The organism is Bergeyella cardium (genome assembly GCF_003614945.1).
Lineage (GTDB): Bacteria > Bacteroidota > Bacteroidia > Flavobacteriales > Weeksellaceae > Bergeyella_A > Bergeyella_A cardium.
The window spans coordinates 252758-714130 of sequence record NZ_QYCZ01000001.1 but is presented as its reverse complement, the minus strand read 5'-3'; the positions used below and the strand labels follow the sequence as shown (position 1 = coordinate 714130).

General features: G+C 39.9%; 393 protein-coding genes, 5 tRNA genes and 2 pseudogenes (2 of these 400 only partly in view). 175 read left to right on the top strand and 225 right to left on the bottom strand.

The window, feature by feature from the left end; genetic code table 11:
- The 5 genes and pseudogenes from D8991_RS03220 to D8991_RS03200 all read left to right on the top strand — a co-directional run.
- Positions 1-527 carry the 3' portion of a glycosyltransferase family A protein gene (locus D8991_RS03220; protein ID WP_120488749.1) on the top strand. 400 nt of this gene lie to the left of the window's left edge, so only the last 527 of its 927 coding nucleotides appear in the window; its start codon lies beyond the left edge, outside the window; its stop codon occupies positions 525-527.
- A gap of 6 nt (positions 528-533) precedes the next feature.
- Positions 534-1999, top strand: a pseudogene (locus D8991_RS03215) (MBOAT family O-acyltransferase).
- A 3-nt stretch (positions 2000-2002) separates the two neighbouring features.
- Positions 2003-2926 (top strand): hypothetical protein, encoded by a 924-nt coding sequence (locus D8991_RS03210; protein ID WP_120488747.1) that lies wholly within the window; start codon positions 2003-2005, stop codon positions 2924-2926.
- Positions 2927-4081 (top strand): glycosyltransferase, encoded by a 1155-nt coding sequence (locus D8991_RS03205; protein WP_120488746.1) that lies wholly within the window; start codon positions 2927-2929, stop codon positions 4079-4081.
- 27 nt (positions 4082-4108) lie between these two features.
- The gene (locus D8991_RS03200; protein ID WP_120488745.1) at positions 4109-5416 is read left to right on the top strand and encodes a Na+/H+ antiporter NhaC family protein; all 1308 of its coding nucleotides are present in this window, start codon (positions 4109-4111) and stop codon (positions 5414-5416) included.
- A 231-nt stretch (positions 5417-5647) separates the two neighbouring features.
- Here D8991_RS03200 and D8991_RS03195 read toward each other — a convergent pair whose 3' ends face one another.
- The 8 genes from D8991_RS03195 to D8991_RS03160 all read right to left on the bottom strand — a co-directional run bounded on the left by D8991_RS03195 (position 5648) and on the right by D8991_RS03160 (position 10932).
- Positions 5648-6121 (bottom strand): hypothetical protein, encoded by a 474-nt coding sequence (locus D8991_RS03195; RefSeq protein WP_120488744.1) that lies wholly within the window; start codon positions 6119-6121, stop codon positions 5648-5650.
- Between the two features lie 22 nt (positions 6122-6143).
- Positions 6144-6638 carry a phosphoribosyl-ATP pyrophosphatase gene (locus tag D8991_RS03190; protein ID WP_120488743.1) on the bottom strand — a complete coding sequence of 165 codons (495 nt, stop codon included), beginning with the start codon at positions 6636-6638 and terminating at the stop codon, positions 6144-6146.
- Between the two features lie 2 nt (positions 6639-6640).
- Positions 6641-6949, bottom strand: a complete 309-nt coding sequence (locus D8991_RS03185) for a phage holin family protein (RefSeq protein WP_120488742.1) — start codon at positions 6947-6949, stop codon at positions 6641-6643.
- Between the two features lie 97 nt (positions 6950-7046).
- Entirely contained in the window at positions 7047-7361 is a 315-nt protein-coding gene (locus D8991_RS03180; RefSeq protein WP_120488741.1) for a YtxH domain-containing protein, read from the bottom strand.
- Positions 7362-7433: 72 nt separating this feature from the next.
- Entirely contained in the window at positions 7434-8426 is a 993-nt protein-coding gene (gene dusB / locus D8991_RS03175) for a tRNA dihydrouridine synthase DusB (RefSeq protein WP_120488740.1), read from the bottom strand.
- A 74-nt stretch (positions 8427-8500) separates the two neighbouring features.
- Positions 8501-9172, bottom strand: coding sequence for a (d)CMP kinase (gene cmk / locus D8991_RS03170; protein ID WP_120488739.1), 672 nt, complete (start codon positions 9170-9172; stop codon positions 8501-8503).
- A gap of 24 nt (positions 9173-9196) precedes the next feature.
- Positions 9197-10234, bottom strand: a complete 1038-nt coding sequence (gene porQ, locus D8991_RS03165; RefSeq protein ID WP_245957170.1) for a type IX secretion system protein PorQ — start codon at positions 10232-10234, stop codon at positions 9197-9199.
- Positions 10235-10290: 56 nt separating this feature from the next.
- On the bottom strand, positions 10291-10932 hold the full coding sequence (locus D8991_RS03160; protein WP_120488737.1) for a uracil-DNA glycosylase: 642 nt from the start codon (positions 10930-10932) through the stop codon (positions 10291-10293).
- A gap of 190 nt (positions 10933-11122) precedes the next feature.
- On the opposite strand from D8991_RS03160, the gene D8991_RS03155 reads away from it, so the two are divergent.
- Both D8991_RS03155 and D8991_RS03150 read left to right on the top strand, forming a co-directional pair.
- On the top strand, positions 11123-12010 hold the full coding sequence (locus tag D8991_RS03155; protein WP_120488736.1) for a hypothetical protein: 888 nt from the start codon (positions 11123-11125) through the stop codon (positions 12008-12010).
- Between the two features lie 230 nt (positions 12011-12240).
- A complete protein-coding gene (locus D8991_RS03150) occupies positions 12241-14250 on the top strand; it encodes a hypothetical protein (RefSeq protein WP_120488735.1) in 2010 nt (669 codons plus the stop codon).
- Positions 14251-14329: 79 nt separating this feature from the next.
- Here the strand turns inward: D8991_RS03150 and porN are convergent, their stop codons facing one another.
- The 7 genes from porN to D8991_RS03115 form a co-directional block, all read right to left on the bottom strand.
- A complete protein-coding gene (gene porN, locus D8991_RS03145; protein ID WP_120489678.1) occupies positions 14330-15265 on the bottom strand; it encodes a type IX secretion system ring subunit PorN/GldN in 936 nt (311 codons plus the stop codon).
- 25 nt (positions 15266-15290) lie between these two features.
- Positions 15291-16865, bottom strand: coding sequence for a type IX secretion system motor protein PorM/GldM (gene porM / locus D8991_RS03140; protein WP_120488734.1), 1575 nt, complete (start codon positions 16863-16865; stop codon positions 15291-15293).
- A 35-nt stretch (positions 16866-16900) separates the two neighbouring features.
- Positions 16901-17437: a type IX secretion system motor protein PorL/GldL gene (gene porL, locus D8991_RS03135; protein WP_120488733.1), complete on the bottom strand. Its 537-nt coding sequence runs from the start codon at positions 17435-17437 to the stop codon at positions 16901-16903.
- 25 nt (positions 17438-17462) lie between these two features.
- Positions 17463-18854 carry a T9SS ring complex lipoprotein PorK/GldK gene (gene porK, locus D8991_RS03130; protein ID WP_120488732.1) on the bottom strand — a complete coding sequence of 464 codons (1392 nt, stop codon included), beginning with the start codon at positions 18852-18854 and terminating at the stop codon, positions 17463-17465.
- A gap of 98 nt (positions 18855-18952) precedes the next feature.
- The gene (glmS, locus tag D8991_RS03125; protein ID WP_120488731.1) at positions 18953-20806 is read right to left on the bottom strand and encodes a glutamine--fructose-6-phosphate transaminase (isomerizing); all 1854 of its coding nucleotides are present in this window, start codon (positions 20804-20806) and stop codon (positions 18953-18955) included.
- 16 nt (positions 20807-20822) lie between these two features.
- Positions 20823-22352 (bottom strand): DUF4270 family protein, encoded by a 1530-nt coding sequence (locus D8991_RS03120; RefSeq protein WP_160223693.1) that lies wholly within the window; start codon positions 22350-22352, stop codon positions 20823-20825.
- A gap of 53 nt (positions 22353-22405) precedes the next feature.
- Complete coding sequence (locus tag D8991_RS03115) at positions 22406-23182, bottom strand: glycogen/starch synthase (RefSeq protein WP_120488729.1); 777 nt, start codon at positions 23180-23182, stop codon at positions 22406-22408.
- Between the two features lie 131 nt (positions 23183-23313).
- On the opposite strand from D8991_RS03115, the gene panC reads away from it, so the two are divergent.
- Together panC and D8991_RS03105 are read left to right on the top strand one after the other, a co-directional pair.
- Entirely contained in the window at positions 23314-24165 is an 852-nt protein-coding gene (panC, locus tag D8991_RS03110) for a pantoate--beta-alanine ligase (protein ID WP_120488728.1), read from the top strand.
- 9 nt (positions 24166-24174) lie between these two features.
- Positions 24175-25071: a glycosyltransferase family 2 protein gene (locus D8991_RS03105; protein ID WP_120488727.1), complete on the top strand. Its 897-nt coding sequence runs from the start codon at positions 24175-24177 to the stop codon at positions 25069-25071.
- A 3-nt stretch (positions 25072-25074) separates the two neighbouring features.
- Here D8991_RS03105 and D8991_RS03100 read toward each other — a convergent pair whose 3' ends face one another.
- The 4 genes from D8991_RS03100 to D8991_RS03085 form a co-directional block, all read right to left on the bottom strand.
- Entirely contained in the window at positions 25075-25692 is a 618-nt protein-coding gene (locus tag D8991_RS03100) for a 4'-phosphopantetheinyl transferase family protein (protein ID WP_120488726.1), read from the bottom strand.
- A 578-nt stretch (positions 25693-26270) separates the two neighbouring features.
- Positions 26271-27458, bottom strand: coding sequence for an ABC transporter permease (locus tag D8991_RS03095; protein ID WP_120488725.1), 1188 nt, complete (start codon positions 27456-27458; stop codon positions 26271-26273).
- A 40-nt stretch (positions 27459-27498) separates the two neighbouring features.
- Positions 27499-27861: a 30S ribosome-binding factor RbfA gene (gene rbfA / locus D8991_RS03090; RefSeq protein ID WP_120488724.1), complete on the bottom strand. Its 363-nt coding sequence runs from the start codon at positions 27859-27861 to the stop codon at positions 27499-27501.
- Between the two features lie 17 nt (positions 27862-27878).
- Positions 27879-28922, bottom strand: a complete 1044-nt coding sequence (locus D8991_RS03085; protein ID WP_120488723.1) for a hypothetical protein — start codon at positions 28920-28922, stop codon at positions 27879-27881.
- 144 nt (positions 28923-29066) lie between these two features.
- On the opposite strand from D8991_RS03085, the gene D8991_RS03080 reads away from it, so the two are divergent.
- The 9 genes from D8991_RS03080 to frr all read left to right on the top strand — a co-directional run bounded on the left by D8991_RS03080 (position 29067) and on the right by frr (position 35279).
- Positions 29067-29549, top strand: a complete 483-nt coding sequence (locus D8991_RS03080; protein ID WP_120488722.1) for a DUF302 domain-containing protein — start codon at positions 29067-29069, stop codon at positions 29547-29549.
- Between the two features lie 160 nt (positions 29550-29709).
- Entirely contained in the window at positions 29710-30567 is an 858-nt protein-coding gene (locus tag D8991_RS03075; RefSeq protein ID WP_120488721.1) for a YicC/YloC family endoribonuclease, read from the top strand.
- Between the two features lie 11 nt (positions 30568-30578).
- Positions 30579-31133 (top strand): guanylate kinase, encoded by a 555-nt coding sequence (gene gmk / locus D8991_RS03070; protein ID WP_120488720.1) that lies wholly within the window; start codon positions 30579-30581, stop codon positions 31131-31133.
- 12 nt (positions 31134-31145) lie between these two features.
- Positions 31146-31568 carry a quinolinate synthase NadA gene (gene nadA, locus D8991_RS03065; RefSeq protein WP_120488719.1) on the top strand — a complete coding sequence of 141 codons (423 nt, stop codon included), beginning with the start codon at positions 31146-31148 and terminating at the stop codon, positions 31566-31568.
- 12 nt (positions 31569-31580) lie between these two features.
- Positions 31581-32096 (top strand): RDD family protein, encoded by a 516-nt coding sequence (locus tag D8991_RS03060; RefSeq protein WP_120488718.1) that lies wholly within the window; start codon positions 31581-31583, stop codon positions 32094-32096.
- A 38-nt stretch (positions 32097-32134) separates the two neighbouring features.
- On the top strand, positions 32135-33160 hold the full coding sequence (locus D8991_RS03055; protein ID WP_120488717.1) for an NAD(P)H-dependent glycerol-3-phosphate dehydrogenase: 1026 nt from the start codon (positions 32135-32137) through the stop codon (positions 33158-33160).
- A 43-nt stretch (positions 33161-33203) separates the two neighbouring features.
- Positions 33204-33689: a hypothetical protein gene (locus D8991_RS03050; RefSeq protein ID WP_120488716.1), complete on the top strand. Its 486-nt coding sequence runs from the start codon at positions 33204-33206 to the stop codon at positions 33687-33689.
- A 291-nt stretch (positions 33690-33980) separates the two neighbouring features.
- A complete protein-coding gene (gene pyrH / locus D8991_RS03045) occupies positions 33981-34688 on the top strand; it encodes a UMP kinase (protein WP_120488715.1) in 708 nt (235 codons plus the stop codon).
- A 36-nt stretch (positions 34689-34724) separates the two neighbouring features.
- Positions 34725-35279 carry a ribosome recycling factor gene (gene frr, locus D8991_RS03040; protein WP_120488714.1) on the top strand — a complete coding sequence of 185 codons (555 nt, stop codon included), beginning with the start codon at positions 34725-34727 and terminating at the stop codon, positions 35277-35279.
- A 151-nt stretch (positions 35280-35430) separates the two neighbouring features.
- On the opposite strand, the gene D8991_RS03035 is transcribed toward frr, so the two are convergent.
- The 4 genes from D8991_RS03035 to D8991_RS03020 all read right to left on the bottom strand — a co-directional run bounded on the left by D8991_RS03035 (position 35431) and on the right by D8991_RS03020 (position 39209).
- A complete protein-coding gene (locus tag D8991_RS03035) occupies positions 35431-36675 on the bottom strand; it encodes a DUF1015 domain-containing protein (RefSeq protein ID WP_120488713.1) in 1245 nt (414 codons plus the stop codon).
- A gap of 6 nt (positions 36676-36681) precedes the next feature.
- Positions 36682-37638 carry a D-2-hydroxyacid dehydrogenase gene (locus D8991_RS03030; RefSeq protein WP_120488712.1) on the bottom strand — a complete coding sequence of 319 codons (957 nt, stop codon included), beginning with the start codon at positions 37636-37638 and terminating at the stop codon, positions 36682-36684.
- A 58-nt stretch (positions 37639-37696) separates the two neighbouring features.
- Entirely contained in the window at positions 37697-38755 is a 1059-nt protein-coding gene (serC, locus tag D8991_RS03025) for a 3-phosphoserine/phosphohydroxythreonine transaminase (protein ID WP_120488711.1), read from the bottom strand.
- Between the two features lie 100 nt (positions 38756-38855).
- Positions 38856-39209 carry a 4Fe-4S binding protein gene (locus D8991_RS03020; protein WP_120488710.1) on the bottom strand — a complete coding sequence of 118 codons (354 nt, stop codon included), beginning with the start codon at positions 39207-39209 and terminating at the stop codon, positions 38856-38858.
- Positions 39210-39277: 68 nt separating this feature from the next.
- Here D8991_RS03020 and D8991_RS03015 point away from each other — a divergent pair, with 68 nt between their 5' ends.
- Together D8991_RS03015 and pyrF are read left to right on the top strand one after the other, a co-directional pair.
- Positions 39278-40318 carry an acyl-CoA reductase gene (locus tag D8991_RS03015; protein WP_120488709.1) on the top strand — a complete coding sequence of 347 codons (1041 nt, stop codon included), beginning with the start codon at positions 39278-39280 and terminating at the stop codon, positions 40316-40318.
- Between the two features lie 38 nt (positions 40319-40356).
- On the top strand, positions 40357-41715 hold the full coding sequence (gene pyrF, locus D8991_RS03010) for an orotidine-5'-phosphate decarboxylase (protein WP_120488708.1): 1359 nt from the start codon (positions 40357-40359) through the stop codon (positions 41713-41715).
- A 193-nt stretch (positions 41716-41908) separates the two neighbouring features.
- Here the strand turns inward: pyrF and D8991_RS03005 are convergent.
- Positions 41909-41993: transfer RNA gene (locus D8991_RS03005), tRNA-Ser, on the bottom strand.
- Positions 41994-42304: 311 nt separating this feature from the next.
- Here D8991_RS03005 and D8991_RS03000 point away from each other — a divergent pair.
- Both D8991_RS03000 and D8991_RS02995 read left to right on the top strand, forming a co-directional pair.
- Entirely contained in the window at positions 42305-42961 is a 657-nt protein-coding gene (locus tag D8991_RS03000; protein WP_120488707.1) for a carbonic anhydrase, read from the top strand.
- Positions 42962-43088: 127 nt separating this feature from the next.
- Positions 43089-44165 (top strand): 3-oxoacyl-ACP synthase III family protein, encoded by a 1077-nt coding sequence (locus D8991_RS02995; protein ID WP_120488706.1) that lies wholly within the window; start codon positions 43089-43091, stop codon positions 44163-44165.
- Positions 44166-44249: 84 nt separating this feature from the next.
- On the opposite strand, the gene D8991_RS02990 is transcribed toward D8991_RS02995, so the two are convergent.
- The 3 genes from D8991_RS02990 to D8991_RS02980 all read right to left on the bottom strand — a co-directional run bounded on the left by D8991_RS02990 (position 44250) and on the right by D8991_RS02980 (position 47348).
- Positions 44250-44915, bottom strand: a complete 666-nt coding sequence (locus tag D8991_RS02990) for a head GIN domain-containing protein (protein WP_120488705.1) — start codon at positions 44913-44915, stop codon at positions 44250-44252.
- Between the two features lie 111 nt (positions 44916-45026).
- The gene (locus D8991_RS02985; RefSeq protein ID WP_120488704.1) at positions 45027-45959 is read right to left on the bottom strand and encodes a pseudouridine synthase; all 933 of its coding nucleotides are present in this window, start codon (positions 45957-45959) and stop codon (positions 45027-45029) included.
- Between the two features lie 441 nt (positions 45960-46400).
- Complete coding sequence (locus D8991_RS02980) at positions 46401-47348, bottom strand: YihY/virulence factor BrkB family protein (RefSeq protein ID WP_245957169.1); 948 nt, start codon at positions 47346-47348, stop codon at positions 46401-46403.
- A 32-nt stretch (positions 47349-47380) separates the two neighbouring features.
- Here D8991_RS02980 and D8991_RS02975 point away from each other — a divergent pair, with 32 nt between their 5' ends.
- Positions 47381-47854, top strand: coding sequence for a 23S rRNA (pseudouridine(1915)-N(3))-methyltransferase RlmH (locus tag D8991_RS02975; protein ID WP_120488703.1), 474 nt, complete (start codon positions 47381-47383; stop codon positions 47852-47854).
- A gap of 54 nt (positions 47855-47908) precedes the next feature.
- Here the strand turns inward: D8991_RS02975 and D8991_RS02970 are convergent, their stop codons facing one another.
- Both D8991_RS02970 and atpD read right to left on the bottom strand, forming a co-directional pair.
- Complete coding sequence (locus D8991_RS02970) at positions 47909-48190, bottom strand: FoF1 ATP synthase subunit delta/epsilon (RefSeq protein ID WP_120488702.1); 282 nt, start codon at positions 48188-48190, stop codon at positions 47909-47911.
- Between the two features lie 17 nt (positions 48191-48207).
- The gene (atpD, locus tag D8991_RS02965; protein WP_120488701.1) at positions 48208-49716 is read right to left on the bottom strand and encodes a F0F1 ATP synthase subunit beta; all 1509 of its coding nucleotides are present in this window, start codon (positions 49714-49716) and stop codon (positions 48208-48210) included.
- A gap of 101 nt (positions 49717-49817) precedes the next feature.
- Between atpD and D8991_RS02960 the strand changes: the two genes are divergently transcribed.
- On the top strand, positions 49818-50744 hold the full coding sequence (locus D8991_RS02960) for a bifunctional riboflavin kinase/FAD synthetase (protein ID WP_120488700.1): 927 nt from the start codon (positions 49818-49820) through the stop codon (positions 50742-50744).
- Between the two features lie 89 nt (positions 50745-50833).
- Here the strand turns inward: D8991_RS02960 and D8991_RS02955 are convergent, their stop codons facing one another.
- From D8991_RS02955 to ahcY, 3 genes are all read right to left on the bottom strand, one after another.
- Positions 50834-51457: a thiamine diphosphokinase gene (locus D8991_RS02955; protein ID WP_120488699.1), complete on the bottom strand. Its 624-nt coding sequence runs from the start codon at positions 51455-51457 to the stop codon at positions 50834-50836.
- A gap of 12 nt (positions 51458-51469) precedes the next feature.
- Complete coding sequence (locus D8991_RS02950) at positions 51470-52174, bottom strand: ABC transporter ATP-binding protein (protein WP_120488698.1); 705 nt, start codon at positions 52172-52174, stop codon at positions 51470-51472.
- Between the two features lie 136 nt (positions 52175-52310).
- Positions 52311-53621, bottom strand: a complete 1311-nt coding sequence (gene ahcY / locus D8991_RS02945) for an adenosylhomocysteinase (RefSeq protein ID WP_120488697.1) — start codon at positions 53619-53621, stop codon at positions 52311-52313.
- Between the two features lie 174 nt (positions 53622-53795).
- Here ahcY and D8991_RS02940 point away from each other — a divergent pair.
- The 3 genes from D8991_RS02940 to D8991_RS02930 all read left to right on the top strand — a co-directional run bounded on the left by D8991_RS02940 (position 53796) and on the right by D8991_RS02930 (position 56522).
- Positions 53796-53882 (top strand) — tRNA-Ser (locus D8991_RS02940).
- Between the two features lie 57 nt (positions 53883-53939).
- Positions 53940-54668 (top strand): shikimate dehydrogenase family protein, encoded by a 729-nt coding sequence (locus D8991_RS02935; RefSeq protein ID WP_120488696.1) that lies wholly within the window; start codon positions 53940-53942, stop codon positions 54666-54668.
- A 75-nt stretch (positions 54669-54743) separates the two neighbouring features.
- Positions 54744-56522, top strand: coding sequence for a DUF349 domain-containing protein (locus D8991_RS02930; RefSeq protein ID WP_120488695.1), 1779 nt, complete (start codon positions 54744-54746; stop codon positions 56520-56522).
- Between the two features lie 309 nt (positions 56523-56831).
- On the opposite strand, the gene purD is transcribed toward D8991_RS02930, so the two are convergent.
- A complete protein-coding gene (gene purD, locus D8991_RS02925; RefSeq protein WP_120488694.1) occupies positions 56832-58070 on the bottom strand; it encodes a phosphoribosylamine--glycine ligase in 1239 nt (412 codons plus the stop codon).
- A gap of 229 nt (positions 58071-58299) precedes the next feature.
- Here purD and D8991_RS02920 point away from each other — a divergent pair, with 229 nt between their 5' ends.
- Genes D8991_RS02920 through D8991_RS02910 form a run of 3 tightly spaced genes read left to right on the top strand, consistent with a single transcriptional unit; the run spans position 58300 to position 61856 of the window.
- Positions 58300-58983 (top strand): hypothetical protein, encoded by a 684-nt coding sequence (locus tag D8991_RS02920; protein WP_120488693.1) that lies wholly within the window; start codon positions 58300-58302, stop codon positions 58981-58983.
- Between the two features lie 55 nt (positions 58984-59038).
- Positions 59039-59809, top strand: coding sequence for a hypothetical protein (locus D8991_RS02915; protein WP_120488692.1), 771 nt, complete (start codon positions 59039-59041; stop codon positions 59807-59809).
- A 4-nt stretch (positions 59810-59813) separates the two neighbouring features.
- The gene (locus D8991_RS02910; protein WP_120488691.1) at positions 59814-61856 is read left to right on the top strand and encodes a M3 family metallopeptidase; all 2043 of its coding nucleotides are present in this window, start codon (positions 59814-59816) and stop codon (positions 61854-61856) included.
- Between the two features lie 67 nt (positions 61857-61923).
- Here the strand turns inward: D8991_RS02910 and D8991_RS02905 are convergent, their stop codons facing one another.
- Complete coding sequence (locus D8991_RS02905; RefSeq protein WP_120488690.1) at positions 61924-64050, bottom strand: S9 family peptidase; 2127 nt, start codon at positions 64048-64050, stop codon at positions 61924-61926.
- A 71-nt stretch (positions 64051-64121) separates the two neighbouring features.
- On the opposite strand from D8991_RS02905, the gene D8991_RS02900 reads away from it, so the two are divergent.
- Together D8991_RS02900 and D8991_RS02895 are read left to right on the top strand one after the other, a co-directional pair.
- Positions 64122-65321 (top strand): pyridoxal phosphate-dependent aminotransferase, encoded by a 1200-nt coding sequence (locus D8991_RS02900; protein WP_120488689.1) that lies wholly within the window; start codon positions 64122-64124, stop codon positions 65319-65321.
- A 380-nt stretch (positions 65322-65701) separates the two neighbouring features.
- The gene (locus D8991_RS02895) at positions 65702-66460 is read left to right on the top strand and encodes a type III pantothenate kinase (protein ID WP_120488688.1); all 759 of its coding nucleotides are present in this window, start codon (positions 65702-65704) and stop codon (positions 66458-66460) included.
- Positions 66461-66598: 138 nt separating this feature from the next.
- Here the strand turns inward: D8991_RS02895 and D8991_RS02890 are convergent, their stop codons facing one another.
- Together D8991_RS02890 and D8991_RS02885 are read right to left on the bottom strand one after the other, a co-directional pair.
- Positions 66599-66940, bottom strand: a complete 342-nt coding sequence (locus tag D8991_RS02890; protein WP_120488687.1) for a DUF2149 domain-containing protein — start codon at positions 66938-66940, stop codon at positions 66599-66601.
- Entirely contained in the window at positions 66940-67536 is a 597-nt protein-coding gene (locus D8991_RS02885) for a MotA/TolQ/ExbB proton channel family protein (RefSeq protein ID WP_120488686.1), read from the bottom strand. The genes D8991_RS02890 and D8991_RS02885 overlap by 1 nt, the downstream gene beginning before the upstream one ends.
- A 150-nt stretch (positions 67537-67686) precedes the next feature.
- On the opposite strand from D8991_RS02885, the gene kbl reads away from it, so the two are divergent.
- From kbl to uvrA, 4 genes are all read left to right on the top strand, one after another.
- Positions 67687-68880: a glycine C-acetyltransferase gene (kbl, locus tag D8991_RS02880; RefSeq protein WP_120488685.1), complete on the top strand. Its 1194-nt coding sequence runs from the start codon at positions 67687-67689 to the stop codon at positions 68878-68880.
- 179 nt (positions 68881-69059) lie between these two features.
- A complete protein-coding gene (locus D8991_RS02875; protein ID WP_120488684.1) occupies positions 69060-70688 on the top strand; it encodes an acyl-CoA carboxylase subunit beta in 1629 nt (542 codons plus the stop codon).
- Positions 70689-70706: 18 nt separating this feature from the next.
- Positions 70707-71588: a hypothetical protein gene (locus D8991_RS02870; protein WP_160223758.1), complete on the top strand. Its 882-nt coding sequence runs from the start codon at positions 70707-70709 to the stop codon at positions 71586-71588.
- Positions 71589-71654: 66 nt separating this feature from the next.
- On the top strand, positions 71655-74492 hold the full coding sequence (uvrA, locus tag D8991_RS02865; RefSeq protein WP_120488682.1) for an excinuclease ABC subunit UvrA: 2838 nt from the start codon (positions 71655-71657) through the stop codon (positions 74490-74492).
- A gap of 690 nt (positions 74493-75182) precedes the next feature.
- Here uvrA and D8991_RS02855 read toward each other — a convergent pair.
- The 7 genes from D8991_RS02855 to D8991_RS02825 all read right to left on the bottom strand — a co-directional run bounded on the left by D8991_RS02855 (position 75183) and on the right by D8991_RS02825 (position 82758).
- The gene (locus tag D8991_RS02855; protein WP_120488680.1) at positions 75183-76172 is read right to left on the bottom strand and encodes a CgeB family protein; all 990 of its coding nucleotides are present in this window, start codon (positions 76170-76172) and stop codon (positions 75183-75185) included.
- A 6-nt stretch (positions 76173-76178) separates the two neighbouring features.
- A complete protein-coding gene (locus tag D8991_RS02850; RefSeq protein ID WP_120488679.1) occupies positions 76179-77315 on the bottom strand; it encodes an NAD-dependent epimerase/dehydratase family protein in 1137 nt (378 codons plus the stop codon).
- An 11-nt stretch (positions 77316-77326) separates the two neighbouring features.
- Positions 77327-78124 (bottom strand): glycosyltransferase family 2 protein, encoded by a 798-nt coding sequence (locus D8991_RS02845; protein ID WP_120488678.1) that lies wholly within the window; start codon positions 78122-78124, stop codon positions 77327-77329.
- Between the two features lie 12 nt (positions 78125-78136).
- A complete protein-coding gene (gene recR, locus D8991_RS02840) occupies positions 78137-78748 on the bottom strand; it encodes a recombination mediator RecR (protein ID WP_120488677.1) in 612 nt (203 codons plus the stop codon).
- Positions 78749-78875: 127 nt separating this feature from the next.
- On the bottom strand, positions 78876-79889 hold the full coding sequence (locus D8991_RS02835; RefSeq protein WP_120488676.1) for a diphosphomevalonate/mevalonate 3,5-bisphosphate decarboxylase family protein: 1014 nt from the start codon (positions 79887-79889) through the stop codon (positions 78876-78878).
- A 12-nt stretch (positions 79890-79901) separates the two neighbouring features.
- Positions 79902-81662, bottom strand: coding sequence for an AMP-dependent synthetase/ligase (locus D8991_RS02830; RefSeq protein WP_120488675.1), 1761 nt, complete (start codon positions 81660-81662; stop codon positions 79902-79904).
- An 88-nt stretch (positions 81663-81750) separates the two neighbouring features.
- A complete protein-coding gene (locus tag D8991_RS02825; RefSeq protein ID WP_120488674.1) occupies positions 81751-82758 on the bottom strand; it encodes an NAD-dependent epimerase/dehydratase family protein in 1008 nt (335 codons plus the stop codon).
- Positions 82759-83112: 354 nt separating this feature from the next.
- Between D8991_RS02825 and D8991_RS02820 the strand changes: the two genes are divergently transcribed.
- From D8991_RS02820 to yidC, 3 genes are all read left to right on the top strand, one after another.
- Positions 83113-83691 carry a hypothetical protein gene (locus D8991_RS02820; protein WP_120488673.1) on the top strand — a complete coding sequence of 193 codons (579 nt, stop codon included), beginning with the start codon at positions 83113-83115 and terminating at the stop codon, positions 83689-83691.
- Between the two features lie 11 nt (positions 83692-83702).
- The gene (locus D8991_RS02815; protein ID WP_120488672.1) at positions 83703-84557 is read left to right on the top strand and encodes a nucleoside phosphorylase; all 855 of its coding nucleotides are present in this window, start codon (positions 83703-83705) and stop codon (positions 84555-84557) included.
- A 217-nt stretch (positions 84558-84774) separates the two neighbouring features.
- Positions 84775-86565, top strand: coding sequence for a membrane protein insertase YidC (gene yidC / locus D8991_RS02810; RefSeq protein WP_120488671.1), 1791 nt, complete (start codon positions 84775-84777; stop codon positions 86563-86565).
- Positions 86566-86734: 169 nt separating this feature from the next.
- Here yidC and D8991_RS02805 read toward each other — a convergent pair whose 3' ends face one another.
- On the bottom strand, positions 86735-87436 hold the full coding sequence (locus D8991_RS02805) for a hypothetical protein (protein ID WP_120488670.1): 702 nt from the start codon (positions 87434-87436) through the stop codon (positions 86735-86737).
- A 17-nt stretch (positions 87437-87453) separates the two neighbouring features.
- Positions 87454-88053 carry an HmuY family protein gene (locus D8991_RS02800; RefSeq protein ID WP_120488669.1) on the bottom strand — a complete coding sequence of 200 codons (600 nt, stop codon included), beginning with the start codon at positions 88051-88053 and terminating at the stop codon, positions 87454-87456.
- A gap of 184 nt (positions 88054-88237) precedes the next feature.
- On the opposite strand from D8991_RS02800, the gene D8991_RS02795 reads away from it, so the two are divergent.
- Together D8991_RS02795 and D8991_RS02790 are read left to right on the top strand one after the other, a co-directional pair.
- Positions 88238-91165 carry a reprolysin-like metallopeptidase gene (locus D8991_RS02795; RefSeq protein WP_120488668.1) on the top strand — a complete coding sequence of 976 codons (2928 nt, stop codon included), beginning with the start codon at positions 88238-88240 and terminating at the stop codon, positions 91163-91165.
- A 464-nt stretch (positions 91166-91629) separates the two neighbouring features.
- The gene (locus tag D8991_RS02790) at positions 91630-93294 is read left to right on the top strand and encodes a S8 family serine peptidase (RefSeq protein ID WP_120488667.1); all 1665 of its coding nucleotides are present in this window, start codon (positions 91630-91632) and stop codon (positions 93292-93294) included.
- A gap of 72 nt (positions 93295-93366) precedes the next feature.
- On the opposite strand, the gene sucC is transcribed toward D8991_RS02790, so the two are convergent.
- Complete coding sequence (sucC, locus tag D8991_RS02785) at positions 93367-94557, bottom strand: ADP-forming succinate--CoA ligase subunit beta (protein ID WP_120488666.1); 1191 nt, start codon at positions 94555-94557, stop codon at positions 93367-93369.
- Between the two features lie 349 nt (positions 94558-94906).
- Between sucC and D8991_RS02780 the strand changes: the two genes are divergently transcribed.
- The 5 genes from D8991_RS02780 to D8991_RS02760 all read left to right on the top strand — a co-directional run bounded on the left by D8991_RS02780 (position 94907) and on the right by D8991_RS02760 (position 103937).
- On the top strand, positions 94907-95545 hold the full coding sequence (locus D8991_RS02780) for an HmuY family protein (RefSeq protein ID WP_120488665.1): 639 nt from the start codon (positions 94907-94909) through the stop codon (positions 95543-95545).
- 112 nt (positions 95546-95657) lie between these two features.
- On the top strand, positions 95658-97634 hold the full coding sequence (locus tag D8991_RS02775; protein WP_120488664.1) for a TonB-dependent receptor plug domain-containing protein: 1977 nt from the start codon (positions 95658-95660) through the stop codon (positions 97632-97634).
- A gap of 161 nt (positions 97635-97795) precedes the next feature.
- A complete protein-coding gene (locus tag D8991_RS02770) occupies positions 97796-102076 on the top strand; it encodes a cobaltochelatase subunit CobN (protein WP_120488663.1) in 4281 nt (1426 codons plus the stop codon).
- An 80-nt stretch (positions 102077-102156) separates the two neighbouring features.
- Positions 102157-103248 carry a WG repeat-containing protein gene (locus tag D8991_RS02765; protein ID WP_120488662.1) on the top strand — a complete coding sequence of 364 codons (1092 nt, stop codon included), beginning with the start codon at positions 102157-102159 and terminating at the stop codon, positions 103246-103248.
- Between the two features lie 5 nt (positions 103249-103253).
- Entirely contained in the window at positions 103254-103937 is a 684-nt protein-coding gene (locus D8991_RS02760; RefSeq protein WP_245957168.1) for a hypothetical protein, read from the top strand.
- A 114-nt stretch (positions 103938-104051) separates the two neighbouring features.
- Here D8991_RS02760 and D8991_RS02755 read toward each other — a convergent pair whose 3' ends face one another.
- The 14 genes and pseudogenes from D8991_RS02755 to mnmE form a co-directional block, all read right to left on the bottom strand.
- Positions 104052-104744 (bottom strand): RsmE family RNA methyltransferase, encoded by a 693-nt coding sequence (locus tag D8991_RS02755; protein ID WP_120488661.1) that lies wholly within the window; start codon positions 104742-104744, stop codon positions 104052-104054.
- 18 nt (positions 104745-104762) lie between these two features.
- Positions 104763-106169 (bottom strand): alkaline phosphatase, encoded by a 1407-nt coding sequence (locus tag D8991_RS02750; RefSeq protein ID WP_120488660.1) that lies wholly within the window; start codon positions 106167-106169, stop codon positions 104763-104765.
- Between the two features lie 456 nt (positions 106170-106625).
- Entirely contained in the window at positions 106626-107939 is a 1314-nt protein-coding gene (locus tag D8991_RS02745; protein ID WP_120488659.1) for an ABC transporter permease, read from the bottom strand.
- A 15-nt stretch (positions 107940-107954) separates the two neighbouring features.
- On the bottom strand, positions 107955-108878 hold the full coding sequence (locus tag D8991_RS02740; protein WP_120488658.1) for an ABC transporter ATP-binding protein: 924 nt from the start codon (positions 108876-108878) through the stop codon (positions 107955-107957).
- Positions 108879-108943: 65 nt separating this feature from the next.
- Positions 108944-110107, bottom strand: a complete 1164-nt coding sequence (gene nhaA, locus D8991_RS02735) for a Na+/H+ antiporter NhaA (protein WP_120488657.1) — start codon at positions 110105-110107, stop codon at positions 108944-108946.
- Between the two features lie 28 nt (positions 110108-110135).
- On the bottom strand, positions 110136-112340 hold the full coding sequence (locus D8991_RS02730; RefSeq protein ID WP_120488656.1) for a RelA/SpoT family protein: 2205 nt from the start codon (positions 112338-112340) through the stop codon (positions 110136-110138).
- A 305-nt stretch (positions 112341-112645) separates the two neighbouring features.
- Positions 112646-112903, bottom strand: a complete 258-nt coding sequence (locus D8991_RS08960; RefSeq protein ID WP_185123855.1) for a hypothetical protein — start codon at positions 112901-112903, stop codon at positions 112646-112648.
- The gene (locus D8991_RS08955) at positions 112904-113323 is read right to left on the bottom strand and encodes a hypothetical protein (protein ID WP_185123854.1); all 420 of its coding nucleotides are present in this window, start codon (positions 113321-113323) and stop codon (positions 112904-112906) included. It lies immediately after the preceding gene.
- Between the two features lie 204 nt (positions 113324-113527).
- Entirely contained in the window at positions 113528-113773 is a 246-nt protein-coding gene (locus D8991_RS08985) for an Eco57I restriction-modification methylase domain-containing protein (protein ID WP_394364124.1), read from the bottom strand.
- Between the two features lie 147 nt (positions 113774-113920).
- Positions 113921-114370, bottom strand: coding sequence for an Eco57I restriction-modification methylase domain-containing protein (locus tag D8991_RS02715; RefSeq protein WP_120488655.1), 450 nt, complete (start codon positions 114368-114370; stop codon positions 113921-113923).
- Positions 114371-114411: 41 nt separating this feature from the next.
- Positions 114412-115365 carry a type IIG restriction enzyme/methyltransferase gene (locus tag D8991_RS08950; RefSeq protein ID WP_455550135.1) on the bottom strand — a complete coding sequence of 318 codons (954 nt, stop codon included), beginning with the start codon at positions 115363-115365 and terminating at the stop codon, positions 114412-114414.
- A gap of 105 nt (positions 115366-115470) precedes the next feature.
- A pseudogene (locus D8991_RS09170) lies at positions 115471-115811 on the bottom strand (DUF7149 domain-containing protein); the annotation flags it as partial.
- A 7-nt stretch (positions 115812-115818) separates the two neighbouring features.
- Positions 115819-116118, bottom strand: coding sequence for a DUF7149 domain-containing protein (locus D8991_RS08945; protein WP_185123852.1), 300 nt, complete (start codon positions 116116-116118; stop codon positions 115819-115821).
- 135 nt (positions 116119-116253) lie between these two features.
- Positions 116254-117654, bottom strand: a complete 1401-nt coding sequence (gene mnmE, locus D8991_RS02705) for a tRNA uridine-5-carboxymethylaminomethyl(34) synthesis GTPase MnmE (RefSeq protein ID WP_120488654.1) — start codon at positions 117652-117654, stop codon at positions 116254-116256.
- Positions 117655-117796: 142 nt separating this feature from the next.
- Between mnmE and dacB the strand changes: the two genes are divergently transcribed.
- On the top strand, positions 117797-119158 hold the full coding sequence (gene dacB, locus D8991_RS02700; protein ID WP_120488653.1) for a D-alanyl-D-alanine carboxypeptidase/D-alanyl-D-alanine endopeptidase: 1362 nt from the start codon (positions 117797-117799) through the stop codon (positions 119156-119158).
- Positions 119159-119180: 22 nt separating this feature from the next.
- A complete protein-coding gene (locus D8991_RS02695) occupies positions 119181-120344 on the top strand; it encodes a sensor histidine kinase (protein WP_120488652.1) in 1164 nt (387 codons plus the stop codon).
- A gap of 69 nt (positions 120345-120413) precedes the next feature.
- On the opposite strand, the gene D8991_RS02690 is transcribed toward D8991_RS02695, so the two are convergent.
- From D8991_RS02690 to D8991_RS02655, 8 genes are all read right to left on the bottom strand, one after another.
- Positions 120414-121754 (bottom strand): hemolysin family protein, encoded by a 1341-nt coding sequence (locus tag D8991_RS02690; protein ID WP_120488651.1) that lies wholly within the window; start codon positions 121752-121754, stop codon positions 120414-120416.
- Positions 121755-121924: 170 nt separating this feature from the next.
- Positions 121925-122788: an ATP synthase F1 subunit gamma gene (gene atpG, locus D8991_RS02685; RefSeq protein WP_120488650.1), complete on the bottom strand. Its 864-nt coding sequence runs from the start codon at positions 122786-122788 to the stop codon at positions 121925-121927.
- 54 nt (positions 122789-122842) lie between these two features.
- Complete coding sequence (atpA, locus tag D8991_RS02680) at positions 122843-124420, bottom strand: F0F1 ATP synthase subunit alpha (RefSeq protein ID WP_120488649.1); 1578 nt, start codon at positions 124418-124420, stop codon at positions 122843-122845.
- A gap of 19 nt (positions 124421-124439) precedes the next feature.
- Positions 124440-124976 (bottom strand): ATP synthase F1 subunit delta, encoded by a 537-nt coding sequence (atpH, locus tag D8991_RS02675; RefSeq protein ID WP_120488648.1) that lies wholly within the window; start codon positions 124974-124976, stop codon positions 124440-124442.
- Between the two features lies 1 nt (position 124977).
- Positions 124978-125472: a F0F1 ATP synthase subunit B gene (locus tag D8991_RS02670; protein ID WP_120488647.1), complete on the bottom strand. Its 495-nt coding sequence runs from the start codon at positions 125470-125472 to the stop codon at positions 124978-124980.
- A gap of 90 nt (positions 125473-125562) precedes the next feature.
- The gene (gene atpE / locus D8991_RS02665; RefSeq protein WP_120488646.1) at positions 125563-125772 is read right to left on the bottom strand and encodes an ATP synthase F0 subunit C; all 210 of its coding nucleotides are present in this window, start codon (positions 125770-125772) and stop codon (positions 125563-125565) included.
- A 44-nt stretch (positions 125773-125816) separates the two neighbouring features.
- Complete coding sequence (gene atpB, locus D8991_RS02660) at positions 125817-126911, bottom strand: F0F1 ATP synthase subunit A (RefSeq protein WP_120488645.1); 1095 nt, start codon at positions 126909-126911, stop codon at positions 125817-125819.
- Positions 126912-127000: 89 nt separating this feature from the next.
- Positions 127001-127363 carry a hypothetical protein gene (locus tag D8991_RS02655; protein ID WP_120488644.1) on the bottom strand — a complete coding sequence of 121 codons (363 nt, stop codon included), beginning with the start codon at positions 127361-127363 and terminating at the stop codon, positions 127001-127003.
- 160 nt (positions 127364-127523) lie between these two features.
- Here D8991_RS02655 and clpP point away from each other — a divergent pair, with 160 nt between their 5' ends.
- On the top strand, positions 127524-128213 hold the full coding sequence (clpP, locus tag D8991_RS02650) for an ATP-dependent Clp endopeptidase proteolytic subunit ClpP (protein WP_120489675.1): 690 nt from the start codon (positions 127524-127526) through the stop codon (positions 128211-128213).
- Positions 128214-128414: 201 nt separating this feature from the next.
- On the opposite strand, the gene mfd is transcribed toward clpP, so the two are convergent.
- The gene (gene mfd, locus D8991_RS02645; RefSeq protein ID WP_120488643.1) at positions 128415-131834 is read right to left on the bottom strand and encodes a transcription-repair coupling factor; all 3420 of its coding nucleotides are present in this window, start codon (positions 131832-131834) and stop codon (positions 128415-128417) included.
- A gap of 222 nt (positions 131835-132056) precedes the next feature.
- Here mfd and recJ point away from each other — a divergent pair, with 222 nt between their 5' ends.
- The 10 genes from recJ to D8991_RS02595 all read left to right on the top strand — a co-directional run bounded on the left by recJ (position 132057) and on the right by D8991_RS02595 (position 141045).
- Positions 132057-133766 carry a single-stranded-DNA-specific exonuclease RecJ gene (gene recJ / locus D8991_RS02640; RefSeq protein ID WP_120488642.1) on the top strand — a complete coding sequence of 570 codons (1710 nt, stop codon included), beginning with the start codon at positions 132057-132059 and terminating at the stop codon, positions 133764-133766.
- Positions 133767-133788: 22 nt separating this feature from the next.
- Positions 133789-134373: a nicotinate (nicotinamide) nucleotide adenylyltransferase gene (nadD, locus tag D8991_RS02635; RefSeq protein WP_120488641.1), complete on the top strand. Its 585-nt coding sequence runs from the start codon at positions 133789-133791 to the stop codon at positions 134371-134373.
- 8 nt (positions 134374-134381) lie between these two features.
- Positions 134382-134723 (top strand): DUF3817 domain-containing protein, encoded by a 342-nt coding sequence (locus D8991_RS02630; RefSeq protein ID WP_120488640.1) that lies wholly within the window; start codon positions 134382-134384, stop codon positions 134721-134723.
- A gap of 91 nt (positions 134724-134814) precedes the next feature.
- A complete protein-coding gene (gene guaB, locus D8991_RS02625; RefSeq protein ID WP_120488639.1) occupies positions 134815-136275 on the top strand; it encodes an IMP dehydrogenase in 1461 nt (486 codons plus the stop codon).
- Between the two features lie 198 nt (positions 136276-136473).
- Positions 136474-137028 (top strand): crossover junction endodeoxyribonuclease RuvC, encoded by a 555-nt coding sequence (gene ruvC / locus D8991_RS02620; RefSeq protein ID WP_120488638.1) that lies wholly within the window; start codon positions 136474-136476, stop codon positions 137026-137028.
- A 162-nt stretch (positions 137029-137190) separates the two neighbouring features.
- Positions 137191-138735, top strand: coding sequence for a sensor histidine kinase (locus tag D8991_RS02615; protein WP_120488637.1), 1545 nt, complete (start codon positions 137191-137193; stop codon positions 138733-138735).
- A gap of 39 nt (positions 138736-138774) precedes the next feature.
- Positions 138775-139461 carry a response regulator transcription factor gene (locus tag D8991_RS02610; RefSeq protein WP_120488636.1) on the top strand — a complete coding sequence of 229 codons (687 nt, stop codon included), beginning with the start codon at positions 138775-138777 and terminating at the stop codon, positions 139459-139461.
- 13 nt (positions 139462-139474) lie between these two features.
- The gene (trmB, locus tag D8991_RS02605; RefSeq protein ID WP_120488635.1) at positions 139475-140149 is read left to right on the top strand and encodes a tRNA (guanosine(46)-N7)-methyltransferase TrmB; all 675 of its coding nucleotides are present in this window, start codon (positions 139475-139477) and stop codon (positions 140147-140149) included.
- A 76-nt stretch (positions 140150-140225) separates the two neighbouring features.
- Entirely contained in the window at positions 140226-140519 is a 294-nt protein-coding gene (locus D8991_RS02600) for a hypothetical protein (protein ID WP_120488634.1), read from the top strand.
- 454 nt (positions 140520-140973) lie between these two features.
- A tRNA-Arg gene (locus tag D8991_RS02595) sits at positions 140974-141045 on the top strand.
- Positions 141046-141176: 131 nt separating this feature from the next.
- Here the strand turns inward: D8991_RS02595 and D8991_RS02590 are convergent.
- From D8991_RS02590 to hemB, 5 genes are all read right to left on the bottom strand, one after another.
- Entirely contained in the window at positions 141177-142871 is a 1695-nt protein-coding gene (locus tag D8991_RS02590; RefSeq protein WP_120488633.1) for a PspC domain-containing protein, read from the bottom strand.
- Between the two features lie 12 nt (positions 142872-142883).
- The gene (locus D8991_RS02585; RefSeq protein WP_120488632.1) at positions 142884-143219 is read right to left on the bottom strand and encodes a PadR family transcriptional regulator; all 336 of its coding nucleotides are present in this window, start codon (positions 143217-143219) and stop codon (positions 142884-142886) included.
- Between the two features lie 248 nt (positions 143220-143467).
- The gene (odhB, locus tag D8991_RS02580) at positions 143468-144706 is read right to left on the bottom strand and encodes a 2-oxoglutarate dehydrogenase complex dihydrolipoyllysine-residue succinyltransferase (RefSeq protein WP_120488631.1); all 1239 of its coding nucleotides are present in this window, start codon (positions 144704-144706) and stop codon (positions 143468-143470) included.
- 20 nt (positions 144707-144726) lie between these two features.
- A complete protein-coding gene (locus D8991_RS02575) occupies positions 144727-147498 on the bottom strand; it encodes a 2-oxoglutarate dehydrogenase E1 component (protein WP_120488630.1) in 2772 nt (923 codons plus the stop codon).
- 209 nt (positions 147499-147707) lie between these two features.
- The gene (hemB, locus tag D8991_RS02570; RefSeq protein WP_120488629.1) at positions 147708-148700 is read right to left on the bottom strand and encodes a porphobilinogen synthase; all 993 of its coding nucleotides are present in this window, start codon (positions 148698-148700) and stop codon (positions 147708-147710) included.
- A 118-nt stretch (positions 148701-148818) separates the two neighbouring features.
- Here hemB and D8991_RS02565 point away from each other — a divergent pair, with 118 nt between their 5' ends.
- Positions 148819-149145 carry a T9SS type A sorting domain-containing protein gene (locus tag D8991_RS02565; RefSeq protein WP_120488628.1) on the top strand — a complete coding sequence of 109 codons (327 nt, stop codon included), beginning with the start codon at positions 148819-148821 and terminating at the stop codon, positions 149143-149145.
- 328 nt (positions 149146-149473) lie between these two features.
- The gene (locus tag D8991_RS02560) at positions 149474-149824 is read left to right on the top strand and encodes a hypothetical protein (protein WP_160223788.1); all 351 of its coding nucleotides are present in this window, start codon (positions 149474-149476) and stop codon (positions 149822-149824) included.
- A 167-nt stretch (positions 149825-149991) separates the two neighbouring features.
- On the opposite strand, the gene D8991_RS02555 is transcribed toward D8991_RS02560, so the two are convergent.
- The gene (locus D8991_RS02555) at positions 149992-150315 is read right to left on the bottom strand and encodes a hypothetical protein (protein WP_160223789.1); all 324 of its coding nucleotides are present in this window, start codon (positions 150313-150315) and stop codon (positions 149992-149994) included.
- A 277-nt stretch (positions 150316-150592) separates the two neighbouring features.
- Between D8991_RS02555 and D8991_RS02550 the strand changes: the two genes are divergently transcribed.
- The 6 genes from D8991_RS02550 (at position 150593) to D8991_RS02525 (ending at position 155118) form a co-directional block, all read left to right on the top strand.
- On the top strand, positions 150593-151132 hold the full coding sequence (locus D8991_RS02550; protein ID WP_120488625.1) for a hypothetical protein: 540 nt from the start codon (positions 150593-150595) through the stop codon (positions 151130-151132).
- Entirely contained in the window at positions 151113-151670 is a 558-nt protein-coding gene (locus tag D8991_RS02545; RefSeq protein WP_120488624.1) for a glycosyltransferase, read from the top strand. The genes D8991_RS02550 and D8991_RS02545 overlap by 20 nt, the downstream gene beginning before the upstream one ends.
- Positions 151667-152749, top strand: coding sequence for a DegT/DnrJ/EryC1/StrS family aminotransferase (locus tag D8991_RS02540; RefSeq protein ID WP_120488623.1), 1083 nt, complete (start codon positions 151667-151669; stop codon positions 152747-152749). Before D8991_RS02545 ends, D8991_RS02540 begins: the two co-directional genes overlap by 4 nt.
- A gap of 5 nt (positions 152750-152754) precedes the next feature.
- Positions 152755-153459, top strand: a complete 705-nt coding sequence (locus tag D8991_RS02535) for a WbqC family protein (protein ID WP_120488622.1) — start codon at positions 152755-152757, stop codon at positions 153457-153459.
- A 6-nt stretch (positions 153460-153465) separates the two neighbouring features.
- The gene (locus D8991_RS02530; protein ID WP_120488621.1) at positions 153466-154107 is read left to right on the top strand and encodes a formyltransferase family protein; all 642 of its coding nucleotides are present in this window, start codon (positions 153466-153468) and stop codon (positions 154105-154107) included.
- Between the two features lie 84 nt (positions 154108-154191).
- Entirely contained in the window at positions 154192-155118 is a 927-nt protein-coding gene (locus D8991_RS02525) for a malate dehydrogenase (protein ID WP_120488620.1), read from the top strand.
- A 330-nt stretch (positions 155119-155448) separates the two neighbouring features.
- On the opposite strand, the gene D8991_RS02520 is transcribed toward D8991_RS02525, so the two are convergent.
- Together D8991_RS02520 and D8991_RS02515 are read right to left on the bottom strand one after the other, a co-directional pair.
- Positions 155449-157692, bottom strand: coding sequence for a nitric-oxide reductase large subunit (locus D8991_RS02520; RefSeq protein ID WP_120488619.1), 2244 nt, complete (start codon positions 157690-157692; stop codon positions 155449-155451).
- Between the two features lie 263 nt (positions 157693-157955).
- Complete coding sequence (locus tag D8991_RS02515) at positions 157956-159365, bottom strand: oligosaccharide flippase family protein (RefSeq protein ID WP_120488618.1); 1410 nt, start codon at positions 159363-159365, stop codon at positions 157956-157958.
- Positions 159366-159457: 92 nt separating this feature from the next.
- Here D8991_RS02515 and D8991_RS02510 point away from each other — a divergent pair, with 92 nt between their 5' ends.
- Positions 159458-161977, top strand: a complete 2520-nt coding sequence (locus D8991_RS02510; RefSeq protein WP_120489674.1) for a TonB-dependent receptor domain-containing protein — start codon at positions 159458-159460, stop codon at positions 161975-161977.
- Between the two features lie 405 nt (positions 161978-162382).
- Here the strand turns inward: D8991_RS02510 and D8991_RS02505 are convergent, their stop codons facing one another.
- Together D8991_RS02505 and D8991_RS02500 are read right to left on the bottom strand one after the other, a co-directional pair.
- Positions 162383-163099, bottom strand: coding sequence for a DUF3822 family protein (locus D8991_RS02505; protein ID WP_120488617.1), 717 nt, complete (start codon positions 163097-163099; stop codon positions 162383-162385).
- A gap of 120 nt (positions 163100-163219) precedes the next feature.
- On the bottom strand, positions 163220-167860 hold the full coding sequence (locus tag D8991_RS02500) for a translocation/assembly module TamB domain-containing protein (protein ID WP_120488616.1): 4641 nt from the start codon (positions 167858-167860) through the stop codon (positions 163220-163222).
- Between the two features lie 42 nt (positions 167861-167902).
- Here D8991_RS02500 and tsaD point away from each other — a divergent pair, with 42 nt between their 5' ends.
- Both tsaD and D8991_RS02490 read left to right on the top strand, forming a co-directional pair.
- Positions 167903-168931, top strand: coding sequence for a tRNA (adenosine(37)-N6)-threonylcarbamoyltransferase complex transferase subunit TsaD (gene tsaD / locus D8991_RS02495; RefSeq protein WP_120488615.1), 1029 nt, complete (start codon positions 167903-167905; stop codon positions 168929-168931).
- 526 nt (positions 168932-169457) lie between these two features.
- Positions 169458-169928 (top strand): Lrp/AsnC family transcriptional regulator, encoded by a 471-nt coding sequence (locus tag D8991_RS02490; RefSeq protein ID WP_120488614.1) that lies wholly within the window; start codon positions 169458-169460, stop codon positions 169926-169928.
- 56 nt (positions 169929-169984) lie between these two features.
- On the opposite strand, the gene D8991_RS02485 is transcribed toward D8991_RS02490, so the two are convergent.
- From D8991_RS02485 to pdxH, 10 genes are all read right to left on the bottom strand, one after another.
- Complete coding sequence (locus D8991_RS02485) at positions 169985-170572, bottom strand: HAD family hydrolase (protein WP_120488613.1); 588 nt, start codon at positions 170570-170572, stop codon at positions 169985-169987.
- Position 170573: 1 nt separating this feature from the next.
- Positions 170574-171299 carry an SDR family NAD(P)-dependent oxidoreductase gene (locus tag D8991_RS02480; protein WP_120488612.1) on the bottom strand — a complete coding sequence of 242 codons (726 nt, stop codon included), beginning with the start codon at positions 171297-171299 and terminating at the stop codon, positions 170574-170576.
- Positions 171300-171311: 12 nt separating this feature from the next.
- On the bottom strand, positions 171312-172622 hold the full coding sequence (locus D8991_RS02475) for an FAD-binding oxidoreductase (RefSeq protein ID WP_120488611.1): 1311 nt from the start codon (positions 172620-172622) through the stop codon (positions 171312-171314).
- A 48-nt stretch (positions 172623-172670) separates the two neighbouring features.
- Positions 172671-173558: a decaprenyl-phosphate phosphoribosyltransferase gene (locus D8991_RS02470; RefSeq protein WP_120488610.1), complete on the bottom strand. Its 888-nt coding sequence runs from the start codon at positions 173556-173558 to the stop codon at positions 172671-172673.
- Positions 173559-173642: 84 nt separating this feature from the next.
- Positions 173643-175061 (bottom strand): L-serine ammonia-lyase, encoded by a 1419-nt coding sequence (locus D8991_RS02465; protein ID WP_120488609.1) that lies wholly within the window; start codon positions 175059-175061, stop codon positions 173643-173645.
- A gap of 289 nt (positions 175062-175350) precedes the next feature.
- Complete coding sequence (locus tag D8991_RS08940; protein WP_160223797.1) at positions 175351-177270, bottom strand: DUF2207 domain-containing protein; 1920 nt, start codon at positions 177268-177270, stop codon at positions 175351-175353.
- Positions 177271-177288: 18 nt separating this feature from the next.
- Positions 177289-177843 (bottom strand): LemA family protein, encoded by a 555-nt coding sequence (locus D8991_RS02455; protein ID WP_120488608.1) that lies wholly within the window; start codon positions 177841-177843, stop codon positions 177289-177291.
- 284 nt (positions 177844-178127) lie between these two features.
- Positions 178128-179198 carry a putative type IX sorting system protein PorV2 gene (locus D8991_RS02450; RefSeq protein ID WP_120488607.1) on the bottom strand — a complete coding sequence of 357 codons (1071 nt, stop codon included), beginning with the start codon at positions 179196-179198 and terminating at the stop codon, positions 178128-178130.
- 35 nt (positions 179199-179233) lie between these two features.
- Positions 179234-180118, bottom strand: coding sequence for a DMT family transporter (locus D8991_RS02445; RefSeq protein WP_120488606.1), 885 nt, complete (start codon positions 180116-180118; stop codon positions 179234-179236).
- Between the two features lie 25 nt (positions 180119-180143).
- The gene (pdxH, locus tag D8991_RS02440; protein WP_120488605.1) at positions 180144-180788 is read right to left on the bottom strand and encodes a pyridoxamine 5'-phosphate oxidase; all 645 of its coding nucleotides are present in this window, start codon (positions 180786-180788) and stop codon (positions 180144-180146) included.
- Positions 180789-180811: 23 nt separating this feature from the next.
- Here pdxH and D8991_RS02435 point away from each other — a divergent pair, with 23 nt between their 5' ends.
- Positions 180812-181357, top strand: a complete 546-nt coding sequence (locus D8991_RS02435) for a YqgE/AlgH family protein (RefSeq protein WP_120488604.1) — start codon at positions 180812-180814, stop codon at positions 181355-181357.
- Between the two features lie 66 nt (positions 181358-181423).
- On the opposite strand, the gene D8991_RS08910 is transcribed toward D8991_RS02435, so the two are convergent.
- From D8991_RS08910 to D8991_RS02415, 5 genes are all read right to left on the bottom strand, one after another.
- A complete protein-coding gene (locus D8991_RS08910) occupies positions 181424-181597 on the bottom strand; it encodes a hypothetical protein (RefSeq protein ID WP_162926730.1) in 174 nt (57 codons plus the stop codon).
- A 57-nt stretch (positions 181598-181654) separates the two neighbouring features.
- Complete coding sequence (locus D8991_RS02430) at positions 181655-183229, bottom strand: DUF6850 family outer membrane beta-barrel protein (protein ID WP_221407565.1); 1575 nt, start codon at positions 183227-183229, stop codon at positions 181655-181657.
- Between the two features lie 13 nt (positions 183230-183242).
- Complete coding sequence (locus D8991_RS02425) at positions 183243-184565, bottom strand: DUF4876 domain-containing protein (RefSeq protein WP_120488602.1); 1323 nt, start codon at positions 184563-184565, stop codon at positions 183243-183245.
- Positions 184566-184924: 359 nt separating this feature from the next.
- On the bottom strand, positions 184925-185878 hold the full coding sequence (locus tag D8991_RS02420) for a glycosyltransferase family 2 protein (RefSeq protein WP_120488601.1): 954 nt from the start codon (positions 185876-185878) through the stop codon (positions 184925-184927).
- A gap of 18 nt (positions 185879-185896) precedes the next feature.
- Positions 185897-186676: a DUF3108 domain-containing protein gene (locus D8991_RS02415; RefSeq protein WP_120488600.1), complete on the bottom strand. Its 780-nt coding sequence runs from the start codon at positions 186674-186676 to the stop codon at positions 185897-185899.
- A 101-nt stretch (positions 186677-186777) separates the two neighbouring features.
- On the opposite strand from D8991_RS02415, the gene D8991_RS02410 reads away from it, so the two are divergent.
- Complete coding sequence (locus D8991_RS02410) at positions 186778-187833, top strand: NAD(P)/FAD-dependent oxidoreductase (protein WP_120488599.1); 1056 nt, start codon at positions 186778-186780, stop codon at positions 187831-187833.
- 9 nt (positions 187834-187842) lie between these two features.
- Positions 187843-188175: a 2Fe-2S iron-sulfur cluster-binding protein gene (locus tag D8991_RS02405; RefSeq protein ID WP_120488598.1), complete on the top strand. Its 333-nt coding sequence runs from the start codon at positions 187843-187845 to the stop codon at positions 188173-188175.
- Between the two features lie 223 nt (positions 188176-188398).
- Here D8991_RS02405 and D8991_RS02400 read toward each other — a convergent pair.
- From D8991_RS02400 to D8991_RS02385, 4 genes are all read right to left on the bottom strand, one after another.
- Positions 188399-188469: transfer RNA gene (locus tag D8991_RS02400), tRNA-Cys, on the bottom strand.
- A gap of 115 nt (positions 188470-188584) precedes the next feature.
- Positions 188585-189652, bottom strand: coding sequence for a mannose-1-phosphate guanylyltransferase (locus D8991_RS02395; RefSeq protein WP_120488597.1), 1068 nt, complete (start codon positions 189650-189652; stop codon positions 188585-188587).
- Positions 189642-190244 (bottom strand): SprT-like domain-containing protein, encoded by a 603-nt coding sequence (locus D8991_RS02390; protein WP_120488596.1) that lies wholly within the window; start codon positions 190242-190244, stop codon positions 189642-189644. Before D8991_RS02390 ends, D8991_RS02395 begins: the two co-directional genes overlap by 11 nt.
- A 33-nt stretch (positions 190245-190277) precedes the next feature.
- Entirely contained in the window at positions 190278-191594 is a 1317-nt protein-coding gene (locus D8991_RS02385; RefSeq protein ID WP_120488595.1) for a TolC family protein, read from the bottom strand.
- Between the two features lie 168 nt (positions 191595-191762).
- On the opposite strand from D8991_RS02385, the gene D8991_RS02380 reads away from it, so the two are divergent.
- The 4 genes from D8991_RS02380 to D8991_RS02365 all read left to right on the top strand — a co-directional run bounded on the left by D8991_RS02380 (position 191763) and on the right by D8991_RS02365 (position 194790).
- Positions 191763-192614 (top strand): transketolase, encoded by an 852-nt coding sequence (locus D8991_RS02380; RefSeq protein WP_120488594.1) that lies wholly within the window; start codon positions 191763-191765, stop codon positions 192612-192614.
- Between the two features lie 29 nt (positions 192615-192643).
- Positions 192644-193591 (top strand): transketolase family protein, encoded by a 948-nt coding sequence (locus D8991_RS02375; protein WP_120488593.1) that lies wholly within the window; start codon positions 192644-192646, stop codon positions 193589-193591.
- Positions 193592-193686: 95 nt separating this feature from the next.
- The gene (locus D8991_RS02370) at positions 193687-194142 is read left to right on the top strand and encodes a copper resistance protein CopD (RefSeq protein WP_120488592.1); all 456 of its coding nucleotides are present in this window, start codon (positions 193687-193689) and stop codon (positions 194140-194142) included.
- 6 nt (positions 194143-194148) lie between these two features.
- The gene (locus D8991_RS02365; protein ID WP_120488591.1) at positions 194149-194790 is read left to right on the top strand and encodes a J domain-containing protein; all 642 of its coding nucleotides are present in this window, start codon (positions 194149-194151) and stop codon (positions 194788-194790) included.
- On the opposite strand, the gene D8991_RS02360 is transcribed toward D8991_RS02365, so the two are convergent.
- On the bottom strand, positions 194787-195023 hold the full coding sequence (locus D8991_RS02360; RefSeq protein ID WP_221407564.1) for a hypothetical protein: 237 nt from the start codon (positions 195021-195023) through the stop codon (positions 194787-194789). The genes D8991_RS02365 and D8991_RS02360 overlap by 4 nt on opposite strands.
- A gap of 149 nt (positions 195024-195172) precedes the next feature.
- Here D8991_RS02360 and D8991_RS02355 point away from each other — a divergent pair, with 149 nt between their 5' ends.
- Complete coding sequence (locus D8991_RS02355; RefSeq protein WP_120488589.1) at positions 195173-195724, top strand: 30S ribosomal protein S16; 552 nt, start codon at positions 195173-195175, stop codon at positions 195722-195724.
- Between the two features lie 16 nt (positions 195725-195740).
- Positions 195741-196286: a ribosome maturation factor RimM gene (gene rimM / locus D8991_RS02350; protein WP_120488588.1), complete on the top strand. Its 546-nt coding sequence runs from the start codon at positions 195741-195743 to the stop codon at positions 196284-196286.
- A gap of 28 nt (positions 196287-196314) precedes the next feature.
- On the opposite strand, the gene D8991_RS02345 is transcribed toward rimM, so the two are convergent.
- Complete coding sequence (locus D8991_RS02345) at positions 196315-197532, bottom strand: HD domain-containing protein (RefSeq protein WP_120488587.1); 1218 nt, start codon at positions 197530-197532, stop codon at positions 196315-196317.
- Positions 197533-197928: 396 nt separating this feature from the next.
- Between D8991_RS02345 and prfB the strand changes: the two genes are divergently transcribed.
- Positions 197929-199041, top strand: coding sequence for a peptide chain release factor 2 (gene prfB / locus D8991_RS02340; protein WP_120488586.1), 1113 nt, complete (start codon positions 197929-197931; stop codon positions 199039-199041).
- 199 nt (positions 199042-199240) lie between these two features.
- Here prfB and D8991_RS02335 read toward each other — a convergent pair whose 3' ends face one another.
- Entirely contained in the window at positions 199241-199678 is a 438-nt protein-coding gene (locus D8991_RS02335; protein WP_120488585.1) for a hypothetical protein, read from the bottom strand.
- A gap of 320 nt (positions 199679-199998) precedes the next feature.
- Here D8991_RS02335 and D8991_RS02330 point away from each other — a divergent pair, with 320 nt between their 5' ends.
- Together D8991_RS02330 and D8991_RS02325 are read left to right on the top strand one after the other, a co-directional pair.
- Positions 199999-200502 (top strand): hypothetical protein, encoded by a 504-nt coding sequence (locus D8991_RS02330; protein ID WP_120488584.1) that lies wholly within the window; start codon positions 199999-200001, stop codon positions 200500-200502.
- A gap of 39 nt (positions 200503-200541) precedes the next feature.
- Positions 200542-201246, top strand: a complete 705-nt coding sequence (locus D8991_RS02325; RefSeq protein WP_120488583.1) for a hypothetical protein — start codon at positions 200542-200544, stop codon at positions 201244-201246.
- A gap of 97 nt (positions 201247-201343) precedes the next feature.
- Here D8991_RS02325 and D8991_RS02320 read toward each other — a convergent pair whose 3' ends face one another.
- Entirely contained in the window at positions 201344-202678 is a 1335-nt protein-coding gene (locus D8991_RS02320; protein WP_120488582.1) for a dihydroorotase, read from the bottom strand.
- A 202-nt stretch (positions 202679-202880) separates the two neighbouring features.
- Between D8991_RS02320 and folP the strand changes: the two genes are divergently transcribed.
- From folP to D8991_RS02295, 5 genes are all read left to right on the top strand, one after another.
- Positions 202881-203669, top strand: coding sequence for a dihydropteroate synthase (gene folP, locus D8991_RS02315; RefSeq protein WP_245957166.1), 789 nt, complete (start codon positions 202881-202883; stop codon positions 203667-203669).
- A 207-nt stretch (positions 203670-203876) separates the two neighbouring features.
- Positions 203877-204473 (top strand): superoxide dismutase, encoded by a 597-nt coding sequence (locus D8991_RS02310; RefSeq protein WP_120488581.1) that lies wholly within the window; start codon positions 203877-203879, stop codon positions 204471-204473.
- Between the two features lie 118 nt (positions 204474-204591).
- The gene (locus D8991_RS02305) at positions 204592-205950 is read left to right on the top strand and encodes a DUF4403 family protein (RefSeq protein WP_120488580.1); all 1359 of its coding nucleotides are present in this window, start codon (positions 204592-204594) and stop codon (positions 205948-205950) included.
- Between the two features lie 521 nt (positions 205951-206471).
- On the top strand, positions 206472-207032 hold the full coding sequence (locus D8991_RS02300) for a helix-turn-helix domain-containing protein (RefSeq protein ID WP_120488579.1): 561 nt from the start codon (positions 206472-206474) through the stop codon (positions 207030-207032).
- Positions 207033-207348: 316 nt separating this feature from the next.
- Positions 207349-207681, top strand: a complete 333-nt coding sequence (locus tag D8991_RS02295; RefSeq protein ID WP_120488578.1) for a hypothetical protein — start codon at positions 207349-207351, stop codon at positions 207679-207681.
- A gap of 84 nt (positions 207682-207765) precedes the next feature.
- Here D8991_RS02295 and gcvT read toward each other — a convergent pair whose 3' ends face one another.
- The 8 genes from gcvT to folK form a co-directional block, all read right to left on the bottom strand.
- Entirely contained in the window at positions 207766-208848 is a 1083-nt protein-coding gene (gene gcvT / locus D8991_RS02290; RefSeq protein WP_120488577.1) for a glycine cleavage system aminomethyltransferase GcvT, read from the bottom strand.
- A gap of 20 nt (positions 208849-208868) precedes the next feature.
- Entirely contained in the window at positions 208869-209396 is a 528-nt protein-coding gene (gene idi / locus D8991_RS02285; protein WP_120488576.1) for an isopentenyl-diphosphate Delta-isomerase, read from the bottom strand.
- Between the two features lie 10 nt (positions 209397-209406).
- The gene (locus D8991_RS02280; RefSeq protein ID WP_120488575.1) at positions 209407-210099 is read right to left on the bottom strand and encodes a DedA family protein; all 693 of its coding nucleotides are present in this window, start codon (positions 210097-210099) and stop codon (positions 209407-209409) included.
- A gap of 40 nt (positions 210100-210139) precedes the next feature.
- The gene (locus D8991_RS02275) at positions 210140-211291 is read right to left on the bottom strand and encodes a porin (RefSeq protein ID WP_120488574.1); all 1152 of its coding nucleotides are present in this window, start codon (positions 211289-211291) and stop codon (positions 210140-210142) included.
- A gap of 221 nt (positions 211292-211512) precedes the next feature.
- Entirely contained in the window at positions 211513-213414 is a 1902-nt protein-coding gene (locus D8991_RS02270; protein WP_120488573.1) for a RecQ family ATP-dependent DNA helicase, read from the bottom strand.
- 92 nt (positions 213415-213506) lie between these two features.
- Positions 213507-214979 (bottom strand): OmpA family protein, encoded by a 1473-nt coding sequence (locus D8991_RS02265; RefSeq protein WP_120488572.1) that lies wholly within the window; start codon positions 214977-214979, stop codon positions 213507-213509.
- 32 nt (positions 214980-215011) lie between these two features.
- Positions 215012-216118 carry an OmpA family protein gene (locus tag D8991_RS02260; RefSeq protein ID WP_120488571.1) on the bottom strand — a complete coding sequence of 369 codons (1107 nt, stop codon included), beginning with the start codon at positions 216116-216118 and terminating at the stop codon, positions 215012-215014.
- 3 nt (positions 216119-216121) lie between these two features.
- Positions 216122-216556: a 2-amino-4-hydroxy-6-hydroxymethyldihydropteridine diphosphokinase gene (folK, locus tag D8991_RS02255; protein ID WP_120488570.1), complete on the bottom strand. Its 435-nt coding sequence runs from the start codon at positions 216554-216556 to the stop codon at positions 216122-216124.
- Positions 216557-216588: 32 nt separating this feature from the next.
- Here folK and sppA point away from each other — a divergent pair, with 32 nt between their 5' ends.
- Entirely contained in the window at positions 216589-218340 is a 1752-nt protein-coding gene (gene sppA / locus D8991_RS02250) for a signal peptide peptidase SppA (protein WP_120488569.1), read from the top strand.
- Between the two features lie 187 nt (positions 218341-218527).
- Here the strand turns inward: sppA and D8991_RS02245 are convergent, their stop codons facing one another.
- Both D8991_RS02245 and D8991_RS02240 read right to left on the bottom strand, forming a co-directional pair.
- Entirely contained in the window at positions 218528-219730 is a 1203-nt protein-coding gene (locus tag D8991_RS02245) for a pyridoxal phosphate-dependent aminotransferase (RefSeq protein WP_120488568.1), read from the bottom strand.
- 56 nt (positions 219731-219786) lie between these two features.
- Positions 219787-221874 carry an LTA synthase family protein gene (locus tag D8991_RS02240; RefSeq protein ID WP_120488567.1) on the bottom strand — a complete coding sequence of 696 codons (2088 nt, stop codon included), beginning with the start codon at positions 221872-221874 and terminating at the stop codon, positions 219787-219789.
- Positions 221875-221973: 99 nt separating this feature from the next.
- Here D8991_RS02240 and lpdA point away from each other — a divergent pair, with 99 nt between their 5' ends.
- On the top strand, positions 221974-223365 hold the full coding sequence (gene lpdA, locus D8991_RS02235; protein WP_120488566.1) for a dihydrolipoyl dehydrogenase: 1392 nt from the start codon (positions 221974-221976) through the stop codon (positions 223363-223365).
- A gap of 226 nt (positions 223366-223591) precedes the next feature.
- Here lpdA and D8991_RS02230 read toward each other — a convergent pair whose 3' ends face one another.
- On the bottom strand, positions 223592-224914 hold the full coding sequence (locus D8991_RS02230) for a PHB depolymerase family esterase (RefSeq protein WP_120488565.1): 1323 nt from the start codon (positions 224912-224914) through the stop codon (positions 223592-223594).
- A 76-nt stretch (positions 224915-224990) separates the two neighbouring features.
- On the opposite strand from D8991_RS02230, the gene D8991_RS02225 reads away from it, so the two are divergent.
- Together D8991_RS02225 and D8991_RS02220 are read left to right on the top strand one after the other, a co-directional pair.
- On the top strand, positions 224991-225473 hold the full coding sequence (locus tag D8991_RS02225) for a YkgJ family cysteine cluster protein (RefSeq protein WP_120488564.1): 483 nt from the start codon (positions 224991-224993) through the stop codon (positions 225471-225473).
- Positions 225474-225486: 13 nt separating this feature from the next.
- On the top strand, positions 225487-227109 hold the full coding sequence (locus tag D8991_RS02220) for an LIC_10190 family membrane protein (protein WP_120488563.1): 1623 nt from the start codon (positions 225487-225489) through the stop codon (positions 227107-227109).
- Positions 227110-227585: 476 nt separating this feature from the next.
- Here D8991_RS02220 and D8991_RS02215 read toward each other — a convergent pair whose 3' ends face one another.
- The 5 genes from D8991_RS02215 to rpoB form a co-directional block, all read right to left on the bottom strand.
- A complete protein-coding gene (locus D8991_RS02215) occupies positions 227586-228302 on the bottom strand; it encodes a DNA-binding domain-containing protein (RefSeq protein ID WP_120488562.1) in 717 nt (238 codons plus the stop codon).
- A gap of 85 nt (positions 228303-228387) precedes the next feature.
- The gene (locus D8991_RS02210; protein WP_162926728.1) at positions 228388-230424 is read right to left on the bottom strand and encodes a fibrobacter succinogenes major paralogous domain-containing protein; all 2037 of its coding nucleotides are present in this window, start codon (positions 230422-230424) and stop codon (positions 228388-228390) included.
- Positions 230425-230955: 531 nt separating this feature from the next.
- On the bottom strand, positions 230956-231258 hold the full coding sequence (locus D8991_RS02205; RefSeq protein WP_120489672.1) for a DUF3467 domain-containing protein: 303 nt from the start codon (positions 231256-231258) through the stop codon (positions 230956-230958).
- A gap of 90 nt (positions 231259-231348) precedes the next feature.
- Positions 231349-235617, bottom strand: coding sequence for a DNA-directed RNA polymerase subunit beta' (rpoC, locus tag D8991_RS02200; RefSeq protein WP_120488560.1), 4269 nt, complete (start codon positions 235615-235617; stop codon positions 231349-231351).
- A 102-nt stretch (positions 235618-235719) separates the two neighbouring features.
- Positions 235720-239541: a DNA-directed RNA polymerase subunit beta gene (rpoB, locus tag D8991_RS02195; RefSeq protein WP_120488559.1), complete on the bottom strand. Its 3822-nt coding sequence runs from the start codon at positions 239539-239541 to the stop codon at positions 235720-235722.
- 495 nt (positions 239542-240036) lie between these two features.
- Between rpoB and D8991_RS02190 the strand changes: the two genes are divergently transcribed.
- From D8991_RS02190 to D8991_RS02155, 7 genes are all read left to right on the top strand, one after another.
- Positions 240037-242823, top strand: a complete 2787-nt coding sequence (locus D8991_RS02190; RefSeq protein ID WP_245957165.1) for a TonB-dependent receptor — start codon at positions 240037-240039, stop codon at positions 242821-242823.
- Positions 242824-242847: 24 nt separating this feature from the next.
- The gene (locus D8991_RS02185; RefSeq protein ID WP_120488558.1) at positions 242848-244164 is read left to right on the top strand and encodes a T9SS type A sorting domain-containing protein; all 1317 of its coding nucleotides are present in this window, start codon (positions 242848-242850) and stop codon (positions 244162-244164) included.
- 231 nt (positions 244165-244395) lie between these two features.
- Positions 244396-244596 carry a hypothetical protein gene (locus D8991_RS08905; protein WP_162926727.1) on the top strand — a complete coding sequence of 67 codons (201 nt, stop codon included), beginning with the start codon at positions 244396-244398 and terminating at the stop codon, positions 244594-244596.
- Between the two features lie 29 nt (positions 244597-244625).
- Entirely contained in the window at positions 244626-245831 is a 1206-nt protein-coding gene (locus D8991_RS02175) for a DUF4876 domain-containing protein (protein WP_120488556.1), read from the top strand.
- Between the two features lie 152 nt (positions 245832-245983).
- Entirely contained in the window at positions 245984-247336 is a 1353-nt protein-coding gene (locus tag D8991_RS09150) for a DUF6850 family outer membrane beta-barrel protein (protein WP_394364123.1), read from the top strand.
- Positions 247337-247345: 9 nt separating this feature from the next.
- Entirely contained in the window at positions 247346-248500 is a 1155-nt protein-coding gene (locus D8991_RS02160; RefSeq protein WP_120488553.1) for a cytochrome-c peroxidase, read from the top strand.
- A 146-nt stretch (positions 248501-248646) separates the two neighbouring features.
- Positions 248647-250932 carry a DUF5686 family protein gene (locus tag D8991_RS02155; RefSeq protein WP_245957164.1) on the top strand — a complete coding sequence of 762 codons (2286 nt, stop codon included), beginning with the start codon at positions 248647-248649 and terminating at the stop codon, positions 250930-250932.
- A 7-nt stretch (positions 250933-250939) separates the two neighbouring features.
- Here D8991_RS02155 and mnmA read toward each other — a convergent pair whose 3' ends face one another.
- The 6 genes from mnmA to D8991_RS02125 form a co-directional block, all read right to left on the bottom strand.
- Entirely contained in the window at positions 250940-252133 is a 1194-nt protein-coding gene (mnmA, locus tag D8991_RS02150; protein WP_120488551.1) for a tRNA 2-thiouridine(34) synthase MnmA, read from the bottom strand.
- Between the two features lie 49 nt (positions 252134-252182).
- Positions 252183-253604, bottom strand: coding sequence for a CCA tRNA nucleotidyltransferase (locus tag D8991_RS02145; RefSeq protein ID WP_120489670.1), 1422 nt, complete (start codon positions 253602-253604; stop codon positions 252183-252185).
- A 224-nt stretch (positions 253605-253828) separates the two neighbouring features.
- Positions 253829-254410: a GTP cyclohydrolase II gene (ribA, locus tag D8991_RS02140; RefSeq protein ID WP_120488550.1), complete on the bottom strand. Its 582-nt coding sequence runs from the start codon at positions 254408-254410 to the stop codon at positions 253829-253831.
- Positions 254411-254418: 8 nt separating this feature from the next.
- Positions 254419-254892, bottom strand: coding sequence for a hypothetical protein (locus D8991_RS02135; RefSeq protein WP_160223840.1), 474 nt, complete (start codon positions 254890-254892; stop codon positions 254419-254421).
- Complete coding sequence (locus D8991_RS02130) at positions 254889-255497, bottom strand: DUF4254 domain-containing protein (protein ID WP_120488548.1); 609 nt, start codon at positions 255495-255497, stop codon at positions 254889-254891. The genes D8991_RS02135 and D8991_RS02130 overlap by 4 nt, the downstream gene beginning before the upstream one ends.
- Complete coding sequence (locus D8991_RS02125) at positions 255497-255709, bottom strand: twin-arginine translocase TatA/TatE family subunit (protein WP_120488547.1); 213 nt, start codon at positions 255707-255709, stop codon at positions 255497-255499. Before D8991_RS02125 ends, D8991_RS02130 begins: the two co-directional genes overlap by 1 nt.
- 134 nt (positions 255710-255843) lie before the next feature.
- Between D8991_RS02125 and D8991_RS02120 the strand changes: the two genes are divergently transcribed.
- The 13 genes from D8991_RS02120 to D8991_RS02065 all read left to right on the top strand — a co-directional run bounded on the left by D8991_RS02120 (position 255844) and on the right by D8991_RS02065 (position 268285).
- Positions 255844-256434, top strand: coding sequence for a 50S ribosomal protein L25/general stress protein Ctc (locus D8991_RS02120; RefSeq protein WP_120488546.1), 591 nt, complete (start codon positions 255844-255846; stop codon positions 256432-256434).
- Positions 256435-256619: 185 nt separating this feature from the next.
- A complete protein-coding gene (locus D8991_RS02115; protein ID WP_120488545.1) occupies positions 256620-256949 on the top strand; it encodes a HesB/IscA family protein in 330 nt (109 codons plus the stop codon).
- A gap of 53 nt (positions 256950-257002) precedes the next feature.
- Entirely contained in the window at positions 257003-258451 is a 1449-nt protein-coding gene (gene sufB / locus D8991_RS02110) for a Fe-S cluster assembly protein SufB (protein ID WP_120488544.1), read from the top strand.
- Positions 258452-258471: 20 nt separating this feature from the next.
- Positions 258472-258888 carry a hydroxyisourate hydrolase gene (gene uraH / locus D8991_RS02105; protein ID WP_120488543.1) on the top strand — a complete coding sequence of 139 codons (417 nt, stop codon included), beginning with the start codon at positions 258472-258474 and terminating at the stop codon, positions 258886-258888.
- 79 nt (positions 258889-258967) lie between these two features.
- Positions 258968-259711: a Fe-S cluster assembly ATPase SufC gene (sufC, locus tag D8991_RS02100; protein WP_120488542.1), complete on the top strand. Its 744-nt coding sequence runs from the start codon at positions 258968-258970 to the stop codon at positions 259709-259711.
- Between the two features lie 12 nt (positions 259712-259723).
- Positions 259724-261004, top strand: a complete 1281-nt coding sequence (sufD, locus tag D8991_RS02095) for a Fe-S cluster assembly protein SufD (protein ID WP_120488541.1) — start codon at positions 259724-259726, stop codon at positions 261002-261004.
- A gap of 86 nt (positions 261005-261090) precedes the next feature.
- Complete coding sequence (locus D8991_RS02090; protein WP_120488540.1) at positions 261091-261516, top strand: OsmC family protein; 426 nt, start codon at positions 261091-261093, stop codon at positions 261514-261516.
- A 12-nt stretch (positions 261517-261528) separates the two neighbouring features.
- Positions 261529-263163, top strand: a complete 1635-nt coding sequence (locus tag D8991_RS02085) for an Ig-like domain-containing domain (protein WP_245957163.1) — start codon at positions 261529-261531, stop codon at positions 263161-263163.
- 9 nt (positions 263164-263172) lie between these two features.
- Positions 263173-263631: a heme-binding domain-containing protein gene (locus D8991_RS08900; protein WP_160223845.1), complete on the top strand. Its 459-nt coding sequence runs from the start codon at positions 263173-263175 to the stop codon at positions 263629-263631.
- A gap of 94 nt (positions 263632-263725) precedes the next feature.
- Entirely contained in the window at positions 263726-265027 is a 1302-nt protein-coding gene (locus D8991_RS02080) for a PSP1 domain-containing protein (RefSeq protein ID WP_120488539.1), read from the top strand.
- Positions 264993-265472 carry a gliding motility lipoprotein GldH gene (locus D8991_RS02075; RefSeq protein WP_120488538.1) on the top strand — a complete coding sequence of 160 codons (480 nt, stop codon included), beginning with the start codon at positions 264993-264995 and terminating at the stop codon, positions 265470-265472. Before D8991_RS02080 ends, D8991_RS02075 begins: the two co-directional genes overlap by 35 nt.
- A 28-nt stretch (positions 265473-265500) precedes the next feature.
- Positions 265501-267864 (top strand): transglycosylase domain-containing protein, encoded by a 2364-nt coding sequence (locus D8991_RS02070; protein WP_120488537.1) that lies wholly within the window; start codon positions 265501-265503, stop codon positions 267862-267864.
- 181 nt (positions 267865-268045) lie between these two features.
- A complete protein-coding gene (locus D8991_RS02065; RefSeq protein ID WP_120488536.1) occupies positions 268046-268285 on the top strand; it encodes a hypothetical protein in 240 nt (79 codons plus the stop codon).
- A gap of 49 nt (positions 268286-268334) precedes the next feature.
- On the opposite strand, the gene D8991_RS02060 is transcribed toward D8991_RS02065, so the two are convergent.
- The 12 genes from D8991_RS02060 to D8991_RS02005 form a co-directional block, all read right to left on the bottom strand.
- A complete protein-coding gene (locus D8991_RS02060; RefSeq protein ID WP_120488535.1) occupies positions 268335-268739 on the bottom strand; it encodes an META domain-containing protein in 405 nt (134 codons plus the stop codon).
- A gap of 21 nt (positions 268740-268760) precedes the next feature.
- Complete coding sequence (gene pheT, locus D8991_RS02055; RefSeq protein WP_120488534.1) at positions 268761-271163, bottom strand: phenylalanine--tRNA ligase subunit beta; 2403 nt, start codon at positions 271161-271163, stop codon at positions 268761-268763.
- Positions 271164-271357: 194 nt separating this feature from the next.
- Complete coding sequence (gene dnaN, locus D8991_RS02050) at positions 271358-272488, bottom strand: DNA polymerase III subunit beta (RefSeq protein ID WP_120488533.1); 1131 nt, start codon at positions 272486-272488, stop codon at positions 271358-271360.
- A gap of 168 nt (positions 272489-272656) precedes the next feature.
- Positions 272657-273862 carry a type IX secretion system plug protein gene (locus D8991_RS02045; protein ID WP_120488532.1) on the bottom strand — a complete coding sequence of 402 codons (1206 nt, stop codon included), beginning with the start codon at positions 273860-273862 and terminating at the stop codon, positions 272657-272659.
- Positions 273863-273919: 57 nt separating this feature from the next.
- Entirely contained in the window at positions 273920-274477 is a 558-nt protein-coding gene (locus D8991_RS02040) for a thioredoxin family protein (protein ID WP_120488531.1), read from the bottom strand.
- 14 nt (positions 274478-274491) lie between these two features.
- Positions 274492-275382, bottom strand: coding sequence for a tRNA (adenosine(37)-N6)-dimethylallyltransferase MiaA (gene miaA / locus D8991_RS02035; protein ID WP_120488530.1), 891 nt, complete (start codon positions 275380-275382; stop codon positions 274492-274494).
- A 367-nt stretch (positions 275383-275749) separates the two neighbouring features.
- A complete protein-coding gene (locus D8991_RS02030) occupies positions 275750-276061 on the bottom strand; it encodes a YkvA family protein (protein WP_120488529.1) in 312 nt (103 codons plus the stop codon).
- A gap of 48 nt (positions 276062-276109) precedes the next feature.
- Entirely contained in the window at positions 276110-276649 is a 540-nt protein-coding gene (locus tag D8991_RS02025; RefSeq protein WP_120488528.1) for a TlpA family protein disulfide reductase, read from the bottom strand.
- Positions 276650-276727: 78 nt separating this feature from the next.
- The gene (locus D8991_RS02020) at positions 276728-277291 is read right to left on the bottom strand and encodes a thioredoxin family protein (protein ID WP_120489669.1); all 564 of its coding nucleotides are present in this window, start codon (positions 277289-277291) and stop codon (positions 276728-276730) included.
- Between the two features lie 39 nt (positions 277292-277330).
- Positions 277331-277867 carry a thioredoxin family protein gene (locus D8991_RS02015; protein WP_120488527.1) on the bottom strand — a complete coding sequence of 179 codons (537 nt, stop codon included), beginning with the start codon at positions 277865-277867 and terminating at the stop codon, positions 277331-277333.
- A gap of 36 nt (positions 277868-277903) precedes the next feature.
- The gene (locus tag D8991_RS02010; protein WP_120488526.1) at positions 277904-279415 is read right to left on the bottom strand and encodes a peptide MFS transporter; all 1512 of its coding nucleotides are present in this window, start codon (positions 279413-279415) and stop codon (positions 277904-277906) included.
- Between the two features lie 75 nt (positions 279416-279490).
- Positions 279491-280897 (bottom strand): peptide MFS transporter, encoded by a 1407-nt coding sequence (locus tag D8991_RS02005; protein ID WP_120488525.1) that lies wholly within the window; start codon positions 280895-280897, stop codon positions 279491-279493.
- Positions 280898-281237: 340 nt separating this feature from the next.
- Here D8991_RS02005 and D8991_RS02000 point away from each other — a divergent pair, with 340 nt between their 5' ends.
- Positions 281238-282005 carry a leucine-rich repeat domain-containing protein gene (locus D8991_RS02000; RefSeq protein ID WP_120488524.1) on the top strand — a complete coding sequence of 256 codons (768 nt, stop codon included), beginning with the start codon at positions 281238-281240 and terminating at the stop codon, positions 282003-282005.
- 89 nt (positions 282006-282094) lie between these two features.
- Here the strand turns inward: D8991_RS02000 and D8991_RS01995 are convergent, their stop codons facing one another.
- Positions 282095-283069 carry a deoxyhypusine synthase family protein gene (locus D8991_RS01995; protein WP_120488523.1) on the bottom strand — a complete coding sequence of 325 codons (975 nt, stop codon included), beginning with the start codon at positions 283067-283069 and terminating at the stop codon, positions 282095-282097.
- Positions 283070-283194: 125 nt separating this feature from the next.
- Between D8991_RS01995 and D8991_RS01990 the strand changes: the two genes are divergently transcribed.
- The 3 genes from D8991_RS01990 (at position 283195) to D8991_RS01980 (ending at position 285413) form a co-directional block, all read left to right on the top strand.
- On the top strand, positions 283195-283743 hold the full coding sequence (locus D8991_RS01990) for an L-threonylcarbamoyladenylate synthase (RefSeq protein ID WP_120489668.1): 549 nt from the start codon (positions 283195-283197) through the stop codon (positions 283741-283743).
- Between the two features lie 29 nt (positions 283744-283772).
- The gene (locus D8991_RS01985) at positions 283773-284894 is read left to right on the top strand and encodes a DUF3078 domain-containing protein (RefSeq protein WP_120488522.1); all 1122 of its coding nucleotides are present in this window, start codon (positions 283773-283775) and stop codon (positions 284892-284894) included.
- 213 nt (positions 284895-285107) lie between these two features.
- Complete coding sequence (locus tag D8991_RS01980) at positions 285108-285413, top strand: DUF493 domain-containing protein (protein WP_120488521.1); 306 nt, start codon at positions 285108-285110, stop codon at positions 285411-285413.
- Here D8991_RS01980 and D8991_RS01975 read toward each other — a convergent pair.
- Together D8991_RS01975 and D8991_RS01970 are read right to left on the bottom strand one after the other, a co-directional pair.
- Positions 285408-285743, bottom strand: a complete 336-nt coding sequence (locus D8991_RS01975) for an ArsC/Spx/MgsR family protein (RefSeq protein WP_120489667.1) — start codon at positions 285741-285743, stop codon at positions 285408-285410. The genes D8991_RS01980 and D8991_RS01975 overlap by 6 nt on opposite strands.
- Positions 285744-285765: 22 nt before the next feature.
- Positions 285766-286380: a deoxynucleoside kinase gene (locus D8991_RS01970; protein ID WP_120488520.1), complete on the bottom strand. Its 615-nt coding sequence runs from the start codon at positions 286378-286380 to the stop codon at positions 285766-285768.
- Between the two features lie 292 nt (positions 286381-286672).
- Between D8991_RS01970 and D8991_RS01965 the strand changes: the two genes are divergently transcribed.
- From D8991_RS01965 to D8991_RS01915, 11 genes are all read left to right on the top strand, one after another.
- Entirely contained in the window at positions 286673-288646 is a 1974-nt protein-coding gene (locus D8991_RS01965; protein WP_120488519.1) for a T9SS type A sorting domain-containing protein, read from the top strand.
- Between the two features lie 12 nt (positions 288647-288658).
- The gene (locus D8991_RS01960) at positions 288659-288937 is read left to right on the top strand and encodes a hypothetical protein (protein ID WP_160223860.1); all 279 of its coding nucleotides are present in this window, start codon (positions 288659-288661) and stop codon (positions 288935-288937) included.
- Between the two features lie 93 nt (positions 288938-289030).
- Entirely contained in the window at positions 289031-290320 is a 1290-nt protein-coding gene (locus D8991_RS01955) for a peroxiredoxin family protein (protein WP_120488517.1), read from the top strand.
- Positions 290321-290374: 54 nt separating this feature from the next.
- Positions 290375-290448: transfer RNA gene (locus D8991_RS01950), tRNA-Met, on the top strand.
- A 46-nt stretch (positions 290449-290494) separates the two neighbouring features.
- Complete coding sequence (locus D8991_RS01945) at positions 290495-291781, top strand: tyrosine-type recombinase/integrase (RefSeq protein WP_120488516.1); 1287 nt, start codon at positions 290495-290497, stop codon at positions 291779-291781.
- Between the two features lie 693 nt (positions 291782-292474).
- A complete protein-coding gene (locus D8991_RS01935; RefSeq protein ID WP_120488514.1) occupies positions 292475-294022 on the top strand; it encodes a type I restriction-modification system subunit M in 1548 nt (515 codons plus the stop codon).
- Between the two features lie 3 nt (positions 294023-294025).
- Positions 294026-295009: a virulence RhuM family protein gene (locus D8991_RS01930; protein WP_120488513.1), complete on the top strand. Its 984-nt coding sequence runs from the start codon at positions 294026-294028 to the stop codon at positions 295007-295009.
- Complete coding sequence (locus tag D8991_RS08895; RefSeq protein ID WP_162926725.1) at positions 295006-295659, top strand: restriction endonuclease subunit S; 654 nt, start codon at positions 295006-295008, stop codon at positions 295657-295659. The genes D8991_RS01930 and D8991_RS08895 overlap by 4 nt, the downstream gene beginning before the upstream one ends.
- A 1-nt stretch (position 295660) precedes the next feature.
- Positions 295661-296230 (top strand): restriction endonuclease subunit S, encoded by a 570-nt coding sequence (locus D8991_RS08890; protein ID WP_162926761.1) that lies wholly within the window; start codon positions 295661-295663, stop codon positions 296228-296230.
- Positions 296231-296235: 5 nt separating this feature from the next.
- On the top strand, positions 296236-297336 hold the full coding sequence (locus D8991_RS01920; RefSeq protein WP_120488512.1) for an AAA family ATPase: 1101 nt from the start codon (positions 296236-296238) through the stop codon (positions 297334-297336).
- A 90-nt stretch (positions 297337-297426) separates the two neighbouring features.
- Positions 297427-300531, top strand: a complete 3105-nt coding sequence (locus D8991_RS01915; protein ID WP_120488511.1) for an HsdR family type I site-specific deoxyribonuclease — start codon at positions 297427-297429, stop codon at positions 300529-300531.
- 348 nt (positions 300532-300879) lie between these two features.
- Here D8991_RS01915 and D8991_RS09090 read toward each other — a convergent pair whose 3' ends face one another.
- From D8991_RS09090 to D8991_RS01880, 5 genes are all read right to left on the bottom strand, one after another.
- A complete protein-coding gene (locus tag D8991_RS09090) occupies positions 300880-301017 on the bottom strand; it encodes an antA/AntB antirepressor family protein (protein WP_260392829.1) in 138 nt (45 codons plus the stop codon).
- A gap of 696 nt (positions 301018-301713) precedes the next feature.
- Positions 301714-303252: a YifB family Mg chelatase-like AAA ATPase gene (locus D8991_RS01900; protein WP_120488509.1), complete on the bottom strand. Its 1539-nt coding sequence runs from the start codon at positions 303250-303252 to the stop codon at positions 301714-301716.
- Positions 303253-303305: 53 nt separating this feature from the next.
- Positions 303306-304307, bottom strand: coding sequence for a homocysteine S-methyltransferase family protein (locus D8991_RS01895; protein WP_120488508.1), 1002 nt, complete (start codon positions 304305-304307; stop codon positions 303306-303308).
- Between the two features lie 24 nt (positions 304308-304331).
- The gene (locus D8991_RS01890; protein WP_120488507.1) at positions 304332-305201 is read right to left on the bottom strand and encodes an SIMPL domain-containing protein; all 870 of its coding nucleotides are present in this window, start codon (positions 305199-305201) and stop codon (positions 304332-304334) included.
- A 441-nt stretch (positions 305202-305642) separates the two neighbouring features.
- Positions 305643-310046, bottom strand: coding sequence for a S8 family serine peptidase (locus D8991_RS01880; protein WP_120488505.1), 4404 nt, complete (start codon positions 310044-310046; stop codon positions 305643-305645).
- 455 nt (positions 310047-310501) lie between these two features.
- Between D8991_RS01880 and D8991_RS01875 the strand changes: the two genes are divergently transcribed.
- Positions 310502-310882, top strand: a complete 381-nt coding sequence (locus D8991_RS01875; RefSeq protein ID WP_120488504.1) for a TraR/DksA family transcriptional regulator — start codon at positions 310502-310504, stop codon at positions 310880-310882.
- 79 nt (positions 310883-310961) lie between these two features.
- Positions 310962-311606, top strand: coding sequence for a lipoprotein signal peptidase (locus D8991_RS01870; protein WP_120488503.1), 645 nt, complete (start codon positions 310962-310964; stop codon positions 311604-311606).
- A 21-nt stretch (positions 311607-311627) separates the two neighbouring features.
- Here the strand turns inward: D8991_RS01870 and D8991_RS01865 are convergent, their stop codons facing one another.
- From D8991_RS01865 to D8991_RS01845, 5 genes are all read right to left on the bottom strand, one after another.
- Positions 311628-312620, bottom strand: a complete 993-nt coding sequence (locus D8991_RS01865; RefSeq protein ID WP_120488502.1) for a LuxE/PaaK family acyltransferase — start codon at positions 312618-312620, stop codon at positions 311628-311630.
- Positions 312621-313385: a UDP-2,3-diacylglucosamine diphosphatase gene (locus tag D8991_RS01860; protein ID WP_120488501.1), complete on the bottom strand. Its 765-nt coding sequence runs from the start codon at positions 313383-313385 to the stop codon at positions 312621-312623.
- 11 nt (positions 313386-313396) lie between these two features.
- The gene (locus tag D8991_RS01855) at positions 313397-313840 is read right to left on the bottom strand and encodes a 6-pyruvoyl trahydropterin synthase family protein (RefSeq protein ID WP_120488500.1); all 444 of its coding nucleotides are present in this window, start codon (positions 313838-313840) and stop codon (positions 313397-313399) included.
- 514 nt (positions 313841-314354) lie between these two features.
- Entirely contained in the window at positions 314355-315071 is a 717-nt protein-coding gene (locus tag D8991_RS01850) for a DNA-binding domain-containing protein (protein ID WP_120488499.1), read from the bottom strand.
- A gap of 82 nt (positions 315072-315153) precedes the next feature.
- Positions 315154-317301: a fibrobacter succinogenes major paralogous domain-containing protein gene (locus D8991_RS01845; protein WP_162926724.1), complete on the bottom strand. Its 2148-nt coding sequence runs from the start codon at positions 317299-317301 to the stop codon at positions 315154-315156.
- A 338-nt stretch (positions 317302-317639) separates the two neighbouring features.
- Between D8991_RS01845 and D8991_RS01840 the strand changes: the two genes are divergently transcribed.
- Entirely contained in the window at positions 317640-318293 is a 654-nt protein-coding gene (locus D8991_RS01840; protein WP_120488497.1) for a ComF family protein, read from the top strand.
- A 50-nt stretch (positions 318294-318343) separates the two neighbouring features.
- On the opposite strand, the gene infB is transcribed toward D8991_RS01840, so the two are convergent.
- The 3 genes from infB to rimP form a co-directional block, all read right to left on the bottom strand.
- Positions 318344-321127: a translation initiation factor IF-2 gene (gene infB / locus D8991_RS01835; protein ID WP_120488496.1), complete on the bottom strand. Its 2784-nt coding sequence runs from the start codon at positions 321125-321127 to the stop codon at positions 318344-318346.
- An 88-nt stretch (positions 321128-321215) separates the two neighbouring features.
- Positions 321216-322451, bottom strand: coding sequence for a transcription termination factor NusA (gene nusA / locus D8991_RS01830; protein WP_120488495.1), 1236 nt, complete (start codon positions 322449-322451; stop codon positions 321216-321218).
- An 11-nt stretch (positions 322452-322462) separates the two neighbouring features.
- Positions 322463-322930, bottom strand: coding sequence for a ribosome assembly cofactor RimP (rimP, locus tag D8991_RS01825; protein WP_120488494.1), 468 nt, complete (start codon positions 322928-322930; stop codon positions 322463-322465).
- A gap of 216 nt (positions 322931-323146) precedes the next feature.
- On the opposite strand from rimP, the gene D8991_RS01820 reads away from it, so the two are divergent.
- Positions 323147-323887, top strand: a complete 741-nt coding sequence (locus D8991_RS01820; protein ID WP_120488493.1) for a DUF4625 domain-containing protein — start codon at positions 323147-323149, stop codon at positions 323885-323887.
- A gap of 70 nt (positions 323888-323957) precedes the next feature.
- Here the strand turns inward: D8991_RS01820 and D8991_RS01815 are convergent, their stop codons facing one another.
- From D8991_RS01815 to D8991_RS01800, 4 genes are all read right to left on the bottom strand, one after another.
- A complete protein-coding gene (locus tag D8991_RS01815; RefSeq protein WP_120488492.1) occupies positions 323958-325052 on the bottom strand; it encodes an LptF/LptG family permease in 1095 nt (364 codons plus the stop codon).
- Between the two features lie 3 nt (positions 325053-325055).
- A complete protein-coding gene (gene tgt, locus D8991_RS01810) occupies positions 325056-326186 on the bottom strand; it encodes a tRNA guanosine(34) transglycosylase Tgt (RefSeq protein WP_120488491.1) in 1131 nt (376 codons plus the stop codon).
- A gap of 81 nt (positions 326187-326267) precedes the next feature.
- Positions 326268-328001 carry an OstA-like protein gene (locus tag D8991_RS01805; protein WP_120488490.1) on the bottom strand — a complete coding sequence of 578 codons (1734 nt, stop codon included), beginning with the start codon at positions 327999-328001 and terminating at the stop codon, positions 326268-326270.
- Positions 328002-328066: 65 nt separating this feature from the next.
- Complete coding sequence (locus D8991_RS01800) at positions 328067-328543, bottom strand: Fur family transcriptional regulator (protein WP_120488489.1); 477 nt, start codon at positions 328541-328543, stop codon at positions 328067-328069.
- Positions 328544-328694: 151 nt separating this feature from the next.
- On the opposite strand from D8991_RS01800, the gene D8991_RS01795 reads away from it, so the two are divergent.
- On the top strand, positions 328695-329459 hold the full coding sequence (locus D8991_RS01795; RefSeq protein ID WP_120489666.1) for a 3'-5' exonuclease: 765 nt from the start codon (positions 328695-328697) through the stop codon (positions 329457-329459).
- 698 nt (positions 329460-330157) lie between these two features.
- On the opposite strand, the gene D8991_RS01790 is transcribed toward D8991_RS01795, so the two are convergent.
- From D8991_RS01790 to tilS, 3 genes are read right to left on the bottom strand one after another with little or no spacing between them, the layout of a single operon-like run.
- On the bottom strand, positions 330158-332230 hold the full coding sequence (locus tag D8991_RS01790) for a protein-disulfide reductase DsbD family protein (RefSeq protein WP_120488488.1): 2073 nt from the start codon (positions 332228-332230) through the stop codon (positions 330158-330160).
- 48 nt (positions 332231-332278) lie between these two features.
- Positions 332279-333217 carry a mechanosensitive ion channel family protein gene (locus D8991_RS01785; RefSeq protein WP_120488487.1) on the bottom strand — a complete coding sequence of 313 codons (939 nt, stop codon included), beginning with the start codon at positions 333215-333217 and terminating at the stop codon, positions 332279-332281.
- A gap of 39 nt (positions 333218-333256) precedes the next feature.
- Complete coding sequence (tilS, locus tag D8991_RS01780; RefSeq protein ID WP_120488486.1) at positions 333257-334561, bottom strand: tRNA lysidine(34) synthetase TilS; 1305 nt, start codon at positions 334559-334561, stop codon at positions 333257-333259.
- 132 nt (positions 334562-334693) lie between these two features.
- On the opposite strand from tilS, the gene D8991_RS01775 reads away from it, so the two are divergent.
- From D8991_RS01775 to D8991_RS01745, 7 genes are all read left to right on the top strand, one after another.
- Positions 334694-335530, top strand: coding sequence for an OmpA family protein (locus tag D8991_RS01775; RefSeq protein ID WP_120488485.1), 837 nt, complete (start codon positions 334694-334696; stop codon positions 335528-335530).
- 348 nt (positions 335531-335878) lie between these two features.
- A complete protein-coding gene (locus D8991_RS01770; RefSeq protein WP_245957162.1) occupies positions 335879-336724 on the top strand; it encodes a hypothetical protein in 846 nt (281 codons plus the stop codon).
- Positions 336724-337239, top strand: coding sequence for a DUF6973 domain-containing protein (locus D8991_RS01765; RefSeq protein ID WP_120488484.1), 516 nt, complete (start codon positions 336724-336726; stop codon positions 337237-337239). The genes D8991_RS01770 and D8991_RS01765 overlap by 1 nt, the downstream gene beginning before the upstream one ends.
- A gap of 58 nt (positions 337240-337297) precedes the next feature.
- Positions 337298-339064, top strand: coding sequence for a ComEC/Rec2 family competence protein (locus tag D8991_RS01760; protein ID WP_120488483.1), 1767 nt, complete (start codon positions 337298-337300; stop codon positions 339062-339064).
- Positions 339065-339223: 159 nt separating this feature from the next.
- Positions 339224-339886, top strand: coding sequence for a succinate dehydrogenase cytochrome b subunit (locus tag D8991_RS01755; protein ID WP_120488482.1), 663 nt, complete (start codon positions 339224-339226; stop codon positions 339884-339886).
- Positions 339887-339928: 42 nt separating this feature from the next.
- On the top strand, positions 339929-341941 hold the full coding sequence (locus D8991_RS01750) for a fumarate reductase/succinate dehydrogenase flavoprotein subunit (protein ID WP_120488481.1): 2013 nt from the start codon (positions 339929-339931) through the stop codon (positions 341939-341941).
- 26 nt (positions 341942-341967) lie between these two features.
- Complete coding sequence (locus D8991_RS01745; protein WP_120488480.1) at positions 341968-342729, top strand: succinate dehydrogenase/fumarate reductase iron-sulfur subunit; 762 nt, start codon at positions 341968-341970, stop codon at positions 342727-342729.
- Positions 342730-343101: 372 nt separating this feature from the next.
- Here the strand turns inward: D8991_RS01745 and ribH are convergent, their stop codons facing one another.
- The 5 genes from ribH to porW all read right to left on the bottom strand — a co-directional run bounded on the left by ribH (position 343102) and on the right by porW (position 348873).
- A complete protein-coding gene (gene ribH, locus D8991_RS01740) occupies positions 343102-343584 on the bottom strand; it encodes a 6,7-dimethyl-8-ribityllumazine synthase (RefSeq protein ID WP_120488479.1) in 483 nt (160 codons plus the stop codon).
- Between the two features lies 1 nt (position 343585).
- The gene (locus tag D8991_RS01735; RefSeq protein ID WP_120488478.1) at positions 343586-344281 is read right to left on the bottom strand and encodes a tetratricopeptide repeat protein; all 696 of its coding nucleotides are present in this window, start codon (positions 344279-344281) and stop codon (positions 343586-343588) included.
- Between the two features lie 86 nt (positions 344282-344367).
- The gene (locus tag D8991_RS01730) at positions 344368-344895 is read right to left on the bottom strand and encodes an adenine phosphoribosyltransferase (RefSeq protein WP_120488477.1); all 528 of its coding nucleotides are present in this window, start codon (positions 344893-344895) and stop codon (positions 344368-344370) included.
- 59 nt (positions 344896-344954) lie between these two features.
- Positions 344955-346082, bottom strand: coding sequence for a hypothetical protein (locus tag D8991_RS01725; RefSeq protein ID WP_120488476.1), 1128 nt, complete (start codon positions 346080-346082; stop codon positions 344955-344957).
- Between the two features lie 427 nt (positions 346083-346509).
- Positions 346510-348873, bottom strand: coding sequence for a type IX secretion system periplasmic lipoprotein PorW/SprE (gene porW / locus D8991_RS01720; protein ID WP_120488475.1), 2364 nt, complete (start codon positions 348871-348873; stop codon positions 346510-346512).
- Between the two features lie 147 nt (positions 348874-349020).
- Here porW and D8991_RS01715 point away from each other — a divergent pair, with 147 nt between their 5' ends.
- The 3 genes from D8991_RS01715 (at position 349021) to D8991_RS01705 (ending at position 353352) form a co-directional block, all read left to right on the top strand.
- On the top strand, positions 349021-349959 hold the full coding sequence (locus tag D8991_RS01715) for a ribose-phosphate pyrophosphokinase (RefSeq protein ID WP_120488474.1): 939 nt from the start codon (positions 349021-349023) through the stop codon (positions 349957-349959).
- Between the two features lie 486 nt (positions 349960-350445).
- Positions 350446-351297, top strand: coding sequence for a tail fiber domain-containing protein (locus tag D8991_RS01710; protein ID WP_120488473.1), 852 nt, complete (start codon positions 350446-350448; stop codon positions 351295-351297).
- 6 nt (positions 351298-351303) lie between these two features.
- A complete protein-coding gene (locus D8991_RS01705) occupies positions 351304-353352 on the top strand; it encodes a BACON domain-containing protein (protein ID WP_162926723.1) in 2049 nt (682 codons plus the stop codon).
- 350 nt (positions 353353-353702) lie between these two features.
- Here the strand turns inward: D8991_RS01705 and D8991_RS01700 are convergent, their stop codons facing one another.
- The 8 genes from D8991_RS01700 to D8991_RS01665 all read right to left on the bottom strand — a co-directional run bounded on the left by D8991_RS01700 (position 353703) and on the right by D8991_RS01665 (position 364038).
- The gene (locus D8991_RS01700; RefSeq protein WP_221407563.1) at positions 353703-355259 is read right to left on the bottom strand and encodes a BspA family leucine-rich repeat surface protein; all 1557 of its coding nucleotides are present in this window, start codon (positions 355257-355259) and stop codon (positions 353703-353705) included.
- Complete coding sequence (locus D8991_RS01695) at positions 355259-356146, bottom strand: tail fiber domain-containing protein (protein WP_120488471.1); 888 nt, start codon at positions 356144-356146, stop codon at positions 355259-355261. Before D8991_RS01695 ends, D8991_RS01700 begins: the two co-directional genes overlap by 1 nt.
- A gap of 113 nt (positions 356147-356259) precedes the next feature.
- Entirely contained in the window at positions 356260-357021 is a 762-nt protein-coding gene (locus tag D8991_RS01690) for a hypothetical protein (RefSeq protein WP_221407562.1), read from the bottom strand.
- Between the two features lie 59 nt (positions 357022-357080).
- Entirely contained in the window at positions 357081-358004 is a 924-nt protein-coding gene (locus D8991_RS01685) for a hypothetical protein (RefSeq protein WP_162926721.1), read from the bottom strand.
- Positions 358005-358321: 317 nt separating this feature from the next.
- Entirely contained in the window at positions 358322-359824 is a 1503-nt protein-coding gene (gene gltX / locus D8991_RS01680; RefSeq protein WP_120488468.1) for a glutamate--tRNA ligase, read from the bottom strand.
- A 120-nt stretch (positions 359825-359944) separates the two neighbouring features.
- On the bottom strand, positions 359945-362215 hold the full coding sequence (locus D8991_RS01675) for an aconitate hydratase (RefSeq protein ID WP_120488467.1): 2271 nt from the start codon (positions 362213-362215) through the stop codon (positions 359945-359947).
- Positions 362216-362499: 284 nt separating this feature from the next.
- Positions 362500-363621, bottom strand: coding sequence for a 3,4-dihydroxy-2-butanone-4-phosphate synthase (gene ribB / locus D8991_RS01670; RefSeq protein ID WP_120488466.1), 1122 nt, complete (start codon positions 363619-363621; stop codon positions 362500-362502).
- Between the two features lie 141 nt (positions 363622-363762).
- Entirely contained in the window at positions 363763-364038 is a 276-nt protein-coding gene (locus tag D8991_RS01665) for a hypothetical protein (protein WP_120488465.1), read from the bottom strand.
- 228 nt (positions 364039-364266) lie between these two features.
- Between D8991_RS01665 and fumC the strand changes: the two genes are divergently transcribed.
- The gene (gene fumC / locus D8991_RS01660; protein ID WP_120488464.1) at positions 364267-365661 is read left to right on the top strand and encodes a class II fumarate hydratase; all 1395 of its coding nucleotides are present in this window, start codon (positions 364267-364269) and stop codon (positions 365659-365661) included.
- Positions 365662-365812: 151 nt separating this feature from the next.
- Here fumC and D8991_RS01655 read toward each other — a convergent pair whose 3' ends face one another.
- Both D8991_RS01655 and D8991_RS01650 read right to left on the bottom strand, forming a co-directional pair.
- On the bottom strand, positions 365813-368581 hold the full coding sequence (locus tag D8991_RS01655; RefSeq protein ID WP_120488463.1) for a reprolysin-like metallopeptidase: 2769 nt from the start codon (positions 368579-368581) through the stop codon (positions 365813-365815).
- Between the two features lie 4 nt (positions 368582-368585).
- On the bottom strand, positions 368586-369431 hold the full coding sequence (locus D8991_RS01650) for a T9SS-dependent choice-of-anchor J family protein (protein WP_120488462.1): 846 nt from the start codon (positions 369429-369431) through the stop codon (positions 368586-368588).
- Positions 369432-369635: 204 nt separating this feature from the next.
- On the opposite strand from D8991_RS01650, the gene D8991_RS01645 reads away from it, so the two are divergent.
- Positions 369636-370592 carry an acetyl-CoA carboxylase carboxyltransferase subunit alpha gene (locus tag D8991_RS01645; protein WP_120488461.1) on the top strand — a complete coding sequence of 319 codons (957 nt, stop codon included), beginning with the start codon at positions 369636-369638 and terminating at the stop codon, positions 370590-370592.
- A gap of 81 nt (positions 370593-370673) precedes the next feature.
- On the opposite strand, the gene D8991_RS01640 is transcribed toward D8991_RS01645, so the two are convergent.
- Positions 370674-371468, bottom strand: a complete 795-nt coding sequence (locus tag D8991_RS01640) for a hypothetical protein (protein ID WP_120488460.1) — start codon at positions 371466-371468, stop codon at positions 370674-370676.
- Positions 371469-371549: 81 nt separating this feature from the next.
- Between D8991_RS01640 and D8991_RS08885 the strand changes: the two genes are divergently transcribed.
- Both D8991_RS08885 and D8991_RS01635 read left to right on the top strand, forming a co-directional pair.
- Positions 371550-371711, top strand: a complete 162-nt coding sequence (locus D8991_RS08885; protein ID WP_162926720.1) for a hypothetical protein — start codon at positions 371550-371552, stop codon at positions 371709-371711.
- Between the two features lie 8 nt (positions 371712-371719).
- Complete coding sequence (locus tag D8991_RS01635) at positions 371720-373834, top strand: hypothetical protein (RefSeq protein ID WP_120488459.1); 2115 nt, start codon at positions 371720-371722, stop codon at positions 373832-373834.
- A 123-nt stretch (positions 373835-373957) separates the two neighbouring features.
- On the opposite strand, the gene recN is transcribed toward D8991_RS01635, so the two are convergent.
- The 4 genes from recN to D8991_RS01615 form a co-directional block, all read right to left on the bottom strand.
- The gene (gene recN / locus D8991_RS01630) at positions 373958-375613 is read right to left on the bottom strand and encodes a DNA repair protein RecN (protein WP_120488458.1); all 1656 of its coding nucleotides are present in this window, start codon (positions 375611-375613) and stop codon (positions 373958-373960) included.
- Positions 375614-375696: 83 nt separating this feature from the next.
- Positions 375697-376596 carry a type IX secretion system protein PorD gene (porD, locus tag D8991_RS01625; protein ID WP_120488457.1) on the bottom strand — a complete coding sequence of 300 codons (900 nt, stop codon included), beginning with the start codon at positions 376594-376596 and terminating at the stop codon, positions 375697-375699.
- A gap of 52 nt (positions 376597-376648) precedes the next feature.
- A complete protein-coding gene (coaBC, locus tag D8991_RS01620) occupies positions 376649-377848 on the bottom strand; it encodes a bifunctional phosphopantothenoylcysteine decarboxylase/phosphopantothenate--cysteine ligase CoaBC (protein ID WP_120488456.1) in 1200 nt (399 codons plus the stop codon).
- Between the two features lie 166 nt (positions 377849-378014).
- Positions 378015-379682 carry a DUF6909 family protein gene (locus tag D8991_RS01615; protein WP_120488455.1) on the bottom strand — a complete coding sequence of 556 codons (1668 nt, stop codon included), beginning with the start codon at positions 379680-379682 and terminating at the stop codon, positions 378015-378017.
- Positions 379683-380103: 421 nt separating this feature from the next.
- Here D8991_RS01615 and D8991_RS01610 point away from each other — a divergent pair, with 421 nt between their 5' ends.
- The 4 genes from D8991_RS01610 (at position 380104) to D8991_RS01595 (ending at position 386649) form a co-directional block, all read left to right on the top strand.
- On the top strand, positions 380104-382950 hold the full coding sequence (locus tag D8991_RS01610; RefSeq protein ID WP_120488454.1) for a SusC/RagA family TonB-linked outer membrane protein: 2847 nt from the start codon (positions 380104-380106) through the stop codon (positions 382948-382950).
- An 18-nt stretch (positions 382951-382968) separates the two neighbouring features.
- Entirely contained in the window at positions 382969-384396 is a 1428-nt protein-coding gene (locus tag D8991_RS01605) for a RagB/SusD family nutrient uptake outer membrane protein (protein ID WP_120488453.1), read from the top strand.
- 102 nt (positions 384397-384498) lie between these two features.
- Positions 384499-385428, top strand: coding sequence for a 2-hydroxyacid dehydrogenase (locus D8991_RS01600; RefSeq protein ID WP_120488452.1), 930 nt, complete (start codon positions 384499-384501; stop codon positions 385426-385428).
- A gap of 3 nt (positions 385429-385431) precedes the next feature.
- The gene (locus D8991_RS01595) at positions 385432-386649 is read left to right on the top strand and encodes a serine hydrolase domain-containing protein (protein WP_120488451.1); all 1218 of its coding nucleotides are present in this window, start codon (positions 385432-385434) and stop codon (positions 386647-386649) included.
- 57 nt (positions 386650-386706) lie between these two features.
- On the opposite strand, the gene D8991_RS01590 is transcribed toward D8991_RS01595, so the two are convergent.
- From D8991_RS01590 to D8991_RS01555, 8 genes are all read right to left on the bottom strand, one after another.
- Positions 386707-387099, bottom strand: coding sequence for a hypothetical protein (locus D8991_RS01590; protein ID WP_120488450.1), 393 nt, complete (start codon positions 387097-387099; stop codon positions 386707-386709).
- Positions 387100-387325: 226 nt separating this feature from the next.
- Positions 387326-388201 carry a hypothetical protein gene (locus D8991_RS01585; protein WP_160223949.1) on the bottom strand — a complete coding sequence of 292 codons (876 nt, stop codon included), beginning with the start codon at positions 388199-388201 and terminating at the stop codon, positions 387326-387328.
- Between the two features lie 286 nt (positions 388202-388487).
- On the bottom strand, positions 388488-389444 hold the full coding sequence (gene ftsY, locus D8991_RS01580; protein ID WP_120488448.1) for a signal recognition particle-docking protein FtsY: 957 nt from the start codon (positions 389442-389444) through the stop codon (positions 388488-388490).
- A 144-nt stretch (positions 389445-389588) separates the two neighbouring features.
- On the bottom strand, positions 389589-389741 hold the full coding sequence (locus D8991_RS01575; protein ID WP_120488447.1) for a DUF4295 domain-containing protein: 153 nt from the start codon (positions 389739-389741) through the stop codon (positions 389589-389591).
- A gap of 22 nt (positions 389742-389763) precedes the next feature.
- Entirely contained in the window at positions 389764-389946 is a 183-nt protein-coding gene (gene rpmG, locus D8991_RS01570) for a 50S ribosomal protein L33 (RefSeq protein ID WP_120488446.1), read from the bottom strand.
- A gap of 12 nt (positions 389947-389958) precedes the next feature.
- Positions 389959-390195 carry a 50S ribosomal protein L28 gene (gene rpmB / locus D8991_RS01565; protein ID WP_120488445.1) on the bottom strand — a complete coding sequence of 79 codons (237 nt, stop codon included), beginning with the start codon at positions 390193-390195 and terminating at the stop codon, positions 389959-389961.
- Positions 390196-390401: 206 nt separating this feature from the next.
- The gene (locus D8991_RS01560; protein ID WP_120488444.1) at positions 390402-390995 is read right to left on the bottom strand and encodes a DUF3109 family protein; all 594 of its coding nucleotides are present in this window, start codon (positions 390993-390995) and stop codon (positions 390402-390404) included.
- A gap of 3 nt (positions 390996-390998) precedes the next feature.
- On the bottom strand, positions 390999-391898 hold the full coding sequence (locus D8991_RS01555) for a DUF6427 family protein (protein ID WP_120488443.1): 900 nt from the start codon (positions 391896-391898) through the stop codon (positions 390999-391001).
- 42 nt (positions 391899-391940) lie between these two features.
- Between D8991_RS01555 and D8991_RS01550 the strand changes: the two genes are divergently transcribed.
- Both D8991_RS01550 and D8991_RS01545 read left to right on the top strand, forming a co-directional pair.
- Complete coding sequence (locus D8991_RS01550; protein WP_120488442.1) at positions 391941-392177, top strand: hypothetical protein; 237 nt, start codon at positions 391941-391943, stop codon at positions 392175-392177.
- 78 nt (positions 392178-392255) lie between these two features.
- Positions 392256-393014 carry a glycosyltransferase family 2 protein gene (locus D8991_RS01545; RefSeq protein ID WP_120488441.1) on the top strand — a complete coding sequence of 253 codons (759 nt, stop codon included), beginning with the start codon at positions 392256-392258 and terminating at the stop codon, positions 393012-393014.
- Positions 393015-393405: 391 nt separating this feature from the next.
- Here D8991_RS01545 and D8991_RS01540 read toward each other — a convergent pair whose 3' ends face one another.
- From D8991_RS01540 to D8991_RS01520, 5 genes are all read right to left on the bottom strand, one after another.
- Positions 393406-394653 (bottom strand): 3-deoxy-D-manno-octulosonic acid transferase, encoded by a 1248-nt coding sequence (locus D8991_RS01540; RefSeq protein ID WP_120488440.1) that lies wholly within the window; start codon positions 394651-394653, stop codon positions 393406-393408.
- A 4-nt stretch (positions 394654-394657) separates the two neighbouring features.
- Complete coding sequence (locus D8991_RS01535) at positions 394658-395380, bottom strand: HU domain-containing protein (protein WP_120488439.1); 723 nt, start codon at positions 395378-395380, stop codon at positions 394658-394660.
- A gap of 6 nt (positions 395381-395386) precedes the next feature.
- Positions 395387-397027, bottom strand: coding sequence for a glucose-6-phosphate isomerase (pgi, locus tag D8991_RS01530; protein ID WP_120488438.1), 1641 nt, complete (start codon positions 397025-397027; stop codon positions 395387-395389).
- A gap of 180 nt (positions 397028-397207) precedes the next feature.
- Entirely contained in the window at positions 397208-397402 is a 195-nt protein-coding gene (locus tag D8991_RS01525; RefSeq protein WP_120488437.1) for a hypothetical protein, read from the bottom strand.
- A 159-nt stretch (positions 397403-397561) separates the two neighbouring features.
- Positions 397562-398686, bottom strand: a complete 1125-nt coding sequence (locus tag D8991_RS01520; protein ID WP_120488436.1) for an acyltransferase family protein — start codon at positions 398684-398686, stop codon at positions 397562-397564.
- A 108-nt stretch (positions 398687-398794) separates the two neighbouring features.
- Between D8991_RS01520 and D8991_RS01515 the strand changes: the two genes are divergently transcribed.
- Positions 398795-400891, top strand: coding sequence for a prolyl oligopeptidase family serine peptidase (locus D8991_RS01515; RefSeq protein ID WP_120488435.1), 2097 nt, complete (start codon positions 398795-398797; stop codon positions 400889-400891).
- 416 nt (positions 400892-401307) lie between these two features.
- Here D8991_RS01515 and rpmF read toward each other — a convergent pair whose 3' ends face one another.
- The 4 genes from rpmF to folE all read right to left on the bottom strand — a co-directional run bounded on the left by rpmF (position 401308) and on the right by folE (position 404387).
- Positions 401308-401511: a 50S ribosomal protein L32 gene (gene rpmF / locus D8991_RS01510; RefSeq protein WP_120488434.1), complete on the bottom strand. Its 204-nt coding sequence runs from the start codon at positions 401509-401511 to the stop codon at positions 401308-401310.
- A gap of 56 nt (positions 401512-401567) precedes the next feature.
- A complete protein-coding gene (locus D8991_RS01505; RefSeq protein ID WP_120488433.1) occupies positions 401568-402092 on the bottom strand; it encodes a YceD family protein in 525 nt (174 codons plus the stop codon).
- Positions 402093-402231: 139 nt separating this feature from the next.
- Positions 402232-403701 (bottom strand): cysteine--tRNA ligase, encoded by a 1470-nt coding sequence (cysS, locus tag D8991_RS01500; RefSeq protein WP_120488432.1) that lies wholly within the window; start codon positions 403699-403701, stop codon positions 402232-402234.
- A gap of 23 nt (positions 403702-403724) precedes the next feature.
- Positions 403725-404387 (bottom strand): GTP cyclohydrolase I FolE, encoded by a 663-nt coding sequence (gene folE / locus D8991_RS01495; RefSeq protein ID WP_120488431.1) that lies wholly within the window; start codon positions 404385-404387, stop codon positions 403725-403727.
- 211 nt (positions 404388-404598) lie between these two features.
- On the opposite strand from folE, the gene D8991_RS01490 reads away from it, so the two are divergent.
- The 7 genes from D8991_RS01490 to D8991_RS01460 all read left to right on the top strand — a co-directional run bounded on the left by D8991_RS01490 (position 404599) and on the right by D8991_RS01460 (position 411806).
- Positions 404599-406386, top strand: coding sequence for a leucine-rich repeat domain-containing protein (locus D8991_RS01490; protein WP_120488430.1), 1788 nt, complete (start codon positions 404599-404601; stop codon positions 406384-406386).
- A 266-nt stretch (positions 406387-406652) separates the two neighbouring features.
- Positions 406653-406892 (top strand): acyl carrier protein, encoded by a 240-nt coding sequence (locus tag D8991_RS01485; protein WP_120488429.1) that lies wholly within the window; start codon positions 406653-406655, stop codon positions 406890-406892.
- A gap of 23 nt (positions 406893-406915) precedes the next feature.
- A complete protein-coding gene (gene fabF / locus D8991_RS01480) occupies positions 406916-408163 on the top strand; it encodes a beta-ketoacyl-ACP synthase II (RefSeq protein WP_120488428.1) in 1248 nt (415 codons plus the stop codon).
- A 12-nt stretch (positions 408164-408175) separates the two neighbouring features.
- Complete coding sequence (gene rnc, locus D8991_RS01475) at positions 408176-408940, top strand: ribonuclease III (RefSeq protein ID WP_120489663.1); 765 nt, start codon at positions 408176-408178, stop codon at positions 408938-408940.
- Between the two features lie 184 nt (positions 408941-409124).
- Entirely contained in the window at positions 409125-409625 is a 501-nt protein-coding gene (locus D8991_RS01470) for an IPExxxVDY family protein (protein WP_120488427.1), read from the top strand.
- Positions 409600-411045: a pyruvate kinase gene (pyk, locus tag D8991_RS01465; protein WP_120488426.1), complete on the top strand. Its 1446-nt coding sequence runs from the start codon at positions 409600-409602 to the stop codon at positions 411043-411045. Before D8991_RS01470 ends, pyk begins: the two co-directional genes overlap by 26 nt.
- 242 nt (positions 411046-411287) lie before the next feature.
- Positions 411288-411806 carry an NUDIX hydrolase gene (locus D8991_RS01460; protein ID WP_120488425.1) on the top strand — a complete coding sequence of 173 codons (519 nt, stop codon included), beginning with the start codon at positions 411288-411290 and terminating at the stop codon, positions 411804-411806.
- Between the two features lie 53 nt (positions 411807-411859).
- On the opposite strand, the gene trpS is transcribed toward D8991_RS01460, so the two are convergent.
- The 6 genes from trpS to D8991_RS01430 form a co-directional block, all read right to left on the bottom strand.
- Entirely contained in the window at positions 411860-412828 is a 969-nt protein-coding gene (trpS, locus tag D8991_RS01455) for a tryptophan--tRNA ligase (RefSeq protein ID WP_120488424.1), read from the bottom strand.
- 75 nt (positions 412829-412903) lie between these two features.
- The gene (locus tag D8991_RS01450; RefSeq protein ID WP_120488423.1) at positions 412904-413392 is read right to left on the bottom strand and encodes a hypothetical protein; all 489 of its coding nucleotides are present in this window, start codon (positions 413390-413392) and stop codon (positions 412904-412906) included.
- A 92-nt stretch (positions 413393-413484) separates the two neighbouring features.
- Positions 413485-414264, bottom strand: coding sequence for a (Fe-S)-binding protein (locus D8991_RS01445; RefSeq protein ID WP_120488422.1), 780 nt, complete (start codon positions 414262-414264; stop codon positions 413485-413487).
- Between the two features lie 75 nt (positions 414265-414339).
- The gene (locus D8991_RS01440) at positions 414340-415683 is read right to left on the bottom strand and encodes a (Fe-S)-binding protein (protein WP_120488421.1); all 1344 of its coding nucleotides are present in this window, start codon (positions 415681-415683) and stop codon (positions 414340-414342) included.
- Positions 415684-415914: 231 nt separating this feature from the next.
- On the bottom strand, positions 415915-416856 hold the full coding sequence (locus D8991_RS01435) for an MlaD family protein (protein WP_120488420.1): 942 nt from the start codon (positions 416854-416856) through the stop codon (positions 415915-415917).
- Between the two features lie 143 nt (positions 416857-416999).
- Positions 417000-419159, bottom strand: a complete 2160-nt coding sequence (locus D8991_RS01430; RefSeq protein WP_120488419.1) for a peptidylprolyl isomerase — start codon at positions 419157-419159, stop codon at positions 417000-417002.
- A gap of 247 nt (positions 419160-419406) precedes the next feature.
- Here D8991_RS01430 and lon point away from each other — a divergent pair, with 247 nt between their 5' ends.
- From lon to serS, 3 genes are all read left to right on the top strand, one after another.
- Positions 419407-421827, top strand: a complete 2421-nt coding sequence (lon, locus tag D8991_RS01425) for an endopeptidase La (protein WP_162926760.1) — start codon at positions 419407-419409, stop codon at positions 421825-421827.
- Positions 421820-422254 carry a nucleoside deaminase gene (locus D8991_RS01420; protein WP_120489662.1) on the top strand — a complete coding sequence of 145 codons (435 nt, stop codon included), beginning with the start codon at positions 421820-421822 and terminating at the stop codon, positions 422252-422254. The genes lon and D8991_RS01420 overlap by 8 nt, the downstream gene beginning before the upstream one ends.
- A 256-nt stretch (positions 422255-422510) precedes the next feature.
- On the top strand, positions 422511-423779 hold the full coding sequence (serS, locus tag D8991_RS01415) for a serine--tRNA ligase (RefSeq protein WP_120488417.1): 1269 nt from the start codon (positions 422511-422513) through the stop codon (positions 423777-423779).
- A gap of 240 nt (positions 423780-424019) precedes the next feature.
- Here serS and D8991_RS01410 read toward each other — a convergent pair whose 3' ends face one another.
- Positions 424020-424532, bottom strand: coding sequence for a ferritin (locus D8991_RS01410; RefSeq protein WP_120488416.1), 513 nt, complete (start codon positions 424530-424532; stop codon positions 424020-424022).
- 83 nt (positions 424533-424615) lie between these two features.
- Here D8991_RS01410 and D8991_RS01405 point away from each other — a divergent pair, with 83 nt between their 5' ends.
- A complete protein-coding gene (locus D8991_RS01405; RefSeq protein ID WP_120488415.1) occupies positions 424616-425434 on the top strand; it encodes a hypothetical protein in 819 nt (272 codons plus the stop codon).
- Positions 425435-425515: 81 nt separating this feature from the next.
- Here the strand turns inward: D8991_RS01405 and D8991_RS01400 are convergent, their stop codons facing one another.
- The 15 genes from D8991_RS01400 to rsmH form a co-directional block, all read right to left on the bottom strand.
- Positions 425516-425926 (bottom strand): BrxA/BrxB family bacilliredoxin, encoded by a 411-nt coding sequence (locus D8991_RS01400; RefSeq protein ID WP_120488414.1) that lies wholly within the window; start codon positions 425924-425926, stop codon positions 425516-425518.
- Between the two features lie 183 nt (positions 425927-426109).
- On the bottom strand, positions 426110-427924 hold the full coding sequence (gene ftsZ / locus D8991_RS01395) for a cell division protein FtsZ (RefSeq protein WP_120488413.1): 1815 nt from the start codon (positions 427922-427924) through the stop codon (positions 426110-426112).
- Between the two features lie 3 nt (positions 427925-427927).
- Positions 427928-429310 carry a cell division protein FtsA gene (gene ftsA, locus D8991_RS01390; RefSeq protein ID WP_120488412.1) on the bottom strand — a complete coding sequence of 461 codons (1383 nt, stop codon included), beginning with the start codon at positions 429308-429310 and terminating at the stop codon, positions 427928-427930.
- Between the two features lie 21 nt (positions 429311-429331).
- Positions 429332-430228, bottom strand: coding sequence for a cell division protein FtsQ/DivIB (locus D8991_RS01385; RefSeq protein WP_185123849.1), 897 nt, complete (start codon positions 430226-430228; stop codon positions 429332-429334).
- Between the two features lie 24 nt (positions 430229-430252).
- Entirely contained in the window at positions 430253-431611 is a 1359-nt protein-coding gene (murC, locus tag D8991_RS01380; protein WP_120488411.1) for a UDP-N-acetylmuramate--L-alanine ligase, read from the bottom strand.
- 167 nt (positions 431612-431778) lie between these two features.
- The gene (gene murG / locus D8991_RS01375) at positions 431779-432873 is read right to left on the bottom strand and encodes an undecaprenyldiphospho-muramoylpentapeptide beta-N-acetylglucosaminyltransferase (RefSeq protein WP_120488410.1); all 1095 of its coding nucleotides are present in this window, start codon (positions 432871-432873) and stop codon (positions 431779-431781) included.
- Positions 432874-432900: 27 nt separating this feature from the next.
- Positions 432901-434142, bottom strand: coding sequence for an FtsW/RodA/SpoVE family cell cycle protein (locus D8991_RS01370; RefSeq protein ID WP_120488409.1), 1242 nt, complete (start codon positions 434140-434142; stop codon positions 432901-432903).
- Positions 434143-434154: 12 nt separating this feature from the next.
- Positions 434155-435486, bottom strand: coding sequence for a UDP-N-acetylmuramoyl-L-alanine--D-glutamate ligase (murD, locus tag D8991_RS01365; protein ID WP_120488408.1), 1332 nt, complete (start codon positions 435484-435486; stop codon positions 434155-434157).
- 26 nt (positions 435487-435512) lie between these two features.
- Positions 435513-436754, bottom strand: a complete 1242-nt coding sequence (gene mraY / locus D8991_RS01360) for a phospho-N-acetylmuramoyl-pentapeptide-transferase (protein ID WP_120488407.1) — start codon at positions 436752-436754, stop codon at positions 435513-435515.
- A gap of 346 nt (positions 436755-437100) precedes the next feature.
- On the bottom strand, positions 437101-437691 hold the full coding sequence (locus tag D8991_RS01355) for a hypothetical protein (RefSeq protein ID WP_120488406.1): 591 nt from the start codon (positions 437689-437691) through the stop codon (positions 437101-437103).
- A 13-nt stretch (positions 437692-437704) separates the two neighbouring features.
- Complete coding sequence (locus tag D8991_RS08880; RefSeq protein WP_162926719.1) at positions 437705-437869, bottom strand: hypothetical protein; 165 nt, start codon at positions 437867-437869, stop codon at positions 437705-437707.
- Positions 437870-439330 carry a UDP-N-acetylmuramoyl-L-alanyl-D-glutamate--2,6-diaminopimelate ligase gene (locus tag D8991_RS01350; RefSeq protein ID WP_120488405.1) on the bottom strand — a complete coding sequence of 487 codons (1461 nt, stop codon included), beginning with the start codon at positions 439328-439330 and terminating at the stop codon, positions 437870-437872.
- A 123-nt stretch (positions 439331-439453) separates the two neighbouring features.
- Complete coding sequence (locus D8991_RS01345) at positions 439454-441448, bottom strand: penicillin-binding protein (RefSeq protein ID WP_120488404.1); 1995 nt, start codon at positions 441446-441448, stop codon at positions 439454-439456.
- On the bottom strand, positions 441435-441797 hold the full coding sequence (locus tag D8991_RS01340; RefSeq protein ID WP_120488403.1) for an FtsL-like putative cell division protein: 363 nt from the start codon (positions 441795-441797) through the stop codon (positions 441435-441437). Before D8991_RS01340 ends, D8991_RS01345 begins: the two co-directional genes overlap by 14 nt.
- 22 nt (positions 441798-441819) lie before the next feature.
- Positions 441820-442722 carry a 16S rRNA (cytosine(1402)-N(4))-methyltransferase RsmH gene (gene rsmH, locus D8991_RS01335; protein WP_120488402.1) on the bottom strand — a complete coding sequence of 301 codons (903 nt, stop codon included), beginning with the start codon at positions 442720-442722 and terminating at the stop codon, positions 441820-441822.
- Positions 442723-443116: 394 nt separating this feature from the next.
- Here rsmH and D8991_RS01330 point away from each other — a divergent pair, with 394 nt between their 5' ends.
- From D8991_RS01330 to D8991_RS01290, 9 genes are all read left to right on the top strand, one after another.
- The gene (locus tag D8991_RS01330; RefSeq protein ID WP_120488401.1) at positions 443117-443881 is read left to right on the top strand and encodes an alpha/beta fold hydrolase; all 765 of its coding nucleotides are present in this window, start codon (positions 443117-443119) and stop codon (positions 443879-443881) included.
- 38 nt (positions 443882-443919) lie between these two features.
- Complete coding sequence (yihA, locus tag D8991_RS01325; RefSeq protein ID WP_120488400.1) at positions 443920-444546, top strand: ribosome biogenesis GTP-binding protein YihA/YsxC; 627 nt, start codon at positions 443920-443922, stop codon at positions 444544-444546.
- Between the two features lie 32 nt (positions 444547-444578).
- The gene (locus D8991_RS01320; RefSeq protein ID WP_120488399.1) at positions 444579-445565 is read left to right on the top strand and encodes a GNAT family N-acetyltransferase; all 987 of its coding nucleotides are present in this window, start codon (positions 444579-444581) and stop codon (positions 445563-445565) included.
- On the top strand, positions 445562-446662 hold the full coding sequence (locus tag D8991_RS01315; protein ID WP_120488398.1) for a DegT/DnrJ/EryC1/StrS family aminotransferase: 1101 nt from the start codon (positions 445562-445564) through the stop codon (positions 446660-446662). Before D8991_RS01320 ends, D8991_RS01315 begins: the two co-directional genes overlap by 4 nt.
- On the top strand, positions 446659-448101 hold the full coding sequence (locus tag D8991_RS01310) for an oligosaccharide flippase family protein (RefSeq protein ID WP_120488397.1): 1443 nt from the start codon (positions 446659-446661) through the stop codon (positions 448099-448101). Before D8991_RS01315 ends, D8991_RS01310 begins: the two co-directional genes overlap by 4 nt.
- Positions 448102-448232: 131 nt before the next feature.
- Positions 448233-448937, top strand: coding sequence for an acyltransferase (locus D8991_RS01305; RefSeq protein WP_160223979.1), 705 nt, complete (start codon positions 448233-448235; stop codon positions 448935-448937).
- A gap of 77 nt (positions 448938-449014) precedes the next feature.
- Positions 449015-449605, top strand: a complete 591-nt coding sequence (locus D8991_RS01300) for a ribonuclease HII (RefSeq protein WP_120488395.1) — start codon at positions 449015-449017, stop codon at positions 449603-449605.
- Positions 449606-450376, top strand: a complete 771-nt coding sequence (locus D8991_RS01295) for a TrmH family RNA methyltransferase (RefSeq protein ID WP_120488394.1) — start codon at positions 449606-449608, stop codon at positions 450374-450376.
- A gap of 135 nt (positions 450377-450511) precedes the next feature.
- Entirely contained in the window at positions 450512-451276 is a 765-nt protein-coding gene (locus D8991_RS01290; RefSeq protein ID WP_120488393.1) for a rhomboid family intramembrane serine protease, read from the top strand.
- A gap of 60 nt (positions 451277-451336) precedes the next feature.
- Here D8991_RS01290 and D8991_RS01285 read toward each other — a convergent pair whose 3' ends face one another.
- From D8991_RS01285 to mutL, 4 genes are all read right to left on the bottom strand, one after another.
- On the bottom strand, positions 451337-452629 hold the full coding sequence (locus D8991_RS01285) for an aldehyde dehydrogenase family protein (protein WP_162926718.1): 1293 nt from the start codon (positions 452627-452629) through the stop codon (positions 451337-451339).
- A gap of 165 nt (positions 452630-452794) precedes the next feature.
- On the bottom strand, positions 452795-453760 hold the full coding sequence (locus D8991_RS01280; RefSeq protein ID WP_120488392.1) for an endonuclease/exonuclease/phosphatase family protein: 966 nt from the start codon (positions 453758-453760) through the stop codon (positions 452795-452797).
- 14 nt (positions 453761-453774) lie between these two features.
- Entirely contained in the window at positions 453775-454497 is a 723-nt protein-coding gene (locus D8991_RS01275; protein WP_120488391.1) for a rhomboid family intramembrane serine protease, read from the bottom strand.
- Between the two features lie 25 nt (positions 454498-454522).
- A complete protein-coding gene (mutL, locus tag D8991_RS01270; protein WP_120488390.1) occupies positions 454523-456328 on the bottom strand; it encodes a DNA mismatch repair endonuclease MutL in 1806 nt (601 codons plus the stop codon).
- Between the two features lie 154 nt (positions 456329-456482).
- On the opposite strand from mutL, the gene D8991_RS01265 reads away from it, so the two are divergent.
- The 3 genes from D8991_RS01265 to D8991_RS01255 are packed head-to-tail and all read left to right on the top strand — an operon-like array spanning position 456483 to position 458530.
- Positions 456483-456965: an acyl-CoA thioesterase gene (locus D8991_RS01265; RefSeq protein ID WP_120488389.1), complete on the top strand. Its 483-nt coding sequence runs from the start codon at positions 456483-456485 to the stop codon at positions 456963-456965.
- A gap of 1 nt (position 456966) precedes the next feature.
- Positions 456967-457845, top strand: coding sequence for a dTDP-4-dehydrorhamnose reductase (gene rfbD, locus D8991_RS01260; protein ID WP_120488388.1), 879 nt, complete (start codon positions 456967-456969; stop codon positions 457843-457845).
- Positions 457846-457855: 10 nt separating this feature from the next.
- Positions 457856-458530: a hypothetical protein gene (locus D8991_RS01255; protein WP_120488387.1), complete on the top strand. Its 675-nt coding sequence runs from the start codon at positions 457856-457858 to the stop codon at positions 458528-458530.
- Here D8991_RS01255 and D8991_RS01250 read toward each other — a convergent pair.
- From D8991_RS01250 to D8991_RS01240, 3 genes are all read right to left on the bottom strand, one after another.
- Complete coding sequence (locus D8991_RS01250) at positions 458527-459108, bottom strand: BspA family leucine-rich repeat surface protein (RefSeq protein ID WP_120488386.1); 582 nt, start codon at positions 459106-459108, stop codon at positions 458527-458529. The two genes, D8991_RS01255 and D8991_RS01250, sit on opposite strands and share 4 nt — an antisense overlap.
- A 518-nt stretch (positions 459109-459626) precedes the next feature.
- Positions 459627-460385, bottom strand: coding sequence for a class I SAM-dependent methyltransferase (locus tag D8991_RS01245; RefSeq protein WP_120488385.1), 759 nt, complete (start codon positions 460383-460385; stop codon positions 459627-459629).
- A gap of 53 nt (positions 460386-460438) precedes the next feature.
- On the bottom strand, positions 460439-461373 hold the 3' portion of the coding sequence (locus tag D8991_RS01240) for an RES domain-containing protein (RefSeq protein WP_120488384.1). The gene runs 136 nt beyond the window's last position; 935 of the gene's 1071 nt are visible here — the last part of the coding sequence; its start codon lies off the right edge, out of view — the gene reads right to left on this strand; it ends in the stop codon at positions 460439-460441.

The window sequence follows — 461373 nt, the reverse complement described above, 5'->3', positions numbered from 1 at the left end:
ATGTATTTCCTGAAAATCCTTTTATAGAGTATGTATTTATTATGAAATACAAATACAAAATAAGAGGTGTCCACATGGGAATGTTTAAAACAAAAATGATAAAAACCTCATCTTTTAGAGAAGAAGAATATATAGGAAAAGGGTATCTCCCTGATTTTTGGAATATAGAGATAGATTCTAAATATAAAACAATGTTTATCAATGACATTGTCTACATTTATGATTTGAATGATACTGACCAAAACTCTATTAGCAATACAAAATTTAATCCTAAATATGCTTTTGGATTAAGTGAGCAATATAGAATATTTATAAAATATTATCTTCCTAAATATCTTTTAAGCTATCCTATACCTATATTTAAAAACATGTTTAAATACATCTATTATTCAAGTTATATTGAAAATAATACAATAAAAAAAAGTCTATCACAATTAGAAAATGGAGTATCTAAGCTACTTTATTTACTAATTCTTCCATTTGTGATTCTATTTAAATTAAAAAATAAAGATTTGACAAAAATATAGTCCAATATGCTCTTTAACTCTATAGAATTTGCGGTATTTTTACCCATTGTTTTTATACTTTATTGGTTTGTTTTCCAGAAGAGTTTAAAATGGCAAAATCTCTTCATTGTTATTACAAGTTATATTTTTTATGGCTGGTGGGATTGGAGATTTTTGTTTTTAATACTTTTCAGTACTGTACAAGATTATTGTATCGCTTATTGGATTGAGAAAGAAAATAGCCAGAAAAAAAGAAAACTACTACTATCTATTAGTATCATTACGAATTTAGGATTTCTTGGATTCTTCAAATATTATAATTTCTTCATAGATAACTTTATTACAGCATTTAGCTTTTTCGGAACGAAACCCTCTATTCATACACTGAACATTCTTCTTCCCGTTGGCATTAGCTTTTATACATTCCAAACACTAAGTTATACAATAGATGTATATCGAAGAAATCTTACAGCTACCAAAGATTTTATAGCTTTTTCAGTATTTGTAAGTTTTTTTCCTCAGTTGGTTGCTGGTCCTATCGAGAGGGCAACTCATCTACTTCCTCAGTTTTATAAGAAACGAAATTTCAATTATAATCTTGCAGTAGATGGTATGCGCCAAATCCTTTGGGGGCTATTCAAAAAAATGGTTATTGCGGATAATTGTGCTATTTATGCTAATCAAATTTTTGCTAACTATGAAACCTCCTCAGGAAGCGAACTTGTCTTAGGAGCAGTATTTTTTGCCTTTCAGATTTATGGGGACTTTTCTGGATATTCAGATATTGCTATCGGAACCTCTCGTCTTTTTGGTTTTGATTTAATGAAAAACTTTAATTTCCCATACTTTTCAAGAGATGTTGCTGAGTTTTGGAGAAGGTGGCATATTTCACTCAATACATGGTTTCGAGATTATCTCTATATCCCATTAGGTGGTAGCCGAGGAGGAAATCTAATGCGCATACGAAATACTTTTATCATCTTTTTAGTAAGTGGTTTCTGGCACGGAGCAAATTGGACTTTCATCATCTGGGGAGCTTTAAACGCTTTATTTATAATGCCTTCTATTATCTTCAAAACCAACAGAGCAAACTTAGACATCGTTGCAAGTGGAAGGAAACTCCCCTCATTTAAAGATATAATGAATATCAGTATTACCTTTGGGCTCATTACTTTTGCTTGGATTTTCTTTAGAGCTGAAAATGTAGAACAAGCATTTTCTTATATTTCAAGGATGCTTAACCCAACGATTATGAGCATTCCAAATCTTAATAAAGCAGCATTAGCGACTATTATTCTTATTGGCTTTTTACTCATTATAGAATGGATTGGTAGAGAAGATAATTTCGCTTTAGAAAAATTATTTGTGAATTCTAATATTGCAGGGGGGGTAATTATCAATTAGTTAGATGGTCTTTTTACGCTTTTATTATTCTACTTATAGGACTATTTATGCAAACCAATGAAACTCCATTTATTTATTTTCAATTCTAATCAATGAAAAAATTCTTAACAAAAATAATTCAGTTTTCAGTCTTTGCTTCTGTTTTTTATATCATTATACTTCCATTATGGAGCTATATTATGCCTCCTTTTATGGCTAAAAATGTAAGAAGCTGTGTGGGTTGCTATGGGCATTTATTTTCCAGAGTAAAAGAAATACCACAAGTTAAGAACCCAGACATACTTTTCATAGGTTCCTCACATGCATACAGAGGTTTCGACCCTCGTGTTTTTTCCAAATATGGATTGAATACTTTTAATTTAGGCTCAAGTTCTCAAACACCTATCAATATGCAAGTTCTTCTAAAGCAATATTTGGATGACATTCAGCCTAAAATGGTCATTATGGAAACTTATGCTGGTACTTTAGAGACTGATGGTGTGGAATCCTCCTTGGATTTACTTAGTAATAATAAAATTGATAAAAACGCTCTTCAAATGGCAGTAAAAATCAATCAACTTCCTACTTATAATACACTTTTATATGGATATTTCCGTCAAGTATTTGGGCTTAATAAATCATTTACCGAGCCTGCAATTCAAGATGGAAACACCTATATAAAAGGAGGCTTTGTAGAGAGTAAATTTTCTAAAAATCAACTAAAAGAAGAGCAAATCAAAGACTGGGATATCAATCCTGAGCAACTTAATGCCCTAAAAGAAAATATAGCTCTATTAAAACAAAGAAATATTCCATATATATTGGTTCAGGCTCCTATTACTAAAAAACTTTATGATGCACGTACTAACAACAAGGAAGTAGATAGCTTACTCTCAACTTTAGGAACTTATAAAAATTTTTATGGTACGATTAAGCTAAATGATACTCTTGATTTTTATGATAGTAACCATTTAAATCAAAATGCAGTAGTTAAATTCAACGAAAAAGTTATTGAATACCTAAAAACAACAAAATAAATGACTCCCCCCAAAAAAATCCTTATAAGAATAGGCTCTTTACGGCACGGAGGTGCAGAGAAAGTACTGGCAACTTTCCTAAAAAACCTCCCCGAAGGCAAGTATGATATAGACCTGCTCCTGAATCTTTATTCTGGTAAGTACCTGGCAGAAATTCCCTCTTGGGTTAATATTTTATACCTCAACAAAGGGGAAATGATTACTACAAATCGCCTACAAGACCTCCCATTAAAGGCATTCAGAGTAATGTATCAATGGATATTGAGAAAATTCCCCAAGCTGCTGTATAAGTTTATACTAAAGGACAAGCCGTATGATATAGAATTTGCTGCCATACACGGTTTCAGAGATGAAATCCTCAATTCGCCACTAAAATCTTCAAAAAAAATAGTCTGGATTCACAACGATTTAAGAAAAACCGAATTCCATAATTATACAGATGATGAAATAAGAAAATTCTTTGGCTTTGACAAGATTATGCTAATCTCAGAACACATACAGCAGGACTTCGAGAGCCTTGCAAAAACGCCAAACGAAAGAAACAAAATCGTGAGGATTTATAACCCCCTCGATACTGAAGAAATCATCTCCAAAGCCAGCCTCCCTCCCCACCAAGAGATAGAAAAGACCGCTCCTCTATTCCTCTCCGTGGGTACAGTTTTCCCTCAAAAAGGGTTCGACAGGCTCCTGCGTGCCCATAAAAAACTCTTAGACGAGGGGTTTAAACATCAGATTCTTATCTTGGGAGATGGCTATGACTTCGAGAATATAAAAAACCTGAAAAACGAACTGGGTGTTGCACATTCGGTAACGATGCTGGGCTTTACAGATAACCCTTATCCTTACTTTAATATCGCTGACTACTACATTCTAAGCTCCAGATATGAAGGCTATCCTACCGTACTTTTCGAGGCGATTACCTTAAAGAAAAACATCATTGCGACCGATGTTTCTGGCGTAAGCGAAATGCTCCTCAATGGCAAGCTCGGGCTCATTACAGAAAACTCCGAAGAGGGCATCTATCTCGGGATGAAAAAAGCCCTTACCGAGTCTCAATCTTTCACTACTTATCAGCAGGAGCTCAAAGCCTACCAGATGCCTTTCAGCCTTAGAAATTCAGTGGACAAGATAATGGATATTTTAGACCAACTCTAACCTAAAACAAATAGATTTCAACCCTTTATGAACTTTAAATCTCTCCTCCCGCTCATCGTTTTTATTGCCGTATTTCTCGGCAGTGGTATTATCTCTGGCGATTTCTATGCTCTCCCTGCCCCTATTGCAGTTTTTGCAGGGATTATCACCGCTTTTATCCTCTTTTTCAGGAATGGAATCCATCAGAATATAGAAAATTTCATCCGCGGTTGTGGCAATGAGAATATTGTGATGATGTGCCTCATCGTGCTTCTCTGCGGAGCCTTTTCCAAGGTTACAACTGCCATCGGTGCTACAGAAACGGTGGTTCATCTCGCACAATCTTACCTCTCACCGAGATTCCTATACGCAGGGGTTTTCATCCTCGCCTCTTTCCTTTCATTCTCGTCGGGCACCTCAGTTGGAGCCATCTCCACCCTCACTCCTATCGTTGCAGGTTTTGTACAATTAGAGGGTATAGACACTGCGCTCATCGCTGCCTCACTGCTTTCTGGGGCTATGTTTGGCGACAATCTCTCGATTATTTCAGATACCACCATCGTGGCTACTCAATCTCAGGGCTGCAGTATGAAAGATAAGTTTAGAACCAACTCCCGAATGGCATTCCCAGCCTCCATCCTTACCGTGATTATCCTAATGCTACTCGGTTTCTACCTTCATCCGAACCAAAGCGGCGTTTTGGTAGATAATATCACGATCCAATGGCTCAAAATCCTGCCTTATCTCTTCGTTATCACAATGGCTTTGGCGGGTGTTAATGTCTTTATCACCCTCTTCCTTGGGGTTGTCTTTGCTGGGGCTATCGGAGGGTACGAAGGGCTTACGCTGATGGAATTTCTCAATATTTCCTACGATGGTTTCAATGCTATGACGGATGTATTCCTCGTCTTTTTCCTCACGGGTGGGCTCGCCTATATGGTTGAGAAGCAAGGGGGCATAGAGTTTATCATACAGAAAATGTCTCGCTTTATGACGAGCAAGCTGAGGGCTAAAATCGGCATTGCAAGCCTTGTAGCGCTGGTTGATGCCGCCGTTGCCAACAATACGGTTGCCATTATGGTCTCAGGGTCTGTTGCGAAGCGCATCAGTGAGCGGTTTAAAATCCCTGCTCCTCACACAGCATCCATCTTAGATATTATTTCCTGCATCGTTCAGGGGCTTATCCCCTACGGGGCGCAAGTTCTCATCCTCTTTAAGCTAATGCAAACCGATATCAACTACTCTGAAATGGTTTCAAAAGCCTATTACCTCTGGCTGCTGCTCCTCATTTCTATCATTTATTTTATAAAACAGGGTCAGAGAGGGGTCAGAGAGGGTCAGAGACCCATTCTTTAGGTTAAAGACCGGAACAATTAGGTTAAAAAGCCCGTCGACCCGGTTAAAAACCCCGCCGACTCGGTCAAAAAGCCCGCTGACCCGGTCAAAAAGCCCGTCGACCTGGTTCCTAACCAGGTCGACGGGCTTTTTGACCTAAAAGTTGACAAAAAATAGAGGGATTTTTTATTAAAATGACAATTGGCGGTTAGCAGTTAGCTAATTAACCAGAAGCCAAAAGCTAATTGCCTTTTATTTAGCTGGAGCTACGTCTATTTTGTAGGTTGCGTGGCAGGCTACGCAGTTATTGAGGAGCTTATCGAGCTGCTGTTGGGTAGTTTTAGGGTTGAAATCGGTTTTTGCCGCCTCAGAAATCTCTTCAAAAAGCCCGTGGGTACCAAAGCCCAACTTCTTGAAACCTACGGGAAGGGATTTTATCAGTCCATCAGGAGCGTGCTCTCCTACCCCTCTTCCCGAGCGCTTCCCAGCTTCTATCACGGGTTTAGGGTCATTGGTCATTATCCCTTTATTGATTTGCTGCACGCTTTCTACAAACTGCCTCATCTCCGCCATTACAAACTCGCGGTGGTCTTTACTCATTCGGATGCTCTGCCGGCTGTCTCCTTCGTACCTGTAAGTATCCCCTTTTATAAGAAATTTGTAGATGAGAACTAGATTGACAATGAACGAGATAAGGAGAAGAATGTATACGATTTTCTTTTTCATAATGGGGTCGTATTTTGGTGGCTTAAATGAGTTTTTCTAAACTCTTAGTAGTCTTGTGGCGCTGGTATTCATCGAGCTTCTGACCGATGTATTTTATAGCCAAAGGAGCTACATAGATTAATGCAAAACCGACTGCCTTCTTCTTCCAGCCATCGGATTTCATTTTCTTTTGCACATAGTCTGTTACAAGATTTACCGCTCCTAATTTCATTGTATCCTGAATAATCTCAGTACTTGTTTCATTGTTTAGGACCTGCATCATCGTATTTCTATTCAATACCGATTTTATCTTATGAGAAATCATTTTCAAAACAGAAGAGGAATCAAAAGTGGTCTTAATATTCCCTTCATCGTCTGTAGTTTCCTTTAAAAACGCATCTGTATAGCCTTGGGTAATAACACTTAGCGACTCTTTTGGGCGAGTAAAAGCCATTAAATCTTCCAGTTTTTTTATTTCGGATTTAAGGTTTTCCTTCTTGGCTCTTAATTCATTAAGAGCATTGTATTCCTTTGCCATAATTAACGATTTAAAAGTTTAATGAGCGTATTTGCCGCATACCTCTGGATACCTTTTCTCATCAGAACAACGATGATAAATATCAGTAGACAAACGGCTGACATCAGCAGGAGGCCGTAGGCATAATTTCCCAATAAATACCCAAGCCAAAGCCCTACACCCAAGATTAAAAAGACAATGAAAAAGGTGAGAAACACAAGCGCAATCACCAAAAAATAAACAAGCCCCGAGATAAAAGCTGCCTTTTCGGTAACTTCTAATTTCACGAGATTTATTCTCTTTTCTATATATTCTTTCAGTAGGTTTATCATAATTCTAATGCTATGCTATCAGTTAAAAAAAGGAAACTTAGAAAGTTCCCTTTTATTGTTCCTAATTTTAAAATCTGGGATAAATGATTGAAATAGATTATTTCAAGCCATCTAATTCCGTTTGAGCATCATCTTCCGCATCAGCAATGGAGTGAGAAGCCTGCTCCTTGTACTTGTGGTACTGCTCTTTTACTTTATCAGCAGTTTTATGATATTGGTCTTTAAGCATCTCGGCTGTTTTACCATATTGTTCTCTTGCCTGCTCAGACCAGTCTTCTGCTACTTTTCTGAGCTTCTTGCGGGTCTTCTTGCCCTCCTCTGGAGCAAAAATAAGACCTAAAACTACACCTACAGCAGCACCTGCTAATAGACTGGCTAATACACTTCCTGAATTATTTCCTCTGTTTGACATTTTAATTGTTTTTTAAGGTTAATATTTACTATAATCACTGCGTAAAAGTACAATAAAATTATAATATGGGCACTATGAGTGCTCAAAATTTAGGTAAAAGTCTTTTGCTTCGGAAATGACTGCATCCATTTCTTCCAATGTAAAAACTTGGAGGAATTTTTTCCTGAAATCCTTAAAGTGTGGCACCCCTCGGAAGTAGTTTGAATAATGTTGGCGCATTTCTATAAGCCCAAGACGCTCACCTTTCCATTCGGTACTCCACTCGGCGTGCTGCCTTACGACGATAAGACGGTCTTCTATAGTAGGCTCTGGAAGAAGCTCCCCCGTTTGGAAGTAATGTTTTATCTCTTTGAATATCCAAGGGTAGCCAATTGCCCCACGACCGATCATTATACCATCGCAATCGTATTTTGAGCGATATTCAAGTGCTTTTTCCGGGGAATCAATGTCTCCATTTCCAAAGATTGGGATTTCTATATTGGGATTGTTTTTTATCCTGCTGATATGCTCCCAGTCCGCCTCGCCTTTGTACATCTGAGAACGGGTTCTGGCGTGTATGGTCAGTGCCTTGATACCTGCTTCCTGCAACCTTTCAGCAACTTCATCTATATTGATAGAGCTGGAATCCCAACCAAGGCGGGTTTTTACAGTTACAGGCAAGTGGGTAGAAGATACAACGGCTTTGGTAAGCCTCACCATCAGGTCTATATCTTTCAAGACGCCTGCACCTGCACCTTTGGCTACGACTTTCTTTACAGGGCAACCGAAATTGATATCCACAAGATCGGGTTCTACGGTTTCAACGATTTTAGCGGAGAGAGACATCGCCTCTTCATCTCCACCGAAGATTTGGATTCCTACGGGGCGCTCGTAATCAAAAATATCAAGTTTCTTTCTGGATTTAATAGCATCTCTGATGAGCCCTTCGGAGGAGATAAATTCGGAGTACATAAGATCAGCACCGTGAAGTTTGCAAAGGCGCCTAAAGGGTGGATCGCTCACATCCTCCATCGGAGCGAGGAGCAAAGGAAAGTCCGGTAGTTGTATATTACCTATTTTAATCATAGGCGCAAAGATAGATATTTGGAGCCACTTGTGAGCACGCTGTAGCTCATTGAATATCCCACTAACTACGGTAACTACGGCTTAATATAAGAAAGGATAAGGTTAAGGGTTTCTTCCTTACTAATATCCGAATTATCAATAAGTATAGCATCTTCAGCTTGGATGAGAGGGGCAATTTCTCGAGTGCTGTCGATTTTATCCCGGGTGATGAGGTTCTCCCTAACGAGCTCAAAATCCATAGGTATGCCGAGCTCTTGAAGTTCTTTAAAACGCCTCTCGGTACGCTTCTCTATACTGGCAGTGAGGAAAAATTTATAATCTGCATCGGGAAGAACCACCGTACCAATATCCCTACCATCGAGGATAACACCACCATTCTGAGCGATTTGCCTCTGAGTATGGAGGAGGAAGTTACGAACCTCTGGCTGCTTGGCAATAAGGCTCACATTGTCCGAAACCTGCTGAGTACGGATTTCTTTTGAGATGTCTTTCCCATTGAGAAAAAGGATGAGGGTATTATTCACCTCCTTAAATTCAAGATTGATATCATCAAAATGAGAAAAGAGAGCAGGGAGATCTATTTCATCGTTTTTCTGGCAGTTTTGAAGGGCAAAAAAAGTTACTCCTCTATATAAAGCACCTGTATCAAGGTGAATGAGCCCTAATTTTTTAGCAATTTCTTTGGAGATGGAACTTTTTCCTGTAGAGGAAAAGCCATCTATGGCAATTACGGGTTTTTTATTCATTGAAATATTAAAATATTGAGAAAACTACCTTTTATTACCGCTAATTTCCGCGATATCTAAGGAAATACCAAACATATTCATATTAGAGGCATTGTGATAGCGTGTGTGGGCATAGTCAAACCTGAAATAGGAAATCTTGATACCAAAACCAGCAGAAAGCCCAGAGAAATTTCTTTGGTCAAGGACTGCAAGTTCATTCCCCCTCTTGATATTATAGCCAAGCCTGATATTAAAAGACTTCTCTGGGAAGAGCTCTGCACCGAAAGAAAAGTGATCTGCAATCTTCCTGAAGGTACCTACCTCTCGCCCATTGTTATCTAAATCCTGAGAGATATTAAACTGCTGTAAATCGTGTGCTGTAATAGTAAATGCAAGAGGGAAAGACTCCAAAATCTTGGTATAACCCAAATCTACCCTAAATGGAAGCCTCTCGTGAGTACCGTTATAGGTCTTAATCTGCGAACCAAAATTACGAGCAACCAAAGAAAGGCTTTCTTTTTTCTCCTCATTATGGTAAGTAATGGCAGCAGTAGCAGAGAGCGCCATAGAATTATAGGTATCTATCTTGGAAGTAATAAGCCCAAGGCTCCCCCCTACCGTCCAATCCTCTTCAAACTGGTAAGCATAATTCGCACCAATAAAAACATCGGAAGCGGAGAAAGTACCATTGATATTCCCAGCTTCATCGGTTCTGTCCATACTTCCATAGTCCATATAGCGAACATTCATTCCCACCAAATGACCGCTCCCAAAATCCTTTGCATAAGCGATGCTCCCTATTTTAGAATCGGCAAGGTATGAGGCATAATGAATAGAGATTCGGTTATCCATTTCCAAGTTCATCAGAGATGGATTTACAGCCGCAATACTCACATCATAGTCTCTGATAGATACGGCATCTCCCCCCAAAGCCGCTTGGCGGGCAGAAACAGGTAAATTGAGGAAGGTATAAACGCTCTGCCCTGTCTGAGCATTAGAATACAGCGCCGCACCAATAAATAACAATGAAAGTAATCTTCTTTTTTCCATACTAAACTTCGCAAAAGTAGTGTATTTACTCATTTTCTCACAAATGAAATGCGTATATACAACGCTTTTAGCCTTGCCTTATTATATTCTTACCAGCTGATTTCCTTCTTATTTTTAGATTTCAAATATTCATTAATCTTTGAGAATGGTCGGCTACCGAAAAAACCTCTATGTACCGAAAATGGCGATGGATGAGTAGATTTTATCACAAAATGTTTAGCAGTATCGATATAGGCTTCTTTCTTCTGAGCAAAAGCCCCCCAAAGCACAAAGACTACACCTTCCTTTTGAGCTGAAATTTGTTGAATGATGAAGTCCGTAAATCTCTCCCAACCCAAAGCCTGATGAGAATTGGGAGAATGCGCCCTCACGGTAAGTATAGCATTAAGGAGGAGCACCCCCTGCCTTGCCCAGCTGTCTAATTCATTTGAAGTTTTCTTAATCCCTAAATCATCTTCTAATTCTTTAAAAATATTCTTCAAAGATGGAGGTGCAGGAACCTTATCCGAAACCGAAAAGCAGAGCCCGTTTGCCTGAAAGTCGTTATGATAAGGGTCTTGACCAATAATCACCACTTGAATATCCTCAAAGGGCGTTAGCTCTATTGCTCTAAATATTTGCTCCTTTGGTGGGAAGCATTTCCCGCTGGCATATTCCTGTTTTACGCTCTTCCAGAGGTTTGAAAAATAGTCTGTTGTTTTTATTGGAGCAAGGATTTCTTTCCAAGTCATCAGATTTTATTTTAAAAGCAACCAAAAGTATTATTTTTTATGATGATAGGCAAAAGAGAGATTGGAAAATTTATTTAAAACCCTATCTCAGCAATACTCAATAAGCAATAAAAACACCTGTACTTGTCCATCAATATTAAAAAGTATACCTTGCAGAGGTAATTTTATAGTAAATCTTAATCAATAAACTATGGAGAAAGTGTTTTTTATATTGATGTTATTCATCGCTTCATCTATCGGCTATGCCCAAGAGAACGATATTCTCGAGCGACTTTTTGCATTAAAGAATAATGGTAAAATATGGCTGAATGTAGATAATTATACCATCACTTCTGAGGATTTTGACTATCCTTTTAATGAAAAAGGACTGAAAAAAGCATTCAAAAAAAATAAAATAAAGGAGAGCAGTACCAAAACTAAAAATGCAACCCTCCTCACCGATAATTTCTGTATCTCTGAGACTAAAAAAATAGCCGATGAACTCTACCAAAGCAACCATTATTATTTTATAAAGAACAGAGAGGGAAAAATAAAATTAGTATGGTTTGCAAAAGCGGGCAGTACAGATCAAAATATGGAAGAGACCCTTGTAAATATGCTCTTTGAAGATAAAATACCACAGGAAAAATTCCTCCCCATAAATCCTACTCGGCTCAATATCTTAGACAAGGAAATTATGCTGGGGACCAAGTGCTATTGGACGATGATAAACACCATACAATGCCCCTATAATGGAGAGATGAACTGGGCACTGCACAAGACACTGCAAGGGGCAAAGGAATCCGTGGAAAATCAATTAAAACTCTCCAAGAGCAGAAGTGAAGGCAAAATACAATCTGAAGAGACGGTCATGATTACCTTTCTCGGTGTGCCTGTACAAGCTAAAAAAGTCATCTTCTCCCTAAAAGGTATAAATGCTCTGCTTGTAGGAAATAAGGCACAGCTAATCGTTTATTATGTAGCTGAAAATATCAATGGGAAGAATATAAGCTGTGTAATGAGTTTCTGGAATGACGATGTGCTCAATCCAAAAACCAAACTCCCTGCCCTTATCGAGCAGCTCATAGAAATACAATAGTCTCTACTGCTCTCCCCCCCCCTATTATTGTAGTGAGATATACAGACGAAAGCCTTAGAAATCTAAGGCTTTTATTATTTCTGGTCAAAGGGCTTATTATTGAGATAAATCTCATTGAAATCTTAATTTTAATAATAATTTTAACATTTAGAAAGGGAAGTATTAACACTAAAAAGGGATATTAAACCAGAAAAATAATTCCTACATTTGGGCTCGAAAAAAAAACGCATATGAACAGACAGGAATATGAATTCTGTGAGCCGAAACACTGGGCTAAGAAAATAAGTGATGAACAGCTGATAAGCTATCTGCACGAGACCGAGTTCTCCAAAGAGCAAACCGATGAAGGAAGAGATTATTGCTTTGTATTGGATAAGGTAATCTATACCTCCGATGAGGAAAATGCTGAGTACAAACTAATGGCATACTCACTCAACCAGCCCGATAACCTAAAAGCAGCCTCTGTGTATGAACACATACTTGAAGAGGGCGGGCAGTACCTCATCCACAGGATTTCTATCCTTAGAGACGGAGTACTTATTGATAAAACCCCAGATGTAAGCATAAAAGTCCTCGATGAGGAGAATGAGAGTAACGGCGGCGTACTCCAAAGCCTCAAAAAGGTAAATATTACTATTAAAGATCTCAGGCTTTATGATATACTCATCCTTGAGGATACCCTTACAAAACATTTTACTGAGAAAGACTTCCTACGAAAGGCTTTCTACCGCTCCATTGTAGTAAGCCCCGATATCTACTGGGCATACGGGCTGTATAGCTTTGAACTAATTAACGACAGGACACAACCTCTCACCTACAAAAAGCACTTCTACCGAGATGAAAATGGCAATCTCCTACCTGATGAAACAGGTGAGATACCACAAGGTGAACGCTTCAAATTCTCTCATAACGATTATATTAATGATCTGGATGTGCAACGGGAAGTATACCCATTCATAGACTTTGTAACCAAAGCGAGCTGGGAAGAACTCTCCAACTTCATTACACCATACTACGAGCAGGTAGTAACAGAACATCCACTATCCTCCTATGCACCAGAATTTGCTAAGCAATTGGATGAGATAGAGGATAAAGACCAGCAAATCGCCTTTGCAATAGAGTATGTACAAAACCATATACGCTACATCTACAATGAAATGGAGATGCATGGGCACATTCCCCAATCGCCAGATATTACTTTTACCAACAAGCAGGGCGACTGTAAAGCAAAGTGCGTACTCCTGAAAACCTTCTTTGATTACTTGAACATTAGCTCTGAGATTATCCTCGTGAATTTCCAGGCAGACCATTACCTTAGGGTATATCAGCCGTCTCTCCTCGCCTTTAATCATGTAATTCTAAAAGTTCATTACAACGATAAGGAGTATTTCGTAGACCCTACTCTGCTTGATGAGTATGGTGGACTGGAAAATGGAAGCATCGTCTCCTTCTGCTATTATCTCCCGATAAGACAAGGGGCAAGCCTGCAACAAAGACCTGCTGTAAGCCGTACGAACTACGGTATAGAGGAGGAAATCAACATCAATGTGGTGAACAACAAAGGGAAAATCAGTATTAAGTCCAAGTACCGAAACAACCGTGCCAATGCGATGAGAAGGTACTTCCGAAATGCTAATAAACGAGAAATTATCGATAGCTGGAATAACTTCATTTTCTATTCTATGAACTTCCATAATGATAGAAAAGAGGAGGATATACGCAATGTATTCATCAATCCTAAAATTGAAATCATTTCCGATGATAAACTCAATAATGAATTCATTACTGAATACACCGCAGAGGTAGATAATGCTTACTTTACCGATAAAAACAATGGCAGAAGGTTCCTAATGTTCTTTGACCATAATATCAATAAGAATGTGGGCGACTTTAATCATAAGGATATCCTCTACTGGCATAATTTCGACAGGGAGAAGTATGCCATCCACCTCAATACTGATGAAAGTATTGATACTAAGGAAAAATATACTGTACAAGAGCTGAGTATCAATCACAAATATCTCTCCCACACGATAAAAAAAGATATCAGGAAAAATGGTGGTAGTGCCTATATAGACTATAACCCAATATCTAATGTGGAAATACCTCACGATGAAATCGAGGAACTGAAAAAGCAGTACAGGGAAATCTCTGACAGCAATTTTGGGCTGGGAATAGACATTATTGAGAAAGGATTCTTTAACAAGCTGAAATTCGCTATCAACAAAATACTGAAATAAGCAGGATTAACGGACTTCATTTTATGAACTAAAAAAGCCTTAGAAATATCTAAGGCTTTTGGTTTTATTTAGTGTTTGTTTAGTAGTTCCACATATCATTTTCCATCTGTAGAATCTGGTCTTTTATACGCTCACTTTCCTCGAGCTGTTCATCGGCATCATTAGGGATATAATCGGAGATTACACCACTGCCCTGCCCCGAACCAGACTTGTAGATGACAGATGAGAACCTCCTTGCATTAAGGATATCATCAAATGAAATATTGGAAGAGAGGTTTCTATTATTAAAGACGATAGAATTCGCCAATACTTCCCTTGCATTTGGATAGAAAATCCAAAAGAGGTCTATATAGGTATCATCTTGTGCTATCGGCATACCATCGGGACCTACTTGCCCCATTGCAGAAGGGTCTTGCCCCATTGCTGCTATACCGAGAAGGCGGTACTTCATCTGAGAATCTCTCTTGTCTATATACCACATCCCTTTAATCTTAATGAGCTTCACATTGTCGGACTTTACCTCGTAGATATCGGTATATTCCCTCTTTTGCTCATCAGATAGAGGCGCTCCCTGTTCATTGATTTTCTCAACCCCCGCATCGGAGAGCGATTCAAACCTTACACGGTTCTTTATAGCCTCTGGCTCAAGTTTGGTCTGGAACATCTCATCATCATAAACCTCCGTAATTTTTCCTTCAATAATTGCATCATAAAGGATTTGGAATAATGATTTATTCTGGCTCACAAGCCCATCACTATTCTGATAAAACGGTTGATTTATCCTGTCGTTCAGATCTATGATTTCCCATACGACCATACTTTTAAGGATATCTTTCTCGTCTATATATCCATATTTAAGAGGTTCTATCTTGGTGGAAACCACTGAATCTCCCACCATCTGTTTGTTTTCTTCTCTTAGTTTTCTGAATTCCTCTGGAGAAGTAGCATTTAATATGGTCTGAGAAAATGCTAACCCAGAAACTAAAATCATAAAACTGCAAATTATCTTTTTCATTTGATGATGATTTTTGAAATCAATATTATTGAACATTAATTACAATCGCAGGGATTTTTTTCAATCCTTGATTACCAATCCCAGAAGCAGAGGCATTGATATTATAGACATAACAAATATCTCCTGGTCTGAGGTTTTTGGCTAATCCTGCCACTGATGCCATAGAACTTCCGCTAACGGTCATCGCTGCCTTACCAGGCACTTTAAACATAAAGCTATTTACCTGGAAGGATACTGGCCAATCAAAATCTGGCATTGCAACAGATACCGTCTGGTTCGGGATAGATGAAGCAGGCATACTTACTACATTTTCACCTCGGATCTGACCTACTGGTGTAGGAAGACCTTTAATTCTGAAAGTAAATGACTGCGAAATCACTTGTCCTTTTGGTCCTCTACCAGAAATGGTAAGCGTAGTAGAGTTGCCCGCACCAGGGGTTACATTCCACTTACCTCCCCCCACTTTAGTAACCGAAGCACCAGAAGCGGTAAGGGTAGTCTGGCTATTATCCGCACCTAAAATAGAGCCCGAAATAGGATTTGCAAGACCTCTGTAAAGCACTTGCATTTTCTCTGCAGCAAGCAAAGCCCCACTTTCAAATGCTACTTCCTTAGCTCCTGCAATCACTCGATAAGTGTGATTATATGGAAGAGATACTTCTTTGCCATTAGCATCTGTAAAGGATACATTACCACTAAATGAGAAATTATCCCCAACGGTACCCGTAGGTAAAGCCTTTATACCTTGTCCATTCTCCTCTCTATCAACATTTGAAAACTTCAAATTAGGTAGAGAGCTTGAGTAGTTCCCAATCACAACCTTAGCAACAGCTGGCTCTCCCTGTAAAACTACCGTAGGGGCAGATACAATCGCCTCAAAAGCATTGAATTTAATATCGGCATCTACTTTCTCTTGAAGGAGGTTTGCCAAGACATCGGATTCAATATTTCTTGCTTCTGTCTGGATAACTTCTACATTTGAAAGAGCAGCGATTAGGGGCTGATTATAAAATTTCCTTACCAGCCAATTCTTTTTATTTCCTTTTTTATTCTCTGTAATCAAGGACTTTTGCGCCCTCTCTACCACCTGCTTCATCGTATTATCTTTCGCAAAAGAAGCTACGATAAACTCTCTTAAATCATTAATTTTTTTAACGACTGCCTGAGCTTCCTTAGTAGGTTTGTTTTCATTGGCATCTACAAAATAATAATGGGTAGAAGCATCTGTATTATTCAGTGCATTGAAGTTAAAATCATCTTCATCACTACTTTGCTTTAAGTCTAAATCTGCAAATTTAGACATTGCGAGTTTTGATTTTTCTAACTCTTCTACCAAGTCATTTACCTGCTTTTTTAAATCTTTATACTTCTGATATGGAGCTTCAAAAGTATCTGGTGAGTTTTTTGCCTTCTGTTGTAAAGTTTGCTCAAAGATTTCATTTTTAGTCTGAGTAAGCAATCTTGTTTCTTCAAGAGAGCTTTTTGTATCATTATAGGATCTAATGATTTCCTGGTCTATTTGCATTGCAAGCATCGCAATAAAAACCAAGTACATCAGATTGATCATCTTCTGACGCGGAGTTTCTTTTCCGTGTGCCATCTAAGTACTTTTATAAGGTTAAAAATTAGTTCAAATTACGACTTCATTGCGCTAAGCATACCTGCATAGACTTTATTCAAGTTATTAAGGTTAGCTGTAAGCTGTTGTAATTCCTGATTAAACTTATCTGAATACTCAGCGGACTTTTGTAATTCATCTATGGAAGAAGAGAATTTCTCAATTCCTGTTTTAAAGCTCTCAAGCAGAGTATTATCTACCTTAGCATCTGCAAGCATTTTATCTAATTTAGTAGAAAGAGAGGTTTCTAATTCTCTTAATTCTGTCGTTTGCTGAACTAAAGATGTGGTCTGTCTCGGCGTTGGCTGTGCATTTTTATCCAAAAGCTCTGGATATACATTTTCCCAAGCGTAAGTTTCTTCTGTCTTTGGAGGGTTAAAAGCATATACCATAAAGATAATAGCCTCAGTGATAAGTGCACCACCTAAAACCCAGTTTGGATTGATAAGACCACCAAAAGTAGTGTGTGTCATCTTAAAAAATGCTCCTAATATAACAATTGCAGCACCGAATGAATACGCGAAATTTAATATTCCGTCCTTAGTTTTAAACATAATATTCTAATTATTTTTTAATTTTTTATTTCGTTTTCTTTTTATATCTACCTGTTCCCTCTGGAATATCCTGTACCGTACGGAAACCTATATAGCTTCTTGCAGAATCTTTTCTTTCCCAGTCTCTATACCCTGTCATAAGTACATAACCAACATCTTTCCAAGAACCTCCTCGAACCACTTTTTTCACTTCCTTATATGCCTGGTTAGATAGATAAGGATTTAAAGTAGAAGAAAACTGATAAGTTGAGTTGTTGTACGGAGATTCCGTCCATTCAGCTACATTCCCAGCCATATCATAGAGCCCAAAACCATTTTTATGGAATTTCTTTACAGGAGCTGTATAGGTATAAGTTCCTTTTTTCTCATCTTCAATATAGCTACCTCTTTTAGGTTTAAAGTTAGCAAGGTAGCAGCCTCTATCATCTATCAGGTAAGGACCTCCCCAAGGATAGGTTGCATTTTCCAGACCGCCTCTTGCAGCATATTCCCATTCTGCTTCTGTTGGAAGTCTGAATGCCATAGCTCTTTGTTTCTTTTTCTTTTGACTCTTATTATAGTCGCTTTTAAACTTAGTTCTGAAATTACAATATGCTCTCGCCTGCTCCCAAGTAACCCCCACTACTGGATAGTTCTTGTATGCAGAATGCCAGAAATAGCCATCATAAAGAGGCTCGTTATAAGCATAATTAAAGTCTTTTACCCATACCGTAGTATCTGGATAGACAGCAATGCTCTGCTTTTTAAGATAATCTGCCCCTCTTGATTTATCTTTAATTGCAGATTCTCTATCCTCCCACTGATAACTATATTTAATTTTAGACCAATCAATAACCCTTTCATCATTGATTCTCTGGTCCTGTGGCAAGTACATTGATTCTAAAATCTCTGCATATTCTACATCTGGGTAATCATTAGGATCCCAATACAAACGAGCCGAATAATCCAGTCTCTTGGATTCATCATATCCATCTCTTCCGCCTTGTGATTCCAGATACTCCTGATATGGAGTTTGGTTTTCTGTTTTTTTAGCCAGATAAGCATAAGGGCTGTCATCCCCCACTGCTTCTGCTAAAAGAGTTCTTGCAATAGAATCTCTTACATAATTAACGAAGAAACGATATTCCGCATTTGTAGTTTCGGTTTCATCCATAAAGAAAGACGAAACAGTAACTGTTTTCAGAGGTGCTTTTTCGGGAGTACTTACCATATCTTGATCTGCAAGCCCCATTACAAAAGAGCCACCAGGGATAGCAACCATACCATAAGGTCTTTCTGCTACAAAAGCTTTTGCTTTCTCCCTTGGAATAATTTCCCCTTTTGTTCTTGGCTTACCAGAAGTACCTCCACCTCCTGAACCTGAACACGATACAGCAACTACAGATGCTGCAAATAGTATTGGCAATAAATTTTTCATTCTAAAATTATAATTCCTAATAACCTAACTTCTAACGAAGAAAATTTTATATTATTTTACTTGATAAAAAAATCTATAAATTATTTCTATGAACCTAATTATTCTACTGTTACAGATTTAGCTAAGTTCCTCGGTTGGTCTACATTAGCTCCTCTATAAACCGCGATATAATATGCTAACAACTGCAGTGGAACAGATACTACTATCGGAGAGAAACACTCGGAAGTCTCTGGAATTTCAATAATATAATCCGCCATTGATGCTACTTGCTCATCCCCTTTATTTACAACGGCTATTACTTTTCCTTTTCTCGCCTTGATTTCCTGAACATTACTTACAATTTTATCATAATGACCTTTTTTAGGAGCGATAATAACAATAGGCATATTTTCATCAATCAAAGCAATAGGTCCGTGCTTCATCTCAGCAGCTGGATAGCCTTCTGCGTGAATATAGGAGATTTCTTTAAGTTTCAATGCACCTTCCAAAGCAGCTGGATAATTATATCCTCTACCCAAGTATAAGAAGTTAGCCGCATCTACAAATTCTCTCGCTATATCCTGTGTAATTTGATGTGTATTTGCTAAAACATCTTCAATTTTTTTAGGAAGGGTATCTAATTCTGTGATAAGCCTCATAAATTCTGCATTGCTTAAATTACCATTGTGCTTACCGAGTTTTAAAGCGATTAATGATAATATCGTAAGCTGTGCAGTAAATGCTTTAGTAGAAGCTACACCAATCTCCGGCCCCGCATGGGTATATGAGCCTGCATCTGTAATCCTTGCAATGGAAGAATCTACCACATTACAAATACCATAGACAAAAGCTCCTCTTTCCTTAGCTAATTTAATCGCCTCCATAGTATCTGCCGTTTCTCCCGATTGAGAAATAGCGATAACCACATCTTTATTGGTAATAATCGGATTTCTGTATCTAAATTCAGAAGCATATTCTACCTCTACTGGAACTCTTGCAAACTCTTCGATAAGGTATTCACCGATTAGCCCTGCATGCCAAGAAGTACCACAAGCAATAATGATGATACGCTCTGCTTTATTAATTCGCTCCAAATGATCCCAGATACCCGCCATTTTTATGATACCTTCATCTACTAAAAGACGCCCTCTCATTGTATCGTGAATAGACTTTGGCTGTTCAAAAATCTCCTTCAACATAAAATGCTCATAGCCTCCTTTCTCTATCTGCTCCAAACTTATTTTAAGTTCCTGTATAGCGGGTGTTATTTTTTCATTATTCTTAATAGAACGGATTTCTACGCCATTTTCAAGGCTTACGGTAGCCATATGCCCTTCTTCAAGGTAAATAGCCTCCTTAGTAAATTCTACAAATGGAGAGGCATCGGAAGCGATGAAATACTCTTTATCACCAAGACCGATGGCAAGCGGAGAACCTAACCTCGCACAAACCAAAAGACCTGGGAAATCATCGTGCATTACTGTAATTGCATAAGCACCATAGACTTCATTCAAAGCAGAACGAACCGCTTCCGGAAAAGAAAGCGTAGTATCTATATCCATAAAATACTGGATAAGATTCACTAAAACCTCAGTATCTGTATCTGACTGAAAAGTAAAGCCCTTTCCGAGAAGCATTGTTTTAATTGTATCATAATTCTCTATAATACCATTATGAATCAATGCAATTTTTTTATTATTAGAAAGGTGTGGGTGGGAGTTTTTATCACTTGGTGCACCGTGAGTAGCCCATCGGGTATGCCCCATCCCCACTTTTGATTTTCCTTTTAAATTTTCAGAAATCCTTACCAGGTCTTCTACTTTACCTTTGGTTTTTGCTAATTTAAATGCTGAGTTATCATCATCTAAAACAATACCTGCACTATCATAACCTCTGTATTCCAATCTTCTAAGTCCATTGATTACAATATCATAAGCATCTTGAAAACCTGTATATCCTACAATTCCACACATAGTTATTTTATTTTTTTTATTTCTTGATATAAGTTATAAGCAACTGAGCTCTCTTGTCATTTCCCGCATCGGTACCTACTAAAATCACCCTTTCTGGGGAATAGATTCTACTATCTACATTTTGTCCATAAAGACCTTTCTTACCTGAAGAAGTATTCACAAGATACTGCCCAAGTTTAATAATAAAATCCTGATTGGTCTGCCCTTCCTTCTCTACTAAATCTTTTAGCGTTTGTGTAATATTAATTTCATAATAAGAAGGATGAGAAGCTAAATCATAGCCTTGAGTCAATCTGTAATTTGCCTGATATTCAAAAGCTGATAAGTCTTTTAAAAACTCATAAAGCGTCTTTCCATTTGCATCCTGTTTATTTTGCATTACCGTAAATGCTTGTGGCTTTGCAAAACTATTGTTCCAAAGGTTTGCATCGGTATAGAATCTAAATTTAGCTGATAAAATCCCTACTTTATCGGTTGTGAATTTATTTTTAAGAGCATTTATCGTAGCATCTGGAATCTTCACACCAAAATTTGGACCTCCCATACCTTGTACATACAGCTTTGCATCTCCCGATGTAGAATTAGCACTCGCTAATGCCGTAGCTGCTGCTGAACCTGTTCTATCGTATTCAATTTTACTAAAGCTCGCATTGGAAGAGCCCAAATTCAAGGTAAAAGTAGCGTTTTCAGTTTTAGTAGTACCGTTAGCCGTTACCTCTTTCTTATAATAGATAGTAATATCTCCATCTTTTGGTATTTGGAGTTTCATAAGATATCCATCGGTTTCTGCAATGGAGATTTTAAGCCCTTTAAAGTATCGAATAAAGTTTGAAAGATTGCTAAGCTCTGCACTCCCTTTCTTATCAAATATTTTAGTTTTAAAGAAATTAGCATCTAAATTCATCCTGATGGTTGCTGGGCGACTCAAAAGAGATGAATTATCACTTTTCTTGGTTACTTCTACGGAACTGATTTTACCATTAAACGATTTACTTCCTAAAAGCGCTCCTTCTGTTACGGATTTATCGGAATAATAAATATCATTTACAGAACCGAGGAAGTCATTAATTTCATTTACATTAATGGTAATCGTATTGCTCGCATTTCCGTACTTATAGACAGGATAGGTCTTTACTACCTTTTTTGCTGGGGTATTATCTGCTCCCCAGACAATGTTTTCATCTGTGGTAGTTGTCTCATTAGCTGTTCCTGTAAGGTATTTAGGCCTTAGAGAGAGCACTACGGAGTCAATTCTCGGGTTTGTACCAAAATCTGGATTAAAAGATGCCAGTCTCACCTGCGAAACAAAAGAAGCCTTTTGCCCTCCAAACTGGTTTTCCTTAAAAGCACCTAATACAACTGTATCTTTCCTTACCGTACCCGTAATCCTGCCGTCGGCTCTTAGGGTATCAGAATTGGAGATATTATAAGCGACGAGGTCATAAGACTCATCTACTCCCTGTGCTAAATTATTTTCAAAAAACTGAGAGCCAAGATTATCTGGGTCAGACTCGCAGCTCCATAAAACCAAACTACCCGTTATCATTAAGAATAACTTAATAGCTTTACTTGTATTCTTTATCATTGAAATAGTAGAAACTAACTTAAATATACATTTTCCATAGATTCTGCCTCCACAAAATCCGCTTTTTCAGAGGTAGCCTCTTTATACATCTGCTCATAATCTCCTTCGAGGAATTCATCTCCTTTTACAACTACATCTACGAGGTTCATCGCTTCGGCAATGAAATCCTGAGATCTCAACCCTTCTAAAGCTTTAAGGTTTTTAATTTTATCAAAAGCCAAAACTTTTTTTATTTTCTCATTTAGCTCGACTTCTGGTTCATTATAAACGGACATTACGAGCTTTGTATTATTAAAGAAAAAATCTTTTTTATAATAATTTTTAAGATAGATTGGAATAAACGATGCCATCCAACCATTAAAATGAATCACATCTGGAACCCAATTGAGTTTTTTTATAGTCTCTATCACTCCTCTTGCGAAGAAAACTGCTCTTTCACCATTATCCTCAAAAGGATTTCCTTCTTCGTTTTTATAATAGAATTTTCTTTTGAAGTACTCTTCGTTATCTATAAAATACACTTGAAGCCTCTCTCCTGGTAGGGAAGCAACTTTTATAATAAGAGGTTGGTCTAAGTCATTAATAATTATATTCATCCCCGAGAGTCTAATCACCTCGTGGAGTTGAAATTTCCGCTCGCTGATAAGACCGAATTTAGGCATAAAAACCCGTACATCATTCCCTTCTCTGTGCATTTTCAGAGCAGTTTTATTGACGGTTTCTGCCATATTGCTGTCTTCCTGGTAAGGAAACATCTCGGTGGTTACATATAAAATCTTTTGATTGAGCATAACTATTTTTGCTTATTCCTGTTCTGATAATATAATTAGGCGCAAAATTACAAAAAATTAATCTAATAATTTTATACCTATATTTTTTATGCTGTAAATCATTTTTTAATTTACTTTTGCCAAAAATTTTTATGGAAATTTTAAATAATAGAGAATCGCTCAAAAGCTATATAAACGCTCAAAAAGAGCAAGGTAAAAGCATCGGTTTTGCTCCAACTATGGGTGCTTTGCATAGCGGGCACCTGTCTTTATACGAGCACGCAAGGAAGGATAATGACATCGTCATCTCTTCCATATTCGTAAATCCTACCCAGTTTAATAATCCTGAAGATTTAGAAAAATATCCCAGAACGATAGATAAAGACATCGACTTATTAAAGGAACACGGATTCGTAGATGCGGTTTATATCCCAACGATAAATGATATTTACCCTAATGGGGCCCAGAGCAAGCAGTATGATTTCGGTGGTTTGGAGAGCGAAATGGAAGGCAAGTTCCGACCCGGTCATTTTGATGGCGTGGGTACAGTTGTAGAGGAACTGCTAAGGCAAGTTCAGCCCAATAGAGCCTATTTCGGTGAGAAGGACTTCCAGCAGCTCGCGATTATAAAAAAACTCATTGAAATTACAGGACTTCCTGTGGAGATTTATGGAATCCCGATTGTAAGGGAAGAAAATGGTCTCGCCCTAAGCTCGCGCAACCAGCGGCTAAGCCTAGAGCGAAGAGAAGAAGCAAAACTCATCTACGAAACCCTAACCAAGGCAAATGAAGATTTCAAAGCGGGGAAAAATCCCTCCGAAATTCGTAGAGCGGTAGCCCAAACCTTTGATAATATAAAGGACTACACCCTCGAATACATCTCCATAGCCGATGAGGAAACCCTGAGAGAAGCCCACGAATTCCTCCCTAGCAAGAGCTACCGCGCATTTATCGTTGTGGTGGTAGATGGCGTTCGTTTAATCGACAATCTCCACTTAAAATAGCCTACCCTCGTGAGGTTTCTCATCATCATTCCCGCGCATAATGAAGCAGAGCACATTTCCCTCTGCCTTTATTCGTTGGAGTATCAAACGCATCAAGATTTTAAAATCGTAGTGGTGAATGATGGCTCTACCGACAGCACAGCAGATGGTATTGAGAACTTCCTCGCCACCTCCCCCATTAAACCAAAAGTTGAAATTTTAAATCTATCCCCTTCGGAGCATCAGCCAGGTGCAAAGGTAGTGAGGGCGTTCTACTCAGGGCTAAAAGCCTCCTCCCTTCAAGATATCGATATCATTTGCAAGTTTGATGCAGACATCATCTTCCCTGCGAATTACCTCGAAGCGCTCAACCTCATCTACCAGAAAAATCCAAAATTAGGAATGGCGTCTGGGCTTGTAAGGATAAAAAAGGGGGAAGAAGCCAGCACAGACCGCTATAATTTTAGCAATAAGGCTCAAGTTTGGGCATTTGAAGACCTCTCGTCTCCCGAGCATATACGGGGGCCTATTAAATCCTACCGAAAGCGGTGTTTTAATGATATGGGCGGGCTCCGAGACTGCTTGGGGTGGGATAATATTGATGTCCTCCTCGCAAAAAAATCAGGCTGGCAATGCCTCACCATAAAAAACCTCTGGGTAAAGCACCTGCGCCCCACCGCCTACCAATACAGGCATCAGAAAGTGGAAAAGATGGGCGAGTATTTCTACAACCTCGGGCTCAGCCTGCCCCTCGCTGCGGTATCGGCATTAAAATCGGTACTCAAGAGCCGCACTCCGATGGATTTTTTTCGTATTCTCCGCTCTTTTTGCAAGCAAAAACACCCACTTCTTCTCAGCCGAGAGGAGGTTGATTTCATCCGAAAAGAGCGATGGAGAACCGCACTCAGCAAGCTCAAATTTCGGTAAAAATCATTCGCCCAAAACAATAGTAAGCACATAATCATCAAAGAAAATAACCCTCGCAAGATAGTTATCCTCCCCATTTTCATCATAAACTCGGCAGCGAACCGCCCCTAAATCTGCCTCCGAAAACGGAAAGACCTCATAATGTTTTTTGAGCGACCAATGCTTCGTATGGTGCATTTTGTAGAGGCTTTCCTTGACCGACCAGACCGCTGCCAAATACTCCAGCTCGTTTCCTCGAGGCACAAAAGCCTTTTCATTTGGATTGAGAAATTTGTCCTTCAGCCTTAAAAGTTTTGGATTGAGGCGCTCCACATCCACCCCGATTTTCCTCTGCGAATAGCCCAAAACAGCGTAAGGATACGAGTGTGAAATCGAGATTTCATAGCTTTTCGGCTGGAGGTAAGGCGCGCCCTCGCGATACAAAATCCTATGCGCTGGGAGCGACTGGCGAAGCAGCTGGCGAATCATCAGCACCTCCTGAACCTTCCTCTGCGGGTAGCCCTTTATCTTCGCCTCATCCTCTGGCAATAGAAGCACCTGCGCGGGAAATGCCTCTCCCTCGCTACACCTCCAAACGAGGAGCTGTGCATCGGCATCCGAAAAATCTCTAAAAAAAGGCATCTCTTCTTTTTTGTTTTATAATGAAGCGCAAAAATATCCAAAATTAATTTCTCACCGCCCGCTTTTCTTCACTCCATACTCCCCTCTCTCTCCTCTCAAAACCCTCTATTTTTAAGGATTTCCCCTTTCTTAATTACAGAATTAATAACAAAATCATCGATTTTTCACTAATTTCAATCTAATTCCGCACTAAAACCCTTCAAGTTTCCAAGGATTTAATTTCCCCCATATTGCGCGTACCCCCCCCACGGGGATTTATTACAAACAAGGTTGTTTCTCCTTAACCCCCCGAAGGGTTTTATTACAAACAGGGTTGTTTGTCTTTAACCCCAACGGGATTTTATTCCAAACGGAATGCGCGGAATAAAATGTTAATAATAATATGGGGTCTCTGACCCCTTTATATTGAAATTGATAATGATTATAATTGTTTTTTATTAATTCATTAAAAAATACTTATAATATTTTTTAAATCGTGAAAATATCTTAGGAGAAGGGATGATTGCCTACGAATAATCTCCCTTATAGCGATGCGCTACCTACTGCTGATTTGCCTACTGCTGATTTCTTATTATTACCTACCGCCGAGATTTCGAGAAAAACCAAGAGACGAGGAGACCCATTGCGAGGGCTATGGAGGTTACGAGGATGTAATTGTTCAGTGTAATTTTTATAGGGAAAGGGAGGTATTCGCTGGCTTTTACGAGCCCTGTATTGAGCTGGAAGAGGCAGATAAGCGTACCGATAATAAGCCCTAAAACAATCCCAAAAAGCACGATGAGCAAACCTGTGTAGAAGTATATTTTTCTGAGATTTCTTTGTGAAAATCCGAGTGAGATAAGGGCTTTTGCCTGCTCTTTTTTATCGAGCTGTAAAATGATGATTGCCCCTGCCAGATTAAATGTTGTGATGAAGATTACGAGCGTAAAGATGAGATAAATCATCAGTTTTTCGGTATTGATCATTTTCCAGAAGGCAGCGTTTTCTTCTTCTTTTGTTTTTAAGGTATAGTCGCTCCCGAGTTGGCTTTCTAATTGGGATTTTATGGTATTGGCTTGGCTTTCGTCTTTTAGTTTTATCACTATGCTATAGGCGGCAGATTTTGGTAAATCCAAGAGCTGCTGTGCGAGTTCCAATGGTGCAATGATATGGTTATTCAGCTCATCATTATCGGAAAAAAACACCCCTGTAGTATAGATTTCTTTCTTATTAAATATATCTTCTTCTTTGCTGATGATTCCTGTACCAGCTTTGGGCATAAAGAGCGTTGCATAGTCATTTTCAGTATCTATGGGAATGGAAAGCCGGCTATTAAGACCGTTTTCTATAAATACTTCATTGGAATAATCAAAGGATGGATAGTGCCCCAAAAGCAGCTTTTTATCTATGGGATTTACCGAAGTATAAGCAGAATCTACTCCTCTCAGATAGGCGATTTCTCCCACATTATTATAGCTGATATAGACCTTTTCTTGTATTACCTTGGAGAAGTGTTTTACTTCATCGGTTTTGGAGAGAACGGACTTTAGTTTCCCAATGTTTTTAAGCGTTTTTCCCTCTTTTGGATAGATGCTAAGGTCAGCGTGTAGGTTTGCGATGATGTCCTTATTCAAATCTTCCAAACCTGAAAATACGGATACGATGATAAACATTGCTGCTACGGCAGTCATCATCGCAAAGGCAGCAAGCCAAGTGATAAAGGTTACGGCAGTATTGCCTTTCTTGGCGATAAGGTATCTTCTGGCGATATAAAAAGGGGTATTCATACGCAGAGAAATGCTGAGCGTTTGCTTTTAGTTTTTAGGATTAAAGCACTGGGTTATCGCCCTCGCCTCTCAGTTCGCGCTCTAATCTTTCCACATCATCCAGTGAGGTATCGAGATAGAATTGAAGGTCTGGGATGATTCTCACTTGCTTTGCCATTTTCTGCCCGATGAAGTTTCGGTATTGGGATTTATTGGCTTCCACTTCCTTCATAATTGGCGCTCTAAATTCTTGAGGGAAAATACTGAGGTAAATCTTCGCAATGCTGAGATCAGCGGTTACTTTTACATCAGAGACGGTAATGATGAAATTCTTATTGCTTTCTGCCGATTGTTTTCTAAAAAGTTCGGCAAAATCTTCTTGTATAATTTGTGCGACTTTACGCTGTCTATTGCTCTCATTCATACTGCAAATGTAGGATATTAAAATGAATTCTTCAACAAGGCAGCCAATGCAGAGGCGACTTTCTCTTGCGAATAATCATTAAAATCGAGGGGAGTATTAATGATTTCTAAAATTTGAGTTTCAATATCCTCTTTTTCCTCAAAAATAAATGGAAGCGGAGATTCGTATCCTTTTGGGAATATTGCGGGCTTCTGATATCTGATGGCATCGCCTGTGTTTCCACTGATTTTGGTTTTGCCGTAAGTCTCTTCAACGCTCATAAAGGTGGTTTTTTCTTGTATCGGGCACCAGAGAACATCAGCAGAGGCCATTATTTGGTCAAAGGTTTCTCGGCTAAGTTTTGTACTGAAAAATTTTATTTTGAGATTGGCAGGCAAGTGTTTTTGAGCTTCTTTTAGCCAAGAGTGCTCGGCGCTGCTGGCTTTTCCACAGAAAATAATTTCAGCATTGAGTTTAAAAGTTTTTATCCTCTTCAAAATATGCAGATAATCTCTCCGCTTTTGGGAGACAGCACCTGGAATTACAATTCTTATTTTTCCAGTGGTTTTTGGTTTTCCGCTTAATTTTTCCGAGTAGAAAACAGGGAGAAATATCCGCCCTTCAGTTGCCAGAGATTTGCCTAAAACAAAGGTTTTGCTCACATTTTTATAAAGATTGGGAGCAGAAAGCAATCCCTCTTTTAGTAGGAGTTTAAGTCTGAAAACCACCTCTTCTTTAAAGATATTTTTAAAGAGACTGAGCTTTGAAGATTTTGAAAAGTTGATATTATGAACTATAATGGTTGCACTCTGTTTTTTTATAATTTTTTTAAAGATATGAAAGTATCTGTGCGCTGTCCCTATAATTATAAGGTTATAATTTTGCTTTTCGAGCTCTGATAATAGATTTTCTGGGGAGACTACAAAAATATTCTGTTGAATGGGATTAATCTGCTTCAAAATCTTTTCAGATAGGTAGAAATCGATTTCAAAATCTCGAGAGAGCAGGGTAAGCTCCATAAAATTCTGTACGATTTCAGGGTGAGTATCTATTTCTATATAAGCGATTTTAGGCTTTTTCATACCTGATTCTTTTTTACAAATGAAGCGATTGCAAATTTCATTAAAAAAAGGGAATAGGCAATTGTATAAAGCTATTGTATTTGGCTTATCAAAGGATTGTTGAAGTTTTTATATTTTTGACAGTAAAAATAAACGAATAATAAAATGAAAAATATTTTTATGATAATGGGAATCATCCTCTTTCAGATGCTTTTTTCTCAATCGAAGACAGGTACAGACCTTGTTTTTAGAAGTCAGTCAAATTTCAGTGAAACCCTAAACCAATTAAGGCAAATTCTGAAAGAAAAAGAGATAAAGATTTTTGCAGAGATAGACCACTCCCAAGCAGCAAAAGAAGTGGGTATGGAGCTAAAACCTGCTACAGTTTTTATTGTGGGTAATCCCAAAGCAGGTACTCCAATAATGCAGGAAGATATTTATGCTGCGATAGAGCTCCCTCTCAGGATTTTAGTAGCAGAAAGCAGCGGTGAGGTAAGGCTCATTTATCAGCGGGTTTCCCCTCTGGCAGAAGCATATTACCTACACAATTCAAAGGTGAGGTTAAAAACCATAGACACAAATATTGAGAAACTTTTAAGTGCTTATTTTTCCAAAATAGAACCGAATTTACAGGGTAGAATTAAATAAATAGTATTACTTGTCAATTTAATAGTAAAATAAAGAGCATAACCTTAATATTAAATAAGCATCCTACACTATGGCTAAACATCTACTTGCAAAGGTGCGCCTCTCATACCGTAAATAGAAATAATTATTTTATATTTTTGCCCCAATTTTTTTAGACAATATGATTTTATCTATGACAGGCTTCGGAAGAAGCGAAGGTGTTTTTGAAGGGAAGAAAATCAGCGTAGAGGTGAAATCGCTCAACTCTAAGTCCTTTGACCTGAATATAAGAGTACCCGTGAGGTATAAGGAAAAGGAATTTGACCTGAGAAAAATCCTTAATGATGGAATTATCCGAGGCAAGGTAGATTGCTTTATCAACTGTGATACGCTGGATGCATGCAATGATGTAAAGATAAATAAAGAGCTCATCGCTTCCTATATGGAGGAGTTGAAAGACTGTGCAAGCGACGGACCCGAGTTTGAATACCTTAAAATGGCCGTACGAATGCCTGAAGCCATCTCTTCTAAACCCGATGAACTAAGAGAAGAGGAATGGAACTTCCTCACAGGGCTTTTCCGCGAAGCACTGGAAAAATTCACAGACTTCAGAAAGACCGAAGGAAAAGTACTGGAAGAAGACCTCTCCAAATGCCTTGAGAACATAGGTGAAAATCTAAAAAAGGTCCAGCCTTTCGAGGAGCAAAGAATCATTAACATTCGTGAAAGATACCAGCGAACCCTCTCTGAATTTGAAAATATAGATGAGACGAGGTTCTACCAAGAGCTGGCATATTATACCGAAAAACTGGACATCTCGGAGGAGAAAGTGCGACTTGCCCAGCACTTAAGCTACTTCCGCGAAGTGATGAAAGGAGAAGATTTATCAGGGAAAAAGCTCGGGTTTATCTCTCAGGAAATCGGCAGGGAAATCAATACTCTCGGCTCAAAAGCAAACCAAGCAGATATACAAAAGCTCGTTGTCGCAATGAAAGACGACCTTGAAAAAATCAAAGAGCAAACGCTCAACATACTTTAAAAAGTGTAAGAATGAAAGTCATTATATTTTCGGCACCCTCAGGAAGTGGTAAAACTACACTCGTAAAGCACGCCCTCGAAGTTTTCCCTCGCCTCGCTTTTTCCATCTCCTGCACTACGAGAAGCCCACGAGGAGAGGAAACTCACGGGAAGGATTATTATTTTTTAAGCCCTGAAGAATTTAAATCAAAAATTGCCGAAGGGGCTTTCGTGGAATATGAAGAAGTATATACCGATAAATTCTACGGCACTTTGAAGGATGAAGTACAGAGAATTTGGGATGAAAACAAAGTCGTCATCTTCGATGTAGATGTAAAAGGAGGCATAGCACTCAAAAAGTATTTCGGGGCACAGGCGCTTTCTATTTTCATCAAGCCACCGTCTGTTGAGGAGCTCGAGCGCAGACTTATCTCTCGCGGTACCGATGACGAAACGACCATCAGAACCCGAATTTCCAAAGCCGAAGAGGAACTTTCTTATCAGCATCTGTTTGATAAAATCGTAACCAATGACAACCTCTCCGATGCTAAAAAAGAAGTAGAAAGTTTAATACAATCATTCATCTAAAACCTAAAAACAATGGGTATTCAAACTCAAAAAAAAGAAAAAGAAAACCTGCCTGTGTTTGACTTTATGCGCTTCGGAGATTTACAAATCCCCTCAGGAGAGCATCTGTTGCAGTCCATTCAAAAACTAAAAGAAGAAAAAGGGATTTTAGTCTTTGCCCATCAAAATATGAGTACTGAAATCAAATCAGTGGCTGATGCTATGGGGAGCTCCATTCGCCTCCTCCAAAAAGCCAATGAAAATAAACTCCACACAATAGCTTTCTGCACGAGTAAAACCACTGCTGAGCTGGCAAAAGCCCTCTCCCCAGAGCGGAAAATCATCTTCTTCGAACCCGATTTAGAAAAGCTGTATTTATCCTTAAAATATGAACTTCCAGAAGTAATCGCAGACGATGCACTTCTAACCCGAATAGAAAAAGTACTCAATGATTAAAAAAATATAGATATGTCTAAAAAATACTTACGCGTAGTTGATATCAACAGGGCAAGCAGAGGAATCCGCTTTCTGAATTATATAATAGATTATCTTGTAATCATCTTAGGATTCATTATTATCGGACTCATCTTAGGATTCCTTGCTGATATAGGAATAACCAAACCATTAGATGTCCTTGAAAGGTTAGGAGAAAACACATTCTTGGACAGAATTATTACAACGATTGCCTATGTAATCTACCTGTTCGCCATAGAATACTTTACCAAAGGGAGAAGTATAGGTAAGTTTATTACAGGTACTAAGGCAATTTCTATTGATGGTACTACTCCTACAATGAGGGATTTTTTAATCCGAAATTTCATACGCCTAATTCCTTTTGATGGTATTTCCTTTTTTACTGAAAATGGATGGCACGACTCGTGGTCTGAAACCAGAGTAGTAAATCTAAAAAAATATAATGAAGATTTTAGAATGGAATCAGAGATGATGAGTGTAGGAAATAGAGCGGAAGAATTAGATTCTTAATTTTTAGTAATTATTTTATAATTAAAAACTTTTGCCTTATGGCTAATGAAAATATAAATTACGGTACTCAGGAAGCGCTCCCCTCGGTGGGTGTGGTGGGGAGTGGTAGCTTCGCTACGGCTATTGTGAAGATGCTGGTGCAGAATTCCAAACTCGTGCACTGGTGTGTGAGAAATGAATATGTAAAAGGTGCTATCGAGCGCAGAGGGCATAACCCAAGCTACCTCACGGCGGTTAATTTCAACTTGGAGAACCTTCAGCTCACAACCGATATTAATGAAGTGGTTTCGGCTTGTGATATCATCGTTCTCGCTACGCCGTCTATCTATCTTTCAGACGCTATGGACGGACTTTCCTGCGATTATAAAGGAAAGGTTTTCGTCTCTGCCATCAAGGGTATCGTACCGAAAGTAAATGATGTAGTGGCACACTACCTTAGAAATGAATTCAGCATTGGGTTTAAGTGCCAAGGCGTCATTGCTGGACCTTGCCACGCCGAAGAGGTAGCGATGGAGCGCCTCTCCTATCTTACCATTGCCGCTGCCGATGAAGAGGTAAAAGCGAAGCTCATCCGATTATTCTCATCTAATTTCATCAATGTGCATAGCAGTAGCGATATTCTCGGGAATGAATACAGCGCCATCCTCAAGAATATCTATGCTATCGGGGCGGGGATTGCGAGTGGATTGGGCTATGGTGACAACTTCACGGCAGTCTTCGTGAGCAATGCCATTCGAGAGATGGAAACCTTCCTTGAAGGGATATACGAAGCGCCGAGAGATGTAAATGAAAGTGCATATTTAGGAGACTTGCTCGTAACGGCATATTCCCTCTTTTCGAGGAACCGCAGCTTGGGGAATCTCATCGGGAAGGGCTATACGGTGAAGTCCGCCATACAGTCTATGAATATGATTGCCGAAGGCTACTACGCCGCACAATCTATCTATAACACCGCCCGCGAGAAGAATCTCCACACTCCGATGATTGATACGATTTATAAAATCCTCTACGAAAACAAAAACCCCGAAAAAGAATTTGAAAAGCTAACCTTAGTTCTGAATTAAAAAAAACTAAATTTGAAGCTCATAACATTAAAATTATATCGTAATGAACAGATTTATTTTTTCCTCAGTCCTCGTGTTTTCAGTATTAAGCAGCTCAATTTCTGCTCGCCCTCTACCCGTTTCTGAAAGGGTAGATGTCTCTTTAATGAGCCCCGAACAGCAAGATACCGCCTCTTCGGTAGCGCTGAAGTTTATCAACTCCTACATCAAAGCATTGAACTCTACAACTAATGTAGGTGCGTGGGTTAATAAAAATAAGTTGGTAACTAAGGAGTTTAAAGTGGCGTATAAGAAGCTCACCGCGCGTGACCTTGATGCTGACCCCATTCTCGATGCCCAAGACTGTCCAGACGGGGGTTACAAGCTGGTTTCGTATGATAAAAAAACGAATTATGTTGCCGTAAACCCCAAAGGTGAAGACTGGGGCGATTACAAAGTCCTCATCAAAATGAAGAATATTCAAGGGAAATGGTTCGTAGATGGCTGTGGTATAGTAAACATCCCTGCCTCTAAGCAAGGCAGAAGATAGAAAAAATTGCTTCTCTGTTTTATAAAAAGGAAGTAAAGGTTGTTAAGTTGTCATTAAGCTCAGCAAAATTGCTGGGCTTAATATTTAAAGAATATTTCCCTTTTTTATACTAAAAGTAGAAAAAGTATCACTATATATCTTATTAATTTATCAAAAAGAGAGAGATAGAAAAAGAGATTTTGGCTCAAAAAACAAAAAGAAAACAAAGGACTTTCTAAGGTTTTTAAAGAAAGAACAACAGGTAGTTTTCTATATTTCATTATATTTGCAAGCAAATAAATCATTCCAAAAATGAAATACAGCAGAATCCTCCTCAAACTAAGTGGCGAAGCCCTAATGGGCAACAGACAATACGGAATAGACAACGACAGGCTGAAAGAATACGCCGAAGAGATAAAAAAAGTAACCGATTTGGGCTGTGAAGTAGCCATTGTGATTGGCGGAGGAAACATCTTCCGAGGGCTGGCAGGAGCAGCAAAAGGAATGGATAGAGTGCAGGGCGATTATATGGGGATGCTGGCAACGGTGATTAATGGTATGGCGCTACAAGGAGCATTAGAAGATGCAGGGATAAAGACCCGACTGCAATCTGCCATAGAAATGGATAAAGTAGCTGAACCTTTTATCAAGAGAAGAGCGGTGAGACATTTGGAGAAAGGAAGAGTAGTGATTTTCGGGGCAGGCACAGGCAATCCATACTTCACGACCGATACGGCAGCGACCCTCCGCGCAATAGAAATCGGCGCCGATGTCATCCTCAAAGGAACAAGAGTAGATGGTATCTACGACAGCGACCCAGAGAAAAACTCAAATGCAGTGAAATTTAATGCGCTGACCTTTGAGGAAGTTTTTGAAAAAGACCTAAAAGTGATGGATATGACGGCATTCACCCTGAGCCACGAGAATAAACTCCCCATCATCGTCTTTGATATGAACAAAGAAAATAACCTCCTAAAACTCGTGCAAGGCGAAAATATAGGGACATTAGTGAATTCGTAATAAAAAAAATATATCAACTTTATTATTTCATAAAGAATGGAAGAATTAAATTTAATAGTAGAGACTGTAAAACAAGAAATGCAAGCCGCAATGAAGCACCTGGACCACGCATTCCAGAAAATACGCGCAGGGAGAGCTTCCACAGCTATGGTACAAGATGTAATGGTAGAATACTACGGTGCCCCTACCCCTCTGAACCAAGTAGCTAATGTATCCATACCCGATGCAATGACTATCTCCATACAACCTTGGGATAAAACAGCCATCGGAGCTATTGAGAAAGCAATCATTGTGTCCAACTTAGGCTTTGCACCTTCAAACAACGGAGAGAACATCATCCTGAATGTACCCCCACTTACAGAGGAAAGAAGAAAAGAACTCGCAAAACAAGCAAAAGCCGAAACCGAACAAACCAAAGTAACCATACGAAACGCCAGACAGGACGGAATGAAAGAACTGAAAAAGCTCGACGGCGTATCCGAAGACATCATAAAAGATACCGAAAGTAGTATACAAGAACTTACCGACAGCTTCGTGAAAAAAGCAGATGAAGTCCTCAAAACTAAAGAGGCAGAAATAATGAAAATCTAAAGCTCCTTAAAGCTAATAGGTTTCATTAAGAAAGTATAAGAATGATAAAATGGTTTCGGGCGCCCCTGCGGGGCGCCCGAAACCATTTTTGGAAAAAGGACAAAAAATCTACTTTATTCTCATAACTCTCCCCACAAGATCTTATGCCTGCTTATGCCTTCATATCATACATTACGAGGGCTGTCATTAGTTTAGGCTCTATGAGGGTACATTTGGGAGGCATTTTAATATCCTTATCGGAAATCTTTACAAGGTCATTAAAACTGATAGGATAGACTCCGAATGCCGCTACATAATCTCCTGAATCTACTTTTTCTTTGAGTGAGATAATGCCCTCTATAGTAGAATTCCCTTTTAGGTAGTCTATATTATCGCTTTCGGATTCTATTTCAATTCCTAAAATATCATTAAAAATATACTTCTCGAGGAAGAAATGGTCTAAGTCATTCGCGTCTTTATGGGCTTTTCTTAAATCGTGCTTTACATGGAGGCTGTAAAACTTACCGTCTAAATAAAGGCTCAAATGAAACTTTTGAGACGGGAAGTAAGGTGTATCTCCTTTCTCGTGGATGGAGAATGAAGTCTCTAACTTTTTTAGGAAATCTTCTGGTGAAAGTCCATTTAATGATTTGAGGAGACGATTGTAATCGTGAATTCTTATGGACTCTTTTGAAACGATATAGCTGTATACGAAGTTATGAGGCTCTGTTCCGAGAGGTCTTTTGCATTTTGCATTGAGCTTGTCAGCATTCATTGCTGCGGAGCCTATTCTATGGTGCCCATCACCTATATAAAAGGAATCAATCTGCTCGAGGACTTCTTTAATCTGCTGCATTTTGAGGCGATTGTCTATCTTCCAGATTTTATGCCTCGTTCCCTGTTCGGAAACAAAGTTGATAATCGGAATGGTCTTCTCCTCCTTATCCATAAAGAGCTCCACTTTGGTATTGGTTTTATAGGTGAGGAGTACAGGCTCTGCCTGCATACAGACTTTTTCAAGGTAGTGGGTGAGCCTCTCCTTTCGTGCTTTTATGGTCGCTTCGTGCTTTTTAATTTTTCCATTTTTGAAATCCTCTACACTCACTAAGCCGAGCAAACCTCTATACACGGTTTTATCTGGCATTGTTTGTTGGTAAAGATAGTAGCAAGCATCGTCTTGTACTAATTTTTTCTCGGCAACAAGCTCTTCAAATGAGTTTCTAATCTTCCTAAGATTACGATCTACATCTTTGGATTTACTCGCAATAAATGGCTTTACCATCTGCACATAAGTGTCCTGCTCTTGAATTTTTCTATTAATCTCATCCGGCGTAAAGCTGTCTAACGGTCTCGTAGGAAACTTCTCTACATAGTCTGCATCCGGTCTAATCCCGCGAAAAGGTTTAAATGTAGGCATCTCTTATTATTTCTGCTTTAATTTTACAATCTGCTCTGCTAATTCTATCCCTATTTTCTTTTGTGCATCTATGGTGCTTCCGCCCAAATGTGGAGAGAGTGAAAGCGCTGGGTTCATCAATAGATTAAGCTCTGGTGAAGGCTCATTTTCATAAACATCTAATGCCGCTCCTGCAACTTTACCTTCATCTATAAAATCTAATAACAGGGCTTCATTAATTACCCCTCCTCTCGCTGTATTTACAATGAATACACCGTCTTTCATCTTCTCAAGCTCTGGCTCATCTATAATATAGCCCTCTGTTTTCGGAGTATTAATCGTGATGAAATCTGCCTCTGGAAGGAGGTCATCAAGGTTATCGGTTGGATGAATAGTAAAATCTACTTTCTGACCATCAAAAAAGTTAAGGCTAATGACCTCAGGAGTGGGTTTAGAAGTTACGGCTTTTATCTTCATACCAAGAGCTATGGCTATCTTTGCTACCTCTTTACCGATATTTCCAAAACCGATAATACCTAATGTTTTACCTTGTAATTCTACAGCTCCTGCATAGGATTTTTTGAGGATATTAAACTGTGTATCTCCCTCAAGAGGCATAATCCTGTTAGACTCGTGCAAAAAACGAGCGAGGGAAAAGAAGTGCGCAAAAACCAGCTCTGCAACAGAACGAGAAGACGCCTTCGGGGTATTGATTACTGTTATGCCTTTTGCTCTGGCATAATCTACATCTATATTGTCCATACCTACGCCGCCTCTACCTATTATTTTTAACTGTGGGCAAGCATCTATAAGCTCTTTTCTCACTTTGGTAGCGCTTCTTACCAGTAAGACATCTATCTTATTTTCATTTATAAAATGGGCTAAATGCTCTTGGGAAACTCTTGTTTCTACCAGCTCTATCCCTGCATTTTGCAAAATATTTTTACCTTCTTCCGAAATACCGTCGTTTGCTAAAACTTTCATTATCTTAAAAAAATTTAATCTTTAGATTTCAGATTTTGAATTTAATTAAATCTATTATCTAAAAAGACTTCATTACATCAACCAACACCTGTACGCTTTCTATTGGCAGGGCATTGTAGAGGCTTGCTCTGTACCCACCAACACTTCTGTGCCCATTGAGACCATTTATTCCTGCTTCTTTCCAAGCATTATCAAATGCTTCTTTCTTAGTTTCATCTGTAATGGTAAAGGAAACATTCATCAGTGAGCGGTCTTCCTTTTCGCACAAGCCTTCAAATAGTGGATTTCTATCAATTTCCTCATAAAGGAGATAAGCTTTTGCTCTATTTCTTTGCTCAGCCGCTTCTATTCCACCATTTCTCACCAACCATTGAAGATTCAAAAGCGAGGTATAGATAGAAAATACAGGCGGTGTATTCAGCATAGATTCTTTACTGATATGTGCTTGGTAGTCAAAATAAGTTGGAATATTTCCTCTTCCTGTTTTCCCTAAAAGTTCTTTTTTTAGTACAACCATTGTAGCACCTGCTGGACCAATATTTTTCTGCATACCCGCATAGATAAGTCCAAATTTTGAGAAATCTACTTTACGAGAAAAAATATCCGAGCTCATATCGCATACTATCGGTACGGAGGTCTCTGGAAAGTCTTTCATCTGAGTTCCATAAATTGTATTATTAGAAGTACAGTGAAAATAGTCAGATGAAGAATCTATCGTATAATTTTTAGGGATATAAGTATAATTTTTATCCTTAGAAGAGGCTATTACCTCTACATTCCCTACTTTTTTAGCTTCTTTTATCGCTCCTGATGCCCAAGTTCCTGTATCAAGATAGCTAGCTTTCCCGTTTATGCTGAGCAAATTATATGGGAGCATTGCAAATTGAAGGCTTGCCCCGCCTTGTAGGAAGAGTACTTCATAATCATCGCCTATATTCATCAGCTGTTTTACCAATGCTCTTGCTTCCTCTATTACGGCTACAAAATCTTTACTTCTGTGAGAGATTTCAAGAATGGAAAGCCCCGAACCATTAAAATCAATCACCGCTTCGGAAGCCTTTTGGAAAACTTCCTGTGGCAAAATACTGGGACCCGCACTGAAATTATGTTTTTTCATTATTTATATTATTATTTAAAACACAAAAAGCAATAAACCTAATTGAGATTTATGCTTTTCAGATATTTTCTTATTATTTCCTTTGAGCATTCATAAATATTTATTCTTCCCCGTGTAGGAATGCTTTTTTAGCTAAGAGCTGCTCTTCTGTTTCTACATTATCCTCATCGGGTACGCAACAATCTACTGGGCATACCGCAGCACATTGAGGCTCTTCGTGGAAGCCGATACACTCGGTACATTTATCGGTTACTATAAAGTAAAAATCATCACTTATGGGAGGTTGTGGTTCATCTGCATCTATAGATAAACCTGAGGGCATTACGATTGCGCCTTTTAATGATGTTCCATCAGATGCCTTCCAGTCCACTGCTCCTTCATATATTGCATTATTGGGGCATTCTGGCTCGCAGGCACCACAGTTTATGCAATCATCTGTTATCTTAATAGCCATAATGCTAATATTTTTATTTTATTATTTTTGTGCAAAATTAGTAAAATTCAGATAATCTAAATCCAGCGATGAAGCGACAATTATATATTTCGGGACTTTCTAAATTAGGCGATTATATAAAAGATTTTTTAGCTAATGACCCTCTTCAACAAAATGAAAAATTCTCTGATTTCAACAGTATTATTAGAAAATCTGAAATAGACAATCCTTGGTTTACAGAAGAAAATCAAAAATATGCGCTCAATGAGTGGGCAACGCTTTTAAATGAGGAAAACCTCAGCGAGTGGCTACAAGATTATCGCTTTTCTGAAACGCCTAAAAAAATAGGTCTTGTACTGGCTGGGAATATCCCTTTGGTAGGTTTTCACGATGTTATTTGTACTGTTCTTAGTGGGAATATTGCTGTTATTAAACCCTCATCTAAGGATAAAATAATGATTCCTTTCCTGCTGAAAAAGTGGAATGAATTTTCTAAACCGCTCCCCATTCCTTTTGAAATCGTAGAAAAGCTAACGGATTACGATGCCGTTATCGCTACTGGGAGCAATAATACCGCAAGATATTTGGAATATTACTTCAAAAACAGCCTGAGCCTTATCCGAAAAAATCGAACCTCAGTAGCTGTACTCTCTGGTGAGGAGACCGATGAAGAAATCAGAGCCCTTGCCAATGATATTTTTAGATATTTCGGTTTAGGATGCAGAAATGTAACCCGACTTTTCATTCCAAAAAACTTCGGTTTAGAGAGGCTGTTTGAGAATTTTATGGATTTCCAAGAGGTGATTCATCATCATAAGTATGCGAATAATTACGACTATAACCGAGCGATATATTTGCTCAACCAAGAGAAGTTCTGGGATAATAATTTCGTTCTTCTAAAAGAGGACGAAAAGCTCTTCTCCCCTCTTGCAGTGCTTCATTTCAGCAGATATGAGCAGATTGGCGAAGTCCATCAATTCATCAAAGAAAACGAAGAAAATATCCAATGTATAGTGGCTCAGCCTCAGCTCGGGATTTCCAATAGCATAAATATGGGCAATGCACAAAAGCCGAGCCTTAGCACTTATGCCGATAATGTAGATACGATGAGGTTTCTGGAAGCCATCTAACCGATAAAAAAATTTAATACAATAAATCTAAAAAAGTAATGGAAACAAAACGCGAATTCTTCCTTGAATGCTACAAACTCGGCATTATCAAGTTTGGCAGGTTTACGCTAAAAAGCGGTATAGAAAGCCCCTTTTATGTAGATTTAAGACCTTTGGCATCAGACCCAAAAATCCTAAAACACTTGGCTGATTATCTCTTGGAAATGCTCCCTTTGGATAATTTTGACCTCATCTGTGGCGTACCCTATGCGGCTCTTCCAATGGCTACAGCAATGTCTTTGGAAAGCTACATCCCGCTCATCATAAAAAGGAAAGAAGCAAAAACCTACGGCACGAAAAAACTCATCGAGGGGATATTCAAAAAGGGGCAAAACTGCCTGTTAGTAGAAGATGTCATCACCTCTGGGAAATCCCTCATAGAAACCATAGCCGAAGTAGAGCAGGAGGACTTAAAAGTATCCGACATCGTTGTCGTGCTCGATAGACAGCAGGGCGGTAAAGAGCTCCTCGAAAGCAAAGGCTTCCGCGTACATACCTTATTTAATATAATGGAAGTTTGCGAAATCCTTCGAACCGAAAATATGCTCGATACTGAAGAAATCAAAAGAATTACCGACTTCCTTGCGGGCAATAAAATCCATTTCGAGAAAGAGAGAAAACTCCCCTACGAAGAAAAATTAAAGCTCACAAGCCACCCAAGCGCAAGGAAAATCTTAGAAATAGCCCTTAAAAAGAAAACCAACCTCATCGCTTCGGCAGATGTAACCACCACTGCAGAGCTATTAAACCTTGCCGAAAAAGTAGGCCCGCATATCGCAGCCCTAAAGACGCATATAGACATCATTACCGATTTTGATTTTGATAAAACCATCCTCCCCCTCCGCGACCTTGCCGAGAAACACAATTTCTTACTAATGGAGGACAGGAAATTTGCCGATATCGGGAGTACGCAAGAGATGCAGTATTCGTACGGACTATATAAAATCTCCTCGTGGGCAGACCTCATTACTTCTCAGGTTATCGGTGGGTATCGGTCGCTGGATTACTTCCTTAATTCTGGCGTGGTCGCCATCCTCAGTATGTCTTCCGAAGGCTGTTTGACCGACTCCAACTACTTCCAAGAGGCGCTAAAAGTAGCGGAAACGCATCCCAATGTAATCGGTGGCGTCTCTCAGAAATCGATCGGGAAATCCCTCCTCCTCTTCACGCCTGGCGTCAATCTCTCTGCAAAAGGCGATGGTAAAGGTCAGCAATACAACACCCCCGATTATGTTTTTAATTCCCTACACACCGATTTCATCATCGTGGGGCGAGGCATTTATAAAGCCCCTGATACAGAAAAAGCCGCATTAGAATACAAAATCGCAGGCTGGGAAGCCTATCTTAAAAGTATTTAAAGCTTACTGAAATTTTATATTCTAATAAAAAACACTCAAAATGAGTGTTTTTATTTTTTTAAGCGGGAACATTCTTTTTTACTCTCTCAAGGGCGAGGGGGACTGTTGAAAAATATTTGTTAACTTTTGTTAATCTTACTACTTTTCTTAAAAAAGAAACCTCTTGAAATTCAAGAGGTACTATACTATTTAGCGGAGAGAGAGGGATTCGAACCCCCGGAGGTGTTACCCTCAACGGTTTTCAAGACCGCCGCAATCGACCACTCTGCCATCTCTCCAGAAACGCTTAGTTTTCCGTTTTTCGTGGTGCAAATGTAATCGGTTTTAGTATATCTGGCAAGTTTATTTTTTCAATTTGTTCAGTATTTTTATAAACACGCATATAATCATAAACTTAAATTTCACAAGAGAAGTTTATTTTAATTAAATCAACAGAAAGAAAGATACTTTTAATTGATAATTATACTCTATTATCAGAAAAAAGAAAATCATATTCATTGTACAACTTCATTTATCCGACGAACAATACTATTATAAATTTAATATTAATTTTATTTTTTCTCATATTTGTCCCAACTAAAATAGAGGTATGGATAGCTACGCAACAATATTTGAGAACAATAAAAAGTGGGTAGAAAAAAAGCTCAGTGAGGATAAAGATTTTTTCAAAAAACTCAATAAAAATCAACAACCGGATTTCCTGTACATCGGTTGCTCAGATAGTAGAGTTACAGCCGAAGAATTGATGGGCTTAGGACCTGGAGAAGTATTTGTACACAGGAATATCGGGAATGTAATAAATACTCTCGATATGAGCTCTACCGCTGTAATTCAATATGCCGTAGAACACCTTCAAGTAAAACATATTATTGTCTGTGGGCATTATAACTGCGGTGGAGTAAAGTCTGCTATGACAGCAAAAGATTACGGGCTACTCAACCCCTGGCTCAGAACCATACGAGATGTATATAGACTGCATCAGGAGGAGCTCGATGCCATCACAACTGAAAAGCAAAAATACAGACGACTTGTAGAGCTTAATGTACAGGAACAATGCATCAATGTCATTAAAATGGCTTGCGTACAGGAAAGTTACCTCGAACATAAATATCCTATAGTGCACGGCTGGGTCTTTGATTTAAAATCTGGAAAACTCATAGATTTGGATATCAACTTTGAAAAAATCTTAAAAGACATTCAAAAAATTTACAACCTCACAGGCACAGATTGGTTCAAATATCATTAAATCTCCATATCTGAAAATAATTTCATCACCTTATCCATCCACCTGATGATATTTAAAATATAGCCCATCTATACTCTAATCATTAGATTTTATTCTTACATTTGTGGTCTTAAAATTTTTAAACTCTATGCCAAGTACGGTTATTATAGGTTCTGGAAGATATATTCCCCAAAACATTATTAGCGGAAAAGATTTCTATTCATCTGAATTCTATGATGAGAATGGACAGAAAATCGAGAAAACTAATGAAGAAATTGTAAGCAAATTCATTGAGATTACAGAAATTGCCAACAGGCGCTATGTAGATTCTGACCAGCTCAATTCAGATATCGCAGCAAAGGCATCGGAGCTGGCAATACAAGATGCAGGTATAGACAAGGAATCTTTGGATTACATCATCAGTGCGACCAATTTTGGAGATATAGACGAGAATCATCAGCAGAGTTTTATGCCTTCGCTTTCGGCATTGGTAAAGCATAAGCTGGGCATTAGAAATCCAAAATGTGTAAATTACGATATGATTTTCGGATGCCCAGGCTGGGTAGAAGGGATGATATTAGCCAATGTTTTAATAAAAAGCGGAAGAGCAAAGAATATACTGGTCGTAGGTTCGGAGACTTTAAGCCGTGCAACAGACCCTTACGATAGAGATAAAATGATTTTTGCCGATGGAGCAGGCGCCGTAGTGGTAAGTGCTTCCGATGAGGAGGGCGTAGGGATTATTGCCGATAATACCCAATGCTTCAATGAAGAGGAAATAGACTACCTGAAAAATGGCTGCTCACTGAACCCTAATACCGACCAGAATCAACGATTCGTACGAATGAAAGGCAGGAAAATCTATGAATTTGCCCTTAAAAATGTTCCAGTAGCAATTAAAGATACGATTGATAAAGCGGGTCTAAGCCTTACCGATATTGATAAAATCCTCATCCACCAAGCGAATGCTAAAATGGATCACGCGATTATTTCAAGGCTTCATAAGCTCTATAATATAAAGGAGTATTCTGATGATTTAACCCCGATGACCGTTCACGAATACGGAAATACATCCGTTGCGTGTATCCCTACGATGTATGACCTTATTATAAAAGGTGAATTCAGTGGGCATAGTTTTAAAGACGGCTCAAATATCGTCCTTACTTCTGTGGGAGCGGGTATGAATATCAATGCCATCGTGTATAGATTCCCCACAAAAAAATAAACAAAGGAAATTTAAATTTTTTCATATATATTAAAAAGGGCTACCGAAGTATTTCGGTAGCTCTTTTGGTTTTTTATTTAATGCTTATTTAAAGCTAATGCTCCCGCCTACAAATTTCTTTGTATCTCGGTTCTTCGGGTTACCATAAACTTCTATTGTGCCACCAGCCCTCGTCGTTGCTTTCACCGATTTTTCGGCATATACATAGGCTTCTCCACCTGCATTTGCCGTTACAGAGACATTATCCCCGTCGATATTTTTGCCATTAAACACCGCACCAGAATTTACCACAATGCTCTGGGTATTTGCTTTTCCTTGTAGGCTTAATGTTCCTCCCGAATTGCCTTTTACATCAAGTACACTGGAATTAATTTTCAACTCAATCTTTGAGCCTTCATTTGCGGTAAGTTTTAGCATTTCGGACTTCAAGGTATCATCTGACAAGATAATTGCCCCTTGGCTCGCTTGAATAGCATTCAAATCATCGTAGAAGACCTTTACTCTCACTTTGCTTCCTTGCAGGAGTTTTAGGGTTTTCATTCGGATTTTCAGTTCGCCGTTTTTATTAACCACTTCCACATCTCCGTTATCATCTCCATAGATTTCTACTTTCCCTTGTCTGGATTTCACCAAATCTACCTTTATCCCGTCATACGCCTTTAATGATGAAAACTCTCCTACCATACGGGTGTCCTGAGCAAAGCTCCAAAGGCTCACAAGCCCTAATAATACTGCAAATAATTTTTTCATTGTCATTCTATTTTCAAATGCTATGGTGCGTATCAATAAATATTCCGAGCAGAGGGTTTTAAGGATTTTTTAACTTAGAAAAAGAAAAAAACTGCCTCTCGGCAGCTCGTTTTATAACATTTTAAGGTTATTTACTTCTAATTCGGTGAGGATTCTCCAATGCCCTCGCTTGATGTTTTTCTTGGTAAGCCCGGCAAACATTACCCTGTCGAGCGACTCTACCTCATAGCCCATCTTCTGGAAAATTCGCCTCACTACGCGGTTCCAACCGATATGGATTTCTATCCCCACCTCGTTTCTCGGCTTACCCTCTATGAAGGATATATGATCCACCTCTGCAACGCCTTCTTCCAATCGTACGCCCTTAGCGATGGTCTGCAAATCCTCGCTCGAGAGCTTCCTGTCTAAAACGATATGATAAATCTTCTTAATATTAAAGGACGGATGCGTCAGTTTCTTGGTCATATGCCCATCATTGGTGAGGAGGATAACGCCCGTTGTGCTTCGGTCCAGCCGCCCAACGGGGAAGAGGCGATAAGGCGAGGCGTTTGCCACCAAATCCATCACCGTTTTCCTTGCTTTCTCATCTTTCGTGGTTGATATATAGCCTCTTGGCTTGTTGAGCAATACATATACGCTCTTCTCTGGCGTTATCGGTTGCCCATCAAAATACACTCTATCGCTCTTCTGCACTTGGTATCCCATCTCGGTTACTACCGCTCCATTTACCTCTACCAAGCCTTGCTCTATCAGTTTATCTGCCTCTCTCCTACTGCATATTCCAGAGTTTGCGATGTATTTATTCAGCCTGATGGTATCCTTATGCAGGTCTTTATCAATCTTTGCGAGCTTTCTTTTTTGTACAAAAGATTTTACCTTCTCTGGGTCATCACTAAATCTACTGAAAGGTTTTTTCTTAAATTTTAAGTCTCCTTTTTCGTATTTTTTTCGGGTATCAAAGGAGTTAGGCTTCCTTCCGCCCCTTGTATCTCCGTCTTTGTTTAATCTCGGTCTCCCTGATTTTCCAGAACCTCGTCCATTCATAATTTGAAAATTTCCTGCAAAAATACAATTAAGTTTCCACACCTTAGCAGATGAGGCATTTTATTTCTAATTGACTGCCATGCTGCAGATGAATCTCTCAACTGAGAACTATAGATTTTTTAGCAAAAAATAAAAATGTTGCACAAATATTTCCTATGATAATTCAAATATATACCCATAAAAAATATAGTATAAGAATAGATACAAAAAAAATTAATAGCAATACAAAGGTTTTTGACCCATTTTTTAATACTATTAGTAGATATTAAAATGATTAAAAACTGAACAAGCATTAGAAAAATATAAATGACAGTACAAACATATGCTGCTAAAAAATTTCCACGAGGAATTACATTTATAAGAACAAGAGCAAGAATTTCAAGAATGATTATAATAATTCAAGCTATAGTTTATATTTTGCCTTGTCATTTTCTCACTAAATTAATCATTAAAATGTTTCTCTTTCTCACTGGAAGCTGTTTGTGCGAGTTCCTTCTCTAAACGAATATTTCTAATAGCAATATTGAGCTCATTGCCAAGAAGGAGGAGAATAATATTGATATTGACCCAAATCATTACAACGATGATGCTCCCGATGGAGCCGTAGAGGAGGTTATATCGGGCAAAGTTTTTCAGGTAAATCGCAAAGAAATAAGTAACCAAAACGAAGAGTATGGTAGTAAAAACCGCCCCTGGAAGCGCCTGCACCCATCGGCTGATGCTGAGGCAACCGACCCAGTAGAACAGGCTGAGGAGCATTAAATAGAAAATAGGAAAAGAGATGAAACCGATAATCCTCGAGAGGTTTTGCACGAACCAAGAGATATCGTAGCTCGGAGTAAATAATTTTAGGACGATTTCGCTGTAATAAATCCCCAAAAAAGTAAGGATAATAAGTGCAATAAATGCAATAGTAACGCCCAGAGAGATGAAATATTCCTTAATAAAGCCCCTCCTGAGTGTGGTATTTTCATTAAACCCACGAATGAGGGAATAGGTGCCATTGGTACCAAAAATAAGGGCGAGGATTATCGTCATTGCGTTTAGCCCCTTCCGATGAGGCAGGAGAATGTCCTTTATATAATAGGTTACATCTGGCAGAATGTTTTCTGGCATTATGCGAGGGAGGAGGATTTCAAAGATGTAAAACATCAGCCGCTCATAGTGCGGGAGGTGCGGGAGCAGCGAAATGAGAAAGAGAATGAAAGGGAACAAACTCAAAAAAAATGACCACGAAATGGCAGCAGCCAACTTGCCGAGCTTGTTTTGGAAAATCCCTTTGATATAGATTTCAAACATTTTATAGAGCGAAATACCTAAAAACGGGATGTGTATAGCCTCTAAAAATGCCTTTATTTTTGTAAAAAAACCAATAAATCTTGCTCTCATTCAAGTATATTTGCAAAACAAAGATAGGGAAAATGAAAATTAATTTAATCTGCATAGGCAAAACCGATGCTAAGGAAATACAATCACTAATCAGCTATTACCTCCCACGCTTGCCAAAGCATTGGAATTTTGAAATGATGGAAATCCCCGATCTAAAAAATGCGGGGAAACTTACGCCAGAGCTCATCAAAAAGGAAGAAGGGAAGCTCTTCCTCTCGCATATAGATTCATCGGATTACAACATCCTCCTCGATGAAAAAGGGAAGCTCTACACCAGCAGAGAATTTTCTGCCAAGCTTGATAATTATATGAACAGCTCTGTAAAGAAAATCAACCTGCTCATCGGTGGAGCGTATGGTTTTTCAGAGGAAATTTACCAGAAAGCACACGAGAAAATCTCAGTTTCGAAGATGACTTTCACCCATCAGATGATTCGTCTGTTTATCATTGAGCAAATCTACCGCGCGAGCCAAATCCTCGCTGGAAAGCCTTATCATAACGATTAAAATAAAAAGCAACCCAATTAAAAAACTGGGCTGCTTCTAACCAAAACCTTGAATTTATTCGCAGAGAATAATTCCTTTATTGTTACTAAACTCCACTACACCACTCACAAGTGGGAAGGTATATAAAGCGTCTTTTTCTTTTTCCTTTGTGAAGTACTTTTGATACTCCTCTCCCACCGATTTTGTAAAGAGCTTTATCTTGCCTCCTTCCAGAGATGAAACCACTGCTGCGTGGTTTTTCATTATATGAAACTCTCCATTTTTACCTGGAAGAAGTACGGAATCTACTTCGCCTTCGAAGATTACAGACTCGGGAGTTAAAATTTTTATGTTCATAAAAATGAATTTAAATTTTATTTACTTTCAGCAAGCATTTTCTCACCTGCTTCTATTGCTTCTTCTATGGTACCTTTCAGGTTAAAGCACGCCTCTGGAAGGTGGTCGAGCTCTCCATCGAGAATCATATTAAAGCCTTTAATCGTATCCTTAATATCTACTAAAGCCCCTGGGATACCTGTAAACTGCTCTGCCACATGGAACGGCTGAGAAAGGAATCTCTGAACTTTTCTCGCTCTGTATACTACCAATTTGTCTTCCTCTGAAAGCTCTTCCATACCAAGAATCGCGATAATATCTTGGAGGGCTTTATACCTTTGGAGGATTTCTTTCACCCTTTGAGCACATTCATAATGCTCATTTCCTAAAATTTCAGGGGTAAGAATCCTTGATGTAGAAGCCAGAGGATCTACCGCAGGGTAAATACCTAATGAAGCGATTTTCCTGTCTAATACGGTAGTAGCATCCAAGTGTGCAAATGTAGTAGCAGGTGCAGGGTCGGTCAAGTCATCCGCAGGTACATAAATCGCTTGTACGGAAGTAATGGAACCGTTCTTTGTAGAGGTAATTCTCTCCTGCATCGCACCCATCTCAGATGCCAGCGTAGGCTGATAACCTACTGCTGATGGCATACGTCCTAAAAGTGCAGACACCTCAGAACCTGCCTGTGTAAATCTAAATATATTATCTACGAAGAAGAGTACATCTCTACCTTGCCCAGATTCTCCACCATCACGATAGTATTCCGCAAGGGTAAGACCAGACAATGCTACTCTTGCTCTTGCTCCTGGTGGCTCGTTCATCTGCCCGAAAACAAAAGCAGCTTTGGAATCTTTCATCTCCTCGAGATTTACTTTGGAAAGATCCCAGCCTCCTTCTTCCATAGAGCGCATAAAGTCTTCACCGTATTTAATAATACCAGACTCAAGCATCTCTCTTAAAAGGTCATTTCCTTCTCTGGTTCTCTCTCCTACTCCTGCGAATACGGATAGACCTCCGTGACCTTTTGCAATATTGTTAATCAACTCCTGGATAAGTACGGTTTTACCTACACCAGCACCACCGAATAGACCAATCTTACCTCCTTTTGCATAAGGTTCGATAAGGTCGATTACTTTAATACCTGTAAATAAAACTTCCGCAGAAGTAGATAATTGATCAAATTTTGGAGCTTCTCTGTGAATTGGCAAACCTCCTTCTTGGGAAAGAGCCGGAAGCCCATCAATAGCATCTCCTACTACATTAAATAAACGACCATTTACCCCTTCACCGATAGGCATTGTTATCTGGCGACCTTGCCCTACAACTTCGTGCCCTCTCTGTAAACCATCGGTAGCATCCATCGCAATACATCTTACGGAATCTTCACCGATATGCTGTTCTACTTCAAGGACTAATTTTTCACCATTATCCTTTGTAACAGTGAGTGCATCATAAATTTTTGGAAGTTCTTCTACTTCAGAGAAAACAACATCGATTACTGGACCGATGATTTGTGAGATTTTTCCTTTTATTTGGTTTGCCATTGCTGTTTTTTTTATTGCGTGCAAATATAATCAAACTTATTAAATTGGCAATTGCTTAAAAAAAAGATTTTTATCATATTTGCCAGCAAAATTATCCCATCTTGAAAATATTTAATGCTCTTAAGCAGTATTCGGAAAATAAACCTATAGCTTTATCTTTAGGAATGTTTGATGGAGTACATCTCGGTCATCAGACGATTATAAAAGAAATCAACGAATTAGCAAAGGAGAGAAACTTAGAATCTGCCATCCTTACCTTTACACCCCACCCAAGGATAGCATTCAACCCAAATGATGATTTAAAATACCTCAATACTTTTGAAGAAAAAAAAATGCTCCTGAGCAAGTTTGGAATCCAAAATCTATTTATCCAGAACTTTGATGGAGAATTTAGAAACTTAACAGGAGAAGAATTTATTCGCAAAGTACTCATTAACACACTTCATACAAAACTGCTGATTATAGGCTATGACCACAGTTTTGGAAAGAACCGAAGTGGAAATTTTGAACTCTTGAAACAGCTTGCTCCCGAGCTTGGCTATGATGTTCTACAAATGGAAGCTGTGAATTTGTATAATCATAATGTCTCATCTACTAAAATTCGCAAAGCATTGGAGGAGGGGAAAATCAATGAAGCAAATGCTATGCTTGGGTATCACTATCCGATTTCTGGGAAAGTGGTAGATGGCAAAAAATTAGGACGAAGCATAGGCTATCCCACAGCAAACATAGCCGTAAGCAAAGAGAAGCTCCTTCCTAAAAAAGGAGCATATATTGTAGATGTTTTTGTGCAGAATAAAAAATATATGGGAATGCTCAGCATTGGGACAAACCCAACGGTAAACGGGGAGCACCTTACAGTGGAAGTCCATATCCTGAATTTCGATAAAGACATCTATGGTGAAGATATTCAAATCCATTTTCGGGAATTCCTGCACGAAGAAATCAAGTTTGAAAGCCTGCCTCTACTCATAGAAAAGCTAGACGAAGACAAAGAAAAAACTTTAGGGTATTTTAATACCTTATAATAAAATCTGATTTCAAGCTATTGACTCACACTAATTAAGAGTAATCACCCACCTTCATTGCTATAATTAGAGAGGCTTTTTATTGTACTTTAAAGATATTTATCACCAATGAAGAGGAGAATATTGCCAGAGAGGTATTGTATGCGAACGCTATCCTTAACTGCAAAATTTCTTGTGGAAAGGCTATTAGTCATACTGAGGCTTTCGGATGAGAGCTCCCAATTAAGCCCATCAGTAGTTACTTTTTCAGCAGAGGGAAATGGATAGATGGATATCATTCTACCCTTTACACCACTGAGAAGAGTATCATTCTCTATAAAAAAATATTCAGAATGGTTATCAAAAAATCGGATGTTAAGGTGATTTTTATGCCTAAAAGCTACCGTAAGATTCCCGAGGAAGTGATCCATCTCCCCACCACTCGCACCAAATACAGCTACAGAAGTAACTCCTCTATTACAAAGGATTTCTAATGCTTTATCAAAATCGGTTTTATTTTGGTCAGGTGTATGAATAAACTTTTCGTGATAAATCGGCTCATCTGCCCCCGAATGAGAATCAAAATCCCCAGAAACAAAGTCCAATTTAGAGAGTGGAAACCCCATTTCTTTCAAGTAATGAAAAGCACCATCAGTACAGGCGATGATTCCATAGTCTCGGTAATCAGGCAAGGCTTTAGGCGGTTCACCATTGATGAAAAGTAGTGCTTTCATTAGATAGAAAAATTAATTCGTAGCAGAAGTATATTTTTGAAAGGCTTCTTCAAGGCTGCTGAACTCGTTTTTAAACTCGTGAACGGGTAGATCTTTTATAATTTCACCACGATTGATAAGAATAATCCTGTTGCAAAGGGCTTCTACCTCCTGCATAATATGAGTGGAAATAATAACCGTTTTCTCCCTACCAATCTCCTTGATAACATTACGAATTTCTATAATTTGATTCGGGTCAAGACCATTCGTAGGCTCATCCAATATCAAGAGATCAGGCTGATGAAGAATGGACTGCGCAAGACCTACTCTCTGCTTATAACCTTTTGAAAGCTGGCTGATTTTCTTCCTCTGCTCTGGAGCTAAGCCCACAAGATTGATAATTTCATCTATTTTTAAGGAAGGAACTTTATGCAAATTTGCTACGAAATGGAGATACTCCCGTACATACATATCCATATAAAGTGGGTTATTCTCTGGCAAAAAGCCGATAAGTTTCCTAGATTCAACAGGCTCTTCAGTGATGTCTCTGCCATTAAACACTACCTGCCCTTCATCTATTTTAAGCGCTCCAACAATGGATTTCATCAGTGTGGATTTCCCTGCTCCATTTGCACCCAAAAGCCCAACGATTTCATTCTTCTCTATACGAATATTGATGTTATTCAGTGCTGTTTGCTCCCCAAATTTCTTGGTAAGCCCTCTGACCTCTAATGACATTTTGAAAATTTATTTGCCAGCAAAGATAAATAAAATTGAAAAAGACCACCCCGAAAGGCGGTCTAAAAATAAATTGTTTAACTTTTAAAATTACCCAATGCAAATGTATAAAAAACTTTTTATTAATCTCATTTGCTTAGTAGCGGTAATAATCAGGTTTGAAAGGACCTTCTACCTCCACACCGATGTATTTTGCCTGTACAGGAGTAAGGGTTTCCAGCTCCACACCTATTTTTTTCAGATGGAGGGCAGCAACTTTCTCATCCAACTTCTTAGGAAGAGTATAAACCTCGTTTTTGTATGCTTCAGAATTTGTCCAAAGCTCAATCTGCGCCAGCGTTTGGTTGGAGAATGAATTAGACATTACAAAAGAAGGATGCCCAGTAGCACAGCCGAGATTCACAAGACGCCCCTCTGCGAGGATGATAATCTCATTTCCATTGATATTATAAATATCCACCTGAGGTTTTACCTCATATTTGGTATTCCCATAGGCTTTGTTAAGCCATGCCATATCGATTTCATTATCAAAATGACCGATATTACAAACGATGGTCTTGTCTTTCATCTTCATAAAATGCTTCTCCTGCACTATATCCCTGTTCCCCGTAGTGGTAATAATGATATCCGCAGTCTCTACAAGTGTATCTAATGTTTTCACCTCATAACCCTCCATCGCTGCCTGCAAAGCACAAATAGGGTCTATCTCCGTAACCGAAACTATAGCTCCTGCACCTCGGAAAGAGGCTGCTGTACCTTTGCCCACATCTCCATAGCCACACACCACTACCCTCTTGCCTGCGAGCATTACATCAGTAGCTCTCCTTACGGCATCTACAGCGGATTCGCGACAGCCGTATTTATTATCAAATTTAGATTTGGTTACGGAATCATTCACATTAATGGCAGGGACGAGGAGAGTACCGTTTTTCATCCTTTCATAAAGCCTGTGAACCCCCGTAGTAGTCTCCTCAGAGAGCCCTTTAATCTCTTTTGCAAGCTCTGGATATCGATCAAAAACCATATTTGTAAGGTCTCCTCCATCATCTAAAATCATATTAAGTGGCTTTCTCTCCTCTCCGAAAAAGAGGGTCTGCTCTATACACCAGTCAAATTCTTTTTCATTCATTCCCTTCCATGCATAAACAGGGATACCTGCCGAAGCTATTGCTGCTGCCGCGTGATCCTGAGTAGAAAATATATTGCAAGACGACCACGAAACCTCTGCCCCGAGAGCTACAAGCGTCTCGATAAGCACCGCCGTCTGTATCGTCATATGGAGGCAACCTGCTATTCTGGCTCCTTTTAGTGGTTGCAAATGCCCGTACTCTTGGCGTATAGCCATAAGACCTGGCATCTCTGCCTCTGCAAGTTTTATCTCCTTTCTCCCCCAATCTGCAAGACCAATGTCTTTTACCTTATAAGGTACATAATGTTTATTGTTCATAGTTTAATGATTTTAATTATTGATTGAATGCCGACAAAGATAAGGATTAATAAAACGATATAAATATTTTTAATAAAAATAATCGCACCGCCAGTACAGAATAACTGATATATAATTCTACAGAATAATAATTTTGCAAATAATAAAAAAAAGTATATTTTTGCAGGCGTATTTAGAAAGGTGCTCGAGTGGTTGAAGAGGCTACCCTGGAAAGGTAGTATACGGGTAACCGTATCGAGGGTTCGAATCCCTTCCTTTCTGCTAAGGTAAGATGCAAAAGAAATGTATCTTACCTTTTTTGTATATATTAATTAAAGTATGGAAACTAAGAAATTCGGGTTAGTCGGAAGGAATATCTCCTACTCCTTCTCCAAACAATATTTTACAGAAAAGTTTCAGCAGTTACTTCTCAAAAATCATTCTTATGAGATTTTTGACCTCCAAAATATTGAGGAAGTAAGAGAAATTATGAAAATCACTAATCTCAAAGGATTTAATGTAACAATACCTTATAAGGAACTGATTATTCCCTATCTTGATGAGCTAAGCGAGGGAGCAAAAGAAATCGGAGCAGTGAATACCGTCCTTATAAAAAATGGAAAGACCAAAGGTTTTAATACAGATGCTTACGGTTTTGAGAGAACCTTAGACCTGCACAGAAAACCTCATCACTGCTCAGCGATAATTTTAGGAGATGGTGGAGCTGCAAAAGCAATAAAGTTTGTACTAAAAAAAGAAAACATCCCATTTATCACCGTTAGTCGAAAGTCTGAAATCAATTTCAGTACACTTAATCAGGAAATGCTAAAATCTCATCACATTATTATACAATGTACGCCTGTTGGTACTTTTCCGAATGTAACCGACTGCTTGGAATTTCCTTTTGAAGGACTTACAGAGCAGCATCTCGTGATTGACTTAATCTACAACCCTGAATATACGCAATTCATTAAAAATGCTTATAAATATGGAGCGAAATGTGTAAATGGATACTTTATGCTTGAACAACAAGCAGAAAAAGCGTGGAAAATTTGGAATTGTGAATAAAATTCTTTTAAATTGGTCGCAAAATTTGAATAAGAACTTACTATTACCACAAGATGTGGAAAAAATTATTTCAGTATGACACTAGAAAATCATTCATCAGCACAAGAAGGACACAAACCTATTCAAGAAGGAGCTAACGACAATAAAAAAAGCCTTTCTCACAAGGTCGATCAGCATTTTAGCACTAAAAACTCAGGTTTATCCCTTGAAGAAATCCTCATTAGATTAGAAAAAATCATCAATACTGAGGAGGTAAAAGGCTTTGCAAAAGAATTTAGTGCACTGAGGAATGAGGCTCTACAATTTATCAATCAAGAAACTGAAAAAATGAAAGCCACTCATATAGAAGCGGGGAATCCTGAGGAAGATTTTTCTTGGGAACACCCTCAGCTTGCAAAGCTCTCTGGTCTCAATAATATCTTTAAAAAGAAATATAATGAATTCCGAAAGGAGCTGGAAGAAGAGCTAGAAAAGAACAAGCAAACACGTCTTGAAATTATAGAGAAACTCAAAAATCTCTATCTCAATTCTGACTTAGAAACCAACCTTTTTAAAGAAATCCGAAAAATAAAAGAGGAATGGGCAAATGCTGGTCAAGTAGCAAAAAATGAATTTAAGCTGATAAACAATAATTACTTCTACCATCTCAATCAGTTCTATGAGCTTTTGAACCTAAATAAAGAATATCTGGAACAGGAATATGCTCATAATTTAGAGAAGAGACGGCAAATCATCTCCCGTGCAAAAGAGCTACTCGAAGAGCCTGTGATTCAAAAAGCATTGAATGAACTGCAATATCTTCATAAACTCTGGAAAGAAGAAGCAGAGCCCGTTGCAGAAGAGCTAAGAGAAAGCACTTGGGAGGAGTTCAAAGCCATTTCTAATGAAGTTCATAACCGAAAAGCACAGCTTACTGAGCAAATAGAAAAAGAGCAAGCAGAGAATCTGATAAGAAAAAACCAGATTATTGAGGAAATCAAAAGGCTTATAGAAGAAAGCAAGGATAAAGGACACGATTTTTGGCAAAAAGCCATTAGCAAAGTAGATAAATTACGACAGGAATTTCTCAATACAGGCAGTGTTTCAAAGGCGTTTTCAAATAAAAACTGGTCAGAATTTAATTCTGTATTAAAGGAATTTAACACTATTAAAAATAATTTCTATAAGGACTTAAAAGCATTACAGTCGGCTAACCTAAAAGCGAAGAAAGCACTGATAAAAATAGCCAAAGACAATGTTAATTCCGAAGATTGGGAAGCGGGCCTTACTCTTTTCAAAAAATTACAGGAAGATTGGAAAAAAATTGGACATGTGCCAAGGAGTGCATCCAATAAAATATGGGAAGAATTTCATAATGCCTGCAATACTTTCTTTGCTAATTTCAGGGAAAAGACCAATGCAGAGTCTGAAAACTGGAAGATGAACTTCAAAGCAAAATCAGCTCTATTGGAAGAACTAAAAATCCTAACCGATGAAGAAGGAAGCATTGCCAAAATAGAGAGAATAAAAAACGAATGGAATGCTATCGGCAAGGTCCCAAAAGAGAAAATAGCGATAAACAGAGAATTTAACAAAGTCTTAAAAGAGAAATTAAAACTCAATAATATAAGCGTGTTTGATATTAATGAAACTTCTCTGCCTGAAGACAAACTCACCGAAAAAGCAAGGAAAATCAAGAAGCAAATCGCAGATTTGGAGGCTGAAGTAGTAAAAATGGAGAATAATATCAACTTCTTTAATAATGCTACGAGGGAAAATCCTCTACTTCAAGAGAGCTTTACAAAAATTGATGAAAAGAAAGCACAGATTGAAGCATTAAAGAAAAGCCTTCATAACATCATCTCAGGAGATTAATCCTATTTTCTATAAACATACACAGCTAATAAATAAAGCTCTACAACATAGGGCTTTTTTTATTTAGTAATACTTTTTATTATTAAATAAATTAGAGAAATATTATATCCTTTTAAAAGTAATAAAACGGGAAGATTTTATTCTGATATAAGAGGAAAATGTTTTTAGATTAGCTTTTGGTTACTGTTAGTGCTAAGGATTATCACTTTACACTTCATTATTAAAGAAAAGATTAAAAGAAGAAAATATCACAGGGGATTGCGATGCAATCCCCTGGGGTGAAGTATTTAAATGTTTGAAAATAATTGTTTAGAACTGAGCGATGTCTTCGCGGTAAAAGGCATAATCAAAATTAAGGGGGATGGCGTCTTTATAGACCTTTTCGCGGGCTTCTTCGTAGGTATTGCCTGTAGCGACGAGGTTAACGACCCTTCCACCAGAGGTGAGGAGCCTATCGCCAGAGTATTGGGCACCTGCGAAGAGGATTTTGGAATGTTTTACCTTTTCAATGCCTGTAATTTCAATGCCTGTTTGTATTGTACCAGGGTAACCGCCAGAGCACATCACGAGACAAACGGCTTTTTCATCTTTAAAGCTAAGTTTGATGTCTTTACCTTCGAGGCAATCCTCGATAACATCTAAAAGTTCGTTGTTAAGAAGAGGAAGAAGGGATTGAGTTTCAGGGTCGCCGAGCCTCATATTGTATTCGAGGAGGTAAGTGCCGTCTTTGGTAACCATAAGCCCGAAGAAAATGAAGCCAGTAAAGCCGAGATGCTCTTGATTAAGCCCATTAAGGGTTGGAGTGAGGATATTTTTCTCGAAATCTTGGAAATGTTCGGGTGTAAATTCAGGGCTTGGGGCTACGCTGCCCATTCCGCCAGTGTTAAGACCTTTATCTCCATTGCCTACCTTTTTATAATCTTTGACAGCGATGCAAGGAAAGAGTTTTTTGCCGTTTGAAAAAGCGATAATGGAGGCTTCAAAGCCGATGAGATAGTCTTCTATAACTACTTGAATGCCAGAATCGCCGTAAATTCTATCGATCATAAAGGAGTGGAGGGTGGCTTGTGCGGTTTCTTTGCTATCGCAGATGACAACGCCCTTGCCACCAGCAAGACCGCTGGCTTTTATGACGAGGGGAAAGTTCTTACCATTGAGATAGTCAAGCGCTTCATTATAAGAGTCAAAGACTTTTGCAGTGGCGGTTTTCACACCGTGGGTTTGCATAAATTTTTTAGCAAAAGACTTACTTCCTTCGAGTTTAGCGGCTCTGGATTTAGCTCCGAAAATCTTTAAACCTGCTTCTTGAAAGCTTTCTACGATGCCTTCAACGAGAGGAGCTTCGGGACCGATGATGGTGAGCTCGATTTCTTCTTTAAGAGCAAATTCTTTTATCTCTTTAATCCCTGAAAGGTTGAGATTTTTGCCCAATTTCTCAGTTGTAGCATTACCATTTGCGAAATAAAGTTCTACAGGACGGCTATCTGCCATCAATTTATCAGCGATAGCGGATTCACGGCCGCCATTTCCTACGATTAGTACTCTCATTTTTACAAAAATAAACTTATGAGACAAAAATACATCTTTAAATAAGAAGTGCAAAAAGAAATTTTGATTGATTTTAGATTTATTTAGTCTTTGAGTGGGATTGATTACTTTTGTGGGCTTTAAAAAATAAAAAAAAAGATATTCTTATTTCTTTTTATCTTATCTTTTTTTAGTAATACATTTACAAAACCCTTATTTTTGCGATTATTATAATTTACAATTGAATATTATGAAAAAAACATTAACAATTATTTTAGCTATATTTTGTTTAGCCTCCTGTAAAAACAAAAAAAATGATTTAACCGAAATGAACCTAAAAGGAAAGGTAAAATCAATTAGAGAAACTCCATATAAAGCCGTAGAAAAATTTGGGGAAGTAGTAAAAGGTGATATTTATTCTAATGAAGAATTATTATTCGATGAGAAAGGGAATATAACAGAAAAAAATATCTTTAATATTGAAAGTTTAGAGTTTAAATGGATCTATAAATACGATGAAAACGAAAAAAAAATAGAGGATAAATTATTTAGTAGCAATGGAAATTTAATTAGCAGACAGACTTATAAATATGATGAAAAAGGAAATCTAATAGAGACAAACTCGCTTAATGACGATGGAAGTTTATTTGGCAAGCTGACTTACAAATATGATAAAAAAGGAAATCGAATAGAGAGTAGCTGGTTTAATAACGACGGAAATTTAGACTCTAAACATACTTTGAAATACGATGAAAAAGGAAACAAAATAGAGAAAAGCAGGTTTAATAAAGATGGAATTTTAATTGGTCAATGGACTTACAGATATACCTATTATGACCAAAAAGACAACTGGACACAAAGAATAGAATACGAAATAGAAAACGATATAGAAAAGGCAAGTGTAATCACAGAAAGAACCATAGAATATTATTAATAAACCATTAATTAAGACCTTATTTTTGTGATTATTATAATTTAAATTGAATATTATGAAAAAAATATTAACAATTATTTTAGCTATGTTTTGTTTAGCTTCCTGTAAAAACAAAAAGAATGATTTAACCGAAATGAACCTAAAAGGAAAGGTAAAATCAATTAGAGAGACTCGATATAAAGCCGTAGAAAAATTTGGAGAAGCGGTGAAGGTGAAAGGAGATATATCTGATAGTGATATTGAAGAATTATTATTTAATGAAAAAGGAAATATAATAGAGAAAAACAGGTTTTTTTATGGTTTATATTGGAAATACACTTACAAATACGATGAAAAAGGAAACAAAATAGAGGGAAACTATTTTAATAAAGATGGAAGTTTATGTTGGAAATACACTTACAAATACGATGAAAAAGGAAATCAAATTGAGGAAAACTGGTTTAATCCTGATGGAAGTCTAGACAAAAAATACACTTACAAATACGATGAAAAAGGAAATCAAGTTGAGGAAAACAATTTTAATAAAGATGGAAGTTTAGAAGACAAATTCACTTACAAATACGATGAAAAAGGAAATCAAATAGAGACAAACTGGTTTAATGAAGATGGAAGTTTAGAACGCAAATTCACTTACAAATACGATGAAAAAGGAAATCTAATAGAGACAAACTGGTTTAATGAAGATGGAAGTTTAGAACGCAAATTCACTTACAGATACACCTATTATGACCAAAAAGACAACTGGACACAAAGAATAGAATACGAAATAGAAAACGATATAGAAAAGGCAAGTACAATCACAGAAAGAATCATAGAATATTATTAATTATATGAATCCACTATTAGAAACATTTAGAACGAAATATGAAACGGCTCCCTTTGATGAGATAAGGGAGGAGGATTTTTTGCCAGCTTTTAAGGAATTAATTGAGCGAGCGGAGGCTGAAATAACGGGAATAGCGGAGAATAATGAGGAGGCTAGCTTTGAAAACACGGTGGAGGCGCTTGCATACGCGGGGAGGCAGCTTGAGAGGGTAACGAGTATCTTTTTTAATCTGAATTCTGCGGAGACAAACGAGAAATTGCAGGAGATTGCACAGGAAGTCTCCCCTATTTTGACGGAATTTTCATCTAAAATCCATCAAAATCAGAGGCTTTTTGAGAGGATTAAAAAAGTTTATAACGAAAGTGAGGGCTTAAACTTGAACACCGAAGAAAAAATGCTGCTGAGGGAGACTTATAGAGGCTTCGTGAGGAATGGTGCGCTGCTGAGCGAGGAGGAAAAGAAGCGATTGGAGGAGATTAATATCCAATTGTCTGTGAAACAATTGCAGTTTGGTCAAAATGTATTGGGAGCGACGAATGATTATTACAAACATATTATTAATAATGATGAATTGAGGGGTATTCCTGAGGTAATTAAGGCTCAATATGAGGAAGATGCGAAGGAAAAAGGCTTGAGTGGATATGTGATTACACTGCAGTACCCGAGTTTTATACCCGCGATGACTTATGCTGATAGCAGGGAGCTGAGAAAAGAGCTGTTTTTGGCTAATGGGAGCAAGTGTTTTGATGGTGGAGCGTTTGATAACCAGGATTTAATACGGGAATTGGTGAGACTGAGGCAAGAGAAAGCCGAAATCTTGGGCTATCGGAGCTTTGCGGACTATGTTTTGGAGGAAAGGATGGCGGAGACGCCTGAAAAAGTCTTTGAGTTTCTTAATCAGCTCCTTGTGGCGGCAACTCCTTATGCTGAGGCAGAGATTTCTGAGCTAAAAGAGCTTGCAAAAGCAGATGGAATAGATGATTTACAGGCGTATGACCACGCTTATTATACTGAAAAGCTGAGAAAAGCGAAGTATGACCTGAATGATGAGGAGCTGAAGCCTTATTTCCCTCTTGAGGAGGTTGAAAAAGCGGTATTTAGCCTTGCTCAGCGGCTGTTTGGGCTGAATTTTAGGGAAGTGGAGGGCATTCAGAAGTATCACCAAGAGGTAAAGACCTATTTAGTAGAGGAAAATGGGAAGGAGAAGGCGATTTTATATGTTGATTATCATCCTCGTAAAGGGAAGAGAGCCGGTGCTTGGATGACGAGCTTCAAAAACCAGTGGAAGGAGGGCGATAAGAACTCACGGCCGCATATTTCTGTGGTTTGTAACTTCTCTAAACCGACGAATGAGGTGCCTTCGCTGCTGAGTTTTCAGGAAGTAACGACGCTTTTCCACGAATTTGGGCATGCATTGCACGGAATATTGGCGGATACGCGCTATCCTAACCTGTCGGGGACTTCTGTGAAGTGGGATTTTGTGGAACTTCCGTCGCAGTTTCTCGAAAACTACTGCTATGAGCCAGATTTTTTGAGAAGTTTTGCTAAACACTATAAAACCCAAGAGATTCTGAGCAATGAGAAGATAAAAAAGCTGAATGAATCAAAGAATTTTATGGAAGGATACCAGACACTGAGGCAATTGGGCTTTGGATTGCTGGATATGGCATATCATACGAAAGCAGGAGAAGTGAAAGACATTAAAACCTTTGAAAAAGAGCATACTGCAAGAACAAATTTGTATCCATCAGAGCCATTAACGGCAATTTCTACGAGTTTTTCACATATATTTCAGGGAGGATACTCGGCGGGGTATTATTCGTATAAATGGGCTGAGGTTTTGGATGCAGATGCATTCCAATACTTTAAGGAAAAGGGGATTTTTGACCCAGAAACCGCAGAAAAATATAAAAAACTGCTCTCATCAGGAGGAACAGTGCCGCCGATGGAGCTCTATAAAGCCTTTAGAGGGAGCGAACCGAAGGTAGAAAGCCTGCTAATGAGGGCTTTTGGAAGTGGTGGAGGTTCTACTTCGGATTTGTTATAGACATATAAGCGAAAAAATCTCCTCTCAAAAAGAGAAGATTCAGCTGATTTTATATGAGATAAGGGGATTAGAGGTTGTTGAGAACAAAATCGGTCATTAATTGGTAGAGATGTTGGCGGGTATTGCCTCCATAGATGCCGTGATTTTTGTCTGGATATGCCATAAACTCAAATTTTTTGTTGTGTTGAATAAGAGCTTCGGAGAATTCCATTGCATTTTGGAAGTGAACATTGTCATCCGCAGTGCCGTGAATCATTAAAAACTTGCCTTTGAGGAGATGAGCGTAGTGAGTGGGGGAATTATCATCGTAGCCGTGTGGATTTTCTTGTGGAGTAAGCATAAAACGCTCAGTATAAACGGTGTCATAGTACCGCCAATTGGTTACTGGGGCTACAGCGATGCCCATTTTGAAGGTATCGGCGCCTTTGGTCATCGCAAGAGAAGCCATATAGCCTCCAAAGCTCCATCCGAAGATGCCAATGCGGGTTTTATCGACGAAAGGGAGGTTAGAAAGCCATTGAGCAGCAGTGATTTGGTCTTCGATTTCGTATTTACCGAGATTTTTATAAGTTGCTTTTTTGTAAGCGGCGCCTTTGTAGCCCGTACCACGACCATCTACACAGACGATGAGATATCCTTTTTGTGCAAGGTGATTGAACCAGAGAGTATTGCCATTATCCCAAGCGTTAGCAACGGATTGAGAGCCTGGACCTGAGTACTGGTACATAAACACGGGGTATTTTTTGGTATTATCGAAGTCTTTTGGCTTGATAATGTAGGCGTTCATCTGGTCGCCCACCTTATTTGGAATGGTGAAGAATGATTTTGGGGAGAAGTTGTCCTCTTTAAGCCTGTGGAGCTGTTCATTATTGTTTTGAAGCTCTTTTAGGAGGGTGCCATCGCTATTTTTAAGGGTATAGGCGTGAGGATAGAGGGCGGTGGAATGAGTTTCTATGAAATAGCGGTAGTTTTTGCTAAAATTGGCGGAATTATTGCCTTCTTTATTGGAAATTACGGTTGTTTTTCCACTGATTATATTAGTTTTAGCAATAACTTTATTGATACTTCCGTTTTGAGTGGTTTGAATATAAACCTCTTTGGTGGAAGGGTTATAACCGTAGTAGTCAGTAACTTCCCATTTGCCTTTGGTGATTTGTTTTTTGAGCTTACCATTGGGATGATACCAGTAAAGATGCCTGAAACCACTGCGTTCGGAAGCCCATATAAAGGAATTATCCTCTAAAAAATCGAGAGTAACATTATCTGTATCAATCCATTGAGAATCCACCTCTGTAAAGAGCTTATCTACCTTTGCTGTTTGGGTATTTACCTTAAGAATATCGGAGGCATTCTGTGTTCTGTGGGAAGTTATAAGGATAATTTCATTGGGTTTGGCAGTTTGTAAGACATTGGGAATGTAATAGTTCTTAAACTGAGAGAGATTGAGGGGAATTGTAGTATTTTCATCTAATTTATAGAGATGAGCGGAGACTTTTGAGTTTTCTTCGCCTGCTTTTGGATATTTAAACCTCATCTCTTGGGGGTAAAGATTCTTGTTATAGATAGGGATGAGGACTTCTTTTACCTGAGATTCATCGGATTTGATGAAAACGATGGCGTTTGAGTTTTGAGTCCATTCGTATTGCCTTGAATGCCCAAATTCTTCTTCATAAACCCAGTCCGCCAAACCATTAATGATTTCATTTTTCTTTCCATCAGAGGTAATTTTGATGATTTTATTTGTATTTAAGTCTTGGTAAAACAGATTGTTATCTGCTACAAAGGCTATTTTAGTAGCATCTGGGGAAAATTTGGGCTCTTGGATGGGTTTTCCGTTATTAATATCTATCACTTGCCCTGTTTTAAGGTCTTTTACCCTGAAAACACCGAGGAAAGAGTGCCGATAGACAGGAAAAGACTCGGTAAGAAGGAGGATTTTGGATTCATCATTAGAAAATTCATAGCTTTGATAGCTTCCACTAACGATATAGCCGCTTTTTTCGGTGGTTTTATAAGCGTATTTGGCAATACCATTGCTCTCTATTACAGCATAATGCTCGCCATCGTTTAGAGAAGAAATTCCTGCAATGCCTTTGCCTCTGTAATAGCCAGAGTAGATTTTATCTAATGAGATTTCCTGAGCATAAATAGCAGAAAATGAGAAAATAGCAACCGATAAGAGTATTTTTTTCATAGGATTAAAATTAAAAAGCGACCAAAGATAATAAAATATCAAGGATTTATTACATTTGTAAAAAAAAGACTATGCCTCAGCTATCTATTAGGGCACAAAAAATGCCCGCATCTCCCGTTCGCAAACTGGTTCCTTATGCTTTACAAGCGAAACAAAAGGGAATTAAGGTTTATCATCTCAATATCGGACAGCCCGATATAAAAACCCCAGAGACAGCACTCGCTGCAGTACGAAATAATCATCTTGAAATAATGGATTATGCTCTTTCCGAAGGGAATATAGAGTATAGAACCGCACTTAGAGATTATTATCATTCGTTAGGATTTGAAGATTTGAGTACGGATAACTTTATTGTAACCAATGGAGGCTCAGAAGCACTGAGCTTTGCCATTTCTACCCTTTGTGATGACGGTGATGAGGTGATTATCCCCGAACCTTACTACGCTAATTATAATGGATTTACACAGGCGTTTAATGTAAATGTAATTGCTGTGCCTTCTCGTATTGAGCAAGGCTTTTGCCTCCCTCCTATTGAGGAATTTGAGAAGAAAATTACCAATAAAACAAAGGCAATTCTCATTTGTAACCCTGGTAATCCCACGGGGTATCTCTATACGCGTGAAGAACTTCAAAAGCTCGCCGATATAGCTGTGAAACACGATATTTGCATTATTTCTGATGAAGTTTATAGAGAGTATGTTTATGATGGAGAGAAGCAAGTCTCTATGCTTGAATTTAAAGAGGCTTCTGAGAATGTGATTATTGTAGATTCTGAATCTAAACGCTATTCTATGTGTGGTGCTCGGATCGGTTTCTTCATCACTCGCTCTCAAAAGATATACAATGCGGCTATGCTTTTTGCTCAGGCGAGACTTAGCCCTGTGCTTTTCGGTCAAATTGCTGCTACAGCGGCTCATTACAATGATACGGAGTACATTAACAGCGTGAGAGAGGAATATCAAAAGCGAAGAGACCTGTTGGTCGGTTTATTGAATGATATTCCAGGGGTATTTTGCCCAAAACCTAAGGGAGCATTTTATTGTGCAGTAGAACTCCCCGTAGATGATACCGAGACATTTGCTCAATGGCTATTGGAAAACTATTCTCTCAACAATGAGACCCTGATGCTCGCACCAATGGGCGGTTTTTATAGCAATCCAGAGCTCGGTAAAAAGCAAGTGCGAATAGCTTATGTGCTGAAAGAAGAAGACCTGAAACGAAGTGCTGAAATACTGAAAGATGCACTTGAAAAATATAAAGAGAGGGGGTAAAACTGATTGTTTATACCGCATTATACTTTATTTATTCTTTAAAAATTTTATTTATATTCTGCGATCGAGAAGACTAATTAAAGATTCTGTATTGGATTACTTATCCTTCAACGAGGGCTTTTATTAGTCTTCTTTTTTGAAAGCCTTAAGTATAAATTGAAAGACCATTTCATAATTATAAATAATTGAATTCAAATATATTCCCTAATATCTATATTTTGTAACAATCCTTTTTAGGATATTTTTGATATTCTATCTATATTTGCAAGCGAAAAGAGTAATTAATGTGCTGTGTGTTGGATTGCTAATCTACCCACCTTTAATTACTCTCTTTTTGTTTTAAAGATTTTGCTTGATTTCAATAAGTAAAAGAAATAAATATGCAGTCGATTATTATTAATATTGGAAATACGAATATTAGATTTGGGTTGTTTAACGATGAAAAGTGTGAAATTTCGTGGGTTTTGAATACAAAACCGTATAAAACAACCGATGAACTCTATATGAGCATACTAATGCTCTACCAAACCTATGCAATTGAGGTGAAAAATATAGAGCGGATTATTATTGGTTCGGTAGTGCCGCAACTTACTAAAGTTGTAGAAGTTGCAATACAGAAAATCCACCAAAAATCACCGACAATTGTGGATAGAAATACAAAATCTGAGGTAATTCCTAAGTCTAAACAGATGGGAACGGATATTTATGCCAATCTTGTTGCAGCCCATTGCCTTTACCCTGATAGAAAGAAGATTATTCTTGACTTTGGTACAGCACTTACTGCCAGCTGTATAGATGAAAATGGGGAAACGCTTGGAGTAATTATAGCACCTGGGATTATTACAGCGCTCAATAGCCTGATTAGGCAGACAGCACAGCTCCCTGAAATAGAATTGGTGCAACCTCAGTCGGTTTTAGGACTTGATACGGTAACTTGTATGCAAAGTGGGATGATATATGGCTATCTTGGTATGGTTGAAGGCTTTATTTCACGAATCAATAGCGAAGTAAATGACCGATGTTTTGTGATTGCAACAGGTGGTGTAGCTCATATTTATACACCTCTTACCGACAGGATTAATATTAGTGATAGACTGCACACACTAAAAGGACTTTACTACTTGGGGAGAGGAAAATAATGAAGAAGGAGAAGGGTTATAAGTATTTAGAGTTCTATTTTGTATAGGAAAAATGGCGTTCAGCACCCTTTGGGTGCTGAACGCCTATATAACCCCTAAATCACAAATATGAAAATCTATTTTTTCTTTGCTTGTTGATTATTCAGGAACATAAATAATCTCCCCGTTTTCAAGTTCATAGGCTACACCCACCTTTTTACCTCTGTTATTAGATTTATTGGTCTTATCCTCACTTGGAGTATATTTATTAATCTTCTTACCTTCTTTACTGATAATCTCCATATTGTCTTTTCCTGGGTTCTTTACAACAGTAAAATCTTCACCAGAGAAAAACTCCTGCATATTCATATTCATTACCATTGCGACCATCAGCGCTACGGCAAAGACCATTGCTACATCAAATAAATTGACCACCACACTTAGTGGGTCAGTATCTTCTTCCTGCCTGAAAGCAGGTACTCTGCGCTTTTTTCTACTCATTACTTTGTTTTTTGGTTTAAAATCTGAGCGATATAGTCTAAATTGCTGGTCTCTTTGGCATACCATCTTTGTTTAAACTGTAAAGTAACGATACCAACCAAACTAACAACCAGACCTACAACAGTAGTTGCAAAAACAACCTGCATATTATACGCCATACCCGAAATATCTCCTGAGGAAAGCCCTGTAAGCGCTGGACTCATCGCAATGAGCGTACCGATAAGTCCTAAAACAGGTCCCACCTTTGCCAATAGCTTGGAAGTGGAGATATCTTTGTCGGCTTCATTTTCAAAATTGGAAATCATAAAGTCTGAATAAGCCTCACTTGGTGAGTGAGTAAGCAAATCCCTAAGATACTTTATATATAAGGAATTATCTTTCTTTGGAAGGAAGGTTTTAAGCTCTGAAATATTGTCAGAATTAAGTGCTCTAATAGCAACTTCAAGCTGTTTATCATTCTTATACTTTGTAATAAAACGATTGTAAAAGCTACCGATGAGAAGAAGAGATCTACCAAAGAGAATGAGCAAGATAATAACATCGGGAATGAGCAAACTGTTTGCTACCCAGAAAAGTACTTTAGAAATTGTATCCACTTATTATAGTTTTTTATTTAATGATTGGCAAAAATAATTATTTGTATTTACTTTTAATAGATTTTATTCAAAAAAATGAATATTAAGTGCATTATTTTGCCATAAATCACTTTTTTTTTACCTTAGCACGCATCTAAAAATGTACAAAAAATGATTTCAGAGAAATTTATTAATCATTTAAAATCAGAACTTCAGAATATAAAAGATGAAGGTTTGTATAAAAATGAAAGGATAATCACTTCTTCACAGTCTGCAGAGATTGTTGCCAATGGAAAAAGACTTCTAAACTTCTGTGCAAATAATTACCTTGGGCTTGCCAACCATCCAGAGGTAGTAAAAGCCTCTCAGGAAATGATGAATACTCACGGCTATGGGATGTCTTCGGTGAGATTTATCTGCGGTACTCAAGATATTCATAAACAGTTGGAAGAAAAGATATCAAACTTTCTGGGAACAGAGGACACCATACTCTATGCGGCTTGTTTTGATGCTAATGGAGGAGTTTTTGAGCCTCTTTTCACCGATGAAGATGCGATTATTTCCGATGAGCTGAACCACGCATCTATTATTGATGGAGTTAGGCTGTGCAAAGCAGCAAGATACCGATACAAAAACAATAATATGGAGGATTTGGAAGCTCAATTAAAGCTCGCTTCCGAGAAAAATCACAGGTTTAAAATTATTGTTACAGATGGGGTATTTTCAATGGATGGTATCGTAGCAAATTTAAAAGGAGTTTGTGACCTTGCAGAGAAATATAATGCTCTTGTAATGGTGGATGACTCTCACGCAACGGGATTTATAGGAAAAACTGGGCGTGGCACTCACGAAGCAAATGAGGTTATGGGGCGTGTAGATATCATTACCTCTACTCTTGGCAAAGCACTTGGTGGTGCATTAGGTGGTTTCACCTCTGGCAAGAAGGAAATTATAGATATGCTAAGACAGCGCTCAAGACCGTACTTGTTTTCCAACTCTTTAGCTCCAGGTATTGTAGGTGCAACGATTAAGGTCCTTGATATTATCTCTAAAAATACTTCTCTAAGGGATAAAGTAATGGAAAATGCAGCATACTTCCGTACAAAAATGAAGGAGAAAGGTTTTGATATCCCTGATGGAGATGCAGCAATAGTCCCAGTGATGCTTTATGATGCACAACTCTCCCAGAAAATGGCGGAAAAACTTATGGATGAAGGGATTTATGTTATTGGCTTCTTCTACCCTGTAGTTCCAAAAGGTAAAGCGAGGATAAGAGTTCAGCTTTCTGCTGCACATACCAGAGAACATTTGGATAAAGCGATTAATGCCTTTGAAAAAGTAGGTAAAGAGCTTAATATCATTTAAAATCATCAATGAAAAGATAATGCTCAGTGAGTTTTTCTATGAGACTTGCTGAGTTTTTATTTATAATTCAACAAAAAGTACTGTATATTATGAGTGTTTCAGGGTAAGGAACCTTAATTAAGATATTATAATTATATTTGTTGGGTCAAAAATACTAATTCAATAAGAAACTCCTTACTATGAGTTTGGAATTTAATAAAAGAGAAGACATTAATCGTTTAAAACTATCGGAAGTCGGTACAATTCTCTCACAGGTAAAGCTGGGAGGTGGAGAAAAACGCCTTGAAAAGCTCCGCCAACAAGGAAAAATGACCGCAAGAGAGCGTATAGACTATCTTCTGGATAAAAATTCGCAGTCTATAGAGATTGGAGCATTGGCTGGCTATGAAATGTATGCTGAGGATGGCGGCTGCCCCTCAGGAGGCGTAGTAGTAGTGATTGGTTGTGTCTCTGGGAGGCAATGTGTCATCGTTGCCAATGATGCTTCAGTGAAAGCTGGTGCTTGGTTTCCTATTACAGGGAAAAAGAATCTTAGAGCACAAGAGATTGCGATGGAAAACCGATTACCTATCATCTATCTTGTGGATTCTGCAGGGGTTTATCTCCCTATGCAGGATGAGATATTCCCTGATAAGGAGCATTTTGGGAGGATTTTCAGGAATAATGCCAAAATGAGTGCTATGGGAATTGTTCAGATTTCTGCGATTATGGGGAGTTGCGTAGCGGGAGGAGCTTACCTCCCTATTATGAGCGATGAAGCTATAATTGTAGATAAAACCGCATCTATTTTTCTTGCAGGAAGCTACTTAGTAAAAGCTGCTATCGGGGAGAATGTAGATAATGAAACCCTTGGAGGAGCAACTATGCACTGCTCTATATCTGGCGTTACCGACTACAAAGCAAAAGATGATAAAGATGCATTAGACAGGATTAAGAAACTGATGAAATCGATTGGTGAGCAAGAAAATGCAGGATTTAACCGCATTAGCTCAGCAGAGCCAAAACGCAGTCCTGATGATATTTTAGGTATTATGCCCACAAGTAGAGCAGAGCAGTATGATACTTATGAAATCATTAAATGCCTTGTAGATAATTCTGAATTTGAAGAATATAAACCCGATTATGGAAAGACGATTATCTGTGCTTATGCACGAATTGATGGCTGGAGCGTAGGGATTGTGGCCAACCAGAGGATGATTGTAAAGAATGGGAAGGGAGAAATGCAGTTTGGTGGAGTGATCTACTCAGATTCTGCAGATAAAGCCGCTCGTTTTATTGCGAACTGTAACCAGAGAAAGATTCCATTGGTCTTTTTACAGGATGTAACGGGCTTTATGGTTGGTTCTAAGTCTGAACAAGGAGGGATTATAAAAGATGGAGCAAAGATGGTGAGTGCCGTTGCCAATTCGGTGGTTCCTAAGTTTACCATTATTACAGGAAACTCGTACGGTGCAGGGAATTATGCAATGTGTGGAAAGGCATACGACCCAAGGCTTATTGTTTCTTGGCCGTGGGCAGAATTAGCGGTGATGGGAGGAACTCAGGCAGCAAAAGTTTTAGCTCAGATACAGGAATCAGCATTAAAATCAAAAGGAAAAGAGATTTCTGAGAAGGAGCATAATCAAATACTTAAAAATATTTCAGTAAAATATCAGAAACAAACAGAAGCTGTATATTCAGCAGCGAGACTTTGGACGGATGCTATCATAAATCCTTCGGAAACGAGGAAATGGATCTCTATTGGTATAGAAATGGCTAATAACGCACCGATACAGGAAAAATTTAATTTAGGAATTATTCAAGTTTAACTAAAAAATAGATTAAAGATGAAAAAGAAATTATTATTTTTATCATTGTTTGTAGTGAATACCTTAGCATTTGCACAGTGTAAAATTATTGGTAAACCGAATATCACTATTAATGAAGTAGCACAATACACAGTAGATGTAGATTCCAGATGCTCGAACTGCTATGAGTGGAGAAATTTGGACAACAACCTCGTTATAATGAACAACGAGAACCAAAAGACTGTTACCGTAAAAGGAACTGGGGTTGGCTCCGGCGTTTTGAGTGTAGATGTGCCTACAATAGAAGGAAGTGTGAGATGTACTTTCCCTGTTAATATCTCTTATTCTGGAGGTTCAGCTCCAGTTATGAGTAATTCTTCGGATTGTGATATCAACATAAGAGAAGTGAGAGATGTAATAATGTCTGATGATGCAATAGCATTTTTTCCAGATTTAAATGATGATAATTACAGATATTATTGGACGATAGAGTACTTATCGGGAGAGACAATGACTTCAGTAGAAAAGGTACCACAGTTTCCATTTAACAAAACCTCTATGAGGCTGAAAACAGTGAAGCTAAGAGTAACCTCCAGAACCTGTTTAAAGGAATATACAAAGACTTACACAGCATCTAATATAAATCAGGAGGAAATAGACTGTGATATTAGTATAAAAGACTTTAAAGAAGTAAGAGTTTCTGATGATATTCTTGCATTCTTCCCAAGTTCAACGATGAATAATTATGCTTATACCTGGGAAGTGAGCTATTATAACGGAGAAACAAGAACTTCAAAAGAGAAAGTACCGCAGTTCCCAGCAAATAAAACCACAATGAGGGTAAAAACAGTGAAACTGAAAGTACAATCTAAGAAATGTTTGAAAGAATATACAAAAGAATATACTAAGGAAGCGATTTAAGACTTAAACCAACAGGATATAATAAAACTCCAGCATAAAGCTGGAGTTTTTGTCTATTTTTGCAAGATGAAAAAGCAGGAAGAAGCTAAAGAATATATAGAAATATACGGTGCGAGGGAGCATAACCTGAAAAATATAGATGTAAAAATCCCGAGAAATCAGCTGGTGGTGATTACAGGCCTCTCAGGAAGTGGGAAATCCTCGCTGGCATTTGATACAATCTTCGCAGAGGGGCAAAGGAGGTATATAGAGACTTTCTCGGCATATGCACGGCAGTTTTTGGGGGGCTTGGAGCGCCCTGATGTGGATAAAATAGAAGGTCTATCGCCTGTAATTGCCATAGAACAGAAGACAACGAACAAAAACCCTCGCTCAACGGTGGGAACGGTAACCGAACTGTACGACTTTTTACGACTGCTCTTCGCTAGAGTATCCGATGCATATTCTCTCACCACTGGTAAAAAGCTAATAAGCTATACTAAGGAGCAAATTCTCACTACTATTAAAAATAATTATCAAGACCAAAAGGTATACCTGATGGCTCCAGTCATAAGGTCAAGAAAAGGGCATTATCATGAACTTTTTGTACAAATGGCAAAAAAAGGCTACTCTCAAGCCCGAGTAGATGGAGAAATTATAGATATAGAATATGACCTAAAACTTGATAGATACAAGACCCACGATATAGACATCATTATTGATAAATGGATGATAGGCGAGACAAGCACCGAGGGTCGAATGGAAAAGTCATTAGAAACAGCCTTGGAACTTGGGGATGGCATTATCGGAATACAGAAAATGGGAAAAGAGAATATTGAATACTTTTCTAAAAACCTGATGGATGATGATACAGGACAGTCCGTAGCACTGCCAGAGCCGAATACTTTTTCTTTTAACTCACCAAAGGGAAGTTGCCCACACTGCAAGGGTTTAGGAACGATAAAGAGGGTAAACCCTGCATTTTTTGTTGAAAACCCCAAAATTTCTATTAATGCGGGAGCATTGCTACCACTTGAAGACATTAAATCTAATAAATGGATAGTTTCTCAGATTAAAAATATATTGGAGCTTTTTGGTCAGGAGCTTTCTACGCCATTTGAAGAGATAGTTCCTGAGGCTTTGGATGCGATTTATAACGGGATACACAAAGAGGAAATCCGAGAGCTGAAGCATGCTGGGATTTCAAAGAAGATTCGGATTAATTTTGAGGGGCTTATCGCCATTATTGAGGAGATGATAGGGCAAAAAGAATCGTATGATGCTACACTTTTGGAGAGGCATTATACGACGGAGGAGATTTGCCCAGAGTGTAAGGGGGCGAGGCTAAAACCTGAAAGCCTGAGCTTTAAAATTGATGAGAAGAATATAGCAGAAGTGGCCTCGCTAAGCCTTTCTGAGCTGATGGAATGGCTAAATGAAGTGGAGGACACCTTTTCTGAGAAGAATAAAGTAATTGCTCACGAGATATTGAAGGAGATACGAGGGCGATTGCAGTTTTTATTGGATGTAGGGCTTGATTATCTGAGCCTGAACCGAAGCTCTCGCACGCTTTCGGGGGGAGAATCTCAGCGAATTCGTCTTGCTACGCAGATAGGTTCTCAGCTTGTGAATGTACTTTATATTTTGGATGAGCCATCTATTGGTCTTCACCAGCGGGACAATGAAAGATTGATTAAATCGCTTAAAAATCTAAGGGATATAGGCAATTCTGTACTCGTAGTGGAGCATGATAAGGAGATGATTATGGAAGCTGATGAGGTATTAGACATCGGTCCGAGGGCTGGGAAGCTTGGTGGAGAGGTACTTTGGCAAGGTTCGCCAAAAGATTTGGTGAATGCAGAGACGATTACGGCTGATTACATCAATGGGAAGAGGAAAATTGAGATTCCTAAGGAGAGAAGGCTGGGGAATGGAAAATCCTTGATACTGAAAGGGGCAAGTGGGCACAATTTGAAAGATATAGATGTGGAAATACCCCTTGGAAAGCTGGTGGTAGTGAGTGGTATATCGGGAAGTGGGAAGTCTTCGCTGATTAATGGGACGCTCTACCCTATTCTGAACAAGCATTTTTATCGTGCGATACAAGAACCGCTGCCCTATAAGTCTATTGAGGGCTTGGAGAATATTGATAAGATAGTGGATGTGGATCAAACGCCGATTGGTAGGACTCCTCGCTCGAATCCTGCGACTTATACGGGGGTATTTTCGGATATTCGGACGCTATTTGCGGCACTTCCAGAGAGTAAAATCCGTGGTTACAAGCCTGGGAGGTTCTCTTTTAATATAAAAGGAGGAAGATGCGAGACCTGCCAAGGTGGTGGGCTGAAAGTTATTGAAATGAACTTCCTTCCTGATGTTTTTGTGCATTGCGAGACCTGCCACGGGAAGCGATTTAACAGAGAAACACTGGAAGTGAGGTATAAAGGGAAGTCTATTTCGGATGTTCTTGAGATGACGATAGATGAAGCAGTGGAATTCTTCCAGCCTATACCGAAGATTTATAATAAAGTGAAGACATTGCAGGAGGTTGGGCTCGGCTATATCAGTCTTGGGCAGCAATCTACGACGCTTTCTGGGGGTGAGGCACAAAGAATAAAGCTCGCTACCGAACTTTCTAAAAAACAAACAGGTAATACCCTCTATATCTTGGATGAACCTACGACAGGTTTGCATTTTGAAGATGTAAAAATCCTGATGGAATCGATTAATAAGCTTGTGGATTTAGGGAATAGCTTTATTATTATAGAGCATAACCTTGATGTGATAAAACTTGCAGACTATCTCATTGATATTGGCCCAGAAGGTGGGAAGAATGGCGGGATAATCGTAGCAAAAGGGACTCCCGAAGAAGTAAGCGAAAATAAAAACTCGGTTACAGGGAGCTTTTTGAAAAGGGAATTGTAATCAAAGGGAGGCATTGCCTCCTTTTTCTATTTAACTTTAGGGGTGTAGAGGGATCAGAGACCCCTTTTTTATTTGATTTTAGGGGGAGAAATAGGGAAATACTGTTTTCTGCTCCCCTACCCTAGCGTATTTTAATGAAAATGGAGGGAATAGTGGTGTAAATAGTACTTAATTTTATGAAATTTTTAATGTTTTAGGTAGGAGTATTGAAATTTCATAGTTGAGTAAATCTTTTTACTGGTTGAGTATTCAATTCTCCAAGTTGAGTATTGAATTTTTGCTCGTTTTGAGGCATTTTTTATAGTGAAAAATGCCTTTTTTTATGCAAATATTCAGTTTTTTGATTGGAGTATTGATTTTTTTGCAAGGAGTAAGTTTTTTTTGTAGTTGAGTAATGCTTTTTACCTATTGAGTATTGAATTTTTGATAATGAGTAAGGTTTTTTACTGATTGAGTGTGCATTTTTTCGTGTTGAGTATTGGTTTTTTGATAAAAAGTGAAGGAATTTAGGTGGGGAGAGAGGAAGTTTTGAGATTGAATATTGAATTTTTGATAAAAAAGAAGAGATTTTAGAGAAAGATGGAGAGGGTTTTGGGTACAAGGAGAGGAAATTTTAAGGAAAATGGTCTTATTTATGAGGAGTATTTTCTCTATTTAAGGAGGAGAGGAAAGAATTTTGAGGGAGGGGAGCTATGCAGAGAAGAGAGTTTTGAGCCAATGGTCAAGGGAGAGGGTATTGAGGAGCTTGGGAGGGAGAGGAACGAAGGGAGTTTGGAAAAATGAGAGTGGAATCTCGGGGTTTTCTCTATCAATAATGAGGATGTTCTGTGGAGTGTAGAAATTATACTGCTGAATATCAGGATTTGTAGTGATGAGTTTATTTCCAGAGGCGAGAGCTTCGAAGGTACGCATTGTAAGCCCTTTTTGGAAGGGTTTATTGATGTCTAAAACGGCGATAGAACGGCGATAATAGCTGTAAATCTGCTGATGAGAGAGTTTATGAAAGCTGATTTTTGAGGAATCAAAGTATTTGAGATGAGGATCGAAGAGTTTTTTGAGCTTGAAGACCCATTTATTCATTGCATAGTAATAGAAAAAGGTGTTGAGGTGGATTTTTTCGGTGACTTTTCTGACTTTTTCGCCTACGATATAGCGATCGGTGTGTGCGGAGCCGATGAAAACGAGGTCAAACTCCTTTTTTTGACTGGTTTCTTGCGCATTATAATCAGGAATAAAGAAGAGAGGGAGGAAATGGAGGTGTAGTTCTTTAGCATCGTGAGGGTCAAAGCTGAAGGCTTCATCAAAATAGGGAAGATGGGCTTTGAGGTGAGGATATTCGCTGAAAGAATCGAAGGAATAGTAGATTTTTTTAGTATGAGGATGGCTATTAATCAGTTCTTTAAGAAAAAAATCGGGAACAGCTTCGCCTTTTATTAGGAGGAAATAATCAAAATGTTGATTGGTGATATTTTTTAGTATGGAATGATAGTATTTATTGATTTTGTGCTGGATAAAAGACTTGTTGAGCCTAATAATTCCCTTCTCAATGAGGGTATTTGAGGGTCGCTCATCGAAGAAAATTACCTCAGCACCGAAATCTGTGAGGCGCTGGGCGATTTTCTTTTCATATTGAAAGAAACTGACTGAGAGAAAGAGGATTTTTTTACCTTTTAGATTCATATTCTTTTATTTAAGGAGACCTTTTTTCTTCATTTCTTCAATTGATTCTTTGAATTTCACATCTTTTATGCTTTGATTGAGAACCCATTGGGTGAATTTTTGTATTCCTTCTTTGAAATTGACCTTAGGCTGGAAGGAAAGGAGGTTTTTTATTTTGGTAATATCGGCGAAATTATGGCGAATATCGCCTATTCGGAAGAGACCAGAGATTTTGGCATTGGTAGTTCTATTATAATTGCGTATCAATTCATTAGCAACAGTGATAATATTTGTATTAATGCCTGTACCGACATTAAAAATATGGTTATTGGCTTCAGTTTTCTCAATGGCTTTGATGGTGGCATCGACGACATCGCTGATATGGATGAAATCGCGGGATTCTTTGCCGTCTTCAAAGATATTTATGTCGTTTCCATTGAGAATCTGTGCAGAGAAGATGGATAATATGCCTGTGTAGGGGTTTAAGAGAGACTGTCCTTCGCCATATACATTTTGGTACCTTAATGATACGGCGGGGATGCCGATTGCGGCACAGAGTGTCATAATCATCTGCTCTTGTGTGTGTTTTGTGATGCCGTAGAGGGAAATCGGGTGCGTTTTGGAGCTCTCATCGGTGGGAAGAGGAGTGAGCAGTTGATCATCATTGTATTTCACCTCAAAATCACCTTTTTTCATATCTTCAACTCGTCTTTGAGTAGGATAAACGATGTCGATTTCGGGGTGAAGGTACTTGCCTTCGCCGTAGAGGGCTCGAGAAGAGGCGAGAATGACCTTCTTAATGCTATGAGAAGAGTTATTTATCAGTACATCAAGCATTTTAGAGGTGCCAAGGACATTGACTTCGGTGTATTTATTCACTTGATACATTGATTGACCAGTGCCTGTTTCAGCAGCGAGGTGAACAATGACTTCTTGGTCTTTAATTGCTCGTTCCCAATCGGATATATTGGTTACATCGCCGTGAATAAAATGGACTTTATTGTGAATACTCCTGTAAAGAGGCGAATTTTCTAAGGGATGAGTGCTGTGAATTTGTGGGGAAAGGTTGTCTAACACCGTAACTTTGTGCCCTTTATCTATAAGCTCGAGCGAAAGGTTGCTACCGATAAAACCTGCACCTCCTGTAATGAGAATTTTTAGCATTTTGAGAAAAATTACCTGCCAAATTTATGATAAAAAGTGCGGAAGCGAAGAAAAATGTATTTTAACCTGTAAAAAATGCGGTAAATAATGAGTTCTATGAAGGATATTCGCTTCATTAGGTACATTTCTTTGAGGTTTTTTCTGTATCCTTTTGCCATTTCGGGGAGGTTGGCAGATAAACCTGATACACCGAATGTTCTTTTGCCTTGACCTGCGATAACCAAGCTCTGATTGAAGATAAATAAGTGATGTTTTTCAGAGATTTTTAGCCAATAATTGACATCTTCAGCGTAGTTTTGATTTTCACAGAAGTAACCAATGCTATTGAGAATCTCTCTCTTGAAAATAACGGTAGAAGGCTGGATTTCATTACGAAAAAGGAGCTTTCTAAATGTGACTTTGCAGAGATTTTTACGAGTAGCGTAGGGGAAAAGGAGTTTTTTATCATTAAAACGGGTAGCTAGGAAATCAATTTCCTGATGATGAAGTAAATAATTGAGCTGGGTTTCTGTTTTGTGGGGGAGCCACTCATCGTCTGCATCAAGGAGGGCGATATAGCTGCCTTTGGAGTGCTTTAAGCCTGCATTTCTGGCGGAAGAAACCCCTTTATTCTCCTGATTAATAAGATGGATATCAAGCTCTGGATGGGAGTGGATAAAATGTTCTACCAACAACTGACTATTATCGGTAGAGCCGTCATTAATGATGATGATTTCTAAGCTATTATCAAAATTTTGAGCTTTAATTGAGTTTAAAGCACGAATAATACTGCTTTGAGCGTTGTATAAAGGGATGATAACGGAAAGCATAGGGGTAGGATTTTAGCTTTTTTCGTTGTAAGGAGAGCGGTTGATAATCGAGCGGCCGAGAGAAGCTTCATCGGCGTACTCTAACTCGTCCCCTACGGAAATTCCCCGTGCAATACTGGAAAAAATCACAGGGAAATGCTTCATTTTTTTGTAGATATAATAGGCTGTAGTGTCTCCTTCCATCGTTGCACTAAGGGCAAAAATAACTTCTTTTACCGTGCCTTCTTCTAATTTGTTTTTAAGAGCAGAAATATGGAGCTGATTAGGACCGATACCCTCTATGGGAGAGATTTTACCACCCAAAACGAGATATTTGCCTGTGTATTTGCCTGTATTTTCTATTGCCATTACATCCCTTACATCTTCTACAACGCAGATAAGTTCGGGATTGCGACTATTACTCGCACAAATGCTGCATTTTTCATCGTCTGAGAAGTTGTAACAGTCGGTACAATAGTTAATTTCCTGAACAAGTTTTTTTAATGAATCAGCGAGAGCTAAAGCCTGGGTTTCATTTTGTCTCAAAAGGTATAGAGCAAGCCTTAGAGCGGATTTTTTTCCTATTCCTGGTAGCCCAGAAATCTCTTCAACGGCTTTAGAAAGGACTTTACTTGGGTATTCCATTCGGCAAAGATAGGGATTTACTCAAAAGAGCATTCTATTAAAAAGATTGATAAAAAAAATCTTTGCTTCCCAACAAAGATTTAAGGTATAGATTTAGTGAAATATGCTATTGTATAAGAGAAATCTTTTAGAATTTCATAAAATCTTTTACTACTCCACCATTCTGAGTGTGAGGCATTAGCTCTTTTTCTATAAAACTTATGATGGCTTGCTCTCCTACCCCTCCAGAAGGGAAAAGGAGATGGACATTGGCGCCTGCATCAAGGGTAAAGAACAGAGATAAGGAGGTTTCTTTACGAAAAGCCCAGATTTTATTGATGACTTCCAAAGTAGAGGTTTTCATCAGGATGAAAGCAGGCTCACTCATCATCATCATTGCGTGTAGCGTAAGAGCTTCGTGCTCTACTAACTTGATAAAACCTTCTAAATCTCCTGTTTTCAGGATATTTTTTAGAGTAAAAAAGTTATCCCTCGCCTCTTGGAATCGCCTTTCTGCATAAGGATTGGTATTCATAAGGCTATGACCGAGTGTGGAAGAAACGGACTTCTGCCCTTCGTGGATGAGGAGTACCCAATCATTAAAATCCTTAAAAACAGGGTGAATATCTTCATTAGGATAGGGAATAGCATACTCGTCTGAGCTGTTTTCTACGGCTTCGGTCTGCCCCCAAACCACTAAACCATTATAAAGGCTTCGGCAAGCACTTCCACTGCCCAAGCGAGCCAATAAAGAGGCTTTTTGAAGGGTGTTTTCTTGATTAGGCTGAAGCTGAGTATCTATATCTACCAAGCATTTAGCGATGGCTCCAAAACCAGATGCCGAACTTGCAATTCCAGAGCTGTGTGGAAAAGTGTTTTCTGTGTTAATAACAAACTTGCCACTTAAAACCCAAGGCAAATAAACCTCAATTTTCTTAAAATATTTCTCAATTTTATCGGCAAAAAGCGGTTCTTCCTTTCCAGAAAGAAAAGTTTGAACGGAGAACACCTCCCCCTGTATAAATTGCATCTCTGTAATGGTCTTACAATGATTGAGGGTATAGCTAATACTGGGATTTGCTGGGATTTGGTTATCATATTTCCCCCAATACTTGATGAGAGCGATATTTGAAGGGCAAGTCTGAACACTGGTATAAGTCATATCCAATAAATATTAATGCTGGTACATCTGATCAATAAGTTCAGCATATTTATGAGTAACAATATTTCGCTTGATTTTAAGAGTAGGAGTAATTTCTCCCGATTCTATATCAAATTCATAAGGCATTAGGGTAAATTTCTTCACCTTTTCATAGCCATTGAGGTCTTTTTGTAAATCGGTAATAATCTGAGTATACAGATTTCTGATTTTCTCATTCTCTACAAGCTCTTTATGGTTTTTATAAGTGATATTTTGCTTCTGAGCGTATTGCTCTAATGCCTCAAAATTAGGGCTAATAATCGCAGTAACGAATGGTTTACCCTCCGCTATCAGCATCACTTGAGCGATAAGATTATTCTTGCAAAGGAGATTCTCAATAGGCTGTGGAGCAATATATTTACCGTTGGAAGTTTTCATTAAATCCTTAATTCTATCGGTGATATAAAGGTTTCCTGTCTCGGAAATATAACCAGCATCCCCCGTACGGAGCCATCCATCTTCAGTAAATACTTTGGCTGTTTCCTCTGGCTGTTTGTAATAGCCTTTCATTACGCCTGTACCTTTTACAAGGATTTCATTATTCTCTCCTATCTTTACTTGGCATTCCATAGGCTCGCCAGCACTGCCGTGCTCGTATTGAGTAAAAGGGAAGCAGGTTACTGTTGCCGTAGTTTCAGTCATACCATAGCCCACGGTAATATGCAAGCCCATAGCATCAAAGAATTTGGAGATTTCCGCATCAAGAGAGGCTCCACCACAAGGGGAAAACCATAGTTTGCCACCGAGTTTGTTTTTAATCTTGCCGAAAACCAGCGTATTTGCCAAAACATTCTTTAACTTTAAGCTGAAAGGAACGGACTTTTGCAATCTTTTAAGCTCAGCTACACGGCTACCGACAGACATAGACCAAAAAAATATCTTTTTCTTCAACGGAGAACCAGAAACGACCAGCTCATTAATTCCGTTATAAATTTTTTGATAGAATCTTGGGACTACGCACATCATTGTAGGCTTCACCTCTGGAAGTGTATGAGCAATGAGCTTTGGGTTTTCTAAAAAGCTAACTTTTGCACCAAACGAGAGAACGAGAAGCGTCCAACTTCTCTCGAAGACATGGCTTAAGGGCAAGAATGCCAGCGAATGCTCTCTTTCAAAGTTTTTAAACTTGAAATACTTCATATGGGCATCAAAGGCTTTGGTCAAATTGCCGTGAGTAAGCATTACGCCTTTGGGAGTACCTGTAGTTCCAGAAGTATAAATAATCGTAGCTAAGTCATCATCAGTTCTCGGGATGATATCAAGGGTTTCATCTGCATCTAAGATAAAATCTTCGAGGTATTGGCTGTATTCTTTCTTAATCCAAACCAATTTTTTAGCAACGATAATCTGACGAAGCGTAGGGCAGTTCGGAAGTAAATTATAACAGACATCATAATGCTCTTGCGCTCCTGCAAGGATGATTTTTACCTCTGCATCATTAATGATATACTGAGTTTGCTCGGTATTATTGGTTGCATAGATGGGAATGGTAACCGCTCCGAGAGCCATTACAGCAAGGTCAAAGGTAATCCACTCCGCAGAGTTATCGGAATAAATCGCAACTTTGTCACCAGGGGAAATACCTGCGTTTTTTAAAGCGTTTGCCGTTTTAAAAACCAGTGTACGGAACTGCTTCCAATTGATGGACTTCCATTCATCTTTCTTTTTAAATCCAATGGCAGGATTTAGTGGAAATTTTTGAACATTAGCGTTCAAGAATTCAGTAAGATTCATTTATTTTCGGTAAATGATTAAATTAAAATTCTGTTTTTGCGCATTCTAATTTATGTATTGCATAATTTAGACTTGCAACAATACGGATTTATTTTGAAGTTTTAAAACTTTGATCTGCTAAATAGTTTTCTAAGTGGAAGTCTATACTCTCTTTTACAGGGATAAAATCAAAATTTAATCTTCTTCTTATCTTTTGATTGGTGATGTTAATATTTGAGGTAACGGCATTGATATTTGCCTTATTCATCAGCTTTAATCTTGGGAAAATAAAGCCAAAAACATTTAAAAATCTCGCTGCATTAAGGAGTTTATCGGAAAGGATTTTCGTTTTCCCCAGTCCTAATCTCTGCCGTATTTGGTTTCCTACTTCCTCATAGGATTTATTCTCTGAAACGATGACAAAGCGCTCTCCAAAGGCATTTTCATCCATTAATTGAACGGCAATTTGGGCTACATCTCTCACATCTACGAAGGCTGTGCCGCCAGAGAATGTATATTTAGAAGTTTTGAAAAGCAAAGCACTACTTCGTCCCCAGTTCCCACTGCCAATTATCACACCTGGGTTTAGAATAATGGTATTCAGTCCCTCTGCACTTGCGCGCCATACTTCCATTTCTGCGAAGTGCTTGGATTTTGCATAGGCAGAATGCGCTATTTTAGGATTAAAATCAGATTCTTCATCCAAGTAGCCCTGCTCATTAAGCCCATCTAATACCGCAATAGAACTGATGAAAAGAAACTTTTTAATCTGAAAATCCTCACAGGCGTAGAGCAGGTTTTTAGTCCCCGAAATATTGGTATGATAGATTCCCTTCTTTTCAGAGGGGTTAAAACTTACCTTTCCAGCACAGTGGTAGACCTCTTCTACTCCGTGTAGTGCGGTAGAAATTGAGTCTATATCATCAAAATCGATATCTACCCAGTCTATTGTATTAAAATATTCTTCGGGGGTGTCTGTATAGAAGCGGAAGGAGTGTTTCACCTCATCTAGATTACTTTCAGGGCGTTTTGTAGCCCTTACTTTTCTCCCTTTTTTAAGGAGTTGAAGTACAATTACCCTACCTAAAATGCCCGTAGCGCCTGTTACTAAAATCATAAGGCAAAAGTACGAAAAGACTCTCTAACATCTAAACCAGAAAATACTAGGATAATTGTTTTTTTCTACAAAAAAATCAGCCTTTTTTACAAATAAAAACTTATATTTGCCTGTAATTACAACAAAAAGTAAATACTATGGTACAGCTAATTTTTGAAATAACCATTTATATACTAAACTTTATTAAGGATTCTTTAGCTTAGAGTTTTAGTTTTATTAATGAAAAGATACTTCTCTCTAAAAGAAAGGAGTTTTTTGTGATTATAACAAGATTATTCTTTACGGAATACATACCATAGCAGTAGCATTATCCCAAAAATATTTATTAAATTTGCTTTCCTATTTGCAGGATTTATGTTGTATATACTTATTGTAATATTATCTTTTTCATTATTTCTTAATCTCATCCGCTCTGGAATATTAAAAAAATGGACTACGGTCTTTCGTATTTTCAGTATTGCCTTAGGAGTGAGTTTATTCACTTACTGGTTTATAGAAAAAAGTATCGACAGGCTTTTGCAAAATTCTTTATCCCTGCAAATTATCAATGAGCTCCCTCAGCCATTGGATTTTTATATTATCACGCCTGATAAGAAGGAAGGAGATTCGCTCTATACTACCGAGCATTTTGGAAATATCCGTACAGACCATTACAGACTGGACAACCTTATGATGAAAAATTCCAGCGAATACTGGATCGTAGGCTATATAGGGAAAAATATTGCCTATTTCTCAAAGCAATCGGTGCCGAATATCAATATTGACCAAGTCATCAGCATTAATAATTACACTATTGAGGACGATAGCCTTGCCGAGACCGCTAAAGAATATATAGAGTCCTACAAAGCTGAGAATATGAATAATGCCTTCTGGGTTACAATGGGGCTCCTCTTGCTGTTCCTCAATATAGGTACATTCATTAAAATAAAGTAAAACTAAATATTATGTTAAAAAAACTTGCTGCTTCCGAGTTAGTTCTAAATGAAGACGGAAGCGTTTACCATCTCAATTTGCATCCAGAAGAAATTGCCGAAAAAATCATTTTAGTAGGCGACCCAGACCGAGTAGCCAGAGTATCCAAGTACTTTGACAAAATTGAGGTCAAGAAAAACAAGCGAGAATTCTACACCCATACGGGCGTACTCCGAGGAGAGAGAATCACCGTAATGTCCACAGGTATCGGTACTGAGAATATCGATATTGTGATGAATGAGCTCGATGCATTAGTGAATATAGACCTTAAGAATAAGGAGTTTAAGGATACACATAAAGCACTTCAGCTGTTCAGACTGGGGACTTGCGGAAGTGTAAACCCAGACATACAGGTAGACAATATGCTCGTTACCCAAAATGTAGTGGGGCTCGATGGTCTCCTTCATTTCTACTCAGACTATCAGTTTGAGAATGAATTTTCCAAAAATTTCCTCGAAAAATTCCCTTACGAGCGAATAAAACCTATGCTCTACTTCTCAGATTGGGCAGAAGACATCTCCTCTTACTATGCCGATGCTAAGTATCACGGGAATACGGCAACTTTCCCTGGTTTCTACGCTCCACAAGGCAGGCAACTAAGGCTGAAAGCCGTAGATGATAAATTCCTCGAAACCCTGAATGACCTCGGCGTAAGCAACTTTGAAATGGAAACTTCCGCAATATATGGGCTTTCAAAACTCTTGGGGCATAAAGCGCTTACCGTAAATTGTGTGATAGCCAACAGACGACGAGGAGAGTTCTCCCCAGACCACCACAATTCCGAAAGAATGACCATAGAATGGGTTCTCGAGCGCTTAATTCCATAAATACAAAAACCCTTTCATTATAATAATTTAAAGATGAGGCAGCAGTCTCATCTTTTTTTCTTTATAAAAATAGTCCATTAATACCCGCTCACTTGATACCATAACCTATAAAGTAGTGATGTCAGCAGGTTTGGTAAAAAAACTGTATTTTTGTCCGCCTGATTTTACAGAGGGAAGACTTTCGTAGGGTCAGAAGGATATTTTAATATTAATTACGATGCAACAAAACAAAGGATTTGACAAAAACCAGCTCATCAACTTTATCATTTTCTCTGTCATCTTGATTGGAGGGATGTTTTACTTCCAAAACAGACAAATAAATGCAGAAAATGAAGCAAAAAACAAAACTATTACTCAAACTCAGCAGCAAGAATCTGCTCATCTGAACCTCCCAACCGATAGCACAGCAAAGGTAGAGCGCATTAATCTTAGCAATAAGGAGCTCAACCTTGAATTTTCTACTCAAGGCGGACTTCTAACCAAAGTAGAGCTGCCAGAATACAAGGCTTACAATACAAAAACCGATAATACCGACCTCCCGCTCAACCTTATTGCAGAGCATTCGGCATCTTATGGCTTTGAGTTTAAGGACGGCAACGGGAAAATCATCAGCACAAAAGATTTAATTTTTAGCCCACAGGTTAAAGGCAACGAGCTCATCCTTACGGCAAATACTGGTGGTGCAGCGATACAGTTTATCTATACCCTACTCCCGAAATATAAAGTAGATTTCAGGGTAAAGACGCAGGGACTTTCCAATATTATAAAGGCTGACAATGCAGCTTTTGTATGGGATTATAAGGTAAGAAAACAGGAAAAAGGGCGCTCACAGGAGCAGTCTCACTCCGAGTTTTCGTACGCATTTAATAATTATAAGGACTATGACTACGACGGTAGAACCGAGCTCTCTGAGGAGGATGAAACCCTGAACTGGATTGGAGTAAAACAGCAGTTCTTTGCTTCGGTTATTGAGGCGAAAAATGGTTTCACGAAATCTCAGGGGCATCAGGACATTATAGAAAAAGGGGATATCCTCAAAAAATTCCAGTATTCTGGGCAGGTACAGCTTTCTGGCGGTGAGCTCAATCAGGATTTTAGCTGGTACTTCCTCCCACTGGATTTGGATTTACTGAAATCCTACGACAAAAACTTCGATGAAATCCTCCCTCTCGGCTGGGCATTCATCGGAGGAGTCAATAGGCTGTTCTTTATCCCAGTATACAATTTTATCTCCAATTGGGGTGTCTCCGCTGGCTGGGTTATTTTCATCATTACCATCGTTGTAAAGCTCATCCTCTCCCCCATCACCTTCAAACAGCACAAACTCTCAGCGATGATGCGCGTCATCCGCCCAGAAATAGACGAGGTAAATGCCAAGTATAAGGATGCCGACCCAATGAAAAAGCAGCAGGAAATAATGAATGTCTACCGAAGAGCAGGGGTTAATCAGCTCGCAGGCTGTATCCCTGGCTTGCTTCAAATCCCGATTTTCTATGCGCTTTTCAGGTTCTTCCCCAACTTCATCGAGCTAAGGGGTAAGAGTTTCTGGTTTGCAAAAGACCTCACTGCCTACGATGATGTGCTGAAACTCCCATTTACGATTCCGTTTCTCGGCTGGGACCACATCAGCATCTTCGCCATTGCCTGTACAGCGGTTATCCTCATCTATACGACGATGACAGCAGGGCAAATGCAGCAACCAACACAAGAAGGTATGCCAAATATGAAAGTGATGATGTACATCTTCCCCGTAACCTTCTTTTTCTTCCTCAACTCCGCAGCATCAGGGCTTTCGTGGTACTATTTCGTATCTAATGCCATCAACATCATCATTATTCTCGTTATCAAATACTGGATTCTCGATGAGAAAAAAATACACACACAAATTCAAGAAAACAAAGCCAAGCCTAAAAAAGAAGGTAAATTCCAAAAGAAAATGCGCGAAATGATGGAAAAAGCTCAGGAACAACAAAGATTACAAGAACAAAAACGAAACAATAAGCGCTAAGTAGCAAGCAAATATAAGAAGCACGGAAGATTTAATTCTCCGTGCTTTTTTAGTAATTGTACTCCATTTTGATGGAGCTGTAACAAGTAAAAATATGATATATGGTTATTAATTCTAAGGTATAAAGTAAGTATGGACTATTAAATAAAATCCATTAGCTAATAGCCAACTACTGCCCACAATAATAAGTAAGCCATTCGTAGTCCCATAGGTGTTTTGTGCCGTGGTGCTTCCCTTTGTTATCGGTTTTTCTTGCGAGATTTACGATATACTTTTTAGGTGAGTTTGGAGTAATGGTTACCTCTCCTTTGGCATTGGTTTCAAGGGTCATTGTATTATCTACACTGAAATCAAAGGCGATTTTCTCATTCTTAAAAGGTTTCTTTTTGAAGAAGGCTTTGTAAGTCTGAGTACCCACTTGCGAAGCGGTATTAATCCCTATCTGGAAGTACTTTTTATCACCGATAACGATGTCTTTACCTTCATCTAAGGTACTTACGAAGGCTACGGTCTGGTAGCGGATTCTCATTCGCTTATACACCTTTTTTACCAAATGATTTACGCTAAGGGTATAGATGCCGTTTTCCTCTATTTTAAACTCGGTGGAGTAGTAGAACTCAGCTTGTTTTTTGGTTAAGACTTGCTTCTTACCCGAAGGAGAAGTCAGCACGATTTGAGCTTCATTCAAGTCCGAATACCAGTTTGCTGTAGCCACAGGTTTTTCGGTTTCATTGGGCTCTGCAAAGAATAATCTCACTTCGTGAGTACTTCCTAAACTGCCTTTGGGGCTTGTCTCTAACCAGATTGCGTGGGCACTTACCACACCAATAGCGAATACGGACAGGATAAAAGTAAAAATTGCTTTTTTCATTTTATAATTATTTGAATTTAAAACTTACCATCGGTACTCAGCTTGTACCTGAAACTTGGGTAACCCCCTTTTAATTTCTCATTAGTATAGTCGTAGAACTGAATTTTAGCATATCCTCCATTTGCTGTTTTGAGTACATATACCTCATTTCTCACTTTATACTTGCCCCCGCTTATATAGTCTACATAGAGAGAGGCTTCTTGAGAGAATGAACCTTCTTTTTCGGTTTCTACATTATTTATAACATCCCAGCCTTTTAAAGTACCTATCTGATCTACTTTATAATTTCCAATTGGAGCGGTAGAAACCAGATTCCAATTGGTAGCTTTGGTATTAATAGCTCCGCCTTTACCTTTCTTACCGGAAGTTCCGCTATTGGTTTTTATATACCACCTTTGGAGGGCTATATCCCAGCTGAGGTCATTTTCAGGATCGGCTACCTCTACGATTTCTCCTTTACCAAACGAAAAATATACCCATTTATCATATGAAGTGGCATTAAGTTTCTGAATATCCTTAGTTACGGACAATTCTTGGGGTTCATCTCTGTCATCTTGCTTGCAAGAACCTAAAAACAGTGCTCCCAGCACCATCGGAATAAAAACTTTCTTTAACATAATGATTATTTTTCTGCGAAAGTATAAAAAATTATTAGACTAATCTAACTTTTAAAATATAGAGTATATTTTTAACACTTAATAACAGGAGCTTCTATATTTTCATCTCCTAATATTTATCATAAAAAGAGGATTATATCAAGATAATTATTTACTTTCGCGACTAAATTTAAATAACGCTTTTATGAAAAAAGTAATAACATCCTTATTCATTATTGCTGCTTGGGTAGGTGCAAATGCACAGTGGACGCCTACTACAGCCTCAGAAAAAACAAAAAAAAGCTCCACTGATGATGTAAAATATTACAAACTGGACATTAACCAGATAAGAAAGGAACTCAATAATGCGCAACAGGCAGGGAAATCTTCCACACCTACGATTATTAATGTCCCAACGATAGATGGTAAGATTGAAAGGTTTGCTGTATACAGCCTCCCAGTGGTTGAAGAATCTTTTGCTAAGAGATATCAGCTTGGGTCCTATACAGGAGTGGGCATTGATGACCCTTCAGCGTATATTCGTTTCAGTGTAGCGCCTAATGACTTCCAATCTATGCTTTATAGAAATGGGAAGTATCAGTTCATCGAGCCTACGGATAGAGCCCAGTCCATATACAGAGTATTCTATAAAACCAAGAAAACAGCTGATGGGAAAGCATTTGAATGCCTTACACACGACCATTACGATATTGACAAGCTAGAATCCAACCGCGATTTCTCTAAATCGGTAACCGATTTTAGCAGAACCTCTGACCGAAAATTCAGAAACTACAGACTTGCCGTTTCCGTAACAGGTGAATATACCCAGTACTTCGGAGGGGTGCCACAGGCAGCTGCTGCGATTAATGCAACAATAACCCGTGTAAATGGAGTATTTGAAAAGGATTTTGCGGTACACCTTACCGTACAGGATCTCCCTCAGATTATCTTTACTGACCCTAAAACCGACCCTTATGATGATGCAAGTATAGGAGCAAAAGGTACTTGGAATCTACAGCTCCAGCGAACCCTTACCAAAGAAGTAGGCAATGATAATTATGATGTAGGTCACCTCTTTGGACGAAGCGGTGGTGGCGGTAATGCAGGTGATATAGGTAATGCCTGCCGAAACCCAAAAGATAATAATGATAAATCATCCAAAGGCTCTGGCTATACATCTCCAAATGTAGGAGGTCCAGAGGGAGATGCTTTTGATATTGACTTCGTAGCACACGAACTGGGGCACCAGCTTGGGGCAAACCATACTTTTGCTATCCGCTATGAAGGTACCCCTGTACAGGTAGAGCCTGGCTCTGGCTCTACGATTATGGGATATGCTGGTATTACTTCTGCGGATGTTCAAGATCATTCAGATGCTTATTTCAATGGGGCGAGTATTCAGCAGGTTCAGAATTATATTACCTCTCAAACCTGTGGTACTATTACCAATATTACCAATACCCCACCGGTAATAGATCCTCTCACGAATTATTCCATCCCGAAAGGGACTCCTTTTGTCCTAACAGCAAAGGCAACCGACGCAGAGGATAACGATAGACTTACCTACACTTGGGAGCAAGCAGATACGATGTCTCAAACAGTAACGACCGTAGTCGGAGATTATAAATACGGTCCTAAGTTCCGCTCGCTTTCCCCTACTACCAATCCTACAAGGTATTTCCCTAAACTTTCAAGCGTATTGGAAGGCAAGCTCGTTAATGAACAAGAATGGGAGGCAGTATCCAACATTGCAAGAGAGCTTAATTTCAATGTAACGGTAAGGGATAATAGCCCAAATGTACAAGAGCAACAGACGGCTACTGCTAAAATGAAAGTTACCGTAACCAATGACGGACCTTTCAGCATTATCAATAAAAAGGTATTTAATAATACGATTACAGACATTACTTGGGATACCGCTAAAACAGAAGCCGCTCCCTATAATGTAGCCAATGTAAAAGTAGATTATTCCATAGATGGAGGAAATACTTGGACGGTTCTCTCTGAATCTACTCCAAACGATGGTGGAGAAAAATATGATTTCAAAACCTTAGCAGATGATGCTGTGCTTTATGTAAGAATCTCTGCTATTGATAATATCTTCTATACCGTTAAAAAATTCAGCATTAGCAAAGCGGTAGAATGTGATGGCTCCCCAGTATTAGACCTCAATACTTCAAATATTACAATAAATGAAGCTACTGTAAGCTGGGAAGGTGTAGTAAATGCAGATAAATACAGCCTCAGATACAAGAAAACTTCTGATACGGATTGGACTACAGTAGAGGTGAATAGCACAAGCCACCATCTTACCAACCTTGAAGAAAATGTAGAGTATGAATTAGGCGTAGCATCCGTGTGCTCTGGTACAGTGGGCACTTATGCAGAAACTACATTCCAGACGAAAAAACTGGAATACTGCCCAAGCGAATCTAAAAACGCTGCCGATGGACATATCATTAATGTAACCGTAACCAACCACCAAGGCACTAAGGTATCAAACGATTCTCAAGGTAAGCCTTACTCTGACTTTACCGAAGAGCCAGAAGCCTACATTACATTAGAAAAAGGTAGCGAAAACAACAGAATAGATGTTACCAAAGGCTGGAGAGCTACCAAATACAATGAAGGGGTAAGCGCTTGGATAGACTTCAACAGAGACGGTATATTTGATGACAGCGAGAAGATTCTCTCCTCAGCGCCAAGCAAAACTAACCCTGCATACAGAACCTTCGATGTGCCTAATAACGCCTATACTGGTGATAAGCCTGTAAGGCTCCGCGTAATCTTGAAATATGGCGAAACACCTAAGAGTGGTTGCGAGACAGGGTTCAACTATGGTGAAGTGGAAGATTATTCCGTATTCATTAAAGAGAATCTTGCAGTAAATGATGTACAGGCTAAGGCTCATCAGATCGTACTGTATCCTAACCCTGCTACCGATGTCCTCAACCTCTCTAAGGCATCAGCAAATGCTACCTACGAGATTTATAGCACTGCTGGTAATCTCGTGCAAAAAGGTAAAGTAGTAGATGCGAAAATCTCTATCACAAGCCTTCCTCAGGGAGTTTATATCATCAGTGTTAATGACAACGGTAGTTCCCAAAAACTTAAGTTTATTAAGAAGCCGTAGCACCGCAGCCGGTGAGGCTCTTATTTTATAATTATAAACAAAAAGCACGGAGATTCAGTCTCCGTGCTTTTTGCTTAGCAACTAGCTTCTGGCTATTAGCTAATAGCTATTAGCCAAAAGCTAGCATATTACATTATTGTTAATAAAACCCTATTAAAATTATCAAGTTTGCACTATTTTTGAGGTTTCACCTGGTTCGGAAGTGGGTGTTGGGTGGTCCCGAAGTGCCTGCAACCACCTCAGAACGGGGTAAAGGGTGGTCCCGAAGTGGCTGCAACTGGCTTTTGGCTTATAAGTAATTGCCTCCCGTGCTAACGGGTGCTCCCCACTCCCACTGAGTGGGGTGCTCTTAGTAAGAATCGTATCACCTGCAAGGTGTAAAGGGTTAAATTTACTATAATTTTTTGTGGAGAATGGGGTATTCAGCTACATTTGTAGCCTATTTAATTTAAAATATTTTCAAAATGAAAAGAATTTTTATAGCATCTGCATTATTGGCAGGCTTAAACTTGGCTTTTGCACAGCAAAGTGCAGATAAAAATCAGGGTAATGACCTGATGACTTGGTATCATAAAGACATTAAAACCGCGAATGTCTATGGTGTGAATACACAAGGGGCGTACAGCTTCTTAGAGTCCAAAGGGCTGAAGCCTACGCCTATTGTCGTGGGTGTGCTAGACAGCGGTGTGGAGGTAGACCACCCAGGGCTCATCAAAAATATGTGGATAAACACAAAGGAAATCCCTAATAATGGAATTGATGACGATAAAAACGGCTATGTAGATGATATACACGGCTGGAACTTTATGGGAAGTAGCAAAGGAGATGTAGATGTGGATAATATGGAGGTAACCCGAGTGGTAAGGCAGTATAAACCTCTATTTGAAAGCGAAAACTCAGCAAAAAACAAGGCGAACCAAGCCAAAATGCCCGAAGAGTTTGAAATGTATATGAAATCCAAAAAAATCTACGACGAAAAAAGCGTAGAAAGCAGGAGATATACCGCATTCTTCACCAAGCTGAAAGAGACCATCCCTACGATGATTAAGCTATTAAAAGGTAAAAACCTCTCTCAGGAAGTGCTTTCAAAAATTACTCCTACTCAGCCAGACGAAGCCATTGCATTGGATTTTCTTTCAAGGCTGGGACAAGACCCAGAGCTGAAGGGCGCTACTCCAGATAAGGTAAAAGACTATATGGATAATATGGTGAAAGAAGCGCTTGACCACTATGAGCCTTCCTCAAAACAGTATGACCTTGACTTTGATACCAGAGCAGAGCTCGTAGGCGATGATTATAACAACTACAACCAAAAACACTACGGAAATAACCACTACGAAGGTCCAGATGCCTTACACGGAACCCATGTGGCGGGGATTATTGCAGGCTACCCTCAGGGAGGCGAAGTGCAGTACGGAGTTGCTTCCAAAGTAGCGAAGATTATGACCGTAAGAGCCGTTCCAGACGGAGACGAGAGAGATAAAGATGTAGCTAATGCCATTAGATATGCCGTAGATAACGGAGCGAAAATCCTCAATATGTCTTTCGGAAAGCCCGTTTCCCCTGGTAAAAAACAAGTATGGGAAGCCCTTAAATATGCCGAAAGCAAAGGCGTACTCCTCGTAAAAGCCGCAGGAAACGAAAACGAAGACATAGAAGTATATGAATACTTCCCTACGAACTTCAAGAAAACATCTGATACCAAACCTTTCGTATCTAATATGATTGTAGTGGGAGCGAGCACCAATAGAAATGATGACTTAAAAGCGAGCTTCTCTAACTATAACAAGAAAATGGTGAATGTATTCGCACCAGGTGAGCAGATTTATTCTACCGTACCCGACGGCAAATACCAATACCTGCAAGGGACTTCTATGGCATCACCTGTAGTGGCAGGAGCAGCGGCATTGCTTTGGTCTTATATGCCAAGCCTCAGCCCACAGCAGATTATAGAATCTCTGGTGAAGACGAGTAATAAATCCAAGTCCGAAACAGGGCTTGCTGCACCCAACAATACTTTTGAAAACATCTCCGAAGCAGGAGGCGTAATAGATGTAGCAAAAGCGGCTGAATATGCCTACACCCATTTCTATAAAGACAGCAAAAAGGGAAGGTCTAAAAGAAAATAAAAATCTAAACCCTCCCAATAAACAAGAAAGCGACTGATATATCAGTCGCTTTCTTCATTTTAAAATTTCAAGTTATGATAAAACTTCTTTTACTTTATTTGCTGCTTCTTCAAGTGTAATAGCAGAGTGTACATTTAATCCAGATTCATCAATAATCTTCTTCGCTTCTTCTGCATTTGTACCTTGAAGTCTTACGATAATCGGCACAGGGATATTTCCCATTGCTTTATAAGCATCTACCACCCCTTGTGCTACTCTATCGCATCTCACAATACCTCCAAAGATATTGATTAAAATCGCTTTTACATTAGGGTCTCTAAGGATAATTCCAAAAGCGGTCTGTACCCTTTGAGCATCGGCGGTACCACCTACATCAAGGAAGTTTGCAGGGTTACCTCCTGAGAGCTTAATAATATCCATAGTTGCCATTGCAAGACCGGCACCATTTACCATACAAGCTACATTACCATCGAGCTTCACAAAGTTAAGCCCTGCCTCGCCAGCTTCTACATCCATTGGGTCTTCTTCTCTCTTGTCTCTAAGCTCTGCAAGGTCTTTATGACGGTAAAGGGAGTTATCATCTAATGTAACTTTTGCATCTACTGCAATAATTCTATCGTCTGATGTTTTTAAAACAGGGTTAATCTCAAATAGAGAAGCATCAATACCGATATACGCATTGTAAAGAGCAGAGATAAATTTCACGAACTCTTTGAAAGCATTGCCAGAAAGCCCAAGGTTAAAAGCGATTTTTCTCGCTTGGAAGCCTTGCAAACCAAGCTGAGGGTCTACTACCTCCTTATGAATAAGGTGAGGGGTAACCTCTGCTACATGCTCAATATCCATACCTCCTTCTGTGGAATATACAATGGTATTTTTACCTAATGCTCTATCTAAAAGTACGGAAACATAGAATTCTTTTGGTTCAGAATCACCTGGATAATACACATCTTCTGCGACCAAAACAGCGTTAACTAATTTACCTTCTGCGGAAGTTTGAGGGGTAACCAAACGCATACCTATAATATTCTGTGCGTTTTCTTTTAGTTTATCCATATTAGGTGAGAATTTTACTCCCCCTCCTTTTCCTCTACCTCCAGCGTGAACCTGTGCTTTTACAACCCAGCCTTGAGTTCCTGTTTCTGCGGTTAATTTTTCAGCGGCAGATACTGCTTCATCTACATTATTTGCCAAAATGCCTCGTTGCACTGCAACGCCATACTTTGATAAAATCTCTTTAGATTGATACTCGTGAAGATTCATAATATACTATATTTATTTTCTTTTTGAAAGTGCTCACAAATTTAAAAAAAAGTGATAAATGGGCAACAATAGATTTAAAATAAATTTTCTTTTTACAGAAAGCTGCTCTACAAGCCATCTTTTATAAACATTAATGAAAAAAGTTAAATCAAACGAATTACTGTTTAAATATCTAAACACACAGATAAAATATTATTAATATCAATAGAAATACTCTATCAGGCGTTATAATTCTATAAATAAATCTTACCTTTGCCTGCGCTTTAAAATTAAAAAATATGATTTTTATCATATAAATAAATATTTATTCATTACAAATAAAGCATATTTTTGCCTCAAAATTTTTACAATGAAAAAGATATTTTTTAGTTTAGTATTAGGAGTTTTAACACTAACTTCTTGCAGTAGAGATGAAGATTTACCACTTCCAACCCCTGTCCCTACAGGTGCAAAAGAAGCAACATTAGATGCTAGTAAAAAAAATGTTTGGAAATATTTCTCTTTCAGTAAAGGAACTGAGGTTACAGTAACAGATCCGGATAATGACCTTAATTGGGATATAGCTTTTCAAAGACTTTATGTTAAAACAAATAGTGGCTTTTCAGGAAAAGGGAAAGGAGGTGTTGTTAAAACCGATGGAAAAGATTTCAGTGCATTGAAACAAGCACCTACTTCAGGTTTCTTAGCAGATGATAAAAAAGAGACTGTAGAAATAGGCTACCCTCCACAAACTGTGGAACTTTCTTATAATAGTGCAATCTCTGGCGGAAATGGTGATCAAGGTCAAGTAAATGGCTTTGCATCTTTTTACCCTTCATTAGCACAACAAGGTAAAACACCTTATATTACACATAAGTGGGTTTATGTAGTAAAAACTGCTGATGGTAAAAAATTTGTAAAACTTCAAGTTACAGATTATGTTAATGAGAAAAACCAGGGTGGTTATCCTAAGTTTACATACCAAGTTTCTAACGATGGTAAGTTCTAATAGAATGGAATGTTAATCTCATCATTTAATAACTTTTAATCTAAAATAGAGTTACTGTAGTATTATGGTAATTCTATTTTGGTTTTTAACACTAATTACCATAGAAATAGTAATGTTAAAATTAAAAATTTCAACAGCCTTAGTTATTGTACTCATCAGTGTTCCTCTCTTTGGGCAAAGGAAAACCGAGAAAAAAAAAGATAGTATAAAAGATATACAGGAAGTAGTGGTAACCGCTACTCGCTCTCTAAAAAAGCTAAAAGATGTACCTATACCCGTACAAGTCATTACCTCTGATGAAATAAAAAAGTCTCAATCCAAAGACTTTCAGTCTTTCTTAGAGAATGAGTTTTCTGGAATCAATTTTACTTATGACGGAGGTATGCCCAATATCAATATGATGGGCTTCGGAGGAAAATACATCCTATTCCTTGTGGATGGGCAAAGGCTTGCTGGTGAAACCTTTGATAACATAGACTACGACAGAATAGACCTTGATAACATCGAGCGGATAGAAATCATAAAAGGGGCATCTTCCTCTCTTTACGGCTCTAATGCTATTGGTGGGGTTATTAATATCATTACCAAAAATTCTCAAAGCCCATTAGACATCACCGCTGGGTATTTATATGATACCAGTATTAACCATAAAATCAACTTCTCCGCAGGTACAAAACAAAAGTGGGGAAGTTTCAGCGTTTCCTCTTTCTACAAAATGAGAGAGCCCTATATCATAAGAGGGACAGAACCAGTAATAGATAACAGCGGCGTAGCCAAATACCCTGAGATAAATGTAGCAGGTTTTACCAATTATGCCATCAATCCCAAGCTACAGTTTAATATCAGTCCGAAAATAGACCTCACCCTTACCCCTGGCTACTATTATAGCGAGAGAAATAGAGGAGATAACGACAGTAAAAAAATAAGAGATAAGTACTATAACTATACAGGAGGTCTCAAAGCCAATTTTAAACTCACAGAAGATAAAAACCTTAGCATCAGCGGAGCTTTTGACAGGTATGATAAATTCAAATACTACAGACTCCTCAAACAAAAAGAGAAAGATTACGAAAACCAGATTGTTCGCAGCACAGCAGAATACAACCAAACTCTCTTTGGTAAGCATACCTTAGTAGCAGGTGGTGAAGTCTTGGCTGACAGGCTTCTCAGTTTTAGATTTAATGACTCGGGAAGTGCCGAGAAAAAACAAGCCGAGACCTACACTCTCTTTACTCAGCAAGATTGGGTGCTTAGCCCTTCATTTACTCTTGTAACGGGTGCCAGACTCGACCATCATTCCCTTTTCAAAAACTTTTTCACTTTCCGACTCTCAGGAATGTATAAGCTCGATAATCTGATGACCCTGCGAGGAGGATATTCGGGTGGCTTCCGCTCCCCTACTCTGAAAGAGCTTTACACCAACTGGTTCCACCCTTGGGGCGGAGGCTTCCAAATAATGGGCAATAAAAACCTCAAACCCGAAACCAGCGATAACTACACCGTATCTGTAGATTTTAACCTCAACAAGAAGCTGAATCTTACTTTTATGACTCAGTACTCGAGCATCAAGAATAAAATTTCCAATAAATGGACAGCGAATAACGACACAATACGATATGTAAATTTCAGTGGGCGCTCAGACATCATCGGCTCAGAGGTCTCTGCCACCTACAGACCCAACAAACACTTTAAGTTTGGAACTTCCTACTCCTATTACAGCATAGGACAGAGGAGAATCACAGAAATTCGCCCGCATACCCTTACCTTTAAGGCAGAATACAGCGCTCACAAGCTCTATATTCCTGATGTACTCATCAGCGGGAAGTACATCTCTGGCAGTACCTTTGCCGAGAAAGATAGTGCTGGGAATATCACAACCTACTGGTACAGCCCCTACTCCCTCTGGTGGCTGAAGCTCTCCTCCCAGCTACCGCTCAACTTCTCGGTAGTAGCAGGCGTTAGCAATTTGTTTAATTATAAAACACCTACTGCTGATTTCTACTCACCCATTAGCCCGGGAAGGACCTATTATTTAGGGGTAAGATGGAACTTCAATATGAAGAAAAAAGAGAATGATGATACCTTGTAGGCAAGGCGTAGGAAACAGTCCTACAGGTGGAGGAAACAGTCCTACAAGTGGAGGAAACAGTCCTACAAGTGGAGGAGATTTGCAAGATGGATATTAAGAAAAAATAGAGAGAGATAGCCTTAGATGCTACAGTATTTATTAAAATAAAAAACTTATATATAATGAAAAACAAGAAGAAAATTCTGTTAGCGGTCTTTGTTGCCGTTTTACTCAGTGCCTGCTGGTTCGTTTGGAGCAAATGGGCTTCGCCTACGCGTATTGCTCTTGTAAATTTCCCGAACTATCAGGTATCAAACATTGCCCTTTCCAATTCGGACAGCTTCATCAAGTTTGTAGATGTTCCTCTTGAGGAAATTGATAAACTCGATGGTTATGACTTTGTCCTCACTTGGGGAATGGGTTTGAGAATTAATGATGAGCAGAGAGAAACTTTCCTCAAAATTGCAGAGAAAGTCCCTACACACTTTATCTCCGTAACCTCACCAGAGAATGATATTACGAGCCTCTCGGAAACTCAGCTGGAGGAAGTAGATGCATACTTAAACTCTGCCAATAAAAAGAACTATCAGAACTTTGCAAGATATGTCCGCACTAAAATCAATGGTAAAAAGCTCTTTGCTACCGCTCCAGAAAAGCCCGCTAAGAGTATAGGCGATGCCTTTTTCTATCTGGGAGAAGACAACCACTTCCCTACATTAAAAGACTTTGAAGCATTTCTTAAAAAAGAGAAAATCTATAAGGAAGGCAAGCCAAAAGTGGCGTTCATTACGGGAATCCACGACCCATTTTCTGGGAATCGGCAGCATATAGACAGTATTATCGTATCCTTAGAAAAATCAGGTCTTAATGTTTATCCTTTCGCATCTTTTGGAAAGAGGATAGATTTTCTAAAAGAGATAAACCCAGATGCCGTTATCTATATGCCACACGGAAGGGTGCAGATGATGGATCCAGAGGTTACCGTAGAATATCTAAAAGAGAAAAATATCCCACTCTTTACACCGATATCCATCATTCAATTAGAAGAAGAATGGAAGAAAAACCCAATGGGAATGTTCGGTGGCTTTATGGGGCAAACCATTGTAATGCCCGAGCTGGACGGTGCCCTTTACCCTTATGCGCTCATAGCTCAAGAGAAAAGCAAAGACGGTTTCTATATGTTTAAGGCAATGCCCGAAAGGCTTAAAACCTTTACACAAGTAGTGAATAACTATCTCCGCTTGAAAGAAAAACAAAACGCTGAGAAGAAGGTAGCCATCTACTACTTCAAAGGTTATGGAGAAAATCCTCTTGTAGCACAGGGACTTGAGACCAATGCCTCACTCTACAACTTCCTGAAAAGGCTAAAAGCTGAAGGCTATACCGTAGATGACCTCCCAGCTACAGAAGAGGAGTTTGAGAAAGTCCTCAACCTGAAAGGGAATATCTTCCTCTCTAGTGCGCAAGGAGCATTTGACGAATATGTGAAAAACGGAGACCCAGAGCTGATAGAAACTACTCAGTACGAAAAATGGCTAAAAGGAGCTCTCTCCAAAGACCTCTACAAAAAAGTAATGGAGAAAAATGGTGCTGCTCCTTACTCCTATATGGGCGTAACAAAAGATGGGAAGAACTATCTCGCAGTATCAAGGGTGAAGTTTGGAAATGTAGTGATCCTCCCTCAACCTCCTGCGGGTATTAGCTCGGATGACCAGTTCAAAGTAGCTCACGGTGCTAAAGAAATCCCTCCTCACGCTTATATCGGAACTTATCTTTGGACTCAGCACGGTTTCAAAGCAGATGCTATGATACACTTTGGAACCCACGGTTCATTGGAATTTACTCCACATAAACAGGTGGCTCTCGACGGAGATGATTGGGGAGATATCTGCATAGGTGCCGTACCTCACTTCTACTACTATACCATTGCCAATGTAGGAGAGAGTATTATGGCTAAACGCCGTACTTATGCGAGTTTAGTGTCTTACCTCAACCCTGCATTTACCGAGAGTGATACCCGAACCGCTTTCAATAGCTTGATGGATAAAATCAACTACTATTACAAAGCAAAAGAAGAAGACCACAAGAGAGACCTCTCACTTAAAATAAAAGCCGATGCTGTAAAAATGGGCTTCCACAGAAGTTTGAGATTAGACTCCGTACTCACAAAACCTTATACAGAAGAGGAAATCGATAAATTGGAAAACTTCGCAGAGGAAATCGCGACAGAGAAAATCAACGGGCAGTTCTACACAATGGGAGAGCCTTATTCTTCAGACAAGATACAGTCCACCGTACTGGCGATGAGCACAGACCCTCTGGCATATTCCGTGGCGGCATTAGACAAACTAAGAGGAAAAGTAACCGACCAACAGCTGAAAAGGAAAGTATTCTTCACAGAAAACTACCTGAACCCAGCGAAAAATTTAGTTAACCAAATCTTAGCAGGCAAGGCTGTTACCCCAGAATTAGTAGCACAAGTAGCGGGAGTTCCCGTTTCTGAAATAGAAAAATCAAGAGAAATCCTCACCCCAAAAAGGGAAATGCCTTTCTTCCTCAAAAAATCTATGGAGAAAAAAGGCAAAGGCTCTGCAGAACTCTCCGATATAGAGAAACAACTGAAAGCAGGAAAAATCCCAGAAGGAATGCCTGAATTTGTTGCTAAAAAACTAATGGAAAAGGTAAAACGAGGAGAAAGACTCGAGCCTTACAACCCAGGAGGTAAAAGAACGGTAAAAAAAGGCGAAGCAAAAACCGAAACCAAAAAGCCTGAAATACCAAAAGAAGTAAAAGAAAAAGCAATAGCTGTACTCGACATAGAAAGAACCCTGAAAGCTGTTGTAGATAATAAAAAAGCGCTTCTCGAAAGCCCTGAAATCGAATTCAAATCTTTTATCAATGCACTTAATGGTGGCTATACACCGCCTTCTTCAGGTGGAGATTTAGTAGCCAACCCAAGAGCCGTACCTACGGGGAGAAATATGTATTCCGTAAATGCGGAAATGACTCCGAGTGAGCTCTCTTGGGATAGAGGAGTGACCCTGGCAAAAGCAACCATAGAAGAATATAAAAAGAAACACAAAGGAGCTTATCCTAAAAAAGTGGCTTATACTTTCTGGAGCTCAGAATTTATAGAAACCGAAGGGGTATCTATCGCTCAAGCATTGTATATGCTCGGTGTAGAGCCTGTAAGAGATTCCTTTGGTAGAGTAGTAGATGTACGCCTCATTCCTTCCAAAGAATTGGGAAGACCAAGGATAGATGTGGTAATTCAAACCTCTGGTCAGTTCAGGGATTTAGCAGCTTCGCGCCTCTTCCTGCTTACCAAAGCGGTAGAAATGGCTGCTAATGCCAAAGACGATGAATTTGATAACCAAGTAAGTGCAGGTACAATAGAAATAGAAAAACAACTGGTAAAAGCAGGAGTACCACCTAAGCGCGCAAGAGAAATGTCTAACTACAGAATCTTTGGTGGGCAGCAAGGCAGATACGATACAGGTACAAAAGAGATGATGCTTTCTGGTGATAAATGGGAATCTACACAAGATATTGCCAAAACTTACATCCACAATATGGGAGCACTCTACGGCTCAGAAAAAGAATGGAGCCAGCACGAAGAAGGTATGTTCCGTGCTGCACTGAGCAATACCGATGTACTCATCCAGCCAAGACAGAATAACACTTGGGGAGCGCTAAGCCTTGACCATGTATTTGAATTTATGGGAGGGATGAATGCTGCTATTAAAGATGTAACAGGCAAAGACCCCGATGCCTACCTTGCAGACTACCGAAACCATAAGAATATGAGAATGCAGGAGCTGAAAGAGGCCGTAGGTGTAGAAGCACAGGCAACCATCTTCAATCCGAAATACATCAAAGAAATGATGAAAGGAAAAAGCTCCAGCGCTGGACAAATTGCAGAAATTGCAACCAATATGTTCGGCTGGGAAGCTACACGACCAGAGGTAGTAGATGATGCAATGTGGGAAGAGCTCTACCAAACCTATGTAGAAGATAAGCATAACCTCGGTATAAAGGATTTCATCCATCAGAAGAACAGTGCTTCACTGCAAACCGTAACTGCCGTAATGCTCGAAGCTACACGAAAAGGTATGTGGAAAGCCGATGCAGGAAAAATTGCTAAACTGGCAATGATGCATAACGACCTTGTGAAAGAAAATGGAGCCGAGTCTTCTGACTTCTCTGCAAAAAATGTAAAACTTCAGAACTATATCGCTAAAAAGCTCCCAGAAGCACAGGCAACCGAATACAAAGGATCTCTTGAAAAGATGAAGTCCGGTACTACACAGGTGAAAGACGGAAAAGTCCTGAAAAAAGAAGAGAACAATACAGAACAATTAAAAGAAAAAGTCTCTCTCAATGGGCTCTTCATCGGTGGAGGTATCTTAATTGTCTTTATCGCTCTGCTCATCTACTTCAAGAAAAAAAGAAAATCCGACTAATCTTTAATTCGCAGTTTAGGGTATCTCAATATCCTAAACTGCTTTTATATTATTAAGAATATCAAAGTAAAAGCAGCCGTATGAAAATAAGATTATTAAGCATTCTCTCCTTTATCTCTGTCTGTACATTTGCACAGAACAATGATATTTGGACGGCTTTCTATAATCCAGATACTGATGATATCGGCTTTAAAAATTCCAAAGGTGAGGTAATGATTAAACCAAGATTCAGAGGTCTTATTTCAGCTCGTAAGTTTGATAAAATAATAGCCTTAATGGATGATGAAAATTTCTCAAGAGTATATTATATGCTGAAAAATGGGAAGACATTTGGAAAGGACAGCACTTATATCTTTGATATGACTTTTGATTGTGAAAGTGAGGGATTCATTAGATTTCACGATTCCAAAACGGATAAAGTCGGAATGTTTAATCACGAAGGCAAAATTGTAATTCCAGCCAAATACAGCGACTTATTCCCTGTAAAAAATGGAATGACCATCGCGCTACAAGGGGCATACAAAGAATATTGGGAAAAACATAATGAGCACTCCGGGTGCAACCATTGGAGCTGGGTAGGTGGCAAGAATGTTTTAATCAATTCAAAAAATGAAATTCTCGTTGAGGATTTTCCAGAGCCGAAAAGTTTAGATATCTATTCCTTAAAAGTAATTGAAAAACCAATTAAGGACGAAAACCGAATCAATGTTTTAGGAAAAAATGGAAAATATTATTCTTTCGTGGACAATGAAAAACTTTTTAAAAACTTCATCGAAAAATTGATTAAAAATCTAAACAAAGAATATCTTCTAAAAAATTCCTATAAAGAAATCGTTTATTGGGATGAAGAAAAAGGCTGGATTTCTGCTCCTGCAAAAGATTTTATAGAAAAAAACTATACTATACTTTCAGAGAAATTGAAGGCTTATTTTTCTAAAAAAGACTATCAACTTTCGGATTATACCCCTCTTACCGAAAAAATAGAAAAAGAATTTGAACATCATTACAACAATTGCGGCGAAAGAGATATTAACAGATTTCCTATTTTTAACCTGATAATATCCTATTATGAAAAAGGGAAATTCAGCCATCAAGACCATTTTAATTTCATTAAAACCGAAGAAGGGATACAGTTCATCAGCTGTACTATTAGAAACCACACTTTAAAGTAAATCTTATGCAACTGATTTTAAACATACTTATCGTTTTTATCATCATTAATACACTGATAAAACTCAGTTTCTGGAAGCTCTGGCAAGTTGCCATAATGGGAGTATTATCCGCTGGCTTCCTGCTCTTTGCCTATACCTATGCCATAGAGCAGTCTCAGGTTACGATACAGCAGGCATTAGAAAACACAAAAGTCCTCAGCAATATGGCAGTACTCGTGAGTATAGAAGCAGGGTTCTGCATTGGCTTTTGCTTCTTAGCCCTCCGCACCCTCTTCTTGGGCAAGGAAAGCCGAGGCTATAAAATCCTGAAATGGTACCCAAGCCTACTGATATTTCCAGTGCTGTTTTACCTGCTTACACAGTCTATTTTTTATTTCTCTGGGGCAGATTTCTTTACCACCACTACGGTGCTGGCAATAGGTGTACTCCTGCTGATTATCGGTGGAGCATATGGCATTAAGGAACTCCTGCCAGAGGAAGATTTTAGATTAGAGGTACATTTCCTCACTAGCCTGTTTATCACTATTCTAGGGCTGATTTCCACAACCAATGGCAATACTATCTATGTCCCTAAAAGTGAGCCGATGAACTTCACTGCCTTAGGGCTTACCTTCCTGCTCTTTATAGGGATGTTTATCTTAGGTTTCTTCATTAATAAAATCTGGTGGAGGATAAGGAAGACTAAATAAGCTACAAACACAGATAAAAAAAGTAAAGCACGGATAATTTCACCCGTGCTTTTTGCTTGTGTATAAGCTGAAAAGTTTAAATTTTCAACTTTAAAAACAAACTGACCTCCTCCCCTACTTCATCTTTGAATAGATAAAAGCAGCAGCATATACCCCTGCGGTTTCGGTGCGAAGGCGCTGGCTTCCGAGCGTTACTGCCCTTATCCCAAGAGTAGAGAGCTGCTCAATCTCGGCAGTGGAGAAATCCCCCTCAGGACCGATGAGTATCGTAAGTCTGTTCTCTACTTTAAGCTCCTGTATGGGAATGCGTACCAAGCTTCTATCACAATGGGCTACGAAAGTCTTTTCTGGATCTATGGTTTTCAGAAAATCGCGCAACTTCACCAAATCATTCACAATTGGGAAATGCACCCTCAGACTTTGCTTAGAGGCAGCTATCGCCTGTTTTCGGATTTTTTCTATGTTGATATTCTTTCGCTCGCTGTTATCTGTTTGGAGAAATGTAATCTCGGAAATGCCCATTTCTGTAGCTTTTTCTACGAAGAACTCTGTACGGTCTATATTTTTTGTAGGAGCTATCGCGATGTGCAAACTCGGAGTAAAGGCGGGCAAGTCAGCCTGTATGTCCTCTACTCCGAGCAGAGCTTTCTTCCCTTCTATGATAAGTTTCCCGTGAGCGAGATTCCCCTTCCCATCAGTAATGGAGAGGCTTTGCCCATCTTTCATTCGGAGAACTTTCAAGATGTGCTGCTGCTCATCTTCATTGATTTCTACCTGAGGAAATACTTTACCATAAAAGATTTTCATTTCTCGGCTTCAGTTTCGTTAAAACTTATTTTCTACTCCTGCAGCATTGAGCATTAAATAGTGCAGATCGGTGTTTTTCACGAATGGTTTCAAGAGCTCCATACCAGGACCATACACAGCAAGCTCCACATAATCACCAGAATGGTCCATACTAATCCAGCCTACGGAATCGTACTTTTTCTGTATATCGGCAAAGAATTTAAACGGAAGTTTCTTATAATTATAGAGCCCGTCTTCTTTCTCCAAGCCGTTGTAGAAGCCTATAATATGCTTAGCTTCATCATCAGTAAGAGCGAAGCCATTAACTTCTCTTACCCATTCTTTCACTTGGTTGGGCGTATAGTCTGGCTTTATCTCGTTGAGGAGAAACTCATTGGTATATTTAAAGTCGGCAATACTGTCAAATCCCTTATTCGCACCAGAGCCATAGATAGTTCCAGGGTTTGCATTTCCGTGGTCTGTAGTGATGATTACGAGGGTCTCTCCGTCCTTTTCTGCAAAATCCATTACAACCTTAATAGCCTCATCAAATGCGAGTTGGTCGTGTATCAATGCAGCGACATCATTTCCGTGTGCTGCCCAGTCTACCTTCCCTGCCTCTACTTGGAGTACAAAACCTTGCTTGTGGTCTTTCATCTGGTCTATGGCTACTTTTGCCATTTCTGCCAGTGTAGGTACAGATTGTAGCTCTTTATTCGAACTTCTGTCTATGGAGTAAGGCAATGCTCCGTGGTTAAAAACCCCCAATATCGGCTTATTTTTATCTACTTTTTTAAAGTCATTTCTATCTTTAAAAATCTGATAACCTTTCTGTTTATAGAGGGCATATACATCTTTTTTATCCGCTCTTTTTTCAGGGTTAAAGTTTTCATCTCCACCACCCATCATTACATCAAAGCCTATATTTGCGTACATTTCTGCAATTTCTGGCTCTGCTTTTCTCTTTTGGGAATTTATACAAAATCCTGCTGGTGTAGCGTGGGTTATAGTTACCGTTGTTACACACCCCGCTTTTTTACCTTTCATTTTAAATTTTTGCCATATCGGGAGGTGTTTCTCTCCATTCGCTCCGATATTGAGCACTCCGTTTTTCACTCGGATTCCTCCACCGAATGCTGAGCTCGCCGCTGCAGAATCGGTTACAATAGAGCTTGCGGAAGCGGTGTCCATCAATGCTCGGGAGACCTTATTTTCAAGGTAAAGGTTCATCCAGTTTCCATTTCTACCGAGAATTCTATTGGAGTACAGGTTTGCCATTGCCAGCGTTCCAGAGCTCATCCCATCACTTACCATAAAGATAATGTTCTTTGCTTTTTTGCCTTTTTGAGGGAGGTCTAAACTTTTTGCAGAGAGTAAGTCAAGTGGATTTACAGCGAGCAACCCAGAAAAAAGGGCTGTTCCTTTTATAAATTTCCTTCTATCCATCGGTACTATATTTTAATTATTTTTTAGTGCCCAAAGCTACGAAATAATGAGCATACAAACAAAGAGGAGGTATTCACTCTTTTATTAAAGCCTCTCTTTCTACAATAATAGAAAGACAATATCTTCCTTTTCTTTATTTAATTAATAACCATACAAATAAATTCTCCTACAGTAGAAATCCTAATTTCATCACTATGGATTTTCTATTTTATCACTATACAATCCTATTTTCATCACTACGAACTTTTCTTTCATCACTATGAAATTTCAATTTTACACTTTCATAGTATTATCAACACATTATAAACCTATAAAATTTAAGTAATAGGCAAATGGTTTTAGCTAATAAATAGGTAGCTCATTTGCTGTAAGTATCTACCATACTACGGCTAAGTGCCTCACTGGCTACGGTATTTGATATATGAAAAAAAAAGTGCCTGCCACGCCGTGGCTGCCTCACCGGCTACGGTACCATTTATAGAGGTTTTTCAGGCTAAGTTTGTTGCCATACATTAGGATTCCTGTTCGGTAAATCTTCCCTGCGGCATACACCATCAGAAGAGCGGCGCCCAAAAGCAGAAAAAGGGAAATAGCAATCTGCCAAGCAGGCACACCGTAAGGGATTCTCGCAACCATTGCAATAGGCGATGTAAATGGAATGATAGAAAGCCAAAACGCCATCGGTCCATCGGGATTATTAATGATAGAGAAGCTACCATAGACCCCAATCATCATCGGTAGCACGGCAATAAGGGTAAACTGCTGGGTTTCGGTCTCATTATCTACCGCAGAACCGATAGCAGCGTATATAGAACTGTAAAAAACATAGCCTAAAAGGAAAAACAGAATAAAAACAAGGATAATCAGCGGAAAATTCATCTCCAATAGCGTATGAGACACTTCACTAATGATAATATTAGGGTCGGTATTCCCTGTTTGCACCTCCCCACTCGGCAGATTCATCGGCAATCTATAAAAACTCGCATTAAAAAACACCGCACCTGCCACACTCATCATTATCCAAATGCTAAATTGGGTAAGAGCCACAAAAGTAACCCCAATAATCTTCCCCATCATCAGCTCAAATGGCTTTACAGACGAGATGATGATTTCCACCACTCTATTATTCTTCTCCTCTAATACACTGCGCATTACACGCACGCCATACATTAGGATAAACATAAAGGTTACATACATCAGCAGCATCCCAAGACCTGTTTTCACCCCAAAAGCAAGGTCAGTATCCGCCTTATTATCTTCATTAATGCTCTCCACATTCAGGTTAAAGGTCTTTTTAGTAATACTCTCCATCTCATTGGCTTTCAATCCCAATGCTTTTATTTTCTGCTTTTGGAGAATGGATTTTAAATCCCAAACAATGCTCTTCTTCGCCTCAAAACCAATATTATCATTCACCCAAAGCGTCGTATTCTCCTCCAATCGGTCAAAATTCTGCGCTTCTAGCTTCGGAATCACCAAGATTCCACTGAGCTTCTCTCGAGTTTCTAGGTTAGTCTTTATACTTTTCTCCGTCGGCGCTGAGATAAACCTATAAACCACATCATCAGTAGATTTCAGCTCATCTTTGAACAGCCCACTCTGGTCAGATACCTCTATAATAGCCGTAGATTTATTAATGCTAAACATAAAACCAATAAGCCCTCCAAAGGCAATAATCAGCAACGGCGTTAGAACCGTAAGGATAATGAATGATTTTTTCTTCACCTGCGTCAGGTATTCTCTTTTCGTGATTAAAATAATATTTCTCATCGTTTTTTATTTGGTTTATAATGGATTTTTTCTCTCTACAGCAGAGATAAATACTTCATTCATACTTGGGATTTTCTCATCAAACCTGCGGATATCTCCCACCGTCATCAAGTCAGAGAGAATCGCACTTTGCTCGTACTCACCAGAGACCTCAAAGCTCAAAGGCAAGCTCATATCCACAGTCTCAGAGATATTTAGGCTGTATTTTTCCTTAAATTTCGCCAGCATCTCTCGGTTGATATTGAAAATCTCCACACTAAATCTATTCTCCTTAAACCTTTCCTTCACATCGAAGAGCTTGCCGTCCAATACCTTTTGAGAATTATTGATAAGTGCTACAAAATCACACATCTCCTCCACGCTTTCCATTCTGTGTGTAGAGAGAATAATCGTCGTTCCCTCAGTTTTAAGCCTGATGATTTGCTCTTTAATTAAATTAGCATTTACAGGGTCAAAACCCGAGAAAGGTTCATCAAGAATTAAGAGCTTAGGCCTGTGAATCACCGTTACCACAAACTGAATCTTCTGCGCCATCCCTTTGGAGAGCTCGGTAATCTTCTTCTTCCACCACTGGTCTATATTCAAGCGCTCAAACCATTTCTTAGCCTCATCAAGGGCAGCCTTCCTGCTCATTCCTTTCAGCTCCCCAAAATAAATAAGCTGATCACCCACACTCATATTCTTATACAAACCCCGCTCTTCGGGCATATAGCCTATTTCCCTAATGTGCTTCAGGCAGAGAGCCTCCCCATTAATGCTTATAGAGCCCGCATCTGGCTTTATAATCTGGTTAAGCATCCTGATAAATGTCGTCTTCCCAGCACCATTAGGCCCCAGCAAACCATAAATACAGCCCTCAGGAACTTCTATACTGAAATCTTTGAGGGCTATTTTCTGACCACCGTTATAAGTCTTCGTAAGATTCTTCGCTACAAGCATATTCATTCTGTTTTAATCGTAAATTGTTCGGAGTTAATAATAAATAATTCTGAGTTAATGATATTTTAATACTCCTTACCATCACCTGCCCTTTTCAATATAAGAAAACCCGCTATCGCCGATATAATCGATGCTAAAAGTATGGCAAACTTCGCCTCCGACTGATGAAAAGCATCTTTAAACGACAGCATCGCAATGAAAATAGACATCGTAAAACCTATCCCCGCAAGGAAACCTACCCCAAGCATCTGCCCCCAACTGCTGTTCTGTGGCAATGCACTGATTTTTGTTTTAATCGCAATAAAACAAAAGCTACACACCCCCACTACCTTCCCAAGAAACAACCCGACAATAATCCCCAGCCCCATAGAAGTAAAAAGCCCATCTACCATACCTTCTTTAAACATTATATTGGTATTGGCGAGGGCAAACACAGGCATTATCATATAATTTACAGGGAAATGCAGCTTCTGCTCGAGTTTTTCAAGAGGTGAAATCTTCACCCGAGACACATTCGTAGGGATAGTAAAGGCTAAAAGTACCCCTGCAATCGTAGCGTGTATCCCAGAATGGTGCATAAAGTACCAAAGAAACACCCCAGGTACGAGATAATAGATATGTTTCGTTACCTTAAAATAATTGAGAAGCACAAGAAGGACTACAATTCCCAAAGAAAGCAAAAGATAAAGCCAATGCAGGCTCTCCGTATAAAAAACAGCAATAACAACGATTGCTCCCAAATCATCTACTATCGCCAATGCCGCAAGAAATATCTTAATCGACGGTGGCACCCTATTCCCGAGCATAGAAACAATCGCCAGCGAGAATGCAATATCCGTAGCCATCGGAATACCCCAGCCCCCAGCGTAGGGCGTGCCATAATTAAAGAAACTATAGATGATAGCGGGAATCATCATCCCGCCCAATGCAGCAAATATAGGCAGCGAGGCATTCTTAAAATTAGAAAGCTCGCCTTCTATAATCTCCCGCTTGATTTCTAAACCTACAAGAAGGAAAAATACGGCCATCAAGCCGTCATTTACCCAAGTGGCAACCGAATATTTCAAGTGGAAGACTTCCGTGCCTACTTCCGTATCTAATAATGCTTGGAATTGCTCTCCAAAAGAGGAATTCGCCGTAAGAAGTGAGGCAATTACACATAAAATTAATATAATGCCAGAGGACTGGCTACTGTTGAAAAAGTTTTTAAAATATCTTGTTAGTTTCATTCTAATCTTTAGCCTTGTTTTTCTTTATTTACGCTCTCTTCACTTTGGAAAGCCCCTCGATTTTCTTCAATTTTTTTAAGGTTTCTTCCAGCTGAGACTTGTTTTTTACTTCCAGATGAATAACACCCGAGAACACCCCATTATTAGAATCTATACTCATCCCTTTCATATCAAGGTGCATTGCATTGGTAATCACCTGAGTGATATCATTAATCATTCCCATTCTGTCTAAGCCTTCCAGCTCTATTTTTACTCTATTTTTAAAGTTCTCTTCATTTACCCACTTCGCTCTGATGACGCGATAATCATACTGTGCTCTTAGATTTACCGCATTTGGGCAGTTTTCATTATGCACTTTTACCCCTTCGGAGATAGTTACAAAGCCAAATATCTTATCACCTGGGAGCACCGTACAGCATTTCGCAAATGAGTAGTCGAGCTTCTCCTCATCTTTCCCGAAAACGATAAGATTAAGGTTTTTATCAGGCTGTTCCTCCACTGCCGTCTGTTTGGAGGGTGATTTCCTAAACCGCGAGAAGATATTACTCAGCACATTCTTGCTTTCAATATACTTTCTGATGCTGGCAGCATCTAAACTCCCATCTTGAAAGCCAAGGAAGAGCTCTTGGGAAGTTTTAAGCCCAAAGAACTTCTGCATTTTGTTTATCTCATTATCATTAAAGTTGAGCTTTGCGTGTCTCAGTTTTCTTTGGAGGATTTCCTTGCCCTCATCTACAAGGGCAGTCTTCTCTGCATTGAGGAAGGCTTTTATTTTAGATTTAGCTTTGGAGGTGATTACAAAATCTAACCAATCGGTTTTCGGTTTCTGATTCTGAGAAGAAAGTATCTCGATCTGATCTCCATTTTGAAGAATGTATGATATCGGCACTAATTTACCGTGTATCTTCGCACCGATACACTTCATCCCCAATCCCGAGTGTACAGAGAAAGCAAAATCCAATGCCGATGCCCCTCTCGGCAGTGTTTTCACATCGCCTTTTGGGGTAAATACAAACACATCTTTTGAGTAGAGGTTGAGCTTAATATTGTCTATAAAATCTGTGGTGGAGAGCGACTGCTGGTGCTCCAGAATATATCGGATTTCCTTTATCCAGCCCTCCAAATTTCGGTCTTCAGACGAGGCTTTAAAGCCCTCTTTGTATTTATAATGTGCCGCAACGCCCTTTTCAGCAATATCGTCCATCCTCTCGGAGCGAATCTGCACTTCTATCCACTTTTTATCAGGTCCCAGAACCGTCAAATGCAAGCTCTCGTAACCTGTGGAGCGCGGCTGAGTAATCCAATCCCTCATCCTTGATGGATTACTGTGGTAGAGGTCGGTTACAATAGAATAAATCTTCCAAGCGATGAATTTTTCATTCTTTATATCCGACTTATAAATAATCCGAATCGCATAATTATCATACACCTCCTCAAAGGACACACCCTGCTTCAGCATTTTTCTATAAATCGAAGAAATCGCCTTCGCTCTACCTTTTATCGAGAAGTTTAGCCCCTCTTTTGCCAATTGCTCAGAAACCTCCGTCTTAAACTCCTCTATATACTTCTCACGATGCTCTCTGGCGAGCTCCAGCTTGTCGGCAATCTCGTAATACACCTCTGAGTTGTTGTATTTTAGTGAAAGATCCTCAAGCTCGGATTTAATATTATACAGCCCCAGCCTGTGGGCAAGCGGAGCGTAGATATACGCCGTCTCGGAAGCTATTTTCTTCTGCTTGTCTGGCGCCATACTGTCCAGCGTACGCATATTATGCAACCTGTCGGCAATTTTAATGAGGATTACCCTAAAATCTTCTGATAGGGTGAGCAGGAGTTTTCTGTAATTTTCTGACTGTATAGAGAGGTTCTGGTTTGCCATTCCCGAGATTTTCGTAAGCCCACGAACGATATCAGCAATCTTCTCATTGAAAAGCCTTTTTAAGTCCTCATAAGTATATTCCGAGTCCTCAATCACATCGTGGAGCAGTGCACAAGCGATGGAAGTAGCCCCCAATCCAATCTCTTCGGCTACGATTTTCGCTACGGCAATTGGGTGGTAGATGTACGGCTCACCCGTCTTCCGCCTTTGGTCTTTGTGTGCATCGAGTGCTATGTCAAACGCCTTTCTTATCAGCCTGTTTTTATCCTCATCCAGCGCTCTGTAAGTATTTGAAATCAGGTCTTTGTACCTTGCAAGTATCTCCTTGCTCTCTTTCTCTAAGTCGTAAGCCATCTCTATTTTGCAGATTTTAGTTTGAAGTAAATAACTTTTTTCCAGAATTGTTAATAAATTCTTAATTTTTTCATTCTAATTTGCTAAAATAAGGCTTTTGTACGGAATAACCAATACTATTTCCAATGAAAGTAGGCATATAGCCTGTTCCCCTCCTTACTATAGCTCTAATTTTTAATTGGATTTTATATAGCCTAAGCTCAAACTCCTTACCTCTAAGCAGATTTTAATATAAAAAGGGCTTATCTATGAAGATCGGCTTATTGGGACATTTTCTTTAGTCCAAGCAATAGCATATGGCGTTTCTAAATATCACCGGTTGCCGTCCTTATCTCCTTTATCGTAAGGCACATAAAATTTTTATTGCTATCAATTCCATTATCTTTTTCTTCTTGTGTAAGACCATCTATATCTGCAATTTCACTATCTTCTACTAATTTATAGATGTAGCCTTGTCCAAAAATATCTCTACCGTATTTTTCTTTTAAATCATCAAATAATTCTGCTATTTTATTTTCTAAGAGTCCATCTAAAAACGACTTATAATCTTCATTTTGTGGCAATCACTCATCTACTATTTTTTTAGACTCTATAGCTTTTGCCAATTTCTCAGGTCGAGATTCCATAATCTTTTTTGCCCATTTAGTAGATTTTCTTACAGCAATATATTTACCATTATTAGCAGTTGCCAAGCCTTGTCCTCCCTCAGTAAGACAACCCAATAAAGCTATATCACCTGGTTTTAGGCTTTGTCTATATGCTTCTAATTCTTTAGCGTTTTTAGTAATGTTTTTACTTATCGAGATTTTATCCCACCACTGGTCATAGAGTTCTTTTACTTTTTTGCCGTATTTGGCTTGTATTTTTAGATTATACTCCGTAGGCTTGAATATCACACTGTTTTGTGTGTCAATATAACTTCTTTGTGTAATGACATATTTTTCAGGTTTTAACAAGTCTGTACTGCCATCTAAAAATAACAACTGATGTCATTCTTTGTGGTCTGCTTTTCTAAATGATGTAATAGAAGTATCTACCATAGTAGCCTCAAAAGGGTCGGCAGTGTCAAAAATATAAAGCAATTATTTATTTAACAGCAAGTTGCGTAGGTTGCTTTTGGTCTGAGTTGTCCAAAAGGTTTTAGGGGTGATATAGCTAAGAATACCTTTTTCTTTTAGAAGTTGTGTTCATAGAAAGAGAAAATGGTTATAAGTATCATCAGCAAAACCAAAATTCTTTTTTAATTCCTCTTTATATTCTTCTGAAATTTCTTTAGTAGAAATATACGATGGGTTACCGATAATCACATCAAAACCAATAAATCTACCACTTTCATCCTCTAATATTTCAGGGAACTCTATACGCCATTCCAAAGAATTTTGATAGATTTTATTTTCTTTTAGTTCTTTAAAATAAGCTTCTAACTTAGCTATATTGGTCTCAATATCTTTTTTATGTTTCTTTTGTTCCTTAGTAAGAGCTTCATCAAAAAGTTGCTCTGCTTCATACTTTAAATAATATTCTTGTTTTAACTTATCTAACTTTCTTTTTTCTTCACTATATTTTTCCCTATTTCTGTTTTAAAATTTTCTTTTATATCCTTTTATAAAATCTCGTAACTCCTTTTTTTGTTCCTTAGACGAAGCATTTCGATAGTTTGCTACAGCATCTCTATATGCATTAATGGATATTTTAGATTTTTCAAGTATTTCTTTTATATCAACATCCAATGAATAACGGCTAATGAGAGAATTTCCTACTTTAATATTGATATCAATATTCGGAAGGGTTTCTAATTCTTTACAATTTTCATCTTTATAGTAAGCGTGTTTTAGCAATTCTATCCAAAGTCTTAGTTGGCAAATTTTGACAGAGTTAGGATTTATATCTACACCAAAAAGACAATTTTCTATGATGGTTTGTTTTTCATAAAAAAGAGTTTCTTGCACTCTTTGGCTTTCTTTATTCTTAGGTTTATATCTAAACAATTCTCCATCTTCATCCACTATATTTAGCTCATCATTTTGCACTTCTATATTATATTCTTTTAAGCGTCTGCCATCCTTATCTACTAGTATCCCAAGGTTGTGTGCTTTATAGCAATAATCTCATTAAGTACAGATACAAGAAAGTGTCCAGAGCCCACAGATGGATCACAAATTTTTAAGCTATTAACAATTTTATTAGCTTCTTCTTTATCATTAATTTTATTATATAATTCTTCATACTTTACATCCCAACCTTTTACTTCATTGAATTTTTGTACAACAGCTTTTCGAAGTGCTTCTTTACACATATACATTGTAATCATACCGGGTGTAAAGAAACTACCATCTTGATAGCCATTAATCTTTTCAAAAATAAGCCCTAATACAGAAGCATTTATCAGTGTTTTGCTCTCCTCTTGTATTTCACCTGTACCATCACTACTGAAATTATAAGAATCTAAAAACTCAAATAAGTATTGCAAGGAGTTTTTATCTCCTGTTACTCTCTTTCCATTCCTGTCTTTCAAAACAGATAAAGCGAAAATAGGAATAGCCTTATCATTAGACAAATTACTTATGAATAATGTGATGTATTCAAGCTCAGTAGGCTCAAAAAGAGAACTGTTAAGATATGGAATTTTACTATAAAATTCTTTTATCTCATCTGTTCTATCTTCATAATTTTTAGCTAAAACCTGAAAGAATAATTTATTCAGATTATCATAATCTGGAAGCCTTTCTGAATTTAAAAAGGAATAAGCTCTATCACCACTATGATAGGAAATAAGCTGAGATTCCAATAATTTCAGAAATAAAACTCTATTAATCCAAGTAATATTAAGTTCTAAAGCAATATTAAAGAGTCGCTCTTCTTTACTTACTCCATATCGAGATGGATTGTTCACACGATCAACTTTATCTAATGCTTCCAGTTGCTGAATAGTATCTTCCAATAATGTTCCAGAATGTCTATATCCTTCTCTTTTTCGTTGAATAAGATTTTTTCCTCCATCTGTTGTAACCTCTTCTAATCCCATAATATGTAATAGCTCTCTATAAAATCCCCTATCAAGAGTATTACTATCATTCAAAAAAGGCAACTTTAACAAGTGAATTGGCGACAAGATTTTATATAGCTCAACAAGGCTATTATCCCCCTCTTTCTCTACTCTATTTTTATAATCATTAAGATTAAAATAGGTAAATTCTATTTCACTTTTTACTTCTTCTATATAGTTTTTAGCTATCTCAGAATAAAATTTATCTGTAGTATTAAAAGACAATTGACCTCCCTTAAAGTCTTCAAATTCCTTTCGAAGTTTTTTATTATTATAAAACTTCTCAAAAACTATTGCATCAAAAATAAACCACTCATAGACATTTGAAATAATAAGATGTTTAATTTCTTTATTATTCTTTCATTCAAGAAATACCAGAGTAGTTCCTGCATAGCCTTAGTATTAAGATTATCACAAAATACCATCTCTGCTTTATTGGTAATTTTTTTTCGTCTCAATAATTACTCCTACTGGAGTATTTGCATTATCTCCATTATGAATAACTAAATCTTGCCTTCCTGTCGTATTAATATAAAAATCATTCTTATAGTAAGAATCATTCATAAATTCCCTAATCAAGTTCTTATTATACTCTTCTGATTCATTATCATTAGTATTATTTAATAATTTATCGAAATTCTCTTTAAAGTTTTCAATAGTTTTTCTATCTATTCCTTGCTTTAGAAAAGCCTTATTTAATGATTTCTTTGGAGTTAATTTATTTTGATTCATACTTTATTTTAAATTATTCACAAACAAAAGTATAAACCAATTTCATTTCATACAATCCGCACTATTGATTTTAATAAAAAAATGGAGAGCGATAGCTTCACTCTCCAAATTTGATAATCCATTAAACCCGAAATCCTACTTCCCAATACAAAACTTAGAAAATATATTCCCTAAGACCTCATCATTGGTAAATTCCCCCGAGATTTCGCCGAGATGCTCCAAAGCAGTGCGAAGTTCGTATGCCAAAAGCTCCGTCTGTATGCCCATTGACACCGCTTCCTCCACTTTCTGAACAGAATTAAAGGATTTCTGCAACGCCTCGTAATGCCTTTGATTGGTGATGACTACGGCATTCTCCTCGGTTTTCAGCTCCTCAACATAGTTGGCGAGTTCAGCTTTCAAAAGTTCAATATTGATATTATCACGAGCGGATATTCCCATTATCGTATCGGTATAATAAGGGACAAGCTCGGCTTTCAGCTGTGCATCAAAAGAGTTAAGAGTAGGCTCTTCCCTATCCACGAGCTTATCAATCTTATTGTGCAGCAAGATTACCTTTAAATCCTCTCGATAAATCTCTTTTATAAAGCTAATGACCTCCTCTGCGGTGGAATCAAACTCATCATAAAGATAAAGGAGAATTTTCGCGGTGGAAATCTTTTCTTTGGCTTTCTTTACGCCTATTTCTTCGATTTTGTCCACCGTTTCGCGGATACCCGCCGTGTCTATAAACCTAAATGCCGTCCCCTTAATGTGCAGCACCTCCTCAATCGTGTCTCTGGTTGTACCCGCAATATCACTGACAATGGCTCTTTCCTCTTTCAAAAGGGCATTGAGAAGGGTAGATTTCCCAGCGTTGGGCTTGCCGATGATGGCTACATCTATTCCGTTTTTCATCGCGTTGCCGTATTGGAAGCTGTCGATAAGGCTTTGAAGTTTTGTTTTAAGATTTTGAAGCAATTGATTAAGGGCGGAGCGGTCGGCAAACTCTACATCTTCCTCCGAGAAGTCAAGCTCCAGCTCTATCAGCGAAGTGAAGTTCAGTAAGTCATTCCTTAGAATAGAAATCTCCTGCGAAATTCCACCTTTCAGTTGATTGAGCGCCATTTTTCTCGCTGCCTCGTTCTCCGAAGCAATAAGGTCGGCAATGGACTCCGCCTGCGAAAGGTCTATCCGCCCATTCATAAAGGCACGCATTGTAAATTCGCCCGCCTTAGCCATCCTCGCACCGTTATTGATGAGCGCTTCAAGGATTCTTTTTGCGATATGCGGAGAGCCGTGGAAAGATATTTCCACAGAATTTTCAGCGGTAAAGGTTCTCGGAGCATAAAACACAGAGACCATCACCTCATCGATCACCTCATCATTATCTTTTATAAAACCATAATGAACGGTATGCGTCTTCACCGCCTCTAAATCTTTCCCCTCAAAAATTTTATTGGTAATGCTCACAGCATCCTCACCCGAAACACGGATAATGCCGATCGCCCCCACTCCATTAGCCGTAGCCAATGCACAAATAGTATCTTGATTCATAAGTGCAAAAATAAGAAAATCCGCCCTTTGGAGCAGAGGGCTTTGCTACTCGATATAATCTATAAAAAGACCTGTTTCAAGAAAGAGCAAAACACTGCAATCTGGAGAGAATTATTATATTTGATGACCAATTTTATAGCGAATGAACAGATTTTCTCTCTGGGCAGTATGTATTTCTGCTTTCAGCTTTGCCCAGAATATCAGCCAGAAATTAGATAAATCCATCAGCAATTTACTCAATACAAATGAAGCATACTCTGCTAATATCTCCTTTTTCGTAAGCGATAGCAAGGGAAACCTCATTTACGAATATCAAGGGAATAAAGGGCTCTCAACGGCTTCTACACAAAAAATCTTCTCAGCAGGTGCAGCGCTGGAGACTCTGGGGAGCAGCTACCGATACACCACCACTGTATCCTATTCAGGAAAGGTAGAAAGCGGGAATGTCTCGGGGGATATTATCATCACCTCAAACGGAGACCCTACGCTCGGAAGCTGGCGATACGAAGGCTACAAACCCGAAGACTTTAAACAAAAATTGCTCTCTTCACTCACCCAAAACAATATCTCCAAAATCTCTGGGAACATCATAATTGATGATTCTTGGTTTGATTTGCAGACTATCCCTGGCGGATGGGCTTGGGACGACTTGGGGAACTACTACGGAGCAGGTGTGTGGGGAGTCAATTGGAGGGAAAATCAGTTTGACCTGAACATAAAAGGCAGCGAAATACAGTCCGCCAACATCCCCTTGCCCAATCTCCACTGGGCTTCTGAACTAAAGGCAAAGGGCAGTACAGACCAAAGCCTCATCTTCACTGCACCGCACTCGGAGGTAGCGCTTATCAATGGCAACCTGCCCTCTGGGAAGCTAATGACCGTATCTGGCGCTACCCCAAACCCACCGCTAAGCCTCGGCTATGAGGTGAAAAGCTGGCTCAAAGAAGCGCAAATCTCCTTCTCGGGAGAAATCCTCACTTCCTCTGGCGAAAAGTTCAAAGGCAATGCCTCTCCCCTACCTTCCTCAAGCACTAAGATTTTGGAGTACTACTCGCCCACGCTAGACAAGATCGTCTTCTGGTTTCTCAGAAAGAGCGTAAATCTCTACGGGGAAACCTTCATAAAGACCATTGCAAAAGAGAAAACAGGCGAGAGCAACTACAAAACAGGCATAGCATTGCTCAAAAACTTCTGGGCAAGCAAAGCGGGGATACACAAAGCAATGATTAATTTTGCAGACGGCAGTGGGCTCTCCCCACAAAATTATGTCTCCGCAAAAGCAGAAGTACAAGCACTCCTCTGGGCAAAAAAGCAAAACTGGTTTAATGCCTTCTATGACGCCCTACCCACCCTAAACGGTATGAAGATGAAGAGCGGCACCATAAGAAATACCAAGTCTTTCGCGGGCTATCACAACGGCTACACCTTCTCCATCATCATCAATAATTACCAAGGGAATAATGCCACAGAAGCGCTCTACAAAGTATTAAACCACCTGAAATAAAACCCTCAACCAACAAAGAAAAATGAAAAGACGGCTCTATCTATCAAAGTTTAATGTTTGGCTCACTTATATCTTTTTTACGGGTATCGTTAGCGCCATCGTGGTCTATTCCATCTTTCTCGTAAAAGAATTAAGGGCAAGGGAGACCAACCGAATGGGCATCTTCGTAAAGGCAATGCAACTCCTGCAAGAGAACCCCACAAGCATCTCTCCCGATACTCAGGATTTGATTTTATCCATCCTCGAGGAGAATAACCAGCTGCCCGTTATCGTAACCGATAGTAGAAAACACCCCATCATCAGCGAAGGCACTTTTAGAAACATCCCCGAAGACATCATTAAGGATAAAAACCACCTGAAAACCTACATCCAGCAGATGGAGAGCAACTATCCTCCCTTTGAAATAAAGCTGGCAAACAACGAGACCCAACTGGTATTCTACGATAATTCAGCATTGCTCAACAATCTCCAATATTACCCTTACTTCCTCGGGGTCTTCATCCTCTCCTACCTCATCGTCTCCATCTGGTTTATGCAAACAATGAAACGCCGAGACGAGGGCTTCCTCTGGGCTGGGCTCGCCAAAGAAACCGCGCACCAGATTGGCACTCCGCTATCGTCTATGATTGGCTGGACGGAGATTCTAAAACTCGAAAAACCCAACAGTACGGGCATAGCCGAGATGGAAAAAGACATCCTAAGGCTGAAAACCATCTCCGAGAGGTTCTCAAAAATAGGCTCCATACCCGAGCTGAAAGACTACAACCTCTCCGAAACCCTACGCCTCAATTTTGATTACTTAAAGAGCCGAATCTCCGCCAAAATTAATTTTACTCTAAGCCTCCCCGAGCAGGAAATCCTCATTCCTCACAACAGAATCCTCTTCAGCTGGGTGATAGAAAACCTTGTAAAAAACGCCGTAGATGCAATGAAAGGTATCGGCAGCCTGCACATCTCCCTCTACCAGAAAAACCACTCGATTTTTATGGATTTCAAAGACTCTGGCTGTGGTATGACGAGCAAACAAGCCCAGCGAATCTTTCTCCCAGGCTACTCCACCAAAAAACGAGGCTGGGGCTTGGGGCTAAGCCTCGCCCAAAGGGTAATAAAAACCTATCACAAAGGCAAAATCTCCATCGCCGAAACCGAAATAAACAAAGGCACTACCTTCCGAATAAAGCTGTAAGTTGTAGGCAGTAAGCAACAGGCGTTGCACGGTTAGTTTGTGATAAGTGGCTCCCCACGCTAGTGGGTGCTATTGGTTATTGGTGCTGTCATCGGATGGGGGTTGGTAGATGAGCTCGACCAATTCTACCCCCTTGTTTTGCATCTTGTGGATTTTAAAATGGTAATTCAGCAGGTTAAACTCTTGGTTCTCCTCTGGAATATCTTCGAGCTCGTGGAGAATAAAGCCCGCAAGGGTATTATAATCACCTTCATCGGAGAGCGGGAGCGCCTCTGGGAGGTGCTCGTTAATCTCTTCCAACGGTTGTGCTGCCTGCACCCAGTAGGTGTTTTCATCTACTTTTTCTACGATTTTCTCCTCGTCATCTTCCTCATCTTGGATTTCGCCCACGAGCTCCTCGAGGATATCTTCGAGGGTGATGATGCCCTCCGTACCGCCAAACTCATCAATGACGATAGCGAGGTGCATTTTCTTTGATTGGAAGACTTTCAGCAGGTCAGAAATCTTCTTACTCCCGACAACAAAGAATGCCTCGCGCATCAGTTCTCTAAGGTCAGAATGGCTGATATTCCCCGAGCGCTTTACATACTCGCGGATGATTTCCTTCGTATAGAGCACCCCGATGATGTTGTCTATGGAGTCTTCATAGACGGGGATTCGGGAGTAGCCACTTTCCATAATGGTATTGAGGATATCGTCTATGGGGTCTTCTATGTCTATGGAATGGATGTTCTGCCTCGGTACCATTATCTGCTTGGCAGAATGATCGGTGAAGTCAAAAGCATTTTTAATGATTTCGTAATTCTCTTCTTCTATCTCGCCAGAATCTGCGCTCTGCTTTACCAAAAGCTGAAGTTCTTCGGTGGAATGAATATCGGAGTCGGAGGCTGGCGGTATGTTGATGAGCCTTAAAAACCCATTGGAAGTGGAGTTCATCAGCCAGATAAAAGGCTGAAAAAGGGTGGTAAATATCCTTAGCGGATAGGCAATAAACATTGCTGTGGGTTCTGACTTTCTTATCGCGATAGACTTAGGAACCAGCTCGCCAAACACAATATGGAGGATGGTAATAATAAGAAAACTGAGCACCAAAGAGAGGGTGGTGAGGAGGGTTTCATCTAAACCGATATTGAATGACAAGAAAAGTCGCTCGATAACGCTATGCACGGCAGCCTCTCCTACCCAACCGAGCGCCAGAGAAGCAAGGGTAATCCCCAATTGAGTAGCGGAGAGATAGGCATCGAGCTTTTTAATGATATGCTCTGCCTGCTTTGCGAGAGGATTGCCCTCTGCTGCTTTTATTTGAATTTGAGAGTAGCGTACTTTTACGATTGAAAATTCGGCTGCCACGAAAAAGCCATTGAGAATAACAAGAAATAAAGCCAATAGTATCCTGACCGAGTCGTCCATTTTTATACGAAATATTAATCAGGACAAAGATATATATTTTTTTATAACTAAAATGCCCCAGGAAATTGGGATTCTAAACCTGCGATGAGATACGGCGGATAAAAAAACATCGGCTCTACAAGTAGAGCCGATGCGGTAATGATAATGTTCAATAAATTTAAAAATAAAAATTATGAATTTTTTAATGCTTCTGCGCCAGATACAATCTCGAGGATTTCGTTTGTAATCGCTGCCTGACGAGCTTTGTTGTAATAAATTACCAATTCGCTCTTCAGTGCCTGTGCATTATCGGTTGCTTTGTGCATTGCCGTCATCCTCGCACCGTGTTCAGACGCTACGGAATCGAGCACTGCCTTGAAAAGTTGAGTTTTTATAGACTTAGGGATAAGGTTATCCAAAATCTCTGCACGGCTTGGCTCAAAGATATAATCTTTTTCTACTCCTACATCTTCGGTCTCTGGCATTGATATAGGGAGGAGCTTCTCTGCCTGAACCTCCTGTGTAGCTGCATTGATAAACTTATTGTAGATAAGATAAACTTCATCAAAATTGCCTTCTACGAAGTCCTTCATCACAGAATAAGCTACGCTGGATACTGCATCGAAGGTGAGGTTATCGTATATCGCACTATGGTTTGCATATACTTCCTTCAATTTCTTTACAGCATCAAAAGCCTTTTTACCAATTGTAAGAACTTCTACTTCTACGCCTTCTTTAAGAGCTATCTGATGGTTGAGCTCTTTTATAACGGAGGAGTTGAAAGCCCCTGCAAGCCCTCTGTTGGAAGTAATCGCGATAAAGAGAACGCGCTTTACCTCTCTTGCCTGTGCATATACGGAGATATTATCAGGGTTTGAGCTTGAATTTACATTTTGGATAAGCTCTTGTAACTTTTCAGAATAAGGTCTGAGCATTACAATCGCATCTTGAGCTTTTTTGAGCTTAGCAGCAGATACCATTTTCATAGCGCTGGTGATCTGCATCGTAGATGAGATTGATGTAATTCTTCCTCTAATTTCTTTTAAGTTCGCCATTGTTTTATTGTATTAGTTGAAGGCTTAATCTCTTAAACCTTCAACAGTGAACCATTAATTATACTTCGCAGCGATGTCGTTTGCAGCTGCTTTCAATACACTTGTAATGTCTCCATCTATCTTACCTGCTTTGATGGCAGCCATAGTATCCGGATGCTTAGCTCTAAGGAATTCTACATATTCCTTCATAAACTCTTTTACCTTTCTTACAGGTACATTCCTAAGCAAGTTTTCTGTACCCGCATATACCATCGCTACCTGGTCTTCTACACGAAGCGGAGAGTTTACAGGCTGTTTAAGGATTTCCACATTCTTCTCACCTTTTGTAATAACGGAAAGTGTAGCGGCATCAAGGTCTGAACCGAATTTAGCGAAGGCTTCAAGCTCCTTATACTGTGCTTGGTCAAGTTTTAATGTACCCGATACTTTTTTCATCGACTTAATCTGAGCATTACCCCCTACTCTGGATACGGAGATACCCACATTAATCGCTGGTCTTACCCCAGAGTTAAACAAATCAGACTCCAAGAAAATCTGCCCATCTGTAATGGAGATAACATTGGTTGGGATATACGCGGAGACATCCCCTGCTTGGGTTTCAATAATCGGAAGAGCGGTAAGCGAACCACCACCTTTTACAACAGGTTTTAATGATTCTGGGAGGTCATTCATTTGCTTAGCAATTTCATCGTCTGCAATTACTTTTGCTGCTCTTTCCAATAGACGAGAGTGTAAGTAGAATACATCCCCAGGATATGCCTCACGACCTGGTGGTCTTCTCAATAACAAGGAAAGCTCACGATAAGCCACCGCTTGTTTAGATAAATCATCATAGACGATAAGTGCTGGGCGACCTGTATCACGGAAGAACTCTCCGATAGCCGCACCTGCCATTGGTGCATATACCTGCATTGGTGCAGGGTCAGAAGCATTTGCTGCTACTACTACAGTATAAGCGAGTGCTCCTTTATCTGCCAAAGTCTGAACAATCTGAGCTACAGTAGAGCCTTTTTGCCCAACAGCAACATATATACAGAATACAGGCTCGCCTGCATCATAAAATTCTTTTTGATTAAGGATAGTATCGATAGCTACAGTAGTTTTCCCTGTCTGTCTATCTCCAATGATAAGCTCTCTCTGCCCTCTTCCGATAGGAATCATTGAGTCTACCGCTACGATACCTGTTTGTAATGGCTCATTTACTGGCTGACGATAAATAACCCCTGGAGCTTTTCTTTCCAATGGCATTTCATATAAATCACCAGTGATTGGTCCTTTACCATCAATAGGGTTACCAAGAGTATCTACCACCCTTCCGAGAAGCCCCTCTCCTACTTTAATAGAAGAGATTCTATTGGTTCTCTTTACAGTATCTCCTTCTTTTACGAGTTTAGATTCACCTAAAAGAGCGATACCTACATTATCTTCTTCAAGGTTTAATACAATACCTTCTACATCTGAAGAGAATTTTACCAACTCTCCGTATTGTACATTCTCAAGCCCATAAACACGAGCGATACCATCACCAATCGTTAGTACAGTACCAACTTCTTCAATATTAGACTGAGTATCAAAATTCGCTAATTGCTGTTTTAAAATAGCTGAAACTTCAGCTGGATTTATTTCTGCCATTGTGTGGTTGTTTTATCTTTTAATTTAACTGAAAGTTTTTCTTAATTTGATTTAACTTGGATTTTACGGAAGCATCAATCTGCTGATCTCCTACTCTTAGGATATACCCTCCGAGTATCTCTGGCTTGATGATAAGCTCAAGCTCATACTGAGAACCCTGAACCAAAGTTGTTGATTTTAAAATATGATCTACCGACTGAGAAGAGAGCTGTGCAGCAGTGGTAAGTGTAACCTTTTGCACATTATTTTCAGCATTAATTTTATTAATGTATTCCTGTGCTATCTCTTCCAAGTGAGATTCTCTACCTCTTGAAATCACCAGCTTTACAAAGTTCTGAGAAACGGGTGAGAAACCTTTGAAAATCTCTTGAACTACGGATAATTTCTTTTTATAGTCAATGAACGGAGTCTCTAAAAATCTCACCAAATCCTTAGATTCGGATAAGACTTTTATAATATCCTTCATTTCGGTGTAGATAGTCTGAGTCTGGTTTGATTCCTTTGCAAAATCAAGCAGTCCCTGAGCATATCTTCTTGCAACTTTACTCGTAAGCATATTAGTTATGGTTAGAGTTATTCAAATAGTTTTCTACCAAAGCATTTTGAGCATCAGAATTATCTAATTTCTGCTTTAATATTTGCTCAGCTATGCCTACAGAGAGAGCTCCAATCTGGTTTTTAATATCTGCCATAGCTGCTGATTTCTCTGCTTGAATGGTTTGCTTAGCCTGCTCGATAAGCTTCTCGCCTTCTGCTTTTGCTACATCTTGAGCTTCGCTTACAATTTTATCTTTTAATTCTCTTGCTTCTTTCAGGATAGCATCTCTTTCTATTTTCGCTTCACGGACGATTCTCTCGTTATCAGCTTTCAAGGACTCCATTTCTTTTCTTGCGAGTTTAGCTTGGTTAAGCGCATCTGTAATGGATACTTCTCTTTCATTTACAGCAGAGAGGATAGGCTTCCAAGCATATTTTGCTAAAAGAGCTACCAAGATGAGGAAGACAACAGCCGTCCAAAATATATTACCAATTGATGGGGTTAATAATTCCATTATATATATAAGTTTTTATGATTTACTTTTCTAACTTTTTATAAAGACCTCTGCAAACCAACCGTCTGCAGAGGTTCTTTAAATTGTCTATTATCCGTTACCAAGCATTGCTACTACGATACCGAATAGACCAGCACCTTCAATAAGAGCTGCTGCGATAATCATTGCAGTTTGGATTTTACCTGATTGCTCTGGTTGTCTTGCAATACCATCCATTGCAGAAGAACCAATTTTACCAATTCCAAATCCTACACCAAGAACAGCTAAACCTGCTCCAATTGCTGCGATACTACCTGTCATAATATTATAATTTAAAAAAGTTATTTAATTATTTATTTCTCTGATTAATGATCGTGATGAGGTTCCTCTACTGCTGAGCCTATAAAGAGGGCTGTAAGCATTGTAAAGATATACGCCTGTAGTGCTGCTACCAATACTTCAAGGGTATAGATAAAGAGAGACATACCTAATGCCACAGGAGCTATTGCATAAGTTTTCATAATAAAGATAAGTGCAAGTAAGCTCATAATAATGATATGCCCAGCCGTCATATTAGCAAAGAGACGAATCATCAATGCAAAAGGTTTTGTGATAATACCCAATAGCTCTACTGGAACGAGGATAAGATAGATCAAAATCTTTCCTCCGAAAGGCATTCCCTTACCGAGTGGATCAAACATATGCATCCAATAGGTTTTTCTACCGCTGAGATTTACAATTAATAAAGTGAGTACAGAAAGCGTAAAGGTAAAAGCGATATTCCCCGTAGTATTGGCTGCGCCTGGGAAAAGCCCGAGAATATTAAGCACCCAAATAAAGAGGAACAGAGTAGTTAAATAAGGCACATACTTTCTATACCTAAGCGCTCCTATATTTTGCAATGCGATATCATCTCTCACAAAGAGTACAAGAGGCTCTATAAATTTGGCTATTCCAGAAGGAACTTGTGATTTTTTATAAGAAGATGCAGTAGCAAATCCTATTATTAATAAGATAAGGGCTGCTAAAAGCATTTGTGCTACATTCTTAGTAATAGATAAGTCAAGAGGTTTTAGATTTTCATCTGTCGGGTGATGGTGTTCATCTAATTTTAAATCTCCTGATGCATTGGTTTCGTATATTTTTTCGTGAAAAAGCACATAGTATTTACCGTCTTTCTCTACCACTTCACTCTTCCCTGCTTCATTAGAATGCCCAAATTCTGCTGAGCTGAATACCTTTAAACCATTATCCCAAAGAATAACTGGCAAGTTAAGCGTTACAGAGTTTTCTCCTTCTCCCCAAAAGTGCCAAGAATGCCCATCTTGAATATGGTGCATAATAAATGGTACAGGATTATACTTCTCCTCTTTCCCTGCTTCTGAATGCCCATTCTCACTGGAAAAACCAAGTGTAAATGTCAATAGCGAAAAGGCAATCAAGAGTCTTTTAAAATTCATAACTAAATGCTATTTCAAAATTTTCGCAAAAATAGAAAATAATAATTGAATCCTACAATTGTTTAGATAGATTTTATATGATTTTTATCCTATTTTTTCAAGAGCTTTATCAGCAGGAGAACCTCCGCCGCCAAATAAGCCCAATAAAGCATAAAATAAGAAAGCACCTCCTCCTTAAAATCCTTTTGAAAAACGGCAATATACCCCATTGCAAAGAGCTTAAAGACCACAAAGCCCAAGAACGCAAATCCTATGATAGCCGACTTATCCAATATATAAAGCGTAAGAAAAGTCATCACCCCTATAAATGCGGTAAAGAATATCAAAAAGTGTATTCTGTAGTTGAGAGAAATAATGCCCTGCACCTGCAAGAAATACTGAGCGAGGAATAAAAGCACAGCAAAGAGGATAAATACCAGAAAGGAATAGAGGGCAAATCTAGTTTTCTTCATACCTCGCAAAACTAAATATTTTTTCAGAATTAATACTTCTCAGCGGTTTTAAATAAAGATTAACCGCCTTGATAATAGATTTTATGCCAAATTGTCTACTTTTGCAATTGGGTATGTTTTTTGCCAAAACCGCCCTGCTATTCTTAAAAGAACAAAAACTATGGATATTAAAAAGGATTTTAGAGATTTCTCTGTAAAGCATCTGGGCAATAATGGCCTCGCTACCGACCAATATATGAATGCGTTTAACCCCACAAACCTCACGCCTTATATTATGGAGGAAAGGCGACTAAATGTAGCGCAAATGGATGTCTTCTCCCGACTGATGATGGACAGAATCATCTTCCTCGGGACGGGGATTGATGACCAAGTGGCAAACATCGTAACCGCACAGCTCCTCTTCTTAGAGAGTGCAGACCCAAGTAAAGACATTCAGATTTACATCAATTCACCAGGGGGCAGTGTATATGCAGGACTCGGAATTTATGACACAATGCAAATCATCAAGCCAGATGTAGCAACCATCTGCACGGGTATGGCAGCATCTATGGGGGCAGTTCTCCTCGTAGCAGGTGAAAAAGGCAAGCGCTCAGCACTAAAACACTCACGAGTGATGATTCATCAGCCGAGTGGTGGTGCTCAGGGAGTAGCTTCCGATATGGAAATCAACCTCAGAGAAATGCTAAAACTCAAAAAAGAACTCTACGAAATCATCTCCTCCCACTCTGGGCAGAGCTTCGATTGGGTAGAAAAGGCGTCCGACAGAGACTATTGGATGACCTCCGAAGAAGCAAAAGGCTTCGGAATGATAGACGAAGTACTACAAAAAGCAGCAAGTAATAAGCAGTAGGCTTAAAGCTCTCTGCAGCAGTTACAGGCGCCCCAAAGGGGCGCCTGTAACTGCTTATTGGCTACTGGCTTTTAGCTAATAGCTGTGGACGGTTATAGGCAGTAAGCTTAATTAGTGGCTGGCTATTGGCGGTGTATGATTAGTTTGTAGATAAGTGCATCACCTGCAAGGTGCCACGCGAGTGGATAATCGCCTCACTGGCTACAGTGTGCCTGCTGTGCTACGGCTAAGTTCGTCGGCTGGTAGCCGTGCTCCACTGGCTACGGTATGAAGGAGGTCATTGAGTTCTTCTATGCTTTTTACTTTCTCTTTTCTTATTATTAGCTGGGTACCTTCAGGAGTATCTTTTTGTTTTAGAACGGCTGAGGTAGGGTTTTGGCTAAGGTAGTTGAGGATATGGGCAAACTTCTCGCTGCGGTAGAATTTGTCCTGCGGATTTTGGGGTAGATATCCAAGGAATACCCCTTTCTTTACAATAAGCCGCTCTAAGCCAATATCAGCCGAAAGCCACTTAAGCTCTACCGATTTCAGGAGGTTGATGGCCTCTTGTGGCAGGTCTCCAAAGCGGTCAATCAGCTGAGCTTGGAAGCTATGAAGCTCCTCTATAGTCTCTATCTCTGCCAGTCTTTGGTAGAGCAGGAGCCGCTCTTCAGTACTTTGTACATAATCATCAGGGAGCATCAGCTCGAGGTCGGTATCTATATTGACCTCTTTTTTAGAGTTGAAGAGCTTCTTTCGGTCTTCTTCATTCTCAAAATACTGCTCAAACTGCTCATCATTCTGAAGCTCTTCCAATGCCTCCTGCATAATCTTCTGATAAGTATCAAAGCCCATCTCGTTGATAAAACCACTCTGCTCGGCACCGAGCAGGTCCCCTGCTCCGCGGATTTCAAGGTCTTTCATTGCGATTTGGAAACCACTCCCAAGGTCGGAGAACTGTTCTACGGCCTCAAGTCTTTTGCGGGCATCGGGAGTCATCATATCCATCGGTGGAGTGATGAGGTAGCAGAAAGCCTTTCGGTTACCCCTACCCACACGGCCTCGCATCTGGTGGAGGTCTGCCATACCGAAGCGCTGAGCATCATTAATGAAAATGGTATTTGCATTCGGTACATCTACCCCACTTTCTACGATGGTGGTAGAGACGAGTACATCGTACTTACCCTCCATAAAATCGAGGATACGGCTTTCGAGCTCCTTTCCATCGAGCTGTCCGTGCCCTGTAATCACCCTTGCATCAGGGACAAGCCTTTGGATAAGCCCTGCGATTTCCTGCAAGTTTTCTATTCTATTATTAATGAAATACACCTGCCCATCTCTCTGTATTTCGTAGGATATGGCATCTCTCAGCATCTCTTCATCAAAGCCTATGAGCTGCGTATCTACTGGCTGCCGATTAGGTGGCGGAGTCTTAATGACAGAGAGGTCTCTGGCTGCCATCAGGGAGAATTGTAGCGTGCGAGGGATAGGAGTGGCGGTAAGGGTGAGCGTATCTATATTGGTACGGAGGGTTTTTAGTTTGTCCTTTACGGATACACCAAACTTATGTTCCTCATCTATGATGAGAAGCCCTAAGTCTTTAAACTTCACTTTATCTGAGACCAACTGATGCGTACCGATAACGATATCAATCTTTCCCTCTTCCAAGCCTTTCAGAGTTTCATTTTTCTGCTTCGTCGTCCGAAAACGGTTGAGGTAAGAGATATTCACCGGGAAGTCTTTCAGCCTTTCTTTAAAGCTCCTGTAATGCTGAAATGCGAGTACAGTTGTAGGCACAAGTATTGCCACTTGCTTGCCATCGGTCGCAGCTTTAAATGCCGCACGGATTGCTACTTCGGTTTTACCGAACCCCACATCTCCGCAGATGAGCCTGTCCATCACGGTTTCGGCTTCCATATCTTTTTTCACTTCTATGGTAGCTTTCTCCTGGTCGGGCGTATCTTCGTAGATAAAGCTGGCTTCAAGCTCGTTTTGAAGATAGGTATCGGGGGTAAAAGCAAAGCCCTTGGCTGCCTTTCGCTTTGCGTAGAGTTTTATCAGGTCAAAGGCAATCTGCTTTACCTTTGCTTTGGTCTTCTGTTTTAATGACTTCCAAGCGGTAGAACCGAGCTTTGAGAGCACGATTTCCTTTCCTTCGGCGCCATTATATTTAGAAATCTTGTGCAAAGAGTGTATGCTTACATAGAGCAAATCTCCATTCTTATACGAGAGCTTAAAACATTCCTGTATGTTGCCGTCATTATTCACCTTTACAAGACCCATAAACTTCCCAATGCCGTGGTCTATGTGGGTAATATAATCGCCTATTTTAAGAGACATCAAATCTTTCAGGGTAAGCTGTTCTGATTTAGCAAAGGTATTCTTTGGCTTAAAGCGTTGGTACCTATCAAAAATCTGATGGTCGGTATACACAGAAATGCGAGAGCTGGTATCGATAAAGCCCTCGTGGAGCTCGGAGGTAAAGCTCTGGAAAGGGATATTCTTCTCCTTCTCTTCAAAGATGTTTTGAAGCCTTTCCCTTTGCTTTTCGTTGGAGAAAGATATCCAGACGGAATACTGATGATGCAGCTTGTCTTCCAAATCCTGAATAAGCATCTCAAAGTTTTTATTAAAACTCGGCTGAGGCGTCTGGCTAAGCTGTAATTCCATACGATTAGCATCACCCAAATGCTTTTCTGAAAGAGGCTGAGCAGAGAAATCTACCACCTTAAACCTCTGGAAGTGCTGGGTAAATTCTTCTTCGGAGACGAACAGCTCCTCTGGATGGCTATGATTTATAGCCTCACTTAGCGCGCCGAATTTTTCAAGGGATTGATGATAGAAGCTCTTGATTTTATTAAAAGTTGCATAAGCCTGCTGGGTGATGATAAGGGTATCTGGCGGGAGTATATCAAGGAAAGGCACTCGCTTTCCTACTACTGCAAAGTTCATATTAGAAACCAGCTCAAACTCCTCTACCTTGCCTACGGAAAGCTGAGTTTCTATATCAAACTCTCTGATGCTCTCCACTTCATTTCCAAAGAAAGAGATGCGGTAGGGTTTTTCATTGGAATAAGAAAATACATCTACAATCCCTCCTCGTACGGAGAACTCACCAGGCTCGGAAACAAAGTCGGTCGGGTTAAAATTAAACTGATGCAGAAGTTCTTCTGTAAAGTTAAAATCCAACTGCTCGCCTACCTTTATCTTATGTGAGATTGCTTTAAAGTCTTCTTTTTTGATTACTTTCTCACAGAGCGCTCCTGAATGTGCTACAATGACTTTTGGCTCGCTACTTAAGAGTATTTTATTGAGTACTTCCGTTCGCAATACGATGTTTGCATTCTGTGTTTTCTCAATCTGATAAGGCTCAAGGTGAGTCTCTGGGAAATAGAGTACTCGCTCCTCTCCCACCAGATTCTCCATTTCAGAAGTGATGTAAAATGCCGCTTCCTTATCATCAGTAATGAAGAGCAAAGTTTTATTCTGAACCGTAAAAAGCTCTGCAGCAATAAGCGAAGGCACAGAACCCGCACTCCCCTTTACATTAATATAATGATGAGTAGATAATCCTTCAAAAATATCCTTTCCAAAGTCTCTTCTTAAAAGCTCTGGCAGAAGAGATTCATTTATTTTCTTCATATCTTTCTTTAAATGCTCAAAAGCTGAAAGCAGAATGCCAACAGCTGAAACAGGCAGGCAAAGATAGTAAAACCCAATGTAAATAATCCTCTCAAATCTACCCTCTATACTGCTCTAAGCAGGTTTGGGCTGTCTCCCTCCATAGCTCATTACAATTATTAAACTCTGAGAGATAAACGAGTGTTCTACCTCATCAAAAATATTTCTTTACTTTTGCTCATTATGAATCAAAAATGGATTTACCTTCCAGAACCCAATGAAGAGGTGGTAGATGGGCTGAGCGCCTCTATCGGATTTGGGACATTGGAATCTAAAATACTTGTGCTAAGAGAGATTGATGACTATCAAAAAGCACGCGAATTCTTCAAACCTAAACTCGAAGATATACACAACCCCTTCCTGATGGCAGATATGCAGAAAGCCGTAGAGCGAATCGCTACCGCCATAGAGAATGGTGAGAAAATCCTCATCTATGGAGATTATGATGTGGATGGAACCACTGCCGTATCCTTGATGTACCTCTACCTAAGCAAAATCGTAGACAAGAAATACCTCGACTTCTATATACCCGACAGGAATTTGGAGGGCTATGGAGTCTCTACGGAGGGAATTGACTTTGCGAAGAAGAATGATTTCTCGCTCATCATCGCATTAGATTGTGGGATAAAAGCAGGAGATAAAATAGACTATGCCAATAGCTTGGGAATAGACTTCATCATTTGCGACCACCACCTGCCCAGTGATAAAATCCCCAATGCCTTTGCAGTGCTCGACCCCAAGAGAGCCGACTGCCGGTACCCCTACAAAGAACTCTCGGGATGTGGCGTAGGTTTCAAACTCTGCCAAGGACTAAACGCCATCTATAAAATCCCAGAAAATGAACTCTTCGAGCTTACCGACTTGCTTGCCATATCCATAGCAGCGGATATCGTAGCGATTACGGGAGAGAACAGGCATTTAGCAAAACTCGGGCTCAAAACCCTAAGAAAAACAAGAAAACTCGGGCTCCGCCAGCTCATCCCCAAAGAGCGGCTCTCCACCTTTGATATATCCAACATCGTTTTTGAAATCGCCCCGAAAATCAATGCCGCAGGGAGAATCTCCCACGCTAAAGCAGCCGTAGAACTGATGATTTCTGACAACCTGAAAAGTGCAAAGCACATCGTACAGGAGATTATGAATCTAAATGATGAAAGACGAGAGCTGGACATCAACTCTACATTAGAAGCGCTCCAACAGATTGAAGATACTCACCAGCAGAACAACTACTCCACCATAGTCTATAACCCCAAGTGGAACAAAGGCGTTATCGGGATTGTAGCCTCTCGGCTGATAGAGACTTACTACAAGCCTACGCTCGTCTTTACCGAAGGGAATAATGAAGAGCTGGTCGCTTCTGCCCGCTCAATATCAGATTTTGATGTGTATGAAGCATTGGATTTATGCTCCGACCTCTTCCTGAAATTCGGAGGGCATCAGGCTGCGGCAGGCCTTGTAATGGAGAAAGAAAAATTCGAGGAGTTTAAAGAGCGCTTCGAGAAAATCGTCTCCGAAAGAATAAAAGAACACCAGCGAACGCCAAGCATACAGATAGATACCATCATCCATATAGATGACCTCAACCGAGAGTTTTATAACTTCCACAGAAAACTGGCTCCTTTCGGTCCAAAGAATATGAAACCCATACTCGTTCTGAAAGACCAGAGAGTAACGGGCTTGGTAAAGACAATGGGCAAGGAAGACTACCACTTAAAATTCTACATCCGCCAAGAATCTACGGGTAAGAATATAGAATGCGTGGGCTTTAAGCTCGGGGAGTATGTAGAGAGGTTCCGCACCGAGAGTTTTGATATCGCCTTTACGGTAGAGGAAAACCACTGGAAAGGAAATGTAACCTATTACCTCAACCTTAGGGCTGTAAAATTCCACTAATCCAATATCTTTTATTTAAGCTATGAAAATAGGGCTTTTCTTCGGGTCGTTTAATCCCATACACATCGGGCATTTGATTTTAGCCAACTATATTCTGGAACATTCGGATATGGATGAGCTGTGGTTTATCATCAGTCCGCAGAATCCGTTTAAAGACAAGAAATCTCTGCTCAACGACCACTATCGCCTCGATATGGTAGAGCTCGCGATAAAGAATTATCCCAAGATGAGGGCTTCCAATATAGAATTTTCCTTACCCAAACCAAGCTATACGATAGATACGCTGGCATACCTAAAAGAGAAATACCCTACGCATTCTTTTGCTTTGATAATGGGTGAGGATAATCTCAAACACCTCCACAAGTGGAAAAACGCCAATGTATTAGTAGATAATCATCAGATTATCGTCTATCCGAGAATTTCAAATGATGAGATGGAGAGTGCTCAATTTGCCCATCACCCGAATATCCACAGGATAAAAGCACCCATAATAGAGCTTTCTGCTACCGAAATCAGAAAAATGATTAAAGAAAAAAAGAGCGTACGCCCTATGCTCCCACCAGAGGTTTTTGACTATCTTGATAAAACAGGCTTCTACGAAAATTAAACATCCCAATGAACTTTATCTATACATTCTTTTCTAAGTATCCAGACGAGCGAATCATCAAGTGGTTTAAAAAGGTCTGCACCGCCGAAGCAATCTCCTGCTTCTTGCTCTACTGCATTGCAATGGTCTGGAAACGGTACGACAGCGAAGGACTCCTCCCCACCATCTTTATCATTATTGTAGGGAATATTCACGGGCTCTTCTTCACGCTATATCTACTGCTTTGCCTCCCTGTAAGGAAAATCTTTAAATGGGATGATGAGGACTTCGTTTTTGCACTGCTCTCGGCATTCTTCCCCTTTGCTACGATATGGGTAGAAAAAAAACTCACGAGATTCAACCGTGATTAAAAAAGCGAGCTATCGGTCCTTTAACAAATATTTAATTCAAATTTATTTTTCAGTTTTATCCTAAACCTTTAATTTTGCCAAGAAAGTAAAGATGTCTATACACAACAAAATCGTAGAGGAAGCCATTACTTTTGATGATGTACTCCTCATCCCTTCGTACTCCGAAGTACTTCCGAACCAAGTTTCTCTTCAATCAAGACTTACCGACAAGATTACCCTGAACACGCCCATCGTCTCTGCAGCTATGGACACCGTAACCGAGGCAGAACTTGCCATTGCCCTTGCACGCGTAGGCGGGCTCGGTTTCATTCATAAGAATATGCCGATAGATGAGCAAGCCGCTCAGGTAAATAAGGTAAAACGCTCAGAAAACGGAATGATTTCTGACCCCGTAACCCTTACCAAAGACCATACTTTGGGCGAAGCAAAAGAACTGATGCTTCGATATAAGATTTCAGGGCTTCCTGTGGTAGATTTTAATAACAGACTGATAGGAATCATTACCAACAGAGATGTAAAATACCAAGAAGATGAATCTATAAAGGTAGAAGAACTGATGACGAAGGACAACCTCATTACCTCCGATAAGAATGCTACACTGGAAACAGCAAAGGAAATCCTCCTGAGCAACCGAGTAGAGAAGCTCCCTATCGTAGATGATGAATATCGCCTCGTAGGGCTCATCACCATAAAGGATATAGACAACCAGATGGAATACCCCAATGCCAATAAAGACAAAAACGGCAGGCTCATCGTAGGGGCTGGCGTAGGGGTAGGCGTAGATACTATGGAGCGCGTAAAAGCCCTTGTAGATGCAGGTGTAGATATCATCACCATAGACTCCGCACACGGGCATTCCAAAGGAGTGGTTGAAAAAATCCGAGAGATTCGTTCCGCGTATCCAGATTTGGATATCGTGGGCGGGAATATCGTAACCGCAGAAGCAGCAAAAGACCTCATCGATGCCGGCGCCAATGTCCTGAAAGTAGGCATTGGTCCAGGCTCCATCTGCACTACTCGAGTAGTGGCGGGTGTGGGCGTACCTCAGCTCTCCGCAATCTACAATGTCTACGAATACGCCAAAACCAGACGCGTAAGCGTTATCGCCGATGGGGGTATTAAGCTCTCTGGCGACATTGTAAAAGCCCTTGCATCGGGTGCAAATGCCGTAATGCTCGGTTCCCTCTTTGCTGGAACGGAAGAAGCTCCAGGCGAGGAAATCATCTTCCAGGGTAGAAAGTTTAAATCCTACCAAGGTATGGGGAGCCTCGCAGCGATGAGAAGAGGAGGCAAGGAAAGATACTTCCAAGCAGAAGCAAAGAAATTCGTACCCGAAGGCATAGAAGGCAGAGTGCCATACAAAGGGAAGATAGAAGATGTAGTCTTCCAGCTCGTAGGGGGCATCCGCGCGGGTATGGGCTACTGCGGCACGAAGGACATCCCTACCCTACAAACCGATAGCAAAATGGTGAAGATTACAGGCAGCGGCCTCAAAGAATCCCACCCCCACGATGTTATCATTACCCAAGAAGCACCGAACTATTCGCTATAAGCCTTAGGCGACAGGCAGTAAGCAGTAGGCTTTGCTAACAGGTATTGGCAATTAAGTTTATAATAAAAATCTACGGGCGTCCTTTCAGGACGCCCGTAGATTTTAAAGAAGATATATCTCACATTTAGTTTAAGTAATCACTTTCCACGCTCTGGGCTTACTGTCTATAGCCTACTGCAAAATCCTTACTTTTGCAAAATGAAAACTGAGAAAATCATTTTGGGGATAGACCCTGGCACTACGGTGATGGGCTTTGGTATTATTGCCATTCGAGGAGGGAGAATGTCGCTGGTCTCTATACACGAGCTTATCCTCAAAAAGTATCCTAACCACGCTACTAAACTCAAACATATCTTCGAGAAAACCCTTGCTCTTATAAATGAATATCACCCCGATGAAGTGGCTTTGGAAGCTCCTTTTTATGGTAAGAATGTACAGTCTATGCTCAAATTAGGGAGGGCACAGGGGGTGGCTATGGCAGCAAGCCTTTACCGAGATATACCGATTACAGAATACTCTCCCAAGAAGGTAAAAATGGCAATTACGGGTAATGGTAATGCCAGTAAAGAGCAGGTTGCCGCAATGCTAAAAAACCTCTTAGAGCTAAAAGAATTCCCCACCAAATACCTCGATGCTTCAGACGGACTGGCTGTGGCGGTCTGCCATTATTTCAACTCTGGAAATGCAGAAAAGGAGAAATCATACTCAGGTTGGGAAAGCTTTATCAAGCAAAATCCCGAAAGATTGAAGTAAGCAAAGAGCGTTAATTTTATATTAAAAAAGCCTATTTTAACAGAAAAGGCATAATTTTTTATACTTTTGTTTGTTGTATAAGTGTTAAATCTCTCTATTTTTATACGAAAACGAGAGTTTAAGCACAGAAGAATAGCTATTAGTCACAGTAGATGACCTGTTATGAATAAAAGATTTATACCCATTATATCGTTTCTGATGTCTGTATCGCTCATTATCTTCGTTACTTTACAAATAAAGTGGCTCAAGGAGTATTATGATGCATTAGACCAAGATTTCAGTAATAAAGTACACCTCGCACTGGAAGGCTCAGTAAAGAAAATAGAAGAAGCAGAGGTCCAGAAGTACCTCAATGAAGATTATAAAGACTTTGGAAATACGGTAATTGCCAGCAGCAAGCAGCCTTCGCTCACCACCATACAGCAAACCGAAGATTCGGCAACGAAGAAGACGATCATCTACTCCAAAAATATTATTCAAACAGAGGATATCCCGATTTCTAATAAAGGGGACAGCCTGATGCGTACCAAGCTCTTTACCGATGAGGGGATTATTGGCATTAAAACCGATAAACTCACACCTCAAATCCTTACCTCCGAGCTGAGCAATGCCCTCGGAACTGGTGAGTATGCAATGAAGGAATTCGTAAGGCTAAACGCAACCAACCTCCCCATCAGCAAGAGGGTAAATAAAGAACAGGTGCAGAAAATCATCGCTCAGGAGCTTAAACAAAATAAAGTAGATACCAGCTTTGGGTTTAGCATCTTTGATAAAAACCATAAGATGACCGATATCTTTACCAAATCCTACAAAGCAAATGAGTCTAATACCAACTACTCCCACATCCTCTTTACCGATAATCAAGGCAAGTCTATCTATACGCTATCGGTAGTCTTCCCAAGGAAAAACTTCTCTCTGTTTAAGGACAATCTGCCAATGCTTTTGGGAACCTTCCTCTCGCTTCTCACCATACTGGGGATATACATTGTATCCATTAATTATATGATGAGACAAAAGAAAATAGCGGATATTAAGACGGATTTTATCAATAATATGTCTCACGAGTTTAAGACTCCATTAGCAACCATATCCGTAGCGACCGATTCACTGGCAAATGACAGAATTGCTACCAATCCAGACAAGGTAAAATATTACTCACAACTTATAAAACAGGAGAATCTCCGAATGAAAAAGCAGGTGGAGAATGTCCTCAATATGTCTAAGCTCGAAAGAAATGAAGTAAAACTCTTCCTGAAAGAAACCAATGTACGAGAGCTTATCCTCAAAATCTCCGAATCTTTCAGGCTTATAGTTGATGAGCGCGGAGGCTCCCTCATAGAAGATTTTAATACCACAAAGTATCACTTCAAGATAGATGAATTTCACTTCTCCAATATGCTTATTAACCTCCTCGATAATGCCAATAAATACTCCCCCGAGAAGCCAGAGATAAAAATCTCTACCCGAAACGAGGGCAGCTGGTATGTCATTCAAATCTCCGATAAAGGCATCGGTATGGAAACTGAGAACAGAGGTAAGATATTTGAGAAATTCTTCCGCGAGGAAACAGGCAATATCCACAATGTAAAAGGACAAGGACTCGGACTATCTTATGTAAAAAAAATTATAGAACTGCACAAAGGGCAAATTAGTGTAGAATCCCAAAAAGGGAAAGGCTCTACCTTTACGGTAAAACTCCCAATGTAACCCAAAATAGAAATAAGTATAAAACAAAAAAGAATAGATATGAACAACAGGATTTTATTAGTAGAAGACGACCAAAGCTTCGGGGTAGTGCTAAGAGACTACCTTATGATGAACGATTTTGATGTAAACCTCGCTACCGATGGCGAGCAAGGACTAAAAGAATTTACCGAAAAGGACTATGACCTCTGCCTCTTCGATGTAATGATGCCTAAAAAAGATGGCTTCTCCCTAGCCGAAGACATCAAGAAAATGGATAAAACCACTCCCATCATCTTCCTTACGGCAAAAAATATGAGAGAAGATATCCTCAAAGGCTATCAAATAGGAGCCGATGACTACATTACAAAACCATTTGACACCGAGCTCCTCCTCTACAAGATTAAGGCAATGCTCCAGCGCAGTGCAGCAGTAGAAACAGAAGAGCAGGAACAGTTTAAGTTTAGCAACATCTACTTCGATTCTATGATGAGGCACCTCAGAGTGCACGACGAAGAGCACAAACTCTCCCCAAAAGAAAACGAACTCCTCAAGCTCCTCTGCATCCATAGAAATGATTTTATGCCAAGAGAACTCGCCCTTAGGAAAATCTGGAAGAAAGAGAACTACTTCACCGCAAGGAGTATGGATGTCTACATCGCTAAGCTAAGGAAGTACCTCCGGCCAGACGAAGGGTTAGAAATCATCAATGTACACGGCGAAGGTTTTAGGCTTTTAGTAAAGAATTAATACAGCAAGCAGTATGGGGAAAAATAAATTAGCCAGATTTGCGGAAAACAAAACCCTTCCCAATGTAATACAACCCACAAGAGACGAAGCACTCAGCGGCTTCCACCTCAAAGGAAAATGGAGAGCAGAGCATTTCAAAAACGCTAATCCTATCGTATTAGAGCTCGGTTGCGGGAAGGGCGAGTACTCCGTAGGGCTTGCAAAAGCATTTCCAGAGAAGAACTTTATCGGCTTAGATATAAAAGGAGCGAGATTCTGGTTCGGAGCAAAAGAAGCAATACAGGAAAACATAAACAATGTGGCCTTCCTGAGAACTCAAATAGAGCTTATCGACTGCTTCTTCGAGGAAAATGAAGTAGATGAAATCTGGATCACCTTTCCAGACCCGCAAATAAAATACAGGCGTACGAAGCACAGGCTTACCCACCCCGACTTCCTCTCTCGATACAAGAAAATCCTGAAACCAGATGGGATAATCCACCTCAAAACCGACTCCGAATTCCTGCACGGATATACTTTGGGGCTTCTCCAAGGGCTCGGCTGCGAAATCCTCACCGCCCATCACGACATCTATGGAGCGATAGAATACGAGCCCGATACCCCTCTCCTTCGGGGTATTCAAACCCACTACGAGGAGCTCTTCTCCGCAAAAGGGAAACTCATCACCTACATAAAATTCCGATTGTAATATAAAATAAGCCTCTCTAAAATAGAGCAAGTAGCCTTGATATCTTGCTTTTGGGTCTGTCTTAAGAAACTCGAGGGTGAAAATCATCAATCAGCAAGGCATTATAGAGTTTGATAATTTTAATACCCCTGATGAAAAGGCTAGCTGGGGATATGGGCTACAAAAAAATCTAAAAGCCTATATGGTGTATTTCTTTGGAGGTAAATTAAACTGTATAGACTACGGGCTTATCTACTTATTTATAAAACCCAAGACACCCCATCAGATGAAAATACTTTTCCTCCCAAGCTATGATATCACAACCCAAGATTGCAGGGATTTCAAAACAACCCTACCTTCTGGAAAAGGATTTACCCTAACCAAACAATAGAGCCTCTATTCTAAATCCATAATATTTCGCAAGAAAATTATAAGTTTATCTATTAAAAAAGGGGGTCTTAGACCACTTTTTTTAATATTTAATTCCGCGCATTGTGTTTGAAATAAAATTCTTGTGTATTTGATTATAAACAACCCTGTTTGTAATCAAATACTCTTGTAGGTAAAGGCAAACAACCCTGTTTGTGATTAAATACTCGTGTAGGTAAGGACAAACAACCCTGTTTGTAATAAAATACACGAGTATTTTTGCACGCGCAATATGGGGGAAATCAAATACTTGAAAAGTTGATGGATTTTAGTAAGAAATCTGATATTATTCGTAAAGAAAATAGAATTTTACAAGAAGAAACATGATTTCGCGAGAGAAAAGGGAGCAGAAAGCCACAAAAAACGGCACTCATTTTTGGAGATGAGTACCAAAATTATTGTATATTTGCACCGCTGGCTCCATAGTTCAACGGATAGAATAGAAGTTTCCTAAACTTTAGATCCAAGTTCGATTCTTGGTGGAGCTACTGAGATTTAACTAAATAAGGATAAAAAGTCGGCTAAAAATTTTATCATTATTTCAAAAATTATCTGTACCATAGCGTGCGGATTTTTTTTGTTTTAGGAGGGAGGTGGTTTGCCTCCCTGCGTGTTTAAATCATTCATTTCGTTTGTTTTCATCAGCTTTTCTACTGATAATATCATCAATATCAATGTTGAGAGAATCGAGGATTTTCTCTGCCTGCTCTATGCTGTGGGCTTTGTGATTGATGCGGATTTCATTCGGTCGGTCGCTGTTGTATTCCACTTTTGTCCCATTAATATTAAAGCTGGAAACTTCCTTGTATTCCGAATTATTTTCAATATTTCCCTCCGTATTGTTGAAATAATCATCAAAATCTTTATCAATTATTATATTCTTTGTATTAGACGGCGGCAGTATGGTCATTGATTTAGGGACTACGAGCTCATACCTCACACTATACCTTCGGAAACGGTCTTCGTAGGAGTATTTCAGGTAGTTAGGCAAAGAAATCCTATTATCCAAAATCTCGATAGGCACCGAAATTTTTATCGGTTGGTTGTAACCATAGGCTTTCTTTTTGATGATTAAGTAAGGCAGGGTGGCATCTTCCTTCCTGCTAATGGATACATAAGGGCGGTCGCTGTCATAAATCATTTTCTTATCAGAAAATATTCTCCCGCCGTTATACCCCTTGAAATTCTGGGGGATTTCTATCTTCTTCTCCTCTATATAAAGGGTATCTGAGGGGGTATTAATCATCACTTCTTCGGTTTCGATCTTATCACCACTGAAGGAAAAGCCCTGCGTAGTCTTATAAATAGAGAAGCCCGTAAATACCGATATCGCACAAAGAGAGAGGAATAGCACGAGGATAACCCCACCGATATTTTTGTACTGAATATGCGGAGCAAAGAGTTTTGACGCCACATAGCCGAACATAATAGCAGGAATAAGGGCGGATAAAACAATGATAGAGCCGATGAGATAGAGATTGGTATCGCTCCCAAAATAAAATTCAAAATCTTCAATAGGCGCTGTATTGAGGCTAAAAATCACCGAAAAACCAACAACTACCCCAACGATGCAAGTCACAGAAATCGCTGCAAATACAAAGCCTATGAGGTAACTGAGCACCTTGAGCATACTGGTAGCAATGGTATTGATTGTACTCTTATTCTGATTGTAGAAATCACCCGCTTTCCGAGAAGAATCATTCACAAACTGAAAGATTTTAGTGGATTCTTCCTTTATATTATCAAAATTGAGGGGCTTTCCGTGCATTTTCAAAAAATCCGAAGCGGTCTTTGCCTCTGGGAGTACAATCCACAAAATAATGTATATCAACACTACAAACGAAGTGGAAATATAGACTGTGAAGATTCCCATTACGGCAAAAAACAGCCAAATTGCCCTCATAATGCTCACATCCATCCCCATATAATGCGCCAAACCTGCGCATACCCCTGCAATCTTTGCTTTTTCAGGGTCTCGGAAGAGTTGTCTCTTGTATCCAGAGTAATTTTCTGATGATTTGCCCTTGGCTGTGCTTTCGGAGTAATACATTTCTTCCTGCTCACCAATGGTTTCAGGACTCCCGAGCTGGTCTATAACCTTTTCTACATCTGCGGTACTCACCACCTCTCTTTTTCCTAAAGTTTCCCTAAAAATCTCTACAATTCGGATTTCTATATCGTTCATTACCTCTTCTACTTCCTCTTTTTCCATAGAATTTCTAAGGGCGGAGAGGTAGTCGCTAAGTTTTATATACGCGTGCTCTTCTATTACGAAAGAATAGCCTGCCAGTGCTATTGATAAAGTCTTGTTCATTTTTGAATGGATTTATAGATTATTATTGTTTGTGATTTTATTTACCGAGCGAGTGAGCTCATTCCAAGTGTTTTGTAATTCTAAGAGGAAAGCCTTCCCCTTTTCCGTAATCTGATAATATTTTCTTGGGGGACCGCTTGTGGATTCTTCCCATCGATAGGAGAGAAATTCTCCATTTTTCAATCTCGTCAGTAAGGGATAAAGTGTGCCTTCTACGACATCTAACTGTCCATTCCTTAATTCCTCCATCAAGTCTGATACATACATTTCCTTCTGATTAATCAAACTCAAAATGCAGAACTCCAGAATACCCTTACGCATTTGTGCTTTAGTATTTTCTGTATTCATTTTTCATTCAGTTTTATTATTTTCAAATCTTAACAAAGCAAAGATATAAATAAAATATGGTATTATGTATTACAAAGTAATGAAAAAGTTTAGTATTTATTTATAAATTACTGTTTTTCAAATGAATTATTTTTTAGTTTTATTTATCCCACACTTGATTGGAAATAAATTTTCTCAATATTTGAGCAAAATAAAAAGGCTATTCAAATATTGAATAGCCTTCTAAAGATATAAATTCAATGATTAATTTAAAGCTCTAAGCCTCTTCTTTCATCGCCACCGAGGAGGAGCTCTACTGGGTTATCAATAGCTTCTTTTACCGCTACCAAGAAACCTACGGACTCCCTACCGTCGATAATTCTGTGGTCATAAGATAATGCCAAGTACATCATTGGGCGGATTTCTACTTTACCATCTACCGCTACAGGTCTTTGGATAATATTGTGCATACCTAAAATAGCAGACTGAGGAGGATTGATAATCGGAGTGGAAAGCATAGAACCGAAAGTACCTCCATTGGTAATAGTGAATGTACCTCCCGTCATTTCATCAACGGTGATTTTACCGTCTCTTACTTTGGTAGCAAGGTCTTTAATCCCTGCTTCTACACCTCGGAAAGACATATTCTCTGCATTTCTAAGTACAGGAACCATTAATCCCTTAGGCCCAGAAACCGCAATAGAGATATCGCAGAAGTCATAATTTACTTTGAAATCTCCATCAATGGAAGCATTTACATCTGGGTAAAGCTGTAAAGCTCTGGTAACCGCCTTGGTGAAGAAAGACATAAAGCCAAGACCTACGCCATGCTTAGCAGCAAATTCTTCCTTATAGAGTTTTCTTAGCCTAAAGATTTCGGACATATCTACCTCATTGAAAGTAGTAAGCATAGCGGTTTCATTTTTAACGGAAACCAATCTTGCTGCTAATTTTCTTCTCAGTACGGAGAGTTTAGTCGTCGTTACATTTCTTGAGCCATTTGTAGCAGGGGTACCCATAGCAGGAACGGCAGCGGTTTCTGCATCATACTTGGTGATTCTGCCGTCTTTACCTGTTCCTTTTACGGAAGCAGGGTCTATACCTCTTTCGTCTAATACTTTTTTAGCTGCTGGCGAAGGCGTACCTGTAGCATAAGTAGTAGCTGCTGCTGGTTTTTCTTCTACTTTTGGAGTTTCTGGTTTTGGAGCTTCTGCAGCTGGTTTTTCTTCAGTTTTAGGAGCTTCGGAAGAACCACCAGCAGGTTTTGCAGCACTCATATCTATTAAGCAAACAATCTGACCTACTTGTACTGTATCTCCTTCTTCTGCTTTTAGAGTAATGATACCACTCTCCTCGGCAGGTAATTCCAAAGTAGCTTTATCAGAATCTACTTCTGCGATAGGCTGATCTTTTTCTACATAATCACCATCTTTTACTAACCAAGTTGCAATTTCTACTTCTGTAATAGATTCCCCTGGTGATGGAACCTTCATTTCTAATACTGACATTATTATTCTTTTTTTTATTACTAATTAATTCCAAATACGCTATTGATTACTCCTTGTTGATTTTTCTCAAACATTTTATGGCTACCTGGAGCAGGCGAACCACTTGGTGCAGGTGCTATGACCTGAATACCTGTATCTCTGAGGTGACGGAGGATATAAGCCCACGCACCCATATTCTCTGGCTCTTCCTGTGCCCAGATGAGGTCCTTTCTCTTTGAATATTTATTAAGAATTTCTTCCAACTGATTATTTTGAAGAGGATAAAGCTGCTCCAATCTTACCAATGCTACACTTTCTGCTTTTAATTCTTCTTTTTTTGCTAATAGCTCATAGTATAGCTTACCAGAGCAGAGGACGAGCCTTTTCACTTTTGAAGGATTTGCTGTAGCATCATCTATAATCGGTTGGAACTGTCCGTTTGCCAACTCAGTTAATGAAGAAACCGCTTTCGGATGTCTGAGCAATGATTTCGGAGACATTACGACCAATGGTTTTCTAAAATTCCACTTGAGCTGTCTTCTCAGGATATGGAAGAAATTGGCAGGTGTAGTACAATTGGCCACAACGATGTTCTCATTTGCAGTAAGCCCGAGGAATCGTTCTAACCTTGCGGAAGAGTGCTCGGCGCCCTGACCTTCGTAGCCGTGAGGGAGGAGCATTACCAAGCCGTTCTGCATTTTCCATTTTTCTTCTGCAGCTACTAAATACTGGTCTATCACGATTTGAGCTCCATTGACGAAATCCCCGAACTGTGCCTCCCAGATGGTAAGCCTATTGGGACTTGCCATAGCATAACCGTAATCAAAACCGAGTACGCCGTACTCAGAGAGGAGGGAATTATAGGCTTCAAACCTCGCATCAGAGATGTGATTGAGTGGAGAATACTCTTCTTCTGTATCTTCGGTTTTAAGAACAGCGTGTCTGTGGGAGAAAGTACCTCGCTCGACATCTTCGCCAGAGATTCTAACGCTATGCCCTTCGGAAAGTAAGGTAGCGTAAGCCAGCCACTCCCCTATTGCCCAATCAATGGCATCATTATCTATCATTTTAAGGCGAGCCTCAAAGAGACGGGTAATTTTGCTGAGGAATTTTTTATCAGCAGGGAGGGTAGACATTTTCACTGCCAAGTCTTTTAGCTTAGCTAAGTCGTACTGAGTATTTACGGGCTTTTGAATTTCTCCTTTGGTGTATGAATAAGATTTCCAGGTCTCATTCATAAAGATGTCCATTTTATTTTTTTCTATTTCTTTTGAAGCATCAAAGTCTTTATCGAGGAGTTCTTTAAACTCTGCTTCCATTTGCTTGAGAACTTCATCTGAAAGGACGCCTTCGGATTTAAGAACTGCTTTATAAATCTCTCTTGGGTTTGGATGTTTAGAGATAATTTTATAGAGCTGAGGCTGAGTAAATCTCGGCTCGTCTCCCTCATTGTGCCCATACTTTCTGTATCCTAAAAGATCAATATAAACATCTTTGCCAAACTTTGCACGGAATTCTGCAGCGAAATGGAGAGCGTGTACTACTGCTTCTACATCATCCGCATTAATATGGAGGACAGGCGATGAAGTTACTTTCGCGATATCTGTACTATATATGGAAGAACGAGAGTCGAGATAGTTTGTAGTAAATGCCACCTGGTTATTCACTACGATATGTACAGTACCCCCTGTTTTATAACCATCGAGCGTCATCATTTGGGCAACTTCATATACGATGCCCTGACCTGCGATAGCGCCATCTCCGTGGATAACGATAGGGAGAACTTTATGGTAATCGTGATAAGTATTATCAATTTTCGAACGGCTGATGCCCTCTACGAGCGAAGCAACGGTCTCCAAGTGGGAAGGATTCGGCACGAGATTAATGACAACCTCTTTACCCTCTGGAGTCTTCGTCGTATGAGTAGCGCCCAAGTGATATTTAACATCGCCGGAGAAAACATCTTCAAACTCCTTACCTTCGAACTCGGAGAAAATCTGTTTGTAGGACTTCCCGAAGATATTGGAGAGCACGCTGAGACGACCACGGTGTGCCATACCTAAAACGACCTCTTCTACGCCTAAATGTGCGGATTTAGAAATCAGCTGGTCGAGGGCAGGGATGAGAGATTCATTACCCTCTAATGAAAATCTTTTCTGACCGACGAATTTTGTATTCAGATAGTTCTCAAAAGCTACAGCCTGGTTGAGTTTTCTAAGGATATTGACCTTTTCATCTGCGGATAGGCTTGGGTGGTTATTATTCACTTGAAGAAAAGCCTTGACGAAGTTTCTTTCTTCTATGCTATGAATGTGCATATACTCTACACCGATAGAATCGCAGTAGATGGTCTGTAATCTATCAATAATTTGCTGGAGTGTGGCAGCACCCGGAAGTCCTATTTCAATAGCGCAGTCAAATTTTCGGTTTAAATCTGCATTTGATAAGCCAAAATTCTCAATAGCGAGTGTAGGGGCGTATTTTCTTCTTTCTCTTACGGGATTGGTTTTTGTGAAGAGGTGGCCTCTGGTTCTGTATGCTTCGATAAGGTCTATGACTTTAAACTCTCTGCGGATATCTTCTGGGATTTCTCCATTGGCGGAAGCGTTTGAAACCTGCTGTACGATGGTAGTGGTACTTACGGGAGCTTGGGAGTAGCTTTCTTCGTCTCCATAGTTTTCTAAAGCAAAATCAAAGCCTTGAAAAAAGGCTTTCCACGAAGGCTCTAATGAGTCTGGATACTTTCTGTACTGCTGATATAAATCCTCAATAAACTGCGAATGTGCAGCGTTCAAAAATGAAAATCTGTCCATTATTTCTGGTCTATATTAATCTTAATTTAGATGTTGCACAAAGTTAGAAAAATTTAGGTATTCTGCTCCAAATAATTAAAATATTTTTCTTCTAAGGCTTAACCTATTGAAGAATTGCAAATTATACTTATTTCTTTCCTTAGCTTTAATAAAAAACTCTGGCTTTTGGAGATGCCAGAGCTTACGATATAGATAACCAAAACTCGAAATTAGGAGTTGAGGAGGATTGCGGCTTCTTTTGCGGCGTAAGTAAAAATGATATCGGCGCCCGCTCGTTTGATGGAGGTAAGACTTTCTATGATGGCTTTATCATTATCGAGCCAGCCGTTTTGCGCAGCGGCTTTTATCATTGCATATTCGCCGCTTACATTATAGACGGCGATGGGGAGGTCTATCGCATCTCGTACTTTGGAGACGATGTCTAAGTAGGGCAGCCCCGGTTTAATCATAATGATGTCTGCGCCTTCGTCTATGTCTTTAAAGACTTCGTTGAGTGCTTCGCGGGAGTTGTGGAAATCCATTTGATAAGTTTTTTTATCCTTTGGAATCTCAGTATGTGCCTTAGGGGCGGAGTCTAATGCCGATCTGAAAGGTCCGTAGAAGGAACTTGCGTATTTTGCGGCATAACTGAGGATGCCGACATTGGGAAAGCCATTCTCCTCAAGGGCTTGGCGGATGACGGCGACTCTGCCATCCATCATATCGCTGGGAGCGACGATATCGGCGCCAGATTGGGCGAGGGAAACGGACATTTTTGCGAGGGCTTCATTGGTAGCATCGTTATCTACTTGTCCATTAGTAATAATACCATCGTGCCCATAGATGGAGTATGGGTCTAGCGCGACATCTGGCATTAGAATCATCTGAGGGATGGCATTTTTTATGGCTTTAATGGTGTTTTGCATTAGTCCATCGGGGTTATAGGCCTCTTTGCCTGTATTATCTTTTAGATTTTCTGGGACTTTCATATAGAGATTGACGGCTTTTATGCCTAAGGAGTAGAGCTCTTGGCATTCTTTTACGGTGAGGTCTATGCTTCGCCTGAAAATACCGGGCATAGAGGGGATGGGCTCTTGTTTATTCTGCCCCTCCATAACGAAGAGGGGCATAACAAAGTCATTGGTAGTGAGGGTGGTCTCTTGCACGAGGCTTCTGAGGCTCTGGTGCATTCTGAGGCGGCGGTTTCTAGAGTGTATAATCATTTTTTGGAATAGTATTTGTAAAAGTGTGGCAAAGTTAATCATAGATTTTCAGTTAAGATCTATTGCAGATTAATTTGATTTTAAATACTTTTGTCCAAATTAAATACAAAACCACAATATGCTGAAACATTTATCTTATATTATACTTTTCACTTTTTCAGTGTCTGCTTCTGCACAGCAAGGACTTGGTGTAAAGGGAGATGATGGTCTCTTGATAGCTTACCCCAACCCTACGAAAGACTATATAATGCTAAAAACTAAAAATCCAAATCAGAAAATAAAATCGGTAACTTTCTACTCAATACTCGGCATGCAGGTAGCTGAATACAGCATAAATTCCCCATACACTGAGCTACAACTCGATAAAATGAAATCCGGCAAATACCTGCTGAGATACACTCTGAGCGATAACACACAGAAAGTAATGCAGATTATAAAACAGTAAAATATTATTGATTAAAAAAATTTCCTTGGAACTTTTTCTAAGGAAGTTTTTTTACTTAGGAGTTCTAGCTAAATTACTAAAAATTTGTATAAGCTAAGACCATTCTGTTCTGTCATATTTTGTGTATTTGTACATTGTGTATGTCCATTTGCAAATGGTCTTGTTTTTAATCTTTTATAGCTCTTGTGCTTTATAATAATATATAGTATTGTTATACATATACATTATACGAATTTTACATTTTTTATCATTGTGTGATTTATAATAAATTATAAATTTTAACATTTCTAATAGATATACTAAATAAACAATACCGAATTTTGATTTTATGAAAAAAACAGACATCTATAGACTATTACCAATGATAATAGGAATCTTTGGTTTTGGATACTACTATTATCACTCTGTTTATTGTAATAGTAAATACTTCGTAGACAATGCTGTAAATACAAAAATTATTAGAGTATATAACTATGCTAATAAATCTTTACAATTTTATTATACAGACAGGTATTGTATCACTACATCCTCAACAAGTGGAGACACATTAATCATTGGAGATTCTATATCTAAAAAAGCAAATTCCCCAATATTTAATATTTATAGAAAAAATAAAGACAATGGTAAATATAAATTTCATAAACATTATGAATGGAAGAATATTGATCTCTATTTTTAAATCTCATCATCTATCAATATCCATAAATAGAAACCTTTACAGTAGGAATATAATATTAGGATAAGGCAGTATTTGAAATGAAACAGTTCGATCACTTGTTATCCATTGAAGATGTTGATATTTAACTAAATAGGATCTAAATTCAAGTAGATGATTTAGTAAGCTCCCTATATAGTATATAAAGCATTTACCATTTTATCCAAAGCTTTTTGTATTTCAGAAAGTTGAATCTCTAATTCCCTTTCTGAAATCAAGTTATTAAATTGTTGTTTCTTCGTACTTAAAGCATTATTGAACAATTCTTTAAATGATTTTAATTGGTCATCAGTTGGTATGATAATAGGTAATTGTCTAGCATTATTTATTTGAAAAGTTTGTGTATTGTTAATAAAATCGTTAACATAAAAACTTGTAAAACAAGAATTTATTAAATAAACTATAAAGAATGTGAGGATATTATCCATTAAAGAATATAAACTCATACTTTTCACATCATTTATTGTTTTTAACTTTAAACGGTATTTTAGAAAAGTTGTATTTATATCAGTCCAGCAAAATCCCTCATTTAAATGAGGCTTTTATAATGGGAATAATTATAATCTGTACCACAAAAGAGTATTACTTCTAAGTAGTTGAATTATATTCTCTATATGAAATTAAGACTATCTTATGATTTTTTTATTAAGTTATTAAATAAGAAGAGTATGAGACTTCCTTTTGGTCTTAGCCATAATTTATCCTTAGTTTTGCTAATATTTATTTACATTAATGAAAAAGTCTATCTTATTTATAGCAGATAAACCTGATTGGGCTTATCACAACATCATAAAAGTTTGGACAGAATTATTATCAGAATACAATTGTTACATAGCTTTTACAAAAGATTACTCTATTAGAGCTAAAAAATTTAGTCTTATAGATATACTCAAAAATAAATTTAGCCAATTAAAATCTTCTCCGGTAAAGTATAAGATTCATTCATCAAGAAAGTATTCTTATCCTGTATATAAGGAAGTTCCAGTATATGAAGTATTCTCTGGAAAGAAAGTGAGTCTTACACATTTTGACATTACTATTGAATTAGCTTATTATTTCCAATATACAGCAGAATTCCCCTTTACAGCAGATAAGAAGTATGTAGGCTTATTTACAGATTGCTACCCTCACGAAGGACCATCTTACGACTTCAAAAATAATGTAGACCTTAAAACTCTAAATAGAGAGGATTTTTTTAAAAGATATATCAGTCACTATAATGGACTAATTGCAGGGAGTTATAATCTATACAATGACTATAAAAAAATTTAATTTTCCTATTGCTCTATCAAATGCCATATACAAAGCCGATAAATTTGTAGAGAATAATAATATAGGAGATAATGAATATCTCACTATTGGCTGGACAGGTACTCCTGACAGAGAAATGAAAGGCTTCCGAAGTATAATAGAACCCGCTATAAAAGAACTCCAAGATGATGGCTTTAATATAAAACTTAAAACAAAATTCTCTGGTAGCTATGATGATTTATTAACCTTCTACACCGATGTAGATTTAGTAGTAATCGCTTCCTCAGCAGATACTGGTCCCTCTCTATTTGCCGAAGCCTCCTTATGTAAAGTCCCAAGTATATCAACTAAAATAGGCTTTCCTAATTCCGTTATCAATGATGGTAAAAACGGATTGTTTATCAATAGAGATAAAGGAGAACTAAAACAAGCTATCATCAAACTCTATAATGATAGAGCTTTATTAAAGAAATTCTCCAGCAATATAAAGCAAGATTTCCTTCGTTTATTTAGTAATGAAATTTTAATACATAACCTAAAAGATTTTTTAAACCAATGATACCCGTTACAAAACCTTTTTTACCTCCGAAAGAAGAATATACAAAATACCTTGATGGCATCTGGATGCGCCAATGGCTCACCAATATGGGGCCGCTCGCCAGCCAACTGGAAATGGAACTGAAAGATTACCTCAACCTAAGCCATCTGCTATTTGTAACCAATGGTACGGTAGCCATCCAAATGGCAATAAAGGCACTCAACATTACAGGTGAGGTCATCACTACGCCTTTCTCTTTCGTAGCAACGACAAGCAGCATCGTTTGGGAAGGATGTACGCCCGTTTTTGTGGATATCTGCCCACAATCCCTCTGCATAGATGCCGATAAAATAGAAGCTGCCATCACAGAAAATACAGAGGCCATCCTCGCTACCCATGTCTATGGAAACCCTTGCGATGTAGTGAAGATAGAAGCTATTGCTAAAAAGCACCATCTGAAAGTTATCTACGATGCGGCTCACGCTTTCGGAGTAAAGGTAAATGGAAAATCTATTTTTGAATATGGAGATATCTCTACCTGCTCACTCCATTCTACTAAACTTTATCATTCGGTAGAGGGTGGTTTAGTCGTTACAAAAGACTCAGAACTCTTAAAGAAACTGGCATATATCCGTAATTTTGGGATTTCAGGCTTTGATTCTTTCTCAGAATTGGGGCTAAATGGTAAGAACTCCGAGTTCCACGCAGCTATGGGACTTGCCAATTTAAAATATACAGAAGCTATCCATAACAAACGAAAAGCCCTCTCCCAATGCTATGATGACAAGCTAAAAAACCTTAAAGCAACCAAAATCAAATGGCATAAGGAGGCAACTGAAAACTACGCCTACTACCCCATCCTATTAGAATCGGAAGAGCTTCTACTCAAAATAAAAAAGGAACTTGATACCTGCGAAATCTTCACCCGTAGATATTTCTACCCGAGCTTGGCATCTTCCCTGCCCTATCTCCCAAAACTCGAGCTACCCATCACCGAAGACATCTCCCGAAGAGTCCTCTGCCTACCTCTCTACTTTGATTTAACAGAGGAAGAAATAGACTATATCTCAAGACTAATGCTTAGAATTCAAAACAATTAATAATTATGAAAGTCGCTATTATGCAACCCTATATATTCCCATATATAGGATATTTCCAACTCATTAATTCTACTGATATTTTTATTTTTTATGACGATGTCAACTTTATAAAAAGTGGGTGGATTAATAGAAATAAAATTCTAATAAACGGTAAAGAAAATTATTTTACAATTCCTCTGGAAAATATCAGCTCTTATACACTTATTAACGAAACTAAAATTTTGAATACCCCCAAAACAATAAATAAACTATTAAAAAGCATTGAGCAAAACTATAAGAAAGCTCCTTACTTTGATAAAGTATATCCACTAATAACTCATGTACTTACAGAGAATCGATACACCTTTATATCTGAATTAGCTGCGCAGAGTATAATAGAAGTTTGCAAGTATTTAGGAATAGATAAAAAGTTTCTATTCTCCTCCAAGGACTTCCCAGAAACAAAATCTCTGGAAAGAGCAGACAGGCTTATAGAAATCACTCAGCGGTTAAATTCAAACAATTATATCAATCCAATAGGAGGTACCGAGCTCTACAATAAAGATTACTTCAAAGAAAAGGGCATTAACCTACAATTTATAAAACCCATCTCCACACCATACAAACAATTTAATGAAGAATTTACACCTTGGCTATCTATTATAGATGTTTTGATGTTTAATAACCCAAGCGATATAAAGAAAATGCTGGATAAATACGAATTAATATAAAAGACTATGAATATTTCATTTTATGTATCTGGAAGAGCAGGTAGATTAAGAAAGATATTAGAAGAAGCCTCCCCATCTACCCTTAAACTCATTAAAATTGTTGTTTGTGATAATCTCAAAAATGAAGACTTACATCAGCTATTATCCAAACACGATATAAAAATGGTCAGTTTTGACTACAAAACCCTATCCCCAGAAAGAAAACAGAGAAATAAAGTGTTATCAGACAAACTCAATTCTCTCTTCAAAGAAAACAATATTGACTACTGCTTCTGCTTTGGAGACCATATTTTAGAGGGACAATTGCTAAAAGACTACGAGAATAGAATTATCAACTTCCACCCTTCTATACTCCCTATGTTCCCTGGGCTTATGGCAATAGACCAAGCCATCAATGCAGGTGCAAAAGTTCTTGGAAATACCGCCCACTTTATAGATGAGGGAGTAGATACAGGAAGTATCATTATGCAAAATATAGTTTCCTATCAGTTTTTTGAAAAATATGGCTATGATGGACTTCTAAACCTGCAAGTCCCTATGTTTAATAAAATCCTAGATAGCCTGATAAATAACACCCTCATAATAAATAACGGGAAAGTCACTCTAAAAAACTATAATTACGATAGCGTTGTTTTCTTTCCAGAGTAAATAACCTTAGTTTTTATTGTCTCACCCGCTATTTATTCTTAACTTTGGGGATATAATTATTAACCACTTAAAACAGTAAATCCAATGAAAGTAACAGTAGTAGGTGCAGGTGCCGTAGGAGCAAGCTGCGCAGAGTACATCGCAATGAAAAACTTCGCCTCCGAAGTTGTATTAGTAGACATCAAAGAAGGCTTTGCCGAAGGTAAAGCTATGGACTTAATGCAAACCGCTTCACTCAATGGTTTTGATACCAAAATTACAGGTACTACGGGAGATTATTCCAAAACAGCAGGCTCCAAAGTAGCCGTTATTACCTCTGGTATCCCAAGAAAACCAGGTATGACGAGGGAAGAGCTCATCGGTATCAATGCAGGTATCGTAAAAGAAGTAGCAGCTAACCTCATCAAGCACTCACCTGAGGTCATCATCATCGTTGTTTCTAACCCTATGGATACAATGACCTACCTCGTACACAAAACTTCGGGGCTCCCTAAAAATAGAATCATCGGTATGGGTGGGGCATTAGATTCCGCTCGCTTTAAATACAGACTTGCCGAAGCATTAGACGCTCCGATTTCGGATATAGACGGTATGGTCATCGCTGCGCATTCCGATACAGGGATGCTTCCGCTCATCAGCAAGGCAACAAGATGCGGTGTTCCCGTAACCGAATTCCTAAACGAGGAAAAACAGAATTATGTAATAGAAGAAACAAAAGTAGGTGGAGCTACCCTTACCAAATTGCTCGGTACCTCCGCGTGGTATGCACCAGGAGCAGCAGTATCCGTATTGGTACAATCCATCCTCTGTGATCAGAAGAAAATGATTCCTTGCTCCCTCCTCCTCGATGGTGAGTATGGTCAAAAAGATATCTGCCTCGGTGTACCAGCCATTATCGGAGCCAATGGTGCTGAAAAAATAGTTGAAATCCCTCTTACCGATGCCGAGAAAGCTAAATTTGCAACCTCTGCAGACGCCGTAAGAACCGTAAATGGAGACTTAAAACTTTAAAATATTTTTTCATATTATATTTTTTAGGATTAGATTCTGACGGTAGAGAAGCTTTTCGCTTTCTCTACCGTTTTTTTCATCTTAATACCCACTCGCGTGAAATACCTACTGCTTCGCAAAGTAGCTTTTTATCCCATCCCCCTACGGGAAGCCCTTAGCAGAGGGGGAGGTAGGTAATCATTATTTAAACTAAAAGCCCTATCAGCTGGGGTGCAAGCACCCGCTACGAGAGTAGATAACTACCTAAACTCACCTGCTACATAAAAAAGCAGAGGTAGTAAATACCTCTGCTTCCTTTTGTAAGTAAATTAAAAAAAGGTGAAAAACCTATTATCGTTCATCTTTTAGTGACCAACCCGTTTTAAGCCCTATGATGAAATACACGAGGAGAAGCTCGCCCACCGCAAGAAGAACATCACCCGGTATACGAAGCCATCTGAGGAACTGCATTTGCTCGGTTTGCATAAATTCTACCGAACGAGCCGACCAATAGGCATTCGTAATGGACTCTACAGCTTGCATTATCCCTATCGGAAGGATACTCACGGTTACCATTACCAAAAGCCCGATATTAATAAGCCAGAATGCCCAAGAGATAAGTTTATTATTCCAATGCCTGTCAGGATAAAGCCCCCTGAGGACAAACATTATGAGCCCTATCCCGAGAATACCATACACCCCAAATAGCGCGGTATGCCCGTGCACAGCTGTTGTATTAAGCCCTTGTATATAATAGAGCGCAATTGGCGGGTTTATCGCAAAGCCAAAAATACCTGCACCTAAAAAGTTCCAGAAGCACATTGCAATGAAACAGTAAATCGGCCATTTATAAGCGATAATCCATTTGGTAGATTTTGAGAGTTTATAGTTATGATACGCCTCTATACCGATAAGAACCAGCGGAACGATTTCCAAAGCACTGAAAGTAGCCCCCAAAGCAAGGACTGCTGTAGGCGTAGCACTAAAATACAAGTGGTGGAAAGTTCCTAATATACCCCCAGCAAGGAAAACAATAGTAGAGAACAGTACGGATAGGCTCGCCGTCTTGATACGCAATAGCCCCAGACGAGAGAAAAGAAATGCTGCAACAACGGTAGCAAATACCTCGAAGAAGCCTTCTACCCAAAGGTGAACCACCCACCATCTCCAATATTCAGCAATTGCCATATGGGTCTGCCTGCCATACATAAGCCCTGCACCATAGAATGCTGCAATAGCTACTGATGCTATAACGAAAAGAATGAGCATATGCCTGTTCTCATCCTTTCTTCGGAGGGCTGGCAATAGCGCACGCACCATAAGAAACAGCCAGAGGAATAGACCAACTAAGAGTAATATCTGCCAAAGACGCCCGAGCTCTATATATTCATACCCTTGATGCCCGAAATAGAAGTTTTCTACCAGCCCGAGCTTTTGCATTACTCCCAACCACTGCCCTGCAAGGGAACCAAATACTACGATAAGCAATGCTCCAAAGAGTACATTCACACCAAGAGTTTGATACTTCGGCTCTACTCCTGATACCGCAGGAGCAATATATAAGCCCGTAGCAAGCCAGGAAGTAGCAATCCAGAATATTGCCAGCTGTACATGCCAGCTTCGGGAGACTGCCTGAGGGAGTACATCATCCAGCGGAATACCAAAAAAGCCTTCGCCTTCTACCCCATAATGCGCTGTAATAACCCCTACAAGCATCTGAACGAGGATGAGAAGAGAAACTACCCATATATATTTAAGTGTAGCCTTCATAGAGGAGGTAGGTTTCATATTACGCATTGGGTCTTCCAATGGTAAATTTTCATTTTCATCGTCTTCATTAGAGCGTGCGTGGTGGAAAACCAGTATCCCCACGAAGGTAAGAAGCATCAGCACACTGAAACCAGACCACATATGCAGCGATGTAGGTGGAGTATTGCCAACGAGAGGGTCGTGAGGCCAGTTATTCGTATAGGTAACATCATCATTAGGTCTATTGGTAATGCACACCCAGGTACTCCACGCAAAAAAAGCATTCATTTGCTCCATACGCTGAGGGTCTTTTATCGCTTTATCCTGAATAGCATAGCTCAGTCTTGTACTCTTCAGAGAAGGGTCTCCCATAAAGAGTTTCGTGTAGTATTCTCCTACTTCTTTTGCTACTTTTGCCCTTTCAGGAGAGTAAGTAATGATGCCTGTTTCTTCATCAAAAGTATTCGTACGAAGTTCCTTTTGTAGCAGGGTACGATATTTTGCCTGCTCTTCTTCTGGTAAGTCTTTGTAGGTCTTACCGTCTTTTTTTGTTAATTCTTCAAGGAGGAGGAGTGATTCACGGTGTAAGTAATCTGCCGTCCAATCCGGGGCTATATAAGCACCGTGTCCCCATATACTTCCTACGGTTTGCCCCCCTATAGATTGCCAGACATTCTGCCCATCTTTAATGTCTTGCCCTTCATAGAGAACTTCGCCATCAGTAGTTACAATTTTTGAGGGAAAAGGAGGAGCGGTTCGGTAAATTTCTACTCCATAAAAAATCAAAACCATAAAGGACGCGAGTACCGTAATGGCTAACCACATCCATAATTTCTTTGCTGTCATAAAAAATTAGATTTATTTATTAATATTTGAAAAAAGACACCCATCTAAATAATATAATGCACCATAATTGGTATAGCATTATCGTATTTAGATTTGCTAGCAAAATTAAAAGAGGTCAATATCCCTTATTATGATTAAAGTCAGTTTTAATATTATTACAGTAAAATATAAAGCATCCAAATAAAAATAACGCAAAAAATCCCCTTGCAGATTATGAATACAGCAATTTACAAGATGAGAACTAAGACTTGTACCCGTGGGAGCTATCTATTTACTGCATAAAGTCTATTGCTCACAACAATATAAACTATAAGAATAAGGAAGAAAGCATTGCCCACCCAGACATTATAATCAAATACGGAAACGCTGAGGTAAGTAAAGAGCCCCAAAAGAGCAAATACAATCATTATCTTCCCTATTCGGTAAGGGATGGGATAGTATTTCTGACCGAGGAAATAGGAAATAACCATCATTACGAAATAAGCGATAAGGGTAACCCAAGCGGAAACCATAAAACCGTATTCTTTTAAGAAGATAAGGTTTAAAACAATGGTGAGAAATGCGCCCATCCAAGAGATTAGAGTCCCAATCCCCGTGCGGTCGGTTACTTTATACCAAGTAGAGAAGTTATAATAAACCCCAAAACAGAGGTTCGCAATTGTAATGACAGGTACGATGTCTATCGCCGTCCAATAATCTTTATCGGTAATGAAGAGGCGCTTCAGCCAGCTGATATTCGCAATAATCCCCATAGCCGAAATCGCAGCAAAAAAGGTGAAGAATTCTGTAACCTTAGCATAGGTTTGCGGTGCATTTTTATCACCCATCTGCTTAAAGAAGAAAGGTTCTACTCCCATTCGGTAGGCAGTTACGAAGAGGGTCATCAGCACAGCGAGTTTATAGCAACCTCCGTAGGCACCCGCATCTCCTTCGGGGATGATGTAGTATTGAATCGTCTTATCAAAATTCTCATTTACCATAAACGCCAGTCCTGCAAACATTACGGGATAGGAATAGGCAAACATTTTTCGGAAGAGCAATAGGGAGAATTCTGCTCTTACCTTTATCAGAACGGGAGTAAGAAGCAGTACAGAAGCAAAACTCCCAATAACATTGGCAAAGAAAGGAAAGGAGACCTGCTTGGTAAGCCCAAAACTCTGAGAAACCTCTTTGGGGATAAAGACAAAAAGCGCAATAACACTCAATGTCTGCACTAATATAGAAAGCACCCGCACAGCAGAATACTTCACGGGCATACCCTTAAATCTGAGGTAAGCAAAGGGGATTACGCATATCGTATCAAAGAAAGCAATCCACGCAAACCATTTTATATATTCTGGAGTGGCGGAGTATTGGAGTACATCGGCAAGAGGCTGATTAAAGAGCAGCACAAGGAAAAGAAACAAACCCGAACTCGCAAACAGAAACCAAAAAGAGGTATTAAATACTCGGGTTTCATTGCCCTTTTCGGCAGAATATCTGAAAAAAGAAGTCTCAAAACCAAAGGTAAGAAGGATATTCACAAAGGAAATCCACGCATAAAGGTTGGTAAATTGTGCAAATTCTTCCTTATTAATAAAATGAATATAGAAAGGATTTAGAGCAAAGGTGATAATCCTCGGGAGAATAGCCCCTATACCATAAATAATGGTCTCGCTAAGCAGTTTTTTCATTGAGCAAAGATAAAAAAAACTGCATTCCGAAAGGTCAATGCTTTAACTTTGGTAGCAAACCCAAGTCTAATGCTACGAAAACGATTTCATCTATGATAAAGAATATAGAAATATCCACCATTATCAGGAAAAGAGCCCTGCCAATAGCCGTAGCGATGAGTGCTGCGAGCTTTTCTTTTGCACAGGAAAAGCTCAATATTAGTGGGCAAGTAACCAATCAGAACAATCAAGGAGTGGCTTACGCATCGGTGAGCTTTCATCATAAGACCGACAGCAGTGTGAGAGATGCCATCCTCACCGATGAAAACGGTAAATACAGCATTAGCCTACCTTCTGGTGAATATTCTATCAGCATAGAAGCCATAGATTATAAGAAATATATAACCCAAAGAGCTTTCTCCCTGCAAAGCACCAATGGAAATTTCAAGATTCAGAAAGAGGAAAGCGCTACTCTATCTTCCACAAAGAATATTGAGGGGGTTACCATCGTAGCTTCTTCTAATAAAGCCTATAAAGTAGAGCTCGATAAAAAAGTATACGACCCCTCCACCGATGTACTCAGTAAAGGAGGGAACCTCCAAGATGTGCTTTCTAATGTACCTTCAGTAGATGTAGATATAGACGGCACCGTATCTATGAGGGGCAACTCCAATGTAACCTTCCTCATCAATGGAAAACCCTCTGCTCTACTCGGGATAGACAGTGGCTCTAATGCCTTGCAAGCAATTCCCGCAGACCAGATTGAGCGAATTGAAGTCATCACCAATCCTTCTTCCAAGTTTGAAGCAAGTGGTACGGCAGGTATCTTGAACATTATCCTTAAAAAATCAAAATCTAAGGGCTTCAATGGAAGTGTAGAAGGCGCTTTGGGCTACCTGCCGATGAGTAGGCTCAATACCAACCTGAGCTGGAAACAAGGCAACTTTATATGGTACCTGAACGGTGGCGGTGGGCAAAGCCGTAGAGAGCATACCCGAGAGAACAATACCCGCTACTTTGATGCTCATAACATCACCACTTCTACCCTCAACCAGACCACTGATAACAGAAATGATGGGAAGAACTATAACCTCAATACAGGCTTTACCCTTGATATTACCGATAAAACCTCCATCAACCTTAGTGGGCTCCTCCGCCATATGAACAACGAGGGAAGAGACTCGGTAGATTATGAAAAACTCACCAGCCTTTCCTCCTCATACAGCAATAGATTAAGCCTTTCCAATGGTAAGGGAACTTCTATGCAAGGAGATTTCGGCATAGACCATAAGTTTAATACCAAAGGGCACAACCTCTCGGCATCTTTCAGCATTCAAAAAAATGAGAATGAGGATAAGAATAACATCAAGGAAACGGTAAATTCTGCATTCGTATCCCGCAATTTGGTAGATCAGAACACGACCAATAGGACACTCTTGGGCAAGATAGATTATGAACTCCCCATCGGTGAGGTGTCTCGATTAGAAGCAGGCTATCGTTTTGATAGAAATTCGAATGACTACGACTACAAGGTGCTCAAATCTACCGATGATATCAATTTCAGCATAGTGGATAATTTCACTAGCCAGACGAATTATACGGAGATGTTTAACTCCTTCTACACTCAGTTTAAGTCTAAATTTAACCGATTCGGCTATCAGCTTGGGCTACGGGTAGAGAACACGAGTATAGACATCTCATTTAGCAACCCTACGCTGGGCAATACCGCTATGAGCAAGAGCTACACAGACCTATTCCCAAGCGCTTTCCTGAGCTATGATATCGGCGGAAGCAATAAAAATCAGCTCCTGCTCAACTATTCCCGAAGGATAAAACGGCCGCGCTCCTTCTTCCTCGTTCCATTCAATTCATTCAACCTGAATGACGACAGGAATATTTTTGAAGGAAACCTTGACCTCAACCCTGAATTCTCTCATCAGCTCGAGCTCGGGTATGCCATCCAAAAAGGGAAGCTCACCATAAACCCTACCCTCTACTACAAAAAAGACGAGGGAGAAACCCAAATGGTTACCCTCCGCGAAAGCCCTACCTCAGATGTACTCCGCTCCAAGCCTTATAATATTGGGACGAAGGAAAAACTCGGGATAGATATCAATGCCACTGCCGATATATTCTCTTGGTGGAGGATAATGGGGAATATGGACCTCTACCTCTACAAAACCACAGGGAGCTTCTACGATGCCAGCCTTATGGACAAGCCCCTCTCCTTTGAGGGAAATGGCTTTTCGGGTAAGGGGAGGCTCACGAGTACTTTCAAGATTGATAAAACCCTAAGCATACAAGTGCAAGGGATGTTCAAGGGTGGGAAGAAAACCGAATCCAGCAGAAATAAAGATGAATACTCCATCAATTTCGGAGCGAATAAAACCCTCTGGAAAGGCAATGGTACGCTATCATTTAATATACAAGACATCTTCAATACGCGTGCGATGAGGAAGTACAGCTATGGCGACAGCTTCGAGCGCTACGGATATATGCAGTTCCAGCCTCGCACCTTTACTCTCTCTCTTTCCTATCGCTTTAAGCAAGGAGAGAAAATCGACCAACCGAAGAGAAGACAATCCCACCCTCACGAAAACAATAACGAAGACGAACAACGAGAGACAATGTAGCAGGTAGCTGATGGCTTTTGGCTAATAGCTATTAGCCAGCAGCTATCAGCTAAAAGCTGATTGGTACCCCGACAGGACAGTTTGGCAGAAAACTGTGCCGTCGTCATATGACGACAGGACAAAATAGTAGTAAATGTTAAAATTCCGATATCGGGACAGGGCAGTTTAGTACCAAATGTTAAAATCCCCATAGGGGAATAGGATAATTGCCTGCCACACTGTGGCTAAGTCCGTCAGCTGGCAGCTGTGCTAAGGGTAGGCTATGGTATTATTACACTAAAAAACTCCTCCTTTTCAGAAGAAGGAGTTTGTTTTGTTAATGGAGTAATATTATTGAAGCCTGCTGCCTTTTGCTTAAAGCCTGCTGCTAATAAATGCCTCACCGGCTACGGTGTATGCGGGAAATTAGTAGTTTAGGATAAAATTTCGTTTGGGGATATTATCTACTATAATTTTTATCCTCTTCACAAACTTTTGAAGCTCGGAGATAAAGGTTTCATTCTCTATAGTCTCTCCATAGATAAAAAAATGAGTATCTCTGATACCAAAACCTATTTTGCTAAGGGTAAACATAATGAAGTAAAGGAAATCTACCTCAGAATTAATGTCCAGATTATTATATAGGATGAGCTTTTTCTTGTCAAGAGCGATAAATTCACACTGATGATGATAAAGATTGATATGAATCTCCTTTTTATTCTTTGGACTGATACTACTCAAAAACTTCTCACCAGAGAAATTAAAGTAGGATGGCACACCCACTCCCTTTATTTTATGATAAAACTCCTTCGGGAAAGTGTAGTAGAACTGCACACCAAACGGTTTATTGATTGAGAGCATAAGTTCATCGGTTTGCTCATCGGTAGGAGCATTGTAATTAATCAACTGATGCCCCATCTGATGCTCTTTAAAGCCAATAGGCAATAAGCTAAACCTGTTGAGAGCGGAGATAACCCTCACTTCATCGTAATTCTTTTGCAGGATTTCCTCCAGTTTTGAGGAGAGGAAATTCTCAGGTGCTTCTTCATCTAAGAAATAGGGCTGCTCTTCCAATACATTTCTGCTTTTGGATAGCTGGTACTGTAACCCTCCCTGAGTAAAAAGTAATAATAGCTTGTTCATAAACAAGGCAAATGTAAAGAATTTTCCTAAAATACTTTTATTCGGTAATGAGTGGAGAGCGTTCGAGGCAATTATCCTCACAAACTCACTGCACATCGCTAAAAGCCAAGTGTGCGAAGCTTACTTCTTATCGCTTATACTGTCTTTCTTTTGTTCGTTTTGTTTTTGTTTATCGGTTTTTTTAGGGAAGAAGCGGTTAAAGCTTTTGGTATAAACTACACCGATGCCATAGGCTTGGTTGGCAGAGGTCTCGGAGCCGGCAATCAGCCCAATGTTTGAGGGCTTAGAATATACGCGGAAGAGGCGCGAGCCATCATTATTCTTGCTCCAATCGTATTCTATTGTGCCTTCACCAGAGAGGTAGTTATTGGTTGTAGTTTGGGTTTTGGCAATAGGCACTCCGAGGGCTGTTTTTATGCTCACCCTTGGCGATACGGTGATATGAGCGCTGGCATTTGCCCTATCGGCAGTATTGGCAGCTTGGTCGCCTTTGAGGTAGTCGATATCCAATTTCACATCATCGCTAATGGTATTCAGAGCAGAGGTGAGCTGCTTAAATGCGAGATTGTAACCAATGGATTGAGAAGCATTATTGGTATTAATGTCAAGGCTCCCCGAGTTGGAGATATTAAAACTGCTGAGCGCGAGTACAGAGCCGAATTGGAGGATTTTCTCATCCTCATTGGTCATCTTAGAGGCGAGGGTTTCTTTGATTTGAGATGAAACTTCAGGAGCAGCTACATCAAAACTAATATCCGGTGCATTGAGTGTCCCCGAGATATTCACTGTGAGCTGTATATTCACAGGAGGCAAGGTACTGGTGCCGAGATATTGCCCGAGGTTGGTTACGGTACGGTTATAATTTGCCTTGATGCCGAGCTGAGGGGTCATTGCATTGCCGTCCCACTTCAGGTTACTGCCCTTTGCAATCTGGAAGGTTCGCTCCAGAATGGCTTTGGAAACGAACGAGCCATTATCCACATAATAATCTCCACTGAGGTTGATTACGCCCGTCCTTGAAAGCTGGAATCTCAGCCTTTCGGATTCTCCTTTTACATTGATATTGCCCACACTTTCGCCGAGCAAAACGCTTACATTCGTGCCTTTATCTACGCTGAGGGTGAAATCTACATTTACATTAGCTCCTGTAGCTTTCTTTTTTGCTAAGACGATAGCACCACTGGCTTCCCTTTGGAGGAATCTGAGCATTTTAAACTCCTCTACACTGGATGCAGAGCTGGAATTAAAGGCGAAGGCAGAGCCGTTGAGCGCTTTCATATTTGGGGTAGAAATATCCAAGCCCGTTACCGGCCCTGAGATGTAGAGGTCGCCATTAGCATAGACCCTGCCCCAGAAAAGGTCATTGGTATTCTGATTAGAGTCTAAGACCAAGAGATTCTCCGCTCTTACCAAGAGATTGACGCCCATAGAAGCGAGGGTATCAAACCTGATAAACCCAGAGATAGAACCATCGGAATTAGCTCTGTTGTCTTTTATTCTAATATCGTTGAGGACTACGAAGCCTTTGGAAAGAGGGATTACGGTATCGTCAAAGGTGTAATCTACCCCCGTAAAGTCGAGCCTGAAGCCGAATTTAGAGAGGTTGATATCTCCACTGTAATCAATATCATCCAACGGACCGGAAATCCTTACGGTACCGTTTGCCTTGCCTCGCATATTGCTGAAAATCCCCGTAACGAACTGCTGGCTGAAAGCGAGGTCAAAGTCATTCATATTGGCGCTAATATCCAAGGTTGGGGTCTCTTGGTTGTTATCCACCGTACCTACGATATCGAGCTTATTCCCTCCGAATAATCCAGAGGATTTAAGCCTCATACCGATGTCGTAAATATTCGGTATATCGGTTTTATTTGCGTCTATACTGAGGCTTCCCATATCTCTACCGCCCATTTTCATCCCTTCTATATTGATATTGATGAGAGGTTCGAGTGCCGTTTCATTCTTCACGATGTGGAAATTACCATTGGCTACACCCTGGAAGTCCATACTGTTGCCTCCGGACTGCATTTCAAAGAGTTTGGAGACTTGTAGATTACTCACTTCGCCTTCCGCTTCAAAGTTGGATGCAGATTTATAATGCGCATTTTTAATGTACAGCGAGCTGTCATCCGAATAAATTCTGATGTTTTCTACCAATACCTCACCCGTCTTCTTCTTGTAGGTGATGGACTGCTCCAAGTCTTCGGAGGTGTCTATGCTCCAAGTGATGTTATTAAACTTCAAATGCGTAGGGGCAAACTTGAAGATATAATTGCCCTCCTTATCCAAAGTCTGGTTTAAGGTAATGTAGTAGCTCTTTAAGCTATTGTTCTTCTCATCGGTTTTGCTTCCAAACTTAAAGCTGGTAGAGAGGTGGAGCTTTTCTCCGTATTCGTTCTCGCCATAGAGGGAGAAATCATTGAAAACATTGTCGCCATATTGCAGTCTTTTAGCTCTGGCGAAGATTTGGTCTTCGGGGTTTTCGGTGTCTATATTCAGGGTAATTTGCTCAGCTACTATGCTATCGTTTTTCACAGGTGCTTGTGTAGAAATCTTGAGCTGTTCCAAGGCTTTTTTAGCGATTTCTGTGCTCTGCTTTTTCTTCATTGTATAGACTATTTTGTCCATACTTGCAGAGAGTTTCAGGTTGTTGGTATTCCCATCATAAGAGAGGGTAATAGGGCTGGTTGGGGTGAGCTTAAGCTCGGGCATAAAGTAGTCGGTAAGCTGCTGCCCAATGGTAAATTCTGCATTGAAGAACTGACCTTTATAGACTTTCTTAGGCTCGTTGCTCACAAGGATTCTCTCGGCTCCGTTTTGCACCATTCCTGCAAGGTCAGCAAGGTTAAACTGCCCTTCTATCTTTCCATTGATGGCGTTTGGGGCATTGATGCTGATAACCCTGTTGCCTTGGTTAATGTAGGTATTTACCTCTACGCTTGGCACACTCATCTTCTGCCCTTCGGAGAAATAATGAATATTATGAAGAGAAGCATCTAAGGTAAGGTCATTAATATCCGTCATTGCTACCTTGCCTTTAAAATCTCCACTTACAATCTGCCTGCCCTTTTGTCCACTAAAGAAATGAACATCCAGGTGCTTGATATGGGCTTCTACATTGGCAAACAAACGGCTGGTACTGAAATCTATCAAACCCTTGATATGGGCTTGGGCATTAGGGTCATTAATGCTGATTTCCCCATTATACTGCTTACGGTTAAGCGTACCATTTAGAGATAAATTCTTGATATTTTTACCCATTAGCTCTATGCTGGCAATATGGGAAGTGGTTTCCAGTACCATTGTATTCACATCAAAGCTCCTGCCTCTGAGGTGGAAAGTTCCAGAGAGATTCCCCACCTGCTTAGATTTTGTAATCGCAGAAGTATTGAGGTTTTGGATATTAAAATCTCCGCTGTACCTCGGTATATCTGTACTGAAATCATTGAGGTAAAAGTTTCTTATCTCAGCATTGCCTATCCCAGTGATGAGGTTTCCTTTATTTATATAGACCTGCTTAGGATTTACCTCTACATTTCCATTGAATTTCAAGCGCCCGAAATCATCCGCAAAGTTCTTCATCTTTTGTGCAATAAAGGATGGGAACATTGCTTTAAGGTCTTTATAAGTGAAATCGGTAGACAAGCCACTCGCTTTGATTTGAAAATCTCCATCAAGAAGATTTGCAAGATGAGTTTGTACCGCTCGTATATTCACCTTATCATTGCTCAGCATAAAGTTTTGGAGCTTAAAATCATTGAGCACACCATACATTTTCCCTTGCAGGCTTAGAGGGGTATAATTGTCCCAATTCGTAACGAAGTAGCTGATGTCGTAACCGCTTAATTTAGTCTCATTGTCAAACTTTAAATCCCAGATTACTCTATTATTAAAGTCCTGCCACTTGGTTTCCTTATCGAGATTGAACGAAATATCACCTTTTAAGAGTGAGTGATCGGTATCAAAGACTAATTCTTTAAAGGAAAGCGCTGTATTAGTTAGTGAAAACAGCCCTGCGAACCGCTCTACCTTATGAGTTTTTCCCCATCGTTCTGTGGTGAATGAGAGGTTTTGAAGGTCTGCATTAATATCTGGCCCTGCAATTTTAAGGGAAGGGATACTCATATTCACCGATGTGCCAACTAACCACTTGCCCGCATCTCCCTCAGAGTTTTGGTTGATGATAGAGAGCTTGGAATTATGAATCTCTATACTCGCTGCCATCTTAAAGAGAGGTTTCTTCGGGTCTCGCGGTTTGCCATCATCAAAGAGTTCTATAAACTTAATGAAATTAGCCGTGCTATCCCCTTTATAGGTAATGACCTGTACATCGGCATTATTCAGGGCAATCTTTTTAAAGTTAAAGGAATTGGTTCCGTTAATGGCATCTTTTACTAAGGAAATCCAATCAGATTCGGCAACTACAGATTCCGCTTTTAGGAAGTCCAGTCCTCTATCATCTTTTACCTTTAATCCGTGGATAACTACATCTCCAAAGTAGTTTATCTCTACGCTGCTCGCAGAGATATTTGTCTTAAAATCTTTATTGAGAAAGTCTAAACCTTTCTGAGCAATCCAGTTTTTAGTTACACTGAGGTTTAATGCGATAAATAAAGTGAGAATGAGGATAAAAATCCCAATAAATAAAGAGATAAAGAGCTTAAAAAACCAATGCATTTTCCTCTTTTGTTTAGGATTTCTCTCGGCTCTATCGGCTGTTTGCTCTTTCTCTATCTCGTTTATATTCTCTAAATTTGCCATTCTTTTTAATGAATTTTTGCAGACATTAATCCTGAAAACATAATGAATACACCTATTATCCTCGCCATTGAATCCTCTTGTGATGATACCTCTGCAGCTGTTCTTAGGGGGAATATTGTGCTCTCCAATATCGCTGCCAGCCAGAAGGTACACGCAGAATATGGAGGGGTGGTTCCAGAGCTGGCTTCAAGAGCGCATCAGCAGAATATAGTCCCCGTTATTCATCAGGCTATCAAGGAAGCAAAGATACAACAAAAAGATATTTCCGCAGTGGGCTTTACAAGAGGACCTGGACTGCTCGGCTCGCTCTTGGTGGGTACTTCTTTCGCAAAATCGCTCTCCATGAGCTTGGGCGTTCCATTAATTGAGGTCAATCACCTGCAAGCGCACATCCTCGCACATTTTATAGATGATGCCAACCCTACACCTCCTCAGTTTCCCTTTCTTTGCCTTACCGTAAGCGGTGGGCATACCCTCATTGTACTCGTAAAAGACTATTTTGATATGCAGATTGTCGGGCGAACAATAGATGATGCCGCAGGTGAAGCATTTGATAAAATAGGAAAAATAATGGGGCTGGAGTATCCCGCAGGAGCAGTTATAGACAGGCTCTCGGCAGAAGGAGACAGCAAGGCTTTTTCCTTCAGCAAGCCCAAAGTTGCGGGTTATGATTATTCATTCAGTGGGCTGAAAACCTCCTTCCTCTATGCTATTCAAAAGGCTGAAAAAGAAAATCCCAACTTTATTAAAGAGAACTTAAATGACCTCTGCGCATCCATACAGAGAACGATTATTGAAATCTTAATAGATAAATTAGAACAGGCAGCCTCTGACTTAAATATAAAAGAAATAGCCATAGCAGGAGGTGTCTCTGCAAACTCAGAGCTCAGAAAATCCATAACACACAAAGCCCAAAAACTCGGCTGGAAGACCTATATTCCCAAATTTGAATACACTACCGACAATGCCGCTATGATTGCAATGGTAGCAAAACTCAAATACGACAGACAAGAATTTGCCGACCTTAGTATTACCGCCAGTCCTCGCCCTGCTACCAGCCAAGAGATTTAGCTATAATCGTACAGTTTGTAAACAGGTAATACAATTACTCATAATACTTTTATCAGACTGGGTAATGTATTTTTCGTAATCAATTCTTGATTTATATAGAAAAACATATATTTTCTATCGCAATAAATCAATTTTCTAAGCTTTAACAGACAAAAAAAGAAATGAAAAATCGATATTTTTTATTCTTTTTTTTAATGAGAGAAGGCAAATACTTTGGTAGTATCCCCCATAATGCTGACTAAAAAATTAAAGCAAGACAGTCTATTGGTAAAACAAGATGATAAAAATAACTATTAAAGACAAAAAATAATGAATTAAATTATTTAAAATATAATATAAAAGAAATATTATTTCTTCTACTCTACATCATTTTCATTATTTCTCATTAGAATGAAACTTTTAAAGAAAATAAGCGTTTAAATAGCGTTAAATACCGTTAATTTTTAAAATAAATTTTCACTAATAGTTTTTTTTCTTAAATTTGCCGAAAGATGATCTATTATTAATAATTTAACGAGTCAACATTATGAACTATTTATTAGATGAAATCGACAAAAAAATCCTGGATTTTTTAGTTGAAAATACAAGAACTCCTTTCACGGAGATTGCGAAACAAATGAATGTATCCGCGGGTACCATTCATGTGAGAGTAAAGAAAATGGAAGATGCAGGAATCATCCAAGGCTCTTCCTTAGTTATTGATTACTCTAAGTTGGAATTTAACTTTACTGCATATATCGGTATCTTGCTTTCTGCATCTAACAAAACTCAAAATGTATTGAAAGAATTGGCAACTATCCCAAATGTGGTAGAGATAAGCGTAACTTCTGGTAAATACAATATCTTCTGTAAGATAATCGCTAAAAATACCGAAGATGCCAAGAGAATCATTTATCAGATTGATGATATTAATGATGTAATGCGTACAGAAAGTATGATTTCTATGGAAGAGCACCTGAGCGATACTAATAGATTAATTAAAGCAGTTTCTGTTTAATTAGAATAGTCTTGAAAATCTAAAAAAATCCTTAGTGAGAGTTCACTAAGGATTTTTTAATGGAAAAACCTGAAATAGCTTTCATTTGCCCATTGGAGCATTGGCTTATCTCCGCTGGTATCGCCAAAGGCGATGGTCTTATCGTATTTCTTACCTTGTATTTGGGCTTTTATTCGGGTTACCTTTTCCCTGCCATTGCAATTGGGTGTTTTAAATTCACCTGTAAATACTCCATCCTTAAAATATGCCTCCGTAGAGATGAGATTCATCTTAAACTCCTCCGCAAAAGGCTTTACCCAAATATCCAAAGATGCGGTTACCAAATAAGAGTCAGTCTTCTCTCTGTCTATTTTCTGAATAAAATCTAACGCCCGTTCTCTAATTAAACTTGGATAATACTCCGCAAAAAATGCTTGGGACTTCCTTTCTATAAACTCCTGAGTTTTGCCTTTTAGCAAAGAACTGATAAAACTTTTCTTTACCTGAGCGGCATCTATCAGTTTTAGCTTCACGAGAATAAACAGAGGAATGTGCTTCAAGTACTGAAATCTGTACTTAGAAGGGCTGGCAAACCTGAGGAAGAGGAACATTGTGTCTTTATGGGTAAGCGTTCCATCAAAATCAAAGAAATAGAACTTTTTCATTTTACAGCTTCAATCTTTTGAAGATAAATTCTGGAATATTCCTGATAATAGCCATTATAAACCACCAAACAGGGAGTACATAAGCCGTATCCCTCTTCTTTTTATAGGACTTGTAGATACATTCAGCAGCTTGTTTAGGACTTGCTGTGAGCTTAGGATTGAGGGGCAAACCTTCCGTCATCTTAGTTGCCATAAAGCCTGGCTTCACTGTAATCACATTGATTTTTTTGCTGTACATATAGTTCCTAAGCCCACTGAGGTAGGCCGTAAAACCTGCCTTTGCAGAACCATAAATAAAATTACTCTGCCTGCCCCTATCACCCGCTACCGAAGAGAGCGCGATGATAGTCCCTCTTCTCTTCGATTCAAACTTCTGAGCGAAATAATTTATAAGCGGAACGAGCTTAGCATAATTAATATCTATAATCTTTTGGGTGTTTTTATTATCATAAAGCCCCTCTGCTGTGCCTTTGCCCAAATATCCAGAAGCACAGAAGAGCAAATCCGAATCTATATAATCCAGTTTATAATACTGGTCATCATTCATTAAATCAAAATCTACAACTTCGGAATATTGCAAATATTTCACCTCTATATGCCGAGCAAAGCGCTCTGCGGAATCTCTATTAGAGGTAAGAAGATATATTTTTTCAAATCTTCTGCCTTCGGATAAAACCTTCTCTACAAATGCCTGTGCTACTTCCGAATTACTACCTAAAACAATCATAAAACTAAATAATTAGGGATTTAATATTCTTTTTCTCTGCAAAGAAATAAACTTGGGACTATCTACATTTTTAAGATAATTGGTAAGGCTTGGCTTGCTCATACTGTCTTTGGTAAGGTATATTCTGCCTCCAAAATCCTCTACAATTTTATCTAAACTCTCCACTAATTTTTTGAGTTTAGAATTTACTTTGAAGTCTAACGCAAGGGTATAGCCCTCCATAGGAAAGGAATTATACGCCTGTGGATTATTCTTACCGAAGAGTTTTAGTACTGCGAGGAAAGAACCGTTGCCCGACTTAGCAATCGTTTCAAGGATTTTTCTCATCCCCTCCTTGCCCTTATCTTTTGGGATTACCATCTGATACTGTATAAAGCCTTTCTTACCATAGATTTTGTTCCATTCATTAACTGCATCAAGGGGGTAAAAGAAAGGTTCATAATGCACAAAATTATTTACTTGCTTCTTCGCTTGCTTATAAAAATACAGCCAGTTGAATATTTTTATGGTCAAAGAATTCAGTACAAAACTCGGAAAGTAAAACGGCACAGTAGGCATAAATGATTTCTTGAGTTTCAGTGCATTTTTTTGTAATGATGCCGGTAGCTCTGCTTTCAGAGCGTGTTCTCCTCTCATCAGAATAGAGCGCCCGATATTCTTCCCCTTCTGCAAACAATCGATCCAGGCTACGGTATAAGTCCAAGACTCACTTTCTTCAAAGAGTTTAAAAATCTCATCTAAATTCTCCGCTTTAATGCTTTCCTGCCGAATATAAACGGATTCAATATTCTTCAACTTTATTTTTGCGGAGAGAATAATCCCCGTAAGCCCCATTCCACCGACAGTTGCCCAAAAGGTTTCCGCATTCTGCTCTCGGGAGCAGAGAATAATCTCCCCATTCTCTTTCATCAGTCTAAATTCTATTACATACTCGGAAAAGCAGCCTTCTGCGTGATGATTCTTACCGTGTACATCAGAGGCTATTGCCCCTCCTACACTCACAAATTTGGTACCTGGCGTTACATTCAGAAAATATCCCTGAGGCACAACGACCTCTAATATATCGGATAAAAGCACTCCAGCCTCACATTCTATAATGCCTTCTATCCTATCAAAACTGATGAATTTATTAAGCCTTTTGGTAGAAAAAATATTCTCTGCCAATGAAGCATCTCCATAGCATCTTCCATTTCCTCTTGCAATGATTTCCCTATTTCTAAGCACAAAATCCTTTATTTTACTTAGAGTGTCCTCAGACTTCATTACTTTTTCTACTACTGGGAAGTTGCCCCAATTGGTTACTTTCTGTTTATATTCTGGCATAGTCTAATGATGAATAGTCAATTAAAATAAATCTCAACCGCTCTAAAATTAATTATGATAATAAATCAAGAGCAGGAAGCAGAGAATCCAAAGCAAAAGGGTAAGCTGTATATATCGGTCTCTGTAAATAATCTTGGTGGGAGATTCCGTTCGGTTATACACCAATGTCTGCTGCAAATACCGAAGAAAAGCAAAAACCACGAAGATAAAAGTATAAAATACCTTCTGCCCAAACCTCTCCTGAACCTCTGGCGTAATGGTAAACATTAAATAGGAAATAATCCCCAGCGTAACCGATACCGAAAGTGCAATATCCGCAAACTGCACATTATAGCCGTCTAATGCCCTACGAGTTTTACCTGTAAGCTGTGCATTAATCAGCTCTCCCCTTCTCTTTCCAATGGCGAGAACCAATGCTAAAACAAAAGTCAAAAGTATCGCCCACTGAGAGATAATAATCCCCGTACCATAGCCCCCTGCCAATACCCGAAGTACAAAGCCCAAAGCAATAATACTGATATCTATAATCGCTATATGCTTCAGCTTAAAAGTATAGGCGAGGTTCATTATAAAATAGGAAACGATGATAGCCACAAACCGCCAGTCTGTATGCTCCAAACAGCAGAAACCTATGCACACAAGCCCAGCAATAAGGCATAGCAATCCTACAAAAACAAGCCGTGCAACGGATTTTGAAATAGCCCCGCTTGCTAACGGTCGTCGTCTTTTTATCGGGTGTTTTCTATCGGCTTCTATATCTATGTAGTCATTAATTATATAAATAGAACTTGCTGTAAGCGAGAATACAGCAAAAGCAAAAAGGCTTTCAATAAAAAGTGAAAACTCAAAAATTTTCCCAGAAAAAAAGAGCGGAACAAAAACAAAGATATTCTTGACCCACTGCTCTATTCTCAAAAGTTTTAAGTATTTAATCATCCATCCTGTTTAGAGTTGCAAAAGTAGCCATTTAATCGGATTTTCTATGTGCTCAAAACGATTTTTTAAACCTAATGATGAAGCTTAGCATTCCGCTACATTTACAGCAATGGCAAGCCCACCCTCAGAGGTTTCTTTAAATCTTTCATTCATACTTTGGGCGGTATCCCACATAGATTGTATCACCTCATCAAGGGAGACGATGGCTTTCTTAGGGTCGCTCTCCATTGCGATATTCGCAGCGGTTATTGCCTTTATTGCTCCCATAGAATTTCGCTCTATGCACGGAATCTGAACCAGCCCACCAATCGGGTCACAGGTAAGGCCGAGATGATGCTCCATCGCGATTTCTGCTGCCATTAGAACTTGTTCAGGACTGCCCCCCATTATCTCGGTAAGCCCCGCCGCTGCCATAGCAGAAGAAACACCGATCTCCGCCTGGCAACCTCCCATAGCGGCAGAGATGGTTGCATTTTTCTTAAAGAGCGTACCGATCTCCCCAGCCACGAGTATAAAACGGATAATATCCTCATCCGAAGTATGAGGGGTAAAGGCCTGAGAGTACATCAGTACGGCGGGGATTACTCCGCTCGCTCCATTAGTCGGTGCCGTAATAATGCGCCCAAAGCTGGCATTCTCCTCATTTACGGAAAGAGCAAAGCAGGAAATCCACTTATTCACAGCGGTGAAATCCTTCGGAGCAGAAATTACAGCATCAAACCACTCATTCATATTCTTATACACTTTATCTCCGAGGAGTTTTTGGTTTAAATCGTGAGCACGGCGGGTTACTTTCAGCCCACCAGGCAGTATGCCCTGCTTATTCACCCCTTTGTAGATACACTCCTTAATGTGTTTCCAGATGCTCAGGGCTTCTTTCTCTGTTTCTTCTCGGCTGCGCCAGCTCTCTTCATTCAAATAGATAAGGTCAGACAGCTTGCTAAGCCCTAATTTATTCAGATATTTGATGATATCCTTACCGTTGTGGCAAGGGTAAAGCGTTCTTATGCAATGCTCCTCGATAGAATTATTCTCCTGAGTCGCTACAAACCCACCGCCTACGGAATAGTAATCCTGCTCGAGCACCTCTCCATCATTAAACACCGCTCGGAAAATCATTCCATTGGGGTGGAAGTCCAGCGACTTCTGTTTATTCAGGACTAAATGATGACCATAAACAAACGGGAGCCTCACCTCACCAGCGAGGAGAATCTGATTTTCGGTTTTAATCCTCTCTATCTTTTCGTCTATGGTATTGGTATCGATGGTTCGGAAGTTCTCGCCAGAGAGCCCAAGCATCCCTGCGATATCGGTACCGTGACCGACGCCTGTCTTCGCCAGAGAACCGAAGAACTCCACGAAGACCTCCTTTACTTCGCTTAGCGGTCTGTGCCTTTTTATCTGGTCTATAAACATTTCAGCAGCGTTCCAAGGGCCCATCGTATGGGAGCTGGAAGGGCCTATGCCTACTTTAATAATCTCAAAAACGGATATGGACTGCATAATCGCAAAGGGTTTTAAAATATGATAAGGCAAAAATATTTAATTCAAAGAACAGATACAAAAAATACCAAAACAAGGAAGATTTTCAACCCCTGAAAAAGCGCCCCTACAGGCTCATCTGAGAAGGGTAAGAAATTCTTCCCAGTGTTTTTAGTAAAACATCCGCATGTTTTAGACAATTCTTCCCAGTGTTTTAATCAATTCGTCCGTATCTTTTTTTAAGGCTAATGAATCATCAGAGAAAAAGATGCTCATCGATTCAAAATTTAATACCGAAAAGCGGGGCAGATTACCAGCCGCCGCCACCACCTCCTCCTCCTCCGCCGCCAGAGAAGCCCCCACCAGAGGAACCACTCGACCAAGAGGAGGACGAGCCCACATTAGAGCTGGAGGTCGGAGCAATGCTCGATACACTGATGGAGCTCGCCAAGCTGCTGTACAGCGCTGCACTTACATAAGGAGCACTCGCCTCGTATGCCTCTCGCTCTTCTTCGGACATTGTATTGAGGACATTGCTAAACTTCTTGCCCCAGATGTTCTGCACACCCAGAACCATCGCATACGGAAGGTACTTTTGGAAGACTTCTGGCGTCATCTTCGGTGGGTTGTGGAACTGCATCAGCTTGGTCTCAGCAGCGCCCAAATACATTTTAAAGCCCTCAATCTCCGATTGTATCTTCAGCTTCTCTGCGTCTGGCTGCGTCATCAGATAAGCATAATAGAACATCACCTGAGCACCGATACAGCCGAAAACCATAAGGGAGGAAAAGGAAATATCATCTGGGTCATAGAGCGAACCGAGAAAGAAAACCGATCCTACCACTTCCAACCCGATAACAACGAGCAAGAAAATCCTGAAAGCGAGATAGCGCATCGGCCAGAAGCAAACGATTAATACCCCAAAAAAGACAATCCCTATAGTCATTGCCAAAGTGAGAAGACCGCCCCAATCCGAATTAAAGTAGAAAGTATGCAGAACTCCGAGCGACATCAAGGAGAGAAGAAAAACTCCTATCGCCCTTAGCGAAGCCTTGAGATTGAGCTTTGTTTCTAAGAGTTTAGTGTATTTAAAGGTTACGGATACTCGGAATTTCTCTACCATACGCTCCATCTCCTCATCATAGCTCGACTCTATGGTGAAGCTCTTTCTTCCGTTTTTAAAGAGGCGTCTCAAGAGTATTTGCTCCTCTTCTGGCAGGTCTTCGCTGGCATCTTTCAGTTTGATGATTTTAAAAACGCGCTTACCCTCCTCCTCGATTTTAATGTACTTCTTCACTGCCAGATGGGTGAGCGATGCGGAGACCAGCTTTTTATCAAAGTCCTCTTTAAGGATATAGCCCAAATCTGCCACCGATAATTTCCTCGGCACTGAGTATTGAGGGATAACTAAAGGCTTTTCTGGGTCTTTGCCCTCTGCCTGCCACCTCCTGTAAAGGAAAAAGCTCCCCACAAGGCTTATAAGAAGGATGAGGAATAGCATAAAGTACTGCTCTCCAAAAGTGGGCGGTTCTGGCTCTTGGATAATGCCTTTCTTTATTCCCGCCGCTACGGTAAGCCCTTCGTGTGGCGCGAGATGATACGCCTGAAAGTGGATTACATTTTTAGAGAGGAGCTTGCTGGAGCAGTCGTGATCGGTAGAACCTGCTGCACCCGTATAGCAGGCTTGTTGCAGGATTTCCGCACCCTTAGGGAAGGTAATGGTCGCTTCGCATAAGCCGATATCAAAGCTCCATCCGTTGCCGCTCACATTCCAATAGAGCTCATCAAAGTCATTATAAAAGCCAATCTGGTTGGTCGCTGTATATTCTATCTCGTATTCATAATCGCCCTCACTCAGGTAGGTGTCTTCGCTCCCGATATAGATTTTGAGTTCGTCTTCTGTTTTGGTCTTGTAAGGTACGGCTTCTCCGTCCTTTTTCACGGAGAGGATTTCGGTTTTCACCTTTAGTCTTCTCCCCTTCAGCTCACGGCTAAGAGGGAGGCTCCTTACAATACCACGCTTGATTTCTTCACCCTTTGAGCGCACTTTAATCTGCTCCTTTACCTTGATGGTCTTCGGGTCTTTATCTACATTGATAAAGGATTTAAAGCTAAGAATACCCTCAACATCATTTTCATAATATTTAGGATAGCCCAAAGAATCGCCACTCGCCTGCTGGGCAAAAGACTGAGCGAAGAGAAATATCAACAGGAAAGAAAATATTCTCATCGTTTTGTGATTAATGGATTAGAATTTCACTTGTGGAACGGCTCTCTCGGCAGGGTTTTCCAACTCGAAGAACGGTGAAGTACGGAAGCCAAACATCCCCGCAACGATATTTTTCGGGAAGGTCTGTATTGCGGTATTCTGCTCCCTCACGGTGCCATTATAGTACCTGCGGGCGGACTCTATACTGTCCTCTATCTCCGTCAGCTGGCTCTGGAGCTGTAGGAAGTTGGTATTCGCTTTAAGGTCTGGGTAGCTCTCTACCACTGCATTCAGGTGGAGCATTGCGTGGCTCAATGCTTTCTCCGCCTCTGCCTTGCCCTCTGTGGTGCTTGCAGATATTGCTTTGCTTCTCGCCTCGGTAACTTCCTTAAATACTGATTTCTCGTGCTCTGCATAGCCTTTTACAATTTCCACGAGGTTCGGGATAAGGTCGTGCCTCTTTTTGAGGAAAACCTCTATGCCACTCCACGCCTCCTGTACCAGCATTCTCAGCTTTACAAGGCTATTATACATCAAGATAAAAAGAAGTGCAACCACTCCAATGACAATAAGAACGATAACTTGTGTGCTCATAAGTATTTAATTTAAAACCTTGCATAGTTACGAAAAATATTGGAGCTATACACCATAGCTGGTGGAGGTTATCTATCTAAATCTACCATTATTTATGAGTGATACTCAGAAAAATAATTTCCAAAAATCAAAGCATTCACCAAGTACAAGGAATTACATTAATATCTCGAGTACTAACAGCTAATAACCTAAAGACTATTGCTTATGGCTCACTGTCCATTATACGATTTTTCTTATGCAATAAAAAAAATCTCCTTTATAGCGGGAAATTTTTCTTTGGTTTCTTAGAATTTATTGATTTCAAACTTTAGAGAAAAGAAATTCGAGTAGAAATTAGACCCACTAATGCCCGAGTTGGTTATTGCATAGTCCAGACTGAGCCCTTTATACTTAATTCCCACGCCAGCACTTGGTTGGAAAGATACTTTTCGCTTCAGATCTTCAATATCGGTTATGGTTTGGAACCTATTCACCCCAAGACGAACGAAAATCATATCCTGATATTTCAGTTCCGCTCCTGCAAAAGGCGTAATACTCGCAAAATCTGTCGATACAAGCGCTGAAGTCTTTGCAAAATCTACATTAACGCCCACTTCTGGTAGCAAATCAAGCTCTCTACTCAGCTCAAATTTCTTACTCGCTGCCAAATTGAGCTTCGGTGTGGTGATTTCCAACTTTTGCTTTGGCACAGGGTTAAACTCCTGCCCATTAACAATTGTGGAGAGCTCCTTTCTATTAATATCCCAGAAGTTTGTCGTCGTCGTCGCATCACGAAGCATCGCACCAAAAGCCCAATCACTCTCAGTACGATACATCGCACCCACATCAAAGCCAAAACCAAAGGAGTTGGCAAACTTACCCACATTCCTATGGACGATTTTCGCATTCACCCCCACACTTAGTCGGCTATTCGCCCGAAAAGCATACGAAATAATTCCCGCATAATCCGCCTGAGAGAACTTTCGTATCTTATCATAATCAATATTCCCCTCAGTATCGATGAGTTTCGTCGTATCCAATATATTATCAACCCCCAATCGAACCAATGACACCCCAAACACCCCCGAATTACCCTCCAGCGGCTTTGCAAAGGCAAGATAATCGTATTTTGCTATCGATTCAAAGTACTCTGCGTGCATCCCCGCCGCTTGCCAGCCGTCATCCACGCCCATAAGCCCCGCTGGGTTCCACATTGGCGAATAAACATCCTCTTGATGAGATACTACCGCCCCTCCAAGCGCCAATCCCCGCGCACCAGCGCCAATATTCAAAAATTCATTAGAATACTTCCTCACAACCTGCGCACCAAGCCCAGAAAAGCCCATCGCAAGGATAAAAAATATCGTCTTTTTCATAGTTTTAATTGTATTTAATGCTATTTTAATAGTATTTAATGCCGTTTCAGCTTCCGTTTCGCTTTCAAATATCCATTTGCAAAAATAGAAAATATCATCACTCCCGCCGAGAGGTAGAATACAGGCGTCATATGCTCTGTTTCCCCAAAAATCAAGTACGCCAGCACAATTCCATACACAGGTTCTAAGTTCACCGTCAGTATTATCGTAAATGGCGAGATGTACTTCATCAGATTTACAGACTCCAGCATCGGATATGCCGTAAATACCCCTGATAACAAGACTATCAACGATAAATTTTGCCAACTTATTTCACTCATATCCAATATTTCCCCCTGTCCCGTTAATAAAAAATAGAAAAAAAGCACCACCGTACCCCCAAATATCTCGTAAAAAATAATATTTCCAGACGCCGTACGCCCATACATCTTCCCATTCAGCACCGAAAAGAGCGTCCCCAGCAATGCACAGATAATCCCATACATAATCCCCATTTCATACTCCATTTCTGCATTAAAAATCAAAAGAATACACCCAACAATGATAATTCCGATGATGATTTCCCTCAAATCCACCCTCCTCCCGAAGATAAGTGGCTCAATAAGCGCCGCAAATAGCGTCGAGAGAGACATACAAGACAGCGCAATCGCCACATTCGCCACCTTTATCGAAAGAAAAAACAATATCCAATGCCCAGCCATCAAGCTCCCAACCCCAAAAAGCTGAAGCAACAGCCTCAGCGAGATATTCATTCGGTTTCGTAAAATAAATCGATTAGAAATAAAGAGAAATAACGCAGCAAAACCCATCCTAAAAAAGGTAAGCCGATAAGCATCTACACTAATCAGCTTCCCCAATACCGCAGTAAAGCCCCACAAGAATACAATAAAGTGCAACCTCAATAAAACAGATTTCTGCATAGATATAAAAACGATAATTCGCAGATTAAGGAGCTAATCGCACCCGTTGCCAGTCATAATCCTCACCTAAAGTATAAAGAATACGGTCGTGTAATCGGTTCGGCCGCCCTTGCCAGAACTCAATCTCATAAGGTCGCGCAAGATACCCTCCCCAATGCTCCGGTCTCGGCACTTCCTTCCCCGCATACGCCTTTTCAGCCTCCCTCAGCTTGTTTTCAAGGTAGTTTTTGTCTGGAATAATGCTACTCTGTGGCGAAATTACCGCACCCAATTGGCTTCCTCTCGGCCGCTCAGCAAAATAGCCATCACTCAGGTTCTCAGCCAGCTTCTCCACCACAGATTTTATAATCACCTGCCGCTCTAAGCCCGGCCAAAAGAAGTGTAAGCACGCCTTCGGATTACGAGCCAGTGCCTCCCCCTTTCTACTCCTATAATTCGTATAAAATATAAAGCCTTCATAGGTATATGCCTTCAGTAGCACCATTCTCGTCCTCGCACACCCATCAGATTCCACCGTTGATACCGCCATTGCATTCGCTTCCGAGATTAATCCGCTTCCTTCTGCATCAAAGAGCCAATCCCTGAACTGTTCCATCGGATTTCCCTTCATCTCAGCCTCTCTCAGCTCATATTTATCATAAATTTTTCTTCTGTCGTGTAGATTTTCCATTAGAAATTATTATTTTTGAAATTATGAATTTGTCTTGCAAAGGTAAAGTATTAATCTCCACTCCCGATGCCTCTCGGGACTTATTTTATCGTTCCGTTGTCTTAATCGTTGAACACGACCAGAACGGAGCACTCGGTTATATCCTTAACAAGAAGTTTAGCAAGCAGATAAGACCCATAAAAATCAGTAATTTCTTTCAGTTTGAGCTCCAATGTGGCGGTCCTGTAGATGTAACCAAGTTTTCTATCATCGGAAAGAATCCGCCCGTAACTAATGACTTTATCCCGATAAATAACACCCATTACCTCACTGCAGATTGGGATACCGTTATACAATCCATATCAGATGGCGATACTATGCTCTTCGATTATAAGATTTTTTATGGCCATTCCAGTTGGGCACCTATGCAGCTCGATTACGAAATTCAAAACAAACTTTGGATTGTTATTGATACTAATTTTGACTTTACCCTACAGGCTGACGAGCATCTTTGGAAAGAAATGATGGCGGGCCTCGGTGGTGAGTACCTTATCTGGGCAAATGCCCCCGATGAAATCTCTCATAACTAATAATATTCTCCCTCCTTTTAGATAAAATAAAAGTAAAAGCTATCCCGATTGGACGATCTCTATTCTCTACTTTGAAAAATATGCTGATATTATTTCCCAAAATCCTTTGCCTGCAAAATAAATAAGAGCAGTAGATATAATGCCCTTTACTGTAAAAAATATAAGCCCTGCTATGCCTAATTTCTTAAACCTGTTTCTCCATTTCCCTGCACCGTTGTTGTTAATCTTTTCTTGCTTCATCAGCTGATAATTTTGGGTAAAAGTAGAGATTTTCTACATATGGCTAATAGCCCCATTTTAGTTATAAATTTTTAGCCCTATATTCCAAGTGAGGGATTGTTGTTTATTGAATGGATGTGGAACTTTAAAATTTTGATTTGAAATAAAGAAAGTCGTACTGGTATTCACAAAAAGTCTCCACATATAGGATTTTCTGGTGGTATCAAGACCGAGTTCTAAAAACGGCTGGCAGCGTGTGGAGGTATCATAGAGGTGGTCTGGCGAGGCTACGCTATCTACAAACTGATTATTCCGTACATTTTGGTAGGGCTTATAATCAAATTTATGCTTGAGAGGCAGGTAGAGATTGCCTTCTATATTATAGTAGAATTTATTCTTTGGAGAGAGCTTAAAATCCTGTCCATAAGCGAGGCTAAATGCTGCATAATAAATATTTTTATCTAAAAACACGGAAAGATCTTTGGTAGAGAATTTCCCTGTCTTTGCACCAAACCCCAGCCGAGTAGTTTCGCCGTTGTTTTTAAGGAAGGAGAGATGAGTTTTAATGCTCACTTCTTCGTTAATTTGGCGATTGGATGATGCCTGCTTTGTATAATTAAAGTTGATACTGGATGACGAAGATGCCATAAGCAAAGTCTCCCAGATTTTAGACTGACCAGCATGTCTGAAAAAAACTGAAAATTTATCGGTTTCTGTTCTGAGAGCGAGTTCTTTTTTATTAGAATTGAGAATAAAATCATCATAGGTCTTCAACAAGCTATACTTATTCTGATAGCTCAGTTTCAGCAGAGATGATTTGCCATAGAAAATATAATCTGCTCCTAAATAATTCCCCTGCTGTTTATAAACATTTCTGATGATTCCAGAAGTAGAGTTTGAGACATAATTATTACCATACCCTTGATTCCAAGTGAGGAAAGTATCTGGATAGGTAATGATATTATTGAGCTCTGGGTTCTCGTAAAAGATATGATAATCCTTATGAAAATCCTGATAACCAACAAAAGCCAACAGCTGATGCTTTCGGAAGGTATAACCTGCTTTAAAAGCAAATTCATAATTAACATTCTGCACTTTCGGTCGGGCATCTATATTTCTGTAATTCTCATCATAATACCCATCTGCCATTGCCTGAAAAACGATATTACTAAACGGCTGATACGCAATAGTCCCTCTCAGATGATATTGCTGCTTATCCCAATCGCCCTTTCTACTAACATAATAATAAGGTTTATTGACAGCAAACTGGTTATCCGTACGCTCTTCCAGTAGAATATTACCTACTTGCTTTTCCTTTATCTTATGAAAATCTATATTCCCACTGATGAACAGCTTAGGATTAATCTTGAATAATCCCTTAGAACTAAAATAAAAATCATAGGTACTCTCGGCGGTTTGCACTCTATTAAACCGAGAATTCTTTGTATTGAGCTGAACCGCAGTTTCGGTATAATTAGGAAACGACCTTTGGAAAGCGATATGTGGATTGGAGATAACCTCATCTTTATACACCACCTCTTGCCCAATGATTAAACTGTCCTGCGCAGAAAGATAGGTAGAGAAAAAAGCCATACCCCACAAGAGTATTTTTCTTGTGGAGTACAAGCTTGATTGATTTACAGATTGTATCATATACCTATTGATTTTAGAAACCTCTTGGGTTTGCTCTTACCGTTGTAAAATCTTGCTGAGAGTTATTGGTATCCTGTAATATCTTTCTACCATTAACGGTAGTTTTCACTTTTCTCATAACACAAGATGAAGAATAAGCCCCTAAAGCGGTAAAGGTATATTGAGAATCTACATTATCTGCCAGCTGTTTTGGTCTGCCCTGGTCTTTAAGGTTGAGATCTACGCCATCTATAATAGCTTTGTTCGGAAGTCTGAGGTACTGATATTTTTTATCTCCATTAGGCAAATAAACCTTAGGATAAGCTGCTACTTCTACCTCCGTAGCGCGGAAAATAACCATAGACTCTCTCCCTTGTGGGTTTAGTAAGAAGTCCTTAGCTCCTTCTCCCATATGAATAACTTCCAAATCTGGAACACTTGGGTTGTCTATATCTGTGAAATAAACAGGCTGACCTATAGACTGTCTATAATTTCCTAAATACCCCTCAAAGTCTGCATTTTTTAAATCTACTGTAAGTTCTGGATCTTCTATTTTAATAGGGTTTCCTGAGTTGTCCAAAATAGGTTCTTTATGATTAATCGCAGTAGCTGCTATTACAATACTCTCCCCTGGGTTTATAGGATATTGCTTGCCTGTACCTGGGATTTTATATACATAAATAGCATATACATAGTCTGTATTCGCAGCAGAGCCAATGCTATTCCCTGGAGATTTGCTCCAATCATACTGACCGTTTGCCAATGTATATCCATCTACTTTCTTACTGCCATTACCTTTTAGTTGTGCAAAATAAAGCCCATCAGCATACTGTACCTCATTAGAATTATTAAATATCTCTACAAACTGATCTCTAAATACGGCTCCTTTCTTTACATCAGAACCCGCATAGTAGATTTGTTTCAGCACCAAGCTACCGATTGTACCCGCAGTTAATGAAATACTAACCGAAGAGGTATTGGAATTAACGACCACTTTCTCCTGGCTTCCATTAAATGTAATCTCGTCCTGCCCCGTGAGGTTGTAGCCAAATATCTCCAAAAATTTCTCTGCTGATAGCTTCTGAGTAATACTTACATTATACTCCCCTGGCAGTAATTCTGAAAGGCTTACCTCTCCATTCGCATCGGTTTGCTTTTCAATTTTCTCCTGAGTTTCAAGATTTGTAATGGTTACAGAGGCAGCATTGGGTTTCTGGTCTCCATAACTCCTGTCATAATGCGTAATAACCTTAAAAGGTACTGGCTTTATCTGCTGGGTGCTATTGAAATCATCATTTCTACACCCTACTATTGTTAGCAAGAGCATTGCTATTGCTCCAAATAAAAACTTTTTCATGTTATTGAAATATTAAAATTAAAGTTATTGTTAAATTATCATACTCAATTCGTTATTTAGCTTTAAAAACAAAAGTTTCAAAGAACTTTCTACTATCATTTTTGACTTTGAGGAGATTTTTCCTTTTCACTTAATTCTTGCCAAATAATACCTTATTCTACTATTATATATCTCTATTGTATTTTGATTCTATAGGTTTTTCACTGCAAATTACCTCTGACATTTCCAATAATCACTGCAAAAAATATTTATCTCTCCACCGCTCTCCCCCAAAACTCGGTTTAATCTTGATGATTAACATTTAGTACAGTTCATCCCGCTAAATTATAAAAATGTATGTAGCTAACAATACCTAAAAATTAAATCTCTTCTTCTATGTGGTAGTTCTTGTGCTCCCTGTTGGTTCGGATAATAAGCTCACCGAGAAATCCAGAAACGAAAAGTAGCGTCCCCAAAATCATCATTGTAAGAGCAATGAAAAACCAAGGGTTGTTGGCGATTAAGTTTCCGTATATTTTGTGGATATAAACATCGATTAGTTTGGAGGCTCCGAGCCAAAGAGCAGAGAGAAATCCTATAATAAACATAAGGGTACCTACTGCCCCAAAGAAATGCATTGGTCGCCTGCCAAAGCGGCTCACAAACCATAGGGTGATCAAATCTAAAAAGCCCCTGATAAACCGCTCTGTTCCAAATTTTGAAACTCCATAAGGGCGAGCCTGATGCTGTACTGCTTTTTCGGTAATCTTTCGGAAGCCTGCATTGGCGGCAAGTACGGGTATGTATCTGTGCATATCTCCATATACATCTATGGATTTTATCACTTGCTTTTTGTAGGCTTTTAGTCCGCAATTGAAGTCGTGCAGATAAACCCCAGAGACTCTCCTTGCAGCAGCATTGAAGAGCTTGGAGGGCAGGTTTTTTGTCATTACATTATCGTAGCGTTTTTTTTTCCATCCAGAGACGATATCGTAATTGTCTTTTACCACCATATTATAAAGCTCAGGGATTTCTTCTGGGAAGTCTTGCAAATCGGCATCCATAGTGATGACAACTTCTCCTTTTGCTTTGGCAAATGCGGCATTTAGTGCTTGAGATTTACCATAATTCTGAGAGAATTTTATACCGTGTATCTGTGGGTTTTGTATTTTGAGATTTTCAATGATAGACCAGGAGTGGTCGGTACTGCCATCGTCTATAAACCAAACTTCATAGGTGTATTGATGCTCCTTGCAGACTTTATCTATACGATAAAAAAGCTCTTCTAATGATTCTTCTTCGTTAAATAGCGGGATTAATATTGAGATATTCATCGTTTTGGAGTGGCGTTTTTATTTTTTAGTTTTGAAATCAATAGGATGTATTATATTTTTATAATCCACCAAATCAGCCTTTATAGAGCCTACAACCAATTGAGCCTGTATTGCGATAGGGATGTGGTTGCTATCATTCGTTACCCATAATGAAACCCCTTCTTTATCTTTAAAGACTCTTCCACTCATCACCGAAGGTATTATTTTAAGGCAATTTACCCTTCCAAATTTGGTTTTAATGTTTTCCACACCTACTACTTTTAGCCTGAAAGGGAAAGACTCATCATCTATCCAGACATTAAGGTTAATAACATCTCCTACTTTTAACTGCTCTGGACTGAGACTCCTCAGATGATAAAAGGCAGAGAGCATATCCTGTATTCCTGCAGTTGTCTTTATGGTGCGGGGAGGGTTATCCGTATTTATTTTATCGGTGAGGACTAATGTATTATTCGCGTGGTTAAAACTTGCCTGCAAATGCTGCTTATAGCTCCCTTCGCTTACATTTCGTACATAGAAACTCGGCAATCCTGTGGAGGTACTTACATAGCTTTCATAGAGGTCATCTACTTTAAAGAAAGCGCGCACTGCTCCCGAACTTCTGCCTACACCTTTTACATAGAGATGAGGTTTATTATTATAGGTTTTAATATTTGCAGAGAGGGTAGCTGTACCCGCAGTGAATATACCGTAATGAATTCTGTAAGACAGGACTTCTCCAGATTGGATATTGTCAAATTTCTGAGCTATTGAAAGACTTGAAATACTTAGAAGTATGAGTAATATGATTTTTTTCATTCGCCAGTTTTTACAAAAATACTGCCATTTTATTTGCAAGCGAAATTACAATATATTTTATAAATTTGCATTCAATTTTTTAATCTCTAAAAGATTTTTCTATGATTACAACAGATTTACTTATAATTGGAGCAGGTCCTACGGGACTTTTTACTGTTTTTGAAGCAGGCTTACTCAAAATAAAATGCCATATAATAGATGCTCTTCCTCAGCCAGGTGGTCAGCTTGCAGAGTTATATCCTAAGAAGCCTATTTTTGATATTCCAGGCTATCCATCAGTGGGTGCAGGTGAGCTTATCGATAATCTAATGGAGCAAATTAAGCAGTTTGAGCCAGGTTTCACCCTTTCTGAGACTGCCGTTTCTCTTACAAAGGTAGATGAAGAGTGGTTTGAGGTAGTTACAAATAAAGGGACTGTTCACCGCGCAAAAGCAGTGGCTATTGCGGGCGGACTTGGAACTTTTGAACCGAGAAAACCCGAGTTTGATAATGTAGCAGATTACGAAGAAAAAGGCATAGAATATTTCGTAAAAGATCCGGAGCTTTTCAGAGATAAAAAAATCGTTATTGCGGGTGGTGGAGACTCTGCTTTGGACTGGAGCATCTTCCTTTCAAATGTAGCGAAAGAAGTAACCCTTATCCACAGGAGAAATGAATTTCGCGGAGCATTAGACTCTGTTGAAAAAGTTCAGGAGCTTAAAAATCAAGGTAAGATTAATCTGATTACCCCTGCTGAAGTTACTGCCGTAAAGGGTGAGGGGCGCGTACAGGCAATCACCGTACAGAAAGAAGGCGAGGAGGCTTTCGACTTGGAGACCGATTATTTCATCCCGCTCTTTGGGCTTACTCCTAAGCTCGGCGAATTGGCCAACTGGGGCTTAGAAATAGAGAAAAATGCCATTAAAGTAGATAATTCACTCGACTATCAAACCAATATAGACGGAGTCTATGCCATAGGTGATATCAATACCTACCCAGGCAAGCTCAAGCTCATTCTCTGTGGTTTCCACGAAGCTACACTGATGTGCCAGTCCGTATATAACAGGCTAAACCCAGGTAAGAAATATGTCCTTAAATACACTACCGTAAGTGGGGTAGATGGCTTTGATGGCAGCCGTAAGGAAGCCGAAAAAGCAGTGGTAAAAAAGATAGATTAATACAGCAAAATGAGTGATGTAAATATTAAAATAAAAGATAGGGACGGTGTAGTGCACGAGATTGCTGCACCTACGGATATGTCTATGAGCCTTATGGAGGTTATGCGTGCCTATGCCATTGCTGAAGACGGTACTATTGGTAACTGTGGAGGTATGGCGATGTGTGCTTCCTGCCAGGTTTATGTAGAGAAAGGAGAGGAACTCCTCGCCCCAATGGAAGCAGAGGAAGATGCAATGCTTGCTGAGGCGTATCATACCCAGTCAAATTCCCGATTGGGGTGCCAGATTCCAATCACTGAAAACCTCGAAGGCTTAGAGGTAACCCTTGCTCCTTATCCATAGATGGCTTATAGCAATTGGCTGTTAGCTATCTTATGGAGCAGTTTTTATATTTCAAATTGGCTACTGATTAATTCTGTTCAGTAGTCTTTTTATGGAGATGATTATTTTAAACCTCAAAACTTAAATCCTTTTTGCAAGCCCTGAGAATAGAGATGAATATTCTACAAATTATATGAAGCACTAAAACAAAAAGAGACTTAAAATATTTTAAGTCTCTTTTTTGAGGTACCTAGCGGATTCGAACCGCTGTAGATGGTGTTGCAGACCACTGCCTAGCCACTCGGCCAAAGTACCTTGTTTAGTGGTTGCAAATGTATATATTTTTTCTGATAAACGAAAAATTTTATACGAAATTTTAAAGGTTTTTACCTTCCCTCTTTGCACAGGCAAAGCCCAAACTCTAAACTTCCTACTGTTTATTGGTAGAGTATAAATCGTTTACATAATTCTTTATCAGTTGGTCATTCTTACGGGGGCAGATAAGGAGGGCTTCTTCTGTATCTATTACAATATAGTCCTTTAGACCATCTATAATCGCCTTTTTATTTTTACTGCCAAGCCTTACAATATTCCCAGAAGCATTATAGACTTTAGTATTATGATTTACCGAATTATTTTCTCCATCTTTCTCTGTGTGTTCGTATACGGAAGTCCAAGTTCCTAAGTCACTCCAGCCTAAATCTGCTGGGATTACATAAACATTATCTGCTTTTTCAAGGATGGCATTGTCTATTGATATTTTTGTAACCTTCGGATAAATAATATCAATGCAAGAATTCTCTTCAGAGCTATTGTACTCACAGGAATTAAACTGATGAAGCATTTCTGGCAGATATTTACTGAATGATTTCAGAATAACCTTAGCATTCCAGATAAAAATCCCTGCATTCCAAAGGAAATCTCCACTTTCAAGGAAAGATTTTGCTATTTCCAAATCGGGTTTTTCTGTAAAGGTCTTTACTTTATAATAGTCTGCCTTCTCGGTAGGCAGATACTGAATATATCCATAGCCTGTGTCGGGGCGTGTAGGGGTAATCCCCAATGTAATGAGGTATTCGTTTTCCGATGCCAGCTGAAGTGCCATATTAATCTTCTGCTGAAAACGGTTTTCGTTTAATATTAAGTGATCAGCGGGGAGAACTACAATATTTGCATCGGGGTTTTTATGGCTTATTTTATTCACCATATAGAGATTGCAGGCTGCGGTATTCTTCATCATCGGCTCGCCTACGATATTTTCTGGTAGCACCTCTGGCAGCTGCTCTTTACACACTTCTATATAGTCTCTATTGGTTATTACGAAGATATTTTCGGCAGGGATTATTTTAGAAATCCTTTGATAAGTCTGCTGAATCATCGTATTTCCTGTGCCTAATATATCCAAAAACTGCTTTGGAAACTCTTGGGTACTCAGCGGCCAGAAACGGCTACCTATACCTCCTGCCATTATAATACAATACTTATTATTATTCTCCATTTTGTTTTTTTCTTTGTACAAGAGTAACGGATTTAAATATATACTTCTTATCCGTACTTAAATTCTGGCAAAGATAATTTTTTTTCCGCTTTTCTATGAGCTTATACACCTGCTTTCGGTAGATAAACTCCTCTCCCATCGCGAGATTTTCTATATAGACGCCATCTGTAGTCTCGGGTTCTGGGCGGAAGTACCTCACCAAATCTTCACTTGCCATAAAATTCGCTTTCGGAGATTTGGAAAACTTTATCAGCAGAGGTCTTGCTTCCTCTTTGTATACGGGCAGGCTTTCCAATATCATATTTCCAAAGGTGAGCTTCCACTCTTTACCGTGTGGGGGTATCCTCCTTCCGAATTTTTCAAAGGCGAGGAGATGTGCCAGCTCGTGAGTAAGCACAAAGAAGAACAACTCAGGCTTGAGGGTAGAATTAAGCGTAATCTTATGGCTATCATTGGGGAGTTTTATATAATCTCCCAGCTTAGAATGCCTGTCTCGGGTAATGTGTATATGAATACGATAGCTCCCAAACCACTTTTTAAGGTAAGGGAGCGTGTGTTCTGGTAAAAATTTCGGCAATAGGTTTATAGACACTCTTTTTTTCGGCAAAGATAATACTAAGCCCCATTAAAGGCTAAACGGTAAGCCAGCATAGAAGTCCAAAAGCTTGAGCTGGAAGATATAATTAAACTTCGCTTGTGCCACCGAGCCTTGTGCATTCGCATAATTATTCCTCGCGATATTCACATCATAGATGGTGGTGCGCCCTGCCTCATAGCTCTTCTCGGCAAAATCAAGTGCCAGCTCTGCCGACTTCTCCGCTTCTACGGCAGAGATGTAGATTTCATAATTGCTCTGTGCGGTATATTCTGCTCGCTGTACATTTTGCAGCACCTCCTGTTTCTGCTGTTGGAGGTTGGTTTTTGCGAGCTCTTCGCTGAGCTTCGCTTGCTCTACTTGTAGCTTGGTAATCCCTTTGTTGAAAATCGGAATCGTGGCAGAAACACCGAGCTGCTGACCGAAATTATCCTTATACTGCTGGGAGAATGATTTATTCTCATCGCTGTTCAATGCTCGGAAGTAGAAAGTTCCCACCCCTGCGCTTGCGCTTATACTCGGATAAAAAGCCGTTTTGGCAATCTCGGTTTGCTTCTCAGAAGCCCTAATTTTTGCCTCTGCACTCTTGATTTCTGGTCGGCTATTATAGATTTCCATTAGTTTTTCTTCGGAGATAGGGGCATTCCGCTCTGGGATATCCAATACGGGGTTTTCCGCCACATCAAAGCTCTTATAATCCTCTATTTGGAGGAGCATCGCCAGGTCAAAAAGCGCATTATGGGTATTGATTTCCGCTGTTTTCAGGTTCTGAAACTCCCTTGCCACCGCTGCTTTTGCTTCCGCCAAAACGGTGTATGCCGTAGTCCCCGCCGCAGTGGTTTTCTCGGCTCTTTCCAAGAGTTTCGCTGCATTTTCATACGAACTCTTATTGATGAGCTCCACCTCCCTGTTCAGCAATACGGTGAGGTACTGCTTAGCGATTCTCACATAGATATCGTTCTTGGTTTTTTCAAGGTCATACCTGCTGGCTTCCACCTCGTAGCCCGATTTCTGTATCTGCTTGTTCAGCCTGCTGTGGTTATACACGCTGATGCTCGCCCTGAGATTGGCGCTGTTATTAAAACTATTATTCGAATGATTATTTCCGAAGACATCTTGGCTCTGCCCAAAGTTGAAGTCATTCCCCACCGAGCCTGCTACACTTGGCAAGCCTTCTCTCCTTGCCATATCAAAATTCTTCTGCTGTATATCACTATTCTTCTGGGCATATCTAATCTCCAAATTATGCTCCTCCGCATATCGTATGCAGTCCTCTAACGACCACCTCTTCTGAGCCACCAATACCCCAGACGCTAACCCTAATACCAAAGCAATGTATCTTTTCATTTTAAAATTTTAATGCTATTAGACGCCCAACACCCTCATTTCGTTACATAGTGTGGGATAATGAGTCCATAGCCAGGGAGACAATTATTGCTAAATGACTTCGTACTAACAAGTATCTCAAAAAGGAAATAAAATCGTACCTTCGCAGGCGTATAAATCTAATGGATAATGAACACATCTATTCAAGAGCTTAAAACGCTCGCAACACAAACAAGAAGGGACATTTTGAGAATGGTACACGCCGTAAGTTCTGGCCACCCTGGTGGTAGTCTCGGCTGTGTAGAGTTTTTCCTTGCCCTCTATCATCAGGTGATGGATTACAAACTGCCTTTCTCTATGGAGGGGAGAAATGAAGACCTGTTCTTCCTCTCAAATGGGCATATCTCTCCTGTGCTCTACTCCACTTTAGCGAGGAGGGGCTTCTTCCCAGTAGAAGAGCTCGCGACATTTAGAAAGCTAAACACCCGCCTGCAAGGGCACCCTACGACTCACGACCACTTGCCTGGCGTAAGGGTAGCATCTGGTTCGCTCGGTCAGGGGCTTTCGGTAGCCATAGGTGCTGCACTCGGAAAAAAGCTGAATAATGACCAACACCTTGTATATACGCTGCACGGCGATGGCGAGCTACAGGAAGGACAAATCTGGGAGGCATTGATGTTTGCCGCTCATAACAGGGTGGATAACCTCATCGCTACGATAGACTACAACAACCGACAAATCGACGGAGATGTGGATAAAGTACTCTCTCTTGGCAACCTTCCAGAGAAGTTGAAAGCTTTCGGCTGGGAAGTTTTGGAGGAGAAAAGCGGTAATGATATAGAAGCTGTAATCTCAATTCTGGAAAAAGCAAAACAGCTCACAGGAAAAGGAAAGCCTATCGCCATCGTACTACATACAGAGATGGGCGCTGGGGTAGATTTTATGATGGGAACCAACGCTTGGCACGGAAAAACTCCGAACGATGAACAGCTTGCAAAAGCTCTTGAGCAGCTTTCATTAGACAATCCACAGGATTATTAAACATCAGTCTCATATTTAATAGAATTAAAATGAAATATACTTATACAGAAAAAAAAGATACACGAAGTGGCTTCGGAGCAGGGCTGGCAGAGCTCGCAGATACGAATCCTAATGTAGTAGCCCTCTGTGCTGACCTTATCGGCTCACTGAAAATGGAGAAATTTATAGAAAAAGCACCCGAGAGGTTCTATCAGGTAGGTATTGCAGAGGCGAATATGATTGGCATTGCTGCAGGGCTTGCCATCAGTGGGAAAATACCTTTCACGGGCACCTTTGCCAACTTCTCCACTGCCAGAGTCTATGACCAGATACGCCAGTCGGTAGCCTATTCTGACAAAAATGTAAAGATATGTGCCTCCCACGCTGGGCTCACCCTCGGTGAAGACGGAGCTACACACCAGACATTGGAAGACATCGGGATGATGAAGATGTTGCCGAATATGGTCGTTATCAACCCTTGTGATTATAACCAGACAAAAGCTGCAACCATCGCTATTGCTGACTACGAAGGACCTGTATACCTCCGATTCGGAAGACCAGCGGTTCCTGTTTTCATCCCAGAAGATATGCCTTTTGAAATCGGAAAAGGGATAATGCTCCAAGAAGGAAAAGATGTAACCATAGTAGCGACAGGGCACTTGGTTTGGGAATCTCTCGTAGCAGCCGATGAGTTAGAAAAAGAAGGAATCTCCTGTGAGGTTATCAATATCCACACAATTAAACCTCTTGATGAGGAAATCATCCTGAAATCGGTTGAGAAAACAGGGAGAATCGTTACCGCTGAAGAGCACAACTACCTCGGAGGGCTTGGGGAGTCGGTTGCAGGATTATTAGCACGGAAAAGACCTACACCACAAGAGTTTGTAGCAGTAAATGATACTTTCGGGGAATCTGGAACACCTGCGCAGCTGATGAAAAAGTATAAAATAGATGCAGAAGCTGTAAAAGAAGCCATAAAGAAAGTATTAGCGAGATAAGATTAATAGCTTTCCATTTTATTTAAAATCTTCGGTATTGTAAAAAGCATTTAAACAACAATACCGATGATGTTTTACCCTTAAAAAACCAAACTATGCATCATCTTCTCTTAATCATTCACCTTATTGCTGCCACCATCTGGGTAGGCGGGCACTTAGTTTTAGCTATCGGCTATATGCCTCGCGCATTGAAGTACAAAGATTTTAGCTACATCGGGAATTTTGAGAAAAAATATGAGCCTATAGGTATGCCTTCACTGCTTCTGTTAGTTATCACAGGTATCAGTATGGCTTATGATTATGATGCGGGGCTTAAATCTTGGTTTAGCTTCTCCAATTCTATCGAAACAGTGGTATCCTTAAAACTCTCCTGCCTGCTTCTCAGCGTTTGCTTTGCCATAAGTGCTCAGACGAGGGTGCTCCCCAAACTGAGAAAAGGGAACCTTAGCAAGCTCCCAGAAATGGCAGTACATATCACAAGCGTAACTCTTTTAGGCGTTACAATGGTTATCTTGGGGAGCTTCGTAAGGTATGGAGGGATTAGCTTTTAATCTAAAATGAAGAATTATTACTACTTCTTAGGTGTAGAGCCCGATGCTTCTGCGGACGATATAAGGCGAGCCTACCGAAAACTCTCACTGAAATATCACCCCGATAAGAATGACAACGACCCTTTCTTTGAAAAACGATTCAGGGAAATACAGGAAGCCTACGAAATCTTAACAGATGAAGAAAAACGGCTGCATTTTGACAGGGCTATTTCCGAGCAGACGAGAACTACGACCTATACTCTACCTCCTTCTATAAAAAATTTCAGTATTAATAAAGTAAGAGTTTCAAAAGGTGAGGAAATCATCATCTCGTGGCAAACCAACAATGCCGATACGGTGAAAATTCTACCTTTCGGGCTGGTAGCTCCCTACGGTGAGAAGAAAATAAAAATAACGGAGTTTAAAAATGGGAATTTTCATATCGTACTCCAAGCGATGAATACTGTTATCAGCAAATCAGCTGTGAAAGGGATTACCATTACCGAAGTCTCCGAATATAGCAGAGAAACGCAGCACTCCCCTATCAACCCAGCTTCACTTCCGAGCAGAAATACATCAAAAAAAATAAGGGCTCAACATCAATTCCTAAGAATATTCATTGCTCTTATCTTTATTTTAATCGCCTTATTCTTTATACTTCGAGGCTAAAAGGATTGATGCTCATCCTTCCTCATTTCTCTCTGCTCCTTACGAACCTTTAAATACTCCAAAAGCATAGCAGTGGATGTCAGCAAGAGGGAAAGACTCACCAAGACAGAGCCTATTATTGCCTTTACTTCCTGCTCGCCAGAACTCAATAAATAGCCTGTATTGAAAAGAGAAAGAATAAAGACAACCGCAGTCACAATTCCTATTCCTTTTATAAAATTCATTCTGCTCATAACTTTTTCTTTAATGCTCACAAATGTAATGATTTTGACTGAAGAGGGAAATATTACTTTCGGTTGTTTGCTCATTCAAAAAAATGTTTATCTTTGCGCGTCAAAAATTATTTAACAAGGGACGAGTTCCCACTTAAAACAATTATCATATGTCAGTAAAAATTAGATTACAAAGACACGGTAAAAAAGGAAAACCTTTTTATCACATCGTAGTTGCAGATTCAAGAGCGAAAAGAGATGGTAGATTCATCGAGAAGTTGGGTACTTACAACCCAATTACCAATCCTGCTACTATTGAACTGAATGTAGACTCAGCTGTAAAGTGGCTAAACCACGGTGCTCAGCCTACCGACACTGCGAGAGCTATCCTTTCTTACAAAGGAGTATTGTACAAGAAACACCTTCAAGGAGGTGTAGCAAAAGGTGCTTTTGATGAAGCTGAAGCTGAAAAGAGATTCAATGCTTGGTTAGAAGCAAAAGAAGCTAAAATCCAAGAAAAAGCAAACGGTTTAGTAAAAGCTAAACAAGATGCTAAGAAAGCTGCTTTGGAAGCTGAACAAAAAGTAAATGAAGCAAGACTTGCTGCAAAAGCTCAGGCAGAGGCTGCGGCTACTGAAAGTGCAGAAGAGGCAGTGGAAGAAGCTAATGAAGAAGTTTCTAACGAAGAATCTGCACCAGCAGAAGAAAACACAGAGGCTTAAAAAGTCTACCGTTTTTATGCGTAAAGAAGATTGCTATTTTTTAGGAAAAATCACGCGTAAGCACGGGCTACAGGGGAATGTAATCCTTAAACTGGATACTGACCAACCTGAGATTTACAATAAACTGGAATCAATATTCATTGAAATCAATGGACTATTGGTTCCATTTTTTATACAAAAAATTTCTTGGAGCAAGCAGGATTCTCTCAACATCCTCTTTAAAAATGCTACCGATCAGCTCGCAGAGCAGGTTATAGGGAAAGAGGTATATCTCCCCCTCTCCACACTGCCTAAATTAGAAGGCAAGAAGTTCTACTACCACGAAATTATCCACTTTAAGATATGGGATAATAAAGGTAATCTCTATGGGGAAATCCAATCTGTAAATGACCAAACAGCACAGCATTATTTCATCCTCAACCTTGATGGCAAGGAAGTCATCATCCCTATTATTAAAGACTGGATTCTGGAAGTAAACAGAGAAGAGAAATTCATCAAAATGGAGCTCCCAGAAGGTCTCTTGGAAGTCTTCTTAGCAGAATCTAAAAACGATGAGGCTTAATCCTCACCGCTGTTTTATCCCCCTCACATTAGCGGATATCACTTGGGAAAATCAGATAATGTTTCTCGGTTTTCTGAGTAATGGCAGAAAGTAATATTGGGTTTTCTGAATTTTGTAAATGAATTTTAGAGCCGTCCTTCTCCAAGAGATAAATCGGCTGTTTTTCCACATTGTACGGCAGTAGGGTTCTGCTGATATCATCTACCAAAAGCTCTCCATTTTCTATATTGAAGCATTGATTTGCCGCTGATATTTTCTCATCAATACAATCTTTACTAAAAGGTTTTAATGAGAGGACGACCTTCGGAAGTCGCCTTTGCATAATGGCCTTGCAGAGAAAGGAAAGCACAAAATCATCTGTATGCTGCCAAGACTTTATCGCCTGATATACATCTGTATCATCCAACTGTGTAAATCGGGAAATATCCTCAGTAGAAGGCTCCTGAAACTCCTCCTTTCGGTAGAGGAAGTACCTGAGATTTTCTGATACCTCCAGCTCGTGCCCTGTAGCAGCAAGAGCCTTTGCTCGGGAAAGGATTTTGGTGAGCATCACCTCACATAGAACCGCCGTTTTATGGTAGTACACCTGCCAATACATAAACATCCGTGCCGTAAGGAAATTCTCGATAGACTGCACACCTTTGGCATCAATGACCAACTCATCTTCGGCTACATTCATCATAGAAATAATGCGCTGAGTATTGATATTCCCTTCGGAAACCCCAGTATAGAAGCTGTCTCTGCGGAGATAATCCAACCTGTCTACATCCAGCTGAGAAGAGATAAGCTGATTAAAAAACTTCCGCTTATACCTCCCTTGGAACATCTCTATCGCCACCGATAGCTCACCACCAAACTCCTCATTAAGCCTTTCCATCAGAAGCAGTGAGATTTTCTCGTGATGAAGCCCATTCATCACCTTGCTTTCCAAAGCGTGAGAGAAAGGTCCGTGCCCAATATCGTGAAGTAAAATAGCGAGCATTACCGATTTTTCCTCTTCCTTAGAGACCTCTACCCCTTTCAGTCTAAGGGTTTCCAAAGCAGTAAACATTAGGTGCATAGCCCCTAGAGCGTGATGAAACCGCGTATGTACCGCCCCTGGAAAGGTAAGGCTGAGAAGCCCGGTCTGCGAAATGCGCCTCAGCCGCTGGAAATACGGATGCTCTATAATATCAAAAATAATTTCGTGGGGGATTTTTACCGCTCCATACACAGGGTCGTTGATGAATTTAAGGTTATGATACATCGGCTTGAAAAAAAAATAATGACAAATATAGGGCTTATGGCTTTAAGCAATAAGCAGCAGGCAGTAAGCTTTTGGCAAATAGCAATTAGCTAATAGCCAGCAGCCAACTGCTAATTATCATTTTAATAAAAAAACACACTGTTTTTTATCAATTTCCAGGTTATTAACCGCGTTTTCCTGGTTCCTAACCAGGTCGACGGGCTTTTTAACCGGGTCAGCGGGGTTTTTGACCGGGTCGGCGGGCTTTTTAACCTAAAAAATAGGGTCTCTGACCTAAACGACGGGCTTTTTTTCAATAATTGCCTGCCACGCTATGGCTAAGTGCCCGACCGGCTACGGTCTAAGTGTGCCCCACACAGTGGGCGGTTACGGTGGGGAAAACCTTATCTTTGCAAAATGATAACAGCAGAACAGTTAAAACTCGCGCAGTCCCGAATAGAGGATTTATATAAATATCTTCAAATAGATAAAAAGAAGATTGAAATTGCTAATGATGATGAAAAAACCGCTGCACCAGAGTTTTGGGACAACCCAAAAGAGGCAGAATCTTTCCTAAAGCAGCTCCGCTCCAAAAAGAAATGGGTAGATGATTATGAGGAAATCTTCCACTCGTTTGAGGATATACAGGTGCTTGCTGACTTCGCTAAGGAAGACCCAGACTCCGAGCGGGAACTCGATGAGAGCTTCCCCCTGCTCATTGAAAAAATAGAAAACCTTGAGTTTAAGAATATGCTTTCCAATGAAGGCGATGAGCTTTCTGCCGTACTTCAGATTACGGCGGGTGCTGGCGGTACGGAATCTTGCGACTGGGCATCTATGCTGATGAGAATGTACACAATGTGGGCAGAAAAGCAAGGCTACAAAATACGAGAGCTCAACTATCAGGAGGGAGATGTGGCGGGCATCAAGACCGTTACCCTCGAGATTGATGGCGAGTATGCCTTCGGATACTTAAAAGGCGAAAACGGCGTGCACAGGCTGGTGAGAATCTCCCCATTTGACAGCAATGCCAAGCGGCATACGAGCTTCGTTTCGGTCTATGTATACCCTCTTGTAGATGATACGATTGAAATTAACATTAACCCTGCGGACATCAGTTTCGAGACGATGAGAGCCTCAGGTGCCGGCGGGCAGAATGTAAATAAAGTAGAGACTGCCGTAAGGCTTAGGCACTCACCTACGGGCATTATTATTGAAAACTCCGAGAGCCGTTCTCAGCTTCAAAACAAGGAAAAGGCGCTTCAGCTCCTCAAATCTCGTCTCTATGAAATAGAGCTTGAAGAAAGGATGAAAGCCCGAAACGAAATCGAAGCCAATAAAATGAAAATTGAATGGGGCAGCCAGATACGAAACTATGTAATGCACCCTTACAAACTCGTAAAAGATGTTCGTTCTGCCTACGAAACCTCCGATGTAGATTCGGTGATGAATGGAAACATTACCCCCTTTCTGAAAGCCTTTCTAATGGCAGACGGCACTGCGGTGTCTAATGATGATTTTGACTTGTAAAACCTTAAAACAATATAAGGCATTACTAACTTCATCTATTTTTGTGGTTTAGCTAAATAAACTGCACCAAATGTCAAGTATCAAATAAGATTAAAGCTGTTAGGGATATAAAGTAAGAAAAGTTCTTTGGCAAGATTCAAGAGAAAAAGAAAAAAGCTACTCAAAGTCAAAAACGATAGTAGAATTTTTTTAAAAACTTTTAGTTATAATCTCTACAGTCTTTTACTTTTATATTTTCAAGGAGACTTAGTTTGCCTTCAAATTCAATATATACACACTTAAAAATCCCCTCATTACAATTATTTTCAGATTCTTTGAAATCTCCATCCTCTGCAGTTATTTTAATATTTTGTCCACTGATTTCATAATTATTTTCTGTAAATACTAACTCATCCAGTAGAATTTTTTTACCATTAATATTTATTATTCCTGTATTTGCTTTTGTATCAAAAACTATAATTGTTTTTCCGCCTTGGCTGAAGATTGTTTTTCCTTCACTTCCATTTAGTTCTATGCTATCCAATTGTATTGTATCATTCATTTCCAATGAATCTATCAATGGAGAACTTTCGGTTCTAATTTCTTTTTTACATCCTATGCTTACCAATAATACAAGTCCTAATACCAGCTTTTTCATAATTTTAAATTTCGGTAAAAATAACCAAAACTTCAATATTATGGAAATTCTTTTAACCATTATAATAGACCTTTAGTTTATCAAAAAATCATATTTATGATAAAAATCATAATTCCTAATCTGTTAATACTTTATAATTATTTTTTTCCTATTTAAAATCTTGATATTTTTAAATATATGTATTAAAATATTATTTTGGCATTATTATTGTTTAATTTGTTTTATTATTTATTACATATGTAGAAAAAAAATCTTTTAGTAATATATAAAAAAAGTTTATATTTGCTCTACTTTTAATAAGAAAATTAAAATTCTAAACAATGAAAAAATTATTTTTAACAGGTGCTTTGGCACTTTTCGGAATGATGAGCGTAAATGCTCAAAAAGCATTATCAGAAGGTAGCTGGGTTGTAGAAGCTAATACTGGTTTCGGTCAGTTTAGTCCAGCACAAACAGGAGTTGCATTAAAAAGTTCAAATGGCAATACAGCATTTAGGATTGGTGCAGAAGCTGGTTATTTTGTAATCGAAAACTTAGCGATTAAAGCTGGCTTAGGGTATACTTCTGAGGGAAACTCTCAAAATACCTTCAATTACAAACTTGGTCTTAAGTATTATGTTATCGGGCAAATCCCATTACAAGTAGACTTTAATGGAGCTTCTTCAGATGGTAATAGTGCTAATGCAGTAGGCTTACAAGGAGGTTATGCTTGGTTTGTAGCACCAAATGTATCTTTAGAACCAGGTATCAGATATGATATCGGTTTCAAAGAAGGCCAAAAAGGAGTATTTAGTGGAAACCTTGGTTTTGCTATCCATTTTTAATAAAGTAAAATTTAACAGTAAATAAAATTTTTTAAAACAATGAAAAAGTTATTTTTAACGGGTGCGTTAGCACTTTTCGCAGCAGTAAATGCTCAGGAGTACAAAGCTGGTGCAGGTGATGTAACTGTAGATTTCGGTCTTTCTGGTGGTTTGGGTAATACAGCAGTATCCCTTCCAGCAGCAGGTTTAGATGCAGGTGCAGTATTTAAAGCAAGATACTTTAACTCAGAACAATGGGCTTACAGAGGAATCTTGAATGTAAATAGCACAAGCACTACTGATAAATCTGCAAGTGTACCTAATGTTTCTGATAACAAGCAAACAAAATCTAATTTAGGTTTAGAATTAGGTCTTGGTGTTGAAAGACACTTTACAGGTACTGATAGATTAGATACCTATGTAGGTGGTGATATCTTGGTAGGTTTTAATAGCCAAAAAGTTACTACTGAAGTTAACTCCCTTACTAATACTGATAAAAGTAAAAACGAAGTTAAAGGTCCTAATGCTTTCAACTTTGGTGTAAGAGGTGTATTTGGTGCAGATTACTATTTTGCTAAGAGAGTTTACCTTGGTGTAGAAGGAGGTCTTGCTGTGAAGTTTGGATCTAGAGGAGAGACTAAAACTTCATCTTCTGCAACTGTAGGTGGTGTTACTACTAATACAGAATCTTCTACTAAAGGTGGTAGCTCTTTCGGAATTACTCCTTCTGTAGTTGCAGGTATTAGATTAGGTTATGCTTTCTAATTAAATTAGGAAAAGAGTTAATAAATAATTTTAATACAAGAAACCCTCTCTTAAAATTAAGAGAGGGTTTTGTTTTATTTAGTTATTATGTATAGGGCTAATTCTCAAATAAAAGCCTTTCGCCTTTTTTCTCTTGAGAGATAAGTCCATTTTCATAAGCAAGATGTCCATTTACAAAAGTATGAGTTACTTTGGAACTTAGTTCCATACCTTCTAATGGAGACCAGCCACATTTATACAAGAGATTTTCTTTGCTCACTACCCATTTTTCATTAAAATCCACAAGCACTAAATCAGCCTTATACCCTTCCCTGATAAAGCCTCTTTTTTCAATTTTAAAAATTATAGCGGGGTTATGTGCCATTTTTTCTACAATTTTCTCTAAGGAGATTTTTCCTGTATGATAATTTTCCAGCATTACTAAAAGAGAATGACCCACCAATGGTGCCCCTGATGGACATTGAGTGTAGGGTTTTTGCTTCTCTTCCCAGGTATGTGGAGCATGGTCGGTAGCGATTACATCTATTCTATCATCCAATAAGGCTTTCCAGAGCCCGTCTTTATCTTTTTGAGTTTTTACTGCAGGGTTCCATTTGATAAGGCTACCCTTAGTCTCATAATCCTCATTAGTAAAGGTAAGATGGTGCACACAAACCTCTGCGGTAATCTTTTTATCTTTTAGGGGAATATCATTTCTGAAAAGAGAGGTTTCTCTCGCTGTGGAAAGGTGAAATATATGAAGTCTTGCTCCTGTTTTCTTTGCGAGTTCTACTGCTTTTGATGAGGAAATCCAGCAGGCTTCCTCACTGCGGATAAGGTGATGAAACTTTACAGGAATATCATCTCCGTACTGTTCTTTATAGGTATGAGTATTATTTCGTATAGTAGCTTCGTCCTCACAATGAACCGCAATGAGCATCTTTGTCTTGCGAAATATATTTTCCAGCGTCTCTGGATTATCTACTAACATATTTCCTGTGGAAGAGCCGAGAAATAGCTTTATTCCAGGCACATTCCTCGGATTGGTTTTGAGGACTTCATCCAGATTGTCATTTGTACCACCCATCATAAAACCATAGTTGGCAAAGGATTTTTCAGCAGCGATATCGTATTTCAGTTGTAAAAGCTCCTGAGTTACGGCATTGGGCACTGTATTGGGCTGGTCTATGAAAGTGGTTACTCCTCCTGCTATGGCAGCACGGCTCTCGCTCTCTATATCGCCTTTGTAGGTAAGCCCAGGCTCTCGGAAATGCACCTGATCATCAATTATCCCAGGCAGAAGGTATTTCCCTTCTGCATTGATGATCTTATCCACTCCTTTTTCGGAGATATGTTCAGAAATTTTAGCGATGAAATCATTTTCAATAAGTACATCTGACTGAAAAATTTGATTCTCATTAACGATTTTAGCATTCTTTATCAGTGTTTTCATTTTATACTTTTTAGCCTTGTAAAAGTAGGAATTTTATTCTAATCTCTCATACCAACCCGCTAAGGACAGTCCAATATAATCGGAGTGTTCGTTGGACAATAATTATCTATCATAAAAAAACAAACACCTTACTGGCTATAGTGTAGGGAAGTCCATCAGCTGGAAGCCGTATATTTGTGTTCTGAAAAAAAGTAAGACATATATGAACCAGTGTTTAATCAATTGCAGGGGTAGGCTTATTGATTTATCTCATCCTAAGATGATGGGGATTCTCAATATCACCCCAGATTCCTTTTCAGATGGTGGATTGTTTAATAATGAATACGCCGCGATAAAGCAGGTAGAGAAAATGCTTTCTAAGGGAGCCGAAATCATAGACATAGGCGCACAATCTACCCGCCCCAATGCACAAAAGCTCTCTGCGAAGCAGGAAATAGACCGGCTGGGGAGCATTATCTCAAAGCTGAAAAAGGAATTCCCACAAATCCTAATTTCACTCGACACTTTTTATGGCAAAGTAGTCAAGTTTGGATATGATGAGGGGATAGATATCATCAACGACATCTCTGCGGGTCAGTTTGATGAAGAGATGCTCCCCGCAGTGGCACAAACGGGGCTTCCTTACATCTTAATGCACATTAATCCAAGCTATGAAACAATGCACGAAAAGCTCATCACAGGGGATATCATCCTCGAGATTAATCGATTTTTCTCAGAGAAGGTTGGCGAACTAAGACAAAAGTTTGGGATTAAAGACATCATCCTCGATCCAGGTTTTGGTTTCGGTAAAACCATAGAGCAGCAGCATCAAATGCTCGATGAGCTCAGCTATATCGGCTTCGGGGGCTTACCAATGCTCATCGGTATTTCGAGAAAATCATTTATTTATAAGCCACTGGGCAAATCTCCTTTGGAAATAGAACAAGAGGTAGAAGCTTTACACCAAAAAGCATTGCAAAAGGGGGCTAAAATCATCAGAAAACACTATTAAAAACCTAAAAACAGCCTCTACTAAAATAATATATTATCCTTGTACAATAATATTATTTTATTATTTTTAGAATATTCAAGTCTCTTATTATCAATAAAAAGACAATAGTTTTCATTTTTATCTATCACAGCAATAAATAATAACAATTGTAATAAGTGTGATTTATAGAAACTGATGATTTACATTTGCAACATCAAAAATAGAGTTATGCCATTTGAGTTACCAAATTTGAGCTATAATTATGATGCTTTGGAACCAGCAATTGATGCTAAGACAATGGAAATACACCATACAAAACATCATAAGGCCTATGTAGATAATTTAAATGCAGCTATTAAAGATACCGAACTGGAAGGGATTACATTAGAGGAAATATGCAGAGAAGGTTCTCATATTCCAGCGGTAAGAAATAATGGTGGTGGGCATTTTAACCACTCTCTGTTTTGGGAAATATTAACCCCTGGTGGGAGTAAAGAGCCTGTTGGAAAAGTAAAAGAAGCTATTGAGGCTTACGGAGGCTTTGAGAAGTTTAAAACTGACTTTGAGAATGCCGCAAAAACCAGATTCGGCTCAGGATGGGCTTGGTTGTGTAAGCAAAATGACAGCTCTCTGATAGTTTGCTCCACGGCGAATCAAGACAATACCTTGATGCCAGAGGTAGGATGCAGCGGAACCCCTATTTTAGGGCTTGATGTATGGGAACACGCCTATTATCTGAATTATCAGAACAGAAGACCAGATTATATTGAGGCATTTTTTAGTGTCATCAATTGGGATAAAGTAGAGAATCTTTATAATAAATAGTAATTTTTCATTTAAATTGAGTGGAATCCATAGCCGAATTTTTTGGCTGTGGATTTTTTATTTCACTTTTACAACATTTCCCTTAGCTTTGCCCTCAATATCATAAAATCTAAGAAAGATGAACCATAAATTAATCCTAATCCTATGGATAATGAGCTTCGGGAAGCTATTTTCTCAAGAAATCAACTACAATTTCCCAAAATTAAAGTCATCGATAAATATGCCCGTGCGTGTTCCGCTCTCCGAACTTATGAACATTGCAAACAGCTCAGTAACAGGGCTCATATTCTCAGATGATTCAAGGGTGGATAATAATAATGACCAGCTGAGAATCAAAGTATGGAAAACCAACCCCATAAAAATAACCTCCGGCGCAAAGCAAAACTTCCTGATAGAAGTCCCGATAAAGATCTGGATAGAAAAAGGCATCGGTACACTCGGCGTTTATACCTATCAAGAGACCACTTTTGAGACCGTAATGCACTTTAATACCAGCATCAACTTTAATCCCAACTGGACCATCTCTACCCAAACCACAAGCAAGGGCTTTAAGTGGGTGAGCAAACCCGTCCTCGATTACGGGCAGGTGAAAATCCCCATCACCCCTCTTGTGGAAAGCAAATTACGCACAGAACAGCAGAAATTCTGTGCTACAATGGACAAGGAACTCTCCTCAAAACTCAATTTCCAAGAGATGGTAGTCTCCGCGTGGAACCTATTCTCCGAGCCCTTCCTCATTTCAGAAGACTTCCATACTTGGCTGAAGATCAGTCCAACAAAAATCAGCGTAACGCCTCTTGTTTTCTACAAAGACGCCCTTGATTTCAGTATAGGAGTAGAGATTTTCTCCGAAACCCTCACAGGGGCAAAGCCCAAAGCCTCCGCACTAAGAACCGCAGCTCCCGCTTTTAGTAAGGCAGAGGTGCTCCCGACCAACTTCCTCCTGCAAACCACTGCCAGCATCCCCTATTCGGAAGCAACGAGAATGGCAATGGAGATGTTTGATGAGAAGGAGTTCGATTTCCGAGATTCGAAGCATAAAGTACAGATAAAAGACATCAAAGTATATGGGAAGGACGGTCAGGTAGTCCTTGAAGCTACTACCGAAGGCGCTGTAAATGGCGTCAGCATCATCACGGGAACGCCCGTATATGATGCTCAGAAGAGAAAAATTGTGCTGAGAGAGACCCACTTCAAGCTGAGAACCCAAAACATCCTCCACAAAGCAGCATCGCTCTTGTTCAAAAACAAAATCACACGAATGATAGAAGAAGACTACGGAATCCCTACTGCCGAGCTCGAAAACTACTCCCGAAAAAGTACCGAACAAGCCTTTAATAAAGACTATTACAAAGGGGTAAAGCTCTCGGGAAGAGTTACTTCTCTCGCGCCGCAGAAGATACTTGTAGGAGTGCACGGGCTCACTGCCATTATAGATATGCAAGCCTCCGTGCGGCTTATGCTGGCAGGAAATTAATCCCAACCCTCCCCCTTTCTCTTTCAGGATGGGGATTTTTCTTGCCCTTATCCCGATATTTAATCTTCAAATCTGATACTTTAAGCCCCAAAAAATAGTAATATATATAAAAATAGAACTAAATTAACCAAAAATATAAGTTGGCAACAAACGAGTATAACTATTTTGACCAAAAATATAAGTTGGCAACAAACGAGTATAACTATTTTGACCAAAAATATAAGTTAGCAACAAACGAGTATAACTATTTTGACCAAAAATATAAGTTAGCAACAAACGAGTATAACTATTTTGACTAAAAATATAAGTTATCAACAAACGAGTATAACTATTTTGACTAAAAATATAAGTTGGCAACAAACAAGTATAACTATTTTGACCACGGATATAAGTTTATAATAAATTTTCATACATTTGTATCATAAAATTGAGGAGAGGGGCTTAGAATTTTTCCAAAATGTGGGGGAAAGGCATTATCTCTCCTAAAATATCAAGCTGAATAACACTAAATACATATAAATATGGTAGTTTATATTAAGAATATGGTCTGCGAGAGGTGCATTAGAGCCGTGAAGCGGATTTTTGAGGAGAAAAACATCTCCGTAGGGAGGGTTTCTTTGGGGGAAGTCTATGTTCTAAGCTCCGTATCTAAAGAGATGATAAAAGAATTAGACCTTGAGCTGAGAAAAGAGGGTTTTCAGATACTTATACGGGAAAAAGACAGGCTACTAGAAGCGATAAAGACTGCGATACGGGAGAAAATAGCCTCGCTCGATGTAGAGGAGGGGATTATTATCTCGGATTTCGTGCGAGAGGTTACGAATAAGAAATATAGAGATATGGCGCGGCTCTTTTTGGAGAACGAAAAGATAAGCATACGGTATTATTTTATTCGCCACAGGCTAGAAAAAGCAAAGGAGCTCCTCACCTACGAGGAATACAGCAATACACAGATAGCTGCGATGCTCGGGTACAAATCTGTGCAGCACCTTTCTAAACAAATGAAGGATTATACAGGGCTCTCGCCGAGAGAATTTAGAAAGAGGAGGGAGAAGGAAATAACCCTACTGGATAGGATTTAGTAAAGTTGATAGGGAGTAATATTGTGGCTTAACTCTTGGGACATCCTTCTCCTCCCCGATAATACCTAAAAACAATATATTGAAGAGAGTGTTGTTTTACTTTTCTAATGCAACATTTTTTATTTAGAATTTTTTAATACATATATTTTGGTAATTGAAATAATTTATTTAGATTTGGAACGATTTATTAAAAATAAAAAAAATGGACAAAAAAATCATTTCAATTTTAGCTATTTTATTAGCTTTAGTTTCTCAGGAATGTACAGGATATGTAGGATTTTAATAATATTATTTATTAATTATATTATATTTTTATATGAAAAACAGAATCTTTAAAGTAAGTATTATACCAATATTTTATATAATCACAGGGATTATATTTTTTGGTAACCAAGACTCAATGCTCATTGTATTTTCGTCTTTTATAGCTTTAGCCTATCATTATCTTATTGATAATAACAAAAGTTTGAAAGAAAATTTGATTGAAACCAGTGGAGGAATTATAACTCTTTTTATTATTGGAGCTTTTTTTAAGGAAACAGATAGAATGTTAGTTGTAAAATATATTTCAATAGTTTTAGTCTTATTTTTTACAGTCTTTTTTCTAAAAAAGAAATACTACACAACAAATAAAGGTATAACCCCATAAAGAAAGTCTTTATTTTGGGACAAACTCATAAAATAAACCTCTGCCCAGGGCAGAGGTTTATTTGTATTGTAAGGTGTTTCTCTCTTATACGAAAGGCAATTTTACCACCGTAGCCTTTAAATGTTTGTTGCGCACCTGTATAAAGATTTCCGAGCTGGGCTTTGAGAACTCGGTAGGCACATAGGCGAGCCCAATTCCTATTTTTTTCATCGGCGAGGAGGTTCCAGAGGTTACCGTACCGATGACTTTTCCTTCGGAATCTACTACTTCGTAGCCGTGGCGGGGCACTCCTTTTTCCAGCAGCTCAAACCCAACCAATTTCCTTGTAACGCCTTCTTCCTTCTGCTTTGCAAAGACTTCCCTATTGATGAAATCTCCTTTCTGCAGCTTGGTTATCCAGCCCAGTCCAGCTTCCATCGGCGAGGTAGAGTCGTCTATATCATTCCCATAGAGGCAGAAGCCTTTTTCTAACCTGAGGGTATCTCTCGCCCCGAGCCCGCAAGGGATAAGCCCCTCTTCTTTTCCCGCAAGGGAGATGGCATCCCAGAGTTTTTCGGCATATTGATTTTCAAAATAGATTTCAAAGCCTCCGCTCCCTGTGTATCCTGTGTTGGATATGATGACATTAGGGATTTCATTCACCACTCCCACCGAGAAATGGTAGTAGGGGATTTCGGAGAGGTTTACTGGCGTCAGTTTTTGGAGGACTTGGAGGGCAAGCGGCCCTTGAATAGCGATGAGGGAGGTCTCATCGGAGAGGTTGGTCATCTTTGCTCCAAATTTCTCATTGTATTTAGAGATATGCGCCCAGTCTTTCTCGATATTCGAGGCGTTTACGACCACGAAATACTTCTCGTCATTCATTTTATAGATGATGAGGTCATCTACGATGCCTCCGCTTCCGTTGGGCAGGCAGGAGTACTGTGCCTTACCGTCGGTGAGGAGGGCGATATCGTTTGTGGTTACATATTGCAGGAGGTTTTTTGCCTCTGCACCTTCGATGAGGAACTGCCCCATATGAGAGACATCGAACATCCCTGCTCTTTCTCTTACGGCGAAGTGCTCGTCGGTTACGCTTGTGTATTGCACGGGCATTTCAAAGCCCGCGAAAGGCACCATCTTGGCTCCGAGGGAGCAGTGCTTGTCAAAAAGTGCTGTTTTCTTCATTGCTTACTTTTATGTATTGATTATTTAATTTTATTCTTTAACAAAAACTGTTGGAACTCGTTTAAAATGATTTTAAACCATTCGGTAAATTGTTCTGGCGACTGGGAGATTTCCTCGCTCAGCCTGTCAAGGGAAACAAACCTAAGCTCGGAGACTTCGGCAGGGTTTGGGGAAAAGGGGCCATTGTACTCACCCACGAAAACTGTGTCTAATTCGTGCTCCCACAAGCCTCCTCCTACTTCGGCTTTGTAGATAAAGTGGAATTTCTTCTCTACTTCTGTGCTGATGCCTAGCTCTTCCTTCATTCGGCGGATTGCGGCGTCTTTGTAGGTTTCGCCTTCTCTCGGGTGCGAGCATACGGCATTCGTCCAGAGGTTGGGCGAGTGGTATTTGGTGCTCGCTCGCCTTTGGAGGAGCATTTCTCCATCGGAATTAAAAATGAAGACAGAGAAGGCACGGTGCAAAAGTCCTTTGCGATGGGCTTCTTGCTTCTCCATCAGCCCTTGAACTTCGTCCTGAGGATTTACTAAGATTACAAACTCTGTCATTGGATAAGATTTAGGGTTGGGGATGAGTATCGCTGCCTCTGTCGCTTGCTTTTCCAAAGACTAATTTGATGATTACAGGCAGTGTGGTAACCAATACAAGACCGATGACGATAATTTCCAAGTGTTTTTTCAAGTCGAGCCCGAACTGGTCTTCCAAAAGGCGCTGTAAATAATGCCCAGCATAGACGAGAAGGAATGCCCAGAGGACTCCCCCGATGATATTATCGCGGAAGAACTTCTTTTTATCCATCTTGACAATCCCCGCAACGATGGGCGTAAAAGTACGGACAATCGGGAGGAAGCGGGCGAGGATAATTGCCATAGAACCGTGCTTCTCGAAGAAGTCGTGCGCTTGGTACAGATATTTTTTCTTGAAAAGCAAGGAATCTTCTCTCTTGTAGAGAGCAGGTCCTGTTTTATAACCGAAATAGTAACCTACCTCATTGCCAATGATAGCCGCCAGTGCGATAAAAAAAGCTAAAATAGAAGTGTCTAAAAAATCATTCCCGAAAGAGCCAAATGTCTCTTCAATAATAGTCTTTGCATATATACCAGAGATGAATAGCAGACTGTCGCCAGGAAGGAAAAACCCTACAAATAAACCCGTTTCTGCAAAAATGATAAATAACACTAACCAAAAACCACCGAGTTTTATGTAAAATTCTGGGTTTAACAAGTCTTTCCAACTCTCAAAATGTTCCATTCAATAAAGTCTTTGAGCAAAAGTAAGGATAATTTTAATATTAGAGGATATTGAGAAGGTAGAGCAAGCCTACGCTCAGCATATTCTTGCTTGTATTGGGCGTCTGCTCCCTGTAGGTAGAGTGGAATTTGTATGAATTATTACTGAAATGGGTAAATATCTTGAAGTTCTGGCTCTCAAAAGGTTTAAACTCCAAACCGATAAGGTTAATATAATGATGAGAGAGGTGGCGCTCCATAGATTCAGATCTGCTGTTGATACGCTCTGCAATGGTTTTCCCTGTTATAAAGATTTTAGGCGTGAGGGCATAATCCACACGAAGTACCGCCGCCTGATGCTGGATGTTCCGAGCATAAACAGGCTGATAATTGATATCCTGAGCGAGGTTGTAGGCATTTAATACAGGAGAGATAAGGTTGGAGTAATCTACCGCTGCATTGGTTTGATGGAGGTCTAAGTACATATCAAAATTTCCAAAGGTAAAACGGTTCCCGAGAGAGAGGCTTACATTAGTTTTGCCTTCCGCTACCTGAGAAACGCCCGCAGAATAATAAGTTCTGAATCTATTATCCCAGAAATCTCCTTTCCAGATGATGTTGGCACCAAGGGGAAGCTTAGCGGCTTTTAAAGCATTAACACTATAACCTGTGGTTTTGTGGAGCTTGCTAAAAGTATTGTTACTGGTATTATAAACCTCCAATTGAAGCTGATGGTTTGCATTGAAGGCATACGAAAGCCTCGTACCGAAAGCAAAGAGATTGAGTTGCTGATTAAGATAATCCGAGTATTGGTATTCAAATACAGGGTTGATATCCGCCTCCCACGAGCCTGTGGATACGAAATGCTTCCCTGCCATAATTGACCACTGTTTTTCCTTCCCGAAGAGGTATTCTACATAAGCAAAATCCAATGAGGCGGGGGCATTATCGAGTGTATTGGGCTCTTGCGCTCTGTTGAGCCTAAACCTTAGGTTGTATTTTATGTCAGGATTCACTTTCCCGATGAATTGCAGTCGGCTTTCGTTTAATTTAAAGCCCGCCTGATTGTTTTCTCCCTCTGGGACTTCCAAAGAGGAACGAAATACGAGGTTAATATCAAGGTTATTGAGCAGATAATCTGCTTTTGTTTCCTCTGTCTGCGCACTTATAGCATTTGCCAGAGCTATTCCTATAATTAAAATATATTTTCTCATTGTTTTTAACTATCTATATATTATACTCTATTCGTTATTTAGCTTTAAAAACAAAAGTTTCAAAGAATTTTCTACTATCATTTTTTACTTTGAGTAACTTTTCCTTTTCTCTTAAATCTTACCAAATGATGCCTTATCCTACTATTAAGTCTCTCTACTGTAAAGGTTTCTGCTTTTGATTTTATGTGTCTTTCACTGCAAATTAACCCTGAATAAAGAACTTATACCAGCATATAAGTCTTATAATCCTGCATTTTTATTTTGCCAGAATCTCTCAGTAGGATGAGATGCTCGAGGACCTCCTCTCGATTACCGTTACTGATGGCAATACATAGCTCATCTAAGGTAAGAGGCCTGCTCGCTAAGGCATTGAGAATATCTTTTTGGGGGCTACCCTTGATATTATTCTGAAATCGGTTGCTACAATAGGAGCAGTTGCCACAATCCTGAGCATTTCTCTCACCGAAGTACTGTAAAATCAGCCTCATTTTGCAGAAGGAGATATCGGTAATGAAGAATTTCATCTCTTCCCACTTTCGGACTTTATTCTTTTGGATTGTAGAGAAGGTTTTATAGTATTTCCCAAACAAAAGCCTCTCATCTCTTGGGGTGAGGAATTTAATGCTCGCCTGCCCGCCATCTATATATTCCATATAGCCTTTGTTTTTCATCTTGCTGAGGCGCTTTTTTATCAGATGAAGTGGAGATTCTAGCTTTTCGGAGAGGATTTCCTCATCAAAATGTACTTTCTGAGCCGTAAAACCTATAATATTCCGTAGCAGAAGCTCAATGAAATAGGCATCTTCCTCTGGCAAGAGCTCTATCTGGTCGTAAGGAATAAGCAGCTCGATGGATGAGCGATTCTTTTGCTCCCTGAGGTAAATCACTTCTTGAATATGAAGAAAATTGAGGACAGATTTTAGTTTTGTTTTCCCAATTGCCGTCAGTTTAAGCAATTTTTCAAGGCTAAACTGAAATTCTTTCTCCACCTTTTGCTGCTCAGCAATACCAAACATTGAGTAGAGGTAAGAAATAATCTTCTGGTACTCTTCCTTAGAGGTGTATTGGCTCCTCAGTATCTTATCTACCTTCAGCAAGTCCTGCTTGTCCCAAAGCAAGTGGGCAAAGCTCTCGGCTCCGTCTCTCCCCGCCCTTCCGATTTCTTGGTAATAATTCTCGATGGACTGAGATGGCGAAAGATGAATGATGAAATAGACATTCTCCTTATCTATCCCCATCCCAAAAGCATTGGTAGAGATCAGGACATTCAGGCTGCTTCTCTGCCACCAGTTTTGCTTCTTTATTCGCTCATCTTTGGGCAGCCCTGCGTGGTAATAATCTACATTTGTCAATCCTCTTGATTGGAGATATTGGGATAATTCCTCTGCCTCTCTCCTCGTTCGGGTATAGATAAGCCCTGAGGTGCGGTTCATATTCAAATAATGATAGATATGAGGATATTTATCCGAGATTTCTAATACATTAATATGAATATTCTCCCTTCTAAAGCCTTTTTTAAAGATTTGAGGAGCTTTTAGTGCTAATTTATCTACAATCTCGGTGAGAACTCTCGGGGTGGCTGTTGCCGTAAGTGCGATACAAGGCAAATGATAATACTGCTCCCTGAACATTTTAATGTTTCTATAGCTCGGGCGGAAGTCCTGCCCCCATTCGGAGACGCAATGTGCCTCATCTACCGCAATAAAAGAGAGCTGGATATCTTGAGTTTCCATTAAAAACCTTTGATTGCTCAATCTTTCAGGGGAGATGTAGAGCAATTTTGTAACGCCCTCCTTCGCTCTGGAATACACGAGGTCTTCCTCTACCGTATCCAAATCAGATGAGAGGTAATCTGCCTCTATACCTATGGAATTGAGCTGCTCAACCTGGTCCTTCATCAATGCTAAAAGCGGAGAAACCACAAGGCATACGCCCTCGCTGAGCAATGCAGGAAGCTGATAGCAGAGCGACTTACCCCCTCCTGTAGGGAGAAGTGCTACGGTATCCTTGCCTGATAAGATGCTATCAATAATCCCCTCCTGAGGCGCTCTAAATTCGGTATAGCCCCAAAACTCCTTAAGCGTTTGGTATTTCAGATCCCTCAAATTCTCTGCTGATATCATACAGGCGTAAAGATAGAACAAAATAATTAAAACAAATCGGAAGTAGAATATTCTACTTCCGATTCAGTATTTTCAAAGTTTAATTTTAAAAACTATTTAGCCTCAAAGTAAACTCTTCTATTTGCTTCATTTTTCCATTCAGGGCACTTAGTAGCTGGGTCGCACTCAGGATATTTAAGGTCATTTTTACCTCTACCCTCTGCTATTAGCATTGAAGTACTCACCCCTCTATCTACTAAATATTTTACTACTGCTTTTGCTCTTCTTTGAGAAAGTGCCAAGTTATATTTAGCAGAGCCTCTAGTATCTGTAGCACCGATAACTAAGAACCTATCATTAGAATTTAAAGTCTTGATGATATCCGCTGCTTTATTCAGTCTATCAAATGAAACAGGTCTAATTTTATCACTGTTAAGCTCAAACTCTATACCTTCAAAGTGCTTATTAACTTCGCTTACTACTGCCTTGGTGTTTATTTTAACTTCTGGCTTAGGCTCTAGTGGACAACCTTGATTTTCTACAGGTCCTGGAACAGTCACACACTTATCATAAAGGTCAATTACACCATCCAAGTCAGCATCTAAAGCTACACCAGCACCATCAACTCTTGCACCTGCAGGTGTATCAAGTTGTCTATCCCAGTCATCACATACTCCATCATTATCCTGATCTCCTTTTTTACAAACTTCAATATCTTGATTTTTATTTGCCAAGTTATCAAGTTTGGAATAAACCTCTTGGAAAGGATCATGCCAGAATAAATGAGATTGGTGTTTTCCAATTTTATAAGTTACACCTGCTGTAATATTAAAGAAATTATCTGAAATTTGCTCTTCAGTCATATTAATATTACTGTATGGCTGACCTCCACCATCAAATTCATCTGTACCTGTAACTACATACATCACTCTACCTTCTACATCAAATCTTCTTGAGATTTTATATTTAACTCCGGTACCAGCCTGTATAAATAATGAACTCAAATTAAAAGGTTTAACCTCAGAGGTTAAATCTGTTCCGTTCATATCTTCCAAATAAGCTCTATAGGCTAATGTACCAAAGCCAAAGTAACCGTGAATAGCCCACTTATATGTAGAGTGATTATCTACCCTTCTAAGTAAATTTGAAAAATTTAAATCTCCAATAAGTGAGATCGCATCATACTGAGTTAAAGCTCCAACCTCCTTAGCACTGCTTGGGTTATGTTTTTTAGTGTGGAACCAACCTTGTCTTGTTTCTCCTCTGTCATACTGAAGTTTAAGGCCAAAGGAATGAGTGATTGCTTTATCTACACTTAAATAAAAGGAGTATCCAAAAACATTTTTACCATTTCCATTTTTAATTGATGTTAAGTCTGCAGACTGAACAAGTGGAACTCCCACCCCTGCAGAAACAGACCAATCATTAAATCTTTTTGATTCTTGAGTAAACTTGGAAACATTAGAAGAGCCTGATGTAAAAGTATTAGGAAAAACTCCATTAGCTTCTGTTGCTACTGTACTTTGAGCTAATATAACAGTTGGTAAAGCTAATGCCAATGCAACACTTGTACAATTTAGTTTCATTATATTTGATTTTTTATGTTAAACTAATTAAATTATTTTTTTTGAGGAATTTCAGTACCTAGGGGACAGCCTTTATTTTCTGGAACACCTGGAACTGTTACACATTTATCATAGAGATCGATTACACCATCCAAGTCAATATCTAATGCTACACCTGCACCATCAACTCTTGCCCAAAAAGGAGTATCAAGCTGTCTATCCCAATCATCACATACCCCATCTCTGTCTTTATCTCCTTTTTCACATACATATACCTCACCGATCTTATTTTCTAAAAGAGCTGTTCTATAATACACATCCTGCAAAGGATCAAACCAAGCCAAATGAGTATTATGTTTACCCAATTTAGCAGATACCCCTATATTTACAGTAAAATAATTATCGGATGTATTTTTCTTGATATAGTTATATGGATTATCTGCCTGTCTAGGTGTACCTAGTACCAAACCTGATTGCTCACCTCCCCCATCAAACTCATCATCACCCGTAATAACATATATTGCTCTTGCTTCTAAATCTAATCTTCTTGAAAGATTATATTTTACACCTACCCCTGTTTGAAAGAAGAAAGATGCAAAATCAAAATCCTGCTCTAATGAAAATGGGTTATTCCACCTTTTAGAGCTATCTTCCAAATAGGTTTTATAACTCATTAATCCTATACCTGCATAACCGTGCAAAGCCCATTTATAAGCAGAATTATTATCTACCCTTCTTAAAAGGTTTGTTAAGTTAATATCTCCAAGCAAACTGATTTGGTTATATTTTGACCAAGCCTTAGCTACTCCATATTCTTCTTTTAAAAGAGCTTTTTGATTAGTTTTACCTGTCTGATATTGCAAACTCAAACCAAAAGTATGAGTAATTTGCTTATCTACACTTAAATAAGCATTCCAACCAAAATCTATTTTACCATCATAAAAAGAGGTAAGGTCACCATAAGACATTAATGCCGTACCTCCACCAGCAGAGATAGCCCAATCATTAAATGATCGGGATTGATTGGTAAATTTACTCACATTTGCTGAACCTGAAGAAAATGTATTAGGATACTCTTCTTTTTTTACTTGATCAGCAGTCTTTTCCTGTGCATAAAATGCTATTGGTAAAGATATAGCCAATAATAAACTTAGTTTCATAATCTATGTTTTACAAAAATTTATAAGATTATTTAATATTTCTTTTGAAAACTGTCTTTCTTCTAAATGTTTTTTATGTGGTATTGAGAGTTTATTACACTCAAAATGCAAACCCTCGATTTTCACAATATCAATATCAATAACTCTATCTCTGTATTCTCCTTCATAAAAGGATGAGTCAAACTCCCTTCCCATCTTCTGCTCTACCTTTTTAATCACTCTTAATAGTTCAATAGGAGATAAAATTGTATTTACTGAGGCTGCAATATTACAAAAAATATTAGAACTCACAAACTCTACGGGTTCCGAGTACAAAAAATTAGAAATCTGTAATACCTTACCAATCTGTAATTTAATCTCAGATAAGGCTTCTTCTAGATTTTTTTTTTGATCTCCAAGGTTACTTCCCAGTAACAAAATAACAGTTCTGTGCAACATATTGGCAAAATTAAGATTAATATACCTATTTTATGAAAAGTTTTTTTAAAAGTGTGCTGGCGAATATCGTAGCAATATTGGTTATTTGTGTGGTAGGATTTATATTTTTAATCGCCTTTATTGGGATAAGTATGGCGAGTAAAGACGCAGGAATCTCTGTGAAAGACAATTCTATACTGGCATTAAATCTAAAAACCCATATTATCGACAGCCCCAATGAAGAAGTAGATTCTTTCTTAGGCTTTAATGATGATAAGGAAACCCTCCTCCTCTTTGATGTTCTTCAAGCAATTGAAAAAGCCAAAACCGATGAACAGATTAAGGGAATATCCATTGAAACTGATGAAATCTCTGCTGGAATTACTCAGCTTGATGATATACGAGCGGCATTAGAGGACTTTAAAAAATCTGGAAAATTCGTGCTCACCTATGCCAATACAGCAAGCCAAGCTACCTATTATCTTGGCTCTGTTGCCAATGAATATTACCTCCACCCAGCAGGAGGGATAGATTTAAAAGGTCTATCTACCGAGATTGCTTTCTTTAAAGATTTTGCAGAGAAGTACGGGATAGGCTTGGATATCATCCGCCACGGTAAGTACAAATCCGCAGTAGAACCTTACCTGAGAAATGATTTATCACCAGAAAATAAAGAGCAGCTCTCGGCTATGCTTAACGATATATGGGGGCAAATGGCACCAAAGATGAGTGCTTCCCGAAAGATAGCCCTGGCAGATTTCCAAACGATAACCGATAGCCTCTACAGCTACATACCCGATAATAATATAAAGTATAGACTGGCAGATAAACTCATACAAAGAGCGGAGTACGATGATATCCTCCGCGCTAAACTCAAGATAGGAGAGAAAGATAAAATCAATAAAGTCCCTTTTTCAGGCTATATTAATTCTTTAAAGAAAACAAAAGATGATAACAGAATAGGCATCCTTTACGCTTCGGGAGCTATCTACAACGGCGAGGGCTATGATGGTATCTACTCCACCACTTTCATCAAAGACATCAAGAAACTTGCAGATGATAAAAAGATAAAAGCCGTAGTACTCCGCATCAATTCTCCCGGGGGAAGTGCCAATGCCTCGGATGAAATCCTCTTTGAACTCAGCGAGCTCAAAAAGAAAAAGCCACTTATTGTTTCTTTTGGCGACTATGCAGCTTCGGGAGGGTACTACATCGCTATGGCAGGCGACAAGATATATTCTGAGCCGAACACCCTCACGGGCTCTATCGGGGTTTTCGGGGTTTTAATGAATGCAAAAGAACTTGCCAACAGAAACGGCATCCACTCCGAGGTGGTCTCTACCCATACCAATAGCCATTTATACTCGCCCCTCAGTGGCTTCTCTAAGGACGGGCAGAGCATCATTACCAAAAGTGTAGAGCAGACCTATAAGAGATTTGTACACTTCGTAACCGAGAACAGAAAGATGAGCTTCGAGCAAGTAGATGAAGTAGGCGGCGGAAGGGTTTGGTCTGGCACGAGAGCAAAGGAAATCGGCCTCGTAGATGAGCTCGGTACACTTAATGATGCCTTAGCATTCGCAGCGAAGAAAGCCAACATCAAGACCTATCAAGTTGTTTCCTATCCAAAGGAGGTCTCTCCATTTGAAAAGATTTTTGGCAAGATGAATGAGGAAGAAATCTCCACAAGAATCCTAAAATCCAAGCTCGGGAAAGAGAATTACAAAATCTATGAGCAGATAGCTCACCCCAAAATAAAAGGGCAAATCCTAATGGAAACCCCTTACGAAATCAGTATAAAATAACACCTTATAATAACAAGAAAAAAGTGCCTCTTTGTGAGGCGCTTTTTGTTTCCTCTAATTCTTTCAAAAGATTTTTTTTCCTAGTATTTTAGAAAAGTCTTACTCTTGATTTTATTTCTTCATCAATAAGGATAAAAAAAGCCGTAGCAAAGCAGCCACGACTTCAAAATGAATATTATTAAATTTTCTAAACTATTTCAGCAGCGCTCAAGCAGTTTTTTATTCTTTTCATTGATTCTCTTAGCTCTTCTTCGGAAGCTGCATAGGAGAACCTGATACACTCTGGACTACCGAAAGACACTCCCCCTACTGAGGCTACATAAGCATTCTCAAGAAGGAACATTGCAAAGTCATCAGAGTCGTTTATAAGCGTACCATTCACTTTTTTACCTATATAATAAGATATATCTGGGAAGAAATAGAAAGCAGACTTGGGAAGAGCCACCTGAAAACCTCTGATATCTTTCATCAGCTCAAAAACCAAATCTCTCCTCTTTTTAAATTCTTCTATCATATAGTGATATTCCTTTGGGTCTGCCTCCAGAGCAGTGATAGATGCTCGCTGAGCTACGGTATTTGCACCACTAGTAATCTGCCCTTGGATTTTATCGCACGCCTTAGCCAGCCACTCGGGAGCAGCAGAGTAGCCGATACGCCAGCCCGTCATTGCATAACCTTTGGAGACACCATTAATAATCGCCGTTTGGTCATAAAGCTCTGGACAAACTTCCACTATGGATTTATGCTTTGATTCATAATTGATGTACTCATAAATCTCATCAGAAATAATGGTAATATGCGGATGCTTGGCAAGCACTTCCCCGATTGCTCTAAGCTCTTCCTCTGTATAATAACTCCCTGATGGGTTGCACGGTGAGCTATAAAGTATTGCTTTTGTCTTTGGAGTAATGGCTTCTTCTAATTGCTTTGGGGTGATTTTAAAGTCGGTCTCGTGGCTTGTCTTTATGAATACAGACTTACCGCCTGCGAGCTTTACCATTTCTTCGTAGCTCACCCAATAAGGCACAGGGAGTATGACTTCATCTCCCTCATTGACTACGGCTAAAAGTACATTGATAATAGATTGTTTTGCACCATTTGATACACAGATTTGAGTAGGTTTATAATCGAGGTTGTTATCTCTTTTTAGTTTGGTTACCACCGCTTGCCTTAGCTCTAAAAAGCCTGGAACAGGCGAATAGTGGCTGTAATTTTCATCTATTGCAGTATGAGCGGCTTGCTTTATATTGGCAGGGACATCAAAGTCGGGCTCGCCAAGTGTAAGGCTTATAATATCTTTCCCAGCAGCTTTTAGCTCCCTTGCTTTATTGCTCATCACGAAAGTTTGAGAGTAGCTCATTCTGTTTAATCTGTCTGATAATCTGTTCATTTTATTTTATTATTGATTGAGGTAACAAATATATAAATTAAAAGCAATACCAATGGCTATTTATTGAGCTTTTGGCTCTTAATCCAAAAGGCGGTAGATTGATAGGCAGAGACACATTTCTCAGCTTGGGTTTTATCAATATTTGGGAGGAGAATCTCATCATAAAAAATTGGATGCTCCTTAGACGGCTGCTCGCTTTGTAACTTGAGTTCATACTGCTTGGTCTTATTAATAGGCGAAATAATCGTGAGGCGGTCTTGCTCTATATAGCCCAAATCCTGATAAGTCGCGATATATGCTCTTGGTTTATAGGTTTCCTTCAAGACATCTTCACCTAAAAATTTAGAGGTATATTTAAAGTTGAGCAATCCAAATACGGTAGGCATCACATCTATCTGAGAGGCCAAACTGCTGATTTCTTTCGGCTGCTGAGCAATCTCTTCCGAATAAATGAGGCACGGAATCCTGTATTTATCCAGAGGGAGTTCGGTTTTACCCGCACTGGATGCACAGTGGTCTGCCACGATAACGAAAATAGTATCCTTAAACCAATCTTCCTTTTTAGCAAGCTCGAAGAAGACTTTCAGTGAATAGTCTGTATACTTCACGCCGCCGCTTCTGGATTTTGAATCACCAGGAATATCAATCTTCCCATTCGGATAGGTAAAAGGTCTGTGATTGCTAACCGTCATCCAATGGTTAAAGAAAGGTTTCCCCTGTTTTGCCTGCTGGGTCATTTCCTTTACTGCCTTCCGAGCCATATCTTCATCACAGACGCCCCATATATTGGCAAAAGTGATTTCTTCGGGCTTGAAATTACTCCTATCTATAATATCATAACCATTTCCAGAGAAGAAGTCTTTCATATTATCAAAATAGCTGAAACCTCCATAGAGGTATTTCACCTGATAGCCTTTGGATTTGAATACAGAACCCGTTGTAAATTTATTCTTATTGTCTTTTCGCTTTACGATACTCTCACCAGGCGTAGGTGGAATACAGAGGGTAAGCGCCTCTAATCCCCTCACGGTACGGTTGCCTGTAGCGTACAGATTGGTAAAGAAAAGGCTCTTCTGAGCAAGGCTATCGAGGAAAGGAGTGATGTTCTCCTGATTACCATAATATGCCATAAACTCTGCCGAGAGGCTTTCTATGGAGATAAGGACTACATTTTTACGGGTTTCCTCAGCATTAGGACTAATCTCTCGCTCTAATGCAGGGGCAGAGAGCTGTTTCAGAAAGAGATTTTCAGCTTGTTTCTGCTCCATCTGCGGATAGAACTGGAAATAATCCAGCTCACTGTGAGTAAAAGCATAATAAAATTTATAAACTCCATTTGCCTGTACTTCCTGCGAGAATATATTTGAGGCTTTTACCTTTTCAAACTGAGGAGAAAGCCCCAGACTCACCAAGCAAAGGAATAAAAAGCTGACTAAAAGAATAAACTTCTGCTTTAAATTCGGTAAGGAGAGGAGGGTAACTTTAGTTCTCTTAAAAATGAAAATCGTAACCAAAAGGGTAACGATAAAAATCACTGAAAACAGTGGAAGCACTGGGTAGCTCTCCATTATATTCCCGATAACTTCATTGGTATAAATAAGATAATCTACCGCAATAAAATTATATCTGATACCGAACTCATTCCAAAAGAAATATTCGCTAACGGCATTAAAGATAATGGACAGAGAATAGATAAACAGCGTAATAAAATAAAGAACATTCCTCACCTGTACCCTGTATTTTGGGAGGAAAAGCATCACTCCAAAGCAGAAAGTTTTCAGCCCAAAGAAAATTAAGGCTATATCTTGCACAGAACCCCCATACTGGCTGAAAATATTATTCGGAACAAAGGCCGTATAAAGCACAAGAAGAAGCATTGATGAAAAAATAAGCACTCCATAAGGCTTATCGTATTTCGCATTTGATAAAAAAAGGAAATAAAGCGCCAGAAAACTACTCGCCAGAATGATAATAAACACATCTGAAAGCCCACCGATAAACAATACTTTCAGTGTTTCTATAAAGGAAAAAGATGCCGTAGTAATCGGGTGAAAGATAAAAACAATCCTAAGGATAAAAGAAACTAAAATATAGAGCCCACCTATATAGAAAAATGGTTTTAGTTTTTGTAACAAATGCTTCATTCTAATGGTTTAATTTTTCTGTGTTGCAAACATAATGAAAATATACTAAGCGCCTCTTTTTAATAATTTTTCTTACATTCGCGTAAAAATTTCGATCAAATGAATTACGATGTTATTGTCATCGGGAGTGGTCCTGGTGGATATGTTACAGCGATTAGAGCATCTCAGTTAGGCTTTAAAACTGCTATTATTGAAAAAGAAAATCTTGGGGGTATCTGCTTAAACTGGGGATGTATACCGACCAAAGCGCTATTAAAATCTGCTCATGTATTCAAGTATCTTCAAAATGCAGAAGATTATGGTCTTAATAAAGTAGAGAATCCTGGGTTTGATTTCTCCAAAGTAGTTCAGAGAAGTAGAGGCGTGGCTTCTAAAATGAGTGGAGGGATTCAATTCCTGATGAAAAAGAACAAAATTGATGTAATAATGGGAACAGCAACCGTGAAAGCGGGTAAAAAAGTTTCCGTAACAGCTGCCGATGGTAAAACTACCGAGTATAGCGCTGGGCATATTATCATCGCTACTGGAGCAAGGTCAAGAGAGCTTCCAAACCTGCCTCAGGATGGTAAAAAAGTTATCGGATACAGACAGGCACTCACCCTTGCTGAACAGCCAAAATCTATGATTGTCGTAGGTTCTGGGGCTATCGGGGTAGAATTTGCCGACTTCTATAATACAATGGGCACAAAGGTTACCATCGTAGAATTTATGCCAAACATTCTCCCTGTGGAAGACGAGGAAGTATCTAAACATGTAGAGAAATCCCTCAAGAAATCCGGTATTGAGATTATGACCAAAGCATCCGTAGAGTCCGTAGATACCTCAGGAACTGGTGTAAAGGCAAAAGTAAAAACCGAAAAAGGAGAAATCACCTTAGAAGCAGATGTACTGCTCTCTGCCGTAGGTATTACTGCTAATGTAGAGGGAATAGGTCTGGAAGAAGTAGGCATTAAAACCGAAAAAGGAAGAATCCTCGTGAATGAATGGTATGAAACCTCAGTACCTGGATACTACGCCATAGGAGATGTACTCCCAACTCAAGCATTGGCCCATGTGGCTTCCGCTGAAGGGATTACCTGCGTAGAGAAAATAAAAGGACTAAGCGTAGAGCCTATCAACTACGGAAATATCCCTGGCTGTACCTACTGCCACCCAGAAGTAGCTTCTGTAGGGCTTACAGAAAAGCAGGCAAAAGAAAAAGGATATGAGATTAAAGTAGGTAAATTCCCATTCTCCGCTTCTGGAAAAGCCACTGCTAATGGTGATGTAGATGGATTTATTAAAGTAATATTTGATGCCAAATATGGCGAATGGCTCGGATGCCATATGGTGGGCGACGGCGTAACCGATATGATTGCCGAAGCCGTAGTAGCAAGGAAGCTCGAAACTACAGGGCACGAAATCCTGAAAGCAATACACCCACACCCAACCATCTCCGAAGCCGTAATGGAAGCAGTAGCCGCTGCCTACGGAGAAGTAATACATATCTAATTATTACAAACCTTAACAGCATATAATAAAAAAGGATTTGGAAATCTTTCCAAATCCTTTTTTAGCTCATAGCAGCTGGCGTATAGCTAATGGCCCACTGTGTGGGGCACACTTACCCACTCGCGTGGAGAGCACTTACCCACTGCGTGGGGAGCACTTACCACAAACGCACATCGCCTACTGCTTACTGCCTAAAGCCTACTGCTAAAAGCCAGTAGCCATCTGCTCAATTAAGAGTAATGCTGGTATTTTTAGTTGTAGCTTTCAACCTTTTTCCATTGAGTTCTACCCACTTTATTTTACGGGGGATTTGGGAGTAGTCAATTTCTATATCAGAAGTTTTGGAAGTACTTATAATAAGGGTTTTCCCTGAGATATGTGCCTTTACTTTTGCAGAGTTTACAGGCTTTTCAAAAATCTGATAATAATAACCTTCATTTAGCTTTCCATTGAGGGTAAGTGTTTTATCCCCCCTCTGAATGCTAAGGCTGGTAGGCTCTCCTGCCTGCTTGGTAGCGAAATAATACATCTGGGAAAAAGGCGAGCTCATCTCGTGATTTTCCATTTTCAGGATAATATCCCCAATTTGTACGCCCATTTTAGGAGCTTCAGACCTTTCGTTTTTAAATCCATAGACTTTTAGTCCCTTACCTTTATAGGTATTATCATACAATAAGCCCAAATCTGCTTTATTATTAAAAACCCTGAGTGAGTAAGGTTTATGCCAGTCCTGAGGCTGCTCTTGAGTATTGATTTTCTTGATTTTTATCCAGCCAATGCCTGTATTTTCGGTATTAGATTCCCAAGAGAGGGCAGTTTGAGGGCTTTGGGTTGTACTTCTAATAAAATTAATGATTTTCTCCTCGTACTGGGGTAGGTAGCTCGGGTCGTGAGCTCCTTCAGGAGTGATAAACTCAATATTTGGATTAAAAGTTTTGAGATAATCGGCAATGGGCTGCATCTGCGAGAGCGGATAGAGAAAATCCTTCGTAGTATTGAAAATAAGCATCGGTTTGGCATTCATATTTTCAGGGAAAAGAGGCTGAGCACTGAGCTTTTCTGCAATTTTAAAACTCCCATTGAGGGAAATAAACCCTGCAAATGAATCTGGAAAAAGCACGGAGAAGAGCTGTACGCCAGAGCCTCCATCTGAAAAGCCAGAGAGGAAGATTTTATCTTTATCAATCTTTATTTTCTTCTGAGCTTCGGCTATCTCACCGAGAACCATAGCGCTACCCACTTCATCAAACCAGCCCGCACCCTTATTCCCATAAGGGAAAAGAATAGCAAACTCTGCTTCATCTGCCATTTTGAGAAAAGGCGATTTCCGAGCGTAGTCCAGCGCATTTTTAAGCTGAGGAGAAGAAACTGCCCCGTGTAGAAAAACAAGAAGCGGAAGCTTTGCCTTATCCGAATTTTGTGGCGTATAGAGCACAAATGGTCGCTGTTTCCCATCTGCACACTGGTAAGAGTATTCATTTAATTCACCCTTTTGAGCAAAGCTAATCTTCGCTAAGAATAAAGCCAAAAGGCAGATTATTTTCTTCATAAAATCAGGATTAATGGGGACAAAAGTAGTCAATGTACAGGTTTTTTCCTAAATTGCCCGCTTTCAAAAAAGGTTGATGAACTTAGAACTTTACAGGCAACAGGCACTACAAAAGAAAAAAGAACATAAAAAGTTCCTCGATGGGCTAAAGAAGAAGCCTCCCAAGAATTTAGATTATATAGCTCAGGAGGCTCACGAAGAGGTTTTTGAGGAAATTGATTGCTTGGAATGTGCCAACTGCTGCAAAACGACTGGCCCTCTCTACACCGAAAAAGATATTGAGCGAATTTCTAAACATCTGCGGATGAAAGCATCGGATTTTGAGAAGAAATACCTGCGAACGGACGAGGATAATGATAAAGTTCTACAAACCTTGCCCTGCGTATTCCTCAGTGCGGATAATAAATGCTTAATTTATGAGGTGAGACCCAAAGCCTGTCGCGAATATCCGCATACGGACAGGAAAAAAGTCTATCAGATTAATCACTTGACTACGAAAAACGCCATTATATGCCCTGCGGTGTACAAATGGATAGAGAAAATGAGAGAAAAAATATAACCCCTCCCCTGTTATGATCTATATTTTACTATCGCTAATGCTTATTCTGCCTACCCTACTGGGGATAGGTGGTCTTGCCAGCCAAAAAATAAAGCTATGGGATGGGATAAGTTCAGATTTAGTAATGGGAATCGTGAGTATAAGTATCGTTTGGACGGCTCTGGCATTCTTCATCCCGATAAATACAGCGGTAGAAATCCCTACGCTCCTACTGGGGATATCGCTATTCATCTATCAAAGAAAATACAGGGCATTGGGTAGCTTTCTAAGAGAGCACTACCGCATTTTTGTGCCCGTTCTCTTTATTATATTGTTCTTCGGAGCGTTTTATCCATTTATTCTGGATCATTTTGGGTATTATGTACCCAGTATAAAGTGGATTCGTGAAGTGGGAATGCCAAGGGGAATTTCCAATCTCGACTTATTGCTGGGGCAGATGTCCGTCTGGCATATTTTCCAAGCGGGGTTTTCTAACCTATCGGATACTTTCCTTAGAATGAATTCACTTATGCTGGCAGGCTACCTCATTTATATATTGGAGAGGAGGGTTTTCGTCCATCTGCTGTTTTTCCCTATTTTGTTTCTGTTTGTTCAGTCGCCAAGTGCAGACTTGCCCGTCATCATCCTCTCTATGCTAGTGCTCAATGAGACTATGCGAAGCAATACCAATGCTAAAGGGCTCTTTCTACTCTCGGTATTCATATTTATAATAAAGCCAACGGCCATTTGGGTGCCTGTCTTCGTATTTCTGTATAATCTTTTCTGCTTAAAGCAAAAGCCCCTCAGCTGGATGCCCGCAGGCATTGCTCTTGGGCTGCTGTTCTGCTTCAAAAATATATGGCTCTTCGGCTATCCCATATTTCCTGTAGCGGTGATTGACCTTAATTTGCCTTGGAAACCCAACCCCGAGCTGCTCAAAAACTCGGCAATGATTGCCATAATGAAAACCTACAACCTGCAATATACCTACGCCGAGATACATTCTTTTAGCAAATGGGATTACATAAAAAACTGGCTGCTGTTAGAGGGGATTAAAGGGAAAATCCATATCCTGTTTATCATCAGTTTGATGATTTTGTGCTTCCATACCTTTATCTCAAGGAAGAAAGTATTGTACCTCCTCTGTGGGGCAGTACTGCTAAAATCCGCAATGGTACTGGCATTCTCCGCTCAATACCGATTCTTTCTGGAAGTCTTTTTCGTAATGATTTTTATACTCACATACCAGAAAGCAGGGAAGAAAACCGCGATTTTAGGCTTTACAGTGATGACCTTAGCAATAGCCTTCGTACTGAGCACTCCCCAATGGCTACAGAAACAGCTTCCGAGCTTTTATCTGGGGTATTTTATGGGCGGATTTAATGAAAACCAATGGCTAAAACCCTCTGCATACCAGCTCAACCAATACAAAAGCCATAAAGTGGGGAATCTGGAATTTTATCTATCGGCGGAGGATTATCCCTTTATGTTTGACACCCCCCTCCCAACCATTTCCAATGGCTTTTTGAAAGACTATCTAAGGCTCGGTATCTTCCCTCAATGGGATTCCGAAAGGAAAAAAAACGGCTTCCACTGGAAAAAACTCAACAAAAAGGAAATACAAGAACTCAAAAAAGCTATAAGCCTCAAGCAGTAAGCACCCACTGGCGTGGGGAGCACTTAGCCGTAGCACGGCAGGCACCCACTGTGTGGGGCACACTTATCACAAACTATCCGCACACCGCCTACTGCCTAAAGCCTACTGCTTACTGCACGAAGCTAACCGCGCACCGCCAATAGCTAAAAGCCAATAGCTATTTGCCATCTGCTAAAAAGAAGTACGGCACCCCGAGTGGGGTGCCGTACAAATAAATACTAACAACTATAAAAACGCATTATGCACACAAGTGATAAAGTGCAAGGTTTCTATTTCTTTTTATCATTTGGAAGATTTATCTCCCTTGATTCTTATTTCGTTATTATTATTATAAATCATATTACAATAGACTCTCTATTACGAGAGTGATAGACACTCTATCACGGTAAGGATAGACACTCTATCACGAGAGTGATAGACACCCTATCACGGTAAGGATAGACACCCTATTGAGAGGGGCACTATCTTACAATGAGTTAGGATAGGACTATTATAGTGTCCAAAATATCTGTGCGAGGCTCTTTGAGGAAGACATTCTTACCACTGCTAAACTGCGTTGTGATGCTCAGCTCGTAGTTGCCTGCGGGGAGCGAGGCGGGGATAAGCACCAAAAGACGAGCGGGCTCATTAATCACAAGGTCGGTGAGCTTAGTCTTGGCTTTGGTGTCTATATTCGTGAGATAGACACCATTATCTGTGTGAGTGCCTGCAACCTTGAGGTAAGTCCCTTTAATCTCGGCATTCTTGCCTTTGGTGAGGGTGCCATCCGTTTTGCCAGTGCTGAGGTCGGTAATACCGAAGATTGCCATTGGGCTAGATTGCTCGCCAAGGAATTCTACTTTGGTTTGAGAGATTGCCTTCCTTAGCTCGGCACCTTGATTAACATTTACATAGACGCTGTGCTTGTCCTTATCCCAGACTTTGTCTTTAAAGACACCTTTTATCGCTGGGCGCATTATCACGAGACCTGTATTCACTACATAGCCTTGGAGCACAAGCTCTGTGCTCTTGCGATTAAAGCGGGAAACAATGTCTATTGCCGTCTCCTCTTTTATCTCCATACCTTCTTTTTTGAGCTCTGCTACAATCTCTGCGATGCTTACGCTCCCTACGTTTGCGGGTACGCCTACAAAATCTGATGGGTCGCTGGTAAGAGGGTTATCTCTTAGCCACGCTTTTAAAGTATTTTTCATTGTAATAATGTTTATTGGTTTATATATAATTCTTTATGTTTTCTTTTATAAAAAAGGGGGATTACTCCCCCTTGGGGTGTATTTATTAGTCTTTTATACAGCGGATAGGCACAGCACTGTATCGATATAAGTTGCTATCAGAAGACAAGGTATATGAACTATGATTACCTGGATATATTAGTGGATCTAAAGCCTGTGGAATTTTGAGCAATGGATTATACTCATATGAATAAGCTGTGAAAGCATTAAATCTATCATTAGAAAATGGTGTAGTTGTATGAAAATATGGAGAATCCCCCATTCTTAGAGAATAAACCTTATCCCCCTCCCCCTTCCAATATCCTCCTCCAAGGCGTCCAATCTCTGTTGTAAAACCACCTCTGTAGCCCTCCGAACGTGCTCCAAGAGCATTCCCAGAAACCTTTAATCCCCAAGCTTGAATTTCTGTTAGTGTAGGGGTATGCCATCCACTTGGGCAGTTATCTGTAAAACCACTAACAAGAGCAGTATAACTAGTCATATTTTCAGGTCGCTTCCAAGCATTAGTAACAGTACCTGAAGGAAACTGACTAATGTTAGTATATTTAAAGTAATTTCCCTTAGTAGGCTCTACCACCCCTACAAGACTACTTGGCCAGTCCACCAGTTCGTGGCCATCGGCATCCCTACCCCACTGGAATACGGAGCCTAGCATTCGGTAATCTATACTCTCATTAACTGGGTTACGCTTCGCATAGGTCTGGTCATTACCAAAGTCTGCTATACGGTTTGCATCGGCATAGTATGCCCCAAGGTTCTTGTCTAGCCATATCTGCCCGTCATACGTCATTACTTTGCTATACACAAAGCGGTGCTCATACCTGCCGGCTACTCCTGCTGTCTCGTGGTTATACTGCTTATCCTTAACACCTCCCGTAGCATAAACTTTTAAGTTAAATGGCGTCATCGCGCTTGTTAGCTGTACCGGAATGGTAGCTATCAGCTGGTCGGCACTCCCTGCCTCTAATAGTGGTGCGTTGTAGGTACCGTCTATTACTTCCAATGTTCCTCCAATTACATTATAAAGACCTGTACTGGGCGATTGGTGTAGCTTACCAGCTGGTATCGTTAGCTTCAAGGTCTTCTGGTTAGGTGCTGTACCTATACTTACTGTCTTAGTAAATTCTCCAAAAGACTTACCATCTCCGTTCTTGTACGGTATCTTAACCGGTATCTTGTAGATACTGCCGTCTATCTTCCCTTGGTAAGATGATGCAATCGGAGGCGTTCCCTGCACTGAGCTGTCCTCCTTCCAAGAAAATACAAATATGCTATGGTCTTGGAACAAGGCCGTACCCTGGCTTACGGTATAGGTCTGCTCTACATTGTATATCCCTATACGGAAAGTAGCCTTTATATCCCCTACCTGTGGCATACCTTTCAGGTTATACGAAATAATCTGGGAGGTGCCTGGTGCTACCGTTACCGAACTGTTTTGGGCGCCATCCAAAGCTACTGTGCCTGTAGGTGCAGGAACGCCCCCTGGCAGAGTGCCAGGAATGTTCGTAATCGTCATTGCAGAAGAAAGGTTTTGAGTATAAGGCGTAGCTCCAGTATTATTAATAAGAAGCTTCACCTTATGCGTACCGGAACCTGCGGCTACGGCTGTTCCTGCCTGAAAGACACCATCCCAGCCCGCTCCCATTATCTGAAGCGTAACTCCTGGTGGCAAAGAAGGCGCAACCGAAGAGATACAGTCCCAACCCGAATTAGAAAATATCTCTACGCATTTCCTGTCTAAATTGTAAATCATCGTTCCTTCTTCCACATCTGCAGGATTAAAAGCATCTCGCTGCACTGATGTTACTCTTGGGAATAAAACCCCTTGCACAGAACTAGATGATACACTTGTATTCCGCGAAATATCCAGAGTAGCCTTTGGCGTCTCTGTATTGATTCCGACTCTGCCGTCGTACTCTGTCTGTGCGCTGGCTAATACTCCTATTAGCACAAACGCTAAAATCATTTTAAATCTCATATATCTATTATTTATGTTACTTCCTTGGGAATAATTATTGAGCGTAGAAACTGCAATTGGGTCGCCAGCCTTTGGCTGGCGACAATGCACCTCCCCTATCTTCACTCTTGTCTGATTTTGCTCTAAAAGAAGATTGACTAGCGCTTTGTCGCTCGCTTCGCTCGCGACTTTGCCTCCTGCATAAGCGAAAAAGTGAGAAGCAGGCAAACGCAAAAGCGCCGATAGGCGCGCGGGCAAAGCCCGCGCGCCTATCGGCGCTCTATATAGTCTTTTAAATAAGACTATATTTTGAAGGAAGGAAGGAAGGATAACAAATTATTGCACATACGCAAGTTTGCGTATATGATATTTGTCATATTTTGGGTATTCCTTTTCATCCTTTTTTCATCTAATTGCGAGGCAAATATAAGAGTATTTTTTTATTACGCAATAGGCAGTAGGCTTTAAGCAGTAGGCAGTGCGTGGCAATTGGCGGTTGGTTACTGGCTTTTAGCTGTTAGCGGTGGATGGGTAGTTTGGGATAAGTGCCTGCCGTGCTAACGAGTGCCTCCCCTGCTAAGTGCTCCCCACGCAGTGGGTGGGAAAAGAAAACCCCTGAATAAAACTTCAGGGGTTTTGGTTTTTGTTTTGGAGGTTTTATGCTTGAACATTGTTACCTCCCAATACGAAAGGCTCAACTTCTTTTATTTCTCCGAATTGTTGTTCGTAGTTAGCAATATTTTGTTGAAGAGCATTTAAAACTCTTTTTGCGTGAAGAGGAGCAAGGATTACTCGGCTTCTTACATTCGCTTGCTGAACGCCTGGCATAAGCTGGATGAAGTCTAAAACAAACTCCGAAGGAGAATGATTTACAAGCGCAAGGTTGCAATAAGCTCCCATAGCCACAGCTTCGTTCAACTGAATGTTGATGTTGTTGTCTTGATTCTGATTGTTGTCCATTTTATTAATTGTTTTAATGTTAATTTTGAAAGTTTGAAAGTCCAAATATACTGAACTTTCAAACATTTTCAAATAGAATATTTACTTGTATTAGTTGTGATCTTCAAAGTCTTTTTTAAGACCAACGAGGAAATCCTGATAATCTTTAAGACCTGTTCCCGCAGGGATTCTATGCCCTACGATTACATTTTCTTTCAATCCATTGAGGTCATCTACCTTACCAGATACAGCAGCTTCGTTGAGAACTTTCGTAGTCTCCTGGAAGGATGCGGCAGACATAAACGACCTTGTTTGAAGCGCTGCACGGGTAATTCCCTGGAGCACAGGCACAGCAGTAGCAGGGAGAGCATCTCTCACTTCTACGAGCTGTAAATCTTCTCTCTTGAGTTTAGAGTTCTCATCTCTAAGCTCGCGAGCGGTAATCATCTGCCCTGGTTTAAAGTCTTTGGAATCTCCTGCATCTACAACTACTTTAAGACCGAAGATACGGTTGTTTTCATCGAGGAAGTCATACTTATGCTCAAGGGCAGCTTCGAGGAAGCGGGTGTCTCCACCATCTACGATTTCTACCTTCGTCATCATCTGTCTTACGATGATTTCAAAGTGTTTGTCATCAATTTTCACCCCTTGGAGACGATATACCTCCTGGATTTCATTAACGATATACTCCTGAACGGCTGTTGGCCCTTGGATTCTGAGGATATCGTCTGGTGTAATGGAGCCGTCTGAAAGCGGAGTACCTGCTCTTACAAAGTCGTTCTCCTGAACGAGAATCTGGCTGGAAAGTTTTACCAGGTAAATTTTTCTTTCACCTGTTTTTGCCTCCACGATAAGCTCTCGGTTTCCTCTCTTGATTTTACCGTAAGAAACTACACCGTCTATCTCGGTAACCACAGCTGGATTGGAAGGATTTCTCGCTTCAAAGAGCTCGGTAACCCTCGGAAGACCACCCGTGATATCCCCTGCCTTAGCAGATTTACGAGGAATCTTGATGAGGATTTTCCCTGCTTTGATTTTCTCTCCGTCATTAACCATCAAGTGAGCACCCACAGGTAAGTTGTAAGACTTCTGCTCTACACCTTTGGAATCTACAACTCTAAGGGTAGGAACGGCTTTCTTACCTCTTGCTTCTGAGATTACTTTTTCTTCAAAGCCTGTCTGCTCATCTATCTCTAATTGGAAAGAAACCCCTTGAATAATATCTTCATAAGCTACCTTACCAGCAGTCTCTGCAATGATAACCGCATTATATGGATCCCACTTACAGATAAGGTCTCCTTTTTTCACTTTATCGCCTGGTTTTACAGAAAGTATGGAACCATAAGGGATATTCTGAACCATAAGCGGAGTACGAGCAGCATTATCTGCTACCAAACGGAATTCCGTAGAACGAGAAACTACGATTTCTACCTTATTGCCGTTTTCGTCTTCTGAAGTAATGGTTCTGATTTCATCAAGCTCTACGATACCGTCTTTCTTAGCAACGATAGTAGGGTTTTCAGAGACATTCCCTGCAGTACCCCCTTGGTGGAAGGTTCTAAGGGTAAGCTGAGTACCTGGCTCACCAATAGACTGAGCTGCGATAACACCTACTGCCTCACCCATATGAATCATCTTACCAGTAGCGAGGTTTCTACCGTAGCACTTCGCACAGATACCTCTTCTTGCCTCGCAAGTAAGCGGTGAACGAACTTCTACACTCTCAATACCAGACTCTTCAATTTTCTGAGCCAATGCTTCATCGATAAGTTCATCTGCACTAACGATGATCTCATCGGTTTCTGGATGATAAACATCGTGAAGGGAAACTCTACCCAAGATTCTTTCAGAGAGTTTCTCTACAACCTCATCATTTTTCTTCAATGGAGTAACATCTACACCTCTGAGCGTACCGCAATCATCTTCTGTAATGATGACATCCTGCGCTACATCCACAAGTCTTCTTGTAAGGTAACCCGCATCGGCAGTTTTAAGTGCCGTATCGGCGAGACCTTTTCTCGCACCGTGGGTAGAGATAAAGTATTCCAAGATGGAAAGACCTTCCTTAAAGTTTGCAACGATAGGGTTCTCGATAATCTCTGCACCTACGGAACCTGCTTTTTGAGGTTTAGCCATCAGACCACGCATACCAGAGAGCTGACGAATCTGCTCTTTGGAACCCCTCGCCCCAGAGTCGAGCATCATATACACAGAGTTGAAGCCTCCCTGGTCGGTAGTCATTCTCTGCATAATCATCTCGGTAAGGCTGGCATTGGTATTCGTCCAAACATCAATTACCTGGTTATAACGCTCTGTATCTGTAATAAGACCCATATTATAGTTTGCCTTAATCTCATCAACAGTTTCAACCGCTTTGGCAATCATCTGTTTTTTCTCCTCTGGAACTACGATGTCTCCAAGGCTGAATGAAAGCCCACCTTTGAATGCGTTATAATAACCTAAATTCTTCATATCATCGAGGAACTTCACTGTGGTTGGGAAGTCTGTTTCAGCTAAGATTTTACCGATAACATTTCTCAATGATTTTTTAGTCAGCAGCTCATTTACATAACCTACCTGCTTAGGTACAATTTGGTTAAATAAAATTCTACCAACCGTAGTTTCAATAAGTTTTATTTCAAAATCTCCTTGTTCATTTTTTACAGGGAGCTTACATTTTACTTTTGCATTAAGTGAAGCCCTGCCCTCATTATAAGCTATTTCTGCTTCTTCTGGGGAGTAGAATGCCAAGCCTTCACCTTTTATCTTATGCTCTTCGGTAGAGATACCTTCTTTGGTCATAAAGTAAAGCCCGAGAACCATATCCTGAGACGGAACAGTAATAGGCGAGCCATTTGCTGGGTTCAAGATGTTTTGAGAACCGAGCATCAACAGTTGAGCTTCCAAAATTGCCTCTGGCCCGAGAGGTAAGTGTACCGCCATCTGGTCACCGTCAAAGTCGGCATTAAACGCAGTAGTTACCAATGGGTGAAGCTGGATAGCCTTACCTTCGATCATCTTAGGCTGGAATGCCTGAATACCCAATCTGTGGAGGGTAGGCGCACGGTTGAGGAGTACGGGGTGACCTTTCATCACATTCTCCAAAATATCATACACCACAGGCTCTTTTCTATCGATGATTCTCTTCGCAGATTTTACGGTTTTTACGATACCTCTCTCTATCAGCTTTCTGATGATAAACGGTTTGTAAAGCTCTGCTGCCATATCCTTAGGAAGACCACACTCATGAAGCTGAAGGCTTGGACCAACGACAATTACCGAACGAGCAGAGTAATCTACCCTCTTACCTAAGAGGTTCTGACGGAAACGCCCTTGCTTACCTTTCAATGAATCTGAAAGGGATTTAAGTGGTCTGTTGGATTCGGATTTTACAGCAGAAGATTTTCTTGTATTATCAAATAAGGAATCTACTGCTTCCTGAAGCATACGCTTCTCGTTTCTTAAGATTACCTCTGGAGCTTTGATTTCCAATAATCTTTTCAAACGATTGTTTCTAATGATAACCCTTCTGTAAAGGTCATTGAGGTCAGAAGTAGCGAAACGACCACCATCTAATGGAACGAGAGGTCTCAATTCTGGCGGGATTACAGGAAGTACGCGCATTACCATCCACTCTGGGCGGTTTATCATTCTTGTATTCGCACTTCTAAGCGCTTCTACTACATTCAGACGCTTAAGGGCTTCTGTTCTTCTTTGCTTAGAACCTTCGCTGTGAGCCTTATGTCTCAAATCAAAGGAAAGCGCATCGAGGTCTATTCTCTTCAATAGCTCTTCCACAGCTTCAGCTCCCATTTTAGCAATAAACTTATTAGGATCTGAATCATCAAGATATTGATTGTCTGCTGGGAGGCTGTCTAATACATCGAGATATTCCTCTTCCGTAAGGAACTCCATTTCCTCAAAGTCTGAGCCATCTGCTTTTTTAGCAATACCTTGCTGGATGACTACATACCTCTCATAATAGATAATCATATCCAACTTCTTGGAAGGCAGCCCAAGAAGGTAGCCAATCTTATTCGGAAGAGAACGGAAGTACCAAATGTGAGCTACTGGAACTACTAAATTAATATGCCCAATTCTCTCACGACGCACTTTTTTCTCGGTAACCTCTACACCGCAACGGTCGCAAACGATACCTTTATAACGAATTCTCTTATACTTACCGCAGGCACACTCATAATCCTTTACAGGACCAAAGATTTTCTCACAGAAAAGACCATCTCTTTCTGGCTTGTGCGTACGGTAGTTAATAGTCTCTGGTTTTAGAACCTCTCCTCTTGATTCTTGAAGAATAGATTCTGGAGAAGCCAAACCAATGGTGATTTTATTAAATCTGCTTGATTTATTTTTATTTGACATTTGATTAAATTTTGGATTTCAGATTGAGATTTCAGGTTGAAGAGATATTCTCTCCCAAAATCTTTTATCTAAAATTTATCATTATAATATTATAATCTAAAATTACTCTTCAAGTCTTACATCAAGTCCAAGACCTTGTAACTCGTGAAGTAATACATTAAAGGATTCTGGGATGCCTGGTTCTGGCATTGGGTCTCCTTTTGCAATTGCTTCATAAGTTTTAGCTCTACCAATCACATCATCAGACTTCACAGTCAGAATTTCTCTCAAGATATTTGATGCTCCGAATGCTTCAAGAGCCCAAACCTCCATCTCTCCAAAACGCTGACCACCGAACTGCGCCTTACCACCAAGCGGCTGCTGAGTAATAAGCGAGTAAGGACCGATAGAACGAGCGTGCATCTTATCATCTACCATATGCCCAAGTTTCAGCATATAGATAACACCCACAGTAGCTGGCTGAGTGAATCTCTCACCCGTACCACCATCATAGAGGTAAGTATTTCCATATTTAGGAAGACCTGCCTTATCGGTGTACTCAGTGATTTGTTCAAGGCTTGCACCATCAAAGATTGGCGTAGCGAACTTCAATCCGAGTTTTTTACCTGCCCATCCGAGTACAGTCTCATAAATCTGACCGATGTTCATACGAGAAGGTACCCCAAGTGGGTTAAGAACGATGTCTACTGGCGTTCCGTCTTCCAAGAATGGCATATCCTCCTCACGAACGATTCTGGATACGATACCTTTGTTACCGTGGCGACCTGCCATTTTATCACCTACATTCAGCTTACGCTTCTTAGCGATATAGACTTTTGCGAGTTTCATAATACCCGCAGGAAGCTCATCACCGATGGAAACAGCAAATTTCTCACGGTTTTTAACCCCTGCCAAGTCGTTATACTTAATCTTATAATTATGAATCAATTGTTTGATTAATTCATTCTTATCGCTATCTACCGTCCAGCCTGCACCATCTATATTTACATAATCTTCAATAGATTGTAGAAGTTTCAAGCTGAATTTAACCCCTTTGCTGATGATTTCTTCTCCCAAGTCATTTTGGATTCCCTGTGAAGATTTACCATTAACCAAAACAAGAAGTTTCTCAATAAGGGTTTGTTTCAATTCATCAAACTTAGCCTTGTAAGTATTTTCAATTTCTTCAAGTTTAAGTTTTTCTTCTGTTCTTTTCTTTTTATCCTTGATATTTCTGGAGAAGAGTTTTTTATCAATGACAACTCCGTGAAGTGAGGAATCTGCTTTCAATGAAGCATCTTTTACATCACCTGCTTTATCGCCAAAGATAGCTCTAAGGAGTTTCTCTTCCGGTGTAGGGTCAGACTCTCCTTTTGGAGTAATCTTACCTATCATAATATCACCAGGTTTTACCTCTGCTCCGATTCTAATCATACCATTTTCGTCAAGGTCTTTAGTAGCCTCTTCGGAAACATTCGGAATATCAGAAGTAAGCTCTTCCATACCGAGTTTAGTATCACGAACTTCAAGGGAATACTCATCTACATGAATAGAGGTGAACCAGTCTTCACGAACCACTTTTTCATTGATTACGATAGCATCCTCAAAGTTGTAACCTTTCCAAGGCATAAAAGCAACCACCAAGTTTCTACCCAAAGCAAGCTCCCCATTTTCGGTAGCATAGCCACCACAGAGCACCTGACCTTTCACTACCTTATCTCCTACTCTTACGATAGGTTTCAAGGTAATGGTAGTTGATTGGTTGGTCTTTCTAAACTTAGGAAGATTATAAGTTTTAGTAGCAGAATCAAAGGATACCAAATCTTCTTCCTCTGTTCTGTCATATTTTACTACAATTTTAGAAGCATCTACATACTCCACTACACCTGCTCCTTCTGCATTAATCAGTACTCTGGAATCTACAGCCACCTGCTTTTCGAGACCTGTACCTACAATTGGTGCTTGTGGTTGTAATAATGGAACTGCCTGACGCATCATATTCGAGCCCATCAGCGCACGGTTCGCATCATCGTGCTCCAAGAATGGGATAAGAGATGCAGAAATACCCGAAATCTGGTTAGGTGCTACATCTATTAAATCTACCTGTGCAGGTTCTACTACAGGATAATCACCATCAAGACGAGCGATAACCCTTTCGGTAGCGATGGTTCCATCATCTTTCATCTCTACATTCGCCTGAGCAATAACCTTGGATTCTTCATCCTCAGCATTAAGGTAAATAGGTTCTGAATTGAGATCTACTTTACCGTTTTCCGTCTTTCTATATGGAGTTTCAATGAAACCTAAGTTATTAATCTTAGCATAAATACCCAATGAAGAAATCAAACCAATGTTCGGACCTTCTGGTGTCTCGATTGGGCAAATCCTTCCGTAGTGCGTATGGTGAACATCTCGCACCTCAAAGCCCGCTCTCTCTCTGGAAAGTCCGCCAGGCCCAAGGGCAGATAATCTCCTCTTATGGGTAACCTCTGAAAGCGGGTTCGTCTGATCCATAAACTGAGAAAGCTGGTTGGTTCCAAAGAAGGAATTAATCACAGAGGTAAGGGTCTTTGCATTTACCAGATCCACAGGAGTGAATATTTCATTATCACGAACATTCATTCGCTCACGGATGGTTCTTGCAATCCTTGAAAGACCTACACCAAACTGACCAGCAAGCTGCTCTCCTACGGTTTTAATCCTTCTATTAGAAAGGTGGTCTATATCATCTACCTCAGCCTTAGAGTTTACGAGCTCTATAAGGTGTCTTACGATAGCGATAATATCTTCTTTTGTAAGCACTTCTACATCTTCTGAGATATTAAGACCTAATTTTTTATTCAATCTGTAACGACCTACCACACCTAAGGAATATCTCTGCTCGGAGAAGAAGAGTTTCTCAATAATTCCCCTTGCCGTTTCCTCATCTGGTGGGTCAGCATTTCTCAACTGACGATAAATATATTCTACTGCCTCTTTTTCAGAGTTCGTAGGGTCTTTCTGCAATGTATTCTGGATAATAGAGAACTCTCCACTGTTTTCTTTATGAATCAGGATAGATTTCACGCCAGCCTCCAAAATCATATCGATATGCTCCTGTTCGAGGACTGTCTCCCTATCGAGTATAATTTCATTTCTCTCAATAGAAACCAGCTCTCCTGTATCTTCATCTACAAAGTCCTCAAACCAAGTATTTAGCACTCTCGCAGCCAAAGTTCTCCCTTCCACCTTTTTAAGGGCAGCCTTAGATACTTTTACCTCTTCTGCAAGGTCAAATATTTGAAGAATGTCTTTATCAGACTCATATCCGATAGCTCTAAGAAGGGTGGTTAGCGGTAATTTTTTCTTACGGTCAATGTACGCATACATTACATTGTTAATATCCGTAGTAAATTCCATCCAAGAACCTTTGAAAGGGATAATCCTCGCATAGTATAGTTTAGAACCATTTGCGTGATAAGTTTGTCCGAAGAAGCCACCTGGCGAACGGTGCAACTGCGTAACAACTACCCTCTCAGCACCATTGATAATAAACGAACCACTCGGTGTCATATACGGAACAGGTCCTAAATACACATCTTGAATTACCGTTTGAAAATCCTCGTGCTCAGGGTCTGTACAATATAACTTCAATCTCGCTTTAAGAGGCACAGAATAAGTAAGTCCTCTCTCCACACACTCATCAATAGAGTATCTTGGGGAGTCTACCAAATAATCCAAAAACTCTAATACAAACTGATTTCTGGAATCCGTAATCGGAAAATTCTCTTGGAATGTTTTATACAGACCTTCGTTCTTTCGGTTTTCTGGCAGCGTATCAAGCTGGAAGAATTCCCTAAAAGATTCAATCTGCAAATCCAAGAAATCAGGAGCAACTAATTTCCCTTTTACTGAAGAGAAATTAATTCTTTGATTTTGCTGGGTTTCAGCTGATTTTTTACTCATAAAAATTTTAAGAATAAATTAATTGTTAAAAAATATTTTGATTACGCTAAAAAATATCAGACTCAAAAAGCTGAATAAGCACAAGAGCGTCGCAAGGCAATAAGTATTTTGGTGCAAATAGTAAAGAAAGCCGTTGCCGTAATCTACCTTTTGTTATTCATTTTCAGTCTAACTGCAACGCCGGTATATCTTTTCACGGAGTAGTGCAAAATATTTTTTATTTTTTCTCTTTTGGGAACAAGAAATTGACTATTCTAAGAAAATACACAAATAAAACAGCCCTCCTGACATCTATCAGAAGAGTATAATTATCAATATATTACCAATAAACAAACAATGAATTGCACCAAATGAGACCGCAAATATATACAAATGAATTTAATATCACAAACCTTTTCTAAGCAAGAACCCCTCTTATATCTCTGAGAATAAAGTTTATTTTTAATTTAGTTTTATCAAAAATAATTATACATTTGCCGCCCTAAATTCTTCATTTTGAATAAAAATCTATTCTATATAGTATTCTCGTTTTTGATTTTCATCTGTAAGGGGCAAAACTACTCCCTTAAAATCCAAGTACAATCTGCTGAGGACAGAAAAGCAATGGCAGATGCTACAATCAACTTAAAGAATACCGTTGAGAGCAGTATTAAGTTCAGTACCAAAACCCATTCAGAAGGCAAGGCGATAATAGAGAATATTCCACAAGGCTCGTACGCGCTTTTAGTCGCTAAAGAAGGTTATAAAACCTATTCTCAGACTATTTCTATCGATAAAAACCTCAGCACAGAGGTCTATCTATCTCCAAAGGTGATTAACATTCAAGAGGTGGTCATCACTGCAAAAGAATCTACTGGGCTTAGCAGTACCTCTGTGATAGATAAGAGGGCTATGCAACATCTTCAGCCCTCAAGCTTTTCGGATATACTGGAACTTCTCCCTGGTGGCACTACCAAAGACCCCATATTTAACGCCTCTAATAAAATCCGATTAAGAGAAACGGGCATAAAAGGCGACAATTACAACACCTCATCATTAGGCACTGCCTTTCTTATGGACGGGCACAGAATAAACTCCAATGCCAATATGCAATACACCACAGGTAAGGATTTCCAAATCAATCTCTCGTCTGGTTCGGTAGCAAAGCGGAGGGATAATACCCACACAGGAGTAGATATGCGAACCATCTCTACCGATCAGATAGAGCGCGTAGAAATCATCAGAGGAATCCCTTCCGTAGAATATGGAGACCTCACCTCTGGCTTGGTAAAAATCATCCGAAAGAAAGGGCACACTCCCTATACTGGCAGGTTCAAAGCCGATGGCATCAGCAAGCTCTTCGCTATAGGAAAAGGTTTTGAGCTCAATAAAAACTGGAAGCTCAATTTTGATGCAGATTATTTAGATGCTATTTCAGACCCTCGAAATTCTTTTGAAAACTTTAAGAGGCTCACCGCATCTGCCCGATCGGAAAAAGTTTGGGAGAATACCCACCGAAGAATCAGCCTCAATTCCAATATAGACTTCTCCCAGACCATAGATAATGAGAAAGCCGACCCAGACAATGATTTCGGGAGTATAGACAGCTACCGCTCATCCAATAAAAACCTCAGCTTTGGCAATCGATTAGAATGGGAATTTCTCGATTCAAAACTCATCAAGAAGATAGAATGGGAGCAATACCTCAGTCAGGACTTCGACAGAATTGAGCAAACCCGATTTGTGCAGTTAGACCGCCCCACTGCCGTTCCCAATACCCTCACAGAAGGGGTATCCGATGGCGTATTCCTAAAACCTAAATACATCTCTCATCTCGTGGTAGACGGCAAACCGCTGGATATCCGAACCAAGGTAATGGCAGACTTTGATTTCTCCATTCGCCAGTTTCTCAGCTCCACAAAGCTCGGTTCCGAGTGGAACTACTCCAAGAACAACGGCTCTGGGCAAATCTTTGATGTCTTCACCCCACCTACTCCCGATATGGATACCCGAAAAAGAGCCTACAAAGATATCCCCGCCTACCAAGACCTGTCTTTCTTTATAGAAAACCAGTCCAGCCTTCCTTTCGGGAAGCATTTGGCGAAAGTGGCATTAGGGCTCAGGGCATCTTCGTTGATAAATCTACCTTCACTATATAAGATGCAAGGGAAATACTATGCAGACCCAAGAATCAGCTTACAGTGGAAGTTTGCCAAGCTCCCCATACTCGGGAAGGAGCTATCTACCAGCATTACGGCGGGCTATGGGCTTCAAACCAAGTTCCCGACCCTGCTCACCCTCTATCCAGAGAAGATTTATAAGGACTTTACCCAGCTCAATTACTATCACCCCAACCCTAATTACAGACGGATTAATATCCGTACGCATATCATCAATCCGACCAACTACGACATCAGCCCCGCTATCAATAAAAAATGGGAGCTAAGGGCAGATTTCTCCTATGCTGGCACCTCCCTTTCGGTAACTTACTTTGATGAGAAGATGAGCACCGGCTTTCGAGACCTCTACCTCTACAAAAAGATGGATTTTAAGCAATATGATGCCTCCGGGATAGACTACAATACGATAACGGTACCCCCAGCCATAGAAAGCCTGCCTTATAAAGAAATCAGCAGCTTAGAAAAATACACGACCAACTCCAATGGTAGCGAAACCTGGAAGCGAGGAGTAGAATACCAGCTAATGACCAAGAGATTTCCCTCCATCAAGACGAGATTTACCCTTAATGGTGCTTTCTTTAATACCATCTACCGAAACAGCCTCCCGATTTACCGCGAACCTCAAAAGAAAATCATAGGAAGTAGCGGACAAGCACAGACCTACCTCGGGCTCTACGAAAGCGTGGAGGGCTATGATATGCAAAACTTCAACTCTAATCTCACGATTGATACCTATCTGCCCAATCTGGATATGGAAATCTCGCTTTCTCTGCAATTTCTCTGGTTTCATATCAGGCAGGATATGCCCCTTAGCGGTACGCCCATCGCCTATATAGCACCAGACGGCTCGGAGCATATCTACACCGAAAAAGACAAGCAAGATGCCCTCCTCCAATGGCTCAACATCAGCTATAACGAAGATGCTTTTAAACGATACAGAACCCCTTGGTCTATGAGCTCTAACATAAAAGTCTCCAAGACCATTTACAAAAATTACAGGCTGGCAATGTTCGTTAATCATCTCTTTAACTACGACTCTCCTTACGAGCAAAACGGCATATACCTCAGCAGGAGAGCAAAGGCAAGCCCTTATTTTGGAATGGAACTTAACTTTAAATTTTAATACTAATTTTTTAAATCGTTTTTTATGAAACAGTTTTTTATTATCACCGCGGCTATGGTATCCGCGCTATGCAATGCCCAATCTAAAACAAAAACCATCGACTTGGGCAAAAAAGAGGGTGGTGCGAATGACTACTATTACTCCGCCTTCTACACTTTTAATGACAATGAAGCTAAACTCATTGATAACTACACCTGGCATATCGGTTTCTACACCAAAGACGGGGATAAGACCGATATTCGCGTAAACAGCTTCGGGGCAAACACCCTCTACTACCCCAAAACAGCAGTAGAGAATATTGAGGATTTCACTACAAAACCCGATGTAAGAGATAATACTTATAATGATTACATCAACAACCTAGAAAACTGGGGCAGCGGCGGTGCTTTCTCCCAAAACGCAAACCCTGCTGATAGCAACGACTTCGGGTGGGGAACGAAACAAGCCGATGGCAGCATCAAAGGGAATAAAGTTCTCCTCCTCCAAGACAGAAGAGGGAAATACTACAAAATCAAAATCGATTTTAAAGACAATGCCCGATACAGCATCTCCTATTCCGTCTATACACGCTCACAAGGAGGCTGGCAACCGACCAAAACCGCTTCCATCCCTGTAAATACCACAGGGGCTGACTATACCTATTTCAACCTCGAGACCGATTCTACCGTAGAATTCCTCCCAGATGCCGATAAATGGGACCTAATGCTTACCAAATACTACGATAAACTCGAAGTGCCTAACCCTTTCACGGGCGAGAACTTCTTTTTCTTCGGTGTGCTACAAAGCCCTGAGGTTTCCGTAGCCAAAGTAGCCCAAAGCACAGGGGTGGATGGCGTAACCGATGCCGATTACAGCACCAAAGCTACCTCCATCGGGCATATCTGGAATACCCTTGATGATCAAAACACCGATGAAGACATCGAGCTGACCGATGATAAATACTTCTTCGTGAAGAATAAAAAAGGAATTTACAGATTGGTGTTTATCTCTCTGAAAGATATGTACGATGGGCACAAAACCACCTTTAAGACCGAGATCCTCAAAGACCTCAGTATGTCTGTACTCACTGCCAAAGCAGATAAATACAACATCTACCTCGCACAAAACCCAGCGAAGAACAAAACCGTAGAACTCGTCTTCAACCTGAAAAACCACAGCTCCGAGCCTGTAAAAATCAGTGTATTCTCTATGAGCGGACAGCAAGTGCATCAAGAAGCCATCTCCTCTTCCGGGACCTTCTTCACCAAAAAGCTACACTTGCCACAGCTCCCAGCAGGCACCTACATCGTAGCTGTGCAACACAGTGGCCAACAAAAAACAATTAAGGTAATTCTCCAATAACCTTAACCTCTTAGCAGGGGAGGAGATGATTATTTTTAAATATTTCCTCCCTATGCTAATGGGTGGTAAGTGCATCACCTGCAAGGTGCCACGCCAGTGGGTGGGTTGGAGCTGGATTCACGCGAATTTTCTTCCAATGAGAAAAAAAAGTGGCAAGATTCACGCGTTTCTTCCTCCAATGAAAAAAATATTGACAAGATTCACGCGTTTCTTCCTCCAATGAAAAAAATATTGGCAAGATTCACGCGTTTCTTCCTCCGCACCGTAGCCGGTGAGGCAATTATTTTTAAGAACGCCCCACGCACCGTAGCCGGTGAGGCAATTATTTTAAGTGCTCCCCACGCAGTGGGCTTAAGTGGAGCTAGAATGCAGCATTCTTCCTTCAATGAAGACTGGATGACGCTAGAATGCAGCAATTCTTGCATTAAATAGAAATTAATAACACCATAATCTTTTATCAAATGAAAAAAAATAGAATATATACCGCTCTTGCAATCCTCCTCGCTATTGTAAGCTGCTCACGACAAGAGGGCGACTTCTACACGCCCCTCTACGAAACCTCCATTATCGCCGAAATGGGGAAAGATGCCCAAGTCTTGAAGTATAATAACCTTAAATTCTCGTTTAGAGAGCTCAATACAGGGCATAGCTTTAGCCAAGAAACTAACGAAAACCAGCTGAACCTAAAACTAGAAATAGGCACCTATGAAATCGCAGTAGAAGGCTCGGCAGAGATAGAAATCGCAGGCGAAACCCACACTACCCATCTGAAAGGCTACCTACCGAGCTGCGCCATTACAAATGAAAACACCCAAATCCGCATCGAGCTCCTACGCTCCTCTGGGCAGGAGGACTTCATCATCTCCGAAATCTTCTTCGCAGGAAGCCTTACGAACGAGGGCAAGCAGTATGACGATGATAAGTACATCCGCCTCTATAACAATACCGACAAAACCCTCTACGCCGATGGGCTGATGATAAGCCAGTCCGAATTTACCACCGATGATAAGCAAAACTATGAGCCCAACAAGATGAACGAGGCATTTACCGTAACCGCTATTATAATGATACCCGGCTCGGGGACGGACCACCCCGTAAAACCTGGCGAATACTTCCTCATCGCCGATACAGGGATTAATCATAAGGAGTATAATGAGAACTCGCCCGACCTCAGCAAAGCCGATTTTGAATTCTACAAAGAAGGAATGGACGATATAGACGCCCCTAATGTGCCGAACACCCTATCCCTCGTCTCCGAAATGGTGATGAAGAACCAAGGGAATACCGCATATAGCCTTTCCAGACTACCGAAAGGAGTCTCCAAAGAAGATTATCTGAAAAACTATACCTATAAATACAAATGGACCTATACCTATAACGGCTATGTCTTCAACCTGAGCGAGAAGTCCTACTACATCCCCAATGAGTGGATAGTAGATGCCGTAAACCTCAGCATCCCTACCGAATTTCAGTGGTTGGTAACGGCGCCGTCATTAGACATCGGCTACACCTACACCGCAAAAACCTACCACGATGACAACCGCTACGGAAAAAGCGTGAAAAGAAAAACCCTCCACACCGATAGCACAGGCAAAGCAAAGCTGAGAGATACCAACAACTCGTCGGCAGACTTCACACCACTGTCTAAGCCCTCATTATTAGAATAAATATGAAACACAACCTTGCCCTAATGCTGTTTGCTGCCATCTTCTGCCGCGCACAGCAACAAACGGATAGCATCCAAACAAAAATCTACGAAAACTACCTCCTCAGGAATAACTGACTCGGTGCCGCCTACAAAAACCCCGCTCAGCAGTTTCTGAGGAAGGAGATCTCCCTCTCCTCGCTCTCCACCTCCCTCCAAAAGACCGAGAAAGAGAGGTACGAAGCCCAGAGCGGAAGTGGCGGTAGCCTGTTCTCGGTAGAAACCCAGTCCTACCTCAAGCTCAGCAGTGCAAATACCGTCTGGGGAGAGGCGCACTACCAGAACGGCGAGCAAAAAGCCATCATCTGGAATGAGACCGCAGATGCCCACCTCCTCTACCCTTACCTCTCCGCAGATGCCGTAGGAGGTAGCCTGCAAAACGAAGCCTATTCCATCTCTGGCGGGTTTAATAGGGCTAAAGGAAAAACTCAATTCGGCTTAGAAACCTCCTACCGAGCCTCCAATCAATACAGAAAAATAGACCCCAGACCGAATAACATTACCTCTGATTTCAGTATTAAGGGAGGGTTAGCAAGGGATATTGCGCGCTACAGCATCGGTGCAGATGCCTTTTACAGACGATATACCCAAAACAACGAAATCAAATTCTATAACAAAATAGGGAATACCGCCATCTATCACCTCACAGGCTTGGGGACATTTAACAACCTCCTTGTAGGTAATAAATTAGAAAGCTATTATGACGGACAAGGCTATGGAGCCAGCCTAAGCCTCCTCCCCAAAAACCGACAAGGGCTAATGCTCCATCTCGGCTATAAAAATTTTAGTTTTGATAAAGTGATGCCGTCTTTTGCAGACCTCACCGCTTTGTCTATTGATGAAAACCATCTGCACGGCGAAACCTCTTGGCTCTGGGAAAGAAAAAACTCTAATTTTAAGCTCAACCTCGAGGCGAGCATTATCGATAGAGCCGGCACCGAAGGTATTTTTGATAACCGCTCTACGAATAACTACATCACGATAGGAAGGCTCAAAAGCTACCTCCACCAGCAGCAGAAATTTAGCCTCTCTACCGATATAGAATACCGCACACCGTCATCCGCTTGGTATTTTATGCCTTTCGTAGCCCTCCATTTTTCAAAAGAAAGCTATAAAAAACCGATGATATACCAAGATTTTGAGAGCTTATACTTCGGGCTACGCTCCCGCTACACCACAATGCTCAATGGCGGACTGCTCAGCATAAGCTATAACCTAAACAACCGCTATGGTTTGGATGCTCGGTCTCATTTCGGTTATCAATATCCTGTGCAAGCACTTGAAAATGCAGTGAAACATAAGTTCAACCTCCGCTCCCAAAACTATTGGGAAACCGAAACCTCAATAAAGTACCATCTGAAACCTATCAAGAAACAGCATATCTTTGCCCAAATCAATTTCTGGCAGCAATACTTCCCAAAAGCGACCAATACAGGCTATCTGCTCGGCTTGGGAATAGAATTTTAAATCAAAACAATGAAAAAGTTATTATTCACCGTATTCATCCTCTCCATTTTCTATGCTTTCACCGATGGCATAATACCCAAAACCCATACAGGCACCCCGATACAAGACCTCTCAAAGTACAGACAAATGTATAGCAAGCCGATAAGCCAATGGGAAAAACCACAGATAGATAAAGGCGTGGAATGGGAAGAATTCTCGCCCATCAGCTTTGATGAAAACTATGAGCAAACGATGGAGCAGCCCCTAATCCTGCTTGGAAAAATGCTTTTCTTTGACCCTAAGCTCTCGGGCTCTAACCAAATCTCTTGTAGCAGCTGCCACGACCCCGAGCTCGGCTGGTCAGACGGGCGCGAACGCTCCTTGGGGCACGACCACCTCCTCGGAAAGCGAAACACCCCCTCCCTCTTTAACACCGCCGATAGGAAATCCTACTTCTGGGACGGGCGTGCAGCTACCCTTGAAGAACAAGCCGACGGCCCCATCACTACCCTACACGAGATGAATGCCATCCCCAGCGAAATCGTGAAAAAACTAAGCCTTATCCAAGGCTATAAACCGCTTTTTAAAAATGCTTTTGGCACAGAGGAAATCACCTACGATAAAATACGAACTGCCCTTGCAGAATTTCAAAAGACCATTAGAAGTACGCCCTCCCGATTTGATAAATTCCTAAACGGAAACTACAAAGCACTAACCGATGAGGAAATCTATGGGCTACACCTCTTCCGAACCAAAGCCCGATGTATGAACTGCCACTACGGAAAACACTTCACCGATGAGAAATTTCACAATATTGGGCTTAGTTTCTACAAACGGGAGCTTCAAGACCTCGGTAGGTATGACATTACCCAAAACCCCGATGATATCGGGCGCTTCCGCACACCTACCCTCCGCGACCTGATGATTACAAAACCCTGGATGCACAACGGCCTCGTGGAAGACCTACAAGGCGTAATCAATATGTATAACAGCGGTATGCTCCCCACCAACCCTACAAAAGAACAAAAAGCCGCAGACCCACTCTACCCCGTAACCGACCCGCTAATGAAACCCCTCGGACTGACAAAAGAGGAATCCCTCGCTCTACAAGCCTTTATAAAATCCCTAACCAATACCCACTACAAAATGTCCCGACCAGATTTTCCAAGAGCAGGAGGCAATTAGCTTCTAGCTAATAGCTTTTAGCAACTGACAACTGGCTTATTCTACATATATCCTATATTTGTGCAATAAATAACAGTTTTAAATGTTTAATACTGGGTTGAGTTGTCATTAAAGAGGACTATCAAACATTCAAAAAGAAAATGAGCGTGAAAAGTATTTTATTATTTGTTTTTTCATTAATCTATACCCTCGCCTTTTCGCAAGGAAATGATGAAAAGGTAAAAGATATAGGCGAAGTGGTGATAAAAGCAAAAGTAAAACGCTACAAAAAGAAAAAAGACAACCCTGCCTACTCCATATTACAGGAAGTTTGGAAAAGAAAAAGAGAAAACGCTCTAGAGAAATACAAAACTTATAGCTACGACGAATACGAGAAAATAGAGTTTGATATCAATAATATAGACAGCTCATTAGTAAAGAAAAAAATCTTTAATAAGATGGATTTCATCTTTGATTATGCCGACTCTACCTCTAACGGAAAGCTCAAGCTCCCTTTCTTCCTAAACGAAGCCGTCTATAAAATCTACGGAGAAAACCAGCCACAAAAGCGAACCAAAAGAAAACTCACCGCACAGAAAACAGCAGGGTTTCAGGATAACGAAGTCGTAGCACTGATGGCAAAAAACCTCTTTAAAGATACCAATATTTTCAGCAATACGATTAATTTCTTCAATATAGGTTTTGAAAGCCCCATCTCCTCCACAGGTTTCTCGGTCTATGACTACAACCTTCTGGAAGATGTTACCATAGACGGCAACGAATGCTACCGAATACTCTACGAACCTAAAAGAAAAGATGTGCTCGCCTTTCGTGGATATATCTATATCGTGAAAGATGGGTATCATCTGGCAAAAGTTACCCTGCGCTCGCCAAAATCTCTTACGATGAACTTCGTAAAAAACCTGTATGCAGAGTTTGAATTTTCATCGCCAGATGCAGACTCCTACCTCCCCTATCGCATATATTCAGAGTTTGAATTTTCATTCTCAAAGACAAATAAAGAAGCAAAGGGGCTCATCACCAAGAGGAGCATTCGCTATACCGACTATCAGTTTAATAAAGATTTTGACCCAAAAATCTTCACAGAAAAAGACGAGCCTACCGCTACCAAAGATTTAGCAAGAGATGATGAATACTGGAAAACCGCCCGTACAGATTCCCTCAGCAAATCCGAAGCAGGGATATACACAATGCTCGACAGGCTCAACGAAGTCCCTAAGTTTAAAGCCATCCTAAAAGCGTACAGAACCCTCGGAACAGGGTACTACAACATCAATGAAAAGATAGATGTAGGGAGTATTTATTCCATCTTCGGACAAAACAATATAGAAGGACTGAGGCTAAGGCTCGGGGCGAGGACTTTCTTCTCTCAAAATGACACCTGGCGAGTAGAAGGATACGGTGCCTACGGCTTTAAAGACAGAAAATTCAAATACAGCGCAGAAGCCCGCGCAATGCTCAATAAACAGAACCGGCTCACCATAGGTATAGGCACAAAGCGAGATATCTTACAGCTCGGGAGCAGGCTTACCACAGGTGAGGGGATTATGAGTTCTTCCTTCGCCTCCTCTCTCGTATCCCGCTCTGGAAACGGATTGCTGAGCAATGTAACACAAACCAATGTCTTTACCTCCATAGAACCTGTGAAAAACCTCCAATTCAGGTTAGATGGCACTTTGCAGAGCATTACTTCTGCAAACCCTGAGCAGTTCAGTATGATGTACCTGAAAGATGGCCAGCTCCGAAAGACGGTTAATGATGCTAAACTTACGCTGAGCATCATCGCAAAACCTGGAGCTAAATATTCCAAAATAGGACTTGACCGAAAGGAGCATTCTACCCTCTCGCCTACCCTTATGCTCAAATACACAAGGGGGATAGAAGGGCTTTTTAATGCAGATTTCAATTACGACAAATTGCAGTTTATGTATTATCAGCCGATGATTATCAGCACTTGGGGAAAATCTTACCTCACCGTAGAGGCGGGTACAAACTTCAATGCCGTACCTCTTGCATTGCAAAACATCATCCCTGCAAACGAGAGTTATGTTATTTCAAGAAATACTTTCTCTCAGCTCAATTATTATGAATTTGTGGCGGATTCCTATGCTACCCTGCACTATGAGCATCATTTTAATGGGAAATTCCTCTCCTACATCCCTCTCATAAAAAAACTAAAACTTCGTGAGGTAGGGTTTTTCCGTGCTGCAACGGGCAGTCTCAGCGAGGCATCAAAAAACATCAATATAGGAGCGAAGAAATACTCCGCTCCTACTGAGCACATCTATTATGAATATGGTTTTGGAATTGAGAATATCGGTCTGGGGAATTTTAGATTCTTCCGTGTAGATTTCAACTGGAGGGGCAACTATCTCGATAGACCCGGCATCTCAAAATTCGGAATCAAGGCGGGTTTGCAGCTCTCCCTCTAAGCTTAACCTAAGAAATCACTCCACTGCCGATAAGCTCATCATCTAAATACCAAGCAGCGAATTGCCCTTCTGCAATTGCCGATTGTGGATTTTCAAATGCGATAAACAGCCCTTCATCAAACTGATAGAGCGTTGCATTTTCTAAGGGTTGCCTGTACCTAATGCGAACTTTGGCAGGCATAGACGCTCCCGTTTTCAACCTCAAATCTGGGCGTACCCAATGCACCTCGCTATTATCAATCCTCAACGCTTTTCGGTAAAGACCAGGGAAAGAATGCCCCTCCCCCACAAAGAGGATATTATTCTCCATATCTCGGTGGATAACGAAGCAAGACTCCTTATGCCCACCAATACCTAAGCCCTTGCCCTGCCCAATCGTATAATACTGCGCTCCCTGATGCTTCCCGATAACTTTACCATCGGATTTTTTATAATCGATTTTCTGTGAGAGATATTCCAGCTCGCGGAGCTTTTCATCAGCTGAGAAGGAGACCTCCTCTTGGTGGAAGAGCGGTGAATCTCTAAAGATTTCTACAATCTCACCTTCTTTGGGCTTCAGCTGCTGTTTCAAGAAATCTGGCAGGCTTACCTTTCCTATAAAGCAGAGCCCCTGAGAATCTTTTTTCTCGGCGGTAACTAATCCTGCCGCCTTGGCAATCTCTCGCACTTTGGGTTTTTCCAGCTCCCCGATCGGGAAGAGCGCCTTAGACAGCTGCTCCTGACTCAGCTGGCAGAGGAAATACGACTGGTCTTTATTTTTATCCTTACCCGAAAGCAGGTGATAGACCGTTTCTCCCGCTTCATTCGTACTGGTTTCTATTCGTGCATAGTGCCCCGTAGCTACTTTATCGGCGCCGAGAGAGAGTGCAGTTTTCATAAACACATCAAACTTTACTTCTCGGTTGCAGAGCACATCTGGGTTGGGCGTTCTGCCCTTTTCGTATTCGGCAAACATATAATCTACGATTCTCTCCTTATACAGCGCACTCATATCAATCACCTGGAACGGGATTCCGAGCTTCTTCGCTACCATAAGGGCATCGTTACTGTCCTCTATCCAAGGGCACTCGTCTTCTAAGGTTACAGAGGCATCATTCCAGTTTCTCATAAAGAGACCTATGACCTCGTGCCCCTGCTGTTTCAGGAGGTAAGCGGCCACGCTGCTATCTACCCCTCCTGAGAGACCAACTACTATTTTCATTCGGCAAAATTACAATAAAATGGATGAATATTAAGGCGAATAAAGCCCCTTATACGGCGATAAGCCCCATCTTTGAGCCTTCTCTCAGTACGAAATTTTTTGCTTGCTCGGGGTTGTTTTCTATCTCGCCTTCTAATATGGCTTCTTTTACTTTTTCTTTGAGAATACCGATTTCTTTCCCTGGTTTAATGCCAAAGAGCTGCATAATTTCCTCGCCTGAAATTGGGGGCTGGAAGTTTCGCACGCGGTCTCTCTCCTCTACTTCTTTTATTTTCTGGGCTACATACTCGTAATTTTTCTTAAATTTCGTTTGTTTCGCGTGGTTTTTCGTGGTGATATCTGCCTTGCAGAGGGTGAATAAGTCCTCGAGGTCTTCGCCAGAGTCAAAAACAAGGCGGCGAAGTGCGGAGTCCGAAGCGTTATCGGTAACGAGGGCGATCGGTCTGGCGTGCATCTTCACCAGTTTTTGCACATATTTCAGGTCATTGCCCAGCGGGAGTTTCAGCCTCTTGAAGAGGGGTTTCAGCATTTTTGAGCCGAGGTATTCGTGCCCGTGGAATGTCCAGCCCGTTCCTTTTTCAAATTTTTTGGTGGGTGCTTTGCCTATATCGTGGAGGAGTGCTGCCCAGCGGAGCCAGAGTTTATCGGTATTTTGGGCGATATTATCCACCACTTCCAAAGTGTGGAAAAAGTTATCTTTATGCGTATGCCCATCTACCTCATCTATGCCTTTCAGTGCGGTGAGCTCGGGGAGGATATGGTCGAGGAGCCCTGTTTCTTCCAAGATTTTAAGCCCTTTGGAAGGCTTTGCGGAGAGCATTATTTTATTAAACTCGTTCATAATTCGCTCCATTGAGACGATTCTAATCCGCTCCGCTTCCTCTTTTATGGCTTGGAGCGAATGTGCCTCTATTTGGAAATCGAGCACACAGGCAAATCTAATGGCGCGCATCATCCGCAGTGGGTCGTCGGAGTAGGTTTGTCGGGGCTCCAGCGGCGTTCTCAGGATTTTATCTGTGAGGTCTTGTCGGCCATTAAAGGGGTCTATCAGCTCGCCGAAATTCTCTTGGTTTAGGGAGATTGCCATTGCATTAATCGTAAAATCTCTCCGCTTCTGGTCATCTTCCAGCGAGCCTTGCTCTACGGCGGGGTTTCGCGAGTCCTCAGAATAGCTTTCCTTCCTTGCTCCCACAAATTCCAGCTCCAAATCTTCGTACCTAAACATCGCTGTGCCATAGGTCTTAAAGACCGAAACTTTCTGCTCTGGAGCGACCTGCTCGGCGATGCTTTTTGCCAGCGCTATCCCGCTCTGCTCGGTTACGAAATCTATATCGGTAGGCACCGCTCTGCCCATAAGCAAATCTCTCACATAACCCCCTACAGCATAGACGGTTTGCCCATTTTCATTTGCGACAGAAGAGATGATTTTAAAGAGTTTAAGGTTTTTATTCTGATTAAGATTGATAAACATAAAATCTGAATTAATAAGGTAAATTTCCAAAATTCCGATGCAAAAATAAGGAACTTGAAGGGAGCGAAAAGCTATCCTCGCTTAAAACTTAAAGTTTCATCTATTTAAAAGCATAGTAATTCGTACAATTAGTAAGAACTTCCATTGATTTCAACTATTGTATCTAATGAAAATCAAAATCATTTTGAAGAAAAAAAAACACTGAAAATCAGTGCTTTAGTATTTTAGAGCAAATGCCCGAAATAATCTTTCTTGGTTTGGAGGTAGTCCTTACTATTTTCATTGGCTTCTATCTGTAGCGGAATCCTCTCTAAGAGCTGGATATCGCTATCCTCCACAAATTTGAGCTTATCAGGATTGTTGGTCAGAAGGTTAATTTGCTTTACTCCAAGCTGGTGGAGGATTTCTATTGCTGAGGAGAAATTTCTGTCATCCGCCGGTAATCCGAGCTCTAAATTTGCTTGCACGGTATCCAAGCCCTGCTCTTGTAAGGAGTAGGCTTTCAGCTTATTGATAATACCGATGTTTCGCCCTTCCTGCCTTAGATAGACGATAATACCGCCGTGCTGCTGCATATACTTCATTGCTGCAGCGAGCTGCTGACCGCATTCGCATTTTTTGGAGTGAAAAACTTCGCCCGTAATACACTCGGAATGGAAACGAACATTCACGGGTTTTGATAAATCTGTACCTTCTGCAATGAGCGCCATCTGGGGCATCCAGTCATCAGATTTTTCGGAAAAGGCAATAATTTTAAATATCCCATAATCTGTTGGGACATTAGATTCTGCTTGTTTTGTAATCATATTTGTAGTTATTGTTTTATTGAAACGGATTTAGGTTTTGTAAGTGTTTCGAGCTTGGTGATATTACTCTTTACCCTTACCAAGTAGCGGTTGATAAGATTGTTATCATCTTTGCTGAGATACTTTCTCAACCTTTGGATTTTCTTATAAGAGCGTTCAATTTCAAATAATGCCTGTTTTCTTGCTTCTATATTATATTCCTGCAAGGCATAAACATAGTTCTTAACGCTTTTTTTAAGGTTAAGAACTTCTTTATTTACGGCATTACTTTTAAATTTAGGAAACCTTGAAACTTGGTTTGTAAGCTCTGATGAGTAGTAAATAATCTCTGATTTGTCTTTGGACTTCTTATTGGTTGATGCTACTTTAGTCTCGGAAGGGAAAGAATTAAGAGACGCCCCCATAGGCGAAATACTCGCCTTCTCCAAAGTGCAAGAGACCAAAAGAATGGGAATTAATAAATATGTAAAATATTTTATCATTTTTTGTTTTTATACAAAACTGGGTTGAGGCTCTCATCATTGTACATCTTCATTTGCTTATAGAGCTTCATCTTTACTCTACCGCTTTCTATGTCATTTAATAAGCAGTCTATCGATGAACTCAAGTCTGCTCTCTGCTCCAAAAGGATCTCTAATTTGTTTTGGCATTTGATTCTATGCTCCTCACTTGCTGTTTCTCTACCTGCTTCTAAAGCCATATGGTAAATTTTAAGTGCGAGGATTGATAATCTATCTACTGCCCAAGCGGGTGTTTCGGTATTGATTTTAGCATTGGCTTCAGGCGTTATATCCTTATACTCATTATAGAACCATTGGTCTATATACTCTACTAAATCCGTCCTCTTTTGGTTTGAAGAATCTATTCTTCTTTTAATTTTGAGTGCTTCTTCGGGAGAGATATTCTCATCTCGGATGATATCTTCCAAATGCCATTGAACGGTATCAATCCAATTTTTGGAATACAAAAGATGTTCCAAAGTATTTTGAGGATAAGGATTACTCTCTGGCTGATCTACACTGTCAAAAAAATGATAATCTTCAATAGATTTATTAAAGATTTGCCAAGCCTGTTCGGTAAAAGTCATTACTTAGTCTCGTTTGAAGAATTAGACTCTTGATGATTTCCCGTACTTTCCTTTTTATCTTCTTCCTTCATAGCATCTTTAAACTCCTTTATTCCAGAGCCCATACCTCTCATTAGTTCAGGGATTTTTTTACCTCCAAAAAGTAAAAGAACGATGAGCAAAACGATGATTATATGCTGCCAAGAAAGGGCTAATACTATTAAACTGTTCATATCAAAAAAATTTGTGCAAATCTACAATTTTATTTAGATATGCAACTCTCTTTTGTAGTTTGAGTATAGTGTGGGCTTTTGTATTTAAAATAAAGTATTATATTTGCAGCCGCAATTAAAACAATATTTTACAAATGAAATCTATTACAATTCAAGGTACAAAAAGAGAAAGCGTGGGCAAGAAATCTACAAAAGCTCTACGCGATGCTGAGCTAGTTCCTTGTGTTGTTTATGGAGGTGCTGAGCCTTTAAATTTCTCTACTGAGGAGAAATCTTTTAAGAACTTAGTTTACACTCCTGACGCACACACTGTGGAGCTTGTAATCAATGGAGAGAAAATCAATGCTGTTCTTCAGGACATCCAGTTCCACCCAATTACAGACAGGATTTTACACGCAGACTTCTACCAACTTTCTGCTGATAAGCCAGTAATTATGGAAGTTCCTGTAAAAATTACAGGTCGTGCAAAAGGTGTAGTAGCAGGTGGTGTTCTTAGACAGTCTTTCAGAAAGCTAAGAGTAAAAGCTATCCCAGCAAACCTTCCAGATGAAATCATTGTAGATGTTACCCCTCTTAAAATTGGTAACAAGCTATACATCGGAGATATCAAAAGCGAAGCATACACATTTATGCACCCAGACAATGCAGTAGTAGCTGCTGTGAAGATGTCTAGAAATGCAATGAAAAATGCAGCTGCAGCATCCGATGACGATGATGAAGAATAATCAACACAACAAATTTTAAACTGTAAAATCCTGCTATTAAGTGGGATTTTTTATTTCACTAATAAAGACTCAAAGACTTTTAGATAAAACCCATTATAAGTATAGCTAAAATAAAATACCAGATTTGAAAATCCGTACATTAGTTTGTACATTTGCGGACTTAAAATCAGTCTAAATAGATTACAGTGATTAAGGTAAGTGAAAAAGCAAAAGAAAAAGCCATACAGCTAATGACCGAAGATGGGTTTAATCCAAAGGATGATTTTATCCGTGTAGGTGTAAAAAGCGGAGGATGCAGTGGACTGGAGTATGTACTGAAATTTGACAGAGAACAAAGCGCTACCGACCAAATCTTTGAGGACAATGGAGTAAAAATAGTAGTTGATAAAAAATCCATACTCTACTTGGCAGGTACTACTTTGGAGTTCTCAGGAGGACTAAACGGCAAAGGCTTCTTCTTTAATAATCCAAATGCTACCAGAACCTGTGGCTGCGGCGAGAGCTTCTCACTTTAAAGTATAGATAAAAAGTTAAAAAAGTAATTTCAATATAACACATAATAAAAAAGATGTCAAAATATACAGAAGATGACCTAAGGGAAGACCTCAAAAACAAAGAATATGAGGCGGGCTTCTATACAGATATAGAATACGAAGACTTCCCTACAGGATTGAATGAGGATATTATACGAATGATTTCTGCTAAAAAGGAAGAACCAGAATGGATGACAGAATGGCGCCTCGAATCATTTCGTATCTGGCAGAAAATGGAAGAACCCGACTGGGCAAATATTAAATATGACAAACCCGATTTCCAAGCTATAAAATATTATTCTGCACCGAAAAAAAAACCAGAATTGGCAAGCCTTGATGAAGTAGATCCAGAGCTTTTAAAAACCTTTGAAAAACTCGGGATTTCATTAGAAGAACAAAAGAGGCTCGCAGGCGTTGCAGTAGATGTGGTTATGGACTCCGTATCCGTAAAGACCACCTTCCAAGATACATTAAAAGAAAAAGGTATTATCTTCTGCTCTATGTCTGAAGCCATAAGAGAATATCCAGATTTAGTAAAGAAATACATTGGCAAAGTAGTTCCAAGAGGAGATAATTTCTACGCAGCGCTTAATTCCGCTGTATTTTCCGATGGCTCTTTCTGCTATGTTCCCAAAGGGGTAAGATGCCCTATGGAGCTTTCTACTTACTTCCGTATTAACCAAGCAGGTACCGGGCAGTTCGAGAGAACACTCCTTATAGTAGATGAGGGGGCTTATGTTTCCTACTTGGAAGGCTGTACCGCTCCTCAGAGGGATGAAAATCAGCTCCACGCCGCTGTTGTAGAGCTTATCGCTATGGAAGGTGGGGAAATCAAATATTCCACTGTACAAAACTGGTATCCTGGTGATGAGGAAGGCAGAGGTGGGGTTTATAACTTCGTAACCAAAAGAGGACTGGCAGAGAGAAAAGCTAAAATCTCTTGGACTCAGGTAGAGACAGGCTCTGCCGTTACTTGGAAGTACCCAAGCGTTATCCTAAAAGGTGATGAATCTATAGGTGAGTTCTATTCCATAGCGGTTACCAACAACTTCCAGTACGCAGATACAGGTACCAAAATGATTCACATAGGTAAGAAAACCAAATCTACGATTATCTCCAAAGGGATTTCCGCAGGTAAGTCTAACAACTCCTACCGTGGTCTGGTAAAGGTACTCCCTTCTGCAAAAGGTTCTCGCAACTTCTCTCAGTGCGACTCTCTGCTTATGGGTAACGAATGTGGTGCACACACCTTCCCTTATATCGAGATAAAAGACCCTACAGGCAGACTGGAACACGAGGCTACAACCTCCAAAATCGGTGAAGACCAAATCTTCTACTGTAATCAAAGAGGTCTGGATACCGAGAAAGCCATTGCACTTATCGTAAATGGTTTCAGTAAAGAGGTGCTCAATAAACTTCCAATGGAGTTTGCGATTGAAGCACAGAAGCTATTAGAAATTTCTTTAGAAGGTAGTGTAGGCTAATAATTAATACATCTAAACAAATGAAAAAGCTATTATTAGTATTATTTTCTGTAATGTATCTGGGAGTATATGCTCAGAAAAATAAAAATTTTCAGCTTTCAAGCCATATCTTGGATATTTCTACAGGAAGACCAGCCCCTCAGGTTGAAGTTGAATTAGAAAAGTACAATGATATTTCCAAACAATGGGTTTTCATTACTAAAAAGATGACCGATAATAATGGAAGAATTACTGATTTCCTTCCTCTCATCAAAGGTAAAAATGAGAATCACGGGAAATACAGGCTGAGATTCTTAACGGAAAATTATTTCACAAACCAAAAAACAGAAAGTTTTTATCCTTATATTGAGGTGGTTTTTCAGATTAAAAATGATGAGCATTACCATGTACCGATTACGCTTTCGCCTTTTGGATACTCTACTTATAGAGGGAATTAAAATTTTTAAGGAAAAAAATATTGAGTAAGCCTATTGCAATAAAATCAAATAATAATATTAACTGATAACAATCAAAACAATGTTAAAAATAAATAACTTACACGCTCGTATAGAAGACGGAGCAGAGATATTAAAAGGAATTAATTTAGAGATTAAGCCTGGCGAAGTACACGCCATTATGGGTCCTAATGGAGCGGGTAAATCTACCCTTTCATCAGTGATTGCTGGTAGAGAAGACTATGAAGTTACGGATGGAGAAATCCTCTTTGATGGGGAAAATATTATAGAAGATGCTCCAGAAGAGAGAGCACACAAAGGAATTTTTATGTCTTTCCAGTATCCTGTGGAGATTCCTGGGGTATCGGTTACCAACTTCATCAAAGCAGCGATCAATGAAACCAGAAAAGCAAACGGACTCGAAGATATGCCTGCAAAGGAAATGCTCGCCCTTATCCGTGAGAAATCAGAGCTACTCGGTATTAAAAAAGACTTCCTCGCTCGCTCGCTAAACGAAGGATTCTCTGGCGGTGAGAAAAAGAGAAACGAAATCTTCCAAATGCTAATGCTCAATCCTAAATTGGCAATCTTGGATGAAACCGATTCTGGACTCGACATTGATGCCCTGAGAATCGTCTCCGAAGGGGTGAATCATTTCAAAAACCAAGGCAATGCAGTGCTCCTCATCACCCACTATCAAAGGCTTCTCAACTATATTCAGCCTGATTTCGTCCATGTATTGGCAGATGGTAAAATCATTAAAACGGGAGATAAATCCCTCGCCCTTGAACTTGAAGAAAAAGGCTACGACTGGCTTTTAAAATAACCCAAATACAGAATTATGCTATTTGAACAGATACAACAGCAGAAAAACTCCCTCTCTGCCGAGAGAGCCTCTGCGCTGGACAAGTTCCTGCAAACAGGCTTCCCTACCAAAAAAGATGAGGAGTATAAATATACCAACCTAAAAGAGATTACCGAGAGAGAATACAACTTCCTGCCGAAAGAATCCCACAACATCGGGAGAGAGCAGCTGAACAACCTCCACCTCGGTGAAGAAAACTTTGACTGGATTGTATTCATCAACGGGAAAATCCACAAAGAACTCTCAAAAATCACCATAGAAAACATCGAGCTTCTCTCCCTCTCCCACATTCTGGAAGATGAGGCACACCAAGACATCATTACCAATTATTTCGATACGATTGCCTCCAAAGAGCTGGCTCTTACGAACCTCAACAGGGCATTATACACCCACGGTTTCTTCCTCCGAGTGCCTAAAAACACTGTTATAGAAAAACCAATACACATTTTTTACCTTTCTGACAATCAAGAAAGCGATACTTTCTATAATGTAAGAAACCTCCTCATCGTAGAAGAAGGAGCAAAAGTAGAAGTCATAGAAAGCCATCATAATTTTGATGAGCATTTTACCTTTACCAACTCCCTCACAGAGATTTTTGTTGATAAAAATGCGCGTGCCGACTGGCATAAACTCCAAAATGATAGCGAGACCTCTTACCTGATAGATCACACCTTTGCTCAGCAGGAGAGAGACAGTATGGCGACCGTAAATACTTTCTCTTTCGGAGGTAAGCTCGTGAGGAACAACCTTGATTTCATCCACAAGGGGGAGAATATTAATTCCTTTATGAATGGGATTACCATCATCGGAGGTGAGCAGTTGGTAGACCACCATACGGCGGTTCATCACAATCAGCCGAATTGTGAATCTTACCAAAACTATAAAGGGATTTATAAAGACCACGCTCACGGGGTGTTCAATGGCAAAGTTTTCGTGAATAAAATCGCACAGAAGACCAATGCCTATCAGCAGAACAATAACATCCTCCTAAGCGAAGGAGCAACCATAGACTCCAAACCTCAGTTAGAAATCTTCGCCGATGATGTGAAGTGCTCACACGGCTGTACGGTAGGTCAGCTCGATGAAGACGCAATGTTCTACCTCCGCGCAAGGGGTATCTCTAAAAAAGAGGCACAGGCACTCCTGCTCTTTGCTTTTGCAAGCAATGTAATGGAGAATATCGATATAGAACCCCTAAAACAAAAAATATCAAAACTCCTCGCGGAGAAATTAACCACAAAAAGAGAGTCTTAAAGACTCTCTTTTAGCTTTTAGCGGCTAGCTATTAGCTAATTGCTAATTGCCATAAGCCCTATATTTGCAACTAAAATTCTATTAAAATGAAAATAAAACTCAGCAGGCTCAATGATAATTTCCTGTTTGAAGGTACCAATGAGCAAGGAAATAAAATAAAACTCGACAACGCCAGCCTGCCACAAGCAGAGGGGGCGTCTCCGATGGAAGCAGTACTAATGGCAGTAGCAGGGTGTAGCGGTATAGATATAATCGCTATTCTCAAAAAGCAAAGACAGCAGATCACCAACTTCAGTATAGAGGTGGAGGGAGAGAGAATGCAGGTAGATGAAGCTAAACCTTTTAAATCTATCCACCTGAAATTTATCATCGATGGAGAGGTAGAGCCCAGAAAAGCATTAAAAGCAGCAGAACTTTCGTTTGAAAAGTATTGCTCCGTATCTAAAAGCCTTAATCCCGATATTAAAATAAGCTACGAAGCCGTTATCAATGGTAATAGAGCAGAAGATTAGCCTTAAACACAGATGATATCCCTTAAACCGATGAAGAATGCCATTTCTCTACTGATGCTGGGCTTTGCCTTAGTTTCTTGTGCCCGAGTAGGCTCGCCCGTAGGCGGTGCGAAGGACAGCCTTGCCCCCAAATTGGTAAAATCCAATATAGATACTACCCGAATAAATGTGCCTACTGACCTTAAACAGCTGAGACTCTACTTTGATGAGTATATCACCCTGAAAGAGGTTCATAAAAACCTGATCATCTCCCCACCTATCAAGTATAAGAAGATTATCCCCGCCTCTTTGGGAAATAAATTTATACTTATAGAATGGGATGAAACACTGCAACCCAATACCACTTATAATTTCAACTTTGGAAATTCTATTGCAGATTTAAATGAAGGCAATGTACTGCCTTACTTCAACTTTGTCTTCTCCACAGGGTCGGAGCTCGATGATACTTATATCAGCGGTACGGTAAAGAGCGGATATACTTTCCCGAAAGAAAAAAACGATGCTAAAAAGAACTTCATCATAGGGCTGTATAAGGCTTCTGATTCGGTAGACTATACGAAAAAACCCTACTATATTACCAAAGCCGATGAGGACGGATACTTTGAGCTCAGCCACCTTGCAAAAGGCAAGTACAGAATCATTGCATTTGATGATACCGATCAGAACTCCATCTTCACCGCTGGGAAAGATGAAGTCTTTTTCAAAACTGAAGACCTTGACCTGAGGGAGAATATTTCTAATATGCAAATCAGAACTCTGCCTTCCAAAAAACCTTTGAAATTCTCAGAGTATAAAGAAGTAGCGGGTGGTTTCCTCTTTAAGTTTGAAGGACAGCCCGAAAGCATCAGCCTAACCTCCGAGACCGAACTCCTGAAAGAATATAAATCTGTACACAAGAAGTTTTCAGACTCTGCAATGCTCTGGTTTGATGACAAACAACTCAACCTCCCAGAAACCAATATCAATATAGGTCTTAAAATAAAGTATCAAGCCGATACACTTAAAGGCAGTGCTTCCCCATACTATAAGGCGAGCGTAAAGACAGAATTCGGACTTAGCAATAATACTGGTGCGAGCCTACCGCCCACAGGGAAGTTTTATATCGATGCGAATAGACCCATTACAGAGCTCAATACAGAAAAGTGGATTCTAAAGCAGGACAGCATCAATACTCAGCCTTTTACTGCTAAAATTGTAGAGAACCATCCTCATAAGATTGAAATATCCAGCAACTTTATTTCTGGGAAAAAGTATGAGCTGAACATTCCTAAGGAAAGCGTTTCTACCTATTATTTAAAACTGCCTAAGACCTATCAGTTCAACTTTGAAATAGATAAACCCGAGAACTACGGCTCATTAGAGATGAGGCTGAAAACCAAACCCGATGCTCCTTTTTGGATGCAGCTTCTCAATGAGCAGGACGAAGTGAAATATACCCAGTTTACAGAAGCTGGTACCATTAAATTTAATGTCCTGAAGCCTGGGAAATACTATGTTCGTATTCTGGTGGATAACAACCGTAATGGTATCTGGGACGAGGCAGATTTTAAAAACCAAACCCCTGCCGAAGAAGTATTTATCTACGACAAAATGATAGAAATACGCCCTCTCTGGGAAAATATAGAAGACCAATGGAGCATTAAATAACGATAACTAATGAAAAAACTTTTTAAAATCGTCGGACTAGCTGTGCTTATCTTCGGTCTCATACAGCTTATCCCGATAGACAGAACTAAAAAGCCGATAAACAAATCTGAGAACTTTACCGATATTTATAAAACTCCTAAAAATATAGAAAACAACCTTAGAAAAGCCTGCTATGACTGCCACTCCAACGAGACCGTATATCCAGATTATGCCTATATAGCACCGATCTCCTGGTCTATTCAAGAACACATAAATGCAGGTAGAGGCAGCCTCAACTTTTCTATATGGGCAACCTTCAATAAGGACCTTAAAGAAAGTATGCTAAAAAATACGATAGGAGATTTAAAGGAAAATAGAATGCCCATCCGTGGATATACTGTGTATCACCCTGAAGCCAACCTCAGCAAACAGGAAATAGATGAGCTTATCAGCTACTTTGAGAATATCTTGGAAACAGGAAACTATTAACTCCACTTTTAGTTTCTCACTAAAAGAACCTTACACAAGTTTAAATTTTATATTAAATTTGCACGAATTATTTTAAAACAAAAAAGAACATTATATGAGCTGTGGATGTAAATCGTCCGGAAACTCCAATCATAGTTGTGGTTCTAAATCTGCTAATGGGTGCCCAAGCGTGGATACCTGCTCAAATAGTTATAAATTAAGTGTCTTCGATTGGCTTTCTACCATAGAACAGCCATCAAGAAACAGAATGAACGATGTAGTAGAAGTAAGATTTAAAAACGATAGAAAATCTTTTTATAAAAACCCCAATAATCTTCCGCTTCATATCGGGAGTATTGTTATTGTAGAGTCTTCCCCTGGGCACGATGTAGGCGTTGTAAGCCTCACTGGTGAATTGGTAAAAATCCAAATGAAAAAGAAAGGTGCATCACTTGGACAGGCACCTAAGATTTATAGAATAGCCAACCAAAAAGATGTAGACACCTGGTCAGAACTTCGCAATAAAGAAGAAGCCGTAAAGAGAGAGGCAAGGAAGCTAGCATCTTTCCACCGTCTGAATATGAAAATTACAGATGTGGAATATCAGGGAGATGGTGGTAAGATTACTTTCTACTACATTGCCGATGGGCGTGTGGATTTCCGGCAATTGATTAAGGACTATGCTGTGAGTTTTAAGACGAAGATTGATATGAAGCAAATCGGTTTCCGACAGGAAGCTGCAAAAGTTGGTGGCCTCGGCTCCTGCGGAAGGGAGCTCTGCTGCTCCACTTGGCTTACGGATTTCCGCTCTGTGAATACCAATGCTGCTCGCTACCAGCAGCTGAGCATCAATCCTCAGAAACTTGCAGGGCAATGTGGTAAGCTCAAATGCTGCCTCAACTTTGAGCTCGACAGCTACCTTGATGCCCTCTCCGTATTCCCTCCTACCAACTCTGTATTAGATACCGAGAAAGGAAAGGCTTTCTGTATTAAAATCGATGTTTTCAAAAAGAAAATGTGGTTTGCCTATATGGAAAACTCAATGACTTGGTATGATATAGATATTTCCAAAGTATCAAAAGAGCTATCCAACAACCGAAAAGGAATACAGTCTCCCCCATTGGAAGAGCTTACAGGTGTAGAAATTGCTACTGCTGGCTTTAAACCAAGTGCTGACCTTATCCAAGAAAACAGAGTGGACAGGTTTGAAAAGAAAAACAGAAAAGGAAGAAAGCAAGGAAACGACTTCCCTAAACGGGAAAACAGAAGTAAAAAACAAGGCGAAGCAAAAACCTCAGAAGCCAGACCTCAAAAGCTAAATGAGAAAAAAGCCGAAAATAAAAACCGAAAGCCCAACCCAAACAAGAAAAAGCCGAGAAATAATGATAGACAAAAACCTTCTTCGGACGCTGAGTAGCGGACTCATACTCGGTCTGCTTTTCCCAATGCTCAGTTGCTCAAATGACGGGTTATATATGCAATCCGTAGATGGCAAGTGGGCAAAGGACACTCCCCTTTCTTTCAGCTTTGAAGTAAAGGATACCAAAGTACCCAAAAATATTATATTTGTCGTGAGGAATAATAATGATTATCCTTACTCCAATATCAGAGTATTTAGCTCGGTGAGTGAAGAAGGGGCTAAAAATGTAGCGGTGGATACACTGAACTATATAATGGCAAAGCCCAATGGAGAATGGCTCGGTGCTGGCTTTGGAGATACTAAGGAAATCAAGTTTCTCTACAAAAGCCAGTATAAATTCCCTAAAAATGGGAAATATATCATTAGTATAAAGCAAGCGATGAGAAATGATAATCTGCCAGGTATAGAAGACTTTGGAATAGAAATATCTTCTGCCGAGTAGTTTGCACATAACATAGAAAAATAAAATAATGGAAAGTAATAAGAATAAGAAATCCACATTCCCTCTACCTCCTAAGAAGAAAAAGAGAAAAGGAATTCGCGGGTGGATCGCCTTTATCTGGTTCTGTTTCCTTGCAGTAGTTTTCAGTATTGCAGGGCTTTTCTTTGCCATATCCGAAGGCTTTTTTGGATATATGCCAGATACTACAGAGCTGGAAAATCCGGATATTTATATCGCCTCTGATATCTATTCATCAGACGGAGTACTGCTTGGGCGTTTCGAGAAGGAAAAAACCCAACCTGTTACCTATAAAGACTTGCCTCCTCACTTGGTATATGCCCTGCAAGCAAAGGAAGATGAGCGCTTCAAGGAGCATTCGGGTATAGACCTGAAATCCGTAATCCGAGCGATACGCTACACAGGTAACCGCGGGGGTGGCTCTACCATTTCTCAACAGCTAGCAAAACTACTCTTCACCAAAGAACCCTCTAAAAACAAAAGGGAAAGAGCTTTGCAGAAACTCAAAGAATGGGTAGTTGCCGTAAGCCTTGAAAAGAGATATACCAAAGAAGAAATCATCACTCTTTACTTTAATAAATTTGATTTTCTCTATAATGCCAATGGAATTGAAATGGCATCAAAAGTCTATTTCAATAAAAAGGCAAAAGACCTCTCTCTTCCAGAGGCAGCAATGTTCGTAGCAATGCTGGAAAACCCCGTGAGGAACAACCCTATGAGAAATCCTGAAAGGGCAAAACACCGTAGAGATGTGGTACTCGATAAAATGTTAGAAACAGGCTATATAGACCCTGCTACCCATCAAAAAGCAGTAGATACACCTGTTGAAGTGGATTATCAGCCTGTAAAAACCATCAACGAAGGCTATTCTGCCTACTATAAATATTATCTAAGAAAAGAAATCAACCAGTATTTAGACGAGTACGAAAAGAAAACAGGCAAGAAGCTCAACCTCTATAAAGACGGCTTAAAGATTTATGTAACCTTAGATTCTAAGATGCAAAAATATGCCGAAGATGCCATTAAAGAGCACCTCACAGCACTGCAAAGAAACTTTGACAACCAGCAAAAGCACAACCCTAAGCGACCATTCTACCATATCAGTAAAAAGCAGATAGACCACATTATGCTACAAGCAATGAGGCGCACAGGTAGATATAAACAATTGGCAAGAGAGGGTATTCCTGAGGATTCTATTATTATGGAGTTTCAAAAGCCAGTACAAACCTCCATCTTCACCTGGAAAGGAGAGGAAGAAGTAGAAATGTCTCCTTATGATTCCATCCGTTACCACAAGCAAATCGCTCAAGCGGGGCTTATGGCGATGGTTCCTTCCTCTGGGGAAATCCGTGCCTGGGTAGGGGGTATAGATTGGAAGCACTTCCAGTATGACCACATCAAGCAAGGGAAAAGGCAAGTAGGCTCTACCTTTAAGCCTTTCGTCTATGCTACTGCCATTATGAGATTAGGGCTCACCCCTTGCTCTACCGTATCCAATGCCACCTATGTAAAAGGCAGATATGCGGTGAAAGGCTCTGGCGGTATGATTACCCTAAAACAAGGCTTAGGATACTCTAAAAACCCCGTAGCGGTACGGCTTGCCGAAATGGTAGGAACAGAAAATGTAATACAACTCGCAAGAGACTTAGGCGTAACCGAGCATATCGATACCTCCCTCCCTATGGCGCTCGGTACTTCCGATATTACGATCTACGAAATGCTCGGCGCGTATTCTACATTTGCCAACTTTGGAAACTATACCAAACCTGAGATGATCTGGCGTATAGAAGATGCTAACGGTAGAGTAGTAAAAGAAGTGAAAACCGAACAAAGAGAAGTAATGAACGAGCTCTATGCCTATACAATGATCGATATGATGAAAGGCGTTACTCAGTTTGGTACTGCATCTGGCGAATTAAGGCGAAGAGGCATCTCCGCAGCAGTAGAAATAGCAGGGAAAACAGGTACCACCCAAAAGAACTCCGATGGATGGTTTATGGGCATCACACCGAACCTCGCTACTGGCGTTTGGGTAGGCTGGGAAGACAGAGCCACCCACTTCCTAAGCACTGGCGAAGGACAAGGGGCTAAAATGGCTCTCCCAATCTGGGCTATCTTTATGAAAAAGGTATGGGCAGATAAATCTCTCGGTATCTCACCCGACGATAAATTCATAAAACCCTCTGATTGGACGGGCGATTGTGGAGACCTCCAAGGACTCAGTGGAGGCTACGGCGATGTAGGGGGGCTCCGAACCATAGAAGAAATACAAAACGGTTCTGGTAATGGCTCTTCTAACGGCTCCAATGGAAAGAAAGAAGATAATGCCAATGACAACCTCAACACAGGTCAAGACATAGACTTCAATCAATAAGCGGGCAGTTGGCTTTTAGCTTCTGGCTTTTAGCGATAAGTAATAGACTATATTAGTTTTAGGGCGACCCTTTGGGTCGTCCTTAACTGTTTTTAGCCCGTAGCACAGAAAGCACAGCTTCCAGCTGTGGGGCGTCAAATTATTATTCCTATATTTGCTGAGAATTTTAAAATATAGTGCAATGGTATTACCTAAGTTTTTATTAGCAGACAATTCAGAGTTTCCAGAGGATTTATTCGTGGTACATACGGAATATCCTCGTTTTATCCTCAATGTAGAAGAGGAAGAGGTTGAGTGGCTTGATGATTTGGAAGGTGATGATGAGGAATCTATCGCCGATGAAGCTACAAAAGTAGTAGAAGCAGCTTTTAAATGGTGTGATGAGGAGCTTTCTAAGTATGATGATGAAGAGGAGGAATAAAACTTCTGAATACAAAAATAAAAGGAACTCAATAGAGTTCCTTTTTTCATTATTGTTTGCTGAGCTTCATCAGTAGCAATCCGTCTTTGTAGAGCTCCAGACTGTTGCCAGAGACTACATATTTATTAGCCGAGGAGAGCATATTGAGGAAGTTTTTCTCTACTGACATATTCTTACAAAACATTTTTGTAGCGCCAATCTTACTCGCCGAGAAACTTCCCGAATCAGGGGTAAGTCTCAGCTCACCGAAATAGTCATTACAACCTGCATTACCTGAGATTTTCCCGTTTTCTATCCTTAGCGTAGGCAATTTGCCCTTTATATTATCTGCCAAAACCCATTGGGTTCCAGAGATGGATGGCTGAGCTTTGCCTACCTTAGAGGCAGAGCGAGACACGGGAGTACAAGCCGTTACCAAAAGTATAATACTGAGTAGTGCGATTAACTTTTTCATCTTTTTATAGGTTTAAATGTGTTATCTTAAACTAGCTCCAAAGTCTTTCTCAAAGGTTTTTATGAGGGTATTCATTACCTCATTAATGTCTTTATCCTCCAGAGTTTTTTCTTCGTTGAGGAGCTCAAAGCTCATCGCATAAGATTTTTTACCTTCTGGGAGATTCTTGCCCTCATATACATCAAATAGATTGATGGCTCTAAGGTATGGAGATTTATTTTTCTGTGCTGCAGAATAGAGCTCAGCATAGGAAACAGCCTTGTCTACAAGCAGGGCAAGGTCTCTCCGCACGATATTAAACTTCGGAATATCTACAAATTTGAAGTTATCCTTTAGCCTAAGCTGATTGGCTATTTCTACTTCTATCTCCGCATAGAAGCAGTCCTGCTCTATATCAAAAGTTTTTAAGAGCTCAGCAGATACTTTGCCTATTCTGGCAATGGTTTTATCGGAGCTCATTATCTCAATGGCATCAGTAAAGCGTTTATCGTTAAGAGATTTTTCGGTTGATTGAATGCCGAGCTTCTCCAATAAGATACTCACATAACCTTTGAGGTGATAGAAGTTGGTTTCAGATTTAGGCTGGAGCCAATTCTCTCTTAAATCTCTACCAGAAACCAAGATTGCAAGCTGCTTTCTCTCGTTATATTCATCTGTTTTATGATAGATTTTTCCGAGCTCAAAGAATTTTATATCTGGATTTTTCCTGTTAATATTATAAGCGGCATTCTCCAAAAGCCCCTCTAAAAGGGAAGTTCGCATATAAGCGAGGTCGGAGCTCAGCGGGTTAAGGAGTTTCACGGCGGTTTCAGAAACAAATTTCTCAGCGGTGAGGGAGTTATTCATCACCTCAAAAAAGCCTTGACTTTGCAATGCTCTTGCCCAAAAGTTTTCAAGAGCATCCTGGTCGTTATTATCCAACTTTACTGGGGTAAATGAAATCTTTGATGGCGCCTCAATCTTATTGTAGCCATAAATTCTGAGGATTTCTTCTATTACATCTATCTCTCGGGTTACATCTGCTCTGTATGCGGGTATGGAGATTTCCAGTCCGTTTTGTATCTCGTTGATAATTTCTATCTCCAAAGAGCGGAGGATTTCCTTGATTTTCTCTCGGTGTATCTTGGTTCCGAGTATTTCATCTATCTTAGAATACCTTAAAATCACTTTAAAGTCTTCTATTTTCTTAGGATAATTCTCTAAAAGTTCTCCTACCAATGTGCCTCCTGCCACTTCGGTAATGAGTTGAATAGCGTGGGTAATGGCTGTCTTGGTATTGTTGGGATCTACCCCTCTCTCAAATCTGAAAGAAGCGTCGGTATTTAGTCCGTGTGCTTTTGCAGCTTTCCTTACTGCTACAGGATTGAAATACGCACTTTCCAAGAAAATACTCGTAGTTTCTTCGGAAACGCCAGAATCTTTACCTCCCAATACTCCTGCAATGCACATCGGTGAGTTATTTCCATCTTTAATGATGATTTCTGAGCCATTTAAGGTTCTTTCTACACCATCCAAAGTTGTGAATTTAGTCCCTGCCGGAAGCGTCCCCACCTTTAGTTTTTGCATTGCTATTTTATCTGCATCAAAGGCATGAAGCGGTTGCCCTAATCCGTGGAGGATATAGTTGGTAATATCTACAATATTATTGATTGGGCTAAGTCCAATCGCTTTTAATCTGTTTTGCAGCCACGCTGGCGAGTCTGCTACTTTTACACCTTTTATTATCGCTCCAATATATCTTGGGGTGAGCTCTTCATCTTCTACCTCGATACTGAAACTGTGCTCTCCCTCAGAAGAGAGAGGCAGGGTTTTTAGTTTTTCAAACTCTGCTTTTAGTTGGTTTGAGGTAAGGAATGCATTGAGGTCTCGTGCTACCCCATAGTGAGACATTGCGTCGGTACGGTTAGGAGTAAGCCCGATTTCAAAGATTTCATCTTTTTCTATCTCAAAATAGTTGGAAAAATTACTTCCTACTGTATATTTTTTAGGGTCTAAGACCATTATTCCTCCGTGATCATCGCTTAATCCGAGCTCATCTTCGGCACAAATCATTCCTTGAGATACTTCTCCTCTGAGTTTTGCTTCTTTTATCTCGAAGAAATTTCCCGTTTTATCATAGATTTTAGTGCCTACTACTGCTACGGGAACGGTTTGCCCAGCCTCTACATTAGGCGCACCACAGACGATATGTAGGATATTTCCATTTCCTGTATCTACGGTGGTTAGTTTGAGTTTGTCAGCATTAGGGTGTTTCTCGCAAGTAAGGACTTTACCTACAACAATCCCTTCCAGACTTCCTCTTATACTCTCATATTTTTCTATACCTTCCACTTCCAAACCTATGTCTGTAAGGTATTCACCTACTTTTTCGGTTTTTAAATCGGTTTTAATGAATTCTTTTAACCAGTTGTTAGAAATTTTCATCTGCTTTAATATAAGTTTTATTCAAAATCTGAGCGAGCATTAAGCCTTTACATCAGATTTTATAAAGTATTTTTTTTGAATATTCGCTTGATAATAATATTAATATCTGTGTTTATCAGCTGCCAAGGTATTTAAAACAAATTTGAGATTTGAACTTATCTCCAAATCCCAAATTTATTACAGTATATTTTAAATTATAGTCCAATTACTGGCATAGAAAGCATTAAGATACTCTCCCCATCTTCTAATCCATCTACTGGTTCTATAATACCTGGTCTATTCGCCTGAGACATCTTAATAACAATATCCTCAGAACCTAATACTGCCAACATTTCGGATAAGAACTTAGAGCTAAACCCGATATTGATATCTTCACCACTGTAGTCGCAAGGGATTTGCATATTCGCTTTGTTTGCATATTCGGTATCCTCTGCGTGTAAGTGGAGAATATTGCCTGACAGCTTAAATCTCACTTGATTGGTAGATTTATTAGACATAATAGATGCTCTGCGGATAGAGCTCAGAAGCAAGCTTCTGTTAATCGTAAGCACATTAGGATTTTCTTTCGGGATTACAGCAGAATAATTAGGATACTTACCATCAATTAATCTACATACCCAAATATGATTACCCAATGTGAACTTCGCCATATTCTCATTGAAGTCTATTTTTACTTCTTCATTTGTGGAAGACAGAATACCTTTGAAGATAGACAGTGGTTTTTTCGGCATAATGAAACTCATTGGCTCATCGGAAGTGATGTCTGTACGCTTATAAACCACTAATCTGTGGGAATCTGTTGCTACAAAATTCGTCTCTTCCTCACCAAACTGGAAGAGCACCCCTGTCATTACAGGGCGAAGAGAGTCATTGCTCGTTGCAAAGAGCGTATTTGCCAATGCTTCAGAAAGCACACCAGACAGTACGCTAACGGTTTTAGCTACATCAAATTCTGGCATATCAGGATAGTCCTCCTCATTATCCAAAGCTACAGCAAAGTTATCTTTCTCATCTAAGATTTCTAACTGCTTACCTGTACCTTCGTCATTATTCTTTACAGAAAGCGTAAGCGGTTGCTCATTATAGGTTTTCACAAAATCCTGAAAAATCTTTGCTGGAACAGCGATTTTCCCTGTGTCTTCGGACATCACTTCTAATGAAGTAACCAGTGTAGTCTCTCCATCGGAAGCCGTTACCGTAAGTTTATTCTGCTCTAATTGGAATAAAAAGTTTTCTAAAATAGGTCTTGATTGTGAGTTAGATATTACTCCACCCACAGTTTGTAATGCCTTTTGTAATTCGCTACTTGAAACTATAAATTTCATTTGTAATCAATTTGATACAAAGATAATAATTTAGTTGAAATATACTTAAAGTGAGTATTTATTTTTACGAATATTTATCTGTAATCCTCGCTCTAAAGATAAAATACACAGCTTAATATCAGAGTATTATTATTAAAGATACTTTTTTATAAAAATTAAATTTTAACATTATTTTATAGGTGTTCTAAACTCACCATAGCTCAAAATAGCATCATAGTTTTTTCCAAATGGGCGATAGTAGAGCAATGCCTGATACAGATTTTCGGTTTGCCAGAAATTACCATTTATCTCGCCATAGTCTGGAGCTTCATTAGGTGATTGAGTAGCCAGAATATAGTTATAAAAACCTTGTTTAAGGTAGATTTTGGCTTCGTACATTTTCAAGGTTTCATTATAAAACATTTGGTTTGTCTTGCTGGGCTGGAAGTCATTAAACCCTCCAAGTACGAATATATTTTTATTCACCGGTTCTGAGGGCAGATAGAAATGCACCCAAGAATAATCCCCTTCTTTATCTGGGTTTCGCTCAATGCCAGTATCCGTCCTTCGGAAGTAGTAAGCACCATTTACATCGGGCTGATACTGATAGCTGAGAGGGGAAGTCCACACAGGATGAAGATGAGTATGAAAGACTCCTCCTCTATTTTCAGCTTGAGCCACGGTGTCAAAAGACTGGTCTATCATTCTATTATTAAAGTAGTAGAATTCATTATTCCCCGCAAAAGCCAAGTTCATTTGCTGGAAGAGGAGCTTATTCCCCAAAGCAGAAGTCGGTTTCAGGTTGGTTAGCATACTCTGCCAATTATTATTTTGCATTAGGCTAAGGCTCATCGAGCTGATATTATTCGTTAGATTATTCCCAAGCACCTGCACCTGTATTCTCTGGTTGAGATGAGAATTTTTCGTCTCTTGCAACCTCGAAACATTAATACCGATATTAGCATTCTTCTCCACGATGCAAAATCGCTTTGTGAATAGTGGCTTATCTGGATTATCCTTATAAACGATGATTTCAAAATTCCCAGATATAATAGGCTGCATCTTCTCATTAGGAAACTGAAGCTCGTAGTGAGTATATTTCTGATGGGTATTAAATGAATACTGAAAATGCTCTATCAAGGCATTAAGATTTCCTTTTGCATACTCGGTAAAGAAGAGGTTATCATCATTCCAGTCTCTATCAAAATGTTTAAATGTATAGCGATAGACCGTACTTTGGTTAGACAGGTCATCAAATTTTAAAACCAATTGTTCACCGAAGCTAATAATAGGCGTATGGTCATTCGTATTTGGGTTGAAGAGCTGTATGCCATTAATCTCTTGCCCAGAAAGCATTACTGAGATAAGAGAAAGCATTAAAATAAACTTTTTCATAAGGAAGGCTTGAGTTGAGATAGTAGAAACTCCCCAGCATATTGGGGAGTTTTATTTTTATTTCCATTTGATATTACACCCCATACTTGGCCGTTGATTTTCGTCCTGAGGCTCTCCTGCCAGCAGATTTTCAAAGGCGATGATGAGGTCTTCACCCGTAATCTCTTTTGAATTGCCAGGTCGGGAATCATCCATTTGCCCACGATAGACGAGGTCGAGTTTATCATCAAAGAAGTAGAAATCTGGCGTGCAAGCCGCATCATAGGCTTTTGCAATGCTCTGACTCTCATCATAGAGGTAAGGAAAATCAAATCCCTTCTCTATCTGAAATTCTATCATCTTCTCTGGAGCATCCGCAGGGTATTGCACTATGTCATTAGAATTAATTGCGATAAACTCAATCCCTTTCTCTTGATAATCCTCATAAAGTTCTGTGAGTTTATCAATAATATGAAGGACGAAAGGGCAGTGATTACACATAAAGATAACCAGTGTTCCTTTCTCGCCTTTCAGGTCGTTGAGCGATTGCACTTCATTGGATTTTGACGGATTCGGTAGCTCAAAATAAGGCGCCTTTGTGCCTAATGCAAGCATATTAGATGGTGTTCTTGCCATTGTATTCTCTTTTTTTATTGGAGCAAAGATAAGGATTCTTCCAAAGGATTGAGATAGCCTACCCAATGAATATCCTCTTCCCCTCTGTACCAAGTCAGCTGCCTCTTGGCAAAGCGGCGAGAGTTCTTTTTTATCTCCGAAATGGCAAAATCCAAGCTCCACTCTCCCGAAAGATACTTGAAAATCTCCGTATAGCCCACCGTCTTCAGGGCTACCGATTCCTTATATGGCAAAAGGCTTTTCACCTCATCTACCAGCCCATTTTCTATCATTTGCTCCACCCTGAGGTTTATCCTTTCATAAATCACCTCACGAGGGGCTTCTATCCCGATTCTCAGCGTTTGAAAATCCCTTTTTGCTTTGGGAAAGGCTATAAGCTGAGAATATTTCTCACCCGTTTGCCAAATAACATCTATTGCTCTGAGCAATCGGCGCGGGTTTTCCAAATCCACCCTATGATAATAGTCCTCATCAAGGTTTTTTAATAGGTCTTGAAGCTGTGCTAAGCCCTCCTCTTTCCAGATTTTTTGGAGCTTTCTTTGGTTTTCCTCATTCGCCTCCGGGAGGTCATTCAGCCCCCGTATCAATGCCTTTTCATACATCATACTCCCCCCAACCAAAACGATATTATCATAAGTCTGGAAAAGTTCATCTACCTTCTTCAAGGCATCGATTTCAAACTGCCCGATAGAATATGAATCCTCCACCGAAAGATGCCCCACAAAATGGTGCCTAGCCAAGCCGAGCTCCGCCACCGTAGGAGCTGCCGTACCAATGGGCATCTCCCTAAAAAACTGACGAGAATCGCAAGAAATAATCTCAGCACCCAGCGCCCTTGCAAGCCCTATAGCGAGTTTCGTCTTGCCTATCCCCGTAGTACCAACAATAGAAATAATCCTTTTCACCCCACAAATATACGGCTTCCAGCCGACGGAATTAGCACCAACCCAGCGGATACACCGTAGCCGGTGAGGCATTTAATTTTTTTAATAATAAAATAGATTTCTATCCAACGGAATTAGTACCAACCCAATGGATACGCCGTAGCCGGTGAGGCATTTAATTTTTTTAATAATAAAATAGATTTCTATCCGACAGAATTAGCACCAACCCAATGGATACGCCGTAGCCGGTGATACACCTACTTGCGTGGGGAGTACACTTAGCCAGAATAACTACCCACTCTGTAGCTGATGGAGATTTTTTAATAGTCAATGACTACCCTTTAAGAGATTTTACAAAGGAAAAGCCCCTGTAATCAGAGGCTTTGTTTTAATTTAATGTATTATTTGTTTTAAGAGACCAGATATGGAAGCGATTAATCTCTTTCATCAGTTTTGAAAGGCAGAGTGAGAGGATAGCAATGTCATCCGTAACGCCAAAGAATGGGATAAACTCAGGAATAAGGTCTATCGGAGAGATAATGTAGATAATACCGAGCAAAGGGAGGAGGATATTCAGGGTTTTGGGTTTGTACTCGCCCTTAATCCAAAGCCCTATCATACGGAAGAGGCTGGGGATTTTCCTTATTTCCTTTCGGTTTTTGTAGGCTTGTTTTATCAAGTATAGTTTTGAATATTTCATTTCATTATGATTAGCGATGGCAAGATAGCAGAATCTATACCAAAGGTTTTAGCGAGAAAGGTTGTCTATAAACTGATGGATATTGGAAGAATTCCAGTCAAGGGCGCCTGTTTCTTTCTTGAGAATCTGTCCCCGATTGCTGATAATAAAAGTAGTGGGGAAGGATTTCGGGAGGAGCTTATCGGAAATAGGACTTTCAGCGATGTATACAGGAGCGGTGTATTTATTTTCCTCCAAAAACTTGCGTACGGCAGGCTCTTCATCTTGCATTGCGATAAGGACGAAGTTGAGTTTATCCTTTTTAGCCTCATAGAGTTTTTGTATGCTGCCCCACTCTTGCCTACACGGAGGGCACCAAGTGCCCCAGAAGTTGAGGAAGAGCATTTCATCTTTAAAGTCTGCCAAATTGGCATTGGGGGTATTAATACCTTTTAATGAGATATTATAATCGTCGGCTGAAATGCTTACAGCTTCCTGAACTTTGGCTATGGGGAGAAAGAGCTCTTGAAGTTTTTCCCTCACAGAGGGTACGAGGAATACAATAGCGATGATAAGTGCAATAATAGCGTACAGAATATTCTTTTTCATAGGCTTGGAATAAAAGAAAAGAGCCAAGAAAAAGGAAATATATCCCTCATCCTTGGTTCTTTTTATGGTGGTTTGATATTAAATCAGATCTAAAATCTCGGCAATAGTGTCTTTACCTTTGTTCTTCGCGTAATAAACCTGAAGGTCGTTATAAAACTGCTCACGAGGGTAGTTTTCTGGGTCTGCCTTAAACTTTTTAAGGAGTTCTACGCCATAAGCGGGTCTTGGTCCCCAAGTATTGATAACCTCATCATCTTCATTGAGAATGAGCACCTTTGGAATTGCTTGTGCACCGTTGGTGAGGAATTGGTCTATCAAGGAGTGGTCGGAATCGCGATAGAAGAATCTCACTTCATTTTCTCCCTCAAAAAACTGGTTGATGACAGGAGCACTCTGGCTGGAATCTCCGCACCACGCCTCGGTGATGATAAGGATTTTACCTTTGAAATTTTTGTTTTTAAGAGCCTGTACATCTTCCTCTGATTTCTTAAAGGTCTTAATCGCTCTATTCATCCTTTGCAGAGCGAGCTCATAGTATTGTTTTTTATCTACTTCGTCTTGGTTTTTAGGATTGTTGAGTTTTTCTTCTGCATCTTTTAGGTATTCGCTAAATGAAACTGCCTTGTCCCAATACTGTTTAATACTCATAGTTTATTTATTTTTTGGGTTTAAGATTATTTATTATTTGATTTTTGATTTAAAGCTTCGTTGATATTTTTCCCACTGCTCTTTTGTAGAAACTTTCTTATACTCTTCATCTTTTATAAAGGTAAGATACGGCTCTATTTCCTTAGCGGTAAGTGCTCCTCTCAGGTTGGTAATGAGGTCTTGCTTAGCATCAAAGAAAGCAATGGTCGGATAGCTGTATATCCCCATAAATCGGGTGAATTCGTGTATTGTATTCCTTCCAGAGGTATTTTTTCGGAAGTTAGGATTTGCAAAAGCTACTCCTTTGTAATGCACTGTTTCTGCACCTTCGGCATTGAATTTCACAGGATAGAAGTTCTCATTAATGAGCTTCACAATTTCGGGATGGGTAAAGGTTGTGCTTGCCATTATCTTGCACGGACCGCACCAATCGGCATATATATCTACCAATATTTTCTTAGGGCTCTTTTCCTGTGCTTTTACGGCTTCGTCAAAGGTCATCCACTTGATACTTTGGGCTGATGAGAGCTGTGCAAGTATCAGAGATAGAATTAATACGAGTTTATTCATCGTTTTGATATTGATTTATTAAGTATTAAAGTACAACTATTGTACTTCCTGCATTAGTTTTTTGATAAACGGTGATAGCAAAATGAGTACCACACCCGCAATAAGAGCGTATATTCCGAGTGTTTTGTAGCCATCGGTATAGGCAGCTAAGCTCACCACTGCCGAAGCATTTTCATCTGCTTGAGCAAGGTTTGCCCCGATGAGCCCTGCTACATACTCTCCGTATGCAGATGCAAGGAACCACATCCCCATCATAATACCTTGCAACTTCTCGGGGGATAGCTTCGTCATAATAGAAAGCCCGATAGGGGAAAGGAACAATTCTCCCAATGCAATAACAAGCAGTGCTATCGTAAATATATCCAATGAGCTTTTCCCATCTATGGCAAAGAACCTCGTAGCGAAGAGTACATAATAGCCAAGCCCAAGGAAGATAAAGCCTAAACCGAATTTTATAATCGAGTTAATTTCTATCTTTTTCTTGCTTAGCCACAACCAAAGCAATCCCAATACAGGCGCTAAGGCTATAATAAAGAAAGATATTGCAGAATTATTTACTCCATTAGGGTCAACTGTAATCCCCAGCAAATTATCATTTAAGTTTTTAGCCGCAAAGATGCTGAGAGAGCCTCCGCTCTGCTCATATATCCCCCAAAAGATAATCGAAAAGAGAATGAATATCAATGCTGCCCAGAGCTTATTTCGCTCTACTTTGGAGACGAACCTCATCTCAACGAAAAGATAGATGAGCGTAAGTGGCCCAATCGTATACATAAAGTAATCGGTATATTCTGGGTTAGACACCATTATCTGGATAACGGGTATAAAAACCAGTGTAAGCAGATATACCGCATATTCAGACCACTTCGGTAGGGGCTTCGTTTTTACTATGGCATCGGGGTTGCCAGGTGCAAGACCTATAGGTCCGAGCTTCTGTCGGGTAAAGTAGAAATTAATCAGGCTAACGACCATTACAACCGCAGTGAGCCCAAAGGCTACATTCCAGCGGTAGGCTTCTTCTATAACAGAAGCAAGCATATATCCTTTACCAATCGCTACACAGATATACCCTCCGAGGAATGCTCCAAGGTTTATCCCCGCATAGAAGAGTGAGAAGCCTGCATCTCGCCTGTCATCATCATCTCGGTAGAGTTTCCCTACGATGGTAGAGATATTCGGTTTAAAGAAACCTGTACCTATGATAATAAACGACAGCCCAAGAAAGAAAAAGGTATGAGGATCAACTGCGAGGAGGGCGCTCCCAACAATCATCATAATACCGCCCCAGAACAAGGATTTCCTAAAACCGAGAATCTTATCTGCAAACAGCCCACCTATAAAGGTAAAAGCATATACAAAGGCTTGGGTAGCGCCGTATTGTAAGGTAGCTTCTTTCTCATTAAAATTCAGCTGATGTACCATAAAGAATACGAGCATCCCTCGCATACCGTAGAAGCAGAACCTCTCCCACATCTCAGAGAAGAAGAGGCTCCATATCTGTACAGGATATTTACCTTTGAAGTTTTGTACTTTTTCCAGTGTATACATTAAAAAGAGGTTGCCTTCATTAGAGAAAACAACCTCGCAAATGTATAAAATCTTATTAAATAATCCGCTCTGCCATTATTTCACACCGTGCATCAGCTTGCGAATAGGTCTATTGAGGAGTATCAGCAAGAGACCGCATATCATTACAAAGCCAGAGATATAAGTGAACACCTCACCTGCACCGAGTTTTGATACCAGCCCCGCAATATAGCCTCCTATAATATTAGCTAGCGAAGAAGAAAGCATCCATACTGCCATAAGTACTGATGCGAGCTTTGGTGGGGAGAGCTTTGTAACTACCGATAAGCCCACTGGTGAAAGGCTGAGCTCCCCAATCGTATGGAAGAAATAAGTAAGGATAAGCCACATCATCGCTGCTTTATTTGCTGTATCATTAATATCTCCATTCGCTGCTCTTTCATAAACCGCTCCCAGCATAAACCAGAAGCCTATCCCGAGGATAATCATCCCTATTCCCATTTTCACTGGCGTAGAAATACTCTTTCCGAGCTTCGTGCCCCAGAAGATACTAAATAGAGGAGCAAGAGTAACGATAAAGAATGGATTAACCGACTGGAACCAAGCGGAAGGAACAGTAAATTCTTCAAAGAAAGGGATATGTACCTCTCTATTAATAAAATTCTTTGTATATAAAGATAGTGAGGAACCCGCCTGCTCAAAGCCTGCCCAGAAGAAAGTTGCGAATATTAATAGAATAAGAATTACAGATATACGCTGTTTCTCTTGTGCTGAGGTAAGGATTTCCCCCGTTTCAGGGTTTTTAGAAAGCTGGGTCTCGTCTACCACTGCCGATACTTTCCCCACAGGCTTCTTACCGAGGTCTCCAAGGAATCTCTGCGCAAATAGATTAAATATCAGCTGCCCCAAAAGCATTCCTAAACCAGCAGCTAAGAACCCATATTTATACCCATACGCAATACTTCCATCTGCATTAGTTGTTGCAAAATAGTCCTCTGTCAGGTATCCTATCACAATCGGTGCAAACAATGCCCCGAGGTTTATTCCCATATAGAAAATAGAAAACGCTGAGTCTCTCCTCTCATCACCATCTTTATACAGACCTCCTACTAAAGTAGAGATATTCGGCTTAAAGAACCCATTCCCTATAATTAAAAGAAAAAGTCCAAGATAAAGCCCCACCTGTGTATTGATGGCAAACAGAGTAAACTGCCCCAGCATCATTGTAACTCCTCCAATCGTTATGGAAAGTCTTTTCCCCAGATATTTATCTGCAAGCCATCCTCCAATAAGGGGAGTAAAATATACAAGCCCAGCAAAGTTACCATAGAGTGCCATAGCGGGTACTTCATCCATCTCAAGGCCGCCTTCTATGAATTTTGCTGTAAGGTAAAATGTAAGGATCGCTCTCATTCCATAATACGAAAACCTCTCCCACATTTCTGTGAAGAACAGGAGGTATAATCCTTTCGGGTGTCCTTTTTTCTTTACTACTGTTTCCATTATTTCTTCTTTTTCTTATTTAAAAGCGGACAAATATAGTTTTTTTTATTACATACACAATAAAAAAGCTGATGGCTTCTGGCTTTTAGCTTATAGCTTCTAACAGTAAGCTCACTAATATAGCATCTTAGCAATATATAGTAGACAATAAATGTAAATACCTAATAATGATAAATATCATAATTATATCAACTATATAAAAAAGACTTATATTTGGCAAATTTATAAGCTAAAATTTTGGAATTAATAAACCAAGAATTTAATATCAAAACAAGAAAGTTAATAATAGGAGGAAGCCGAAAATCCTGAAAAGAGTAGGCTCTCAATTTAATTTTTTTTAATGAAAAAGTACCTTTTAATGGCAGTATCAGCATTAGTGCTATCTGCTACAGTAGTGAACTGTTCACGAAATGATGACCCAACACAGGAACAACGACCTGTAATTCCAGCATCGGATTACCAACTAAGTGCCGATGGCACAACCCTAATCGCCTGGAAAAATGAGAATACAACTGATTTAAATCTTAAAGATGACCCAGTATTAGGCAAAATTACCAGCATAGATAACAATGACCGATATACAGGAGTATTTAGAAAACATCCTAAACTTAAAAGTATCATCCTTCCTGAAAATCTTACTCACCTTGAAGATGAGGCATTTAATGAATGTTCAAAACTGGAAAGCATAACATTTCCTGATAAATTTACAACAATTTTAGAGAGAACTTTTAAACAATGTACCGCTCTTGCCTCTATTGACCTTAAAAATGTGACGACTATTAATACAGGAGCTTTTGAGAAGTGTACAAGCTTAAAAAGTATAAACTTTTCTACTCAATTAGCAACAATAGGAAACGAAGCTTTTTGGGACTGTTCATCACTTACCTCAATCAGTCTACCTGCAAGCCTAACTTCTATTGGGGATAGCGCATTTCAAAATTGCAATAGCTTAAATACCATAACCATTCACAGAAAGGAGCCCCCTACACTAGGAGACTGGGCATTTTATGGCACCTCAATAGGAAGTATTTTTGTACCCGAAGTAGCGGATTATGAAAATGCAAAAAATTGGAGTGCCTATAAAGGTAAAATATTCAAAATAAAGTAAAAAAGTACATAAACTTTATTAAACAGATTAGTGGGCGCCCTATGTGGCGCCCACTAATCATTTGTTATAGCCAAAAGCCAATTGCTACCTTAGGCTTCCAAGATATAAGTAAACATTAAGGGTGCACAGATGGTAGCATCAGACTCTACGATGTATTTTGGGGTATCTACATCTAATTTCCCCCAAGTGATTTTTTCGTTGGGTACGGCACCAGAGTAGGAACCATAAGAAGTAGTAGAATCTGAAATCTGGCAGAAGTAAGACCAGAAAGGTACATCTTCCCACTCCAAGTCTTGATACATCATAGGAACTACACAGATTGGGAAGTCCCCTGCAATTCCTCCTCCCACTTGGAAAAAGCCTACGCCTTTACCTCCTGAGTTGGCTCTGTACCATTCGGTAAGGTATACCATATACTCTATCCCTGATTTTACGGTGCTGGCTTTCAGCTTTCCTTTGATGACATTAGAGGCGAAGATATTCCCCGTAGTAGAGTCTTCCCAGCCTGGGCATACGATAGGCAAGTTCTTCTCAGCAGCAGCGACTATCCAAGAATCTTTTGGGTCTATTTCGTAGTATTGTTCGAGTACGCCAGAATTTACCACTTGGTAAAGGAACTCGTGTGGAAAATACCTCTCGCCCTTTTCTTCGGCTGCCTGCCACACATCTTCGAGGTGCTTTTGCAGTCTTCGGAAGGCTTCTTCTTCGGGGATGCAGGTATCGGTTACTCTGTTAAAGTGGTTATCGAGCAGCTCTCTTTCCTGCTCTGGGGTCAGGTCTCGGTAGTTGGGCACGCGCTTGTAGTGGGAGTGTGCCACGAGGTTCATCACATCTTCCTCTAAGTTTGCTCCCGTACAGGAGATGATTTGTACTTTATCCTGACGAATCATTTCTGCAAGGATTTTCCCAAGCTCTGCGGTAGACATCGCTCCCGCGAGGGTAATCATCATCTTACCTCCATCATTCAAATGGGCTACATAGGCTTTGGAAGCATCTACGAGAGTAGCGGCATTAAAGTGCAAGAAGTATTTCTCAAGGAAATCTGAAATAGGTCTATTGTTCATTTCGTTTTAATTTAATGGTCGCAAAGATAAATCATATAATATTAATGCAGATGATGCAGAAGCTCCCTCCAAAGACTGAAATAAATACCGTACTTTTGCCCCCGCTGAAAAAGTTAGAACAGAAAATGCAAGAGATTGTTCAGATATTGAAAAATGGCGGTACGATACTCTACCCTACGGATACGATTTGGGGTATCGGTTGTGATGCGATGAATATAGATGCGATTAATAAAGTATTTGATATCAAGAAGCGGGAAAAGAATAAATCGATGATTATCCTCGTAGATACCGAGCAGAGATTGCAAAGTCTAGTAGAAGTACCCGAAATGGCGTGGCAGATTATTGACCTTAGCGAGAAGCCCATTACCATAGTTTATGAAGAAGCTAAAACACTCCCCAAAGAGCTCTTAGCAGAAGACGGCAGCATAGGAATCCGTTTGGTGAAAGATGACTTTTGCCGAAAGCTCATCTCCAAATTAGGAAGCCCGCTAGTCTCTACATCGGCGAATTTCAGTGGAGAGAAAAGCCCACAGAAGTTCTCAGACATCAGCGCTGAGATAAAATCAGCCGTAGATTATATCGCTGAAGGGCATAGAACGGAGGTAGCTAAGTACCCCGCATCATCTATCATCAAAGTCTGGAAAGACAATAGAGTTAAAGTCATTAGAGCCTAATTACCCCCCCCCCCTAAAATCTTCTCAGGATGAAATCCAAAGCCCTTATTTTACTCGTGTTATCAGCCTCCATCTCGGCATTTGCCCAGCGGAAGAAGCCTTTCTTAAAGGAGCTAGACTCCATCTATCAAAAGAAATGGGAAGCGGCTATGCCTACGATAGACAGCTTGGAAAACCCCACCTACATCAAGATCGGGAGCCGACCGAAAGACAGCCTCATCGTTCGCGAAAAACCCGCTCTCACCGCCATACCCTATGACGAAATCCCCATCACCCCCTATGGACTGATGAAAAACCCTAACCGACCATCAAAATGGCTGTTCTATGGGCAGAACAATCTTACCTTTAATCAATCCTCCTTCTCCAACTGGAATGCTGGAGGTAATAATAATGTAGGCGTCATCGCAAAGCTCAATTACAACCTTATCTATAAATACAGCAGACACTATCTGGAAAACACCTTTAAGTTTGGCTACGGGCTGGTAGATTCCGAAGGGCAAGCCACCCGAAAAACGGAGGATTATATCAATATAATGACCAATTACGGCTATGAAATCGGGCAATCTTACTACCTCTCCACGGGCTTCCAGTTTATCTCCCAATTTACACGGGGGTACAACTACGCCGCTACGCCAGACCCTAAGAAAGACGACCGTATCTCTAAGTTTATGTCCCCCGCCTACCTCAATCTCGGGCTCGGGATTTCCTATAACCCGCAGGAAAATTTGCAAGTAATCTTCCGCCCGCTCAATGGGCAATTTACTTTCGTAACCGATCTGCTCCTCCAAAAAGCAGGGAAGTACGGTCTGGAAAAAGACGGACAAAGCCTCCGTGCCGAGCTCGGAGCAAGGCTCAACATCCTCTACCGATTCAAAATCTACAAGGATATCCTCTTCACCCACCAGCTCAACCTCTTTGCCAACTACCTCACCCACACCGAGCGCGTAGATATCGCCTACACGGGCGTTATCAATATGAAGTTTAATAAATACCTCAACGCAAATATCTCCCTCGACCTCACCTATGACCACGACCAGATAAAAAAACTCCAGCGAAAACAAACCCTCGGCATAGGGCTCTCCTACAATCTCGGCTCCGAAACCAAATCCAAAAATGCCAAACTCCTAAAGCCCGTAGGGTTTAAGCAGTAGGCGATGTGCGGTTAGTTTACAATAATTGGCGACTGGCTTCTAGCTTCTGGCGGTGTATGGATAGTTTGCGATAAACGCCTGCCACGCTGTGGCTGCCACACCTGCAAGGTGGCTCCCCACGCGAGTGGGTGGCAGTTTTTGGCAGAAAAATCATTTGGCTCAGCATTTGCGATAAGGGCGGCTCACTGAATTATTAACATAAAACTTAGAAAAATGAATGTTTTAGGACTTAACAAAACCAATAACCCTGAGGAATTTTATGCTTCCTTAAAAGAAAAACTCAACGAGATACATAACTTTCCAGAAGATTATCTGTTTAAATTTATCATTCCAAATAATCAGGAAAAGCTCACTGAAATTTATCAGGTTTTTGATGGAATACAGACGAGTATCAGTAATAGGGACAGTAAAAATGGTAAATACATATCGCTTAGCATAAGTGCATTTGTGTTGGATGCTGACCAAGTGATAGATATTTACCAGAAAGTAGCGCAAATAGAGAGTGCGATTATGCTATAAAAGAGCATCTGCACGCTCCATAGGCCTTGCGATAATGGCTTTGGAGCCAGAAATAACAATAGGTCTCTGAATTAATTCGGGGTGCTTTGCCAGTATAGAAACGCCTTCTGCTGGTAAATCTGCCCCGATATATTTTTCCTGAAAAAGCTTCTCATTGGTACGAACCAGCTCTTCTATACTTATCCCCATACTGAGTAGAGATTTTATCTCCTCCTCTCCCAGAGGGTTATTAATGATATCTACAATCTCAAACGCTACCCCTTTATCGTGCAGATAAGTGAGCAGGCATCTTGATTTGGAGCAGTAATTATTGTGTAATACCTTAATCATTTTTTTTTTAATATTGAAAAGGCTAGAAAAGCCCATGCAGTTCGCCCTCTATTTTCTCTAAGATGGAGCCAAAGTCCTCTGCTCTCTCCACAAAGTCTAAATCATCTACATCTATAATAAGGAGCTTGCCTTCCTTATAATTATTAATCCACTTTTCATACTTCTGATTGAGCTTGCTAAGGTAGTCTATACTAATAGTTGCTTCGTAGTCTCTCCCTCTTTTATAGATTTTCTTCACCAGATTAGGAACATCAGAACGGAGATAGATGAGCAAATCTGGAGCTGAAACAAAAGATTTCATTAGCTGAAATACTGAGGTATAATTATTAAAATCCCGCTGGGTAAGTAAGCCCATATCATATAAATTCTCCGCAAAAATATGAGCATCTTCATATATCGTCCTATCTTGAACGATGTTTTTTCCGCTTTCTCTTATTTCTTTTACCTGCTTAAAACGGCTACCGAGAAAATAGATTTGTAAAGCAAAACTCCATTTAGACATATCCGCATAGAAATCTTCCAAGTACGGATTATCATCTACATCTTCGAACTGAGCCTTCCACCCATAATGCTTGGCAAGCATAGTGGTAAGCGTGGTTTTCCCTGCCCCTATATTTCCTGTAATTGCTATGTGCATTTTATTATGTTATTAATGATTAAAACCAGAATACGAGTAGTGAGCTCCTTCCTCTCACTTTTGAGGGGGTAAAGATATAAATTTGTTATCTCATCCTTCAAAAAAAGAAGAGTATTTTTTATAACTGAATATGAACAAGAGAAAAAAGAAATTTGAATATTATAAGTGTCTTCATTTTTTTACAAGCCTATAATTTTTCTCATTTTCAATGAAAAAAAACAAAACAAATTTGGTTATTCAAAAAAAAACTATAATTTTGCACGGTGATATTTGTTAATATAAACAGCATAATATGAGAAAAAATCTATTAGCAATCAGCGCAATATCCCTGTTCTTTCAGGCAAATGCTCAATATTTAACGACTGTTTCTAATAATGCCAAAGTTAATGTTAGAAAGTCGGCTTATATACATAATGGTGGTGGTTTAAAAACCATTGGCTCTGGACAAATTGAAAACAGGGGAAGTATTAATATTGTAGGACAAACCACTTCAAAGGTAAGTACTCTTGAAACCGATGGTAGTGACAAATCTTATGGTAGTGACAATATCTCTGATATTAATATTGTAAATCGAATTAATGAGCCTGGCAATTATGCCCAATGGAATAAACTAAATGAAACTCCAATATATACTTATGGGCAGTTAAAAATAACAGGTATCCCTCAAGCAAACATCAAGGCATTTGTAAGCCAAGAATACAGAGCACCAAAGCATGGAGCATATCAGCAAATAGCATTCCCTTTTATAGATAAGGAAATCAGATTTATGCAAAGTGAATTGGGAACAGGGAGCATAAACAATACTAGAGGTGGACAAAGAGAAGTTCTATATTGGGACAACAAAAAAGTTAGATTTAACAGCCTCCCTAATTTACAAACAAAACTTGGAACTACAACAATCCCTCCACATTCTTATTATGCTTTAGGTACAAAAGATATACCTGGTGATCTTATAGTTAAAAAGGGTACTAATACTCAGCTTGTGTTTAGAGGTATACCTGTTTCAGCAGAAGGAGATGTAATAGTAAGTTTAGTAGATGCAGGTAAAGATATAGACTTTGGTAATCAAGGACAATTATTTAACTACTACCAGGAAAGATATAACAGCTATCTCGATGATGCTTTTGTAAGAAGTACTGGAGTTTCTTGGGAAAATCCACATTTTGGTAGAAATATTTACCAAATAGGTAATCCATTTCTAATGAACTTAGATTTAAGAAAACTTAAACCTAATGATCAAGAAATATATGGCATAAAACTAGAGCCACGCGATGTTAAGCATACTTCACAGGGAGGTGGTTCTCAATCAGGTACTAAAACTGGAAGTATCAAATTTCTTGTTTTTTCAAAAAATGGAACATTAGTAGGAGATACTGAGTATACTATCGTTAGACCAGGACAAACTTTTGTGCTTAAACTTAAAAAGAATAAAGCAGGAAACTCTTTAAATTTAGCTGACCTAAGAACATTTAGCTATAATGAAGATGTAGCCTTAGGAGGTAGATCTTCTTATTCAAGTGGAAGTACTGTAAAACAACTTGCAATTATAGGACTTGATAAAGATAATCAAGAAATAGGAAGAACTTATTATGTACTTTCTGATGATACTGTATCAGGAACTTCTGATAATGCTACAACACAAGTAGGAGATATTTCAGGTGCTAGATTTGGAATTTTTGAAGAAGATCCTATCAAAGGAGGATATGACAAAAATAATATAAAAATGCTTTATATCAATGAGGCAAATGAAAGTGACTTCTATGGAAAAGCTGCAGTACTTGGGAAATACAACCCTGAAATTAAGAATTTTAAATTTGAGATTTCTGAAAATACAGTTAAGCTGAATGATAATGAAAAGGTTCTGTCCTCTGGTGAAAGTTTTTATTTCAAAAATGCTAAGAAAAATGTAATTCAGATTGCTCATAATATGGTTATACCAGCAGATGGAAATGCTACTCAAGTATACGGACTATATTATGGAAACCCAACAGAGCTAGAGACATCAGAAACTACAGATGTTTTATCAAAAACATATATAGCATATAATTCAGAAAAAGATAACTACATCATCAGATTTAGTAAAAATTGGAAATCTGCTAATATTGAGATATATGATGCTTCGGGAAGGCTTGTTTCTTCGGATAAGAATATAAAAACTAATGAAGATTATACTATCAAACTTGATAAAAAATACGCCGGAGTATTCTTTGTAAAAGTAATTTCAGACAAAGGAGAATTATTCCAGTCTAAATTATTAATTAAATAAAATATAAAACCGATGAAAATAAAAAGTTTAATATTAGTAAAGATTTTTAGTTTGTTTATCCTGCTGTCTACTTCCAGTCTTTCATATGCAGATGATATAGAAGCTCCTCCAGGGTGGGGACCTGTCAATCCCCCTACCAATCCTGGAAATGGAGGTGTCGGTGGTGATGGACCAGGTGCTAAGCCTAATACACCAATAGATATGCATACCTCATTGCTTATGGGTCTAGGAATAGCGATGATAGCTTCTTATGCTTACTTTTCAAAAAAATATAATACAGAAAAGAAGTAGTTGTATATAATTAATAGGAAGCTCACTGAACTTTATCAGTGAGTTTTTTATTTATACTTATAATTTGATAAATTTGCTACCTAAATAAAACGAATGAAAAAAAATATTCTTTTAGTGGCATTAGCACTATCTGCCCAATTAGTAAACGCCCAATTTAATATCAATATCAAAACTGAGGGAGACAATACAAATAAAGAAATCTATGTCTATACATTAGACGGCTCAAAAGATATTCTTTTTACAAAAGGGCAATCATTGAAAAATAGTTTTAGTATAAAGTATCCTACCTCCTATTCAGGGATAATGAAAGCATATATCCCAGAGTTTAAAACTACTATACCTTTCATTTCTGAAAATAGAAACATTGATATACTCCTGAAAATAAAAGATGCTAAAGTAGATGATATCATCTATTTAGATGAGGCAAACAAACTGATGTCTAAACTCCAAAGTACAGAGAAAAAGAAAGATTATATTTTGCCTGCACTGTATCAAATTATTCAGTACTACAAGAAATCGGAGGAGTTTGCTCAGGCTTTAGAAAAAGAGATTCATAATTTATCTCAATCTGAAAAAGAAGATTTGCAGTCTTATCCTTTCATCAACTATTATCATACAAATTCTTCTAAATTTCTCCAAAAATCTATTGAAGCACCCAGCATATCTCAAGAGGAGATAATAAAGTTCATTAGTGATTCCAATGAAATGTTAGAAACCTCTTCTCTGCTTCGTCCGCTGTTATTGTCCTACCTTAATTCAAAAGAGAATTTAAATGCTGAAGATGCTGTTGCTAAACTTTTAACCGCTGTAAATATTGAAACTTCACGAGGGCAAACTGTACTTTCTGAGCTCATTGATATTTTCAATGCTTATGCTATGAATGATTTAAAGGAAAAATATCTGAAAGATGCTCAAAATTTAAAATGCAGTATCAATAGCAGGCTTGAAAACACCATAAAAATCAATAAAAGTCTTGATATAGGAGCTTCTTTTGCTAATTCAGATTTGGAAAATACACTAAATACCTCAGCAAAAACCCTCTATGGAGTAAAGGCTAATAAAAAAATTATTATTTTCTGGTCTTCAGGTTGCTCGCATTGTACTAAAGAATTGCCTCAATTCATTCCTCATTATGAAACTCTAAAATCCAAAGGCATTGAGATTATAGGTTTTTCATTAGATTCTAATAAGGAAAACTATTTGGAAAAAGCGCAAAATTACCCTTGGATTAGTACAAGTGAGCTTAATGGGTGGTACGCTTCTTACGTTCAGAAATATAATGTGCAGGCTACACCTATCTATTTCGTGCTTGATGCTAAGAACAAAATCATTGCAAAGCCTGATCGCTACGCAGATGTAATGGAATTTTTAGGTATAAAATAATAGGATAATATTTTGTGGATATGCGAATCTTTTATATATTTGCACCACAAAAATGGCGAGGTAGCTCAGGTGGTTAGAGCGTTGGATTCATAACCCAAAGGTCACGGGTTCAAATCCCGTCTTCGCTACAAAATGAAAATCCCAATAAAAATACGCCCTCAAGCGTATTTTTTTATGTCCAAACTGTATGAACTGATACAAAGCGAGTATAAAACCGAGTATATCGGCGAGTATCAAAAATCCGAAGGTCTTATGGAAAAAAAGAAGTATACAGCTCCTAAGATTTATCCGAAAATCATCTCTGAAAAACGCTTAACAGCCTTTTCAGAGGAGGAAAAACAACAGATCCTACAGAGGTATAAGCGTTGGTATGTATACTATTACTTCCGTAATGAAGAAGGGAAAATGGTAAAACAACCCTCTATCTTCTTTAAAGTTAATCAAGAGTATAAGGATTTTGATAACAGGTACTTACGTATTCATAAGCTAAGAAATATCATAGAAAAACTTCTTAAAAGTGGCTATACACCCTCTGACGAATATTTTGAAAAAAACCATGAAAATCAAGACTATACAGCTTGTTCTGCCCTTGATTTTGCGCTAAATCTAAAGAAAAATAGTGTATCCGAGCGAACATTTATAGACTACAAGCATCGCATAGGTTTGTTCCAAAAATTCTTGAAAAACAACTATTTAGATAATGCTCCTATCAAGAACATCGCCAAGAAAGAGGTTAATGACTTTCTAAATACCATTCTACTAAAATCAAGCCCTCGCAACCGAAATAACACCCTTGCTGTACTAAATGCTATATTCAGTACCTTGGAAGAAAACGAGCTTATTCCTCATAATGTAGTATCCAAAATCAAGAAGTTACCTACCAAGCCCGAACGTAACAAAACATACTCACAGAGCCAGCAGGATACTATTTTTACTCTTTTGGAGGAGAAAGATAAGGACTTGCTTCTATTTGTTAAATTCATAAGCTATAACTTCTTGCGTCCTATCGAGGCCTGTCGCCTACAAGTTAAGGACATAGATTTTGAGGGTGCAAAACTCAATGTAAGAGCTAAAAACAAACTGGTTAAGGTAAAGATAATTCCAGAAATCCTACTTGGTGAGATCCAACATTTCAAGGGACTTAATTCTGAATACTACCTATTTGCTCCTAATAGTGCTGGTCCTTGGGAAAGCACAGAGGGTAATAAAAGAGACTACTGGAGTAAGCGATTTAAAAAAGTTAAAGATGAACTGAACCTTGGTAAGGACTATGGGCTATACTCTTTCAGACATACCTTTATTACCAAGCTGTACAGACAGCTTAGAGAAAAATATTCCCAAGGCGAAACCTATGATAGGTTAATGCTTATCACAGGACATACTACACTTACAGCCTTACAACAATATCTGAGAGATATAGATGCTGAACTCCCCGATGATTATTCCCTTTTTTTAGAATAACTATCTATTGAGGTGCGTAAATCAGTACATGGTTACCCTATGGGGGTGCGTAAATCAGTACACGGTTACCCTGTAGGGGTGCGTAAATCAGTACATGGTTACCCTATAGGGGTGCGTAAATCAGTACACGGTTACCCTGTAGGGGTGCGTAAATCAGTACACGGTTACCCTATGGGGGTGCGTAAAATAGTGCGTGGTTGATTTTATAAAATATTAATTTTCAATATATTAAAAAAATATCTTTTATCTATATACATATAATATATATAATATACATTAAATATAGGAACCTTCATTTTTTTCTGCAATATTCCTATTTTTCCTTCCAAAAGAACCTTCTCTTAGAACAAACAAACAAACTATTTATTATCAACACGTTAGACTACTCTGAATTAGCCCAATTTTTGAATAGCAAGATGTGTCTTTGTATATACAACTTACGTTGAGATATACAAAGACAATCTTGCTTTTCCCTATTTTTCTATTTGTCTGTTGGGGCAAGCCTCACAACGGACAAATGAAAAATATGGGAAAAGGATTGTAAAAACTTCGGAACTCGTTTTTCTAATAGAGAGCTCTATTGATACAAGGCTATGGCTCGTAGATTATTATTTTCGAGATTTTCCCAAAAAAAACGAGTATATTCCAAAATATTTATGTACCTTTGGCTCTTAAAAAAACAAAACGATCATCATGTCGAGTACAGAACAGAGAGCCGCCTTGCAGGCACAGATTTGGAAAATAGCTAATGATGTGCGCGGCGCTGTAGATGGTTGGGATTTTAAACAATTTGTATTAGGTACCCTTTTCTATCGTTTTATCAGCGAAAATTTTACTAACTTTATAGAGGGAGGTGACGAGAGTGTGCAGTATGCCCAATTGCCTGACGAGGCTATTACTCCCGAAATAAAAGACGATGCTACGAAAACTAAGGGTTATTTTATCTACCCTTCTCAGCTGTTTGTGAATGTAGCTAAAAATGCAAATACTAATTCCAATCTCAATACTGATTTAGCAGCTATCTTCTCGGCTATCGAAAGTTCCGCCAATGGCTACCCCTCCGAAGCAGATATCAAAGGTCTTTTTGCCGACTTCGACACTACCTCCAACCGACTTGGCAATACCGTTGAGGAAAAAAACAAACGCCTCGCAGCGGTAATTAATGGAGTGGCAGGACTTAGTTTTGGCGATTTTGAAAACCACCAAATCGACCTCTTTGGCGATGCTTATGAGTTCCTTATCTCCAACTATGCCGCCAACGCAGGCAAGTCGGGCGGGGAGTTCTTCACCCCTCAGCATGTCTCCAAACTCATCGCTCAGCTTGCCCTCCATGGGCAATCAAGGGTCAATAAGATCTATGACCCCGCTTGTGGTTCGGGCTCTCTGCTGCTACAAGCCAAAAAACAGTTCGACGCCCACCTGATAGAGGACGGCTTTTTTGGGCAGGAGATCAATCATACCACCTACAACTTGGCGCGTATGAATATGTTCTTGCACAATATCAACTACGATAAATTCAATATTGCCTTAGGCGATACCCTCATAACCCCTTGCTTTGGCGACGAAAAACCTTTTGATGCCATCGTTTCCAATCCTCCTTATTCGGTGAACTGGATAGGCAGCGATGACCCTACCCTTATCAATGACGACCGCTTTGCTCCTGCAGGGGTCTTAGCCCCCAATTCCAAAGCCGACTTTGCTTTTGTTCTGCATTCACTTAGCTACCTTTCCGCTAAGGGGCGTGCGGCTATCGTATGCTTCCCTGGTATTTTTTACCGTGGAGGCGCCGAACAGAAAATACGCAAATACCTCATCGACAACAACTATGTAGAAACCGTTATCGCCCTACCCCCCAACCTTTTCTACGGCACCAGCATTGCTGTGAATATATTGGTGCTTTCCAAACACAAACCCGATACCCGTACCCAATTCATCGATGCTAGTGGTGAAGACTTTTTTAAGAAAGAAACCAATAACAACGTACTTACTGATGCCCATATAGCGCGTATCGTTAGTATTTTTGCCGGCAAAGAGGCAGTACCTCACATCGCTGCGATGGTAGACAACCAGCAGATAGCCGAAAATGACTACAACCTATCCGTTAGTTCGTATGTAGAAGCAAAAGACACCCGAGAAGTGATAGATATTCAGCAACTTAACGCCGAAGTAGCGCAAACCGTAGTGCGGATTAATGAACTTAGGGCTGATATTGAGGGGATTATCAGAGAAATAGAGGGGTAAGATATGAATAGTGAAATAAAATATCTGATTTATAATACACCGCAAGAAGCGGTTTCTGTTAACGCTGTTGTTAAAGGTGAAACCATTTGGCTTACACAAAAGGCAATGGCAGAACTTTTTAATTGCTCTACAGACAATATATCCCTGCACTTGAAAAATATTTTTGCAGAAGGAGAACTTGACAAAAATTCAGTTACCGAGAAAATCTCGGCAACTGCAACTGATGGTAAAAACTATCTGACACAGTTCTACAACCTTGATGCCATTATCTCAGTAGGCTACCGTGTCAATTCACGCAAAGCAACACAATTTAGAATTTGGGCAACCTCTGTTTTGAAAGAGTATATGACCAAAGGCTTTGCAATGGATGACGAGCGTTTGAAACAAGGTGAGGGAGCATTTGGGAAAGACTATTTTAGGGAATTGCTGGAACGCGTTCGCTCTATTCGTGCCAGCGAACGAAGAATATGGTTGCAAATAACCGATATTTTTGCCGAATGCAGTATTGATTATGATAAAGAGGCTGATATTACTAAAGACTTTTATGCAATGGTACAAAACAAGTTTCATTATGCTATTACTGGAAAAACAGCGGCAGAAATTATCAATACATCAGCTGATAAAACAAAAGAGCATATGGGGCTGACCACTTGGAAGAACGCTCCCGATGGTAGAATACTCAAAAGCGATGTTACTGTGGCAAAAAACTATTTAGAGGAGAAACAAATTCGTCAGTTGGAGCGCGCTGTAACAGGCTATTTCGATTATATTGAAGATCTGATTGAGCGTGAAAACACGTTTACTATGGAAGAGTTTGCTAAAAGCATCAATGAGTTTTTAGCCTTTCGGAAATATGACATTCTTAAGGGCAAAGGAAGTATCAGCAAAAAGCAGGCAGAGCACAAAGCTAAAGCAGAGTACGATGAATTTAACAAAACACAAAAGATATTTTCAGATTTTGAAAAATCCCTAAAGAAAAAACAATGACACAAGAACCAAAAATATTCCCTTATATAGAACGCCTCCTACAAGGCGCTGAAGTGGTATGGAAACCACTGGGAGAGGTAGCAACATTTAGGCGAGGTTCTTTTCCTCAGCCATATACGAAATCTGAATGGTATGGGGGGGATAATTCAATGCCTTTTGTGCAAGTTGCTGATATGGAAGATAACAAATTCAATCTTGTTTCTATAACTAAACAAAGAATATCGCAGTTAGCGATGCCTAAAAGTGTTTTTGTGCCGGAAGGTACAATATTAGTATCTTTACAAGGTACTATTGGCAGAGTCGCTATAACTCAATATGATTCTTATGTAGATAGAACTATAGCTATATTCACACATATAGATAATGAGGTTGACATAAGATATTTTGCATATCAACTTAAACGTATCTTTGGCATAAAAAAAGAAAATGCAAGGGGAAGCACAATAAAAACTATTACAAAGGAAGAGTTTGGCACATTCCAAATCCCCCTCCCTCCTTTTTCTGTCCAGCAAGAGATTGTTCGTATTTTGGACAAGTTCACCCAGCTGGAGGCGGAGCTGGAGGCGGAGCTGGACTGCCGCAAGCGGCAGTATGAATACTATCGAAATAAATTATTGACTTTCAATAAGATAGAGGGGGGGGGGTACTGAGATAGTTTGGAAAACGCTGGGAGAAGTAGCAACATACTCAGATAAGAGAATAAAAGCATCTTCTGTAGAGGAAAATAATTATATTGGAGTTGAGAATTTATTACAAAACAAGGCTGGCAAAATAATTTCTAATTATGTCCCTTCAGAAGGCAATGTAACAGCATATAATATCAATGATGTACTAATAGGAAATATTCGCCCTTATTTAAAAAAAATATGGTTGGCTGATAACGATGGAGGTGCAAGTGGAGATGTTTTAGTTATTCATCTTATAGACAACTCTGTTAATGCGAAATATTTATATCATATACTTGCTGATGATAAGTTTTTCAATTATAATATGAAATATGCAAAGGGAGCAAAAATGCCTCGTGGAGATAAACAAAAAATTATGGATTATCCTATCCCCCTCCCTCCACTCTTCGAGCAACAGCGTATTGCCACTATTCTCGATAAGTTCGATACTTTGGTGAATTCTATCAGTGAGGGGCTGCCCAAAGAAATAGCCCTGCGCAGAAAACAATACGAGTATTATAGGGAGAAATTATTAACATTTGCCAACAACCAATAATAACTATGGGAAAAACACTCAAAGAAATAGCAGAAGAGCTAAAAGATAGTTCTAAAAAAGTACAACTTATTTATGCTTTCAATGGTGTAGGTAAAACACGTTTGTCTCGTATCTTTAAGGATTTAGTCTCTTCTAAACAAGATGATGATGAAAAAACTCGTTCAAAGATTATTTACTACAATGCCTTTACAGAAGACTTATTTTATTGGGATAATGACCTAGAAGAGGATACAAATAGAAAATTAAAAATTCGTCCTAATGGTTTTACTCATTGGGTACTTGTAGATGAAGGACAAGAAAGGAATATTATCTCTAACTTTCAACGTTATACTAGTAATAAGTTAACACCTCGTTTTAATGAAGATTATAGCGAGGTTAACTTCTCTGTAGAAGGAGGTAATGAAACACGATTAGAAAATATAAAGATCTCAAAAGGAGAAGAAAATTGTCTTATTTGGTGTATTTTCTATAGTTTATTAAAAGAAGTTATTGAGACTTTAAACATTCCTAAAGTAGATGATCGTCCTGTAGAAGGGTTTAATGAGCTAGAATATGTTTTTATAGATGACCCAGTAAGTTCTTTAGATGAAAATCACTTAATAGAATTAGCTGTAGATATAGCTGATCTAATAAAATCAAGTCAGAATAAGCAATTAAAGTTTATAATTACAACACATAGCCCTTTATTCTATAATGTATTGTATAACGAACTAAACTCAAAAGCAACTTATATGTTAAGAAAAAATGAAGATGGGACATTTGAATTAGAAAAAAAAGATGGAGATTCTAATAAAAGTTTTTCCTATCACTTATTTCTAAAGCAGACTATAGAAGATGCTATTCAAACAAAAAGTATTCAAAAATATCATTTCATATTGTTGAGAAATCTTTACGAAAAAACTGCAAGTTTTTTTGGTTATCCACAATGGTCGCATTTATTACCTGACGAAAAACAAAAATATTACAATAGAATCATTCAGTATACCAGCCACTCTACTTTATCAAATGAAGCTATTGCAGAACCTACTAACTCTGCAAAGGAAGACTTAAAACTTTTATTTAATCATCTTGTAGGGGATAAATATTGGAAAGAGGGGCAGCAATGATAGCATACAATTTCTTACAAGTGTAAATGCAAAATATACCTTCAAGAAAGAATAAGCAAGTTTTGCCCCTAAATAAGCAAGTTTTTAAGAATGAATTACAACACTATCGCCGAAACACAAAACTACATCGTTTTAGAAAATTATACTAAACTCTCTAAAGTGAGCGAAGCTCCTGATACTTACCAAAGTGAAAATGCGTTAGAACGCGAATTTATAGAGGATTTGGTAGAACAAGGCTATGAATACCTTCCGCAGCTTACTACCCCCGCCGCACTCTTGAATAATGTGCGCACGCAGCTGCAAAACCTCAACAGCGTAACCTTTTCCGATGCCGAATGGGCGCGCTTTGTAGAGGAATATTTAGATGCCCCCAGCGATAACTTGGTAGAAAAATCACGCAAACTGCACCGCGATTATATCTACGACTTTGTGTTCGACGATGGACATATACAAAATATCTATTTGGTTGATAAGAAAAATATCATTCGTAATAAAGTACAAGTAATCAACCAGTTCGAACAGAAAGGTTCTCACGCCAATCGTTACGATGTAACTATCTTAGTAAATGGCTTGCCCTTAGTGCAAATCGAACTCAAAAAACGAGGGGTGGCTATCCGTGAGGCGTTCAACCAAGTGCATCGCTATAGCAAGGAGAGTTTCAACAGCGAGAGTTCATTGTACAAATACTTGCAACTATTTGTCATTTCCAACGGTACCGATACCCGCTATTTTGCCAACACCGTAAAGCGCAATAAAAACAGCTTCGACTTTACGATGAATTGGGCAAGAGCTGATAATTCTCTTATACGTGACCTGAAGGATTTTACCGCTACCTTCTTTCAGAAAAACACTTTGTTACAGGTGCTACTCACCTATTCGGTGCTTGATGTAAGCGACACACTATTAGTGATGCGCCCCTACCAAATAGCCGCTACCGAACGGCTGCTCTGGAAGATAAAAAGCGCCTATCAAGCCAAGCGCTGGAGCTCTCTCGAGGGAGGTGGTTATATATGGCACACTACAGGTTCGGGCAAAACGCTCACCAGCTTTAAAGCGGCACAACTGGCTACCCAGCTCGATTTTATCGATAAAGTGTTCTTTGTGGTAGACCGCAAAGATTTGGATTATCAAACGATGAAGGAGTACCAACGCTTTTCGCCCGATAGTGTAAATGGCTCAGGTAGTACTGCCGGACTCAAACAGAATTTAAACAAGAACGACCATAAAATTATCGTTACTACTATCCAGAAACTCAATAACCTGATGAGGAGCGAAGAGCACTTGCCGGTATACGACCAGCAAGTTGTTTTCATCTTCGATGAGGCACACCGTTCCCAATTTGGTGAAGCGCAAAAGAACCTTAAAAAGAAATTCAAGAAGTACTACCAATTTGGTTTTACAGGCACCCCTATTTTCCCCGACAATGCCTTGGGCAGCGAAACCACTGCCAGCGTGTTTGGTCGCGAACTGCACGCCTACGTAATTACCGATGCCATTCGCGATGAAAAAGTACTGAAATTCAAAGTAGATTACAACGATGTACGTCCGCAATTTAAGGGTATAGAAACCGAGCAAGATGAAGCCAAACTCAGTGCTGCCGAAAACAAACGCCTCTTGCTACACCCCGAACGTATTAGGGAAATATCTACGTACATTTTGCGCAATTTCCGCCTCAAAACCCACAGAAATGAGGGTAGTAATAAGGGCTTCAATGCGATGTTTGCCGTTAGCAGTGTAGAGGCTGCCAAATGCTACTACCAAGAGCTCAACGCTTTGCAAAAAAATAGCGACCGACCGCTCAAGATAGCGACTATCTTTTCTTATGCTGCCAATGAAGAACAGAATGCTATAGGCGACATTACTGACGAAACTTTCGAACCTTCCGCTATGGATGTCAGTGCCAAAGAGTTTTTGGAAAAAGTCATTGCCGACTACAACGCGATGTTCAAGACCAATTTTTCTCTGGAAAGCAATTCGTTTGAAAACTACTACCGCGACTTAAGCAACCGAGTGAAAAGTCAAGAAATAGACCTGCTGATCGTGGTAGGCATGTTCCTCACCGGCTTTGATGCCCCTATGCTCAATACCCTATTTGTGGATAAGAACTTGCGCTATCACGGCCTTTTGCAGGCTTTCTCGCGTACCAATCGCATCTATAACAGCACCAAGAGCTTTGGCAACATCGTTACTTTCCGCGATTTGGAGCAACCCACCGTCGATACCATTACTCTTTTTGGTGATAAGAGCACCAAGAACGTCATCCTCGAAAAGAGTTACCAAGAGTATTTGGACGGCTTTACCGACATCATTACCGGAAAGGCCTGCCGTGGTTATAACGAAATCGTGAAAGAGTTGCAAGAACAATTCCCCGACCCCGATGAGATCCATACTTCGGCCGACAAAAAAGCCTTTGTAAAGCTCTTCGGAGAATACCTACAGGTGGAAAATATTTTGCAAAACTATGATGAGTTTGCCCATCTCAAAGCACTGCAAACCATTGATAAGAACGACCCCGAAGCCCTCAAAACCTTTGCTAAAGAGCATTTCCTTACCGAAGAACAAGTAGCCGCTATGGTACAATTGGATGTACTCAAGGAGCGATTGGTACAAGACTATAAATCCACTTACAACGATATACGCGATTGGATAAGTAGGGAGCGTGAGAATGAGGCGCAAGAAAAACAACTTATAGACTGGGAAGAAGTGGTCTTTGAAGTAGACTTGCTCAAGTCGCAAGAGATAGACCTCGATTACATACTCGGACTGATCTTAGAACACCACAAAAAGAACCGAAACAAAGAGGCTTTGGTAGACGAAGTACGCCGTATCATTAGGGCAAGCATAGGCAACCGAGCCAAGGAGAGTCTCATCGTGGATTTTATCAATGAAACCAATTTGGACACGATTAAGGACAAACCGAGCATCATCGCGGCTTTCTTCACCTACGCCCAAGCGCGACAAAGAGAAGAAGCCAATGCCCTTATTGTGGAGGAACATCTAAACGAAGAGGCCACCAAGCGCTACATACAGCTCTCCCTAAGGCGAGGACTCGCTAGCGAAAATGGCACCGACCTCAATAGCATTTTGCCGAAGATGAGTCCGCTAAACCCTGAGTATCGCACCAAGAAACAGACGGTCTTCCGCAGAATAGCCGCTTTTGTAGAGAAATATAAGGGCGTAGGAGGTGAGCTGTAACCAATGAAAACTATTCGTTATGTTGAATTAGCTTTCCCATTTTTTATTATATTTGCAACCTGATTTTGAATCTATATTTGTAAGTGTATGCATACTTATATTTCTGAGTGTAAATATATAAGACGACTAAACTTGCTAATGAAAAAATAGAACTTGGATACAGCTATCAAATCACCTTTGAGAAGATTAGCACGAATAAGATCAAATAATTCTAACTGTAGATCCTTGTTATTATTATTCACTAGAAGTAGCTTAGCTTGTAGGGCTATCTTTTCGATTTCTATAAAGTATCTACATGCTTGTTTTCCTTTCTCTGTTTTTTCTACCATAGAAAGCTCTTTTGTCATATCAAGGGTCAAAGTGTATTCTTTTAAGGCCTCCGTTGGAGTTTTCGCCAATTTGGGCGAAAACCTCATAGTCTTGATTTACTATAAATTCATATTCATCTATACGACCTTTTATCCAATTAGAAAAATCTCTACCCACCTCTAAGAATTGATGGAGTTCTCTAGCAAAGACGGCCTTTTAGCCTTCTTTTTCGATTATTTTATAAGCTCATTCATTGTTCTGTTTTCTTCTATTTTTCTATATTATCCAAAAGGAGGTGTGAAAAAACAGCCTGAATTTTGTCCATTATACCATTATTGTTAATCCTAGTTTTCACCAAAATGGGGGAAAACATACTTATGTTGAATTGGCGCCTAATTTTTTCTATAATATTGCAAGTTTTCATTTTTTTCATTACATTTGCAACCAAATTTAAATCTATATTTGTAAGTATATATATACTTATATTTCTGAGTGTAAATATATAAGACAACCAAACTTGCTAATGGAAAAATAGAAATTGTCTTATATAAAACCATAAAAATACAGTGCAAATACTTGATTTGCACTATATTTTTAACTATAAACTGAGTATATAATCGAGTATTTTTATTGGAGATTGACCAAGATATTAAAATGTAAGTTGTTGATTATCATGGTTTGTCTTAGCGAGATTTAAATTCATAACCCAAAGGTCACGGGTTCAAGTCCCGTCTTCGCTACAAAATGTAAGAGAATTAAAAGCAGAATCATCAATCGGTTCTGCTTTTTTCTTACAAGAAAAAAAAAACTCTGTTCTTTTACATAATTTTCTTCCCTTTACCATTCTAAAATATATATTCTCAATACCCATTATTAACCAGAAGACGACCAAAAGTCCCTATCTAAACTACGATATTGGATCGCTTCGGCAATGTGGGAAGAGGTTATTTGCTCGGAGGAGTTAAGGTCAGCTATGGTACGGGCGACCTTTAAGATTCTATCATAAGCTCTTGCGGAGAGGTTTAGCCTGTTCATTGCGGTTTTTATAAGGAGCTCGGAGGCCTGGTCTAATGCACAGTACTGCTCTATCTCCCTCCTGCCCATCTGAGCATTGTAGTGTATATCGGATTTTGAGAACCGCTCCTGCTGAATCTGCCTTGCGCGGAGCACTCTGCGACGAATTTCCTCGCTGGTCTCGGTTTTCCGCTTATCGGAGAGCTGCTCAAACTCCACCTTTGGCACTTCGATATGTATATCTATACGGTCGAGCAAGGGACCAGAGAGTTTATTAATATACCGCTGCATCTCGGCTGGGGAAGAGGTATTGTTGGGGTCATCTGGGAAGAAACCGCTCGGGCTGGGGTTCATACTGGCAACGAGCATAAAACTCGCAGGATAGTTTATGGTAAAGCGAGCTCGGGAGATGGTTACCATTCTATCTTCGAGGGGTTGCCTCATTACCTCGAGAACGGAGCGCTTAAACTCTGGCATTTCATCTAAAAAGAGGACGCCATTATGCGCCAGAGATATCTCACCAGGCTGAGGATAACTACCCCCACCCACCAATGCTACATCTGAGATGGTATGATGAGGAGACCTGTAAGGGCGAGTCGTCATAAGGGAAGTTTCCGTACCCATCTTGCCTGCTACGGAGTGTATTTTTGTGGTTTCCAAGGCTTCTTCCAAGCTGAGAGGAGGGAGAATGCTTGGGATACGCTTTGCGAGCATCGTCTTTCCACTGCCTGGCGGACCTATCAAAATAATATTATGCCCTCCCGCAGCAGCTACTTCTATCGCTCTCTTGGCGGATTCCTGCCCCTTTACATCGGAGAAATCTATGGAGAAATCCTGCGCTTTGCCCTCAAATTCTTCCTGAATATTGAGTACGGTAGGGCTAAGGACATTAGAGCCATTAAAGAAATGAATAACCTCTAATATATTCTCGACTCCATAGACTTCCAAGCCCTGTACTATGGCGGCTTCTCGGGTATTCTGTTTGGGGAGAATAATTCCCTTAAAGCCCTCTTCCTTCGCCTGAATGGCAATTGGGAGAACGCCTTTTATCGGTTGTAATGTACCATCAAGGGAGAGCTCTCCCATAATGATATAGTCGCTGATATCCTCTGCTTTTATCTGCCCCGATGCCGCAAGAATCCCAATAGCAATGCTCACATCATAGGCGGAGCCCTCTTTCCTAAGGTCGGCAGGAGCCATATTAATGGTAATCTTCTTACCTGGCAGCTTGTAGCCATTGTTTTTGAGAGCTGCAGAGATCCTGTAACTGCTCTCCTTTATCGCATTATCGGGCAAGCCCACCAAATGATAGCCCACTCCTTGATCTACATTCACCTCTATTGTTATGGTTTGTGCCGATACGCCGTATATAGCACTGCCGTATACCTTAACTAACATAATAAAATTTTGGTTAAAGGTAAGAATATTTCCAAAACAGGGATTAAAATCAATCAGCTCAGTTGGCGAGGCTTATAGTCTTTGGCTAAGATAGCAATTGCTTTGATATGCTCGGGAGTAGTCCCACAGCAACCCCCAATAATATTGATAAGCCCCTTATCCAGATACTCCTTTATCTGCTCTGCCATCTGCTCTGGAGTTTCATCATACTGCCCGAAAGCATTGGGCAAGCCCGCATTGGGGTGAGCAGAAATCCTGAAACTTGCCTTTGGGGCAATTGCTTCCAAGTAGGGGGTGAGTTGCTTTGCACCTAAGGCACAATTAAAGCCCACACTGAGCAAATCCAAATGAGAGACGGAAATAAGAAAGGCCTCTGCGGTCTGTCCGCTAAGTGTGCGCCCCGAAGCATCGGTTATGGTTCCTGAAACCATTATAGGGATATGGAGGTTTCTCTCGGATTGTATTTCATCAATAGCGAAGAGGGCGGCTTTGGCATTCAGTGTATCAAATATGGTTTCTACGAGGAGGATGTCTGCCCCACCATCGAGGAGGGCTTCTGCCTGCTGTTTATAGGCAATTCTCAACTCATCAAAACGAATAGCTCTGTAGGCTGGGTCATTCACATCTGGGCTAAGGCTGAGGGTTTTGTTGGTAGGACCGATAGACCCCGCTACAAACCTCGGCTTTTGTGGGTTCTTTGCAGTGTATTCATCGCAGGCTTTTTTAGCGAGCTGGGCAGATTTAAAGTTGAGCTCGTAGATATAGTCCTCCATAAAATAATCTGCCATTGCAATGGTGGTTGCTGAGAAAGTATTGGTCTCAATAATATCTGCACCAGCTTCCAAATAGAGCTTGTGAATCTCTTGTATCACCTCTGGTTTGGTGATGGAGAGCATATCATTATTCCCTTTTACGGGGTGTTGCCAGTCCTTAAACTGCTCGCCTCGGTAGTCCTCTTCCGTGAGGTTATAGCGCTGTATCATCGTGCCCATCGCGCCGTCGAGGATGAGGATGCGCTCAGAAAGTGCGTTGTATAGTGCTTGTGTATTCTTCATTTTATATCGCCTTTTGGCTGAGGTTTATTTCTTGATTTTATACTTTACCCTTAGCCTTAAAATGTACTGAATGCCGACTTCTGGATGGGTGGGATTGATGACCTTATCAAAGCCCGAATAATCTACCCCCTCATAATAATAGGTATCTTCTTTTCTAAGATATTCCTCTGTGTATCTTGACGGGACATCTACCTTTGAGCTCTCGGAAACGGTGTATTCCTCGTATCTGCTACTTGGGAATAGATAATGAAAATCGCTCTCCGCTACAGGACTGCCCAGAATCTCTTTCTTAAAGTGCGAGAAATAATCTTTCTTCTTCTCTTCCGAAATTTGATAAGCCTCGCTGAGGAGCTGCTTTCGGATTTTAGCGATATCGGTGTTAATATAATCTACCTTTATCACATCATAAATCTGATGCTCGGCAGCCTGCAAAATCACTTGCTCGATATCTGAATAGTTTTTAAGGCTGATGATAACATTCTTCTTAATCTCATAGCCCGTAACTTTCTGCTTTGCGGTCTCCTTCTGCTTATCGATATCAAAGTCGAGAATGCGATTTTGAGTGATGAAATCCACAAAAATATCCTCTGCACTAGCAAGCGTACGAATGCTCTTTGCAAAGCCATTAATTCTTTCATTAATCTTCTTTAATGCCTCAGCTGGGGTCTTCCCTTCCTGTCTTACGCCAAGGGTGAGTTTGTAATTGTCCGCCCTTTGGTTGAGCAGTACATCGGTGTAGAAAACCACAGTGGAATCGGTTGCCACCACATTTCTCTTCTCCGAGAAATCATCGTTTCTGCTGTAGCGGTCGCGCTTATACGCCGCATTCCCTGAAAACTGAGCATTTGCTACAAAAGCCATCCCTACCGAAAGGAGTAAAAAAACTTTTTTCATTCTATACTGTTTTTATATTTTAATCTGCCTAATGCCCAGCAAATATAATAAACATTAAGCTATAAGCAGTAGGCTTCAAGCAGCCGTAGCATGGCAGGCACTTTTTTTTATTTTCCTTGACCTGAGGTTCATTTTCTTTGACCTCAACTTCATTTTCTTTGACCCAAAGTTCATTTTCTTTGACCCAAAGTTCATTTTCTTTGACCTAAGGTTAATTTTCATTGACCTGAGGTTCATTTTTGTCTCCGACAGCTTCATTTTTGCTTCCGACAGCCCACTGGCGTGGGGAGCAATTATTTTTAAGTGCCCCACCGGCTACGGTGCGTGGGGAAGAATTGTTTTTAAGTGCTCCATAGGCTACGATGCGGTGTGGAGGGAGAATAAAAAGAGTGCCCTTGTAATAAAGACACTCTCTTTTAGCTAATGGCTATTCGCTATAAGCTACTTGATGATGAGCTTAGCGGTTTGCTTCTCGCCTCGGTCATTGAGTACGGTGAGGAGGTATGCTCCTTTCGGGAATGAAGTGAGGTTGAGCTCCGCCTGTGCAGACTTATACTCTCCTTTGAAGACGAGCTTGCCCGCCATATCATAGACCTCAGCCTTTATGTGGGAGGTGCCAGTGCCGGCATCTATGGTAAAGTGGCCATTGGACGGGTTAGGGTAAATCTTCAATGTGGAAGCCTTAGCCGCTTCGGAAGTGGAGAGGTTGGTTACCACTACGGTAGTGCTCTCTTTGTCGGACTTCACGGTACCGCTATTCTCCTCATAAAGGGCATATACATCGTAGGTATAGGTGCCGTTGTCGGTAAGATGATCCACAAAAGAGAGGGTATTCACATCGCTGATATCGCTGAGCTTAACGCCATTTCTATGGATTTCATAGCCTTTGAGCTTAGGCTCGGTGGTAAATCCGAACTCTTTTACAGGGATTTCTTCTTTGCCCACAGGGGTTATCTGCTCGATAGCGGTGATATTAATCAGCTCCTTACCTGCTTCATAAATCGCTTTATAGTCCTTGATTTCTTCGGTGGATTTATCTGCTTTTCTATCGGTTTTGCCTGCATTATTGTAGCCTACTTGGATATTATCGAGCGCTATTGCATAGCTCTCCTTCGGAAGAGACCTGTAATGGAACGCGATGAAGAAGTCCTTCGCCGTATGAGGCTTAATATCGATAGCCTTAGTAGCGAACTTCGACATTTTACCCGTAGTAGCTTCTTCGGTATAGATTTTATGGCCATTGGCTTTAATCTCATCTACGGACGGCACGGTACCCCCTTGGGTAGCTTCTATGAGATAGATATCATACCTTTCCTTGTACTGGTGGAAGTAGTCAAACGCCAGTTCCTCAGCACCTGCTTTTTGCATTGGGGTGATGAGCCAGTCGTCTGCCACTTTGTTATTCCTAGCGAAATACACTGCTATACCTTTCTTACCTGTAGACTTATAATTGGTAGAGAGTCCCCAAGTTTTACCATCTTGGTTGGCATCTATCACCGTCATATCTACTGGTACGGTAGCACCTTCAAAGTCTTCGTTATAATCTGGTCTCATAAACGGTCTCTCCCAGTTGAGGGTAAGGGTCTTCGCTGCAGTATCGAGGGAGTGATTCACCTGTCCTACCCCTTGATAGAGAGTGGTTACATTTATGAGTTTTGCTTTTTCCTTAGTGTCTGCATTATGAGGGGACTCTGCGGTAAGTGCTACGGAGTATTTACCATATTTGTTGAACTTCACAATAATGTTCTCAGAAGTAGCAGAAGTACCAGAGGTAAACTCTACATTCTCGCTTGGGGTAATTACCCAGTTGAACTTCGTAGGTACAGGATTACCCGTAGAGGTATTCTTAAAGGTAATGGTCTCGCCTTCTCCTATCTTAGTAGCGGTCTCAGTAAAGCTTGCTACTACGGGAGTATTCTGAATAGAGATATAGCTGTCCTTGGTAAGGCTACCTGTGCCCTCGCTATTGGTAGCTTTAAGGGTTACGGTATAAAGTCCGTTTTCGGTAAGCAATACTTTCGGAGTTTTAGAATGAGCGTTTGTATTGTCTTGGTAAGCGACTTTATTTGGGCTGAATGACCATTCGTAAGAAGTTACAGGCTGCTGAGCGGCAGAGAAAGTTTCATTATTAAGGGTGATGACTTCATAAGAATTTGCTTTTACCCTATCTGCTTTGAATGCGACTACTGGCTCTCCATCTGCGTGGCGAAGGACTACATCATCTACCGCCACAGCATAGCTATCGGTATCTGACTTATGATGGAAACCGATAAAGAGCTTGTCTGCTGTATTAGGCGTTCTGAACTCATAGTAGTACTTCGCATAGGAGTTGGTAAGGTCTTCCGCAGCGCTATTATCCAGCTTGGTGAGCATTGCTGTAGAAGTAGCATCATTTCCAATGAAGACTTCGAGACTTTCTTTTTTATTCTCATCTAATTTTGCAGCATAGAATTCAAGACTGTAAAGGGTATTGGGCTTCACTTGGAATGGATTGGAGAACATCCAGTCGTTCGTCGTCTTATGCCCTGGGAAGTTCACTGCAACCTGAGCACCTGAGTGGGCAAATGTTCGGTCATTATGAATCTTCCAAGTCTTGCTATCGTTATCTGTATCTTCTGCCGTCCAGCCTTTTTTATCAAAAGGAGACTCAAAGTCATAGGAGAAAGAAGATTTCTTCTCAGTTAAATCTACTATCGTGTTGTATGCCTTAGCTGTTGCCTTGTTATTAAAGTTAATCTCGTCTTCTGTGGATACTACTTCTGCTTCTATGGTGTAGTTTGCAAAAGATTTGGAAAGATCTACGGTAACTGTCTTTTTAATGGAAGACTTACCGCTAATAGCATCAAGGCTTACCTGAGCCTCAGCAGATTCTGTATTATCATCTGTATTGACAACCTTGTATTTGAGCACTGCACCTGCTGCAACGGATTCAGTACCCTCATTGGCAACTTCTACTTCCACAGGAGTAGCATTGGAGAAGTCCCTAGCTGGAGGGAGTTTTATTGCCTTTATAGTAAGGTCTTTCTTCACATCAAATTCTACCCCTGTAGCGATTAATGAGAAGTCTTGGCTTGCAGCATTAATCAGGGTATAAGAGCCTCCACTAATTTCATTATCTTTCAAATCTCCTTTGTGGGTAATTTTAAGAGTATAGGTCTTCCCAGCTTCTGGATTCTTGATAACGATTTGCTCTACATTATCCCTTGCATTATCTGCCTGCTGAGCAGCATTGGCAGGGTGGTCAGGGTCTAATACCCAAGGGAAGTATTCATTAGTACCATCGGTAATCCTGATATCAAGGTCATTCACGAGTACTGACTGGCGGTTATTCAAACCCTGTGGGAGGTCTTTTCTTTCAATCACAGCATCATCCCAAGCTATGGTTACCACTAATGGCTCTGCACCTTTGGCTACGAGCTGTTTTGTAATCGTTTGTTTGTTATTGAGCTTTTCTTCGGAGATTAATGAGAATTTATTTCTTAAAGAAATCACCTGAGCGGCTTTAAAATCATTAAGCAATCCCCAGCCAAACATATAGTCAGGCCCATCGTGTGGTCCAGCTTCATTTGCGGTATGTATTGCGAGGGCTTTAAGGGTAGCACTCTTCATAAACGATGAGTATAGCTTCTTGTAATGCTCCTGTAGTAGGAGTAAAGAACCCGTTACATTAGGAGATGCCATAGAGGTACCACTCATAACAGTATAAGAAGATGAGTTTGAAGAATTGGTAGAAAATACATCTACACCAATACCTGTGATATCTGGCTTAATACGACCGTCATCCGTAGGCCCAAAAGCGGAGAAGCTCGCAACCTTTACATCGCTTGGTTGTTTGTAACCCCCTGGCATTTTCTCAGCAGCGGCTACTACGAGTATATTTTTACCCGTTGTACTGGCAGAAATACAATCAAAACCATCTGCACCACCATTGACCTCTCTTGCTTCATTGGAGCGTTTCCAAGTGTTTTGAGCAGTGCGCACAAAGTGATAAGAGCCTGGAGATGGTCCATCTCCTCTTGGGTTACCCGCTGCTTTTACAGGTAGATAGTAAGGAGCAAGCCTACTTACCAAATCCCAAGAAGTATCTGTATCTATATATTTTCCAAAGTAGCTGTCTTCGGTCTCATCATCTTCTCCTAACCAGTGCCAGCCTGGCTGACCAGAATAACTTCCATAGACAAACCCAGCTGGCACACCATAAGAGTGATTGGAGAGCAAGGCTCCTTCATTTATTGCAGCATCGCTCATTTCATTAAGATCACTATACCAATCATACGCGTGGAGTTCTGCTTTTGGAGCCATACCTTTTGCTCGTTTGTCTATACCAGAAGCTATCATTGTACCTGCCACATGGGTAGCATGCGGGCTTGTTGTTCTTGGGTTATCTTTTTGTTTTGCTCTACCGCCAAACTCTCGGTGGCTTACGAGCGTAGCACCACCGTCCCATTCAAAGACACGCATACCATCACCATCTAATTCATAATGGCCACCACCTGTATTGAGCAGGTTTGCTCCCGTAGCACTAGAAGCACCTGCGTTGTAAGTGATATAATATATAGGTCTACCCTTCTGATTAAAGCCTTGCAGCTGGAAGATTCCATTCGCAGTCTTCCCTTCAAAAGGGATATTAAGTTTCTGAGCTTTTTGTTTTAGGGCATTGATGCTAAGTGTAGATTTTTGAGTAATCCCACTGAATAATCTCAGTTTTGCGACTTCAGTTTTTTGCTGTATTTCTTTTATTTCTTCTGCATTTTGGGCAAAAGCAGTAGTTGCAAATAAATAGCAAAGCGCTATTGGTAATTTTTTGGTGAGAAAGCCACCATTAAAAATTGTTTTTTCGTCCATTGATAAGATTTTTAAAAATAAAACGCCACAAAACTACAAATATTAATGCGATGCTGCAGTATGATTTTTATCTTTTTTCTAACTAAAATTTACAAATTCCATATTTAACACTTATTCGATTTCTTTTTATTTATTCATTTAAAATAAAGCATTAAAAGCAATTCTGACGAACTTTTAAGCCCTCAACAATAATAATCAGAGGTAGAAATTCCATTTTAAAAACCTTATTTTACTTCCTGCAAAAATGTTTTTTTCTCAATACTAAATTCCATTCGGTTTTCGTTACCAACATATTTAGCAAATAGCACCTATAACTCAATACTCTTTACCTTATAGGCAGCCCACCCACTAAGGTGTGCAATGGAATGCATACAGTTAATTTACCTGTAACAGCTACAATATTTATTACTTATAATGAATATTATTATATTTGTCCAATTTTAAAATTTAATACGATGTTAGAGAACAGACAACGCTACAGCGATGCCGATTTGCAGGAGTTCAAAGAATTGATATTAGAGAAAATAGAAAAAGCAGAAAATGACTTACATCTCATCCGCGAGAATTTCATCAACAACAAAAATAACGGTACAGATGATACCTCGCCAACCTTTAAAGCCTTTGAAGAGGGGGCAGAGACATTAGGTAAAGAACAAAATGCAATATTGGCAGGAAGGCAAGAGAAATTTATCCGAGACCTGAAAAATGCGCTCATAAGGATTGAAAACAAAACCTATGGAATATGCAGGGTAACAGGTACGCTCATCCCAAAAGAAAGACTAAGAGCCGTACCCCACGCTACGCTAAGCATAGAGGCTAAAAATATGCAGAAATAACCCCCTCAAAAACTATAATGAGGCAGGAGATGATTCCTAATTAGTATCTCGTCTTCGCCTCATTTTCTGATTCTCATCAATGAAAAAAATAGTACTTATCACTTTTCTGATTCTATTAATAGATCAGGCTTCAAAAATTTATATTAAAACACATTTTCAAATCGGGGAGAGTATTCCCGTTTTCGGTTTAGACTGGTTCCGTATGACTTTTGTAGAAAACCCTGGTATGGCATACGGCGTACATTTTGGCGGTATGATAGGAAAGTATCTCCTCGTTATCCTCCGCCTGTGCCTCATTGGAGGGATGATACATCTGTTTAGAAAATGGCTGAAAGAAGGCGCATCAAACTACCTTATTATCCCAATGGCGATGATATTTGCTGGAGCTATCGGTAATCTTATCGATGGGATGTTTTACGGATTAATCTTCGACTCGGGAACAGTCTATGATGAAGAGCTCGGAAGGTGGATGGACTACGGTGGAGTATCTCGGTTCGTACCTTTCGGGGAAGGCTATTCTTCCTTTATGAAAGGCTGTGTGGTAGATATGTGCCACTTCCCACTCGTAGATTGGGTAGCACCCGACGGCTTCCCCATCATTGGAGGAAAGCGCATAGAGTTCTTTAAATACATCTTTAATATTGCAGATTCTGCAATAACGGTAGGGGGAGTATTCCTCTTTTTATTCAGAAAAAAAGCATTTCCAAACGGCTTTGATTTATAGAAATCAGAGCCGTTTTCGGTTTTATTGAGCCACGAGGAGGCTACACCCTCTCACATCCGAGTGGTCTACCCTGCCGAGTATCTGGAAGCTATTATTCCCAAGATTTTTACCCAAATCCTGAGTTGCAATAAACGAGCAGGAATGCCTGTTGGCAAGGTCAATGATATTCACTGCTCCCGTACGCCCTTCGGGAATGTAGGCAAATGGGTCTTCAATATTTCGGATAAGGATACGCATCCAGTTCGGAGATTTATAGACATTCGCACCGAGAGAATATGCCTGAGAGAGTAGCTCCGTCATAGAGTATTCGGAATAGATTTTCTCCGTAAGAAATCCTTTTTTCAGGATAGCGAGAAGCTCATCTTTGGTCATTTCTTCCTTGCGACCTTTCATCCCTCCCGTTTCTATTACAACTAATTCCGAATTCTGAGCAAGGGAAAAGCCTCCATTATCATTAATAAAATCAAGGAAATCCAAAAGGGCAAAACTCACCCCAAAGAGGATGATTTTTTTATTATTCATTTGCTTCAGCAGGTCTAATAAATCCTTATGATTATAGAGAAAATAACCATTTTCTGGCTTGCTGGACTTCTGCATTAGATAATTGACCATATAGATAAGAGAGGAGTTCTCCCGCTCTAAGTAATTGGGAAGCAATCCCAAGAAAATATAATCCTCTGGTGAGCCTATAAACTGCTCAAAAGATTGACAAATACTCTCCTCATACAGGCTGAAATCTGCAATCCAATGTCTGGAAAGTGTTTGTATATTCGTGGTACCCGATGACTGAAAATACCTCTCCGCAGCTTTGCTCTTATCCAAAATCTGATGGTTTTTAAACATCTCTATCGGCAGGAAAGGGATATCCTCAACCTCTCGTACATCAGAGGGGGAGATTTTAAGATAATCCACAAAGTCCTTATACACCGCCACGCTATTGTACTGATAATGGAAGGTCTCCAAGCAAGCCGACTTAAAGTCTTGCTCCGTTTTTATATTAAAAATATCCTGCATTTATTCAAAGGTTTTCAGGTGAAAGGCTTTTCCATCAAAAACGCCATAGGTGAAGTAAGAAATCCAGTCGCCAAGGTTAATGTACTTCGCTGCGCCACCCTTAAGGTCTAAAACCATTGGAAGGTGGCGATGTCCATAGACGAAATAATCAAAATCCTCCGTCTCCAGCTTTTTATTGGAGTAGAGAATGAGGTATTCTTTATCCTCTCCGAGGAATTCCTTGTCCTCTTCGCCAGAGATGAGCTTATTTTTAGTGGATAGATAAGTTGCTATTCTCATTGCAATATCGGGGTGCAACCATCTGAACAGCCATTGGCAAAATGGGTTTGTAAAGACTTTCTTCATCCGCTTATAGCCTTTATCACCAGGACCGAGACCATCGCCGTGGGCAAGGAGGAATTTCTTACCAGAGATATCACAAATCTGCTTTTGGAAGAAAACTGGTATCCCGAGCTCGGTCTGGAAGTAATCTCTCATCCATAGGTCGTGGTTCCCCACAAAGAAATAAATATCAATTCCTGAGTCTTTAAGTTCGGCTATCTTACCCAGCAGTCGGATGTAGCCTTTGGGCACTACGAACTTCCACTCGTGCCAGAAATCAAAGAGGTCTCCCATCAGGAAGAGCACTTGGCAATCGGTTTTAATTTCATCCAACCAGCGGATAAACCTCTCCTCTCGGGGTTTGCTTTTCTTTGGAGTAGGCGCTCCGAAATGCTGGTCGGAAGCAAAATACACCTTCTTGTTTTCCTCTAAAATAATGTGCATACTTTGGTGAATTAATTTTCATCAGCGAACCATTCCCCATAGGAATTATCGGTTTCGTGGAGTTTCAGATATGCGAGGCTCACCTCTGCTGGCAAGCGCTTCTCAATCTTTCTGGCGATTTCATAGAGCATATTCTCGCAAGTAGGCTGGAAATCGCAGTAGATTACCTTATGCCCCTGCTGCTCCAAATTCTTGCCCAGCTCCCGATGAGGCGAAAGCCCATTAACAAGCACAGAATGATCCCATACATCTACGATTTCTTCATTTACAATCTTCTTTATATCTCCGAAATCTACTACCATCCCATTCTTTGGGTTTTCCAAATCATTCACAGGCGCTCCCTTTATCGTTACAAAGAGCTTATACGAGTGCCCGTGCATATTCTTACACTTGCCATCATAATTGTAGAGAAGATGGGCAGTCTCAAAACTAAAAATCTTGGTTATACGAATCATTTTGCAAAGATAATTAACCGCGGCACGGCAGGCAACCACACCGTAGCAGCCACTGCGTGGCACCTTGCAGGTGGCGCACTTACCACAAACTAACCGCACACCACCAATAGCTAAAAGCCAATAGCTATTTGCCATCAGCCAAAAAGAGTACGGCACCCCGAGTGGGGTGCCGTACAAATAAATACTAACAACTATAAAAACGCATTATGCACACAAGTGATAAAGTGCAAGGTTTCTATTTTCTTTCTTATCAGCTGATGGTTTTAAAATTCATCGCTGAGTTTATTATTCATTCTTAAAGCTTATTTATTGTTTAGGTTTAATGGGATATCTTGGCTAATTTCTATCGCCCGAGAGAGCGAGTCACCTTCGCCCGAGAGAGCGAGTCACCTTCGCCCGAGAGAGCGAGTCACCTTCGCTCGGGAGAGCGAGACACCTTCGCTTTTCCAATTGTCCCAAAAAAACATTAATATATGATTTAAATAGCATTATAATAGATAGTTAAGTAGATTAATCAGGCAATAACTACGGGTGTATTAAGCACCTCAGTTCTTGGGGTTTTTAGAAAGACTTTCGAGGTATTGCTAAACTGCGTTGTGATGCTCAGTTCATAATTGCCGGCAGGGAGCGAGGCGGGGATAAGCACCAAGAGACGAGAAGGTTCATTGAGGGCAAGGTCTTCAAGCTTGGTCTTGGCTTTGGTGTCTATATTGGTGAGGTAGATGCCATTATCTGTGTGAGTACCTGCAACCTTGAGGTAAGTTCCCTTAATCTCTGCATTCTTGCCTTTGGTAAGGGTGCCATCGGTTTTGCCTGTGCTGAGGTCGGTAATACCGAAGATTGCCATTGGGCTGGATTGCTCTCCAAGAAACTCTACCTTGGTTTGGGAGATGGCTTTTCTTAGCTCGGCACCTTGATTGACATTTACATAGACGCTGTGCTTGTCCTTATCCCAAGTCCTATCGCGGAAGGCTCCCTTGATGGCTGAGCGCATTATCACGAGACCTGTATTCACTACATAGCCTTGGAGCACCAGCTCTGTGCTCTTGCGATTGAAGCGGGAAACGATGTCTATTGCCGTCTCCTCTTTTATCTCCATACCTTCTTTTTTGAGCTCTGCTACAATCTCTGCTATGCTTACACTCCCTACGCTTGCGGGTACGCCTACAAAATCTGATGGGTCGCTGGTAAGAGGGTTGTCTCTTAACCACGCTTTTAAAGTATTTTTCATTGTGAATAAAGTTTTGAGTTATTATTTAATTATTTATAGTCTTATGATAAAAGGGGGATTACTCCCCCTTGGGGTGTATTTATTAGTCTTTTATACAGCGGACGGGGTATCCATATTCTTTAGCATTTTCAACATCACTAATTCCCATACCATCTCCTTCTAATGATGTTGTTGAATCCAATGCCTGTGGGATCTTAGCTAATGGATTTCTAAACTCTCTTGAAGTTAGACTGATTATGTAAGCTAAACCAGGTCTTTTTGACATATTTAACCACAAATAATTTCTACCACCATCCATTTCATTACTACGAAGTGCTATAACATGACTTGTAAGATTATTATCATACACTCCTACTCCAAAGCGATCTAATTCTAATGAAAAAGAGCCTCGTAATGGAGACATGTAGCCTACAGCCCCTATAGTTCCATTTACAGATAACAGCAATTGTTCTATATCTGTCTCTGTAGGGGTATGCCAGCCACTTGGGCAAGGGTCTGTATAACCAGAAACATTAGCATTATACTCTGTCTGGTCATATCGTTTCCACGCATCGGTAGTAGTACCAGAAGGGAATTGACCTAATGATGTATATTTGAATTCTCCTGCTCCACCATGAGGTTTAGGCTGAGTAGTAATCCAGTCTACTAGCTCGTGTCCATCAGCCACTCTCCCCCATTGGAATACGGAGCCAAGCCCCCTATAATCTATTCCATCATTTGGACTACGCCTTTCATAAGTCTGGTCATTACCAAATACTCCAAATCTCGTGGCATCTGCATAGTACGCTCCTAAGTTCTTATCTAGCCATACCTGCTGGTTATACAGCATCACTTTGCTGTACACAAAGCGGTGGTCATACCTGCCGGCTACCCCTGCTGTCAAGTAATTATACTGCTTGTCCTTTACTCCTCCTGTTGCGATTACTTTTAAGTTAAATGGAGCAGTTGCACTTGTGAGCTGTACTGGGATACTCGCTATCTCCTCATCGGCACTCCCTGCCTCTAATAGTGGTGCTAAGTATGGCGTAGGTTCTAAAACCTCTAATGTACCTGTAATCACATTGTAGAGATTTGGGTTGGTGTTTCTATGGAGCTTCCCTCCTGGTATCGTGAGTTTAAGCGTCCTCTGGTTTGCTCCTGTGCCTATCGTTACCGTTTTGGTAAACTCTCCAAACTCTCTACCATCGCCATTCTTATACGGTATCTTTACCGGTATCTTGTATTCGCTGTTGTCTATCTTGCCCTGGTAAGTTTGGTTCGCTGGGCGTGGTCCCTGTACACTATTATCCTCCTTCCAAGAGAAAACATAAATACTGTGGTCTTGGAACTCTGCAAAGCCTACACCTATGCTATAGTTTTGCTCTACGGCATAGATGCCTACCTCCAATCTCGCCTTGATACTCCCTGGTTGGGGCTTACCTTTTAGCGTATAAGTAACCACCTCTGAGGTGCCTGGAGCAACCGTTACACTGCTATTTTGAGAACCATCTACATCTACCGTCCCTGTAGGACCAGGGGCTCCACCTGGTAGTGGGGCTGGTGTATTGGTAATCGTAAGGGCAGAAGACAAGTCTCCCGTCCACGCCGTAGCTCCATTATTGATGATAAGGAACTTCACTTTATGAGTACCAGAACCCGCAGGAATATCCACTCCTTGTTGGAAAACTCCTTCCCAACCTGCTCCCATCACCTGCATACTTACTCCTAATGGTGTAGAAGACCCCTTGCTTACACAGTTCCAATCATTTTGAGTAAAGATTTCCAAACACCTTTTCGTCAGGTTAAATATCATTGTCCCTTCGGCTACATCCGTTTTGGTAAATTTATCCCTCTGCTCACTCGTTAATTGAGGAAATAGCACTCCCTGCACCGAGGTCTCGGGTAATCCCGTGTGCCTTGCTATTTCCAAAGATGCCTTCGGTGTCTCCGTATTGATTCCGACTCTGCCATCGTACTCTGTCTGTGCACTGGCTAAAATACTCATTAGCACCAGTGCTAAAGTCATTTTAAATCTCATATATCTATTATTTATGTTACTTCCTTGGGAATATTTGTTGAGCATAGAAACTGCAATTGGGTCGCCAGCCTTTGGCTGGCGACAATGCACCTCCCTTCTCTCCTCTCTTGTCTGATTTTGCTCTAAAAGAAGATTGAGTAGCGCTTTGTCGCTCGCTTCGCTCGCGACTTTGCCTCCTGCATAAGCGAAAAAGTGAGAAGCAGGCAAACGCAAAAGCGCCGATAGGCGCGCGGGCTTCGCCAGCGCGCCTATCGGCGCTCTATATAGTCTTTTAAATAAGACTATATTTTGAAGGAAGGAAGGAAGGATAACAAATTATTGCACATACGCAAGTTTGCGTATATGATATTTGTCATGTTTTGTGTATTCCTTTTCATCCTTTTTTCATCTAATTGCGAGGCAAATATAAAACTTATTTTTTATCTGGCAACAATTAGCGGTTAGCTTTTGGCTTTTAGCCCACTGGCGTGGGGAGCACTTAAAAATAATCGCCTCACCGGCTACGGTGTAGTTGAGAATATTTTATCTTTACACAAAAAAAATAGGGAGCTATGCTATTGGATATGTTTTTTCCGAGAAGATGCGTGGGCTGCAGTCAAATGATTGAAAGCGATAAAGCGGTGTGCGATGCCTGCTTAATGAATATTAGATTCTCTTATGATGATTTTGGAACAAAGAGCGAACTCTGGGCAAAGTGTAACCTGCTTTTCCCTTTGGAAAATGCTTTTGCACTGATGATTTTTGATGAGGTAGGATTAGGCAGGGAACTTATTCATCAGCTAAAATATGACGGCATAGAAAGCATTGGAAAAATCTTTGCGGACTGGACGGCTCAGAGGCTCAATTTCGGAGAAGACAAACCCGACTTGCTTGTAACCATCCCCCTACATCCAAAGAAACAAAGGATAAGAGGCTATAATCAGCTACATCTCTATGCGGAGGAGCTATCAAAGTTCTATGATATTCCGTTTGATCACCAAGCACTGAAGAGAGTTAAGTTTCAGAGAAAGGCGCAGGCAAAAAGAAATGCAGAAGAGCGGAAGATAAAAGGGCAAGCCTTCGCTTTGAATAAAGATATACGCGGGAAACATATCCTGCTGATAGATGATGTGATTACTACAGGAAATACAATGTCTGCCGCAGCGTGGGAGCTTCTGAAAAATGAGAACAAGCTGAGCATTCTGGTAATGGCAGTAGATTTATAAAAGCAAAAGCCGAAGACAAGTCTTCGGCTTTTGCACAGTATTCAAAATAATTATTTCAGCTTTTTCTTTACAGCTACTTGCTCATAAATTTCGAGCTGATCTCCGATTTCAATATCGTTATAACCTTTTAAGTTAAGACCACATTCGTAGCCTTTGGTTACTTCCTTCACATCATCTTTGAAACGCTTCAAGCTCTCGAGCTCGCCATCGTATTTCACAACGCCTTCTCTGAGGAGCCTTACTTTTGAGTTTCGGGTAACCTTTCCAGAGAGTACCATACAACCCGCGATGCTTCCCACTTTTGAGATTTTAAATACCTCACGGATTTCTACATTACCTATCACCTGCTCCTTGATTTCTGGAGAAAGCATTCCTTCCATCGCTTCCTTCACATCATCAATAGCATCGTAGATTACGGAATATGTACGGATTTCTATCTCTTCCTTATCTGCCAAGTCCTTAGCATTAGCTCCTGCACGAACATTAAAGCCAATAACTACAGCATCTGATGCAGTGGCGAGAAGAATATCGCTCTCGGTAATCTGACCTACTCCTTTGTGGAGGATATTGATCTGGATCTCCTCCGTAGAAAGCCTTTGAAGCATATCTGAGAGGGCTTCCACTGAGCCGTCAACATCTCCTTTGAGGATAATATTAAGCTCTTTAAAGTCTCCAAGTGCAATTCTTCGCCCAATTTCATCAAGGGTAAGATGCTTTTTAGTTCGGATACTCTGCTCTCTTTGTAGCTGAGAACGCTTGTTGGCAATAGATTTCGCTTCTTTCTCATCTTCAAATACTCTGAACTTATCACCCGCAGTAGGTGCCCCATCAAGCCCAAGAACGGTAACTGGCGTGGAAGGACCAGCTTCTTTCATCGCATGCCCTCTTTCATCAAGCATTGCTTTTACCTTACCGTGATTGGTTCCCGCAAGGATATAATCACCTATTCTGAGCGTACCTGCCTGAATAAGCATATTGGCAACATAACCTCTACCTTTATCAAGAGAGGCTTCTATAACTACTCCGTTTGCTGATTTATTAGGATTTGCTTTCAGCTCTAATAATTCCGCTTGCAGGAGGACTTTCTCGAGGAGTAAATCTACATTATTACCAAACTTGGCAGAAATCTCCTGAGACTGCACATTACCGCCCCACTCCTCTACAAGGATGTTGAGCGCAGAGAGCTGCTCACGGATTTTATCTGGATTAGCATTGGGCTTATCTACCTTGTTTATGGCGATAATCATAGGAACACCCGCTGCCTGAGCGTGAGAAATCGCTTCTTTGGTTTGAGGCATCACATCATCATCGGCTGCAATTACAATAATAACGATATCGGTAGCCTGAGCACCTCTGGCACGCATTGCAGTGAAGGCTTCGTGCCCCGGTGTATCGAGGAATGTGATTTTCTGACCATTATCTAACCTCACACTATACGCCCCAATGTGCTGAGTAATCCCCCCAGACTCACCTGCAATGACATTGGTTTTCCTGATATAGTCGAGGAGTGAAGTTTTACCGTGGTCTACATGCCCCATTACGGTAACCACTGGCGGACGAGGGAGTAAATCTTCTTCTCTGTCTGGCTCTTCGGTGGAAACTTCCTCTTCCAAGTCAGCATCCGAAAATTCTATTTTATAGCCGAACTCATCCGCTACGAGGGTAAGTGTATCGGCTTCCAAACGCTGATTCATCGTAACCATAACACCGAGCGAGAAACAAGCAGAGATAACCTCAGTAGGAGATACATTCATTAAACTCGCAAGCTCATTTACGGTAATATATTCGGTTACTTTCAGGGTTCTGTCCTGTGCTTCCAACTCTTGAAGATGCTCTTCCTGCTCTCTTCTAAACGAACGCTTCTCTCTTCTGTGCTTGGAAGTTTTAGACTTACCACCTTTATTGGTAAGTTTTTCCAGAGTTTCTTTTATCTGGTTTTTCACCTGCTCATCGGTAAGCTCCACAGGCATTACTTTCTCTTTTCTACCTTTTTTGTTTTTATTACCGCCCTGCTGGTTATTACCTCCCTGCCTATTGTTATTAGCTCCTCCCGATTGCTGACTCGGCTGCTGGGCAGGTTTTTCTATTCTCTTTCTCTTTTTCTTTTTGTTAGCAGAAGAGCCTGCTGCCGATGGCTTAGGTTTATTCTCAAACTGAGAAAGGTCTATCTTCTCACCAACGATTTTAGGACCATCTAATTTCTGGTACTGAGTAACCACTTGCTCAGGCTTTTCAAACTCTACCTGAGTAATTTCCTCTTTCTGAGGTTTTGCTTCCTCTTTTGGTTCTGCTTTTTTAGATACAGGTTCGGGAGCTTTTTTCTCCTCTTTTTTCTTTTTCTCTTTTGCAGGAGCAGGCTTTTCTTCCTTCTTAGCCGATTTAGGTTTTGGCGATTCTAATTGAGTTAAATCAATTTTATCCAAAACATTGAGCTTAGACTTAGGTTCGTCTTTCGGCTCTGATTTAGTTTCAGCTTCTGGCTGAGGTTCTTCAATCTCCACAGGCTGCTCTTTTTCTTTGGAAGAGGTAAGGTCTATCTTCCCTAAGACTTTTGTCTCAGGTTTAAAATCTGCTTTTGCCTTTATTACCTCTGGTTTCTCAGGTTCTATTTCCAATTTTTCTTCCGGTACTTTGGAAATAACCACCTCGTGAGACGCCTTTCTTTGCTCGCTATCTTTTGCAAATTCGGCTTTCAGTGCAGCATAAGCATCCTCTTCCAATTGTGCGTTGGGGTTGTTCTCTACTTCAATACCTTTCTGAGCAAGAAATTCCACTACTCTATGGATTGAAATATTACACTCCTTTACCGCTTTGTTTAATCTAATTTTTGGCATTTATTATTGAATACTTTTTTCTGTACTAAAGAGTACGATTTATTTTACTAATCTTATTTTTAAACAGGTTAATACTTTTATGAAAGAATTAATCTTCAAATTCTGCTCGGAGGATTTGTTTTACCTCTTCTATGGTTTCTTCTTCGAGATCTACGATGTTTGCCAGTGCATCTGTATCTTTATCTAAGACACTCTTAGCGGTTTCAAGACCTATTTTCTTGAATTCATCTATAATCCACTCTTCTATTTCATCTTTAAACTCATCAAGAGCCACATCATCATCTTCGCTGGTTTCTCTGTACACATCTATGGTATAGCCTGTAAGCTCAGATGCAAGGCGAATATTTACTCCTCTTCTACCGATAATTTTGGAGATTTCTTCCACAGGAGCATAGACCATCACGCTATTTTCATCGTCATTAACCTCTATTTTGTTGATGGACATATTCCCCAACGCTCTCTTGATATATACTTCTGGGTCTTTTGACCATTGGATGACATCTATATTCTCATTTCTAAGCTCTCTTACTACGCCGTGTATTCTTGAACCTCTTACCCCTACGCAAGCTCCTACTGGATCTATTCTGTCGTCTAATGCATCTACGGCTACTTTTGCTTTCTCTCCCGGTTCGCGTACGGAAGCTCGGATATTGATAGTCCCGTCCTGTATCTCTGGGATTTCAAATTCCAAGAGCCTGTCAAGGAAGGTTGGTGAAGTTCTGGAAACGGTAATCTGTGGTTTCGCTCCTTTAAAATCTACGCTTTCTACAATAGCTCTGATGCTTTCTCCTTTTTTGAAGAAGTCAGATGGAATTTGCTTTTTCTGAGGGAGGATAAACTCGTTTCCTTCATCATCTAAGAGTATAATATGCGTCTTTCTTATATGGTGCACTTCTCCGATAACGATTTCTCCTAATCTCCCCTCAAATTCTTTATAAAGCATCGCGTTATTATGCTCTTGGAGTTTTCCAGAGAGGATTTGTTTCAGAGTAAGGATATTCCTCCTTCCGAGCTGCTCAATAGGGATTTCTACCGTATATTCCTCACCAACTTCAAAGGTTGGGTCTATTTTTTTAGCTTCTGATATTTCAATTTCAAGGTCATCATCTTCAGACATTTGGTCTTCTACAATGGTTTTATTGAGGAAGATTTGGAAGTCTCCTTTGTCTGGATTCACAACTACATCAAAGTGGTCATCAGAATCATATCTTTTTCTTAACAAGGTTTTAAGGGAGTCTTCTATTATCGCCATCAGGTCTATCTTGCTTATCCCTTTTTCTTCTTTAAAATCCCCGAAGGAATCTATAAGTGCAATATTATTCATTCAAAGTGTATTTAAAATTTAATTACAATCAATGCTTTTTTTATTTCTGAGAGAGGAATAGTTCTTTCTTCCTCTACATCTATTTTTCCTTTTCCTATGTCTTTAGGTTTCCGGTATTTCAATAGAAGGGTTACCGAAGTAGCGTCTGTACGAAGAAGTTCTCCTTTCAGTTTTTCGCCTTCATTAAAGGTGATTTCCACCTCTCGCCCGATATTTTTCTGATACTGACGCAGCTGGGTGAGAGGCTCTATAAGCCCAGCGGACATTACTTGCAGGGAAAAGTCCTGCTCCTCTCTATCGAGGTTATTTTCTACGGCTCTGCTCGCATCCAAGCAGTCTTGAATGGAAACTCCTTTGTCGCCATCTAAGATAACTGTGATATCATTAGCTGCAGAGATTTTAAGGTCTATCAAAAACAAGTCTTCTCTCGTTTGGAGGAAGCCGTTAAGTAATTCTTCTACTTTCTCTTTAAACATCATCAATCCTTGGTTGTTTTAACTTCAAGGTACGAAAAAAGGCTTTCCAAAAAAGCCTATCCATCTATCCCCGAAAAAATCTGGCGCAAAGATAAATGTTTTTTTGACAAATGCAAATTATTTATTAACCAAGCTTTATAAAATGAATAAATTACATTACTTTTGCTCACTGAGCTTTGCGTAAATAAAGTCTTTTGTCAAATACTAAAATCAAAAACAATGAAATATTTCTTAATACTTTTAGCCTCTTTTTCTTTGGCAACAACCTCTTGTCAGCACACCAATGAAGCGCCTTCTAATGAAATTTCAACCGAAATCCCAAAGGAAGAAAAACCAAAACTCAAACTAACCGAAGTGGGCTTTAAAGGTAAGATAAACGCTGGGGAAAGCCTGCAAATAGATGGAGAATTTAATCTTAAGTCCCCCGTCCAGCATTTTAACCTCTCTCTCATCTCCAAAGAGACAAAAAAAGTTGCCCTTTCTCACGATATAGACTATTATTCTGGCATTGCACAATCCATATTCAGTGAGCATATTTTTATCCCCTCAGACTTTAAGGCGGAGCTCTATGATGTAGTTGCTAATATAACCGACAAAGAAGGAAATACAGAAACCTCTACCAAAGAGCTAAGCATAGCTCCTCCTCTGTTTAATATGACGATAAATAGCCTCGGTGAGCAAGGCAAAGGCTATACAGGGAAAGATTTTAATATAAATGCAACGGTAAAAGCCAATGACAGAATTATAAAAGCGATGAGAGTAGAAATCATCTCCAAACAAACACACAGCAAGCGAATAGATACTTCCTTTAAAGACTATAAAGGCAAAACCGAAATCTCCTTTAATGAAAACATCCCCATACCACAAGATTTCCCAAAAGGTGAGTACTATATCATTATTATAGCCTATGACCTTAACAATGGCTATACCTATTTTGAAAATCTACTTCCTTTCTATTAAGCTAGGCAGTAAGCTAATAGGTAAAACTACTCTTAAAAATTTAAGTTAAACATCTTAAGTAACTCTAAAACTACTGATTTGCTCGGCGAAGGTAGAGGATAATCGCAAGAGGCGTGAAGACGATGTTGGGAAGCCACATTGCGAGGAGTGGCGGTAGGGTATCATTCTCGGCAACGACTTTGAGCGCCTCAAAAGAGAAGACGAAAATAAAAGCGAGCGCTATGCCTATCGCGAGATTGAGACCGATGCCCCCGCGTCGCTTCTCGGAGGAGAGGGACAATGCGAGGATGGACAGGATGATGATAGATGCCGGCATAGAGGTACGCTGGTGGAGCTCTACGAAGTAGGGATTGATATCATTATTCCCCTTGCTAAGCTCCTGCTCTATGAGCTTGAGGAGCTCGGGAGTGGTGCGCGTCTGCCCCAGCAGCCCGTCTGGAAAGAGCTCTTCGGGAGTGTGCCCATAATCTACCCACTTGACATCACCGTTGTAGATTTTTTCCTTGTCCTTTGGTGCTTCTTTGCGCTCGAGGTAGCCATTGAGGGCGAATTTCTTCTTCTTTTCATCCCACTTAATATTATTGGCAACTACTTGGTGAATGAGCTTATTGTCTTTATTAAACTTCTGATAAGTAAAGCCCGTACCGTCTTTCTCCTTTCGGCTATAGTTGTTGATAAAGAGGTATTCGTCCTTAGAGAGCTTGGTAGCGATCTGCACATTACCGAGGAATTTATCCCGATTCATAGCGCTGTAAGTATAGGCTTCTAACTTGTTTTTCTTGGCATTTGCCCAAGGGAGGATGTAGTGATTAAAGCCCAAAGTAACCAGCCCGAGGAAGATTGATGCGATGAAATACGGCCTTGCAAACCGATGAAAACTCGCTCCACTGCTGATAATGGCAACGATTTCGGTATTATTTGCCATCCGTGAAGTGAAGATAATAATGGATACGAAGACCAATATGGACATAAAAGTGAGGAGGAGATAGACCATCCAATACGGATAATAATTAAGAAGAAAGAAATTGACGGTAAAGCCATTGCTCTCTATCCTTGGGGACTTTTGCTGTACATCTATCACTACTACGATGATGGAGAGGAGCAAGAGCATAAAGCCCAGCGTCCCGAAGAATTTCTTAATGATATATCGGTCTATAATCTTCATCGTTTAGAGTCTGCTCTTTAAGATTGGGATAATGCCCTCCTTCCACTCATAGAAGTCGCCCGCGAGGATATGCTCCCTTGCGACCTTCACCAAATCGAGATAAAAAGCAAGGTTGTGGATAGAGGCAATCTGCTTGCCAAGATATTCCTTAGCGGAGAAAAGGTGCCTTACATAGGCTTTGGAATACTCCTGATCTACGAAGCTGGCTCCTAACTCATCGAGTGGAGAGAAGTCATTTTTCCATTTTTCATTTTTAATATTCATTACCCCCTGCCAAGTGAAGAGCATTCCGTTTCTGGCATTGCGGGTAGGCATTACGCAGTCCATCATATCCACGCCCAAGCCTATACTCTCCAAGATATTCCAAGGTGTGCCTACCCCCATCAGGTATCGGGGCTTGTCTTTTGGGAGGATATCGGTAACCTCATCGGTTATTCGGTACATTTCCTGCTCGGGCTCGCCTACGGAAAGCCCTCCAATGGCATTACCTTCGGCACCTTGCTCGGAGATAAACTCCGCTGAAATCTTCCTTAAATCCGAATAAACAGAACCTTGAACGATAGGGAAAAGCTGTTGTTTATGTCCATAGATTTCGGGATTATTTTTCGTCCATTCTATACATCTTTTCAGCCATCTGTGGGTCATTTCCATCGATTTCTTTGCAAGGTTGTACTCGCAAGGGAAAGGGGTACACTCATCAAACGCCATAAAGATATCCCCACCGATTTGCCTCTGTATCTCCATAGACTTTTCGGGAGAGATGAAGTGGTAGCTACCGTCTATATGGGACTTGAACTTCACGCCCTCTTCGGTCATTTTCCTCGTATCGGAAAGTGAGAAAACTTGATAGCCCCCAGAATCGGTAAGTATAGGCCTGTCCCAGTTCATAAACTTGTGAAGCCCGCCCGCCTGCTGCATAATCTCCATACCAGGGCGAAGATAGAGGTGGTAGGTATTCCCAAGGATAATCTGAGCTTTAATATCTTCTTTAAGCTCTCTTTGATGAACGGTTTTTACAGAAGCTACGGTGCCCACAGGCATAAAAATAGGGGTCTGTATCTGCCCGTGATCGGTAGTAATAACCCCTGCTCTTGCTTTGCTCGTAGTATTTTGTTTTACTTCAAAGAATTTCATTATCTGAATCTATTATTTAAGTAGGTTATTTAAGGTCTTTGCCCTCTTAAAAAGGAAGGCAAAGATAAGATTAGTTTTCTATTATCGCTTTATTCGCTTAGGCTTTTTGGCTTCTTCCTCTGCCTTTTGTTTTTTTATTTCTTCCTGTGCTTGGTTGTAGAGGCTGTCGTCTGACTCATAAGTTTTCGGGCTATAATTAGGTGTATCGAGGAAGATGTCTTGCCACTTGATGAGCCTGTCCGTCGTATTCCAATTAAAATCTGGGAAGAATCTTTTTTCCTTAGAGATAAGACTCATCGGGTAGGTTTCCATATTCGCACCGATATTGCAGGAAATAATCTGCACTCTTCTCTCCTCAAAGTTGGCATCAATCTCACCACAGGTAGAGAGTGTAATCCCTATTCGCTCCTTTTGGTTGGTCTTTTTGTTTACATCATCTGCATAGGTAATTGCTTGTGCATTTCCAATGACCTTCGCTTGCTTAATATCATTATTCTGATACTCTACGAGCATATATCGCCCCTTTACTTGGTCAAATTCATCTTTATTGTTTAGAGAATCTGATTTGCTGATGGCAAAGGCATTACCAATAACTTTTAGTGAATCTATATGCTCATTGGCAGTATCAAAATAGGCTTCAATCTTATCTCCTGTGATTTGCTTCTCTCCACTCCAAAGAATGGGTTTATCGAACAGATGGAGTACGCCATCGGTTTCATTAAAGGCTAATGAATCTGCTCTGCCCTGAGCATTAGACTTGAAAAATCTTGCTTTTTTATAAGCCCTCAGAAAACTTTTCTTCTTATACGGATTTACAGAATCTGGCTTCTGGAAAGAGATAAACCGCTCTGCTGAGAAATACATCGTATCATTGGTGAGAATTTTAACGGCATAGGGCTTTCCTGTAATCATCGCTGAGTCTTTTTTCTGATAAATTTCTCCGTATCCTCCTTTTATGTATCGGTTTTCGTTTGGGTCGTCTAAGGTTACATTGCCCTTGCCTGTACCGTAACCTGTGGAGCGGTTAAAGTAGAGCTTATCTCCCGTTAGTTTCTTGCTATTATAATATATAATAGAGTTTTTGTTTAGGAAGACCTCGTTTGTATTCTGATTGAAATGCCCCTGCTCGGTATAGAGCCTGTTACGAGGGTTTGCCTTATCATAAATTGTAGTGGCACCAGAGAAATAAGCGATATTCGTTAGCTGATTCTGCTTGATATTTGCGCCTTCTACGGTGTATTGAGGATTATCTATACGCACATTCCCGGTAAAGTCTATCACCTTCGAATTCACATCATAGGTAGCGGTGTTGGTATACATCTTACTGCCCTGATTATCGGTAATAGTACCTCCAGTATTAAAGTATGCCTGATTGCTCTTCCTGTCGTAATAAAGTATATCGGTAGTAATGGTCTGCTTAGGGTCTGTAAGCACTACATTTTTCCTTGCAATGCCCCGCTCTGTATTCCCATCGTATTCCATTTCATCTGCGGTAATGACGGAGCCATCGGCATTTTGTAGCTTCACATTACCATAGGCTTTTACGAAGTTTTCCTCGCTATAGAGTACTACTTCATCTGCTGTGAGTACAGAGCCGTTATGAGAAAAATTCACATTTCCAGAAAAGAAAGGGTTTCCAGAATATTTATCTTTCTCTACTCCAAACTTGTCCGAATGATTATGCTTTATCTTCTCTGCCTGCTCTGGATTAGCCGATTTTTCAGGTGTAAAGAAAGTATCTTTGGTCAGCTTTTCCTGACTTTGGAAGCCTCCATACCCAAAAAAGAAAAGAAATATGATAACGAAATACTTCATATAACAATATAAAAAGGTACAACGCACAAAATACGATGTACCTTATATTCCTCAATTAAATTTAATTAATCTTCTTTTCTCTTCCCATAAAAATACAATGAGTGGCTTGATATCTCCACACCAAAAGTCTCTTCTATAGACTGCTTGATTGCCTGAATTCTCGGGTCGCAGAACTCAATAATTTCCTCAATCTCCCTTTTCCCTCCTTTTTTGTAGAGGATAAGGTGGTCGTGCTGCTTATCAAAATAAGATTTCTCATAAGAAGCAATAGTTGCCGTTTTCTCACCAAACTGATGCTTACGGATAAGCCCCGCTTCCAAAAAGATTTCAATTGTATTATAGATGGTCGCTTTGGATACATGATACTTCTTCTTCATCATCAGAAGGTAGAGGTCATCTACATTAAAATGGTCATCAAATTTGTAGATTTCTTCCAGTATCGTGTATCTTTCCGGGGTGTTTCTATAGCTTTTTTCTTTAAGATACTGCCTTAGAACATCTTTGATTAGCTCAATGTTTGATTCCTTTTGTTTTAGTTCCATATTCAATTATTTAGATTGCAAAAATATTGAATTTAAAATAATTATTAAAACAAATAAAAATTATTTCTCATCGTACCCCTCTCCTTCTTTTATTAAAGACTCATCAATCCTTTATTCTTTTTGTATTTTTGCCCCAATAAACCGACTAAAAATGAATTTAAAACTCCATAAACCTCTTTGTATTTTTGATTTGGAAACTACGGGAACTGACATTTCCAAAGACAGAATTGTAGAAATCTGCATCCTAAAAGTAAACCCAGACGCCTCCCGAGAGAGCAAAACCTGGCTCATCAACCCCGAAATGCACATCCCAGAAAAAGCAAGCGAAGTACACGGGATTTATGATGAAGATGTAGCTGATAAACCCACCCTCAAAGACATTGCCCCGCAAATAATGCAAATGCTCTCAGGAGCAGATTTAGGAGGGTTCAACTCCAATAGGTTTGATGTACCTCTACTCGCCGAAGAGCTCCTGAGAGTGGGGATAGATTTTGACCTCTCAAAAATAAAATTGGTAGACGCTCAGGTCATCTACCACAAAATGGAACCCCGAAACCTCAGCGCTGCCTATAAATTCTACTGTGATAAAACCCTTGAAAATGCACACTCCGCCGAAGCAGACACCCTTGCTACCTTTGAGATTTTAGATGCCCAAGTCGAGAAATATCAGGATATCCCGAATGATATCAGCTCGCTGAGCGAAATCTCCTACCATAATAAATTTGCCGACCTCGCAGGAAATATTATCTATAACGAAAACGGCGTAGAGGTCTTTAATTTCGGGAAATATAAAGGACAGCCCGTAGCCGAAGTCTTTAAAAAAGATATTGGCTACTATGGCTGGATTCAGAATGCCGACTTCCCTCGATACACCAAAAAAGTCTTCACAGCGATACAGCTGAAATCAAAGTTTTAGCCCCCATAGTCAGTAAAGAGGCAGCCACTCGCGTGGCAAGCATAGCTTCCAGCTAAGGGACTTATCCACTCGCGTGGCAGACACAGCTTCCAGCTGAGGGACTTATCCACTCGCATGGCATTCACAGCTTCCAGCTGAGGGACTTATCCACTCGCATGGCATTCACAGCTTCCAGCTGAAGGACTTATCCACTCGCGTGGCATTCAATTACACCGTAGCCGGTGAGGCAATTATTTCTAAGTGCTCCCCACGCAAGTGGGCTTGGGTGGAGCTAGAAACAGCGTTTCTTCTTCCAATGAAACTTGGTTGGAGCTAGAAACATGCGAATTTTCCTCCGATGAGAAAAATATTGACAAGATTCACGCGAATTTTCCTCCGATGAGAAAAATATTGACAAGATTCACACGAATTTTCTTCCGATGAGAAAAATATTAGCAAGATTCACGCGTTTCTTCCTCCGATGAAAAAAATATTGGCAAGATTCACGCGAATTTTCCTCCAATGAAAAAAATATTGACAAGATTCACGCGTTTCTTCCTTCAATGAGAAAAATATTGACAAGAATCACGCATTTCTTCCTCTATTTCTGCTAAGGGAGTATTATAAACCACTCTCCTTAATCTCCTCACTGAAAAATTTAGAGGCAAGGATTTATAAACCCTTGCCCCTTTATATAAAATATTATGGATACTCACGAACTATTTATCCTTTTTATTCTTTGAAAACCACTGAACGCCACATTCGAGGAATTTCTTGAAATCCTCCTTCTCCATATAGCCAGAGACTGGGGTATTGATGACCTTCCCGTCTGGTGTGATGAGGACATAGTGTGGCTGTGAGTTGTTCTCAAAATTCACTTGCTGAAACATACTCCACTTATCACCAATGGTCTTGATTTTTTTCATCTGCCCACCACCTATATCTATTTTGGTTTGCTCAGCTTCAGGGAGAGGCTCTTTGTCGTCCACATAAAGGGACGCGAGGATGAGTTCATTTTGAAGAATCGGGAGGATATCGGGCTCTGACCATACGAACTCCTCCATCTTTCGGCAGTTTTCGCATCCATATCCTGTAAAATCTAAGAGCACAGGCTTGTTCTCTTTCTTGGCGATTTCCATTGCCTCGAAGAAATCGTGGGCAGGGTGCATCCCGAGTATTCCGTCTTTCTCATCATAGAAATAGCTCACATTAAGCGGAGGAAGAATCCCACTGAGGAGGGAGAGCTTGGGTCTTTCCGATGGCACAAGCCCCTGCACGAGATAAACCAAAAAGCCGATGCTCAAGAGCCCAAAGACCTTTCTCCCATTAGAGATTTTCTCGTTCTTATTATCGTGAGGGAATCTTATCAACCCAAAAAGATAGAGGACTAAACCAAGGGTAATGATAATCCACAAAGCGATGAAGAGCTCCCTTTTGAGGAGGAAGATTTTTGAAACTAAATCTGCCTTGGAGAGGAATTTTAGCGCCAGCCCGAGTTCTATAAATCCGAGGACTACTTTTACAGTATTCATCCATCCGCCAGACTTTGGAAGCGCTTGAAGCGCCTGTGGGAAGAGCGCCAATACCCCAAACACAATAGCCCAAGAAAGCCCGAAGCCCGCCAGTGCAAAAGTGAGGAGCATAGGGACATTTGCAGAGCCTGTAACGGCACTTCCCAAGAGCGAACCGAGGATAGGCCCCGTGCAGGAGAACGATACAATCACTAAGGTAAGTGCCATAAAGAAAATACCGATAATACCGCCTGCTTCTTCTGCTTTGGAGGACTTATTAGCGATGGAACTCGGCAGCGTGATATTATAATAACCAAAGAAGCTGCCCGCAAAGAAAATAAAGATGATAAAGAATGCGAGATTGAGCCATACATTGGTGGAAATCTCATTAAAAATATTCCCTGCAATACCGTCTATAAGGTGGAAAGGTACGCTGAGGAGCACGAAGATGAGCAGGATAAAGAACCCATAGAGCAGAGCGTCTCTTCTGCCCTTTGCTTTGTCTTTCGCTGCTTTTGTAAAGAAGGAAACCGTAAGGGGAATCATCGGGAAGACGCAAGGTGTAAGCAAAGCGATAAGCCCACCTACAAAACCGAGGAAAAGGTAAGTCCAATAATTCTCCTCACCAGAGACTACGGCTTCAGCACCACAATCGGCTTGAGGGTTTTTATAATCAAGGCTCTCTATTTTCAAGTTTTTAGGGTCTAATGGAGTGGTTAGCTCTTGCTTCTGAGGTTCTTCTACGGTATTTTCCGTTGTTTGAGTTTCGGCAGGATGAAGCTCATCGGTTTTTGGGGTTGCTTCCTCTGCTTGGGAGGGGGCTTCTACAGCGCTGAGCTTTGAAGAAAACTCGAGGGTATTGGGAGCAAGGCAGACTCTATCATTACAAGTCTGATAGGTAATCTCCGCAACTACATCTGTGGGTTTGGTTTTATCTTTTAGCTTAAATTTCTGTTTAAACACCGCCGTATTGGAGTAATAGACAATAGTTCCTCCAAATGCATCGGAATACTCTTCTATCTTTTTACCTACTTCTACAAACTTGCCTGTGGGGAGTACATTCGCCCCAGAAATGATGTATTCGGTAGGGATTCCTGTATCTTCGGGGATGTCTTTGGAGTAAATATGCCAGCCGTTCTCCATAGTTGCAGAGAGTACTGCCTCATACTGCTCATTGCCGAGCTCTTTTACTTCAAATTTGAACTTCACAGGGTTCTTTACCTGTGCATTTGCTATTACCCCAACGAAAAACAGGGCGTATAAAAACCATTTTCTAAGCATATATGTCTTGTTTGAGTTTAATCGTATTAAGTTTATTTATCAATATATTTAAGATTCATTATCATTAATAATCCTCACTTCTCTTTGTGGGAATGGGATATTGATTCCTGCTTTATCAAGCGCTATTTTTATCTCCTCTTGGAGGCTTTGGAATGCAGGGTGATAATCTTTCCTTGCTGCCCACGCTTGCACAGTAAGATTTACAGAACTGTCTGCCAACTCGCTTACGAATATAACAGGCACTGGGTTTTCTTTTATTCGGCTATCATTTTGGAGTACTTTTAAGATGATATCTCTGGCATCTTTTATATTGGCAGAGTAATCTATCCCTATGGTATATTCTATTCTTCGCTGAGTAATTTTAGTAAAATTCCTTATCACCGAATTTGCAAGGGTACCATTGGGGCTGAATACTTTTAAGCCCTGATTGGTGGTAAGGGTAGTATAGAGCAGGTCTATTTTCTCTACCGTACCTTCTGTGCCTGCATTGTTTTCTATATAATCTCCCACTTCAAACGGACGGAAAAGCAGGATAAGCACCCCTCCTGCAAAGTTGGAAAGCGAGCCCTGTAATGCCAAGCCTGCTGCGAGTACCAATCCCGAAAATGCACCGAGGATAGCCGTAGTCTGGAAACCTAAATTAGACGCTACCACCAGGATAAGCAGTGCATAGAGTGTAAATTTGATAATAGAAGTGAGGAAGCCACGAAGTGATGGATCTACATTTCTCTGCTCAAAACGGTTTTTGAGGATTTTAAGGAAGGTCCTGATAACAAAAAGCCCAACCACAAGCCCCAAACCCGCTCGTATAGCATCTGGAATAAAATCGATTACCCAGCTGATGAGTTTCTGAATATATAAGGTAAGGTCTGTAACCGAATTGGAAATCTCATTGCTAATATTCTCAGGTTTTATTTGCTCTAAAACCTGTTCCTTTTTATCCAACAGTGAGGGTTCGGTTGCTTTGATTATAGAATCTTCTAACATATACAGTATTGATTTGTGCAAAAATAATAAACCCCCTCGCTAATCTCTAATATTTAACAGATTTTGTGTTTCTTCGCGTGCCTGCTTTCTGCGGTCTTGCCTGTGGGGGATTATCCCTAAAACCTCAGCATCTGCATCTGTGAGTATCCAAATCCTTTGCTTTTCTATAGTGGAGAGCTTCTCATCTTTGAAGAATTTTGAAACCTTTTTTCTACCCTTCATCCCTGTGGGAAAGAATATATCTCCTGTATTTTTTCGTCTGAGTTTTAATGGGAATTTAACTCTGTGGGCATCAAATTTCCAGAGAAAAGCAGGCAAAGGCTCATCAATATAATCTGAAATACGAATGGTATCGGTATGTGCAGCATCCTCTATCACAATCTCGTGAATCTCCTGCTTATGGGCATCATTCCTCTCCTGTAAGATAAGTTCATCTCGGTTGATAAAAAGGTAATGGCTCCCAGAGATGAAAACGGCTCCCGTTTGAGAACTAAAAATTTTCTCTATTTCGGTTAAGTTTTCAAAGCCGAAGTTTTTGAGGATTTCAAACTGTACAAAAGGGCTTTCCTCCACAAGTTTGGTTTTATTGATAACAATATCCCCTCTATCGGTATGGGATAAGCCATTAAAAACCTCATCAACTTTCCCTTCTGCAAAAGTTTTAGCTTGGCTGAGCAGATGCAGAGACTTATTAAAATTATTAAGAAAATGAGGGCTAAGCTCGTTAAGAAGCGGCGAGATATTATTCCTTATTTTATTCCTCAGATAGTCATCTTTTTTATTGGATTTATCTTCTCTGTAAGGGATTGAGCACCGCTCAGCATAATCATAAAGCTCCTCTTTTGTGAAATTAAGCAGCGGGCGGAGGATATTCTTCCCTTTCGATGGGATGCCACAAAGCCCCTTAATACCCGAACCACGAGAAAGATTGATAATAAAAGTTTCCAACTGGTCGCCCAAATGATGCGCCGTAACCAAGTAATCTATCCTGTGCTCTTCTAAAAGACTGTAGAAAAACCTGTACCTGAGCTCCCTTGCCCATAGCTGAATAGAGCCGCTTGCAGGCTTACCATCTCCATTAGATACACTATATAGATATACAGGAATATTCTTTTCTTGGCAGAATGCCTCCACAAGCTGCTGGTCAAGATTGGAATCCTCTCCGCGAAGATGATAATTGATATGTGCCACAAAAAGCTGAGCCCCTCCCTGAAAAACCTCAGCAAAGAGAGAGGCAAGCACCATAGAATCTACCCCACCGCTAACGGCAAGGAGGTATTTCTTCTCCCGAAAATCTACACAAAGGCGCTCGAGTTCGGCTTTAAATCTCTCAATACTTAGCACGGGATTTATTTCTTAAAATATTTTAAAGTTTAGCAAATATAGGTATCTTTTAAAAATGAATTTGTACTTTTGACCGCAATTAAAGGCAGTATCTGCCCAAAAATCCATTATAAAATTTAAATCTTTATAGCAATGAAAGTAATGAAATTCTTAGCCATTGGGGTAATGGCACTGGGGTTAATGAGCTGCGTGAGCAAAAAGCAGTACGACAGCCTTAACCAAAACTACAAGCAAAGCCTTGAAAACCTCGCCGAAAGACAAAGAGAAATTCAGGAGCTTAGGGGGCAGAATGCTGGGCTCGCAAGTGAGAACAGCCTGCTGAAAAGCCAAAATGAAGCCCTTAAATCTTCACTCGATGCCTGCCTTTCCAACACTGGGAAGTCCTCCGCGAATATCGACAAGCTGGTGGGAGAAATCAACGCATCTAACGCGTACATCAAACAGCTCATCGCATCCAATTCGAGGAACGACAGTTTAAATCTCGCACTGTCTAACAAACTGAAACGAACACTGGACAATGTAGCCGACAAAGATGTAGAAGTAAAAGTACTGAAAGGCGTGGTAATGATTTCCCTCTCCGACAAAATGCTCTACCAAGTGGGCAAATATGATGTACTCCCAGCAGCACAAGAAGTACTCGGCAAAGTAGCAAGGGTAATCAACGACTATGATACTTACAGCGTATTGATTGAAGGAAATACCGACAACACACCGCTCAACTCCTCCAATGTACCGAAAGACAACTGGGAGCTCTCCGCACTAAGGGCAACCTCCGTAGCGAAGATTCTTCAAACTCAGTTCGGCGTAAATCCTAACAGAATTACCGCTGGCGGACGAGGAGAGTTTAACCCTAAAACGACCAACGCATCCGTTTCTGGCAGAGCCGAAAACCGTAGAACAGAAATCATCATAATGCCAAAACTGGATGAATTTATGAAGCTAATGAACATAGCTCCCGTGAAGAAATAACTTTTTCATCTCTATACAGGAAGTCCTGAAACAAATGTTTCAGGATTTTTTTTGGGGTCAGAGAGGGTCAGAGAGGGTCAAAGCCCCCTTTTTTGTGGTCTGAGACCACTTTTTTGTGGTTCAGAACTCCTTTTTTATAGTCTGAGACCACTTTTTTCCGGTTCAGAACTCCTTTTTTGTGGTTAGGAACCAGAAAATTTAGGTTAAGAACCTAAAAATTGATAAAAAACAGTAAGATTTTTGCTAAAATGATAATCGCGACTTTTTATTTAGCTGGAGCTACCTCCCTACAAACTAAAAACAGATATTATCCATAAAACCTTATTTTCTATCTCTTAGTTAAAGTTTGTGAAAATAGACGGATGGGAAAGAGAAACGAGTATTTTTGCAGGGCAAATGGCGCGGTTTATTTTTGTTTTTATCGTAGTTATAGCTCAGATAAGACTGGGCGCACAGGTATTCAGAGGACAAGTCTTTATGAAAGAAGACGCACAGGTGTTCCTCAACCATATCTATGTAACCAATCTGAGCACCCACAAAACAGTACTCACAAACTACAATGGCGAATTTAGCCTCAGTGTAAAAGCAGGTGATAAGGTGAGATTTACCTCCATTATCTCCGAGAGGAAAGATATTAGCGTATCTCAGGAAATGCTCAACAATAGCCACAATTTTATAGAACTGAAACGAGCGTATATAGAAATCCCAGAAGTGGTGATTCGCTTCAAACCCACAGGAAACCTCCACGCTGATGTAGCGAAACTAAAAGCAGCTGAAAAGACCTTAGAAGTACGAAAGGTAATCGGGCTGCCAGAGCCTAAACTAAGCGGAGAACAAACTTCAGATCCATTAGCCTTTGCAGGCGGTGGGCTATCGCTCAACCTGAATGCAATCTACGACCTTATCTCGGGAGAACAGAAGAAAAAAGAGCGGTTGCACGAATATGAGAAAATGACGAGAAACATTAGCGCTGTGAGAAAATACTTCGGAGACGAGTACTTCACAAGGCTGAAAATCCCAGTAAATATGATTGATAATTTCCTTCAATTTATCTATTCATCGGACAATATCGCTCATTATATAGAGAGTAAAAACTTGGAAAGCATCGCCATCTACATAGAAAAATATCAGCCCATCTACCTGAAACGGCTTCAAAATTCTAAAATAATGAGCTTAGAAAACTCAAAAGGATAATGATATTAGCTCATCTCAACACCTTACTTAATGCCTTAAAATCCCTTAGCTTTCCTAAGATGATGCGGGTTATTGGGCTTTTGCTCAGGCATCCTTTATTCTCGGCTCTTAGCTTCTATGCTACGATGAGAACGATTCATCAAACCCAAAAATACTTCCCCAATACTCACAATAAGAGCGGAAAAGGGAATGCCTTTAGGCACGCACTCTGGTGCTGCACCATTCTGATGTACTGCTGTAAAATCTCCTCCCCACGCAAAGCCCTCAGCTGGTGCAAAAAGATGACAGATACACACGAAGAACTCTTCCCTAACCTCCCCCTCGAAAAGCAAATGGACCTGCATAATAACAAGGTGGGAATGGATATCTTCACAGAAATGCTCAATGGAATACACCGACAATTCTTTGAGATGAATTTCTTTATTCCCATACTCCTCGATAAGCTGAAAACAGCAGAAATTCTCAGCGATGAAAACTCAAACTCACAAAACGAACTGGTATATATAAAGGATTAAACCTTTGGCAGTCTAAGGAAATAGACCTACTTTTGAGGGGTGTTTAATCAGAGTTTTAATGCCTCGCTACCCCATACTTATATCGTGTATAGCTTTCGTACTTGGGATTTTGTTTCAAGATGCGCTTTCTTGCGATAGAATGTGGATTTATCTACTGGTAGCAACTGCTTTTATACTTTCATTAGCCTCACTGAAAATCTATGTACGGTATATTTCAATTGTATTCATCAGCATTTTATTTTTCGGTCTTGGGGCGTTTTCACTTTCATTAAGACAGGGAAGAGATATTCTCCCGCTTCAAAAAGATGAAATCATCACCTTTATACTCGACAAAAAACTCAATTCAAACCTTAAAAACAAAAGGTATGAAGTCATTATTCTGGATAAATCAAGACCGATAAAAGCTACGCTATCCATCCCAAAAGACTTTCCAGAGCTGGATTATACGCATTATTACAGAGGAAAAGGCTTTATTAACAGGATTAAAAAACCTGAGCACAGCTATCAGTTTGATTACAGTAAATATATGAGCAGGCGAGAGATTTATTATCAAATCTATTTGTCTAATGCTTTTGAACACGCCGAGAGAAACTACCTCTCCCCTACCGAAAAAATAAAGCAATACAGGCTAAATGTCCTCAGAAAAATTGATAAATCCCAGCTCCCAAAAGCCAATAAAGAACTGCTGAAAGGGATTATCCTTGCCGACCGTACAGAGATAGACGAGGCTACCAATGATGACTTTACCCGAACGGGATTGGTGCATATACTGGCTATTTCAGGCTCACATATGGTGATTATCTTTGGGCTGGCCTACTTCCTTCTTTCCCAGATTTGGCTGTTATCTAAAAGATGGAGAGTGCTTTTCTCCCTTGCTTTTATTTGGGCTTTTACGGTGTTTATAGATTATGGTAGCTCGGTGGTGCGCTCGAGCATTATGATTAGTATATATTATATATATGTGTTGCTCAAAAGAAAACCTGACTTATTGCAGTCCGTGAGTTTATCAGCACTGTTTATTCTCGGTTTTAATCCTCACCAGCTGTTTGATGTAGGTTTCCAGCTGAGCTTCTCGGCAGTACTTGGGATTTATTGGCTTAATAGACCTATTGCCAAGCTATTCCCAAAAGTGGATAGCAAAATATATCAGTACTTCTCATCCATAATATCGATAACACTATCAGCACAAATTGCCACGCTACCATTGGTTTTATATTATTTTCATCAGTTTCCTTTAATATCCTTGGTGTCTAATATCTTCGCCATTCCATTAGCAGAAGTAGTAATTATCTATTCTGTTTTTATGGCGATATTCATAGGTCTCGGCTTTGAGATACTCTGGTTAGAAAAGGGTTACGACCTCATCTCCTCTCTCTTCCTCAATACTGTACACTTCTTCGCTGGCTTTGACACACTGCTCATTGAGCAAATCCCAATGAATATTATAGAAGCTGTCTTTTTAGGCATTACAATCTACTTCCTTAGGTCTCTATTGATTAACTTTAATGCTAAAAACAGTATATGGATAGGTTTCTCTGTCTTAATATTTCTTTCTCTAAGATTTACCTTTAATATTTTAGCCTATAACACCGATGAATTTTTAGTGCATAAACATTACAGGAAAAATATCTTTTCTATTAAGAATAATAATAAAATAATATTTTACATACCCGAAGACGGAGATTCTACACAGATAAAAAAATACATTTTACTCCCTTATTCCATACACTCCAGAACTAAAAATATAGAATGCAAAACCTACGGCAAAGAAGTGAATAAAATACTATATAACAAAACTTTATACGACACTCAAAACACCGATTAAAATTCCCTTACAGTATACTTCCTTTTGAGCATAAAAGCCACGAGAACAAAGCCCTGATTTATTTAGATAAAATACAAAATTTTGTTTTATGACCAAAACCCCTTGTTAAAATGATTTAACAATTTCTACTTTTGTGGATATAAAATTTAACGAAAAACTATGTCAGGATTTTTTAGTTCTACAGTAGGTAGAAAGTATGCAATGGCATTATCAGCTATGTTCTTATTGATCTTTTTGATTATGCACCTTTCTCTGAATATGGTTTCTGTATTTAGCGAGAATGCATTTAATGAAGGGTCTCATTTTATGGAAAGTAATCCTCTGATTCAGTTCTTAATGCAACCTATTCTGATGTTTGCAGTTATTTTCCACTTCGTAATGGGATTCGTTCTGGAGCTCAGAAATAAAAAGGCAAGACCTGTGAGATATGCTGTAAGTGGAGCTTCTGCAAACTCTACCTGGATGTCCAGAAATATGATGATTTCGGGAGGGTTTATTCTTATCTATCTCGTTATTCACCTTATAGACTTTTGGTTTCCTACCATATCTAAAAACTATTTAGGAGCTGAGGCACACGGTACTGCTTACGAACACCTGAGAATGCAGTTTAGTGCTGTATGGAGAGTAGCCTTATATCTTGTGTCTTTTGTATTATTAGGACTTCACCTTGCACACGGTTTTCAGTCTTCGTTCCAGTCTATTGGAGCAAGGCATCCTAAATATACGCCTTTCATCAAGGCACTCGGAAGATGGTACTCCATACTTATCCCTGTAGGATTTGCTATTGTAGCTATATATCACTTTATTTCTCAAACCGTTTAAATCATTAGTATTTAGCGTAAAATTAATTATTAAATTAAAAAAATGAGCGTACTAAATTCAAAGATTCCAGCAGGTCCATTAAAAGACAAATGGAAAAATCATAAAGACCATATGAATCTCGTAGCACCGAACAACCGCGATAAGATTGATGTTATCGTTGTAGGAACGGGGCTTGCAGGAGGTTCAGCAGCAGCTACACTGGCAGAACAAGGGTATAATGTAAAAGCATTCTGCTATCAGGATTCCCCAAGAAGAGCGCACTCTATCGCAGCACAAGGGGGTATCAATGCAGCGAAAAATTATCAAGGTGATGGCGACTCCATATACAGACTATTCTACGATACGATAAAAGGTGGTGACTACCGTGCAAGAGAGGCAAATGTATACCGCCTCGCAGAGGTTTCTGTGAATATTATTGACCAATGCGTAGCTCAAGGCGTACCTTTCGGTCGTGAGTATGGCGGACAGCTCGATAACCGTTCCTTTGGTGGGGTTCAGGTAAAGAGAACTTTCTATGCTAAGGGACAAACTGGGCAGCAGCTTCTGCTCGGTGCTTACTCCGCTATGAGCCGACAAATCGGTAAAGGAAGAATCAAAATGTATAACCGCCATGAGATGCTTGATCTCGTTATCGTAGATGGTAAAGCAAGAGGTATTATCGCAAGAAACCTCGTAACTGGCGAGATAGAAAGGCATTCTGCTCACGCAGTAGTTATCGCTTCTGGTGGCTATGGTAATGTCTATTTCCTCTCTACCAATGCTATGGGCTCCAACTGTTCTGCAGCTTGGAAAATCCACAAGAAAGGGGCATACTTTGCAAACCCTTGCTTCGTACAGATTCACCCGACTTGTATCCCAGTACACGGAACTCAGCAATCTAAACTCACACTGATGTCTGAATCCCTAAGAAACTCTGGAAGAATCTGGGTTCCTAAGAAAATTGAAGATGCCGTAGCCGTTCGCGAAGGCAAACTAAAACCTCAAGATATAAAAGAAGAAGACAGAGACTACTACTTGGAGAGAAGGTACCCCGCTTTCGGTAACCTCGTTCCGAGAGATGTGGCGTCCAGAGCAGCTAAGGAAAGATGCGATGCTGGTTTTGGTATTGAAAATAACGACACAAAAGAAGGCGTATTCCTTGATTTCTCTACCGAAATCCTTAAAAAAGGTAAGGAAGCAGCTTTAGAAAAAAATATTCACAACCCTACCGACCAGCAAATCTATGACCTCGGTAAGGCTTGGGTAGAGGAAAAATACGGTAACCTTTTCATTATGTATGAAAAAATCACGGCCGATAATCCTTATGTAACTCCAATGAAGATTTACCCAGCGGTACACTATACTATGGGTGGTGTGTGGGTAGATTACAACTTGATGTCTACCATCCCTGGCTGCTTCGTAATTGGTGAGGCAAACTTCTCAGACCACGGTGCTAACAGGCTTGGTGCCTCTGCACTGATGCAAGGCCTCGCCGATGGATACTTCGTACTGCCTTATACTATTGCAGACTACCTTTCTGCGGATATTAGAACAGGCGTTATCCCTACCGATACACCAGAATTTGAAGCAGCGGAGAAAGAAGTAAAAGACAGAATCAACTTCTTTATGACCAATAAAGGAACCCACTCCGTAGATTATTTCCATAAGAAATTAGGAAATATTATGTGGAATAAGGTAGGTATGGCGAGAAATGCCAAAGGCCTCGAAGAAGCAATAAAAGAGATAGAAGAAGTAAGAAACGAATTCTGGAAAGATGTAAAAGTTCCAGGTGATGCTAACGAGATGAATATAGAGCTTGAAAAAGCCCTTAGAGTAGCAGACTTCTTGGAGCTCGGTCAGCTAATGGCAATCGACGCCTTAAACAGAAACGAATCCTGCGGAGGACACTACCGTGAAGAATACTCCACAGAAGAAGGTGAAGCAAAAAGAGATGACGAACACTATAAATATGCTGCCGTTTGGGAATACAAAGGCAAGGATATCAATAGCGAAGTGATGCACAAAGAAGAGCTCATCTACGAAAATATAGAAGTAAAAACAAGAAGTTATAAATAATCTCCAATATAATAATTGATAAACCAATGAGTACCCATAAAGGATTAAACCTGACTCTGAAAGTTTGGAGACAGAAAAACAATAAATCAAAAGGTCAGTTCGAGACCTATAAGATTTCAGGCGTTTCACCAGACTCATCATTCTTGGAAATGCTTGATATGCTAAACGAAAATTTAGTAAACGAAGGCAAAGAACCTGTAGCATTTGACCACGACTGCCGCGAAGGTATCTGCGGTATGTGCTCCCTCTACATCAATGGTAGAGCGCACGGTCCAGATACAGGAATCACCACCTGCCAGCTCCATATGCGTATGTTTAAAGATGGAGAGACCATCCACATTGAGCCTTGGAGGAGTGCTGCTTTCCCAGTGATTAAAGACTTGGTGGTAGATAGAAGTGCATTTGATAGAATTATGGCAGCAGGAGGCTTCATCTCCGTAAATACCTCTGGTAATACCCTCGATGCAAATGCCATCCCCGTACCAAAAGAAGATGCCGATAAAGCAATGGACGCTGCTGCCTGCATCGGTTGCGGTGCCTGCGTAGCGACTTGTAAAAACGGTTCTGCAGCCCTGTTTGTAGGAGCGAAAGTTTCTCAGTTTGCCCTATTGCCACAAGGTAGAGTGGAAGCCAAACGAAGAGTTCTCAATATGGTAAAAGCTATGGATGAGGAAGGCTTCGGTAACTGCTCCAATACAGGAGCTTGTGAGGTAGAATGCCCGAAAGGTATCTCCCTTGAAAACATCGCGAGACTCAACAGAGAATACCTCTCTGCGTATGTTGATTAATTCAGGAAATATTATTTTTTCATAAAGTTATATTTTGTTTTTAGGTTATCTATTGCGAGGCGGTATTTTTACCGCCTTGCTTTATTTTCTACTTGATAGAAGAAAAACCCACCTTTGTAAATCATTGATAAACAACCTCCCGTACAGCTCTAAATTTCTTAACGCCAGCAATGAAATCTCTTAACGCCAGCAGCAAATCTTCCTGACGCGAGGAGATTTTGCTCCAGCCGTGCATAGTTTTATCCCTCTCCTTAGAGAGGGAATTTTCCGCACTATTTGAATTGTCTTTCTTTTATAAGAATAGGGAGTTTTTTAAAGGTATCTGAATAGAGATACTTTAATTTAAAATAATCGCCTCCCGCTGCTAAGGGGCTACGGATGGTGGCGAAGATAAGCCATTTTAATGGCGGTAACTGCGGCTTCTACACCTTTATTGCCGAGGTGTCCTCCGCTTCGTGCGATGGACTGTACGCTATTATCATCGGTGAGTACGCAGAATATTGCGGGGGTATTGGTTTGGGTGTTGCATTGGGTAATCCCGTGTGCTACACCAGAGCAGATGAACTCAAAATGGGAAGTCTCCCCACGGATTACACAACCAATAGCCACTACGGCATCATAGTTCTCAGATTTGCACATCTGCATAGATGCATAGCTAAGCTCAAAAGCTCCAGGCACGCGAATAACGCTGATGTTTTCCTCCTTTACACCCTCCTTTATAAGGGTCTCGAAACACCCTTTAAACAGGTTTTCAGTTACGAAATCATTCCACTCCGAAACAACAATGCCGATTGAAAATTCATCGGCATTAGTTATATCAAGTGGCTTGTATTCAGATAAGTTTACAGTAGCCATATTAGTAATATTTAACCATTTCTATATAAGCGTCAGACATACCATTGTCGTAATCCTGATACTTCTCATCAATCGTGCTGAAGTATTTCTTTGCCTCTGCTTTTTTATTGATGCTAATCGCCAACACCCCTGCCTTTCTGGTAAAATAGTATGCAGTATAATCATCATCTGATGAAGAAATTGCCTTTTCAAAAAGTGAAAGCGCTTCATCATTCTTATTGAGATTCACCTTGCAGTCTGCCATTGCACCATATTTTAGAGCCATTAGAATATCATTGCTGGAAGAGAATTGATTAAAAAGGTCATACGCCTCCTGATATTTCCCGTCTTTAAACTTGATTGAAGCGGCATTATAAGCCGAGAGCTTCCCGATTTTAGTATCTCCAAACTCTTTGGAAGTTCCCAAAAAGCCAGGATTTACAGCAGATTTACCACCGAGAGCATCTGCTTCTTTTCCTAATTCAAGGTTCTTTTGCGCTGCAAAGTAGCCTTTTAATGCTTCCTCATTTTTAGGAGTGATGACGAACTGCTGATAAGCGAAATACCCGAGTATCCCTCCGAGTATAAGAATGAAAATCCCTATGATTAGTTTTGAATTTCGCTCCAAAAACTTCTCGGTTTTTAGGGTTTCTCTATCTAATTCCTGAAAAAACTCTACGGTTTCTTTCCCTTCTACTTGTTTCTTATGTTTAGCCATAATTCTAATAAAATGTCTGCAAATGTAATCTTTTTAGTCTAATAAACCAATAGCCGAAACTAAGGTTTAAAGTGAATAATAATGGATTAATACTTCAAAATACTGAATAATTCTGCTCCTGTTTTATCAATTTTCTCCCTCGCACCGAGTGCTTCCAGCTCTATCAGAAAGCTGAAAAGCGTAGCCTTTGCTCCCTGCCTTTCTACTAACTTAGCAGCTGCGATAGCAGTACCTCCCGTTGCCAATAAATCATCGTGTATCAAGACTCTTTGCCCTGCTTTTATATGCCCAGTTTTCATTTCTATTTCGGATGTTCCGTACTCCAAATCATACTTCTCTCCGATGAAAGGTGGGGGGAGTTTTCCTTTTTTTCTAATGAGGATAAACGGTACTTTCAGCGCTACAGCTATCGCTATTCCGAAGAGGTAGCCTCGGCTCTCTATACCGCAAACAGCATCTACTTTACCTTTTGCATTTTCTACAAAACGGGCGATAATCTCTTCGTATAATTCTGGGTTAAGAAAAATGGGCGTGATATCCTTAAACTGTATCCCCTCCTTTGGGAAATCTGGGATGTTTACAATGGTTTCGTTCAGTTTTTCAATAAGTTTCATTCGATATTTGTTATTTTCAAATTCATATCCGCGCGATAATCTGGCGGTTTTATATTTTTTTAGTTGATTTTATAGTTAGAAATTTTCCACTCGCCATTGGTATTTTTAAGGCTAAAGGTTACATTCAGCGTAGTAGAATTTCCCTCTTTATCGGTTACTTCATAAGTTGCCGAAACCGATGCCGAGCTACCTTCTACCTTAGCAGGAGAAAGTTTTTTTACAGAAAGGCTCTTCACCCCTCCAAAGCCTGAAACAGGATTAGAGAAATCATCGTAGCTTCCCCAGTTAGGGTTCTCGGAAGAGCTATACGCCCCTCGGAAATTCTGTGCATTGAGATTGCTCAGAAACTTGGAAACTGTAACTTTCGGGTCTCCTTCTGGAGTCTCAGCTGGGGTTTCATCGGTTGTGCTTGGAGCGGTTTCTTCGGGCTCTTCTTCTACTGCTGGTGCAGGGATGTTGAGCGATTTTGGATTTACCTTAATCCCTCGTTTGGATTTTTTGAACTTCTTATGGGTTGTCTTCACCGTTACGGTGATATCTACTTTATCATCTACTACTTTATCTGCTGATAGCTTAATGAAATTAAAATTAAAACCCGCAAAATCATTATTCTGCATCAGATTTTTGGTAGAGAAGAGCTTTTCGCCACCGCTATACACTTCAAAGGTAACTTCCAAAGCGGCATTGCTAAATTCCACAGGTTGCCCGTCATTATCTACCAATCTTGGGACGGCTTTTACGCCCGTAGCTCCTGACACTGAATCTCTTTTTATCTCGGTAACCGCCAGTTCCAAAGCGGCTGCTTTTATATCATTCGGGTCATATTCAGAGGCTTTATCATTATTAAAAATACTCGTCTCACCTAATGATGGAGGGGCGGTACTGCTCCATTCTATTTCATTTTTTATCGCTATGCTATCGGCGAGTGCCAAGATTTCATTTACATTCTTAGCATCGAGGAGGTGTGCGAGGTTTTTCATTCGTTCTAAATCGGTTTCTCCTTCTACACCAAAAGTTTTAAGGATGTAGAGCGCTTCATTGAATTTTATCTGCTCCAAAGTAGAAAGCCCAGAAGCCATATCATTAATACTCTCTTGGAAAGCCATAGTACTGCTTGCATCTACCTTGTCTTTCTTGCAGGAAACGAGGAGGAGCATCGCCGTTAAAAAGATAAAAAACTGTTTCATAGCTGAATTTTATTTCGGCAAAAGTAAAAAAAATAGGAGTTTTGGCGAATGGCTGTTCGCTTTTTTTTATAAATGATATTTTATCTCAACTTGGGTTTAGTATTATTTCGTAATAAAAAAAATTCCCTTCACTATTTAGTGAATGGAAAAAAAATTTTTTGCTTCCACTAATTAGTTAAAGGTAGAAAATGAACAAAAACGAGCTTCCACTAATTAGTGAAAAGGAGAAAATGAACAAAAACGGGCTTCCACTAATTAGTGAATAGCAGAAAATGAACAAAAACGGGCTTCCACTAATTAGTGAAAGATAGAAAATAAATAAAAACGAGCTTTCACTAATTAGTGAGCCGTAGCACGGCAGGATTTATTTTAATAATCATCTGAGATGAAATAAAAACCCCAAACCTTAGGGTTTGGGGAGTCTATCTCACTCTAAATCTTCTTCACTAATGGGCTTCTGCTGTTTGGGAGCGGGTTTCTTTTCCGGAGCTTTGTCTATTTTTTCGCCTGCCTCGTCTCTAAGCTCCACTTCTACATCAGACTTCAGGTATTTGAGCATTTGTTTTGCCTTTTCGCCTTCTATTGTTTTAGGATAGCCGAGTGCGAGCTGCTCGAGCTGAAGAATCATCACTTCTTTACCTACCGTTTTCCCCGTGTTGAATGCCCTTAGGAGTTCAAATTTCGGAATTAAAGCATCTTTCGGATAGTTTTCTATTGTAGTTTCTATGATGTTTTTAGACTCTTCAAACTTCTCCTCTGAGTAGAGATTAAAGGCTTCAGTATAGCGCTTCTGGACTTCCGGGTCTGAGGTAGCAGAGAAGTTGGTATTTTTAGGATTCTTCACAAACTCCGCATAAGGGGTATGAGGGAAATCCTGTATAATGAGCTGCTTTGCTCGCTCTGCTGCCTCTGGTGTTTTCTCATAATTAATAGAGAAAATGGTGTATAGCGCTTGGAGTTTCACCTCATCTTCTGGCTTGGAATCTACCAAATCGTAGAGCGTCTTGGTTGCGAGTGGCGTTTTGGAGAGGTAGCTCTCGTACATCCTGCCCAATCCTAAGCTGGCAGTGTCTCTGTCTTTTTTCAGCTGGGCTATTTGCTCTTTATCGGTAGGGATTTTCTCTGTGTAGAAGGCTACTTCAAAACGCCTTGGGTCTTTCGGGGATTCTACGCCCATTGCTTTTTGCTTTTCCTCTTCTATCGAGCCCATTTTATTTGAGTATCGCCAATTGTCGGCTAAGGTTCTATTGCCCCAGATTTGTTTAAAGTCGTTGGTTCCTTTACTTACGGTGCTGGCATTGGCAAAGTAGAACCCACCTTTGTTTCTCGGGGAAGAAAAATCCTCGAGCCTGCCAGAGGTAAATGCAGAGTTGGCATTATAATCTCCCGTATCAAAGCCTTCGGAGCGCTCGGCGCGGCGTCTTTCTCGCTCTTCTTTTTCCTCTTTTTCTTTTAGCTCTTGTATTATCTTACCAAAGTAGGCTTCTCTTTCGGCATCAGACATTTTGGTAAGGGCAAGGATGCTGTCATTCTTTTTAATGAGGTAATAATTCTGGGTAATCTTCTTAATATTTTTGGTTTGCTCGGCGAGTTTTTCCCGTTGTGGCGCATAGGTCATCACAGCGATAGCAGAATCATAATAAGCCCCTGCGGGGATGTAGTCATCTTTATCAAAATAGGCTTTCCCGATTTGGTAGAATGCGAGCCCACGAATCTGCTTATCCGAAGCCTCTCCCTCTAAGGACTTCCTGAAATAGGCATCGGCTTCGTCTTTCTTGCCTGCCTTGTCTGCCATAAGCCCCAAAGCATAGTAAAACTCATTTCTTCGAGAGAGATATACGCCTTTCTTACTGATGTCTTCTACATATTTCTTGGCTTCATCATAATTATCACCAGAGGTAAAAGTCTTCGCGATTTCTACTTGAGCCTTTACTTCAAACTCAAAGCTGTTAGCATATTTATAAGCGGTAGTAAAGCTGGCTCTTGCTTCATCATTCTTCCCAAGCTGATTGAGAATTTGCCCCCTAAGGTATGCGATACGGCTTCTTAACTGTCGGTTTTTATTAAGCCTGAATGCTTCTTCCAACTCCTCTACGGCCTTTTCTTTTTTGCCCGCTTTTAAGAGCATTTCAGCGTGATAGAGGGAAAGGAGCTTGGCATAAGACTTCTTTATTTTCGGATCTTTCTGTGCTTCTTGGAATACCTCTTCTGCTTTGTAGTAGTCCCCAAGCCGAGTATAAGCCTCTGCTTGATAAATTTTAGCTAATGACAACTTTTTATACTTCGGCATATTGCTCACAAGGGTGTTGAGCGCATCAAGGGCTTCTACGGGTTTATTCATCATCAGCCTTGCTTTAGCGAGGAGGATATAGGCATCAAAAAGGCTTTTATTTCTCTCCTCTCCATTTTTTATTACCGAATACTTACTGATGGCTTTCAAGGCTTTGGCTTCGGTTACCTGCAAGGAACTCCCACCCTCAGTCTTCGGTGGTTCAATAGCGTTTTTATTCGTAAAGAAAACGCTGTTCTCTGGACCTAGCTCGTTTGATTTTTCAGAATTGAGCTCCGGCTCTTCATTTGGGAGCAAGCTAATATAATCGGTATAGAAATTATCCTGATGATTTTTCTTGCGGTTATTTATTTCGGCTTCATAGGCTTCCTTACCATTAAACAAGGTATTATAATAGGTATAAAAACCTTTGAGACCTACACTTTTGTTTTGTGCTTTTTTGGTGCTTTTACACGCCACTAATAGCATTAAAAGGAAAAAAGGAAATATGATTTTCTTCATTATGATTTCATTAACTAATGAATTTTAATTTTATTGTACAGCGGTTATTTTTTAGATTTCCGAAGTAGAAATTAATTCATTATTTGAGTCCTCAAAAGTATCAAAATTTTCCTAAATTTGCGCGTAATTAAAACTAACAAAGTAAAAATGGCTGAGCAAGCAACTTATTTGTTTTCTACACGAACAAGCAAAGCATTAGCGGAGAAAATCGCCGCACATTATGGACAGGAACTCGGGAAAATCAACTTCCAAGAGTTTAGCGATGGAGAATTTGAGCCCGTACTCGACCAAACCGTAAGAGGCGGACGAGTTTTTCTTATCGGCTCTACATTCCCTCCAGCAGATAACCTTATGGAACTTCTACTAATGATAGATGCTGCCAAAAGAGCTTCTGCAAAGAACATTACCGTAGTGATTCCTTACTACGGACTTGCAAGACAGGACAGAAAAGACAAGCCGAGAGCTCCGATAGGAGCAAAGCTGGTGGCAAACCTACTAACCGCTGCAGGTGCTACCCGTATTATGACGATGGATTTGCATGCCGACCAGATTCAAGGCTTCTTTGAAATCCCCGTGGATCACCTCTATGCCTCCACGATATTTGTGCCTTATATTCAGTCATTAGGCTTGGATAACTTGACCATCGCTTCACCCGATATGGGCGGTGCCAAAAGGGCAAAGAACTACGCTAGCCACTTAGGAGCAGAAGTAGTAATAGCCTACAAAGAGCGCAAAAGAGCAAATGTAGTAGATGATATGTTCCTGATAGGCGATGTAAAAGACAGAAATGTAATCCTTATAGATGATATGATAGATACCGCAGGTACGCTTTGCAAAGCTTCGGATATACTGATAAAGAACGGTGCAAAGTCCGTACGAGCAATCGCTACCCACGGTGTACTCTCTGGAAAGGCTTATGATAATATACAAAACTCATCTATGGTAGAGGTCATCGTAACCGATTCTATCCCCGTACAAGCAGAAAAATCTCCCAAGATAAAAGTGCTCTCCTGCGCTCCCCTCTTTGCTGAAGTAATGAAAAGTGTACATACTTACCAGTCCATCAGTAGTAAGTTTATTATTTAATGTTTCAGTAAAATACTATCCAAGTATATTAAATTTTCATTTTTAAATACATTTTTATCCCTTTCTCCTAAAAACAGAGAAAGGGATATTTTATTTGGGACAATCCTTTTTTTCGACTTACCAACAAAGCATTTTTAAGTACCTAAAATCCCTCCCTAAAAAGGGGGGATTTTTCATTGAAAATTTGGTAGTTATAAAAAAGTTTCTACCTTTGTCATTCACGACTGTGGAAATAAAATAAAGTAAAAAAACACTCAAAAATTTGCATAGATGAAAAATATTTATAAACACACATCTCCTTTTAAACACAAAGAAAATAACGCTATTGGCGTTCTATGCCCATTAGTTGAGTGTTATAGACACCTGACTAATGGGTATTTTGTATTGAATATATGATAGAGCTGGTTTTAACTGAGAAGTTGAATATACTATTAGAACAAAAGAAAATAAAAAAAATACTAAATATTAACATTAAAATAAAATCGTATGAAGCAAAAATTATTTTTTGCAATGTTGCTAACAGGAGTATTAGCAAGTGCACAAACAGATTATCAAGGGAAAGTAGGAATAAACACAGAGGAACCAAAGGCTACTTTGGATTTAAATCCTTCTAAAGAGAATGCTGCGGTAAAAGCCGATGCGAGTAATGAAGGCTTACTTATCCCAAGACTGAGCAAGGAAAGATTAGCAAAAGTAGCTCCAGCCAATCTGCAAGAATCTACGCTGGTTTATGTAAATGATGTAAGCTATACAGGAGCTGAAACCACAGTGAAAAATGTAAAAAACAAAGGTTTCTATTTTTATAATGGTACGGAATGGACAGCCGTAATAGGAGCAGGAGCATCATCTGTAAAAACCCTTTATACAGACGATGGTGAAATCTCAACAGACAGAACGGTAACGATAAAAAATGCTGGAAGCCTTGTGTTTAAACGAGAGGCAGGGAATAATAATGAAGCAGTAGATGTTCAGGGAATGCTGAAAGTAACATCTATTGATATGAATTCGGATAGGAGATTAAAGAGGGAGATACAGCCCATAACCCAGCCAAATAGCTTAGCTGCGCTTCGCCCTGTGTCTTATTACTGGAATGTAGAGGGAGAGAAAAGAGGAGGAAATAAAGATTTGCAGTACGGCTTTATTGCACAGGAAATAGAGCAGGTATATCCACACTTAGTAAATACAAGCTCCGATGGTTATAAATCTGTAAACTACATACAGGTAATACCATTACTTGTAAAAGAGTTGCAAGAATCACAAGCAAAACTAAAGGACTTAGAAGGGAGATTAGAGAAACTGGAAGGGAAAGGCTCAAAGGCAAACAAAAGCAAAAAGTAGTAAGATATGAAGAAGAGATTATATATACTACTGGGCTTATTGGTCAGTGGGCTACAGTATTTAACCTTTGCCCAGTCTACACCACAGCAATCTATAACTTGTAAGTTCGGTTCTCCACAAATCACTTTAAAAGCAGGTCAATTAAAGGTAGCGACTTGGGGAGGAACATACCTTTTTGGCTGTATTCCTAATCAATTGGATCCTAGCAGTACAAATGGGCAATATGTAGCTTTAGATGAACATGCGCAGAATGTAGCCGAAGCTCCTACTGAGAATGGAAAAATAAAATATACTCCTACCCATGGAAGTGTAATTCGTTTGGAAGATCAAAATAGACCTCTTAGGAATAGAAATTTTACTCCTGTAGGTTTTCCAAATAATCCCCATTCTCATAAGGTAGGGAAGATTATCTATTACTTAAATCACTATTGGGAAGGAGTAGAAGGAAATAAATGGCATTTATTGGATAATGCAATCATATTTGAGGTGTATCCCGAAGTTCTTACATTAGATTATAACGCAGGAAGTACTACTATTAATGTTTATTCAAATGGATCTTGGACAAGTAGCGGATTGAGTATAGCGGGAGAATCATTAACTCCAAGTTCATCAAGTGTAAATGGTCATACACCCGTTACTTATAATTATCCTGAAAATAATACAGATAGAATTTCAAATAGAACTATCTATTTTAAAAGAGAAAATTTAAATTTAACAAGAACTGTAAAGGTAGTACAGAACTATAAACCAAAATATTTATACTCAAATATTTTGGATGTATATGGTAAGGAGCTGAATGGGGATGTGCCAGCAGTCTATAAAAGTAAAGTAAATCCTGGTCCAGAGCGTTTTTTTGCTTGGGTTTCTTCACCAACCAAATTTAGAATCAGGATTAAGTATGATGGAGGTCCTATAGGAAGCTATGCTCATACCGATTCCCAGTGGGGAGATTATGATTATGAATATGATGGGAAAGGGGATATAATAGCCTACGAATATCAGCTAAAAGAAAACCTTACCAATGCCGACCGAAAAATTGATTTAGAGATCTCTTTTCAAAAAGCAAATGGAGATTGGGAGTCTTGGAAAGATGTAGGCTTAAAGAACTCTAATAATACAGCCGTAACCCAATCTCACCTGCAGCACAAAGCAAGAAAAAGATGGAGTAAAAGATATGTGGGAGCTACCCAGGATGCACAAGATGTTTCCTTTGTATATCAACGACCATCCAACTTATATGAACATACTGTTTATTCATCTTATTATAAAGAACAAGCAGGAACTTGGACGACAGGCTTAAAGAATGATAATCCTTTGGTTACAGGATATACAGAAGCAGGAGTGGGTAATGGCTGGAAAATTCCAGATAATGCAGATTTTGAAGATATAAAAACAGCAGGTTTTATCCCTAATAGACCTTTTGGACAAAAGAGAGGAATACCAGCAGGTGATGGTAAGTATAATAACTGGTCTTGGCTTCGTGCAGAGTTTATTAATAATGATATAGCCAAAAAACAAGCTGGTTATGGCAACGCTTTTTATCTATATGATAAGTCTGGCTCTATAGTCTGGTTCCCTATAAATGGTCTGGATACAAGGTATAACTCAAATATAGGGTATCCAAATGGTAGCCATACCTATGATATAGATCATGCACTCTATATAATGGGTGAATATCTTTCAGAAGGATTTGAAAAGAGAAATACTATTGAAAGAAATATATATACTTCATATGTTTCTTGTGGAAGAATGAGTTTGCCAGAGGTTTATTTATTAGATATTAACTATTATAATAAAGTAGATCCATTCTATAATTCATTAAAAATATCTCACATTATAGAGGAAAAATCAAAATTATCCTACCACTCGTATGATTCTTCATCTAGCAATAGTGAACAAAGAAAATGTACTCCATCAAAAGAATGTGCTAATGGCGTAGGAGGAAGCTTTGGTCCTCTCCCACCAGATGTAAGTTGTACTGCTTGGGAGGAAAAGCATAGTTATGAATACCATATTTATAACAGAAATTGGACTTACCGCCTCACCCACGATTAATAGAGGAGTAAGATATTAAAAGAATATAGAACCTCGTACTTATGTACAGTGTGTTTTTATAGTTGTTAGTATTTTGTTTTGTACGGCACCCCAAATTGGGGTGCCGTACTCTTTTATTAATCACACATAAGTTAATGCTTACCCATTAATAAGATAGATTTTGTAAAACAGGTAAAACCACAGATACAGGACAGAAAATATTGCTTTCTAAAATAATAACTCTCTACTCAGTGGTACTCCTCTTGTTTATATTCCCAGTACTTTATCTAATTAAAACCTTACTGCAACATAATAAAAAAGCCACCGTTAAACACGATGGCTTTTTTTTGCAATCTTTATTAATGTAAATTTTAATTATCTATCCTCTCCCAACCTTTATCTGTACCTTCATAAAAGTTTCCTGTGTCTGGATTATATACTAAAGTACCTATCTCATGAGGAGTACCATTGATAACTTTAGATTTTGGCAGAGTTTCTATATTAGCCGAACCATAAGGTTCATTTACCAAGGAATAGACTTTTGTATTTCCTGAACCTCTTCTATCCTTAGACGCAACAAGCACTCCTTTAGCTGATGCATATTGCATTTCTCCTAAAATAGTCGGAGCACCAGATACAGAGGAATAATCCTGATATTCTTCTAACCATTCGTAAGCACCATTTTCTTTTACGCCTGAAAAAATATTTCTCCCCTCTCTCTCTTGTAGATACATCTCTCCTGGTAAGCCACATTTCTTAGTAGCAGCTATTATAATACCCATAGATTGCATTCGTGATTTCGCTATATCATTACAATAGTGCTTATTACTTAACCCCAAGTCCCTAGAATTTGATGGCCAATCTCTCACATTAGCATATCTACTCCAGCCTTCCAAAATCTTATCTACATTGTAAGCAGATAAATAAGAGCCTTCAAACATTCCTTTTGTATCATATGAAGGTATATGAGGATCATAATTTGTTACACTTCTAATATTCCAATTCCCAATATTTTGATTAAAAGAAGAAGCCCCAAAAAATATATTTCTGATATCTTTTACTTTTGATGTATCCCAATTCCCAATAGGTTGGTTAAAGGAAGTAGCTTCTCTAAACATACTTCTCATATCCATAACATTAGAAGTATTCCAGTTACCAATAGGTTGATTAAAGGATGTAGCTCCCCTAAACATATCTCTCATATCCGTAACATTAGAAGTATCCCAATTCCCAATAGGTTGATTAAAGGATGTAGCATTTTCAAACATATAATGCATTACATTTACATTAGAGGTATTCCAGTTACCAATAGGCAGATTAAAAGAATTGGCACCAGCAAACATTCTATACATAACTCTAACATTAGAAGTATCCCACTGTGGGAAAGTAGAATTTCCTACCAATGATTTACAGTTTTCAAACATATTTGCTAAGTCTGCATCCTTTGCAAATTGAGGCATATCAGTAGCTGTTACCTCTAATTTCTCTGCACCTGATATATTAAATCTTTCCCACTTTGCTGTACCCCACTGCTCTATTCTTATTGCTTTTGAATAATAATTTTCACCACCAACTAACATCGATAAATAATACTTAATATTGGGGGGGAATCTCACTCTATATTTGCCTGGTTTAGTAAAACTACAAGTCAAATGTCGCGCATTAGGAACTGGATGTAGAAATTCCCATACTGATTTATCCGGTATATCCTCTGGCTGATATTGTAATTTTATAGGTGCTCCACTCAAGCTCCCACTATGAAAACCCATTTTAAATGTAATACTATATTTATTAGTATATGGGTGATCAATTGTCGTATCATACACCACTACAAACCAATCGCTATCCTTAAGTTGTGCTTTTAGATAGCTACTCCCCACTCCTGTAAATAAATACAGAAATGAGATTAATAATAACAACCGCTTCATTATCTATTGCGCTTTAAGGTTTGTACTGCCTTTGTAAGTTCTTCTATTTTCTTCTCTTGAGCATCATTTCTTGCGCGCTCTTCCTGCAATGCCCTCGTAAGTACAGGGATTAGCTGAATATAATTCACTGATTTTAGACCCTCACTATCCGTAGATACCATCTCTGGATAAAGACGCTCTACTTCCTGTGCAATAAAACCATACTGTAGACTATTATCTCCTCCTTTTTGCTTTCCTTTTTCATTCCAATAATAGGTAACTGGGCGGAGCTTTGAGAGTTTATTATCCAAAGCTATTGGCTGTATATCTCTCTTCAGCCTCTGATCTGAATTAAGATTTACTGCCGTAGTTTCTACTTTACCATTTACTAATATTACTGGCTCTGTACTTGTACTTCCTGCTTCCCTTGTGAATAATACATGCTTCATTTCTGAAGGCAAGGTTACCGTCCTGATATGGTCTGCATCATCAGTCAATATGCCATCCTGAGCATAAAATGTCCCTCCACTATTTCCTCCACCATTTGTGCTTGCTCCCAGTGCTTGCCAAAGACCTGCTGGGTGTGAGTAATAATAATATCCCGCTTCTTTTACATTTTTTAGTTTTCCATTCTGGTCTCCTATGGGCATTTCCTCTGTCAAGAAAACGGTTAAAGCATTTTGTTCTGCTCCAAAAGCAGGTTTGGCAGTCATTACTTTCATCTCATTAGCACTTACTCGAGGGATGATTATCCCTTTCATATCGCTGTTTCCACTCTCAATATGAAGAGTAGCTCCTGGATTTTTTGTATTGATTCCTACCCTCCCTCTATAATCATCTGTAGCCTGCGCATTCATCTGAACACCGAAGCCTAATACAGCAACGGCAAATAATAATCTGTTTTTCATTGCATTAGAATTTATAATTGTTAGTATTTTGCTTTGTCTATAGCTATATTAAAAGAGAGGTTAAAAGAAAAAGCCCTTTTAACCTCATTTTAGATATTCTTTAATTCACAAAATTAAAAAGTTCCAAAAGTAGCATTTCCAGTGGTTACACCTACACCTCCATACATATAGAACCATTGGAATACATTATCTCTCTTCATACAGAAACCAAAAGCAGATACTTGTTTGCCTCCTTTATTAAACTCTCCATAGTTAATAGTACCTATAGTTTCTTCTTTACACTCTGTTGCTGCCTGCATTTTTACAGGAATAACAGTAGCTTTTAGCTTACCTTCTTTATCTGCTACTACCATACGATCTGTTGTAGCACTTGCGTCTTTCATAGCTCCTACGGTTAGATTACCATCATCACCTACAAAGAGGTTTTTAGCATCTTCTCTTGCGGTAGAACCATCTGAAAGTGTAGTAAGTTTTACGCGATTGTTTGCAGAATCATTTGTCCATTTAGAACCTTCTAATGGCTTCCAAGTACCCCCATTAAGAGTTGTTGATTTATTTTCATAAAAATAAAAACCTGGAGTTACTTTTACTTTCTGAGCTCCTGTCTTAGTTTCACCAGTACCTGTATTATATACAATCATACCGTCTAACTGAGTTGGGAAAGAATTAGGTCTTCCCGCAAGTGGAGCTACTAATGTAGTCATTGTAGTGAGATCTGTTCTTGGGAAAACTAAACCTTTACCATTATTATTACTACCATTCCATTTTGGAGAAGAAGATGCGTCTAAAAAAGCTGTTGTATTATTTATAGCTGCATTAGAAGGACTCTCATTATTTCTAACTTGAGCTATTGCTAACGTATTTACTAAGGACACAGACAAAAATATAAAAATCTTTTTCATCTTATAAATTTTAAAATTAATACTTTATTATATTAGTTACTTCTAGTAATCCATTTTACACCATTGGATATAATACATCCTGACCAACCTGCATGAATATTTGCAGCGTTACCAATAGCACCAGTATGAACTATATCATTCTCAGCATAGAAACAAAGCTCTCTACCTTTTGCATCTGCAGCAGCTGGTAAATTAGTCAAGTTTGCTGTTACTGCTCCTGTATAATGAATCATATAATCATCAGACTTAATATCTATAGGTCCTGCATCGACTATACGAATATTCCTTACCACCGCACCTGGATTAGAAGGTACTGCACCGCCACCAGTTCCTACTTTAAGAACACCATTAGCGTCTGCATATACAGGGCGATCTCCTGTACCTGCTAAAGAAGTTGTTTTAATCTTACCATCTACGGTTAGTTTTTCATCTGGAGATTTTTGATTAGAATAGAGACTGCCAATACCTACATTACCTCCATCGGTAATAATCATTTGAGTATTTAAATTAGTTCCATCAGCAGCATACGCCCAAAAGTGTAACCCTGGATTATACTTAGCACCTGTAGCTGTATTGGTCATATTAAATATTGCCCAAGTTTTCACTTCCTTCCCTGTACTTTTTTTAGGATTATCCAAATAAAGACGCCCACCTTCATTAGAATCTACTCTTGAAGTAAAATTACCTTCTGTTACAAGCACACTCCCCTTTTCTACATGGAGTTTTACAGAAGGCTGACGAGTACCTAAACCTACAAAACCATTATTAAGCACTGTCATTAAGTTATTACCATCGCCATTATTAAGTTCAAGATTTCTTGTTGTGCCATTATTTCTACCTTGTAAAGACTTCACCGTTAATGTAGCCTCTGGATTTTCTACATTAATCCCAACATTTCCATCATACGGAGTTGTTACTTGCGCACTGGCTAGTGCCCCAAAGCCAATGAAACACAATACGCTTGCTCTATAAATCACTTGTTTCATAATAAAATTGTTTACTTATTTAATTAATATTAATAATATAACGCCAAAGAAACAGGCAATTTAATACTATTAAAACTGCTCACTGATTTTCAATGGAATTATATTCTCACTTTTTCGGCGCAAAGATACTGATGTTTTTCATTTATACAAATAATTCATAAGAAAAATAATTTCTAAAAACGGTTTATAGTATATTTTCTATAATATCTTAGACTTATTTCTGATATAATCTCTAAAAAATGAAAAAGCAGGATACTCCTGCTTTTTCAATATTAAAATCCTTCTATCTATAACTTAACCTCTCTAAGTCTTTTTATAGACTCCTCTTTGCCGAGTATTTCTAATATATCGGGTACATCGGGGCCTTTAAGCTCGCCTACGAGGCAGAGGCGGAGGGGCATCATCACCCTTCCCATACCGAGGGATTTCTCCTCTGCATAGTGGTGAATGGCTTCTTTTAGTATTTCTGCCTTAAAATCGGTATTCTCTAAAACCGCTACCAGCCCGCTAATTATCGCTGGAGTATCTTCTTTCCAAGCCTTTTTTACTGCTTTTTCATCATACGATTGTGGCCGTTCAAAGAAGAATTTGCCATCGTTATAAATATCTTTTACAAAGGTGGCGCGCTCTTTCATCAGTCCGACGATTCGCTCGAGTTTTTCATCGGAGAGGTTTGCCTCAGCCACGCCTTCTATCTGTTTTAGAAGGCTTACCAGCTCTGCTACCGATTTCTTTTGGAGGTATTGGTGATTAAACCATTCTGCCTTTTCTTTGCTAAATCTCGCCCCAGCCTTATGCACCTTGTGGAGGTCAAATTCCTTTGCCATTTCATCAAGGCTAAGGATTTCTCTATCCTCCGCAGGAGACCAGCCGAGTAAAGCGAGGAAATTCACAAATGCCTCCGGGAAGTAGCCCTCTTCTCTATAGCCTTTGAAAGTCTCCCCCGAAGCCTTATCATAGAAATCTAATGGGAAAACAGGAAAGCCAAACTTGGCGCCATCTCTTTTGCTGAGCTTACCCTTGCCCTCAGGTTTTAAGATAAGCGAGAGGTGCGCAAACTGCGGAGCTTCCCAGCCCATAGCCTCATAGAGGAGAATGTGCAAACCCATAGACGGCAACCACTCCTCACCGCGGATTATATGGGAGATTTTCATCTCGTGATCGTCTATAATATTGGCGAAATGATAAGTTGGCATCCCATCATTCTTTACGAGGACTTTATCGTCTAAAGTATTGGTATTTACGGAGAACTTGCCACGGATAATATCTTCAAGGTTGAGAACCCTGTCAAATGGCATTTTAAACCTCACGACATAAGGGGTATTTTCATTGAGCAAACGCTCTACCTCATCCGCAGGAAGGGAAATCGAGTTTCTAAGCCTTGCTCGGGTCTGATAATTATACGCGAAGACCTCGCCTCTTTCCTCATATTCTTTTCGGATTTTATCTAATTCCTCAGCCGTATCAAAGGCGATATAAGCATAATCTGTCTTTAAAATCTCTTGAGTGTATTTATCGTAGATATGCCTCCTTTCAGACTGGCGATAAGGGGCATAAGGGCCTCCGTGTTTAGGGCTTTCATCTGGGATAATACCGCACCATTCAAGGGCTTCCATTATATATTCCTCCGCACCTTCTACAAAGCGGGCGGTATCCGTATCTTCTATTCTTAAGACGAAGTCCCCACCTTGGTTTTTGGCAAATAAATAATCATATAACGCCGTTCTGGCACCTCCTAAGTGTAGGGCTCCCGTAGGGCTTGGAGCAAAACGAACTCTCACTTTTTCCATACTTAAAATTTAAGGTTGCAAAAATATTGTTTTTAATTGAATTTCCTTTTCAAAGCAATAGAAAACCTCTCCATTAGTATTGGTAAGGAGAGGCTTTCAAAATGTATTTAAATTATGAAGTTATTTATTATTCTGCTGCTTAATGAGGTTAAGAGCAGAGCCCGCTTTGAACCAGTCAATCTGTTGCTCGTTATAAGTATGGTTGGCAATGATGATGTCTTTGCTTCCATCTTTATGGACAAACTCAAGGGTGAGCGGCTTACCTACGGCAAACTGATCAAGGTCGAGGAAGTTTACCGTATCATCTTCTTGAATTTTATCATAGTCTGCCTTATCATTAAATGTTAGACCGAGCATCCCTTGTTTTTTAAGGTTGGTCTCGTGGATTCTCGCAAATGATTTCACAAGAACAGCCCTTACGCCAAGGTGTCTCGGCTCCATAGCTGCGTGCTCACGGGAAGAGCCTTCGCCGTAGTTTTCATCTCCTACCACTATGGTTGGGATACCTGCAGCTTTGTACTGCCTCTGTACCGCTGGCACTTCGCCATACTCACCTGTCAGCTGGTTTTTAACATTGTTTGTCTCCATATTATAGGCATTCACAGCCCCGATGAGCATATTATTGGAGATATTATCAAGGTGCCCTCTGTACTTAAGCCAAGGTCCCGCCATAGAAATATGGTCAGTAGTACACTTACCAAAAGCCTTAATAAGTACCTTAGCTCCTTCTATATTTTTGCCGTCCCAAGCAGGGAATGCTTCGAGGAGCTGAAGCCTGTCAGAAGTAGGGCTTACGATAACCTGTACATTAGAACCGTCTTCGGATGGTGCCTGGTAGCCGTTATCATCTACTGCAAAGCCTTTTGTTGGGAGCTCATAGCCTTTAGGTTCGGCTAATTTTACCTGCTCTCCTGCTTCATTGGTCAGGGTATCTGTAATAGGGTTAAAGTCTAATCTACCAGAAATAGCTACCGCTGCCACCATTTCTGGGGAAGCTACAAAGGCGTGGGTATTTGGGTTTCCATCGGCTCTTTTAGCAAAGTTCCTGTTGAAAGAGTGTATAATGGAGTTTTTCTCTTGCTTTTCTGCTCCCTCTCTATCCCACTGACCGATACAAGGTCCGCAGGCATTGGTAAAGATTCTTGCATTATCAAATTTTCTAAAAGAATTGAGGAAACCATCTCTCTCAGCGGTAAATTTCACTTGCTCAGAACCTGGATTAATACCGAGTATAGCTTTGGGTTTCACCCCTTTTGCTACGGCATCTTCTACGATAGAAGCTGCACGGGAAAGGTCTTCATAAGATGAATTTGTACAAGAGCCTATCAAAGCCCATTCTACATCCAAAGGCCAGCCGTTTGCTTCTGCTTTCTCTCTAAACTCAGAAACAGGAGTTGCCAAATCTGGGGTAAAAGGTCCATTGAGATGTGGCGTAAGCTCAGAGAGGTTGATTTCTATTAACTGGTCATAATATTTCTCTGGTTCAGCATAAACTTCGGCATCAGATCTAAGGTGCTCTGCTACTTTATCAGCAGCATCTACCACTTCCTGCCTGCCCGTAGCTGCAAGGTATCTCCTCATAGAATCGTCATAAGCAAAGGTAGATGTAGTAGCACCTATCTCTGCTCCCATATTACAAATCGTACCTTTACCCGTAGCGGAGAGAGATTCTGCACCTTCACCGAAATACTCTACGATACAACCTGTACCTCCTTTTACGGTCAAAATGCCTGCTACTTTCAGGATAATATCTTTTGGAGCCGTCCATCCACTCATTTTACCTGTGAGTTTCACTCCGATGAGCTTTGGCATTTTAAGTTCCCAAGGCATTCCTGCCATTACATCTACCGCATCTGCACCTCCTACACCTATCGCTACCATACCGAGCCCGCCTGCATTTACGGTGTGAGAGTCTGTACCGATCATCATCCCGCCAGGGAATGCATAATTCTCCAATACTACTTGGTGAATAATTCCTGCTCCTGGCTTCCAGAAACCGATGCCGTATTTATCACAAACAGAACCTAAGAAGTTAAACACCTCTTCGTTCTTGCTTTTTCCTACTTTTAAGTCTATTTCTGCGTTTTCTTTTGCCTGTATCAAGTGGTCTGCGTGTGCCGTAGAAGGTACTGCTACCTTAGCCTTACCCGCCTGCATAAACTGTAAGAGCGCCATCTGTGCTGTAGCGTCTTGCATTGCTACTCTGTCGGGTGCGAAATCTACATAAGAACTCCCTCTTTGGTGTGCTGTGGTTGCATTTCCCTCCCAAAGGTGGGCATAAAGAATCTTTTCTGAGAGTGTAAGTGGTCTGCCTACGACTTTTCTTGCTTCAGCAATTCGTTCAGGATACCTTTCATACACTTTTTTAATCATATCAAGGTCAAAAATCATATCGTAAATGAGTTTATAGGATTAAACTTTTATTGTCCCCCCAAAATTAAGACTTTTATATGATAAAAATCATCTAAATAATTTAGATTTTATACAAATTTTTGTGATATGTAATGAGTTAGGGTGCAAGGCCCCTTTTATTATAAGGCATTGAGTGCTCTATTTAGTATTATAAAAAATTAAGAAAACAACGGGATATTATTCATTTTTAAGACTATTTTTTCGTGATAATAAAGCACAAAAAAAGAGGGAAAATATTTTCCCTCTTATCCTAATTAAAGGGGCTATGCCCCTAATTTTACCATTTCGGTTACTTCTACACCGTAGCCAGAAATCATTGGTTTGTGTTCTGGGTTTTGGCTTATCACTCTGAATTTGCTTATGCCGAGCTTCTTTAAAATCTGAGTTCCGATACCGTACTCTGCAAAATTCGGATTTGTGATGGGCTTCTGACCGTCTTGCTGGTTATTGAACTGCTGGAGTTTCCTTAGCGTATTTTCAGCATTAGATACATTGTTGATGAACACAAGCGCACCTTTTCCCTCATCATTGATGAGCTTTGTAATCCTGTCGAGGAGAGGTTTTTCACCATTGGTAAGCTGGTGGAGCACATCAAAATAAACACTTGAGCTCTGAACTCTAACCAAGACAGGCTCATCAAACTCCCAGCTTCCTTTCGTTAGTGCAAAGTGCAGTTGGTCGGTATGTTTCTCTTGAAACACATAAAAATCATAATCTCCGTAGAAAGTCTTTACTGGGCGCTCCTCAATCTTGTTTACAAGGTCTCCTTTTTTGAGTTGATAGTCTATAAGGTCTTCTATGGATATGATTTTAAGATTTAATTTCTTTGCTAATTCTATGAGCTGTGGAAGCCTTGCCATTGTGCCATCTTCATTCATAATCTCACAGATTACGCCCCCCTCTTTAAGCCCTGCAAGTCGGGTAAGGTCTATAGCAGCTTCGGTATGCCCTGCTCTTTTTAATACTCCACCAGATTTTGCCCTAAGCGGGAAGATATGCCCTGGTCGCATAAAATCGGTAGGCTTGCTATTCTCATCCATAAGTGCAGCTATGGTTTTTGCCCTATCCGATGCGGAAATCCCAGTAGAAACGCCCTTGCCGAGTAAATCCACAGAAACTGTAAATGCGGTTTCTTTCGGGTCGCTGCTTCGGTATACCATTATATCAAGCCCAAGCTCATCGCATCTTTTTTCAGGGAGAGGAGTACAGATAAGCCCTCTACCGTGTATCGTCATAAAATTAATCACCTCCGGGCTTACTAACTCGGCAGCGGAAAGAAAATCTCCTTCATTTTCTCTATCTTCATCATCTACTACTATGATTACTTTTCCATTTTTTAAATCCTCAATGGCTTCTGGGATTGTATTAAGTATTATTTCAGACATTATTTTAATTTTTCACAAAGGTAATACTATTTTTAAGGGAATAAAACGAATGCTTAAGTTTATTAATAAAACCGAAACAGCTACTTCAAAAAGAATGAAGTAGCTGCCTCAAAAAAGTATCTGTCAAATCAAACTCCTAAATTAATGATGATGCCCATGATGGATGAATGGTCCATCTCCTTTCGGTTGGGAATAGATTACCTCAACACCTTCCTGCTCATTTAATCTCTTCCTTCTCACCTGCTCTGGGTCAAATGGTTTTACTTTACCAAAATATTCTTTAAGACCTGCTGTAAGCCAAAATGGCACTACAACCGTAGCAAACATAAAGATACACCAGAAACCAATGATGAACATTATAAAGAAATACACCGTCCATAAATACTGGTAAAAAGGCCAAAAAGCTGATAAAACCATAAGTCTTTCTATTTTTGAGGGCAAATATAGAGTCTTTTTATTTCATTAACCAAATAAATCAGTCTCATAAGAAAAAATTTAATTCTATTTTAAATAAGAGGATTTCAAATAGATGTTACTTTTTATTACTTATGGGATTATGGATAAAGAATTACTCACTTTTAGCATCTCTGACTGTGATTTTTTCTTATATTTGTGAGCATAATAAATTTTCAAAATCATTATAAAATGGATTACAGAATAGAGCACGACACAATGGGCGAAGTAAAAGTCCCAGCAGACAAATTTTGGGGAGCACAAACAGAACGCTCCCGAAATAATTTTAAAATCGGTGAAGAAGGATCTATGCCTAAGGAAATCATTGAGGCATTTGCCATTTTGAAAAAGGCAGCTGCTTTTGCCAACAATGAACTGGGCGTACTCCCAACCGAAAAGAGAGATGCCATAGCTACCGTATGCGATGAAATTTTAGCAGGGAAACTCAATGACCAATTCCCTCTCGTTATCTGGCAAACGGGTTCTGGTACGCAGTCTAATATGAACCTCAACGAGGTGATATCCAACAGAGCTCTCGTAAATAATGGTGGGAAATTGGGCGAGAAATCCTTCATCCACCCGAATGATGATGTGAATAAATCTCAGTCCTCCAACGATACCTACCCTACCGCAATGCACATAGCGGCATATAAAAAAGTGGTAGAAACCACTCTTCCTGCATTGGAAAAGCTAAGAAATACCCTTGATGAGAAAGCTAAAGCCTTTCAGAATGTAGTAAAAATCGGAAGAACCCACCTGATGGACGCTACCCCACTTACCTTAGGGCAAGAGTTTTCTGGCTATGTAGCTCAGTTGGATTACGCGAGAAAAGCCATCATCAATACATTAGAACACTTAAAAGAACTGGCACTCGGAGGTACGGCAGTAGGTACGGGGCTCAATACTCCCAAAGGTTATGATACAAAAGTGGCAGATTATATCGCTAAATTCAGTGGGCACCCATTCGTAACTGCACCTAATAAATTCGAAGCCCTTGCTGCGCACGACGGTATTGTGGAAACCCACGGCGCACTAAAACAGCTCGCAGTTTCGCTTTATAAAATCGCTCAAGACATCCGCCTCCTCGCTTCTGGGCCGCGCTCTGGTATCGGGGAAATCTTTATTCCAGAGAATGAGCCAGGCTCTTCCATTATGCCAGGGAAAGTAAACCCTACCCAAAACGAGGCGCTCACTATGGTTTGCGCTCAGGTGCTGGGCAATGATACTACGATTTCCTTTGCAGGAACTCAAGGGAATTATGAGCTCAATGTCTTTAAACCTGTGATGGCATTTAACTTCCTGCAATCTGCACAGCTCCTTGCCGATGCTATGCACTCCTTTAACGACCACTGTGCCGTAGGCATAGAGCCTAACCATACGAGAATAAAAGAACTCCTCGATAAGTCTCTAATGCTCGTTACCGCCCTCAATACGCACATCGGTTACGAGAATGCAGCTAAAATTGCAAAAACAGCTCACAAAAACGGCACTACACTAAAAGAAGAAGCCATCAACCTTGGGCTTCTCACCGCCGAGCAGTTTGATGAATGGGTAAAACCCGAAGATATGGTCGGCAGCCTCAAATAGCTAATGGCTATATGAGCTACAGGTTACAGGTCGCCCCTGCGGGGCGACCTGTAACCATTTTTATAAGTAAGCCATCTGCAAGGTGTGTACTAACTTACTACCTAAAGCCTACTGCTTAAAAAAGCTTTCAATTTCTTGAGAGCTTTTGAAGTTATTTAATAATCTTTATTCGGTAGTCTTCTACTTCACCATAGCCGTAGTTATCTACCACTACTCGCGAGCCTGTGAGTCTTCCGTTGCAAGAGCTTGCAGGAGCAGAGTTGATACTCGGACCTACTTTAAGGGCAATCCTCATTCTGTAGTACTCTTGAGTATCTATTATTGCATCATCCGGCACATCTATATTAAAGTGAGCGACTATGCTACCTTTATTACCATTAGATGGGTCTGGAATGAAGTGCTTCACTACTCTTTCAGCTTCAGACATTTTAGCATCGCCATTAAAGTCTATCCATACGCTTAGGGTTTCATAGAAGTCCTCATCTGATGGATAAACAACTGTAATGCTGAGCTTATTGCCTTTGGAACCTTGTTTTAAGGTGATGACCTTTGAGGAGTCGGTTACATAGTCCTTATAGCCATCACCTGCAGATTTATTATCGAGGATGAGTTTGCCCCCAGCATCGGTAACTTTTACCCTTGAAATATACTCGAACTCAGAGCTGTTGGCTTTAAGACCGCAATACTCCAATGCTGGAAAATGAAGAGTCTGCGACTGGGTATAATTCCCAACTGTTCCACTACAAATATTGGCTACCTGCACTTCATAATCTACCCCAAAGTCTAAATGATGAACTCCTACTGAGATTTCCGCGCTTGGGCTCTCTGAGGTGAAGGATTTCCATTCGGTATCGGTTTTCTTTTTATATCTGATGGAATAAGTAGCGTTTTCTGCTCCTTCCCACGAAAGCAATGCCTTTCTCCTTTCGTTCTCTACTGTGAAATGATCGGGTGCTTGACTGCTACATCCCTCCAGCTTCGTTACAAGGAGGGGCTTGCTCACGGTATAGAAAACATTATCTATAGCTGAGATTCTCAACTGGATTTTTTTACCTGCCAATGAAGCGGGGAGGATGAATTCCTGAGAGCCGTCATTCGGAGTAGATTCTGAGAGAATCGTCCAGTTTTTACCTTCATCCTGTGTATAATCTATCTTTACATTGGCTACACTATACGGTGTATTTTGGGTATTGGCGGTATCCCAAAGGATAGGTTTGGAAACTCCATAATGCAATATACCAGAGGTTACAGCAAAAGGTCCATCTTTGCCTACACTGATATTCTGCTCTGCTGAAGCTACCTGCTGCTGGTTGAGAGTAGGATGATTATCCCTCACAGTAAGTACGAACTTCATTTCTTTTACGATATTGGATACCGCCTCCCAATCATCCTCGCTAATGAGCTTACCTGCAATTACATTTTCCAGTTTAGGAAAATACCTTATAGGCTCTGTACCTGGCTTTAATGAGCGGAAGTTTGCACCATCTTTCCTGTCTCCCGAGATTTTAACAAGCTTTGTCTCAGCTGAATTTTGCTGTTCCCAAGTATAAGTAAGCGGGTCGTTCTCTTTATCGGTAACCTGAGCACTAAGTACAAAAGGAGTTTTCTTAGGGATAGTATAAGACTTAAGAGGAGAGATGACGGGCAAGGTATTCTGAATACTTGTCTTCTGTGCACAAGTAGCTTTTGACAATACCCCTCGAATCTGATTCAAACTCACATAATTGAAATAAGGGTCTGTACTCTGCTGTACATTGGCTTCGGTAATACCCGCATAGCCCATAATAGTAGAACCAGAACCAGGCTCTACCTGCACACCTGAGCGCTCTATATCGTGAGAAAAGGTGTGATTAGCCCCTAACTGATGCCCTATTTCGTGAGCTACATAGTCTATATCAAAGGCGTCTCCAAAAGGTTCATCATCTATACTTGGGGAGGTAAAAGCCGAACCTTTCTGAGTATCCATAGAATCCCCAAAAGGATCTGGCTCTGGGTCTATGCACACACAACCGATACAGCCAGCATTACCGCCACCACCAGACGCCCCGAAGAGATGCCCAAGGTCATAAGCATCATTACCTAAAACTTTGGTTAGATTTCTTTGGAGCTCTACATTCCACTCACCTGCTACACCGAGGTCAGCATCAGAGTATGGGTCAGTATTTGGGTCGGTATAGATAAGTTCTGGAGCATTTACCAGATTAAGATGCAGTGCAAGGTCTCTCTCATAAACTTGATTTACCCTTGTAAGTGTGGCATTAATTTGCGCCAATGCTTTCTCTACACTGCCAAAGACCTGTGTATATTCTCCCGTTACAGAGATAGCCATTCTAATGGTTCTGTACTTCCTGTCGGAAGAGCTTATATTAAATAAGGTATTCTTTTTATAAGCCTCCGCATTTTTATAGAGGTGGTCTAAGCCTTGTATATCAGATTTGGGTTCAGAAGTAGTACATTCAAAAGCACGACCTTTAGCTTTTAAAGATTTTGGGTGAACGCGATAGACATCTTTCTGCTTTCGCTCAGGGTCTATGAAGGAATAGCCTTCATCACTGGAAAGCATAGACTGAAAATCGTAGGGAGAAACACTAAACCTTATGGTACGGCGAGAGTTCTCCAAAGACACACCCTGGTACGATCCCAACTGATATTTAGCAGCCATAGCTTCATCTACCACAGGGAAACTTCTTACTTTAAATTTTTCGAGCTTGCCTTCTACATTTGGGATTTCTATAATCATCTCTGCATTTTTAGCGGAGAGCTGAGTATTCAAATCTTTTCTCAGCTGATGGAGGTTGAGTTTATAGAACTGCTCTACTTCATTATTCTTACCTGCCTTAGTAGAAATCTTTTGCCAGTAATTCTGGGAATATCCAAAAGCTCCCAAAGCAGCGGTTATTAGTATAAATATCTTTTTCATTTCCTTATTTCTTAATGAATTTAAATGTTTTTTCTACCTCATTATTTTTCACTTTAATGATGTATGCTCCTGCTGGCAATGCTCTTAGATTGATGTCTTCTTCACCATTACCTTTATTTACGGCTTTACCAGACGCATCGTAAATAATGTAGGATGATGAGCTGCCAAAGCCTTGCAAATGGAGAACATCGTAAGCTGGATTAGGATATACTGAATAGATAATTTCTTCCTTGTTTGGTGTATCACTTACGCTGAGGTCTGGCTGATGGGTAATTTTAATATTATCGAGCAAAAGCTGAAACTGAGCAAAAGCCCTGTGCCTGAAGCAGAGCCTAATCTTCTTACCCTTATAGGCACTGATATCAAACTTTCGTTCTTGTGCAGAATTTGCACTTGAGAAGTTGGTATGGTCGGTCGGAGTAAGTGTAGGGAAATACTTCTGACCATCAGCAAGGATAAAGAGCCAGTAGTCTATATCATTCAACTTAAAGCCATTTCTCTCATCTAAAACTACCCCTATTTTATAGGAGAGCTCGGTTTTTCCAGTTGCGGGAATGGTAATTTCTGGGGAGATGAGAACATCATCGGCATCCAAAGGACCAGGGATAGGTCGAGAAATATAGGAAGTAGCAACCATCATAAAGCTGTTGGTATTATCCCAACCTGCTGACTCTGCAAAGTCGCTCCCCAGACTTAGTTTCCAAGTTTCTCCATCTCTGTCGTCATCCAAGATAACCCAGTCATTGTAATGATTGGGATCATCGGTGTCAAAACGCTCAGAGAAGATAACATCCTGTGCTTTTGAAAGTCCCGAAAGAAGTGCAAAAGCTAAGCATAAGTTTCTTATCATAGCATTCAAATTTTAGAGTACAAAGGTAATTTGTTTTAAATTCTCTTCAATTATTTTTGGTTCAAAATATAAATCTTCTAAAAAATCACAGAAAAAATTCTATTTATCTTTACAATTATTTGCTTTACTTTCTTTTAGACCTTAAACCTCTCTCTATTCCTTTTAATATTTATTTAAGTATATTTGTCCGCAATTTTAAATCTAATGGAATACTTAGAATTTGAACAACCCATTAAAGAGCTGGTAGACCAATTGGGAACCTGCTCCATAGTAGGCGAAGATGCAGGCATCGATATGAAACTCGCCTGTAGCCAAATAGAAGATAAGATTCTGGAAAAAAAGAAAGAAATCTACGGAAACCTTAGTCCGTGGCAGATTGTACAGCTCTCCAGACATCCCGATAGACCTTATGCCTTAGACTACATCAGTGGTATAGCAGACCCCGATAGCTTTGTAGAGCTACACGGCGATAGAAACTTTGCCGACGACCCAGCAATGGTGGGCGGATTAGCAACCATAAAAGGACAAAGGGTAATGTTTATAGGCACACAAAAAGGAAGAACCACCAAAGAGCGACAAAAGAGACGCTTCGGAATGCCCAACCCCGAAGGCTACCGAAAAGCCCTCCGACTGATGAAGCTCGCCGAGAAGTTTAACATCCCGATCATCACCTTTATGGATACCCCAGGTGCCTACCCAGGCTTGGAGGCAGAAGAAAGAGGGCAAGGAGAAGCCATTGCAAAGAATATCTACGAAATGGCATTGCTCAAGGTGCCTGTATTCTGCTATGTTATCGGTGAAGGTGCCAGCGGCGGAGCCCTCGGCATAGGCGTAGGCAATAAAGTATATATGATGCAGTATTCGTGGTACTCCGTAATCTCACCTGAGAGCTGCTCATCCATCCTTTGGAGAAACTGGGAGCATAAGGAAGACGCTGCCAATGCCCTGAAACTTACCCCCAAGGATATGCTAAAAAATAAAATCATAGACGGTATTATAGAAGAACCCCTTGGTGGCGCACACTACGACCCTAAACAAGCCTGCGAGAATCTCAAAAAATCTATCCTGCAAAATATCTCAGCATTTAAGAAATTCTCAGAAGAGGAAATCATCACTCAAAGACAAGAGAAATTCATTGCAATGGGGCATTTTAAAGACTAATCCTCATTCTTCTGAAAGATAAAATGAACCTCCCTCCAATTGATTGGAGGGAGGCTTTGTTTTCGTAGAGAGGGTGTTCTTCTATTTTAGTTTGTTTTTGAGCTCGATGGTACTGACGCTATCGCTTTCGGTGGCGGGCTCATCATTCGTCTGGACCCTATTGCGAACGCTGTAGTCGTACTTCATATAAGAGATAAAGCTGTTCTCTGGGTTTAAGGTGTAATAGCCTCTGAACACCTGAGAGATGATGTATTCCTTTTTGATAATCTCTTTTACAGGAATAGGGAGCTTTTGAACTTTGGTTCTTTTTTCTTCAGGGATGATTTTATTTACATAGAAATAGACCTTCCACTCGCGAGGCTTGGTTTTATCTATGCTAATGATTTCGGTTTCGTAGGTAATGCCTCCTCTTTTCAGGGTATATTTACCTTTCTCGATATCTTCCTTATCAACAAAGTAAAGGCTTTTATCATTCATAAAGGGGATATACCCCGAATATCGGCTGAAGCCCTCACAGTTTTTATTATCGTTAAACAATTCACACTTTTTATTGAGGGATTTCTCATAAATCTCCATTAGTTTTGGGTTGCCCCCTCCGCTGAATTTATCATCGGTATCGGTTTTAATGATTTCTCCAAAGACGGGGGTTTCATCTACAATTCGTTTGATTTCGTAGCTGGAAACACCGCTATGGTTTGTTGAAGAAACATAGACCCTTTGCCTAACTTTCTCACTGAGCATCCCTGAAAATGCTGCATTATCACCGCCTGATACCACCGAACTAAAAGATTTCTCCAAATTTAGAATGCTTTCTACTTTCTGAGAAAACACGAGCGAAAATCCTCCTAAGAGAGTCATTAAAAATACTTTTCTCATTTTTTATTTTCTATGATTACAAATATAAAATTATCTATACATTTGGCATCATCTATTGTGGATGCCTAATATTCCCTCTTTATGAAGAAAATTTTATTCGGTTTTTTGTTTATTTTCATCTCTTTTTTCTTATTTGGGCAGGAAATAAAAATCATTCCCGAGGTGGTTATCAGCTCTAAGAAAAAAACAGACACCTTACGCATAGAAATAGATACACTCACCATAAAAAAGGCGATAACCTGAAAGGGCTGATGGATAAAATACCTGGGCTAATCTGGAACCAAGGCAAGCTGTACTACAATGGTAAGTCGCTGAATAAAATCTTTATAGACGGTAAGGAAATGTACTCTGGAAATTCTAAAATAACCTCCGAACAAATCCCTGCCGAGTGGGTGAAAGACCTGCAAATCACCAATCCAAATAATAAAGACGAAACAAGCATACTCAACATTGGGCTGAATACAAAAAAATCTCAGAAAACCCATCTGAATACAGAGATGCTGGGCAATGCAAATGACAGATACTTGGTAAGAGGCTCGGTTAACAGGGTTCGTAAAAGTATGCTCTTCAATTCTTTTATTAATGCAAACAACCTTAGCAAGAGCATTCTTCCAGAGAGTATCGCTTATCGGAATTTCTTTAATGAACAGTTTTTCAGCAGTGGAAATCTGCTCTCCAACTTGCATTATTCCTACGCTAATGCAGGCGATTTAAGGCTCTCCCATCCTCATATCGGGGATACCAAACTTCTGCAATCGGGTTTTAGTTTTAATATTAAGAAAACCAAAGCCCAGTACACCGTATTCGGAATTAATGAGCATAAAGACCTCTTTACCCAGCAGGAATACCGAGGATGGCAGCGCGCCAACGAAAATACAATACACGAAAATACCCGCAAGGAGGGGAATGATATTAACACCCTCTACCTTATCTCCCAGAAATTTAATTATTCAAATTTAGATAACAGCCTTACCGTCCTTTTAGACATCAAACGAAATGAAACGACACTCAGGAATACTCAAAACATCCAAAATGAGTATATAAATAATGCGAATTCTAATGCCTACAAAAGCCTGCACACAGAAAACAGCTCCCAAAATACCAACAGCCTCTCCTCAAAAATTCTCTGGAAAAGCAAAATATTCAGAATGGGGATAGATTTCGTAAGCGAGAGAGAAAATTCAGTGGCAGACTATACCAACCAGTTTAGTACGGGAGGCTCTACCACTACCCAAAGCACCCACAGAGAGCAAACGGCACAAAACAACAATATTTACCTCTTCTACAACCTCTACAAAAACCTGAAAAACCTCCGAATAGAAACCCAGCTCAATATAGATATACGGCATACATCCATCAGCAGGGAAGATGAATACAAAACTGTGCTCAGCCAGTATGAAATACAGCACAGCATAGCCAGCTGGGAGGCTTTTCTCTGGTATAAAAAGAGGAAATTAGACCTCATCATCGGGGCGGATGCCGTAGGCATACGCAATAAATTCAACGCCTCAAGAGCACAACAATGGAGCAGGAATATCTTCCCAAAAGCAAAGATTTCTTACCGCTTTTCCGATGATTTGAGCCTTAGTTTATCATCAAACTATAAGATTAATTTCAAGGAGCAAGACTACCTGCTCCCAGTACTTGACACCTCTGACTCGAAAAGATTTATAAAGGGAGACGATGCTTCTACGAGTACCTTTTTCTCTTATTCGAACAGCCTTAGCCTCTCAAAAAACAAGTGGCAGCTCTCCGCAGATTATGAATATCTGCCACAGTCTGCCATCATCAAAACCTCAATGGGTGCTTCTGCACCTGTGCAAAGCATCATCATCGCTGATTCGCCCTCTCATCGGATGAATATATCGGGAAATTACATAAGCTCTAAACCGAAATTCTCGCAAATGCATATCCTTATTTTTCGGCACTGGAACTTTCCGATAATCCTAAATGAAAACCTGAGATACATTAGTCAAAACAGCCTTAATTTGGTTTCCTTAATCAATACCCGATTGCTTGAGCAAAATATTAAGATTGAAGCCAATCATAGCTTTATCCTCTCTAATAAAACCGATTATAACCTTAGGCTGACGACCTCCTCTGAGCTTAAAATAACCCCTACTACCTACCTGAGCCCAAGCCTTAGCCTCTACGCTCGCCACCTTGATAAATTCTACCTCTATACCCCGCAAATCTCCCTTGCCCTTGAGAAAAAACTCCCCCTTTTCTCCCTTAAAATAGGAGTAAATAACCTCCTCAACAGCCAGAAACTCTATACCAACTCCATCACTAACCAACTGATTTCCTATAATACCTATAACCTCTCCCCCCGCTATTTCTACTTTGGACTACAGTGTACACCATAGCCCACTAGCATAAGGAACAGCCACAGCGTGGCAGGCACTTTTTTTTATTTTACTTGACCTAAGGTTGATTTTCCTTTCCGACAGGTTCATTTTTACTCCTGACAGCCCACTGCCGTGCTACGGCTAAGTGCCGAGAATCAGGGCGCGAGCCTGCTCTATAGCGGCATCGGTGATGGTAGAGCCGGAGAGAAGCTGGGCGATTTCTTGGAGCTTTTCGTCTGGAGAAAGGGGGATGATGCTGGACTTTGTCTTGCCGTCGATGTCGTGTTTTATGACCTTGTAATTGTCGCTCCCCTTTGATGCAACCTGCGCGAGGTGGGTGATGACGATGAGCTGTAAGTCGGCAGACATTTCTTTCATCAGCAAACCGATTTCTTCGGCTACTTTCCCAGAGACGCCAGTATCGATTTCGTCTAAGATAAGGGTAGGCAGCTCGGCATTCTCTGCCATTATTTTCTTGATGGCGAGCATTACTCGGGAACGCTCACCGCCAGAAATTGCCGACTGTATAGGCTTGAGAGGGAAGCCTATATTGGCCTGAAACATTATAGCGATGCCATCTAAACCGAATGCGGAGAAGTCCTCATTTGGGGTGAGCTGAACCTCAATTTTTGCTTTTTCGAGACCGAGCCTTCGGAGGAGGGTTTCTATTTTTTCTGAAAATTCGGGTGCCGACAGGTTTCGGTTTTTGGAGAGTTTCTCGGCGAGGATTCTCAACTGGGTTTCTTTATCGGTAATCTCCTGCTTTAGATAGGCTATTCGCTCTTCTATATCTGAAAAGCTGGTTTGCTCGGTTGCCAACTGGTCTCGGATTTCTATTAATTCGGAGACGCTTCCTACCTTGTGTTTCAGCAGGAGGGTGTTGGTTTTATTGACTTTGTCTTTGAGCTCTTGGAGGCGCTCGGGGTTCATCTCCAAGTCTTCTGCTTTGGATTGTAGCTCAAAAACGATATCCTTAAACTCTACGAATAGGCTCTCTAACCTATCGTTTAGCTCAGTGAACTGGTGGGAGAGGTCGGCAACTTTGGAGAGTTTAGACCTCATCTCGGTAAATGAGTCTAAAAGCCCGATACTTTCTTGGTCGGTCAGCCTAAAAATATGAGCGAGATTCTCGGAAATATGCTCTACATTCTCTTGGGAGGATAGCTCTTGCTGTACGGCATCGAGGTCTAAGTCATCGAGCTGTGCTTCTTCTAACTCGTTTAGCAGATACTGCTTATAGTCGGAGTCTTTATTCCCCTCGTTCAACTGGTTTTCAAGCTCAGCAAGCTGCTTTTTCAATGCTCGGAATGAATGATAATCCTTTTGATAAGTTGTAATTAATTCTTTATTCTCGCTGAGCCCATCGAGGATTTTAAACTGATAATCTTCACTAAAAAGGCGAGAGGTTTCAAACTGGGAATGGATGTCTATAAGCTGTGCAGAGAGCTCCCGAAGGACATCGAGGGTAGTGGGCACATCATTTACAAAAGCGCGGGACTTACCGCTGGGGAGAATCTCGCGACGGATGATAGTGATGGGCTCATAGTCCAAATCATTCTCCTCAAAGAAGGTTTTCAGGTTTTCGGATACATCAAATTCTGCTTCTATAATGCTTTTGCTCTCGGTATTCTGGATAGATTTTGCATCTGCACGCTCGCCCATTATCAGGCGAAGGGCTCCGAGAATGATGGACTTACCAGCGCCCGTCTCCCCTGTGATGACTTGCAGCCCTTTTTTGAGGTCTATATCCAGCGTATCGATAAGCGCATAGTTTTGTATGAAGATTCTCTTTAGCATAGTAAAAAAGCTCTAAGCATTAAGGCTTAAAGCTCCACAAAAATATCGGTTAAATGTTGATTTTACAAATTTCTCAATTGTTTTTACTTCCATTTGCTCCACTTCTGAGATTTCGCAGGCTCGAAGTTCTGCATCATTGTTTTAAGCTCGTTAATATTGATATTGGTATTGGTTCCGATAGCGAATATTTCGTAAATCTCATCTGCTTTTGCCTGCATAAATATCGCAAAAGGATAGTTCATTCCGAAGTTATTATCATAAGCCTTAAGCCTTAGGAGGGTATCAAACAGGCTTTTCTTTGCTTGGTTCTTATTGTCTCTCCAAAGGTTGTCTAAGCCCAAGCGATGATAGTTGTACCAGACACTTCTCAGGGTGTTATTCTCCTGCTTTAAGAGGTTATCGATAAGCTGAGCACGGGTTTTTAGTCCTTCGGTTACAGACCAACCGCCGAACCTTTGATTTTGGGAGTTCTGGGAGATTTTCATCGCCTTTTCAAACCATTGCTGCCCGCCATTCATCTTGAAACTATCGCCATCATAGCCGAGAATTACATAGACATAGAAGCTGATGACATCGATGAGGTTCTTACCAGAAAACTGTCTCTCGTTGAAGATGAGGTTTTCATTTTCGGTGTATTCAAAGGGGAAATCTTTGTCATTAATATTGAGAAGGGGTGTATTATAGGTAGAATTATAGACTGGGCGAGAGGCTTGAACCACGAGAGATGCCTTGAAATTATTCCCCTCTTTTGAGTTGATGATAATCGCAAAATTGCACTTAACTTTCTCAAAATTTTGGAGGCGCTTCCCCGTCCAGCTTGTATTATTAATGAAGTCTCTAAGGCTTTTTTCAAGCGTTTTATAGAGTTGCACATTACTCCCCTGCACTTGCTGATGGTTGATGCTGACCTCTGCCAAGAGCTCCTGTGCATTCATCAAAGGGAAGCTCACAAATAATACAAATAGAAAGATGATTTTTTTCATTAGGATAAATTTTCTTGCTTTTTATAGATTCTCAAACGCTGCTTTTGATAGTTTATTGGATTTTGAGCTGTATAAAATCCAAAATATCTCTCGCTACCTCTTGTTTTGTTTTAAGGTCAAAGGATTTCTTCTCATTAGGCGTTAGGATTTGGATTTTATTGGTATCCCCTTTAAAGCCTGCTCCCTTATCTTTTAAAGAATTGAGAACGATCATATCCAAATTCTTCTTTTGGAGCTTGGCTTTAGCGTGCTCCTCCTCGTTATGGGTTTCAAGGGCAAAGCCTACGAGGAACTGTTGCTCTTTCTTCTCCCCCATTGTTTTGAGAATATCGGGGGTTTTTATCAATTCTATACTAAGGCGGTCATCATTTTTCTTAATCTTCTCTGGTGAGACCTCCTTAGGCGTATAATCTGCCACTGCAGCACTGGCTATGGCGATATCTACCTTATCATAATACTTAAAAACCTCATCATACATCTCCTTTGCGGAAGTGATTTTTATGAGTTGAATGCTTGGGTAGCTTACTTTCTCTGCACTTACCCCAGAGATGAGGATAACCTCGGCTCCTCTCCTCGCCGCTTCTTCGGCTAAGGCATAGCCCATCTTACCAGAGGAATGATTCCCAATGAAGCGCACAGGGTCTATTGCCTCATAAGTAGGACCTGCCGTGATGAGAATTTTCTTATTTAAAAACGCCTGCTCCCCATTCTGATGAATGAAAAACTCCTCCACAGTACTCACAAGGGTTTCTGGCTCTGCCATTCTGCCCATACCCACCAAGCCACTTGCCAGCTCGCCATACTGAGCGGGGATTATCCTATGCCCAAAGCCCTCTGCCTTTTCTATATTCGCCTTTGTGGAAGGGTGAGCATACATATCCAAATCCATCGCTGGAGCGATAAACACAGGGCAATGTGCCGACATATACACCGCCAAAGCCAGATTATCACACGTACCAGAAACCATCTTCGCCAGCGTATTTGCGGTACACGGTGCTATGAGCAAAGCATCTGCCCACTTGGCGAGTTCTATATGGTTATTCCAACTTCCATTGGCATTATAAAAATCCGATACCACCTCGTTTTTAGAAAGCGTAGAGAGCGTGAGTTTTGTAACAAAAGCCTCCGCCGATGGCGTAAGCACTACCTTAACCTCTGCCCCTTTTCTAATAAAATCCCTCACCGCAAAAGGTATCTTATACGCCGCAATACCTCCCGTAACTATCATCAGTATTTTCTTTCCTCTTAGCATAGTTTTATTTTTCCGTGACAAATATAGAGTTTTTGGCAGTAGGCACTAATATAGCTATTAGCTTCTGGCTTTTAGCCAATAGCACTCGTAGCACGGGAGGTTCGTTCTACCTAACTAAGGTGTCGTCATATGACAGAGGTATTGCCTACTGCTTATTGCCTATTGCCTACTGCCTAAAAAGGATTTTTTCTAAGATTTTAAGGGTAATAAGGTAAGTGGGTTTCACTCCTGTGAGCCCAAGACCACCAGAGGAGAGGGTGCTGCCCGTTTCCAATGGATTGTCAGACGCATAATAAGCATAGCAAACGAAGAGGTCTTCGGAGATGTGTTTCCTGATTTTTGATGCCACTTGAATCGCTTTCTGATAGTGAGCGCCCTCCATCTCGAGACCAATAGCCCGCCAAGAGGTATTCATAAAATAAGAAAGGATATCCTTATTCTGAAGAGAGGTTCCGAGTACGGTAATCATCGTCCCTTCAAAAGACTCAAGGTCCTTATCTTCAAAATCTGAGAGCTTCAGGCTGTTTTCAAATGGATAATTATCCGCTGTACCTTCAAAAATATGAGCAGTAGGAATCATTATATCTCCTTTTTTGCCCTCCAAAATGCCCGCCTTACCCATTATGGAGATAGATTTTATATTCATCATATGCTCCTCACCAGCCAGTTCATACGGGCGAAGGAGCTCATCCATCACCTCAAATGCCTGCTCTCCGAAAGCATAATCAAAGACGAGGACTACATCATCTCCATTAAACTGGAAATGTGCAAAGGGAGTATTCTTTAAATCTACCTTGCTGAGGTCTATAATCTGAACATCGATATTGCTACCGCTATCGTCTTTTATATAGATAAGCCCTTGTTTTAAGGCATAATCTAAAATCTTATCCTGAAGAGGTTTCTGGTTACTGATTTCCTCATAAAGACTATAATCTACCTCTGTACCTGCTTTTTTGCCCAAGGCGGTATTGGCAAAGAGCATATTCTTCACCGAGTGCATATTGGCAGAAATAATGTGTAGAGGTCGGTTATTTAAACCGTGCTGAACGAGGACATTCTTCACCTTTTGCGCCCACTTCTCACCAAAGAAATGATGCCCCACTCGCTCACGAAGAATCGCACTGAAATGAATCTCCCTCTTGCGGATATCCAAGTGGTCTTCCAAGCTCGCCTTACCTAAATGATAAATAATCTTGAAGAGGCGGTCGGGGTTGTCATCACTTCCAAAATTATTGTAGGCATTCAGGGTTTCATCAAAAGTTCTCCCCAAAAGAGATGAGAGATGAATAAGGGCTACTTCCTTCTCCTTACGGCTGAATTTCTTCTCACCCAAGGCTACAGATTCTATAATCTGCCAAGTTCTGGACGGGCGATAGTTCTCATCTGCAATATAACCCAGCTCTCGGATTTTATCTGCCTCTATATAAAGGAAGGTAAGGTGGGTAAGTATATCATATATCTCCGAACGGCCGAGCAAGACCTCTATATTCATCTGATATTTGTCTATACGGTAGCAATTTCTTCTGCGCTTTTTAGGAACGATAATCTCAAAGCTCCCTTTTTCAAAGCCCTCATCTGAAGTAAGATGCACAAAAGGTGTTTCTTCTATGTTTTCCGGCAACCTGTCGAGCACATAGAGCAGCCCATTGAGCTCTACCTTATTCGGCACTCCCATAGAGCCATAAATCTCGGGAGCTATGGTCATCAGTAACTTTCTTAATGACTCACCGGAAACCCCTGCCGGTTTAAAAAAACCTCTATAAAACAAATGTCTCATAGAGACATATAATCTTTCTATCGCTTCTGTAGTTTCTCTCGCTCTTGACTTTTCCATAATTCTGAAATTTAATGTTAATGTAAAAAGTGGGCTAAATTATTTATTTTATCACAAACACACAAATTACAGAGCATAATCTTATTATATAGACAGAAATAAGTATGTAAGAAAGCTTATAAACCAGCAGTCTTTATAGTGCAATTCCCCTTAATATTGCCATATTAATAAAATTTAAGGTTTTTAATAATAATTTAATAAAGGCTTGATTTTGAACAAAGATTAATTATCCCACTAATAATAAGAGATTTATACCCAAAACAACAAAACATCCATAATAACACATTCACAAACAAAACATATAAAAAAAACAAAAATTAGACAACGAAACAAAAAAAATATTATATTTTTTAAAAAAAGTTTGGATATATTAACTATAAATTTATAAGTTTGCCAACTTAAAATAAAAAAGATAGTTAATATGAGTGTAAAATTAAAAGTGCTAAGTGCTGGAGCCCTCTTCTTCTTGGGGATACAGACAATAGACGCACAGAAAAAGAAGACAGACTCTCTTGTTGAAAAAAAGATTGAAGACCTTGTCATTGTAGGTTTTGGTCAAAAAAGAGCTGTAAAAGAACTTACGGGTTCTGTAGGGAAAATTGGAGGACAAGATGTTGCCAATACCTCTTCAGCATCGATAGACAAAGCTCTATCTGGTAAAGTTGCAGGTGTACAAGGAGGTATGAATACCGGACAACCCGGTGGTGCTGCTAACTTAAGAATTAGAGGTATTGCTTCTATTAATGGTAGAAATAACCCTATATATATTATAGATGGAGTAAGAGTAGCACAAGGAGACCTTACTAGAAACACAACAACAGCTAATATATTAGCAAACTTTAACGAAGCAGATATAGAAAGCGTAACTGTATTAAAAGATGCTGTCTCTACTGCTGTATATGGTGCTGATGCTGGTACAGGGGTAATAATCATTACAACTAAATCCGGTAAAAAAGGTAATGCAAGATTTTCATTCAGTAATGAAACTGGTGTAGCTTTTAAAGCTGTAAAAGGGGAAGAGCCACTAAGTACTTCTGAATGGTTAGACTTGCTCATCGCAGGATATGCCAATACTGTAAATGCAAGAAAAGAAGATGTACTTGCTGCATTACAAAATGGGACAATACCTCCTACAAACAGATTAGGATCTGTTTATGCAAAAAGACATATAAATACAAACTGGCAAAAGGAAACAGAAAAAACAGGAGGTGCATATTTCCAAAAGTTTAATTTTTCTGTTTCTGGCGGTAGCGATAGATTAACTTACCTATCCTCATTAGGATATTTTAATCAAAATGGGGTTGTAAAAGGTACTAGCTTTAACCGTATAACTAATACTAACAAAATATCTTATAAAGCTACAGATAAATTAAATTTATCTACTGACTTGCAATTTTCTTATGGTAAAATCAATACTGTGAGTGATGGGGCTACATTCTCCAACCCTCTCTTAGGCTGGTATTATCTGCAACCAACAGATCCTGTAAGAAATGCAGATGGTTCTTACTATTTTGGAAAGGGTGGAAAGTTATCCAATAACTTATTTAATGTCGCTGCTTTACAAGAATTAGAATATCAAACTGCTAAAACAGCAAGGGTTTTTGCTAATTTCCAGGCAGACTATAAATTGGCTAAGAACTTAGCATATAAATTTGTTTTTGCTCCTGAATTCATTAATATAGAAGAGGATAACTATCGTTCTCCCCTACACGGTAACGGATACAATTATGGAGGAAGCGTTCTTGCATATTCATCTAGATATTTTAATTTCAATGTACAGAACATTTTATCCTATAACTTTAAATTAGGGGAAAGCAATAATTTCTCAGCTAGTTTAATCCAAGAAGCCTATAAATCAGATGTCCGTAAAGTAGGTGGTAGTGCTAATGTTGTAGGTTCTCCTTATTTGGAAACGATGAATAACTTTGTGGTACCTCGCGAAGCATACGGAATAAAAAGTATATCTTCAAGAGGAGGATATGCTGCAACCCTGCACTATGACTATGATAAGTTATTTTTATTAGATGTTTCTGGAAGACAAGATAAACTATCTAACTTCTGGCCAGGTAAAAAAACAGGATATTTCTGGTCAGCAGGTGCAGGTTTAGACCTTGCAAGATTAGAAGCTCTTAAGTCAAGTAATACTATCTCTCAGCTAAAACTTTCTGCTTCCTATGGTAAAGTAGGTAACTTGGCAGATGTTAGCCCTTACTCATTGTATCAATATACTTTTAATTACAATGACCAGGCAGGAGCTAGAGTAACAGGAGTAGATAACCAAGATTTGAAATGGGAAACACTCTCTCCTTTCAATGTAGGTCTTGATTTAGGATTATTTAATAATCGCTTAAGCATTGGCGCTGCTTATTTCCATAAGCTAACAAAAGACTTAATCTTTGAACTTCCATTATCTCCTTCACAAGGTGCTACATCTCAATACCAAAATATTGGAGAGATGAAAAATACCGGTTTTGAATTTACCATAGATGCTAAAATCATCAAAAATGCTGGTGATGGGTTTAACTGGAACTTAGGAGGTAATGTAAGTACATTAAACAATGCAATTACCAAGCTATATGGTGGGCAGGATATTGTTATTAATGACTTAAGAATACACAGGGAAGGTGAAGTTGCAAGCTCTTTCTATATGAGAAAATGGGCTGGTGTAGACCCAACTAATGGTAACCCTCTATGGTATAAAAACGGTGTTGATGGAGAAACTACATCAAACTATAATGAAGCTCAAAAAGCAGTACAAGGCTCTGCAATTGCAACATTATTCGGTGGTGTGGATACTAAACTATCTTATAAAGGATTCTCCCTTGATGCTCAGTTAAGTTTTGGATTTGGTAATAAAGTATATGACCAGTTTGCAAGACTTACCCAAAGTGATGGTGCTATGACTCTTACATATCCAGGATACAGATCTCAATTAGATTACTGGTCTCCAGAAAATCCTAATGCAAGCAATCCTAAACCTATTTTAGGAAGAGGAAATAAAAATGCAAACAGCCACTCTTCAAGATACTTGTACAAAGGTGATTATCTAAGATTAAGAACTGTAAAACTTGCATATAACATTAAGTCTGATGCTTTAAAACAAACAGGAATCAACGGCATGCAGATTTATATCTTAGGAGATAATATCTTTACCTATAACTTTGATAAAAACTATAAGTTTGACCCAGATTTACAAATCAATGGATATGTTAACTTACAAATTCCACCAATGAAAACTTACAGTTTAGGTGTAAATATTAATTTTTAATTTAAAAAACGAATTATAATGAAAAAGACAATATATTCAATATTGGTATTAGCTACATTGGGAAGCGTTTTTAACTCTTGTAGCGAGGATTTTACTGAAACAAGATTCTTTCAGTCTGAACAAGCAAAACCAATTACATCAGTAGAGCAGCTACAATCATTTATGAATGGGACTTATGTAGCTATGAGAAGTTCTTACTATTTAGGTTCTTTTTATAGAGCTTATGGAGAAGTTCGTTCAGATGAAATGTACCATAGAGGGAACCGACCTTCTCTACAAAATTTCACTTATTTTGAGAGTACATATTCTTCATCAACTGAAGCAGAAAAGACTTGGGAAGCTGCGTATGGTGTAATAGCAAATGCAAATATTATTATAAATTCCTCTGATAATCTTACTTGGGGAGAATCTTCTAACCCAAATGTAGTTTCTGCTCAAATTAAAAACATTAAAGGGCAGGCTTATGCTACAAGAGCTTGGGCTACCTTTGATTTACTTCGTCTTTATGGTCAGAAGTATTCAGGAGGTACATTAGGCGTTGTTCTCCCTACTACTTTTAATCCCAAAGGAAAGCAGGCAAGAGCAACTATTGCAGAAACAGAAGCACGAATTGAAGCAGATTTCCAGGCGGCATTAAATAATATTGGTTCTGAAACTGATAACGCAGATAAAACCTATATATCTCCATTAGCTATAAAAGCATTAATGACCAGATACTATCTGTATAAAGAAAATTATGCAAAAGTTGCTGAATTGGTAAAAGAAATTTATGATTCTGATATATATAAAGTAATCCCTTCTAGTGATTTAGTATCTTCTTTTTCTAAGCCAAATACTGAAAATAGTATTTTTGAATTGGCTGTAGGAAAAAATGGTGCACTTAGTGTAAATTCTTATGATTATTTATTAAATGGTGAGGGTGGATATCAGCAAATCGCAGTATTATCTGGAGCAATAAACCTCTACGCGGCTGGAGATATAAGGCTATCTTTAATAAAGGAAGCAAGAACCGCATCGGGTCAGAAAATCGGAGACTTCCTGAGTAACAAATTTTCAAGTAGAGATGGCTCTAATAATATCAAACTTATAAGATATGAAGAAGTCCTGCTTAGTGGTGCAGAAGCATCTATTAAAACTGGCGATTTAGCTACTGCTCTTAAGTATTATAATAAGATTCGTGAAAATAGAAATCTTGCTACTGCCAGCTCTGTAACATTAGATGATATCAAGCAAGAAAGATCGAGAGAGCTTATAGGTGAAGGATTCAGATACTGGGATTTATTAAGATGGGGAGCTACACTTCGGGTTTATGATGATTCTGGAGCTGTAACCAACAACAGCTATAACATCGGAAACCAGCTCATAGCAATGCCAATCCCTCAATCTGAAACGAATGTATCAGGTTCATTGGTACAGCCAAACCCAGGATATGATAATTCAAATTAATTAAATTTGATCATTATTAATATTAAAGTTGCCAATAAATTGGCAACTTTTTTCTTTTAGCCTACAAAAAATATCTATTATTGCAAAAACTTTATCCCAAAAATGAAAATCCTACAGCTCGATAAAAACCACCCTCTCATCCGTGAGCAGCTTCAAAGCAAAGGCTTTCAAATTACCGAAGACTATACCTCAACCTACACGCAGGTTTTAAAAAAAATAAACGATTATGATGGCATTATCATCAGGAGCAGGATACCGTTAGATAAGGAATTTCTACAGAAGGCTCGCCACCTAAAATTCATTGCGCGAGTGGGTGCGGGTATGGAAAATATAGACACCCTCGAAGCAGAAAATCAGAATATCCTCCTCATCAATTCCCCCGAAGGAAACAGAGATGCCGTAGCAGAGCACGCATTAGGGATGCTGCTCGTCCTGATGAACCGCCTCTTCATCTCATCAGAAGAAGTAAAAAAAGGAATCTGGCTAAGGGAAGAAAATAGAGGCGATGAAATAAAAGGAAAAACCGTAGGGCTCATAGGCTATGGAAATATGGGGAAAGCCACTGCCAAAAGGTTTTCGGGCTTTGGTTGCCGAGTGGTTTTTTATGATATCCTACCTGATTTATCCGATGAATATGCTGCCCAAGTTTCCCTCGAGACGCTAAAAGCAGAAGCCGATATCATCAGCCTGCACCTACCCCTCACTGAGGAGACTCACTATATCATTGATGAAAAATTTATCGCAAGTATGAAGAAAAACTTCTACATTATCAACACTGCGAGGGGCAAGAACATCAAAACAAAAGCATTGGTAGAATCCCTAAAATCAGGAAAAATAAAAGGTGCTGCATTAGATGTAACCGAGTTTGAAAAACCCTCGTTCGAGAGCTTGGAGAACCTCAACGAGGACTTCAAATACCTCCTCACCTCAGAAAAAGTCATCCTCACGCCGCACATTGCGGGGTGGACGGTGCAGAGCAAGGAAAAACTCGCACAAGTCATCGTAGATAAAATCCTAAACGCCTTCGCTTAGCCTATGAACCTCCTGAAAACCACCCTCGCCTCCCTCCTCATTTTGTTCCTCATTTCCTGCAAGGACGAAGTGAAAAAAATCCCACCCAAAGCCGAAAACACCCTCCCTAACTTTAGCAGTGTAGATTTCAAAAAAATATTCAAACCCGCAGATTCTAAGCTCTCCCGAGAAGATTCTATCCGAAACATTTTGGGAGATTATTACCTCCAAGTTTGGGAAGGGAGTAACCTCTGGGGAGGAATCATCATCGCAAAAGGAGAGAACATCCTCTTAGAAAAGTATCGAGGATTTACCGATGAGAAAAAACAAAACCCCATCAACGAAAACACCCCACTCCACATCGCGTCTGTGAGCAAACCGATTACCGCTATGGCAATCCTAAAATTGGTAGAATCAGGAAAAATCAGCCTCAACCAAAGCCTCACAAGCATTCTCCCAGCCTTCCCCTACCCTAAAATCACCCTCAAAAATCTACTCAACCACAGGAGTGGGCTCCCCAAATACGAACTTCTAGAACAGGAACTTAAGCCCCTACCCTCCGAATTTTCAAAGGAATTTATCAGCAATCAAGATATTTTGAGCCTCATTTCCAAGCACAAACCTGCACTCAAGAGGGAGCCCAACACCGGCTTTGAGTATTGTAATACCAACTATGCCCTCCTCGCCCTCGTCATAGAAAAAGTTGCAGGCAAGCCCTACCCAATCGCCGTACGGGAAATGATATTCCAACCGCTCGGGATGGAGCACACCTTCGTACTCACCGAAAAAGAACTCCCCACTGCCAGTCCATCTTTTTTTAGCAATGGGAAGATGCACCCCTACAACAAGCTCGATTTGATCTACGGAGATAAGAATATCTACACCACACCTCAGGATTTGCTGCGATTTTCTCAGGCAATGTTTTCCTCAAATTTCCTTCCTAAAAACCTGATAAAAGAGGTGTTTAAACCTTATAGCAATGAGAAAAAAGGAATGAAAAACTATGGGCTGGGGATACGAATGAAAATTTTTGATAATGGAAAAGCGCTGACTTATCATAACGGCTGGTGGCACGGCTCTAATTCGGTTTTTGTGCACCTCCCCGAGTCCAAAACCACAATTATAGCGCTGGGCAACAAATACTCTCGCCGCATCTATTCGGCTACCGCGCTCTCAGGGCTATTTGAAGATTTTCCTTTTGATATTGAAAGCCTTACGAAAGAGCCCACCTCTGGCGAATAGCGAATAAAAAAAAACCGATAATCAATTTATCGGTTTCTGATTTTCATTTCGCTCGCCCTATCGGGAAGTCGTCTCCTCTCGCTGTTTTTTCTGCAAAGTCGCGAGCCTATCCAGCTGCTCCTGCGTCATATCTTGGCGGTTCAGCTTTTTCTCTCTCGCCTCCAAATCTTCTCTCTTTTTCTGCAGCTCCATTTGTTCTGCCACCGCCGAAGAATCGCCTTTTTCTACCCTGCGAATCAGCTCATTATTTTTTTCTATCAGCACCTCGTACTCATCTAAAATAGCGTCATACGCATTTCCAACATCGGTAGAGGCCGTTGTTTGTTCCTCTCCAGAAGACTGCTCCACTGCGTTTTCAGATTGGAGTTGAGAATTATTCTTATCACCGCAAGCACTGACAATCAATGCAAAAACTAAGGCGATACCCAAATAAATGTTTCTAATATTCATCTTATTTTTTTATTTTTTGCGAGAGCAAATGTAAATAAAAATCTCATTAAACCTAAAAACTCCATAGCTGTCAAGCAATTTTTATGGCAACTCCTATACTTTCAAACTACTAATCAACCCATTAACTTCATAAGCAAAACCAAAATTTTGGAAATATAGCTTTAAGCAGCACAAAAAAAATCACCCGCGACTTTGGGTGATTGCTATTGTTAAACATTTACTTTATTTACTTTGACATTGTACAATCTGAACAATTACCTGCATTGCAAAAGACAACTACATACACTCTATCTTTTGTACATCCAGTCCCCTGACTGCAAGTACAGTGAATCTTACTAATATCATCTACCATTTCTAAGCCTGCTTCTATAGCAAGTTCTTTTGGAGTTGGAAGAAAAACTGTATTACCAAAGAGACTTGCTCTTATATATACATGGTCTGATGGAATGGTATCAGAATTACTTTTTATAAAATCCGGTATTTCTTCATCATAATGGGTTCTATATACTGCGGAATAAAGTTCCATTAATGCTTCGTGTACTTCTTTACATTTAAAAAAGTCCTCTGTAATTCCATACTGTATAGTAGGCTCTTTCTCTCTTTCAATTTGTCCAAATCCACCTCTTTTTGCATAGGCTCCAAATTTATCTTCCCTTTCATCCATTACTCCTACAATTTGAACTTCTTTTTGCTCGCCTTTAGCTGATAAAGATTCTATAAGCCCTGCATGTACCTCACAAAGACTACAAGCGCCTAACTCTGCTGTACAAAAATATCTTCCATCATAGGTTCCAGGTGAACATCCAGCCCCTTTTAAACATTTACAACGAATACCAAGTGTAGAAACTCGAGAAACATTACCCTCTTCATCTTTTATAACATAGTATACATCTTCTGGGAGTGTAATTTTCACAAAGTCTTTTGAACCTAGAGTTGTTGCTTTACTACCTTCAGGAAAAGGAATTCCCTTTGCCCCTGTTGCTTTAATTTCAGCAATTACATTCTTACTCGTTATCTCCTGTACATTTATTTCATCTTCCATTGAACAGGAGCTTAACACTAATCCTATGGATACTAATATAAAAAATTTTAAAGCTTTCATTTTAAAAAATATTTAAAAAATTACGCTACTCTTTTGATTTTCGCTTACTCAGCTACTCTTTTGTTTAAAGTTGATTTTCGCTTTCACATCCTCAACCTTGAAGGGGAGCCAGCCCGAATTTGGCGATTTCCTTTTTTATTAAAAATTCATTTTTCTGAAGTCTTTTTAATTTTTTGTTAATCATCTTTGCCTTAATTCGTTACTAAATTAAAAAATTATTTTAAATAAATACAAAAAACCGCTCAAATTGATTGAACGGTTTTAATATCTTATGGATTGAGGGAGATTAGCCCCTTTTCTTGAAGAATGAATCTACGAATTCCTCACCATTAAAGAGCTGTAAGTCCTCCATCTTCTCACCCACACCGATGTACTTCACAGGGATTTGAAACTGATCCGAAATCCCGATAACTACCCCTCCTTTTGCGGTACCATCGAGCTTGGTGATGGCAAGAGCACTGACTTCGGTGGCAGCTGTAAATTGCTTGGCTTGCTCAAAAGCATTCTGCCCAGTAGAGCCATCCAAGACGAGGAGAACCTCATTGGGGGCATCGGGGATGAGTTTTTGCATTACTCGTTTTATTTTGGAGAGCTCGTTCATTAGATTGACCTTGTTGTGAAGCCTCCCTGCAGTGTCTATGAGTACGACATCTGCGTCTTGTGCTATGGCGGATTGCAGAGTATCAAAGGCGACAGATGCGGGGTCTGATCCCATCCCTTGTTTTACGATAGGCACGCCCACTCGCTCGCTCCATATTACCAATTGATCTACCGCTGCTGCTCGGAAAGTATCCGCGGCACCTAATACGACTTTCTTTCCCTGAGATTTAAACTGATGGGCGAGCTTGCCAATGGTAGTGGTCTTGCCGACACCATTCACGCCAACGACCATTATGACAAATGGCTTCTTGTTTTCGTCTATATTTCCCGTGTTGGAATGAGGGTTTTCCAATAGTAATGCCGAGATTTCTTCTCTGAGGATAGCATCCAGCTCGGCAGTATTTACATACTTGTCTCTGGCTACGCGGTCTTCTATTTTTTCTATAATCTTAATGGTGGTAGCTGCACCTACATCAGATGCGATAAGGATTTCTTCGAGGTTATCGAGCACCTCATCATCTACCTTTGACTTACCGATGACGGCTTTTGTCATCTTCTCAAAGAAGCCCTGTCTGGATTTTTCTAAGCCTTTATCTAATGTATCCTTTTCTTCTTTTTTAAATATCTTCTTGAACCAACTCATTTTTTAGAATTATGAATTAAAATGTATGCAAATATATGAAATTAACTAAGTTTTAGAGAGCTTCATTAAAATATTAGGAAAGCAGAAAGCCTACTCAAAAATGAATAGGCCTTTATCTTTTTTGCTGTGTGTGTAGAGCAAATCTTATTTCTTTAAATAAGCATCTACTTCGTCAGCATTCACTACTTGCTCTTCAAAAACATAAGCTCCAGTTTTAGGAGACTTTACCATTTTTACTACTTTAGTCATTTTCTTAGACTGACCGCTTTGTAGGGTCGCTACTACTTTCTTTGCCATAGTAAGTTATACTTTTATAAGATTACTTAATTTCTTTGTGTACTGTATACTTTTTAAGAACTGGATTGAATTTTTTCAGTTCCAGTCTTTCAGTAGTATTCTTTTTATTTTTTGTGGTGATGTATCTGCTCATTCCTGGCAAACCACTTTCTTTATGCTCTGTACATTCAAGGATAACTTGAACTCTATTTCCTTTTTTTGCCATTTCTCCTTAATATTATTTAATGAATCCGTTTCTTGTTGCTCTTTCTACCGCTTCCTCTATACCGAGTTTGTTGATAATTCTCAATCCGTGAGCAGATACTTTTAAAGTAATGTGTTTATCTTGCTCTGGAAGGTAAAACTTCTTCTCCAATAAGTTGATTTCAAATCTTCTTTTGGTCTTGTTATTCGCGTGAGAAACATGGTTTCCTACCATTGCACGCTTTCCTGTTATTTGGCAAATTCTTGACATATCTCGATGTTCTTTATTTACTTATTCAATATTTGAGTGTGCAAAATAAAGAAGTTTTTTTCAGATAGACAAATATTTTTTATTCAAATAATATATTTCGTTTTAAATTTTATCTACTCAAACGATAGAGAAGCCCATCTCAAAGCTCATTTCAACTATAATAAAAGATGAATTTTCATTAAAAAATAATAATGAGAGTATTAAAATTAATGTGTTAAACTCCCAAATTCTTTTTGCCATTCTTCGGCGGCATCGGAGAGCTCGGAATAGAAGCTCTCCCCGTACTTACGGATAAGAGGCGTTTTCAGGAATTTATACACCGGCACCTGAAGCTCTTTTCCGAGAGTGCAGGCATCGCTACACACCTCCCACTCGTGATAGTTGAGCGCCGTAAAGGAGGAATATTCAGTTACACGAATAGGATAAAGATGGCAGGAAATGGGTTTTTGCCAGTCTATAACGCCATCTTCATACGCTTTTTCTATACCGCATTTGGTATAGCCTCGCTCATCATAGGTTACATAGGCACATTCGACATTATTAATTAAGGGGGTTACATACTCACCATCGTTGGGGTCTATTTCCCATTTGCCTTGCTTTTCTATTGCTTCAATTCCTTCTGGTGTAAGGTAAGGCTTTATTTTATCATAAATATTTTCTAAGATTTGAGCTTCTTCCTTGTCTAAGGGAGCTCCTGCATCTCCTTCTACACAACAAATGCCTTTACATTTGGAAAGGTTGCACACAAACTCTTCAGAAAAGATTTCCTCAGAGATTAATTTATCTTCTATTTGTATCATTCTTTAATGTATATAAACTGCGATTTTAAATAAAATTAGAAATATAATCACCATCCATAAGGAGAGCTCCTTCTGCCAATACTTCGGCATAAAATAAATGGCTCTACTGACAATCACCGCACACGGGAATACCATCAAAAGCAAATAGCCGTAATAATTCCCCATATAAAGCACAATAGAAACCGATTGAGCCACTGTAAAGAGGAGTATAAATGTGTATTTAAACTTACTGATGGGGCTTTTTTCATTAAAATAAAAAAAATGTTGCGCAATGCCATACATCATTAATAAACCTATGGGAATGAGATAAAGCAATGGCTGTATATTCTGAGCCATCTTAAAATCTCCAAAAGGGAAATAGGCATCATCCCAAGCATTATAGTGCAGGAAAAATACAATACTGAAATAGAACAAGGCTATCAGCAGCATTCCGAAAAACAGCCTGAATAAATTGAGCAGTATCCGCCCTGAAGTTCCTATAATATGTATTATAACAAACAGAACCAGCGCCCAAGTAGCTGGCAGGAAAATAAAATTCACCGCCAGTATAGAGCCTATGAGCATATAGGAACTCTTCCTTAGGGTGTCATTTGTGCTTGTGAGAATGAGCAATACAAAAGAGCTCACAAAGAGGGAAATAGCAACCCCAATATCCAGACCGCCAGAGTAAAGCGCAAAGGCTAAAAAAGTATATAAAAAAAGGGGGATATGGGTTTGGTAAGTAAGATTGACTTTATTAAAAAGAAAATATCCGAGAGCGATACCCGCAAAAGTAAAGACAGCGGATATAATATTTAAAACACTAAAATTAAAGGCATTAAATGTTATTACTATGGTGAGCAAAAAAAATAAATAGACGGGTATAGAAAAAATATTGCTCTCCTTTGAAAGTAATCTGAACATTTTTTTATATTTTTGTGCAAATTTAATATTAAAAACAAAACAATGACGAGTTTTTGGTTATTCTTAAGTAAGTCTTTTGTATGGTCGTTTCAGTTTTATGATTACGCAGGGAATGTATTAAACTGGATATTATTTTCGGTGGCGTGTATCTTGTTTATCAACTGGTGCTATGTATTGGTTGTAAAGCTGGGAGTGAATAAAGACAAGGAGTATTACTCCCCTACGGAAGGTAAATTCCCGTACTATGATCCTAAAATCTATAAAAGAAAAGAAGACTAAGGGTTAATTAATTGATAACACATTATAGAAAGCCGTATCCTGAGTAGAAACGGCTTTTTATTTATACCTTATAGAGAGATGCCAGAAATTTCTATTATTACACCGTGCTATAATTCTTCAAAATACTTGGAGGAGACGATACAGTCTGTCCTTAACCAAAGTTTTACAGACTGGGAGTGGGTGATTACCGATGATTGCTCGCAGGATAAGTCAATTGAAATCATTGAGAGGCATAATGACCCAAGGATAAAGCTCATTAAAGCAGAGAAAAACGGCGGCGCAGGCTATGCGAGGAATCTTTCATTGAGTGAAGCGAAGGGGAGGTACATTACCTTCCTTGATGCTGATGATGTTTGGACGCCCAACTTCTTAGAGGAAATGCTCAACTTTATGAAAAGGGAAAATGCAGAGCTCGCCTACTCTAATTATGCGAGGTGCAATGAAAAATTAGTCCCGAAATTGGGAGATTTTAAAGCGGATAAGGTGGTTACATTTGGTAATCTTTTGAAGACTTGCAGGCTTTCACTCCTGAGCTCTATGTATGATTCTGAAAGGGTGGGCAAGGAATATTTCCCAGAAGGGAATAAGAGGGAAGACCATACGATGTGGCTCAATCTGCTGAAAAAAATCCCGAAAGGACTACCACTGCCAAAGACAATGGCAAAGTATAGGATGCTACCGACAAGCGTATCGCGAAAAAAATCGGAGATTATAAAAGACCAATACTTGGTATATAGAGATTTTATGGGCTTCTCTGTATTAAAATCGCTGTACTATACAGCACATTGGGCACTTAATGGATTTATAAAATACTCCAAATTCTTTAACCCCCTCTAAGGGTCAGAGACCCTTTCTTTATTAAATAAGGAGGAGGGGTAGAGACCCTTTTATTACTTTTTTACTATTAATTAAGGGCAGGAGCAGTTTTTATTTAAATAACTGATATTAAATAGATTGAGCATTTTTCAATTTTTATAGTTGATGATTGATTTTTTATAGCGTATTTTTTATTTTTACTAGTTGCAGCGCTAATCTTAGCATTGATTTATTGATTTAGATAGTTGCAGAGGCATTTTTACCCATTGCAGAGGCGTTTTTACCCGTTGCATTGGCATTTTTGAGCGTTACATTCGTATTTTTATACATTACATCGATATTTTTTAGTCCGTTTTATTGAATTTTTCGTAATAAAGAAAGCTGATGGCTGATGGTTTTTAGCGGCTAGCTATTAGCGGAGTGGATTTTGGCTAATGATATGGCTAATATGCTCGGTAGCATTGGGCTGAGAGGCGATAAAAGCGCTGGATTTATCGGACATCTGGCGGATAAGTTGGGGATTTTGAATAAGATGAGAGAGGAAGGCAATTGTTTGGTTTTCATCTTTAAAAGACTGGGCACCACCGATGGAAATAAGGGCATCGGCTTCTGGATTTTTACGATAATGATTACCGAAGAGGACAGGCATACCAAAAGTGGTCGCCTCGAGGATGTTATGGAGCCCCGCAGAGTGAAAACCACCGCCTACGAGGGCAATGTCGGCATAGGAATAGAGCTTTGAGAGGATGCCGATAGAGTCTATGATAAGCACGGAATAGTCGCTAATCTTCTGCTGGTTTTGAGGCGCTTTACTGTAGAGCAAAGCCTGCGGGAAAAGAGATTTCAAGGGCTCAAGCCTTTTAAGGGAATGAGGGGCGATGATGATTTTCACCTTCGGATGAAGGGAGGATATTGCCTTGGCGATTTTTTCCTCCGCCTGCCAGGAACTGCCGAAAATAAGGAGGGGTTTAGCGTCTTTAAATTCATCTATAAGAGGAAGGGTGTTGTCTCTGCTGAGGATTTGCTTGACCCGATCAAAGCGGGTATCGCCAGAGACGGAGGACTGAAGGAGCCCGATGCTTTTAGCCAAGTGCTCGGAGTCTTGATTTTGATGAAAAATCCAATTGATATTTCGTTTTAGGTTTGATACGAACCCATTACCCAAACCTCTTTTAAAGAAAATCTGCTTAGGGTAAAAATAGGCGGAGATGATGAAGAGCTTAGCATTGCGCTTTTTTAATTCATCGAAGAGATGGTACCAGTAATCGTATTTAACGGTAAAGAAAATATCCGTAGTGAATAGAGAAAGGAAGCGCTTTAGGTTTTTCTTTTTATCAAGAGGCAGGTAGCAGACGACATCTGCGATATTGGGCTTATTTGCGACATTCTCATAACCCGAAGGCGAAAAAAAAGTAATGAGGATTTTATGCTGAGGGTGGGTTTGTTTTAATCTTTCTAATACAGGGAGCCCTTGTTCATACTCGCCTAAACTGGCAGCGTGCATCCAAATAACCTTATCGTGAGGGGAGAGTTTTTGTTTTATTTTTTGCTCAGATTCTTTTCTTCCGAGCCAGCCTTTTCTAATCTTAGCATTAAAAAGGGAGCCAAGCCTCATCCCGAAAGAGAGCAGAGAAATAAATATGTCGTAAAAAAAATACATTTAATTAATTAGGATAAGAGCTGGGTAGGGCTTGTTCTTTATTAACATCAATCAGCGTATCTATTATCGGTTTTGGAACCTCTTCTGAGGCTTTTTCTGGTGCTTCTTCTTTGTCTTCGATGGAGTGCGTACCTTTCTTCACCGAGATATCATTGAGGGATTTATCTCCTGAAAACTTGGTTGCAAAGAGTAGTCCTGCACCGATAAGCCCGCAGAGCGGAATGAGCACAAGGAATATCCAAAGGATGGCTTTATTCAGCTTGTCATCTGAACCTCGCTCGGTAGAAGAGGAATGTGCGCTCTGCTTTTGTAGAGGGCTTAGGCTTATCATCTCTAAACCGAAATAGTCTGGTGATAAATCATCAAGCCGCTCACCAGAGAAAGAGAGCTGCTTGTGGTCATCAAAGGAAAAATGCCCAATGGAGTCTATTGTAAAGTCTTCGTTGTGCTCCAAGAGGGTATTCCAATGACTTACCTGCTGCTGTATGAATTGATAGACTTCATCAAATGCCAAAGACTCCTTATCGAGGATGGACAGGGTGAAGCCTTCATCGGAAGTATGTACATCAGCGTGGAAGAAAATCTCCTTTGCTGGAGGTAGGATATTCTCATTATTACGAATAACTTTTGCGGTGGAATCTTTCAGGAAGAAAGTTCCGAAACCTTTAATGGCAACCTTGTGATTTGCCTTAAGCTCATCTAATATGTAGTGTGTAAAGTTTTCCATAATCTGCTATCTGTTTTCTTTATAATAATTGATAAGTCCATTAGTTGATGAATCGTGGGAGGCAATTTTGGCTGTACTTTCTAACTCTGGGAGAATCTTGCCTGCTAAAACTTTCCCGAGCTCTACACCAAACTGGTCAAAGCTAAAGACATTCCAGATGACGCCCTGCACAAAAATCTTATGCTCATAGAGGGCAATAAGCTGCCCGAGTGAAAACGGTGTAAGCTCATCTATAAGGATGGAATTGGTAGGGGTATTCCCTTGGAAGACCTTATAATTTAAGAGCCTTTCGATCTCGGTTATGGGCTTCCCTGTTTGCTGAAGCTCATCTAAGGCTTCTTCTTCAGTTTTACCAAAAGCGAGTGCTTCGGTCTGTGCGAAGAAATTTGCCAAAAGCTTTTCTTGATGGTCAGACACCTTATTACAAGGCCTTACAAAAGCGATAAAATCAGAAGGAATGAGCTCTGTACCTTGGTGGATTAATTGATAAAAAGCGTGCTGACCATTAGTGCCTGGCTCTCCCCAAATAATCGCACCCGTTTCATAATCTATAAAGTTGGCGTTTCTATCTACGCACTTGCCATTACTCTCCATATCTGCCTGCTGGAGATAGGCAGGGAAGCGGTCGAGGTATTGTGAATAAGGGAGTACAGCATAAGAACTCGCTCCAAAGAAGTTTCTGTACCACACACCGAGAAGCGCCATTAGCACAGGTACATTTTCAGAGAAATCAGCAGTTTGGAAGTGGGTATCTGTTTCATTAGCCCCCATTAGAAGCTGCTCAAAATTAGGATAACCTATCGCTAAAACAATACTAAGCCCAATGGCTGACCAAAGTGAATAGCGACCACCAACCCAGTCCCAAAACTCAAAAGTATTCTCTTCTAATATACCAAAGCTCTTCACTGCCTCTATATTGGTAGAAAGAGCTACGAAATGCTTAGCGATATCCGCCTCTGAGCCCACCTTCAAAAACCATTTTTTAGCGGTATGGGCATTGGTCATTGTCTCTTGGGTGGTAAAGGTTTTAGAGGCAATAATGAATAGCGTAGTTTCTGGGTTTAAGTTTTTAAGCACCTCTGCGGAGTGGTTGCCATCTATATTGGAGATAAAATGTAGATTGAGCCTCGTTTTAAAATGTTTAAGAGCTGAGCAAACCATTACTGGACCGAGGTCTGAGCCTCCAATTCCGATATTGACTACATCGGTAATCTCCTTTCCTGAAAAGCCTTTGTGCTCCCCAGAAATCACCCTTTCGGAGAAAGTTTTCATCTGCAGGAGCACTCTTTTTATATCTTCTCTTATATTTTTCCCATCAACTAAAATCTCTCGGCAAGAGAAATCCCGAAGTGCTGTATGAAGCACTGCCCTACCCTCTGTCTCATTGATTTTATCCCCAGAAAACAGCTTCTCAATAGCTTCTTTTAGCTGTACTTCTTCTGCCAGTTGGAGGAGGAGCTCCCTCGCCTCTTCATTGATTAAGTTCTTTGAATAATCAAAGAGATAGCCTTGTCTTTTAATAGAAAAATCACTGAAACGCTTAGGGTTTTCAGCGAATAAAGTTCTCAAATCGAAATCATAATTCTGAAAGAGCGCGTCCAATGCTCTCCAGCTTTGTGTATGTACAGGGTTTATTTTAGGCAACATCTGCTCGGTTTTTAATGACGCAAATCTACGGAAAGTTAATAAATGACAGGCTTCCCTCTCTAAATTCAACTTTTCAAACAACGAATATTGCCTTCTCGATTAATATCTATATAGAAAACAAAAATAAAACTGCAACAGACTATGCCTATCGCAGTTTAATGATATGATATAATAATATTTTTACCTCACAGAGAAATATTCTACGCCGTGTTGGCTTTCGGCATTCAGAATATCAGTCTCAAAGAGTCTGAAATCATCTTCCTGCTTCTTTTTGGATTTGCGTTTCTTCAACTTTTTTATCGTGTAGAGAAATGCCAGTATACTAAAAATTCCTATACCCCCTGCTAATACTATATTTTTGCTCAACTTCTCCATTGATATTAAATTTTGGAATCTCAAAATACAAATACCATTCCTTAAAAGGATTATTTTTTATTAAACTTTGTTAATTATTCAATAGCAATCGTTAATTGAACAGATTTTTCGAGTAAAAATGAGTTTTCACTTTATGCACTTTATTTTGTAAAAAGAATACTACTTAGGAAGGAACTTCTTTCTTAGATAATTAGTAGCCCTTATCTCATAGTATTTATAAAACCAATAAGATAAAAGAATAGACACGCCCCAAAATGAAGTATAACAAATAACAAACATAGCCGACCAAGGTACTATATTATAATATTCATTCACATCATAATATTCTACTATTTTTGCTAACCCCATTTGCACAATACTATTAATAAGATATAATGAATATGAAGTTATACTCAAAAAAGTAATCGGTTTATATAATTTACTATTGCTGGTTTTTATAGAGTTCATATAAGGTAAAATCAATAATATGGTAATAGAAGTAATACTTAATTCTATTGTTCTGTATAAAAAGTTATTTACTCCTATAACTTTATCTAAAAAATTACTCAAAATAAAAGCAATAATCCCCATCCAAAACATTACCTTTCTATTCTTATCCCAAAAACCTCTGTAATAGAAATAAATATAGGACGCCAAAACCCCAAACATAATTCCATCTAAACGATAAAAAACTGAATATCTAATAACCTCAAAATCTTCATATTTAAAATCATTAATAGAAAATAGATATGTAAAACGAAAGAAATGGATAATAAATAACCCTCCCAAAATTATAATCAACATAATATTTTTCAGAGAGAATCTAAGGAGCTTTAATATAAAAGCAAACAACGGAAGCAATAAATAAAACCATTCTTCCACACTCAAACTCCAAGACCATTCAAAGAAACTATGCTGCATATTACTAAACAGGTTCTGGGAGAAAATTAAATAAGATATTGTATTGTATTGTATTGTATTGTATTGTATTGTATTGTATTGTATTACAAAAAGAATAATTAAAATCAAATAATAATTAGGTAAAGTTCTTGTCCATCGCTTTATCCAGAAATTTTTCATTTCTTCTAGCGAGAGACCCTTACTTTCCATTTGTTTAATAAAAATATGCCCTATAAGAAATCCACTCAAAACAAAGAAAATACCTACACCATCATAATATAAAGCGGAATAATATTTAGCATATTTTGCAGGAATAAACTTCGCTGCGTGGGTAATCATTACAAATAGAATAGCCAGCATTCTAATAATGTCCAATCCAAAAATTCGGTCTTTTTTTATCTCCATAATACTTATTATTCTTAAATAATCAATTGTGTCGCAAAAATAAAGATTTCACATAAAACTATTTCTATAATTAGAAAATTAATTATCTTTGGTCAAAATATTCTAATTATGATAAAGAAAACTTTAATTTGTGCTGCTTCGGTAGCAGCATTTTCTTTTATGAATGCACAAAAACAATACCCCCAAACCGAAAAAATTGACCATACAGATGAGTATTTCGGTGTAAAAGTTCAAGACCCTTATCGCTGGCTGGAAGACGATATGTCTGCCAAAACAAAAGATTGGGTAGAGCGTGAAGTTGCTTTCACAAATGATTATCTCTCTAAAATCCCTTTCAGAAATGAGCTTGCAAAACAGCTGAAAGATATCTGGAACTATGAGAAAATCGGAACCCCTTTTAAGGAAGGAGAATACACTTACTTCTATAAAAATGATGGTCTGCAAGCACAATCTGTACTTTATAGAACCGATAAAAACGGAAAAACTGAGGTATTCCTCGACCCAAATACTTTCTCTAAAGACGGAACAACCTCCCTCGCGGGAATTTCCTTTAATAAGAAAGGAACACTTGTAGCCTATAGAATCTCTGAAGGGGGGAGCGACTGGAATAAAATCATCATCCTCGATGTAAAAACAAAAAAGCAGATTGATGATACTTTGGTAGATGTAAAATTCTCTGGTGCTGCCTGGCTTGGAGACGAGGGCTTCTTTTATTCAAGCTATGATAAACCCGACGGCAGTGTACTTTCTGCAAAGACCGATGACCACAAAATATACTTCCACAAGTTGGGAACCAAGCAGTCTCAGGACAAGCAACTCATTGTGAAAAAAGAAGGCAAGTGGAGATATCTCTCTGCAAGCCTTACCGATGACGAAAGGTTCCTCATCGTCTCTGGGGCAAATGCTACCAATGGAAATGAGCTTTACATCAAAGACCTTAAGAACAAGAAAAATTCAGACTTTATAGAAATTCAGAAAGGTTTTGATTATAATACGGGAGTTGTAGATTCCAAAGGCGATTTCATCTATGTACAAACCGATAAAAATGCTCCTAATGGAAAACTTCAAAAATTCAATATCAGTACTCCTCAGACTTGGGTAGATGTAATCCCAGAAACTCAAAATGTACTCGGTGTGTCTACTGGTGGAGGCTACATCTTTGCCAATTATATGAAAGATGCAGTTTCTTCCATCAAACAATTTGATTACGATGGCAAGTTCATCAGAGAAATTGCTCTTCCAGGTAAAGGCTCAGCAGGAGGCTTCTATGGGAAGAAAGAGGAGAAAGACCTTTATTATTCCTTTACCAACTACATTACTCCAAGCACATCTTTCAAGTTTAATGTAGAGACGGGCGTATCCGAAGTTTATCAAAAGGCAAAAGTAAAATTCAACCCTGAAAACTATGTGAGCGAGCAGATTTTCTACACCTCCAAAGACGGAACAAAAGTACCGATGATAATCAGCTATAAGAAAGGCTTGAAACGCAATGGTAAGAACCCTACCATCCTCTACGGATATGGCGGTTTTAATGCTTCTATGACGCCTTACTTCTCTGTAATCAATGCGATTTGGATGGAAAATGGTGGCGTTTATGCCGTTCCAAACATCCGTGGAGGCGGTGAATACGGAAAAGACTGGTACAATGCAGGAACCAAGATGCAGAAGAAGAATGTGTTTAATGACTTCATCGCTGCGGGAGAATATCTCCAAAAGAATGGATATACCTCTAAAAAATACTTAGCGATTTCTGGAGGGTCTAATGGCGGACTACTCGTAGGTGCCGTTATGACGATGAGACCAGACCTCGCTCGTGTAGCATTCCCAGCCGTAGGCGTACTGGATATGCTCAGATATAATAAGTTTACCGCAGGAGCAGGTTGGGCGTATGACTACGGAACCGCCGAAGACAGTAAAGAAATGTTCGAGTATCTGAAATCTTACTCCCCTCTGCACAATGTAAAAAAAGGGGTATGCTACCCATCTACTCTTATTACTACTGGCGACCACGATGACCGTGTAGTACCTGCCCACTCCTTTAAGTTTGCTGCAGAGCTTCAAGCGAAGCAGTCTTGTAAAAATCCTGTGCTCATCCGTATAGAGGTAAATGCAGGGCACGGTGCAGGGCGCTCCACAGAGCAAATCATCAATGAAGCTGCCGATAAAATGGGCTTTGCTCTCTATGAAATGCGCCGTAGCCGGTGAGGTAGACCGTAGCCGGTCGGGCACTTACCCACTGGCGTGGGGAGCACTTAGGACAAACTAAGGGCTAAAAGCTAACATCTAAGAACAATAAAAAGGTTACGGGCGACCCAGAGGGTCGCCCGTAACCTTTTTATAAACCACTTAATATAAAACACAAATCTATTTATTACTTCTCTCCTTTCCCAAAAGGGAAAGCATATACAACAGATATACTAACTTTTAAAACAAATTTTTAATAAAAATATCACGCTTAAATACGCAACCCTGCCCAAAAGTTATCATTTTTAAATCTTTACTCTATGAAAGATGTAAAATGAAGTACAATTAGTATTTATCATTAACCTTAAATAGCTATACAGAAATAACTCCAGCTTATAAAAACCAGAGTTATTACATTATTTTTGTTAGTAGTGCTATTAAGCCTCTTCGGAAGTAGCTACTTCTTTTTCTAATACTACTTTACCTCTGTAGTAGAGTTTTCCTTCGTGCCAGTGAGCTCTGTGGTAAAGGTGTAACTCACCAGTAGTTGAATCTTTTGCTAACTGAGGAGCAACCGCTTTGTAGTGGGTTCTTCTCTTATCTCTTCTTGTAGCAGACTGTCTTCTCTTTGGATGTGCCATTTCTAATATTTTTTATTATTTGATGATGAGCGGGGCTATCCCACTACTATAATATTTTAATTTTTCAATTTTCTTAATGCTTCCCATCTCGGGTCTATCTCCCCTTCGGGTTCTTCTTTATCATTTTGAGCGGTTGGACTAAACTTTTCCAAAAGTTCAAAATCTTTATCGGAGAGGTTGGGTGAGATTTTCTTCATCGGGACAGCGAGCATTACAGACTCATAAATAAGCTGTGCAATATTAAACGCATAATCCTGATGAGGAATCGTGATCACTTCTTCATTGGAGTCATCATAGTCTTCTCCAAACTTTACCAAGATGTTTATATTCTCGTCTATGGGATAGCTAAACTCCTCCCCTGTAATATCACATTCAAGGTTGATAGTCCCCAGAGTTTGAATATTAAACTCTAAAAAAGTACTGTGCTTCTCCAAAAACACCTTTATATTGAGTTTTGGAGCTGTAAATTCTTTTTCAGTGTCAAAAAGCTCAAAGAACGCCTGAGTGATTTCAAAATCAAACTCGTGCTTCCCATTTTTAAGACCAACAAACGCTATGTCGTAGTTTCTAATCTTGTCCATAAAATGAGTGTGCAAAAATAAAGTTTTTTTTTATTCTCACAAATATACTTTTAGTTTTTTAGCGAGAATCTATTATTAATAATTCAATCACTTAAAAGACACCTAAAATCTATGGTAAAACCTCCCATACCACGGATGACTAATAAGTATAAGTAGTGCCCTCTCGGGAGTCTTTCAGTTGAATGCCTGCTTCCAGTAGTTTATCTCTAATCTGATCGGAGAGCTCAAAGTTTTTCGCCTTCCGAGCCTGGTTCCTAAGCTCTATAAGCACTTGAATGGTAGAATCCAGCTTTTCATTAGCGTTTTCTTCTATCTGCTGTAGCCCAAGCACATCATATACAAAGGCGTGCATCAAGTGTTTTAGTTCGTCTGTATCAGATGTAGAGAGGTGAGATTTACCATCTTTAATGCTGAATATGAGCTTAACCACATCAAAAAGGTGAGCGATGAGGATAGGTGAATTGAAATCATCCATAAGAGCTGCATAACACTTATCTTTCCATTCTGCAAGTGTGAATGAAGAGTTTTCGCCCTCTCCTTCATAATCATTTAGGATTTTAAGTGCTTCCATCATTCGGTTAAAACCTTTTTCACTGGCTAGTAATGCCTCGTTGGACAAATCTACCACACTTCTATAATGCGCTTGAAGGAAGAAAAATCGGATAACGGACGGGTGGAAGCCTTTCTCAAAGAAAGTATTTTCTCCCGTGATAAGTTCCATTGGAAGAATGGTATTCCCTGTGGATTTAGACATTTTCTGGCCATTCATTGTGAGCATATTGGCGTGCATCCAATAATTCACTGGTGAGGTACCATTGCAGCCCTTGCCCTGTGCTATTTCGCACTCGTGATGTGGGAATTTCAGATCCATACCACCACCGTGTATGTCAAACTTATCACCGAGATATTTGGTACTCATCGCTGTACATTCGAGATGCCAACCTGGGAAGCCTTCGCCCCAAGGCGAAGGCCACTTCATAATATGCTCTGGCGAAGCCTTTTTCCAGAGGGCAAAATCCTGCGGATTTTTCTTCTCGCCCTGCCCATCCAAATCTCGGGTATTGGCAAAAAGCTCCTCAATATTCCTTTTGGAAAGTTCGCCGTAGTTTAAGCCCCGCCTGTTGTATTCCAGCACATCAAAGTAGACAGAACCGTTGCTCTCGTATGCCAATCCTTTATCAATAAGAATTTTTGCAAGCTCCAGCTGCTCTATGATATGCCCAGTAGCGGTAGGCTCTATATTGGGAGGGAGGTTATTAAAGAGCTTCAGCACATCGTGGAAGTTCACCGTATATTTCTGGACGATTTCCATTGGCTCGAGCTTTTCCAATCGGGATTGCTTTACGAATCTGTCATTATTCACATCGCCATCATCGGTTAAGTGCCCAGCATCGGTGATATTCCTTACATAGCGAACCTTATACCCGAGGTGAGTAAGCGCACGGTAGATAAAATCAAAGGACATAAAAGTACGCACATTGCCCATATGCACATTAGAATAGACCGTAGGCCCACAGACATACATACCGACATTTCCTTCTAAAATGGGCTTAAAGATTTCCTTCTCTCCACTAAGGGAATTGTATATTTTCAGTTGATGATTTTCCATAAAATTGATTTAAAAAAAATGTATTAAACAAGTGAGCTCATCCCCACATAATGCAGAAATTCTTGGCGGGTAATGGGGTTGGTACGGAAGATTCCGCTCAACTCTGCGGTTATGGTGGAGCTCTGCGTATCCTTTATCCCCCGGCAATTTACACAGAGGTGTTTTGCATCTATTATACAGGCTACATCTTTGGTTCCAAGGGCTTCTTTCATCGCATCTACAATCTGCATTGTGAGCCGCTCCTGCACCTGCGGCCGCTTGGCGTAATAATCTACGATTCTATTGATTTTAGACAGGCCAATCACCTCCCCATTAGAAATATACGCTATATGCGCCTTTCCGATAATCGGTAGGAAATGATGCTCGCAAAAAGAATAAACCGTGATATCTTTCTCTACCAGCATCTGGCGATACTTATACTTATTGGTAAAGGTAGAGATGCCGGGCTTATTCTCCGGCAGCAAGCCTCCGAATATTTCATTTACGAACATTTTTGCCACTCGTTTCGGGGAGTCTCTCAGCGAGTCGTCTGTCATATCCATCCCCAGCGTGTGCATTATCTCTGCAAAGTGTTTTTCTATCTTCTGAATTTTCTCTTCAGGGCTCAGCAGGAAAGCATCTTCCCTTAGAGGGGTGTGCTCCTTACCTGTAAAGAGGTCATCATCAATATCAAAATTATCTATCATAATAAGGATTAATACGGTTGCAAAAATAAGGATTAAAATAAGATTTTGAAGATGAGTATTTAATTTATTCGCCTTATATAATCTATTCTCTTTTTTCTATCACAATAGAAAATATAAATCATTATCCTTCCCAATATCCCAAAAGAATATTATAGTTTTGCACGCTTTTTTTAAGTAGAATATTAACAACATAAATTATACATTATTACTTATGAGTACGAAACTATTTTTGAATGCAGCCGTTGCCTGCTTCTTAGGAATTACTGCTAACAGCTTTGCACAAAGCACTCCTGCAGCTCCTCAAAAAGAGGATGTTGGGAGAATAGGTATCAACTCTATTTCCCCAAGAGCTACATTGGATATAGAGGTTAAAACCACTGATGAAACAGCTAACCAGGGTATCATTATCCCAAACCTGAGCAAAGTAAGTATTGCTAAAATAACAGAACCTGTAGAATCCACATTAGTATATATCAGCAATGTAGATAATTATACCGAAGGACAAAATACCACAGCTGATGCTCTTGTAGCAAATGTAAATGCAAAAGGCTTCTACTTCTACGATGGTACTACTTGGCAGCCGCTACAAAAAACAGCACCCAAACTTGACTATATCATAAGTGCAGATGGTACTGTACTAATGCAATGGTTAAATAAATACACCCAGAATATAGATATGAATCAATATTCTGATATGGCAAATGTAACTACTATAAGCGAAAGATTATTACAAAACTCTGGTGGTATTAAGACATTTATTATAAAAGATGGTGTTACTAAAATAGGTAATTATGCCTTTCAAAATACTAAAGACTTAAAGGTAACCATCCCCCAATCTGTAACTGAAATAGAAGAGCACGCTTTTGAAGAGAATAAAGGGGTAACTGAACTCAATCTTCCTAATTTAAAAATTGCAGAAGATGGTATATTCCAAAAAAGCAATTTAAAAAGTATTGACTTATCTCAACTAACTACGATTAAGAAAAATGCATTCTCATACACCAAACTACTAACTACCGCCAATTTCCCTTCTGTAACCTCTGTAGGCAAAAGTGCTTTTGAAGACAGCAATCTCTCTAATATCAGCTTACCAGAAGCTACCTTAATAGGGAGCTGGGCTTTTTATAACACTCATTTAACAAACATTTCGGCTCCAAAAGTTACTACTATTGGAGAAAGGGCTTTTGGGGGCTCTAAAATAACAGATATAAACTTCCCTGAAGTCACTTCAATAGGTTGGTATGCTTTCTCTGGAACAAAACTAACCACTCTTAACCTCCCTAAAGCACAAATAATTGGAGGACATGCTTTCGAAAGTACAAATATAACAAGCATAAATCTACCCGAAGCCACTTCAATAGGTGAAAGCGCTTTCTCTAGAACAAAACTAACCACTCTTAACCTCCCTAAAGCACAAATAATTGGAGGACGTGCTTTCGAAAGTACAAATATAACAAGCATAAATCTACCCGAAGCCACTTCAATAGGTGAAAGCGCTTTCTCTAGAACAAAACTAACCACTCTTAACCTCCCCAAAGTTACTACAGTAAATCGTTATGCTTTCGAAAACAGTGGGTTAACAAGCATAAGCCTACCTAATGCTACTTCAATAGGTTGGGGAGCCTTTGGCGATACTAAGCTAACCACTCTTAACCTTCCTAAAGTTACTACAGTAGAAGAACGTGCTTTCCATGGATTAACAAGTTTAGAAACACTCACCCTAGATTCTATAATAACTCTGACATCAGAAGCTATACATGTCCTACCTAACTTAAAAAAGGTTATTCTGGGAGAAACTATTAAAGAAATTCAAGATGGAAATCTTCGTCAACTAAACAAGAATGCAGAAGTCTATATACGAGCTACAACCCCTCCCTCCTTAACTGAAACATTCGATATAAATTGTACTTTCTATGTCCCTCAAGCAAGTCTTAATGCATACCATACCCACCAAGATTGGGCTCCTCATAAAGATAAAATAAAAGGATATAACTACTAACCATTATTTAAAAAGAGAGCTTGTAGGCTCTCTTTTTAGATATATACTGTACTTAAAGAACGGGAAAGCTATCCTATTTTAGACTCTTATTACGAAATCCCCAAATTTAATACCCCATCATTATTCATTTCCCCTATAACTAAAAACAAATAGCAGGCTGCAATTCTCATATTAAATAAGATTACAGATAAACTAAAAAAAGATGTAAGTCTTAAAGAATTTTATATATTTGCACCCAGATTAAAATAACTTTAAAATAATATACTATGTCAGACATTTCATCAAGAGTAAAAGCTATCATCGCTGATAAGCTAGATGTAGAAGAAACAGAAGTAACTCCTGAAGCAAGCTTCACAAACGATTTAGGAGCTGATTCTTTAGATACAGTTGAGCTTATTATGGAATTTGAAAAAGAATTCAACATTCAAATTCCAGACGATCAGGCTGAGAAAATTACTACTGTGGGGCACGCTATTGCTTACATAGAAGAAGTAGTAAACAAATAACAAAAAACTAAAAAAACAAACTTATGGAATTGAAAAGAGTAGTTGTAACAGGATTTGGCGCCATAACTCCAATAGGAAATAATGCAAATGAATACTGGGAAAACCTTGTGAAAGGTGTGAGCGGAGCAGCTCCGATTACTCTTTTCGATCCTACAAACTTCAAGACCAAATTTGCCTGCGAAGTGAAGGGCTTTAACCCGCTTGACCACTTTGATAAAAAAGAGGCAAAGAAAATGGACAGAAACACACAGCTCGGTATGGTGGCAGCAAGAGAAGCTGTAGCCCACGCAAGACTGATAGAAGATAATGTAGATAAAAATCGAATCGGTGTTATCTGGGGCTCTGGGATTGGAGGTTTAGAAACTTTTGAAACCGAAGTTTTAGGCTATGCAAACTCGAATGGAGTACCGAGGTTTAACCCTTTCTTCATCCCTAAAATGATAGCCGACATTACCCCAGGACATATCTCTATGGAGTTCGGTTTCCACGGACCTAATTACACTACCGTTTCCGCTTGTGCTTCCTCTGCTAATGCTATTATAGACTCTAAAATGCTCATCCAATTAGGCAAAGCAGATGTTATTGTATGCGGTGGCTCCGAAGCAGCAGTTACTGCAAGTGGCGTAGGTGGCTTTAATGCTTTAATGGCACTCTCTACAAGGAATGATGACCCTAAAACCGCTTCCCGCCCGTTTGATAAAGACCGCGATGGTTTTGTCTTAGGCGAAGGTGCAGGCTCTATCGTACTCGAAGAATATGAACACGCGGTAAAGAGAGGGGCAACTATCTATGCAGAGCTTTCAGGAGGTGGTCTCAGCGCAGATGCTTACCATATGACAGCTCCTCACCCAGAGGGTCTCGGGGCTTATCTCGTAATGAAAAGCTGCGTAGAAGATGCGGGACTTTCCCCTGACCAGGTAGATCATATCAATATGCACGGAACCTCTACTCCACTCGGAGATATTGCAGAATCCAGTGCTATTGCAAGGCTCTTCGGTGAGCACGCTTACAATATTCAAATCAACTCCACTAAGTCTATGACGGGGCATTTGCTCGGTGCTGCAGGAGTTATAGAAGCTATTGCTACTGTGGGGGCATTAACTCACGGAGTAGTTCCACCAACCATCAACCACTTTACAGACGATGAGAAGATTGATGACAAATTAGACTTCACATTTAACAAAGCGGTAAAAAGGGATATCAGCGTAGCAATGAGCAATACTTTTGGCTTCGGTGGACATAACGCTTGCGTACTTTTCAAAAAAATATAATTCCAGTCTATGATGAGGCTTCAGAAATACATCAGTAAATTTCTGTTTAAGGAGAAGACACCACCCCTCAGCAACGAAGATTTTAATTTTAAAGAAAAGATAAAAGCCATTGTAGGCTACGAAATACGCAATATAGACCTCTACAAAGAGGCTTTCTCACTAAAACTTTCCAGAAACAATTATAAGAACTACGAGCGCTTAGAATTCCTTGGTGATGCCGTGCTTGGGTCTATTATTTCCTCGTATCTGTTCATCAATTACCCGAAGTCCAACGAGGGTTTTATGACGCAATTGAAGTCTAAAATCGTCAATCGGAAAAATCTAAATAAGCTCGGGGAGGAATTAAAACTCTCCCGCCTTATAAAGAACACCAAAGGTACAATCCTAAGCGAGGATATTGCAGGAAACCTATTTGAAGCGCTCATCGGGGCTATATTCCTTGATACCGATTATGAATCTTGCAAAAAAATAGTACTCGGAAAGCTCTTAACGCCTGAGAAAATCAATCAGCTGGAAAATAAAATCATCAGCTATAAAAGCCTCCTGCTCGAATGGTCTCAAAAGGAGAAAAAATCTCTCGCCTACGAAACGGTGGAAGAAAGTTCCCCTTCCGAGAAAACGAGCGTCTTCCGCTCCTATGTAATCCTCGAAGGCAAAAGAATAACCAACGCCAGCGAATCTTCCAAGAAAAAAGCAGAAGAAAAAGCCGCACAAAGAGCCTTCTACTCCCTCAACAAAAAACAACGGATACTTACGAAAATCCCCCAAAAGCAGTAAAAAAATAGCCTCCAAAAGTGTAAAAATCCACCTCTATAAGTTATTGATTTCCAAACCCCACAGAGAAGGTAAAAAAACTGACTGCCTTTTTTAAAAATACGACTTTCATCCCTCCAAAAATTGACTTCAATCCCCCTCCTAAAAAGGAGAAATCCTTACTTTTGTGGAAATTTTATAGAGAAGTATGAGAGCTCAAAATCCATTTATTCTGGAAGATGAAGACGAAATAGAAGAAGTGTCTTTGGGGTTGCTTAGACTCTCTGATAAGATACATCCACACGAATTTTTCTTCAAAATTAACAGTAGCAGAAAATTACAGTTTGAGCGAACAGTAGATTTAGAAATCTGTGGTGAGTATTTTAATTACCAGCACAGCGTATTTCAGGCTTGCGATGGGCAGACGAGGAATATCATTCGCTTGTTCAAGAACAAATCTTGCCTTTCCCATCAGAAAAAGGAAATCGATGAACTCTTCAGTGATGAAAACCCAATTCATTACCTGATTCCAAAGGCTGAGGAAGTAGATTACATTATGTTCTCTTCAGATAATATTGCAGATTTTTCTGTACTTTTGCCCTCTCAAAATATCAATTTTTCCATTCAGGAGCTGATTACCGATTCTAATCATCCGCTCTATAAACTCATTCAATACGAATATTATGAACAAAGACTTAAAAAAAACTAAGATTATCGCAACGCTCGGCCCAGCATCATCCAACAAAGAAACGATGATAGAAATGATTAAAGCCGGAGTAGACGTATTCAGAATAAACTTCTCACACGCAGACTATGACCTGGTAAGAAAGAATGTAGAACTCATCCGAGAAATCAATGCAGACTTCGGATACTCGGTAGGAATACTCGGAGATTTACAAGGTCCCAAACTGAGAATCGGTGTAGTGAAGGAAGGTGCTTTCCTCAACCCTGGGGATATACTCACCTTTACCAATGAGGAGATTGAGGGTGATTCCACAAAAGTCTATATGACCTATCAGCAGTTTCCAAAAGATGTAAAAGTGGGAGAAACCATCCTTATTGATGATGGAAAACTCGTCCTCGAAGTCATAGAAACCAATGAAAAAGACACTGTAAAAGCAAAAACTATACAAGGTGGGCCACTAAGCTCCAAGAAAGGCGTAAACCTGCCCAATACCAATGTATCCCTACCAGCACTTACAGAAAAAGACATCAGAGATGCTAACTTTATATTAGACCTCCAACTGGACTGGATAGCGCTCTCTTTCGTAAGATACGCGCAGGATATCATAGACCTAAAAGAAATCATCGCCAACCATCCTACCAACAACTTCCCAACACCTATTATTGCGAAGATAGAAAAGCCAGAAGGGGTGAAAAACATCGATGAAATCCTCGAACACTGCAATGCCCTAATGGTAGCAAGAGGAGACCTTGGCGTAGAAATCCCAATGGAGGAAGTACCCGCAATACAAAAAGCATTGGTAGAGAAATCCAGAGAGCACGCAAAACCTATCATCATCGCTACCCAAATGATGGAAACAATGATCAACAGCCTCACTCCTACCCGAGCAGAAGTAAATGATGTGGCAAATTCCGTATTAGACGGCGCCGATGCCGTAATGCTCTCTGGAGAGACTTCCGTAGGGAAATACCCAGTAGAAGTGATTAAGAATATGTCTAAAATCATCAAAAATATTGAAACAACCGACTATTATAGAGAAAGGAACAACATTATTGAAAAGCAGTTTAACTGTATAGACGAGCGCTTCATCACAAACAGAATATGTCTTGGAGCAGTTCGTATCGCAAAATCCATAGAGGTACAGGCAATCGTTACCCTCACCTACTCAGGATATACCGCTTTCCAGATTTCTTCGCAGAGACCCAACTCTCATATTATCGTTTATAGCTCAAACAAGCGGGTTATTACCCAGCTAAATCTCCTTTGGGGCGTACGAGCTTTCTTCTATGATATGCAAAAATCCACAGATGAAACTATCGTACAAGTAAATACGCTTACCTATTCAAACAAATTCGTAGAGCAGGGAGATATGGTCATCAACCTCAATGCAATGCCCGCCCACGAAGGAGGCAAAACCAATACCCTAAGACTAACCACCATTTAATCCATAAAAAAGAGCAGTACTGATAAAAGTACTGCTCTCTTTTTTATCGGTTTATTTCTTAAACCCTCTTTAATTTTTTAATAAAAAAAACAGCATTACTCACGGTCTCAAAAGCATTATTATAAATACAAACAACACTAATAAATCCCCTCTCCCAAAATTTTCTATAAGAAGCAGACCAGCTTTTCTGAATAAAAAATTCTTTCCAAACTATACTTATCTTTGCTTTAAAATTCTCAAGTATGAAGGAGCTTCAATACTGCCCAAAATGTGGCAACAAAACTTTGCAATTCAATGAAATCAATAAGCTGAGCTGTACGGATTGTGATTTCGTTCTCTACCATAATTGCGCAGCTGCCGTAGCTGTTATCCTTCGTTGCAGAGATGAAATTTTCTTCACCAAAAGAAGCCAAGAGCCCAAAAGCGGAATGCTGGATTTATCAGGAGGTTTTGTAGATCCTAATGAGTCCGCAGAAGAGACCTGCAAACGAGAACTAATGGAAGAGCTCCAGCTTCCAATCGATGTATCTCGGCTAAGGATTCTCGGCACTCGCCCCAATGTATATCATTTTAAAGGAATTGATTACAATACGATGGACATATTCTTCGAGTATGAAGTTAAGGAGAAATTCCTGCCAACCCTCGAGCTGTCGGAAGTCAGCGATGGAATATGGGTAAAAATATCTAACCTCGATTTCTCATCTCTCGCCTTTGATTCTCAGCGGAATTTCCTAAGAACTTGGGTTGAACCATTCTCATAACCCAGAATCATCAAAATAAAAATCCCCTCTCGTGGAGGGGATTTCTCTTTACATTAGTATCCTAACTGTTTTCGTACTCTTGCGAGGGTTTGCTGCGCGATGCGTCTGGTCTTCTCCGCACCTTCCTGCAATTTCTTATCAAGTTCGGCGAGGTTATTCATATAATAATCAAACCGCTCTCGTTCATCCTTAAACTTACTCAGTATGAGGTTGAGGAGCTCAGTTTTTGCGTGCCCATAGCCAAAGCCTCCTGCTACATATTTTTTTCTCAGCGCTTCGGTTTCTTCCTCGGAGGCGATAAGCTGATAGATGCCAAACACATTACACGCGTCTGGATTTTTCGGTTCTTCAAGGGGAGTAGAATCGGTTTCTATAGACATCACCTGTTTTTTCAGCTCTTTCTCTGGCAAGAAAATATTAATAATATTCCCTCTGGATTTAGACATTTTCTGCCCATCGGTACCGGGAACATATTTCGTTTCTGCTTGTAGCTCAGCACTTGGCAGCACAAATGTTTCGCCCATTTGCCTATTAAATTTTTCTGCTAAATCGCGAGTGATTTCAAGGTGCTGCAGCTGGTCTTTGCCTACGGGAACTATTTCGGCATCGTAGAGCAGGATATCGGCAGCCATTAAAATTGGATAATTAAACAGTCCTGCATTCACATCTTGCAGACGATCAGCTTTATCCTTAAACGAATGGGCTAAAGTCAGCCGCTGATACGGGAAAAAACAATCCAAATACCACATAAGTTCGCAAACTTCTGGAATATCACTTTGCCTGTAAAAGTGTGTTTTTTGGGTATCCAGACCAAACGCCAGCCACGCCGCCGCTATCTCGTAAGTATGCGTTCTAAGCTCCTCGGCATCTTTAATCTGCGTAAGTGTGTGCAGGTTAGCGATAAAGAGGAAGGAATCATTTTCATCTTTTTTTGATAGCTCTATGGCTGGGATTATTGCTCCGAGTAAATTCCCAAGATGCGGAGTGCCAGTCGCTTGTATTCCCGTTAATATTCTGGACATAATCTATATTCTATTTAATATTAAAAAATTTTTCTCTATAATAATAAGGCATTGAGGGCTCTACATCGGTTTTCATCAGACATAAATCTGTGCCCAGCTCCTTTTCAGCGGGAGGAGGAAGTCCGAGAGATACGCCAGATAAGTATCTTTGGAAAAATCATATACCTCGATATCGTGCGGTATGCTCCCCTCTTTTAGTCCTCTTTTAAACTCAAGGAGGCCAACGGTTTTCGTTTCGCCTTGCTCTACATACGACACTTTCATCCTGTTGAGAAGTTCAAAACCATACTCGCGGTCGAGTTCCTTTAAAAAATCACTTAAAGAATCCAGCGCACAGCCGCCTGGGCTTACCTCTTCTTCATCAATACAAATGACGATGAACTGGTTCTTTTCGATTTTAAACGAAGATGAAACAGGCTTCCCGTGGTACTTCCAGCCAGATAAAAAATCATACAACCGCTGGGAAATGTCCATAGATTCCTTTGCGGTAAATTTGCGCGAAGAGGGGTATATCATCACACGAAAATCATTGGTTTCCACCGATGAAGATTCTTCTATTTTCATTGTTTTTTCTATTTCGTTTTAAGATAAATCTATTCAATTTTTTTCTGCAAACCTCAGCCTCCGAAGCTGTGGGCGCAAAGGTAATTAACTTTTTACAAATCTTCTGCCTCAGCAATCAGCTCAGCGATGTCTTTTACCACAACTGCCTCGTTTTTATTAAAATGTTTTATTCCGTCGGTCAGCATCGTATTGCAAAACGGGCAACCCGTTGCGATGATGTTTGGCGCCTCATCTAAAGCCTCTTCCGTTCGTTTTACATTGATTTCCTGCGTACCTTTTTCAGATTCCTTAAACATTTGAGAGCCCCCAGCACCGCAGCAAACTGCATTTCGCCGATTATTTTTCATCTCCACCAGCTCGGCGTCGAGCTTCTCAAGAAGCTGTCGAGGCGCTTCATACTCACCATTGCCTCGCCCAAGATAGCAGGGGTCGTGGAAGGTTATTCGCTTCCCTTCAAACTTTCCACCTTCTATCCTTAGCCGGCCTTCTTCCATTAATTTTTTTAAAAACTGTGTGTGGTGCAGCACTTCGTAATTACCTCCCAATTGCGGATATTCGTTTTTTAATATATTGAAACCGTGCGGACAAGCCGTTACAATCCGAGTAACGCCATAAGCGTTCAGCACTTCTATATTGTTCAGCGCCATCATCTGGAAGATAAACTCATTTCCTGCGCGCTTCGCGGGGTCGCCCGTGCAAGATTCTTCCTTTCCCAGCACAGCAAACTCCACCCCAATATGATTTAATATTTTGCAAAAAGCTCTCGTGATGCGCTTTGCCCTGTCATCAAAACTTCCGGCACAGCCCACCCAAAACAAAACTTCGGGCATTTTTCCTTCAGCGGCATACTCCGCCATCGTCTTTATTTTCATAATTTTAATGGAGGAACATCGTTCCTTTTATTATCTCAAAAATCTTTTTAAAAAACTCATCTTTATACTGATGAGTTAATTTTCTTCGTCTACCCAATTGAGGCGATCGGCTTGATTGTATTGCCAAGGCGCCGCATTGTTCTCGATATTTGTCATCATCAGGTTCCATTCTTGGGGAGCCGATGCTTCTTCCATCACCATATAACGGCGGAGGTCGATAATGATGGAAAGTGGGTCTATTAAGATTGGGCAGGCTTCGGTACAAGCGTTACAAGTTGTACAAGCGAGGATTTCCTCTTTTGAAATAAAATCATAGAGCAGTCGTTTGCCATCATCTTGAAACTGACCATTTTTATTTATATTTCGTCCGACTTCTTCGAGCCTGTCCCTTGTTTTCATCATAATTTTTCTTGGAGAGAGGGATTTTCCTGTCATACTTGCTGGGCAAACGGAAGTACAACGGCCACATTCTGTGCAAGAATATGCATTGAGGAGCTGCACTCGGTTAAGGTCAAAAATATCATTTGCACCGAAGCGCTCCACAGGGATTTCTGATGAATCTGAACTTGCAGCATAGGGGTCTGCATTGGGATTCATCATCAGTTTTATTTCTTTGGTTACAGACGGCAGGTTGCTGAGCTCGGCTTTGGGCTGGAGCTTTGAAAACCACGCATTGGGAAAGGCGAGCAAAATATGTAAGTGCTTGGAATAGTAGAGGTAATTCATAAAAAAGAGAATCCCTAAGATGTGGTACCACCAGCCTATTCTCTCAATAAATATAAGTGTGGTTTCGGAGAGGTTGAGCGCTTTGAAAATAGGCAGGAAGGTGATTTTGCTCACTGGAAAAGCTCCGAGAATGGGATAATGTGGGCTTCCTCTGTGCTGGAGAAGTGCGTCAGCCGAATTCATTAAGAGGAAGGCGAGCATTAGAGAGCATTCAATGAGCAGGATATAGTTGGCATCGTCTTTTGCCCAGCCTTTTAATTCCTGCATACTGAGGCGGCTTACTTTTAGAATATTTCTCCTGATAAAAAATATAATTACCGATAAAAGCACTAAAAATGAAAAAACCTCTAATGTACTGGTAAAGAGATTGTAAAGAGATGAACTCAGCAGAGATGAAAGTACCCTGTGCGTACCGAAAAGTCCATCTACAAGAATCTCCGCAAGCTCTAAATTGATGATGATAAAACCCGCATAGACAAGGATATGGAGGATTCCAGCAACCGGTCTTCTGGTCATTTTACTCTGCCCAAGAGCCACCTTTGCCATTATTTTCCAGCGCTCTGCTTTATTATCAGTTCGGTGGATGGTTTTTCCGAGCATAATATTTCGGTAGATGATTCTGAGGCTCCTAAAAAAAAGCCCAAAACCGACCGAGATGCAGAGAAGAAAAATAATATTGTCTATAAAGTTCATAATGGTTTTATGTTTGTGGAATTTTGCTTAAACTCCCACCGATAAAATAGAGCTGAAATATACTAAACTCAAAACGAAAAGCCCTTGAAACCAAAGAAATTTGTAAAAAAGATAAATAGGAAATCCCGTAAATTCCACTCTTGTTTCCGAGATTAAACCCTCTCAGACATTCGCAAAATTTACGAGAAAATATTTGCTCCCAACCCAATAGGGCGGAAGTGATGAAAATCCTTACTTCTTTCCGAAGACAGAGATGTTGATGTACTTTTTTGGATTGTTCTTTAAATCTTCTATGAGCTTATTGAGGTTATCGGAAGTCTGGGTAAGGTTGTTATAAAATGCCTCGTCTTTCATTATTTTACCAAGGCTTCCTTCACCTTTTTGTATGCCCGCAATAAGTCCATTAAGCTGATGAGCAGTCTCGCTTAGATTAGCAACCGCAGTATTGAGCTTTTGTACATCTATATTATCTGCTACTTTGCCGTATTTATCCAATGTATTTTTTGCGCTTACCGTCATTGCAGAGGTATTATCCAATACGGTTTGGAGCTTTGGATCAGCCTTCGCAAGTAAGGTATTGGTCTGCCTTGAAGTTTGCTCAAACGCTGAAACAGTACGGTTGAGGTTAATTAAAAGAGCTCTGATTTCCTGCTGATTCTGCTCATTAAGAAGTTTATTTGCGTTTGTGGTAAGAGAATCTACCTGCTTCAAAACACCTTCCACCTGTTGTTTGATAGGCATAGCCTCAGCAGCAAGACTCTTCATCAAAGAGAGTTCGTAGCCTGCTTGCAAAGTATCTCCATCCTTAGCTAAAGGATTTCCATTTTCCATACGAAGCCTGATTGCGGTATCCGACATTAATCCCGATTCAAAGATTTCCAGAGTAGATTTTTTGGAGAAAGAGAACTTGTCATCTATCCTCACCTGAACGAGAAAGGTAACTGCTCCGTTTTTCGCTATAATGGGAGAGATTTTTTCTACTTTACCTACCTTTAGCCCATTAATGGATACGGGGCTGGATGAATTGAGTCCCTGTACATTATCAAATATAGCATAGTAAACATTAGCTGTAGAAAACAGACTTCTCCCCTTCATAAACTGGAAAAGCAATACAAAACCAACGATGGCAAAGATTGCAATAAGACCAGCTTTTATTTCATTTGATATTTTCATAAACATTAAAAAAACTCGGCAAATATAGTATATTTTAAATTAAATAAAGTGCCATAAAACGCCATTAAAGCGAGCTTAAATCCCTTAAAAAAAAGAAAAAGCAGTAAGATTTTCTTACTGCTTCTGAAGTATTTTTTTGAGGATTATTGTTGTCTTACTTTATCCCAGACCTCAATTCTGTAATCTTTAATATCTGCACCATTTTGGAGACTTCGGATAACAAACTGACCAAACATCTGAGCATTTTGCTGCATAAGCATAGCTGCAGTTTCTTTCTCGCTGCCAGGCTGTTTGTTCGTAGATTCAGATTTTTTAACCACTAAATATACTCCTGTTTTTCCTTCAATCGGGTTGGAGAGCTTGCCCTTAGCCACACCCAAAGAAGCTCCTGCAACTCTCGGCTCCATAGAACCTGCAAGCGATGGTGTAAGTGCGTTAATCTGACCACTCTGCTTAGTTGTTCCGAAGAGTTTTGCAACTTGGTCAAGGCTAGAAACCTTAGACTTATTAAGTTTTTCTATGATTTTCTTAGCAGCGAGCTCGTTGAGGACAATAGGTTCTATCTGCTCCCTTACGCTCTCTGGCTCTGCCAACTCTTCATCATAAAAACCATTGAGATATACCACAATTTTATCTCCTGTGCCATCTACATTGAAGAGCTCTACATCTCCTTTCTCTCTTTTCTTTTTGAATGCCCAAGCAAGGATTTCAGAGTCTTTGTCCGTACCTAAACCTTGGATAAATCCGTCAAATCTTTTAACTGCCTTAGGGTTGGAGAACTGATATTTCGCTTTTTTAGCAATATTAGAAAATTCGTTGAAAGACCTGCCCTGAACCTGCTGAATAAATCTTTTAGAGTTTTTGTCAATCTCATTTTCAGTAGCTTCAGATGGTTTGATAGCTCGTACGAGATTGGCTACTTTGTAAGTCATCTTCGGTTCGTTTTCAACTTTTTTATCCTGAATATTGATAATATGATACCCATATACAGTCTTTACTACTCCTGTTTCGCCTTTTGGAGATTTATCTACAAAATTTTGAAATTCTGGAACAAACTGAGGTTGTGAAGAATCTGCCCAACCGAGACTTCCTCCTTGTGCTGCTGAGCCTTTATCAGCAGAAAGGTTTAGGAATTCATCAAACTTCGCTGGCTCTATTTTTACTACCGCACTGATGGAATCTGCTAATTTCTTAGCTTTCGCCTCAGTCATATTAGCCTCAATTCCCGCTGGATTATCCTTATAGGAAATCAAGATATGCCTTGCCAATGTAGAAGCATTTTGCTGCTGTTTCTTATCCAAAAGTTTAGAAACTACATAATAGCCCTGCTCTTTGTATGGCCCAAAAATCTGACCAGTAGATGCCGTTGCAATCTGAGATTGAAGCGCCTGTGGAAGCTGCTCCACAGGAACATACGCAGGATTAAATTGCGCATCCGAATTTAAAGCAATGAACATAGAATCATTCGCCGTATTTCGGAAGTTTTCATTTGGATCAGATTCACTTCCTTTATTTAGGAGATGCTCTATTTCTTCTTTTACTTTGCCTTCATCAGCCGGGCTTGGATTAGCAGGGAAGAAAACCACCCCGATATTTCTCGATGGCTGGCTCTTGAAAATCGTCTGATGCTTTTTAATATAATCTGCCAAATCCTGAGTACTAACTTTTATAGGGTTTTTCTTCAAGAATTCTGCATAATCTACCTTTACATAATCAATATCTGCAAGCTGGTCTCTGAGCTTCATCATAGCTTCTGCATCTTTCTTACTGGCAGTTATCCCTGCGGAAAAATTAGCTACGAGCTGTCTTGCCATTATCCTTGTTTCTATCATTTTTCTGGCACGGAGCCAGTTATTATATGCCTCTGGATTGGCTTTATAACTTTCAATTTCTTTTTTAAGCTCCTGTACTTTGAAGTTTCCTTTTTCATCAAAAAGATTTTGATTTTGAGAAACCATTGGATCATACTGAATTTGATTCCAGAACATATCATCGGTAAGCTCCATACCCAGTTTATCAAACTGCTGCTTTACGAGCTTACTCTGGATGAGTACTTGCCAAGCCTGCTCTTCGAGACCGGAAGTAGGCATACCTTGCTGCTTCGCCTGGTCTTGGAGTAGCATTAGTTGATCATTGAATTCTTCTCTTGTAATTTTTTCTCCATTTACTTTTCCTAATACATCAGGATTTTTACCAAAGACTTTATCTATAGAATCAGGATTTACCACAAATGCAAGCAAGGCAAGGGCAATAATCCCCATCAATAAGACTGGTCTTTTTCTAATTTCACTTAAAATTGCCATTTTGTTTAAGTCTAAAATTTATCAGTCCGCGAAAATACATATTTTAAGGATAGTAAGGAAATTATTTAAAAAATTATTTAATCATTTCTCGACTGAGAAGAATAGCTAATCGTCATTTTGGCGCATTTTTTATCTTGGCACAGGACTTGGGAAAATCTGCCATGCTTTATCCAGATAGTTCTACAAAAGGAAGCCATCGGATATTTTAAATTTGATTTTATAAACTAAATGACAAATTGTCATAAATATTATGGATTTTGAAGAGATAGATTTGAGTGAGTTACTGGAAGGGAATTTCAGTATTGTAACGGAAGAAATTAACTTGTCTGATAAGGAAGTGAACAAAGCGGGAGAGGAAAATCAGATCGTTTTTCCTATTCTTCCTGTGAGGAATATGGTGATGTTCCCACAAATCATTGCACCTATTACAGCAGGTAGAAATAATAGCAAAAAATTATTGGAAGACGCCCAAAAAGAAGGGCAGCTAGTAGGAATCCTAAGCCAGAAAAATGGAGGGATAGAAAACCCTAAACTCCGCGATTTATACGAAACAGGAACGATTGTAAGAATCATCAGAAGTATAAAGCTCCCCGATGGAAATACTACTGTAATAACAAAAGGTGTAGGCAGGTTTAAGATAGACAGAATAGTCTATGATGAGCCTTATATTCAAGCAGAAATAAAGAAATTAAGAGAAGTACAACCCAAGGATAAAGATATCTATGAGGCTCTGCAAGAGAATATAAAAGACCTCGCATTAAAGATTATCCGCCTTGACCCTAACATTCCTAATGCAGCGAATTTTGCCATTAACAATATGGTAAATAGTGGGCATTTGGTAAATTTCGTTTGTAATAATGCCAATTTCAGCATCGAAGAAAAACAAAGCCTGCTCGAAGAGAGAAACCTACAAAAGAGAGCAGAAAAATGCTACGAACTCCTTGTAGAAGAATATAAAAGACTAGAGCTGAGAAATCAGATTCATAAAAAAACAACAAAGGAATTAGATAAAAACCAAAGAGAATACTACCTGAACCAGCAGATGCGAAGCATACAGGAAGAGCTTGGAGGAGGGATAGATTCCGATATAGATGAGCTACAGGCAAAAGCCCAAAAGCTCAAATGGAATAATGAGATAGAAGAACACTTCCAGAAAGAGGTAAAACGGCTCCAAAGGCAAAATCCAAACTCTCCAGATTATAATGTTCAGAGAAACTACCTTGATTTCTTTACCGATCTGCCTTGGGAATCTTATACAAAAGACAATTTTAACCTTAATCAAGCTCAAAAAGTATTAGACAAAGCTCATTTCGGATTAGAAGATATCAAGAAAAGAGTCTTGGAGCATATGGCTGTCCTCAAATTAAAGAAAGATATGAAATCTCCCATACTCCTCTTGGCCGGTCCTCCTGGAGTAGGTAAAACTTCTCTCGGGAAGTCTATAGCAGACGCTCTGGGAAGGAAATATGTACGAATCTCTCTCGGTGGGCTGCACGATGAAAGCGAAATCCGAGGGCATAGAAAGACCTACATCGGAGCAATGGCTGGTCGTATTCTGCAAGGAATAAAGAAGGCTGGTGTATCAAATCCCGTAGTGGTCTTAGATGAGATTGATAAACTCGGGCAAGGGCTTAATGGAGACCCAAGTTCTGCACTGCTTGAGGTATTAGACCCTGAGCAGAACCATTCCTTCTATGATAATTATTTAGAGCGGGGATATGACCTCTCAAAAGTACTGTTCATCGCTACGGCAAACTCACTTTCAACCATCCAAATGCCTTTATTAGACAGAATGGAGCTTATCCAAATCGCAGGATACACTCTCGAAGAAAAAGTAGAAATTGCCAAAAGACATCTGATAAAAAAACAGCAAGAAGAAAACGGTCTAAGTGCCCAATCTTTTAAATTGGGAACAGCAGAATTAAAGCACATCATAGAGGCACACACTTCGGAAAGTGGGGTAAGAAATCTGGAAAAAAGAATTTCTTCAATTGCGAGATGGGTAGCCCTTCAGGTAGCGATGGAGAAGGAATATAATGCCAAATTAAGCATTGATAAAATCGATGAAATCTTAGGAGTACCAAGACCCAAAGCCCTGTCGGAAATGAGTTCTGTACCAGGGGTAGTAACTGGACTTGCGTGGACGAGCGTAGGTGGTGATATCCTCTTCATTGAAAGCATCATCAGCAATGGAAAAGGAGCTTTAACAATGACGGGAAACCTCGGTAATGTAATGAAGGAATCAGCGACCATCGCATTGGAATATATCAAAGCGAAACACACCGAGCTCGGCATTGCTGCTGAAGATTTAGAGAAGAAAAACATCCACATCCATGTACCCGAAGGCGCTACACCGAAAGATGGCCCATCAGCAGGGATAGCAATGCTCACTTCTATGGTTTCCAGCTTTAAAAATAAAAAAGTAAAACCTCACCTTGCAATGACAGGCGAAATCACACTCAGAGGGAAGGTACTCCCAGTAGGGGGAATTAAGGAAAAACTCCTCGCTGCTACAAGAGCAGGAATAAAGGAAGTCATCCTCTGCGAAGCCAACAGAAAAGATGTAGAGGAAATAAAAAAAGACTATTTGAGCAAACTAAAAATCCACTTTGTTCAGAATATGAATGAGGTACTCGAATTAGCCTTAGAAAAGAATGGAAATATTTAGCGATGAATATTTTATGCGTCTCGCACTAAAAGAGGCACAAAATGCCTATGAGCAAGATGAAGTGCCCGTAGGCGCCATCGTAGTGCATAGCAACAGGATTATCGCCAAAAGCCATAACCTAACCGAAACGCTAAACGATGTAACCGCCCACGCAGAAATGCAGGCAATCACCTCCTCTGCAAATTTTCTCGGAGGGAAATACCTCACAGGCTGCATAATGTACATCACCCTCGAGCCCTGTGTAATGTGTGCGGGGGCATTAGCCTGGTCTCAAATCTCAAAAGTGGTTATCGGTGCTCGAGACCCTCAGAGAGGTTTTATAAATAAGAAGCTGACCCTTCATCCAAAAACAGAAATCATCAGTGGAGTTCTTGAGAACGAATGCTCTCAACTCATAAAAGATTTTTTTAAAACAAAACGACCGTAATACAGTAAGCATCATTTTGTTTTTAGTCCTCCTTCTATCGGTTGGTATAAGTGGCTTTTAGTTTTACCCTACTTTATAATAACTTAATTTCTATTAGAAAGGAAGAGAGAAAACCATTCAATCAATACTTTTAGAAGGAAAATAAAGGTAGTAATGAGGAATGATAGAAAGGCCGAGCATTGATAAAAAATACTTAAATTTGTCGCTATTACTCAGCAAGGAGCTGAGAGAATTTGATTTTTAAAGAATACGGATTATGTTACAAGTTAATTTTTTACGAGAGAACAAAACACGCGTTATAGAAGGCTTAAAAAAGAGAAATTTCCAAAATATAGAGCTTATAGACGAAGTGATTGGATTAGATGAGGAGAGGAAAAAGCTACAATTCGAGCTGGATAATCTCAATGCAGAGAGAAATAAAATTTCCAAAGAGATTGGAACACTGATGAAGGAAGGGAAAAGGGATGAAGCCGAAGCTCTGAAAGCAAAAACAGCTAGTTATGCAGGGAGAATTAAGGAACTGGAAGCTGCAAGGCCTGAGGTAGAGAATAAACTCCTCGAAAAACTGTACTTAATCCCCAACATACCACATGAAAAGGTAAAAGCGGGTGTTTCAGCGGAGGATAATGAGGTGGTTTATCAGTCCTGTGCTGTAGAAGGTTTAGGTGGAGGTGCTATCCCCCACTGGGAACTTGCAAAAAAATATAATCTGATAGACTTTGAGCTCGGAGTAAAAATCGCAGGAGCAGGATTCCCTGTTTATCTCGGTAAGGGAGCACGGTTACAGAGAGCATTGGTCCAATACTTTCTCGACAAAAATACTGAAGCGGGGTATATGGAAGTAAACCCTCCTCATGTGGTGAATGAAGCATCGGGTTATGGTACTGGTCAGCTCCCAGACAAAGAAGGGCAGATGTATTTCGTTAATGAGGATAATCTTTACCTTATCCCAACAGCTGAAGTACCCGTTACAAACCTCTATCGAGATGTAATTTTAGATGAAAAAGAACTCCCGATAAAAAATACAGCCTTCTCACAGTGCTACCGAAGGGAGGCAGGAAGCTATGGAGCCCATGTAAGAGGACTAAACAGGCTTCATCAGTTTGAGAAAGTAGAAATCGTGAGGATAGAGCATCCTGAAAAGTCTTACGCAGCCCTTGAAGAGATGGTGGAGCATATAAAAAGCCTATTAGAAGAGCTCGAACTGCCTTACCGAATTCTCAGACTCTGTGGTGGAGATACTGGATTTACCTCCGCGATGACCTATGACTTTGAGGTATGGAGTGCAGCGCAAGAGAAATGGCTCGAAGTGTCTTCGGTATCTAATTTTGAGACCTTCCAGGCGAATCGATTAAAATGCAGATACAAAGATGATGGTAAAACACAACTTGTACATACCCTAAACGGCTCTGCAATGGCTCTACCGAGGATTATGGCAGCACTGCTGGAGAATAATCAGACACCGCAAGGAATTAAACTTCCTAAAAAAATTGCTGAATATGCAAGATTTGAAATGATAGATTAATACCCTAAAATACTTTTAGCCTTGAAAATATCAAGGCTATTTTTTTATTCTGAGAAGATATAATAAACTGCTTTACTAACCTTTGTGTTATGAGTAAAGTAATAATTAATTTATGAATTCAAATTATTAAAAAAATATTGCTCTATTTTTAAAAATAGAGCAATGCTTAAAATTTATGACACGAATTGTTTGTAAATAAACGCTTCATTTACTAAGCCTCTCGGCTATCAACGCTATTTACTATTCGTCTGAACTATCTTCGAGAACTCTTTGAGCGAGCTCCTGATCAAAAAGATAAAGTGCAGACGGATTGTCATTTACTCGCTTCATTTTCGCAAGGAAAAGGGAAGCATTAGACTCTTCTTCTACCTGCTCATTGATAAACCATTGAAGAAATGCCACAGTGGAGTAATCATTCTCTTCATTTGCTGCTTTAACGATGTTGAAAATACATTGAGTTACGAGTTTTTCGTGTTCCAAAGCTCTTTCAAAGATATCGATAGCATCTTTAAAATCATGAGGAGGCTGAGGGATGGCTTTAATCTGAATAGCTTCTGCATTCACATTTGCCAGATAATCGAACATCTTATCAGCATGGGTAAGTTCTTCTTTACTCTGTACTCGGAAATAATTCGCGATACCATCCAAATCATTTACCTGAAACCAAGCAGACATTGCCAAATAATATTGAGCAGCATATTGCTCATGAGCGATTTGCTCATTGATTAAATCTGATACTTTTTTACTAATCATAATTCAAATTTTCTGGCAAAATTAAATGTTCTGAACCAATAACAGAGAGGAAGTTATAAATTTATGTTTAAAATAATTTCAAATTGACAGATAAAATCGATGAAAATGCCTTGCCTATCTCAGCAGGTGAGAGTACTTTTGTAGCGTTTACAATCTTTATTAATAACCTTAAATCAAATTTTATAAAAATGAAACAGAAACTCAATCTTTTAATGGCTTTATTGGTGAGTATGATGGGTTATGCACACCATATTTGGTTAGAAACAAAGCCTGTGGCAGAGCTGGGAAGCAAACACGAAGTACGGCTATACTTTGGTGATATGGAAGAAGTAACTCCCGTAGCACAATGGTTCTCTGACCTTAAGGAAGTGGAAGTAATAGTACAAACACCCTCTGGAAAAGTGATAAAATTAGAAACAGAGGACAAGGGACTGTACAGCGCTGGATATTTTGAGGCAACAGAAAAGGGTATTTATACCGTGAGCTTTAATCATCTTGTAAAAGACGCTTTTAAGGGAATGAAGATCCGCTATCAGTCGGTTGGATTTGTGAGCACAGATGCTTCAATAAATAAGAAATTAACTCTGGGAGATAAAGATTATTTTCAATTGGTACTTCAAACTAAAATAAAGGATGGAAAGCGCAACTATCAAATGCTAAAAAGCGATCATCTTTCAGATAAAATTAAAGTGAGGATAGAGCTTAATGGAGGTGAGCCCAAGTCTATTCGTGTAGATAAAAAGGGGAATTTCAGCTTCTCTCCTGTGAATAAGGATAAGTATATGCTAAGGTTCAGCTCTTCCAAAACTGTAAATGAAAAGTATAACGGTGCTGATGTAAATGTAGAATATACCTCATTGGTTTATGTAGGAGGTACAGAATATGTGAACTATAGCAACTAACAAACAGCCCACTAAATAAAAAAAAACAAAGGCTCAGCTTATTGAAAGCTGAGCCTTTTCTATAATGAAACAGTATTTTTATTAACAAAACTCTTCATAAGCTGCTTGAAGATTTACTGCAAGAGCTCCTGGAGCATTACCTTCGATATGGTGTCTTTCGAGCATATGCACTAATTCACCATCTTTAAAAATTGCTACACAGGGTGAGCTCGGTGGGAATGGTGCAAGGAATTTGCGGGCTTCTGCAACGGCTTCATTATCTACACCAGCAAAAACGGTAATGAGGTGGTCTGGTTTTTTATCTCCCGTAAGTGAGTAGATAACCCCTGGTCTTGCTCCCCCAGCAGCACAACCGCAAACGGAATTTATAACGAGAAGCGTAGTTCCTTCTCTTTTAAGTGCTTGATTTACCTGTTCGGCAGTTACTAAATCTTCAAAGCCTTTATCTGTAAGCTCTGCCTTCATAGGCAATACTAAGTCTTGTGGATACATAATATTATTTATTTAAAAGTTTTTCTTAATCTTTTTCGCATGCAAAAATACATATTCTAGAGCAAAATATAGCAACGGCTGACAGCTCTCCATTAAAAACATACCAAAAGAAAGCCGTGACATATTGGCACAAAAAAGCCCAGATAAAATATCTGGGCTTTTTGTACTATTTTTTGTGAAAGACTAATCTACATCTTTATTCAGGAAGCTGTTCTGACGAATCTGAGCCTCTCCTTTATTATCTTCGGAGATGAAGAAAGAATTCTGCTCCTCAGTAGATGGAGCTTCATCAATCGAGATATTCTTTCTTCTGAAAGCAGGGACAGTCTCAAATTCATTTTCTGCTTCTGCAGAAGAATCTGCTCGGTAATAATTGAACTGTTGCAAGCGGTTTCTCCTCTCCTGAACCTTCTTTTGCTTATGCTCTTCAGATTCCTTAGTAATGAAAGTAAATCCTTCCTTTACCTCTTCGCTTTTATTTTGAGGAACTTCCTGAATACCTTCCTGCGGACTGAAAGTATGGGAAGGCTTAACCTCTTGCTCTACCTCAGTGCTTATTTTTTTTTTAACCTCGTACTGCGGTGCTATTTCTTCTTTATTAAGAGTAAAGCTGACCTCAACGGGTTTTTCCTCATGGGATGGGAAGGTTTCTTTCGGGCTTTCTACCTCAAATGAAAATGCTGAGCTTTCGTACTCATCAAAATCTGAGAAAAGGTTGATTTCGGATTTTGAGTCTGAATCATCATTACCAAAGAAGCCTACTTGTACAGGGACTTCCTCTTCTATAACTAATGTCTGAGAAGAAATAGCTGGCGAGGAGGCTGCACTAAACTGAGGAGTGGGTTCAAAAACAGGGCCTTCATCATCATCCAATCGAAATATATTTTTATCTGATGGTAAAGATTCTTCCTGAGTTCTCTGCTCTCTCGTCTTAAATGGAGATTCTTTTTTAGGAGCGTTATCGTCTAACTTAAATGTAACTTTTTCAGATTCTCCTATCTGAATTTTTTTTTGATTATCTTTATTAAATCCTGTAGCGATGACGAGAACTTTAATTTCATCTCCCAACTGTTGGTCTGTGCCAACTCCAAAAATAATATTAGCTTTATTATTTCCTCCTGCCTCTTCCTGAATATATCTATTGATAAACCCAATTTCTTCCATAGTAGCTTCTTGATTTTCTTCATTACCACTAAGGATAAGGAGGAGTACATCTTTAGCTCCTGTAATCTTATTATCGTTTAATAATGGGGAGTCAAGAGCCTTTTTAATAGCTTCTTCTGCCCTGTTTTCTCCAATAGCAGAACCTGTAGATATCAACGCAGTACCTGAATTTTCCAATACAGATTTAGCATCTCTAAAGTCTATATTAACAACTAATGGAGCGGTGATGACTTCTGCCATACCTTTAACTGCATTACTAAGGATTTCATCTGCACGGGCAAAACCACTTAGGAAACCGAGCTTAGGGAATAGCTGTAGCAGCCTTTCATTATTAATAACGATAAGGGAATCTACGCTCTCTCTTAGTTTTTCAAGCCCCTGCTCTGCTTGGGTAAGTCTTATTTCGCCTTCAAAGGAAAAAGGAATAGTTACAATAGCTACGGTAAGGATACCCATATCTTTAGCTACTTTAGCTATTACTGGAGCAGCACCTGTACCTGTACCACCACCCATGCCTGCTGTAATGAATACCATTTTAGTATTCTGACCAAGCATTGCTTTTATATCATCTATGCTCTCAAGAGCTGCTTTTTCTCCTTCTTCTGGATCGGCACCAGCACCAAGACCTTCGGTAGTGGTAAGCCCAAGCTGGATTTTATTTTCTACGGGATTTTTATGCAGTACCTGCTGGTCAGTATTACAAATAACGAAATCTACACCGTGGATACCTCTTTCGTACATATGTTTGAGGGCATTATTACCTGCTCCACCAACGCCTATTACTTTAATGATTGAGGATTTCCCTTTTTCCATATTAAAACTCAGTTCCTTCATATTTTAATTTTCTTCTTCGTTAAAGAATTTCGTTATTATTTTTAATAAATTTTCCCCAAAAATAAATTTTTTTGACTGTTTTACAATAGGTGTTTCTTCTTTTGATTCATCTTTTTTTCCACTATTACTACTGGCTGGCGTATTTTCGGGGGTTATTTCCTGAGCTGAGCTGTTTTCTACTTTATCATTCAGAGAAATTTTTTGGAGGAGCTCTTCTCTTTCACGAATTTTCAAGCTCTCCATAAGCAATCCGATAGCGGTAGCGAATTCAGGGTTTTTAAGAATCTGGTTTTTATCATTTACCACATATTCATTGGCATAACCTATTCTGCTATCAAAGCCTGTGATATAGTTGGTGAGGAGACGAAGGTTTTTCAAATTAGAACCACCACCTGTGAGCACAATACCTCCGATGAGCTTTTTCTTTCTCTCGGTAGCACCATAGGCTTTAAGCTCGGTATTGACCATTTCTAAAATCTCATCAAGACGAGCCTTGATAATTTTTGCCAATGTTTTAAGAGAGATTTCTTTATCTGCTCTGCCGTGAAGACCTGGAATAGTCACAAAGGTGTTTTCTGGCTCCGTATCTGGAAGAGCAGAACCAAACTTTACTTTAAGCTGCTCAGCGTGCTTCTCAATGATGGAGCAGCCCTCTCGAATGTCGTCTGTAATGATACCTCCGCCGTAGGGAATGACACAAGTATGACGGATGATATTATCTTTGAAAATAGCAATATCGGTAGTGCCACCGCCAATATCTACAATCGCAACGCCTTCTTCTTTTTCTTCTTTGGTAAGGACGGAATCCGAGGATGCAAGGGGCTCAAGGGTAAGGGCTTCCATTTCCAAGCCTGCTTCTCTAACGCATCTAATGATGTTTTTAATACTTGCCATCTGCCCGACGACAACATGGAAGTTTGCCTCCAACCTCTTGCCGTGCATACCGATAGGTTCTTTAATCTCGCCTTCGGAATCTATTTTATATTCTTGTGGTAAAACATGGATAATCTGCTCACCAGGAAGCATCACCAGCTTCTTTACCTGCTCTTTGAGCCTTTCGATATCTTCTTCGGTGATAACGGCCTCTGGATTGTCTCTCATAATATAATCCGAGTGCTGAAGAGAGCGAATATGCTTGCCTGCAATACCAACTGTAACTTTCTGAATGGATACACCCGAGCTTTGCTCAGCTCCTTCTATAGCTTTTTTAATGGACTCAATAGTCTGCGTAATATTATTGATAATCCCTTTATGAACACCAAGACTCTTGGAACGCCCCATACCGAGAACTTCTATTTTGCCCTGTGCATTTCTTTTGCCTACAATGGCTACAATTTTTGTGGTACCTATATCCAGACCTACCGAATAATTATCCTGATTTTGCATACTCCTTATATTATTTATGTTTTACCCTTTTTTATTTTTCCCTGACTGGTTTTCTTTCTTCTTATCTTCCTCTCTATTAATAACTTTTGGTTTCCTTTCAGATTGCGAAGGATTAGACTTCATTTCTGGTTCAGAGGCGTGCTTCATTTCCTTTCTACCGGTAGCTAAGATACTATCATTTTCTTTAAAGTGAGGATTGAGCGTAGTAACGATTTGATTGCTGTACTTCACCGAAATTTTCCTGTATTTCTCTGGGTCTTGATAAACCAAAATCTTTTCCACAAAGGTTTTAAAGCCTTGTATTTTAAAGTCTATATTATCCAAATCACCAATCTCTACTCGATAATGCCCATCGCTGGTAAGGAGGAAATAATTATTCCTCCGTTTGGAAATACCAATAAAATACTTTTTGCAAAAGTCGTCATTTTCTATCTTTTTTACCAAGTACATCAGCTGGGGATATTCTTCTGGCTTCACATCTCCACTTACGAGCATACATTTATGGGAATAATTTTTAGAGATGGGGAATTCGACTCCCTTTTCATCTACATAAAAGACCTCTCTCTCGCCTTTGCTAAGCCTGAAAACGGGAATTCGCTGCTTGATATCGAGATTTAATTCGCCATTGAGGTTGAGATAGACATTAGCAGAATCTACCGCAGGGAGGGCTTTAATCTTTTTTTCAAGGACAGGGATATTTACATCCCCTACCCTACTCGATGGATTTTCTTTATTAACGAGGGTTTTAATATCTGCCTCATCAATGAAGTGAACGGGAGTAGAAGTATTATTGAGATGAATAGAAACTTTATCATCTGTGATTTTCTGGTTATTAAACCTCTTGATAGAGAAGTTCATCAGAAAGCCTAAGATGATAACGGTAACCAAAATTTTGAGAATCCTATACTTATTTTTCATTATATATCGTGGTTTGCTTATGTTTTAGTCTATACCTCCGCCCCATTTGATAATAGGGTCGTAGAGGGTGTCTATATTTCCTGCGCCTACGGTGAGGAGCACATCAAAGTCTCTTTGTTTTATCTTACTGAGGGCTTGATTGAGGGTACATACCTCTTTATTCTCGGTGTTGATTTTATCGAGGAGCCATCGGGAGGTGATTCCCTCGAAGTCCTCCTGCAATTCTCTGGCGGGATAGATGTCTAGAAGGAGTAAATCATCTCCTTTGGCGAGAACCTCAGCGAAGCCATCGGCGAAGTCTCTCGTTCGGCTAAAGAGGTGAGGCTGAAAGACGATGAGGAGCTTCTTATCGGGTGAGAAAGCCCTTACGGAGCTAATCACGGCGCTGAGCTCGGTGGGGTGATGGGCATAATCATCAATATAAATCTTTCCATTGGCGAGTTTGTGCTTAGTATATCGCCTTTTGATGCCTTTAAAGGAAGAGATACCGCTCTGGAGCTGCTCGTAGGTGGCGCCCAAAGAATGGAGGAGGGCGATGGCAGCGGTGGCATTCTCCACATTATGGATGCCGGGGATTTCCCAAGAGAATTCTACCTTATCTTCATTAGAATGAAAGGTGAAGAGGGTTTTCTCGCCTTCTACTCTGAGGTTATCGGAGTAGAAATCTGCTTTCTCATTAACGGCATAGGTCAAATGTGGGGCTTTGATGTCTGCTCCTTTTCGTACGAAGAGCTTTTTCTCGTCCTTGACCAAAGCGGCAAAGTCTCGGAAGCTGTCTTCTATATGATTTTTATCTCCGTAGATGTCAAGGTGGTCTGCATCTATCGAAGTAATAATCGCCCAATCTGGGGAGAGGTTGAGGAAGCTCCTATCGTACTCATCGGCTTCTACGATGGAGATTTCGCTACCTTTATAGAGGAAGTTGGATTTAAAATTTTCGGAAATCCCTCCGAGGAAGCAGGAGAACGGCAGCCCTGCGACATTGGATAGATGTGCAACGAGGGTGGATGTCGTCGTCTTGCCGTGCGTACCTGCTATGGCGAGGCACTCGGTATGCTTGGTAACGATGCCGAGTGCTTTGGCACGCTTAACGATGGTGAAATTTTGCTGCTCAAAGTGTTCTAAAATCTTTAATTTCTTTATGGCAGGGGTGTAGATCACCAGAGTATCCTCTGGATGGAGGGCTTTTATGTCTGCACTTACCTCATCTTGGAAGGAGATGCTCACCCCCTCTGATACGAGTGCATCGGTGAGCTTAGTTGGAGTTTTATCATAGCCAGAAACCCTTTTACCAAGTGACTGAAAATATCTGGCAAGGGCAGACATCCCTATACCCCCAATGCCCACGAAATAAAAATTCTGATATGTATTTATGTTTTGCATTCCTTTTATATATAGTATTTAATACTGTTGTTTTCTTTGCGTTGCATTTTGCTTGCTACGCATTACATTTCGCTTGCTACGCGTTGCATTTAGCTTCCTTCGTGCTACGGAAGGTACCTTTTGTGTTGCGGAAGGTACCTTTTGCGTTGCGGGAGGTGCCTTTTGTGCTACGGGCGGAGGGATAAGGCCTCCAGTAGCTGCGCTACAATCTCCTGTGTGGCTTTTGGCTTTGCAAAGAGGGAGAGATTGCGAGACATCTGCTCCCTTAGGCTTTGATTGTTGCAAATTTCGGATAAAGTTTGCCAAAATACAGCCTCCATTTGAGAATCTTTTACCATTCGGGCGGCATTTTTTTCCACAAGAGCCATTGCATTCTTGGTCTGATGATCCTCTGCGGCAAACGGAAAAGGTACCAGCAAGATAGGCTTGCCCGCTATGGCAAGCTCTGAGATGGCAATAGCCCCCGCTCGAGAGACAATGACATCCGCAGCGGAATATGCAAGCGCCATATCTGAGATAAACTCACGCACTTGTATGTTTTCAGTCGCCAGATTTTGTGAAATGATGTGCTGGTAATCGGTTTTGCCCGTCTGCCAAATCAATTGGATTCCCTGCTCGTTGATTTGAGGGATAAGTTTTTCCCAAGCATTATTCAGCGTGCGAGACCCCAAAGACCCTCCTACCGAAAGTATTGTGAGCTTGTTCTTATCTAACCCCAATTTCTCCTTTGCAGAAGCCGTGCTTTCTAAACCAGAAAGGACATTCTCGCGGATAGGATTACCGAGGAAATAGACTTGAGTATGTGGAAAAAAATGCTGCATATCTGGGTAGGCAGTGAAAACCCCACGAGCCCTTTTGGAGAGGAAGATATTGGTCTTGCCAGGGAGAGAGTTCTGCTCTTGAATGAAAATGGGCACTCCAAGCGTAGAAGCAATATACAAAGCCGGCGCAGAAGCAAAACCGCCCGTACCGACCGCAAAATCTGGTTTAAAACGCTTGATAATCCTCCGCGCCTTCCATAAACTGGAAATCAGCTTGAACGGCAAAGAGATATTTTTGAGGAGATTACCTCTATCAAAGCCTGCGATACTAAGACCTTCTATCTTAAAGCCCGCTTGTGGGACTTTTTCCATTTCCATTTTGCCATTTGCACCGATGAAGAGGAATTCTGCCTCTGGGAAACGCCTTTTGAGCTCCTGAGCTATGGCTATAGCAGGGAATATATGCCCTCCTGTACCTCCACCACTGATGAGTATTTTCATATTGGGTTTGTATTATTAATCCTTAAACTACGCTATATCGTTTATCTCTTCTATATCTTGTTTCTTACGGAGCCCTTCCTCATCCATTACCTGAATCTGATCGCTCACACTGAGAACCAGCCCCAACTGTATATAAGTAACCAGCATAGAAGACCCCCCGTAGCTTATAAGTGGAAGCGGCTGACCCGTAACTGGGATTAAATTTACCGCAACCGCTATATTAACGGCAATTTGAACGAAAATCATTATCCCGATTGAAAAGACGAGCAGCGTACCAAAGAAGCGATCTATCTTGTTTGCTATCATCACGATTCTCAAAAGCATAATGAAGTAAAGAAATATAAGAAAAATAGCCCCCAAGAGGCCGTACTCCTCAACAATAATAGCGAATATAAAGTCTGATGCCGATTGTGGGAGCATTTGTTTCAGGGCACTTTTGCCTGGCCCCATACCCGCAAGCCCACCGTGAACGATTGCTGCTTTTGCTTGATCTACTTGGTAGGTTTTTGTCTTCATCGCTTCATCTTCTACCTCATTATTTTGAGTTTTTGAAGAGGTAAAGGTTTCTATACGGCTCATCCAAGTATGAATACGAGAGCCCCCGAGCCAATTCGTATTAAGAGCTACTAAAATGAATAAAGTCCCTGCTACAAGAGCTGAAGCCATAAAGCCTCCGATATAGCTCCACTTCATTTGCCCTACGACTAAGACCGCAAGCGAAACGAGGAGTATCATCAGTGCCGTAGAGCCATTGTCTTTTGCTACTAAAAGAAAAACAAGCATAATAGTACCAAATACCCCCAGCCATATTTCCCAAGGTTTTCGCTCTCGCCCTATGTCTTTTGTAAGAAAACGGCAGAGGTAGATAATAAGCATTAAGTAAGCAAATGTAGAAGGCTGGAAAGATATTGAAATGATGGGTATTTTCACCCAACGGGCTGCGGAAGCTCCATCAATGGTTTGCCCACTAAAGGTAGCCCAAACTATTGCCCCTATGGAAGCAACGAGAAATAAAACGCTCAGCTTTCCTATATAATGATACTTTATAATGGACATTACTCTCATCGTGAGAAGCCCAAAAATAATAAAGCCTATATGCTTGGCTATATGCCCAAGTGTAGTACCATTATTGACGATATACTCAAGGTTTGAGCTTGCTGAATATACAGGGAATATGGAGAGTATAGAAATCAGGATAACAACCCCCCAAAGGATTTTATCTCCTTTTAGCAGTTCTTTTTTTGTTTTTAGAGGCGTGTAATCATTCATTGGTTGTATTCCTTATTTGGCTTTTAATATTTCATCTTTAAATTGCTTCCCTCGGTCTTCATAGCTTTTGAAGAGATCATAGCTGGCACAGCAGGGAGATAGGAGTACGGTATCACCAGATTGGGCGAGGGATTTACAAGTTTCCACACATTCTGAGATACTTGCCGTACTGTAAATTCGTTCTACTTTATCTTTAAAGAAATCTATAATCTTTGAGTTATCTACTCCCATACAAACGATGGCTTTTACTTTTTCTTTCACCAAATCTTGTACTTCTGTATAGTCATTTCCCTTATCGGTACCGCCAACAATCCAAATGGTAGGGCGGGTCATACTTTCTAATGCATAATATGCCGCATTTACATTGGTAGCTTTGCTGTCGTTTATATAATCTACCCCATCGATTTCTGCAACAAACTCCAATCTGTGCTCAACAGGCTGGAAGCTCATCAGAGATTCCCTAAGGCTCTCATTACTTATATTTAAGAGTTTAGCAACTAATGAAGCCGCGAGGCTGTTTGCCACATTGTGCATCCCTACAAGGCTCAGCTCTTTTACCTCTATCGAGAAAGGAGAGGCAAGTGATATTTCTAATCGGCCATCTCGGAGAGAAGCTCCTTCATCAAGATTTTCTTTTAGGGAAAATGGAATCTTATGAGCACGAAGAGGTAAATCTTTTAAGAGACGAGTACTCATTTCATCATCTTGATTATAGATAAAAAAGTCTTTTGGCTCTTGGTTTTGGGCAATTTTAAACTTTGCCAAAGCATATTCTTCGTACTGATAGTTATATTGATCAAGATGATCGGGAGATAGATTGAGAAGCAAGGAAATATACGGACTGAAGTTCTGAACATCATCAAGCTGGAAGGAACTTACTTCAAGGACGAAGTAATCATAATTCTCATCAGCTACTTGTTTTGCAAAGCTCGTCCCAATATTCCCACCGAGCCCTGCATTGAGCCCTGCATTTTTAAGGATATGATAGATAAGCGAGGTAGTCGTCGTCTTCCCATTACTCCCTGTAATCGCAATAATTTTAGCCTCCGTAAATGCTGAGGCAAATTCTATCTCTGATGACAAACGAATCCCTTTCTGTTTTACTTTCTGAACGATTTCTGATTTTTTAGGAATCCCTGGTGATTTTATTACCCAGTCTGCCGAGAGAACTCGCTCCTCTGTATGGCAACCTTCCTCAAAGGGTATATTATGCTCCGTAAGGCGATTTTTATATTCCTCACGAATCATCCCTTTATCTGAAAGGAAGACTTCAAATCCCTTTTTCTTTGCGAGATATGCTGCCCCAAAGCCACTCTCTCCTCCACCTAATATTACTACTTTCATTGTTTTTAAGTTTTATACCTCTCCTCCTATCTAATCTTCAAAGTTATCAAACATATAATAGCCAATAGAATTCCTATAATAATCATTCTATTCACGATTTTACTTTCGTGATAGCCCTCCTTCTGATAATGATGATGAAGGGGAGACATCTTGAAAAGCCTATTGTTCTGAGCATATTCCAGACCGTATTTCTTTTTCCTGTATTTGAATACAAGCACTTGAAGTACTACCGAGAGGTTCTCTACAAGGAAAATCCCACAAAGCACGGGGATAAGCAGCTCTTTCCGGAGGATAATGGCAAGAACCGCGATAACTCCTCCGAGCATAAGGCTCCCCGTATCTCCCATAAAGACCTGCGCAGGATAGGTATTGTACCAGAAAAAGCCAATAACAGCGCCCACCATTGCAATGGCGAAGATGGTAGTCTCTCCCATATTGGGCAGGAACATTATATTGAGATAATCGGCAAAAATGATATTCCCCGAAAGGTAAGCAAAGAATGCCAAAGCAAGGAGAATGATGGCGCTGGTCCCTGCCGCAAGCCCATCAATTCCATCCGTAATGTTGGCACCGTTAGACACTGCGGTTACAATAAAAATCACAATGGGGATAAAGACCGCCCAAGAGTATGTCTCTGCATCCTCATCGCTCATCCAAAAAAGAATCTTGCTATAATCAAATTCATTGTTCTTCACAAAAGGCACAGTAGAAACCACTGCTTTTTCAGGTGGGGCAAACTTCTGCTCTACTGCCTTATTTGGATATTGAGCTGCATCGGTGTATTGTCTTTTTACCAAAACCTCTGGGCTACAATACATCACTACCCCAACAATAAGCCCAAGACCTACCTGACCTACGATTTTAAATTTCCCACTTAGCCCATCTTTATTCTTTTTTACCTTTTTCAGATAGTCATCTATAAAACCAATAATCCCCATCCATAGAACGGAGATGATTAAGAGCAGGATGTAAATATTTAAGAATTTAGTAAAAAGCAAGACAGGGATAAGCGCAGAGACAATAATGATAAGCCCTCCCATAGTAGGCGTACCTTCTTTCTGCTTCTGTCCATCGAGCCCCAAGTCTCTCACCAGCTCTCCCATCTGTTTTCTCCTGAGATATACGATGATTTTCTTCCCATACACCAGCCCTATAAATAGAGACATCAGTACCGCCATGCCCGCACGAAAAGAAATATACCGAAACAGATTAAGCCCTGGTATATACACGCCATTTGCGGTGAGGTATTCATATAAATAATATAACATAATGCGTATTGTCTTATTCTAATTGTCGCTTATTCTTTTATATTCTTGATTTTTTAGGCTTCCCATAAGACTTTCTCAGCCCGTGGCTACAAAAATAAGACATATAGCGACGAGAATAAAGTTTTTCGCGTAGTTTATTAGAATTTTAATTTCTCCTTTCACCTTAGGGATATTTTTCCTCATCCACATCACATTTTTTAATTGATAATTTGATACATACACTTTTAAATCCTAATACATAATAAGATAGACTTTCCTATTCCAAGCATATTTGAATTTAGTTTAACAATCTGGCAATACAAAGCATTAACCAACTGTATTTGGGCGGAACGCAAATAATATACCTTTATTGGGTATTCATCAGGGAAGAGTGATATTCTTTCAATTTATCCTGCATTAGATTTTCAAGAGATTCAAGGCTTACACCTTGATTTTGGACAAGGAATACGATGGGTGTATTATAATTAGAGAGATACTGCCACATTTTTAGAACTCTTGACTTATCTCTCTGCCTATCAATATAGATATTAGGGCTTTTTACCTCTACGATAAGCCTATCATTATCTCCGAAAAAGGAAGGTAGCTCGGAGATTTTTACAACTTCCTCCCAAGGAATGAGACCATATTCAGAGCTCATTATTCCTCGCTCATTAAGAGAGAGACTTCTCGGCTGGCGCTCGCCAAGTATCTTTTTTAATGAGGAAATAAGGTAAATAATAAAAGGCAGGTGAAGGGTGAGGAAAATAAGACCTTCGAGAAATGCAGAAAAGTACCATATAAAAAAAATAGAAAACCTATAGAGTTGATACATTAGGATAACCCAGATAAAAAACAAGCCAAAACTCTTAGCAAGGTGTCTCAGTAGCTTTTTTAGATAGAACAGGGAGCTTCCGTTGAGGATAAGCTTTTGGCCAGAATGTATCTTTTTATCATCCATAGGGTACAGAGAATTAGGAATCTAGTGCTATTCTTTCTAAAAGCAGACTCCCCTTCCATCCAGCATCTGGAAGAGGAGAGTCGGTAGGAGGCCGTCTTGCACAATCTCCTTTTTCTTTTATGGCGATCAGCATTATAGGAAGGGCGTAGTAGGATGAGGGGTTATTGGGTTTAAGCATTTACTTTCCCATTAGTTGAAGGAGTTCAGTGATGATTTCTCTATCATCAAAATGATGCCTTACGCCTTTGATCTCTTGGTAGGTCTCGTGCCCCTTACCGGCAACGAGGATAATGTCCTTAGGCTCGGCAAATTTAATCGCCATTTTAATTGCTTCCTTGCGGTCGGCAATCACAGTATACTTGCTGAAATGCTGAGGCGCAATGCCCGCCTCTATATCCTTAATGATTTGGAGGGGCTCCTCATCTCTCGGGTTATCAGAAGTGAGGATGGAGAGTGTAGCCTTCTGGGTAGCGATGCTTCCCATCTGGGGTCTCTTGCCGTGGTCGCGATTGCCCCCGCATCCGAAGACACAGATAAGGCGTTCGTTCTTAGTTCGGGTTTCATTAATGCTCTCGAGAATGTTTTCCAGAGCGTCTGGCGTATGAGCATAATCCACAATGAAAATAATACCTGTAGCAGATGTAATGACTTCAAACCTGCCATTTACTCTTCGTAGCTGAGACATTGCACGAAGTATATCTACCTGCTCGAAACCCAGCTCAGAAGCTACGGCAAATACGAGGAGGAGATTGCTAACATTAAACTTGCCTGTGAGAGCCGTCCAGAACTCTTGTCCATTAAAATTAAGGAGCATCCCTTCAAAGCTGTATTCAAGGCAACGAGCGGAATAGTCCGCAAGGGTTCGCGTAGCGTATGTCCTTCGTTTTGCCTTTGTATTTTGAAGCATTACAAGCCCATTCTTATCATCTATATTGGTAATGGCAACTGCCTCAGGGGAGAGGTTATCAAAGAAAGATTTCTTGGTATAGAGATAGTCTTCAAAGGTTTTATGATAATCTAAATGGTCACGAGTAATATTCGTAAAGCCAGCTATCTTGAAATTTAATCCTTCCGTCCTAGACTGGTGGATACCGTGAGAACTTACTTCCATAAATGCGTATTCGCAGCCGCTATCTACCGCCTCTGCCATTATTCTATTGATACTGATAATATCGGGTGTGGTATGGGTGGAGGGATAGACCTTGCTCCCAATCCTATATTCCACAGTAGAGATAAGAGCTGTCTTGAAACCTAAGAGATTAAAGGTCTCTGACAAGAGAGTAGTAGCAGAGGTTTTGCCATTAGTTCCTGTAATACCGACAAGTGTAATCTTCTCCGATGGATTGCCGTAGAAATTAGAAGCAAGCGCCCCAAGAGCTTTTACAGAATTCTTCACCTTGATGTAAGCTACCTCATCTCTTAAATCGGCTGGAAGGGTTTCGCAGACTACTGCTACAGCTCCTGCATCGAGTGCTTTATCTACAAACTGATGCCCATCAGTAGCCACTCCTTTTACCGCAATATATAAGCCACCTGGCTGAATCTTTCGGCTATCGAAATTTAGATTTGATATATCTCTATTGAGCTCACCTACACCTTCCAGAATAGGGAGTTTATGTATTAAGTCTTGTAAATTCATCGGTTTATCTTTTAAGTTAGGTAAGTTATATAGTATTCTTTCTGGCTTAATTCTCAGACCATTTTGATTTTATTTTCATTAATATTGATTTCCTTTAAAGTCTGATAGTATAAAGCCTTTATCTTATTGAGCAAGGGTTAAATAAATCCTCTGGTCTTTTTTAATGACTGTACCTGCTTTTGGGAATTGCTCCTTAATCCGCCCTACACCTTTATACTGCACTCTGTAGCCTTGGTTTTCAAGCTGGGGAATCACCTCCACCCCTGAGAGCCCTTGCACATTAGGCATTACATCGTTTTTCACAGAAACTTTTGCTGGTTTTGAGAGCAACTTATTGAGATCTGCTTTCTTCTCCTTTAACAGTTCTTTCTCTATGTTTTGAGGGGTTTTCAGGAAGGTTTTCCCTGCTATTTCCTTAAATACAGGAGCTGCTACCGTCCCTCCATAATACCCGATAGAGGTGTCTGGCTGGTCAATCATCACATAGCAGGTATATTTCGGCTTATCGGAAGGATAAAAGCCTGCAAAAGAAGCTCGGTATTTCATAGAACCTGCAATCCAGTATTCAAATCGGGCTGTTCCTGTCTTACCTGCCATTTTGAGGTTGGGAGTAAAGATACTTTTTGCAGTACCTTTTTCCACAGCTTTGGTAAGGGCATCGGTCATCATCTTAATCGCTTTTTCGGAAGCCATACTTTTAACCAAGACTTCTGGCTCAGCGGTATAGATTACCTTACCGTCTTTCATTATTTTATCTATGAAGAGGGGTTTTAGCATCTTCCCACCATTGGCAATACCGTTATAAAAAGTAGCCAGCTGGAGGATATTAAAGTTCGTTGAATAACCATAAGAGATAGATGCCAGAGTGGCTTTATTCCAGCGCTTATGGTCTGGAGTAATAATCTTAGGCTTGGTTACACCTGGGAGTTCCAGTTCCATTTTATCAAACATCTTCCATCTTTTAAGATGATTAAAGAATACCTGCGGCTCATCTGCATAGAATTTTGTAATGAGCTTTGCCGTACCTACATTGCTCGATTTTGCGAGTACATCGCTGATTTCATAAACACCCCCACCGTGCCCATCGGTGATTCTCTGTTTGGCATATTCCCAAACGCCATTTCCTACATCTACGGTAGTGTTTTCATCAATAAACCCATCATCCATAGCCGCCAAAAGGGAAATGGTCTTAAAGGTAGAGCCAGGCTCTATACCATCTTTCAGAGCGTAGTTATAAGAATCTACATACTCTCCTCTTTCGTTCTTTTTGAGATTGACCATTGCGCGGACTTTCCCTGTCTCTACTTCCATAAGAATCACAGTACCATGGTCGGCATTGTATTTCACCAACTGCTTTTGAAGTGCCGAGCTAACGATATCCTGTATCCTAAGGTCTATGGTAATATAAACATCGTTACCATCTATAGGCTCTTTGATTTTCCAATAATCAATCGGTTTCCATTGATTTGAATTTACTCTCTGCTCGAGGCGTTTGCCATCCGTACCCGAAAGATGTTTAGAAAAGGCTGCTTCCAAGCCAGACTTCCCTCGCTCATCATCCATACCGATGGTTCCTCTACCGATTTCCACCGTTGAGAGCTCCCTTGTATATCGTCTGTCTACAATAAAGCCTCCTCTGTTTTTGCCTTTCTTAAAAATTGGGAACTTTCGGATTCTATCATATTGGTCATAATCCAACCCCCGCACGAGGGAGTAGTATTGATTTCCCTTCTTCTTCTGTGTATCGAGCTTAGTACGGAAGTAGCTCTTCGGTTTATTAAACATCACCGAGAGAGAATCGGTAAGGCTGGATATATTGTTCTGATACAGCGTATCTCTTATCGTCTTAAAATCTATATAAATATCATAGCGCATTACGGTAGTTGCCAAGATAGAACCATCGGAAGCATAAAGATTCCCTCGTGCAGCTTTCAGGGTAGCTTCGCGGTAGTTTTTTCGGACAATTTCCTGCTGTATCTCCTCTACATTAGTGGTTTGAATAAATAAAATACGCACAACAAAAAAGATAAACAATAGAGCAACCACCGCTACAAAAGCATAAGCCCAGTATAGGGTTCTCTTTCGTTTGAGTTCAAATTCCGTACTACTTTTTGCCATTGGTGCTGTCTATTTTTATCAATAATTTATGGGGATGTTTTTCCAGAGGGAAGAGCGAATCTTTCTCCATTTCTTTTCCGAGTTCGGATTCCATTTTCACTTTTATCAAACGGCTTTGGGCATATGCGTTGCGAGATTTATATTCTTCTACCTGCTCTTTGAGCTGGTTCACCTGCTTTATTTTATTGCTCGCCATATGGCTGAGATAGATGGTAATAAAGACCAATACAGATAGAAACAAGAAGTATTTATAGTTTGCCCGAATCTCCTCAAGGTGGAGGAAGTTCCCCTTTATAATATCCTTAAAGGTAAGTTTCTTTCGCTCTCTATGTTTTTTTCTCTTTGCCAAAATTTCAAACTTTAATTGTTGATTAAACTGCTCCTACCTTTATTCCTATCCGCATTTTTGCGCTTCTCGCTCTTGAGTTTTGTTCTATCTCCTCATCAGTAGGGACAATTGCTTTGGATTGTAGAAGCTCAAAAGCCTTCTGATAATTTCCATAAATATCTCTTTCGGGTTCGCCTTCAAACTTACCATTTTTCAGGAATCTCTTGACCAGCCTATCTTCTAATGAATGATAAGAGATTACGACCAATCTCCCCTCAGGTTTTAATACTCTGTGCGCCTGTACCAGCATTTCTTTTAGTGCTTCCAGTTCCTCATTCACCTCTATCCGTATCGCCTGGAAGACCTGTGCAAAGAACTTATTCTGCTTATGCGGAGGTATGAAACTGAAGAGTTCTTTTAAGTCTTTCGTGCTATGTATCGGCTTGGTTTTCCGCTGATGAACCACCTCTCTCGCGAGCTTTCTCGCCTCCCTAAGCTCTCCATAATAGTAGAAAATATCGGCTAGCTTTTCCTCTTCATATTCGTTGATAACCACTCGTGCATCCAATCCCTGAAGCACATTCATACGCATATCCAAAGGTGCATCTGAACGGGTAGAGAAGCCTCTTTCTGCTTCATCAAACTGATGAGAAGACACCCCTAAATCTGCCAGCACACCACTGACCTCCCTTATGCCATACATCAGAAGAGAGTTTTCTAAAAACCTGAAATTTTGATTAATCAAGATAAATCGCTCATCATCTATGGCATTATTGAGCGCATCCAAATCTTGGTCAAAGGAAAACAGCCTGCCCTTAGTCGAGAGCCTCCCAAGAATCTCCCGAGAATGCCCTCCGCCCCCAAAAGTACAATCTACATACACGCCATCTGGGTCGGTTACCAGCTCATCTACACTCCTTTTGAGTAGCACAGGATTATGATACATCTCTATCTTTTTTTTCGGGTACAAATGTAGCATTTTTCGCGTACTAAGCCTTAAGCAATACGGAATTTTGAACAGCTTCCAAAAGGATGAAAATTCACCTCTATAAGTTATTGATTTCCAAAACCCACAGAGAAGGTAAAAAAACTGACTACCTTTTTCAAAAACTGACTGCCTTTTTCAAAAAACTGACTGCGTTTTTTCAAAAACTGACTGTGTTTTTTTAGAGGCTGACTGCCTTTTTAAAAAATGCGACTTTCATCTCTCCAAAAATTGACTTCAATCCAAAAAAAAATTGAGTAGGTTTGTTTCTCCTCCATCCGTACAGAAAAGCAGATGCAGGCTACGGTATATTTCTATCTTATTTCGTACTTTTGCGTCTCAGTTAGACAGGTCTATGATTTTTAAAACTAAAAAGGAAAAAAAATTCAACTATATAGAGGAAGGCGAGGGACATCCTTTAGTATTGCTACACGGACTGATGGGCGGGCTTAGCAATTTTGATAAAATGGTGGATTTCTTTTCTGCAAGAGGCTACAAAGTCCTCGTACCTCAATTACCGATTTACGACTTACCCGTTCTCAATACCAACCTTAGCGCCATAGCAAAGTATGTGGCGAAATTTATCGATGAGCATATCGGCACACCTGTAACCATTGTAGGAAACTCTATGGGTGGGCATATCGGGCTTATACTGACCATAAACAGACCCGAATTAGTAAAAAATCTTGTACTAACAGGAAGCTCTGGGCTTTACGAAAGGACTTTTGGCGACAGCTTCCCAAGAAAAGGAGATAAGGAATACATCAAACGAAAAACTCAGGATGTTTTTTATGATCCATCCGTAGCTACCGATGAGCTGGTAGATGAAGTTTTTGCCGTAGTAAATGACAGAATGAAAGGCATAAAGACCGTAATGCTCGCAAGAAGCGCCATAAAACACAATATGCTGAAAGACTTACCTAATATAAAATGCCCTACCTGCATCATCTGGGGCAAGCAGGATAATGTAACCCCTCCCGATGTGGCAGAAGATATGCACAAGTACATCCCCAACTCTGAGCTATACTGGATAGACCAGTGCGGGCACGCCGCTATGATGGAAAAACCCGATGAGTTTAATGAAATACTCTACCGCTGGCTGAGTAAAATATCTGCTTAGTAGCTTTAAATAAAGGTATAACCATTAATTTTACCCAAATGATGATTAAGTCTGCTGAGTTTGTAAAAAGTAGTAGCAAATGGCAGGAATGCCCAGAGCCTACCCTCCCTGAATATGCCTTTATCGGGCGGTCTAATGTGGGGAAATCCTCCCTCATCAATGCAATGATGAACAAGAAAGACCTGGCAAAAACCTCTCAGACACCTGGGAAAACGCAGCTGATTAATCACTTCCTTATCAATGAGGACTGGTACCTGACCGACCTGCCTGGCTATGGATACGCCAAAGTCTCCAAAACCCAGAGAAAAGATTTTGAAAAACTCATCTCCAACTATATCCTTAACCGAAAAAACCTCGTCAATTTATTCATATTAGTAGACTCTCGTCATACGCCTCAGAAGATAGACCTTGAATTTATGGAATGGTGTGGAGAGAGCGGAGTGCCATTCTCCATTATCTTTACAAAGACCGATAAGCTCAAGCCCAATGCAATCCTGAAAAATGTAGAAATCTATAAGCAAAAACTATTGGAAAGCTGGGAAGAGCTCCCCGAAATCTTCGCCACCTCAGCAGAAAAGAAAGAAGGTTGCGACGAAGTTCTCAGCACCATAACACAGACCAACCTCTACCTAAGAGAGAATAAAGTAGATTTCTCTAAGAATTAAAATCCTGAAAAAGGCTTCACCATAAAATAATAATGATGAAATCTATTAGCATAAGGCAATATCAGGAAGAAGATTACCTTTGTTGGAATACTTTCGTAGCAGAGGCAAAGAATGCTACCTTCCTCTTTCATCGTGATTTTATGGAATATCACAAAGACAGATTCCAAGACTGCTCGCTAATGGTCTTTGAGGATAAAAAACCAATAGCCCTAATCCCCGCACACAGAGAGCAAGAGGGTTTTTATACCCACTGGGGGCTTACCTACGGCGGAATACTCACAAAACGAGATATCCGAACGCAACTTTTTACCAATATATTCACACATTTGCTACAATATTTAAAAGCTCAAGGTTTTAACAGGCTTTTCTGGAAAGAAATCCCCCATTTTTACAGCGATTGTGGGAATGATGAATGGAAATTTATGATGTATCGCCTCAATGCTCAACTGATAAGGAGATTCCTAACCTCCACAATAGATTTAAGGAAAGGTTTTATACCCTCTAAAATCATCAAAAGGCATATTAATGATGCAAAAAAACAGGGCATCTCTATACAAAAGATGAATAACTACACCGCCTTTTGGAATGAAATCCTCTCCCCCGAGCTTATGCAAAATCATCATACCCAGCCTGTGCATTCCACTGAAGAAATCAGCAAGCTGGCGAATCTGTTTCCCAAGAATATTGAGATGTATGGAGCCTTCCTCAACGGAAAACTAATTGCAGGAACGGTGCTCTTCATCAATAAAAGAACAGTGCATTCACAATACATCTGCGGGCTTAGAGAATACAGAAAAACAGGAGCGTTGGACTTGCTCTTCTCCGAGCTCATCACCGATATATATAAGGATTACGACTATTTTGATTTCGGTATTTCTAATGAACTGTACGAAGGGAAACTCAAAATAAATGACGGACTCCTGTTCTGGAAAGAAGGCTTTGGAGCAAGGAGCTACACACAGGATTTCTATGAATTAGACCTTAGAAATACGCACCCAACAGAAAATATTTATCTATGATTCCTTACCTTGACTTAAAGAAAATCAACCACCCATACGAAGAAGCCATCCTTCAAAAGACCAAAGATTTGCTCCAGTCTGGCTGGTATATACTGGGTGAGGAAGTCTCTGCCTTTGAGGCTCAGTTTGCCCAATACTGCGGTAGCCTATTCGCCATAGGCACAGGCAATGGATTAGAGGCTTTGGAACTCATCTTTAAGGCTTATATACAGCTGGGCAGGCTCAATAAAGAAGATGAAATCCTCGTACCTGCCAATACCTATATCGCGAGTATTTTAAGTATTATGAATGCTGGTCTTACTCCAAAACTCATAGACACCAATCTGGATAATTACAACTTTGAGCTCACCACTCTTCAAAAGAATATAACTCCCGCTACCAAAGGGATACTAATGGTTCATCTCTATGGGCAGATTACAGATGCAGAGAACATCAGGCGATGGGCAAAAGAGCAAAACCTGCTTCTGATAGAAGATGCCGCACAGGCACACGGTGCCGAAGAAAATCAGCTAAAAGCAGGGAATATAGGAGATGCTGCGGGCTTTAGCTTCTACCCAGGTAAGAACCTCGGAGCACTCGGAGATGGTGGAGCGGTTACCACTTCTGATGAAGCACTTGCCACCTGCATAAAAGCCCTCAGGAATTATGGTTCTGAGAAGAAATATCAGCATAAATACAAAGGTTTCAATTCCCGATTGGATGAATGGCAGGCAGGTATTCTCAGCTTAAAGCTCAAAGATTTAGATAACGATAATGAAAAGCGAAGAAGCATCGCAAAACGGTACTTATCCGAAATAAAAAATCCCCAAATCTCTTTACCGAAATGGAACGGAAGTAAAAATCACATCTTCCACATCTTCGGGGTACGAGTGGCAGACAGAGCGAGCTTCCAAGATTATCTGCTGAGGCAAGGCATACAAACGCTCATCCACTATCCTACCCCACCCCACAAGCAGGAAGCGATGAAAGAATTTTCCCACCTCAGCTTACCCATATCCGAGCAAATCCACAGAGAAATCATCAGCATTCCCTGCCATCAAATGTTGAAAGAAGAAGAGGTAGATTACATCATTAAAGCCATCAACGACTACGAATGAGCAATCAACAGAACTTAAAAAAAATCATTACGAACATTACGACTTTCGGCAGTGTTCATATTTTCTCTTTGCTCATCAGCATCATCCGCTCAAAGCTCGCAACGCTATGGCTGGGGGCTCAGGGGGTGGGCTTTTTAGGATTACTCACCTCTACATTTAATCTTATCATCAGCTTAACGAATTGCGGACTGCCAGCCAGCACCGTAAGATATCTATCCGAGAATGAAAACCTCCAATCTATAGAGCGAATCTCACTTATTCAAAAATTATCCATCATCATTGGGATAATAGGGGCGGTTCTCTGCTTTTTATTTTCTCATCAGCTCTCGATGATTACCTTTGATACCGCTGATTACCGCTGGGCTTTTCAGCTGATTTCCTTCTCGGTTGTAATGAAGCAGATCACCGAGATTTATACCTCCATCTTCCAAAGTAGAATGGAAGTGAAGAAGCTCGCTAATGCCAACCTCACTGCCAATATCATCGGTATTTTGATTACCCTGCCTCTCTATTATTATTTTCATCTGAGGGGTGTGGTTTATAACCTCATCGCAGTAGGCATCGTAGAATTTATAGTATTTAGAATCGCCTTCCGAAGGTTAAAATTGAAAGATGATAAAACAGCTCTCCCTTTTAACAAAGCCAAAGATGCCAAAAAGATTTTAGGAAATGGCTTATATTTTAATCTCAGTAATGTACTGAATCTCCTGTCTGCTTATATTGTTCAGATATTCATCCGTAAGTTTGGAGGGCTGGAGCAGACGGGCTATTATATCTCTGGCTTTACGATACTAAATGTTTATGTAGCAATTTTTTTTACGGTAATGAGTCTGGATTATTTTCCTCGGGTTTCCAGAGCAAATGAAAATACCTGTGAACTCAATTCCGAAGTGAATAACCAACTCTATATCGGTACGCTTATACTCTCCCCTGTATTAATATTACTCCTGCTGATGGCTCCTGCCATTGTGGCTGTACTTTATGAAAAATCTTTTACAGATACGATATTATATGTACAGCTGGCTTTACTGGGCGTATTCTTTAAGCTATTTTCCTGGGTTACAGGCTTTGTAATTATAGGTAAAGGTAGCCGAAATCTCATCTTAAATAATGCCTTATTTTTTAATTCTCTATTCGTAGTCTCTCATATTTTAGGGTTTTATTTCTATGGTATAAAGGGAGTTGCTATAGCTTCCTGTTTGTATTATTTATGTCATCTTATAGGTAATTATTGGGTTACATACAGGGCTTTCGGACTAAAAATAAGTAGGCAAAACATCCGAGTATTTGTATTATCTTCACTAATGCTTATGGGTTGTGTAGCATTATATTTTAGTTTTAATTCTTTAATGAGCATCAGCAGTATCTCTTGTATTTTTATAGCCTGCAGCATCTGGTCGATAAGGAATTTCCTACAAATCATCCAAAAAAGAAAGTAGAATAATTTCTATAAAATACTCATTAGCCCAAAACCTATAATATCAAACCTCAGCAGAAGCCTAAATATTTTAGTACTTTTGCCTTACTATCATTTTTCAGCGTGGGAAAATTAGACAATAAACTCAGGAGATTGGTTTTCTTAATCGGGAAAATCAACTGGTGGCAAACATTGCGAATTAACTTTAAGGCATTCGGTTTTTCAGATGCTTTAAAATTTCCCATTGTAGTATTCTATGGCTTTAAAATAAAAAAATTCAGCGGAGAAATTAAACTCAATATCCCGATAAAATTTGGAATATTGTCCTTCGGGCATCCCTATGAAATTTTCAGTCGGTCAAACAAAAGCGGCGAAGCATCTATACTCGGCACAATGGAAATCAATGGAAGTACCCAGTTTGGAGTTGATACCAAATTATATATAAACAAAGGAGGGCATTTAACTTTGGGGCATATCAATTCTTTTGGAAGTGAAAGCCAGATTATCTGCTTTAATAAGATTCACTTTGGCAATTGGGTGCAGTGCGGCTCTCACTGTATGTTTGTAGATACCAACTTCCATCCGCTAAAAAATGTAGCTACTCATCAGTCTATCACTATGAGCGGAAGCATTGAAATCGGAAGTTTTAATTATATCGGAATCCGAACTACCATTCGTATGGGCACGAAGACGGCTAAGCACACCCTCATTGCCTCAAATTCTTTATTAAATAAAGACTATACAAGCCTTGGTGAGCAAAATCTATTGGGTGGAATACCAGCAATAAAGCTCAAAGAAGGTATCATCAGAGATTGGGAAACTGAAATGACGGATTTAGAAAACTATCTGAAACTTTAAACCTTTCCAAAAAGGATAATATCAAACCGAGCAAAAGACGAATATTTCCTTACTTTTGCAAGGCTCAAATAAAGATTATGGCATTACTCACAAGGCTATCGGAGGCGTATATAGAGGCGGGGTGCGACGAGGTGGGCAGAGGCTGTCTCTGCGGTCCCGTAGTAGCTGCAGCCGTTATCCTGAAAGAGGGTTTCCAAAGCGATATCATCAATGATTCTAAGAAGCTCAGCGCTAAGCAGCGGGCAGAATTAGACCTTTTCATCAGAGAAAATGCCCTTGATTACGCCATTACCGAACTCCCAGCCGAGTACATCGATAAGCACAACATCCTTAATGCCAGCATAGAGGCGATGCACCGCTCTCTGGACAAGCTCCACACCAGACCCGAGCTTATTTTAGTTGATGGCAATAGGTTCCACCCCTATCATTTCATTCCCCATCGGTGCATCGTGAAGGGAGATTCTAAATTGATGAGCATTGCCTGCGCATCTATCCTTGCCAAGAATTACAGGGACAACCTGATGATTCAGCTGCACGAGGAATTTCCCCAATATGGCTGGAATAAAAATATGGGCTACCCCACAAAAACCCATAGAGAAGCACTCAAAAAATATGGGGCAACACCGTATCATCGAAAATCTTTCAGATTAGACTATAACGACGAATAAATGATAATTGAAAGCAGTCAAAACGATAAAATAAAACGCCTCACACGGCTGAATACCGATAACCGATTTAGAAAAACAGCAGGCGTCTTCGTAGTAGAAGGCAAGCAGGAGAACGAGAGAGCCCTGACTTTCGGTTACGAAGCAGTGGAGTTCTTTATCTGCGAAGCCATCTACAAAAAGGAAGTTCCCCAAGGGAAGGTTTTCTTCGTATCGGACAAGCTCTATGATAAAATAGCGTACAGAGGCAGCTCTGAGGGGATTATCGGGATTTATAAAACGCCTGAGCATTCATTACACCACTTCCAACCGAAGGAAAATTCATCGGTTATCATCATCGAACGAATAGAAAAACCAGGGAACCTCGGTGCTGTTCTCAGAAGTTGCGAGGCTTTCGGTATAGATGCCCTTATTCTGGCAGATACACGGGCAGATTTCTATAACCCCAATGTGATTCGCTCGAGTGTAGGCTGCCTTTTCGGTATGAATATTTATCAAACCTCAAATGAGGAGTTGCACCATTTTCTTCTCAAGCATCAGTACAATATCTACACTACTTTTATGGATGAAACAGCGCTACCGCTCCCTTCTTTGGAGCTGAGCGGGAGGTCAGCATTGCTATTCGGTACGGAGCATTCGGGGCTGAGTGAATTCTGGCTGGGCAAAGGCAAAAATACCCTCATCCCAATGGCAGGGACTATTGATTCTCTTAATTTGAGCAATGCCGTAGCCATATCCTGCTATGAATTTCTAAGGCAAAGAGGGCGTTTTTAGACAGTCAACTGACATTCTGTCATTCCCATTCGGCTTTCCTTAAACATCAGTATTGTACTTCTTTAAACCGCTCAGCAGGCTTGCCCTTTTTCTGTGGCAATCTATTTGTGCAATGAAGCAGAAATTTTAATTCAAATGTGGAAAAAAGAGATACAACATAAGGCTCTGCTCTACCCTTTGGGAATGGTATTCCTGATGGGTGCAGGGTTTATTCTTCAATCTATAGGGGTATTCTCGTATTGCAGTGGAGCGCTTATTCCTCAGGCTTTAGATGGATTGCTGGGGATATTCACCAGCCCTTTTTTGCATAGTGGCTGGGAGCATCTGCTGGGCAATTCAATCCCGATAGCTGCACTGCTTTTCCTCCTCTTTCAGTTTTATTCAGAGGTTGCCTCTCGGGTGTTTTTCTCAGGTGGGCTCATTACGGGCGGTCTGGTATGGCTGATGCCTCCCATCATTTTCGGAGAGGAGCTGGTCTGCATCATCGGGGCGAGTGGTATTGTATATATGCTGGCATTCTTCCTCTTTTTCGGTGGGGTATTTCGCCGAGATGCGAGGCTACTTACCATCTCTCTACTGGTAGTTCTCTATTATGGAAGTATGATTTGGGGCATACTCCCTCAGGAGTGGTTTTCCAATGCGGAAGATGCAAGGCAAATCTCTTGGCAGTCTCACGCTGCAGGAGCTTTGGTGGGGAGCTCCCTCGCTTTCTTTTACAAAAACAAAGGCGAAAAGAAAAAGAAATTTATTTGGGAATTTCCGAATTATTATAGCGAGAAGGACGACAGGCTTTGGCAGGAATACATCCAAAAACACCCAGAAGATTTTTTAGAAATGCCCCATAAGGCAGAAGATGATATTTGGAAACATCTGGACGAGCTCCGAAAAAATTCAAGCTAAATACCAAAAGAAAAACCTGCTTCGGATAAATGAAGCAGGTTTTTTAATGCGTTGGGTCCTCTACTGAATGATGACCGTCTTTGCCGTTACAAACTCCTTTAATGCCAGCAGTGAAAGCTCCGTACCGTAGCCCGAGAGTTTCGTTCCCCCAAACGGAAAGCGCGGGTCTGAGCTGGTCATTCGGTTGATATTTACAGTACCCGATTCAAGGTTTTTGATGTAAAAATCTGCCCGCTCGAGGTTTGCTGTCCAGACCGAGTTAGACAGTCCGTATGGGATATCATTTGCCAAATCGAGGGCTTCATTATCGTCTTTTGCTCGGAGGACGATTCCCACAGGACCAAAGAGCTCTTCCTGCAAGATAGGATTGGCTCTTTCCACAGCGATGAGAGAAGGCTTAAAAGCAGTATCTGATATTCTTTCAAGGGGGAGGATAACCTCTGCACCGTGCTCTAAGGCTTTTTTGTATTGGTTTTCCAGCTCATCGGCGAGGTCAGCTCTTGCCATCCCACTGATGAGGGTATTCTTATCCAATGGATTTGCGGGCTGATAATTTTTAAACTCAGCCGAAAGGAGGTCTAAAAACCTGTGATAGACATTCTCTTGAATGATGAATCTTTTAGCTGCCACGCAGGTCTGTCCGCAATTCTGCAATCTCGCCAAAGCACCTGTTTGGCTGGCTTTATTAAGGTCGGCATCGTCTAAAACGATAAAGGCATCGCTGCCACCTAATTCCAAAAGAGATTTCTTGATATTCCTCCCTGCGAGGGCTGCTACTTCGGCGCCTGCTTTTTCGCTACCCGTAAGGCTCACCCCTTTTATAATGGGGCTTTCAAGGATTTGCCTCACTTCATTATGCCCGATTTCAAGGTTTTGAAATACGCCCTCTGGGAAGCCTGCTTCGAGGAAGATGTTTTCTATGGCTCTACCACTTTCAAAGCAAATGGAGGCGTGTTTCAGTACGGCGGTATTCCCCGAGAGGAGCGTGGGGGTAGCGAAGCGAAGCACCTGCCAGAAAGGGAAGTTCCAAGGCATCACGCCTAAAATAACCCCTTTGGGAACGAAATGCACCTCCGAAAGACTATACTCAGAGGCTATTTTCTCTGGTTTCAGACTGTTTTCTGCTATGGCGTAGTAGTCCATCATCAGGGCGCATTTCTGCACTTCTGCTATGGCTTGGGAGATGGGTTTATTCATCTCCTTGGTAATGATTTTCCCTAAATCTTCGGCTCTATTTTTTAAAATTTCAGATGCCCGAGCAATGAGTTTCTGCTTATCTTCAAAGGCTATAAACCGCCATTGGTTAAAGGCCGTTTGTGCTTTATTGAGTTTTTCTTGTATTAAAGTTTCCATAATCTACTGGGTTTTAGGAGAGGCAAAAGTAAATATTATTTAAGCATTGCCACAATCTATTTTACAGCTATATGCAGTGATTTAATAAATTTTAAATCAGCCTTTAATAATAATATTATACAATTAAACCAGACAAGTGGAATTCTCTCTTTTAATTTGCAGAAACTATCGGAGGGAAAATTCAGCAATAATCGGCTGGTGGTCGGATAAATTTCTCGTCTTCGCAATATGACAAGACAGCGGTACTATCCCCTCAGAACTGAAAATATAATCGATTTTCACGGGCATTATCACCTCTCGAAATGAAACGCCCATCCCTCGCCCTGCGGACTGAAACGCATCGGTAAGCCCACGAGAAATCGTATAATATTCGTAGGAATTGGGCACGGCATTCATATCCCCTGCCACGAGGAGCGGATAGGGCGAAGCCTTTATAGAGCTTTGGAGGGCATCTGCCTGCCCCGCGTGCTCCTTAAAAGTAAATAGAAATTTTTCGAGGTAGCTGCCACTGATGTTTTCTGCCTGGCGCTCAGAATCGCTCAACTGAAAGGGTTCAAGGTAGTAATTCACCAGCCTGAGCCTCTGCCCGTGGCAATCTACATCTGCATAGATCGCCTTGCCAATATACCCGTGCCGAGAAATATTGAGAAGCCCCTCGGACTGTATGGGAAATTTGGAGAGGATAACGCAATAATCCGCCTGGTATTTAAATTTTAAATCTGAAAAATGATATTCCTTCTCACCTAAAAAGCTCGCCTCTTGGAGGAAGATCAAATCAGGGTTTTCGGTATTAATGTATTCCGCAATTTCTTTCTCACCATAAAAACCATTATGCACATTGAAAGACATTACTTTTATATCCGACGATTGGTGAGATTTCGAGCTAAAATTTACCCATCTTTTGATGGGATTGATAAAGACAAAGCTCAGACACAAAAAGAACACAGCATACCTCCACCTGATGAAAATCCAGAGCACACACAACATAAGATAAACGACCAAAACCACAGGAAACACCAATGAAAAAAAGTTGAGCCAAGCATTTACCACTGGCGAAATATAGGCATTGAGCACCGTAGCTGATAAAACAAGAGCAGTAGAGATATGCCCCACCAACAAGAGCCTTCGCATAAGCAAAAATGTTTTTACTGATAAAACCTGTTGAGATGCTTGCCCCAAATCTTTGCAAGCAGGAAACCAACAAAGGCTCCTCCTATATGTGCAAAATGAGCGATATTAGACTCCGTGTCATTAATCCCCAAATAGACTGAGCCTAAAATAATCAGCGGGAAAAGATATTTTGCTTTTATTGGGAAAGGGATAAACATAAATATCAGTTTTGAATTGGGAAATAAAGCGGAAAAAGCAGCAACTACACCAAATATAGCCCCAGAAGCACCGAGCATCCTACTGACTAAACTATTCAGCAAGTAATACTCATTAGACCCTTTGGAATAGCCCGAAAATGTACCATCAGGAGCGTACAAATCTGCATTAGCAGAGACTTCCTGCACCTGCTCTATACTCATCTGCGAAGTAATCTGAAAAACCTCAAAGCCATAACATAAGTTATAAAGCAAAAAACCTCCCAGCCCACTCAGAAAATAGAGAATCACAAACCGCTTACCTCGCAGTACCTGCTCGAGCACAGGACCAAAACTCCAAAGAGTAAGCATATTGAAAACGATATGAGCAATACCTCCGTGCATAAACATATGCGTAACCACTTGCCAAGATCTGAAATTAGGCGAATAAGGGAAATAGGCAGGCAAAATAAGATACAAATAAGGCACAAAAAATGAGAGGACAAAGACCACCACATTGAGGATAATCAGATTTTTTGTAATCGGGGTGAGCGCTCCAAACATAATATCAAAGGTTTTTTTATGGGTTTTAAAACTTATTTTTGAGTTCCTCCAAAGGAACTTCTACGAAGCAGGGCTTCCCAGAAGGGGTATATTGTGGAAAGCCAAGTGCGATGAAGTCCTTCAAAACGGTTTCTATTTCATATTTATACAGGAAGTCAAATCTGGACTTTGAACCGAGCTTATTCCACTGCTCGTTGTAGAAATCCATAAACTGCTCCTCTGTTTTATATTCCAAAATTTCAAAAAGATTCTCAATGAAGCTCAGCGTTTGAGATTCTTTTAAACCTTCGGGTACGGCATTTATCCTCAAAACATTTTCCTGAGTAATCACCATATCAAAGCCAAGGTCTGGAAGATATTTCTTTATTGAACGGAATTTAGTTTTCTCTATTTCATTGAGATGATATTCTAATGAATACAGCAGTGGCTGGCTATTCGTATTCCTTTTCTTTGTTTTTGACTGCTCAGCAATGATAATGCTGTGCATCCTGCCTGGGTCTATCATCAGGGTTTTGCCGTCTCGGTTCATCAGCCAATAGCCATTGGGCAATCTCATAATATCATCGCTGAAATCATCATCTTCATCCTCAAAGAGGTTGATTTTAGAAGGTGCGGGAGCGGTATCTGAGGTGTAGAACTCGGTGAGGTTGGCAATTTCTCCCTTTGCAGGGCGGGCGTCTTCTGCAAACGGATTGAAATCTCTCGGCACACTTATACCAGTACTGTTTTGCCTGCTGCTCGTGCTCTTTGTTTGCAGCATCTCGGTATTTGCCTTTGAGGGTGTACCAAACATTTCATCAAAGCGCTGAATATCCTTATCAAAATCAAGGCTCGGAGCAATATTATAAATACCGAGTGATTTCTTTATCGTGGAACGAATCAACGCAAAAATAAGGTGCTCATCTTCAAATTTAATCTCAGTTTTCTGAGGGTGAATATTCACATCGAGCTTCTCTGGGTCTATGTCCAGAAACAAAAAGAACGATGGGGCATATCCCTGCTGAAGCAAACCATCAAAAGCCTCTTGAACGGCTTTATTGAGATAGGGCGATTTAAAAAAACGATGATTAGCAAAGAAAAACTGTTCGCCTCTGGTCTTCTTAGCACCTTCGGGTTTGGCTACATATCCATAGAAATCTACCCATCCGAGCGACTCTTTTATCGGAACCAAAAGCGGCTGTAGCTTACGGCCAAAAATCTCCACAATCCTCTGCATCTGGCTCCCTTTTCTAAGCCTGAAAACGGGTTCATCATTATGAAAAAGGTCAAATTCTATCTCAGGATGTGCCAATGCCACCCTTTGGAATTCATCTATAATATGCCTGAACTCTATAGTATTGCTTTTTAAAAATTTCCTACGGGCAGGAACATTGTAGAACAGATTTTTCACTAAAAAATTAGAGCCTTCCGCTGTTTGTATCGGCTCCTGAAACTCCAACTTCCCTCCTTCTATATAGATATTCGTACCTACGGGAGCCTCTTTCTGCTTTGTTTTGAGCTCTACCTGTGCTACAGCAGCAATAGACGCAAGTGCCTCTCCTCGGAAACCCTTTGTAGCAATTTTAAAAATATCTTCTGTGGTTCGGATTTTTGAAGTCGCGTGCCTCTCAAAAGCCATTCGAGCATCTATTTCAGACATCCCCAGACCATTATCCACCACTTGGATAAGGTTTTTCCCTGCCTCTCGAATGATGAGCTCTATCTTGGTAGCCTGAGCATCTATTGAGTTCTCGAGGAGCTCCTTTACAATAGATGCAGGCCTCTGCACCACCTCCCCAGCAGCGATCTGATTGGCAACAAAATCTGGTAAAAGCTGAATAATATCCGACATAATCCCTCTAAAAAAATAAGACGACAAATTTAATGAAAGAAAAGAACAAGGCAAGTAGCTTCTGGCTATTGGCTTCTAGCTGTGTGTAGTTAGTTTGATGTAGGTGCTCCCCACGCTGTGGGTGAATTCAAGTCTAATTCTTTACATTTGCAATATGGAAAAAGAAATGTTCTCAATTGTAAAAATACGATTTACAGACTGTGACCCTATTGGGCATCTCAACAATGTGAAATACCTAAAATATATGCAAGATGCAAGAGAAGACCATATAGAGGAGTTCTTCGGGTTTTCTTATGATGAGTATATAAAAAGAACGGGCTGTGCGTGGATTACCATTAAAAACCAAATTGCCTACCTGAAAGAAGTAAAAGCAAATACCAAAGTAAGAATCACCAGCCATACGGTAAATATAGACGAGAAAACCACAGTAGTAGAAATACTAATGACCAGCGAGGATAGAAAAACAACCCACGCTGTACTGTGGATTACCGCTATCTATTTCAATCTGAAAACAAGGAAAACGGAAGAACAACCAGAGGATTTAAAACACCTCTTCCACAATAGTTTCTTAGACCTCGGGAATATGAGTTTTGATGAAAGAGCAGAAGCACTAAGAAAAGAAAACAAAGCACAATAAAATGATACAGGACCTCCGAAAAAAAATACTCGTAACGGGTGGTAATGGACAGCTTGCCAACTGCATAAAAAAACTCACCGAACGCTACGAGACAGATTATCAATTTGAGTTTCTCTCCTCTGAGGAATTAGACATCACAGATGAAACCGCCGTAGAGGAATATTTTAATAATACAAAGCCAGACTTTTGTATTAATGCAGCAGCATATACCGCAGTAGATTTAGCCGAGTCCGAAGAAGAAAAAGCCTTTGCCATAAATGCCGAAGGGGTGCGCAACCTCGCAAAATCTGCTAAGAAAAACAATACCGTGCTCATCCATATCTCTACCGATTATGTGTTTAGTGGGGATACCAATATCTCGTATTCTGAGGACAATTTTACCGCTCCTGTCGGGGTATATGGGCGTTCCAAAAGAGCAGGCGAAGAAGCTGCATTAGAAGAAAACCCAAAGACCATTATCATCAGAACATCCTGGTTGTATTCAGAGTTTAATAAAAACTTTGTAAAAACAATGCTCTCCCTCTTTGAGACAAAAGATGAGCTCAATATCGTAGGCGACCAGTATGGGCAGCCGACCAATGCCAATGACCTCGCGGAAGCCATTATGAAGATAATAGAAACGCCTGCCCTTAGCTTTGGAATCTTCCATTTTTCTAATTATCCAGAGACTACCTGGTTTCTTTTCGCTAAGAAAATTGCAGAGCTTTCAAAATCTCATATCAAGCTCAATGCAATAAGCACAAGCGAATACCCTACCCCAGCCCAGCGCCCCGTAAGAAGTACAATGGCTCTGGACAAGATAGAACAGACCTACAAAATAGACCTCAAGCACTGGGAAAACAGCTTGGAAGAATGCATAGAAACCCTTACTAAAAACTAAACCTCGCTCTATGAAAATCTGTTTTGGGTTTATATTTTCGCTTATCTCCTGCGTTATTTATGCACAGGAAATCCATCTAAGCAATGCCTCAAAAACCAATGAGAATAATGACACTCGTCTCTACCGTATCTCAGCGGTAGATTCTTCTGCCACTGCCCTTGCTACAATTGAGATAAATGGCATTTTAGAAAACGAAACCCTCGCCTTTGAGAAGTTTTACAAAAAGGCAAAACTCGTAGGAGCCAATACCTATACCTATACTCCTAATTTAGATTTGGACAGCAACCCAGTGCCTTCACTTCATAAAGAGGTAAAGCTCTACTACCAGGCTTATCCTGCAATAAGCTACAATCAGTTTTCGGTATTTAATTCTTCTCGAGCGGTCAATATCATTATCAATGGAAAGAAAGTAGCGCTTAGCCCCAGAACCTACCTATGCCAAGAGATAAAACCCGAAGAAGACAACTATATCTCTACCAAAAAATTCTTGGGCAGCAGGCTGAATCTCCACTACAAAAAGGAGCAGCCTGCGCTCTATTACCAAGTGCTCCCAGCGGGTATTCGCGCTGATAATTCCAATATCTCGGGAGGGCTTATTATAAAATCAGGAGACCTCATCTCCTTAGAAAAATCCTATGCCGATTTTCTTACCCTCTTCTATAGGGAAGTTTCCCCCTCCAATTAAGTAGGGGCATTGCCCCTTTTTTTAAGGCAATACCCCCTAAAATTGACCCTACAGGGTCTAAAGTTGACCCCACAGGGGGGGATGTTCCCCCTTCCAATTAGGGATAATGTTAGTTTGGAGGCTAAAAGCCAGAAGCTAATAGCTAAGAGTCGCCTATTAGGGAGTAGGACGATTAATTTGTAGGCTAAAAGCCATACTCCTTCCTTCTTTATTACCAAGCCTTCTAAACTTTGGTTAAAGCTCGTTGCTCCTTCAAACATTGAGTGTATATCCTGAACCGCGCTTAGATTCCATTGGTTGATATTGGGCACAGACTCTAGAGAAGTGCATCCGTTAAACATACTACTTACCGAAGTTACATTAGAGAAATTTGGGACATCTTGTGCTTCTATCTTAAGGTTTGAGCAGCCCATAAACATACCAGCTAAATTCCCTACCCATTTTCTTTTTCCCCAATGCTTGAGTACTTTGAACTGAGCTTTTTCCTCAGCAACAAGACCATCAATGCCATAGAAGAAAGCAAATTTTTCCTTCTTAGGGATAATAGAGATAACAAACCGCTTATTTGCATTTTTCATACCTAGTTCTATATACTCTGTATGTTGTCCCGTTTGGGTTACCTCTCCTTTTCCTGTTTCGCTCGGGTCATCTAGTCTTTTATAGGTATAAGAATACCCATCTCCATCGGTAGGTATAGGTATTTGACCGATAGCATTTGCTTCCCATACACCCGTTAGATGTTCATACCGTTCTTGTTGTTATCCAGAGCCAGAATCTTGGTCATCATTCCTTGAACAATTCACTGCTGTTACAGCCAGCACTACGGCTGAAACTGCCATTAAAAAAACTTTTTCATTATAAATTAGAATTAAATTGAGACTTACTCTTTTTATAAGGATTTTCGGCTTCGTCCTATACTCTGTCAAGGATACTAAATTATATTTTTATCAGCACATATTTCTTACTTTATATTGATTAAAATCATAAAAATACAGCCCCCCCTCTTCGCCCACAAACTCTGAAGCTGCCGAACAAAAAATTTGAGACTATTGTATAAGCATCATTAAATCTTATTAATATCATTTCAAGCAAAGCCTCAATCTGCCGTTTTCCTGAAAGTAATTGCGTAGAAGCGATTGTCCCACAAGAAATGCGTTTGCCTGTCGGTTACGCTGTTAGGGATGCTGTTTTGGATTTCGGTAAGGTCAAAATGCGCATCTTTATATGCCTCTTTTGAGAAGACATTTTTTTGATATTGGTCACGAATGAAATCTTGGGTTTCATCGGCAATCATCAGTAATGTATTGGGCTTAGCAACGCGGAGCATCTCATCAATCGCCCTCTGTTTATCGGAGAAGAAATTAATCCCTCCCACATGGAAAACAATATCAAAGCTATTATCATCGAAAGGTAAATCCTCAGCCGGACAGTTTACCAAAGAGAGGTTGAGCTTATCTTTCCATACCTTTTGCGCTCGGCGGAGCATAGCCTCGGAGATGTCTATACCTACAAGCGATAATGTTTTGATATTGATATTTTGGGGCATATACTTGAAATCTTTCCCCGTTCCAATAGAGACATAGAGCACCGAAGCATTATCTTTCCACTCCAAAAGTTGCATCATTTTTCGTCTCATTTCAGCAACGGAATTGCCGTATTTCAGCCAGCCAATCCACCGCTCTCCAAAGTCATAGAAAGGCGCAAGGCGGTTGTAGAACTTCATATACTTATCATTGTCTCCTTGCAGAAAATCAGGATTAAGGTATTTAAGGATCCCCCTCTCTTCTGAAATATAATTTGGATTAAGGTCTTTGCGAAGAAAAGGTATGAGCGGTTTTGGAATAAAATCTTGCATTGTTTATTTTTTAGAGACTATTATATACTTCTTGAAAGTTTAGGGAAATTAAGCTACTTATTCTCTATTCTCTCACAATCAAGCATAATCTCTGTAATATCATAAACACTAACATCTAAAATTTCAAACTTATTCTTAGGTTTATCAAAAATTACAAGATTAACGCCATTTTGATGTAATGAGCTTTTAAATTCTATACCATCGAACCCCATTGATTTAATTAGCTCTGATAGATATTGTGTTGGCAAATAATCTAACTCGCTATCACTTCTCCTTCTCGGTTTTGACAGTTCTTGCTCCAACTTATTAATAAAAGTATCATATTTTATTACATCTTCTAAAGCCTGTATTTTTTCTGCTCCTATAAGCTCAAAGATATCATAAGTTGAATGGCTCAAGTTTATTACTTTTATATCTTGTTTGAGTTCAAATTTACTTACAGAAACATAGTCAAACAAACTCGCTCTTACTTCATACAAAGTTGTTTCTAAATCTTTTGCTAAATATAAATATGAAATACCATTAGGATTTGCTCTACCACTCTTTGCTAATTCATTAGGAGGATTCCACATTTCTTTCTTATCATATCCTTTTTTATCACTAATTCTAGCACGATAATATATTTCTTTTTTATCTATTTTCTTTTGGAAAAATTGAAATAATTCGCGTAATCTATCCAAATCTAATTCATTTTCTAGATGAAATCTATTTTTACTTTTAATTTCCTCTGAAAATTTATCCCAAGAAAGAGTAAGTGATTGCTTCTCTTCTTCCTCATCTTGAAATTTTAATTTTACAGGATTATCTAGTAAATGTTGATAATCGCAAGTATAATATTTAATAATTTCAGAAATAAGTAGTTCAACTTTATTCTTAGCAATTAATTCTTGTGCAAAAATTTTATGATCAAAATAATCCGAAGTTATTTGTTTCCCTATTGATCTATCACCATTTTCATCAGTAACAAACAAGTCTAAAATGTCTGTAA

Excerpts from the sequence above, each read along its gene's own strand:
- D8991_RS01450 (WP_120488423.1), bottom strand. The coding sequence starts at position 413,392 with ATGAAAATAGAAGAATCTTCATCGGTGGAAACCAATGATTTTCGTGTG.
- D8991_RS01255 (WP_120488387.1), top strand. The coding sequence starts at position 457,856 with ATGAAAATCTGTTTTGGGTTTATATTTTCGCTTATCTCCTGCGTTATT.
- D8991_RS02395 (WP_120488597.1), bottom strand. The coding sequence starts at position 189,652 with ATGGAGAATAATAATAAGTATTGTATTATAATGGCAGGAGGTATAGGT.
- mfd (WP_120488643.1), bottom strand. The coding sequence starts at position 131,834 with ATGAAGAAAATAAATGAATCTCTTCTGCCAGAGCTTTTAAGAAGAGAC.
- gcvT (WP_120488577.1), bottom strand. The coding sequence starts at position 208,848 with ATGAAGAAAACAGCACTTTTTGACAAGCACTGCTCCCTCGGAGCCAAG.
- D8991_RS01440 (WP_120488421.1), bottom strand. The coding sequence starts at position 415,683 with ATGAACTTTATAGACAATATTATTTTTCTTCTCTGCATCTCGGTCGGT.
- D8991_RS01710 (WP_120488473.1), top strand. The coding sequence starts at position 350,446 with ATGAAGCAAAAATTATTTTTTGCAATGTTGCTAACAGGAGTATTAGCA.
- D8991_RS02955 (WP_120488699.1), bottom strand. The coding sequence starts at position 51,457 with ATGAAAGCACTACTTTTCATCAATGGTGAACCGCCTAAAGCCTTGCCT.
- ruvC (WP_120488638.1), top strand. The coding sequence starts at position 136,474 with ATGAAAACTGAGAAAATCATTTTGGGGATAGACCCTGGCACTACGGTG.
- D8991_RS02985 (WP_120488704.1), bottom strand. The coding sequence starts at position 45,959 with ATGAATGGACGAGGTTCTGGAAAATCAGGGAGACCGAGATTAAACAAA.
- rimP (WP_120488494.1), bottom strand. The coding sequence starts at position 322,930 with ATGATGTTTAAAGAGAAAGTAGAAGAATTACTTAACGGCTTCCTCCAA.
- folP (WP_245957166.1), top strand. The coding sequence starts at position 202,881 with ATGAACCAGTGTTTAATCAATTGCAGGGGTAGGCTTATTGATTTATCT.
- D8991_RS02325 (WP_120488583.1), top strand. The coding sequence starts at position 200,542 with ATGAAAAAGTTATTTTTAACGGGTGCGTTAGCACTTTTCGCAGCAGTA.
- fabF (WP_120488428.1), top strand. The coding sequence starts at position 406,916 with ATGGAATTGAAAAGAGTAGTTGTAACAGGATTTGGCGCCATAACTCCA.
- D8991_RS02410 (WP_120488599.1), top strand. The coding sequence starts at position 186,778 with ATGATTACAACAGATTTACTTATAATTGGAGCAGGTCCTACGGGACTT.
- D8991_RS03200 (WP_120488745.1), top strand. The coding sequence starts at position 4,109 with ATGAACTTTAAATCTCTCCTCCCGCTCATCGTTTTTATTGCCGTATTT.
- D8991_RS01595 (WP_120488451.1), top strand. The coding sequence starts at position 385,432 with ATGAACCTCCTGAAAACCACCCTCGCCTCCCTCCTCATTTTGTTCCTC.
- D8991_RS03185 (WP_120488742.1), bottom strand. The coding sequence starts at position 6,949 with ATGATAAACCTACTGAAAGAATATATAGAAAAGAGAATAAATCTCGTG.
- D8991_RS01615 (WP_120488455.1), bottom strand. The coding sequence starts at position 379,682 with ATGGAAAAGTCAAGAGCGAGAGAAACTACAGAAGCGATAGAAAGATTA.
- D8991_RS02335 (WP_120488585.1), bottom strand. The coding sequence starts at position 199,678 with ATGAAAAAGCTGGTATTAGGACTTGTATTATTGGTAAGCATAGGATGT.
- D8991_RS01785 (WP_120488487.1), bottom strand. The coding sequence starts at position 333,217 with ATGTTAGAAGATTCTATAATCAAAGCAACCGAACCCTCACTGTTGGAT.
- D8991_RS03205 (WP_120488746.1), top strand. The coding sequence starts at position 2,927 with ATGACTCCCCCCAAAAAAATCCTTATAAGAATAGGCTCTTTACGGCAC.
- atpB (WP_120488645.1), bottom strand. The coding sequence starts at position 126,911 with ATGAATTTTAAAAGACTCTTGATTGCCTTTTCGCTATTGACATTTACA.
- D8991_RS02590 (WP_120488633.1), bottom strand. The coding sequence starts at position 142,871 with ATGAACAAGACTTTATCAATAGCACTGGCAGGCTATTCTTTCGTAATA.
- D8991_RS02045 (WP_120488532.1), bottom strand. The coding sequence starts at position 273,862 with ATGAAAAAGTTTATTTTAATGCTTTCTCTTATCTCAGTAATGCTTTCT.
- folE (WP_120488431.1), bottom strand. The coding sequence starts at position 404,387 with ATGATAGATAATTTTGATATTGATGATGACCTCTTTACAGGTAAGGAG.
- D8991_RS02040 (WP_120488531.1), bottom strand. The coding sequence starts at position 274,477 with ATGGCAAGAACACCATCTAATATGCTTGCATTAGGCACAAAGGCGCCT.
- nhaA (WP_120488657.1), bottom strand. The coding sequence starts at position 110,107 with ATGAAACTAACAAGATATTTTAAAAACTTTTTCAACAGTAGCCAGTCC.
- D8991_RS01755 (WP_120488482.1), top strand. The coding sequence starts at position 339,224 with ATGTCAGGATTTTTTAGTTCTACAGTAGGTAGAAAGTATGCAATGGCA.
- D8991_RS02375 (WP_120488593.1), top strand. The coding sequence starts at position 192,644 with ATGAAATATACTTATACAGAAAAAAAAGATACACGAAGTGGCTTCGGA.
- D8991_RS02310 (WP_120488581.1), top strand. The coding sequence starts at position 203,877 with ATGCCATTTGAGTTACCAAATTTGAGCTATAATTATGATGCTTTGGAA.
- pdxH (WP_120488605.1), bottom strand. The coding sequence starts at position 180,788 with ATGGAAAATCTACACGACAGAAGAAAAATTTATGATAAATATGAGCTG.
- D8991_RS02830 (WP_120488675.1), bottom strand. The coding sequence starts at position 81,662 with ATGAATCTTACTGAATTCTTGAACGCTAATGTTCAAAAATTTCCACTA.
- D8991_RS02130 (WP_120488548.1), bottom strand. The coding sequence starts at position 255,497 with ATGACTTTTACCGAACAGGCTTGGCAAATCTTTAATAAATCTATTGAA.
- dusB (WP_120488740.1), bottom strand. The coding sequence starts at position 8,426 with ATGATTAAAATAGGTAATATACAACTACCGGACTTTCCTTTGCTCCTC.
- nusA (WP_120488495.1), bottom strand. The coding sequence starts at position 322,451 with ATGAATAATATTGCACTTATAGATTCCTTCGGGGATTTTAAAGAAGAA.
- D8991_RS02405 (WP_120488598.1), top strand. The coding sequence starts at position 187,843 with ATGAGTGATGTAAATATTAAAATAAAAGATAGGGACGGTGTAGTGCAC.
- recR (WP_120488677.1), bottom strand. The coding sequence starts at position 78,748 with ATGGAATACCCAAGTAAAGTCCTTTCTAAAGCCGTTGAAGAGATTTCT.
- D8991_RS01280 (WP_120488392.1), bottom strand. The coding sequence starts at position 453,760 with ATGCGAAGGCTCTTGTTGGTGGGGCATATCTCTACTGCTCTTGTTTTA.
- rpmG (WP_120488446.1), bottom strand. The coding sequence starts at position 389,946 with ATGGCAAAAAAAGGAAATAGAGTTCAAGTTATCCTTGAATGTACAGAG.
- recJ (WP_120488642.1), top strand. The coding sequence starts at position 132,057 with ATGAATCAAAAATGGATTTACCTTCCAGAACCCAATGAAGAGGTGGTA.
- murD (WP_120488408.1), bottom strand. The coding sequence starts at position 435,486 with ATGAAAGTAGTAATATTAGGTGGAGGAGAGAGTGGCTTTGGGGCAGCA.
- atpD (WP_120488701.1), bottom strand. The coding sequence starts at position 49,716 with ATGGCAAACCAAATAAAAGGAAAAATCTCACAAATCATCGGTCCAGTA.
- D8991_RS01980 (WP_120488521.1), top strand. The coding sequence starts at position 285,108 with ATGAATGTTTTAGGACTTAACAAAACCAATAACCCTGAGGAATTTTAT.
- D8991_RS02750 (WP_120488660.1), bottom strand. The coding sequence starts at position 106,169 with ATGGATAGAAGGAAATTTATAAAAGGAACAGCCCTTTTTTCTGGGTTG.
- D8991_RS02160 (WP_120488553.1), top strand. The coding sequence starts at position 247,346 with ATGAAAAAGTTATTATTCACCGTATTCATCCTCTCCATTTTCTATGCT.
- D8991_RS08945 (WP_185123852.1), bottom strand. The coding sequence starts at position 116,118 with ATGAATCAAAATAAATTAACTCCAAAGAAATCATTAAATAAGGCTTTT.
- D8991_RS02875 (WP_120488684.1), top strand. The coding sequence starts at position 69,060 with ATGAGTTTGGAATTTAATAAAAGAGAAGACATTAATCGTTTAAAACTA.
- D8991_RS01805 (WP_120488490.1), bottom strand. The coding sequence starts at position 328,001 with ATGAAGTATTTCGTTATCATATTTCTTTTCTTTTTTGGGTATGGAGGC.
- D8991_RS01860 (WP_120488501.1), bottom strand. The coding sequence starts at position 313,385 with ATGCACATTATTTTAGAGGAAAACAAGAAGGTGTATTTTGCTTCCGAC.
- D8991_RS01700 (WP_221407563.1), bottom strand. The coding sequence starts at position 355,259 with ATGAAGCGGTTGTTATTATTAATCTCATTTCTGTATTTATTTACAGGA.
- panC (WP_120488728.1), top strand. The coding sequence starts at position 23,314 with ATGGAAATTTTAAATAATAGAGAATCGCTCAAAAGCTATATAAACGCT.
- D8991_RS01855 (WP_120488500.1), bottom strand. The coding sequence starts at position 313,840 with ATGATTCGTATAACCAAGATTTTTAGTTTTGAGACTGCCCATCTTCTC.
- D8991_RS01320 (WP_120488399.1), top strand. The coding sequence starts at position 444,579 with ATGATGAAATCTATTAGCATAAGGCAATATCAGGAAGAAGATTACCTT.
- D8991_RS03080 (WP_120488722.1), top strand. The coding sequence starts at position 29,067 with ATGAAAAATATTTTTATGATAATGGGAATCATCCTCTTTCAGATGCTT.
- D8991_RS01430 (WP_120488419.1), bottom strand. The coding sequence starts at position 419,159 with ATGGCAATTTTAAGTGAAATTAGAAAAAGACCAGTCTTATTGATGGGG.
- D8991_RS02760 (WP_245957168.1), top strand. The coding sequence starts at position 103,254 with ATGCAACTGATTTTAAACATACTTATCGTTTTTATCATCATTAATACA.
- D8991_RS02185 (WP_120488558.1), top strand. The coding sequence starts at position 242,848 with ATGAAACAGTTTTTTATTATCACCGCGGCTATGGTATCCGCGCTATGC.
- ribH (WP_120488479.1), bottom strand. The coding sequence starts at position 343,584 with ATGGCTACTGTAAACTTATCTGAATACAAGCCACTTGATATAACTAAT.
- tsaD (WP_120488615.1), top strand. The coding sequence starts at position 167,903 with ATGAATACACCTATTATCCTCGCCATTGAATCCTCTTGTGATGATACC.
- D8991_RS08880 (WP_162926719.1), bottom strand. The coding sequence starts at position 437,869 with ATGCTTAAACCCAATAACCCCTCATCCTACTACGCCCTTCCTATAATG.
- D8991_RS02420 (WP_120488601.1), bottom strand. The coding sequence starts at position 185,878 with ATGAATATCTCAATATTAATCCCGCTATTTAACGAAGAAGAATCATTA.
- D8991_RS01930 (WP_120488513.1), top strand. The coding sequence starts at position 294,026 with ATGAATAGTGAAATAAAATATCTGATTTATAATACACCGCAAGAAGCG.
- mnmA (WP_120488551.1), bottom strand. The coding sequence starts at position 252,133 with ATGAAAATAGTAGTTGGTCTCTCAGGAGGGGTAGATAGCAGCGTGGCC.
- D8991_RS02435 (WP_120488604.1), top strand. The coding sequence starts at position 180,812 with ATGAATTTGTCTTGCAAAGGTAAAGTATTAATCTCCACTCCCGATGCC.
- rpmF (WP_120488434.1), bottom strand. The coding sequence starts at position 401,511 with ATGGCACATCCAAAGAGAAGACAGTCTGCTACAAGAAGAGATAAGAGA.
- D8991_RS01865 (WP_120488502.1), bottom strand. The coding sequence starts at position 312,620 with ATGCAGGATATTTTTAATATAAAAACGGAGCAAGACTTTAAGTCGGCT.
- D8991_RS03100 (WP_120488726.1), bottom strand. The coding sequence starts at position 25,692 with ATGCCTTTTTTTAGAGATTTTTCGGATGCCGATGCACAGCTCCTCGTT.
- D8991_RS01470 (WP_120488427.1), top strand. The coding sequence starts at position 409,125 with ATGAGAGCTCAAAATCCATTTATTCTGGAAGATGAAGACGAAATAGAA.
- sufB (WP_120488544.1), top strand. The coding sequence starts at position 257,003 with ATGTCAAAATATACAGAAGATGACCTAAGGGAAGACCTCAAAAACAAA.
- D8991_RS02900 (WP_120488689.1), top strand. The coding sequence starts at position 64,122 with ATGCCTCAGCTATCTATTAGGGCACAAAAAATGCCCGCATCTCCCGTT.
- D8991_RS02950 (WP_120488698.1), bottom strand. The coding sequence starts at position 52,174 with ATGTCATTAGAGGTCAGAGGGCTTACCAAGAAATTTGGGGAGCAAACA.
- D8991_RS02545 (WP_120488624.1), top strand. The coding sequence starts at position 151,113 with ATGACTATAAAAAAATTTAATTTTCCTATTGCTCTATCAAATGCCATA.
- D8991_RS01965 (WP_120488519.1), top strand. The coding sequence starts at position 286,673 with ATGAGAAAAAATCTATTAGCAATCAGCGCAATATCCCTGTTCTTTCAG.
- uraH (WP_120488543.1), top strand. The coding sequence starts at position 258,472 with ATGAAAAAGCTATTATTAGTATTATTTTCTGTAATGTATCTGGGAGTA.
- D8991_RS01890 (WP_120488507.1), bottom strand. The coding sequence starts at position 305,201 with ATGAAAAAAGTTTTTTTACTCCTTTCGGTAGGGATGGCTTTTGTAGCA.
- D8991_RS02515 (WP_120488618.1), bottom strand. The coding sequence starts at position 159,365 with ATGAAAAAACTGCTTAGCGAGACCATTATTTATGGTATAGGGGCTATT.
- D8991_RS01750 (WP_120488481.1), top strand. The coding sequence starts at position 339,929 with ATGAGCGTACTAAATTCAAAGATTCCAGCAGGTCCATTAAAAGACAAA.
- D8991_RS01575 (WP_120488447.1), bottom strand. The coding sequence starts at position 389,741 with ATGGCAAAGAAAGTAGTAGCGACCCTACAAAGCGGTCAGTCTAAGAAA.
- D8991_RS02345 (WP_120488587.1), bottom strand. The coding sequence starts at position 197,532 with ATGTATCATAACCTTAAATTCATCAACGACCCTGTGTATGGAGCGGTA.
- idi (WP_120488576.1), bottom strand. The coding sequence starts at position 209,396 with ATGACAGAGTTTGTAATCTTAGTAAATCCTCAGGACGAAGTTCAAGGG.
- D8991_RS02920 (WP_120488693.1), top strand. The coding sequence starts at position 58,300 with ATGAAAAAAACATTAACAATTATTTTAGCTATATTTTGTTTAGCCTCC.
- D8991_RS02070 (WP_120488537.1), top strand. The coding sequence starts at position 265,501 with ATGGAAAGTAATAAGAATAAGAAATCCACATTCCCTCTACCTCCTAAG.
- D8991_RS02575 (WP_120488630.1), bottom strand. The coding sequence starts at position 147,498 with ATGGACAGATTTTCATTTTTGAACGCTGCACATTCGCAGTTTATTGAG.
- D8991_RS02030 (WP_120488529.1), bottom strand. The coding sequence starts at position 276,061 with ATGAAATATTCAAAACTATACTTGATAAAACAAGCCTACAAAAACCGA.
- D8991_RS02065 (WP_120488536.1), top strand. The coding sequence starts at position 268,046 with ATGGTATTACCTAAGTTTTTATTAGCAGACAATTCAGAGTTTCCAGAG.
- D8991_RS02525 (WP_120488620.1), top strand. The coding sequence starts at position 154,192 with ATGAAAGTAACAGTAGTAGGTGCAGGTGCCGTAGGAGCAAGCTGCGCA.
- D8991_RS02895 (WP_120488688.1), top strand. The coding sequence starts at position 65,702 with ATGCAGTCGATTATTATTAATATTGGAAATACGAATATTAGATTTGGG.
- D8991_RS01345 (WP_120488404.1), bottom strand. The coding sequence starts at position 441,448 with ATGGCAAAAAGTAGTACGGAATTTGAACTCAAACGAAAGAGAACCCTA.
- D8991_RS03115 (WP_120488729.1), bottom strand. The coding sequence starts at position 23,182 with ATGCTCAATCAAAAGATTTTATATGTAACCACCGAGATGTTTCCTTAC.
- mnmE (WP_120488654.1), bottom strand. The coding sequence starts at position 117,654 with ATGAATCAAGATACTATTTGTGCATTGGCTACGGCTAATGGAGTGGGG.
- D8991_RS01435 (WP_120488420.1), bottom strand. The coding sequence starts at position 416,856 with ATGAAAATATCAAATGAAATAAAAGCTGGTCTTATTGCAATCTTTGCC.
- D8991_RS02975 (WP_120488703.1), top strand. The coding sequence starts at position 47,381 with ATGAAAATTAATTTAATCTGCATAGGCAAAACCGATGCTAAGGAAATA.
- D8991_RS03035 (WP_120488713.1), bottom strand. The coding sequence starts at position 36,675 with ATGCCTACATTTAAACCTTTTCGCGGGATTAGACCGGATGCAGACTAT.
- D8991_RS02800 (WP_120488669.1), bottom strand. The coding sequence starts at position 88,053 with ATGTTAAAGAAAGTTTTTATTCCGATGGTGCTGGGAGCACTGTTTTTA.
- trpS (WP_120488424.1), bottom strand. The coding sequence starts at position 412,828 with ATGTCCAGAATATTAACGGGAATACAAGCGACTGGCACTCCGCATCTT.
- D8991_RS02330 (WP_120488584.1), top strand. The coding sequence starts at position 199,999 with ATGAAAAAATTATTTTTAACAGGTGCTTTGGCACTTTTCGGAATGATG.
- D8991_RS01915 (WP_120488511.1), top strand. The coding sequence starts at position 297,427 with ATGAATTACAACACTATCGCCGAAACACAAAACTACATCGTTTTAGAA.
- infB (WP_120488496.1), bottom strand. The coding sequence starts at position 321,127 with ATGCCAAAAATTAGATTAAACAAAGCGGTAAAGGAGTGTAATATTTCA.
- D8991_RS02425 (WP_120488602.1), bottom strand. The coding sequence starts at position 184,565 with ATGAAAAAGTTTTTATTTGGAGCAATAGCAATGCTCTTGCTAACAATA.
- rnc (WP_120489663.1), top strand. The coding sequence starts at position 408,176 with ATGAGGCTTCAGAAATACATCAGTAAATTTCTGTTTAAGGAGAAGACA.
- D8991_RS01795 (WP_120489666.1), top strand. The coding sequence starts at position 328,695 with ATGAATTTAAAACTCCATAAACCTCTTTGTATTTTTGATTTGGAAACT.
- D8991_RS02480 (WP_120488612.1), bottom strand. The coding sequence starts at position 171,299 with ATGATTGTTTTAGGTAGTAATTCGGAAGTAGCACAGGCATTTGTAGAG.
- frr (WP_120488714.1), top strand. The coding sequence starts at position 34,725 with ATGGAAGAATTAAATTTAATAGTAGAGACTGTAAAACAAGAAATGCAA.
- atpG (WP_120488650.1), bottom strand. The coding sequence starts at position 122,788 with ATGGCGAACTTAAAAGAAATTAGAGGAAGAATTACATCAATCTCATCT.
- D8991_RS02080 (WP_120488539.1), top strand. The coding sequence starts at position 263,726 with ATGAGCTGTGGATGTAAATCGTCCGGAAACTCCAATCATAGTTGTGGT.
- D8991_RS02550 (WP_120488625.1), top strand. The coding sequence starts at position 150,593 with ATGAAAAAGTCTATCTTATTTATAGCAGATAAACCTGATTGGGCTTAT.
- D8991_RS01285 (WP_162926718.1), bottom strand. The coding sequence starts at position 452,629 with ATGGAAACTTTAATACAAGAAAAACTCAATAAAGCACAAACGGCCTTT.
- D8991_RS02415 (WP_120488600.1), bottom strand. The coding sequence starts at position 186,676 with ATGAAAAAAATCATATTACTCATACTTCTAAGTATTTCAAGTCTTTCA.
- D8991_RS03160 (WP_120488737.1), bottom strand. The coding sequence starts at position 10,932 with ATGACTTGGAAAGAAATCCTTGCTCCAATAAAAACAACAGACTATTTT.
- D8991_RS03030 (WP_120488712.1), bottom strand. The coding sequence starts at position 37,638 with ATGAAAGTTTTAGCAAACGACGGTATTTCGGAAGAAGGTAAAAATATT.
- D8991_RS02930 (WP_120488695.1), top strand. The coding sequence starts at position 54,744 with ATGACACTAGAAAATCATTCATCAGCACAAGAAGGACACAAACCTATT.
- D8991_RS02795 (WP_120488668.1), top strand. The coding sequence starts at position 88,238 with ATGAAAAAAGTAATAACATCCTTATTCATTATTGCTGCTTGGGTAGGT.
- D8991_RS02360 (WP_221407564.1), bottom strand. The coding sequence starts at position 195,023 with ATGAGCAGAATGAATTTTATAAAAGGAATAGGAATTGTGACTGCGGTT.
- serC (WP_120488711.1), bottom strand. The coding sequence starts at position 38,755 with ATGAAAAAACATAATTTCAGTGCGGGTCCCAGTATTTTGCCACAGGAA.
- D8991_RS02135 (WP_160223840.1), bottom strand. The coding sequence starts at position 254,892 with ATGATAAAATATTTTACATATTTATTAATTCCCATTCTTTTGGTCTCT.
- nadA (WP_120488719.1), top strand. The coding sequence starts at position 31,146 with ATGGGTATTCAAACTCAAAAAAAAGAAAAAGAAAACCTGCCTGTGTTT.
- D8991_RS02230 (WP_120488565.1), bottom strand. The coding sequence starts at position 224,914 with ATGAAGAAAATAATCTGCCTTTTGGCTTTATTCTTAGCGAAGATTAGC.
- D8991_RS02740 (WP_120488658.1), bottom strand. The coding sequence starts at position 108,878 with ATGCTTGTAGCGAAGAATCTTACGAAGACTTATAACGGTGGTCAGAAA.
- porN (WP_120489678.1), bottom strand. The coding sequence starts at position 15,265 with ATGAAAAAGATAATTTGCAGTTTTATGATTTTAGTTTCTGGGTTAGCA.
- clpP (WP_120489675.1), top strand. The coding sequence starts at position 127,524 with ATGGATATTAAAAAGGATTTTAGAGATTTCTCTGTAAAGCATCTGGGC.
- D8991_RS02850 (WP_120488679.1), bottom strand. The coding sequence starts at position 77,315 with ATGCTAAAAATTCTCATTACAGGAGGTGCAGGTTTTATCGGTAGCAAC.
- D8991_RS01590 (WP_120488450.1), bottom strand. The coding sequence starts at position 387,099 with ATGAATATTAGAAACATTTATTTGGGTATCGCCTTAGTTTTTGCATTG.
- D8991_RS02565 (WP_120488628.1), top strand. The coding sequence starts at position 148,819 with ATGCTGAAACATTTATCTTATATTATACTTTTCACTTTTTCAGTGTCT.
- porQ (WP_245957170.1), bottom strand. The coding sequence starts at position 10,234 with ATGAGTAAATACACTACTTTTGCGAAGTTTAGTATGGAAAAAAGAAGA.
- D8991_RS01765 (WP_120488484.1), top strand. The coding sequence starts at position 336,724 with ATGATATTAGCTCATCTCAACACCTTACTTAATGCCTTAAAATCCCTT.
- D8991_RS02220 (WP_120488563.1), top strand. The coding sequence starts at position 225,487 with ATGATCTATATTTTACTATCGCTAATGCTTATTCTGCCTACCCTACTG.
- D8991_RS01245 (WP_120488385.1), bottom strand. The coding sequence starts at position 460,385 with ATGCAAGATTTTATTCCAAAACCGCTCATACCTTTTCTTCGCAAAGAC.
- D8991_RS02280 (WP_120488575.1), bottom strand. The coding sequence starts at position 210,099 with ATGGAACATTTTGAGAGTTGGAAAGACTTGTTAAACCCAGAATTTTAC.
- D8991_RS01945 (WP_120488516.1), top strand. The coding sequence starts at position 290,495 with ATGTCCAAACTGTATGAACTGATACAAAGCGAGTATAAAACCGAGTAT.
- D8991_RS02815 (WP_120488672.1), top strand. The coding sequence starts at position 83,703 with ATGTTAAAAAAACTTGCTGCTTCCGAGTTAGTTCTAAATGAAGACGGA.
- D8991_RS01550 (WP_120488442.1), top strand. The coding sequence starts at position 391,941 with ATGACGAGTTTTTGGTTATTCTTAAGTAAGTCTTTTGTATGGTCGTTT.
- lpdA (WP_120488566.1), top strand. The coding sequence starts at position 221,974 with ATGAATTACGATGTTATTGTCATCGGGAGTGGTCCTGGTGGATATGTT.
- D8991_RS01295 (WP_120488394.1), top strand. The coding sequence starts at position 449,606 with ATGATAATTGAAAGCAGTCAAAACGATAAAATAAAACGCCTCACACGG.
- nadD (WP_120488641.1), top strand. The coding sequence starts at position 133,789 with ATGAAAATAGGGCTTTTCTTCGGGTCGTTTAATCCCATACACATCGGG.
- D8991_RS03060 (WP_120488718.1), top strand. The coding sequence starts at position 31,581 with ATGTCTAAAAAATACTTACGCGTAGTTGATATCAACAGGGCAAGCAGA.
- D8991_RS01840 (WP_120488497.1), top strand. The coding sequence starts at position 317,640 with ATGCTATTGGATATGTTTTTTCCGAGAAGATGCGTGGGCTGCAGTCAA.
- porD (WP_120488457.1), bottom strand. The coding sequence starts at position 376,596 with ATGAAAAAAATCATCTTTCTATTTGTATTATTTGTGAGCTTCCCTTTG.
- D8991_RS02505 (WP_120488617.1), bottom strand. The coding sequence starts at position 163,099 with ATGAACAAGCTATTATTACTTTTTACTCAGGGAGGGTTACAGTACCAG.
- D8991_RS02905 (WP_120488690.1), bottom strand. The coding sequence starts at position 64,050 with ATGAAAAAAATACTCTTATCGGTTGCTATTTTCTCATTTTCTGCTATT.
- D8991_RS01870 (WP_120488503.1), top strand. The coding sequence starts at position 310,962 with ATGAAAAAAATAGTACTTATCACTTTTCTGATTCTATTAATAGATCAG.
- dnaN (WP_120488533.1), bottom strand. The coding sequence starts at position 272,488 with ATGAAATTTATAGTTTCAAGTAGCGAATTACAAAAGGCATTACAAACT.
- D8991_RS01995 (WP_120488523.1), bottom strand. The coding sequence starts at position 283,069 with ATGAACAATAGACCTATTTCAGATTTCCTTGAGAAATACTTCTTGCAC.
- D8991_RS02260 (WP_120488571.1), bottom strand. The coding sequence starts at position 216,118 with ATGAAACTAAGTTTATTATTGGCTATATCTTTACCAATAGCATTTTAT.
- trmB (WP_120488635.1), top strand. The coding sequence starts at position 139,475 with ATGGGGAAAAATAAATTAGCCAGATTTGCGGAAAACAAAACCCTTCCC.
- D8991_RS01935 (WP_120488514.1), top strand. The coding sequence starts at position 292,475 with ATGTCGAGTACAGAACAGAGAGCCGCCTTGCAGGCACAGATTTGGAAA.
- D8991_RS02855 (WP_120488680.1), bottom strand. The coding sequence starts at position 76,172 with ATGAATCTAAAAGGTAAAAAAATCCTCTTTCTCTCAGTCAGTTTCTTT.
- D8991_RS03075 (WP_120488721.1), top strand. The coding sequence starts at position 29,710 with ATGATTTTATCTATGACAGGCTTCGGAAGAAGCGAAGGTGTTTTTGAA.
- D8991_RS01730 (WP_120488477.1), bottom strand. The coding sequence starts at position 344,895 with ATGAAACTTATTGAAAAACTGAACGAAACCATTGTAAACATCCCAGAT.
- D8991_RS01410 (WP_120488416.1), bottom strand. The coding sequence starts at position 424,532 with ATGATTAGTAAAAAAGTATCAGATTTAATCAATGAGCAAATCGCTCAT.
- D8991_RS01790 (WP_120488488.1), bottom strand. The coding sequence starts at position 332,230 with ATGCTTAGAAAATGGTTTTTATACGCCCTGTTTTTCGTTGGGGTAATA.
- D8991_RS01775 (WP_120488485.1), top strand. The coding sequence starts at position 334,694 with ATGAAAGTAATGAAATTCTTAGCCATTGGGGTAATGGCACTGGGGTTA.
- D8991_RS02770 (WP_120488663.1), top strand. The coding sequence starts at position 97,796 with ATGAAAAACAAGAAGAAAATTCTGTTAGCGGTCTTTGTTGCCGTTTTA.
- D8991_RS01725 (WP_120488476.1), bottom strand. The coding sequence starts at position 346,082 with ATGAAACAGTTTTTTATCTTTTTAACGGCGATGCTCCTCCTCGTTTCC.
- coaBC (WP_120488456.1), bottom strand. The coding sequence starts at position 377,848 with ATGCTAAGAGGAAAGAAAATACTGATGATAGTTACGGGAGGTATTGCG.
- recN (WP_120488458.1), bottom strand. The coding sequence starts at position 375,613 with ATGCTAAAGAGAATCTTCATACAAAACTATGCGCTTATCGATACGCTG.
- D8991_RS02610 (WP_120488636.1), top strand. The coding sequence starts at position 138,775 with ATGAACAACAGGATTTTATTAGTAGAAGACGACCAAAGCTTCGGGGTA.
- D8991_RS02695 (WP_120488652.1), top strand. The coding sequence starts at position 119,181 with ATGAAAAGACGGCTCTATCTATCAAAGTTTAATGTTTGGCTCACTTAT.
- uvrA (WP_120488682.1), top strand. The coding sequence starts at position 71,655 with ATGAAAAAGCAGGAAGAAGCTAAAGAATATATAGAAATATACGGTGCG.
- D8991_RS02845 (WP_120488678.1), bottom strand. The coding sequence starts at position 78,124 with ATGCTTTCCGTTATCATCCCTTTATACAACGCTCAAAGCAGTATTATT.
- D8991_RS02470 (WP_120488610.1), bottom strand. The coding sequence starts at position 173,558 with ATGATTAAATACTTAAAACTTTTGAGAATAGAGCAGTGGGTCAAGAAT.
- D8991_RS02025 (WP_120488528.1), bottom strand. The coding sequence starts at position 276,649 with ATGAAAAAGAATATTCTGTACGCTATTATTGCACTTATCATCGCTATT.
- prfB (WP_120488586.1), top strand. The coding sequence starts at position 197,929 with ATGATAACAGCAGAACAGTTAAAACTCGCGCAGTCCCGAATAGAGGAT.
- D8991_RS02730 (WP_120488656.1), bottom strand. The coding sequence starts at position 112,340 with ATGGCTTACGACTTAGAGAAAGAGAGCAAGGAGATACTTGCAAGGTAC.
- D8991_RS02670 (WP_120488647.1), bottom strand. The coding sequence starts at position 125,472 with ATGGAATTATTAACCCCATCAATTGGTAATATATTTTGGACGGCTGTT.
- D8991_RS01515 (WP_120488435.1), top strand. The coding sequence starts at position 398,795 with ATGATAAAGAAAACTTTAATTTGTGCTGCTTCGGTAGCAGCATTTTCT.
- D8991_RS02370 (WP_120488592.1), top strand. The coding sequence starts at position 193,687 with ATGCATCATCTTCTCTTAATCATTCACCTTATTGCTGCCACCATCTGG.
- murG (WP_120488410.1), bottom strand. The coding sequence starts at position 432,873 with ATGAAAATACTCATCAGTGGTGGAGGTACAGGAGGGCATATATTCCCT.
- D8991_RS01640 (WP_120488460.1), bottom strand. The coding sequence starts at position 371,468 with ATGAGAAAAGTATTTTTAATGACTCTCTTAGGAGGATTTTCGCTCGTG.
- D8991_RS02455 (WP_120488608.1), bottom strand. The coding sequence starts at position 177,843 with ATGAGCACACAAGTTATCGTTCTTATTGTCATTGGAGTGGTTGCACTT.
- D8991_RS01705 (WP_162926723.1), top strand. The coding sequence starts at position 351,304 with ATGAAGAAGAGATTATATATACTACTGGGCTTATTGGTCAGTGGGCTA.
- D8991_RS02540 (WP_120488623.1), top strand. The coding sequence starts at position 151,667 with ATGATACCCGTTACAAAACCTTTTTTACCTCCGAAAGAAGAATATACA.
- cysS (WP_120488432.1), bottom strand. The coding sequence starts at position 403,701 with ATGGAAAATCATCAACTGAAAATATACAATTCCCTTAGTGGAGAGAAG.
- dacB (WP_120488653.1), top strand. The coding sequence starts at position 117,797 with ATGAACAGATTTTCTCTCTGGGCAGTATGTATTTCTGCTTTCAGCTTT.
- D8991_RS02835 (WP_120488676.1), bottom strand. The coding sequence starts at position 79,889 with ATGACTTATACCAGTGTTCAGACTTGCCCTTCAAATATCGCTCTCATC.
- D8991_RS01715 (WP_120488474.1), top strand. The coding sequence starts at position 349,021 with ATGGCTGAGCAAGCAACTTATTTGTTTTCTACACGAACAAGCAAAGCA.
- D8991_RS01485 (WP_120488429.1), top strand. The coding sequence starts at position 406,653 with ATGTCAGACATTTCATCAAGAGTAAAAGCTATCATCGCTGATAAGCTA.
- D8991_RS02430 (WP_221407565.1), bottom strand. The coding sequence starts at position 183,229 with ATGATACAATCTGTAAATCAATCAAGCTTGTACTCCACAAGAAAAATA.
- D8991_RS01990 (WP_120489668.1), top strand. The coding sequence starts at position 283,195 with ATGCAAGAGATTGTTCAGATATTGAAAAATGGCGGTACGATACTCTAC.
- D8991_RS01610 (WP_120488454.1), top strand. The coding sequence starts at position 380,104 with ATGAGTGTAAAATTAAAAGTGCTAAGTGCTGGAGCCCTCTTCTTCTTG.
- D8991_RS02490 (WP_120488614.1), top strand. The coding sequence starts at position 169,458 with ATGAACTATTTATTAGATGAAATCGACAAAAAAATCCTGGATTTTTTA.
- gltX (WP_120488468.1), bottom strand. The coding sequence starts at position 359,824 with ATGGAAAAAGTGAGAGTTCGTTTTGCTCCAAGCCCTACGGGAGCCCTA.
- D8991_RS02000 (WP_120488524.1), top strand. The coding sequence starts at position 281,238 with ATGAAAAAGTACCTTTTAATGGCAGTATCAGCATTAGTGCTATCTGCT.
- D8991_RS01585 (WP_160223949.1), bottom strand. The coding sequence starts at position 388,201 with ATGAAAGCTTTAAAATTTTTTATATTAGTATCCATAGGATTAGTGTTA.
- ftsY (WP_120488448.1), bottom strand. The coding sequence starts at position 389,444 with ATGAGTTGGTTCAAGAAGATATTTAAAAAAGAAGAAAAGGATACATTA.
- D8991_RS02145 (WP_120489670.1), bottom strand. The coding sequence starts at position 253,604 with ATGTTTATCAATCTTAATCAGAATAAAAACCTTAAACTCTTTAAAATC.
- D8991_RS01880 (WP_120488505.1), bottom strand. The coding sequence starts at position 310,046 with ATGGACGAAAAAACAATTTTTAATGGTGGCTTTCTCACCAAAAAATTA.
- D8991_RS01385 (WP_185123849.1), bottom strand. The coding sequence starts at position 430,228 with ATGAAAAATAAGTATAGGATTCTCAAAATTTTGGTTACCGTTATCATC.
- pyk (WP_120488426.1), top strand. The coding sequence starts at position 409,600 with ATGAACAAAGACTTAAAAAAAACTAAGATTATCGCAACGCTCGGCCCA.
- rpoC (WP_120488560.1), bottom strand. The coding sequence starts at position 235,617 with ATGTCAAATAAAAATAAATCAAGCAGATTTAATAAAATCACCATTGGT.
- D8991_RS01820 (WP_120488493.1), top strand. The coding sequence starts at position 323,147 with ATGAAATATTTCTTAATACTTTTAGCCTCTTTTTCTTTGGCAACAACC.
- D8991_RS02775 (WP_120488664.1), top strand. The coding sequence starts at position 95,658 with ATGTTAAAATTAAAAATTTCAACAGCCTTAGTTATTGTACTCATCAGT.
- ribB (WP_120488466.1), bottom strand. The coding sequence starts at position 363,621 with ATGTCTGAAATAATACTTAATACAATCCCAGAAGCCATTGAGGATTTA.
- D8991_RS02305 (WP_120488580.1), top strand. The coding sequence starts at position 204,592 with ATGAACCATAAATTAATCCTAATCCTATGGATAATGAGCTTCGGGAAG.
- D8991_RS02935 (WP_120488696.1), top strand. The coding sequence starts at position 53,940 with ATGGAAACTAAGAAATTCGGGTTAGTCGGAAGGAATATCTCCTACTCC.
- D8991_RS02355 (WP_120488589.1), top strand. The coding sequence starts at position 195,173 with ATGTCAGTAAAAATTAGATTACAAAGACACGGTAAAAAAGGAAAACCT.
- D8991_RS02265 (WP_120488572.1), bottom strand. The coding sequence starts at position 214,979 with ATGAAACTAAATTGTACAAGTGTTGCATTGGCATTAGCTTTACCAACT.
- D8991_RS02805 (WP_120488670.1), bottom strand. The coding sequence starts at position 87,436 with ATGAAAAAAGCAATTTTTACTTTTATCCTGTCCGTATTCGCTATTGGT.
- D8991_RS01290 (WP_120488393.1), top strand. The coding sequence starts at position 450,512 with ATGTGGAAAAAAGAGATACAACATAAGGCTCTGCTCTACCCTTTGGGA.
- D8991_RS01800 (WP_120488489.1), bottom strand. The coding sequence starts at position 328,543 with ATGGAACTAAAACAAAAGGAATCAAACATTGAGCTAATCAAAGATGTT.
- D8991_RS02890 (WP_120488687.1), bottom strand. The coding sequence starts at position 66,940 with ATGAGTAGAAAAAAGCGCAGAGTACCTGCTTTCAGGCAGGAAGAAGAT.
- D8991_RS01310 (WP_120488397.1), top strand. The coding sequence starts at position 446,659 with ATGAGCAATCAACAGAACTTAAAAAAAATCATTACGAACATTACGACT.
- D8991_RS01600 (WP_120488452.1), top strand. The coding sequence starts at position 384,499 with ATGAAAATCCTACAGCTCGATAAAAACCACCCTCTCATCCGTGAGCAG.
- D8991_RS02780 (WP_120488665.1), top strand. The coding sequence starts at position 94,907 with ATGAAAAAGATATTTTTTAGTTTAGTATTAGGAGTTTTAACACTAACT.
- D8991_RS02320 (WP_120488582.1), bottom strand. The coding sequence starts at position 202,678 with ATGAAAACACTGATAAAGAATGCTAAAATCGTTAATGAGAATCAAATT.
- rbfA (WP_120488724.1), bottom strand. The coding sequence starts at position 27,861 with ATGAATGAGAGCAATAGACAGCGTAAAGTCGCACAAATTATACAAGAA.
- D8991_RS02585 (WP_120488632.1), bottom strand. The coding sequence starts at position 143,219 with ATGAATACAGAAAATACTAAAGCACAAATGCGTAAGGGTATTCTGGAG.
- guaB (WP_120488639.1), top strand. The coding sequence starts at position 134,815 with ATGTCTATACACAACAAAATCGTAGAGGAAGCCATTACTTTTGATGAT.
- D8991_RS01525 (WP_120488437.1), bottom strand. The coding sequence starts at position 397,402 with ATGGAGAAGTTGAGCAAAAATATAGTATTAGCAGGGGGTATAGGAATT.
- D8991_RS01265 (WP_120488389.1), top strand. The coding sequence starts at position 456,483 with ATGGAAAAAGAAATGTTCTCAATTGTAAAAATACGATTTACAGACTGT.
- D8991_RS02295 (WP_120488578.1), top strand. The coding sequence starts at position 207,349 with ATGAAAAACAGAATCTTTAAAGTAAGTATTATACCAATATTTTATATA.
- D8991_RS02915 (WP_120488692.1), top strand. The coding sequence starts at position 59,039 with ATGAAAAAAATATTAACAATTATTTTAGCTATGTTTTGTTTAGCTTCC.
- D8991_RS01540 (WP_120488440.1), bottom strand. The coding sequence starts at position 394,653 with ATGTATTTTTTTTACGACATATTTATTTCTCTGCTCTCTTTCGGGATG.
- rimM (WP_120488588.1), top strand. The coding sequence starts at position 195,741 with ATGCGTAAAGAAGATTGCTATTTTTTAGGAAAAATCACGCGTAAGCAC.
- glmS (WP_120488731.1), bottom strand. The coding sequence starts at position 20,806 with ATGTGTGGAATTGTAGGATATACAGGTTTTCAAGATGCTTATGATATT.
- D8991_RS01815 (WP_120488492.1), bottom strand. The coding sequence starts at position 325,052 with ATGAAGATTATAGACCGATATATCATTAAGAAATTCTTCGGGACGCTG.
- D8991_RS02015 (WP_120488527.1), bottom strand. The coding sequence starts at position 277,867 with ATGAATAAACTCGTATTAATTCTATCTCTGATACTTGCACAGCTCTCA.
- porW (WP_120488475.1), bottom strand. The coding sequence starts at position 348,873 with ATGAAGAAAATCATATTTCCTTTTTTCCTTTTAATGCTATTAGTGGCG.
- D8991_RS02010 (WP_120488526.1), bottom strand. The coding sequence starts at position 279,415 with ATGTATACACTGGAAAAAGTACAAAACTTCAAAGGTAAATATCCTGTA.
- D8991_RS01535 (WP_120488439.1), bottom strand. The coding sequence starts at position 395,380 with ATGGAAAACTTTACACACTACATATTAGATGAGCTTAAGGCAAATCAC.
- D8991_RS02630 (WP_120488640.1), top strand. The coding sequence starts at position 134,382 with ATGAACTTTATCTATACATTCTTTTCTAAGTATCCAGACGAGCGAATC.
- D8991_RS01745 (WP_120488480.1), top strand. The coding sequence starts at position 341,968 with ATGAGTACCCATAAAGGATTAAACCTGACTCTGAAAGTTTGGAGACAG.
- D8991_RS01370 (WP_120488409.1), bottom strand. The coding sequence starts at position 434,142 with ATGAATGATTACACGCCTCTAAAAACAAAAAAAGAACTGCTAAAAGGA.
- D8991_RS02380 (WP_120488594.1), top strand. The coding sequence starts at position 191,763 with ATGAACACATCTATTCAAGAGCTTAAAACGCTCGCAACACAAACAAGA.
- D8991_RS01900 (WP_120488509.1), bottom strand. The coding sequence starts at position 303,252 with ATGTTAGTTAAGGTATACGGCAGTGCTATATACGGCGTATCGGCACAA.
- D8991_RS02870 (WP_160223758.1), top strand. The coding sequence starts at position 70,707 with ATGAAAAAGAAATTATTATTTTTATCATTGTTTGTAGTGAATACCTTA.
- ftsA (WP_120488412.1), bottom strand. The coding sequence starts at position 429,310 with ATGCAAAATCAGGATAATTATTCGGTAGGTCTGGATATAGGTACCACA.
- sppA (WP_120488569.1), top strand. The coding sequence starts at position 216,589 with ATGAAAAGTTTTTTTAAAAGTGTGCTGGCGAATATCGTAGCAATATTG.
- D8991_RS03020 (WP_120488710.1), bottom strand. The coding sequence starts at position 39,209 with ATGGCTATTAAGATAACAGATGATTGCATAAACTGTGGTGCCTGCGAG.
- D8991_RS01970 (WP_120488520.1), bottom strand. The coding sequence starts at position 286,380 with ATGCACATAGCAATTACAGGAAATATAGGGGCAGGGAAAACCACGCTT.
- D8991_RS02240 (WP_120488567.1), bottom strand. The coding sequence starts at position 221,874 with ATGAAGCATTTGTTACAAAAACTAAAACCATTTTTCTATATAGGTGGG.
- D8991_RS03190 (WP_120488743.1), bottom strand. The coding sequence starts at position 6,638 with ATGGCAAAGGAATACAATGCTCTTAATGAATTAAGAGCCAAGAAGGAA.
- D8991_RS08950 (WP_455550135.1), bottom strand. The coding sequence starts at position 115,365 with ATGGGATTAGAAGAGGTTACAACAGATGGAGGAAAAAATCTTATTCAA.
- D8991_RS02990 (WP_120488705.1), bottom strand. The coding sequence starts at position 44,915 with ATGAAAAAATTATTTGCAGTATTATTAGGGCTTGTGAGCCTTTGGAGC.
- D8991_RS02510 (WP_120489674.1), top strand. The coding sequence starts at position 159,458 with ATGATAAAGAATATAGAAATATCCACCATTATCAGGAAAAGAGCCCTG.
- D8991_RS02755 (WP_120488661.1), bottom strand. The coding sequence starts at position 104,744 with ATGAAAATCTTTTATGGTAAAGTATTTCCTCAGGTAGAAATCAATGAA.
- D8991_RS03180 (WP_120488741.1), bottom strand. The coding sequence starts at position 7,361 with ATGTCAAACAGAGGAAATAATTCAGGAAGTGTATTAGCCAGTCTATTA.
- D8991_RS02485 (WP_120488613.1), bottom strand. The coding sequence starts at position 170,572 with ATGAAAAAGTTCTATTTCTTTGATTTTGATGGAACGCTTACCCATAAA.
- D8991_RS02075 (WP_120488538.1), top strand. The coding sequence starts at position 264,993 with ATGATAGACAAAAACCTTCTTCGGACGCTGAGTAGCGGACTCATACTC.
- D8991_RS01520 (WP_120488436.1), bottom strand. The coding sequence starts at position 398,686 with ATGGAGATAAAAAAAGACCGAATTTTTGGATTGGACATTATTAGAATG.
- atpE (WP_120488646.1), bottom strand. The coding sequence starts at position 125,772 with ATGACAGGTAGTATCGCAGCAATTGGAGCAGGTTTAGCTGTTCTTGGT.
- D8991_RS01920 (WP_120488512.1), top strand. The coding sequence starts at position 296,236 with ATGGGAAAAACACTCAAAGAAATAGCAGAAGAGCTAAAAGATAGTTCT.
- rfbD (WP_120488388.1), top strand. The coding sequence starts at position 456,967 with ATGATACAGGACCTCCGAAAAAAAATACTCGTAACGGGTGGTAATGGA.
- D8991_RS02995 (WP_120488706.1), top strand. The coding sequence starts at position 43,089 with ATGCCAAGTACGGTTATTATAGGTTCTGGAAGATATATTCCCCAAAAC.
- folK (WP_120488570.1), bottom strand. The coding sequence starts at position 216,556 with ATGTTGCACAGAACTGTTATTTTGTTACTGGGAAGTAACCTTGGAGAT.
- rpoB (WP_120488559.1), bottom strand. The coding sequence starts at position 239,541 with ATGAGTAAAAAATCAGCTGAAACCCAGCAAAATCAAAGAATTAATTTC.
- D8991_RS01490 (WP_120488430.1), top strand. The coding sequence starts at position 404,599 with ATGAGTACGAAACTATTTTTGAATGCAGCCGTTGCCTGCTTCTTAGGA.
- yihA (WP_120488400.1), top strand. The coding sequence starts at position 443,920 with ATGATGATTAAGTCTGCTGAGTTTGTAAAAAGTAGTAGCAAATGGCAG.
- D8991_RS02120 (WP_120488546.1), top strand. The coding sequence starts at position 255,844 with ATGAAATCTATTACAATTCAAGGTACAAAAAGAGAAAGCGTGGGCAAG.
- D8991_RS02530 (WP_120488621.1), top strand. The coding sequence starts at position 153,466 with ATGAATATTTCATTTTATGTATCTGGAAGAGCAGGTAGATTAAGAAAG.
- D8991_RS02970 (WP_120488702.1), bottom strand. The coding sequence starts at position 48,190 with ATGAACATAAAAATTTTAACTCCCGAGTCTGTAATCTTCGAAGGCGAA.
- D8991_RS02790 (WP_120488667.1), top strand. The coding sequence starts at position 91,630 with ATGAAAAGAATTTTTATAGCATCTGCATTATTGGCAGGCTTAAACTTG.
- ftsZ (WP_120488413.1), bottom strand. The coding sequence starts at position 427,924 with ATGAAGGAACTGAGTTTTAATATGGAAAAAGGGAAATCCTCAATCATT.
- D8991_RS03055 (WP_120488717.1), top strand. The coding sequence starts at position 32,135 with ATGGCTAATGAAAATATAAATTACGGTACTCAGGAAGCGCTCCCCTCG.
- D8991_RS01460 (WP_120488425.1), top strand. The coding sequence starts at position 411,288 with ATGAAGGAGCTTCAATACTGCCCAAAATGTGGCAACAAAACTTTGCAA.
- D8991_RS08900 (WP_160223845.1), top strand. The coding sequence starts at position 263,173 with ATGAAAAAACTTTTTAAAATCGTCGGACTAGCTGTGCTTATCTTCGGT.
- D8991_RS02475 (WP_120488611.1), bottom strand. The coding sequence starts at position 172,622 with ATGCCAGAATATAAACAGAAAGTAACCAATTGGGGCAACTTCCCAGTA.
- ribA (WP_120488550.1), bottom strand. The coding sequence starts at position 254,410 with ATGATTACAAAACAAGCAGAATCTAATGTCCCAACAGATTATGGGATA.
- D8991_RS03195 (WP_120488744.1), bottom strand. The coding sequence starts at position 6,121 with ATGAAAAAGAAAATCGTATACATTCTTCTCCTTATCTCGTTCATTGTC.
- ahcY (WP_120488697.1), bottom strand. The coding sequence starts at position 53,621 with ATGAACAATAAACATTATGTACCTTATAAGGTAAAAGACATTGGTCTT.
- D8991_RS02385 (WP_120488595.1), bottom strand. The coding sequence starts at position 191,594 with ATGAAAAGATACATTGCTTTGGTATTAGGGTTAGCGTCTGGGGTATTG.
- D8991_RS01960 (WP_160223860.1), top strand. The coding sequence starts at position 288,659 with ATGAAAATAAAAAGTTTAATATTAGTAAAGATTTTTAGTTTGTTTATC.
- D8991_RS03155 (WP_120488736.1), top strand. The coding sequence starts at position 11,123 with ATGGAGAAAGTGTTTTTTATATTGATGTTATTCATCGCTTCATCTATC.
- D8991_RS01695 (WP_120488471.1), bottom strand. The coding sequence starts at position 356,146 with ATGAAAAACAGATTATTATTTGCCGTTGCTGTATTAGGCTTCGGTGTT.
- D8991_RS01650 (WP_120488462.1), bottom strand. The coding sequence starts at position 369,431 with ATGATAAGAAACTTATGCTTAGCTTTTGCACTTCTTTCGGGACTTTCA.
- pgi (WP_120488438.1), bottom strand. The coding sequence starts at position 397,027 with ATGTTGCCTAAAATAAACCCTGTACATACACAAAGCTGGAGAGCATTG.
- D8991_RS02910 (WP_120488691.1), top strand. The coding sequence starts at position 59,814 with ATGAATCCACTATTAGAAACATTTAGAACGAAATATGAAACGGCTCCC.
- D8991_RS02500 (WP_120488616.1), bottom strand. The coding sequence starts at position 167,860 with ATGGCAAATTTAGAGAATATAAACGAGATAGAGAAAGAGCAAACAGCC.
- yidC (WP_120488671.1), top strand. The coding sequence starts at position 84,775 with ATGCAACAAAACAAAGGATTTGACAAAAACCAGCTCATCAACTTTATC.
- D8991_RS03210 (WP_120488747.1), top strand. The coding sequence starts at position 2,003 with ATGAAAAAATTCTTAACAAAAATAATTCAGTTTTCAGTCTTTGCTTCT.
- rsmH (WP_120488402.1), bottom strand. The coding sequence starts at position 442,722 with ATGTATCATAATCCTGTGCTACTCAAAAGGAGTGTAGATGAGCTGGTA.
- D8991_RS01850 (WP_120488499.1), bottom strand. The coding sequence starts at position 315,071 with ATGAAAAATACTTTAAAAGCGTGGTTAAGAGACAACCCTCTTACCAGC.
- D8991_RS02980 (WP_245957169.1), bottom strand. The coding sequence starts at position 47,348 with ATGAGAGCAAGATTTATTGGTTTTTTTACAAAAATAAAGGCATTTTTA.
- D8991_RS02060 (WP_120488535.1), bottom strand. The coding sequence starts at position 268,739 with ATGAAAAAGTTAATCGCACTACTCAGTATTATACTTTTGGTAACGGCT.
- odhB (WP_120488631.1), bottom strand. The coding sequence starts at position 144,706 with ATGTCAGTATTAGAAATGAAGGTTCCATCACCAGGGGAATCTATTACA.
- D8991_RS02300 (WP_120488579.1), top strand. The coding sequence starts at position 206,472 with ATGGTAGTTTATATTAAGAATATGGTCTGCGAGAGGTGCATTAGAGCC.
- purD (WP_120488694.1), bottom strand. The coding sequence starts at position 58,070 with ATGAGAGTACTAATCGTAGGAAATGGCGGCCGTGAATCCGCTATCGCT.
- pheT (WP_120488534.1), bottom strand. The coding sequence starts at position 271,163 with ATGAAAATTTCTAACAACTGGTTAAAAGAATTCATTAAAACCGATTTA.
- D8991_RS02445 (WP_120488606.1), bottom strand. The coding sequence starts at position 180,118 with ATGCAGAAATCTGTTTTATTGAGGTTGCACTTTATTGTATTCTTGTGG.
- D8991_RS01605 (WP_120488453.1), top strand. The coding sequence starts at position 382,969 with ATGAAAAAGACAATATATTCAATATTGGTATTAGCTACATTGGGAAGC.
- D8991_RS02005 (WP_120488525.1), bottom strand. The coding sequence starts at position 280,897 with ATGGAAACAGTAGTAAAGAAAAAAGGACACCCGAAAGGATTATACCTC.
- D8991_RS01645 (WP_120488461.1), top strand. The coding sequence starts at position 369,636 with ATGGAATACTTAGAATTTGAACAACCCATTAAAGAGCTGGTAGACCAA.
- D8991_RS01895 (WP_120488508.1), bottom strand. The coding sequence starts at position 304,307 with ATGAAGAATACACAAGCACTATACAACGCACTTTCTGAGCGCATCCTC.
- porM (WP_120488734.1), bottom strand. The coding sequence starts at position 16,865 with ATGGCACACGGAAAAGAAACTCCGCGTCAGAAGATGATCAATCTGATG.
- rpmB (WP_120488445.1), bottom strand. The coding sequence starts at position 390,195 with ATGTCAAGAATTTGCCAAATAACAGGAAAGCGTGCAATGGTAGGAAAC.
- serS (WP_120488417.1), top strand. The coding sequence starts at position 422,511 with ATGTTACAAGTTAATTTTTTACGAGAGAACAAAACACGCGTTATAGAA.
- D8991_RS01675 (WP_120488467.1), bottom strand. The coding sequence starts at position 362,215 with ATGATTTTTGACCTTGATATGATTAAAAAAGTGTATGAAAGGTATCCT.
- gmk (WP_120488720.1), top strand. The coding sequence starts at position 30,579 with ATGAAAGTCATTATATTTTCGGCACCCTCAGGAAGTGGTAAAACTACA.
- D8991_RS02825 (WP_120488674.1), bottom strand. The coding sequence starts at position 82,758 with ATGATTTTAGTAACAGGCGCTACGGGCATTTTAGGTAGGGTAATTGTA.
- D8991_RS02125 (WP_120488547.1), bottom strand. The coding sequence starts at position 255,709 with ATGAACAGTTTAATAGTATTAGCCCTTTCTTGGCAGCATATAATCATC.
- D8991_RS01735 (WP_120488478.1), bottom strand. The coding sequence starts at position 344,281 with ATGGCTAAACATAAGAAACAAGTAGAAGGGAAAGAAACCGTAGAGTTT.
- D8991_RS03085 (WP_120488723.1), bottom strand. The coding sequence starts at position 28,922 with ATGAAAAAGCCTAAAATCGCTTATATAGAAATAGATACTCACCCTGAA.
- D8991_RS02090 (WP_120488540.1), top strand. The coding sequence starts at position 261,091 with ATGAAAATAAAACTCAGCAGGCTCAATGATAATTTCCTGTTTGAAGGT.
- D8991_RS02275 (WP_120488574.1), bottom strand. The coding sequence starts at position 211,291 with ATGAGAAAATATATTTTAATTATAGGAATAGCTCTGGCAAATGCTATA.
- murC (WP_120488411.1), bottom strand. The coding sequence starts at position 431,611 with ATGCAAAACATAAATACATATCAGAATTTTTATTTCGTGGGCATTGGG.
- D8991_RS01760 (WP_120488483.1), top strand. The coding sequence starts at position 337,298 with ATGCCTCGCTACCCCATACTTATATCGTGTATAGCTTTCGTACTTGGG.
- D8991_RS01445 (WP_120488422.1), bottom strand. The coding sequence starts at position 414,264 with ATGAAAATAAAGACGATGGCGGAGTATGCCGCTGAAGGAAAAATGCCC.
- atpA (WP_120488649.1), bottom strand. The coding sequence starts at position 124,420 with ATGGCAGAAATAAATCCAGCTGAAGTTTCAGCTATTTTAAAACAGCAA.
- D8991_RS08940 (WP_160223797.1), bottom strand. The coding sequence starts at position 177,270 with ATGAGAATATTTTCTTTCCTGTTGATATTTCTCTTCGCTCAGTCTTTT.
- D8991_RS02615 (WP_120488637.1), top strand. The coding sequence starts at position 137,191 with ATGAATAAAAGATTTATACCCATTATATCGTTTCTGATGTCTGTATCG.
- D8991_RS02245 (WP_120488568.1), bottom strand. The coding sequence starts at position 219,730 with ATGAACAGATTATCAGACAGATTAAACAGAATGAGCTACTCTCAAACT.
- D8991_RS02365 (WP_120488591.1), top strand. The coding sequence starts at position 194,149 with ATGAAGAATTATTACTACTTCTTAGGTGTAGAGCCCGATGCTTCTGCG.
- D8991_RS01400 (WP_120488414.1), bottom strand. The coding sequence starts at position 425,926 with ATGTATCCACAAGACTTAGTATTGCCTATGAAGGCAGAGCTTACAGAT.
- D8991_RS02535 (WP_120488622.1), top strand. The coding sequence starts at position 152,755 with ATGAAAGTCGCTATTATGCAACCCTATATATTCCCATATATAGGATAT.
- D8991_RS08885 (WP_162926720.1), top strand. The coding sequence starts at position 371,550 with ATGAAGAAAATTTTATTCGGTTTTTTGTTTATTTTCATCTCTTTTTTC.
- kbl (WP_120488685.1), top strand. The coding sequence starts at position 67,687 with ATGATTTCAGAGAAATTTATTAATCATTTAAAATCAGAACTTCAGAAT.
- D8991_RS03095 (WP_120488725.1), bottom strand. The coding sequence starts at position 27,458 with ATGAATACCCCTTTTTATATCGCCAGAAGATACCTTATCGCCAAGAAA.
- D8991_RS02655 (WP_120488644.1), bottom strand. The coding sequence starts at position 127,363 with ATGAAGAAAACTAGATTTGCCCTCTATTCCTTTCTGGTATTTATCCTC.
- D8991_RS03015 (WP_120488709.1), top strand. The coding sequence starts at position 39,278 with ATGAAGCGACAATTATATATTTCGGGACTTTCTAAATTAGGCGATTAT.
- D8991_RS02215 (WP_120488562.1), bottom strand. The coding sequence starts at position 228,302 with ATGAAAAATACTTTAAAAGCGTGGCTAAGAGATAACCCTCTTACCAGC.
- D8991_RS01655 (WP_120488463.1), bottom strand. The coding sequence starts at position 368,581 with ATGAAAAAGATATTTATACTAATAACCGCTGCTTTGGGAGCTTTTGGA.
- D8991_RS02450 (WP_120488607.1), bottom strand. The coding sequence starts at position 179,198 with ATGAAAAAGACGATATTTTTTATCCTTGCGATGGGCTTTTCTGGGCTT.
- D8991_RS01275 (WP_120488391.1), bottom strand. The coding sequence starts at position 454,497 with ATGTTTGGAGCGCTCACCCCGATTACAAAAAATCTGATTATCCTCAAT.
- D8991_RS03050 (WP_120488716.1), top strand. The coding sequence starts at position 33,204 with ATGAACAGATTTATTTTTTCCTCAGTCCTCGTGTTTTCAGTATTAAGC.
- mutL (WP_120488390.1), bottom strand. The coding sequence starts at position 456,328 with ATGTCGGATATTATTCAGCTTTTACCAGATTTTGTTGCCAATCAGATC.
- D8991_RS02465 (WP_120488609.1), bottom strand. The coding sequence starts at position 175,061 with ATGCAGTCCATATCCGTTTTTGAGATTATTAAAGTAGGCATAGGCCCT.
- D8991_RS01975 (WP_120489667.1), bottom strand. The coding sequence starts at position 285,743 with ATGATTAAGGTATTACACAATAATTACTGCTCCAAATCAAGATGCCTG.
- D8991_RS01505 (WP_120488433.1), bottom strand. The coding sequence starts at position 402,092 with ATGGACAAGATTAGAAACTACGACATAGCGTTTGTTGGTCTTAAAAAT.
- D8991_RS02765 (WP_120488662.1), top strand. The coding sequence starts at position 102,157 with ATGAAAATAAGATTATTAAGCATTCTCTCCTTTATCTCTGTCTGTACA.
- atpH (WP_120488648.1), bottom strand. The coding sequence starts at position 124,976 with ATGCTTACGAGTAAAGTTGCAAGAAGATATGCTCAGGGACTGCTTGAT.
- D8991_RS02690 (WP_120488651.1), bottom strand. The coding sequence starts at position 121,754 with ATGGACGACTCGGTCAGGATACTATTGGCTTTATTTCTTGTTATTCTC.
- D8991_RS02270 (WP_120488573.1), bottom strand. The coding sequence starts at position 213,414 with ATGATATCAGCAGAGAATTTGAGGGATCTGAAATACCAAACGCTTAAG.
- D8991_RS02560 (WP_160223788.1), top strand. The coding sequence starts at position 149,474 with ATGAAAAAAACAGACATCTATAGACTATTACCAATGATAATAGGAATC.
- fumC (WP_120488464.1), top strand. The coding sequence starts at position 364,267 with ATGGATTACAGAATAGAGCACGACACAATGGGCGAAGTAAAAGTCCCA.
- D8991_RS02225 (WP_120488564.1), top strand. The coding sequence starts at position 224,991 with ATGAACTTAGAACTTTACAGGCAACAGGCACTACAAAAGAAAAAAGAA.
- pyrF (WP_120488708.1), top strand. The coding sequence starts at position 40,357 with ATGGAAACAAAACGCGAATTCTTCCTTGAATGCTACAAACTCGGCATT.
- sufC (WP_120488542.1), top strand. The coding sequence starts at position 258,968 with ATGTTAAAAATAAATAACTTACACGCTCGTATAGAAGACGGAGCAGAG.
- D8991_RS01350 (WP_120488405.1), bottom strand. The coding sequence starts at position 439,330 with ATGAATTTACAAGACTTAATACATAAACTCCCTATTCTGGAAGGTGTA.
- tgt (WP_120488491.1), bottom strand. The coding sequence starts at position 326,186 with ATGAAATTCTTTGAAGTAAAACAAAATACTACGAGCAAAGCAAGAGCA.
- cmk (WP_120488739.1), bottom strand. The coding sequence starts at position 9,172 with ATGAATAAAAAACCCGTAATTGCCATAGATGGCTTTTCCTCTACAGGA.
- D8991_RS01250 (WP_120488386.1), bottom strand. The coding sequence starts at position 459,108 with ATGAAAAATGCAAATAAGCGGTTTGTTATCTCTATTATCCCTAAGAAG.
- D8991_RS02175 (WP_120488556.1), top strand. The coding sequence starts at position 244,626 with ATGAAAAAAAATAGAATATATACCGCTCTTGCAATCCTCCTCGCTATT.
- mraY (WP_120488407.1), bottom strand. The coding sequence starts at position 436,754 with ATGTTATATTATTTATATGAATACCTCACCGCAAATGGCGTGTATATA.
- D8991_RS03120 (WP_160223693.1), bottom strand. The coding sequence starts at position 22,352 with ATGATAACGGGTAGTTTGGTTTTATGGAGCTGCGAGTCTGACCCAGAT.
- D8991_RS01665 (WP_120488465.1), bottom strand. The coding sequence starts at position 364,038 with ATGGTTTTATCAGCTTTTTGGCCTTTTTACCAGTATTTATGGACGGTG.
- D8991_RS03000 (WP_120488707.1), top strand. The coding sequence starts at position 42,305 with ATGGATAGCTACGCAACAATATTTGAGAACAATAAAAAGTGGGTAGAA.
- pyrH (WP_120488715.1), top strand. The coding sequence starts at position 33,981 with ATGAAATACAGCAGAATCCTCCTCAAACTAAGTGGCGAAGCCCTAATG.
- porL (WP_120488733.1), bottom strand. The coding sequence starts at position 17,437 with ATGTTTAAAACTAAGGACGGAATATTAAATTTCGCGTATTCATTCGGT.
- D8991_RS02820 (WP_120488673.1), top strand. The coding sequence starts at position 83,113 with ATGTTGTATATACTTATTGTAATATTATCTTTTTCATTATTTCTTAAT.
- D8991_RS01560 (WP_120488444.1), bottom strand. The coding sequence starts at position 390,995 with ATGATACAAATAGAAGATAAATTAATCTCTGAGGAAATCTTTTCTGAA.
- sucC (WP_120488666.1), bottom strand. The coding sequence starts at position 94,557 with ATGAATCTTCACGAGTATCAATCTAAAGAGATTTTATCAAAGTATGGC.
- D8991_RS02205 (WP_120489672.1), bottom strand. The coding sequence starts at position 231,258 with ATGGACAACAATCAGAATCAAGACAACAACATCAACATTCAGTTGAAC.
- D8991_RS01985 (WP_120488522.1), top strand. The coding sequence starts at position 283,773 with ATGAAATCCAAAGCCCTTATTTTACTCGTGTTATCAGCCTCCATCTCG.
- porK (WP_120488732.1), bottom strand. The coding sequence starts at position 18,854 with ATGAAAAATTTATTGCCAATACTATTTGCAGCATCTGTAGTTGCTGTA.
- D8991_RS02520 (WP_120488619.1), bottom strand. The coding sequence starts at position 157,692 with ATGACAGCAAAGAAATTATGGATGTGGTTAGCCATTACGGTACTCGCG.
- D8991_RS01355 (WP_120488406.1), bottom strand. The coding sequence starts at position 437,691 with ATGGATGATAAAAAGATACATTCTGGCCAAAAGCTTATCCTCAACGGA.
- D8991_RS08910 (WP_162926730.1), bottom strand. The coding sequence starts at position 181,597 with ATGAAGCAAGAAAAGATTAACAACAACGGTGCAGGGAAATGGAGAAAC.
- D8991_RS01315 (WP_120488398.1), top strand. The coding sequence starts at position 445,562 with ATGATTCCTTACCTTGACTTAAAGAAAATCAACCACCCATACGAAGAA.
- D8991_RS01330 (WP_120488401.1), top strand. The coding sequence starts at position 443,117 with ATGATTTTTAAAACTAAAAAGGAAAAAAAATTCAACTATATAGAGGAA.
- D8991_RS01555 (WP_120488443.1), bottom strand. The coding sequence starts at position 391,898 with ATGTTCAGATTACTTTCAAAGGAGAGCAATATTTTTTCTATACCCGTC.
- D8991_RS01635 (WP_120488459.1), top strand. The coding sequence starts at position 371,720 with ATGGATAAAATACCTGGGCTAATCTGGAACCAAGGCAAGCTGTACTAC.
- D8991_RS02745 (WP_120488659.1), bottom strand. The coding sequence starts at position 107,939 with ATGAGAAATATTATTTTAATCACGAAAAGAGAATACCTGACGCAGGTG.
- D8991_RS01300 (WP_120488395.1), top strand. The coding sequence starts at position 449,015 with ATGGCATTACTCACAAGGCTATCGGAGGCGTATATAGAGGCGGGGTGC.
- D8991_RS01955 (WP_120488517.1), top strand. The coding sequence starts at position 289,031 with ATGAAAAAAAATATTCTTTTAGTGGCATTAGCACTATCTGCCCAATTA.
- D8991_RS02085 (WP_245957163.1), top strand. The coding sequence starts at position 261,529 with ATGATATCCCTTAAACCGATGAAGAATGCCATTTCTCTACTGATGCTG.
- D8991_RS08895 (WP_162926725.1), top strand. The coding sequence starts at position 295,006 with ATGACACAAGAACCAAAAATATTCCCTTATATAGAACGCCTCCTACAA.
- D8991_RS01545 (WP_120488441.1), top strand. The coding sequence starts at position 392,256 with ATGCCAGAAATTTCTATTATTACACCGTGCTATAATTCTTCAAAATAC.
- hemB (WP_120488629.1), bottom strand. The coding sequence starts at position 148,700 with ATGATTATACACTCTAGAAACCGCCGCCTCAGAATGCACCAGAGCCTC.
- D8991_RS03150 (WP_120488735.1), top strand. The coding sequence starts at position 12,241 with ATGAACAGACAGGAATATGAATTCTGTGAGCCGAAACACTGGGCTAAG.
- D8991_RS01875 (WP_120488504.1), top strand. The coding sequence starts at position 310,502 with ATGTTAGAGAACAGACAACGCTACAGCGATGCCGATTTGCAGGAGTTC.